The sequence below is a fragment of the Aquirufa beregesia genome, assembly GCF_011090385.1.
In the GTDB taxonomy this organism is placed as follows: Bacteria; Bacteroidota; Bacteroidia; order Cytophagales; family Spirosomataceae; genus Aquirufa; species Aquirufa beregesia.
Genome location: NZ_SEWW01000003.1, coordinates 1 through 337238 on the forward strand (window position 1 = coordinate 1; position 337238 = coordinate 337238).

The following is a 337238-nucleotide window of genomic DNA, read 5'->3' on the forward strand; positions in this document are numbered from 1 at the left end:
TATAGCTTAGCATTGAGTTTTGGTACTGGATGTGTAGGATAGGTGGGAGGCTATGAGCCGGTGTCGCTAGGCATCGGGGAGCCAACGTTGAAATACCACCCTTCTTGTACTGGAATTCTAATCCCTATATGGGAGACATTGCTTGGTGGGTAGTTTGACTGGGGTGGTCGCCTCCAAAAGAGTAACGGAGGCTTTCAAAGGTTCCCTCAGCACGCTTGGTAACCGTGCGTAGAGTGCAATAGCAAAAGGGAGCTTGACTGTGAGACCGACAAGTCGATCAGGTACGAAAGTAGGATATAGTGATCCGGTGGTTTAGTATGGAACAGCCATCGCTCAAAGGATAAAAGGTACTCTGGGGATAACAGGCTGATCTCCCCCAAGAGCTCACATCGACGGGGAGGTTTGGCACCTCGATGTCGGCTCGTCACATCCTGGGGCTGGAGAAGGTCCCAAGGGTTCGGCTGTTCGCCGATTAAAGTGGCACGCGAGCTGGGTTCAGAACGTCGTGAGACAGTTCGGTCCCTATCTGTTGTGGGCGTAGGAATATTGACAGGTTCTGACTTTAGTACGAGAGGACCGAGTTGGACTGACCGCTGGTATATCAGTTGTTCTGCCAAGGGCATAGCTGAGTAGCCACGTCGGGATCAGATAAGCGCTGAAAGCATCTAAGTGCGAAACTGACCTGAAGATGAGTATTCCATGAAGGGTCCGTGTAGACGACACGGTCGATAGGCTACAGATGTAAAGGCAGTAATGTCAAAGTCGAGTAGTACTAATTACCCGAAAGCTTACTTTTATTAAAAACATGCAACGACTGTTTATTTTATCTCACAATATGGAAAAAGGCTAAGACCTTGCAAGATTTATGGAGCCGATAGGACGGGTGTTCACCTCTTCCCATCTCGAACAGAGAAGTTAAGCCCCGCACCGCTGATGATACTGGGATCAAACCCGGGAAAGTAAGTAAGCTCCAAGTTATTATTACCCTAAGCCCGCTAGATTCTAGTGGGCTTTTTTTTATTAGGGATTAGGGGTTTTAGTTATTAGAATGTAGAATGGCGACACATCCATTTATAATTTATAATTCATTTTTTACAATTTCCTTTCCATATTTTTCAAAAAGTTAAGTTATCGTACCAAATTACCCTTACTACAACAGCACTTTCTTTGGTCTTTCTTTTTTTTCATAAAAAAAGAAACAAAAAAAACAGAAGAAATACGGTTAATCCAAGACGAATTCTGCTTTGCAGAACCGATTGTCTCTCCGCCAACGCACACGGCCTATGCGCAAGGTCAAAGATGCGCCTGACGCTTCGCTCATGCTTCGTTCCAATCTTTCTGTTGGGATTAACCTTCTAAATAGGGCTTAGTTTTTAGAGGCTGAAAATTAATAAGATCGGGATGATGTATACATAATCTTTCTGAATGAAAATCCCGTCGGTCAGCACGAGCGAAAGGTGATGAACGCAGCGGTAGACGGGGTTTTGACCTCAGCATAGGCGATAGCGGAGTGAATCACGGTTCCGCAAAGCGGAATTCGCCTTTGCTGAACGACAAAAAAAGAAAAGCCCTAGTAATTAATTTTACTTATAAAGAATGATCTCTTCAATTTTATAACTAATCACATTTTCTTACTTTAACTTTTTTTGGTCTTTCTTTTTTTCTATAAAAAAAGAAACAAAAAAACAGAAGAAATACGGTTAATCCAAGACGAATTCTGCTTTGCAGAACCGATTGTCTCTCCGCTTACGCACATGGCCTATGCGCAGGGTCAAATATCCGCCTGCCGCTTCGCTCAAGCCCCGTTCCAATCTTTCGTTGGATTAACCTTGCAATGAAGAATTGAATCCCCAAATCCATTTATAATTTATCATTCATTATTTATAATTTTCTTACGGCTTTACAATGTAGAATGGAAAATGTAGAAATGAGCAAAACCGTCAACTCTATTCAGATGCAGGCATCTATAATTCATCATGATAATTTATTATTGCAACAACGTTGCAATAATAAATTATCTTTGTATATTTGCAACAGTATTGCAAAAAATCCTCCTATGAAAAGCAAATTCTTATATGTATTGTTTCTTTGCCTGGCCCTATTTTCTTGTAAAAAAGATCCTGCTGTTGAACCTACAGATGATAACGAATTAATCACTACCGTTGAGTTAGAATTTACTAATAGTAAAAATGTTACCAAAACCTTTGCCTTTCAAGACTTGGATGCTAATTCCATCACACCGCCTGATAAATTTGAATCTATTGTGCTTGATGCCAATGAGAATTACGAGATGGAAGTGAAAGTATACGATGAATCTAGAAAACCGCGCGTCGATGTTACCGAGAAAATAGAAGAAGATGCTGAAGCCCATTTGTTTGTATACAAAGTTACTCCTGCCTCTTTGTTCTCTCTAAAAGCCAAGGACAAGGATAAGAATAATTTACCCATTGGACTAAAAAATACAGGGAAAACTCAAGGAAAAGGTATTGGTAAATTACACGTTATTCTAAAACATCAACCTCCTGCTAATGGGAAAAGAACCAAAACAGGCGATGAAGAAATTGGATCAACGGACATTGATTTAGAGTTTAAATTAGAAATTAAGTAATTATTTAAATATCTAAATAATGAAAAGATATAAACATTTGTTGGCAATCGAAAAGATGGGCTTATTTTTTTCGATAGCCTGCGCCATTCATTGCATGACATTACCTATTTTTTTGTTTTTTGCCCCTTACATTGCCAGTAGTTTTGCATTTACCCCCACTTTTGAATGGGTTTTAGTCTCTACCAGTTTTTTGTTGGCCTTAATTCTCCTTTTCCAAGACTACAAAAGACACCGTAAACCACTACCGATGATCTACCTCGGACTAGCTGTTATGGTCAAGGTTGTAGAAGTAAGTTTGGGTAAAAATTCCTTTGAGTGGGCATTTGGTTTACTCCTAGGAATATTTATTTCAGTTGCTTATTGGGTCAATTATAAACATAAAGTGGCTTGTACTTGTAAAATCAAGCGCCAAGCCTAGCTTTCCTATCCTTTTTTGTATCTTTACAGACTATTGATGATCTAATTATTTCAAATCTGTGAGTACATTTCAATCTACTATTTATCAACCGGTTATTGGACTTGAAATCCATGCACAACTGCAAACGGATTCCAAAATATTTGCGAGCGATGCTGTCCGATTTGGTAGAGAGGCTAACACATTAATTTCACCCATTAGTTTAGGTCATCCAGGTACTTTACCTTTTTTGAATAAAAGAGTGGTAGAATACGCCATTAAAATGGGAATCGCCATTGGGTCTGAAATAAGTGAATGGCAATATTTTGACCGTAAAAATTATTTTTATCCAGACCTTCCAAAGGGATATCAAATTACACAAGATAAAACCCCCATTTGCATCGGGGGGAAAATTAAGGTTAAGCTTAAAACAGAAGAGAAATACATTGCTTTTCACCACATCCACCTGGAAGAAGATGCAGGGAAATCCTTGCATGAAGGTGATAACCCTTTTAGTTTTATTGATTACAATAGAGCCGGTACACCGCTGATTGAAATGGTGACAGACCCTACATTGTATTCTTCAGAAGAAGCATTTGCTCTAGTTTCTGAGGTTAGAAAACTGGTTCGCTATTTGGGAATTTGTGATGGTAATATGGAAGAGGGCTCTTTACGTGCCGACGTAAACATTTCATTAAGACCCATTGGCTCAGATAAACTGGGAACCAAAGTGGAAATCAAAAACATGAATTCCATCCGTAATATTCAGCGTGCCATCGAATTTGAATGCACGAGACAAGCTGCAATGTTGGATGCTAGAGAAAGCATCATTCAAGAAACACGTACTTTTGACGCTCATACTGGGAAAACGTCAAGTATGCGTGTTAAAGAAACGATGAATGATTATCGTTACTTCCCAGAACCTGATTTAGCGCCATTACGCATTACCCAAGATTGGATTAATGAAGTTAAAGCAACCATGCCTTTACTACCTTGGGAGCAAGAACAAGAATTAATAGATCAGTTTGGATTACCCGTATATGATGCTCACTTTTTAGCTGATACGAAGGAAATGGCCTTGTATTTTAAAGAGGCAGCAACGTATACCAAAGCCTATAAAGCCTTATCCAATTGGTTAATGGGACCCGTAAAATCCCATATGAATGAACGCTTGTTGCACATTCAAGATTTGGAGATTAGCCCTAAAAATTTGGCTGAAATTGTCGACTTAGTGGAGCAAGGTGCTATCACACATAATTTAGCCGCGCATCAATTGTTCCCGCTTTGTTTATTGGACAGGTCCAAGAGTCCTAAACAATTGGTGGATGAAAATGGTTGGGTTCTGGCCAATAACAATGAAGAGCTCCTTTATTTCGTTCAAGAAGTAATTAATGCATTTCCTGATAAAGTAAAAGAATACCATAAAGGGAAAAAGGGCCTAATTGCCCTATTTATAGGGGAAGTAATGAAAAAATCCAAAGGAAAAGCGGACCCAAAACTAGTTAATCAATTAGTCCAAGAGGCTTTGGCCCAATAATAAAAAGCTATGAACCGCATTTGCTTACTTGCTTTTATCTTCATGTCATTTGCCTTGCAGGCTCAGGAATTTACTATTCAAGTCAAGGTCAAGCAATTAGTGCCCCAACGGAAAATATATTTGGAATTTCTCAACGGTCGTGGTCAAGCCATCAAAATAGATTCTTTAAGCCCTGATCAAAATAATAGTGGGGTCTTCCGCGGAAAGGTGTTGGAAGGTGGTGGATTCTATCTGATAAATTTTTATGATATAGCCAATCCTCAAAAGGTCATGGTCATCTTGGAAGGAAATGAGAAAGTACAAGTAGAGGCGGATGGGGTGAATTTACCGGATAAACCAGGCGCTTATGGCGTGACAGGGGAATCAATTAATATCAAGATGATGAACCAAGTCATGGCTATTTCAAAAGGTCTTGAAAAAAAGGTCATTGCCTGGAATGCAGAGATTCAAAAAACTCCTGCTTCTCAGACTCGCATTCAAAAGGAGTTTGAAACAGCACAAAATGTAGCATTAAGTCAAATTAAAACCTTAATTCCTCAAATGGGGACTAATTTAGTCGCTCTTTGGACGACCAATTTCTTGCCAGTAGAATCTGAGATGGCGACCTTGGAAATCATTGCTGAAAAATTTAGAGTCGCTAGACCCAATCACGCACAGATAAAGCCATTTTTGGAAAATTTAAAACGTTTGAAAGGTGTCAGTATAGGCTCTGAAGCTCCAGAAATTAGCTTACCTTCCCCCAATGGAGAAAAAGTAGCTCTTTCTTCTTTACGAGGAAAATATGTCTTGATTGATTTTTGGGCAAGTTGGTGTGGACCTTGCCGTCGTGAAAATCCCAATGTTATTAAAACATATGCCCGATTTAAGGATAAAGGTTTTGAAATTTTTGGGGTAAGTTTAGATCAAGACAAAAGTGCTTGGTTGAAAGCAATTGAAACAGATCAGTTAACTTGGAAGCATGTTTCCGACTTACAGTATTGGAATTCGGTGGCTGCACAAGCTTATCAAGTTTCTGCCATTCCTATGACATTTATGATAGATAAAGAGGGCAAAATAATGGCCAAAGGACTTAGAGGGGCAAGTTTAGACCAATTTTTAGAAGATTTATTTAAAGGGATTAACAGATGAAAATTGCAATCATAGGTTGTGGAAATATGGGAATGGCTTTCGCTAATTCCTTTATTCAATATAATTTGGTCAAGAAAGAAGACTTATTACTTATTGAAAAGAATAAGGAGCGAGGAGATATTTTACAAGAACAAAAAGCAGGCGTGGTTGTAGATACCATTTCGGAGAAAATCTCATCCGTTAATTTGGTCATCTTATCAGTAAAACCACAAGATTATCCCTCGGTATCGGAAGAGTTGAAGCAATATTTACGTCCTGGACAGTTGGTGCTTTCTATCATGGCGGGTATTCCCATTAAAAAATTACAAGAGAGCTTGTCTTATCCTTTAATCATTCGAGCTATGCCGAATACGCCTGCCTTATTAGGTATGGGTATGACAGCATTCGCCTCTGCCCCTGAAGTAGGATTGTCGGATATTCGTTTGGCGGAGAATTTAATTAACTCAACTGGCCGTGCTGTATTTTTAGAAGAAGAAAGTTTATTGGATGCAGTGACAGGATTAAGTGGTAGTGGGCCAGCGTATTTCTTTTATTTGATTAAAAACATGATAGATGCTGGTATTGCTATGGGATTTGATCCGTCTATGTCTGCTTTATTAGTGAAGCAAACCATGTTAGGCTCTTATCATCTGATGCAAACCAGTGATAAATCTTTGGATGAATTAATTCAGGCCGTTGCTTCTAAAGGAGGAACCACTGAAGCCGCTTTAAAGACCTTTGGTGAAAAAGAAGTTGGAGAAGGTTTACAAAAAGGTATTTTTGCAGCCAGAGATCGAGCTGTGGAATTAGCCAAATAGTTTTTTTGGTTGACCCAACAGAGAATTTATTAGAGAGATATCATTCGTAAGGATGATTATTTTAAAAAATTAAGCTTTCTTTAGGGCTCAATTTTATATATAAGGGTACTTTTTATTTTAATAAGTTCTATGAGGGTTGTAAAGTACCACATAAAAAAACAAGATATTGACATTCATTCAGACTTGTTTTCTGGCATTTATACTATTTTAACACATACCATTGGTCCCAATCTAACTTTAGATGAAGCATTGGGAGGGTCATTTTGTTATCCAGTTCCAGATGAAGTTTTTATCTGGAGTTTTATGGTTAAAGATAAGATGGTGGGATTCTGCTATTTTACTATTTTAAAGCATGAGGATTTGGTCATAATACGTCTGACTTTATCCGTAGAAAGAAATTATAGGCATATCGTAAAAATGCCATATCATGATTTTCTTTGGGAAATGATCTTCATCAAATTGGAAAATTTGTCGAAAAAGGTGGTCTTTTACTCCAATCCCATCAATCCCATTATTTATTCTGTTATTCGGGAGTATACCAAAAATTTCTTGCGTTACGAAAACAATGTACCTTCCCAGACAGCTACTATTAACAAGATTTATGATCTTTTTGAAATTGAAAGATATAGCCGTATCAGGAAGACACCATTTAAAATGGAAGAAACAAGCTTGAACTTTGAAAATTTACGACATAAGAATAAATATGTCAATGATTTTTTAAACCAAAACCCAGATTTTAAACTAGGAACAGGTTTAATCACGATGGTGCCTGCAACGGTCGCTAATATGATTTATGCGGTAGTGAAAATGGCGAAGAAGCAATTCAATCCCTCGAAATCGAAATACAAAAAATAGATTTTTTAGTTCAGTAAATCGATAATTTCCTGAAGATGTAAGGCGCGACTAATCTGCTCACCATTGGGAGAAGAGTTAGGATTGCTGCTAGCAAATAATTGTTCGACTAAGGCATTCATTTCTTCCGTACTTAATTTTTTCTGTTGGTAGCGGATTGCAGATCTATTGGACATAGCCTGTGCAATTTTTTCATTCCGATGTTTACTTAGGTCACTGGCTTCATGTTTTACTTGTTCCAGTATTCCTTCTAGTAAAGATTGTCCATCTTCTTCCCCCAAACCCGCAGGTATTCCTTTGACCCAATACTTGGCCCCATCTTCTAGGGCAAGTTGAAATCCTAGATATAGCAGATCCTCCTTGATTTCTTCTAATATTAATTGGTCGGCCGGATTAATATGTAATAATTTGGGAAATAATAATTGCTGGGATGCACCATTTTTTCTCTGCAAATGATCCATAAATTGATCATAGAGAATGCGTTGATAAGCTCTTTTTTGGTCGATCAGTATGAGACCATTTGACCAACTTAAAGCTAGGTATTTCTGAAGTATTTGAATGACCTGAAAATTGGAAGAATTGAATTCCGTATTTTCTCTTTGGTTAGCTCGACTCTGTAAAATGGTTTCGGAGCCATGGGTATGTTGTTCAAACAATTGAGGCTTTATAGTAGGCGCTTGTTGCTCAAATGCCTGTATATTATCTTGTAAGCCTTCGTATAGTTTTTTCCAGGCGTCTTGCACATGTTTATTGGAATGAGTATTCCCTGTTCCTGATGAAAAATTCCCCGTTCTACTAGAGGAAGGCAGTCCAGCTGGACTGTGTGGAATGTTAAAATTGACATTGGTATCAAAATCCAGGGAAGGGATTAAGTTATGGATACTCAAAGTCTTTCGAACAGCGGCTTGAACAATGGCGTAAATAGACCTTTCGTCGTCAAATTTGATCTCCGTTTTGGTGGGATGGACATTGATGTCAATATGGCTAGGATCGATGCTTAGAAACAAAACATAGAAGGGAAATGAGCCTTCGGGCAATAAGCGTTCATAGGCGCTCATTACGGCATGATTTAGATAAGCGTTTTTGATGTATCGATCATTGACAAAGAAAAACTGTTCTCCTCGTGTTTTTTTGGCGTGCTCAGGTTTACCTACATAGCCTTTAATGCTTACATAGGAGGTATCTTCTTCGCAAGAAGCTAATTGTTCCCGGTAGCCTTTCCCAAATAAATCAACAATTCTTTTACCTAGTTTTTCAGCGGGTAATTGATCTGTTTCTTGTTCATTTTGAACAAAGGAAAATCGGATATTGGGGTGCGCTAGTGCTACATGCTGAAACTCGTCGAGGATATGTCGGATTTCAACAGGATTAGATTTGAGGAAATTCCTGCGTGCGGGGATGTTATAGAATAAGTTTTTAACGGTAATCGAAGTGCCAATTGGATGTTGAATATTTTCTTGAGCTTTTAAAACAGAGGCTTCAATTCGGACTAAGCTCCCTAATTCATCTTGTTCTCTTCGCGTTTTTAATTCCACTTGGGCGACAGAGGCAATGGAGGCCATGGCCTCACCTCGAAAGCCCATTGTTTTGATACTGAATAGATCTTCTGCTTTTCTAATTTTGGAAGTGGCATGTCTTTCAAAACACATTCTTGCGTCTGTTTCTGACATTCCTGTGCCATTATCAATGACTTGAATAATTCCTTTCCCAGCATCTTTAATGATGAGTTGGATGTAGGTAGCCTGGGCATCGATGGCATTTTCCATGAGCTCTTTAACCACCGACGCGGGCCTTTGTACCACTTCTCCGGCAGCAATTTGGTTTGCTATGGCATCGGGAAGTAATTGGATCAAATCACGCATAGGGAAAATGTTAGGTAAAGGCAATTAGAATTCAAATAAAGCAAAAAAAAGGGAATGTTGCCATCCCCTTTTTCTTTAAATCAGTGTGTGAATTATTTCAATTCAACTTCAGCACCAGCTTCTTCTAAAGATTTTTTCAAACCTTCAGCTTCGTCTTTAGATACACCTTCTTTAACAGCTTTCGGCGCAGCATCAACTACATCTTTCGCTTCTTTCAAACCTAAACCAGTTAAGTCTTTTACTAATTTAACGATAGCTAATTTGTTAGGACCAGCAGCTTTCAAGATAACATCGAAAGATGTTTTCTCTGCAGGAGCATCAGCACCATCACCAGCACCAGCAGCAGGACCTGCTACTACAACAGCTCCAGCAGCAGCTGGTTCGATACCGTACTCATCCTTAAGGATAGCAGCTAATTCATTTACTTCTTTTACAGTTAAGTTCACTAATTGTTCAGCGAACGCTTTTAAATCTGCCATTTTTTGAAAATTTAATTGTTAAGAATTAATTATTTTGTGGGGTTAAACCCCGGTAAAACGTGGTAATTATTCAGGACGCTCACCTAAAGTCTTCACGATACCAGCTAATTTCTTTTCGCCGCTTGTAAGAGCAGAGATAACGTTTTTAGCAGGCGATTGCAATAGGCCAATAACCTCTCCAATCATCTCGTTTTTCGACTTGATATTTTCAAGTGCTGTTAATTGGTCTTCACCAATGTATAAACCACCTTCAATAGAAGCGCCTTTGAATGCAATTTTATCCTTTCCCGCTTCTTTACGGAAGTCTTTGATCAATTTAGCTGGAACTTTAGCATTTTCTGGGGAGAAAATGATTCCAGACATACCTTTCAATACACCTTCGTTGAATGCAGAATAGTCATTTCCCGTTTTCTCTAATGCTTTTGCAATTAACGTGTTTTTGAATACTTTGTATTCTAAACCTCTTGAAAAACACATTCTACGGAATTCTGTAGCTTGCGCTACTGTTAAACCGGCTGTACTTGCAATGTAGAAGTACGGAGTTACCGCGAACTTTTCGCTCAACTCATCAATAATCTGATTTTTTTCTTCTCTTGTCATGATTACAATCCAGTTACTGTCGCCTTATCAATAACAATGCCCGGAGACATAGTAGAAGATATATTGATCGATTTAACATATGTACCTTTTGCAGAAGATGGCTTCAATTTCATCAAGGTATTGATTACTTCTTGCGCATTTTCAGCAATTTTGCTAGCGTCAAATGAAACCTTACCAATAGAGGTATGGATGATACCCGTTTTATCAACTTTAAAGTCAATTTTACCGGCTTTCACTTCATTTACTGCTTTTCCTACTTCCAAAGTAACTGTACCAGACTTTGGATTAGGCATAAGTCCACGTGGACCTAACACACGACCCAAGCGACCTAATTTGGCCATAACCGTAGGCATGGTGATGATTACATCGATATCGGTCCAGCCTCCTTCGATTTTTGAAATATAATCATCTAATCCTACATGGTCAGCACCGGCTGCTTTTGCTTCCTCTACTTTATCAGGAGTACACAATACGAGAACTCGTACGTCTTTTCCTGTTCCATGAGGTAGGGCAACCACACCACGAACCATTTGGTCGGCTTTGCGGGGATCTACTCCTAAGCGAACATCAATGTCCACCGAGGCGTCGAATTTTGTATAGGAAATTTCCTTCAAAATTTCAGCCGCTTTGTTTAGAGAATACTCTAACGTCGCGTCATATTTAGAAAGGGCTTCCTTTTTTTTCTTCGTAAGTTTTGCCATTACCTTTTTATTAAAATGTTAAATTCTGATTATTAAAATCAGAACGGTTTCTCTCCAGAAACAGTAATACCCATTGATCGGGCCGTTCCAGCAATCATACTCATTGCTGCTTCAATTGTAAAACAGTTTAAATCTGGCATCTTAGTCTCCGCGATAACTCGCACTTGATCCCAAGAAACAGATCCCACTTTTTTCAAGTTTGGCTGAGCCGAACCCGATTTCACCTTAGCTGCTTCCAATAACAAAATTGGTGCAGGAGGCGTTTTTACAACGAATTCAAACGATTTATCTGCGTAATAAGTAATTAGGACCGGCAATACTACGCCGTTTTTATCTTGAGTTCTAGCATTGAACTGCTTACAGAACTCCATGATATTTAATCCTTTCGAACCTAATGCAGGACCGATGGGCGGTGAAGGATTGGCTTGGCCACCTTTGCATTGAAGCTTAACGTAACCAGCTATTTCTTTTGCCATATTAAAACATCGTTTTTAAGTGAATTATTGAGGTTTATCTGCCAATAAGGGTGGAAGCTTCCTTATCTGATGCACCTCGTTTTGATCTTCCAGCGTAACAAACCTTCCAATCCATTCATCCGTTTGATAATCAATCGAATAGAATGCCGCTTTTTAAACGGACTGCAAAATTAGGAGATTTATTTGATAAACCAAAGTTAATTGCCAATAATTCAAATTAATATTCCCACGAATGTCTTAGTTCTAGGTATCCATTGCTTAAACGATGGAGGTGATGGCCTAAAACCAATAAGCGGATTGGGTTGTATATCAATATGGGTGTAGTGACGACAAGAATTCCCCAAAATATACTGGGTACATCCCTTTGGAATGCAAACGCTAATGAGCTCCAAATAATGAGCTGGAGAAAGATCGATAACTGGGGAATAAGGCAATGGGCTATTTCATTTTCTTTAAGTTCAAAATATAGATGTTTGTCCCTCAGGTACATCAATGGAAAATCGAGAGGGAGGAAATAGGAACATATTGAACCGAAACGCTATTTCAATGACATGGTTTCCTGGGGGTAAATGAAAGGTGTCATGTTCCTCAAGGTTTCTACTGAGGTATTCTCGGCTTCGAGCGTTTTTGATTGAAATACGTTGAGGACGTAGCATTGAACCCACCTTAGTAATCGTGATTTTTGCCATGTGTTTAGTGGTTAGCAGATGATTTCATCTGAATGTAAGCACAAGTATATCAAAATGAGATAAAATAAAAAACCCTAACCACGAGGTTAGGGTTTCTGAATGTCAAAAGAATGGTATTTTATTTCTCTACTTGAGAATAATTCAATTCCAAAGGAGTGTTTCTTCCAAAGATTTTTACCATCACAGATAATTTCTTACTGTTTTCGTGAATCTCTTCTACCGTCCCTTCAAAGGTCGCAAATGGTCCGTCAATAACACGTACTGTTTCTCCTTTGATGAAGGATACCGAAGCAAAGTCTTCTACTGCGGCCGATTCATCTACTTTACCTAAAATTCGATTAACCTCAGACTGACTTAATGGCATCGGCTTTTTTACTACCACTTTTACCTTTTTCGTCTTTCCTCCTTCGATTTTAGTTTCTTCTATTTCCTCATTCATGGTTTGAAGAAAACCAATGACACCCGGTGTAGAAGTTAAAATGTGACTTACCTCACCTGCCAAATCCGCCTCAATCATGATATATCCAGGAAATAGATTTTTCTCGCGAATTACCTTTTTCCCTTTTCTGATTTCATAAATCTTTTCGGTAGGAATCAATATTTGGGGAACAGCTTCAGCTACGCCTTGACGTGCGATTTCGTTCTCCATATACGTTTTCACTTTTTTCTCTTGTCCTGAAATTGCTCTCAAAACATACCATTTAGTCTCTGCCATGGCTATTTTCGTGTTAAGGATCGGGTTAAGCCCTGTTAAAATGAACTATAAAATAAATCCAATCCAGATTTGAATGCCAAATCAACTAATCCTACCAAGATGGCAAAAATTAGGGAGGCCACTAAAACCAATATAGAACTTGCTTGAAGCTCGGAAAATTTAGGCCAAGTAACATGTTCAGTTACTTCTACCCAAGATTCCTTAATTAATGATGTAAAGTTGCTCATATTTTCACCGATTATTCGGCTTTAAAAATTATTACATGGCACGGGCACAAGGATTCGAACCCTGACCAAAGGTTTTGGAGACCTGCATACTACCATTATACTATGCCCGTAGAAGGACTGCAAATTTAGGCAATTTTTCCTAATTCGCAAACCTCCGATTAATTAAAAGCAATTACCATTGGGAATAAGCCGTTGGTTCCAAGAAGCGACGGACCGTTCTAGAGTGACTATTGGCGTATTTGAGGTCATTAGATATGCGTTTCCATTCTGGATCTGCTGAAAATTTAGCCCAATTTTTATCACGCTCGGCCATATTTTCAAAGCTGATCATGTAACTTAAGCAAGGAGTGTTCTCGCCAGCCAAGACTTCTCCAAAGAAAACGCGATGTAATCCTACATTTTCAAAAACTTGAAGTTCTGAATCATCAAACATGGCTATTTTTCTACGTAAAGCATCTTCGTTATATGACTCGTAAGTTCTCCATTCGTAAATACGACCTTCATTTTTAGTAGGCAAGGTTAAGGATGGATGTCCTTTAAAGCCTTTCGCTAAGTAAGTCGATATTTTTTCAAATAATGGTTTATCCAAACCGACCATATCAAAGTAAGCTTTACTGGCTAGCAAATAAGCTTCGTCTTTTTCTAATGCCGACTTGTATCCCGCATAGGATTCCAAGGAGGGAAAAGGTATAGTGACAACCAAAATAGCGGGTTCAGGTTTCCCTAAATCTTTGAATACCCCGACTTTTGAAACGCCATATTTGTTTAATGCAGGAATGAGTGCGTTGGAAATGTATCTTTCAACTACTCCCAAATTACCCCTAAATTTCATTTGGTAGGTTCTTATTTCATAGTATTCCTGGCTGACGGCCAAGTGACTTAATAAGACAAGTGATAATAATGCAAGGATCTTTTTCATAGTATAATTTATTTCATGTGTCATTCGTTAGTATTTAGATTTGACTACAGATTTGACAACTTTTTAAAAGTTGTCAAATCTAAAAAGCTAAAAGCTAAAAATATTAGGCAAAAAAAAAGAGCGGGATAAACCGCTCTTTTTTGATATCAACTAATTAATTAGTCTAAGATTTCAGTTACCTGACCAGCACCTACGGTACGACCTCCTTCACGAATCGCGAAACGAAGACCTTTATCCATTGCTACAGGGTTCAATAAAGTAACTTCAATTGTCAAGTTATCACCTGGCATACACATTTCCACACCAGCTGGCAACATGATTTCTCCTGTTACGTCTGTTGTACGGAAATAGAATTGTGGACGATATTTGTTAAAGAATGGCGTGTGACGACCACCTTCCTCTTTAGACAAGATATAAACCTCAGCCTTGAATTTAGTGTGAGGCTTAACAGAACCTGGCTTACAGATAACCATACCACGACGGATATCAGTTTTCTCAATACCACGTAACAATAAACCTACGTTATCACCAGCTTCACCACGATCCAAAATCTTACGGAACATCTCAACACCAGTTACTACTGATTTCAAGTTTTCAGCTCCCATACCTAAGATATCTACTGTCTCACCTGAGTTAATAATACCTGTCTCGATACGACCTGTTGCTACTGTACCACGACCTGTGATCGAGAATACGTCTTCAACTGGCATCAAGAATGGCTTATCTACGTCACGCTTAGGAAGTGGAATCCAGCTATCGACTGCTTCCATCAAAGCATCGATTGTAGCTACCCACTTAGGATCTCCATTCAAACCACCCAAAGCAGAACCTTGGATTACTGGAATGTTATCGCCATCAAATTCGTAGAATGAAAGAAGCTCGCGAATCTCCATTTCTACTAATTCTAATAATTCTGGATCATCCACCATGTCCACTTTGTTCATGAAAACAACCAATTGAGGTACACCAACTTGGCGTGCCAAAAGGATGTGCTCACGAGTTTGTGGCATTGGTCCATCAGTAGCCGCAACTACTAAGATAGCGCCGTCCATTTGGGCAGCACCTGTAACCATGTTTTTCACGTAGTCAGCGTGACCTGGACAGTCAACGTGAGCATAGTGACGGTTAACTGTTGAATACTCAACGTGAGCAGTGTTGATTGTGATACCACGCTCTTTCTCTTCTGGAGCAGAGTCAATGGAAGAGAAATCTTTCTTCTCAGCTAGACCTTTTTCAGAAAGAACTTTTGTGATAGCAGCAGTCAAGGTAGTTTTACCGTGGTCAACGTGGCCAATAGTACCAATGTTTACGTGGGGTTTACTTCGGTCAAAATTCTCTTTTGCCATGATTATTTAGTTCTTAATTTAGTTATAAAAAGTTTCAAAATGTGCTAATCAAAGCTACTCTTACGAGTATTTTGGTATTTTTGAGCCTTTGAGCAGGATTGAACTGCCGACCTCTTCCTTACCAAGGAAGTGCTCTACCACTGAGCTACAAAGGCCTTTACCCTAGGGCCAATAGTAGGTCTTCTGGGCCCTACCAATATAAAAATCGTCTATGAGTTTCCTCACAGAACGACATTTATTGAGCGGGAGACGGGGCTCGAACCCGCCACCTATAGCTTGGAAGGCTATCGCTCTACCAAATGAGCTACTCCCGCTGGTACTTAACAACACAAAAACTTGGTACTTTCCTGTGTGCGAATGGTGGGGACAGATGGATTCGAACCACCGTAGGCATTCGCCAGCAGATTTACAGTCTGCCCCATTTGGCCGCTCTGGTATATCCCCCTCTTTCTTATTTCAGTCAAACGTTTTACTGAAATAGTTCGCAAAAGTAGCTCAAATTTTGGTATCCACAAACACCTTGGTGAAAAATTTCTAAATTAATTTTATAATAATCGGAAACCAAAGCTAAATGCCTGGACATCGGGTCCTTTTCCTTTCTCAAATAGTGGACTTAAATCATATGAGAAAAATAAATCAGGAAAATGTTTCAAGGCAAACTCTGCACGAACACCATAGCGTATTTGATTGACAAAAAGATTGGACGTGATCTTATGTAAATTATCTGTTTTGTCTTCAATGGCTTTTGTGTAACTGTCTAATCGATAGGATATATAGCCACCTAAACCAATCATTTGTACGGCTGATTCTTTGGAATAGGTCCAATGTGGCATAATGGGCAATGTTAAATAGCTAACCGTCATTTTGTTTTTTGATAACACGGTTTCGCCTCCATTACTATCAATAATCGGTTGAAAAATAACCGCATCATTTCCTTTTTGAATGATACGATTGTGATCAAACATAAAATTATACCAATCAAATTGTAAACCATAACCTAAATTAAACCTGGATTTTTTACCAGAACTTAGTCGAATGGATCTAGAAATTTCAAGGCCAACATATCGGGATCCCAAAGGTTTTAAAGCAAAATCAGTGGACAATAAAGGGGCTGGAAACTGGGCTATGCTCATGGCAGGTAAATTTCCAGAAGTCCCATTTAAACCTAAATAAAGATTTAAGCCTTTACGTTGATAGAAATTTCGATCCTTGGCCTGAATTTTGGTAGAATCTTTGCCCCAGATAACCCGAGTGACCTCATCTCCTTCTTTTACCTGTACTCCATTCCAACCTACATGGACTTCCTCATTCCCTTCTTTGACATGTATTCCCTTGAATCCCACTTCCACTTGTTTGTTGTTAGGGCCAGGCGATCCTGCTGAGATTGTTTTGGTCGATGAAAGGCTTTTAGATCCATTAAATCCTGCTTGATGTAATTTGATATTGATATTTTTGCCGCCTATGCTAACTGCAATTGAGGTATCTTTCTCATTATCAGTTTGAACAGCCTTGCGGATACTTTGCCATAAGCTATCTTCTAAGACTATTCCATTTTTTGAAAAAATGGCTTGCAATTCTTCTTTCAACGATTTTTTCGAATTACTGGGATTACCAATAATTTCTTGATTACGCTTATCTATTTTTAATAATAAGGAATCTTGATTTGGTCGAGCAATTAGACCGGTGCTAATTAGGATTAATCCTAAGATGAATAAATTTTTCATATACTTAAAATTGAAATGTTCTTTGTACTACTTGTTCGGTTTTGATATACGTATTCGCCACTTGGTGAATACTGTTTTCTAGTTTGGGGTCTCCCTGCTTTAAAGTTTGCCAATCTACAGGTTCTCCATCGATGGCCTGTCTTAATTGTTTCACTACACGAGCAAACAAGGAATGTCTTTTTTTGCTAGGCTCCGGAACATAGCTATTTTCTTTTTCTTGATTGTTCGCTTGACTCGGTTGAATGTCGATTAACATTTCGACACTTTCTTCCTTCGCCAATGAAGCGGGTTTTTCTTTTTCAAATGTCCTATTATCGGCTAAAATAACAGGGTTGGTATTGGGTTTACTTTCTTCTATTACGGGAATAGACTCGGTAGTATTTCTAGGTTCTTGATTTAAATTGGAATGAATATCATGACTGGGCATTGGCTCAGAATGACTTACAACATTTGGATTTGTTGAACTACTTATTTCTTCCAATTCTGGCGTGCTCGTATTTGGCAAATGTTGAACAGGAGCATTGATTTCAGTTTGTATGTGGTTGGCCATTTTTGAATCATCCACTAGAGCGTTTGGATTGGATAATTGCCACCAACCTACACCAAAGGAAATCAATAAAACTGCCGCCCAAGACCATTGTCTACGATGAATAATGAAAGGAACAGCCTTTCCTTTTTTCTCGTCAAGCTTTTTCTCAATTTGATTCCAAATAGCGGCTGGAACTTCCTCTTTATGTGAGTCTAATTTTTCCCGCCAGTTTTTTTCAAGGGAATCCCAATTGTCACCGGATGATTTCTTCATGCTTGTAATTCCTTTAGTTTACTCTGTAATAGTTGTCGTGCTCGTGAAAGCTGCGACTTGGATGTGCCTTCTGATATTTGTAACATATCTCCAATTTCAATATGTGAATAGCCTTCTATGGCATATAAATTAAATATTGTCCGATAGCCAGGAGGTAATTCCAAAATTAAATTTTGAATTTCCTCAACTCCCAGATGCATGATGGCATCTTCTGGATGAGCTATATCATATGTTTCATTAATGTCTTGGTCATAGCGATTGGCTGTTTTTCGAATTTTCATCAATGATTCATTCACCATGATTTTTCGAATCCACCCTTCAAAACTTCCTTGGCCTTGGAAGTTGTCTATTTTACTAAAGACTTTCATGAAACCCTCCATTAATGCATCTTCCGCATCTGGACCTACACCTAAATAGCGCTTGCATACCGCCATCATCTTGCCAGCGTTTACCTGGTAGACAATTTGTTGAGCTCTTCGGTCTTGTTTTTGGCAAGCCTGAATTAACTCTTGTTCGCTCTTGAAGGGTAGTAAAGTTTTACTCAATGATTATAGAACTTATTTGAATGTAAAGATGTGCATTAAACATAAATGGTTGCATGGGTTTGAAAAGATTTTCAAAATTCCTTTCTTTACGCAGATTTAACATATATGCCAAACTCTGCACCCATTGGGATTTTTGATAGTGGAATAGGGGGGTTAACCCTCGCTCATGCCATAACGGAATTGATTCCACAAGAGCCCATCATTTATTTTGGAGATACTGCTCACTTACCTTATGGGGACAAATCAGCAACGGCCATTCAAGCATACTCTGTAAAAATTTGCAATTTATTATTAGAGAAAAATTGCAAGTTGATTCTAATTGCTTGTAATTCAGCTTCGGCGGCAGCCTATGATTTGGTGAAAACCTATGTTGGGACCAAGGCTGTTGTGGTGAATGTAATAGACCCTGTCATTCAATATTTGGATCAACATTGGGCAGGCAAAACTTTGGGTTTGATTGGTACTAAGCAAACGGTGAATTCTGGGATCTATGCTCGTAAGGCAGAAGCATTGGGGAAAGATATCCATATTCAATCCTTAGCTACTCCATTATTGGCTCCCATGATTGAAGAGGGATTTTTTAATAATACCATATCAGAACAGATCATTCGTGAATATTTAGAACAAGATGTACTCAAAAACATCGAGGGGTTAATTTTGGCCTGTACGCATTATCCCTTAATCAAATCACAGATAGATGAATTTTATCAAAGCCGAATTCCAGTCATTGATACTTCACAGATTGTGGCTCAAGAAATTAAACGTATTTTAAATCAACATGATTTGTCGATACAAGCTGGCGAAATAGGTTCCCGACAATTTTTTGTATCAGACTATACAGATTCGTTTGAAAAGTCCACTCAACTATTTTTTGGAGAGGCCATTAAATTGACCCAATATCCTATTTGGGATTAATTATTGCCTTAGGATTTGACTCACCTTTTGTCGAATCTTAAATTTAGCTAAACGCTCTTGTTGTTCCTTTTTGCTTTGGCGGAACCATAAAAAGGCAATAGCTCCAACTAATAAATAAGGGGCCGATAATAAATATAAAATTCCGGTATTTAAGCCAGTGGCAATATTGGAGCGCCCATTAGAAATGGTGCTTTCAACCGTAGTACGGCACATAGCACATTGGGCGGCACTATCAAATTGCACGAATACAAAAAATAAAATGAAGAAGAGAGTAATGAATTTCTTACACATAATAAGGGGCAATTAACAAGTAAACCAATACACCTGTAACACTAACATACAACCAAATTGGAAAGGCCCATTTGACTAATTTTTTATGGGACTCAACTTGATCCGTTAAGGCAAAAAATATAGCCTTTAATACTAAACGAACGACACCAATAGAAAGTAAAATATGCGAAAACAATAAAATATAATAGGTAGGTCTTAGCCAACCAGTACCACCAAACTTGGTTGGTTCATTGGAAATATGATAGCTAACATAGGACACCAAAAATAGGCTTCCTAATACAAAAGCCACTCCCATAAATTTACGATGTAATTCGATGTTTTTGTTTTTGATGGCAATAAATCCCAAAATCAAAATGATGGAACAGGTGGCATTCAACACGCCATTCACATGCGGAAGTACTTTCGTCCATGTACCCAAGGGCAGCTTGGTTTGAATGGCATTTAACATGGCCACAGCAATGGGTATGACCAAGGACAAAATGTTAACAATTTGATTATTTCTAGGGGTATTTTCAATCTTGTAAGCTGCCATATTATTTTTCACTATCATAAATACGTTTTAATACTTTGATTTCCATCATGAGGCGATCTACTTCTTTTTTATCCGTTCCATTATAGAATCCTCTAATGTGTTTTTCTTTATCTATCAGTATTAACCTTTCTGAGTGTATAAATGTTTCATCTGGATTTTTTATGGCTTGATCATATTCAGAGGCATCCGCCAAAGGAACATGAAAGCCTTTTAACGCTAAGGGATAAATAGTTTTCTTATCACCTGTTAAAAAATACCATTTACCTGGTTTTGCTTCAAAACGATTTGCATATTCAGCTAGTTTTTCAGGTGTATCAAAATGTGGGTCAACCGAGATGGATAGTAGTTTGATGTCATTATCTTGACTAAAAGCATCTTGCAGTCGACTTACCTGAGTCGTGATTTTGGGACAAATAGTGGTACAGCGAGTGAAGAAAAAGCTCGCCACGTAAATATGATTATCGAGCACTTTGGAAGAAAATGGCGCTCCTTTTTGATCGGTAAGCTGAAAGGGAGGTATTCGGAAAAATACGGTATCTATGTCGGATTCATTCCAACGGGGATTGATTCGTTTTTCCATTTTGATTTCACCGGTAGTGGAATCAATTTCAGGAATGTAGCGAGGTAATTGAAAATGATTATTGCCAAATTCGTGCAGGCCTAAATATAATAAGACAGGCACTATTAAAATGGTTAATAAAATGCCTGTCTTTTTAGTCATGCGCCAATAAGAGTTTAGGGTCTACTAATACAAATGTCCACCTTCGTAGATCAATGCTACTAGTAACCAAACAACGAATACTGTAGGGATTAAAACCGCCCAGATAAGCGTTTTTACTTCATGCTTTAAGTGCATGAATTCTCCTACGATATAAAAAGCTTTAACGATCGTCATACCAGAAAAGATGGCTACACGTAAGGTGTTAGCTGGCAATGTAAAGGCAATAACGAATTCGATTGCTGTTAGAATTAAAAGAATCCAAAAAGTTTTCCAAATAGCGCCAGTTTGAGGAGCTGGAATTTCTTTTTCTGAGGTTTCGTGTGCAGTAACGTGCGAAGCCATATGTTAAGGGAATTAAATATTAAACAAGATAAAAGAAGGTAAATACGAATACCCAAACAAGGTCTACAAAGTGCCAGTATAAACCAACTTTCTCAACCATTTCATAGTGACCTCTGCGCTCATAAACACCTGTAGCTGCATTGAAGAAAATCAAAATGTTTAGGATAACTCCAGAAAATACGTGAGTTCCGTGGAAACCTGTAATGAAAAAGAATAAGTCTGCAAAAGCTGGAGGGCCATATGGGTTGCGTACTAAATTGGCTCCTTCAATTGGGGTCATTACACCATCTACCAATTGCTTAGCTGCTAATGACAAATCTTCAGGTCCGTGGATGAAGTGACCCCACTCCCAAGCTTGTGAGCCTAAGAAAGTAAAACCTCCAACGATAGTCCATAACATCCATTTTTCTACATCTTTGCGGTCACCGCGGTGACCAGCTTCTACAGCTAATACCATGGTTACTGAAGATGCAATCAAAATGAAAGTCATGATACCTACGAATACCAAGGGTAATGATATGCCGTGTAAGAATGGAACTGCTTCAAACACTTTTTCTGGGATTGGCCAGTGTTGTGTTGAAAAATAGAAATCACTTGGACTTCCTTTCCAAGCTGGTTGACTGAAACGAATCATTCCATAAGTCACTAAAAGTGCCGAGAATGTAAAGGTGTCAGAAAGTAGGAAAAACCACATCATTAGTTTTCCATAACTAGCTTTAAGAGGTTCAGAACCACCTGTCCAAGTTAAATTTTCAGGAACAGTAGGGGCAGCGTGTGCAACTGACATGAGGTAATAGCTTAATTGTTAAACACTAAAAATAAAAATAAATATATCCACAAGGCATCTAAAAAATGCCAGTAGGTGGAACAAATTTTAATTTGAGTAAGGGCTTTGGCATTGATTTTCATACGGAATGCAGCAACTAGTGCTACAATTAATACAATCAATCCGGAGATTAAATGCAGACCGTGAAGACCAGATAAAACATAGACAAATGACCCTGATGGATTACCAACGAAATAAACGTTCATTTCGACTAATTGTACCCATCCGAAATATTGTAATACTAAAAACAATAATCCGAGCACAAAAGTAATAGAAATACTTATTCTTAACGCATTAAATTGGTCTTTTTTTGCGGCTAATAATGCAAAATGCATGGAGGCACTACTTAGTAGTAAGACGACTGTACTAATCCAAAATAAATTGGGTAACTGAAACTCTACCCAGTTTCCTTCTGCTTTACGTACAAGATAGGCACTCGTAAAAGCAGCAAAGAGCATAATAATAGATACAATGAACAACCACATGGTGAATATTTTAGGATTCACAGAACGTGTCGCTTTGGCTTCTATGGAATTGGTTTCTGCGTTCATGTTATGAAATTTTATCAAATAAAAAGGCAATTTGTACTACAAGTAAATAGAAAAATGATCCAAACATCATCCAACGAGCAGCTTTATCTGTTGGGCGCATCATCAGGTAAAAGGTTTGGCAAAGGAATAAAGTACCGGCTATTACCGCAATAATGGCCGATTGTATTCCTGTCATGTGCAATAAATAAGGAACGAGTCCTAAGGGTACTAGAAATATGGTATAAATCATGATGGTAAAAGCCGTTTTCATGTCTTTTTTTCCATCATTAGGTAGCATTTTAAATCCAGCTTTTTTGTAATCCGCATCTGCGACCCAGGCAATAGCCCAAAAATGAGGGAATTGCCAAAAGAATTGTATGGCAAATAAAATGCCAGGCTCCCATCCAAATTCATGTGTAGCAGCCAGCCATCCAATCATGGGAGGAAAGGCACCAGGTATGGCACCCACAAATACAGAAATGGGTCCTACTCGTTTTAATGGAGTGTAAACAAATCCATATAAAATATACGAAATGAATCCAATAATGGCTGCTTTCCATGACAAGTAGCTGAGTAAACTTAAAGAAATCAACAGTAGGATAATGCCATAAATCTTGGCTTGTTGAGGTCGTAAAACCTCGGTCGGCAAAGGTCTTTTGGCTGTTCTTTTCATCAGTTTATCGAAATCAATTTCTTTCAATTGATTGACGATGTTGGCAGCTCCTGTGAGTAAATAACCAGCTAAGGAGATTAAGATAATATGGAAAGTGGTGTGTTCAACGGGAGCCAATAAATAGCCAAAGGTACCAGAGAATGCTACCGTAATCGATAGTCTGGATTTTAACAGGGCTATATAGGGTTTAATGAGTGACATCTTATGCGGCTGTGCTTGTTTTAATCCAAGTATTCATATGTAAACCCAGAATCACGAGGGATATAGTTAAATGAACAGCTTGACTTCCTAAAGGTAAGTTGACATAAGCCATTAATATACCTGTGATTAAGGATATACTTAAAAAAACGAACAAGTAGGTACTATAGTTTTTTAAAGAATTGATTTTTGATTTTTTGATTTTGTTCCAAAGGACCAAATGACTCAGGACCAATACCCAAGAAAAGGTTCGGTGAATGATGTAAATACTACCTAAATGACCAACCCATTCGGATCTTGCGTGTTCTCCATACTGAACAATTACATGATCCATTTCTTCTCTCACCTGAGTTCCCAATACAATTTGTACCAGAATGACTAGTAAGTTAAGTAGAATCAAAGTTCGAACCGTAGATGGGATCTCGATGGAGCTTTGTTTGACGTGTAAGGCCTTAAACAATAGAAACAAGACACCAATGCTTAATAGCATATGAATGGTGACGACGCCTGGTAGAAGAAAGGAATCTACGACATATTTACCCAATACCGCATTGCCTAAAACAAGTATTAAGGCAAGGAAAGAAAGGATAAATTCTTTTTTCCCTGTTTTGAAAGCTAAGAGGGTTGTAATTAAAACAAAGAGTCCTGTTAATGCTCCAATAAGACGGTTGATGTATTCAATCCAGGTTTTAGTGGGGTTAAATAGAACTTCACCATGTAATTTTTCCTTATAGGTAATTTCATAATGTAGTGGTAACTCGGATTCTTTCGTGGGGGGAATGAATCTCCCAAAACATTTTGGCCAATCTGGACAACCCATTCCTGATCCCGTACTTCGAACAATTCCTCCAGCTAAAATAAGCAGGTAAATACATAGTAAAGTAACAAAGCCAAATTTTTGGAATGTCATGGTTGTGGGGAGAAAAAAAAAGATGCATCCAAATGAGAATCATTTCGATGCATCTTTTAGGTTATTGGTTTTTATCGGTTGTAACTCTCGTTCTGAGCCGCTAATAAACTTTCAATTTCCTTTTCTTTTGCAATCTCATCATTCTCTTCAGGAAGATTTGATTCTGGGGTTGCAGAGTGAGGGATATTTTGAGGGATAAAATCTGCCTCAGAACCAGGTTTGCTATAATCATATGGCCAACGGTACACAGCAGGAATTTCTCCTTCCCAGTTACCATGTCCAGGTACAATCGGTGTTGTCCACTCCAACGTATTTGATTTCCAAGGATTTTGTGTAGCACGCTTTCCTTTGAAAATGGAATAAAAGAAGTTAAAGAAGAAAATAGCTTGAGCTGAGAAAGTAATAATCGCAGCAATGGAGATGAATGCATTTAAATCAGTGAATGCGGCTTCTCCATCATTTCCTAAAGCAGTAAATGAATAGTAACGTCTTGGGAAACCTGCAATACCCGTGTAGTGCATGGGGAAGAATACGGCGTAAACTCCTACAAATGTTAACCAAAAGTGGATATATCCAGCTGTTTTGTTCATCATGCGACCAAACATCTTAGGGAACCAGTGGTAGACACCAGCCATCAAGCCAAAGAATGATGCAGCACCCATTACTAAGTGGAAGTGAGCAACGACAAAATAGGTATCATGTAAGTTAATGTCCAATGCCGAGTTTCCTAAAATGATACCCGTAACACCCCCTGAAATAAATAGAGATACAAGACCAATGGAGAATAACATCGCTGGAGTAAATATGATATTTCCTTTCCAAAGTGTCGTGATGTAGTTAAACCCTTTTACTGCTGAAGGAACAGCAATGATCAAGGTTAAGAACATAAATACCGAACCAAGGAATGGATTCATACCTGTTACGAACATGTGGTGGGCCCATACGATAAAGGCTAACACGGTAATACCCATCATGGAACCAATCATGGCACGGTAACCAAAGATAGGTTTACGTGAATTGGTTGCAATAACTTCTGAAGTCATTCCTAATGCAGGTAATAATACGATATATACCTCTGGGTGACCTAAGAACCAGAATAAGTGTTGGTACAAGATTGGGCTACCTCCCATGTTAGGAAGAGCTTGACCTTGAATATAAATTTCAGATAAGTAGAAAGATGTACCGAAGCTACGGTCAAAAATCAATAATAATGCGGCTGACAATAATACAGGGAAAGATAATAAACCTAATACCGCTGTAAAGAAGAATGACCAAATGGTCAATGGCATTTTAGTAAATGTCATACCACGCGTTCTCAAGTTAATGATGGTACAGATGTAGTTGATCCCACCCATTAATTGTGAAACAATAAACAGGGCCATACTGGTTAACCATAATGTCATACCTAATCCAGAACCTGGCATAGCTTGTGGCAATGCACTTAATGGAGGATAAATCACCCAACCACCGGAAGCTGGACCTGTTTCAATGAACAAAGATGAGAACATGATCACAGATGACAAGGCAAAGAACCAATATGATAACATATTGATAAAACCAGAAGCCATGTCACGTGCTCCGATTTGTAAGGGAATCAAGAAGTTGGAGAAAGTTCCTGAAAGACCTGCTGTCAATACAAAGAATACCATGATGGTGCCGTGCATGGTCACCAAAGCTAAGTAAAATTCTTTGTCCAATTTACCTGATTCATCAATCCACTCTCCTAAAATAGGTCTTAACCATTCTAAGCTCATATCTGGAAAACCTAATTGCAAACGGAAGATGATCGATAAAGATCCACCGATGAATGCCCATAGGATACCTGATATTAAATATTGTTTTGCAATCGTCTTATGATCTTCTGAAAAGATGTACTTACGGATAAAACCAAGTTCATGATGTTCATGCTCGTGATCATGACCATGATCGTGTCCATGAGCGTGTACTTCTTCAGTAGTTGATATGGCTGTTGACATAGGTATTATTTTTGCTAAATTCTTTCTAATTATTTGACACTAACAGCTTCTGTAGCAGTACTATCTGCTGCGATTGGCTCAGCTGGAATATATTTACTTGCTTTCGCTTTTAAATTCTCAGGGACTTTAGATAAGTACGCTGGATTCATGGTTAAGAATGGTTTTTGTTCTGATACCCATTTTTTGTAATCTGCTGGTTCATCCACAAAAACAGTGATAGCCATACCGAAGTGACCACGGCCACAAATCTCTGTACAGTTTAATTTAAAGTTGAAATCCTTCTTACCTAATTTGGCGCGCATTTCGTCTGTTGAAATAGTTGGGGTAAACCAGAATTTAGTAGGCATACCTGGTACAGCATCCATCTTAACACGTTGGAAAGGTAAATACACCGAGTGCAATACATCTTGAGCCCTGATTTTCAATAAGACGGGTACGCCTTTTGGAAGGTGTAATTCACTGGCTGTAAAATCGTCAAATGTATTTTTATCTGTAAAGTCTAAACCCAAGCTATTGGTTTCGTCAATTAACTTATAGTTGATGTTGCCCAATTGGCTATCATCGTTACCTGCATAACGTACATACCAACCAAATTGGTGACCTGTTATTTCAATGACTACAGCATTACTTGGTGCTTGAGAAGTGATGTCTCTCCAAGTTCTCCAACCCGTGAATACCAAGATAGCCATGACAATCGCTGGAATAATAGTCCAGATAATTTCAAGCTTATGGTTTACTGGGTAAAATGTAGCTTTTCTATTTTTATCATTACGATATTGGAATGCAAAAAAGAACAATAATGTGTTCGTAATGAAAAATGCAAATGTTACCACTGCCATGGAAATCCAAAACATGGAGTCAGTTTTCACTCCATGAGCTGAAGCAGCTTCCGGTAAGAAATCAGGCTTTGAATGGAGGAAAGACCACACACCAGCAATAGTTCCAAATAGCCAGAAGAGTAAAAATCCAACGGCATTGGTATTATTATGTGAATCTAGAGCAGAATCTGACTCATTTTCACCACTAAGGTTTTTGTTAAGCTTCAAACTCTTGCTGATTACAGTAATCGCTAAGATGAAGAATACAACGGATAAAAGACCAACTAGGTAATTCATATGTTTTATTTGTTAGAATCTTGCTTTTAAATATTAAATATCGTGGTGAACTGCTTCTGGTAAGAATGGGTGGTTCTTAGCTATTAATGAAGCTTTTGTTAATTCATCACTAACGATGTAAATAAACGCAGAAGCAAAAACAGTAACCATTCCAAACTCTACTAAACCGTATCCTGCATGGCCTCCTAAAACGCCCGGCATAATCATTTGGTAGAAATCAATATAGTGTCCAACGATGATAAAGAAAGCTGCGATCTTTAAGAAAATACGAGTTCTTTTGGCATCACGTGTCATTAGAACTAGGAAAGGGAAGAAGAAGTTTAAGAAAACCATCAAAATCTCTGATGTTTTATAAATCTTGTTGTGACCTTCCCAACGCTCTAAGAAATAAATAATCTCCTCAGGCATGTTAGCATAATAGATCAATAAGAATTGCTCAAACCAAACGTAGGTCCAGAAAATAGAAAAGGCAAACATCAACTTACCTAAATCATGTAAGTGATTCTCATTTACATAGGCCATATAACCTTTATCCTTTAACAATAAGATGGTTAAAGTAATAACGGCTAATCCAGTTACATGCCAAGAAGAGAACATGTACCAACCAAACATGGTTGAGAACCAGTGAGTATCAATGGACATAACCCAATCCCAAGCAAACATGGAACTAGAGGCACCAAATACAACGATAAATGCCGTTGAAATACGAACCATTTGATTAAATAAATCAGTACTACCAATTAAATCTTCTTCTAATGACTTCTTACGAAGTACAGTCCAAAGACCAATCCAAAGGGCAAAGAATCCAACTAAACGAGCAATGAAGAATGTCTTGTTCAAATAGCCTGATTTTCCTGCAATGATTTTATCATAGTTTTCATTGCCTACTTCAGTAACACCATGGTGCATCCAGTGGAAGATCGCATCTCCTTTGAAGAAGAAAACTAACAATAGGATTGGCAAGGTGATGTATAAGAATTTAGGAAATGCTTCAGGGACACGCTTCATTACTGATGACCAACCTGATTTAGTTAGGTATTGTAATGAAACAAAGAACATACCAATGATGGCTATACCAGTAAAGAATACGGCATTTAACCATACGTTAGCCCAAATACGATTCGTCCAATCATAGTGTTCTTCTGCAGCTGGTTGGTGGGATATCGCTCCGCCTGACAGGTGTTCTGAGGCAGCTTCATGACCTGCTTTTACAGCTTCATGTCCTGCATTGGCAACTTCATGGCCACCAGCCTCCCCTTTGGATAATAGATATATTCCAAGCACTAAAGCTACTACTCCGGCAATGAAAGCATAAATAACTCTTTTTTTGCCTTCAGAAGTGAATTCAAAATGCTCTTCAACGTTTGCTGGGGAAAAATGTGAGTGTCCCGCCATTTTATCTGGTATTTTAATTTTTAATAATTGAACTATTGTTTTTGCAATTCATGTACATAAAGTACAATTTTCCAACGATTGGCCGAAGTGATTTGTGAGCCATGAGGCCACATTCTACCTTTACCATGTGTAATCACGTGGTAGATATGACCATCGTTCAAGGTTTTTAATGCGTCGCTAGAATATACAGGAACCCCTTTATACATTTTAGCTACCAAACCATCTCCTTTACCTGTTTCACCGTGGCAGTGCTGGCAATATCTTTCATATTGTAATTTCCCTGCTTCGATATTTTCAGGAGTAGCAGCTAATGGGTTCTTCAAAGCTGCAGCTGAATAGGTAATGCTATCGTTTGGAATAGTTCTTGAAATCAAATCTTGATGTAAGAATTCTTTTTGTAAGGAATCACTTCCTGTGTATTTGCTTCTAGCTACCGTCCCTGCAACTGGTTGACGCATGTTCATTCCATGAGGGTTGATAGTATTGGTATCGCCATCTGTTTGAGTCATTGGCTCATAAGCAACGGAATGGTACATGTTTGGAGCAAATTCTGTTCCTGTATCATTGTGGTCGTCACTACAAGAGGACAATAAGCCTAGGGCTAAACCAGCAAATAAAACGAATTGGTATCTTGGATTCAACATTTTGTTATGCTTCTTCGTGAACAATTGTTCTTGGTTAATTATTTAACATTTACTTCAATCGCACCTGAATCTTTCAAGGCTTTCTTGATATCATCGGCACTTACTTTTTTGTTTTTGTCAACATTGATTGCCATAACAAATTTGTCGTCCGTGATTCTAATATCTAATAAATCCGGTTGATTACCAGGATATAGGTTATTGGAAATACAAAAAGTAATGACCAATCCAAATGCGGTAAACAATACGGTTCCTTCAAAAGAGACAGGAATCCAGTTGGGGAGAGCAAAGAAGTCTTTACCTCCTATGATCATAGGCCAATCAAAAACCATGGTGTAGCTAATTAATGATAAAGTACAAGCTAATCCTAATACACCAAACATGAAGGCTGCAATAGGTAAGCGTGTACGCTCATGCCCTACAGCACGATCCAATCCGTGAATCGGAAAAGGAGTGAATACGTCTTCAATTTTGATGCCTTTAGATTTTACCTCGCTAACTGCGTGTAACACCTCATCCTCATCATCGTATACACCTAAAATGTAGTTAGTTGTCGAACTCATATTGTTTTAATTTCGAATTGCTAATAAATTATTCTTCGGTTTTTTTCGTTGCTTTTTTCTTTTCAGGGAAATTGCTTGATACACCTTTCATGACCGCTTTTACCTCAGCCATATTAACTACAGGTAAATATTTAGCGAACAAGAAGAATAGTGTAAAGAATAAACCAAAAGAGAAAATGTAATCACCTATATCATACATGGTTGGAGAGAACATGGCCCAAGAAGATGGCAAGTAATCTCTATGTAAAGATGTTACGATAATCACAAAACGCTCAAACCACATACCTACGTTTACTACGATAGATAAGATGAAACTCACCATTAAATTGGTACGGATAGCTTTTGACCAGAATAATTGTGGAGAGATTACATTACATGTCATCATCATCCAATAGGCCCACCAATATGGACCAGTAGCCCGGTTAATGAAGGCGTAGCTTTCATATTCCACTCCTGAGTACCAAGCGATGAAGAATTCAGTTAAATAAGCAATACCTACTATTGAACCTGTTACCGTGATAACGATATTCATCATTTCAATATGCTCAATCGTAATATAATCTTCTAATTTGAATACCACACGTGTGATTAACAATAACGTTTGTACCATGGCAAATCCCGAGAAAATCGCACCTGCCACGAAATATGGAGGGAAGATCGTGGTATGCCACCCAGGAATAACTGATGTAGCAAAGTCCATGGATACAATGGTGTGAACCGAAAGTACTAGGGGAGTAGAGATACCTGCCAAAATCAAGGACATGTATTCATAACGCGCCCAAGTCTTGGATGAACCAGTCCAACCTAAGCTGAACAAACCATACCAAAACTTACGTCCTTTGGTCGTAGCACGGTCACGGATAGATGCCAAGTCAGGCACTAAACCCATATACCAGAATAATAAGGAAACGGATAGATAGGTCGAGATCGCAAATACGTCCCAAACCAAGGGTGAGTTGAAGTTAACCCAAAGAGAACCGAAGGCATTTGGTAAAGGTAAAGCCCAATGAGCTAACCACGGACGACCCATGTGAGCCAGGATGAAGGATGCAGCGCAAAGTACCGCAAAAATGGTCATTGCTTCAGCTGAACGGTTAATAGAGGTTCTCCATTTTTGACGGAATAATAACAATACGGCAGAAATCAATGTACCGGCGTGACCAATACCTACCCACCATACGAAGTTGGTAATATCCCATGCCCAACCTACTGTTTTATTTAAACCCCAAACACCAATACCTTGCCACCAGGTATAGAATAGGCAGTAAGCTCCATAGATAAATACAATAGAGGATATACCGAAGGCCCATTTCCACTCTTTGGTGGGTTCCCCTTCTACCTGCTTGCAAATATCGTGGGTAACATCGGAATAAGATTTGCCACCAGTAACTAGTTTCTCTCTTATGGGTGATACAACGTGCGACATATTTTTATTTACTTTTTAATACGATTGATTAATTATGCTTCTTTTTTAACGTCCTTGTTACGAACCTTCATTAAGTAAGAGATGTTTGGCTTCACGTTAATCTCTTCGATTACTCCGTAAGCTCTTCCTTCTTTCTCAATAGCTAATAATTTAGAAATTTCAGAAGCAGGATCGTTCATGTCACCAAAGGTAATGGCATTGGTTGGACAAGATTGAGCACAAGCAACCTGGATCTCTCCATCGACTGGTCTTCTTTTTTCTTTCTTTGCTGTCAACTTGCCTTCTTGAATACGTTGAACGCACATGGAACATTTTTCCATAACCCCACGTGAACGAACCGTTACGTCTGGGTTAATCACCATACGACCTAAGTCATTGTTGAAGTGGAAATCATATTCATCAGTTTGGTAGTAACGGAACCAGTTGAAACGACGAACTTTATATGGACAGTTGTTAGCACAGTAACGAGTACCAATACAACGGTTATAAGTCATTTGGTTTAGACCCTCTGTTGAGTGAGTCGTAGCTAATACCGGACAAACAGTCTCGCAAGGAGCATTGTTACAGTGTTGGCAAAGCATTGGTTGAAATACCACTTCAGGATTGTCTGATGCTACTTCTAATCCTTTCAAATCTTCTACTTCAGCATCAGAAGAATAATAACGGTCAATACGCATCCAGTGCATTTCACGACGGTTAATTACTTCTTGGCGACCAACTACGGGTACGTTGTTTTCGGCTGAACAAGAAACCACACATGCCGAACATCCTGTACACGTATTTAAGTCAATCACCATACCCCAAGCGTGGTTGTTGTATTGGTGACCATTCCAAAGCGTTAAATCAGTTGCATTTTTCTTGCCTTCTGATGTTGCTACAGTTGGGTTGAAACGACCTGATTGAGGATTCTTAACAAATTCTCCTAAAACAGTTTCTTGAACAACTGCCTGACGCGCCATCACTGTGTGGTGAGTTTGCGTTTGTGCAATGTCTTTGGTCTCTCCTGTTGGACTTACTGATACTCCTTGTGTACAAGTACCTACGCAAGCGCCATTGATTTCTGAAATAAATGGATAGGCATTAACACCTACACCATCAGCTGATTTTCCTGCTTTCGTTCTACCGTATCCAATCGCGATAGCCACCGTATCTTGTGCCTGACCTGGTTGAACTAAAACCGGTAATGTAGCTTCATATCCTTTCGCCGTAACCTTAACTAAATCTCCTTGTTTCAAGTTTAATTTAGTAGCCGTTGGCTGCGAAATAGATGCGTAATTATCCCAGCATGCCTTAGACACTGGCTCAGGGAATTCTTGCAACCAAGGGTTGTTTGCTTGTGAACCTGTACCTAAACCTACTTTTTCGTAAACTGAAATTTCTAATCCTGTAGCATTAGCTGAATAAACTTTCGAAATGGCCGCTGCTGCTGCATTAGCATCTACGGATGGCACAGCACTAGAAACACTTACTGCATTTGGTTGGAATACACCATCGTGCAATGCATTTTTCCATTGTACAGCACCTGATTTCAAGATATTGGATTCCCAATTACGCTCTAAATATCCTGCATAATCCCCATTCAAACCTGCCCAAGTTAATAAACTTGATTGTGCTTGACGAGTCTTGAAAATTGTCGAGATAGTAGGCTGGGTTAATGAGTAGAAACCTGTTTTAGGCTCTGCATCATTCCAAGATTCTAAATAATGTGAATCAGGAGCAATGAACTGACACAATGAAGCTGTTTCATCAGCACGTTCGTTGGTCGCTAAGCTAACTTCAACCTTTGGTAAAGCAGCTGCTAAAGCTGTACCCATTGGGTGATTATATACAGGGTTGGCATTGTAGAAAATAACAGCAGCAATTTTACCAGCTCCTGCTTCTTTAATGAAATTAGCCATAGCCATATCATTACCTTGACGGTAATTCACGGCTACTCCTGTGTTGATGGTAGTACCATAAGCGCCAACTAAGGCATTGATAGCAACCACTACTTTCTGAACTTCTGGGTCATTAGAACCAGCTACTACAATAGATGCTCCTTTAGAAGCAACTAAATCTTTCGCTGCTTTATCTAAGTGATCTAATTTAACCGATGCTCCAGCTAATGCAGCTGATCCAGTCAATTTAGCAACCGCATTGTATAAACTGATAATGACTAAACCTTCTTGAGATGGCTTGTAAGCAGAACGGTAGTCGGCATTAGCGCCTGTATTCGATAAGATGGTCTCGAACTGATAATGACGAGACATTTCTTTTTTACCGTCTTTGGCAGAACCTACACGACGAGTTTCAGCCCATTGTGCTGCAAACTCGGTAGGAGCTACCCATGTTCCTAAGAAATCGGCACCTACAGAAACAATCGTTTTTGCTTTGCTGAAATCAATACTAGGTAAGATGCCACCATGTGCTTGTGTTAAACCATAAGCTGGGTTTGCATCATACACCACATGTTGTGTTGTTGGATATTTTGCTGTGAATTCAGCAATTACCTTTTTCGTGCTTGGAGAAAGAATGGTATTGGATACAATTCTGATTTGTCCTCCTTTAGCTGCTACTGCCGCTAATTTAGCCGTGAATTCTTTATCTAATTGAGCCCAATCAGCAGCTTTAGCGCCAATTTGTGGACCTTTTAATTTCTCGTTATCATAAAGACTCAATACGGAAGCATGTGCTCTACCAGAAAGAACCCCTTTAGAAACAGCCGAAAGTTTATTTCCTTCAATTTTGATAGGACGACCTTCTCTTGTTTTAACTAAGATAGAAGCGTATTCTCCTCCATCTGTATACGTTGAAGCATACCAGTTAGCAATGGTAGGTTCTACATCTACTGGTTTGTTCAAGTAAGGAATGGTTTTCTTTACTGGAGCCTCGCATGCAGCTAATGAAACGGCTGCAACACCGAATCCCAACATTTTGAGAAAATCACGACGATGTGTTCCAGAACCATCCACTAGGGCTTCCCCTTTAGAATCGTTCTCCGATGGCATATTGCCAAATTCGTTGTGGATATTTTTTACAAACGATGGTTCATTGGTTAACTCCTCAATCCCTTTCCAATACCTCTTGTTCGAATTTTCCATATAATCTTTCTTATTCAGACTAAAATTGAATCTTTTATGACGCGTATACTATTAATAGTGGCACTTAGAACATTCTAAACCGCCAATGTTTTGTACTTTAAGGGGTGTCTTGCTATCCTTATTGTGAACTTCAACCAAACGATCGTAATAGGCATTTCCTTTTGCGCTAACGTCGGTATTACGGTGACAATCAATGCACCATCCCATAGTTAAAGAGGAACGTTGTTCAACTACTTCCATTTTCTCAATATCTCCGTGGCAGTTCTTACATTCCAAATTACCCACATTGGTATGTTGTGAGTGATTGAAATAAGCTAAGTCAGGAAGGTTATGTACACGAACCCATTGAATAGGCTCGTCATTCTCTAGTGCTTGGTAAATTTTTTGAATTTCTGGAGACTCTCTTTTGATGGCATTGTGGCAATTCATACAAATATTGGCTGAAGGGACGTTAGCGCCTTTTCCTTCATAAACCCCTGTATGGCAGTAGTTACAGTTAATTTGATACTGACCTGCGTGTAATTTGTGAGAGAATTTAATCGGTTGCTCTGGAGCATATCCTTGATGGATACCTACACCGTAGGCCGCATCAATGGTTGCTTTACCACCTAATAATAAAGCGAAAATGATGATACCTGTTTTAACAGCTGAATTAGCCGCTAATTTCTTCGCGTTTTCAGCAATTCTTTTCATCAAAGGAGCTTCTGAATCAGCCTCTCCACCGCTTAATTTGCTTAAAGTGCTAACTATAGATAGTAAAGCGATCAATACAAAAACCATGATTACCAATAATCCAACCAATAATATTTCCATCATTCCGCCTGAACTAGCAGCAGCTGGCGCAGCAGCACCGGCTGGAACAGCACCGGCGGCCGGAGCGGCTGGAGCAGCGTTAGACGCATCTATATAAGCGACAATGCTCTTGATTTGACCTTCAGAGATGTTAGGATATGGTGTCATAGCCACCTTATTGAACTTGTTGTAAAGTTCGTTGGCATATTTGTCACCAGAGGCAATAACCGCTTGAGGGTTATGTACCCATTTAACGATCCATTCTATGGGTCTGCGTTCCCCAATACCTTTCAATCCTGGTCCTACAAGCACTTCATCCGTGCTACTGTGACAAGCAGCACAGTTGTTTTTAAACAATGTTTCCCCCTCTGCAGCGTCTTGCGCTAAAGTCGCATATACTGATGCAAACAAAAACAGAAATGAGAAAAGGAACTTAACGAGCGTAAAATTTTTGCGATTCATGTTTGAAAATCTCCTATTTATTCAGTCCGCAAAACTACAATTCGAATTTTTAGGAAACAATTTATTTGCCATTCAATTTCAGTAATTTTTAAGCTTTACCCTTCTATTTAGACTTTTTCAAAATAAGCCAATCTTGAAATTTAAATATTTTAATAATAAATTGTATATAATCGATTTCGCATAAAAAAACCTCCCAATCTGGGAGGTTTTTGGGAGGTTTCGAGCGGATTCGAACCGCTGTAGAAGGTTTTGCAGACCTCTGCCTAGCCACTCGGCCACGAAACCATCGTTTTGGGGACACAAAATTAGGTCATTTTTGTTAAAAAGCCAAGTGTTTTTTATTTGTTAAGGCTATAGAATCGGATAAAAAATTGTTTTTAAGCCAAAACCAGTCCTTTAACCTTAGGTTTTAAGGTAATGAACGCCTATCTCGCCAAGCATTTATCTTACATAGATTCCTCCCTTTGTTGGGATGAATTAGTCGATTACCCTCTTGTTAAAGTAAACACCGATATTTCAGGTGGCATGCCTACGCGTCCCGGATATCCTATATATCCAAAACCACGGTTAACATATAATTGTTGTTTTCCTTCTTGATACAAACCTGCCCATTGTTTATACACATATTGGGCTGGAGACCATTTGAAATCACCCACTTTGACACCAAACTGCGTACCATGTGTATGTCCAGCAAAAGCTACGTCAATGTCATGGTATTTTGTTGTCACCTCAGCATTCCAATGCGTAGGATCATGAGAAAGTAATAGTTTGGTGCTAGCCTCCTCTGTACCTTGATATGCTTTGGCTAAATTTCCATACCATGGAAAACGCCCCACACCTATGTTCTGTACACCAATTAAAGCCAATTTCTCACCTGACTCTTCGATGATTTTATTTTCATCCATCATGAGATTCCAGCCCATTAATTCATGTGCTTTCATCAAATCTTGAAGATTTTGTTTCTTAGCCTGCGGCGTTTTCCACCTCACATAATCTCCATAATCATGGTTCCCTAATGTGCTGTAAACGCCCATTGGGGCATGTAACTTGGAAAACATTTGGAAATAATCCTCCACTTCTGTAGCCTCATTGTTCACTAAATCACCTGTAAAAAAGAGCAAGTCAGCTTTTTCTTTCATCACCATATCAACTCCACCTTGTACCGCTCTTTTATTGTAAAAACTACCAGAATGTATATCAGAAAGCTGCGCAATGCGCAGACCATCAAATGCTTTGGGTAGGTTGGGGATTTTTAAGCTAATCTTTTCAACTCGGTAATCATGTGCTCCAGAAAGTATTCCAAAAGTAAAGGTGGCAGCTGGCACAGCACCTACCACTAAGGCTGTTTTGGATAAAAACTCACTTCGGCTAATTTGACCTGGCGCAGGTTCTCCCGGAATGATATCCAAGTTTTTGTTGACAAAGGCCCAACGAATAATACGGGTAATATCTTCAATGAATAAAAAGATAACAACAAACAATTTGGAAACGACCGTAATCATGACACTTGCCATGAAGAAGGTCCGGATTGTTTTGTTCCAATATGTCAATGGAAGAAAATTATATCCTACAATCCCTAAAATGATACTGGCGGAAATGCTCCAATACACCCATCGAATGATTTGCTGAGTGGATTGGCTCTGTTGTTGGAAGCCTGTTTTGAATGCTTGCCATACGTAATAGTCGATGGCAAGAATGACCAAACTCATGATGGGGATAAATAGTAATTTATTCATGGCTTACTTTAGAATGGCAAATAGCGGTAATCCCGGGAAATATCAAAAATAAAATGGATAAACGGTGTTTATCCCATGATAATCCTCGCTAATTTGCTGTCTTTAACGGCTAACAGGGGTGTTTTGTTCCCTCATAATCATATATGTTTGATATTTCTATTCTTGGAGGAGGTTGGATTGGTGTCCCTTTGGCAGAAAAATTAGCTTCATTGGGCTATTCTGTACAAATTAGTCAGTCTTCTCAAACTAAAACAATACAGAACCCTGCCATTAAATTAATCCAGTGGAGGGCGGAAGCCAATTTGCCCGAGCAAGCTTGGGAAACGATATTGAATGCAAAGACGATTATCTGGACCATTCCTCCTCGTCGAAAAGAAAATGGCGACCATTTTTACTTAGAAGTGCTAAGGGATTTCGTTCGCTTGATTAACGAAAGAACTTATCAACAAGTGATTTTTCTTTCTTCCACCTCAATATACCAAGCTGAAAATAAGCTAGTGAATGAAGAATCTGCTTTAGAAAATAATTTAATGAGTCAGGCGGAGGGTATCCTACAGGAGATTCAAAGTCCGCTGCTCATCTTAAGGTTGGGTGGATTAATGGGAGGAGAGCGCTATGTAGCTAAGTATTATGCAGGAAAACGAGTTCCCGCAGCCAACCATCCTGTTAATTATGTGCATCGGGCTGACGTGCTTGAAATAATCAGTCAAAGCACAAAAAATCTACTTAAAGGTATATATAATGTAGTAGCTCCTAAGCATCCCATTAAATCAGAATTAGTCAAATCGGAATGTCATCGACGAAGTTTGGATTCACCTGTGGAATACCTCGAAGATCAGGAAGCTATTAAATGGGTCAGTTCGGATAAACTAATCCAGGCATTGAATTATACTTTCCAATATCCGGACCCATTAGAATTTCCTATCGAAAATTAAGCGAGGCTTAACTCTTGAATGGCCAACCAAGCCATTAAGCCAGGCCCCACATGAAGCGCTTTTTCATCAATATTGAAGTTAGGCGTATGAACACCATTGACAATTCCTTTGTCATCGTTTCTTGTCCCTAGTCGATAAAAACAGGCATCTACATGGTGCGTATAAAAGGCAAAATCTTCTGCCGCCATCCAAATATCTAAGTCAATCACATTGTCGGCTCCCATGTATTCAATGGCAGCTTCTTTCATCCGGCGGGTCAATTCGGGATTGTTTTTTAGAAATGGGTAACCTTTTAAAACGAAAAAATCACAGGAACCTCCCATGGATTCAGCGATTCCTTCAGCAAGCTTTTTCATCTTAGCCAATCCATCTGCTCTCCATTCTTCGTCCATAGCACGGAAAGTACCTTCAATCTTCACTTCATTGGGAATGACATTGGTTGCTCCTTCCGCAATGAATTTACCAAAGCTCAGTACCGAAGGAAGTCTTGGATTCTTATTCCTTGAAATAATTTGTTGCATCGCAATGATGATATGGGAAGCAATCACAATGGGATCTATGCACTGGTCAGGCATGGCACCATGCCCTCCTTTACCTTTTACTGTTAAATACAATTCATCTGCACTGGCCATGTACATCCCTTCTCTAAACCCTACTTTTCCTACGGGGATGTTGGTGGCTACGTGTTGACCTAAAATGCCTGCTGGACTTGGATTATGTAAAGCACCTTCTTGAATCATGATGCTGGCACCGCCAGGAGCTTTTTCTTCTGCTGGTTGGAAGAGTAATTTGATGGTTCCCTCAAACTCCTCTTTGACAGATTGCAGGATACGAGCTGTTCCTAGTAAAGAAGAAGTATGGACATCATGTCCACAAGCATGCATCACACCCGGGTTTTGGGATTTATAAGGGATGTCATTGGTTTCTTGGATGGGCAATGCATCCATGTCAGCCCGTAACGCAATTACTTTTTTAGCTGGGTTTTTACCTTCAATGATGGCGATTACTCCGGTATTGGCTATACGCTGAGTCGGGATTCCTAGTTCGTGTAATTGTTTCTCCACATAGACCTGAGTCTCGAATTCGTGAAAGGAGAGTTCGGGGTGGGAATGCAAATGGCGGCGGGTAGCAATATTTGCATTGGCCTGTTGCTCAGCTAGTTCCTGTATCTTTTTAAGAAGGCTCGACATAATAAAAATTAATTTTTTACAAATCTACAAAATATTGCTTCAAAGAGTTTTTTTCTTAACTTTAAAGACAAGGGATGTGTAGGAGAGTATTCACCTTTAATCTTTTGTCCTATGAGTCGGAAAGTGTTAGTTTTAAACCAAGATTATAGTGCATTAACCATTTGTTCCATGCCAAAGGCCTTTCTGTTGGTCTACCTCAATAAGGCGGAATTGGTGGCAGAGTCGACCACCGAAAAACTTCATTCTATTTCTCAAACTTTCCCATTCCCTTCGGTGATTCGATTGAACCGATACGTTTATTTCCCCTATAAGGGAGTGATGTTAAGTAGGCAAAATATTTTTAAGCGGGATGATAATATGTGCCAATATTGTGGATCAAAGGATCATTTAACGCTAGATCATGTGATGCCTAAATCTCGACAAGGCCGGACTTCCTGGGATAATTTAATTACGGCTTGTAAATATTGTAATTCAAAAAAAGGAGATCATACGCCAGAAGAAGTAGGGATGACATTGAAGCGGCGACCATTTAAACCATCCTTTGTTATGTTTTTGCGTAATTTTTCGGGAATTTTGGATCAACAATGGATTCCATTTGTCGGATCTAAAATGGAACAAATCGTTTAAACATGAATATTTCTTTTATTGGTTCTGGTCATGTGGCCTGGCATTTATCTCAGGCGCTTGAAAACGCAGGTCATAGTGTTCAAGAAGTTTTTAGTAGAGACCCAGCTAAAGCCAAAGATTTAGTGAGTTATTTATACAATGCCAAAGTGCAGGAGCATTTGGATTTTTCTGAATCTAAATCCACTGTATTCTTTTTCTGTGTGCCAGATATTGCCTATCCTTCTGTTTTGAAGGAATTAATTCTTCCTAAATATGCAACACTTTTATTGGTATCAGGAACGGTCTTGCTGGCTGAAGCCTCCATTTGGTATGACCCAGCTAGAGAAAGTACCAATCAAATAGCCATATTTTTTCCCGTGCAACATTTACAAAGTGGAAGAAAAATCAATTTAGGCCATATGCCCATTTGTCTAGAAGTGATGGTGGAGGAGACAGAGCAAGTACTAGTTCAATTGGCACGAGATATTACCGATGCCATGTATTTAGTGAATGGGGAAGAACGGAAAAAGATTTACTTATCCATGCTTTTGGCAGGGATTTTTACCCAGCAGCTTTGGGCAGAAGCGAGTCGTTTATTGCATTCCATAGAGCTGGATACTTCCTTGCTTCAGGGTTTGATTCAAAACTATGTTCAGTCTTATTTCAAGAATTTACCAGTTTCCAATCAAATTGAAGCCAATGCTTTACAGGATGGGCGTTTGATGTTTGAGCAACAAGGCTTCTTGTCCAGTGTGGAACTGCAAGAGGTTTATCGAAATATGGTCCAACAGATATTAAAGACTACTTAATTAAAGGTTTATCAATGTTAAGGACTATTTGAGATTTGCTGAATCCCAATAGTATAACATCTTGTTTTTTGTCGATAAAAATATAGAATAAGCTATCTCCGACTGTGTTTTTCTGGATACTCGGCGGTATTTCTTGATGCAAGGATAGACTATAATCTAAGGCATCCAAGACCTCTTGAATCTTTTTATCCTTATTTTGTTGTTTCAGGGCTAAAGCTTTTCCCGACTGAATTTGAATCTGAAATTGCTTGGAGATGCTGTCTAGGCTCAATTTGTTCGAAGGGTTTTCAATCATTTCTTGGATTTCTTGCCCCCAGGTATCGGCCTTATTGGTAATGTCCTGTGGAAGAATTCTCTTCACTTGTCGGTTTTTCATTTCCTTCACCGCTGCGCTTGTATCAATACGTTTGGAGAAATCACAAGAGTGAAGAGAAAGGATGCTTGAAACTAGGCAAGTTAAAATGAGCGATTTTTTCATGGGATTGATTTGATGTGCAAAGGTATTCCATCCAAGCAGAAAGGGCAATGAATTTAATTGTTATCTTTGCGGGGAATTTTAAAAATATTATACGAGTATGTTGGAGCAGCTGGAGGCTATTAGGGAAAGATTTTTAGAGGTAGAGCAACAAATTGCCATGCCTGAAATCGTTTCTGATTTAAAGAAATTCAAAACTTTAAGTAAAGAATACAAGGATTTACAGAAGATTGTAGATCAATATATGGCTTATCAAAATTTATTAAAATCCATTGAAGAAGCAAAAGACGTTATTGCTACGGAAAAGGATGAGGATTTTAGAGATATGGCCAAGGCGGAATTGGAGACTTTAGTTCCACAAGAAAAGGAAATGCAAGAGGAGTTGAAGGAAATGTTAATTCCTAAAGATCCGAATGATTCTAAAGACTGTATTTTAGAAATTCGTGGTGGAACTGGCGGGGATGAGGCTTCTATTTTTGCAGGGGATTTGTTCCGCATGTATCAGCGTTATGCTGAGAAGATGGGTTGGGCTTTTCAAATTATGGATTTTACGGAAGGAACAGCTGGAGGGTTTAAAGAGATTATCGTTTCCGTTCAAGGAGAGGATGTATATGCCAAATTAAAGTTTGAATCAGGGGTTCATCGCGTTCAGCGTGTTCCAGCTACAGAATCTGCTGGAAGAATTCACACCTCGGCTGCCACAGTGGCGGTGATGCCAGAAGCAGATGAAGTGGATGTTCAGATTAATATGAATGATATTCGTAAAGATACATTCTGTTCTTCGGGTGCTGGTGGGCAATCCGTAAATACGACCTATTCTGCGGTGCGCGTTACGCACATACCTTCGGGTTTGGTGGTACAATGTCAAGATGAAAGATCGCAAATTAAGAACTTCGACAAGGCCATGACGGTTTTACGTTCTAGGTTATATGAGATTGAGCTAGAGAAAAGAAATGCCGAGATAGCTGGAAACAGAAAATCGATGGTCGGGTCGGGAGACCGATCAGATAAAATCAGAACCTACAATTATCCACAGGGTCGAGTAACGGATCACCGTATTGGTTTAACAGTGTATAATTTACCTGTAGTCATGGATGGTGAAATAGCTGAATTTATTGAGCAATTGCGTATTGCTGAAAATGCCGAACGCTTGAAAGAAGGCTCAATGTAAAAGCAATGAATAGTTAAAGAGAAACAGCCCTAGGTGAGAACTTAGGGCTGTTTTTTTTATCAAGTAACTGATTGAAAAATAGAAACAAAAGGGGAGAAAAAATTGTTAAACCGCCAACGCTGTCAAGGTTTTAAACCTTGACAGCGTTAAGATTTTTAGGCCTTTTCTAATTTAAATTGAAAGGATGTCCCTTTATCTATTTTGGAGAATACCGCAATCTTACTATTATGCGCTTGAATGATGTGTTTGACAATAGATAGCCCCAAGCCTGATCCCCCACTCATTTTAGCCCTGCTTTTATCTACCCGATAGAATCGTTCAAATAAACGGGGTAGATGTTCTGCCGGCACCCCAGGTCCATTATCTTTGACCATTATTAAAAATGCTTTTTTCTTCTCTTCTAAATGGACCGTTACCTTGCCATCTTGGTGGCCATATTTAATACCATTGTCAATTAAATTCACCAACACTTGACTAATTCGCTGATAGTCAGCCTTAACTAACACTGGTCCGTTGTGGCCAATCAATTTTAATTCGATGTTTTTAGCTTTGGCTTTGGCCTCTAATTGTTCAAAGATCTCAATAACCAAAGGCTTTAAATCGAGGGCTTTTTTGTCAATTTTGATGGCCCCCGTTTCAATTTGTGAAACAGTCAATAAATCTTTTACCAGGATATCGAGGCCATCTAAGCTTTTAGCGGCTTTTTCTAAAAATCGTTTTCTAATTTCTGGGTCTTCTTCTGGATTATCAAGTAGTGTATGAACAAAACCTTGTGCCGCAAAAATCGGTGTTTTTAATTCATGAGAAACATCCGCTAAAAATTCTTGACGGTATTTGGCTGCCTTCTTCAATTCCTTAACTTCATCTTCTTTGGTTGTCACATAGGAGTTCAATTCTTCCTTTAACAACTCGATGGGGTTTTCTTTTTCGATTAATTGTTTGCGCGGAATGACAGAAAAATTCTTCTTTTTAATTTGTTTGATGCGGTCATATAATTTATTGACTTCCTTAAAGACCAGGTTGTCTAAGGCAAAATAAATGACAGCACTGCCAAAGATAAAGGAGCTAATGAAACTGATAAAAAGAATGGTGAAATCCGTGTTGGGTAAAAAGGAAAGGAAAGAGGTACAAACCCCAGCAATAACAAAGGCCAATAACAGAGAAAGGTATCTAGGGCTCAACATGCTGTTTTTTTTGTTTTCAAGTTACAATTTATATTTCTTTTGGGGAATCATGCGCCCAATTGTTTTAGTATAATCAGGTTTTACTCACATTTTTGTACCTTTGCGCTTTACAAAAAATACCATGGAATTAAATCGCTTAAGTGCCATCTCTCCCGTTGATGGTCGTTACCGAAAACAAACGGAAGTCTTATCTCCTTATTTTTCTGAATTTGGATTAATTCAATACCGTGTTCGTGTTGAAATCGAATATTTCATTGCTTTGTGCGAAATTCCATTGGCTCCACTTTTAAGTTTTCCTGCGGCTGCTATCCCTGCTTTGCGTGGTTTATACCAAAACTTTTCAGAGCAAGATGCACTTTGGATTAAAGAAAAAGAAAAAGAAACCAATCACGATGTTAAGGCAGTTGAATACTTCATTAAAGATCAGATTGCTAGTTTTACTCAATTTGGCGACTTAACTGAATACTTGGAGTTTATTCATTTTGGTTTAACTTCTCAAGATATTAATAATACCGCAATTCCCGTTTCTATATTGGAAGCTCATCGAGCAGTTATTTTACCTGCTTACATACAAGTTAAAGAGCAATTGGCACATGTAGCGAATGACTGGAAGGACATTCCAATGTTGGCTCATACACATGGCCAGCCAGCTTCTCCTACTCGTTTAGGAAAGGAAATCCAGGTTTTTGTAGAACGTCTAGATAGACAATTGGAGCTTTTGGCTCAAGTGCCCTTTACAGGGAAATTTGGTGGAGCAACAGGTAATTTTAATGCACATCATGTGGCATTTCCCAACATCCATTGGCCAGAATTTGGGGCTAATTTATTAGAAAACAAATTAGGGATACAACGTAGTAAATATACTACCCAAATTGAGCATTACGACAATTTAGCAGCCTATTTTGATGGTCTAAAGCGATTAAATACCATCTTGGTGGATTTGGCTCGTGATGTTTGGTCCTATGTTTCCATGGGCTATTTCAAACAAAAGATTAAAGCGGGAGAAATTGGTTCTTCAGCGATGCCACACAAGGTTAACCCCATCGATTTTGAAAATGCCGAAGGGAACCTTGCTATTGCCAATGCTTTATTGGAATTTTTATCAGCGAAACTTCCTATTTCTCGTTTGCAAAGAGATTTGACAGATTCAACGGTTCTTAGAAATGTAGGAACTCCTTTAGCTCATATTATGATTTCCTTGAATTCACTTCAAAGAGGATTAGGTAAATTGGAATTGAATGAAGCCAAAATTCACCAAGATTTAGAGGAAAATTGGGTGGTTATTGCAGAAGCTATACAGACCGTTTTACGTCGGGAATCCTATCCTAAACCCTATGAAGCATTGAAGGAATTAACCCGTCATCATGGAAAGATTGATCAAGCGGTATTTCAACAATTTATTCAGGGATTAGCTGTTTCCGATGCGATTAAAGCGGAATTGTTATTAATATCTCCATTTAATTTCGTGGGAAGAGACGAAAACTAAGCTGATGAATCAAAGGATTGCACAAATTTCTCTTGTGGTGGATGATTATGATGAAGCCATTGCTTTTTATACGAAAAAGCTGGGTTTTGACTTAGTGGAAGACACGGTCATGAGTCCTACGAAACGGTGGGTTATTGTCAAACCAGTGGGAGATGGTTCTTGTCAATTATTATTGGCTAAGGCAGCTAATGAAGAACAGGCATCACGAATCGGGAATCAAACAGGAGGACGAGTTTTCTTGTTTTTACATACGGATGATTTTGATCGCGATTATCAAAATTTACTGTTTCAGGATGTTCAGATTGTTCGGGAAGCTAGCGTGGAAGAATATGGTAAAGTGGCGGTATTTGCTGATTTATATGGCAATTTATGGGATTTAGTAGAAAGGAATGCCTAGTTTTTTTTATCCTTAAATTTTGATTTACCATATTTCAGATTACATTTGCATCAAATTATTATAGAAATGACTAAAACAACATACAACAAAAACTGGTGGCAAGGCTAAAATTTCCTTGAACAGTTTTGCTGTGTGTATATGATATGTTTTACTCAAGGCTTGCTGTTCCCAGTAAGCCTTTTTATTTTAATTTTGCCGATAGCCTCATGTCCAGTTCAAATAAATTTACCATCCATACCACTAGGAAGACTTTGTTAGCTGATACGCTGACACCCATTGGTATTTTCTTGAAAATCAGAAAAAACTATAAAAATTCTGTTATTTTAGAAAGTGCTGATTACCACGGTAGAGAGCATGGTTTTTCTCATATTGCCTTTGATCCCGTAGCTAGTTTTGTTTTGGATCAGCAGCTTGTCACTCAGACTTTCCCTGACGGAACAGTTGAAACTTTCCGATTAGATCATCCGAAAGATGCCGTGAAGGTATTACAAGATTTTTCTTCTCGTTTTACTTATCAAAGAGAAGCTGGTGATTCTCCGATGTCCAATGGACTTTTTGGTCACATCAGTTATGATGCAGTCACATATTTTGAAGATATCCAGATTCAAGATAAAAATCCGGAAACAGCCATCCCATCCATTCGATATTATGTATATCGCTATGTAGTGGCATTGAACCATTTCAATAACCAAATGACTTGGTATGCTCACAGTTATTTAGATGGTCAAACACCGAATTTGGATGCAGTCACTTATCATTTGGAAATGCCACATTATACCTTAGAGGCATTTAAAAGGGTAGGTGAAGAACAAAGTAATTTAACAGAGGCTCAGACTGAAGAAATTGTAAAGACTTGTATTAAACATTGTTTGCGAGGAGATGTATTTCAAATAGTGCCTTCCAGAAGGTTCAGTCAAACTTTTACAGGAGATGATTTCCAGGTGTATCGAGCGTTGCGTTCGGTAAATCCATCCCCATATTTGTTCTTTTTTGATTATGAACAATATCGCATTTTTGGGGCTTCGCCAGAGAAACAAATCAAAATTGATCATGATTTGGCAGAAATTCACCCAATTGCGGGAACATTCCGTCGGACTGGAGATGATGCTCGAGATGCGGAGCTTGCTCAAGCATTGATTGCTGATCCGAAAGAATCTGCAGAACATGTGATGTTAGTGGATTTGGCAAGAAACGATTTAAGTAGAAGTGCTGATAATGTGAAGGTGGAGACCTTTAAAGAAGTGCAGTTCTTTTCTCATGTGATACATTTAGTGTCAAAAGTGACGGGTACCTTACAAAAAGGAGTTAATCCTTTGCAAATGGTGGCAGATACGTTTCCTGCAGGAACCTTAAGTGGGGCTCCTAAGTACAATGCCATGACGATTATCAATCGTTTGGAACCGACTAACCGCCATATTTATGGAGGAGCCATCGGTTTTATGGATTTTGAAGGCAATTTTAATCATGCCATCGCTATTCGAACCTTTTTGAGTAAAGGAAATACCTTGTTTTATCAAGCAGGGATGGGTGTTGTGGCTAAATCCGTAGTAGCCAGTGAAATGCAAGAGATACATAACAAATTAGCTGCGCTGAAAAAGGCCTTGGATGTAGCTGAAAATTTAGCATAAGAAGCCATGAAAGTATTAGTAATAGATAACTATGATTCATTCGTATACAATTTGGTATACTTATTGAAAGAGATTGGGGCAGAGGTGGATGTGTTTAGAAATGATAAAATAGCCTTAGAAGAAGTAAAGGCATATGATCATATTTTACTTTCACCTGGTCCGGGAATTCCCTCAGAAGCGGGTATTATGTTGGATTTATTGAAGGAGTATGCTTCTAGCAAGCGTATTTTAGGGGTATGTTTGGGACATCAAGCCATAGCGGAATCTTTTGGTTCGAAATTGCAAAATATGGGGGAGGTCTTGCACGGAGTAACTACCGAATGTGTCGTTATTGATCCTACAGAAAGATTATTTCAAGGAATACCGGCTCGATTCGAGGTTTGCCGCTACCATTCATGGACGGTTATCCCAGAAAGCATGCCTTCTGATTTAAAAATTACGGCAGTGGATGATAAAGGATATGTGATGGCGGAGGCTCATCAGAGGTACGATGTGCGTGGAGTGCAATTTCATCCAGAGGCCTATTTAACGCAACATGGATTGCAAATGATTAAAAATTGGATTCAATAAAACATGAAAGATATATTAAGTAAGCGAGTTCAAGGGTATTCTTTAACCGAAGTAGAGGCAAAAGATGTATTGTTGCGCATGGGTCAAGGAGGAATCAATCCTAGTCAAATTGCTGCATTTTTAGTCAGTTATTGGTATACACCTATTCAAGTTCAAGAATTAAAGGGATTTGTTTCCGCCATGATGGAATTGGCAGTAACCATTGACCTGACGGAGTTTGATGCCATGGATGTATGTGGCACGGGTGGCGACGGGAAAGATACCTTTAATGTCAGTACCACTTCATCTTTTGTGGTGGTAGGTGCTGGACAAAAGATCGCGAAACATGGCAATCATGGTGTTTCTTCGGCCGTTGGTTCTTCTACCGTATTGGAGTTTTTAGGGGTGAAGTTCAGTAATGACCCCAGCTATTTAAAGCGTAAAATGGAATCTTCGGGCATTTGTTTTTTACATGCTCCATTATTTCATCCAGCCATGCGCCATGTAGGTCCTATTCGTAAGGAATTAGGGATGAAAACCTTTTTCAACCTATTAGGCCCTTTGATGAATCCTGCTTTGGTTAGTAAGCAATTAACTGGGGTCTATGCCAAAGAAGTATATGACTTGTTTGTGCAATTTTATGCATCTGGAAGTAAGAAATTTGGAATCGTTTTTGGAGAAGATGGATATGATGAAATTTCTTTAACGAGTTCATTTTTATTGACTACCAAAGTAGGGGAAACTCGATATTTCCCAGGTGATTTTGGTTGCGAAACGTTTCAATCTCAAGATTTAAGCGGAGGCGCCAATGTAGAGCAGTCTGCCGATATGTTATATAAGATATTACAAAGACAAGGTACACCTGCTCAAACCCAAGTGGTTTTGGCCAATGCGGGAGCGGCTTTGCTCGTTGCAGAAAAGGTAAGTAATTTGTCAGATGGTTATTTAATGGCCAAAGAGTCTTTGGAAAGTGGTAGAGCTTTTCAGGTTTTCAAGAAATTTATCATGGATTAAGATGAGTATTTTAGCTACAATTTTAGATTCCAAAAGGAAAGAAGTTGCGGAAAGGAAATCACACATTTCCATGAATGCATTGGAGAAAACGGGATTTTTTGCGCGGAATTGCCATTCCTTATCAATGTCTTTAACGCAGCCTGCGTCAACGGGAATTATTGCTGAATTTAAGAGAAAATCGCCTTCAAAGGGAGTGATCAATGATCGTTTAACGGTAGAAGAAGTGACCCAAGCCTATGCTGCTGCTGGTGCTGCATGTTTGTCGGTATTAACGGATACCCCCTTTTTTGGAGGAACGGATCAGGACTTTGAAAAGGCTCGTCGGGCTAATCCCCATACTCCTATTCTGCGCAAAGACTTTATGGTAGATGAATACCAAATTGTGGAGGCAAAGGCTATGGGTGCTGATGTGATTTTGTTGATAGCGGCGGCATTAAGTCCTCAGGAAATAAAACAGTTAGGAACGCTGGCACGATCATTGGGCATGGAAACATTGCTGGAAGTGCATGATGAAGCAGAGTTGAATCGGAGTTTAGGTGAGCATATTTCTGTAGTGGGAGTGAATAACCGTAATCTGAAGAATTTCGCGGAGCAGAATGTGGAAGCATCGAAGCGTTTGGCAGAAAAAATACCAGCTACTTGTATTAAAGTATCTGAAAGTTGTATTTCAGGTCCCAACATAATTCAAGAATTACGAGGATATGGATATAAAGGCTTTTTGATTGGAGAAAGTTTTATGAAAACGGAAGCTCCAGGCAAGGCTTTGTTGGATTTTTTAAATCAAGGTTAAGATGAAATGGAAGGTTTGCGGCATGCGAGAAATGGATAATATCCAGGAAGTGGCCAAGGCCAAGCCGGACTATATGGGGTTTATTTGGGCAGAAGCTTCACCCAGGTATGTGGGAGAGGATTTTGTGATACCTCAAGCAGTATTGGGTAAAACCATCGCTGTGGGGGTATTTGTGAATCGAGCCGTTACCAGCATTATTGATTTATCACAGAGAGCGGGATTTACTTGGGTTCAGTTGCATGGCGAAGAAAAAGATGAAGAGATTTTGGCACTGAAAAAAGCAGGATTAACTGTGATAAAAGCCATTTCGGTGGCAGATAAACAGGATGTGGAAGGGTTGGGTTTAGCGCCTGATTTTTATTTATTTGATACCAAAAAAGGAAAGCAAACAGGTGGAACGGGGCAGCGATTTGATTGGGATATATTAGCCGCATATACAGTTGGAAAGCCTTTTATTTTGGCAGGCGGTTTAAGCAAAGAGAATGTAGTGGAGGCAATTGAATTAAGTAAAAAATATCCAATTTATGCGCTTGATTTTAATAGCAAAGTGGAAATCAAGGCTGGGTTGAAAGATGTACAAGAAGTACGGGAAATTTCGGAAATATTAGCAGAAAATTAGCGTTATGGCACTTACTTATCAAGTAGACGACAAAGGTTATTATGGGGAATTTGGTGGGGCATTTATTCCCGAGATGCTTTATCCTAATGTGGAGGAGCTTAGAACTCATTATCTTGATATCATCAAGGATCCTTCTTTTCAAAAAGAGTTTCATGATTTATTAAGGGATTTTGTGGGAAGACCCACACCTTTGTTTGAGGCAAAGCGATTATCAGAGAAATATCAAACTCAGGTGTATTTGAAAAGAGAGGATCTTTGTCATACAGGTGCACACAAAGTAAATAATACCATCGGGCAGATTTTAGTAGCCAAGAAATTGGGTAAAAATAAGATTGTGGCAGAGACAGGTGCGGGTCAGCATGGTGTAGCTACTGCCACCGTTTGTGCCTTGATGGGCTTGGAATGTATTGTTTATATGGGTGCTATCGATATTGAACGTCAGGCGCCTAATGTGGCGAGAATGAGAATGTTAGGGGCACAAGTAGTGGCAGCAGAATCAGGTTCTAAGACCTTGAAAGATGCTACCAATGAGGCCATGCGCCATTGGATTAATCATCCCGTTGATACGCACTATATCATTGGTTCTGTGGTGGGGCCTCATCCTTATCCGGATATGGTAGCAAGATTTCAATCGGTGATTTCAGAAGAAATAAAGGCTCAATTGACGGAAAAAGTAGGTAGAAATTACCCCGATTATGTGTTGGCATGTGTTGGAGGAGGTTCAAATGCAGCCGGAGCTTTTTATCATTATTTAGATGAAGCAAGAACCCAGCTGGTGGCCGCGGAGGCAGCAGGACAGGGGATAACTTCTGGACATTCTGCTGCGACTACTTTTCTAGGTAAGTCGGGTGTATTGCATGGCAGTAAGAGTTTGTTAATGCAAACAGAGGATGGACAAGTGATAGAACCTTATTCTATTTCGGCAGGATTGGACTATCCGGGAATAGGCCCAATGCACGCTCATTTATTTAAAACGGGGAGGGCTCATTTTTACGATATCACTGATGAGGAGGCCTTGGCTTCGGCTTTGGAACTAAGTCAATTAGAAGGGATTATCCCAGCATTGGAGTCAGCTCATGCCTTAGCGGTATTACCTAAATTGCAGGCAAAGTCTACTGAAATCGTGGTTATTAATTTGTCAGGAAGAGGTGATAAGGATTTGGCTACATACCAACAAAGATTAAATTTAGTTTAGATGAATCGAATTTCAGCAGTTTTTGAATCGGCGAAAGGCCCTATATTAAATGTATATGCTACGGCAGGTTTTCCGCATTTGGGAGATACGATGACCGTATTGGAGGCTCTTCAAGAAGGAGGAGCAGATATCATTGAGATTGGAATGCCCTATTCTGATCCAGTGGCGGATGGAGAAACCATACAGCAGTCGAATCAGGTTTCCCTGGATCAGGGAATGACAGTGGCTCATTTATTTGAGCAATTGAAAGATTTGAGAGTCAAAGTTCAAGTTCCGGTATTGTTGATGGGATATATCAACCCTGTTTTACAATTTGGGGTGGAGAGATTTTGTCAAAAATGCCAGGAAGTAGGAGTTGATGGCTTGATTTTACCAGATTTGCCTATGGCTGAATATGAGTCGGAATATCAAGAAATTTTTGAGCGATATGGTTTGTATAATATCTTTTTGATTACACCCCAAACGGCAGATGAGCGTATTCGTCGGATTGATTCGGTCAGTCAAGGCTTTATTTATATGGTTTCATCGGCTAGTACGACAGGTGCTAAAACAGGTATTAGTTCAGAGCAAGAATTATATTTTGAAAGAATCAATCAAATGAACTTGAAAAATCCCCGATTGATTGGATTTGGAATTTCGGATAGGGAGAGCTTTTTGAAAGCTTCGGCTTCGGCCTCGGGGGCTATAATTGGTAGTGCTTTTGTGAAGTTGTTGGCTCATTCGAGTCATTTAAGAGAGGATATAGTGACCTTTGTTCGGGGGATTAAAGGGCTTAAATAATTTACAATTTTTTGACTAACAGTTTTTTAGAAAAAATAATTTTTCTATCTTTGCAACCCAAATCAGTGAGGCTTATGTACGATTGGACCGCTAAGCACTGATAATCACCAAAGTTTGAACAAATAAATTAAGATGAGTGATTTAATTAAATTAGTTGAAGCAGAAAATGCAGCTCGTAGAGCAGATCATCCTGAATTTGCAGCAGGAGATACCATTAATGTTCACGTTAAGATTCGTGAAGGTAACAAGGAGCGTATCCAGGTTTTCCAAGGATTGGTAATTCAACGCAAGAATTCTGGTGCTGGTGAGTCATTTACGGTTCGTAAGATTTCTAATGGAATTGGTGTTGAGCGTATTTTCCCAATCTTGTCTCCCAACATTGACAAAATTGAAGTATTACGTCGTGGTAAAGTACGTAGAGCTCGTTTATACTACATGAGAGGTAAGCAAGGTAAAGCTGCTCGTGTTAAAGAGAAGAAAAAATAAGAGGTTTGAATTCTTTGAAATAGAAAGAGCTGCTCCGAAAGGGCAGCTCTTTTGTTTTAGGGTACTAGTGGTTAGATGTAAAATCGTTGGTATAAGATGATAAAGGGTCGGTCATGTGTTTTACAAGAGAGGAGTTTTTAGGCTCCTCCGTTGTATATTAGAAATTATTAGTGATTAGGTGGTTAACGAGAGCGATAAGGTGACAAATCATTTTCGAAACAGAAGTAAATAAATTTGATTCGAAAAAGGTTAAAAAATTGGCCGATTGCACTTCCATTTTTAACGAATAGTTTTAGAACACAGATTGCAATATTTTTCTCTTGTTAACCGATAACGATCAAATTTTCCAAAAAAAATGGGAGATTTTTTCGATTATCACACTACAAATGTCAAAAATATTATTTGAAATATTCTTGCGAAAAATCAATAAATAAAGTTGAGATAACGCAAGTATTAGTCGATAAGCGACCCATTTTCCATGATTTTTCGTCGTACTCGACTTAATTCAGATGGGCTCATATTGAGGAAGGAGGCTTTGTACTTATCGGGCACCTGCTCATCCATATCCTTAAATGCTTTGCGAAATGCTTCATACCTTATTTGGGTATTTCTAATATGTAAAAAGGAGGTGATTCGTTCATGTTGAACGAGTGTTTCTTGAAGAATAATTCTACAAATAGTGTTGGAATGAGGGATTTCAATATACGCTCTTTCTAAATCTTCCTTTTCCATGTAGAATACCTCTGATTTTTTAAGCGCATCTAAGGTTATTTCACTAGGTCTTTCATGGAAAAAGCTTTCAGCTGAGATGCCAAATTTACCGGGTAAGGTGAACCATCTTGAAATAGGTTCGGGCATGTCTAATTGGTCAACCCACGAATATTCCCGCAATAGACCAGAGGCTAGAAAATAAAATTTGCTGTTGATTTCTCCTTCAGCAATGATGATTTGATTCTTTTGAAAAACTGCAGGTTTAAAATATCCGGCTAATTGCTTCGTTTCGGAAGGGTTCAGAAGATTAAATGTTTTAAGGTAAGCTTCTAAGCTTGCTAAAGTGGTCATAAAAAGAGGGTATTGAATAAAATGATTAGAGTGATATAAATGCAGACGGACTCTTTTACTTTGGAAATCTGGATGGATTTGCAAAGAGTTAGAGAGGGATTCAGCAATGAAGAATTCAATATCTTCAAGGGGGTGTATACATTTAGAACGCTCCAAAGATATAAATCCATTGGTAGATAGCCAATTATGAAGGATGTAAAGCTGTTCTGGAATTTAATTTCTTGCGCTTTCTCAAGAAAAACACTTGATATATAACAAAAAAAGCCCTAAAATTAGAATGATCTCTAATTTTAGGGCTTAAAGTTTAAGGTAGAATCAATTACTTGATTACTTTTCTTACGTTTTGATTGATGGTATCAGACTCGATAAGTCCATCTCTTAAACGGATAATTCGGTGAGCATATTGAGCAATGTCATCCTCGTGGGTAACCATCACAATGGTATTTCCTTTTTTGTGAAGCTGATCAAAAAGATCCATAATCTCATAGGAGGTTTTTGTATCCAAATTACCTGTTGGCTCATCCGCAAGTAAAATAGAGGGATCATTGACCAAGGCTCTGGCTATGGCTACACGTTGTCTTTGCCCTCCAGATAACTCATTAGGTTTGTGGCTAGCCCGATTGTCAAGCCCCACTCCTCTAAGTGTTTCCATGGCAATTTCATTTCTTTCTTTTTTGGAATAGCCTGCATAAATCAAGGGAAGAGCCACATTATCTAAGGCGGATTGTCGAGGTAATAAGTTGAATGTTTGAAATACGAAACCGATTTCTTTATTACGAACAGCAGCTAATTCATTCTCCGACATTTCACTGACATCATGACCATTTAAAATATACTTGCCCGTACTAGGTGTATCCAAACAACCAACAATATTCATCAAAGTGGATTTGCCAGAACCAGATGGACCCATAAATGCGACATATTCACCTTTATTCACTGAAATACTAATGTTTTTTAAGGCATCAATTACCTCTTCTCCCATCACATAGCGTTTGGAAATATTTCTTGTTTCAATAATTTTGGTCATAATCTCAGGAATAAAATATCTTAAAAATACATCCAATACCTGAAAGAAGTTTCACTTTTCTACAAAAGATACGCATCGTGGATAAAGCAGCTCTAGGAAGGATAAGAGGTTTATTGCTCAATATGTTTTAGCTTTGTTAGCTGTAGATTTACTTGATGAAATACATACCTGCTTTGGATGGCATTAGGGCCATAGCAATATTATTAGTATTGATTTTTCATTGGTTTCCCACGAACCATTGGATAAATACCATTCCCAATGGTCCAGTGGGTGTTACATTGTTTTTTGTATTAAGTGGATATTTGATTACTTCCATATTACTGAGTCAAAGAGAAAGCCATTCCTTCGCTAAATCATTTGGCAATTTTGTAGCTCGTAGAGCTTTACGAATCTTTCCTATTTACTATGCCGTTTTGACCTCATTACTTGTCTTAAAACCATTAGGTCTCCAAATCGTCAGTGATTTTTATAATCATCCAGGCTATTATTGGTCGTATTTGTATAATCATTGGTTAGAACAAAGTCAAAATTGGTCAGATATGCTCTCGCCTTATTGGTCACTTTCCGTTGAAGAGCAATTTTACATCATTTGGCCCATACTGATTTTGGGGATAAGTTCTAAGAAGAGCTTATTGTCGCTTCTTTGGGCCACTACTATACTAGGATTAGTTGCTAGGTTTGTTTTGATTCATCAATATGCAGGTATTGGAGTATACATGATTACTTGTGTGGATACATTTGCCTGGGGCGGATTATTAGCCTATTATATAAGAGAGGGAAGAGAAGAACAAGTAAGATCTTTGGCCAAATGGATTATACCCGTGGCGGCCATCGGATTTTTAATAACTACCCTGTTAATGTCTGATATTAATCTTGGAAAGCAGTTGTTCTTTCGAACTTTTACATCCATACTTTCAGCAGGTTTGATTTTGGGAGCATTGCAATTGGGTTTCTTGGCTCGGGTTTTATCGATACGACCGTTGAGAGAAATAGGAAAGGTTAGTTATGGCCTGTACTTGTACCATATGCTAATTCCTGATTTGTTTTATCAGCTGATGAATCGACTTCACATTTCGATCAATGATCCATTCCATATTTACGGGATAGTGGTATTGTTTACCTTCAGTTTTATCTCTTATCAATTATTTGAAAAACCCGTTCAATCACTTAAACGATATTTTGTTTAACGGGGATGAATTATCAGTTTTTTCGAGGGGGAAAAGGGAAAAATGAGGTAGTTTTGCCTAACGCTGTCAAGGTTTCAAACCTTGACAGCGTTGGGTGGATTAATGGAATTTTTCTCCATTAGCCAGTTTTTCAAGGATTTGTTCCATTCTCTTTTTTCTGGTTTCTGGTTTTTTTGCCGACTGAAGTCTGAAGTAGATGGCGAATAAATTCGTTCGATTGAGGGATTGAAAAAAGAATTCTGCAGGTTTGTTCTTTCTCAGTTCAACTAGGAAATCTTCAGGAATAATCATTTCACTTTGAGCAGCATAAGCTTGCTCCCACCGACCATCTTTTTTGGCTTCATGTACTGCTTGTAAGCCGGCTGGCATCATTTTGCCTGCTTGAGTCAATCGCTCAATATGCTGAATATTGATTTTGGACCAGATGCTTTTAGGTTTACGTTGACTGAATTTTTGCAACCAATAATGGTCATCCATTGGGAGTTTTTGGCTGTCAATCCATCCAAAACAAAGAGCTTCATCTAAAGCTTCCTTGTAAGAAATGGTTTGCTCGGGGGCTTTTAATTTGGATAATTGAAGACATATAGTTGGGGAATTGGCATGGTGTTTTTCCAGCCATTCCCGCCAATCTTGTGTGGAATGGAAAGTTAATATCTCCGCTTTGTTACTTGTCATGCCTAGATTTTTGACTTAAATATAATTAATTGAGGCAGGAAGGCGTATGTTTGGGCAATAAAAAAAAGCCCCCGATTTTCGAGGGCTTTCCATTCATATATTGCTTGGATATTACAATCCTTTCGCTTTCTTAACGACTTCGTCAGCAATGTTTTGCGGAACAAATTCATAATGAGAGAAAGTTAATGATGCAGTAGCACGTCCAGAAGACATAGTACGTAAATCCGTAACATATCCGAATAATTCAGATAAAGGTACATCCGCTTTTAAGATAACTGCACCTTGACGAGAATCCATACCTTTCATGATACCACGACGACGGTTTAAGTCACCTGTGATAGGTCCTGTATACTCATCTGGAGTAACTACGTCAACAGCCATGATAGGTTCCATTAATTTAGCCCCCGCACTTTTTGCTGCTTCTTTGTAACCCATACGAGCGGCTAATTCAAATGATAATGAATCTGAATCGACATCATGGTAAGAACCGTGGAACAAACGTACTCTCATGGAATCCATTGGATAACCCGCTAAAGCACCTGTTTTCATAGCCTCGTCGAAACCTTTTTGAACTGCAGGGATAAATTCACGAGGAATAACACCACCCACGATATTGTTCACAAATTCTAAACCTGGTTTGTCGTCTTCTCTTGGTCCGATTTCAAATACGATATCAGCAAATTTACCTCGACCACCTGATTGTTTTTTGTATACTTCACGGTGCTCAGTTGTCTTAGTTAATGACTCCTTATATGCCACTTGTGGAGCTCCTTGGTTAACTTCTACTTTGAATTCACGTCGCATGCGATCGATGATAATCTCTAAGTGAAGTTCACCCATTCCTTTGATGATGGTTTGACCAGTCTCTTCGTTTGATTCTACTTGTAATGTTGGATCTTCTTCGATCAATTTAGTGATGGCTTTTGAGAAGTTATCAGCATCAGCTGTTTTCTTAGGCTCAATAGCGTAACCAATTACTGGCTCAGGGAAATCCATTGCCTCTAAAACGATTGGGTGTTTTTCGTCAGATAACGTATCTCCCGTTTTGATGTCTTTAAATCCAACTACTGCACCAATATCTCCCGCACCTAAGCGCTCAATCGAATTTTGCTTGTTAGCGTGCATTTGGAAGATACGAGAGATACGCTCCTTATTTCCTGAACGGTTGTTCAATACGTAAGAACCTGAATCTAATCCACCAGAGTAAGCACGAATAAAGCATAAACGACCTACGTAAGGGTCAGTAGCAATTTTAAATGCTAAAGCCGCAAATGGCTCTGATTCAGATGGTTTTCTAAGGGTTTCTAAACCGGTATTTGGGTCAGTTCCTTTTACACCTTCTTTGTCCATTGGTGAAGGCAAAATAGCCATTACGTAATCTAACATGGTTTGAACTCCTTTGTTTTTGAAAGAAGAACCACAAACCATGGGAACAATTTTCATGGAAATAGTGGCAGCACGTAAAGCAGCCAAAATTTCATCTTCTGTGATTGAGTTAGGATCTTCGAAATATTTCTCCATCAAAGTCTCATCAAACTCAGCTACTGCTTCTAATAATTTCTCACGGTATTCAGTCGCCTCTTCTAGCATATCATCTGGAATAGGTACCTCAGTGAATGTCATACCTTTATCAGCCTCGTTCCACTTGATACCACGGAAGTTAACCAAGTCAACTACTCCTTCGAAATGCTCTTCAGCACCGATAGGCAATTGCAATGGTACTGCGTAGCTGCCTAACATTTCTTTCACTTGTTTACACACGTTTAAGAAATCAGCACCAGAACGGTCCATTTTATTAACGAAACCAATACGAGCAACGTTGTAATTATCAGCTAAACGCCAGTTAGTTTCTGACTGTGGCTCTACACCATCTACCGCAGAAAACAAGAATACTAGGCCATCTAACACACGTAGGGAACGGTTTACCTCTACAGTAAAGTCAACGTGACCTGGTGTATCAATGATGTTAACATGGTAATCTTCGTTACGGTATTTCCAGCTTACAGTAGTTGCAGCAGAAGTGATCGTGATTCCACGCTCCTGCTCTTGCTCCATCCAGTCCATGGTTGCCGCACCATCGTGTACCTCACCAATTTTGTGACTCACACCTGCGTAATACAGGATACGTTCCGTCGTGGTGGTTTTACCAGCGTCAATGTGCGCAGCAATACCGATGTTTCTAGTGAATTTTAAATCGCGTGCCATTTTTAAAGGTTAATTATGATATAAGTGTTTTTACTCTTCTCTAAGATTATCAAGAACTTGAACTACATGGTTTTAGGATGTAAACTTTAGGTTCTTATTTAGGGGTGCAAAATTACTGAATCTTAATTAAATACAAAACTTTTTTCAAATGTTTAAGCGCATTTTACAATTGCTTTATCCGGAAGTTTGTTTTGCGTGTTCCAAGACCTTATTAGAATCCGAGGATTTACTTTGTACCCGGTGTCGATTGGAGCTCCCAAGACCTGGTTTATTCCTTCCAAAGCCCAATTGGCTCAGTCTAAAATTCGATGGATGGATGGAATATCAGGATGCACATTGTTTCTTTTTATTTTCTGAAGGAGGGCGCGTTCAGCACCTAATGCATCAAATTAAATACAAAGGAGCCCAAGATTTAGGCCGATTTCTAGGAATTTGGTGTGGCGCTGAATTAAATAAGTACAATTGGCCCCAACCTTACGAGTTGATTCTTCCTATTCCCATGCACCAACAAAGAACGCTTGAAAGAGGATATAATCAAGCGCATTGCATAGCCGAAGGAATATCGTTAAGTACCCATATTCCAATCTTAATGGGTGGGGTAGAGAGAATCAAGAATAGTCAAACCTTGATTCATCAAAATCGACAAGAACGATTTCATGTTTTGGAAGATGTATTTCAGGTAGCTGATCCATCGATCATTCAAGGTAAACATGTATTAATTGTTGATGATACCTTGACAACGGGGGCCACGATGCTGGCATTAGGTCAAAAAATAAAAACCGCCGGAGCTAGACAAGTGTCTTTTTTAGCTCTGGCGGCTTTACAATAAAAGGGAAAATGTTATTTGTTTGTTCCTGCGGAAATCATAGCGCAACGGAATCCGATGGTAGCCGTTGCTGAATCTTCATCCAAATAACGACGAGTACCTGGCGCTAACCAATAAGCCACATCTGACCAAGATCCACCTTTGTAAACGCGTACCTTATTATCAATTAATGAGTTATTGTTTTTGCTGTCGTAGCGACTAGCCTTATCTAATTTTTCATTTCTACGAACAGGGTTCAAATCGTTGAAATCTTGAAATGAAAGTGGACGATATAAATCTTGTACCCACTCATTTACGTTACCTGCCATTTGGTATAAACCAAAATCATTCGGTGGGTACTTGTAAACTTCTGTCGTGATAATAGCACCGTCATTCGATTTACCTGCGATACCCGCATAGTCACCACGTCCACGCTTGAAGTTAGCCAACATGGTTCCTCTCGCTTTTCCTTGCGATTGGCGTAAAGAAGGACCATCCCAAGGATAAATACGTTGGTTGATTTGGTTTTCATCTTCTTGCTGCGTACCAATCATAGCCTTTGCTGCATATTCCCATTCTGCTTCTGTGGGAAGACGATAGGAAGGCAGCACTCTACCTGATTCAATCGTTAAACGTGCTGTGGTGTTCGTTCTCGTAGTGGCTGCAGTAGCAGCAGTTCCTGAGGTTGCAGCACCTTTTTTAGGTTTCTTTTCTTTGACTTTATCACTACCAGCTAATTGTTGATTAACAACTGCAGTTCTCCATACACAATAGTCATTTACTTGTTTCCAAGAGATTCCAACTACTGGATACATACGGAAGCCTGGGAAACGCAAATATTGCTCCACATAGGGGTCATTAAATGCTAAATCGTTTTTCCAAACAGTAGTATCAGGTAAAGCTGATTCGTAAAAATCTTGAGTGGAGTCTTTTTGGACCGAATATAAATATTCTAAATAATGCACATTGGCAATTTCTGTTTCATCCATGTAAAAAGATTGTACAGAAACGGTTCTTTCCACGTTGTCATGCATGCCCAATACATCCTCTTCCAAAGAGCCCATGGTGAAACGGCCACCTTCAATAAATACCAAATTTGGGCCAGTTAATTGGCCACTGAATTTTTTATCTACTTGAAACCCACCCTTTTGGTTGTAGGAAATGCCTGTAGCAGAGGATTTTGAACCGATATTTACACTGCTAGGTTTTACGCCAGATTTGATTCCACTTGGACATGATGTCAAGAGAAATACACTAGCACAAATCCCCATTACAATTTTCAATTTAGCAATCATTGATATCTTTTATCGTAAGAATTTGAAAAGCAAAGGTATAAAATTCAATTAATAAGCTCAAAACTAGCCTAAAATATCCACTAAAATAGTATTTAATTCTTCAATACTACTGATTCGGTCTACTTGAAGAATCAATTTGTTTGCTTTTTCTCTCAATTGACACTGTCCTTTTCGAGCATTGACAAAGTTGATTACCTTCAAAACAATGGAACTAGCATGTTTTTGATGCGTCTCAGATGAAACGAAATGAAGCTTAAGGATATTGTTTTTTAACAGTATTTTTTCAATTCCTAAAACTTGTGCTTTCCAACGACATTTCACTAGTTCAATCATGTCGCTCACTTCTTGAGGCAATTTGCCGAAGCGATCCTCAATTTCTTGAATGAATTTATTTAGATCTTCTTCATGATCAATTTCATCCAATCGGGTATATAAAGCTAAACGCTCTGATATACTTTGCACATAGGTATCAGGGATTAAAACACGTAAGTCTGTCTCAATTTGGCAATCCACTTTCAATGTTTCAGCTACTTCATGTAAATCAGCTTCAAACAAGGCTTTAAATTCATTTTCTTTCAATTCCTGCACAGCTTCATCTAGGATTTTGTGGTACATATCATAGCCTAAATCATTGATAAATCCGCTTTGTTCAGCTCCTAATAAATTTCCTGCTCCACGAATATCTAAATCGCGCATGGCTACTTTTATCCCATCTCCAAGGTCGGAAAATTCCTCCAATGCACTTAATCTTTTACGCGCATCACTCGTCAAATTAGCCAAGGATGGAGTGACTAAATAACAATATGCCTTCTTGTTGGATCTTCCCACACGTCCCCGCATTTGATGTAAATCAGATAAGCCAAAATTATTGGCATTGATGATAAAAATGGTATTCGCATTTGGGATATCCAAGCCAGATTCAATGATATTCGTGGCCACTAAAACGTCATAATGCCCCTCAATGAACCCCAGCATGATTTTTTCTAATTTATCACCATCCATTTGTCCATGTGCCACGGCAATTTTGGCATCAGGGACCAAACGTAAAATTCGATTAGCGATACTTTCAAGTTCTCCAATTCGGTTATAGACTACAAAGACCTGACCGTTTCTGGAAAGCTCTTCTCTAATGCCATCCCTTAACAATTCATCGTTCAATACGACCAATTTGGTTTCTACCGGCTGGCGGTTGGGTGGAGGGGTCGCTATGATGGATAAATCCCGGGCCCCCATGAGCGAAAAGTGCAAGGTTCTAGGAATAGGTGTAGCAGTTAAGGTCAATACATCTACGTTTACGCGCATTTCTTTCAAGCGGTCTTTGACCTTCACCCCAAATTTTTGTTCCTCATCAATAATCATCAGTCCCAAATTTTTGAAAACAACATCTTTGTTGACCAATCGATGGGTTCCTATCAAAATGTCGGTCACACCTTTAGCTACGCGATCTAACGTTTCTTTAATTTGTTTGGGCGACTTAAATCGATTGATATATTCTACTTTACATGGAAATGCGGCTAAGCGGTCATGAAAGGTTCTAAAATGCTGCATTGCCAAAACCGTAGTAGGGACTAGAACAGCTACTTGCTTGGAATCTGCTACGGCTTTGAAAGCAGCCCTAATAGCTATTTCCGTCTTACCAAAGCCTACATCTCCACAAACCAAACGATCCATGGGGTGGGGTTTTTCCATGTCGGCTTTGACATCTTGCGTAGCTTTGGCTTGGTCTGGAGTATCTTCATACAAAAAGGAAGATTCTAATTCGGCTTGCAAATAGGTGTCTGGTGAAAATGAAAAACCAGGGGCAGATTTACGTTTGGCATATAAGGAAATCAATTCCTTGGCAATGTCTTTTACCTGTTTTTTGACTCTCGACTTTTTATTGTCCCAATCCGGAGAACCTAGTTTCGACATACTAGGAGGTGCTCCTTCCTTACCTGAATATTTAGAAATTTTGTGTAAAGCATGAATGGAAACTGAAAGCACATCATCATCTCGATAAATCAGACGAATGACTTCCTGTTCTCCATTGGAAGTGTCAATCAGGTTTAATCCAGCAAAACGACCAATTCCGTAATCAATATGGGTAACAAAATCGCCCACTTGCAGGCTTCGCAATTCCTTTAAGGTCAGCGCTTTATTCTTAGAAAATTTATTTTTTTCTTTAAACCGATGGAATCGGTCAAATAGTTGATGGTCTGGGTAAAATGCTATTTTCGTTTGCTCATCAATGAAACCTTCGCGCAAAGTAATCTGCAGGTTTTTGAATTGAATCGACGTATTTAATTCATTGAAAATTACTTCCAATCGTTCCAATTGACGGGAAGATTCCGAGCAAATGATATTTTGATAGCCTTGAGTTTGATTATCGAGCAAAGCTCCGGCTAATCGTTCGAAATCCTTATGAAATGCCCCTGGGTTTTTGGAAGCATAGGTGATGGTATCCGCATTTTTTAAGTGGTTCCTTTTTCCGTATTCGACTTGGGTAAATTGGTTCAGGGATTTCAAAAAGTCTTTTTTATTTTCCCAGCGTTCGGAAGGATCAGACATGATTTGAATGTCACTCCCTCGACTTTTCAGTTCTTCAAAAGCATCATGTGTTTTTTGGAAGTAGTTTTGAATAATTTCCAAGAGCATATCTTGGTCTTTTATCCAAAGGATGCTGTTTTCTGGGAAGAAACTCAAAAAACTTTCTCTACTTTCTTGAATGAGCTTGGTTTGCACATCTGGGATGAGGTGCATGGCTGAAACGGACTGAATGGAAAGTTGTGTTTCCGGATGGAAGGTTCGAATACTATCTACTTCATTACCAAAAAAATCTAGTCGATAGGGGAATTCTGTCGCATAAGAAAATACATCTAAAATTCCTCCCCGAACGGAATATTGACCTGCTTCATAGACAAAATCGGTCCGCTCAAAATCATACTCATTCAGCGTTTCTGCTACAAAATTTGGGTCAATTTTATCACCCACGTGGATGGAAAGTGTATTTTTAACCAGTGATTTTCGATTGATTACTTTTTCACTTAATGCTTCTGGATAGGTGACAATATAGATGTCTTTACTGGGTAAATTACTGAGCACATTGAGCACTTCAGCGCGCATCAATACATTGGCATTATCTATTTCTTCCCATTCATAGGGTTTTTTATGGGACATAGGAAATAGTAAAACTTCAGCATCTCCTACCAATGCTTGTAGGTCATTGAGCAAGTAATGGGCCTCCTCTTTTTCTTCGCAAATCAGTAGATAAGGCCTTTTTTCTTGTTTGGTGGCCGCCATGATGATGGCGTCCAGAGAGCCATATAAGCCTTTTATATGAAATTTACTTCCTTTCGGGGCATGATGAATCTGCGAGGAAAGAGTTTGAATAATTCCATCGTGTTGGTAGTGAGCAATAAAATCTTTTACAATCATAATCTACCAAATCAGGGCAGCCAATTTTTTCTTAGGGCTTGCAAAGGTAGGAATTTTTGTATCTTTGTGCATCCACAAAAAGGGGTGCCCAAATTTTTGGGCTGAGATTATACCCATTGAACCTGATACGGTTAGTACCGGCGAAGGGATTTTGTCGAGTTTTTAGCGCTGAAAACTCAAAAAAATCATCGATGTAAGGGTTAGCATGTTAAATCAGACAGGATTTGACTCCTTTACCTGTTGTTAAACTTTTCAAAAATGAAAAAGATAACGACACAATTTTTTCTTATTGCAGTAATTGCCATGATGGCTGTGCCAGTTTGGGCGCAGAAAACCTTCCGTTGGGAAGGGACGGTCGTAGACCAGGAAAACTCCCAAGCTCTATGGGGGGCTAGTATTCAGCTAAAAGATAGTCAACGAGGTACCGTTACCGACAGTAAGGGACATTTTGTGTTAACCAGCACGCAATCTTCGGTGAGCATTTCGATTCATTTTGTTGGATTTGAAACCCAAACCAGGGTATTACATGCTACCGAGAAATCCGTATCCATTCAGCTGAAGAAATCCTCATTTTTAAATGATGAAGTGGTTGTTAGGGCTACTCGTGCCGATGAAAATTCAGCGATGGCTTATACCAATGTGGGCACAAAAGAATTGACTAAGTCCAATTTGGGCCAAGATATGCCGGTATTGCTCAATTTCACTCCCTCCATTGTGACTACATCCGATGCAGGAGCTGGCGTTGGATACACAGGGATTCGTATCCGAGGTTCTGATGCTACTCGTGTGAATGTGACCATCAATGGAATACCTGTGAATGATTCAGAATCTCAAGGGACTTATTGGGTAAATATGCCCGATTTTGCCAGTTCGGTTGCCTCCGTGCAAATTCAACGCGGGGTAGGAACGTCCACCAATGGAGCTGGAGCATTTGGAGGATCTGTCAATATGCAAACCAATAGTTTTGAAAAAGAACCTTATGCCGAATTGAATGCTTCTGGAGGCTCATTTGGGACATTAAAAACTACTTTGAAACTAGGAACGGGCTTGTTGGCTGGAAAATGGACCCTTGATGGTCGATTATCCCGCGTGGTTTCCAATGGTTACCTAGACAGAGCATCATCTAATTTGCAATCCGCGTATTTATCTGCTGCTTATTTTGGCAAAAAATCCTTTTTTCGATTGAATTATTTTATTGGAAAGGAAAAAACGTTTCAATCCTGGTATGGAACTCCAGAAAGCCGGGTAAATAATGATGTGGCAGGAATGAATGCTTACATAGAACGAAATTGGTTGAGTGAAGCGGAAGCAAAGAATCTGTTAGAAAGCGGTAGGACATACAATTATTATACTTATCCCAATCAAACGGATAATTATGCACAAGATCATTATCAATTGTTAACACATCACAGTTTGGGAACACATTGGAATTTGGACTTAAATGGACATTATACTTATGGAAGAGGTTATTACGAAGAGTATAAAGCTGACGCCAGTTTGTCGAAATACGGTTTGGCTCCCATCAATCTAGGATCAGTTTTGTTAACAAGTACCAACTTAGTAAGAAGGAAATGGCTGGATAATGATTTTTATGGAAGCACTTTTGCTTTGAATTATGATGCCAATCAAGGGTTCAAATTTATTTTTGGAGGAGCATGGAACCGTTATGTAGGTCGTCATTTTGGGGAAGTTATTTCTGGAGATAATATGCCAAATTCTTATTTGGGACATCGTTGGTATCAAAGCCGATCACAAAAAACAGATTTGAATATGTATGTCAAAATGAATTATGCTTTGGCGGCTAAGTGGCAAAGTTATTTGGACTTACAGTACCGTTCTGTGGGTTATTCGATGCGAGGTACAGCAGACAAAATGCAGGATATTAGTCAAATCTGGACCTATGATTTCTTTAATCCCAAATTTGGTTTGACGCATCAAGTATCTGAATCAAGTAAAATGTATGGTTCATTGGCTGTAGGAAGTAAGGAGCCTAGTCGACAAGATTTTATTGACAATCCAGGCACAACTCCAAGATCAGAGTTTTTGACGGATTATGAATTGGGTTTTGAGAGAGCAGCATCCAATTATTCATTTCAATTGAATTTGTACCGAATGCAATACCGAGATCAATTGGTCTTGACTGGTGCGGTCAATAGTGTGGGAGAAGCCATTCGAACGAATGTTCCTGAAAGTTATCGCATGGGAGTAGAAGCCAGTTTAAATTATCGTTTGTCCAATCATTTTACTTGGCAGGCTAATCTTACGTTGAGTCAGAATAAAGTCTTGAATTTTGTAGAAAGTATTTCTGATTATGATACCTATGGGGTGAAAATAGTCAATCATGGAACCACAGATATCGCATATTCTCCATCGACCATTGCGGGAAGTCAATTGACCTATATTTGGAAAAGTTTGGAAACGAGCTTGTTAACTAAATATGTGGGTCAACAGTATTTGGACAATACTTCGGATGAAAATAGGAAATTGAAAGCTTATTGGACTCAGGATATTCGTTTGACTTATCCTATAAAGACGAGTTGGGCAAAAAATTTACAAGCTAGTTTGCTGTTAAATAATGTAGCCAATACCTTGTATTCATCCAATGGATACACGTATAGTTATGTGTATGAACAAAAAGTGATTACTGAAAATTTTCAGTATCCTCAGGCAGGATTTAACTTTTTAGTAGGTCTTTCCATTCGCTTGTAGGAAATTAAACAAAAATCCCCTGCCGGTTTGACAGGGGATTTTTTATTTAAAATGATAGCCTTACTTACCCATTAAGTCCCAAGTCCAGCCCATCTTGGCTAGGCGGTAACGAAGGGAATACCACAATACGCCAAAACCATAAATGGAACTGCGTTTGAAATTGATGGAAGAAGCTTCTTCAAAATATTTGGTTGGGCAGGTGACTTCACCCACTTCAAATTTTTTCCAAAATAATTGGAGCACCATTTGGTTGTCGAAAATGAAATCATCGTCACATTCTTGAAAAGGAACTGCTTCTAAAACTTCTCTTGAAAAAGCCCGGTAGCCAGTATGGTATTCGGAAAGTTTTTGACCTATGAGGATATTTTGGTACAAGGTCAAAATGCGGTTGGCAATGTATTTATACATGGGCATACCACCTTTCAAAGCACCTTTTCCTAGGATTCTAGAGGCAAAAACCACGGGGTATAAACCGTTACCGATGATACTTATCATAGCCTTTAAAAGCAATGGAGTATACTGGTAATCTGGGTGAAGCATGATGACGATGTCACCCTGCAATTCCAAAGCTTTGGTGTAACAGGTTTTTTGGTTACCCCCATAACCCTTGTTTTTGTCGTGGCGAATCACATGTTGAATGCCAATTTGCTTAGCGACTTCTACCGTATTGTCTGGACTATGGTCATCTACAAGAATGACATCATCCACCCAATCGTGAGGAATCTCGTTATACGTTTTTTCTAGTGTGAGTGCGGCTTTATAGGCAGGCATCACAACAATTACCTTTTTCCCTTCGTACATAAAATGTGTGCCAAAGATTTACGAACTTTGGGCTTTGATGCAAAATTAGATATTTATGAGCGAAACTTTGTTTTTTATTCTGTTTTCAGTGGGAGTCTTGGCGGTGATGTTGGTGGATTTAGGTGTTTTTAAGACTGGACCACAGTCAGAAGTAACTTTTCGAGAGGCGGGTTTTTGGAGTGGGGCTTGGGTAATTTTAGCACTATTATTTTATCTATTTTTGAGGTTCAATGGAGGGATGGTTCATGGCATTCATGATGTGCCAAGTTTGCAAGTTGTTCAAGAATTATATGCTAAACAGATCCAATTAGGAACGGGTACTTATTTAGATCAACTAGCTGTATTTCAGGAAAATATGTCCTTGGAGTTTATTACAGGTTATTTGGTGGAATACTCTTTGTCGGCTGATAATGTCTTTGTCTTTATTTTGATTTTCAATTCATTCGGGGTTCAAAAGCGTTACTACAAAAAGATTTTAGTTTGGGGTGTGTTGGGGGCTATTGTGTTGCGACTTATCTTCATCTTTTTGGGAGCAGCACTATTACAGAAGTTCGATTGGATTATTTATCTGTTTGGAGCATTTTTGGTATATACGGGAATAAGCATCATTGTTAAAAAAGATAGTGAGGAGGAAATGGTTCCTGGACATCATCCTGTTGTGAAGATTTTATCTAAATATTTTAATGTGTACAAAAGGAATGTCATTGGACGCTTTTTTGTGCGTATGAAAACGGGCAAATTGTACATTACGCCCATTTTTGTCGTAGTAGTAGTTATTGCTTTTACGGATATTTTATTTGCGGTGGATTCAATTCCAGCCATATTTTCCATCTCTAAGGATCCATACATTGTATTCTTTTCCAACGTATTTGCGGTCATGGGATTACGGTCCTTATTTTTCTTCTTGTCGAACTTAATGGGTCTCTTTCGTTTTTTACCGATGGGATTAGGAGTGCTTTTGAGTTTTGTTGGAGTCAAGATGTTAGCTCATCATTATTTGGAGCAAATAGGCTTTGGGACTTTAGCTTCACTGGGTGTCATTATTGGGATTTTGACCGTGAGCATTGTTTTAAGTATGCTTTTCCCAGAGAAAAAATAATCAGTTTTTTATCAGGTAGTTGAAGGTGGAATTGGGGGGAAATAGTGAAATTTGCCCAACGCTGGCAAGGTTTTAAACCTTGACAGCGTTAGGTTTTTCCCTTTTACCGATGCCATTCTAAAGTCAATTTTCGATATTGTAATGGTGGCATTTTCATCCATTGTTTGAACTGCTTGTTGAAGTGAGACAGATTTCCGAATCCACTCTCAAAACAAATCTCAATCATGGGTTTGGAGCTACTTCTAAGCAATTGACAGGCATGTTTAATCCTGAATTCGGTAACTAATTCCACAAAGGTCTTATGGGTAACTTTTTTGAAATAGCGGCAAAAAGCCGTTTCAGTCATGTTGGCTAAATGGGCCACTTCATCTAAATGTACTTCATGCGTATAATTGGCAATGACATAGGCATATACTCGATTGATTCTTTCTAAATCCACCGTAGATAATGTATAACTGCTTTCACTAGATTCAATGGGGTGAAGGTCAGCTGCTTGAGTACTTAAGGTATGTAGGATTTGTAAAAAATTCAATAAACGAGGAAAGGGGGCTAAACCTGTTAATAATAACATCTCCCTAGCAATTTTGTCTTGAGTGCTTCCTTGAATTGAAAATCCCAAATTGGCTCTCTCTAGCAAAGATTTAATGGCGGAACTTTCTTTTTTATTCATAAAAGCCTCTCCCAAGAAATCTGTAGAAAAATGAATTACTAAAGCCTGAGCGGTATTTTCCTCCAAGTCTTCTGTTAGCCAATCTTTCCGGTGATTTTGCCAGCAATGCGGCAAATTTGATCCTAAAAGAACTAAATCTCCTGAGCTAAAGTCGCTTATTTGGTTGCCAATAAACCGTTTCCCTTCTCCTGAAATAATCAAGGTAAGTTCCAATTCAGGATGGAAATGATATGGGGCATCAAAACGAGCTTGTTTTACTTCCTTGATTTCGAAGGACAAAGCTTCGCTTCCTTTTGCCAAATGCTCCAAACTAGCTTTCATCTTATTTGAAAATTATCAGAATAGTGGATGTAAATATTAATCAATGGTAAAATTGCATTAATTTCTACAAATTTCACGGTAGATAGTCAGATTCTTTTTCCTGAACTTTGACCTAAAATTTAGCTAGATGCTTGATCAAGCTTACTTACTGAAGAACACAGACAAAACCTATTTTAATATGAATGGACACGTCTTTTTACCAGACGTGTTAAGTGCCGATGATTTGCAACCCTATCGGGAAGCAATCAATCGCTGGGCTAAGGATTTTCGTGCAAAGCAAAAGTCCTTAGCTGAACGCGATACCTATGGTAAAGCATTTTTGCAAATGATGAATTTGTGGGAAGAAGATACCAAAATCAGGGAATTTACTTTAGCGAAACGATTTGCGCAAATAGCAGCTGATTTATTGGGTGTCCAGCATGTTCGTCTTTACCATGATCAAGCTTTATTTAAAGAGCCAGGTGGAGGCTTAACACCATGGCATCAAGATCAGTATTATTGGCCATTGGATACCAAGAATACAGTTACCATGTGGATGCCTTTGGTGGATATCGATGAAGAGATGGGCATGTTAACTTTTGCTTCAGGTACTCAAGATGTCAGTTTACCTTTGGTGCATATTTCAGATGAGTCTGAACAAATGATTGGGCAGTTTGTCAAGGAAAATAATTTCCCCATCGTGGCTCAAAAAACCATGAAAGCTGGGGACGCTACTTTTCATAAAGGTTGGACTTTACATGCCGCACCGGGTAACCATTCGAATAAAATGAGGGAAGTGATGACCATCATTTTTATAGATGCGGATGCAAAAATTATAGAACCACAAAATGACAATCAAGAAGCGGATCGCCAGCGTTGGTTTCAAGGCCTAGCTCCCGGAAATGATGCAGCCTCAGCTTTAAATCCCATTCTGGTTTAAGCTAAAGACTTCAAGAAAAAATAATTTTTTTATAATTTAGGGCAATCGCAGCCTTTTTTCTTCTTTTTGAAAAGTCCCCAAAGAAAACCTTTCTTTTTTCGATATTTAGCCACTTTCTTGTTACTAGAGCTCGAATAGCTCAATTCCATTTTTGAGTCCGCTACCGTGCTATGAGCTGGTATACTGAAAGAAATCAAGCAAAATAGAACCAGGTATTTCATTGCTTTAAGCGCATTTGATAGATTACAAACTTAAGGTTTTTGAATGAATTATCATGTAGTGTTGTAATTTGGATTTTTAGCATTGGGTTTTATTTTGAGAAGCGTGAAATAAATTCCATACTTGTACTATTATTCTTGGCTTTCTAAACCTTCCAAGCATGTGTGATACTTTTTTTAGTCCTTCTCATCGGAATTTACATGGGAATGCCATCTTGGCTAAAAATTCCGATCGAGAGCCTAATGAAGCTCAACAAATCTCCCGATTTCCAGCACATAACCGACCTCAAAAACGAGTACAGGCAACTTTTATTGTTGTGGATTGTCCCGAACAAGTTCATGAAGTCATACTTTCAAAGCCATTTCACATGTGGGGCGCAGAAATGGGAGTGAATGAATATGGTGTGGCTATAGGAAATGAAGCCGTGTTTACCAAAATGAAGTTGGGGAAGAAAAACAATGGTTTGACTGGGATGGACTTATTGCGCTTATCCTTGGAACAGTCTACAACAGCAGAAGAGGCTTTAGGTATAATCATTGAACTTTTAGGGAAATACGGTCAAGATGCTTGTGGAGGTTATCAAGATAAAGGGATGTATTACAGTAATAGTTTTCTGATAGCTGATCCTCATTCAGCCTATGTAGTAGAAACGGCTGGGCCATTTTGGGCCTATAAACGAATTAAATCTTTTTATGCTATTTCCAATGTGTTGACACTTGGGACAGATTTTGATCAGATTCATCCGGAGGCCAAAGACTTCGCCTATCAAAAATCTTGGATGAAACAGGATGTTCCTTTTGATTTTCAAGGGGCCTTTTCAGAGCCCATCATGACATTTTTAGGTCGAGGAGCCTCCCGAAAACAGCAATGTGAACTTCAAGTTCCCGTATCAAAAAGTGGTAAATTTACCATTCAAGATGCCTTTGGGATTTTGAGAAGCCACCGAATCAAGGATAATTTCGAGCCCTGCCAAGGAGATATGGGAAATATTTGTTTGCATGCACAAGGACTATTGACTCCTTCTCAAACCACAGGTAGTATGGTGGCTGAATTGAGGGAAAATGCCCAATCAAGTGTTTGGTTGACAGGATCATCTGCGCCTTGTTTGTCGGTTTTTAAACCCTTTTATTTTGGAACATCTACCTTGAATACCGACGTATTCCCGCAGGCTAGTGCCCGTATGGATGCATCTTATTGGTGGCAATGGGAAAAAATTCATCGGAAAGCATTGGTCGATTACTTTTCTATTTTGGCATTCATTCAGCCGTTTCAACAAGAAAAAGAAAACAGCTGGATGGAACTAGATAGGGTATTGGCAGTCAGTAAGGATATCAAAAAGAGGGAAGAGCTCAGTCAGGGGGCCATTGAGAATTGTCTTCAATTGGTGAAAAATTGGGAGCAGAAAGGTGATTCTAGCAAGTTCACCCAGTGGCCTTTAGCTTATAGATTGTATTGGAAATGGCAAAATAGAAGGATGAAACATGAAAGAGATTAGTACGGACATATTGATTGTAGGAGCAGGCTATGCGGGTATCGCGGCAGCTAAAAAATTGCAGGCAGCCCATCAAGATTTTATCGTGATGGAAGCTAGAGATCGAATAGGAGGAAGAACCTTAACAGAGGATTTGGAATCAGGCGTGACGGTTGATATGGGTGCGAAGTGGGTTGGACCAACGCAACATTTGGTTTGGGAATGGATTAAGGAAACTCAAACAGAAACCTATGAAACCTATGACCAAGGAAAGAATCTATTGAAATTTAAAGATAAAATCAGTTCCTATACAGGTACGATTCCTAAAATAGATCCCATTTCTTTGATTGACCTAGGATGGGCGATCCATAAAATGAATAAATTATCGGATCAAATATCAACCTCTGAACCTTGGAATCACCCGAAAGCCAGGGAATATGATGCCATGACTTTGGCTACTTGGATGGAAAAACATATATGGACAGCCAAAGCCAAACACTTATTTGAGATAGGGATACAAACTGTTTTTGCTGCAGAAGCATCAGAAATCTCCCTACTTTTCGCCTTGTTTTATTTTAAGTCGGGGGATAATATGGATACCCTCATTTCCATAAAAAATGGAGCTCAACAAAGTATATTGAAAGGAGGAACTCAGGGACTGGTTAAAAAAATAGCTAATCCTTTTATGGACAAAATCCATCTTCAGGAACCTTTAGCGTATTTGAGTCAACATGAAGGAGGCATCATTGCGGAGTCAGCCAATTTGAGGATTAAAGCTAAGAAATGTATTGTAACCATCCCTCCAGTGTTAATAAATACCCTGGTATTTGATCCTCCTTTGCCCCAGCAAAAAGCGCAATTATATCAGAGAATGCCCATGGGAGCTGCCATGAAAGTGTATTTAATTTACCCTACACCTTTTTGGAGAGAAATGGGCTTTAGTGGGCAAATCGTGAGCGATGAATATCCGCTTAAAGTGACCTTTGATGTGGGACATGCTGATTCCGATCAAGGAGTATTATTGGTATTTGTGGAAGGAAATGATGCCCGAAATTTCATTGATTTGGAGGAAGGGACTCGGAAAAAAATGGTGTTAGAGCGAGTGGAGAAATTTTTTGGTCATCAGGCTTCATTGCCAATACAATATATCGACAAATGCTGGACAGAGGAAGTGTATTCTCGTGGATGTTATACGGGGTTGATGGGGCCAAATACCTTAACTCAATTTGGTCATCAAATTAGAGCGCCATTTCAGCATGTCCATTTTGCAGGAACAGAGACGGCAGAAAAATGGAGTGGATATTTAGATGGGGCTATTTCATCTGGTTATCGGGCAGCTTCTGAAGTGTTGAAAGAAATGCTTTAGAAGCTGCCCAATGATATTATTTTATTCTTTCTTTGATGAAAGCAATGGCCATATTCCATGCTTCCTCGGTGGATTTTTTGTCAAATGCAGGGTTAGAAGGATTGGCAAAGGCATGTTCGGCATCAAAGCTTTTCACTTGTAATTTTTTACCAGCGGCCTTCATGTTTTCTTCAAATTCTGCTACTACTTTAGGGGAAATCCATTGTTCTTTACCCGCAAAAAGCCCTAAAACATCCGTATTTAAGGCTTTTAATTCAGAGATATCTTTAACAGGCATTCCGTAATACATCACACAGGCAACTCCTTGTTTACCAGCAAGAATAGATGCTTTTAAGGATAATCCCCCACCAAAACACCAGCCTACGGTGGCAATTTTAGCTTGTGGTCCAACATGATTAATCGCACCACGAATGATGGCTTCTAGTCGGGCAGGATTAGCTTCCCCCATGTATTTTCCAGCGTCTTCGCGCGTGGAGGCCACTTTCCCATCATACATATCAATGGCTAATACATTGACATTGCCTAAGGTACTGTAGAAATGTTCGGCTTCTCTTTTTATATGATCATTTAGTCCCCACCATTCTTGAAATACGAATAAGGTATTATTGGTTGGTTGGGCTGCTTTGATAAAAAAAGCTTTGGCTTTTTGGCCATCAGGAGTACTGAATTCTATCATTTCTCCACCTGTTTTTGAAATGTGCACATAAGGCTTAGGTAATTTATGAGAGCGTTGAAAGGCCTTATTGGATGCCATTAATTGCATGTCATCTTTTTTGAGAAAGCAGCAGGATTGGGCGCTTAGTTCTTGAAAACCAAGGAGTACGGCGAGTAAAAGGACGATTTTTTTCATGGTATTATTTGAATAAAAATTTTGAATAATTTAATCGAAAATGAAGCTTTTAATTTAACTTTACCAATTCTTTAAGACTGTAATATCATATGAAACACAATTTCTTCGGCTCTGTCCGAATCATGGCGAGCATCTGTCTTGCATGTTTATTTTCGTTCTCACTTGTTGCGCAAGATAAAAACGTACTCAAAGGTAAAAAGGTTTTGGTCTTTTCATCGACCAAAGGGTTTCGTCATAGTTCTATCGAACCTGGCAAAATAGCATTTTTGAAAATGGCCGCTGAAAAGGGTTTTTCCGTGGATACCACAGAAAACGCTGCCGCATTTGCTGAAAATAATTTAAAGAAATACCGAGTAGTGGTGTTTTTAAATACGACAGGAAATGTGTTGAATGCTCCTCAGCAAAACGCATTTGAGCGATTTATTCAGGCAGGAGGAGGATATCTTGGTATCCATGCGGCTACGGACACCGAATATGATTGGCCTTGGTATGGTAAATTATCTGGAGGCTATTTCGCCTCACATCCTGGTCGTCCGAATGTTCAAGAAGGGAAAATGACGGTGGTCGATGGAAGTCATATTTCCACCTCCCACATGCCGGCTAGTTTTATTCGTAAGGATGAATTTTATGACATCAAAGAGTTTAACAAAGACGTTAAAGTGTTGGTGACTGTAGACGAAAAAACGTATAAAGATGGTAAAATGGGGGATTTTCACCCAATGGCCTGGTACCATGAATTTGATGGCGGTCGTGCATTTTATACCAACTGGGGACATACCCATGAGACTTTTTCAGAGGACTTAGTGTTAAAACATATCTGGGGAGGGTTACAATGGGTGGCTTCAGGCGCTGACATCGATTATACTAAAAAATTACGCACAGGAGTTCTTCCCGAAGAAAATAGATTCACTAAAATTACTTTAGATCGTAATTTGGATGAACCCACTGAATTGGCGGTAACGAATCAGGGAAAAATCTTTTTTGCTGAGCGTAAAGGTAAATTGAAGATGTTTGATCCTAAAAAAGGCAAAACGAAAGTAATCGCTAACTTGGATGTATTCAATAAGTTTGAGTATGGTTTAATGGGGATGAATATTGATCCTAACTATGATCAAAACAAGTGGATTTATTTGTTTTATTCTCCACAAACAGGTCAGGCTGATACAGCACAACATTTATCTCGTTTTACTTATGATGATGTGAAAGATACCTTGTTAATGAATACAGAGAAGGTATTATTACGTGTTCCAGTTAAACGTACAGGATGTTGTCATACAGGAGGTTCTATTGCTTGGGATAAAGAGGGAAACTTGTTTTTATCTACGGGTGATGATACCAATCCATTTGATTCCAACGGATTTGGTCCGATCGACAATCGTCCTGGAAGAGCGGGCTGGGATGCACGTGCTACGAGTTCTAACACGAATGATTTAAGAGGTAAGATTATGCGTATTAAGCCAACACCAGAAGGTTCTTATACGATTCCCAAGGGTAATTTGTTCCCAGAGAAAACTCCACATGCTAAAGCGGAGATTTATGTGATGGGTAATCGTAATCCTTACCGTATAGCAGTGGATCAGCGTACAGGCTTCTTATATTGGGGCGAAGTAGGTCCAGATGCGGGTGAAAATTCACCTAAATATGGATCAAGAGGTTATGATGAAGTGAATCAGGCACGTGAAGCAGGTTATTTTGGTTGGCCATTATTTGTGGGAAATAATCAAACGTACAATCAACGTGATTTTGTGAAGGATAGTACTTGGGCGAAATTTAGTGTGGAGGCACCTATCAATCATTCTCCTCACAATACTGGATTTGCACATTTGCCTAAACCTCAAAAAGCATTTATTTTCTATCCTTATGTAGATTCTCCAGAATTTGGTCCAGTCATTGGAAAAGGATCTAGAAATGCCATGGCAGGACCTGTGTATTATTCAGAAGATTTCCCCAGCACTTCTAAAACAAAATTCCCATCCTATTACGATGGAAAATTGTTTGCTTACGATTGGGCTAGAGATATTATCTATACTGTTACGATGAAACAAAATGGAGATTTTGATTCCATGGAGCGCTTCTTGCCTTCGGTGAAGTTTTCTCATCCTATTGACATGCAATTTGCTAAAGATGGTACTTTCTATGGTTTAGAATATGGTCCAAATTGGTTTGCTCAAAACGAGGAGGCGACTTTGTATAAAATTGAATATAATGGTGGTAACCGTCCTCCTAAGGTGGAAATTGCGGTAGATAAGAAAGTAGGAGCATCGCCTTTGAAAGTAAAATTCTCTTCGGAAGGAACGTTGGACTATGATGGAGATGCCATTAAATATGCTTGGTCATTTGGTGATGGACAAACTAGTACATTGGCTAATCCGAGTATTACGTTTATTAAATCAGGAGTATTTAAAGCCGTATTGAAAGTGAAAGATGCGAAGGGCAATGTTAGTTCAGCGGAGACCATCGTGAAGGTAGGTAATGAAATTCCCAAAGTAGATGTGAGTATTGAAGGGAATAAATCGTTCTATTGGAATGACAAGGCCGTGAAATACCAAGTGAAAGTGGAGGATAAAGAAGATGGAACTTTAAGTAATAAGAAAATTGCCGAGGAAGATGTGGTGTTGAATATCAATTACTTACAAGGGTTTGACAAAACCTTAATTGAGCAAGGACATCAGAGTAATACTTCATTCTCCAATGGAAAGCGTTTGATTGAACTTTCTGATTGTAAAACTTGCCATGCCGTAGAGAAGAAATCCATTGGACCTTCGTATACTGAAGTCAGTAAGAAATACCGTGCTTCTGCAGCCAATGTAGACATGTTGGCAAAGAAAGTTATTTCGGGTGGTGGTGGAGTTTGGGGAGAACAAGTGATGGCTGCTCACCCTCAAATTAAATCCGATGAAGCGAAAGAAATGGTTCGTTATATCTTAAGTTTATCGGATACCAAGAAAGTCTCGAAACCATTAAAAGGGGAGTTTGTGACCAATGATGGTGGTAAACCAGGTACATTCTTGTTTGTAGCTAGCTATACCGATAAAGGTGGTTCTAAAGTAGGTTCTGCTACAGGTCAGCAGGTGATTACATTACGTAATTCACGTGTGGCTGCAGCATCTGCAGATCAGACATCTAAAACCATGAAATACAAGATCGATGGTGTTGGCGAATTATTGATAGCAACAGCCGATAAAGGTTATGCCAATTTTGGAATGATCGATTTGACGGGTATTAAGTCGATCCAAGTATCTTCTTTTGTGATGCCAGGACAAACAGTTGGAGGTAAACTGGAATTGAGATCAGGTAGTCCAAGCGGTACGCTTTTAGGGTCGATTGATATCAGTACTACGGGAGATACTAGAATGCCAGTTAGTGTATCTGGTTCTCAGAACTTATATTTTGTCTTTTCTAACCCGAATGCTGGAGATAAGCCCTTGTATGGTTTGAAGGAAATCTATTTTGAGAATTAGGAAAGTATATTCCACAAAAAAGGCTCCGAAAGGAGCCTTTTTTGTTACCATTTAGTACGGATGTACAGATTTTCTACTTTTTGTCGGGCCCAAGGAGTTCTTCGCAAAAAAGTCAAGGAAGATTTGATACTTGGATTGATGGCAAAGCAGTTAATACGAATTCTTCGGGCTAGTTCTTCCCATCCATAACGCTCCACCAATTGCTCCATGATGAACGCTAAGGTTTTGCCATGTAAAGGGTCATTGGATACTTGTCCTTCGTTCATAAGGTGATGATTTAAGCGCGCTCGGATAGCTCCAACCAGCGCAATTCTTTTTCCTCTAAACTATTTTTTAATCGTTCAATTTCTGCTGCCCAAGCCGTTAAGTCTTGAAAATCGTCTGAACCTTTGCTTAGGCGTTCAATGAGCGCATCTTTTTGCCCTTCCATCACGGCCATTTCTTTTTCTAGTTCTTCCAATTCTTTCGCTTCTTTAAAACTTAATTTAGCCCCTTTGGGCTTAGGCTTATTTTCGACTACTGTTGCTGGATTTTTTTTCTCGGCAACAGGTTCTTTTTCTTTATTTTCCAGGGCTATTCGATAGTCAGTATAATTACCATTGAAGAAATTCACTTCTCCTTCTCCTTCCACTAATATCAATTGATCTACCAAATTATCCATGAAGTACCGATCGTGGGAGACTAATAACAAACAACCTTGGAATTCACTGAGGAAGTCTTCCAATAACTGCAAGGTATCTAAATCCAAATCATTGGTGGGCTCATCCAGAATCAAGAAGTTTGGATTCTTAACCAATACTTGCATTAATTGTAGCCTTTTTTTCTCTCCTCCGGATAGTTTTTCTACTGGGGTATATTGCTGGGCGGTAGGGAACAAAAACTTGCTTAAGAACTGACTAGGGGTTAATGACTCATTTTTTCCATAAGGAATCACTTCGGCAATTTCAGTGATCGTATCAATGACGCGTTGTTCAGGCTTAAATTCAAATGGTATTTGGGTATAATAACCAATTACTAGCGTTTCTCCTGGATCGATTGTACCTCCATCAGGTTGTTCTAAGCCAGTTAAAAGTTGAAGGAAGGTGGTTTTACCTGCACCGTTTTTCCCCACGATACCTATGCGATCTTTTTTCTTGAAGGTATAGGTGAAATCATTGACAATTTTTTTATCTCCCCAGGCTTTCTTGAGGTGATTAATTTCAATGATTTTATTGCCTAAGCGTGACATCTGGATGTTTAATTCCAGTTTACTGTCATCTGTTTTGCGATGAGCCACTTCTTCTGTTTCAGCAAAGGCATCGATGCGTGACTGTGCCTTGGTACCACGTGCTTTGGGTTGTCTTCTCATCCATTCCAATTCCTTGCGGTACAGATTTTTTGCTTTGGAAATGGTACTAGCTTCGGAAGCTTCACGTTCGGCTTTTTTCTCTAAGAAATAGGCATAATTGCCTTCATAGGTATAGATGGAACCATTGCTTAGCTCCAACATTTTATTACATACTTTATCTAGGAAATATCGATCGTGAGACACCACTAATACCGTGACGTTTGGACCAGAAAGAATACCTTCTAACCATTCAATGGTTTCTATATCCAAGTGGTTGGTTGGCTCATCCAGAATCATAATATCCGGACTTTCTATCAATAATTTAGCCAAAGAAAGTCGTTTCTTTTGACCTCCAGATAGGGTGCTTACTTTTTGATCTCCATCTGGAATCCCAAGACGTGTGATGATTTGTTTGGCTCTAGCCTCATAATCCCAGGCATTATTGGCTTCCATGAGTGCAAAAGAATCTTCTAGTTCTTTGGCATCACCTGAAATCATGGCCTTTTCATAGGCTTTGATAGCCTGAGCACTTGGTAAATCATCAGAAAAAAGGTAGTTGAGGACTTCTTCATTTTCCTGAAAAATAGGATTTTGAGGAAGATATCCCACGCGTATGCCTTTGCGGATGGTTACTTTACCTTCATCTGGGCTTTGGAGACCCATCAAGGTTTCCATCAGGGTAGTTTTACCCGTACCATTTTTTCCAATGAGGGATACTTTCTCTCCTTTTTGTAGGCCAAAGAATAGGTTTTTAAAGACCCATCTCTCACCCAAATTGCGAGAAATATTTTCCGCGGATAGGTAATTCATGTTTGCTAATTAGGAACTCGATTAGGAATTCGATTCGAGCGCTTCTTCTCTCATTTTTCTGCGCAATACTCTTCCAGAAACGATGATACTAATTTCGTAGAGGCCAAAGAGAGGGAAGGCCACCAATAATTGAGAAATCACATCGGGGGAAGGGGTGATGATAGCCGCTACTAACAAAATCACGATTAAAGCATGTTTTCTGTATTCTCTCATGAAAGAAGGGGTTAAAATACCTACTTGAGAAAGCACAAATGCAATCATCGGTAATTGGAAAGTTAGGCCGCAAGCCAAGGTCAACATCGACAATAACGAAATGTAATCGTTGATATCAAATTGATTTTGGATGCTAGGATCTAATTTGAAGTTCGCCAAGAAATTGATGGCCATGGGGGCTACCACAAAATAACCAAATGATACCCCAATAAAGAACAAAAGAGAAACCCAGAATACGGCTCCGCGGGCGGCTTTTTGTTCTTTTTCTTTTAAACCTGGACGGATAAATCGCCAGATTTCATAAAAGGCGTAAGGAAATGCAAATAACAGACCTACAATGATCGACTGGGTTAAAGCCATCATGAACTGTCCAGACACTTCTCTACTTTGAAGAATGAAATCAGCTGCTTGCATACACAAGCTGGTCATTCCTGTTAATTCGGCTAAATGGCAAAGAACTTGATTGGTATAGAAATCAACTTTGGTAGGCCCCATAATGATGATACCAAAGATTTCATTTCTGAAAATCCATGCTATGATAGTAAAAATCACAATAGAAGCTAAGGAGCGTATGATATGCCACCTTAATTCTTCTAAATGATCCATAAACGACATCTCAGTGCCGTCCTTATCTTCATCCTGGTCCTCGTCGTCCCAATCCTGATCTAATGCCATGTTTGTTTTTTATACATAAAGTGGGAATTGCTTCATCCACTGATTTACTTCTGTTTTAACTTGTGCTAATACCGTCTCGTTTTCATGGTTCATCAAAGCGCGATCCACTAAATCCACGATTTGTTCCATTTCTGTTTCTTTCAAACCACGGGTCGTCATCGCTGCTGTGCCTACACGCATACCTGAAGTAACAAATGGGGATTTATCATCAAACGGCACCATGTTTTTATTGATGGTAATGTCTGATTTAATCAAGGTGTTTTCGGCTAATTTACCCGTTAATCCTTTAGGGCGTAAGTCGATCAACATCAAGTGGTTATCGGTCCCACCTGAAATAATGTCATATCCTTTGGCTAAAAAGGCTTTCGCCATAGCTTGAGCATTACTTTGAACTTGTTTGGCATAAGCCTCAAATGTAGGAGTTAATGCTTCACCAAAAGCAATGGCTTTAGCCGCAATAACATGCTCTAAAGGACCACCTTGGGTTCCAGGGAAAACCGCACCATCCAAACATGCTGACATTGTTTTTAAATCACCTTTCAATGTTTTGAATCCAAATGGGTTTTCAAAATCATTTCCCATCATGATCAAACCTCCACGAGGCCCACGTAGTGTTTTGTGGGTGGTAGTTGTAACAATATGGCAATGTTGCATAGGGTCATTCAATAAACCTTTAGCAATCAAAGCGGATGGATGTGAAATATCAGCTAATAATATGGCGCCAACTTGGTCAGCGATGGCTCTTAAGCGAGCATAATCCCAATCACGAGAATAAGCGGAAGCACCACAAATGATTAATCTTGGCTTTTCTTTGGCCGCAGTAGCTTCTACTTTGTCCCAATCGATTAAACCTGTTTCTTTTTCTACTCCATAAAAAAATGCTTGAAAGTATTTTCCAGAGAAGTTAACCGGAGAACCATGGGATAAGTGGCCACCATGAGAAAGGTCAAATCCTAAAATCTTGTCGCCAGGGTTTAAAAACGACAAAAACACTGCCGCATTCGCTTGAGCACCCGAGTGAGGTTGTACGTTAGCCCAAGTAGCTCCAAATAATTTCTTGGCACGCTCTATAGCTAAAGTTTCTACTTCATCCACCACTTCACAACCACCATAATAACGTTTTCCTGGAAGTCCTTCTGCGTATTTATTCGTCAAAACGCTTCCTTGAGCCTCCATAACTTGAGGAGAAGTGAAGTTTTCAGATGCGATTAACTCGATACCGAATTCCTGACGGTGTGCTTCTTGACTAATCAATGAAAAAATTTCGTTATCGCGCTGTTGTGGGAATGTGCTTGCAGCCATGGATATGTATTGTTCGTATTTACGTGAGAATGGGCACAAAATTACGTTTTTTTATCCGAATAGAAAAACCAATTGATAGCCTTTTCCGTTCAGTAGATTTGTCATAGATATCCACTAAATTGTTTAATTTTGAAAATTATTTCACTCTCACGAACTAGATGTATACCAAACGACGTTTGGTAATGAAAATATTGAACTTATGAAATACAAATTACTCATCCTAAGCTTGTTTCTTTTTGTGCTTAGCCCGGTGCTAGCACAAAAATTGGCTCCAGCTAAATGGTCTTGGACTTTAGAACCTGCTAAGCCTTCAGTAGGTCAAGAAGCTGAAATTGTATTTCAAGTTAAAATAGAAAAAGGCTGGTATTTATATTCTTCTGATTTTGATAAAGAATTAGGTCCTGTCGTTACTACAGTTACTATCAAAAATCCAGTTGGGTTTGAGTTAGTGGGCGGTTTAAAAGCAATTAATCCTCATTCTAAATTTGATAAAGAGATTTGGAATGGAACCTATACCTATTTTACGGAAAAGGGGGAATTCAGACAGAAAATTAAAATAAATGCTGAAAATTGGAAGATTGAAGGGATTTATGATTCTCAAGCATGTTCCAATGAAAGTGGTCTTTGTGTACCCGTCAAGGGGCCCTTCGTGATAGCAAGTTCTGCTGCGGCCTCGGATGTAATGACAGACGAAGCAAAAAAAAAAATCCTTGAACCAAGTTTTGAAGCCAATGCTAGTCCAGTAGCTCCTTCAGAATCCTTGTGGCAATTTTTTTGGATTGCCATGGGTGCAGGTCTTTTGGCTTTATTAACGCCCTGTGTCTATCCCTTGATTCCCATGACGGTGAGTTTTTTCACCAAGCAGAAAGGGGGTAAAGGTTTAGCCTTTTTATATGGGTCCTTCATCGTTTTGATTTATGTGTTTTTTGGGACTTTATTAGCCTTTTTTGCAGGAGCTAGTTTTGCCAATTTTCTAAGTACCCACTGGATTCCGAACCTCTTGTTTTTTGTCATTTTTATCTTTTTTGGAATCTCCTTTTTAGGGGCCTTCGAAATCGTATTGCCATCCGGAATGGTTAATTCCGTGGATGCTAAGTCAGACAAAGGCGGGATTATCGGTGTCTTTTTTATGGCGTTCACCTTGGTATTGGTATCATTTTCATGTACAGGCCCATTAGCAGGGAGTATTTTGATTGCCGCATCTCAAGGGGCCTTTGTGAAGCCCATCATTGGGATGTTGGGATTTTCTCTGGCCTTTGCTATTCCATTTACTTTATTTGCTATTTTCCCTGGATTCATGCAAAAATTACCTAAATCAGGAAATTGGATGAATGAGGTGAAGGTGGTGTTGGGTTTTTTAGAAATAGCTTTAGCCTTTAAATTTTTAAGTGTGGCGGATCAAGTGTATCACTGGCATTTATTAGATAGAGAGATTTTCTTGGCTATTTGGATTGCTATTTTTGGTGCTTTAACCTTATATCTTTTTGGCAAAATTTCCCTGCCTCATGATGGGCCCGCAGGGAAGCTATCGATCCCTAGAACTTTATTTGCTACGACGATCCTGGCCTTTGTGGTGTATTTAATTCCAGGTATGTTTGGTGCTCCTTTGAAAGGTTTATCTGGCTGGTTACCGCCATTGAGTAGCCAAGATTTTAAAGGAAATTCAGGAGAAGTAAGCATCAAACCGGGCTCCACAGGAGCGGTTAAATACGGTGATTTTTTAGAGTTGCCTCTGGGTTTGACGGGCTTTTTTGATTATCAGGAAGCTAAAGCTTATGCTATACAAGTAGGAAAACCTTTGTTCATTGATTTTACGGGTCACGGATGTGTGAACTGTCGTAAAATGGAAGAATATGTCTGGTCTGATCCCAAAGTATTGAAGCGATTGCAAGAAGAATATGTGATTGTGGCCTTGTATTGTGATGATAAAACAGAATTACCAGCTGACCAATGGTATGTTTCTAAAATAGATGGACAAGAAAAAAATACACTAGGAGACCAGAATTTGGATTTTCAGATTAGTCGATTTAATTCCAATGCACAGCCTCATTATGTCTTACTGGATCCTCGTAAAGAGGGGGCACCTATGGTGGCTCCAGTAGCTTTTGACGCTAACGTAGATCATTTTGTGGAGTTTTTGGATAAGGGTGTGCGTCAATATAAAATGAACTAAGGATGGATTGGTCTTCTTATTCAGCTGTCATGGCAGCTACAGCTATTAAGTTCATTGCTGGCCCCATTACGGGTTTTAGTTTAGGTCTAAGTTGGGTGGAAACGATTCTTTTCACTTGGTTAGGCATGATGATTACAGTCAGTTTCATGATTAGCCTTGGTCAATGGTTGGTCAAGTATATTGCTAAATGGCGAAATCAAAAACCCTTGGTTTTCAGTAAACGCGCTCGATTGGCAGTTAAGATTTGGACAAAATTTGGAATCAAAGGGATTGCAGCCTGTACTCCCTTGTTTTTAACTCCTATTGGCGGAAGTTTATTGGCTCTGTCTTTTAAAGTGCCATTACCTAGGATTTTGTTTTTTATGGCCATTTCTGCCTTTTTGTGGGCGGGTATCTATACGGCCTTGATTTACCAACTGGATTTTATTCGCGATTATTTCATGGACAAATAAAAAGCCCCCGAAATTCGGAGGCTATCATAAAGAAGAACAGGGAGCTAAACTTGCTTACTTTTTTGCACTGTATAATTTAGCACGAAGCTCGTTGGCTTTAACTTCCAATTCAGGTTTTGCTGTATAAGTTTGTTTTGTTTGTGCAGCGGCACTATCCGGATGAACACCGTATACATAGGTATCGCCTTGACGAACATCTTTTTGTTTGATTCGATTGTTTTTTTGGTAATCGCATGAGCTCGCTAAAGCAACAACAAGAAGGGCAGGCAATAAACTTTTCAATTTCATATAGTTGTGTAAAAAATCCGATGCAAAAATAAGTCCAAAATTGGTACAAAAAAAATTTCTTTAAATAAGCGGCTTAGCTTTCTTCTAAATTTTTGATTTTTTCAGCTAAAAAGCTCATTAATTCAGCAATGTAGGCTTTACTAAAATTGAATTCAATACCTGCGGCGGCATAAATTGTTTTCATCGGTTCGGTATAACCTAATTCTAAAGCTTGTAGATATTGTTCTAATGCCTGTTTCGGTTGACGGCAATAATTTCTCCAAACTGCTAAAGCGCCCAACTGGGCAATGGCATATTCGATGTAATAAAAAGGTACTTCAAATAAGTGCAATTGTTTTTGCCAGATGTTGGTTTTAATCTCTTGCAAATCAGACCAATCCGTGATATTATCAGAGAACCGGGCTATAATCTCTAGCCATTTAGCATCTCGCTCAGCTTGACTGTGTGTTGGGTTTTCATAAATCCAGTGTTGAAAGGCATCGATGGTGGCCACCCAAGGTAACGTTTCTAAAATATCTTCTAGGTGCTTGATTTTAGCTCTTTTAGCTTCTTCAGGATTTGGGAAATAGATATCCCAATGATCAATGGTTAATAATTCCATACTCATTGAGGCCAATTCGGCTACTTCTGATGGAACATTTCTAAAGGCATTTAAAGCTAAATCTTTGGTTACAATGGAATGTACCGCATGTCCACCTTCATGTAATAAAGTGACCATATCTCTCACTTGTCCAGCGGCATTCATGAAGATGAATGGGAAACCACTTTCTTCTAGGGGATAATTATAACCACCAGGGTTTTTACCTTTTCGAGAGTCTAAATCAAAACGGTTTAATTTGACCATTTCTTTTAGGCAATTACCTAAGAATGGGTCTAATTCATCAAATACTTGGATGGTTTTTGTTAGTAATTCATCCGCTGTACTGAAGGGAACCAATGGCTTTCTCCCCCATGGGTCTACTGCTTTATCCCAAGGTTTTAAGGCTTCGACTTGAAGGACATCTTTTCTTTTGGCAGCTTGTTGGTTGACCATAGGTACAACTGTTTGAGCTACTGCTTCATGAAACTCAAAACAATCGGCAGCCGTGTAGTCAAATCGGCCTAAACTGGCAAAAGAATAATCTCTAAAATTGTCAAATCCAGCATTTTGAGACACTTGATGTCTTCTCTCAATTAATTTGTTGAAAAGCTCATTTAATTCCTGCTTAATACTCAATCGTTTATTTGCTACAAGTAAATAAACCTCTTGTCTTTTATTTCGCTCGGTTGACTCCAAATAGGCATTGGCCTGCTGAAGCGTTTTTTCTTGGCCATCTATTTCCACCATCAATCCGCCAGTTAATGCGCCATATTCGGTGGATAAATTGGATAGCTCCGTATAAAGTGGAATATTTTCTTCGCGAAATATTTCAATCGCCTTTTTCATCCCACGAAGCATGATACCATAACCATGTGACGGTAATTGATCGGCATAGCCAGACTCAACGACTTTTTTGTTCCAAGCATCTTCGTAAATTGAAGCATTGGGCATAATGTCATTGACAAACTGCTGGTAACTTTTCTGAAGTTCCTCATTTTGGTTATCGCAAGACATTTTGATGTATCTCCAAGCAAAGTTTTCGGATAGATAGCTTTCTAATTCGGATCGACTGATACAAAATTGTTGTAATTCTTCTAGGTTTTGAATGCTCAAAGAGCTTAGTTTTTCAAAATAAGGTAATACACTATCCCAAGTACTTAGTTGGAAATTAGAAGGAAGAAAGTTTCTTTGGGGCGCTTCTACGCTGATCGTTCTACTCATGCGAATATTTTTTTACAAAAATACGGAAGGTATTTGGCTTTTGCAGATGAAAAAATAGGTTTATTGATAAGAAGAAATCAAATGCTTGATAAATAGGATAATATGTTGATTTGATTTTTTCTTTAGATTTGTCAACTTTTTAAAAGTTGACAAATCTAGGAGATAAGCAAAAATAATCTAGGAGATAACCAAGAAAATTCGAAAATGAGCATACCATTTGTAACATTGAACAATGGCATTTTGATGCCACAATTAGGTGTAGGTTTATATGCACCCAAGCAGCAAGATGAGGTGAAGCAATCGGTACTGGATGCTTTAGATTTGGGTATTCGTTTGATTGATTCCGCGGCCATTTATGGCAATGAGCAGGAAGTAGGTCAGGGAATCGTTGAATCGGCTATAAAAAGGTCGGAGTTGTTCGTCACCAGTAAAGTGTGGATGGATGACATGGGTTACGATTCCACGTTGAGAGCATTTGATAAAACGCTGAGCGATTTGGGTTTAGAATACCTAGACCTCTATTTAATTCATTGGCCTAAAGAAACCGCTAGGAAAGAAACATGGAAAGCCTTGGAAACGCTATATGAACAGAAATTATGTCGATCCATTGGCGTTTCTAATTATTATAGAAAGCACTTAGAAGAGCTATTTCTTCATGCGAATATTTGTCCGGCGGTAAACCAGTTTGAATTGAGTCCTTTTTGCTATATGCCCGAGGAACTGGCATTTAATCAGGAAAATGATATTCAAGTGGAAGGATATGCGCCTTTAGTTCGTGGGTGGAAAAAAGAGGATGTGGTTTTGAATGAAATTGCTGCTAAATATGGTAAAAGTACTTATCAATTATTAGTTCGTTGGAATCTGGAATTAGGTGCTGTGACCATACCGAAATCGGTCAAAAGAGAGAGAATTCAAGAGAATATGGAAGTGTTTGATTTTAGTATTTCAGCAGAAGATATGCAGCAGTTGGGCCAACTGTTTGACAATACCCGAGTGGCTTGGGATCCAAGAGATTTTTGAGGCGAAAATCAAACCTTGACAGCGCTGGGGGCGCTGTCAAGGTTAACGAGTAAATGATTTTTTTATTGAATCAAGAAATGGATAAACTAATCTAAGTCTATAATTACACCACTAGATAAGGGGTGTGCCACGCAGGTAAGAACATAGCCTTTTTTGATTTCATTATCCGTCAATCCATCTTCTTCATCCATCATCACCTTTCCACTTTTGCATAAGCCCATACAAGCGGTACACATACCGGCTTGACAAGAATAGGGCATATCCACATCGGCAGATAGGGCAGCCTCCAAAATTGTTTCGTTTGGTTTTACGGTGATTCGGTGTTCCTTCCCTTCGTAAATAATCGTGATGTCCTGTTCTTTTAAGCTACCATCATCTTCTGATATTTCTTCCGTTTGCGAATTACTATGAAATAATTCTCGGTGAATATGTGCAACAGGTACATCGAACATGCCTAAAGCTTCTTGAATCTCATCCATCATGCCCGCTGGACCACATAAATAATAATGCGCCAAGGAAATATGTAAACCAAACTCTTGTTTCAAATAATAAACCGTAGATGCTTTATTGATTCGTCCTTTTAATCCTGGCCAATTAGCCGCTGGTTGACTAATAATATGTAAAACATGAAAACGGCCAGTATAATCCTGCTCCAATTGGTCCAATTCTTTTTTGAAAATAATTTGACTTTCATGTCTGGAGCCATAAATCAAATATACCTTAGACTGAGGTTCTGCTTTAAGCAAAGTTTTGATCATGGAAATTAAAGGCGTGATACCTGATCCCGCTCCCATAAAAACATAGGTCTTTGTCGCATTTGCTTGAGGCTCAATGTAAAAGTTGCCCATAGGCTCGATTACTTCTACATTATCTCCTACCTTGATTTGATCACACAAATAATTAGATACAGCACCCCCAGGAATCCGCTTGACGGTAATCGCTGGAGAATGATCAACCAACGGAGATGAAGATAAAGAATAGCTGCGGCGTATCTTTTTTCCATCAATTTCTGGAATAACAGTTAAAAACTGTCCTGAATGATAGCTTAGCGCCTCATGAATCGGATGCCAAAAATGTATTGTTTTGGTATCATTCGTTTCTTCAGTAATTTCTTTAACGGATAAATGCAAGAATTTCATGTTCATCAATTTATTCAACTACGTTAGGAACTATCCATTGAATAGTCCCTGGAATAGATTCATTATGTAATCGGTCCAAAGCTGTTACAACAAAACCTGTACCCGATTTGATCCATTTCGGATCAATTATTATTTGTTTCTCTGATCCCTTATAAATAATGTTTTCTGCTTTATCCAAAGGTTCAATGTCATCTTTTTGAATCCGATATACTAAGTAATAGCGAGGAGGGTCATTGTCCAAACTTGGTTCTCCTTCTTTCCATCGTAAAATCCACTGATCTTTTTGCTTGGCTAAGTTCACTTGATGGGGTGCCGTGGGTGCTATACTATCTAACCACAACATAGGTGGAACCAAGGCAATATGCTCAAAATGCGTCGTTCGTAAACTATCCCTCCAGCCTTTGGTATTTTGACTAATCTGGCGGGAACTGAAATAGATGGCTCCTTGAACTTTAGGTAAACTTCTGGAAATGCTTAATTGTTTGGACAACTCACTAGGCGCCCATAAATCACTCAAATGGTAGGCTGCATGACCTATGTAGATTGGTCTATCAAAACTATGTTCATTCCACCAGGTAGCCAATGCCTTGTAAGGTGCTACCCGATGGGTCGTTCCCCAATACAATTGTGGCGCTAAATAATCCACCCATCCTTTTCTAATCCATAATTCTGTGTCGGCAAATAAATCATCGTAAGATTGTAAGCCTGCTCGGGTAGGAGATCCGTCTTCTTGGTCAATACTTTGATGCCGCCAAATGCCAAATGGACTAATGCCAAACTTTACCCTAGGCTTGGTCGACTTCACTGTTTCGGCAATTTCCTGAATGAGCATATTGACATTTCTCCTTCTCCAATCTGACAGACTCTCTTCTGGGAATTTATATTGCTGGTAAGTTTTTTCATCAGGAATGGTGGCTCCCTTGACAGGATAAGGATAAAAATAATCATCAAAATGGACTCCATCCACATCGTAATTCTTGACCAAATTCTTGACCAATTCGGCTATGTAATGGCGAACTTGAGGGATACCAAAATTGAGAATCAATTGACCATTGTAGGAAAATAACCATTCTGGATGTCGACGAGCCAAATGATCCGAACTCAAAATGGTTTTAGAGGACATGGTTGCCCGATTCAAATTTAACCAAGCATGAAATTCCATTCCTCGTTCATGACTTTGCTCAATCATGAATTCCATAGGGTCATAATATGGACTAGGTGCCTGCCCTTGAAAGCCAGATAAATAGGTTGACCACGGTTCTGTGCTTTTGGCATATAGCGCATCTGCTGCGCAGCGAACTTGCACAAAAATGGCATTCATGCCTGTTTGATGGTGTGAATCAATCAGGTCAATAAACTCCTCTCTTTGTTTAATGCTATTGTAGTTTCTGGCAGAAGGCCAATCGATGTTTTGTACGGTAGCTACCCAAACGCCACGCAATTCCCGCTTAGGGCTTTGGGCCACCAAGGAATGAATCAAAAAAAATAGAGCTAGAATTAAATAAGAACCCCTCATTGAGGGCGCAATTTACCTATAAATGATGGAAATGTGCTAAGATTAATTCTTTTCAATCGAAAATAAATAACCAACACCTTTTAATGTTTTGATGTAATATTCAGGAATTTTCTCCCGCAATTTACGGATATGTACGTCGATCGTTCTTTCTACTACATAGACATCAGAGCCCCATACTTTCTCCAATAATTCATCTCGGTTAAAGACTTTGTTGGGGTTTTTGGCTAAGAATGAAAGTAATTCAAATTCTTTCTTGGGCAAAACCAATGCCTTTCCATCAAATGTAGCCGCATATTGCGTACGATTGATATGCAAGCCTCCAATATCGGTAACTTCTTGATTGTCTTCTATGGTTTCCCGTTTTAACATGGCTTTGATTCGACTCACCAAAGCTCTTGGCTTAATGGGTTTGATGATGTAATCATGTGCTCCAGCATCAAAGGCCGCCACTTCGGTATATTCTTCTCCGCGGGCTGTTAAAAATAGAATAAGTGCATCTTTTAATTCTGGCATGGATTTCATTCGACGAGCCGTTTCAATACCATCCATGGCTGGCATCATCACATCCAAAATCACTAATTGTGGATTAAATTCTTGCGCAATCGAAATGGCTTCTTTTCCATCTGACGCTTTGGCTAACAAAAATCCCTCTTTCGCTAAATTATATTCCAATAATTCTAAAATATCAGGATCATCATCTACCAAAAGAATTTTTGTCGAATTGGCTGCGGGATGGCTCATGTGAAGAAATTAGTGAAGTGCTTTTAAAACTTGCTGCAAATATAGATAGGCCTATGTTACCAAATTATTAATTTTTTTCGACTAAATTTAATCATTAGCTTTGGTTTATGGCGAAAGAATCTTCCTATATAGTCCGTTTAGCCTCTGTTTTGATTTCCATTTCCTTATTGGTTTTGGGATTGTACCTTTTGCAGGATTTACTGATTCTTTTAGCTGCGGCTTTAATTTTAGCCATGCTTTTACTGCCTTTGGCCTCTTGGTTAGAAAGTAAAGGGCTTCCACGCTCCGTTTCCATCGCTATTTGCCTCATCATTACCGTAGCTGCTATAGCTGGTGTTTTGGCGATTTTGACGGTTCAAATGATTGAATTTGCCTCAGATTGGCCTATTTTTATTAAAAAAGCGGAATCGTACATTTCTAGTTTACAGAGTTTTTTATCCAGAAATCTCAATATCTCGCGTAAAAAGCAAATGGTGGAAATCAGTAACCAAACCATCAATCTTTTAAAGAATTCAGGGGCCATTTTGACGACTACTTTTGGCACCATTATTCATTCCATCACGACCATCATCCTAATTCCCATATTTGTTTTCTTTTTCTTGTATTATCGAAGTTTTTTTGCCCAATTTTTAGAAATGGTTTTCCCCAATACTGAATCTCATATCTTGAAAGGGATTATGAGTAAAACAGGACAGGTTGTGCAAGGATATTTGGTAGGATTAATGGTGGTTATGCTTATCGTTTCTATTTTAAATACCTTGGGTTTCTGGTGGATAGGGGTGGACTATCCTTACTTTTTTGGTATTCTAACGGGGCTATTATTGCTTATTCCTTATATAGGGATTTGGATGGGGGCTAGTGGCCCTATTGTATTGAGTTTGATCGTGCTGAGCCCATCTCATGCGGTAGCAGTCATCGCTTGGGTCGCAGCAGTACAGTTTATAGAAGCGAATTTTATCACCCCCGTGGTGATTGGTTCCAAGGTAAGTGTTAATCCTATGGTGGCCATGCTAGCCTTACTGTTGGGGGAAATGCTCTGGGGGATCCCAGGTTTGATTTTGGCCTTGCCTTTGACAGCCATAGTCAAAGTAATCTTTGACTATGTACCATCATTGCAGGCATATGGTTATGTGTTGGGCGAAGCCCCTTCTCGCAAAAAGAAAGAAAAATTAGAGGGAGAGTAATTCTTTGAATCGAATGGATTGTCTTCTAGAAATCTCGATTTTCTCTCCTTTACCTTGTAATGTTACTTGTAAACCTCCAGAAAACCATGGCTCGATTTTTTCAATAAAATTGAGATTGATGATGTGTTTTCTGTTCGCTCGGAAAAATACTTTAGGATCTAAGCGGTCTTCCAAAGCATTCAAGGATTTCAATACCAAAGGTTTTTGATCATCAAAAAACAAGCGCACATAATTGCCCATGGATTCGCATAAACGAACTTTATCCAAGCGAACAAACCAGCACTTTTCCCCATCTTTCACAAATATTTGATCCTGTGCACTCAAATAATGCTGAGGAGAAACAGAAATCTGTTCAGGATGAGATTTGGTTTTATTGGCTAATTGTTTTTCCAATTTTTGAATGCTTTCACTCAAACGAGAAAGTTCAATTGGCTTTAATACATAATCAAGGGCATTAACTTCAAAAGCCTTTAAGGCATATTCATCAAATGCCGTAGTGAAAATTACTTCAGGTAAATAGCCGTCCCATTCTTCTAGCCATTCAAAACCTGTTTTGCCAGGCATTTGGATATCCAAGAAAATGACATCTGGGTGTAACTCTTCAATTAAGGCCCCAGCCTCATCCGTATTCGCCGCTTCTCCAATGACCTGGATATGAGGGAAATTTTCTAATAATCGTTTTAGTTCGTTTCTAGCTAAACGTTCATCGTCGATAATAATAGCGTTCATAATAGGGTTTATTTTGTAAAAACACAGGAATTAAGGCACAAGATAAGGGATTATTAATTCGGCAATCACTTGATTTTTGTCGAAAGGTTTAAGCCTTAGTTGAGCGGTCTCTCCAAACAATATCTTCAAACGTGCGATGGAATTTTTTATCCCAACTCCTGTTTCACTTTCTTTGGTTTTGATGTTTCCTGGATTAATGACATAGGCATGTAACAAATTCCCTACTTTATGCGCCTGAATCAGTATGGTGCCTCCCTTGACCGAATGGGAAATTCCATGTTTGATGGCATTTTCAACCAATGTCTGCAAAATCATGGGTGGAACTTCTGCTTTTAAATGCTCTTTCGGAATTTGCACTTCCCAGAATAAACGATCTTCGTATCGGATTTTCTCCAAGGACAGATAATCCACAATGGTTTCTATTTCCTCAGACAAAGGAATCGTCTTTTTCCTTTCTGTCAATAAAGAACTTCGTAATAATTTCGATAATTGATTAATCCCTTTTTTAGCTTTATTCGGATCTTCTGTGATTAATGCCCGAATACTATTCAGCGCATTGAATACGAAGTGAGGGTTCATTTGAGCGCGTAAGACCTTCCCCTCCGTTTCCTGAATGGTTCGCTCCAATTGGTCGTTTTGCCTTTCAATTTCTAATTTTCTTTGGGAGTATTGAAAGAAGAAATAAATCAACTGCCAAATTGCCAGAGGTTTCATGAAATTGAACAGGTATTGCAGGATGATGAAGGTATTTAATTTTACCTCATAATTTTCTTGCAATAAGGCGAAATCCAAGGGTAAGTTAAAGGCCAACAAAATGGCGGACATAGCCAAGAGCGCCTGAAGATTTCTCCTCAATAATTTAAAAAGAGGATAATTTTGCCATTGGTATTTTTGAGTAATCTGCTTGTATTGATGTGTCAATAAAATGGCCAATGAAATATTTCCCACGAATGCATAGAGCCATGCCCATCTCCATCCGTATTGCATGGTGTACAATAAAGCCTCATTGAGTGTCCAGGCAAACCAGCCGGAAAATTGTAATACCCAATAAAGCTTTTGTCTCTTCATGTTACATGGAATCTGGCAAGTGCTTCAGGTGTTCGGTCAAAGGTCCTTTTACCAATTTAAAAGCACGATCTGGGTAAGAGTATTGTAAATGGTATAAGCAGAGATTGCTGTGAGCAAAATCATCCATTTTGTGAAGGGGTTGTTCAAACAAATGTGTCAATAAAACTCGCATGGCACGTCCGTGCATAGCAATCAAAATAGCCTGCTCTTCTGGACGCGAAAGGATTAAATCAACCACGGGTTTTTGTCTTTCCAAAACCTGCACGGGGCTCTCACCCTCCTCCGAAGGTACATGAATGTTCCCTTCTCGCCAAGTTCTGGTTAAATTTTTATAGTAAAGGTCGTCATCCGTGTTGGGCGACTTCCCCTCCTTATTTCCCCAGGATATTTCGTTCAATCCTGTATGTTGTTCCCAAGCAATTCCTTTTTTAATAAAGCCATCCACCGACTGGTGTGTGCGGATTAAAGCTGAGGTATAAATTTTATCAATGTATAAATCTTCATAATGATCAAAAAACGCTTGAGCTTGCTGACGTCCCAATTCATTCAAGTGGGCGTCAATGCCGCTTCCTTGCACCACCCCCATTCTGTTATAATCAGTTTCTCCGTGGCGAATTAGGTAAATGTCTTTAATTGGGTGCATAAAAAAGGCGAATTGAGATTGGAATTAGTAAATTATTGCGAATTTTAGGCACAAAAATACGAAATATATGTTTAATACATCCATCACTTCAGAACAACTAAATAGCTTCAGTAAAGGCAATATGATTGAGCATCTGGGAATTGAATTTTTAGAAGTTCATCCAGAATATTTTACGGCTCGTATGCCCGTAGATCATCGTACCAAACAACCCTTTGGGCTATTGCACGGTGGAGCATCGGTGGTTTTAGCGGAAACCATGGGGAGTATCGCCACCATGCTTGTGGCGAAAGATCCTGCTACCATGAAAGCCGTGGGTGTGGAGATTAATGCCAATCACCTCAAAGCCGTACGTGAGGGTTGGGTGATAGGGACATGTTCCCCCATTCGGATTGGTAGGACCATGCATGTGTATGATATTAAGATTCACAATGAGCAAGGTGACTTAGTCTGTGTAAGTAGATTGACGGTGGCGATTTTATCGGCTTAAAAATTTCAAAATTTGTTCTAAATGTAATGAGATGAAAACAAGTAGGTTTTTGTGCTTATGTATACCCATACTTACTAGTTGGATACTGACTTCCTGCAGTCAACAGGCTTCTCGAGCTATCGTGGGTACCTGGGAAATAGCCCATTTGAAAATTACTATGCTGAGCTTTAAGAATACAGATAGTACGCAAAACATGGAAGTGTTAGGTAAGGATTGGGAGGTGAAAATGAAAGCCAAAAATATCCAGACTACTTATGCTGCCGATGGTTCCTATCATTCTTTGCATCGAAATCTTCAAGGAAAGACCACCTATGACCCAGCTGGTACCTGGAGGATTATTCAAGATACCTTGATCATTCAGGATACCATTCCTAAGCGCATCACCTATAAGTTTAAATTCAAAATCAAGAAAAATCAAATCGAGTATTGGGGAGTTGAGGATTTTGACCTAGATGGAAAAGTAGATGATCAGTATTACAGTAGGCAAGTGAAATTATAAGCCATACGGGGGAACATATTTGTAAGAAATAGAGTTTTAATTTCTTAATCCCAATTGAATAGACATGCCTAAAATCCCTATTTCCGTATTGGAACTTGCCCCTATTCCTCAAGGGGGAAATGCAGCTACTGCCATTGAAAGGACGGTGGAAATAGCACAACATGCAGAGACCTTGGGTTTTCAGCGGATCTGGTTGGCCGAACATCATAACATGGAGTTTATCGCTAGTTCAGCTACCTCCGTTTTGATAGGTCATGTCGCAGGAAAAACATCCCATATTCGGGTGGGTTCTGGTGGAATCATGTTGCCGAATCATAGTCCATTGGTTATAGCCGAGCAGTTTGGAACTTTGGCATCCATGTACCCACATCGGATAGATTTAGGTCTAGGGCGTGCCCCAGGAACAGATCAAATGACAGCCCGGGTGTTGAGAAGGGATAACATGGATACGGCCTATCATTTTCCTAAAGATGTGGAGCAATTGCAATTGTATTTTAGTGAAGAAAATAGCTTGGCTCAAGTAAGAGCTTTCCCCGCAGAAGGTATCGAAGTACCTATTTGGATTTTAGGATCGAGTACGGACTCCGCCTATTTAGCTGCTAAAATGGGCTTGCCTTATGCATTTGCTGCCCATTTTGCTCCCGCACAATTTCGCGCCGCCATCGATATTTACCGAAAGAATTTTATCCCTTCCGCACAATTGAGTCTCCCCTATGTGATGGCTTGTGTCAATGTAGTTGGAGCGGATACGGATGAGGAGGCCGCTTTTCTCCGCAGTAGTTTAATCCGTATGTTTGTGGGTATCATTACTAACCGCCGAGTACCCTTAGCGCCTCCGGGACCCTTCCCTGAAGAGTATCAGATTCCTGAAATTAGGGCCATGGCAGATAAAATGCTGGCCTGCAGTTTTTATGGCAGTCCTGAGACCTTGCGTACGCAAGTGGGGAATTTTATCGAAGAATCGGGGATTGATGAATTAATGGTGGCTACCTATATTTTCGATGGGGAAAAGAAAAAGCAATCGTATACCATATTGCATGATGCTTTGGCATAAATGGGGTTAAAAGGAAAATCATTTTTTCTAAGCTCTTTTTCTACTTTCAAATTTTACCTGCATTTCTGTTCATAAACGAGTATATGAAAAAAAAGATTTTTGCCATTGTGGGGAGTGCCAGTTCAAACTCTTCCAATTTGAAATTGCTTCAATATGTGAAGACTCAATTTTCTAGTGATTTCGAAGTAGAAATCTTTGATCAATTGGCACAAATACCTCATTTTAATCCTGAGCAATCTCAAGTGGATCCACCCATTTCAGTGATAGAAATTCGTAATCGGATTTTGATAGCCGATGGAATTATGATTTGTAGTCCCGAATATATTTTTAGTATTCCCAGTGTGTTGAAAAATGTATTAGAATGGTGTGTCGCCACCACTGTTTTTTCAGAAAAACCGACTTGCCTAATTACTGCTTCTGCTGATGGAAAGATGGGAGATGAAGAGTTAAGGTTAATCATGAAAACGCTCAATGCAAACTTCACCGTGGAAACAAGTCTCCTGATTTCAGGAATTCGGGGGAAGTTGGATGAGGAAGGAAATCCATTGGACTCTGATTTGAGGGCCAATTTGAAGAGTTTAATCCATAAATTTGAAACACTTCTAACAGAATCGATGAATTGAAACCCTATTTTGAAAATGGAGCAAAAATCTCATCCATAATCAGCCTACCCTAATCTTAATTTTTTAACTTTGATATGCCAATTATACAACATGCCTAATACGCTTTCAGAAACGATGACGACCTTGCTCGATTGGGAACAATTGTGGCAAAATACGCTGCAAAAGCGTGGAGGCATGGCCGTTTGGAGACTACCCAAAAGTGATAAACGTTATTTTTTAGTGGACTCTAGCGGCGGAGAAAAGCTAGGCTCTTTGGATTTAGAAACATTCCCATCCGGATTTTTAGTTGCACCTTTCATCGGGTCACCTTATTTCTTAAAGGCAGAAACCTTATTGGAAGAATTGATTGTTCAAGAGGAAGTGCTAGGTTCAAGCATGCAGGCCCCCACCCATAATGAGGAGGAAAATGAACGGAAGCATCAGCATTTCACACATTGGGTGAGCGAATCTATCAAAGAAATTCAATCAGGACATTTTCAAAAAGTAGTACTTTCTAGAACGGATGAAGTTAACTTCCCTGGAGACTTTTCTACGCTAAAGGCTTTTGGTCAATTATGCCAAGCCTACCCCAATGCCTTTGTTTGTGCCTTGTATATTCCAGAATTGAATAGCACTTGGTTGTGTGCCACGCCTGAAACTTTGGTAGAGCAAGATGCTCAAGGAATTTTTCGTACCATAGCTTTGGCCGGAACCCAATCCGCTATAGACCCGCAGGGAGAAATTATCCCTCCACAAAATGCACGTTGGTCTCAGAAAGAAATTGAAGAACAAGCCTATGTTTGTCGATATGTTATTGAATGCTTTAAGAAAATTCGTTTAAGGGAATACCAGGAGATTGGCCCTAAAACGATTTTGGCAGGAAACCTTTTGCATTTAAAAACAGAATTTACGGTGGATACTAAGGCTTTGAATTTCTCTCAATTGCCAGGTATTTTGTTATCTCTCTTGCATCCTACCTCTGCTGTCTGCGGAACACCCAAAGAGGAGGCCATTGCTTGGATTTCTAAGGCAGAAAAACATGCGCGTGAATTGTACTCAGGGTATTTAGGGCCCATAAATGTGGGAGAGGAGATTCACCTTTTTGTTAATCTAAGAACGGTCAAAGTGGAGCAAAAAGAGGGTGAATGTCGGGCCACATATTTTGCGGGTTGTGGAATAACCGAAGATTCTGATCCAGAAAAAGAGTGGCAAGAAACGGTCATGAAATGCCAAACACTTCAGCGGGTTCTCGAAAACTAGTGTTTGATTTTAGCGTCTTCCTTGGGTGATATTTTACCAACAATCGTCATTTTGACCGTATCTATTCGAGCATCAGTCGAGGTCAAAATCTGAAATTGAAAAGGAGACATGGTGATGATTTCATTGGCCTTAGGAATGTCCTCATATAAGCTAATCAACATACCACCTAGCGTTTCATAGTCTCCTTCGGGAAAATTCCAATCGTATTTTTCATTTAAGTAATCAATTTCATGTCGGCCCGACAATAAATAGGAATTCTCATCCAATTTCTTTTCAATCCAATCTTCGGAATCATCGTATTCATCTTGGATTTCACCAAAAATCTTTTCCATGACATCTTCCATACTGACAAGTCCTGAAGTACTCCCAAATTCATCCACCACCAAAGCCAAGGATTTTCTGTCTTTAGAGAATTTAAGCATCAAGTCATTGGCTGGCATGGCTTCGGGTACAATTAAGATACTAGTCAGTATCGACTGAATATCCTTTGGTTTTTTGAATAGGGCTAATGAATGACAATAGCCTAATACATCTTCCAAACTTTCTTTATATACCAGTACTTTCGAGTGACCGGATTCTATAAATACTTCTTTTAAACCTTCTATGCCTTCTTCCAGATCAATGGCTGTGATTTCAGTACGAGGAATCATGCAGTCACGTACTTTCACTTGCTTAAATTCTAGGGCATTATGAAAGATTTTGGTATCCACTTCTGTTTCTTCTTCCGTTGAAATTTTTCGATTTAAATTTTGCAAATAGTTATTGAGGTCAGTTAAGCCAAAAGCCGGCTTTTCTTCGGAATAGTTTAGTCGGAGTACTTTGGTAATGAACCATTTAGATAAACCTACTGTGACCCAAACCAATGGAAACATGAGGGCATAGACTATCCAAATGAGGATGGCCAAGAATTCTAAAATGACATCTGGGTTAATTAAGAAGATGCTTTTGGGGGTAAATTCAGAGGTAATCAAAATCAAAATGGTGGCAATGATGGAGGCTAATAAACGTGCCAGAATTTCATTGTGAAGAAAGGGGATATACTCCAGAATTTGATGGTGCAAAAATTCTTCCATGAAAATACCATAGGCCACTAAGGATAAGGTATTACCAATCAACATGGTTCCAATGAAGCGGGAGGGGGATTGGTTAAAGTTGGAAATGATTTCGGCACTCAGAATATTTTGTTTCGCTTTAAGCTCAAAATATAATTTATTGCAGGAAACAAAGGCCATTTCTACGCCAGAAAAGAAGGCCGAGAATATCATGGAAATGACGATTCCTGCAACTTGAGTGGTATATAATCCGGGATCTGGGTCCATTTAAATTAGTTTTTGCGCTTGTTACTTTTCATAGCTCGGCTACGGATATCTTGTTTGGTCTCTCCCGCTTTTTTTTCTTCTTCCTTGATGCGCAGGTTCTTGGAATATTGAAAATATAGGAGTGAACCTAGTCCAAACATAAGCCAAACATAATGAAAGTAAATCTCTAACCAAAAATTTCCTTGGATTTCAACTGGAGTAGGAGCATTTAAATCAATGATCCAAATGATCAAAAATCCAATTCCTGCGGATAATATGATGATTTCTTTCCTAGTCATGTGATTAAGCAGCTTTGGGTTGTTGCAATCTTCGGTACATAGCCACAAATAATCCCATAAATATCAAAATAGAACCTACCCAGACCAAATTGATGTAGGGTTTTTCTAATGCTTTGATAATGATTAAGTCTTGCTGAGTCGTATTGACCGCAAAACTAAATTGTTGAGTTTTGGGGTTAATGGCCGTGAATTTAATTTTAATACCTGTTTCCTCACTTTCAAAAGCGGGCATGGCTACCATGCCTCCTTTGATGATGAAAAGTGGCGCTAGAGAGAATTGTTGGAAGTTTTTACCCAGTACCTGAAATTGTGCTTTTACCGCGGCATCGTTTGGTCCTAAGGTCATATCTTCTACTGTATTCACGCGGGATACATCTTGTAAAATAGCCACAAAATCATTCAAGAATAAGGTGTCGCCTATGCTCACGGTTGAATTTACTGTTTTGCTCCATTGTTTTTCTTCCCCTGCTTCTGCTGCCAGACGAGGGTCTAGTGAAACGTAGGTATAAATATCATGGCCCCAAGCATGTTTTACGTCGGGAGAAATGGCCGTTCCCATTTTAGGATTTACCTGCCAGCGAGGATATAATGAAACTGATTTCCCTTCAGCGTTTTTAAATTCTAATTCATAATAGGTGTTCTCAGGTTCCACAGTTAACGTATCTCCTTTTTTGGCAATCATTTGTCCGTCTTTTTCCACATTGCGCAAAGCCACGGCATGGAAATCACCCTCAATCACTTCAAAATCCTTTCTTGGATAATAATCTGGTTTTCCGCGCAATTCAATCATGCGGCCTTTGTAGGTCACCAGATAATCTTGCATTTGAGCTCCTTGGCCTAACCAAAGTGGAAGATTCTCTTTATTCTCCTTGTTGTCATCTTTGGTAAACTGTTCTACTTTGTTAGAAATAGCAAAACCAGAACGGTTTAAAGAAACGACTTTGGAATAACCAGATGAGAATAAAATACCAATGAGCATAACCGCTAGTCCTACGTGAGCCATGGCTCCCCCCACCAAATTAAATCGCTGACGAATTAAGAATATCAGGATATTGGAATTAGCAATGACGGAGAATAAGCTTGTCCATAATAATATGATATAGGAAATCGTATAGACCTTCCCTAAATTGACAAACAGGACAGTCAATAGTGTCGCCACCAAAGCGGAGTTGGTCAGGGGCTTAAAGGAAGTCGATTCTTTTAATTTACCCCACCAAATGTATTGTCCTACGGCACTCAATGCCGCAATGGCCAAGAAAATCCAAATTTGAATTTTACTGTAGTGATCTACTTGGTCGGCAGGTAAGGCAATGTTGGATACGATTCCAAAGGCCTCCGCGATTTTGTTATAAACCGGAATGGAAGTGGTGAAAATCAATTGGAAGGCAGACAGACCTAAAATAGATGCTCCTACAAAAATCCAGAATTCACGGGAGTAAATGCCTAATTCTTTTTCATCCACGGGTAGTTGTTTCCATCTTTTTGCTGCAAAAAATATAGCCACAAATAAGAAAGTTAACATGTAGATGAGCAACTGTCCCGATAAACCAAGGTCGGTAAATGAGTGGACAGAGGCATTTCCTAAAATACCTGAACGGTTTAGGAAAGTAGAATATAAAACCAAAATAAAGGTGGCTACCACCAAGATGATGGAAGTCTTTAAGGCGGCACTCGAATGCTTGTAGGCAATCATGGTATGGATAGCACCGATGAGAACTAACCAAGGGACAAATGAGGCATTTTCTACTGGATCCCAGTTCCAATATCCTCCAAAGTTCAATGTTTCATAAGCCCAATAGGCACCCATCATGATACCGATACCTAAAATTCCAGCTCCAAAAAGAGCCCAAGGTAAAGCGGGCTTGATCCATTCGGTTAATTGGTTTTTCCAAAGGCCGGCAATTAAATAAGCAAAAGGCACTAAGGTTAAAGCAAAACCCAAGAATAAGGTAGGAGGGTGAATGACCATCCAATAATTCTGCAATAAAGGGTTTAAGCCACGACCATCTTTAGGAATGAAATTCGGTTGTAGACTCCATACGGGAAGATCTGGCTGAGCTTCTCGTAATAAAAGGAAAGGAGAAGAGCCAATCTTTAAATCGATATAGGGAAGGATAACTCCCAAAATCATGGAAGTTAAAAAGGTTTGAACCAAGGCAAAAACGGTCATAACGGGGGCTTCCCATTTAGGGTTTTTGACCATCAAAATGACACCTAAAATAGCTTGCCAGAAAATCCACAAAAGGAAACTACCTTCTTGTCCTTCCCAATAGCAAGAAATCATGAAGGCCATGGGTAATGCTTTAGATGAATGGGAGAAGGCGTAGTGGTATTCGAAATAATGGTTGTAAATGATGACAAATAGACTAGAAGCTACACCAATCACCGCAATCAGGTGAATAATGAAAATAGCTCTGGCTAATTTCACCCAATCTTTGGCTGCTAATTCATCGGCCGTTTGGGTGGCTTTAAAATAGGAGAACGTTGCCAAAAGGGCAGTTACAAAGGACATGATGACTAATAGGTGACCAACTGATCCGATTGTCTCGTGTATCATAATTGTTTTTTTGCTTCATAAGTGGCCGTTGAGTCAGCCGAAATTTTACCTTCCTGATATTTGGAAGGACATTTCAATAATATTTTATCGCAATAAAAAACCTTGTCAGATTTCATACTACCCACCAACACGATTTTTTCGGAGCGTTCAAAATCTTGGGGTTTCGGCGCGGCATAGACCACTTGATTTTCTCTTCCTAAACTATCTTGAACGATGAATTCTAAGCGATTGGCATCCACGGCAGGATCAAAATGCATGCCAACAATCTTGCCTTGTGCATCTTTTTTTAATGTCCCTACCACATGAACTTTTTGATTGGGATCATTTTGAGCAATGCGTTCTGCCTCATCAAATCCCACATAGGTACTGGCATCTCCTGTGGTGATTAAAATGATTCCAATGGCTACAGCGATTAGAATCAGACCAATGATATGCGTCTTTTTCATGCTTTTTATTTTTTGAGTTCTTTTTCAAGGGCACTGACCTTTTTGTCGAGACTAATCAGGTAAATGAATAATCCAGATAAAATAACGAGCACCACAGCTATAACGACATAGATTTTGCCATCAGCGCGGAACTTGTCCGCCATTTCAATCTCACTTTGAGCTAAACCTAGAAAGCAGGTAAAACTGAATAATAGGGTTAAGATATATTTTTTCATGCTTGTTCTTTTTCTTCTAATAAAACTTCAATTTTTCTGATACGGATGCGTAATTGGGCATACCAAAATCCTAAGGACATCCAACCTAAAATAGCTGGGTAAAATACCATGCGCATGCGGTTGTCTAGATCCATGGAATTGAAACCGGGATTTCCTCCATTGCCAGGATGCAATGAATCTGTCATGCGAGGTAAAATCCAAATAAGTACCATGAATATGATAAATGCAAAAATATTATAAACCGATGATATTCTGGCTTTTTGCTGTTCATCAGGCAGGGAAGAGCGTACCAACCCATAAGCTAAGTAAATGAGCATACCGATGGCTACAGAATTCAATTTGGGGTCGTTGGTCCACCAATCTCCCCAGGTAAATTTAGCCCAAATACTCCCTGTTAATAAGCCTAAAGTCGCAAATACCAGACCTGTAACGACATAGGCATTGGACTTTAAATCATTCACGGGATCAGACTTACGCAAGTATTGAATGGAATGATAAACCGAAACGCCTAATAGGGCAATCATACTGAACCACATAGTCACATGGAAATACAAGTTGCGTACGGTTTCATTCAAAATGGCTTGTCGGGGAACTTGCCCTGCAAAACCCATGTACATGGTGTATACTAGCAAAAGCATACCCGCCCATTTCCAGTAATATTTTTTTAATGTTTCCATATATAAGGGAAAAGTATTCCTGATAAAACAATCACAATAACGTCAAGTGAAGCAAGGACAGCAATTTCATCCCAGTTTTCAGAAAGTGAAATCCCATCTAAAGCACTTTTGGAAAGTTTTAATAAGAATAGTAATAAAGGAATGATGATGGGGAAACTTAATACGGCCATCAAAGTGGACGTATTTTCTGCTTGAGCGGCAATGCCTCCCACTAAAGATAAAGTTGAAGCAAAGCCAATGGACCCTAAAATCAGGGCAATGACATACAGCGACATGTTGCCAACCGGGTTTCCCATCACCCATGAATACATGAAAATTCCAGCCAAGGAAATCCCGATCATGAGTACCGAATTATACAAGATTTTGGAATAAATGACTGACTCGGGTTTGACTAATGTATAGTAAAATATCCCGCGCTGGGATGACTCCTGGGTAAAGCTTTTCCCTATGGCGTTGATGGCTATAAAGAGCAAAATAATCCAGAATAGCACATTCCAGGTGATTGGGCTGATGGATTCTTGCTTGGCTTTAAAAGATAAATAACAGACAAAAATGGTAGAAGCCAAGTAAAGCAACAAACCATGAACGGCATATTTTTGACGCCATTCTAGCTGTAGCTCTTTTTGAAACAAAACCTTAATCTCCTGAAGCATTATCAATGTTAAATTAGTAAAGGACCTGCAATTTACGACAGAAAGTTGGCTTTGATGAATATTCCTAAGAGTATTTTGGGGATTTAAAATCAAATTATTCAAAACTAAGAATTATCATTTTTTAGCTCGGAAATACTTAGTACATTTGTGCCTAATTTTGAATTATTCTAAATAAGAATGGAGGGTTGAATATGCTAACACTGGCGGATTTACGGATAGGGGAACATGGTGAAATAACAGGGTTTACGGATGAAATACTCTCATTAAAACTTTTAGAAATGGGCTGTTTGCCCGGTACCGAAGTGATATTAACCCATCATGCTCCTTTTGGCGATCCCATTGCTTTAAAAGTTTCTGGTTATACCTTAACCATGCGAAGAGAGGAAGCGGCTACCATTCAAATCAAACGAAAATAAATTAAACATTGGCTAACGTAACCAGAATAGCGCTTATTGGTAATCCAAATGCTGGGAAATCCTCTTTGTTCAATACATTGACAGGAATGAACCAAAAAACAGGAAACTTTCCGGGGGTAACCATGGATAAGTTGACAGGTATTTGGGAATTAGAACCAGGCAGAAATATTGAAATTCTGGATTTACCGGGCATCTATAGTATATATCCCAAATCCATAGATGAAGAGTTAGTCATTAATATTTTGGGCAATCCGAAACATCCGGATTATCCTGATATGGCCATTGTGGTGGCGGATGCATCCAATTTAAAGCGTAATTTATTGTTGTTTTCTCAAGTCCGAGACTTAGGTATTCCTACAGTTTTGGCTTTGAATATGATTGATGTAGCTGAAAACCAAGGATTTGTGATTAATTCTTTGAAATTAGCGCGTGAGCTCAATGTGGAGGTTGCTGAAATCAATGCCAAAAAGGGAATTGGGGTAGGAGGATTGAAGTTAGCTGTTATCAAGACCTTGAAACACCGTTATGCTTCCAATGATGCCTTGCCTTTGGCCGTTGCAGATGAGTTGATTGAAGATGTGCAAAAGCAATTTGGTGAAGCAGATCCGTATCGTTCTTTATTGTGGTTGATGGAACATGATCGCATGAAAATGTTTAATCAGGAGCAGCGAGAATCATTCGACCATTTGATGGAGAAACACCATTTTGAGTCGAAGAAATATAAATCTTCTGAAACGGTAAAACGCTATGAGCAGATATCAGAAGTGGTTGAACGTTGTGTGATCAATTTGAATCGTCAATGGGATGCCGAGCCAGTTAAAACGTGGACAGATCGACTAGATAAAGTGTTTATTCATTCCTTTTGGGGCTATGTGATTTTCTTGGCTATTTTATTTGTCATGTTCCAAGCCGTATTTACTTGGGCAACCTATCCCATGGATCTAATTGATGGAGGAGTGGCTCAATTAAATGATTGGTTGAAAGGTATTTTGCCTGATTCACCTTTGACAGGTATGTTGACCGACGGTCTGATAGCGGGTGTCGGAGGGGTATTGATATTTGTGCCTCAAATTGCCTTTTTGTTCTTCTTTATTTCCATGTTGGAAGAAACAGGATATATGTCGCGTGTGATGTTCATCATGGACAAAATGATGCGTCGATTTGGATTAAATGGGAAATCAGTGGTGCCTTTGATTTCGGGAATAGCCTGTGCTGTGCCTGCCATCATGAGTACGCGCTCCATTGGTTCCTGGAAAGATCGTTTGATCACCATCTTGGTGACACCTTTAATGTCCTGCTCCGCTCGTTTACCTATTTATACGGTTTTAATAGCCTTAGTCGTTCCTGAAAAAAACACCCTATTTGGAGTATTTAACTTACAAGGAGTGGCCCTTTTTGGATTGTACCTGTTAGGATTTTTTATGGCATTGTTCTCTGCCTGGGTATTGAAAAAAATATTGAGAGCTAAAGAAAGAAGCTATTTCATCATGGAATTGCCGACCTACAAAGGTCCTCGTTTTAAACATGTAGCCATATCCATATACAATTCTGTTCGTGCTTTTATTTTTGAAGCAGGTAAAATCATTGTTGCCATTTCCATCGTTCTTTGGGTTTTTGCTAGTTATGGGCCAGGAGATAGTATGGCCAAGATTGAGGAGCAGGTTCGATTGAAAAATCCGAGTTTAACCGGCGTAGATTTAAGCAATAAGATTGCTTCTGAAAAATTAGAAAATTCCTATGCCGGGCATTTTGGCAAATTGATTGAACCTGCTATCAAGCCTTTGGGATATGATTGGAAAATTGGCATTGCGTTAATTACCTCCTTTGCCGCTCGTGAGGTTTTTGTGGGGACTATGTCAACCATTTATAGCCTGGGGGGCGAAGTGGATAATGAAAATGCCACCATCAAAAATCGTATGCGTGCAGAAATTAATCCCGATACGGGAAAACCCATGTACGATGCAGCCTTAGGATTTTCTTTATTGATCTTTTATGCCTTTGCCATGCAATGCATGAGTACTCTGGCGACTACTTATCGGGAGACAAAATCTTGGAAATATCCTTTGATTCAATTTGGTTATATGACCACCTTGGCCTATTTGGCCGCATTCTTGGTCTACCAAATATTGTCGTAATTACATTTTAAATGGGATGGATGTGGCGGCTAGGTTACTAGAACCTTTAGCTAATAATTTGCCCTCAGCATTGTACATTTTAGCTTCCACGTTGGCTACTTTTTTTCCTACACGAAAGACCTCAGAAACAACCGTGATTTTTTCCCCTGCTTTGGCACCGTATAGAAAATCGATGCTTAAGTTGATGGTGACATACAAATGCTCAATGTCACAAGTGATTAAAGTGGTCCCCATCATTTCATCCAAGAGCATGGATATCACACCTCCGTGCAAAACTCCCGCATGATTACATTGATCTTCTCTTACTTCAAATTCTGCTGTCATGGACCCCGCAGAAACAGATTTCAATATGCCATCTAAATAACGCGTAATAGGATTTGGGTTTTCATGGGCCATTTTCTTGCCAATGTATTGAGACAAAAATGCGATGGCTTTATCGTTTGCTTTCATGTTGATGTATGTGTAGGCGGTGGTAAATTATTATTGTGGACGAGTCCAAGTGCTGGTTCTTCCAAACATGGCAACTCCGACAAATCCCCTAATATCGAGTGTTTTATTATTATCTTTTACTTTTAAAATGCAGTCGTAGGTCTTTCCCGAATGCGGGTCATAAATGCTTCCTTTTTCCCAAGCTGAACCAGTAAAGGTGAAATCCTTTAAAATGACAGCTCCGAGTAAATCCCGACTTCTCAGGACCTCATTTGGATTTTTCACATCTTTTTTGCCTGGGGTTTTACTCCAGGAAATTTTCCCATAATATTTGTCCCCTTGTTTATATACGGTGATTTTACCGTCTTTTTGTTGGGATATCCAATCTCCTAAAATAACATCGCTTGGGGGTTCAGCCATGCTCATGGAGGCAAAAAGGCAACTAAACAGTAAAACTAAAAAAGAGTTTTTCATGACCATTTTTTTGCAAATATACAAAAGGATATCTTCTTTTGAGCTTTCATAAGAATTGGATTATAGGAGGTTTGGCTCAATCAGATGTAATGCTTATTTTTGTAGGATAACTTGAAAACTACATTCAACAAATAACCTAATGCTTGTTTCTATATGAACTATAATTTATCCCAAATACCTGAAAGATTTGAAAAGCCACGTCAGAAGGGCTTGACCATGGTCATGGACAAAGGACTTAGCCTTCGACAAGTTGATGATTTTTTAGAGGTCGCGGGAGAGTATACTGATTTAGTGAAATTGGGTTGGGCTACTTCCTATGTAACCCCCAATCTAAAGGAAAAATTAGCTATTTATAAGTCGGCAGGTATTCCTGTCTATTTTGGTGGAACCTTGTTTGAGGCCTTTTATATCCGTGGTCAAGTAGATGAGTACCGTCGTGTTTTAGATCAATATGGCATGGAATATGCTGAGATTTCCGATGGATCCGTAGAAATGAACTCCGATGTAAAATGTGAATATATCCGTCAGCTATCCCAGCAAGTAACCGTTCTTTCCGAAGTAGGGTCTAAAGATGAAGCAAAAATTATTCCTCCTTATAAGTGGATTAAGTTGATGCGCATGGAGTTGGAAGCAGGGGCATGGAAAGTGATTGGGGAAGCTAGAGAAGGAGGTAATGTGGGCCTTTTCCGGTCATCTGGAGAAGTTCGCCAAGGTTTAGTGGAGGAGATTTTAACCGAAATTTCAGAAGAAAATATCATTTGGGAAGCACCACAAAAATCACAACAAGTATGGTTTGTGAAATTGGTTGGTGCCAATGTCAACGTAGGAAATATTGCTCCTAATGAAGTGATTTCATTAGAAACAATCCGACTAGGCCTACGAGGAGATACCTTTGATCATTTCTTAACCCAATAAGTTAAGCCCCGAATTTTCGGGGTTTTTTATGTTATCTAATTGAAGCAAACATGATACAACAAGCCTTAGATCTATTAAAAGATCCATTGCATTTTTTAACGGAGTTTATTGCAGCGCATGGTTCGTTGACCTATGCCTTATTATTTGCCATTGTATTTATGGAAACAGGCTTGGTTGTGACTCCTTTGTTACCAGGTGATTCCCTGTTGTTTTCTGTCGGTTTAATTGCCTCAGCCAGTGGTCAATTATCCATTGCCATCGTTATTCCTATGCTGATTTTTGCTGCTTTAAGTGGAGATCAAGTGAATTATTTTATGGGAAAATATTTCAGTGCCTATGTTCGCTCCAAAGATAAAATCTTGTTTTTAAAACGCTCGCATTTCGAGGAAACAGAGAAGTTTTATGAAAAATATGGGGTGAAGACGGTGATAATAGCACGTTTCGTACCCATTGTACGTACGGTAGCCCCATTTGTCGCTGGCGCTGGTCGGATGTCTTATTCGGTTTACCTGTTGTTTGGCTTCTTGGGAGCTTGCCTTTGGGTGACGAGCATTACTTTGGCTGGGTACTTTCTGGGAGATAATGAATGGGTTAAATCGAACTTTGAAAAAGTCGTTTTAGGCATTGTTGGTATTTCGGTATTGCCCATCATCATTGGAATCATGAAACAAAAATTCACTGCTAAGTAAGATGGCCATCTCGCATGTATACGGTTTGTTAGGTTATCCCTTGGGTCATTCTTTTTCTAAAAAATATTTTACTGAGAAGTTTGAAACATGGGGTTTATCAGAGACTCATCGCTATGAGCAATTTGAAATTCCACAAATCCACGATTTTTTGACCTTAAAATCAGAGCACAGGGCTCTATTGAAAGGATTAAATGTGACTATTCCCTATAAACAGCAAATTATGCCTTTGTTGGATGAAATAGATCCAGCCGCAGCCAAGATAGGAGCTGTCAATACCATTAAAATCTACCCTGATGGTAAAACCAAAGGATTTAATACAGATTATTGGGGCTTTCGCCAGACCGTAGAATCCTGGGATGCCTTTCCTCTTTTTAAATCGAAGAAGGCAGTCGTTTTAGGTCAAGGAGGAGCTGCCAAAGCCATCATTGCGGCTTTAGAAGATCTGGGAATGGACGTGTGGAAGGTGTCGAGAACACCCGCTGAAGGACAGATCTCATATGAAGATTTAGCCGCCGCAATGGATGAAGTGGGATTGATTGTCAATGCGACTCCGCTAGGGATGTATCCTAAAATAGATAGCTTTCCACCGATTGATTACAGCTTATTGAATAATCAACATTATTTATACGATATCGTGTATAACCCTTTGAGAACGGCTTTTTTAGAGAAGGGAATTGCTCAAGGAGTTGGTGGAGTTTATGAAGGACTAGACATGTTGCATGGTCAGGCCGACAAAGCTTGGGAAATCTGGAATGCTTAACGAAGGTAAACCCCTAGTCGATCTTTATCAGATAAAATGACCTCTACATGCTCAGATAGGGTGGTTGACATTTGGTAGCCAATATAATCTGCCGAAATAGGAAATTTTCGGTAATTACGGTCTACGACTACCGCCACTTGAATCTTTTTAACATGCATGCTAAGGAATGGTGCTAGGCTATAGGAGAAAGTCCTGCCCGTATTTAAAACATCATCCACCACAATGATTACCTTATCTTCAAAAATACTTTTGTCGCATTCAAATTGAACAGGACTTTCATAGGGAACGTCTTTATTCAGTTGAATGGCTACGGCTTGGGCTTTGATGGAGGAAATTTCTAAGATGTTTTGACACAGCAGTTGAGCAAGAGAAAAGCCTTCACCCACTATTCCAGCGATGATGATTTCTTTTTCTTCAAAATTGTTTTCAAAAATTTGAAAGGCAATCCGACGAATTTTTTGAAGTAAAGCTGGACCGTCAAGTATTTGTTTGGAATTCATGCTAATGGGATTCATTCAAAATAGCCTCTGAAATTACCAAAAAGTATTCAAATTTTGTACCTTTGCGACTTATTTAGCGATTAAAATAATAGATATATGGCCAAAATGTATGGGGCTCAGCAGCGAGTTCAGCAAGCACCCAGTAACCCTTTAGCAATTAAGACGAAGAAATTTTCTCTTGAAAAGAATAAATACATCGGCTTGTGTATGCGTCAACTCTTCTCTAATCAGTGGAAATGGTCTTTTTTGCCATTAGCCTTGATTGTTGGAAACGTGGCATTAAACCTTACATCGGTATATAAAAACTACTGGATTTATATTTTCATTGTGGTGGGTGTTATTGGCTATGTCTTGTTTTGGTTAATTCAATTTACAGGAATTACTCAATTGGCTCAGTATAAACAATTGTTTGATAAGTATCGTTATGAGATTGATAGCCGTCAGATATTTATGAAAATCTCGGATAAAGAAGGAGGAATGATTAAATGGGATATGATTACTAGCGCTTATAAAGATAAAGATGCGTATGTGTTTACAATGGGTAAATATCAATTCATTCATCTTCCATTCAACGTGTTGACGAGCGATAACGATCGTAAATTATTGGATAAGATTTTACGCGACAAAGGTTTATTGTCATAACAAGATTCTTTGGAATCATCCATCATGGGAAGAATACTGGCGATTGACTATGGCTTAAAGCGTACGGGAATTGCCGTGACCGATCCATTGCAAATCATTGCGAATGGGTTAGAGACTGTTCCGTCTCACCAGTTGTTGAATTTTTTGGCAGATTATATGGCTAAGGAAGGAGTGGATGAAATGGTTATAGGTATGCCCAAGAATTTGGACAATACCGATACTGATTCTACCCAAGCCGTTAGGAACATAGTTAAGCAAATTCAAAAGAAATTTCCTGCGATCCCCTTGAGATTGCACGATGAACGATTTACCTCTCAAATGGCCATGAAGGCCATGATTGCCGGAGGGATGTCCAAGAAAGACCGAAGGGTGAAAGCCACTGTGGATCGGGTTTCGGCAACGATCATTTTACAATCTTATATGGAATCTAAATAGCATAAAAAAGCCCTCGAAGATTCGAGGGCTTTTTGTTTATTTCTGAACTACTTTCGCAAAGCGATGGTAGAAAGGTGTTTTACTATTTTCCGATTTTGGTTTGAATTTACCTGTGATAATTGGTACATACATGACACGTCTGCGGGATTTTTCTCCAAAATTAGGAGAGACCTCCACTCGGTGCCATAAACGGCCATCATGAATGGTTAGGTCACCACGCTCAATTTCAAAAGCCACTTCACGTGGATCTGGACGGTGGTCAATGAATTGTTTCTTACCAAACAATAATTTAAGGACACTTTGGTTTTGAGTTCCCGGAATCACACGTAAACCTCCATTAGCAGATGGACAATTATCTAAATGGATACCTACGTTTAACATCGGTAAAATCTTTTGACCTAAAAATAAATCTCTAGGGCTATCCGTATGCCAGCCCATTTGAGTGAATTTAGAATTGGGTTGATTCACATAGTGATTAAATACTAAACCATCTTTTTCATCTTCACTGATACGCCCATCATAAGGAGCCAAAAAGTCCGTCAATAATTGGAAACGAGGGTCTTTTAAGAATTCACCTAAAACAGGGCTGTATTTATTGGTAAAACACATGCGTTGAATCATGTCATTACCTTGTGGGTCTTTACCAAACTTTAATGGAATTCCATTGATTTTTTCAACCTTATCGTTTAACCATTTATTCTCTATTTGAGCTAATTCCTGGATAAATAATTGGGTTGTTTCATCGGTAATGAAACCCTTAAACTGAATAACTCCATATTTGGTAAAGTAGTCTTTCTGCTCTTGGGTTATGTCACTACCTAAAGTAAATGTTTTGTATTCAAACTTTGGTGATGATTTTTTCATATTCTATGGCCAATTTTTGCGCGTTTTGTTTCTCGCTTAGTATTGGTACTCTAATTATAAATTTGAACTCGCAAGTTACGTCAATGTTACTAAAATTTGATTATTAAAACCTAATTTTATGATGAAAATCATGATATTTTAAGCGTACTTTGTAGAAAAAATAGCAGCTTTGTATTCTTTTTTACGCTTAAGAAAAATGCACTTCATTTTATTGTTATTTAATATTTTTGTTCATGCCTAAGTACATCCTACTCTTTCTCTTTTTTATCCCATTTATTGCTGCATCCCAACCCGATCATTTACGCCGTAAAGGAACTTTCTTTGTTTTTTGGGGCTATAATAGATCAGCATACCCCACTTCTGACATTCGTTTTCAAGGTCCGGGATATGACTTCACATTAGCTGCAGTGCAAGCAAGTGATGCGCCAACTCCTTTTGATGGTTTTCAAACGTACTTTAACCCCTCCTTATTTTCCATCCCCCAGTTCAATTTACATGGAGGCTACTTTATCAATGATAGCTGGTCAATAAGCTTAGGATGGGATCACATGAAATACGTGATGAACCCTGATCAGGCTTCTCACATTACAGGTCATATTGACGCCCAAGTGTCTAGCCCGCAAATCCCTGTAAATCCTGCCTATGTGGGAAATTATACCAATAGCCCTTTCGTGATCCAATCAAAGGACTTTTTGCAATATGAACATACCGACGGCTATAATTACGCGGCTGTGGAAGTAGAAAATTATCATCCCATTTGGAAAAAAGAGAAATCGAATTTCCAGTTAGACTGGGTCAATGGATTGGGTATAGGAGTGGTAGTGCCTCGCTCAGATGTTCGTTTATTTACCGTGGGAACCAATAATTTTTGGAACTTGGCGGGAGCAGGAGCATCAGCCAAATCTGGATTGCGCTTGAATTTAACGAAGCTCTTATTTTTTGAAGCCATGTTCAAAGGGGGCTATACTAATTTGTGGGAAGTTCATACTACAGGAAGGTCTGTGGATCATGCTTCTCAGAGCATTTGGTTTGGAGAAGTTTATGGAGCCTTAGGGTTTTCTATAGGTAAAGCAAAATAAGGCTGTATTTTGTCTTAATGACTAGATTTTTGCTGTTTAAAACTTGTCTGATTCAGGGGATGCTTATCCGTTGCGTTTCAATTTTTTTAGGAACTAGTCTGCAGAGCTTGGGACAATTGCTTAAATTGCCAGAATGAATTTACGAAATGCCTTTTGGGGCTTATTTCTTTATTTTTTTGTCGGTTTTCATGCTTTGACAGCTCAGAGCAAAATGGATTTTTCCATTCAGATTGGTGCTAAAAGTATCAATCAGGATGAAACTTTTGTCATTTCCATTACGGTACCTGCCAACGGGACCAGCTCGGAATCCATTTCGTATAAATTTCCTGAATTAGCCAATTTCCAAAAATTGGGGATCAGTCGAGGAAAGTCTTCCAATTATCAGAATGGGCAAATAGAACAAAGGGTTATTTATTCTCAACATTATCAAGCTTTAGGGGTAGGCCAATTTTACATTCCATCGGAGGAGGTAATGGTCAATCAACAATATCAAAAGTTTGAACCGTTTTATATTTCAGTTAGTCCGAGTAATGGCTCATCTACAGAAAATAACTCCGATGAAGTCTCCATAGCCGACGAAGTTTTGGCTAAAGCGAACCAGCCCTTTTTATTGGTAGCAAGTAATCATGTTCGTCCATTTGTGGGACAAGGATTTACCTTAAAGTTCTCCTTGTTTGTACCTGAAAATAATACTCAAGAACTGGAATTTGATCGAAATGATATTCAATTGCCTAAGCTAATCCAACAATTGAGGCCGAGGAATTGCTGGGAAGAGAGTTTTGGTTTGCAGGTTGAAAAAGTTTCTAAAGTAGAAATCAATCAAAAAAAATATACCGAGTATCGTTTTTTTCAAGCCACTTATTTTGCTTTGAATAATCGATCTATTCAAATCCCATCACTCAGTTTGCAGATTTTGAAGAAGGAAAAGGTTGCTGGTGATGTAAAATCAATCCCCATCGTATTTAAATCGCCAGCTTTGTTGATCCAGCCTAGGCCCTTACCCAATCATCCATTAGCTACTAAAGTACCCGTAGGGATATATGAATTGAAAGAATCCATTTCTAAAAATCTGGCAAAAACGGGAGAGCAATTATTGTATACTTCCAGTATCATAGGTGACGGGAATGGTATTTTATGGGATTCCAAAGGATTGGAATCGGATTATTTTATCGATTTTAATCGACTATCTACTCAAAGTTCCGTGTATCCATCCATGGATAAAATGTTGGGGAATAAAACAGAAATTATACAGATTATTCCTAAACAACCGGGTAAATTTGCATTAAAGCAGTATTTTTACTGGATTTATTTTAACACACGTACGGAAAAGTTTGATACGTTGCGATCAAAGATCGATGTTGAGATTCAAGGTCAGCCATCTGATTCACGCGTGAATACGGGTCGAGAAATGGATGGTTTATACCGAGGTATAGAGAACTTAAACTCAGATGCGGTAGTGTGGAATAGGTGGGTAAATTGGAGACAATTAGCCAATTTGACCATTTTTTCAATTTTTGTAGTCTTGGTTTTCCTGGTTTGGAAAACAAAAAAATAAAGCGATATGGGGAGTATTTACGGGAAAATATTTCAGATTAGTACTTTTGGGGAATCACACGGAGCGGCAGTCGGTGTCGTGGTTCAAGGTTGTCCTGCTGGAATTTCATTTGATTTAGCTTTCATACAGGCTGAATTGGATAGAAGAAAGCCTGGGCAATCCAGAATTACCACTCAAAGAAAAGAGGCGGATAGCATTGAAGTGGTTTCTGGGGTATTTGAAGGTAAGACTACGGGTACGCCCATCGCCATGTTAGTTTGGAATGGCGACCAGCGTTCCAAAGATTATTCACACATTGCGGATCAGTTTAGACCTTCCCATGCTGACTATACCTATTTTGCCAAATATGGTTTAAGGGATTATCGCGGAGGTGGACGTAGTTCTGCCAGAGAAACAGTGGCACGTGTGGCTGCTGGGGCCTTGGCAAAATTGGTTCTATCACAATTAGGGGTAAAAATTACGGCTTATGTTTCTCAAGTAGGAACCTTAAAACTAAGTACACCGGTGGAACAATTGGATTTGAGTGTTACAGAAACTAATGCTGTTCGTTGCCCAGATCCTGTTATGGCTGACCAAATGTTTCATTACATTGATGAGATACGTAAACAGGGAGACTCGGTTGGCGGTGTCGTTTCAGCGTACATCACGGGCTGTCCGGTGGGTTTAGGCGAACCCGTATTTGATAAATTACATGCTGAATTAGGTAAAGCGATGTTGAGTATCAATGCCGTAAAAGGTTTTGAATATGGAAGTGGTTTTGATGGCGTAGAAAAGAAAGGTTCGGAACACAATGATGTTATCGTGAAAGAAGCAGATGGAAGGGTGCGCACCTTAACGAATCATTCTGGAGGAATTCAGGGAGGTATTTCCAATGGAGAACCTATTTATTTCCGAGTTGGATTTAAGCCTGTAGCCACCATTATGCAAGACCAAGATAGTATCAATGAGAAGGGCGACAAGATTACCGTTTCCGGGAAAGGTCGCCATGATCCTTGTGTGGTTCCTAGAGCAGTACCCATAGTTGAAGCCATGGCTGCTATCGTGATTTTGGATTTTTACTTGAGAAATCGAGTGATTCAAATGCCCTCCTAATGATGAGTCAGGAAGATGAATATTATATGGGCTTGGCGCTCATGCAAGCTCAAAAAGCGCTGGATGAGGAAGAGATTCCAGTAGGTGCTGTAGTGGTATGCCAAGGAAGAATTGTGGCCAAGGCGTATAATCAAACGGAAGTATTAACGGATGTGACGGCCCATGCCGAAATGATTGCGATAACCTCAGCCGCACAAACGATTGGTGCAAAATATTTGAAAGATTGCACCATGTATGTGACTTTAGAGCCTTGTTTGATGTGTGCTGGTGCGCTGTATTGGTCGCAACTTGGAAGACTGGTCTATGGAGCAAAAGAAGAAAAGCGAGGTTTTGAACGAGTAGGGCAGTCTGTTTTGCACCCTAAAACAGAAATACGAGGAGGAGTTAGAGCCGAGGAATCGGAATCCTTGTTGAAAGAGTTTTTTTCTATGCGCAGGTGAACCGAAACCGAGGTTTACTTGTTAAGGACCTACGCATCTTTAGTGAAGAATATATTTAAGATAAAATTTACATACTATTAAAACCTATATTATGGCTTTTGAACTAGCACCCCTACCTTATGCAAACAATGCTTTAGAACCGCATTTTGATGCATTAACCATGGAAATTCACCATGACCGTCACCACAATGCTTATGTGACCAATTTGAATGCAGCCCTTGCTGGCAGTCCGTCTGAAGGGAAATCTTTGGAAGAATTATTCAGTCATATTTCTAGCTTAAGCCCAGCTATTCGTAATAATGGCGGTGGACATTATAACCACGATTTGTTCTGGAATATTTTATCACCTAACGGTGGTGGAGCTCCAGTAGGTACTTTAGCAAAAGCGATTGAGACTAAATTCGGCTCATTTGATGCTTTTAAAGAAGAATTTAAAAAAGCTGGTATTACGCGTTTTGGCTCAGGTTGGGCTTGGTTAGTAGCTCAAAAAGATGGATCTATTGCAGTTTCTTCTACTCCTAATCAAGATAATCCATTAATGGACGTTGCTGATGTCAAAGGTTTTCCTGTGATTGGTTTAGACGTGTGGGAACATGCTTACTATTTGAAATTTCAAAATAAGCGCCCAGATTACGTGGATGCATTTTGGAATGTAATCGATTGGAATGCAGCTGAAAAAAGATATTTAGCGGCACAGAAATAAAAAAAAGGGGATAAAATTTCGGTTTTATCCCCTTTTTTTTTCGATTCAGATTTGCGATGTACCTTGATTTGTGTATTTTTGCAATCCTAAATGGCGGTTGTAGCTCACTCGGTTAGAGCACTGGTTTGTGGTACCAGGGGTAGTGGGTTCGAATCCCATCATCCGCCCAAAAAGTCTCAGTATTCTTACTGGGACTTTTTTTGTTTATAGCCCTTTCCTATCCATAATTTATAATTCATCATTTATAATTTACAATTTTCTTATGGCTTCAATCTTTGACGCCATTACACATGGCCTATGCTCAGGGTCAAATATCCGCCTGCCGTTTCGCTCAAGCTCCGTTCCAATCTTTCGTTGGGATTAACCTAGAAATGTAGAATGTCGAATTTTCTTAAGAAAGAGAACCCCGTCGTCCAGCTCCAGCGAAAGGTGATGAGCGCAGCGGTAGACGGGGTTTTGACCTCAGCATAGGCGATGTGCGTCGGCGTCAAAAATATAGGCGATAGCGGAGAGAATTACGGTTCCGCAAAGCGGAATTCGCCTTTGCTGGACGACAAAAAAAGAAGTTTTTTTGTTTCTTTTTTTTCAAAAAAGAAAATCCTAGTGAAATGATGAAACAATAAAGGTTTGGCTTATTTTGTTTCCTTTTATCAATAACATTGTTGGAATAATACTTTTCATGGTATTTCTTTTTTTATAAAAAAGAAACAAAAAAAACAGAAGAAATACGGTTAATCCAAGACGAATTCCGCTTTGCGGAACCGATTGTCACTTTGCTTACGGCTTTAATCTTTGACGCCATCACACATGGCCTATGCTCAGGGTCAAATATCCGCCTGCCGCTTCGCTCAAGCTCCGTTCCAATCTTTCGTGGGATTAACCTAGAAATGAAGAATGTCGAATCTTCTTAAGAAAGAGAACCCCGTCGTCCAGCTCCAGCGAAATGTGATGAACGCAGCGGTAGACGAGGTTTTGACCTCAGCATGGGTCGATGTGCGTTGGCGTCAAAAATATAGGCGATAGCGGAGAGAATCACGGTTCCGCGAAGCGGAATTCGCCTTTGCTGGACGACAAAAAAAGAAGTTTTTTTGTTTCTTTTTTTTCAAAAAAAGAAAATCCTAGTGAAATGATGAAACAATAAAGGTTTGGCTTATTTTGTTTCCTTTTATCAGTAACATTGTTGGAATAGTACTTTTCATGGTATTTCTTTTTTTATAAAAAAAGAAACAAAAAAAACGGAAGGAATACGGTTAATCCAAGACGAATTCCGCTTTGCGGAACCGATTGTCACTTCGCTTACGGCTTTAATCTTTGACGCCATCACACATGGCCTATGCTCAGGGTCAAATATCCGCCTGCCGCTTCGCTCAAGCTTCGTTCCAATCTTTCGTGGGATTAACCTAGAAATGAAGAATGTCGAATTTTCTTAAGAAAGAAAATCCTAGTGAAATGATGAAACAATAAAGGTTTGGCTTATTTTGTTTCCTTTTATCAGTAACATTGTTGGAATAATACTTTTCATGGTATTTCTTTTTTTATAAAAAAGAAACAAAAAAAACGGAAGGAGTACGGTTAATCCAAGACGAATTCCGCTCTGCGGAACCGATTGTCACTCCGCTTACGGCTTTAATCTTTGACGCTTATGCTCATGGCCTATGCTCAGGGTCAAAATATCCGCCTGCCGCTTCGCTCAAGCTCCGTTCCAATCTTTCGTTGGGATTAACCTAGAAATGAAGAATGTAGAAATGGACAAATTAGTTAACCCCATTCAGGCATTCACAATTTGCAATTCATCATTTACCATTATTTAAGGTATCTCGAAGCAAACTCTAAGAAGTTCGGCCAATTTGGGCCCGTCACATGGCCCTTGTCATGCATTCGGAATGCGATATTGCCTTGAGTTTTAGCTTCATTGATGAGTGGCGCACTGTCTGAAACCAAGCCTTTTTTGCCGAGTAATTCATACACAGAACTGGCTTCTTTGCCTGCTACATACATACCATAAGGATCAGCCCAACTGTCGCCATTTCCTCCCACACCAATATACATGGGTCTTGGTGCGCAGAGGGCAATTAATTCATGAGCATCAATGGGTAAGTCGTTCCATTGCAATGGCCCCGCATATTTTAGAAAATTTCCAGCCATCCAATGGTATTCATTTTTAGCAGCCACGTTCTCAATTAATTCCCCATAATTTCTTCGGTATAATTTCAGTCCGCCCGCTCCAGAGGAACAGATATAGCCAATCGCAAAGCGTGTATCAAATGCCATGGCCACGGCAGCCGCTTTTCCGTAGCGTGAATGTCCTGTAATTCCTACTTGTGTATATTTGATTTGTGGCAATGTTTCCAAATAGTCCAATACCTTACTAGCTCCCCAAGCCCAAGCTCTTAAAGAACCCCAGTCGTCCGCTTTTCTGTATTCTCCCCGATTCATCAATCCAATGATTCCTGATTTCAAACCAGCCCCATGATCAGCTTGGACGCTCGTTGGGTTTAATTGAATAAAGGCCCAGCCTTTGGCTATCACTTGTTCTGTCCAGAGTATTTCATTAGCTGGTGCAGGAGGTCGATTCATTCCTGGAGGAAAAAACCATGCCAATTCCATCATAGCGGGCATGGCCTTTTTGATGTCTTTTCTAAATCCAATGGTCACTTCCATTTGGACGGATACGGAAGGGAATCGTTTATTGTCGACAGTCCCAATCAATTTTTGGACTTCAACCGGAAAACCGGCCATGGTTTTATTTTCTGTTGAGATAATTTTCCAGGAAATAGGCGGAATATTATCGGGGATACGGCCATAAATTTCCCTTTCAAAATCCTCTACAACCTCCGGTTTACGGTGGTAGTTCCAGCTTCTTTTGGAATCCACCATACGGCCATTTTTTAACTGTAGTACCGCCGGTATAGTAGGGAAAATGGTGGCTTTTGATTCATCATAATTAGCGGCATTAGGTGCTTTGGGGTTACTTCCATTGACACCCGGTCGGATGCTTTGGATGTTTAGTTGCTGCAACATTTGCTCGTAATCAGCCTGAGTTTTTCTATTTCGATCGGCTAACATACTATCTTGTTCAGCCGTTCTAGCCACTTGAGCCCAACTGCTCCAGGAAAGTAGCAGAGAAAAAAGGAGGGAAAAGGATAAATTGCGTTTCATCGTTATATGATTCATTCAACGATATTAATCAATTATTTCCTTTATTTATCCATGAAGCAGGATAGGCTAGAAAAAGTAAATGCCCCACCTGAGTGGGGCATCATTCCAAAGATGCTATCTTTGGAGAAGTTCTTGTACAAAGATACAATTCATTGGAGAAATAAGTTCATGAAGGATAAAAAATATCGGGTTAAGGCTTACATCGATGGTTCCAATTTATATTTTGGGATGATAGATGCAGGTTTTAGAAATTGTAAATGGTTGAATGTGGATAAGCTTATTCGCAGTTTTTTACGCTCTAATCAAGAACTAGTTGAGATTAAATACTTTACAAGTCGGATTACCCATAATCCTCCGAAGCAAAAACGTCAAACTACGTATTTGGAAGCATTAGAATCCACAGGAGTCAATTTGATTTATGGGTCATATCAAGCCAAATTCACGGATTGTAGAAAGTGCGGAAATAGCTGGATTATCCCTAATGAAAAAATGACGGATGTCAATTTGGCTACTCATTTGCTGATGGATGCTTTTCAGGATCAATACGATATAGCCATTGTGGTTTCAGGAGATAGCGATTTTGTCCCTTGTATACAACGTGTGAATGAACATTTTTTGGATAAGTCGGTCGTGGTATTTTTCCCTCCATTAAGGAGGAATGAATCTATTGTGGCTGTGGCGAGAGCATTTCAAATGATAGGAAGAAAGAAATTAGTAGAAAATCAATTTCCTTTGCATGTGCACAAGGAAGATGGTTATGTATTAGAAAGGCCAGATGAATGGGTTTAGTTTTTAACTTGGAATAGTAAATATGTCAGGAGTATATTTAAAAAGATTTCTCATTGTTTTATACGCAGTTGGTTTAGTTGGCATGAACTTGCCTGCCACTCAGGAATTATTTGTTTCTCTGGTTCCTTTGACGTTGTGGTTTACCGGTTTTATCTGTTTGTTTTATTTCCCTAAGCCAAGTATGTCCGCCTACTTAACCTTAGGCGGAATCGTCGTAGCAGCATGGTTTTTAGAAGTGGTGGGTGTCAGAACAGGAAAGATTTTTGGGGTATATCATTATGGAGAAACCTTGGGCTTTAAGGTTTTAGACGTCCCTATCACCATTGGGATTAATTGGCTTATCTTATTATTGGGTTCCAGTGCCGTGGTAGAAGAATGGAATGTGGGAGGGAAGATAGGAAGAGCGGCTTTAGGAGCGGGATTGATGACTTCTTTGGATTTATTGATTGAACCTGTGGCTATTCATTTTGATTTTTGGCAATGGTCAGGTGGACAAGTGCCTATCCAAAACTTTGGGGCCTGGTGGCTCGTGAGTTTCTTTTTTCATTGGGTATTCCAATCGGGAGAGTTTACTAGCAAATCCTCTTTATTTCGGTGGGTACTTCTTTTACAATTCATGTTTTTCTTGGGTCATTGGATTTTTTTACAAGCTTAATTCCAAGCATGAAAACAATTGGGAGTCTTATCAGGTTAGCCCTAAAATAGATATTACTTTATGAGTGTTTATTCAATTAAAGATTTAGAACATCTTAGTGGCATAAAAGCTCATACCTTACGTATTTGGGAGCAAAGATATGGTATACTAAACCCTGAAAGGACAGATACCAATATCCGGACGTATGGTGATAAGGAATTGAAGTTGGTCTTAAATATTGCCATTTTACAAAGTAGAGGAGATTTTAAGATTTCTGAAATTGCAAAAATGAGCGATAGTGAGCGGTCAGCTAATTTACTTCGTTTATCCGAGGGAACCCTGCATTTTCCTGACCAGATTCAAGCCTTAACGATTTCTATGTTGGAATTAAATGAGGCGATGTTTCAGCAATTGACAAAAAATATTGTACAAAAACATGGATTTGAAGATTATTTGATTCAAATCATTCATCCATTCATGTTGCGCTTGGGAACCTTGTGGTTATCAGGCTCGGTAGGTCCTGCTCAAGAACATTTTATCAGCCATTTGATCCGTCAAAAGGTAATAGCAGCTATAGATCAGCAAGATTTAAGTCATAAGCCCAATGCCAAGAAGTTCCTGTTGTATTTACCAGAAGGAGAGTTACATGAAATAGGATTGCTTTTTGCGAATTATTTATTGCGTTCGAGGAAACATCAAGTCATCTATTTAGGACAATCATTGCCTTTTGAAGAATTAGTTCGTGCATATGAGATTCATCAACCAGATTATGTTTTAAGTGTCTTTACCTCTCAACCTAATCCCGATGAAATATCGGATTATTTAGAACAGTTAATAGAAAGAATTCCGAATGCGAAATTTTTATTAACGGGATACCAATTATTGGCTTTAGGCCATGAGATACCTAAAAAGATTCAAGTCTTACGAAATTTTCAGGATTTGATTGAGTTAGCGAATACTAACTAAATTTGGGATCTAAGGAGGTCGCTTCTTCCACAAATTTCTTTACCTCTTGTTCTTGGTCTTTTGGACAAATCATCAGGGCATTGCCATGTTCAGCTACAATAAAGCCTTTCAAACCTTGGATGACTACTAATTTTTCTGATGGTGTTTTGATGATGCAATTTTGCGTTTCATAGGTGATGACATTGCCTTCAATGACGTTATTATTCACATCTTTTTCATTGATTTCATACAAAGACTGCCAAGTGCCTAAATCTGACCAACCGATATCAGAAAGAATGACTTTGACTTCTTGAGCTTTTTCCATGATACCTACATCCATGGAGATGTTTTTGCAAACTCCGTAGACTTTTTTGATGAAGGAATCTTCTTCTTTCGTATAATAATGGGGTAATCCTTCTTCAAATTGCTCTGCCATTCGGGATTGATGCTTTTCTAATTCTTTTTTGAAAGTAGGAAGTTTGAAGACAAAAATGCCAGCATTCCAAACATAATCACCGCTTTCTAAAAATGCTTGAGCTAATTCTAGATTCGGTTTTTCGGTAAAGGTTTTTACTTTTTGGGCTTTGTTTTCACTAGGAACATATTGAATGTAACCATAGCCGGTATCAGGTCGAGTAGGTATAATCCCCAAAGTCACAAAAACATCATCTTCGGCAACGGCTAAAGCTGTACGAATATTCTCCTGAAAAACGTGTTCTTTTAAAATGACATGATCCGCCGGAGCCACGATGAACTTCGCTTTTTTATTCTTTTTAGAGATTTTATAGGTGGCATAAGCAATACAAGGGGCCGTGTTTTTACGTTGTGGCTCCTTCAAAATTTGCTCCTTACTTAAAAAAGGCAATTGCTCCTCGACTAATCCAGCAAACTCATCGCTGGTCACCACGTAAATATTTTCTGGGGGAATGATACCTTGAAAACGTTCGGCTGTTTGTTGAAGCATGGTCTTGCCAACACCTAAAACATCGTGAAATTGCTTTGGATTTGCACTTCTGCTAATTGGCCAAAAGCGAGTGCCTATTCCGCCAGCCATGATGATGAGGTAATTGTCTTTCATACGTTATAATACGTTCAATTCATTTGAACGGATGCTTCTCCGAATTCACATCTTTCATTGACCTGAAAATTCGATGCAGCATCATGCTCATTCCTTTAAGAAATCAAGAACTTTACCCTGTTATCTTGGAATTTCAATTCAAAGCTAACAAGAATTTCATTGGATTTAAAGTTCTTTTGAATTGGCCTAAATCAAGGAATATTACTTAAACGTTAATATTTAAGTATTTATTGAAAAACTAGTAATTTTTTAATAAAATGAGTGCGCAATTCTATTTTCTTCCTTAGATTTGTTTGTGGTCTAGTGCCATATTTAAATTGTTATCTAAATTTATCAACATGAAAAGACTATCACCCAAATTCCTACCCGCTATTTTAGTTATGTTTCTGATGAGTTTTTCTGTGCTTGCTCAAACGAAAGTGGGAGGTCAAGTTTCAGATGCCGCTTCCAAAGAGGCTTTAATTGGTGTGAGTATCGCTGTTAAAGGAAAAGTCATTGGAACGATTACAGATGCTAAAGGAAATTTCTCATTGAGCACTTCGACCCCCGTGCCATTTACAATTATGGTTTCTATGGTAGGTTATGAAAGACAAGAAATTGGTATTACAGGAAATAAAACAGATTTAAAAATAAATTTAAAAGAGCAATCTGTATTAGGTCAGGACGTGGTTGTTTCTGCTAGTAGAGTGGAAGAAAGTGTCATGAAATCTCCAGTGTCGGTAGAGAAAATGGACATAAGAAGTATCAGAGAAACGCCTTCTGCTTCTTTTTACGATGCCCTTCGTAATTTGAAAGGAGTGGAAATGGTGACTCAATCGGTTTCATTCTCTTCCATTAATATGAGAGGATTTGGTAGTAATGGTAACGTACGTGTGGTTCAAATGATCGACGGTATGGATAACCAGGCTCCAGGATTGAACTTCTCTGTGGGTAATATTGTCGGAATTTCAGAATTGGATTTAGAAAATGTGGAAGTTTTACCAGGGGCATCTTCTGCTTTATACGGTCCTAACGCCATGAATGGTATCGTGTTAATGAACTCGAAGAGTCCATTTTTGTATCAAGGATTAAGTGCGCAAATCAAAGGAGGATTTATGGATGCACCGAATCGTACGGTTCAAAATACTCCATACAGTGATATTTCTATCCGTTATGCGAAAGCATTCAATAATAAGGTAGCTTTCAAATTGAATTTTAATACTTTAAGTGCAGAAGATTGGCAAGCATCAGATTACCGTGATCAAAGTTTATTGAATGGTGCTACTTTAGGTTTAGGTGGACGTTCTACCAACTTAGCTTATAATGGAGTAAATATTTATGGTGATGAGACTAATGTAAACATGTTGAGTTCTTTGACACCTTTATTGAAAGATCCTACCAACCCATTGACAGCAGGTATCAATCAGATTTCCAAAGCAACTGGAGGTTTATTAACTCCAGCGGCCATTTTGGGATACATTGTTCCTAATGTGAACATTTCACGTGAAGGTTATGCTGAGCGTGATTTGGCTTCCTATGCGAATCGTAACATGAAATTTAATGCTGCTTTACATTATCGTTTTAATGATAAAGTGGAGTTGATTTTACAAGGTTCATATGGTCAAGGTACCACGGTATACACAGGAGCAGATCGTTACTCGATCAAAAACTTTAGCATGGGTCAATACAAAGCAGAATTAAAAGGATCTAATTTCTTCTTACGTGCTTATACCACCCAAGAAAATTCAGGAGATGCTTATGCTACAGGTACTTTAGGCCAAATAGTGAATGAGGCTGCTAAACCAAGTACGGCTTGGTATCCACAGTATTTCGGTGTATTTGCAACACAAGCATTGACGAATTTTGGTACCGTATTGGGAACAACTTTAGCTCAAACAGGAAACCCTACTTTAGCGGTGGGAAATGCTATAGCTACCACACAAGCGGCATTCAATACCTATCATAGCAATGCACGCGCTACGGCTGATGTGGGTCGTTTGATCCCTGGAACAGCGGCGTTTACTGCAGCAACAGAAGCTATTAAAGGTAAACCACTTCCCCAAGGTGCTCGTTTCTTAGATAAATCAGCTTTGTATCATTATGAAGGAATGTACAACTTCAGTGAGATGTTGAATGATAAATTTGAAATGTTGGTAGGAGCAAACTATCGAGTATATGCCTTAAATTCAGAGGGCACCTTATTTGCTCGTCAGGATAATGGACAAGAGTTTTCCATCAATGAATACGGTGGATATTTACAGTTAGCGAAGAAATTGTTCCAAGACAAGTTTAAGTTGACCGGTTCCATGCGTTATGATAAAAATGAAAACTTTGAAGGTCAGTATAGCCCAAGATTATCAGGGGTATATACCGTTGGCCAATCGAATTTCAGAGCCTCATATCAAACAGGTTTCCGTATTCCAACCACGCAGGATCAATACATTGATTTAAATACTCCTTCTGCTAGATTATTGGGAGGATTACCTGTGGTACAAGATCGTTATAAATTATCAGGCAACTCGTATACCTTACAATCGGTATTAGCAGGAAAGCCAGAAGTGTATACAGCTAAAGCATGGAAGCCAGAGCAGGTTCGTACTTTCGAAGTAGGATACAAAGGGAATTTAGGAAGCAATTTATTAGCTGATTTCTATTACTACCAAAGTACCTTTACCAATTTTTCAGCAGGTCAAGTGGTGTTGCAACCTTCCACAACCATCGTGGGTTCGTATAATTACTTTTCTTTCCCTTCCAACGTAGACAATCAAGTAAAAACAAGCGGCTGGGGTTTGAGTTTAGATTATAGATTGGCTTCTAACTGGACTTTAGGAGGAAATGTTTCCTATAATACAGTAAATGATAATGGTGGATTGAGTAATTATCAATTGGCCTATAACACACCAGCTTATCGTACCAACATCTCCTTAGCTAATCGTAATATTGGTGGTTCAGGATGGGGCTTCAGCACTGTTTGGAGATATCAAGATGAGTATGTTTGGCAGTCTAGTTTTGTTAATCAGTTAGTTAACCAAACTCAACAGAGTGTTATTCCTTCATTCAGCACCTTAGATGCACAGATTAGCAAGAAGTTAGCAAGTATTAAATCCATCGTAAAAGTAGGGGCTTCTAATTTATTAGGAACAGCTTATACCACAGGATGGGGTAATCCTACAGTAGGTAGTATCTATTATGTTAGCATTACATTTGATGAGTTATTGAATAAATAATCCTTCAAATTTTTATTGAGGCTGTCCTATCAGGGCAGCCTCTTTTTTTGTACCTTTGTGGATTGATTTGTAGCAAAATATGCAGCCACCTAAAGATTTGACAGGGTTTTCTCACATTGAAGTTTTAGGTGCTCGTGAGCATAATTTAAAGAACATCGACGTTCAAATTCCTAGAAATCAATTAGTCGTTATAACTGGGATCTCTGGTTCAGGAAAGTCCAGCTTAGCTTTTGATACGATTTATGCCGAAGGCCAAAGGCGTTATATGGAAAGTTTTTCGGCTTATGCCAGAAGCTTTTTAGGTAATATGGAGCGACCAGACGTGGACAAGATTGAGGGTCTTTCTCCGGTTATTTCAATCGAACAAAAAACAACTTCTAAAAATCCAAGGTCCACCGTTGGTACCACCACCGAGATTTACGATTTCTTGCGATTGCTTTTTGCTCGTGCTTCCGAAGCCTTTAGTTACCTTTCTGGCGAAAAAATGGTCAAGCAGTCGGTTGATCAGATAATCAGTACACTTTTACATCAATTTCAAGGAGGCAAAGTACAGTTATTAGCGCCTGTTGTTAAAGGACGAAAGGGGCATTACCGTGAGTTATTTGTACAAATAGCTAAATGGGGTTATACCAAAGTGCGGGTGGATGGTGAGATTGTAGAATTGGAGCCAAAAATGCAAGTTGATCGATTCAAAGTCCATGATATTGAGATTGTTGTGGATCGATTGGTAGTGAAAGAGGACGACCGTTTTAGGATATCGCAGAGTTTACAAACGGCCATGAACTTAGGTAAGGGGCAGGTATTTATTCTGGATGAAAAAGTCAAGCTTCATTATTTTTCTCAAACCTTAATGGATCCCAAGACGGGTTTATCTTATGATGAACCTGCCCCTAATACTTTTTCATTTAATAGTCCTTATGGGGCATGTCCAACCTGCAATGGTTTGGGCCAAATCGAGGAAATTACCGAAGAATCTGTTATTCCAGATCCGGAATTAAGTATTATCCGAGGAGCCATTGCACCTATTGGAGAATACCGAGATTTGTGGATTTTCAAACAATTGGAAGTGTTATTGAAACCCTATCAAGTGGGTTTGTCTACTCCTATTGCAAAATTTCCGAGAAAGGCCGTCGAAATGATGCTGTATGGTACAGATGACCCCGTACCTGTTCCATCCAAGAAATACGTGGGAACAGAATGGACGACCAAATACGATGGGATTATCCATTTTTTGAAAAGACAGCAGGAAAGTGGATCGGAGAAAACACAGGATTGGTTAAAGGATTTTTTGGAAGTAAAAACGTGTCCAGATTGTCAAGGTTACCGTTTGAAAAAAGAGGCTCTTTGTTTCAAAATAGATAATAAACACATTGGGGAGTTAGCTCAAATGGACATATTGGCTTTGGAAAGTTGGTTTGAAGGTTTGTTTTTACGTCTTTCTGATAGGCAGCAACAGATTGGGGTAGAGGTGTTAAAAGAGATTCAAAAACGAATTGGGTTCTTAACCCAAATTGGATTGAATTATCTCACTTTGGATAGGCCCATGAAAAGCTTGTCAGGAGGAGAGGCTCAGCGTATCCGTTTGGCCACACAAATTGGAACACAACTTGTAGGTGTATTATACATCATGGATGAGCCAAGCATTGGTTTGCATCAGCGAGATAATGAAAAATTAATTCATGCCTTAAAGGATTTGAGGGATTTGGGAAATAGTGTGCTGGTGGTGGAACACGACAAAGACATGATGTTGGAGTCAGACTATTTATTGGATATTGGGCCAGGAGCTGGAAGACATGGAGGACATGTGGTTGGGCAAGGTACGCCCGCGGAATTTTTGAAATTACAAACACCTACAGCACAATATTTAAATGGACAGCTAGCTATTGAAATACCTAAGAAGCGCAGAAAAGGAACAGATAAGGAGATTAAATTAATAGGAGCTTCTGGAAATAATTTAAAGAATGTCACGGTCAATATTCCTTTGGGTAAAATGATTTCCGTGACAGGCGTTTCCGGTTCGGGTAAATCCACCTTGATTCACGATACTTTAGTGCTGAAGTTGAAACAGCATTTTGACAGAACAAAGAGGGATCCTAAGGATTTTAAAGGAATTGAGGGTTTAGAATTGATTGATAAGGTCATTGAAGTAGATCAATCACCCATTGGTAGAACACCCCGTTCAAACCCTGCGACCTATACGAATATGTATAGTGACATTCGAACCTTGTATTGTGAATTACCTGAATCTAAAATTCGTGGTTATAAAGCAGGAAGGTTTAGTTTTAATGTCAAAGGGGGGAGATGTGAAAGTTGTGAAGGAGCAGGTAGGAAGAAAATAGAAATGGAGTTTTTGCCAGATGTTCTAGTGGAATGCGAGTCATGCAAAGGCAAACGATTTAATCGAGAAACCCTGGAAGTTCGCTTCAAGGGGAAGTCGATTTCGGATGTTTTAGATATGACCGTGGAGCAGGCTTTGGAGTTTTTTGAACATCAACCTAAGATTTATCGTAAAGTGCGGACCTTATTGGAAGTAGGTTTAGGGTATATTACTTTAGGACAGCATGCGACTACTTTATCTGGTGGAGAGGCCCAGCGAGTGAAATTGGCAGAGGAGTTGTCTAAAAAAGACACAGGGAAAACCTTGTATGTGTTGGATGAGCCAACAACGGGTTTGCATTTTCAAGATGTGAAATTATTGTTGGAAGTTCTTCAAAAATTGGTGGATCGGGGCAATACGGTTTTGATCATTGAACATAATTTGGATGTCATCAAAGTATCTGACCATGTGATTGATTTGGGGCCAGAAGGGGGGCTTGCTGGAGGTCAAATAGTAGCCGAAGGTACCCCTGAAGAAGTGGCTAAAGTGAAACAAAGTCATACTGGCCGGTTTTTATTGAAAGAGTTGAATTTGGGTTGATTTTTCCCTAACGCTGGCAAGGTTCGAAACCTTGACAGCGTTGCGAAAACGAATGGATTTTGAATTTATTCTAACAGTAAACTGATAATGTTTTTTTCATCTAATTCGGTTGTATGAAATTGTCGAAATTCATCTAATCCGCCGAAATAATCCAAAACTGATTTTTTATCAACAAAGCTTTTTTTCATTGTTGAAATGTCATAATAGGATGAGTTTTTATACAATCGAAAATCGTGTATAATCCCGTGATTTTCTGGGTTTAAGTGAAGGTATTTGACGAGTTGAGTGAAATATGTTTCATCTTCAACAAGTATCCTCCTAAATGGGTTTTCAAATAGACCACCAGTTCGGTCATTGGTTTTATTAAACGCCTGTGCATAACAATTAAAAAGCGTACCGAATTGTGCTGCGATTAACCTTGAAAGGTCAAAATGTTCTCTCTGTTCGGTTTTTATTTTTTTGAATTCAAAAATTTCGTTGGCAGATTTAATTCTAAGCAGAAAATGAAAATGATTGCCTAATAAACAATAGGCATAAGTATCAGCAATCGGACAAATGTATTTTTGGTATTTTCTAAGGAAAAACCGGTAGTTCCTGTATTCTTTGAAAATTTTAGTGCGGTTTATACCACGGTTAAAAACATGATACAACTGATCCGGAGCCATAGGTTCTGTATTTTTTTTCATGATTGGTGATGTTTGAAATGAATGAATGAAACAAATGTCATGAATTTGGCAAACAGGCAATCTTTAAAAACTGGTAAAAAATATCAGAAATGTGATGAAAACTTTGAGTAAAAAAAGGTAGCTTTATTGGCATTTCAACAACGCTGTCAAGGTTTTAAACCTTGACAGCGTTAAGGGAAAAAGATTCAGCAAAACACTCATCAATCATGCATATTTTTCTCCAAGTACTTTTTATTTTAGTACTAGCCGGACTAGGTTATTTGGTAACGCAACGATTTAAGTTTATCATAGCCAGTATTCAATTAGCCAAAGCCATTGAATTGAACGACCATCCCAGTGAACGCTGGAAACGGGTAATCCTATTAGCTTTTGGCCAGAAAAAAATGTTCCAAAAACCGCTAGTCGGGATATTTCATTTTTTGATTTACATAGGCTTCATTTTGATTAATATCGAGATTTTGGAAATTGTCATCGATGGAATCTTGGGGACCCACCGGATTTTTGCTCCTTTTTTGGGAAGTTTTTACCCATTTTTGCTCAACTTTTTCGAACTTCTTTCATTAGGAGTCTTTGTGGCTTGTGTGGCGTTTTTTCTACGTAGAGGAGTTGGCCAGGTTCAGCGACTTCAATCCGAATCGCATCGGGAGTTGAAAGGTTTTCCTATACAAGATGCTTATACCATTTTGGCTATTGAATGTATCTTAATGCTGGCTCTTTGGACCATGAATGCCAGTGACGCCATTCTGCAAGTAAGGCAAGTGGAACATTTTGAACCCATAGGAGCATTTTTAGTTTCTCAGCATTTGATGCCTATTTTATCTAATTTGACTACTCCTGTATTATTGATTTTAGAACGAGTAGCTTGGTGGTTTCACATCCTAGGAATTTTGGGATTTGCCCTTTATGTCACTTACTCCAAACATTTACATATTTTCTTCGCCTTTCCTGCAGCTTATTTTTCTAGCCTAGAACCCTCAAGTAAAATGGGTAATATGCCCTCCGTCACTCATGAAGTAAAATTGATGTTAGGTCAACCCGTGGAAGCCAATGCCACAACACCTGATCAATTGCGTTTTGGGGCGAAAGATGTGATGGACTTAACGTGGAAAAATGCGCTAGACGCTTATTCTTGTACCGAATGTGGCCGTTGTACTGAGCAGTGTCCTGCTAATCAGACAGGCAGGGCATTGTCTCCTAGAAAGATTATGATGGATACCCGAGATCGTTTAGAAGAAGTAGGAGGAATTTTGGCAAAAAATAAAGGCCAATGGGCAGAGGACGGAAAATCGCTATTAGGCGACTATATTTCAGCTGAAGAATTGAGAGCATGTACTACCTGTCAAGCTTGCGTAGAAGCTTGTCCCATGGAACTATCTCCATTGAATATTATCTTGGCATTACGCCGCTACCAAATCATGGAGCAATCTGATGCCCCAGTCGCTTGGAATAGTATGTTTTCGAATATAGAAACGAATCAAGCCCCTTGGAAATTTAATCCATCCGATCGTTTGAACTGGGCCAAATCATAAGCACATGAAAAAAGTTTTTATACCCATCATCTTGGGACTAATCTTGTTTTTTACTTTAGGACCAAGTCCTCAGGCACCTCAACTAAACCGCGGAGTTACGTGGAAAAATATTCCCGATTCACTCCCAGCCTTATCTCAATATTTAGAAGATAAAGAGGTGGTGTTTACTCAAATTAAAGCCAATAATGAAGCAAAAATTGTTTGGGCTGACTCTTTAAATCCTCAAAAGACTCGATGGGTTTTCATGTATGTGCATGGTTTCTCGGCATCTCACATGGAGGGAAATCCTGTGCATCGACAAATCGCTAAAATGTTTGGGGCTAATTTGCTCTTGACCCGTGTGGCAGGACATGGTTTTGTCACTTCAGATAGCGTATTGCAACGTGTTACTGCAGATGATTATTATGAAAGTGTAGAGAATCAATTGGCCATGGCAAAAAAAATGGGAGATAATGTCATTGTGTTAGCCACCTCATTTGGGGGAGCATTGTCCTTATCTTTAGCATCCCGTCATCCAGAAATCAAAGCCTTACTTTTGTATAGTCCATGTATCGCTATTGCTGATCCAGCAGCTGTTTTAATGGATAATCCTTGGGGCCTTCAATTAGCCAAGAAGGTAGTTGGCAGCGATTTTAGAGATATTCCTGCTCAAAATTCTGCACATGACCAATATTGGAACTTGCACTATCGCTTAGAAGGAGCGGTGGAATTGCAGAATTTTTTAACAAATCAAATGACCGACGAAGTTTTTGAACAAGTGAAATGTCCCGTTTTTATGGGCTATTATTACAAAGACGAGGCGCATCAAGACCCTGTGGTATCCGTAAAAGCCATGCAACATATGTTTCCTTACCTAGGGGCTAACCCAGCTCAGAAAAAAGAAATGGTCTTTCCTTTAGCAGAAAATCATGTCATTACCTCGGATATTTTAGCTAAAAGAACAGATTTACCTTTGAGGGCTAGTATTCAATTTTTGAAAGAAATAGTTCATCTTCAATAAATTATGACACCGAATTTAATTCTTTATGCGGTTCCTTTCTTTTTGATTACAGTCATCTTGGAATCGTATGTAGTTTTCAAACAACATCGTGATTTTGTGGAGACAAAAGATTCCTTGACTTCCATCGGTTTGGGTCTGGGAAATCTATTCATCGGTTTATTGACCAAGTCGGTAATCTATGTCTGCTATTTTTATGTCTATGATCACTGGAGACTATTTGATCTTTCTATACACTGGTGGTGGATATGGTTTTTTGCCTTTTTTGCGGATGATTTTACCTATTATTGGTTTCATCGGATATCCCATGAAGTGCGTTATTTTTGGGCTTCCCACATGGTGCATCATTCCTCCCCTAAATACAATTTAGCCGCAGCTTTACGACAAACTTGGACAGGGAATTTATCCGGTGCATTTTTATTTTACGTATGGATATTATTACTAGGTGTACATCCATTTATCGTATTCTTTTTTCAACAAATTAGCCTTTTGTATCAATATTGGATTCATACGGAATTGATTAAAAAAATGCCAAATTGGTTTGAATTTATTTTCAATACACCCTCGCACCACCGTGTACATCATGGGACAGATTTGGACTATTTAGATACGAATTATGCGGGGATATTGATCATCTGGGATCGGATGTTTGGGTCATTTCAACCAGAAAATCAAAGGCCTCATTATGGTTTGACTAAGCAAATAGAAAGTTATAATCCAGCCAAAATTGCCTTTTTTGAATGGGTACAAATTGCCAAAGATATCATTCATTCCCAAAGCCTAAAAACAGCTTGGAATTATGTCATAGGCCCTCCTGGCTGGAGCCCGGATGGTTCTAGATTAACGGTAGAACAAATGCGTCAACAAAATAAGTCGAAAAAAGAATAGCATGGAACTGAAGATTAGTACGATGGCCGAATGGGCCGCCAAAGGAGAAAGCCCCGAGTTTTTGTTTTGGGTAGGATGTGCTGGTTCATTTGATGATCGTCATAAGAAAGTAACTAGGGCATTTTGTGAAATTTTACAAAGCTTAGAAATTTCATTTGCTGTACTCGGAACAGAGGAATCCTGTACGGGAGATCCTGCCCGCAGAAGTGGGAATGAGTTTTTATTCCAAATGCAGGCCATGTCCAATATTGAGGTGTTGAATATGTATGGTGTGAAGAAAATAGTGACAGCTTGTCCCCATTGCTTCAATACATTGAAAAATGAATATCCAGAATTAGGAGGAAATTATGAGGTTATTCATCATAGTCAATTACTAGCTGATTTATTAGCAGCCGGTAAAATTCAATTAAAAGAGGAGGAAAAAGAAGCCGTTGCTTTCCATGATTCATGCTATCTGGGAAGAGGGAATGGGATATATGAAGCACCTCGGGATATTATTCAAGGACTGAAAAAGGAACTAAAAGAACTGAAAAGTTGTAGAACTAAAGGTTTGTGTTGTGGAGCTGGAGGTGCTCAGGTGTTTAAAGAGCCCGAAGAAGGGAGTATTGACATTCAAACGAAACGTTCCCAAGAAATCATCGACTCGGGTGTTCAAAAGGTCGCGTTAGCTTGCCCTTTTTGTATGGTCATGATTCAAGATGGATTAAATAAACACGGAAAAGACAAAGAAATACAAGTAGTAGATTTGGCTGAATTGGTTCAGCAAACCATGATGTAAACATATGTACGTAGAATTTCAACAATTACCTGCCCATGCTCGAGTTTGGATTTACCAAGCCAATAGAGCATTTACTGAACAAGAAAATAGGTTTGTTCAGTCCTATTTGAAACAAGCCGTTCAAGATTGGAATGCCCATGGAGCGCCCTTGGCAGGTTCATTCCAAATTCGATATAATCAGATTATTGTTATTGCCGTTGATGAACATCACCATGCGGCATCGGGCTGTTCTATTGATGCCTCAACCGGCTGGTTTAAAGACTTGGCATTTCAGTTAGGAATTGATTTTTTTGATCGTTCTGTTGCTTTAGTTCAAGAAGAGGCCTTACAATTATTCCCTCTTTTAGAAGTAAAACAAGCTGTAGCTCAGGGATTAATTACTACTGAATCTTTCATAGCCATTCCTCAAGTGAAGGATTTAGCTGATTATAGAGCCCATTGGCCAGCTCAGGCAAATGATTCTTGGCTTAAAAAGTATTTTGTAGCTGCATCCGTTTAGTCATATGGCAGAAGATTTACAGATTGTGGAAGGCAGTAGAGCAGATAAATATCAGGCTCTAATTCCTCAAGTGGAGGCGCTCATTCATGGAGAGACTGATTTATATGCCAATTTAGCCAATATAGCTGCAGCGATCCATGAGTATTTTGGTTTTTTTTGGGTGGGTTTTTATCTAAACAAACAAGATCAATTGGTTCTAGGGCCTTTTCAAGGGCAAGTAGCTTGTACTCGAATCCCCTATCACAAAGGTGTTTGCGGTCATGCTTATCGAACCCAACAAAGCATCATTGTCCCCAATGTAGATGAATTCCCAGGTCATATTGCTTGCGCTTCTGCTTCCAAATCGGAAATTGTATTGCCAATCATGGATTCCGCAGGAGAAGTCGTGATGGTCTTGGATGTAGATTCAGATCAATTGGATGATTTTAGCGAAACTGACCGCGAAGGCTTGCAGGCCATCATTGATTTGATTGAAAAAAATTATACTGCTTGGATGTAAGCCTTATTCCAAAGGTTTCATACCCATAGCTACCCATTCTTCTTTGGAAGGACCATACATGCCAGGAACAGCAAGTCCTTCTTGACGAATCAATACGCTCAATTGACCTCTGTGATGGGTTTGGTGACGGATGAGTATACTTAAAACGGCACCTCTTTCCCAATGGTCGCCATACATGGGCACTTTTTCTCCTAACATCTCATCTGTCCAATGATTTTTTAATGCCAAAATCAACGATTCAGATGATTTTTGATATTCTGCAATGAGCTTATCAAGGTCATTTTTTTCTTGGCTGGCATCCACAATTCCATTTACTTCCTTTAATCCAGCATGATGCAATAATTCGGCAATGGATTCAGTGATGTGCCACGACAATCGAGCCATGCTTCTGAAATTTTCGCTGGGTTTGTCTTGGAAATGGCCAGCTTGTATGGCCTGGAACATCTTGATGGTACTTTGGGATTCGTAACTCCAAGTACGATAAAAATCAGTTAATTTTCTAAACATGGCTGTCGATTTTTGATAAAATTAAGCCAAAGGAGGTTCTCTTCCTAGATAGAAATAACTGAAAATGATGAATGGTTATTGGGCGAGCCTGGCAATAACGGTTTCTCCCCCCACAGGCTTGTCGTCTAATTTAACGCAGATTTCAGCATCTAAAGGAAGATAAATATCAATACGACTGCCAAATTTGATAAAACCAAATTCTGTTCCTTGTACAACAGCATCTCCTTCTTTGGCATACCAACAAATACGTTTGGCTAATGCCCCAGCTATTTGGCGGAATAAAACTTCAGTACCATTTTCATGCTTAACTACATAGGTTGTACGCTCATTTTCGGTACTAGATTTTGGATGCCAAGCTACCAAGTATTTTCCAGGGTGGTATTTGAAATAAGAAACAATACCTGAAATAGGGTTAAAATTAATATGCACATTGATAGGTGACATGAAAATAGAAACCTGTCTACGTTTATCTTTGAAATATTCGGTCTCTACTGCTTCTTCAATCACCACTACTTTCCCATCTGCTGGGGCAATGATATCTTGTGGGTTGATAGGAGTTACACGTTTAGGAACACGGAAAAACTGAAGTAAAAGCAAATAAAATATGGCTGTAATTACCACCACAGCTTCTCTGACGTAAACTTGTTCAGGTAAAAAATAGGCCACTAGTGCATTTATAGTTAATACAATGACGATGGCTGTCAATAAGATTGTTTTTCCTTCTCTGTGTAGGGTCATAAGCAATTTTTATGGTTTAATCCATCCCGTGGATTAAACTTTAATCCGTAAAATTAGCCAATTTTGTTGAAAAATTGGGCATAGCTTTTCAATCTATTCCCGATAATTTGACAATTTTGCTTGAAAAAATTGCATTTTTATTATCCATTTGAATTTAACCATGCGCCTAAGCAGCTACTTATTATCTCTTTTCTTGTTGATTCAGGTAAATGTCCTAGCTCATACGATCGAATGGTTTAGTCCAAGCACGGGGTATTTTTATAAAATCGATTTTGAGAATGGTCAGCTTTCCAGAACAAAGAATGGACTTCCTTGGGTTAACTTAGGGGAATTGTCACTCGAAAATGTAGAAAAGGTAGATTTGATTACGGCGAATTATGCTGTGAAAGAATTTAAAATTGAAAATTCCGACTGGGCTTATCTTTTAATATCCTGCACCAACCAAGTTTATCAAATTAATAAAAAGCAATTGACATTAAGGCGAATTGATCAAACCTATTTTAGGGGGGCCAATTGCTTAAGTAGTACTTTTTATCGAAATGGTATTCTTTACTCTTTTGGAGGTTATGGATTTGGGACATCCACTAATATCCTAACCAAATACAACGCAGATGGCAAAGAATGGTTAAGTATTCAAGCCAAAGGAGATGTGCCCGCATCTATCACTATGGGCTTGACAGCCTATGTGCCTAGTCAGGATAAGTTTATCACGATGGGGAATCACCTCATCAATGATACGGATTCCAAGCGATTAGATATAGTAGACTGGAATATGTATGAATATAATTTCGAGAAAAGTGAATTTATCGTTCGAGGAAAAATTGAACTAAAAGAAATTAAATCCTTCTTAGAAAAGGATTTAACCCGGTATTATTTATTCAATGGTCGCTATTTTTTTCTATTGGACAAATCAGGTCAGGAGAAGAATTTTGATACACTGTATATTATTGATGTATTAGATGATTTCAAAGCTTATCGCTGGAAAAATAAGAATCGATTGGTCATTGAAGGACCTTATAGTGGCAATTTTGATAAAGCCTTTCACGTCAACGGGGATACGTTAATTTGGACCAATTTATCCAATCAATCTACTCCCAATACTGTCAAAAATCATCGAATGATGGTGAATGACTTACTTCGTGAATCAGATTATTTAGGTAAGCTAAATCAGGTACCTTGGTACAAGCCCATACTAGAAGGTTCTGTCGTCATGATTTCCTTGGGTTTTCTAGTTCTTGCCTTCTTTTTGTTCCAAAAATGGAAAAAGAAAAGGATGCTAAAACAATTGAAAATCATGTTGGGGGAAAACGAGAAAATGCTGCTCGATTTCCTAATTTTGAATTATACTACTGGATATATTTCAGGACATCAAATCATTGCCTTCTTTGGTAAGCATAAAAGTTCACCGGAATCTCAGCGACAATTTAGGGCTAAAATGTTTGAGAATTTGACAAAATCACTTCGCTTATTACTGGGTAAAGAGCAAATTCTAGATGTCCATACCGACGAAAAAGATCAGCGGATGTTTACCTATCGCCTGAATCCTGAAGTCTATCAAATTCTCAAATCATTATAAATTCTTCAAAAGGAAGTTGGTCATCATTTGGTATAAATGATATCGGGTATTTCCTCCTGTAATACTGTGATTTTTATTAGGATAATAAAAACTTTGGAATTGCTTATTGGCCTTAATTAAAGCCTCTTGTAATGCCACCGCATTTTGAAAATGCACATTATCATCGCCTGTACCATGTACCAATAAAAGATTTCCTTTCAATTTATTGACATGGTTCACTGGAGAATTATCATCATATCCTTTGGCGTTTTCTTGAGGTGTTCTTTGGTAGCGTTCCGTGTAAATACTATCATAAAAACGCCAATTCGTTACGGGTGCCACGGAAATGGCAGCTTTAAATACATCTGCACCTTGCATGAGGCAATTAGACGACATAAATCCGCCATAACTCCATCCCCAAATACCTATTCGAGAAGCATCTACATAAGGTAATTTAGCCAAATACTGTGTCGAGTAAATTTGATCTTGCACCTCAATTTTACCTAGATTTTGATAAGTGATTTTTTTGAAATCTACCCCACGTGCGCCAGTACCCCGATTATCCACGCAATAGATTAAGTAACCTTTATCCAATAAGGTTTGATACCAATAAAAATCGTTGCTTACCGGATAAGCGTCCAAAACCTGTTGGCTTCCAGGACCTCCATAGACATGCATTAAAACCGGATATTTTTTATTTGGATCAAAGTTTTTAGGCTTAATGGTATATGCATTCAACTTTTCTCCATTGGCTAGGGGAATCTGGAAAAATTCCCGTGTAGAAATGGCATAATCTTGAAGCTGCTGTTTTAATTTATTGTTCTCTTCCAACACACGAATTAAGGTGCCTTGACTGCTCTTTAAGCTGATTTGTAAAGGTTCTTTAGCAGAACTAAAGTACAGCATGTAAAATGAATAGTCCGGACTGAAGTTAGCCGTATTTGTACCAGCATGTGGAGAGATCATTTGGAAGTTTGACCCATCCAATTGAATCTTATATAGCTCTCTCTGAATGGCAGATTTAGCAGCGGCATTGAAATAAAGTGTTTGACTTTTTTCATCATAACCATAAAAATCATCCACATCCCAATTGCCTTTTGAGATAGGATCGACTTTGCCTGTGGCAATTTCAGCGACATATAAATGCTTAAATCCAGATTTTTCTGAGGAGAAAATAAATCGCTTTTGATCAGCTAAATAGGTGATGTCATTTCCTATGAATTCAATTTCCAAAGAGGTAGAACTTCTTTCTTCATAAATCATTTTAGATGATCCATCCTTTGCCGAAGCATGAAGGATTTCCATGTGATTTTGCAAACGATTTAAGCGAATGAAAGAAACCCAATCTGAACTGGCTGTCCATTTCATTCGTGGAATGTATTGACCTTTATCTTTACCTACCTGAATGGGAATGTTTTTTTGGCTAGCTAATGAATACACGCTAAGACTTACAATGGAATTGGCTTCACCTGCTTTAGGGTATTTAAAACGGTAATCTTTTGGATATAATTCCCCCCACACCTGCATGTTGTATTCAGGAACCTTGGTTTCATCAAAGGTATAATAGGCTATTTTTTTACTATCTGGCGACCATTGAAAGGCCTTAGCAAAGGAAAATTCCTCTTCATATACCCAGTCGCAAGCGCCATGAATAAGGTGATTGAATTTCCCAGAAGTGGTGATTGCTTTTTCTTTTCCAGAAATCAAATCCACTAAAAAAAGATTGTTATCTCTCACAAAAGCCACTTTTTTGCCATCTGGAGAAAAGCTGGCATACATTTGTTTTCCAGCCTTAGATAATGGAGTAATGGATTTGTTTTGACGGTCAAAAATGAAATTGTTTTCCTTAGAACTTCGGCGATAAATTTGTTCTGACTCGGTGGAAATCAAGATTTTTAGTTCGTCTGATGAAAGACTAAATGATTCAACTATTATCTTTTTACCCACCACTTGGTGAATATCTTCATCAAAAAGCACTTCTGAGTTTTTAGGATCTATGACCGAATATTTGATGATTTTGCCCTCTTTTAACTCGGTATAATGTTGGCCGTCCTTAGTCCAATTGAGGTTTTGAATGCTTTTTTGCCGAAAAGTATAATTTTGCCAAACATCTTCTAAACTAACATTTTTTTGGGCCATGCTCACATGAGCCAATAGGAAAATAACAGCGAAGCTGATAATGCGGTAAAAACGTAGAATCATATGGGTATTTAGTCTTGAAAAATCACGATGGGACTAGTCTCAATCGTGTTGCTTTGATGAAATGCTTTGTCTTTAATAGATATTCGGAAGGCCAGTGTGTCGTTTTTTTCGGTGAATTGAGGTGAATAACCTTTGTAAAAAGCGTACACAAACTGGGTGGAATAGGAAATGGATCCTTCGATAGGACCTGGTTTTTGATCTGGTTTAAAGGGGAAATTCATTAAGCCACCCAATTTTGGACTAAAAGTTACGGGAATGAATTTGCCATTTTTCTTCAATAACACATCTACCTCAAAATTTCGGTAATCTTTGTATTTGGGATCTGAGTTTTTTTCTGCGGTGGTAATTCCTAAATCACCGTCTCCATCTTGGAATTTGATGGTCATCACCACGGAATCAATTTTGGCTTTTCCTCCAAAACCATCATTACTTATCTTGGTAATTTTTTTAATCGACTCAAATTCAATATTGGGTGTAGTACCATAATCAGGTTCTTGAACACAGGCAATGAATGCCCAAGTGCACAATGCTGTGATGATGAAGAGACTACCTAGTTTAATCATGAAGATTCAATGGTCATTAGAAGCGTAAAGTTAATGATTTGCATTAATTTTGTGCATAATTTCAAAAAAAGCTATGCAGAGTGGAAACGAAGATTGGGAAAGCCTTTCTTTGAGTTTGAAGAATCGAGTCAATCAGATGCAACATGCTGATTTTGACAACCTCGCTTTGGATATTTTTCACTATCAATCTGTCCACAATCCATTATATCATTTGTATGTAGGTTTATTGGGGGTAGATGCTGCTAGCATTACGAAAATTTCAGAGATCCCTTTTTTACCCATTGAGTTATTTAAAAATCACTTAGTTCAATCGGGCTTTGCACCTATTTTATTTCAGTTTGAGAGTTCCGGAACTACTGGTCAAATTCCTTCTAAACATATCGTATGTGATCCAGGATTTTATCAAGTCCAAGCCCAAAGGATTTTTGAGGCAAATTATGGATCATTGACAGACTACCACATTTTTGCGCTTTTACCCTCCTATCTCGAAAGAAGCAGCTCTTCTTTGGTCTTTATGATGGATTATTTTATCAAGCAGTCGGGATCGGAGCTAGCGGGGTTTTATTTGAATCAATACGATGCCTTGGTAGATAATTTGAAAGCTGCGCTGCTGACTGACCGAAAGATTTGGTTGATGGGTGTCACTTTTGGTTTATTGGATTGGGTAGATACAGGTCAGGATTTTACGTTTTGGAAAGATGCCGTTGCATTTGGTCGAGTGATGGTCATGGAAACAGGAGGTATGAAAGGGCGGCGGGAAGAGTGGTTACGAGAAGAGGTCCATGCCTTTCTTCAGGAGAAAATGTATTTGCCTCAGATTGCTTCGGAATATGGAATGACGGAATTATTTTCTCAAGCTTATGCTGATAAAGAGGGTATTTTTACACCGGGAATCAGCATGCGGGTGCTTTTGAGGGAAGTCAATGATCCCTTTGGACAAGTGACTCAAGCTGGTCGTGTGGGAGGTATCAAGGTTATTGATCTAGCCAATATCGATTCATGTGCCTTCATTGAAACCAAGGATTTAGGTTCTTTGGAAGCCGATGGAATTCGATTTAAGGTATTAGGCCGTTTTGATAATTCGGAACAAAGGGGTTGTAACCTGATGTTAGCTCAAGGATGGGGAACCAGCCAAGAGGAGCCATCTTCATAGAACTCATTTTTCCAAATAGGAACTTCTTCTTTTAGTCGGTCTATCAACCACTGGCAGGCCTGAAACGCTTCTGCCCGGTGTACGCAAGTCACGCCTATTAATACAGCTATATCTCCAATTTGTAAAGGGCCAGTTCGGTGTGCCATGACCACTTTTTGGATGGGCCATGTTGAACCAGCTTGATCAATTAATAAGTTAATTTGTTTCACGGCCATGGGAGGGTAGGCTTCCATATCCAGCGATTTCACGTCTTTATTTTGATTTTTATTTCGAATGGTACCGATAAACAAACAAATCCCTCCGGCAATATCATCTTGCAAAAAGGGGTAAAATGCATCCAGTTGGATGGCTTGCTCTAGTAAAGCCACTTTTCTTTCCATGTTATTGGATTCTTTGGTAAGTTAAAAAACTGTATTGGTAGGGGTTTTTTTCATCGGTAATACCTCTTTCTGTCTGTATGATTTCCCAATCTTTGCTGGAAAGTTCAGGGAAAAAGGTATCTCCATCAAAATAATCATGCAAGCGAGTGAGAATGACTTGGTCAGCAATCTCCATGGCTTGTTTATAAATTTCGGCCCCGCCTACGACGAAAATATCATCTCTGGATAAGCTTTTAGCTTTTAAAATGGCTTCCTCTAAGGAATGGCAAAGAATAATTCCTTCACTAATGATTTGGTTTTGCCTACTGATCACGAAGTTGTTTCGGTTGGGTAAGGCTTTACCAATGGAATCAAAGGTTTTTCTACCCATGATGATGGAATGCCCGGCGGTCAAATTTTTGAAGTGCTTTAGGTCAGCCGGTAGGTGCCAAATGAGTTGATTGTTTTTGCCAATGACGTTTTTTTCATCACAAGCCACGATTATTTTGATCACGGGATTTCTATTTTTATCAAAATTACGGGAAATAATGGGACGAAAAGAAATCAAATTAGGGAAAAGGCCTATGTGCTTAAAATTCCTGATTTTTATTTTCAATAACGTTTCCCAATTTGGGCTTCAACTACTAACTTTGTACAATTTTTGAGCCTAAGTGTAAAGGTCTAAAAATTTGTTTTCTATTGATACAAAATAAATTAATCCCGTGCCAAAAGATTTATCTATCCGTTCCGTTCTGATTATCGGTTCTGGTCCTATTGTAATTGGTCAAGCCTGTGAGTTTGATTATTCTGGTTCTCAAGCAGCTCGTTCATTGCGAGAAGAAGGAATCGAAGTGATTCTGATCAATTCCAACCCTGCCACCATCATGACGGACCCTATGAACGCCGATCATGTGTATTTGAAGCCATTAGATAGAGCTTCCATCATTCATATTTTGGAGAGGCATAAAGTAGATGCTGTGTTGCCGACTATGGGGGGACAAACAGCTTTGAACTTGGCTATCGATTGCGATGAAGCAGGAGTTTGGGAAAAATACGGAGTAAAAATTATCGGGGTTGATATCAAGGCCATTGAGACGACAGAAGATCGGGAGAAGTTCCGTTTGAAAATGTTGGAATTGGGGGTGGGTGTGTGCAAAGGAAGAACCGCTCGTTCTTTCCTAGAAGGAAAAGAAATTGCTCAAGAAACAGGTTTCCCTTTAGTTATTCGTCCTTCATTCACCTTGGGTGGAACGGGTGGAGGTTTCGTGAATGAGCCTAAAGACTTTGATGCGGCTTTGAACAAAGGTTTGCATGCTTCGCCAACCCATGAAGTATTGATTGAACAGTCCATTATGGGCTGGAAAGAATTTGAATTAGAGTTGTTGCGTGATAATTTAGGTAATGTTATTATTATTTGCTCCATTGAGAATTTTGACCCAATGGGTATACATACAGGAGATTCTATCACGGTAGCTCCCGCCATGACTTTGCCAGATACCGTATACCAACGTATGCGTGATATGGCCATCATGATGATGAATGCCATTGGTAAATTTGCGGGTGGTTGTAATGTACAGTTTGCCTTACATCCTGAAACAGATGAAATCATTGCAATTGAAATCAACCCACGTGTTTCTCGTTCTTCTGCCTTAGCTTCTAAAGCTACGGGTTACCCGATTGCTAAAATTGCAGCCAAAATGGCGATTGGATATAACTTAGATGAGTTAACCAATGCCATTACAGGAACTACTTCGGCCTATTTTGAGCCGGCTTTAGACTACGTGATTGTGAAGGTTCCTCGTTGGAATTTCGATAAATTTAAAGGCGCTGATCGTTCATTAGGTCTTCAAATGAAGTCGGTAGGAGAAACCATGGGTATTGGTCGTAATTTCCAAGAAGCTTTACAAAAGGCTTGTCAATCATTGGAAATCAAACGAAATGGTTTAGGTGCTGACGGAAAAGAATTGAGAGATCAAGATGCCATCATGCATTCTTTGGCTAATCCTTCTTGGAACCGCTTGTTCCACGTTTATGACGCCTTTAAAATGGGTATTTCTTTCAAGACTATTCAACAATTGACGAAAATCGATAAATGGTTTTTAAATCAAATTGAAGATTTGGTACGTGTAGAAAAAGAAATTGAACGATATACTTTAGCTACTATTCCGACAGATTTATTGGAAGAGGCGAAGCACAAAGGATTTGCCGATCGTCAAATAGCTCATGCGATGCGTTGTTTAGAATCCGAGGTGTATGATAAGCGTAATAGCTTAGGAATTAAGCGTTTATACAAATGTGTAGATACTTGTGCGGCAGAATTTGAAGCAAAAACACCTTATTATTATTCTACATTTGGTCAAAGTACCGACTCCATGGATAATGAGTCCAAATCTTCTGACCGTAAAAAAGTAGTGGTTTTGGGTTCTGGTCCTAACCGTATTGGTCAAGGTATTGAATTTGATTATTCTTGTGTGCACGGAGTCTTAGCAGCTAAGGAAGCGGGTTATGAGACCATCATGATTAATTCGAATCCAGAAACAGTTTCTACGGATTTTGATATTGCAGACAAATTATATTTTGAACCGGTATTCTGGGAGCACGTGTATGACATCATTCAACACGAAAAACCAGAAGGGGTGATTGTGCAGTTGGGTGGTCAAACGGCTTTAAAATTAGCGGAAAAATTATCTAAATATGGTATTAAAATCTTGGGAACCTCATTTGAAGCCTTAGATTTGGCGGAGGATCGGGGAGCTTTCTCCAGTCTTTTGAAAGATTTAGGTATTCCTTATCCTAAATTTGGGGTTTGTGAAGATGCTGATAATGCCGTGCTTTTAGGTCGCGAGTTAGGTTATCCATTATTAGTGCGTCCAAGCTATGTGTTGGGAGGTCAATCCATGAAGATTGTGATTAACGAGCAAGAATTGGAGCAACATGTAGTGGATATTTTACGCGATATTCCAGGAAATAAAATCTTGTTGGATCATTTCTTAGAAAATGCGATTGAAGCGGAGGCAGATGCCATTTGTGATGGAGAAGATGTGTACATCATTGGTGTGATGGAGCATATTGAGCCAGCTGGAATTCACTCGGGAGACTCACATTCTGTCTTACCTCCATTTGATTTATCAGAAAACGTGCTCAAGCAAATTGAAGACCATACCAAGAAAATTGCGGTGGCTTTAAAGACCAAAGGATTGTTGAATATCCAATTTGCTGTTAAAAATGAAGTGGTATACATCATTGAAGCTAACCCTAGAGCTTCAAGAACGGTCCCATTCATTTGTAAGGCTTACCAAGAACCTTATGTAAATTATGCGACGAAGGTGATGCTTGGAGATAAAAAAGTAAAAGATTTTAACTTCCAGCCCGTTAAGAAAGGATACGCAATTAAGATTCCTGTATTTTCTTTCAATAAATTTCCGAATGTCAACATGGAATTAGGTCCCGAGATGAAATCTACGGGGGAAGCCATTTATTTCATTGATGATTTGAAAGATGAATTTTTCAGAAAGGTGTATGGGGAACGAAATTTATATTTAAGTCGTTAATAGACAAAAAATAGAAACATGTTAAAGATTCTCGGACTTATTTTCTTGTTTATCTACGTCATTAGGCCCTTGTTCAAATTGCTGTTTAAGAGTTATATCATTACTCAAGTACATAGACAGCAATCTGAACAGGCATATCGACAAAAAGAGGCTAAAAGGGAAGGAAGCATTGATGTAGATTTCGTTCCACCTCAAGCTAAATCTAAGCCTCGGTCGACTAAAGTAGACGACAGTGATTACGTACCTTTTGAAGAGATTAAGGAATAAATAGTATTTTTTGTATTTGTAAACCGATTTTGAGGTTTTTCGGTTTTATCTTGTTTACATTGTTTAAACCTAATGATATTTTATTTGCCTAAATGAGGAATTTATTAACGTGGTGTTTTTTCTTGCTTGCCGTTTTGATGATAAACGACAGCCTGATTTTGAGCACGGTAAAAAATACTCATGAGCCCTCAAAAGTTTGGATAGATCAGTTCTCTGACATCAATACAGCGGGTCAATCATCCGACGAAGTTCAAGATATGGAAGAAGAAGGTTTTGCTTTTCTTCTCCAGCCTGCCTCCCATATTAAGTTATTTCAAGTGAATCAATCGGAATTAGTCGTTCAATTAAAGGCTAATCCATATCAGGACATCTCCTTGGACATGATTTACCCTCCTCCTCAATTGTCGGCCTAAATCCGCACAATTAGAAATAAAACGAAACAAAATCATTTCTTGTAACAGGTGAGTGGGGCTTTTAGCTTCCACGCATCTATTAATTTGAATCGTATGAAATTTTTCGTGTTAATTCTATGTGTTGGCTGTGCACACATAGGGATTAGCCAAGTCCCGGCTAATTATAAAGCTCAGCTAAATAAAAATATAAAGTCCGAAGCTAAAGTTATTCAAGTCATCGATAAAGGTTATTCTCAGCAAACTAGTCATGAGACTCCTAAGTACAGAAAAAGAGAGACATTGATCGAACAAAAAGTAGCTGTTAGTAAAGGATTAGTACGAAGTTCTTATAAACACCAGGCTGTAGCCTTAAAAAAAACAGTAAAATGAATCAAGCATCTAAGCTAATAGCGTGTGTCGGTTTCATCCTTTTGCAAGCCTGCGGCTCAAAAAATGAAAGTGCCAATGAAGAAATCTCCAGTTTGGAAGTGAGTGTCCCTATTCAAATAGATACAACCCTTTCTCAGGAATTTGTGGCAGATATTCATGCCATCAACAACGTAGAAATACGGGCTCGAGTAAAAGGGTATTTGGATAAAATACATGTGGACGAAGGAAAGGCTGTTCGAAAAGGACAGGTATTGTTTACTATCAATAACTCAGCCTATTTGGCGGAGGTGATGCGTGTCAAATCTGTTTTAAATCAGACCATTGCTGATTTAAAAGGCGAACAGTTGAATTTGGAGAATACTCGTTTATTAGTGGAGAAAAATGTTATTTCTAAGACTCAGTTGGCAATTGCTCTTGCTAAAATTGAAGGCTTAAAGGCGAAAAAAGAGGAGGCGCAAGCACATGTTAAAGCCGCTGAATTGAGAGTGGAATATTATTCTATTCGTGCTCCTTTTGATGGGGTAGTCGACAGACTACCTCTCAAAATGGGGAGTTTAGTAGATGAGGGGACTTTATTGACCACCTTATCTGATACTAAAAATGTTTTTGCCTATTTCAATGTATCTGAGAAAGAATACTTAGCCTTTGCGGAATTGGGCGAGGCATTTAAGCAAAATGCAGCAGTAAGCTTATTATTGGCAAATGGAGAGTTATATCCCCATGCAGGAAAGGTTGAGACTATAGAAGGAGAGTTTGACAAAAACACAGGAAGTATTGCTTTTCGAGCCAGATTTGATAATCCTGAGAAATTGTTAAAACATGGTTCTTCAGGAAAAATTCAAATGCCTAAAAAGGTAACTAATTATTGGGTGATTCCACAAAAAGCAGTGTTTGAAATTCAAGAAAAAAACTATGTATTTGTAAAGGATAAGGATGGAATTGTCAAAATGAAAAGCTTACTACCAGAGTTCAGAATGCCGCATTTCTTTTTAGTTAAAAGTGGCTTTTCAAAATCAGATACGGTCTTAATTGAAGGAATCCAATTAGTAAAACAGGGTCAAAAAATACGTACGGTTTTTAAACCTATGCGACAAATAATTCAACAAGCTAAAACGCTTTAAGCAACGTAAAAATGGTTCAAAAATTTATAAGTAGACCTGTTCTTTCAATAGTTGTTTCCCTTTTTATAACCATAATTGGGGTGATTGCAATGCAACAGTTACCTATTACGCAATTCCCAGATATTGTACCTCCAGCAGTAACTGTAACAACGAAATATACGGGAGCTAATGCGGAGGTATGTGCCAAAGCAGTAGTTACTCCTTTGGAACGTGCCATCAATGGTGTTCCAGGTATGACTTACATGACTTCCGTTTCAGGAAATGATGGTACTAGTATCATTCAGGTGTCTTTTGAAGTAGGAACAGACCCTGATGTAGCAGCGGTAAATGTTCAAACCAGAGTTCAAACGGTATTGGATGAAATGCCAGAAGAAGTAATTAAGGCGGGTGTCATGACGGAAAAAGAGGTTAATAGTATGTTGTTGTACGTTAACTTATTGAGTTCTGATAGTGAAATTGACGAGAAGTTTATATACAATTTCGCTGATATTAATGTTTTACCTGAACTGAAGCGAATCAATGGTGTTGGTTTTGCAGATATTATGGGTCAACGAGAGTATGCCATGCGTGTGTGGCTACATCCTGACCGTTTATTTGCCTATAAACTTTCAGCCGACGATGTGGTGGCAGCTTTGCGGAGCCAAAACGTGGAGGCTGCGCCAGGTAAAATAGGAGAGAGTTCGGGTAAAAGAGCTCAAGCCTTACAATACGTGCTTCGATACACGGGTAAGTTTACCCAAGTGGCGGAGTATGAAAATCTTATCATTAAGTCGACTGAATCCGGTCAATTATTACGTTTGAAGGATGTGGCTGATATTGAGTTTGGTTCCTTGGATTATGATGTATTATCGAAGGAGAATGGGAAGCCATCAGCCGCCATTTTATTAAAGCAAAGACCTGGATCTAATGCGGCAGAGGTTATTGCCAATGTTAAGAAGCGATTAGATGAATTGAAGGTAAGTACCTTTCCTCCAGGAATGGGTTATACCATCAGTTACGATGTTTCTCGTTTCTTAGACGCGTCCATCCACGAAGTAATCAAAACTTTGATTGAAGCCTTTTTATTGGTAGCACTTGTCGTATTTATTTTCCTTCAAGATTGGCGAGCCACTTTGGTCCCTATTATTGCCGTTCCTGTTTCCTTAGTAGGAACGTTTTCGTTTATGTTGTTTTTTGGTTTTTCAATTAACTTATTGACCTTGTTCTCTTTGGTGTTAGCCATTGGTATTGTGGTGGATAATGCCATCGTAGTCGTTGAGGCTGTTCATGCTAAAATGGAGGAAAAAAATATGCCTGTAATGGCGGCAACCCAAGAAGCAATGCATGAAATTTCGGGTGCAATCATGGCCATCACCTTGGTTATGGGTGCGGTATTTATTCCAGTAGCATTTTTATCAGGACCTATTGGTGTATTCTTTAGGCAATTTTCGGTGACCATGGCTATTTCCATTGCTTTATCAGGTTTAACGGCATTAACATTAACTCCTGCCCTATGTGTTCTATTATTGAAGAAACCTCATTTGGATGGGAAAAGCTTGATGGGGCGCTTTTTCTTAGGCTTTAACAAGCGCTATGATCAAGTTGCTACTAGCTATATGAAATGGGTTTCTATTTTCATCAATAAACGAGTTTTACTCTGGGGAACATTAATTGTATTTACAGTCATGACTGTAATATTGGTACGTATTTTACCAACTGGCTTTATTCCAACAGAGGATCAGGGAACGTTGTACGTCAACGTGACGACACCTTCAGGAGCCACCTTAGAACGGACGGAAAAGGTGATGGATCAGGTATTTCAGAAAGTGAAAAATGTTCAAGCAGTAGAGTCTTTCTCCAGTTTGGCAGGGTTTAGTTTGTTGACAGATGGTGGCGGAGCATCTTATGGTATGGGTATTATCACCATGAAACCGTGGGAAGAGCGCAGTCAGACCGTTGATGAAGTCATGGAGGAAATTCGAAAAAAGACGGAGGGGATTAAAGATGCTAGTATTCAGTTTTTCCCACCTCCTGCTGTGCCAGGGTTTGGAAATGCTTCTGGTTTCGAGTTTCGCGTGCAGGATAGGACGGGAAGAGGAGATTTACAGAAATTATCTGTTGTAACGCAGGAATTTGCTAAGAAATTAAATCAAACGGCTTCTATTCAAAATACATTCTCCAGTTTTGACCCTTCTTTTCCTCAGTATATGTTGGAAGTAGATCAATCGGCAGCTGCTCAGAAAGGGGTCAATGTATTAACGGCCATGGATAATTTGCAGACTTTATTGGGTAGTTTTTATGCGACTAATTTTATCCGATTTGGACAGATGTATAAAGTGATGGTACAGGTAGACCCGAGTTACCGTATTCATCCAGATGATGTCATGAAATTTTATGCCAAAAACAAGGATGGAGAGATGGTATCCTATTCTTCTTTCATGAAGATGCGGAGGGTGTATGGACCAGAGCAATTGACCCGATTTAATATGTTTACTTCGGCCATGGTCAATGGAGAACCAGCCCCAGGTTTTAGTACAGGAGAAGCTTTGAAAGAGATTCAAGCACAAGCGGCGAAAAACCTACCTAGAGGTTATACCATCGAATGGTCAGGTATGACCCGAGAGGAGTTTTTGGCAGGCAATCAAGCTATTTTCATTTTTATCATTTGTTTGGTATTTGTGTATTTATTGCTTTCTGCCCAGTATGAATCCTTTCTAATGCCTTTTCCCGTTTTAATCTTTTTGCCAATGGGAGCCTTTGGTGTGTATTTATTCTTACAAGTTTTTGGACTTCAAAATAATATTTATGCGCAGGTTGCCATGGTTATGCTGATTGGTTTATTAGGTAAAAATGCCATTTTGATTGTGGAATTTGCCCTCGCTCAAATGAAACAAGGGGCTAGTATCATCGATGCTGCCAAACAGGGAGCTTTTGCTCGACTGCGACCTATTTTGATGACATCCTTTGCTTTTGTAGCTGGATTAATTCCCCTAATGATCTCAAGTGGTGCGGGAGCCATTGGTAATCGAACCATTGGTACAGCTTCAGCCGGAGGTATGATTTTGGGAACTGTGGGAGGATTGATTCTTATTCCTGGATTGTTTGTCGTGTTTGCCACTATATCAGCTAAATTTTCTAAACCCAAGGTTTAATATGCGTCTAATCATCATAATAAGTATATTTTCCATGAGCTTGCTCTCTTGTCAGCAAGCCATTTTCCGAGATGCTCGAAAGATCGATGCGGAACTTGAAGCCTATCGAATGAAAGACCTAGGCCAGTCGGTTTCTGGCATAGAAGCCTGCTGGAAAAAAGATAGTTTATTGGTGCAATTGATTGATTCCGTACTCATTCGTAGTAATGACATTAAGATTGGATTCTTAAATCTGGCCATCAGTCGGGCTCAGTATACTTTTGACCGTGGAGCTATGAAGCCGACCGTTTCGGGTGTCATTCAACCTAGTTTGAGGAAATTCAGTAAATATACCATGGATGGAGTGGGGAATTATGATACTCAATTTTCTCCTAATATTACCAAAGAGCAGATCATCCCAGAACATTTGCCTGATGTGATGATTGGTTTGCAGTCTTCTTGGGAAGTGGATATTTGGGGTAAGCTTTCTAAGCGTAAAAAAGCGAGTGCTTTGCGGTATTTAGCTACAGAGTCAGGTCAACAATGGTATATTACTTCCTTGGTTTCTGAAGTAGCTGGAATGTATGGTCAATTGGTGGCATTGGACCAAGAATTGGATATTTTGAAAACTAATATTGGGATCCAATTTAGTGCTTTGAGTTTGGTTAAAATACAAAAGGAAGCCGGCGTGGTGAATGAATCTGCAGTGCAGCAATTGGAAGCTCAGTGGTTAAATTCACGGGCTCAGGAAGGTTTGGTGTTACAGCAAATTATCGAATTAGAAAACCAGCTTCGTTATTGGTTAAATCAACCCAATAAGAAAATTGCACGTTCTCAATACCCCTTCAATTGTTCATTGGATAGTTCCATGTATGCCCAAATCCAGATTGATCAATTGGAAAGACGGCCGGATGTTCGTCAGGCTAGGCTAGAATTGGAAGCCCAGCTACTGAATAAGCAAAGCGCTGATTTAGCTCTGAAACCTGCTGTGGTATTATCAGGAATGTTAGGTGTACAAGGATTTCAACCAGCTTACTTATTTCAATTACCGGCCTCCATGGCTTATCAATTAATTGGGGGAATTACGGCACCTTGGTTAAATCGCTCGGCCTTATATTCCACTATTGGTCGAGAAAATGCCCGTTGGAAAGCCCTGGATTTGACCTATCAAAATGCCCTTTTAAAAGGCTTTTTGGAATGGGATACTCAGGTGAAATCGTTGGCTTATTTACAGCGTATGGGTCAGTTGAAAGAGCGAGAAGTGGTGTTGACAAAAGGGGCCATTGCCACTGTAGGCACCTTGTTTACCACGGCCAAAGCGAATTATTTGGAAGTGCTTACGGCACAGCAAAACGCACTCCGGTCGGAACTTGAATTGTTAGAGATTTCACGAAAACGCTGGATCCATGCCATTCAGCTGTATCGAGTTTTAGGTGGAGGTTGGTAATTAGTTTGATTGTTTGATCAGATTTTCAATGACTTGCGGGAAATCGCGGTGTTCAAGAACCTGGCCTTTTCTGGCGACATCCTCTGGGCTGTCGCCAGGATCAATGCTAAATGAACTTTGATGGATAATAGCACCTTCATCATACTGTTCATTTACATAATGAATCGTGATGCCTGATTCTTTTTCTCCTGCTTCTATGACAGCTTCGTGTACAAAATGACCGTACATACCCTTCCCTCCAAACTTGGGTAAAAGGGCTGGATGAAGGTTGATGATTCGTTGCGGATAAGCTTGCACAAAGCTGCTTGGAATTAGCCATAAAAATCCGGCTAATACGATCCAGTCGGCATGTAAAGCTTGAATTTCACTTAGCACTATCCCGTTTTTATATTCTTCTCGGGAGAAAACTCGACAAGGGACGTTTAGTCGTTTGGCACGTTCAATGACGCCCGCTTCGGGATTGTTGCAATAAATACAGCTTACTTGGGCTAGTGTGGAGCCATGTAAATGTTGAATGATTTTTTCCGCATTAGAACCTGATCCGGAAGCAAAAATGACGATGTTTTTCAAGCCTGAACGATTATTTTCTTACAAATTTAGGCCATATTGCGGAACCTTTAGATAAAAAATGAAGTTTTGTTTCTTCAGGTCAAAATCGGAACATGAAAATAGGAATCATTTGCTATCCAACGTATGGAGGGAGTGGGGTTGTGGCAACCGAGTTAGGAAAAGCCCTAGCTTCGGCAGGTCATGAAGTGCATTTTATCACATATACGCAGCCCCCTAGATTGGATTTCTTTTCCGAGAATATTTTTTACCATGAGGTGAGTGTGGCCTCCTATCCCTTGTTTCAGTACTTGCCTTATGAGTCGGCATTGGCCAGTAAAATGGTGGATGTTACCATCAATGAAAAATTGGATTTATTGCATGTACATTATGCAATTCCCCATGCTTCTGCCGCCTATTTAGCTAAACAAATATTGAAATACAAAGGGATTCATGTGCCTGTGATTACCACATTGCATGGGACTGATATCACTTTGGTCGGTAGGGACCCATCTTTTGAACCAGTAGTAACATTTTCCATCAATGAGTCAGATGGGGTTACGGCAGTATCTGAAAGTCTTCGAAATGACACTTATGCCGAGTTTGAAATATTAAGTGCGATCGAAGTAATCCCTAATTTCATTGATCTAAAGCGATTTAAAAAACAAGCCAAAGAACATTTCAAGATAGCCATTTGTCCACATGGAGAAAAGTTATTGATGCATACATCCAACTTTCGAAAAGTTAAAAGAATTGAAGACATCATTCATGTATTCGAAAAAGTCCGGAAAGAAATCCCTTCCAAATTATTGCTGGTAGGAGATGGACCAGAACGTTCCGCCATCGAAGCCTTGTGTCGTGACTTGGGCGTTCAAGGAGATGTCCGTTTTTTAGGCAAATTGGATGCCATAGAAGAAGCACTTTCCTTAGCAGACGTTTTCTTTTTAACCTCAGAAAAAGAGAGTTTTGGATTGGCTGCCTTAGAAGCCATGGCTTGTGAAGTACCTGTGATTTCATCCAATGCGGGTGGTATTACCGAAGTCAATATACACGGAGAAACTGGCTATGTGAGTGAGATAGGAGATATTGAAGATATGGCCAAAAACACCATTAAACTACTTTCAGACGAAGTTTTATTGACCCAAATGAAGAAGAATTCTTTGGAGAGAGCCAAGTTATTTGATATTGAGAAAATACTGCCACTCTACGTAAACTATTATCAAAGGGTGATTAGCCAAAGTTGGAAATTCCCAACCCAGAATCTTTTGGATAGCGAATAGTTTCTATTATTTTTGTGAATAAGCCTAAGTCTACTATCAATTCAGTTCCGATTTTTTTCTGAAAATTCGAGATATGGAAAAACAACACATACGTCCGAAGCATTCGGGTTCAAAGCAGTTATTTGAAAATCCATTATTGGAGAAATTGTCAAGAACGCATATCGCTATTCCTGTTAGTTTATTTTTTCTTACAGGGATGGTGCTTTTATACTTTGCATTCACGTATGCTGTATTGGATAACGTGGTTATTTTAAGCCTGTTTTTAGTGGGTTTTTTTGGATTTACCTTCATTGAATACTGGGTTCATCGTAGTATTTACCACATTGAACCAACGACTGAAGCTAGGTCTAAATTTCAGTACATCGCCCATGGGGTTCATCATGAATATCCCAAAGATAAGACTCGCTTGGCTATGCCCCCGGTGATTGCAGTTTTGGTGGTTGGTTTGCTTTTTTCCATTTCATATTTTGCCCTAAACAATTATGCTTTTGCGTTCTTTCCAGGGTTCATCTGGGGATACGCCTCCTATTTATTGGTGCATTATTGTGTTCACGCCTATCCTCCACCCAAAAATTTTATGAAAATGCTTTGGGTAAACCATGCCGTTCATCACTATAAAGACGGAAACTCGGTATTTGGTGTTTCTTCTCCTATTTGGGACTATGTTTTTGGTACCATGGATACCATGGATAAGAATAAGGTTCAGGAAAATTTATAATTCCAATTTCTTTACTTCGGAACTATCAGGACAAGCCAACAAAAGCGTGTGGATATCTTTTTGTAGGATGGGGTGTGTCAAATTGGGGGCAATTTCAGTTAATGGGATTAACACAAATTTTCGCTGAGGTAAAAAGGGGTGAGGAATTTGCAAATTGCTTTCTTGGATGACCTGATGGCCATAAAATAGGATGTCCAAATCAATGATTCTAGCTTCCCATTGTTGTTTTCTTACACGGCCTAATTCGGATTCAATAAGTAATAGTTGAGCGATTAATTCTTGCGGATTAAGTTCAGTGCTTAATTTAAGCACTTGGTTTAGGAAGTCAGCTTGATGCGTATTGCCCCAAGCTTTTGTTTGATAAATAGAAGAAAAATGAAGTATAGGCCCTATTTTTTTTTCAAGAATTGGATAGACATTTTTAAAAATTTCGAGGGTATTTCCTAGATTGCCTCCTAAAGAGAGGTAAATGTTGGTGGCCATGGTCAATTTCATTTCTAACAAACTTACAAATTTCTTTTTTATGCCTAAGAAAAATGCTCCTTTGGAATTAAAACCAGGTATGTTATTGGTTTCAGAACCATTTTTGGAGGACCCCTCTTTTCATCGTTCCGTGGTATTATTGTGTGAACATTCTTCCTCGCATTCCTTTGGATTGGTGTTAAATCAAAGGCAAGAAATAGTGTTGGATTCGTATATGGATGAAAAGGTCATGGAAGATGTGCCGCTTTATTCAGGCGGGCCAGTAGATCCTACCATCATGCAGTTTGTTCATCGAAGGCCAGATTTAATTCCTGATGGGATTGAGATTGGACATGGGATTTTTTGGTCTGGAGATTTTGAACGGGCTATAGAATTGGTGGTAGGAGGAGAAATAGGTTTTGAAGAAATCAAATTTTTCATTGGTTATTCAGGTTGGGGTGCAGGACAGTTAGAAAGAGAAGTGAAATCCAATGCATGGATGTTGCATCCTGCCAAAGCGGAATATGTTTTTGATGAGCCCACCTTGAATTTATGGAGGAAAGTCTTGTTTGATAAAGGAGGGGATTATCGCGTATTGTCGACCTATCCTGATGATCCTAATCTCAACTAATGTAGGTATGCCAGGGCTAACTGATTTTAGCCCAGTTCGTCGTGTCTTTACGCTGATGCGCTACTTGTTCGCGAATCATTTGGTGATTTGGCTGTGTCAATTGAGGATCTTCATCCAATATTTTTTGTGCCGTTTCTCTCGCCACTTTTAAAATTTCTCCATCTTTGGCTAGATCAGCAATCATGAGGTCTATCGCTCCACTTTGACGCGTACCTCCTAAATCTCCAGGGCCTCTTAGTTGTAAGTCCACTTCCGCAATCTCAAAACCATTGTTGGTTCTTACCATGGTTTCTATCCTTTTTTTGGTATCTACACTCAATTTATAACCAGTCATCAAAATGCAATAACTCTGTTCCGCTCCTCGCCCAACTCGACCTCTGAGCTGATGAAGCTGCGCTAAACCAAATCTTTCGGCACTTTCGATGATCATGATGCTGGCGTTGGGGACATTGACGCCTACCTCGATAACGGTGGTTGCCACCATGATTTTGGTTTCATTTTTGACAAATCGGGCCATCTCAAAATCTTTATCGGCCGACTTCATTTTACCATGTAAAATTCCCAATGGCACTTCGGGAAAGGCTCTGGATATACTTTCAAAGCCATCCATCAAATCTTTGAAATCCATTTTTTCGGATTCTTCAATCAGCGGGTAGACAATATAAACCTGACGTCCTTTGTTCAACTCATGTTGAATAAATCCAAACACTTGTAAGCGATGGCTATCATAGCGATGAATAGTTTGAATCGCTTTTCTACCTGCTGGCATTTCATCGATGATGGAAATGTCTAAATCGCCATATAGTGTCATGGCCAAGGTACGCGGAATAGGTGTGGCTGTCATTACCATGACATGCGGGTGAGTTTGTTTGTTTTTATCCCACAATTTGGCTCTTTGTGCTACCCCAAAACGGTGTTGCTCATCGATGATGCACAATCCTAAATTGTGAAATTGAACTACATCCTCAAAAATAGCATGGGTTCCCACCAAAATTTGCAACTTCCCTGAAGCTAAATCTTCATGCAATATTTGTCGGTCTTTCTTTTTCGTAGAGCCGGTTAATTTGGCAATGTGAATATCCAATAAATCAGCAAATTTCTTTAATCCTTGATAATGCTGGTCAGCCAAAATTTCAGTTGGAGCCATGAGGCAGGCTTGGGCCCCATTATCGATAGCCAAGAGCATGGCAATAAAGGCCACAATGGTTTTGCCTGATCCTACATCACCTTGAAGTAGTCGGTTCATTTGCTGGCCCGATTTCATATCCTGAAAAATTTCCCGAATCACTTTTTTCTGCGCATTGGTTAATTCAAAAGGCATGTGATTTTGGTAGAAATTGGTTAACAAGGCAGCCGAAGAAAAGACTTGACCAGGGAAGGCTGTTTTTCTGACTAAATTTTGCTTGATTAATCGGAGTTGATTATAGAAAAGCTCTTCAAATTTCAAACGTCTTTTAGCTTGATGTAACCAAGTCTCGGATTGGGGTAAATGAATATGGTATAGGGCTTCTTGTTTGGAAATGAGTTTAAATTGCTGGATAATTTCTGTCGAAAGAGTTTCTCGAATGTAAGGGAAAGCAACTTGCAAGACATTTTTTTGCAGTTGAGCAATCACTTTACTGTCGATGTATTTTTTTCTTAATTTTTCTGTTAGCGAATATACAGGATGGAAATAGGTGTCATTCTGGGCTTTGCCCTTATATACTTCCATTTCTGGATGAGTAATTTGCATTTGCCCATTAAAGCTAGTGGGCTTGCCATAAAATAAATAATCCACCCCGGGCGTTAAGGTTTTTTCAAGCCATTTAATGCCTTGAAACCAGACGAGTTCCATGCAGCCAGATTCATCGCAACATTGAGCTACAAGTCTTTGTTTGGGTCCTTGACCGATTTTTTCTTTGTAACGAATGCGCCCCACAAATTGGGCATGCTCCAATTGTTCCGTAATTTGATCAATCGGATAAATGGCCGTTCTGTCTTCGTAACGAAAGGGAAAGTACTGAATTAAGTCGCCATAAGTAAAAAGACCTAATTCTGTTTGAAGCAGGCTAAGCCTCGCGGGAGTAATACCACGTAACAAGGCTAAATTTGTTTCAAAAAAATGGGTCATGGGCATTCCATAAAAATTTTGTGAATTTAGGTATATTTACAAAACCTTAGGGAGAATTTTTTAAGCTTTATGTTTTTAACAAACACTTTATTAATTTCTAGATTAAATTACCCTTCTTTAACTCGCGTAAAGCACGTATTGTTGCTTATCTTTTTACTAGGGACTTATATCCCTTCATGGGCTCAATGTCCAGTGTGGGTAGCTACGGAAAAGAAAGTAGTGGTTTTTTCTCCCAATCGTTTGAAAGGCGAACCTTATCCTGATCCAATTCCTATTCCGGTCAATGGGGCTCAGAATGCGGATATAAAGTGGACCTGGACTTTGGCTGGAACAAATCGTGGACAAGAAATAGGTATTACAGATACTACTAGACTGAATACGACATTTGACATTCAGAAAATTATTCAGAGTCATCAAGATTTAGAAGGGACTAGTTTTACCTTAACGTATTTTATTACGGGGGTAGGGAAAGATGTGACGACAGGTTTATCTTGTCAGAGTTTTGCCACCATTGATGTCGTTGTTTTAGTTAAAATACATCCCTACAATGCCATTACACCTAATTCGGATGATACGAACGATGAATGGTTTATTGATTATCTATACAATTATCCAGATGCCAACATTGTGATTTTTGACCGATGGGGTCAGCCTGTGTTTGAAAGTACGGGTTATCAATATGAAGAAAAGCCCTTTAAAGGGAAATTTAATGGGAAGGATTTACCCTCTGGAACTTATATGTACCGTATAACACCTAGTGAGGATTATGGTACAGTTTATGGGAATTTGACCATTGTAAGATAATTTATGAAAAGCTTATTAGACCAACAGTTTCAATCAGAAGGATTTGTCATTAGCCAAGTCGAGGATTTGCTCAACTGGGCCAGAGCCAGTTCCTTGTGGCCCATGAGCTTTGGTTTAGCCTGTTGTGCCATTGAAATGATGCAAGCATTTGCTTCGGGATACGATTTAGATCGATTTGGTGTTTTCCCCCGCCCTTCCCCTCGCCAATCTGATGTGATGATTGTGGCAGGTACAGTGACTTTCAAAATGGCCGATCGTATTCGTCGTTTGTATGAGCAAATGCCTGAGCCAAGGTATGTGATTTCTATGGGTTCTTGTTCTAACTGTGGTGGACCATATTGGGACCATGGATATCATGTGGTGAAAGGAGTGGATCGAATCATCCCAGTGGATGTCTACGTGCCAGGCTGTCCGCCTAGGCCAGAAGCCTTATTAGGAGGCATCATTAAATTGCAAGAGAAAATTCAACAAGAAAGTTTGGTTGTTCCTGCCCGTATTTTGGAAGCCATATCATAAAAAGACTCGCATGAATGCTGTGCTACAGATCAAAGAATTGATAGAACAAAGTTTGGGGAAAAGCCTGAACTTCGATGAAGCGAATAGTCGGGTTACTTTGGAGGTAGATGATTTGGTTTCCGTGTGTGATTTACTTTGGCGGAGTCCTGAAGCGTACTTTGATTCACTTTCTTGTTTAACAGCCATCGATAATGGTCCCTCAACAGGTGATTTGGAATTGATATATACGCTGTATTCTATACCCAATCATGTGACATTTCATATACGAGTGGTGGTACCAAGGACTCTTCCAGATGGGGCTTTACCAGAAGTTCCTACGGTTTCTCATATTTGGAAAACTGCCGATTGGCATGAAAGAGAGGCCTTTGATTTGGTAGGTGTAAAATTTACAGGCCATCCAGATTTAAGGAGAATATTGCTTCCTGAGGATTGGAAAGGGCACCCTTTGAGAAAGGATTATGAAGAACCTGATACCTACCACGGTATTCAAGTAAAATATTAGTCGAATGAAAATAGCAGGCTTTACCTTCATTCGAAATGCCATCAAAAATGATTATGCTATCGTGGAGGCCATTACCTCTATTCTGCCCATTTGTGATGAATTTGTGGTAGCTGTTGGCAAATCCGAAGATGATACCTTGGCTTTAATTCAGGCTATTCCTTCTAGCAAAATTAAAATTGTGGAAACGGTTTGGGATGATACGCAGCGTGAAGGTGGGCGTACCTTTGCTTTAGAAACAGATAAGGCCTATGCGGCTATTTCCCCCGATACGGATTGGGCATTTTATATTCAAGGGGATGAGTGTGTGCATGAAATGGATTTGCCCATCATTCAACAGTCCATGGAACAGTATCTACAAGATCCAGCCGTAGAAGGATTATTATTCAATTACCGCCATTTTTATGGGTCTTATCACCACGTAGCGGTGTCGCGGCGATGGTATCGTAGGGAAATTAGGGTAGTGAAATATCACCCTGATGTACATTCGTACAAAGATGCACAAGGATTTAGAAAAGCGGGTAAAAAGATACAAGTGAAGCATATACCAGCTCATATTTTCCACTATGGATGGGTAAAACCTCCCCAAGGTTTAAATAATAAGGTGAGGAATTTTACGCAGTTTTACCATGATGACGCTTGGTTGGAGGTAAATGTTCCTTTAGACTATCAATTTGATTATGGGAATGCAGAGCGTTTGACGCGTTTTGAAGGCACACATCCTCAGGTGATGCAAGCCCGAGTAGCTCAGCAAAATTGGCCTTTTCATGTGGATCCTAAAGAATTGAGAAAACGCATGAGCCTAAGAAGAAAGGTATTGCAGCAAATTGAAGATTGGACAGGCAGGCGGATTGGTGAGTACAAAAACTACCGAATAATCTAATGATGGAAGAGAAAATTTCCTATTTTCCGCAGCAGGCTTCGGAGACCAAACCATTTTTTTCTATCCTGATACCGACTTGGAATAATTTGGCATTTCTTCAGAACTGTATTCGAAGTATTCGCCAGCATTCTACTACTTCTTATCAATTGGTGGTACATCTCAATGAAGGTGCAGATGGGTCCCTAGAATGGATAAAAGAGCAAGGGGATATTGCTTATTCACATAGTGAAGAAAATGTGGGGGTATGTTATGCCATGAACGCCATGCGGAAATTGGCTACTGCAGATTATTTGTTGTATCTCAATGACGATATGTATGTCTTACCCAATTGGGATGGGATATTACAGGAGGAAGTGATGGCGTGTCCTGATCATAATTTCTTTATTTCTGCCACCATGATAGAGCCTAGGGCTCAGAGTAATTGCTCGATTGAACAGGCCTATGGCAATAATCTGGAAAATTTTGAGGAGGAGAGGCTTTTGAAAGAATGGCACACTTGGGAGAAAAAAGATTGGCAGGGTAGTACTTGGCCGCCCAATGTGGTGCACAAAAATGTATGGGATCAGGTAGGAGGTTATAGTGTTGAATTTTCACCTGGGATGTATTCAGACCCCGATTTTTCCATGAAATTATGGCAAGCAGGTGTGCGATTATTCAAGGGAGTAGCACGAAGCCGTGTGTATCATTTTGGTTCTATTTCTGTTAAGCGGGTCAAGCAAAATAAAGGCTATTATCAATTTATTCGAACCTGGGGAATGAGCTCCGGGACTTTCTCCAAATACTACTTACAAAGAGGAAAGCCATTTAATGGGCCGCTTCAAAAACGATACATTCCGTTTTGGGTACATCTCAAAAATTGGTATTATCAATTCAGCCTACGTTTCAAGGCTCAATAAATACTAAAAAGTAGTTTAAATGGATACAACCATTTTGCTAAAGCCCCTTTTTTCTTATAAGCAAGCATCAAATCACGGTATTTCAGGACTAGGCAAGTTCTTCTGATGCGAGGAATGAGATCAGAGGAGCAAAAATCCTGGGCCACTTGCCTTAGTATTTGTTTTTCCAAGGCTTTTTCTGCTGGGCAAAATTCAGCCAAGAGTCGAACGCGCTGCTGTATACGTTGGTCGCGCTGTTTTCTTGTTGCATATTGCTTAGGGGCTTTTTTTAAGTTGGCACCTATGGCGTTTTGATCATGTTGACGGTAATGCACCAGGGTTTCAGGTAAGTAATTAATACCTTGAAAGCAAGTAGCTAAAAAGCCAATATAATAGTCGTGTGAAACAAAATGAGGAAAAGGAAAAGCACGGGTCAATATAGATTTTTGGAACAACATGCTATGACCAGGAGCCCAGGCACCAAAAGTATACATCAGTGGTGAAGTGTATGGGATCTGATTTTTTAGGTCAGACATTTTTTGAGGAAGGGCATTTCCTGCCTCGTCAATGAGTTGAGAATCAGCATAAATCATCGAATAAGGTCCAATAGCTTGATAAAGCCGACTTAATTTTTGTTTTTCCCAAAGATCATCTTGGTCGGATAGAGCAATCCATTCCCCTTGGGCCAATTGCATAGCTTTTTCAAAACTTCTTACATAACCTAGGTTTTCCTCATTTTGGAAGATTTTAATTCGCTCATCTTGATGGGCCATGTCTTGAAGAATAGCCCAAGTAGTATCGGTGGAGGCATCGTCCAAATAGATGAATTCTAGATGAGGATAATCTTGGTTTAAGTGATTTTGAATCTGTTCTACCACAAATTTCTCACCCCGGTAACAAGCCATGACGATGGAAATCAAGGGGAACTTCTTGTTGTTATTCTGTTTGGAGGGCATTGAAAGGGTATGAATTCTGATAAGTTTAAGAAATTGTAGTAATTTGGCCTAAATTTAAGAAAGATTCTCATTGAAAACCTATCTCCGACTACTTAGCTATGCCGTTTCCATTCGGAAGTATATATTTCCTTATTTTGGATTTTCATTTTTGGCGAGCTTATTCGGAATCTTAAATTTCACTTTGTTGATTCCGCTTTTGAATGTCCTATTTAATCAGGCAGCGAATACCAACATAGCTTTATATCGAAATTTACCTGAATTTACCTTTTCTCCCAATTATTTCTCCTTTGCTTTTAATCATTACTTCTACGGTGCTTTAGAGCAATATGGAAGAATTGGAGCCTTGCAGTATGCTTGTGGGGCAATTATGGTTTCCGTGATTTTGTCCAATATCTTTCGTTATTTTTCTCAGCGGGTGTTAAAAACGGTGGAGGCGGATACGATTGCCTCTTTGCGACAAGCGGTATTTGCACAAGCCATTCGTTTGGATTTGAGTTATTTCAGTGAAAGGAAGAAGGGCAACTTGATGTCGCGCTTAACTACAGATGTACAGGAAGTGGAAAATAGTATTGGTCGGGCTTTTACCGCCACTTTCAAAGAGATCTTTTCTTTGGTCTTATTTTTTGTCTTTTTGGCTAGTATGTCCGGCAAATTGACCTTGTTTTCCCTTATGATACTACCACTTTCTGGAGGAGTTATCGCCACCATTACCCGGAGATTACGAAGAGCAGCAGGAGAAGTGCAACAGCATTTAAGTGGTTTAATTAGCTTATTGGATGAGACTTTTGGGGCCATGCGCGTGGTGAAGGCCTTTCGGGCAGAGCCTATGATGGATCAACGTTTTCAGCAAGAAAATGGAAAATACCGCCATTCATTGTTGAAGATGGTATTCCGACAAGAATTGACTTCCCCTGTATCGGAAAGTTTGGGAGTTTTAGTGGTTACGGGAATTTTGTTGTACGGAGGTACATTGGTGATTTCGGGTGAAGGAGAATTAAGTGCGTCTACCTTCATTGCCTTTATTGCTACTTTTTCCCAGGTAATGCGGCCAGCCAAGGCGATTGCCGATGCATTCAGCGGTATTCAACGAGGAGTGGCTAGTGCGGACCGTATTATTGAAATTTTAGATACTCAACCCAGTATTGTGGCCGAAGAGCCAATTATTGCTAAGAAAAAATTGGTTCATCGCATCGTTTTTGACCAGGTGAATTTTGCCTACCAGAAGGATAAGCTCGTCTTGGATCAGGTCAGTTTTGAGATTCCTAAAGGGAAGACCATCGCTTTAGTTGGGCCATCAGGAGGCGGTAAATCTACTTTAGCAGATTTGTTGCCCCGTTTTTATGATCCAAGTGCCGGGCAAATTTTGATTGATGATGTGCCGATTAAGCAGGTACCCTTAGAAGATTTGCGCTCCTTGATGGGCATTGTTACTCAAGAGTCTGTTTTGTTCAATGATACCATATTTAATAACATTGCCTTTGGGGCAGAAGCTAGTCAGGAGGAAGTAGAAGAAGCTGCTAAAATTGCCAATGCACACGATTTTATCATAGCCAATCCCGAAGGCTATCAGGCTTATATTGGGGATCGAGGTTCGAAATTGTCGGGAGGTCAGCGCCAGCGAATTTCCATTGCTAGAGCGGTATTGAAAAACCCGCCTATTTTGATTTTGGATGAGGCGACCAGTGCTTTAGATAATGAATCAGAGAAATTGGTTCAGGCAGCTTTAACGAACCTGATGAAGAATAGAACCGTACTAGTAATTGCCCATCGATTGAGTACCATTCAGCATGCGGATCAAATATTGGTGGTACAAAAAGGAAGGATTATGGAAAGAGGAACACATGATGAATTAATGCGTGATCCCAAGGGACTTTATGCTAAATTAAGTCATTCTAAATAATCAGACCATTTGAAAGAATCACAAATCGATTTATCAAGAAATGATTAGTTATTCCATTTAGAAAAGGGTAATTTTGCGTTCGAATTGTAAAATTAGCTTTGATTATTTATGTCATCATCATTATTAGCACAACGAATTCAAGCTTTAGAAGAGTCTTCCACGTTGGGAATGACTAAAAAAGCACGTGAATTAGCCGCCCAAGGTCATAAAGTTATAAGTTTATCCGTTGGAGAGCCAGATTTTAAAACTCCAGCTCACATCTGTGAAGCAGCCAAGAAGGCCATTGATGATGGTTTTCACGGATATTCTCCGGTAGCAGGTTATCCAGATTTACGTATGGCTATTGCCAACAAATTGAAACGTGATAATGGATTAGAGTGGGCTTCTGAAAACATTGTTGTTTCCACGGGAGCCAAGCATTCTTTGGCCAATGCCATTGCCGCATTAATTGATCCAGGTGATGAGGTAATTATTTTCTCACCTTATTGGGTTTCTTATTCTGAGATGGTGAAACTAGCCGAAGGTACGTCTGTGATTGTTCAAGGTTCTTTTGAAAATAATTTCAAAGTAACGGCAGAGCAATTTGAAGCGGCCATCACACCTAAGACTAAAATGGTGATGTTTGCTTCACCAAATAATCCTACGGGATCTGTTTATACAGAATCTGAATTACGTGATATCGCCAATGTGGTAGCTCGTCATGAGCGCATCTTTGTATTGGCAGATGAAATATATGAGTACATCAACTTTACTCAAGGAGGCCATTTTTCTATCGGTTCTATTCCTGAAATTAAAGACCGTGTTATCACAGTGAATGGGGTTGCCAAAGGTCATGCCATGACTGGATGGAGAATTGGATTCATTGCTGCGGCAAAATGGATTGCCGATGGTGTGGAGAAATTACAAGGTCAAGTCACTTCTGGTACTAACTCCATTGCTCAAAAAGCCGCTGTAGCTGCTTTTAATGGAACACTAGATCATGCATATGAAATGAAGGCCGCTTACGACCGTCGCCGTAAATTGGTCGTGGGTAAATTACGTGAGATTGAAGGATTTAAAGTGAACATGCCAGATGGTGCATTTTATGCCTTTCCTGATATCTCTTATTTCTTTGGTAAGTCAGATGGAAAAACCACGATTAATGATTCCGATGATTTCTGTAACTGGTTATTGCAAGAGGCTTTTGTAGCCACAGTAGCTGGTTCGGGTTTTGGAGCACCAAATTGTATGCGTATTTCTACGGCTGCCGCTGATGAGCAATTAGAAGAAGCTTGTGAGCGTATTAAAAATGCCGTAGCTAAATTGAAATAAGACTATTTCATTATAAAGAAAAAGGTTAGCTATGCAGCTAACCTTTTTTTATGCCCTTTGGAAATTACCATAAATGCTTGATTATTTCTGTTTCAACGTTTGGCTCAACATACTAAATCCGATAATGGCAGAAACCAAGGACGCTAATAAAATACTGAACTTGGAAACATCTATGATGGACTCTTGATTAAACGATAAGTTGGTGATGAATATGGACATGGTAAATCCAATTCCACCCAAAAAACCTACACCCACAATGGATGCCCAGGATAAATCTTTAGGTAATTTGCTGATTCCTAAGCTGGAAGCAATAAAGCAAAAAAGGAATATACCAATGGGTTTACCAAGGCCCAAGCCTGTGAAAATGCCCAAACTGTAGGTTTCTAGTAATTTACTGGTGGTGTCGGTATTTAAAAATATAGCGGTATTGGCTAAAGCAAAGATGGGTAAAATCCCCAAACTCACAGGCTTATGCAAAAAGTGCTGAATTTTAGTGGAGATAGATTGATGGTCACCCTTGTCAAATGGAATAGCAAAGGCCAATAGAACTCCGGTGATGGTTGGATGAACGCCCGATTGACCCATGAAGTACCACATGGCGACTCCACCTATTACATACAAAGGAATGGAACGAACTTTGGCGAAATTTAATCCACCCAATAGAGCGAATGTGCCCAATGATAGCAATAAATTGATCCAATCTAATCCGCTGGAATAAAAGGTCCCAATGATAACAATGGCCCCAAGGTCGTCGATAACCGCCAAAGCCGTTAAAAATACCTTGAGCGATAAGGGGACTTTATTTCCCAAAAGGGATAGGATTCCTAAGGCAAAGGCGATATCGGTGGACATCGGAATGGCACTTCCAGAAATGGTGTCCGTACCATAATTGAAAAAGGTATAGATCATGACGGGGACAATCATCCCTCCCAAAGCCCCAATGATAGGAAAGGAGGCCTCTTTGATTTTGGATAATTCCCCGATGTAGATTTCTCTTTCCAATTCTAAGCCCACCAATAGGAAAAAGATGGTCATCAGTCCATCATTAATCCAATGCTCTATGGCATGACCCAATATTTCTGTTTTCCAAAGATGGTGGTAAGCATTTCCCCATTCGGAGTTGGTGATGTAGAGAGAAAATAGTGTACAAAAAATCAAGATAATGCCACTTGATTTTTCGCTTTCAAAAAACTCTTTAAATAGTTTACTAACCTTCATAAGATGGGCTAATGAGTGAATGGAATTTAGAAATGGTAGCTGAAGCTGGCTGCATAATAATTGGGGGCTACTCTCGGCTCCCACTGAAAGGCTTGGGATGAAGAAAAATGCTCTTTCAATTTGGGATAAATACAATAGGCTAATTCTGCCGAAGCAATGCCAATACCTGCACCTACCAAGACATCACTTAACCAATGTTCATGATTTGCTAATCGAAGATAGCCCGTGCCGGCTGCCAAAGTATAACCTGTGATGGCCAACCATGGATACTCTTTGCCGAGCTCTTTTGCTAAAACAGTAGCACCGAAAAAAGCGGTAGCTGTATGGCCAGAAGGGAAAGAATGTTCCGCCCCATTGGGACGAACCTCATGGATGATTCGTTTTAATCCTTGGGTACTGATGACATAAATACCTGTTCCTAAGAGGAATAAACCCAGCTGCTCCTTGCCTTTGTGTAGGGCATTAGCCCCTAAGAGCCTGGCCCCGATCTGTATTAGGGTTGGGCTGTATTGCAAGAAATCATCCGCTGAACTTTGAAAGGTAGCATAGTTTTCTTGATGCCAAGTCACCTGTTTATCGTGAGCACTTTGGTTATAAAGCGCTAAACCACCCAAGGTTAAACTCAGAGGAGCTATCCAGGGCTTCAGTTTACTGCTTTTCTTTTCTTGTCCGAAACTTACTTGTTCCACCCCAAGGAAAAAGAAGCAAATTAGAAGCAAATATTTGAGAGATGACATTATTTCTCTGCTATTAAGTTTAGGATGGTTTTTTCAAATTCTTGAACCCAATCCGAATAATATAATCCCGTTCCTGGTCCTGAGAAGCCCGTATGTATTTCTCGAACTTTCCCTTTTTTATCAATAATAAAAGTAGTAGGATAACCATTAAATTTATTTAACATAGGAAAAACCCGAGCAATGGTTTCATCCTCCGGGACTCCTCCAAAAACAATTGGATACTCAATGCCAATTTTCTTTTTAAAATTTTCAATTTTAGGTCCTGAAACCGCCATATCTGGGGAATATTCAAAAGAAACGCCAATTACTTCGACTCCTTTGGCTTTGTTTTTGGCATAAAATGGAGCTAAAAACCGAGCTTCATCAATACAATTAGGGCACCATGAGCCCATGATTTCCACAATGACCACCTTATTCTTGAAACGTTCATCTTGCAAGCTGATGCTTTCCCCCTTGGGCGTCGGTAAATTGAAATTTAAACGCTCGAAACCAGGTTTTAAAAAGGTTAATTTTTTTAAGTCAGGTAAGCTAGCTTTTGGGTCTAAATTTCCTTTGAACTCTTTTTTGGTGGCAAAACCTGAGAATAAGGTTCCTTTGATTTCTTTTCCACTGACTTTTGTTTTGAAAAGTAAGACAAAGCTGCCATCAAAATAGCTCACCAGCAGGCTGTCTCCAGAAACATTTCCTTGTAAAAAACGATAATCGCCTGAAGTCTGTAAGATGGAACCAGTAACCTTGTTTCCTACTTGTTTGAATACCCCCACGCTTGGTGTATGTTTATCATCGACAGAAATATCCACATTCCAGGTGCCACTGACATTGACTGTAGGGGCTTTTAATGGAGTAAATCTTTCCTTAGAGCCGTATTTAGCTGAAAAGGGAAGCTGATTAACGAATTTCCCATTTCTTTTCTTAATCCAGTAACCCGACATCTTTTGTGAACTTTCCAAATGTGCCACAATTTCAGAATCATATAGATCAAAGGGTATCACTAAGGAATCTCCTCGAAAATAGGATTCACCTAAGTGAAAATTTTCCGAGCCATTGATGACCTTAATTAAAAAGGTATTTTTCTTTTTACCAGGAGCTACACTTAGGTTAAAAGGGAGGCCGCCTCCTTGAGAGCTAAGTTCGGCTCTCCAAGGACCTAATTGTGGTTTTTTATTGGATTGGGCGACTAAATTTTCTATCAAAAAGAAAGTAAGGAAAACTAAAAATAAATATCGTATCGTCATGATGTTGAAATGCTTGTGCGCAAAGATAGGACAAAGCGAGGCGGCTTTAAAAAATTTGCTGACAATTTCGAAAATTGCTGAAATGACCACCGGATAATTTGTAAATTTGTTTTGAATAGACCCTATGATCGAGAACCCTTACCATACCTCCGTTTTATTGCATGAGTGCGTAGATGGATTAGCCATTAAGCCTGATGGCATTTATGTGGATGTAACTTTTGGAGGAGGAGGTCACTCCAGAGCGATATTGGAAAAATTAGGTCCAGATGGTCGCTTATTTGCCTTTGATCAAGACCCTGATGCTTGGCGACAAGCAGAGGAAATCGACGATAATCGACTGGAATTGATTACCGCCAATTTCAGACATATTCAGAAATATTTACGGATTCATGGTATCAAGCAAGTGGATGGAATTATGGCCGACTTTGGGGTGTCATCTTTTCAATTAGATGCCGCAGAACGTGGTTTTTCTACTCGATTTGATGGACCTTTGGATATGCGCATGGGGCCTTCGGCCTCCACCGATGCAGCAGAGATTTTAAATTCCTATTCGGCAGAAAACTTGCAAAAGATTTTTGGCATGTATGGAGAGATTAAAAATGCTCGGACATTAGCCCAAGCAGTTGTTCAAGCAAGGACTCAAAAAGCCCTCAAAACGACATCGGAATTCAAAGAAATATTGGCTAAATTAGCTCCAAGATTTCGCGAGTTTAAGTACTTTGCTCAAGCGTTTCAAGCGGTGCGTATTGAAGTAAATCAAGAATTGGCGGTCATTGAAGAATTTTTAGAACAAGCGGCTAATTTATTGGCTCCTGAAGGAAGATTGGTCGTATTATCTTTTCATTCTTTGGAAGATCGATTGGTTAAAAATTTCATACGAACGGGGGATTGTCAAGGTAAGGAAGATAAGGATATGTTTGGGGTAGTACATAAACCTTTGGAATCGGTCATTCGTAAACCCATCACCGCATCCGAAGAAGAATTAAAAAGAAACCCGCGTTCTAGAAGCGCTAAATTGAGAATCGCAGCTAAACTGTAATATGGCCAAACAAGTTTCTGATACTGAGCAAGCTCCTAAAACTTCCGTTCCAAAAGAAGGGATATTGGATCTTTTGTTCAATATGGACCCCCTGACTGGGGGGGAACTGCCTGTTAAATTGGTGTATCGGATAGCCTTTGTGGCATTTTTGATCTTAGTATATATTTATTATTCCATGTTGGCCGATGGAAAAATTCACCAGATAGCCAAAACCAAAGCAGAATTGGAAGAGATTCGAGCCGATTATACCACACAGAAAGCGGAATTTATGAAGATTGGTAAACAAAGCTATTTGGCCATAGCCATGAAAAAATATGCTTTGGAACTAAGCTTAACGCCGCCTACGAAAGTTGTTTTTGATCAATCTAAAGAAGGGAAAAACAACGACTAGTGTATGGCAAAGGCAAAAAGACAAAACATTAGGGAGATTATTACCAAGCGTTTCATCGCCTTTTTTATCGTGGTGATTTTGCTTTTTGTGGTATTGGTTTTCAACTTGTACAAGATTGTTTTTATTAATGGAGATACCTTACGCAACGATGTGTTCAATACCTATATCAAGGAAAGAAGTGTTGATGCTACACGTGGAAATATTTATTCAGATGATGGTAGTTTATTGGCGACATCTTTACCTAAATACCGACTAGGCCTAGATCCTTCGGTGTATAACCGCAACGCCACTTCAGAGCAAAAATTCAAGGAGCATATTGATGAGCTGGCCAATGCTTTAGCTGATTTTTTTCAGGATCATACCGCTGAAGAGTACAAGAATAAAATAGTTTCTGCGAAAAAGAATGGTAAAAATTACTTGTTGCTGAACAATCGATTGCTTGATTTCCAAGAACGCAAAAAGGTGGCTAAATTCCCTTTATTTAATTTAGGTGAAGCGACTAAAACGGGGATTGTTTTCGATAAAGTGAATGTTCGTTATGCGCCTTTTGGACAAATGGCATATCGGACGGTGGGTTATTTAAAAGATAAGGTGGCAGTGGGTGTTGAAGGGAGTTTCAATGCGGAGTTGAAAGGTACACCAGGGAAAGGTCTATTTGAGAAAATGGATAAAAACACCTGGCGGCCAGTGGAAGGAGGGGAAGAATCCGTACCTAAGCCAGGTTTAGACATATATACCACGTTGGATATTAATATTCAGGACATTGTGGAGTCGGCTTTGATGAAGGCCATGACTACCTATGAAGGAGATTATGGCGTGGTGATTGTGATGGAAAGCGCAACGGGAGAAATTAAAGCCATATCCAATTTATCCAAGAATGCAAATTCTCCCACAGGCTATTCAGAGAGCTTCAATTATGCCATTCGAGAGGCAAGAGATCCTGGGTCTGTTTTTAAATTACCTTCCATGATGGCCATGTTGGAAGAAGCCGATTTGCCTTTGGATATGCCAGTTTCTACAGGGAATGGAAAATACCACCATTATAACGGAACCATGTCGGATTCTCATCCCATGGGTACCATCTCGGTAGCTCAAGTTATTGAAAGTTCTTCCAACGTGGGAACGATGGTTCTCATGAAAAAAGTCTTTGCCTCTAAGCCGGCTAAATTTTATGATTATTTAAAAAAGTACCATTTAATTGAGTCTTTGCATTTTCAAATTCAACCGAATCCTAGGCCGAATTTCCCTGTTCCAGCCAAATGGGATGCTTTTCAATTACTTTGGTCTTCGGTAGGATATTCAACCCAATATTCTCCATTGCAGATGATCTCCTTTTATAATGCCATTGCCAATAATGGTTATTGGGTGCAGCCCATCATCGTGAGTAAAGCTACTAGAGCAGACGAAGTGGTTATCGATTATCGAGCCAGCCAAATTAGAGATCAAGCACCTTTATGTTCGCCCAAGACTCTTGAGAAAATTCAAAGTATGCTGGAGGGAGTAGTAACCAAAGGTACCGCAAATAACATTAAAGGCACTTCGTATGGGATTGCCGGTAAAACGGGTACTGCTCAGAGAATCATCAATGGTCGCTATATTCCAGGTAAATATTATACCTCGTTTATTGGGTATTTTCCTGTGAAAAAACCTAAATACACCATTTTAGTATCCATAGATAATCCACAAGGACATGCTGAAGCCACTTACGCCAGGCAAGTAACAGCACCCGTTTTCAGGGAAATCTCAGATAATATTTATTTACGAGACATGAAGTTGCACCGTAAATTGGCTGGCACCTTACCTGATTCGTTAAACAAAGCCTCATTAAGTCATACGGTGCATCCTATGGATCAATCAATTTTGTATTCCAATTTTGGTTTACCGAAGGTGGAGGAAGATGGAAGCTGGTTGCAGTTTAAAATGGATAAGCAAATGGTTCAAAATACTCCTTTGAGTTTTCCTGCCAAGACTGTTCCCAATGTGGTGGGCATGAATTTAAGAGACGCAATATTTACCCTAGAAAATAGAGGACTAAAAGTAAAAGCGAACGGTTTAGGTACCGTGGTTAGCCAATCAGTACCTGCCGGAAGTCCTACCAGAAAAAACCTTTTATTACAAATTCAACTTCAGTAGCATGGTATTAGTTCAGACCCTATTTCAGTCGATTCCTGTTTTACAAATAACAGGTGGAAATCAATCGGTTGAGATGTTGTGTTTTGATTCAAGAAAAGCACAAGCTGGTTTTTTGTTTTTTGCCATGCGAGGCACCCAAGTGGACGGTCACCAATTTTTGCCACAAGTGTATGAACAAGGCTGTAAGGCTTGGGTGGTAGAACAATTACCAGCGGAGGTTCCCTCTGATGTGATTTGTGTTCAAGTGAAGGATACTAATGAAGCCTTGGCTTTAGCTGCGGCAGAGTTTTACGGACATCCTTCCAAAGAATTAAAATTAGTAGGTATTACAGGGACCAATGGTAAAACAACGAGTGTTACTTTATTATTTGAGCTATTTAGGAAATTAGGTCATCGCTGTGGACTAATTTCTACTGTCCAAAATAAGATAGAAAATCGGGTAATTCCAGCTACGCACACTACGCCAGATGCCCTGAGCCTTCAAGCTTTATTGAGAGAAATGAAAGAGGAAGGATGTAGCCATGTATTCATGGAGGTAAGCTCTCATGCGGTGGTACAAAAGCGAATTTTTGGAGTGCAATTTTGCGGAGCGATATTCTCCAATATCACTCGAGATCACCTGGATTTCCATGAGACTTTTGATGCGTATATTGCTGCAAAAAAAGGATTTTTTGATGCCCTCCAGGCTTCGGATTTCGCATTGACTAATGTCGACGATAAGCGGGGTATGGTGATGTTGCAAAATACCAAAGCCAAGAAATATACCTATGGATTATTGAATGCGGCCGATTTTAAAGCTAAGATTATCAGTAATGGGTTATCGGGTTTACAATTGGAAATCAATGGGCAACATTTACATGCTCAGTTGATTGGGACTTTCAATGCTTATAATTTATTGGCTATTTATTCGACTGCCATTATTCTGGGAGAAGACCCATTGGAAGTTTTGATTCAATTATCTAGCTTAAAAACAGCTCCGGGTAGATTTGAGCAAATGGTAGGTAGTCAGCATAAAATGGCCATTGTAGACTATGCTCATACGCCTGATGCCTTAGAAAATGTCTTAAAAACCATTCAGGCAATTCGGTCAAAAAATCAAAAAATCATTACCGTAGTGGGCTGTGGGGGTAACCGAGATACAGGAAAAAGGCCTATTATGGCAGCTTTGGCGGCCAAATATTCCGATGCATTTGTGTTAACCTCAGATAACCCAAGAAAGGAAGATCCTGAATTTATACTAGATCAAATGGAAGCAGGATTAAGCGGAGAAGATAAAGTCAAGATGACAAGAATGGTGGATCGGAAAGAGGGGATATGTTATGCCATTCGTCATTTAGCAGGAGCAGGAGATATCATTTTAGTGGCAGGGAAAGGGCATGAAACCTACCAAGATATCCAAGGAGTAAAATATGATTTCGACGATAAACAAGTCATTCAGGAGGCTTTTGAAGCCTTGATTTAATTTGTACATCGCTTTAAAATTTTGCATTTTTGTTTTTAATATCTAATCCAAATTTCAGGAATATGTTGTATTACCTCTTTGATTACCTAGACAAGCAATGGAACATTCCAGGAGCAGGGGTATTTCAATATATTTCATTTCGAGTATTTATGGCTATCATTACCTCTTTGGGAATAGCTGCTATTTGGGGTAAAGCTGTGATTTATCGTTTGCAAAGACTTCAAATTGGCGAGGAAATACGTGATTTAGGTTTGGAAGGTCAAATGCAAAAGAAAGGCACGCCAACTATGGGAGGCTTTATCATCCTGTTGTCTTTAATCATTCCCACATTGCTTTTTGCTAAAATCACCAACGTATATATTGTACTGTTACTGACTTCTGCCATTTGGTTGGGGGCTGTGGGTTTTGCAGATGATTACATTAAAGTATTTAAAAAGAATAAAGATGGACTGTCAGGCCGCTTTAAAATCATAGGTCAGATTGGCCTTGGTATTATTGTAGGTTTGACTATGTATTTCAATGAGCACATCAAAGTAAGATTGTTTTCCAAAGTGAGTGTATTAGCGGATGGGACTACCTTGCAATCTTACACGGATCATAAATCACTAATGACGACGGTTCCTTTTTTGAAGAATAACCAGTTCGATTACAACATGTTATTACCAGATTTTATCCCCGATCATTATGTGTGGGTGGTCTATGTTTTGGTCGTTATTTTTATCATTACAGCTGTTTCCAATGGGGCCAATATTACGGATGGTTTGGATGGATTGGCAGCAGGAACTTCCGTGATTATCGGTCTAACCTTGGCTATTTTGGCTTATGTGTCAGGTAATAAAATTTTCTCTCAATATTTGAATGTGATGTTTATTCCAAATTCGGGGGAGTTAGCCATTTTTTGTGCGGCCTTTGTAGGGGCCTGCATTGGATTTTTGTGGTACAATGCCTATCCTGCCCAAGTTTTTATGGGTGATACAGGGAGTTTAATGTTGGGCGGGGTGATTGCTACGCTGGCCATCGTTATTCGTAAAGAGATGTTGATTCCCGTTTTATGTGGAATCTTTTTGGTAGAAAATCTGTCGGTCATTATTCAAGTGGCTTATTTTAAGTATACCAAACGAAAGTATGGAGAAGGAAGGCGCGTCTTTTTGATGTCCCCTTTGCACCATCATTTTCAAAAGAAAAATTACCATGAAGCTAAAATTGTTATCCGCTTCCTAATTGTGGGTATTATTTTAGCCGTTATTTCACTTGTCACATTAAAATTGCGCTAAGCGCTACCTAGTTTTGAGTCAAATTCGCCTATTCCCAAGAAACAAATCCTTTCAAGAAATTATACCATTGCCGGCTTCTAAATCGGAAAGTAACCGTGCATTGATCATCAATGCCTTAGCTGGAGGAGCATTATCCAATGTGTCCAATTTGGCAGAAGCAAGAGATACCCAAACCATGATTCGCTTATTGTCGGAAAATAGAGAGGTAGCCGATGTATTAGATGCAGGTACTACCATGCGTTTTTTGACGGCCTATTATGCCATCAAAGGCCAAAAGAAAAAAATGACAGGTACGCCACGGATGTGTGAGCGACCTATTGGTATTTTGGTTGATGCTTTAAGAGCATTAGGAGCAGACATCACCTATCTTAATAAAGAGGGCTATCCTCCCATGCAATTGAATGGTTTTAGCTATGCTGGGAATAGAAATTTGTCCATTCGTGGAGATGTCAGTTCTCAGTTTATCTCCGCTATTTTGATGTTGGCCCCCCTGTTGCCAGCAGGTTTGGAATTAACGATTACAGGTTCTTTAGGCTCAAAACCCTATGTAGAAATGACCTTGGCACAAATGAAACACTTTGGCATTCAAGCGGAGGCAGATTGGAATAGGGCAGTGATTAATATCCCCGTACAAAGTTATAGCGTGAATCCATTTGCCGTGGAATCTGATTGGTCTGGAGCCAGTTATTGGTATTCCATGGTAGCATTATCTCCTTATGAAGATGCTTCCTTAGAATTATTAGGTTTAAAAGAGAACTCCTTACAAGGAGATTCTGCCATTCAGTATATCATGGCTGAAATGGGTGTGAAAAGTACTTACACAGGAAGAGGATTCTTATTAACCAAATGCGAGGCTAAGCCTAGTTTGGCTTGGGATTTTACGGATTGTCCAGATTTAGCACAAACCATTTGTGTGGTGGCCACAGCCAAAAACATCCATTTGACACTAACAGGGATTGAGTCATTAAAGGTAAAAGAGACGGATCGTGTCTTGGCACTTCAACAAGAATTGAAGAAGATTGGCGGAAATTTAGTTGAGGTGGAGCCTTGTTTGAAATATGAATTATCTGGTCTTTTGACCATCTCTGAGCAAGCTGTTCCTGAGTTTGAAACCTATGATGATCATCGTATGGCCATGGCTTTTGCTCCACTAGGCTTATTAACTGAAATAGTGATACATGAGCCAGGCGTTGTCGCAAAATCTTATCCCAGCTTTTGGTCTCATGTAGATAAAATATTGGATTCCAAGGAATAAGTAAATTGGATTTTCGGGTTTAAATAGCAAGATTTTATCGTTTTTCACTTAGATTTGACAACCTTTGGAAGGTTGTCAAATCTACACGCAATTCAGTTCAACTCAACAAGGGGTTATTTGATAAATCGCTAAATCAACATCCAATGAAGAAAATCCTACTCATTCTATTGTGGGCAGTTCAGCCTATTCTAGCTCAAAAAACCATTATTCACTGCGGTAATTTAATTGATGTGAAAACATTGAAGGTATTACCTAACATGTCCATTACGGTTCAAGGGAAAAAGATTGTCAGTGTTTCTCCAGGTTATATCAATCCAGAAAAGGGAGATAAACTCATTGATTTAAAAGGTAAAACCGTAATGCCAGGTTTAATTGACATGCACGTCCATTTACGCAGTGAAACCAACCCCAATGCCTATTTAGATCGATTTGTGAAAAATCCTGGGGATCAGGCTTACCAGGCTTTGGTCTTTGGAAAGAAAAACCTGATGGCGGGATTTACCACCGTACGGGATTTGGGAGGATTGATCAGTATCAGTTTGAGAAATGCCATTAATAATGGATTGGTGGAAGGTCCTAGGATATTTGCTGCCGGTGTAGCTATTTCCACTACGGGTGGACATATGGATGGGACCAATGGGGTAAACCAATATTATACCAAAGATTTAGGTCCAGAAGAAGGTGTTATCAATGGGGTAGATGATGCCCGTAAAGCGGTTAGACAACGCTATAAAGAGGGTTCAGATGTCATTAAAATTGCTTCCACGGGAGGTGTTTTGAGCTATGCCAAAGATGGCATGGGGGCTCAGTTTACCGTAGAAGAAGTTCAGGCCATCGTACAAACAGCCAAAGATTATGGATTTAAAGTAGCAGCCCATGCGCATGGTGCCGAGGGAATCAAACGAGCTGTTTTAGGAGGCGTTAGTTCCATCGAGCATGGTACTTATATGACAGAAGAAATTATGGAATTGATGAAAAAGCAGGGGACTTATTATGTTCCTACGGTTATTGCAGGAAGATCCACAGCTGATTCAGCTAAAATCCCCAATTATTATCCGGAAATGGTTCGCTTAAAAGCATTGGCTATCGGTCCAATGATTCAGTCTACTTTTGGAAAAGCTTACAAAGCTGGGGTAAAAATTGCCTTTGGGACAGATGCTGGGGTATTTGGACATGGTAAAAATGCGCGAGAATTTGAACTGATGCATGAAGCAGGAATGCCAGCCCTAGAAACTATACAATCTGCTACGGTCAATGCAGCAGATTTACTGGGTCAAAGTGATATGTTAGGCTCCATTGAGCCTGGTAAATGGGCCGATATCATCGCCGTAGAAGGGAATCCTGCGGAAAGCATCCAGTCGATGAGCCGAGTGAAATTTGTGATGAAAGAAGGTAAGGTATACAAGAATGAATAGACCCAAGCATGGGCAGGCTATTTAATCCTGTCCATGTTATCGTAAAGCAGGAACTTGTTTTTTTAGCAATTCAAATCCACCAAAGAAAATGCCAGAAAATAAGAATTGACTCACCAGGCTGTTTTTCAAGAAAGGTAATCCCATGGCATAGCATTGCATTAAGCCATTCCAATCTTTCGTGTACACTAACTCGTCACCCACTACCGCAGTACCTAGGCTAGGAAGATTCAACCAAACGGCAAAGTTGGAAAGTAAAAAGAAGCCAATAACTACGGCTAAATTGGAAGCTAGGAAGTTTAATGCTGTGATTTTGTTTTTCAACATATAGGTACCCAGCAAGGATATGCCTACAAAAAGCGACATGTGGATAGGTGCAAAGCCAAATGAAAACCCTTCGTAATATTGTGGGTAAACTAGGTTATTCAGGACTAAATTGGCTAACCAAATACTTAAAATAGTCCAAGAGATGGATTGAGATTTTGTGCTAAAGTAGGCTCCAGCAAATAAGGCCATGGAAGTAATCGGAGAAAAATTAGCCCAAGCTGGTCCAGCCAATATTAAAAGTCGGCTAGCCACAGCTAGCAATAAAATGCAAATTAGGGTAAGCGTTCTTTTCGACATTATCTTAAAATTTGAAAGAATCTATTTTGGACTAGGAAAATAATTTCCAAAGGTAAAACAAAAGCCGTAATTTTATCCATTCGAATGGAATTTATGTATCAGGACTTGCCAAAAATTGGATTATTAGGAGGAGGACAGTTAGGACGCATGCTTTTGCAAGCAGGCATAGATTTGGATTTTCAAATTTCCTGCCTTGATCCAGATCCTGAAGCACCCTGTCATCGATTGGCACATGAATTTACACAAGGGTCTTTCCAGGACTTTGATACAGTTTATCAATTTGGACAAGCACATGATTTGATCAGTATCGAAATTGAACATGTGAATATAGATGCTTTAGAGAAATTAGCTGCTGAAGGAAAGCAGGTATATCCTCAGCCTCATTTGCTCCGCATGATTCAGGATAAAAGAAGTCAAAAGCAGTTTTTCCAACAATATGGATTTCCTACGGCCGACTTCAGATTAATTGAGTCACGGGAAGAAATACACCAGTATCTTGATTTTTTACCAGCTTATCAAAAGTTGGGCAAAGGAGGATATGATGGGAAGGGTGTTCAATTGATTGCTAATGCTGAGCAAATTGATGAGGGATTTGATGCCCCAGGTTTATTAGAAAAAGCAGTTGATTTTGAAAAAGAACTGGCAGTCATAGTTGCTAGAAATATACATGGAGAAGTAAAGGCCTTTCCTGCTGTGGAAATGGTTTTTCATCCAGTCCAGAATTTGGTTGAATTTTTGATTTCACCTGCAGCTATTTCGGAGGCAATTGAAGCACAAGCGGTGGACATCGCTACTCGTTTGATTCAAGAAATGAAAATGGTGGGTTTATTGGCTGTTGAGATGTTTTTGACTAAAGACGGACAGGTGTTGATTAACGAAATAGCCCCACGTCCACATAATTCGGGGCATCAGACTATTCGGGCAAATGTCACGTCTCAATATGAACAACATTTAAGAGCCATAGCGGGCTTGCCACTAGGAGATACTTCTACCACGGTGTTTGCTGGAATGTTGAATCTATTAGGGGAAGCTGGGTATACGGGAAAGGTAAAGTACGAAGGTTTGGCAGAAGCATTGGCCATACCAGGTGTTTATCCCTTTTTGTACGGTAAAAAAGTGACGAAGCCATTTAGAAAAATGGGACATGTCAGTATCATTGGAAAGAGCCGAGAAGAGGTGGAAGAGAAAGCCAATCAAGTGAAAAAAATCATTCGTGTTATTAGTTAAGCAGCAATAGTTATGGTAGGAATCATCATGGGTAGTAGTTCAGATCTTTCGGTTATGCAAGATGCAATCGAAATCTGCAAGGAATTTGGAGTGGCTTATGAAGTAGATATTGTGTCTGCCCACCGTACTCCTGTTAAAATGCTTCAGTATGCACAAACTGCCAAAGAAAAGGGGTTTAAAGTGATTATCGCTGGTGCTGGCGGAGCGGCCCATTTGCCAGGTATGGTAGCCTCTGCCACCATATTGCCAGTGATTGGTGTTCCTGTGAAATCATCCAATTCCATTGATGGATGGGATTCTGTTTTGTCCATTTTACAAATGCCCAATGGTGTTCCTGTAGCGACGGTTGCGCTGAATGCCTCCAAAAATGCAGGGATTTTAGCCGTTCAAATGTTAGCTATTTCGGATGAAGGATTATCTCAAAAACTACTAGCATACAAGCAAGATTTAATTGAAAAAGTGGCTGAAATGAGCCAAAAAACAAAATCCAATTTGTCATAATTCATGAAAAATCCTTTTTCATTCATCAAAGATAGTTCTGCCAGACTTCCCTTTATCACTTTGTTGATCTTGTTGGCCACTTTGTTGGGCTTACTCTTGGTGGGCTATGAACATTTTTTGAGCCCTAAATCAGAAGAGTTGGTGAAAGCAGAAAAGCTTAAAATGGAAGAGGATGAAACTTTATTAGGTGATCCTACTTCCATTATCATTGATTCAACAGAAGATTCGGAACCTAGTTCAAGTGCCACTAATCAAGAAGATTCAGCGGTGTTGGCACAACAAGAATTGGAGGCTCAGAAAAAGGAAGCCGAAGCAGAAAAAGTTCCTGAGTCAGAATCCTTGAAAAATGTTGGAGGTAAAAATCATGCTTATACAGTGGAAAAAGGAGAAACATTTTTTGGTATTGCCAACCGTTTTGGGTTGAAACCAGATCAATTGAAGGCTCTCAACCCTGGGGTAGACCCGAATGGAATCAAAGTGGGAGTAACGAAGTTGAATGTTAAAATTCAAACCATTCATACCGTCGGACCAGGTGATGTACTCCGTGTGGTTGCAGCTAAATACGGGGTTTCCAAAAAATCATTGATGGAGGTAAATCATAAAGATCAAGATATTACCTTACGCGGCGAGCAGCTGATTATTCCTTTACATTAATTTTTTCTTCATGCGTAAAGCGCTAATTCTCGTATTTTTGAGCATTATTTCCTGTGCTGCTTATGCGCAATCCGTTATTAGAACTTGTCAAACTAGCCACTTAGATAGCCTTCAGTGGAAAGATTTGGTGTGGATGTTTGCCCAGCAAGATAGTCTTTCAGACCTAGAACCTTATCAAAATTTAGCCCTCATACTCGAAGATGCCCAAGGCATTCGAACAGAAAAGACCTTTCAATCGGATAGTACTTTTCGGATGAATGACTCGGTGGACGAGTATTTGGCTCAACGTATCCTGATCGATAAACCTGATCTTACGGCATTTTGGGCTTTGGAATTGGAAGACGATATTCGCTTATTTAAATCCTTGAAGGATAGCTTACAAGCTAAATTCAAATTTAGGCATTATGCCATGCGCTATTCTTCGGAGACTCGCTCGTTGAAACAGCAATTATCCTTGCAAAAAAGAGGTCGATCTAAAATAGCCTTGTCTATGCATAATTTTAGTTTGGCAGCCGATGTGGCTATCTACCGCAAAAAGCGTTATTTAAAAAGAGGCTTGATGTATGATAAAATGGGGGCTATTGCCAAGGATCTAGGACTTTTTTGGGGAGGAGATTTCGTGGGATTCCCCGACTTAGGGCATATTCAGGCCTTTAAGAACTCAGCCGAACTACTCCGTCAGCATCCCAATTTAGCTTTTGAATTTGAGCATTTTAAAAGCAACTATGAGCAAATTTATGCTGAAAAAGCTACTCTTGGCCAAGAAGATTTAGTTCAAGATACGCGAGATTTATTGGAAGCCATGAATGAATTTCGCTTGATGCAGCCATGTCTTTGTGAAAAGGCTCAACCTATTCCTGAAAGTGCACAAGCCTGGATAAAAAGCTATCAGCAAAACCCCAAACCTAGGGTACACGTTAATTTAATGGAGCAGTGGGCTTATGTGCAGCGTGGAACCAATGGCTATTTTTTCCCCTTAGGGCTTTGGAAGCCTCAAGCTAAAATGTAAAAGAATAGCCCCGTAAAAAATCAGCTATTTTCATCCGCTTTTTCCCTTCCATTTGCCATTCCAAAATCTGTATATAGCCGTCGGAGCAGCCTACTCGGAGGTAGGTCTTTTGGTCCGAATCCCAAACACCTATGCCTAAATCGGGGATAATTTCGGGATGAAATTCTATCTGAATCAGTTTACAGTTTTTACCTTGAAATAGCGTGTGAGATCCTGGGAATGGATGCATTCCGCGCACCAAATTGACAATCTCTTGTCCTTTTTTTGACCAATGAACTTCACCTGTTGCCCGATGTAGCTTTGGGGCAGGTTTCATGTCTCCCGTCAGTCTTTGAGGTGTTGGATGGATATTATTTTCTTGAATGGCTTGTGCCGTTTTTACTACGAGCTGAGCTCCTTTTTTCATCAAGCGCTCATACACATCACCCGTGGTGTCCGTGGAAGAAATCACTTCTTTTTCTTGAAACAGTAAATCTCCTGTGTCGATTTCATGCTGTAAGAAAAATGTAGTCACTCCAGTTTCTGTTTCACCGTTAATAACTGCCCAATGAATAGGAGCAGCACCTCGGTAATTGGGTAATAGAGAAGCATGTAAATTGAAAGTGCCTAAAGTGGGCATATTCCAAATAGCTTCTGGTAACATACGAAAGGCGACAATTACTTGTAAATCAGCTTTATACGACTTTAGTTCTTCTAGAAATTCAGGATCCTTTAATTTGAGCGGTTGTAAGACAGGTAAATTTTTACTTTCAGCAAAGATTTTCACGGGAGAAGCTTGAATTTGTTGGCCTCTACCTGCGGGTTTATCTGGTGCTGTTACCACGGCAACTACTGAAAAATGGGCTTCAAGTAAAGCTTCCAGGCTAGCTACAGCAAAATCAGGAGTACCAAAAAATACAATGCGCATAAGTAAATGATCAATAATTCGGATATTCGAAATGATTTGGGAATCTCTCAGCTTTTTAATTACCTTTGCAGGGCAAAATAAACCGAATTACGTGTTGTTTATAAAATATTTATTTTAGGAACGAATCCGAAGCAAAACTACGAATAAATTAAGTAGAACGGTCGGAGGCCGTTCTATTTTGTTTTTATCACCCTTTAGAATTAATAAAGCATATGGCAAAGTTACAATATTACACTGCAGAAGCCCTAGATAAGTTAAAGGCTGAATTGCATCACCTGAAGATTCAAGGTAGATCCGATATGGCCAAGCAAATTGCTGAAGCGCGTGATAAAGGGGATTTAAGTGAAAATGCTGAATATGATGCCGCTAAGGATGCTCAAGGACTGTTGGAATTGAAAATCTCTAAAATGGAAGAAATTGTAGCGAATGCGCGTGTGCTTGATGAATCAACCATTGATTTATCTAAAGTATCGATCTATTCGATTGTTCAAATTAAGAATACGAAATCAGGTGCTGTAGTAACCTATACCATTGTTTCTGAAGAAGAGGCTGATTTGAGAGCTGGAAAAATTTCTGCTTCCTCGCCATTTGGTAGAGGATTATTGGGGAAGAAAGTGGGGGATTTAGCTGAAATCCAAGCACCAGCAGGTACATTGGAATTTGAAATTATTTCCCTTACTCGTTAATATAATCACATTCAAATCTTGAAATCCCAATCAATCGATTGGGATTTTTTGTATTTTAGATGATATGAATATTCATTTTGCCCATCCCATGTATTTGTGGGCCTTATTGGGATTGATCATACCACTTTGGATGCATTTTTATCACAGAAAGGCAGCCAAAGTTTTGTATTATTCTGATTTAAGTTGGTTAGAAAAGATTCACCAAGAAGGAAAGGGTTTAAAACAAATTCAGAAAATCTGGCTCTTACTAGCTCGATTGATTAGTTTGTTTTTTTTGATTTTAGGCTTTGCCAATCCACTGGGTCCAATATCTTTCAATAAGACCTCTCAGTCTAATTTGATTCTCTATGTCGATAATAATCCTGCCCAAGTTTTAGCTGCTAGAAAGACTTTTTTAACGAAATCGACAAGTCTACCTGCTAGCCCAAACGGCCAAGCTCACTTGTTTTTTAATGATTTTGAAAGTCAAGATTTTGAGTTAAAAGCTTGGCCTCAAATCAGGGAACAATGGAATCAACGTGGACCAGGCTTGGAGCCCATAAAGGCTTCGCAAATTTTGACACATGCCCAGCAAATAGCAGAAGAAAACCAACAAGAACCATTACTCTATTGGTTTTCTGACTTTCCCAAGAATAAATCATTACCTAGTTTTCCTACCAAAGGAAGTTACGTTTTACAAACGTTCCAAGGGATAAATTCGGATAATGTTTTTGTCGATAGTGTACATTTATCCCATAAATTCATCCGGCCAAATACCAGTTATGAAGTAATTGTTCGTATGAAAAATGGTGGGACAAAATTGGCCAACAAAAGACAAATTTCCCTGTATTTGAATGATTTCATGATGGCGACTCAGTCAGTCATTTTAGAGCCAAATGAATCGACGGAGCTACGATTTCCTTTTTCTTTGGCTAAATCAGGAGTATATCGAGCTAAATTAATGTCGGATGATCCTGTGGCATTTGACAATAGTTTTTATTTTATGTTACAGAGTTCCGAACCACGTAACATCTATGTGGTCGGCAATGCTCAAAACCTGGAGAAGGTATTTGAGAAAGAAGAATTTTTTGAATTCAAATCCATACAAGCATCGGAGATACTACCTGCTCATTTGCCTGAAGATGCTTTTGTTTGTTTAGTGGGTGTTGAAGGTAGAACTGCTACGGATTGGAAGGCGTTGAATACCTGGGTTAGTCAAGGGCATTCCTTGGCTATTATTCCTAGTCAGGGCCCCACTGAAGCGATCCTACAAGATATGAATCGATTTTTTGCAGGTACTGGCAAGCAGCTAGCCCAGACATCTCAATCGGAATTGCCTGTTCAGCAAGTATCTACTCGCCAATCTTTTTTTCAAGAAATAGTAACCAAAAAGTCTTTGAATCGTGCTTCCAAATTATGGACTTCCAAGCCTTTATGGGAATGGAATCCGGGAAATGAGACGCTTATATCTTGGATGAATGGAAAACCGTTTTTAGAGAAAATTAGCTTGGGTCTAGGATCCGTTTTTTTGTTTTCTTCCCATGTGTTAAACCAGCAAGATGGATTTAATAAACACGGCTTATTTTTACCTGTTTGGCATGAAATGGTCTTATCCAGTGGTTTGAGTCCAGTTTTGCATCAACGAATTACTTCTCAAGGAATTGAAATTAAGGCAAGCGCTGATTTTGTGTACCAATCTGCTGATAAAAGTTTGTTGAGCTGGCAAAAACAAGGTCAAAACTTTATTCCGGAACAAAACTGGTTGGGCAAATCCTGGTTATGTCGCATTCCCCAGACCATGATGCAAGACCTTAGATCTGGAGCTAATGGGTTTATCGATGCTCAAGTTGGAGGGAAAGCCATGGCTACTTTCGCATTAAACTATCCTAAAGAATTTAGTCAATTGGCTACCTATTCTGAGAAAGAATTGGAGGAGCATTATGAAGGTCAAAAGCAAGTGAGTATACGTCACGATGTCCCAACGGGCTTAGGTGAGAGCAACCCACGTACAAGCTGGGCTTTACTATGTTTTGGTTTGGCTTTATTTTTCTTTTTGGTAGAAATGGCCTTGGTGCTGTGGAATAGTCGATCCTCAAGAACGAGCCCCGTAAATCGCTGAACCGACCCGAACCATGGTAGAACCTAGTTGGGCGGCCAAGAGGTAATCGCCCGACATGCCCATGGACAACTCTTTCCATTCCACTAGGCCCGTGGTATACCCCGTTTGCTTGGTTTGAAGTTCGATGAATACATCATGTAATGTCTGGAATTCAGTGGCTACTTGTGCTTCATTTTCGGTAAAACTGGCCATTCCCATTAAGCCCATAATTTTAATATGTTGCAATTCGGCAAATTCAGGACTAGCTAGTATGCTCAATAACTCACCTTTATCTAGTCCAAATTTACTTTCTTCTTGAGCTATGTACATTTGAAAAAGGCAGGGAATGATGCGCCCTAGTTTTTTTCCTTGAGCATCAATCTCTTTTAATAGGCGAAAAGAATCCACGGAATGAATCAAATGAACAAATGGAGCAATGTATTTTACTTTATTGGTTTGTAGATGGCCAATTTGATGCCAACGGATATCGGCCGGTAACTGACTTTGCTTTTCCACCATTTCCTGAACCCGGTTTTCTCCAAAATCGAGTATACCTGCATCATAAGTTGCTTTCAGTTCATCGATGCTGCGGGTTTTGGTTACTGCTATGAGTTTCGCAGAACTAGATTTCAATTGGGCTTGAATGTCTGAAATATGTTGTGCGATGGACATAATGGAAATTTGTGAAAGATTGAATGAAGAAAAAAATAAAAGTAAAATTAATTTATTATTTTTGATTCTAGGAGTTTGATATGCATCAGCTCTTACCAGAAAAATTTGAACATGGAGTCAGACACTATGAGTTCCAAGGAAAAGAGTCAGCAGCGGGTTATTGGAGTGCTTTCTTTGCTTCTTCTTTTAATGAGCGGGCTTTGGGTGTGTGAGCATTATCAAATTCAGCTATTTTCCTTAGGCAAAACAGAAGAGCAATTTGCGGAGAGTGCTAGTGAGCAGCTGGATTCAATTTCCAAGCAATTGCAATTGCGCATGGTTCAAATCAAGAAATTAGGCGGTCGAGTGAGTGAGTTAGAAATAGCTCGGGAGCAAATATTGGGAGATAAAAAGGAATTAGCCGAAAATCCCCAAATGGATGAGGCAGATTTCAAACAGAAATTGGCTTATTATTTGCGTTTATTGGGATTGAAGGATCAAGAAATAAAGAAATTAAGAAGAGAAAATACGTTTTTATTAGCGCGAAACGATTCCTTGAGTCGAGAGGCAAAATTATTGCAAGATGGTTTATCCAATGTACAGAAAGCCTTAAAGGATTCTTCTGAGACATTCGGTTTGAAGCAAAGAGAGCTGAACGAGCGTTCGCGGATTTTGGAAGTAAGGAATCAAGAGCTAGTTGAAAAAGTTTCGGTGGCGGCAGCCTTACGGGCTGAAGGGGTGAATGTATACGCTATTTCTTCTCGAGGGAAGGAAGTGGGGATTCATAAATCAAAGAAAATTGATAAAATTCGGGTTATTTTCCATCTACAAGAAAATCCTTTAGCCTCTAAGGAAGTAAAAACCATTTACTTGCGCATTATTGAGCCGACCGGTCAAACCTTATCGGATTATTCGCTGGGTTCGGGTACCTTAAGTTTTAAAGGGAAAGAACTTTCTTACACGGCGAAACAGCGCATTTTTTATGAAAATAATCACCAGTCGGTTGAATTTATTTACGCACGATCTGTCCCTTATCGAGAAGGTAAGCATGAAATAGAGCTTTATGCGGAAGGTTTCCTTATTGGACTCGGAACTTTCGAAGTTCGTTAACCAATTTTTTCTTACAAGTTTTTGATTGTGAAGTATTTTTGATACTTTTGCAGTCCAATTTTAATTTTTTACTAACAACAATTTTTTATGGAATTAAAAAACTATGAGACGGTGTTCATTTTAACTCCCGTTTTGTCTGAGCAACAGACAAAGGACGCCGTTGAAAAATTCAAGAAAGTGTTGGTAGATAACGGTGCACAAATTGTTCACGAAGATGCATGGGGCTTACGTAAGTTAGCTTATCCAATCCAGAACAAGCACACAGGTTATTACCAGATTTTTGAATTTTTAGCGGCACCAGCATTAATTGCTAAGCTTGAACTTGAATACAAGCGTGATGAGAAGGTTATTCGCTTCTTGACATTAGCCCTTGACAAGCACGCGGTTGCGTATAATGAGAAAAAGAGAAAAGGTTTAGTAGGTAGAAAACCAGAAAAAACAGAAGCATAAGATGACACTTGTAAACGAACCTGTAGATAAAAATAGTAATCGTAAAAAATATTGCCGATTTAAGAAGTCGGGTATTAAATACATTGATTTTAAAAATCCAGATTACTTATTAAAGTTAGTGAACGAGCAAGGAAAAATCTTGCCTCGTCGTATTACTGGTACTTCGTTGAAATTTCAACGTAAAGTTGCGCAAGCAGTAAAAAGATCTCGTCACTTGGCATTAATGCCATATGTAGCTGACGGTTTAAAATAGACCAGATACATCCTAATAACATTTGATTTTATACAAAAATGGAAATAATATTAAAAACGGATATTGCTGGATTAGGCTACAAGAACGATGTCGTGGTTGTGAAACCAGGTTATGGTCGTAACTACCTAATTCCACAAGGTTTTGCTATGATGGCAACACCGTCCAACCGCAAAGTCTTGGCTGAAAATATCAAGCAAGCGGCACATAAAGTGGAAAAAATTCGTCAAGATGCTACTGATTTAGCTGCTGCTATTGGTGACATGAATTTAACGATTGTTGCTAAAACGGGTGATAGCGGTAAAATCTTTGGTCGCGTAACTAGCCTTCAAATCTCAGAAATGTTGAAAGAAAAAGGATTCGATGTAGATCGTAAGAAAATCTCATTCGATAGCGAAGTAAAAACCATTGGTGATTACGCAGCTACTTTGGATTTACACAAAGAAGTGAAGCACAAAGTAACTTTCTCTGTTGTTTCTGAATAAGAAATAAATAGAAAATAGTGGGAAGGTCGTATCAGAGTTAATCTGGTACGACTTTCTTATTTCATGGCGGTGTAAATTTGGAATATATCCCTAAATTAGCAATCTAATTTTCACCTATGAAGAAAAGTTTACTGATCTTACTTATTAGCCTATACGTTCAAGCTGCTCAGGCGCAAGTCAGTATTTCTTATCCTCATTTCAGACAAGTCTTTCAGCGTAATAATAGTAATGAAGCCACATTTTCTGTGTTGGGAAGCTATTCCGGGAGCATTGATTATGTACAGGCTAAATTAATTCCTGTACAATCCGGTCAAGGGCAAACGCTGGATTGGTTTACTTTGGATGCTAAGCCCAAAGGAGGCATATTTCAAGGAAATATTTTAGCTAAGGGAGGCTGGTATCAATTACAAGTAAGAACGATTCAGCATCAACAGATAAAAGATAGTACTAGTTTAGGCCGGGTAGGTATTGGTGAAAATTTTATCATCTCAGGTCAATCTAATGCGGAAGGTACATTTAGAAAACCTAATGATACTCAGGCAATCGATGATCGGGTGATAGCCGCCAATTTCTATAATTTTTTCAAAGAATATAATCCAAGTCCTAATAATAAATACATAGGAGAGCATAATTTGGATTTTCCCATGACGGAATTTCGGAAGATTGATTCTACTGTGACGATTGGACCTATGGGGCTTTCCAATTTCTATTGGCCTATTTTGGGCGACTCTCTGGTAAAAAAATACAATGTGCCTGTCTGTTTTTACAATACAGCTTGGGTAGGTACGGGTATTAAAAACTGGGCGGAATCTTCTAGGGGAGTTCTTACTGCCAATCAATGGGCACCCAGTGTATATTATCCCAAGGGTTTCCCCTATGCTAACTTGAGGAGAGCCGTGGAAATATATGGTCAAAAGAATGGCGTAAGAGCTATACTTTGGCATCAGGGGGAGAATGATGCCTATCATAAAACTCCTGCGGCCGACTATAAAAATTATTTCATGGAGTTGATTAGTACCTTACGAAAGCACACGGGTTTAGATGTTCCTTGGTTGATTTCAGAAGCTACCTCCGTGTCTGTTCAATTATCGGATGGAACTTGTACCCCCACCATTTGGGATGCAGGAATTTTGCAGGCACAGAAAGATATAGTAAGTACCAGTGGAATTCCATTTTTGTATTCTGGACCTAATACTGAAAATGTAGAGATTCCTAGGAAATCGGATTGTATTCACTTTTCACGGGGTGCTTACGTCACTTTAGCCGATTTATGGTTTCAGAAAATATCCAGTCAATTGGATGCTATTAAATTCCCAATTTCGTCTAAATCCATGCCCAGTATCCAAGTGGCATGTGGCCCAAACAATGAGTTATCGCTGGATTTAACGACTACATTTAAAAAAGTTACTTGGTTTAATGCTTCCTCAGGAAGCGTTGGCAATCTCTTTAAAAAGCAATTATTGACGGCAGGTAATTATTATGCGACCTTAGAAGATGATTTAGGAAACCAATTTAGCATTCCTATTTTGTCGTTTAGGAGCTTACCTCAACCACTTAAACCCAGTATTCAAGTAATCGGAGATACGCTGTTTTGTGAAGGCAAATCGGTTGAATTGAAGGCGCAAGGAACGGGTGTAGATTTTACTTGGTCGAATGGTTTTCCAGGAAACAGCATAGTCGTTAAAAATTCTGGGCTTTATCAAGTTAAGGCCTATGATATGGATGGTTGTAGCTCGGAGTATTCCAATAAAGTGCAAGTTCAATCCATGACTTTACCAACCGCTACTATTGGTTCATTTGGTTCATATATATTGAAGGCAAATAGTATAAACTTAGATTCCAATATTGGATATTCATGGGAGATGAATGGAACCTCTTTGTTAGAAAAGTCAGGTTTATTACGGGTTAAATCCTCAGGAAAATATAGCCTAACAATTGCTAAAAAATATAGTAATACGTTGAGCTGCCTTAGTCCCAAGGTAGAATATGATTATACTTTGCCATCGGATGGCGGTCTTTCTGTATTCCCTAATCCAGCTATAGATAACATCAATATAGAATGTATTGCCACCTTAGCAGGCGCGGAATATTTTTTATACAGTATTGATGGACGTTTGGCTTTACAAGGGAAAATCAGTCAAGACGGAGTTTATACCTTGAATCTTAGCGGTATACATTCGGGCAAATATCAATTGGTCTTGAAATCTGAAGGGCAGGTATTGACCAAAGGACTGATTGTAGTCAAGTAAGAAAATTTGTAGACACTTTACCCTTTTTTTCTATTAAATCAAAAAGGGCGGAAGTATCTCACAAAAGTTGATTTGATGTAAGTTGTTCAATTAACTACTCCTCCTAGTGATTGCAGAAAATTTCTGTAAAGGAGTAGTATTTATAATTCTAAGTCAATTTTATCATCATTTATCTCTTGCTCTTCTTCCACTTTTTTGTCTAGACCATGTTTTGAAATAAACTCATTTGTTTTAATATCAATAATATCAAACACATTAGGATCGTCTAGATTTATTGATTCTATTGTTTCTTTTTTAAATTTCTCAATCTCCGCTTTCAACTCATAATTTTGAATTTCTTTTGATGATAGATTTATTAGTTTATCCATAATTCTTGCACCTAATGATAAAGTTCTTTCACTAAAAGTTGCTACGGAATGTACAAGTGAAATTAATTTAGACTCTGACATAGGTTTAGAAAGTTCTGTTACTTGTAGAAACTTAAATGCATTTGTAATCCAACCCTTAAAGTAATCAGTTTTCGAAAAATTCACTAGTGATCTATCATTTGTGAGAATCGCCCATACCTCCCCATTTTTTACTATTCTTTCATTTGTAGCTTTTAATGTATAAATGTCATTATTAAAAAGGTGGTTTTTTTTCTTTATACCTAAATCATCTAAAATGTCCATGTATTCAACCTTAATGTCTTGTACATCGTTATCCTCGTAATGGGGGGTATCAATAAACTCAATTCCGTTGGATGTGAAGATTGATTGTAAGTCAGTCATTATACTTCTTACCCAATTTTTAATGTCTGTCCTTTCTGTTTTAATTGAGTTACTGAAAGTTGCTAAGTATTCCGAAATGGTTTCTGGAACTTTTATCCCTTTGTTTTTTAAGTGAAAGTAATTGGAAATAAAAGCATTATTTGAATATTCTAATTCATTTCCTTGACTTTCAAAGCCAATATATTTTCTAGCTGTTAGTAGGTGTCCCGCACATTCGTTGAAGTAATAATAAGGCATATATATAGGACTATCTAGCTCCATTGCCTGTCTAACACTCTTTACAGAATTCTTAAAAAATCGATTTGTATTTCCTGAATATAATAAAGAGCATAAAAAAGGTAGAGCAACGCTCGGTTCTAGAATAATATTGACATCTGACCATCGACTTGCTCCAATTGCTTTTGCTGATGTAATTGGATTATTTCCATCTAATGCAACATATACAGACGCCCTTGATATTTTTGTAATAAGTGGATGAGCTGATGCCATATCCAATAAGGCATTTGTCAAATCTTCTGCAACAGAAATATCAACAGATTTTTCATTAATAAAGTAATTTTTAATTTTGGCTATACTGTTTTCCGAAATACTATAAAAATTATTATTAATTATTGAAGCATTTATGTCCTTTAGATTTTCGAGTTGATTTGAAATATAGGCGTTCGCTATCCATAGAGATATTTTTTTAGATTCTTCTGAAGTCCATGAAAGTTCGTAATCCTTTAATAGGTCAGTTTGCGCTGAAGACAAATTGTATAACTCTATTTCATAGATACTTTGTCTGTTTTTAAAATCGTCAAATGCAATAGGTAACAATGAAATACTTCCATTTTCATCTTTTTTTATCAGAAGTTTTCCAAAAAGGCCTCCAATTCTTTTTCTAATAATACTTTCGCTTTCTTCATTTAGGCTTAAAAAGTTCATAACGAATTCAACTAATTCGTCTTCTTTTTTACTATCATTAAAGAGGGAAAATAGAATGGTGTCTTCATAAACACTATATTTTAATTTTCCTGCGTCATCAGAAAAAACACTATAGCTGTGTAACGCTTTTTCTTTAATATCTACAATATTTCCATGTTGTCTTGGTAAAGGTAAATCAACAACATCTAAAAATTTATTCAATTTACCTTTTGACAAAATTAAGCCTGCTATAATTTTTGGTGAAAAGCATTGAGCTGTAATGCCTAAATCTTGTGAAATCTCAGTTGCTATAAGTATTTGGTCAATTTCTGACAAATTATAAGTTGTCAAAAAATAAAACTTTTGCACAGATAGCTTATTTATAGCTTTTTTAGCATCCTTATATGCTTTATTTTTAATATCAGTTTTTTGGGTTGTAATTTGATATGCAACTTTTTCTCTTTGTCCATCTTTAATGGATACGATATCAGTACCACCGTCATAAGAACCATCTATATTAATAGGGGTCAAATTTAAAATCTCTGAAAGAACAACATTACAAGCTTTATCAAAATAATGTTTGCCAAGTTTTGTAATATGATTTGCTAATGTTTCAATGTCCATATTAGTTTTTAAATTAAATATAAAGTTGATAATTTCAATTGTATGATAGGTTTAGCAACATTTCTACAATCAAAAATATACCTGCCATAAATCTCCCCCAATCTACCCAAAAATTTATGTTTTGTTGAATTTTACAATGCAAATAAATTCCGCTAATCTAACAAAAAGTGATAATAAGCGAGTCAGTAAATAAGCTTTTCCCAACTTTATATTTTCCATTGACAATTAAAATAATCGAATGAAGTTTAAAGATCGCTTTCCAATGGGGAATTTAAAACGTTTAATTAGATATATTTTTTACAAAAAAAACCCAAAAAGCTAAATAACTTTTTGGGTGCAGTTTATGATTTAATTAGCTTATTATGAGCTAAAAAGCAAACAGAATTATTTTCCTAAAGCCGCTTTTAAATTTTCATCTAAAGCACTTAAGAATTCTTCTGTGTATAAGTAATGCTCACCATGTTGAACTTTGTTTCCATGGATACATACCGCTAAATCTTTCGTCATTTTACCAGACTCCACTGTTGCTACGCAAACTTTTTCTAAAGTTTGGCAGAAATTAATCAAAGCTTGGTTGTTATCCAATTTACCACGGAACTCTAAACCACGTGTCCAAGCAAAGATGGAAGCGATTGGGTTGGTAGAAGTTGGTTTTCCAGCTTGGTGATCACGGTAGTGACGAGTCACTGTTCCGTGAGCCGCTTCTGCTTCCATTACTTTACCATCTGGAGTAATCAAGACAGAAGTCATTAAACCTAATGAACCAAAACCTTGAGCTACCGTGTCCGACTGAACGTCGCCATCGTAGTTCTTACAAGCCCAAACAAAATTACCATTCCATTTTAAGGCAGAAGCCACCATGTCATCAATCAGACGGTGCTCATACACAATACCTTTGGCATCGAATTGGGCCTTATAATCTGCTTGGAAGATTTCTTCAAAGATATCTTTGAAACGGCCATCGTATTTTTTCAAGATGGTGTTCTTCGTAGATAAGTAAAGCGGCCATCCCTTGCTCAAAGCCATGTTAAAGCAAGAGTGAGCAAAACCACGGATAGACTCATCTGTGTTGTACATGGTTAAAGCTACACCATCGCCTTTAAAGTTATACACTTCAAAAGTCTGAGCATCACCACCATCTTCTGGAGTGAAAGTAACCGTTAATTTACCTTTTCCTTTAGTAACAAAGTCTGTTGCACGGTATTGATCACCAAAAGCGTGACGACCAATCATGATAGGAGCAGTCCAGTTAGGAACTAAACGAGGCACATTGGCACATACGATTGGCTCTCTAAATACCGTTCCATCCAAGATATTGCGGATAGTACCGTTTGGCGACTTCCACATTTGTTTTAAATCAAATTCAGTTACACGAGCTTCATCAGGAGTGATGGTAGCACATTTAATACCTACACCATATTTCTTGATGGCTTCAGCAGCCTCAATCGTTACTTGGTCATTGGTTTCATCACGGTATTCTACACCTAAGTCATAGTATTTAATATCTACATCTAAATAAGGTAAGATCAATTTATCCTTGATGAATTTCCAAATGATTCGGGTCATTTCATCGCCGTCAAGTTCTACGACCGGGTTAGCTACTTTAATTTTTTCCATTGTTTAATACAAGTATATGATGTTACGTTCTTAAAATTACCAGACTACGTCTTGATAATCCTGCAAAGGTAAAGACTAAATCTTTTTTACTCCATTATTTCAGCCTAAATTTGAAGAATTTACGAATAAATTTTTCATGGAGACGATTATCAAAATTGCTTGTAAGGATGAGAAGGGCTTGGTTCATAAAATTACGGGCATCTTATTTGAACAATTGGTTAACGTTACTCAAACCAATGAGTTTGTAGATGAGGAGTCGGATCGTTTTTTTATGCGTATATCCTTTACGGGTCCTTGTGATATGGCCTTGGTTCAAGATCAATTGTTCTCTATTTTACCAAAGCAAGCAGAAGTGGAAATTATTCCTCCTAAGCAAAAACGGGTTCTTATTTTAGTGACTAAAGAGCACCATTGTTTGGGAGAATTATTGATTAAGTATCAATATCAAGATCTGAATTTCAAAGTTGAGGCAGTCATTGGGAATCATGAAGATTTAGGCTTTTTATGCCAGCAATTCCATGTGCCTTTTCATTTTATATCGGCGGAAGGTTTGGAAAGAGAAGCACATGAGGCATTGGTAAATCAGCAGATTGATTATTATCAGCCAGATTTGATTGTATTGGCCAAATACATGCGCATTCTTACTCCTCAATTCTCTTTGAAATATAAGGGGCGACTGATTAATATCCATCATTCCTTTTTGCCAGCTTTTATTGGGGCTAGGCCATACCAACAAGCCTTTAATCGGGGAGTAAAGATTATCGGAGCTACTGCCCATTTTGTGACAGATGATTTGGATGAAGGTCCGATTATTTGTCAGGAAATTGTACCTGTGAATCATACCTATTCGGCCAAGGATATGTCCAAGGCGGGGAAAGATGTGGAAAAAATAGTCTTAGCTAAGGCTTTGCGTTTGGTTTTAGAGGATAGAGTGTTTATTCATCAAAACAAGACCATATTATTTGAATAATTTTTGCTCGAAAAAGCGTAAATTGCATTCCCTTTTTTTAATCGATTCAAAATTATGTTTGAGAATTTAAGTTCGAAGTTAAACTCCGCCATGCGTACCCTGAAGGGGAATGGCCGAATTACGGATGTCAATGTAGCGGCAACTATTAAGGAAATCAGAAGAGCCTTGATGGATGCCGACGTGAACTATAAAGTTGCCAAGGAAATCACTGATCGAATTAAGGAGCAGGCTTTGGGACAAAAGATTTTGATTTCGGTAGAACCTGGTCAATTGTTGGTGAAGATTGTGCATGAGGAGTTGACTCAATTGATGGGAGGTCAAAAACAAGAAATCAATCTTAAGGGCGATCCTTCTGTGGTGTTAATTGCTGGTCTTCAAGGTTCGGGTAAGACCACATTCTCTGGAAAATTAGCTCAATACATTAAAAAGGGAGGTCGTCAGGTTTTATTAGTAGCTTGTGATATTTACCGTCCTGCGGCGATTGATCAGTTGAAAGTGTTGGGTGAGCAAGTAGGCGTAGAGGTTTATGCGGAGCCTGAGAATAAAAATGCGGTTAGCATAGCAGAGAATGCATTGTCTTATGCCCGTAAAATGGGTAAGAAAGTCGTGATTGTGGATACCGCTGGTCGTTTGGCTGTGGATGAAGCGATGATGAATGAAATAGCCGCGGTAAAAGCAGCGATTAAGCCAACGGAGATTTTGTTTGTGGTGGATTCCATGACAGGTCAAGATGCGGTAAATACAGCCAAAACCTTCAATGACCGTTTGGATTTTGATGGGGTGGTATTGACCAAATTGGATGGTGATTCACGAGGTGGTGCGGCATTGTCTATCCGTCAGGTGGTAGAAAAGCCTATCAAGTTTATTTCTACTGGTGAAAAGATGGAAGCTTTGGATCAGTTTTATCCTGATCGTATGGCTAACCGTATTTTGGGTATGGGTGACGTACTTTCTTTGGTAGAAAGAGCTCAGCAGGCATTTGATGAGGATGAGGCTGCTCGATTGAACAAGAAGATTCGTCAGAATAATTTCTCTTTTGAAGATTTTTATGCGCAGTTGCAGCAAATCAAGAAGATGGGAAATATCAAGGATTTGATGGGCATGGTTCCTGGCATGGGTCAAGCTGTGAAGGATGTAGATATTTCCAATGATTCATTTAAACCTATTGAAGCGATCATTCAATCCATGACGTTGAAGGAGCGTCAAAATCCAGATATATTGAACCCTTCTCGTAAGAACCGTATTGCAGTGGGTTCTGGAACTTCGATCCAGCAGGTCAATAATCTGTTGAAGCAATTTGAAGATATGCGCAAAATGATGCGCATGATGAATAAGGTGCAGGATGGCAAGATGAAAATGCCGAATATGGCTAATATGATGAAGCGTTAAGCTTCACAAGATTTATAGGTAGAAAGGGAGCTTTGGCTCCCTTTTTTTGTGGGTTTAGGCAGGGGGATTTGTTTCTTGGATTTCGACAAGGTGGGTTAATGCATCCATCATATAGGTAATTGGAGAAAAGATGAGAAAGGCATAGGCCATGACTTTGGAATTGATTTTATAAACCATGGGGAAACCAATGGCCATGATAGCCAAGGTGAAACGGGGAATTTTATGCCGCATTAATGCTACTTTCAGGTGAATGGATTTGTTATTTGCGGGTATAATCAGTGCTTTTGATTTGATTAGGCCAAAAAATACTAATCGTAATTTGAAATGGCCGTAGCTTTTGGATAAGGTCCACAAAGAAATTTCATCTTGTAATTGGAATTTAATACCATCAACTTCCAATTTGGTTGGTATGATATGGGTAAAGTAGGCTGGTATTTTATGGAAATAGAGAACGGTATTCAATGTATTAGAGGTTTTAGTTTTAAGTAATGATTACCCAAGCTTACCGAGTGTCATTCTTTTACAATGCCAAAGTATATATTTTATTGATATAACAATAGGGGTTAAATAAATTATAAGTTTACTGATAAAATTTTATCAGTAAACTTATAATTTACATAAAAGCTGTTTGGGAAATTACTTGCGTATGATAGCCCCTAATTCCTTCTCAAATCGTTGAATGAATCGCTCCATGGTGGAGTCAATCACCTTGTCGGTCAAGGTTTGGTTTTCATCTTGCAAGATGAAACTAATGGAATAGGATTTCTTGCCTTCGCCTAGATTTTTGCCTTCATAGACATCAAATAGGGCTACTTGTTTCAAGATGGTTTTTTCTGTTTGTTCCGCTACCCGTTGAATCGCTTGGAAACTCACTTCTTTATTAATAACCAAAGATAAATCACGACGAACCTCTGGGAACTTAGCGATTTCTTGGTAGACAAAATCTGTTTTCTCCTGTTTTACCCAGTAATCCCAGTCGAAATCCGCCATGAAAACATCTTGTTTGACATCAAATTTCTCGGCTAAATTCGGATGAATCATACCTAATTCTAGGCAACTTTTCTTTTGTACCGAGATGCGTAAACCATAAGCAAAAACGGAAGACCCTTCAATGACTTCTGTGTCAAAAGGTTTGTTGCCTAAGTGTTGCATGACTGCTTTGCACACTTGAAACAAATGATATAATTGCGTTTTTTGAGGAGCATGATCCCATGTTTCTCCCTGCCATAAACCAGTGGCATATAAAGCAGCATGGCGCTTCTCGATGTATTTGGCTCCTTTTTTATGGTAGGTTTTACCAAACTCCACTAATTTTAAATCCTTCTGACGACGGTTGATATTATGTGCTAAGGCTTCTAATCCATGAAACACCATGTGCTGACGCATTACGCCTAGATCCTCTGAAAGTTTATTTAAAATCTCAACGGATTCAAAGCTTAAATCCTTTTCAATCCAAGTATGAAACTCAGATTTTGTTAAGGAGTTGCTAATGATTTCTTGAAATCCTTTGGCTGCTAATTGGTAAGCAATAGTTTGTTGGACTTTCTCTTTGTCCAGCGCTGGAAATTCTGAGATAAAATGAGCACTTAAATGCTCCGACAATGGGATATTATCCAAACCATGGATTCTCAAAATTTCTTCGATGACATCTGCTTCTCTGGTGACATCTACCCGATAAGCAGGAGCGATGGCCGTGAAACCTGAGGAATTTAAATGGCTTAATTCAAAATCCAAGGCTACTAAAATTTCTTGAATACGCTCAGGCGCTAATTCAATTCCCATGATGGAATGAATACGCTCATAGGTCATGTCGATTTGTGCCAACTCAGGTTGGTTGGGGAAGTAATCTACTAATTGAGACGCTACTTGACCACCCGCTAATTCTTGAATCAAGATTGTAGCATATTGTAAGGCTAATAATTTAGCTTCTATGTCAGTACCACGTTCAAAGCGGAAAGAGGCATCTGTTTTTAAGCCATGCACTTGTGACGATTTACGGATGCGCTCGGGTCTAAAATGCGCCACTTCCAAAAATACTCGGCTTGTGTTTTCTTGTATGCTGGAATTAGAACCACCCATGATCCCTGCTAAGCCTATTGGGCCAGAAGCATCGCAAATCATGATTTCTTCTCCATCTAATTTATGTTCAATACCATCTAGGGTAGTGAAGGAAGTTCCTGCGGCTAAAGACTTGACGATTAATTGTTGACCTTTAATTTGTTCCCAGTCATAGGCATGCATGGGTTGGCCTAAGCCATGGCAAATGAAATTGGTGATGTCGACAATGTTATTGATAGGACGCAAACCAATCGCTTGCAAGCGATCTTTAAGCCATTCTGGAGATGGACCAACTTTGACTTGATCTAGGCTAATGCCACAAAAACGAGTACAGCCTTCATCTTCAATTTGAACTTGAATGGGGAAAGTATTAGCACCTTCTTGGAATGAACTAACATCAGGGAATTGGATGCTTAATCCACTAACTGCACGTATATCTCGTGCTACCCCCCAGTGAGAAGCAGCGTCTGCTCGGTTAGGAGTAAGGCCGATTTCCAATACCAAATCGGATTGAATTTGGAAATAAGTACTGGCTGGAGTTCCGTTGGCTAGTTCTGTTTCTAAAACCAAAATACCATCATGCGAATTTCCGATACCGATTTCATCTTCGGCACAAATCATCCCTTCAGAGACTTGCCCGTATACTTTTCTTTTTTCAATGGTAAATACGGGCTTTCCTTCTTTGTCATACAAAGTTGTCCCAGGAGTGGCTACGATTACTTTTTGACCTTGGGCTACATTAGCCGCTCCACATACAATTTGAAGTAATTCTTCCTGTCCCACATCTACTGTCGTGGCACTCAATGTTTTTTCTTTGACTTGGAATTTTTCACAGCTGATGACTTCACCAACCACAAAGCCTTTTAATCCACCAGGAATTTGATCATGAGCTTCTATACCTTCTACTTCTAACCCTGTATTAGTTAATAAGACATCCAGTTCTTCTGGACTACCTTGCTGAGGAAGTTGTGATAAGTCTATAAAATCGTTAAGCCAAGTTGTTGAAATCTTCATATTCGATTACCTAGGGAATTTCATTTTATAATCCACAGAAACTTTTCCGCGGGTGATATCCGTTAATTTATTTTTGATCAGGCGCTTTTTAACCACATTTAAATGGTCCGTGAAAAGAATGCCTTCGATATGGTCATATTCGTGTTGAATGATTCGAGCGGCTAAGCCTTCAAATACTTCTTCTTTTTCTTCCCAATGCTCGGTATAATAATGTATTTTAACGTATTCTGGTCGCCATACTTCCCCTCTAATACCTGGGATGGAAAGACAACCTTCTTCGAATCCCCATTCTTCTCCAGTTTCATCCACGATGGTTGGGTTGACGAATACTTTTTTGAAATCGATTAAAGAGGTGTCTATATCTTCCTCTTCTTCACCTTCATTCATGGGGCGTCCATCCACCACAAAAAGGCGAATGTCTTTGCCAATTTGAGGAGCGGCTAAACCTACTCCACTTGCCGCATACATGGTTTCAAACATGTCGTCGGCTAAGGTGATTAAATCAATACTGCCTGGTTCGATGTCTTTAGCGATCTTCCTTAAGACAGGGTCACCGTAAGGTATGATGGGATATATCATGGTCAATGGAATTCAAACTGCGAATTTAACTAAATTAAATGGAATGCCCGCTAAACCTTTGTGCTTTGGAATGTCTAAGCAGGACTGATTTCAGCATATTTTTTGTAATTTTGTAGGATTAAAACCTGAGTAGCAATTTAACCCAGAAAAAATACCATGAATAGAAACTTCTTTAAGGCACACCCTTGGCACGGAATTCAAATTGGAGATCAAATGCCTGAATTGGTGACGGCTTTTATTGAAATCGTACCGACGGACACCGTTAAATATGAAATAGACAAACAAACAGGCTATTTGAAGATCGATCGTCCTCAAAAGTTTTCTAATATAGTTCCAGCCTTATATGGCTTTTTACCTCAAACGTATTGTGCCGAAGGAATTGCGGAGTTGGCCAGAAAATACTCTGGAAAAGATATTTTACAAGGTGATGGTGATCCATTAGATATTTGTGTGCTATCGGAACGTGCCATCACACATGGCGATATTTTATGTCAAGCGATTCCTATTGGAGGAATTCGAATGATTGATAAAGGAGAGGCAGATGATAAAATTATTGCTGTTTTAAAAGATGATCCTATTTATGGTAAATGGAGAGATATTTCTGATGCACCAAAGGATATTGTTCAGCGATTGAGGCATTATTTTTGGACTTACAAAATGTTGCCAGGAGAGACGAGTTCTTTAGCCGTTGATATTGACGATGTTTATGGTAGAGAGGTGGCACATGAAGTGATTCGTCAATCTAGAGAAGATTACCGTAAAAACTTCGGATAGTCATTTCTCCGTTGTTTGTATGATTTTTCCTTTGAACATATTTTGTGATGGATTGTTATGTATTGACTTCAAATTCGCAAAAAAATAAATAGATATGTGGCAATTTGTTAAATATACCCTGGCGACAATAGTTGGAATGTTTTTATTTCTACTAGTAAGTATTATCCTACTGGTAGGGATAGGATCTGCCATGAGTTCCTCGGACTCAGAATATGAGCTAAAGGAAAATTCCATTTTGAAATTGGACTTGAATCGGCCTATGGCAGAAAATGCTTCGAATGAGGATAACCCTTTTTCGGCCTTTCCTAATCCATTTTTTTCTAGTACTGAAAAAATCGGGCTCATTCAGATTATTTCGGCTTTGGAAAGAGCTCGTGTAGATGATAAAATCAAAGGAGTATATTTGGATGTAAGTTTTCCGATTGCGGGGTATGCCCAATTATCAGAAATTCGTGATGCCTTGGAGAAATTCAAGAAGTCAGGAAAATTTGTGTATGCGTATTCAAATTCCTATTCCGAAAAGGCCTATTATCTTGCATCCGTATCGAACCAATTGTATTTAAATCCAGGAGGTTTATTGGATTTTAATGGAATTTCCGTTCAATATATGTTCTATAAAAAGGCATTTGATAAGTTGGAAATAGAACCTATGGTGTTTCGAGTTGGAACGTATAAATCAGCGGTTGAGCCATTTATTCGAGAAGATATGAGTCCTGAAAATAAGGAGCAAAGCTTGTCGTTTATTCGTTCTATCAACCAAGTGGTATTCAATAAAATATCCCAAAGTAAAGGAATTTCCATTCCTCGCTTAGACCGTATCGCGGATAGTCTGCAAGCGATGAATCCTAACAAGGCTGAAAAATTGGGTATGTTGAAGTTGAGCTATTGGGATCAATTTGAATCACTGTTAAAGAAAGCGGTAAAAATTGGCGAAAAGGATAAGTTGACTATGGTGAAATTGTCGGACTATTTGCATGCTAAAAACCCAATTCCAGAAGTAGAAGGGAGTAAGAAGATTGCTATTTTAGTGGCAGAAGGAGAGATTGTGGGAATGCGTGGTGGAGAGGGATCTATCGGTTCGGATGATTTTGTGAAGGAACTTCGCAAATTGAGGGATAATTCATCGGTGAAAGCTATCGTATTGCGAATTGATTCTCCAGGAGGCTCATCTTTAGCTTCCGATATCATGTGGAGAGAAATTTTATTGGCAAAGAAAGTAAAACCCGTGATAGCGTCAATGTCGAATTATGCCGCTTCAGGAGGTTATTACATGGCAATGGGGGCTGATGTTATCGTGGCGCAACCTACCACCATAACTGGATCCATTGGCATATTTGCTCAATGGTTAAATTTGGACAATTTCTTTAAAAATAAGTTGGGAATAACGCAAGATCATGTTAGTACCCATGAACATTCTCATTTCTTAAATTCCGCTGGTCAATTAACGGATTTTGAGAAATCCATCATACAAAATATGGTAAATGAAGGCTATGAGAGTTTTACTAGCAAAGCCGCAGCTGGCCGAAAAATGTCTTTGGGGAAATTGAAATCCATTGCTGGCGGTCGTGTTTGGACAGGAGAGCAAGCGAAGAAGATAGGATTAGTGGATGAATTGGGGGGATTAGATAAGGCGATTGCCCTAGCTGCTCAAAAATCTAAATTGAAAGATGGGGAATACAAAGTAGCTGTTTATCCTAAAGCGAAATCTTTTTTTGATACCCTATTAGAATCGGCCACTTCTTCGGAAGCGATGGAGATGCGTTGGGCAAAATCGAATTTGCCATGGGCAAAATCTGTTTTTGAATTAGATCGATTAAAGAAGCGTGAAGGCTTTTTAGCGATGATGCCTTATATGATGGAATTGGAATAGTGTTTCGTGTTAAAAGATTTTCAAAGTATCTTTGACTAAAATTTGAATTATGATTCGTAATAATTGGACCCGTGCCGAAGTGGAGGCTATTTTTAATCAACCATTTTTAGGCTTGGTATATCAAGCGGCAACTGTTCATCGCCAATATCATGACCCAAATGAGGTGCAGATTAGTACTTTGTTATCCATTAAAACAGGAGGCTGCCCAGAAGATTGTTCCTATTGTTCACAGGCAGCTCGATACCATACCAATGTAAAAGTTCACAAGTTATTGCCTTATAATGAGGTCATTGAAGCTGCATTGCGTGCTAAAGAAAATGGTAGTTCACGTTTTTGTATGGGTGCCGCTTGGAGAGAGGTGAGGGATAATTCTGATTTTGATAAAGTTATCGACATGGTGAAGGGGGTAAATTCCCTAGGCATGGAGGTTTGTTGTACGTTGGGCATGTTAAGTGAACAACAAGCCGAGCGATTGAAAGAAGCAGGTTTATATGCCTATAACCATAATATTGATACCAGTGAGGAGTATTATGAAGATGTTATCTCTACTCGGACCTATGATGACCGTTTAGAGACATTAGGAAATGTTCGTAAGGCGAAAATTTCGGTTTGCTCGGGAGGTATCATTGGTATGGGAGAAAGCATCGATGATCGTATCGGGATGTTATTGACATTAGCTAATTTACCAGAACATCCAGAATCTGTTCCTGTAAATAATTTAGTGCCTGTAGAAGGTACCCCATTTGAAAACCAAAAAACAGCGACTGTTTGGGAGTTGGTTAGAGTTATTGCTACCGCAAGAATTATGATGCCTCATTCGGCCGTTCGTTTATCTGCTGGTAGATTGGAATTGAATTATGAAGGTCAAGCATTCTGTTTTATGGCAGGAGCGAATTCTATATTTTCAGGAGATGTATTATTGACGACTCCTAATCCAAATGCTACATCAGATGCTGAATTATTTCAGATATTAAATATTAAACCCAAAGAGGCATTTAAGGATGCAAAGAAACAAGGTGTAGAATTCAATCAGATACCGAGTGCTCAAGGGTTGGAACATTCGCATTAGAAAGAAATGATGGATAAAGGAAGGCCGGGATTTAAACCCCGGCCTTTTTTATTTGTTAGCCATGGATTTAAATCCATGGCTAACGCGTTGGAATTTTATATGGGAGAATGCTTAATTCCTCGATTCAAACCCTGGCTTTTTTTTATTTAACAACCATGAATTGAAATTTATGGCGAATAAGATTCAAACCCTGGCCTTTTTTATTTGTTAGCCATGGATTTAAATCCATGCCGAATATCCTGAAATTTTATGTAGTTATATACTTTTTTCAAAGCCATTTTAGAGACTGAAAATGCGGCATACCCAATCTGCCATTCAAGTTTATTGGAGTGGGGATATTGCAAATTGATATATCTTGAACTACTCCCTTTAATCTGTTTAATGACGTATGAAATTGATTTTGTAGAGCATATTGAAAATAAGCAATGAATATGATCGGGCATGGAATTGATGATGATAAGTCGGCAATTCATTTTTTCCAACTCCAGTTCAATATGCTTAAAAAGTATAGCTTTCAATTCTGGAAAAATGATTGGCTCTTTTTTTTTGTTGCCCATACGGCATGAACATAAATTTGAACTAAGGAATCAGACATATTCTTGAAATTTTATTGAGTTTAATTTCAAGAATGCAGAATGATTTTACAATCTACTTTTTGATAACTAGAAATAGATATTCAAATTATTGATACAATATCAAATAGTTGAATTTTCAATCGAAGATTTTAATTAGGCAAATGGAAAAATGGATATTGTGGCTTGATTCAGTTACAAAAATTAACATGGAAGCAAATTCTTGCTTTAGAAAATCTTCTTCATTGTATAATGTTGAATTTCATCAAATAATAGATACGACTCTTTTTCAATGACATAACCTAACTTTGTATAGAAAGGAACGGCATTTTCTCTGGCCTCCAATATGATTTCTTTCCAGTTGCTTTCTTTGGCTTTATGTTCTAAATAATCCATAAGTAGTTTACCAATTCCTTGACCTTGATGTGAACTTGCTACTGCTACACATCGAACTTGTCCTTGTTGGGAATTTGATTCATGCATTCTGGCAACACCAAGTACTTGTTTGTTTTCTATGGCAAAGACATGAATGGCAGCCTGATCATCTGGTAGATGTTCTGATCCTGAGGCTTGATTCCAAGGTTCACGTAATATCTCGAAACGAAGCTGAAAATAAGCTTCCCATTCTTCTGGATTTTGTGGGCTACGAATTTCCATGCTAAACATTGAAAATGGGGGTAAAAATTTAACGCTGTCAAGGTTTTAAACCTTGACAGCGTTGGGTAAAACTACTCGAATCCAGTCTATAAACCAATCAGAAAACTGATATTTCAATTAAATAATCAATCGTTTGGTTTTACTTGGCAAAATTAACGGCACGCATCTCTCGAATAACCGTGACCTTAATTTGTCCTGGATACTGCATTTCTTTTTCAATTTTTTGAGAAATGTCAAATGATAAATTGGAGGCTTTCTCATCACTAACGTTTTCTGAGTCTACCATGATTCGTAATTCACGACCTGCCTGAATAGCATAGCATTTTTGTACCCCATCAAAGGATGTGGCTAAGGCCTCCAAGTCTCGTAAACGCTTCATGTAAGATTCCATCATTTCACGGCGAGCTCCCGGTCTAGAACCCGAAATAGCATCACAAACCTGAATGATAGGTGATATCATGGATGTCATTTCGATTTCGTCGTGGTGAGCACCAATAGCATTACAAACTTCAGGATGCTCCTTGTATTTTTGAGCCAGCTCCATCCCTAACAAGGCATGGGGTAATTCAGGCTCCTCGTGCCAAACTTTTCCAATATCATGCAATAAACCAGCACGCTTGGCCAACTTGGCATTTAAGCCTAATTCTGCCGCCATGGTGGCACATAATTTAGCTACTTCACGGGAGTGTTGCAATAGGTTTTGACCATAAGACGAACGGAAACGCATGCGGCCAATCATTTTGATTAACTCAGGATGTAAACCATGAATACCCAAATCAATCACCGTTTTTTCTCCAATCTCAATGATTTCATCTTCTATATTCTTTTTTGTCTTATTGACTACTTCCTCAATGCGAGCCGGGTGAATACGTCCATCTTGTACCAAACGGTGCAAAGATAAACGAGCAATCTCCCTACGGACAGGATCAAAGCCAGAAATAATAATAGCCTCAGGAGTATCATCCACAATGAACTCCACACCTGTAGCTGCTTCCAATGCACGGATGTTTCGACCTTCACGACCAATGATTTTTCCTTTAACATCATCCGATTCAATGTTGAAAACAGAAACGCAGTTTTCAATGGCATTTTCAGCAGCAGTACGTTGGATGGTTTCAATAACCACCTTTTTTGCTTCTTTCGTGGCTGTTAATTTAGCTTCTTCAATAGCTTGTTTCACCAATGAACTAGCCTTACTTTCAGCTTCTGCTTTTAACGCATCCATGATTTGTTGGCGCGCTTCATCCGCTGATAATCCAGCAATTTTTTCTAATTGACTAATCTGATTAGCCAGCATGGCTTCAGCTTCTATTCGCTTTTTCTCTACGTCCTCTAATTTCTTGCGGTAATTTTCTTCTTTGGATTGCAAGCTTTGCTTTTGAGATTGTAATTCCTGATCAGCCTGTCTTTGCTGCTCTTGTTGCTGAGCCAATTGACGTTCTTTTTCACGTAATTTTTGCTCATTTTCAACCAAAATCCCTTTTTTGTTTTGGGTATCTTCTTCAAATTCAGCACGCAAGCGGAGGAAATTTTCCTTTGCCTCTAACATACGGTCTTTCTTGAGATTTTCGGCAGAGATTTCTGCATTTTTGAGGATATCTTCCGCCTTTCTTTTGGCATCATCCTCTATGTTTTTATTCACTTTAGAAAAGAAAACTTTTCCAGTAAATACACCACCCGCTAAAAAAACGATGGCTATAACTATTTCTATTATCATGGAACCTGTGGGTTTATTTACATTGGTTCCGTCCTAACTGAATCAAGAAAAAGGGGATTATATGGCGTAAATTTCAGTCAATTCTAACAATTGCTTGTTTTCATTCAGTATGTTGGATTCTAATGAACGATGCTGCTCATCGAACTTGATGCCACACATGGCTAAATCCAAAGCGACCAAAGCCATCACTGCACTTGGGTCTGAACTATTTGTCTGTTGTTCATAGTATTTGACCAATCTGTTAACCAAATTAGCTGCATTCCTTACACATGCTTCCTCTTGTGGATCAACCTTCATCGCGATGGTTTGAATGCCCAATATTAGGTTACATGGTAAGTTTTGGCTCATGGTTGACGCAATTGCTCAATACACTGATCTATTTTTACGATATATTCGTCTAACTTTTCCTTCAGTTCAGCAGTCGGTACCGCTGTGTTATCTGTATTAACTACAATTTTAACAATTTTATCTGATTTTTTAAAGTTTTTCTCCAATTCTTTTAAACGCCGCTGCGACTTGTTCAGCTCCTCTATTTTGAGTTCTAACTTGTCTTGAGCAAATTGTAATTGTTCCCTTAATTCACGAATCGTGCCTTCATTTTCCTGCAAACGAGTGACCATCTGACTAAGTTTTAGTCGAAGGCTCAAGTATTGCATTTTAATATCTTGCTTCATGAATCGAAGAAAATTAACTGTTTTTTATCTTGGGTTTCCCGCCATTCCACTGAAATTCCTTTACTAGGAGAAATACTAAAAGTACAAATAATCCCGCATTTTGGGTAAAGAACATAGGCAGAGGAATTTGACTAAGATTCTTACCTGAATAAATGGACAATGAGCCCAAACTTACATAGACCAATGCCTCCTTCCAGCGGTAGGGTGTTGGGTCGTAAAATTGCCCACCTAAATAACACATTAATGTCATGATTATGCTTGAAAGTAGAAATGACCAAGCACAAGCCATATAACCATAAGTAGGAATCCAATAGATATTTCCTAAAATCGTAACTGCCAATCCTACCAAGGTGATGATAGTCCCCATATAGGTTTTATTGGTTTGCTTGAACCAAACCGATTGGGTATAATAAATGCCCAAAAATAGATTGGCCAATAATAAAATAGGGACCACGCCAATGCCCTCCCAATAAATGGCCTTTTTCAAAAATAATTGCTGTATCCAAAATAAATTAGAAGATACCCCCACCCACAAAAAGGTGCAGACGATCACAAACCAATGCGTTACCAAAGCTAAATTTTCTTTATTATTAGCATTGTTTTTCTTTCCTAAGAAAAAGGGCTCAGCGGAATATTTGAAGGCCTGAATCGCCAAACTCATGAAGACAGAAAGTTTATAGCAATTGCCATAGATTCCCAAGGCTTCTTGTGATGTCTGTCCTGGGTAAAATCCTTCAGGCAAATATTCTTCAAGTAATAATCGATCAAACATCACATTGAACATGGCCGCTAAGCTCATGAACATAATGGGATAGGAATATATCCACAGTGATTTAAATTCTTTCCAATCCCATTCCCACCGATAAGCTTTAAATTCTGCTCCCAACCAATAAAATAAACTGGCATTGGCAATTAAATTGGCCATGAATATATATCCAGCTCCAATGGACGGATCGTATAGATCTCGTAAAAAATGAGGCCCAATATCACCCCATTGTCCTTCATGCAGCGGTTTTAAACCTACTAAAAAGACCAGATTTAGCCCCACATTAATTAAAATCGAAATGATTTTAGCCAATACAAATTTCTTGATCTTTTGCTCCAAACGTAATCTTGCAAAAGGAATAGCGGTAATAGCATCAATGGCCAAAATCAATGCCAACCACTTTAAAAAGACACCTTTTCCTGCATAGCCTAATTGCGCCATCAGAGGGTCAGAAAATAGAAATAAGATCAACGTAAATAAACCTGAAGTTACGATGATCGCGGATAAAATAAGGTTGTAATATTTTTGAGGAGCCTCTTTGGCAAAGCGAAAATAAGCAGTTTCCATGCCATACATATAGACAATATTGGCGATCGCCATATATCCATAGAGTTTGACATTGATCCCTAATTCAGCCGGTAAAAATGCCCATGTATGTACAAATACCAGTAAAAAATTGAGCGACCGACCTAGAATGGTACTGAATCCGTAAGAAAGGGTTTCGCCAGCTAATTTTTTGAGTATAGACATAGGTTGATGTTACCAAAAACCAAAGTTACATTTTTTAATGAGGAATGAAGGATGCCTCAAAGAGAATTAAGCACTACAGGTAGACCTTCTTACTGCTTTTGATAACCAATGGTTTGGTAGAAATGCTCGGCATAGTTTTCACTCAGAGGAATATGATTTTCCCCAATCTTAATTTTTTGGTTGCGGATGGATTCCACTTTTTTTAAGGATACAATGAACGACTTATGAATCCGAAGAAAATCAGTGGAAGGAAGTTTCTCTTCGATCGACTTCATCGTCATCCGACAAACCACGGGAAATTTCTGAGTTTTTAAGTGGATTTTGATATAGTCTTTCAAGCCTTCAATGTATAAAATATCATCTAGCATGATTTTCATTAAAGAATAATCAGCATGGATAAAGATGTATTCTAATTTAGTGATATCTGTGCTATGTTGGCTTGTTGATTTCTTGCTTTTATAGAAATCCAAGGCCTTGTTGGTAGCCTTAAGGAAACGTTCAAATGAAATAGGTTTCAATACATAATCAACCACATCCAAATTAAATCCCTCAATTGCATATTGTTGGTAAGCCGTCACAAAGACAACCATGGGCTTTTGGGTTAACCCCTCTAAAAATTGAACTCCCGTTAGGCCAGGCATTTGAATATCCAAAAAGATTAAATCAACGGGGGATTTTTGTAAGTATTCCATTGCCTCAAAGGCATTGCGACAACGAGCCTCCAGTTTCAGAAATGGAATTTTGGCGATGTTATCTTCCAATAAATCCAATGCCAAACTCTCATCGTCCACCGCAATACAGCGTAAAATGGTCGAAGAAACTTCCGTAAATTTTTCATTTGACTCCTCTTCTGACATAATTAAACGTGTTGGATTTCTAATTCAATCTGGTAGTATTCTCCCTCTTCGGTGATCTTTAATTGATGCTTATTCGGGTAGAGCAATTCTAATCTACGTTTAACATTGGTCAATCCAATGCCCGAGCTATCATCTTTTTTCTCACTTATTTGAGAACTTACTTTATTTCGAACGCCAAAATACAATTTTTCGCGGTCATCCAATAAGGTAATTTCAATGATGGGGTTAAGCACCATGCCTACTCCATGTTTGAAAGCATTTTCCACAAAGGGAATCAATAACATGGGTTCTATGGAATTAGGCGTGTCGGCCAATTTATGATTAAAGGTAATTTCAATATCATTGCCAAAACGGATTTTCTGCAACTCAATATAATTTTCTAAATATACCATCTCCTTGCTAATTGCTACTTTTGCATCCGTTGTCTCATAAATCATATAGCGCATCAATTCCGATAATTTGATAACCACTGATTCCACCATTTCGGGCCTTCTTCTGGATAGAGAAACGATGCTGTTCAAAACATTGAACATGAAATGCGGACTTATCTGTGACCTCAAAAAAGATAATTCAGACTTTAATCGCTCATTTTCTTCTTCTTTTTGAATTTCTTTTTCTTTCAAATTATCCGACAAGAATCGATAGGAAACGCCAATGGCAATGATGAATAATAACTGGAAAATAGTACCCATAAATGGCCCTCTTCTAAATCCGCCTCCACGACCTTTGACATGATCTGAAATAATTATGAATTCTTGCAATTCATAATAGACCCAGATCATACCTGGAATAGCAACTGAAAGTAAAATCAAGTAAAGAATAATCCCTTTTTTCTTTAAAATGTTAGGAATAAGAATTTCCGTATTTAAATAGAAAAACGGAATGTTACTGAAAGCAAAGGCAACAAAAAAGTAAGTCCAAGAATTATACCGTTGTAATGCCTGAGGATCAGTGCTATTAGGACTTGGTCGCATCCAATAGGGCAAGGCCAAGAAACATGCCCAGAATATGACATGCAGTAAAATAGGTTTAAATCTAAAAATTTTATTTGACATCGTTTTTAGGGTACATGGAACTCAAATTAACTTAATAATTCTTATATTTCTCCTAAATTTTCTACCATATTCCCAATTGTGCCGATGAAGTGGGCAATTGATTTTGCGGTAGAATAGAAATTTAAACCATAGATTACCCAAACCTACATTTAAAAAAATGAAAAAACTTTTCCTCTTACTGTTAATGCCATGTGTATCATGGGCTCAACAGGAGATTCCACTCAATGACCTGCGGGCATTTGACCAACCAAGTACCAATTGGACCATCGAGCAAGCCGTTAAGGCAAATTATACCGATACTTCCTTTCAAGTTAGCCTAGGCAAAGGGGTCTTGCTCAACACGTTAAGAAACGGTAAATACAAACGTTCCGATGATTTAAAATTCAAATTAAATCATGGGGATATACGCTTAATTCTAGATTTTATGCTTCCTAAAGGAGCCAATTCAGGAATCTATTTACAAGGTCGTTATGAAGTGCAATTGCTGGATTCTTATGGTAAAAAACAACGCATGAAATTTGGCGATTGCGGAGGTATTTATGAAAGATGGAATGATGCCCGAGGTAAAGGAAATGAAGGCTATGAAGGTTACGCCCCAAGACAAAATGCTTGTAAAGCTCCAGGACTTTGGCAAACCATTGAGATCGATTTTCAAGCACCTCGCTTTGATGCCAATGGTAAAAAAATCAAAAATGCCATATTCAAAAAAGTGATTTTGAATGGAATTCTAGTTCAAGAAAACATGGAAGTTTCGGGAATGACACGTGGTTCTTTGTTTGATAAAGAAGCTGCTTTGGGTCCCATCACCATTCAAGGAGATCATGGTCCTATCGCTTTTAAAAACTTACGGTATGAAACATACGAAAGGCCCACAGTTAGCTTAGGCGACTTGAATTATACCTACTACGAAGGAGTATTTACGAATTTACAAGCGAATAATGCTCCACCTTTGTTAAAAGGTAAAACCACAGAAATAACAGGAAAGACGATCAAAGTTCAGAAGGACTTTTTGTTGGTGTATGAAGGAGAATTGAATGTTCCAGAGTCTGATACCTATGAATTTATTAGCCATTGGACAGGGAAGGGTCGTTTAGAAGTGGACGGGCAAGTGCTGAACCAGGGAGATTATTGGTATTCAGACCGAGTAAGTCATTCCAAAGTATTGAGTGCTGGAAAGCATCAGCTTAAGTTAAGTTTTAGTAAAGATTTCTCTTGGGGAAATAGAGCTTTGGGATTATTTGTCAAACGTATTGGTTCGCACCTAGTGGCATTGCATGCCCGTACATCCTTGCCTGATCCAGAAGCGGTCGGATTAATTGAAGTAAAGGCAGAGGCAGAACCCGTTTATCAGCGTTCTTTTGCTTTTCACCAAGGAGTGAAAAAGACCCACGTCATCCATGTGGGAGATCCTTCCGGAGTACATTATTCCTATGATTTAAATCAAGGTGCCATATTGCAAGTGTGGAGAGGGAAATTTCTTAATGCCACTCAAATGTGGGAAAATAGAGGAGAGCCTCAAACATCGGAGCCATTGGGCTTAAATCAGGTGTTAGATGGTAAGTTTCCTTTGGTGACGAGTGGTCAAGCACAGCCAGATTCTGTCAATAATGGTCAATGGATGTATAAAGGATACCGGATTCAACATGGTCGCCCAGTTTTTCTATACCAATGGAACAATGTCATGTTAGAAGATAACTTAGTGCCTAATTCAACAGGAACAGGTTGGACAAGAACCATCAGTTGGAAGCCCGCGCAGGGAACAAAGCCGACCTTTGATTTAGTCTTAGGAACTAGTGCATCTGTGGTAAAAGTTCAGCCTGGTTTGATTAGTCTCAATGAGAATCAGTATTTCATTCAGTGGAATGGTGGCCCAGAAACGGTTCAAAATCTCGCTAATGGGAAACAACAAGTTCGTATTCCTGTAGAAGGAAATAGTATTTCATATCAAGTGATTTGGTAAACCTTATTTTAACATGAAACATACAGTTAGCATCTTATTCATATTCATTTCGAGTTTAGCTTGGGCACAAAATCCCGGAGCAAAAACAGAAAAGGATTTTTATGAAATTAAAACCCTACCGATTCCTCAAGATATATACTTAGAAATTGGAGGAATTGCGACCATGCCTGATGGTCGTTTGGGTGTAAGTACCCGTCGTGGGGAAATTTGGATTATTGATAATCCTTATCAAAAAGAAAGCCATCAAACCTATTATCGTCGATTTGCCAGTGGGATGCATGAAATTTTAGGATTGGCCTATAAAGATGGTGCATTTTATTGTTCTCAGCGAGGTGAATTAACTAAAGTAACAGATACCGATCGAGATGGAGTAGCAGATCGGTATGAGCCTATTTATCAATTTCAACTTTCTGGAAATTATCATGAATATACCTATGGTCCTGTATTTGATAAAAACGGTGATATGTGGGTAACACTCAATTTGGCCTGGGTGGGGTTTGGAGAAGGTAAATTTTCTAAATGGAGAGGTTGGTTAGTGAAAATTAGTCCAGATGGGAAATTAGAGCCTTTTGCAGCAGGTTTACGCTCTCCGGCAGGCTATAGTATCAACCAAGAGGGGGATATTTTTTATGGGGAAAATCAGGGAGACTGGGTTGGATCGGGTCGAGTGACTCATTTAGCGAAAGGAGATTTTGCAGGTAATCCTGGGGGGTTAAAGTGGGCAAAAGAACCGAATAGCCCCTTTAAGTTGACCTTAGATGAAATTCCAGACAATGGTTCACCTATGTTTGAAGCCGCTAAAAAAGTGAAAAACTTGAAGCTCCCTGCCGTATGGTTCCCTCATGCCATCATGGGAATTTCTACATCCGATATTTTACAAGATACCACAGGCGGCAAATTTAGCCCCTTCCCTGGTCAGTATTTTGTAGCTGACCAAGGACAATCCAAAGTGATGCGTATGGGCTTAGAAAAAGTGAATGGTGTTTATCAAGGGTTCTGTATTAATTACCGAGAAGGATTTCAGTCGGGTATTTTGAGAGAGCGATTTGGTTTAGATGGAAGCATGTTTGTGGGTATGACTTCCAGAGGATGGGGCTCAACGGGCAAAGATGATTTTGGCTTACAGCGTTTGGTTTGGAATGGTTTAACTCCTTTCGAAATCAATATGATTGAGGCCCGTCCAGATGGATTTGAAATTAGCTTTACACAAGCCGTAGATGTAAATTCTGTAAAAAAGGCGGCATCTTATGCTTTGAGATCCTATATCTACAAATACCATCACCAATACGGTAGTCCGATCGTGGATGTGAAAGATTTGGCTATTAAAGGCATTGTTGTTTCTGCGGATAAAAAGAAAGTTCGTGTCGTTTTGGATCAAATTCGTCAATATTTCATCCATGAATTTAAATTGACTGGTGTGAAAAATGAGGCAGGAGAGCTCTTGTTGCACGAAACGGCCTATTATACCTTAAATCAAATTCCTGCGGGAGATAAAGTGCTATTGAATGCATCGAATAGCCCAATCGTAGAGAAAGTAGCCCTTGAGAAAAAAATGTCTAAAGTAGATCCGGCTAAGACAACTACGCTTATATCTGATAATGAGGCCATGGCTTTATTGAAGAAACATACTTGTGTGGCCTGCCATGCTAGGGAAGAAAAATTAATAGGTCCTTCGTTTACGGATATTTCAAAACGTAAGTATAGCGATAAGCAAATTTTGGCATTGGTCTATAAACCTAATCCTAAAAATTGGCCAGACTTTGCTACGGAAATGGCTCCCATGTCGCATGTGCCAGCCAAAGACGTGTTGAAAATTGCTTCTTGGATTAATGGCCTAACTCAGAAGAAAGCCAATGATGCCCTGATCAATCGGGATTAGGACATAAAAAAAAGTCTCCTTGAGAAAGGAGACTTTTTTATTTGAGATAAAACAAGCCTTAAGCTTTCGGTTTAACAGAACCTGAAATCATCAAAATGATCTGAGAAGTAGAACCATTGTTTATCACCGTAATCGTTTTGCTAAAGTTTCCAGGTCTACCTGTTGAGTTGTATGACGCAGTTACTTTTCCCATTTTACCTGGCATGATGGGTTCTCTAGTCCAATCTGGAGTAGTACATCCACATGAAGGCTGAACATTGGAAATAACCACAGGTGCATTGCCTGTGTTGGTGAATTCAAAGCTGTATGTCGCTTGAACTCCTTCGGCAATAGTACCGAAATCGTGCTTTTCTTTTTTGAATTTAAGAGCTCCTTGGGCGTTGGATTGAAATGCAAAACCTACTAACAAAGCCAAAATACCAATTAATTTTTTCATGCTTTTTCGTTTGAAATTTTTCAATGTATGTATAGCAAAGCTATAACAAAGCAAAGATTCAGCAAAAGAATTCACTTATTTTTTATCGAAGAATTGAAGGACTCAGTATTTGGCTCACGATTATTTTATCGTATTTTTACCTCGTAAATTTTAACAAATCTCCTTTGATTCTACCAAAGCCAACCCAATTTTCACGTGTTGAGATTGAATTCAATCCAGACAAAGTGTTGGAAGATTACCGTTTGGCAGTCATCAGCAGGCAATGTAGCCTACTAGTACGGAAAGAAGTTTTTTCTGGTCGAGCCAAATTTGGTATCTATGGCGACGGTAAAGAATTGTGCCAAATAGCCCTTGCGCGTTCTATGCGATTGGGTGATTATATATCAGGTTATTATCGGGATCAAACCATTGGAGTAGCGATTGGGGACTTAACTTGGCCGCAATATTTTGCTCAACTTTATGGGCATCCAGATCGACAATTCGATCCTCATTCGGCGGGCCGACAAATGAATAATCATCATGCGACACGCTGGTTGGATGATAAGGGAGAGTGGTTAGATCAAACGAATCAATACAATTCTGTAGCGGGAGTTTCATCTACTGCCATGCAAATCCCTAGATCATTGGGGATTGCCTATGCTTCTAAAATGTATCAGTTTAGAGAGGATTTGTCCGAATTAAAAGAGCATTTTTCCAAAGATGGCAAAGAAGTATGTTTTACGACCATCGGGGATGCTTCTACATCGGAAGGGATGTTTTTTGAATGCATCAATGCGGCAGGGGTTTTGCAAATCCCCATCGTATTTTCCGTTTGGGATGATGGATATGGTATATCTGTACCCATTGAATATCAAACTACTAAGTCTTCTATTTCTAAAGTTTTAGCCGGTTTCCAGCGGAATGATCAAGAAAAAGGATTGGAGATCATCCAAGTGAAAGCCTGGGATTACCCTGGTTTGATTCAGGCTTATCAAAAAGCAGCCCAATTAGCTCGAGAAGAATTTGTGCCATGTTTAGTTCATGTGATTGAATGTACGCAGCCTCAAGGGCACTCGGCTTCTGGTTCACATGAACGTTATAAATCAGCGGACCGATTAGCTTGGGAGCATGAGGTGGATTGTAATGTTTTATTTCGCCAATGGGTCTTGGATCAAGGTTTTGCGAGTGAGGAAGCTTTAAAGGAGATCGAAGAAGCAGCCGTATTGGAAGCAAGAAAGTACCAAAAGGAAGCTTTTTCGGCTTATATGGCTTCAATAGAACCCGATAAAAAAGCATTTTTACGGGTAGCCCAAAATTTAATGGAATCTACCAATGAAGGGAATCTATTATCCCCGATTTTAGATGAATTAAAACAGCTGCCTTATCCTATATTCAGTGATTTAGTGCGTGCTGGAAGAAAAACGTTAAGGGCGTTTCGGGTCTACCAGGGTCCAGCAGTAAAATTGTTGAGGAAATGGTTAAGTGAATTAGAAGAAAGAAATCGGAGAAGATTTAGTTCACACCAAATCAGCGAATCCGTACATTCTCCATTGCTAGTAAGTCCAGTAAAACCTATCTACAAAAAAGAGGCGATTTTCGTAGATGGTCGTGAGATTTTAAATAAAAGTTTTGCACATTTCTTAGAGGATCCACGTGTATTCATTTTAGGGGAAGACGTAGGTAAAATAGGGGATGTCAACCAAACTTTGGCAGGATTACAGGAGGTATTTGGGGATCTAAAAATTACCGATACGGGAATTCGAGAAATAAGTATTGTGGGTCAAGGTATTGGAGCATCCATGCGAGGGTTGAGACCTATCGTTGAAATACAATATTTGGACTATATCTTTTATCCATTCCCTATCTTGTCGGACGACTTAGCCTGTTTGCATTATCGAACAGCTGGAGGACAAAAGGCTCCTATGATTTTACGGACTCGTGGCCATCGTTTAGAAGGTATTTGGCATTCAGGGAGTCCGATGGCCGTGTTGATTAATGGACTACGTGGGATACATTTTTGTGTACCTAGAAACATGACTCAGGCAGCAGGTATGTACCGGACACTGTTGAAAGGAGATGACCCCGGTATTGTGGTGGAGTGCTTAAATGGTTATCGGCTGAAGGAAGCTTTGCCTGAAAATTTAGATGAGATTACCGTACCTCTTGGTATACCAGAGGTATTAAGAGAAGGTACTGATATTACGATTGTTACCTATGGTTCCATGTGTAGGATTGTGATGGATGCTTCAGAAACCTTGTCTACGATGGGTATTTCGGTCGAAGTGATTGATGTTCAAACTTTGTTGCCATTTGATCGAACACAAAGCATTGCCGCTTCGATTCAAAAGACACATCGGGTGCTTTTTGCGGATGAAGATATGCCAGGTGGAACTACCGCTTATATGATGCAAGAAGTGTTAGATAAACAAGGAGCCTTTGCTTGGTTAGATACCCCTGCTCGTTGTTTAGCCGCGCCTCCACATCGTCCAGCTTATAGCTCGGATGGCGATTATTTCTCTAAGCCTAATGTAGAGAATGTGGTAGATACGATATATGAAATGATGAGAGAGTCTGATCCAGGGCTTTTCCCAGCTATCTATTTCTAATGATGTCCTCCATAGCCCTTTATTTCCAAAACATTAAATCCGCTATCTCTAGTACGCGGAAAGGCTTGGCTTTAACTTGGAAACACGCTTGGAATGCAAGGAAACTAAGAACGATTCAAAATGTACAAAATGCGGATTACTTCAAGTTAAATGAAGGTGTTTTTACGTTACAATATCCCCATCAAGAAATTCCCACTCCTGTCAATGGTCGGTATCAATTGCATAATGAAATGGACGATTGCATTGTCTGTGATAAATGTGTCAAGGTCTGTCCAGTAGATTGTATTGAAATAGAACCCATCAAAGCTACGGGTTTGGTTGGTTATACCTCCGACGGTTCTCCTATTCGTCTATATGCCGCTAAATTTGACATCGATATGTCGAAATGCTGTTTTTGTGGGCTTTGTACGACGGTTTGTCCTACCGAATGCTTAACGATGACATCGGAATATGATTTCTCCGTATTTGATGTCAAGGAGCACAATTTTTCTTTTGCCAATTTAAGTCCAGAACAGGCGGCTGAAAAGAAGCAATTGTATGAGCAGTTTGTCGCAGAAAAAGAAGCATTGAAACAAGCCGCTAGCAGTCCAGTAGATGCAAAAATATCTGACCTACCTGCTGCCGCCAAGCCAGCCTTTAAGCCAAGCTTTAAGCCTAAGGCGGAGGAAGTGAAAGCGGATGCCCCTACCGAAGAAGTGAAACCTGCCGCCAAGCCAGCCTTTAAGCCAAGCTTTAAGCCTAAGGCGGAGGAAGTGAAAACGGATGCCCCTATTGAAGAAGAGAAACCTGCTGCCAAGCCAGTGTTTAAGCCAAGCTTTAAGCCTAAGGCGGAGGAAGTGAAAACGGATGCCCCTACTGAAGAAGAGAAGCCTGCTGCCAAGCCAGTGTTTAAGCCAAGCTTTAAGCCTAAGGCGGAGGAAGTGAAAACGGATGCCCCTACTGAAGAAGAGAAGCCTGCTGCCAAGCCAGCCTTTAAGCCAAGCTTTAAGCCTAAGGCGGAGGAAGTGAAAACGGATGCCCCTACTGAAGAAGAGAAGCCTGCTGCCAAGCCAGTGTTTAAGCCAAGCTTTAAGCCTAAGGCAGAGGTGCCGAAAGAGGCCCCTCCCGCTGAAGAGGAAAAGCTAGCAGCTAAGCCTGTATTTAAACCAAGTTTTAAACCTAAGCCACCCACCACAGAATCATGAATCCAATGATTGCTTCATTTTTGGTATTGGCTGGATTGACATGTGCTAGCGGCTTGGCTATGGCATGGACAAAAAATCTATTGCATGCTGCCTTAGCTATGTTTTTATGCATGTTAGGTTTGGCTGGTTTATACGTCATGGCCTATGCCGACGTAATGGCGGTGGCCCATTTACTCATTTATGTGGGTGGTGTGCTGATATTAATTCTATTTGGTATCATGTTGACACATAATACTAGAGCCGACCAATATGAGACACATAATGATTTGTGGACCAAGCAATCTGGACGTTTTTGGGCTTTTTCCATCAGTCTTTCTATATTCTTGGGTTTGCTTTGGATCCTTAATCGATCCATGGCCTCGTTTGGTATTGTTTCAGGAGAGATGCAGAGATCTTCTAAATTGACACATCTAGGACTCGCCTTATTGACCGAATATTCCTTTGCTTTTGAATTGGCAGGGGTTTTTCTTTTAATTGCATTAGTGGGGGCCACTTATATTGCGAAACACCATGAATGATATTCCATTAAGCTATTTTTTGATAGTAAGTGCCTTATTGTTTTCTATAGGTTTGGGCATTATGTTGCTCAAGCGCAATATGATATTTGTGTTGATGGGGATCGAGTTAATGCTTAATGCCGCGAACTTAAATTTAATTGCTTTTTCTCGTCAGGATGATCAAATGCAGGGAATGGTCTTTTCCGTATTTGTATTAGTGATTGGTGTATGTGAAATGACCGTTGCCTTGGCCATTATTTTACAAGTTTATCGTCATTTCAAAAACATTGATTTGGGTGCAGAGAAATCTAGATTTTAATCCACCCAATTTTTGATTTGATTCTTCAAGCTTAAAGCCTTCATTTTTCCCAAGACCTTTTCTAGTTCTTCCATAGGCGCTTCATCGATATGTTTGATCGTGCCAAATTTTTTCAATAGTTTCTGGGCGGTCAATTTGCCAATTCCATCCAGTTCTTCCAAATGGCTTACGATAAAATTCTTACTGCGTTTATTTCGATGGGCGGTGATACCAAATCGGTGAGCCTCATCGCGCAGCTGTTGAATCAGTTTAAGCGATTCTGATTTTTTATCAATGTATAGGGGAAGGCTGTCTTCTGGGAAATAGATTTCTTCCAACCTTTTCGCAATTCCAATGATGGGAATCTGACTGTAAATCCCAATGGCTTTTAAGGCATCACAAGCGGCACTTAACTGGCCTTTCCCTCCATCGATGATAATTAGGTCGGGAAGCTCAGCTTCTTCCTCTAATAAGCGAGAGTATCTTCTGCCCACTACTTCAGTCATGGTGGCAAAGTCATTAGGTCCTTCCACGGTTTTGGGTGTGAATAGTCGATACTCTTTTTTGGCAGGTACACCTTGCAAAAAGCAAACCATGGCAGAGACGGGGTTAGTACCTTGTAAATTGGAGTTATCAAAACATTCAATTCTTTGGGGTAATTTACTTAGATGTAAATCATTTTTAAGGGTTAAGAGGATGCGCATTTTACGATCGCCACCACTTTCTTCAGCAGCTTTCCGATCAGCTTTTTCTTTTCTGAAATACAAGACATTTTTTAAAGACATGTCTAGCAACTTTCTTTTATCCCCCATTTGAGGAATATTGTTTTTGACACCTTGAAATTCAATGGCCATGGGAATGTTGGAAATGATTTCTTTGGCACTGCTGTGAAATTCATCTCTTTTTTCCCAGATGAGCATCGTTAATACATCGGCTTCCTCCTCATTTAATTTTTTCTTTACTTCCCAAGTTTGGGATTGAGTAATCGTACCATTGATCACTTTCATGAAGTTGATATAGGAAAGTTGTTCATCTGAAACGATGGAAAACACATCTACATCGTGAATCGCCGGATTCACAACAGTGGACTTAGCTTGAAAGTTTTCTAGGAGTTGCCACTTTTCTTTCCACTCTTGGGCTTGTTCGAAAGCTAGCTTTTCTGCAGCGGTTTGCATTTTCTCCACAAAAAACTGTTTGGGTTTTTGGTAGTGCCCTTTGAGGATTTGGGTGATTTGTTCGATGTATTGTAAATACTCGTCTTCGCTTTGTAAATTTTCGCAAGGGCCTTTACAGTTGCCAATGTGATATTCCAAACATACTTTAAACTTTCCGTCATCTATGGAGCTTTGTTTTAAAGCCAAGGAACAGGTTCTGATAGGAAATAGCTGGTGCAACATTTCCAATAAGGCGTTCATGGATTTAGGATTGGCAAAGGGGCCATAGTAGGTTCCCATCTTGTGATCGATTCTTCTAGCTGTTAGTAAGCGAGGGAAGCGTTCATGACTCAAACAGATGAAAGGGTAGGTTTTGTCATCCCTTAAAAGAATATTGTATTTGGGCTGAAATTGCTTGATTAACGTATTTTCCAATAAAAGAGCATCAAATTCAGAATGCACAATGGTAAATTCTAATTTGCTGATTTGTTGGACTAGTCTTCTTGTTTTGGTGTCGTGATTTTTCGGATTAACGAAATAGCTGCTAATTCTATTTTTTAGGTTTTTGGCTTTTCCTATATAAATGATGGTATTATGCACATCAAAATACCGATAAACACCGGGTTCTTCTGGTAGAGAAGCTAGTATGCTTTTAGGGTCGAAGCTATTCATAGCTCAAATTTAATAAATTCATTTTGAATATTGTTTTTAGGATTTTTCTAAGAAAGTTTATTTTGATGGGTATTTTTATTTGCTTTTTTAGTTTATTTTTTTGCTACAAAAGTTAAGGTGGGGGAGACGTTAACTCATAATCACAAATTAATGGAATCTTAACACAGTTCTATTGTACCAACATAATTTAATATACAGTCATTTTGAGCCGTATATTGGTAAATGATATTATGCCATTAAAAAATTGCATTTATTATTTGCAGATACGTATTGAATTATACATATTTGGGAGTAACCTGCACCGTAGGACAGTGTAGGATAGTTAAGTTCTTAGAAGAATTATATCATAAGTATAGGCAAATGTCAACATGTGGCGAGCTTGTTTGTGGTATTTTTTAAAGAATGTGTCCTAGTTCTAAAATTATTTAAACAAATAAAAAAATGAAAGGAGGTCTGATGGTTTAAAAAATGGCGATTATCCAAACGCATAATTTTAAATAAATAATTAATCAACTATTACTTATGAAACACAATTATTATCAAATTTTCAAAAGCTTCTTATTGCTAGCCATTATGGTGCTTGGGAGCTTTGCGTCATTTGCTCAGGACCGTAAGGTTTCGGGTAAAGTGGTTGGTACTGATTCACAAGGTATCCCAGGCGTGAGTATATTGGTAAAAGGAACCAATACAGGAACCACTACTGACATTAATGGTGCATTTTCGGTTTCAGTTAAATCTGGAAACGCAGTATTATCCATTTCCGCAGTAGGTTACAAAGCAAAAGACGTTACTGTAGGTTCACAAGCCTCTATATCGGTTACATTAGAAGAAGATGTTAGCCAATTGAGTGAGGTTATCGTAACAGGTTATTCAGTAACTAACAAAAAAGAATCTACTGCTGCAGCATCGATTGTTAAAGCAAAAGATTTACAAATTGCCCCTTCAGGAAACGTTGAGCAACAATTACAAGGTCGTGTAGCTGGTGTTACATTGATTACTAACGGTCAACCAGGAACTAACAGTATCATTCGTGTACGTGGTTTTGGTGCTTTCGGTGGTAACGAGCCATTGTACATTGTTGATGGAGTACCCGTAGGTTCTACAGATTTCTTATCACCTGATGATATTGAAAGTACTACGGTATTAAAAGATGCGGCTGCAGCTTCTATCTATGGAGCTCGTGCTGCTAATGGTGTAATCGTTTATACTACTAAGCGTGGTACTAAAGGAAAAAAACCTTTACAAATTACTTATGATGGATTGTACGGTGGTACAGATCCTAACGTTGGAGGAGCTCCAAAAATGTTAACTCCACAAGAGCAAGCAGATTGGACTCACGTAGCATACCGTAACAATGCGGCAGCTAACGGAACAGCAGCGTCTTATTCTCATCCACAATATGGAACATCTGCTCAAGCTACTTTACCAACATATTTGCACTTTAATGGACAAAATGGTGTTAGAGGCGCAGTAGACATGGCCGCTGCACAAGCTGCTTATGCTGCTAACCCATTGACTACTTTTGCGATTCGTCCAAACGTAGCTGGTACTAACTGGTATGATGAGATTACTCGTTTTGGTAATACACAACGTCACTCTTTAGGATTCAGTGGTGGAACAGACAATGGTCGTTTCTACATTGGTTTATCAGCTCAAGAGCAACAAGGTATCTTGTTAGAGAATGATTTCCGTCGTTATTCAGCTCGTTTCAACTCTGAGTTTGATTTAGGAAAGCATGTAAGAATTGGAGAGAACTTACAGTTCACTTACCGTTCAGTTAGAGGTCAAGCAGGAGGAAACGGTGGTTTAGGTATTGCGGGTGATGAGTCAATAATCTTATCAGCTTACCGTATGCCAACCGTAATCCCTGTTAGAGATGATTTTGGTAGTTTTGCTTCTACTAGAGCGGCAGGTTTCAACAACCCTCGTAACCCAGTTCGTTCATTAATGACTAACCAAATCAATGACCAAAACTACAATGCTAACGCAGTAGGTAATGTGTACGTTGAAGTTGAGCCAATCAAAGATTTGATCATCAAATCAAGTATTGGAGGTCAATACAATAATTCATACTTTGTAAACTATAACTACAAGTACTTAGGAGATTCTGAGCCAGAAGCATCTGACAGTTTCTCTGAAGGTTCAGGTTATTCATTTGCATGGGTATTCTCTAATACGGCTTCTTACAAATATCAGTGGAGAAAACACGGTATCAAAGCTTTAGCTGGTATTGAGTCATTGAATACTGGCCGTGGCCGTGGTATTTCAGGGTCGGGTATCAACCCATTCTCAATGGACTTAGACTTTGTAACCTTGAACGCTGTTCAGTCGCCAGTAGTTAACTCTAACTTATTCAGTGGAGTTAATTTCTACTCATTATTCGGTAAAGCTGATTATAACTTCAATGAGAAGTATTATGTAACTGCTGTGGTTCGTCGTGACGGTTCATCTCGTTTCGGTTCTCAAAACCGTTACGGTATTTTCCCTGCATTCTCTGCAGCTTGGCGTGTAACATCGGAGGAATTCATGAAAGATCTTCCAGGTATCACGGATTTGAAAATTCGTGGAGGTTGGGGAGAAATGGGTAACTCAAACAACGTAGACCCTGCTAACCAGTATTCATTGTACGCTGCAAGACGTGATATTTCTTTCTATCCAATTGATGGTCAGAGCTCAGGAGCTAACGAAGGTTATATCCGTTCACGTATTGGTAACCCAGCTGCTAAATGGGAGACTTCAGAGACAACGAACATCGGTATTGATGCTACTTTCTTAAATGGTAAGTGGGAAGTTGTATTTGATTTATGGAGAAAAGATACACGTGATTTGTTATTCAACGTACCTCTTCCTGCGGTTGTTGGTCCTAACGCATCAGCACCATCTGTTAACGTAGCTAAAATGCGTAACCAAGGTATCGACTTCCAAGTGATTAACCGTGGAAACATTACTAACGAGTTGAAATACGAATTGACTTTCAATAATTCATTCTTGAAAAACGAAATCATCGCATTTGCTCCAGGTATTGGTAACTTAACAGGTGGTGGTTTCCGTGGTATTACACCAGTTCGTATGGAAGTAGGACGTTCATTGTCTTCTTTCTATGGTTACAAGGTACTTGGATACTTCAACACAGCTGCTGAGGTGACAAGTGCTCCTTCTCAATCAGGTGCAGGTGTTGGCCGTTTCCGTTATGCTGACATGAACGGAGATGGTAAAATTACTCCAGATGACCGTACTTATTTAGGTTCTCCAGTACCTACTTACACAGGAGGTATCAACGTAGGTTTAACTTACAGAGCATTTGAATTGAACATGTATGTATATGCTTCTGCAGGTAATAAAATTTGGAATCAGTCTAAGTGGTTTACTGATTTCCACGGATCATTTGAAGGATCTGGTAAAGGAGAGCGCGCTAAGCAATCTTGGACTCCAGCTTTAGGAAACAATGCTTTAGCTCCAATTTGGGAATCAGCATCAAACATTTCTACCAATGGTGCAGAGAACTCATGGTATGTTGAGGACGGAGATTACATCCGTTTCCAGAATATCTCTTTTGGATATAACATTCCTTCGAAATTCTCTTCTAAGCTAGGTATTAAGCGTGCGAAGTTGACTCTTTCTGCTAATAACTTGTTGACATTCACTAAATACAAAGGTTTAGACCCAGGTGTAGGTGGTGCAGCCGATACTAGTTTTGGTATTGACGTAGGTAACTATCCAGTTACTCGTTCATTCAACGCTGCTATCAACTTGTCATTTTAATCCGCGAAAGCCAATTTAAATTAAAATAAAATGAAAAAATATCATATTTTAAAACGATTAGCCTTAGTAAGTGCATCTGCATTTACCTTGACATTCGCTTGTAAAGATCAGTTTTTAGAAGTTTTGCCTACAGGTTCGTTAGCTCAGGCGCAATTGACTTCTAAGGCTGGTGTTGAGGGTACTTTGATTGGAGCTTATTCTGCTTTAGCAGCAAAAAACTTTACTCAGGTAGCTGCTTCTAACAACTGGCTTTGGGGTTCCATCCTAGGTGGAGAGAACAACAAAGGAACGGATGCGGGTGACTTTTCATCTATTAACCCGATGCAACGTTATGAGTCTTCTCCTGTATCAGGAGATATTAATGGTACTTGGCAAGCAAAATACGAAGGTATTGCACGTGCTAATGCAACCATTAATCTAGCTAATGAGTCAAAAGCTCTTTCTGCTGCTGAGAAAACTCGTATCATTGCTGAAGCTCGTTTCTTACGTGCTCACTTTTACTTTGAGTTGAAGCGTTTATTCAACTCTGTTCCATACGTTGATGAGACGATGGATTATGGTAAAGGAATTGAGAAAGTAGGTAATTCACCTGATATCTGGGGTAAAATTGATGCAGATTTCAAATTTGCTTATGACAATTTGCCTGAGACTCACTCTTCAGCGGGTCGTGCAAATAAATGGGCAGCTGGTGCTTACTTAGGTAAGTCTTTGTTGTACCAAGGAAAATTTGCAGAGGCTAAAGCTCTGTTCACAACGGTAATTGCTAGTGGTAAAACTACCAATGGTAAGAAATACGGCTTGGTTCCAAGATTCCAAGATGTATTCAATGCAGCGAATGATAATAACGAAGAGGCAATATTTGCCATTCAGTCATCTATGAATTCAGGTAGTGTAACGAACGCGAATGCATTCGACGTATTGAACTATCCATACAATACAGGTACTGATGGTCCAGGTAACTGCTGCGGATTCTTCCAACCTTCATTTTCTTTAGCGAATGCTTACCGTACCAAAGATGGTTTGCCATTATTGACTGAGACGAATGGAGCTCCAGCTTACAATGCAGCTGAAAATGCGGTGAAGCATGACTACAAGTTAGCTTCTAGTGAGTCATTTACTGAAGATAACGGTCCTTTGGATCCACGTATTGACCACACAATTGGTCGTCGTGGTATTCAATACTTAGACTGGATCGAGCACCCTGGTAAAAACTGGATTCGTGACCAAACTTATGCAGGTCCATATTCTCCTAAGAAATATGTTTACTACAAAACTCAGGAAAATACATTGACTGATGGTTCTGGTTGGACACGTGGTTATGCAACCCTTAACTACAATATCATCCGTTTTTCTGATGTATTGTTAATGGCTGCTGAGGCTGAAATCAAAGGTGGTGGAAGTTTAGCTACTGCGTTAGGTTATATCAACCAAGTACGTAACCGCGCAGCTAATCCATCTAGCTTTGTTAAAAATGCTAAGACAGGTGAGTTAGAAGCGAACTATGTGATCGCTCCTTATACTGCATTTGCTAACGCAGATGAAGCTATGAAAGCGCTTAAAATGGAGCGTATGTTGGAGTTAGCTACAGAAGGTCACCGTTTCTTCGACTTAGTTCGTTGGGGTGATGCAAGCAAAGTATTAAATACATACCTTTCTTATGAAGGTGGTATTTTGGTTACGATGTTTGGTGGGGCTAAATTCACTACAGGTAAGGAATATCTTCCTATTCCACAAGCTCAAATTGATATCCAAGGAACTTCTATCTTGAAGCAAAACCCTGGTTATTAATCATTCGATTTAAATTCTTGAAAAGGTGGGAACTTGTTCCCACCTTTTTTAATTTTAGCCTAGCAATTATACAATGATGAATACACGCCAACTACTTTATTTTAGTCTACTTTTCTTCGGGATTATTTCTTGTAAAAGTAAAACGACCTTTGAACTACTGCCTAGTGATCAAACAGGCATTCATTTTTCCAATCAAATTGTCGAAAACGACACCTTGAGCATATTGAAGTATGAATACCTTTATAATGGTAGTGGGGTTGGAATGGGGGATTTTAATAATGATGGTTTATTGGATTTGTTCTTTTCGGGCAATCAAGCCAATGGAACTTTGTATCTCAATAAAGGAGAAATGAAGTTTGAAGATGTATCTAAAAAAGCTGGAATAGATACCAAGAACCGCTGGTGTGCCGGTGTTAGTGTGGTCGATATCAATGGAGATGGATTGCTGGATGTGTATGTTTCAGTGACCTTAAAAAATGCTGATAAAGACCGAGAGAATCTGTTGTTCGTCAACCAAGGTATCAAAGATGGGATTCCTACGTTTAAGGAAATGGCCGTAGCATATGGTATCAATGATTCTGGACATAGTCAGCATGCTGCATTTTTTGATTATGATAAAGATGGGGACCTAGATTTGTATGTTTTAACAGATAAAATCACGGAGTTTCCTTCACTTTTCCGTCCTAAAGTCAATGATGGTTCTTACCCCAATACCGATCGCTTGTACCGAAATGATTGGTCACAAACCTTAAACCATCCTGTATTTACCAATGTATCCAAAGAAGCGGGAATCACCTTAGAGGGTTTTGGTTTAGGAATCAATATCTGTGATATCAATCAAGATAATTGGCCAGATATTTATGTGACCAATGATTATGTGTCGGATGATATCTTATACATCAATAATCAAAATGGAACCTTTACAGATCAATCCAAGGCTTATTTTAAACATACCAGTTTAAGTGCCATGGGAAATGATGTGGCCGATATCAATAATGATGGTTTGGCAGATATAGTCGCCTTAGATATGCTTCCTAAAAGTAACGATCGTAAAAAGCAATTAGCCCCAGGAAATCACTACCAAACTTATTTGAACAGTGATACCTATGGATATACGTACCAATATATGCGTAATACCTTGCAGCTGAATGCAGGCAAGCAAGCAAATGGCCAACCCTATCCTTTCCAAGAAATTGGTTTGATGGCTGGAGTTGCCGAGACAGAATGGAGCTGGTGTCCTTCCTTAGCTGATTTTGATAATGATGGTTATCGTGATTTATTGATTACCAATGGATTTCCTAAAGATGTTACGGACCGTGATTTTATGTCGTATCAGGCGGAGTCAAAACGTTTGACATCTGAAGCGATCATGTTAGAAAAATTACCTGTCATCAAAATCAATAACTATGCCTTTAAAAACATGGGGGGCTTGAAGTTTGATGATGTGAGTGCCAACTGGGGAATTAATGTAGCCTCTTTTTCCAATGGAGCGGTATATGGTGACTTGGATAATGATGGGGATTTGGATTATGTAGTCAATAATATCAATGATGAGGCTTTTGTCTATAAAAACAATACCGTTGACCAAGAAAAAGAGAAATCACAGTTTTTACGTGTAAAGTTTGAAGGGAAAGGTAAAAATGTGTTGGGAATAGGGGCAAAAATTGAAGGTGTTTTTGCGGATGGTTCTCGCTTCTATTACGAAAATACTCCTTATCGTGGATATTTATCCAGTGTGGAAACTGTTGCCCATATTGGTTTAGGGTCTAAATTAGCCATTAAAGAAATGCGCATTTTTTGGCCAAATGATTCTATGCAAGTGATTAAAAATCCAGGGAAGAATAAAGTAATGACGGTGAAAATAGGGGATGCTAAATTACCTATTCAACCTATGTTTGAGCAAGAAAAACCTCTTTTAGAAGATATTAGTGGAAGTCTACAAGTCACAGACGTTCATAAAGAATATGATTTTGTGGATTTCAATTTCCAAATATTGACTCCTTTTAAATTATCTCAATTAGGACCAGGTTGTTCGGTAGGAGACATCAATGGAGATGGATTAGAAGACTTTTTTGTCGGTGGGGCGAAGTTCTATTCTGGCCTTTTCTATGTACAGCAAGCCAGTGGCAAATTTGTTTCGAAGCCATTGGACGGGGCGTTAGAACAACCTAAAAAGATGGGAGAGGATTTAGGTTCGTTATTAGCTGATTTTGATAAAGATGGGGACCTAGACTTATACATTACTCGGGGAGGAACGGAAGATAAAGCCAATTCACCAAGTTTTCAGGATGTTCTTTATAAAAATGATGGCAAGGGGAATTTTATCTTGGATGCAGCAGCATTGCCCGTTTTCTTAGAGAGTAATTCCGCAGTTAGATCCATCGATTTTGATCGTGATGGGGACTTGGATCTATTTGTAAGTGGTAGAAATGTGCCATTTGAGTACCCTAAAGGAACTGTTTCACGATTATTACGTAATGATTCTAAGCTAGGGCAAATTAAATTTAGTGATCAAACGGCTCAGTGGGCTCCCGAACTATTGCAAGAATCCTTGATTTGCGATGCCATTTGGACTGATGTGAATCAAGATGGTTGGGTGGATTTGGTCTTAGCAGGGGAATATGTACCTATTCAGGTATTTGAAAACCAGAAGGCTAAATTGAAAAAACTGGATGAGACTGGACTGGAAAAATATACGGGCTTGTGGGCTTCAATTACTAGTGCCGATTTTGACCAAGATGGTGATATGGATTTTATTGCAGGTAATATGGGTAAAAACACCATTTTACGAGCTTCTAGTAAACAGCCGGTGGAAATAGTACATGGTGATTTAGATGGAAATGGATTATATGATATATTCCCTTTTGTGTATTTCCAAAGCCCCAAAGGCTTATATGAGTCTTATCCTTTGTTTGGTAAAGATGATACGCATAAGCAATTGAATGCCACTCGTGCCCGCTACGTGTATTATAATGACTTTGGTAAAGCCAAGCAAGAAGACCTATTTACCGATGCAGAAAAGAAGAAATCATCTAAAGTATCCTTTACAGAAAACGCCTCTGTTTATATAGAAAATGTAGGAAAAGGAAAGTTTGTGGTGCATGAATTACCTGCTATGGCACAGGTTTCTGCATTGAATGGAATGCAAGTGATTGACATTAACCAAGATGGCTATCTAGACGTATTGTTTGTGGGAAATAATTTTGGGAATGAGGTTTCTACCGGGAGATACGATGCGTTTAATGGCGGTGTGTTATTGGGGGATGGTAAAGGGAAATTCAGATACCAGCCAAATTCAGGTCTATTTGTACCTAGTGATGCTAAATCATTGGTTAGTATTCAGTTAGGAAAGGATCAATTAGGGTTTATAGCCATGCAAAATAGAGGGGCTATGCACCTGTTTAAACCTGTTAAAAGCTTTGTTCCATTAGCTAAAGCAGGGAAAGATTATACTTACCAATTCATGGGTAAGAAACAAAAAGTAAACTGGAATTATGGCTCTTCCTACTTAAGTCAAAGTGCTCTGGCTCAAGGTTTTGTGCCGAAAGGCGCTAGTTTAACGAATTAAATTCTTGAAATAGGTCAGTTGAAGTCCAGGAGTCAATTTGGTTCCTGGTTTCACTGCTCCAAATTGGTAGTTGCCTAAAATGATATCGATGTCTCCATCTTTATCGATATCGCCAGCATCCATGCAAATGTAATGCCCACCATCTCCGATATTTAAATTACTAACCTGGAAAGTCATATTTCCTTGGTTTTGAAAATATAGAAAGTTCTCATTACGTCCTTGATCGTTTTCAGCAAAAAAGGCAATCATCGCTAAATCTACATCGCCATCTTGGTCAAAATCCCTAGCTACTGTTTTGGATGCACCATATGAGGGATAAAAATAGCCCTCTTTAAAGTTATTTCTTCCGTCATTTAGGTACACATGGACTCCATGAAATGCTTTTTTGGAGCGGGAGTAATCGGCATTATCTCCGTTGGAAACGATGATGTCATCATGCCCATCTTTATTTATGTCGGCCACTTCCATATAACTGCTACCAAAAACCGAGTCAAATTGTAATAAGGGTTTTTCGACAAAAATACCTTGACCTTTATTGATGAATAGCGAAACTCCCTCACGAGATTGGGCCATTAATACCAATAAATCAGGTTTTCCGTCACCGGTATAATCTTTAATCACGACATTACGTGCTCCTGCTTGGGCTTTTAATACATGTCGACTTTTATTTTTCCCATCAATCCAGGTTAATTGACCTCGTTCAAAGCCATATTCGCAGATCACAAAATCTTGTATGCCATCGCTGTTAAAATCACTGATTTGTATATCTACGGGTCTTTTGAGAGAATCAACCATAGCCTCCATTTTACCTTGAGGATTGATTCCGTACATTTTTCCAATTTTCTCATCGTTGGGGTACATTTTGCCAATAGCCAGTAGGTAAGGCTTGCCCGATAATATTTGAGTTAATGCCACTGGGCTTTGGGTTTCAATGGTCTTTTTTACCTGCTTGTTGGCATCCAAAACCCATAAAGTACGGTTACGGGTTCCTGCCCAAACTTCTGGTTTGTCGGGATGAATTCGAAGGGAAATAACAACACCTAGCTGATCAGTTTTAGAAATATAGGATTCCTCTTTAAAATGCAACGTGGAAGTGCTGATGGGACTTCTTTGCTTTTGAGGAAGAGGTTTTTCAGGGGCATTCTTGACATAATAATCCACAATGGATTGCCAATCTTTTTCGCTGATTTTAGGGTCTAGCGGGTAGATGTCCATTTGCAAAGCACTTTGATATTGCTCTTCGGATATTCGAGTCATTAATTGAAAACGGTCACCAATACCTAGACGGTATCCCATTTCTGGTAAAACACCCTCTTTCCAGGTCTTTTTATCGAGTAAGGAAGGGTCAGGAAATTTATGGCAAGAGGAACAGGTCTCTTTGGCAAGAGCTTCACTTTTTTCTTCAGCACTTTGTCGACAAGCAGTAAATACAGTTGATAAAATGAATAGGGAGGCAATTAATCGCATGTTATTGAACATTGGTATTTTGAACGGCCGTAGAATCGATGCCCACTTTTCCACTACAAGAGAAATCGAACACAAATTTTTCGGGCTTTAGGAAAGGCATTTTTCGATACCCTTCAATGGCTAGTGATTGATCAGAATAAACTTTTTCCATGAACTTGGCATAGGCTGGCATGGCCATTTTGGCACCTTGACCTAGGGCTAATGATCTAAAGTGGATACTTCGGTCATCTCCACCCACCCAAACTCCAGCCACTAGTTTCTGGGTTACGCCCATAAACCAGCCATCGGAGTAGTTGGACGTAGTACCTGTTTTTGCTCCAATTTCATTGCCTGCAACAATAGAAGTTCTTTTTAATCCTTCCGCGGTGCCACCAGGTTCCTGAACCGCACCTTGTAACATGTAGGTCATCAGGTAGGCAGTTTCTGGTTTAATGGCCGCTTTGGCAGTTGGAGAGAATTCGCGTAGCACATTGCCGACCTTATCCGTAATTTTCAAGATTAAAATGGGCTCAATTCGCTCGCCTGCGTTAGCGAAAGTACCATAGGCAGACACTTGCTCAAAGACAGATACTTCAGAGGCTCCTAGGCAAAGGGATGGGCCTTCATACAAGGGACTCGTTATCCCAGCTTTATGGGCAAATTCAGCAATTTTCTGAGGCCCCATTTCTTTCATTAATTTGGCTGAAATCGTATTGATGGATAAGGCCATCGCTCTTCTTAATTTGAGCTTTTCATAGCTATATTTTCCATCGGAGTTTTGAGGTGTCCACGTTCCATTGGTGAGTCCATCTTCTTCTCCAAAAGTCACCGGTTCATCGATCAATTCATCGCAAGGAGTAGCTATCTCATTTTCTATGGCTGCCCCATAGACAAAGGGTTTGAAGGTAGATCCAGGCTGTCTTTTACTTTGGGTAATGTGGTCAAATTTAAAGTACTTATAATTAATGCCCCCAATCCAAGCCTTCACGTGTCCGTTGGTTGGGTCCATGGCCATAAAACCACAATTCAAAATTCGCTTGTAGTAATTTAAGGAATCCATGGAACTCATGGTGGTGTCAATATCTCCCTGGTAAGAGAAGACAGTCATTTTCACCTTTCTATTCAATTCTTCCCAAACTTTGAATTCATCATTATTGTAAGCAGCCATCAATTCACGGTATCGGTCGGTGCGTTTCATGGCATCTCTCAGGAAGCCTTTAATTTCCTTCATTTCTTCATTCACCCAAGGGTTTCTTCCTTTCCAATGTGAATAGAACAAGCTTTGCTCCGCCTTCATATGCTCTCGAATGGATTCATCTGCATATTTTTGCATGCGGGAATCGATGCTCGTATAAATGCGTAATCCCGAAGTATACAGGTTGATTTGTTGGTCTTCCGGACGATCGGCATTGATTTCTTTGATGACAGATAAAATCTGTTTTCGGATACTTTCTCTGAAATAAGGAGCGGCTCCTGTATTTTGATTTTCTACTTTAAACTTTAGGTTCAAAGGACCTTCCATCATGCTACGAGCGTCATCTTCCTGTACATAATCGTATTTAGCCAATTGACCTAAAACTACATTTCGTCTTTCTAAGGTCTTTTCAGGTCTGATCCTCGGATCATACAGTGAAGGATTTTGTAATAAACCAATTAAAGTAGCGGCTTCGGGTAAGGATACCGTTTTTACATCTTTTTGGAAATATGTCCGACAAGCCACTTGAATGCCATAGGCATTATTACCAAAACTCACTTCGTTGAGGTACATGGCCATGATTTCCTGTTTGGTATAGCGTCTTTCTAATTTGATGGCCAATATCCATTCCTTGATTTTGGCAATGGCCGTTTTTAAACCACCAATTTTCATGAGTAAACCCATGTAAAGTGGATCGTCTTCCCCAAACTCCACTGACCGAGTATGAAATAAATTTTTAGCTAATTGCTGAGAAATGGTACTTCCTCCACCAGATGTTCCAAAACTTAAAACCACCCGCATCATAGAACGCATATCAATACCCGAGTGTGTGGTAAATCGTGCGTCTTCTGTGGCCATTAAGGTATTGATAATGGTGGGAGAGAGGTCTTCAAACTCCACGGGATTCCGGTTTTCTCTAAAGTATTTGCCTATTTCCTGACCATCTTCTGAAATCAATAGGGATGCTTCCTGACTTTTGGGGTTTTCTAGTTCATACAGACTAGGCATTCCGCCAAATAGCCAAAGGAAATTAAAGTTGACAGCCGTGATAAACAGGACAGCAAACAGCGTTGTGCCCAATAGAAATTTATACGTAAATCGAATCAGTTTTAGATATTTTCCCTCTTCAAATTCGAACATGTTAGTTTTTATTTTTGGTATAGGCTTTCAATAAAGCTTCAGCCTCCGTTGTTAATGGGCTTTTTGGGAAAGCCTGAATGAAGTTTTTCAAATTATTTTGGTAGCTGGTAAATTCCTTTAATCCACCATAGCAAAGCGCTTTTAAAAATACGACTTTATCTTCTAAGTTACTACCTGGAAATTGTTGTAAGATTTGTTGACATTGACGTGAGGCCTCGGAATAATTGTAGGCTTTAAATTGCCCATAGGCCATTTCATAAGCCTTTTGTGCCGCCAATTCATTGCTTTCTGTCAAACTTCCATTTTCAATTTTTAAGATTAATTGTTTGAAATAGGCTGTTGGGAAACGGTCAAATAAATTATTTCGGAAGTTTTTTTGTTCTGGAGAATCTTTGTCGCTGCTTAAATACAATAGGTAGAGCGCTTCGGCTTCGTGGCTTGTACCTGGGTAATTAGTCAATAATTTTTTTAATAAGATGCTGGCTTGTTCCTTTTCTCCCAACTCTAGTCGTACAAATTTCCCTAACTCAAATAAGGCATCTTCTTCCCGTTTTTTTACTTGAGCTATTTGATTTGGGCTTTTGGGAATGGAGTTTAGCCAAATTTGCAAGGAATCGCTCACTACAGGATTATTACTAAGGGTCTTCGAGTTTTCCGAAGGAGTAGTAGCATTATTTTGTGTCAAATCCACAATCCGGTTAGTCAAGTTGTTGTTTTTATTTTTACGATTCCAAAAATCTTCTAAGGTTCGAACGCCCCATTTATTACTAAATTCTTGTTGGCCTTGTATTCTTGCTTGATCATTATTGAAGTAAAAGCTTTGTTGTTCTGGACTGGCAGGTCTACGGGTAAAAACGACATTACTTTGAACTTGCACCGTTTTGCTCATTAATGAATCCGCTTTTCTCTGTTGTTTTTTTTGCGTCTTTTGGTACATGTCTGTTAACTCTACCAGAGACATATTGCTTAATTTCAGTAAAGAGTCTTCTTGACTTAGCGCCTTGCTTACTTGCAGGTAGTTGGTCCAAGTTGTTTTTAGTTTCTGAGTAGCAGTATAGGCCGGATGATTTGGGCTTAGGTATGTCGCGGCACTATCATAGTATTTGGCAGCATCATCAAAGCGTTTCAACTGTTTAGCAAATAGATTACCTAATTGTAAATAAAGCTCTCCTCGGTCGCTACCGCTTTTACCTCCTTTAGTCCAATAGTCTTTGGCCTTATCAAACTCCTTATTTTTGAAATAGATTTCACCCAAGGCTGCGTATAAGGCAGGAACATGGTCCTCATTCTTAGGCTCACGAATCATTTTTTCTAATTCTTCTGGCGCATTGTTTAATTGATGTACAGCCAAGGTTGCATGGAATTGTAATTCATAACTGGCCTTTGATTTTTTTATGGCCGCATAATTTTCCAATGCCAATTTGTTTTTTCCTTGTGACTCAAATAATTGGCCTAAAATATAGTAAAGTCGGGCTTTTTCTTCTCCCGATGAAAGTGAAGGAATGATTTCTTCCAAGAGTGCGATGGTAGGAATCACTTCGTTTTTACTTTGGTGAAAATAGGCTCTAGACAATAAGTAATTATTTTTCTGTGCCTGGCTAAGGTCTAGACTTTGAATGAATTCACCCACTTTTTCTGCCGAAGTGAAATCATGTTGATGGATATAAATTTGGTATAAATGAATCAGCGAAGTACTTTGAGAACGAGGGTCATTATCAATGGAGTTGACAAATTTGAAAGTCTCTAATGCATTTTTATAATCTTTTTTGATGTAGCGCCCCCAGCCAATCAAGGTATAGGCATCATCCACAAAATGGGAATTTTGGTGACGATCAATCACCAAAGAGGCCTTTTTGATGACTAGATCAATGTCGGCGGCATGCTGTTGGCCAAAGGTCGAATCAATGGCAGGAATGATGGGAAGTATGGATTTGTAATCCTCCTTATGTTCTTCCCAAAACTTCTTTTGGATGGTCTTTTTTAAGCGATCAGCCTGCCAAATGGCATTGTATTTGGCATTCAGGTTATGAAATGCGACGGCAGCAGGCTTCGTGCTCTGTTGGGAACATGCACTCACTAGAGCTAATAATCCGAGAAGCCAATATTGTCTAATCATGTAGAAAACCAAAATTGTTCAAATTTACAATTTATCTCAACGAAAAAGGGATAAATTTAGCGTGGCTTTACGATTAATTTAATTCAAACCAATGAACTCTTACCAAAAATACATAGGAGCGGCTTTTCAAATGTTGGTAACCATCCTGTTGGGAGTTTGGTTGGGTAGGTATTTGGATGGATATTTTCATATGGAAAAGCCTTGGTTGACCATTGTTTTTTCTTTAGGCTCCATTGCCATTTCCATGGTAGGATTGATTCGAAGTTTGCCAAAATAATTGCGAATTAGCTCGATTTATAAGCCGATATATTTCTGTAAATTGCTGAGATTTTCCATATTAACTCAAATTTTCCGTGTTCGAGGGTCGTAGACAAATTCTTTTGTTGTTCTTTATCATCATTGGATTGGTGTTTATAGGGAAGTTGTTTTTCCTTCAAGTAATCGATGATAGTTACGAAAAGGCGGCCGACAATAATGCCATTCGAAAAATCATACAAATACCTTTTCGAGGGGAGGTATATGACCGCCACAATAAACTAATCGTTTATAACACGCCAGTGTATGATTTATATATCACGCCGCGCAAGGCACATGTACGAGATACCCTACAATTTTGTCAACTTTTTGGAATAACCAGGGCTTATTTTGATTCTACTTGTAAGCAAGCCAAAGCCTATTCTCGGGTGAAACCTTTTCTATTTTTGAAACATTTATCTAAAGAGGATTTTGCCCGTGTACAAGATGCCATGGTCGATTTCCCTGGATTTACCTTTACTACTACGGCTTTTAGAACCTATCAATCCAAGGCCTTTTCCAATGCATTGGGCTATGTGGCGGAGATTAATTCGAATTCGCTTCAAACTCAAAAAGATGATTATTACCGTCAAGGGGATTATGTGGGAGTATCTGGAATAGAGAGTTTTTACGAAGAAGATTTACGGGGACAAAGAGGGGTGAAATACCGGATGGTGAATAGTAATGGAGTGGAAAAGGGAGATTTTAAGGAAGGACGTTTGGACATTCAACCCATTGCTGGGAAGAATTTATATACTGGAGTTGATATTGGGTTGCAGGAATATGCCGACAGTTTAATGCAGCATAAGGTAGGTTCGGTGGTGGCTATTGAGCCAGCTTCGGGAGAGATTCTGACCATGGTGTCAGCACCTTCTTATGATCCCAGTTTATTGGCGGGGCGTAATTTTTCTAAGTATTACCAGGATTTGGCTTTGGATCCCATGAAGCCTTTATTGAATCGTCCACCCTCAGCGTATTATCGACCAGGCTCCACATTTAAATTGATTCAAGCCTTGGTAGGTTTACAGTTAGGGATCATCACCCCGAGCAGTGTATTTACCCACGCTGGCGCTCCTGTCAAGTGTCACTCGCACAATACTTCTCACAATGATTTGCACAATGCGATACAATGGTCTTGTAACCCCTATTTTTATCATGCATTTCGAAAGATCCTGTATGAAGATACCCAAGGAAATACCTATGAACGTTCCGCACAGGGTTTACAGCGCTGGTCAGAGTTAGTGGCCAATTTTGGTTTTGGAAGAAAGTTAGGGGTGGATTTAGGCAATGAGAAAAAGGGGATTTTGCCCAATGTCGAATATTACAATAAGGTATACAAAGGAGAAAACACCTGGAAGTTTTCCAATATTTATTCCTTGAGTATTGGAGAAGGGGAGTTGGTCGTGAATCCTTTAAAAATGGCCAATGTGGCTGCCATCATAGCCAATCGTGGCTGGTACGTTCCTCCTCATTTGGTCAAGGCTATTGGAGATAATAAAGTGGTGGATCCATTTTATAAAACCCCCGTTTCTGTGGGGATAGATGCCAAACATTTTGGTGTGGTGATTGAAGGAATGAAGGATGCTGTTTTGCATGGAACTGTAGGAGGCGATGGTAAAATTCCAGATATTGTGATGTGTGGTAAAACGGGAACTTCCCAAAATGCCAAAGGAGAAGATCACTCGGTGTTTATTGCATTTGCGCCGAAAGACAACCCTAAAATTGCCATTGCCGTTTTTGTGGAAAATGCGGGTTTTGGTGGTTTTGCAGCGGCGCCTATTGCATCCTTAATTATTGAAAAATATTTGAAAGGAAAGGTTGATAGAAAGGCGGTGGAAGAGAAGTTTATGAATAAAAGCTATCTTCCTAATGTGTTGTCCGTGACAGGTCTCAGACCTTCGAAAACTAAAAAAGACACCTTAAAATGAGTAATCAAAACCAATTAGTGAGTAAGGTTGATTGGATTACCGTATCCCTTTATGCCTTATTTGTGTTAGCGGGTTGGATGAATATTTATTCGGCGGTTTACAATCCTGAGACTCATTTATGGATTTTTGATGCCAAGTTTTATGATTCCAATGCTGGGAAGCAGTTGATTTGGATTGGGACAAGCTTGTTGCTCATTATTTGCATTTTTGCCATTGATTTTCGTTTTTTTGAAGCTTTTGCACCCATCATTTATGCCAGTTTTATTGGGCTATTGATATTGGTGCCTTTTTTAGGGGTTACCATCAACGGTTCTCATTCCTGGTTTAAGTTTGGTTCGATTACCATTCAACCGGCTGAATTTGCTAAGACCGCCACGGCCTTATTATTGGCCAAATACATCAATGAACCTCAGGTGAATTTATCCAAATGGAAAAATCAATGGATCGCGGCTACCATCATTGGGCTGCCGATGATACTGATTATAGCGTCCAATGAAACGGGTTCAGCTTTGGTTTTTGCGTCCTTTTTGATCATGCTTTACCGAGAAGGTTTACCAGGAGAATACCCCGGTTTATTCGTTGGAACCGTGACCATCTTTGTATCAGCTTTGCTGTTGAGCCCTTGGACTATTTTGGCCACATTAATTGTTATCACAGGAATTATTATTGCACTTTCTCCTATTTATATCCAACGGTTGAAGCAAACCTATATCAAGGCTGCTTTATTTATTGTGGGTATCATGTTCATGGTTTTTTTGGTTGACTTAGCCGTCAATAAAGTATTAAAAGAGCATCAGCGTAATCGTATCAAAGTACTCATTGATCCATCTTTTGACCCTCGGGGATTAGGATATCAGGTAACGCAATCCAAAATTGCTATTGGTTCGGGAGGTTTTTGGGGCAAAGGTTACCTTCAAGGTACGCAAACCAAATTTGATTTTGTCCCTGAGCAAAGTACCGACTTCATTTTTTGTACCATTGGGGAGGAGCATGGCTTTTTTGGAGTCATGGTGGTGATATTATTATTTGTGGCCTTTTTATGGCGGCTCATGTATTTGGCAGATCAGCAGCGGTCCCGATTTGCTCGGGCTTATGGATATGGAGTGGTAGGAATTCTCTTTTTCCACTTTTTAGTGAACATTGGTATGACCATTGGTTTAATGCCCATCATGGGTATTCCTTTGCCTTTTTTTAGTTATGGAGGTTCCTCCCTTTGGTCATTTACCATACTATTGTTTATATTTCTGAAATTAGATTCGCATCGTTCGGATATGCTTTCGCGTTAATTACCTTAAACCTATGATAGAAGAAAAATTAAGTTCTAAAGCTAAGCTGTTAATTGCCGTTGCCGCCCTTGGATATTTTGTAGATGTTTATGATTTAATTCTATTTTCTGTGGTTCGAAATCCGAGCCTTAAGAGCTTGGGACTTGTGGGACCTGAATTATTGAATCAAGGACTTAATCTGATGAATATTCAGATGGGAGGGATGTTACTAGGGGGGATTTTATGGGGTATTTATGGAGATAAAAAAGGAAGGAAATCGGTTTTATTTGGTTCCATTTTATTGTACTCCATAGCCAATGCCCTAAACGGTATGGTGCATGATTTAGATACGTATGCTTGGTTGAGGTTTCTAGCTGGTATAGGTCTGGCTGGTGAATTAGGAGCGGGGATTACTTTGGTTAATGAAACATTACCTCCATCCAAGCGCGGAATAGGCACGTTAATCATTGCAGGGGTTGGGGCCTCTGGGGCTATTTTTGCTCCAATCGTTTCCAATTTTAGTTCAGATCCAGAATGGTGGAGAACCTGTTATTATATTGGAGGAGGCATGGGATTGGCTTTATTGCTGTTGCGTTTAGGCACCTTTGAATCGGGCATGTTTTTGGAATTGGAGAAGGATGTCAAAAGAGGTAATTTTTTCCAATTGTTTTCCCATGGAAATATTTTCAAGAAATACCTGTATTGTATTCTAATGGGCTTACCTATTTGGTACATCATTGGAATCTTGGTCTTTTCATCCCCTGAGTTATTACAGAGCATGGGTTTGAAGGGTGTGATTACGGGAGGTGATGCCATCATGTATTGCTATTTGGGCTTATCGGTAGGGGATTTTGCTAGTGGATATTTAAGTCAAGTATTAAAAAGTAGAAATAAAGCAGTCATGAGCTATTTAATCATTGCCTGGGTTTTGACTATTTACTTCTTATATGCGATGTCAGATATTTCCGTAGTCTATGGCAACATCATGATCACCCTATTAGGTTTTTTCGGTGGCTATTGGGCCGTATTTTTAACGAGTTCATCCGAGCAGTTTGGAACAAATTTGCGTATGACTGTGACCACCACTGTACCTAATTTTGTACGGGGAGCTTTGATTCCAATTAGTTTATTGTTTAAGTTTTTAATTCCAAGTGTAGGCATGGTGAATTCGGCGGCTATTGTTGGGGCACTTTGTTTTGGATTATCGATTTGGTCAGTTAGTCAATTGAAAGAGACCTTTGGTAAATCATTGGATTTTATTGAAGAATAATGGCATTAATATCAAGGAAGAAAAACCTGTATCGAATTAATAATCAGCTGAGGCGCTACTTACACAAGTATGGTCGCGAGCATGCCATGAATATTAGTTACCAGGATTTACTTCGTTATGATAATGCGATTACCTTGTATGATAAAAATGGGCATGATACTTTATGGGAAACCGTATTTTATTCCCCAGCTGATCAGGAAGAAGTCCATGAATCCCTGAAAAACATTTATGCAGATTTAAAGACCGACGGTAATGAAGGGGTTATCAAGCACTTGGTGATTGATCGGGTTGACTATTGTACCTATGGGAATACGCATCCTTTTCGGATTCGGATCGTGAATAAGGTGAATGATATTTTTGATTATTTCTACATCAAGGTAGCGGATGCATCCCGGGTATATGGTTTGGAATTGGAACATATTCTTTCTCCCAACCGCATCAATTACGTTACTTACGATAATACCTTGGTAGAGGAACATATTGCTGGTGTACCTGGTGACGTATTTTTGAAGCAAGATTTGGAGAATGACTTGGAGTCGCCCATTCGTTTAGCTAAGGAGTTTGTGAAGTTCAATGAGCGTTGTTTGGTGCAGCTTTTGGGGGATATGCACAGTACGAATTATGTGGTTATTACAACCCCTGATTTTGATGATATCTATTATCGGATTCGCCCAATTGACTTTGATCAACAATGTTATGAAGGCAAGCGTTCGGTGTATTTACCTCAGTATTTTAAGCAAAATAATCGCCTGGTGGAGTTGGGCATGAAGTTCATGACTCCAGAATCTGTTTGGCAGTATCAAATTGAGGAAAGATCGATGATTGCGAGTCGACTGAAATCCGAGAGCCAGCGGGTGTATGATTTGATGACGGTGATGGCCAAAGACGATATCGCGCCCGTGGAGAATATGGAACAATTACGCTTGGATTTAGCTCGTCATTATAATGATGAGCGTTTTTTAAGTTGCAAAACGATGGGCGAAATTGTGTGGAGCAGTTTAGAGCTGGTGATGCGCCATTAAGCCTTTTGGTAGGCTGCCATGGCCATGCAAGAAAATCCTAAAATCAAGGATAGCCCACCGATAGGTGCTACCGCACCCCATATATTTTGTTGAGTAATGCAAATTAAATATAAGGCTCCTGGGAAAATGATACTTCCTGCCAACAGAAGATAAGAGGCTAATTTCAAAAAGCGATTTCCGGAATTGATTTGCCAAATACCTAGTAATAGCAAGGCTAAAGCTCCATACATTTGGTATTTAGAAGCTGTTTCAAAGGTGTCTAGTCGTTGTGTAGATACTAAATAGGCTTTCCAAGCATGTGCACCAAAGGCACCAATGGCAACGGATACGGTGGCTAAGATGGATCCGGACATTAAGCAAAATCGTTTCATGAGAAAGGGATAAAAAAAGCCTTGATGAACAAGGCTTTTAATTTATGAGGCGAAAGAAACTTTTAAATCGTTAAGTTTCCGTCGAATAGAATCATCTACTTGTTTGTCTCCTACGCGTAGGATAAATCCTCCAATCAGAGATTCGTCAATGAACTCATGTAATTGAACATCTTTACCAGAATATTCTTTGACAATCGCAATCACTTTGTTGCGTTGCTCTTCTGTTAAAGTAGAAGATGTCACCACATCCGCTTTTTGGATTCCTTTATACGAGGTATATAATTCAATGAATTGTTTGGCAATAGCAGGCAAGAATTTTTCTCTATTTTTTCGCGTAATAATTTCAAAGATAGAATAAGACACAGCATGGAATTTATCTTTGAATAATTTACTCAAGATTGTCATTTTAGTGCCGTGCTTGATAATAGGGCTTTTAAACGCTAGTACCAATTCTTTGCTGTTTTGGCAGGTTTCTTGGAAGCTCACCATATCTTGGTAAACATCTTCCACCACCTTTTTTTCAATGGCTAAATCGAGCAAAGATTTAGCGTAACGGTGGGCAACAATTAACTCAGACATTTGATCAAATTTAAGGTGTTGCTTCTTATTTTAATGTGACATCAGCTATCCACTCAGAAACTAATTTTTCTTGAGCAGCTTTGTCTTTCAATTGGCTTTTTAATACTTTCTCAGCTAAATCAAGGGATAGGCTAGCTGCTTCCTTACGAATCGAGGCTACAGCGGCTACTTTTTCTTGTTCAAATGCTACGCGAGCTTTTTCAATTTCTTGATTAGCGGCAGTTTGAGCATCTAATTTGGCTTGAGAAATCATGGCATCAGCAGCTTCTTTTGCTTGTTTGATTAAAGCATCACGATCAGCACGTGCAGAAACAAGCAATTGCTCATTTCCAGCTTTAAGCTCAGCCATTTCTTTCTTTGTCTCCTCTGAAAGTTTGATCGCTTGGTCGATAGACTCTTCACGCTCATGTAATGATTGAATGATAGGCTTCCAAGCAAATTTTGCTAGAAGAAAAAACAAAATTCCGAATACGAGAATTTGCCAAAAGATAAGTCCAAAATCTGGGGTAATTAACTCCATACTTGTGTATAATTAAGATGTTAGAATCTTCTTAAAAACGCAATTTGGTGCCTAGTGCGACCAAATTGCGCTTGAAAATAAAGGAGTCTTTTGCCAAGGCTAACCCGAGGCATGACCTGGTGTTGAATTACTTTAAAGTAACCAACAAACAAATTACTGCTGCGAAAAGAGCAACCGCCTCAACGAAAGCAGCTACGATCAACATCGCACCTTGGATTTTTCCTGAAGCTTCTGGTTGACGAGCGATAGATTCCATAGCAGAACCACCGATGTTACCGATACCTAAACCAGCTCCAACTGCAGCTAAACCAGCTCCAACACCTGCAAGACCAGTTCCTACAGAAACTTCCAATAAAATTGATAAAAGAGACATACTAATTGGGTTTATGAATAAAAATTAAAATACAAATTCTAGTGATGGTGTTCTTCAATAGCAGAACCAATGTAAGTAGAAACCAACATGGTGAAAATAAAGGCTTGAATGAAGGCCACAATCAATTCAATCACGTTCATGAATAAAGAGAACGGTACTACTGCAATACCTAAAGCAGCATTTTCAAAAATAAAAATCAGGGAAACTAGACTCAATAAAATGATGTGACCTGCGGTCATGTTAGCAAACAAACGCACCATTAATGAGAAAGGCTTCATGAATACACCTACAATCTCGACAGGAGTCATGATGAATAACATCCATTTTGGCACACCTGGCATCGCAAATACGTGTGTCCAATAGGTGGCTTTACCATTTAAGTTCGTTACAAAAAAGGCAATAATCGCTAATACGGCTGTTACTGCGATATTTCCTGTTACGTTAGCTCCACCTGGAATTAAGCCCAACATGTTGTTGAACCAAATGAAGAAAAATACCGTCAATAAATACGGCATAAAACGACGGTAGTGTTTTTCGCCAATGTTGTTTTTTGCTATCTCGTCACGTACAAAAATGATGATAGGCTCAAATAAGGATTGAATTCCTTTAGGTGCGCGGTGAGGATTTTCTTTGTACGTTTTACCAATACCGATGAAAATACTTAGTAATAAAACGGCTGAAAGTAATAATGAAGCTACGTTTTTGGTAATAGAAATATCGTAAACAGTCTCACCATTTTCAGCATGGATTTTGCCATGTTCTAATTTTAATCCTTGATAAGGCACTTCTTCATGATGTTCGTTTTTGAAGTTAGCAGAAGAAAATACCTGCAAACCAGCCGATTCTGTGTATACGATACAAGGTAGAGGCAGGGTTGCATGGAAATGCCCAATTGTAAAGAAATGCCACTCATGCTCATCGGCAATGTGGTGTAATATCATTTTTCCAGCATCGAATTTCTCTTCTTGCTGAGGAGCATGTTCGGCGGCTTCTGCAGCAGCAGGCTCATTGGCCCATGCGGAGAAACTGAAAAGGGAAATGAATAATCCGAGGATTATATTTGAAAAATACACTTTTTTGAAAATGGACTTACCCGACATCTTAATGCTCGCTTTTACTTTAATTTCTTTGATTAATAGAGCTAATTCATTGATTAGCTGGATGTAGAAAAGGATTTTTGCGACTTTTGGTCTTGGCCTTTTCTAAAAACGTCGCAAGTTACGAAGCAAACCAATTATTTCAAAATTTGTACTACATAAATAGAGTACAAAAAAATTCCCCACAAATAAGATCATTTCTGGAGTCCCTATATAGCCAAAAACGCCGATAAAAATGAGGCTGGCAATGAAGCGGATGGCCAAGGAAGCCATATGGAAAGGAATGAATTTTTCACGATCATTTTTCCAACCTATTTGATGTAAGGCATGACTTAAATAGGCTAGAAAGAAAAAGAAGGCCCAGATGAACTTGGCATCTGGATGTAACCAAGAAGATAAACTACTTTGATGAAGCCCCCAAAGTACCAATCCCAAACCTCCATAAAAGCTGATTAATTTAATCATGGTGCAAATATCTGAATTATGTGTAATAATGTCATCCCTAGCCAAACTAAATTATTCTTTTGCCAATATCTAGATAATAATTATCAAGTATAAAATTAAATGTGCGGAATACTGGATTTAGCTTTGTGAACTTATGAATTGCCAACTTAGATTTGTCAACTTTTCAAAAGTTGACAAATCTATTCGGTTCGACTCAATTCAGCGATAATTTTGGAATTCTTCCATTTCATCCTTTACTTTGCAATCCGAAGTCAATCGCACAAGCAGCATTGATTTATAAAGAAGAAGGGAGAGACTAGGCTCAATGAACTTCTGGCAACCAGTTGAAAAACTAAGGTGCTAATTCCTACCCCAGGCAAATGCCTGTTTAGGGAAATATAAACTATTTGTACATGCAAGCTGAGTTTAACCAATTTCATTCTTCATCCTCTTTTGCCCTAGAAATGGGCAGTGTTCTTCCTTCCATTCAATTGGCCTATGAAACCATGGGTAAATTAAATGCCCAAAAAGATAATGTCGTTTGGATTTGTCACGCTTTTACAGGAAGTCATGAAGTGTCGGATTGGTGGCAAGGGCTTGTAGGATCAGGTAAACTGTTTAATCCCGAAAACCATTTTATTGTTTGTTGCAATATCTTGGGATCCCACTATGGATCTACTGGTCCGCTTTCTACCAACCCATTGACGGGAGAGCCGTATTACCATAGCTTTCCAACCGTTACCATTCGGGATGTAGTCAATAGCTTTGAATTACTCAGAAAGAATTTAGGGATAGACCGCATCAAAACCTGTATTGGAGGGTCATTGGGTGGTCAGCAAGCCTTAGAGTGGTCCATCATCCAACCTGATTTAATCGAGAACCTCATATTAATTGCTACTAATGCTGTTCACTCCCCATGGGGTATCGCATTTAATGAATCTCAAAGGATGTCCATCGAGGTAGATCCTACCTGGAAAGAATCTCAACCTAGAGCGGGTATTGAAGGAATGAAAGCAGCTCGTGCTACCGCATTAATTTCCTACCGTAATTACGAAACCTATCAAATTACACAAGCTCGACAAGAGAACACCACGGGGGAATCGTTGCGAGCGATATCGTATCAACGGTATCAAGGTGAAAAATTGGCTAGCAGATTTAATGCCTATTCCTATTATATTTTGTCAAAAATGATGGATTCGCAAGATGTGGGTAGAAATAGAGGGGGTGTGGTTAAAGCTTTGAAATCCGTGAAGTCCAAAACCTTAGTCATTGGTATCAAGTCGGATGCTTTGTTCCCTATTGTGGAACAAGAATATTTGGCCAAGCACATTCCTGGGGCATCATTTCAAGTGATAGATTCCCTTTATGGTCACGATGGTTTTTTAATCGAAAGTGGTTTGATGACCAAGGCAATTCGTCTATGGCAAAAACTACTTCGTTTGGAAGTGAATCCTATGGCCGATTTTTTCAAAGAATTAGAAATTAGACATATTTCTTACGCTTCTTAATCATGAAATTTACCAATCAAGTTGTTTGGATCACAGGTGCTTCCTCTGGCATTGGTGAAGCTTTAGCGCAGGCCTTTGCTCAAGAAGGGGCTCATCTGATTTTATCGGCTCGTCGAGAAGCGGAATTACAGCGAGTAGCGAGTCTTTGCCAAGCTTATGGTCATTCCGTGCTGGTTTTGCCTTTTGATATGACGCAGTTGGATCAACATGATTTGATGCTAGAAAAGGTCTTGTCTACCTATGGACGTATCGATATCATGGTGTTGAATGCGGGAGTTAGTCAACGGTCCTTTGTGGAGGATACGCATTTGGAAGTATATCGGAAACTGTTTGAGATTAACTTCTTTTCTATTGTAGCATTGACTCAGAAGTTATTGCCTGTATTTAAACAACAAAAGTCGGGGACATTTGTTCCTATAGCTTCGGTGGCTGGCAGAATTAGCACTCCCAGAAGAGGAGCCTATGGAGCATCAAAGCATGCATTAATTGGATTTTTTGATTCAGTACGTGCAGAAACGTATGACCAAGGAATCCACGTTTGTACCATATTGCCAGGTTATATCAAAACGAATATCTCCTTACATGCTATGAATGAACATGGAGAAGCTTACGGAAAAATGGATCCCAATCAAGCAAAAGGGCTAGATCCAAACTTGACAGCCCAGAGAATTGTTCAGGCAGTTTTTGCTAAAAAGAAAGAATACTTTATCGGAGGAAAACTGGAGGCGCTCGGTTTATTAATCAAGCGCCTCAGTCCATCCTTATTATTTTGGATGATGAGAAAAATCAAAAATACTTAATTCGCAATTTCTTTTTTCTCACTGAAAAATAGAATAAACAAGACTAATACCAAGCCGGCAATTGCTGCTGGAACCATCCATACGGCTTGCCAATCATGTACTCCATTAACGGTATAATGGTCTAAAACGATTCCTGATAATTTGGAACCAATCCCCATTCCTACTCCATAAGTTGCTAAGGTAATTAATCCTTGCGCAGCATTCTTAACCTTCTCACCTGCTTTTTGATCGGTGTAAATTTGACCCGTTACAAAGAAAAAATCATAGCATACTCCGTGTAGGATAATACCGATGAATAAAATCCATTCCGAACTGATTCCATCTCCGTAACCAAAGCACAAGAAGCGGATTACCCAGGCCACCAAGCCCACAATTAACATTTTTTTAACTCCCAAACGCGTAAAGGCCAATGGAATCAATAACATGAAAATAACTTCGGAAGCCTGACCAAAGGACATTTTGTTTTCTACATTTTGCATGTGCGAATCCGTCAGAGAGGGATTGGCCATGGCATAGTAAAATGATAAGGGGATGCAGATTAAAATGGAGGAAACAAAGAAGATTAAGAAGGAGCGATCTTTAAATAATTTCAAGGCATCCAGACCTATGATTTGTGCTATCGATGAGTTTTTGTCCGCTTTAGGAGGCGTGTCTGGAAGGAAGAAGGCGTAAATGCCTAAGATAAATGAACTAATCATGGAGATTTGGAATATAGCCACTTGATCTCCTAAAGCTAAAAATCCGATGATATTAGTGACCACAATCCAAGCAATTGTTCCTGTCACCCGAATACTAGGGAATTCTTTTTCCGGATTATTCATTTGGTTCATGGCTATAGAATTAGACAAGGCTAAGTTGGGAGCGAAGCAAAGCGTATAGGCCAGGATATACCAAAAGAAAGTTTCAGGGTCTTTATTTTGACTTAAGAAAAACAAAATAATACCACCCAAAATATTTAAAACGCCCATTACTTTTTGGGCAGAAAAAAAACGATCAGCGATTAATCCAACAAAAAAGGGTGCCGCAATGCAGGCTATCGAAAAAGTGGTATATGCATTACCAACCTGATCACCAGTGGCGTGTAAAGTGGTTAAAAGGTATTTACTCATTTGACCATACCATGATCCCCAAGAAAAGAACATTAGGAACATCATGGTCATCAACTGAATTCGAGTGCTGTTTTTCATTTTAGCGTATTTTGAGTGAACCAAAAATACAAATTTGAATGAATTTTACTTCTTTTAGAAAATATTTTTTAGACTCATTCGGTGATTAATTTGAACTCTATAATTACCGTTTTTACTTTTTTTTGATTTCATCACCGAAATTTTAAACCTGAAAAATAGAAATGCATCAAAATATATCAAAAATCAGCCCAAATGGGATTATGCTCCTTTCGGTGCCTATGGCTTAAGTATTTGATTTTCAGTGATATTTGTTGTTAGTTTGGCCAAAATTCAGGGTTTAAATTACCTTTTTGATTAATATTCACATGGAATTGAATTTCATTTTTTTGATTTCAGCTAGGCCGACAGGCAATTTTCAGGGCTCAACGGCTTTGTTTATGACCCTATTTGCTATCATTGCCTTAGTGCTTTTAGGAGTAGGAGGAAGGTTATATCAAAAACGTAAAGCTTGGATAGAACATAGTAAATTAACTTACGGTAAGGTGGTAGAGATTTCTCGTCGCTATGCCCGCGGAGATCACGCTGGCCGTTTTCCTATCTATTTTCCTATCGTATCTTATCATGTTAATGGTCTGGAATTTCGTCGAGAAGCAGAAAGAGGATTGATGAAAAATTATGAGATTGGTCAGGAAATTCCGGTACGTTATTTATCTGAAAAACCCTATGAGGCCTCTTTGAATGAGCAATCTGTGCCTGTTTTGAGTCCTAATGTATTTTTTATCCTCGGAATACTGATGTTAATCAGTGCGATTATTTTATCAGTTATACACCCCTAATTTTTATTTTTAAAATCTTAGTTAGTAATTTGTATAGCAAATTATTTAGATCACCATGGAAACTACTATTGCCAAGGATAAAAGTGAATTTAGAAATTACGAGCAGGGAGATATTACTGCTGCCGTAAAAGAGCATTATAGAAAGATGCGTTCGCGCCAAACCTATGATTATGTTCAGAAGATGAAGAAAAAGTATTTGACTTTTGAACGTCCAATGGATTTATGGGAAATGATGGAGCGTTTAAATGCCTTAGTGGACGTTAGTGATCCAGATTTAAATCTTCCCAATGTGATACATTTATTGCAAACAGCCGAAGGTCTTCGTGCTGAGGGTCGTCCGGATTGGATGCAATTAGTAGGATTGATTCATGACTTGGGTAAAGCCATGTATTTATTCGGTAGTGATGAAGATGGTACTTCTCAATCAGAGCAATGGGGACTAGTAGGAGATGTTTTTGCAGTAGGCTGTAAATTCCCAGATTCTTGTGTATATCCCGAGTTCAATGCCTTGAATCCTGATTCATTGGTAGATTTATACAATACAGATTTAGGTGTTTATGCTCCAGGCTGCGGATTAGATAATTTGGAATTAGCTTGGGGGCATGATGAATACCTTTACCAAGTGTTAAAAAACCATAAAGACAATAAAATCCCTCATGCAGGTATGGTGATGATTCGTTATCACTCATTCTATCCTTGGCATACGGGTGGTGCTTATAAGCAGTTTATGAATGCTGAGGATGAGAAATACTTAGACTGGATTAAGGATTTCAATAAATATGATTTGTATACCAAATCACCTAAAGTGCCTGATTACAATGAGTTGAAGCCATATTATGAGCCGATTGTTGAGAAGTACTTAGGTAAGGGACCTATCTATTGGTAGATTCTACGTTGATACAAATAAAAAAAGGTCTGAATTTTTTCAGACCTTTTTTATGGAGTAAAATTAGTTTACCAGCCATCATCCTTTTTCGGCTTAACCACTTTCTTGTTGGTAGTAGCGGGAGTTTTGGCGGCAGCTATTCCCGCTGATCCTTTTAGTTGTACGCCATTATCTACCCGACTGAATACACGGCATACAATTTTCCATTCATCATTAACTTTCAATAAACTCAATAAATCGATGTATTTGAAATCTTGGAATTCTAATTCAACCGTGGCTGTAGCTGAAATGCCTGCATAGGAATAGGCCACTAATTTTGTCGTAGCTTTAGCTCCACCAGCGGGAGTATTCCGGATGAAGTTTCTTACGGGAAAATCTTGGATTTTACCTGTGCTAGCATTGAAAGTTCGTAAAATGGCTGTTGGGTGAAATGCTTTACCTAATAAAGCCGTATCTCCTTTGGTTATGCCATCTAAATAGGCATTGACTGTGCTTTTAATGGCATCATCGTCTTGTGCCCAGGCCAACGTACTGAAACATAGGAAGGCTAGACAAGTGATTAAAGTAGTTTTGATTTTCATGATTTTGTCGAATTTAATTATATGCCCCCTGTAAATTCCATGGGAAGAGCCTCGCCTTTCATAAACAAAGCTGTTTTTTCAGGATATAGAATCGATTGAACGATGTTTACTTTCCCCAAAGAATGGTTGGCCATATTACCTAAAATGATGATGGCAGAATTGTCTTTGGCATTGTGTAAATAATAATTTTTAAAACCATGCCACCAGCCTGTATGGTAGGTAAGCCATTCTCCATTATCTAATTGAGTTAATCTCCAACCGAATCCATAGTTTTTAGGTAGTATATTGGGCGTACGGTGTTGCGGAGAAAAAGCTTCTTCCAAGGTACTTAATTTAACGAGGGACTCCTCATTTAAAGCCATATCCCAGTGATGCATATCATCCACTGTCGAATAAATTCCTTTATCTCCCACTACGCCATCTAGGTGGTCAAATCCGACCACAGCAGGTTGGCCTCTTCTGGGGGAATATCCAGTAGCAGCCGTTTTTAACATTTCTGGATGCATGGGGTCATACACAAAGCTATTATGCATCCCTGCAGGTTCAAAAATATGTTTCTTCAAATATCCCCGGAAATCCTCCCCGCTTAAACGCTCCACGATATACGCTAGTAATAAGTAATTGGTATTGTTGTAGCTAAATTTCGCATTCGGGCGATAGTCGATTCTGGGTTTTAAGCGAATCATCATGTCGACAACCATTTTATTGGTCAGTGGACTTTTTTTATCGTAAAATTTATCTAGGCAATAGGCATAATTGGGTAAACCAGAGCGGTGAGTTAATAAACTACGGATGGTTAAGCTGGAATCATAGGGAAAACCAGGGACATGCTTGTAGATAGGATCGTCGTAATTAAGTTGGTTTTTTTCCTTCAATTGCATGATGGCCACTGCAGTAAACTGCTTGGAAACGGAGGCCAACTGAAAATGAGTTTGGGTGGTTAGCGGGTTTTTGGTGAAGTAATTGGCGAAGCCAAATGCTTTTTTGTATATGATTTTACCGTATTGCGATACGAGTACCACCCCATTGAAACCTGTTTTGGAATGAAGTTTTTGAAAAAAGGTATCTAGTTTAACGGCCTTCTGCTTAGCTACCGATGGATTATATAAGGACGCAATGCTATCATTTCTTTTTTCCGAGGCAGAACTGAACTCAAAAAGGTGTTCTGGCTGATGAGAACAAGACAGAATCCCAATAAATGCACTTAGTGAGAATAAAAAGATGGATTTGGGGAGATTCAATTTCATGAACGTATGGGTCTTTTTATGCTTCACAATATAGTAGAAATGTATAGTTAATTCAACTCAAATGCGGTAAAAACCAATAAAATTGATTAAAAAGACTTATTTTGGGAAATCATTGATCAAAATGGGAATTATTTCGAACCTCATACGCCATTTCATGTTATTGCTCCTTCGACTTTACCAAGGAATGATTTCTCCCTTTTTGCCCAATGCTTGTCGTTATACTCCCACTTGTTCTGAATATGCTAAACAAGCATTAATTAAACACGGAATTTGGAAAGGAAGTAAATTGGCGGCCAAGCGCATAGCCCGTTGTCATCCCTGGGGCGGAAGTGGTTATGATCCAGTGCCAGAGGATTAAAATTCTCCATCATATAGTATATACCGAAAGTAATTTAGGGCTTGCTGATCTATTAAAAGGACGAAATCTAAGAGTCTTTTTAGTCATTTTTTTTAAATGAGTATAAATAAATAGCATAGGTCTTTTAGGGCATTTGGCGTTTTATTTTCACTATGGCCAGCCATGAAATGTTCAAAATAGGCTTAGTATACCCATTTTTTAGAGGGTGTTAATTTCTTCTTAAAGGCCGAAGGCTATTTTTATTATCCTATTTTTTTGTCGAATTATTCTACCTTTTACCGTTTAATCATTTTTTTTCTCATTTATTCTTAGTTTTTTTGTAATAATTTAGAAACAACACGAACCATTATTGCCAGCTTACCCCGGGTGTTCAAACATTCCAAAACAAATCCAATAATCTGAAGGTTGTTCTAGGTTACAGAATCATTTATCATTTTAAACCCTTAATTATTCACCTATGATGCATTCTTACAAAAGAGTGGGTCGCCTAGTGCGATCAGGTGCATGCAAGCTTAGCCTTTTACAGGTTTTTGGTGTTGCATTTGCACTATTAATGTCCTTGAGTTCTTACGCTCAAGATGCAGTTTCAGGGAAAGTAACTGATGCCAGTGATGGCTCAGGAATTCCCGGCGTGTCTGTTTTGATTAAAGGTACCACCAAAGGTGCTCAAACAGATGTTAATGGTAACTTCAAAATTAATGCTGCGTCCAATGCGACTTTGGTATTTTCTTTTGTAGGTTATTCTGCAAAAGAGGTTCCTGTTGCAGGAAAGTCAGTATTGGAGGTAAAGCTTTCTCAAGAAGCTAGATCCTTGGAGGAGGTAGTTGTAGTAGGTTACGGTACTCAAAAAAGAAAAGAAATTTCTGGAACAGTTACTAGTTTAGGAGCTAGAGATTTTAATGCGGGGGTTGTAACGAACCCTTTAGCAGCTGCTCAAGGTAAGGTGGCAGGTTTGGTGATTACTCAATCTAGTGGTGATCCTAATGCTCGGCCAACAGTACGTTTGAGAGGTACAGGTTCATTGAACGCAGGTTCTGAGCCTTTATATGTGATTGACGGTGTGATTGGTGCACCTATTGAAAACATTGCTCCAGAAGATATCGCTTCGATGGACGTGTTACGTGATGCATCTGCGGCGGCTATTTATGGTTCTCGTGGAGCTAACGGTGTTATCTTGATCAATACAAAACGTGGTAAATCAGGTATTCCTACAGTTGATTATTCTACCTACGTAGGTAGCGAATCGATTTCTCAGCGTCCACAGTTGTTGAACGGGGCTGAATTCCGTGCTGCTGCTAAGAAATACAATCAAAATTTTGATGATCGTGGAGCTAATACAGATTGGTTAGAAGTAATCACTCGTAATTCAGTTTCTCAAAACCATAACTTAGGTGTTTCTGGTGGATCAGAAAATTTAGCGTATCGTGCTTCTTTAGGTTATTTAGACCAAATCGGTACCTTGATTGGATCAGGTAAAAAACGTTTAACGGGTCGTTTGAACTTAGATGCAAAAGCCATTGACGGAAAATTGAACATGAAGTTCAATATGTCTGCTTCTCAAACGGATGGTCAATTTACAGACAACCGTGCTGTTGGTTTTGCGATGAACATGCGTCCAACAGATCCAGTGTACAATCCAGATGGCACTTATTTTCAGATTCCTGGAACATTTGCCAACTTCAACCCATTGGCTACCTTGGAAAACAGATCGAACAAGCAACGTTTGCATGACTTTTTATTCAATGCACAAGCAGCTTATACCATTACTCCAGGTTTAGTATTCAACGTGTCGGGTACATTACGTACTCAAACAGCTGATAACTCTGCATTTGCTCGTTCTACTCCAGGTAACTTATTGTTAACTGTGGGAGGAAACTCAGCTCAAAGATTCTTGAACTCTGTTACTGATCAGCAATTCGAAGCTACTTTGAACTACACCAAGAAATTGAATGATGTATCTAACTTGGTTGTTTTAGCTGGTTATACGTATCAAGATGTAGTTAATGATGGTTTTGGTGCATCTAACAATAATTTCTTAACAGATGCATTTGAAGCGAACAATTTGGGAGCAGGTTTAGGTATTCGTTCCAACCCGAACTTATTAGGTTCTTACAAGAATGAGTACAAATTGGTTTCTTTTTTAGCTCGTGCTCAATATAGCTTAATGAATAAGTATTTCGCGACGGTGAATATGCGTCGTGATGGTTCTACTAAATTCGGAGATAACAATAAATGGGGACTTTTCCCATCTGTATCTGTGGGTTGGGCTGTCAGTGAGGAAGATTTCTTGAAAGGTTCATCTACGTTGGATAACATGAAGATTCGTGCTAGCTGGGGTAGAACGGGTAACTCAGAGGGTATTCGCCCATTGTTATCTAAATCATTCTACGGAGCTTCTGGTTCTTACTATGACGGAGCAGCGGATGACTTCTTGCCAGCTTATGCGATTCAATCTAACCCAAATCCAAACTTGAAATGGGAGGTGAACGAAAACTATGGAGCAGGTATTGACTTCTCTATTTACAAAGGAAAGTTAACGGGTTCATTGGACTGGTATACGCGTCAAACAAAAGACATGTTATACACCGTAAACGTACCACAAGAGCAAGGATATGTATATCCATCTATGTTAGCAAACATCGGAACGATGCAAAACCGTGGTGTTGAGTTAACCTTAACTTATCAGTGGATTGACAAAGGAGAATGGTCTATTTACTCGACTTTGGCAGGTTCATTCAATCAGAATGAAATTGTTAGCTTAAGAAATGATCAGTTTGCGGCACCAGACCAAGTATTCTTATCTACTTCTTTGGGTAGCTTTATCCGTGGTACATCAGCGGTTAACTTCTCTGTTTTACAAGCTGGTCACCCAGTGGGAGAGTTTTATGGAGCTAAGGTAGCTAAGATTGAAAATGGTAAATACGTATTCCAAGACTTAAATGGCGACGGTGTGGTAGATCCAAACGCAAAAGATAGAACGTATTTAGGAAATCCTAACCCTACTTTTGTGGGAGGTATCACAACGAACGTTCGTTACAAAGCATTTGACTTCCAGTTCCAAGTAACCAGTCAACTAGGTGCGAAAATCGTTAATACCAATGCCTTGTTATTAGGTCGTCAAGATGGACGTATCGCTGAATCAGGTGCTTTGAAAACCGCTTTAACTTCGGTAATCAATGATGAGCGTACTATCCCAATGGACTATTATGTAGAGTCAGGTGATTTCTTCCGTATTAACAATGCTTCTTTAGGTTATACTTTACCCGTGAAAGGAGTATTTAAAAGAGCCCGTATTTATATAGCAGGTAATAATTTAGCTGTATTCACTAGTTATACTGGTGTAGATCCTGAGGTTAGTCAAGCATTATCTATTGGTTCTGCTGCTCCAGGAATTGATGTTCGTGAGACGTATTACAAAACTCGTGCCTTAACTGCGGGTATTAATCTTACGTTCTAGACATACATATAGATTAGTTATAGACATTAATTAATATCATTGAAATATGAAAAAATACATATATAAAGTACTTTCAGTAGGTGTGATTTCATCGTTAGCCCTATCGTCTTGTACAGATTTAACTGAGCCAGTGTATGATGCTATTCCGGCAGATCAATTCTTGAAAACGGATGCACAGATTGCGGCGGCACTTGGACCTGCTTATGGGGGTTTGAGAGGTATTACTTGGGATTGGTTCAACCCAAGTGAAGCGTCTTCAGATGAGTTAATTGTACCAACCCGTGGTGGTGACTGGTACGATGGTGGAGACTGGTTAGCTTATTCTCGTCATACTTGGACTCCTCAACATGGTCCTATCAACGGTATGTGGGGATTCATTTTTGGTAACATTTCTCAAGTAAATCAATTGATTCCAGTAGTAAAAACAAACCAGAAAGCGGTGGATGAGCTTCGTGCTATCCGTGCTTTCTATTACTTCATGGCTATTGATGCATTTGGTAATGTGCCTATCATCACGGATCCTACTTCGAAAAGTGATACCAAGCCACGTGCTCAAGTTTATGCTTTCATCAAATCAGAGTTAGAATCATCGATTCCTAACTTAGTAGCTGGTAAGGCATATTCACGTATGACGAAAGATGCAGCTACCATGTTATTAGCTAAGTTGAAGTTGAACGCTGCTGTTTATTCAGGAACGGCAGACTGGCAAGGTGCTTACAATGCAGCTGATGCAGTAATCAAATCTTCCAATAACTTCAGCTTGTCTTCTTCTACGGTGTCTAACTTCATCGTTCAGAACCAAGGTTCAGGAGAGAATATTTGGACTATTCCTTTCGATAGTTTCAAAGCAGGTGGTATGAACTTCCAAATGAGAACCTTACACTATGCTAATCAGCAGACATATGGCTTAGGTAACTCACCTTGGAATGGTTTCTGTACCTTAGCTGATTTTTATAACTCTTTTGAATCCAAGGATTTACGTCAATCGATGTGGATCAAAGGTCAGCAATTTGCTGCATCTGGAGCTCCTTTAACAGACGCTAAAGGTAATCCATTGGCTTTCGTTGCTGATTTCCAAAAAGATCAAATGACAGATGCTGATCCTGAATTCCAAATTGCGGGTATTCGTTCTCAGAAATATGAGATTCAACGTAACAACCCGAATGGAGACCAGTCGAATGACTACGTAGTTTTCCGTTTGGCAGATGCTATCATGATGCGCGCTGAAGCAGCTTTCCGTTTAGGAAATACCGCTCAAGCATTAGCGGATGTGAATACCATCAGAACTCGTTCTGGGGTGGATCCATTAAAAGCGATTACAGCAGAAGATATTTTAGCTGAGCGTGGACGAGAGTTTGCTTGGGAAGGATGGAGACGTAACGATATGATTCGTTTCGGGACTTTCTCCCAAGTACGTAAATTCATGAAAGTAACGGATAAATCGCGTGAATTATTCCCAATACCTCAACCACGTATTGACGCGAACCCATTGTTGAAACAAAACCCTGGGTATTAATTGATTATTTGATGATAAAAAGGCAGAGCCCCTGGTTCTGCCTTTTTATTTTATTCTGTCTATTCCCTTTGTAATTTGCAGCCCTAATTAGAAATCCTTAAGCATGAAGCAGTTTTTCCTGGTTTTTTCTTTATTAATCGTCCTGTTTTCTTGTTCTACAAAAGAAGACACGCTTTTCGAAGAACTACCTGCTTCCGAAACCGGGATAGATTTTGTCAATCGAAGTTTGGATAGAAAAGACTTCAATATCTTTAACTATCGAAATTTTTATAATGGTGGAGGCGTTGCCATTGGGGATGTCAACAACGATGGATTGTCTGATGTATTTGTGACATCCAATTTTGAGGAGAATAAATTGTACCTCAACAAAGGCCATATGCATTTTGAGGATATTTCTCAGAAAGCAGGAATTACCGGAAAGAAATTTTGGTCCACAGGTGTCACATTTGCTGATATCAATGGCGATGGCCTGATGGATATTTATGTGTGTAATTCAGGCTCACGCGATCAACGTGGGAATCAGCTTTATCTCAACCAAGGCATTAAAGCGGGGATTCCTCAGTACAAGGAAATAGCCAAAGAGGCAGGATTGGAAGATGGTGGGTTTTCTACCCATGCGGCATTTTTTGATTATGACCGCGATGGAGATTTAGACATGTATTTGCTCAACAATAGCTTTACCCCTATTGGTAAATTAGGGTATATGAATTTGCGTGAACAACGCGATAAATTAGGAGGAGATAAACTATTCAGAAATGATAGTGAGGGTCAGATCAAATTCACCGATGTTTCAGAAGAAGCTGGAATTTACGGAAGTTTGATTGGTTTTGGATTAGGAATCACGATCGGCGATGTCAACAATGACAATTGGCCAGATATTTATATTTCTAATGACTTCTATGAAAGGGATTATTTATATATCAATCAACATGATGGTACTTTCAAAGAAGAATTGGAGAAGTCGATGCCCCACATTAGCTTAAGCTCCATGGGGGCTGATATTGCTGATATCAATGACGATGGTAACCTGGATATTTTCGTTACTGATATGTTGCCTGGGGATGATCGACGCTTAAAAACTACCAGTATTTTTGAAGGCTATAACCTCATGGAATTGAAGCTGAAGCAAGGTTTTTGGCATCAATACATGCGGAATAACCTGCATTTAAATAATGGGGATGGCACTTTCAGTGAAATAGGACAACTGGCTGGAATCCATGCCACGGATTGGAGCTGGGGAGCTTTGATTTTTGATATGGACAATGATGGTAAAAAAGATATTTTTGTGGCTAATGGAATTGCCAAAGATTTAACTGATCAAGATTTTGTCGACTTTTTGGGAGACCGAAATACCATGCAACAAATGCTGAATGGGAAGAAATTTGATTATAAAGAATTTACCGATAAGATTTCTTCGGTTCCCATTCCCAATTATGCCTACCAAAATCAAGGTGATCTGAAATTCACCAACCAAGTGAAATCCTGGGGCCTTGAAGGACCTGGCTTTTCCAATGGCTCTGCCTACGGGGATTTGGATAATGATGGGGATTTGGATTTGGTGGTGAATAATGTCAATGCCCCTTTATCTGTTTACAAAAATAAGTCGACCGAAAAGCTGAAGCATCATTTTTTACGTGTTGCCCTAAAAGGGAAAGCAAAAAATTTAAATGGAATTGGTTCTACTGTGACAGTTTACCAGCAAGGCCAAACCAAAATTTTGCAGCAAATGCCAAACCGAGGCTTTCAGTCGTCCTGTGATCATCAAATGGTGTTTGGTTTAGGCGATCAAGCAAAAATTGATTCCCTGAAAATAGTTTGGCCCGATGATTCATATCAAGTGATCAAACAAGTGAAAGTAGATCAATTAATCGTTTTGAATCAATCCGCAGCGAAGAATAAGTGGTCTATGAAGGCGAGTCATAGACACATGCTTTTTGCTGATGTGACTTCCGGAAAACTAAATTACGTACATCAAGAAAGTATTTTCAACGATTACGATCGAGATGTTTTATTGAAGCAAAAATTTTCTACCATGGGGCCAGCCATGGCAGTGGGTGATGTGAACGGTGATGGATTGGATGATCTATATTTAGGTGGAGCGGCCGGACAAGATAAAAAACTATTTATCCAACAAGCTTCTGGTACTTTTAAAGAGTCTTCACAAGCAGATTTTGCTTTTGACCGAACCACGGAAAATACGGATGCTCTATTTTTTGATGCCGATAAGGATGGCGACTTAGACTTGTTTGTGGTAACAGGTAGTAATGAATTTGAGATCAATGCTCCTGAATTGCATGATTTATTGTATTTAAACGACGGTAAAGGACAGTTTAAACGAGATACTCGCTTTCCAGCGATTTATGAAAATGGGTCATCTGTGGCTGCTGGAGATTTTGACCAAGATGGAGACCTCGATTTATTTGTAGGTTCTCGCATGCTTTCCACTAAATATGGCTTGAATCCTGTGAGTAATTTGTATGTCAATGATGGCACAGGGGGATTTAAAAATCAAAGTAAGCGTTATATGCCAAATGTATCTGCGCTGGGTATGGTTACCGATGCCGAATGGGTGGACGTTAATGGAGATCATTATTTGGACTTAGTGGTTGCTCAAGATTGGGGTGCCATTAAAGTATTTAAAAATGAACGAGGAAGACAGCTTACCTTGATGGAAGATGTGAAAGGCTCTGAAGGTTTATGGAGTTCCATGAAGTCCGCGGATATTGATGGCGATGGAGATATGGATTTAATCGTAGGGAATTTGGGATTGAACTCTAAGATTAAAGCCACAGTAGAGAAACCAGCCTTTTTGCATGTAAATGATTTTGACAAAAACGGGAGCTATGAACAAATCATTTCTTGTATCACAGAAGATGGGAATACTTATCCCATGGTGCTTAAAGGGGAGATTCAGCGCGCCTTACCGATGATTAAAAAGAAGTTTATCAAGTATAAAGATTTTGCCAATAAGACCATAGAAGAATTGTTTGATGAAGATCAGCGACAAGGTATGGTGACCAAACAAATTACCACCACCTCATCTTCTTTTATGATCAACGATGGGAAAGGCCATTTTACGCTTGTTGCTATGCCTGTGGAAGCCCAGTTTTCACCCATCAAGGCCATTGAAACAGGCGACTTTAATCAAGATGGGAAATTGGACATCCTCTTAGCCGGAAACTTTTTTGATACACTTCCCGAGTGGGGGAGGTTTGATGCTAACTATGGCCTTTTACTAGCAGGAAAAGGTCAAGGTAAATTCGATGTGCTTACATCCAAAGATTCTGGATTTAGGACCATAGGTCAGGTTCGGAATATGGCCAAAATTAAATCGGCAAAACAAGGAACCTTACTGGTTTTAGCCAAAAACAATGAAGCAGCTCAGTTGTTTCAATGGAATAAATGATCTGTTTTTTTTACATGAAAGTAGTGAATAAAGCCCTAGTAGCCCTTTTTTTATCATGTATCTTGTTTGCTTGTCGGACGAATGACTCCGATGTTGTGCTGTTTGAGAAATTAGATGCTCAACAAACGAAAATCGATTTCATCAATCAAATTACTGAAACCAAAGATTTTAATATTTTAGACTACCTCTATTTTTATAATGGGGGTGGGGTGTCATCTGGCGACATCAATAATGATGGTTTGGTTGACCTGTTTTTTGTTTCAAATCAAGGGAAAAACAAATTGTATTTGAACAAAGGCAACATGCAGTTTGAGGATATCTCTCAAAAGGCAGGCATTGAAGGATTCTCCGATTGGAAAACGGGTGTAACCATGGCCGATGTCAATGGAGATGGTTTGTTGGATATATATGTCTGTGCCGTAGGTAATTTCAAAGGAATGGAAGGTTCCAATGAATTATACATCAATAACGGGGATTTAACATTTACGGAAAAGGCTAGTCAGGTTGGTTTGGATTTTACTGGATTTTCTACCCAAGCGGCCTTTTTTGACTACGATAAAGACGGCGATTTAGATTGTTATTTGTTGAACCATGCCGTGCATAATACCCGCTCCTATGACCGTGTCAATACCCGTATGTTGAAAGACAATGAAGCGGGGGATTACCTATACAGAAACGATGGTGGGCGTTTTGTGGATGTGTCCAAAGAAGCGGGAATTTACCAAGCAGCCATGGGCTATGGTTTGGGAATATCGGTAGCTGATTTGAACAATGATGGTTGGATGGATATATATGTGAGTAATGATTTTCATGAAGATGATTATTACTACATCAACCAGAAAAATGGCACATTTCATGAGGGCATTAAAGAGCATTTTAAGCACTTGAGTCGCTTTTCTATGGGTTCAGATATTGCAGATATCAATAACGACGGATACCAAGATATTATGACCTTGGATATGTACCCAGAAGATGAAAAGGTAGAAAAATCTTCCGTAGGAGAAGATCCTCTGGATATCTATTTATACAAATTGCAGTTTGGCTATTTTAATCAGTACAGTCGCAACTGCTTGCAACTGAACATGGGTGGAGAGAAATTTAGTGATGTAGCTGTATCTTCAGGGGTGGCAGCTACCGACTGGTCTTGGAGTACTTTGATGGCCGATTACGATGGGGATGGGATCAAAGACATCTTTGTTTCCAATGGTATTTTACGTCGACCAAATGACTTAGATTACTTGAAGTTTGTCATAGGGGATTCCTTGCATTACGGTTTACCCACTTCTCATCAGTTGGATCAAAAGGCCATTGATTTAATGCCCAGCGGAAAGTGGCATAATTATCTTTTCCAAGGTTCCAAAGATTTACGTTTTAAGGATAAATCCCAAGCTTGGGGATTTGAGGCCGCAGGTATTTCCAATGGTAGTTCCTATGCGGATTTGGATAATGATGGAGACTTAGATTTAATCACCAATAATCTCAATGAAGCAGCGGGGATCTACCAAAATAATGCCCGTCAGTTATTGAAGCATAATTACATCAAAATTAAATTCAAAGGTTCAGATAAAAATACCTTTGGGATAGGAGCTAAAGTTATTCTAAAAACGAAGGATGGGCAGCAATTACAACAATTAGTGGCCACTCGAGGATTCATGAGTTCGGTGGAGCCTAGTTTGTTATTTGGAATAGGAAAACAAACCCAGATTGACTCCGTTTTGGTGATTTGGGAGAACGAAAAGATGCAAATCTTGACGAAACCAAGCATTAATGCGACCTTGACAGTCGAACAAAAAAATGCGACTACCTGGGTAAAAGATTTTTCATTTGTGACCAAGGCCAAGCCCCTTTTTGAAGAGCTGAGTAAGGTTATGAATATTCCTTACAAGCATCAAGAAAATACCTATTTCGACTTTAACCGTGAATTATTAATTCCTTTCAAAGTGTCCATCGAGGGACCTAAATTAGCACTTGGTGATGTCAATGGAGATGGATTAGAAGACTTTTATGTGGGAGGAGCAAAATACCAAGCTGGGCAATTATACCTTCAAAAAAGTACCGGATTTGTGTTATCAAAACAAACAGCATTTTTAGCAGATTCTTTGCAAGAGGATGTGGATGCTTTGTTTTTTGATGCTGATGGCGACAAAGATCAAGATTTGTACGTGGTCAGTGGAGGAAATGAGTTTTATGACAACATGCCAGAGCAATTTGATCGCTTGTACATCAATGACGGGAAAGGAAACTTCACGCATAATTTGGCGGCTTTACCACCCATGTTTGATAATAAATCAGTAGTTCGACCTATCGACTATGACCGTGATGGGGATACGGATTTGTTTGTAGGAGGCAGAGTATTGGCTTATCAGTATGGACTTTCTCCCAAATCTTATTTATTGATTAATGATGGTAAAGGTAAATTTACAGACAAAACACAGTTCCTAGCGCCTGAGCTTAGGGAGGCGGGTATGATTAGCGATGCTGTTTGGGTAGACTTAGACAATGATCGGGATCAGGATTTGGTAGTCATTGGAGATTGGATGCCCATCAAAATGTTCTATAAAGACAAAGGAAAATTGAATTTGGCAGAAAATGAATTATCAGAATTGACGGGTTTTTGGGGAGGTTTAAGCATAGGGGATTTTGACAAAGATGGAGATATGGATTTAGTGGTGGGTAATTTGGGAACAAATACCAAGCTAAGGAGAGATCCGGGCGGTGAGCTGAAAATGTTAATCAAGGATATTGACCATAATGATACCAAAGAACATATTGTAGCTTATAACCGAGCAGGGAAAGATACTTGGTATCCCATCAATAGTAAAGATGAATTGGGAAAACAGATTCCAAGTATTATCAATAAACGCTTTACTGATTACAAGAAATTTGCTGGTTTACCTATTGATAAACTATTTGAAAAGGAGGAATTGGAAGGCGCCCTAGAAAAACGAATCAATACTTTTGAATCCATTTACGTGGAAAATCTAGGTGGAGGTAAATTTAAAAGAAAGGATTTACCTAGCTTGGCACAAGTATCCAAAATCATGGTACTAAAGACGGAGGACGTCAATCAGGATGGAAATTTAGACGTAATTATTGGAGGAAATTTTAATGGAGCCTCGATGTATCAAGCTCGATATGATGCTTTCTTTGGACTTATTTTAGCAGGAAATGGTCATGGAGACTTTAGCCCGTTAATTCCCACCAATACAGGATTACTCTTAGAAGGAGACATACGAGATATCAAGCAAATCAAAATGGCCAAGGGGATTTTATATTTGGTTAGTCGGAATAACGATCAATTACAAGTATTTAAAAAGCTAAAATAAACCATGGAGCTAAACCAAGAGAAGCTTCATATTTCCAGTTATTTGCCCCTAGGCTTAGCTGTCTTGCTATGGCTGTCTATAGCCAGTATTTCACTTTTTACTTGGAGTTGCCAAGATACTCAAGTGGCCGAAGGAAAGGCCTTGGCACAGCAGCATTGTGCTACTTGCCACGCTTTACCAAGCCCGGGTATATTGCCTAACAATGTTTGGAAATACAGCACATTGCCCTACATGGGGACGCTTATGGGGGTTCAGAAAGAAATTGATCAATTGCAGAAACCTTTATCGGATTATGCCATATTGAAATCTCCTCAAGCACTCATTTCCGACGATGATTGGGACAAGATTAAAGCCTATTATTTAGCAGAATCACCTGCTAAATTTCCTGAAACGAAGACTAGCCCCATAGCGCCGTTAGAAAACTTGTTTAGCGTGGAGGATTTGCCTGTGAAATTGGATGGAGGCACTTTTCCTAATTTCACGGCCATTAAAATAGATGAGGCAAGTCGACAGATCATTGCCGGAGATCAGTCGAATCGGATCATTTGGTTATTGGACAAACAAGGGAAAGCCATTCAGCAATGGAAAGACCAAAATGCCTTAACCCATGTAGAGGGCAGTCGAGGAAAATACCGTTTTACTTACATCGGAACTACCACTCAGGCTAATCCAGAAGTGAATGGTGTTAGCCATTCGGTGACATTGACGTCGACCAACACGCAAATGAATCAGCAGGATTTGAAAAATTTGAATCGTCCATTGCAAGTGATTTCCGCCAATATGGATGAAGATTCTGGTCAGGAGTTGGTTTCTTGTGAATTTGGCTTTCAAGTGGGAGGCTTATCCATTTGGAAAAAAGGTAAAGCAGGAACTTGGGTACAACAAGTGGTGGAGGCGCAGACAGGGGCTACCCGTGTTATCGTGAAGGATTTTAACCAAGATGGAAAACAGGATATGTTGGCCTTGTTTGCTCAAGGAGATGAGCGGATTATCCTGTATTTGAACCAAGGCAAACTACAGTTTAGTCGTAAAATTCTTTTGCGTTTTCCTCCCATTTACGGTACTAGTTCATTTGATATAGCGGATTTAGATCAAGATGGGGATTGGGATATTGTATGTACAGCAGGAGATAATGCCGATTTTTCTACGATTTTGAAACCTTATCATGGCATTTATGTATTCACCAATCAAGGAAACTTTCAGTTTAAACAGCGCGCTTTTTATCCTCAAAATGGCGCCACGAAAGTATTGGCAGCTGATTTTGATATGGATGGAGATCAAGACTTCGTTTCTATTGCCCTTTTTCCGGATGTTCAGAAACGTGGTGAAGAAGGATTTCTATATTGGGAAAATTCAGGTACCACTTGGCAGGCTAAGAGTTTACCCATTCAGCATCTTGGCCGCTGGTCGGTGATGGATATGGGCGATCTAGATGGCGATGGCGATGTGGATATTGCCTTGGGCAGTCATGCCGTAGCTAAATTCCCTGAAGGTAGTTTTGATCCTGCCTGGAAGCAGGCAAAAGGAGTTTTAATTTTACGCAATCAGAAACGATGAAACAGGTCTTGCTTGTGTATTGTTTCCTATTGTCCTTCGCCACCTTGGGTCAAAAAAAAGGTTATTTTATTTTTTCCGGAACTATCCAAGATATCGAAACGAAGACTCCTTTAGAAGGAGCTTCTGTCCTGTTTTCGGGTCTTACAATTGGTACAAAAACGGATTCTTCCGGGTATTTTTCACTCACACTGCCCGCCCGTTCCTACCAAGCGGTTTTTCGCAGCCTTGGGTATAAATTTAAATCGGGTAAAATTGACTTAAAAGAAAATGTCCGTATATCGGTTTATTTAGAGAAGTCGGAACAAATGTTAGATGAAGTGGTCATATCGGAGGAGAAGTCAGATGCCAATGTGAGCAGAACCTTGATGGGGGTGGAAAAGATGACGAGTAAGACGCTGAAAAAATTGCCCAATTTGATGGGAGAGGCAGATGTGATTCGAAGCATCATGTTGCTTCCCGGTGTCTCAACCGTGGGAGAGGGGGCTTCCGGCTTTAATGTGCGAGGTGGTAACGTGGACCAAAATTTGGTCTTGCTAGATGGAGTGCCGCTGTTTAATACTTCCCATTTATTTGGTTTTTTTACGAGTTTTAATGCCGACATGGTGCAAGATTTGAGTTTGTACAAAGGAGGAATTCCAAGTAAGTATGGAGGTCGTGCTTCATCCGTGTTAGATGTGCGCATGAAGGAAGGTGATTTTGAAAAATGGCAAATTCAAGGGGGAATTAGTCCCATTTCCAGTCGACTGTTAGTAGATGGGCCATTGAGTAAGGGGAAAACGTCCTTGATTTTGGGTGCCCGAGGGTCGCTGTCAGATTTTTATTTGGGTTATTTTCCCAATCCAGCACTTCAAAAAAGTAAAGCCAATTTTTACGATGTTAATGTCAAATTGACGCACCGCATTGGTAGAAACCAGCGTTTGTCCTTATCTGCTTATGTTAGTAATGACGGTTTCAAATTTGCGGCAGATACTTTGTATGCTTGGCAAACCAAGACCTTAAGCTTTCAACATGTTGCCTTATGGCGAAATTGGTCACATCATTTCACTGCCTTTGCGAGTGAATATGCTTATGGTATTGAGGGATTGAAATCAGGCTATGAGTTTATTTGGCGACCGTCGATTGCTCAAAAGACCCTGCGGGAAGATCTAAGCCTTGATTTGAAAAAGTGGGGACGGGGTGATCTTGGAGTAGAATTTACAGCTTACCGGAATGATGCCGGAACTTTTCAGCCTAGTACAAACAATTCTGTTGTGAATACTTTTCCCATGCAAGCGGAATATTCGCGTGAAATGTCTGTATACCTTGGGCATAACCTGCAGATTAATAAGCGGTTCAGTCTGGATGTTGGCTTAAGGTATGCTTATTATCAATTACGCGGTCCGCAGCAGTTTTATCGCTATAAACCAGGTTTACCCCGTGCCATAAACGCAATTACAGACACTTTAGGCTTTCTGTCAAACGATGTAATACAATCTTACGGAGGCTTTGAACCGCGATTGTCATTCGCCATAAAATTGGACACCAATACGTCCATTAAAATGGGTTTTAACCGCATGCAGCAGTTTATGCATTTGTTGTCCAATACCATGGCAGTATCACCCGTGGATATTTGGAAGAATTCAAATCCTTATTTGCCCCAACAAGTAGCCGATCAATATTCGATCGGGATTTTTAGGAATTTTAGCAATGCACAAAACGCAGTTTTCGAGGCATCGGCAGAAGTATATTACAAGCGTTTATCTCATGTTATTGATTACATCGATGGGGCCGCTATTTATTTGAATCCAACGGTGGAGACAGAGTTATTAGTAGGGGAAGGCCGTGCCTATGGGGCTGAGTTTTTCTTGAAAAAGGCGCGGGGAAAACGTTTGACAGGTTGGATTTCCTATACCTATGCGCGCTCGTTTCGGTTGATTGAAGCCAACGAAAATCAATTGGCGGCCAATTTCGGGAAGGAGTTTCCGGCCAACTTTGACATGCCGCACAATTTTAAATTTGTGTTGAATAATCGTTTATCCAAACGAATCTCTTTTAATGCGAATTTTACCTATACTTTCGGCCGGCCGATAACCTATCCAAATGCCCGCTATAAGGTATATGCGTTCAATGATTTATTTGATTATGGATATGCAAGTGGAATTTTTCCTCGGCCAGGCTTGGTTCCATCCTCCAATGGTAATTCCTATTTGACGAATACAACCATTCAGCCCTTGTTGGACGGATATTCGAGTCCCAGTTTCACATTGCGTAACCAAGAGCGGATACCTTATTACATGCGCTTGGATATTGGGTTCACAATTGAACCGAAGGAAGCTAAACGATGGCAGGGTAGTTGGAATTTTTCCATCTACAACCTTTTAGCCCGAGAAAACGCCTATTCGATTTTTTTTAGGTCATCAACTGGTTTGATTAACCAAGCGCGCACCTATCAATTATCCGTGTTGGGAGCAGCAATTCCGTCCGTGACGTATAATTTTAAATTCTAATGAAGAAATTATTGGTATTGGTCGGTTTATTAGGTTTGTTCTCTTGTGAGACGGAAATAACGGATTTTAAGACGGAAAACTTGAGTGACGCGCTTGTTGTATATGGTGAGATGTCAAATTTGGCTGGTCCTTACACAGTTCGTTTAAACTATACGTCAGGTTACTCACCATTTGATCCCACACAATTCCAAGGGCAGCCGATTCCTGGGGCGGCTATACGGATCGTGGATGAAACCGGGTCGATCACTGCATTAAAGGAGATGCAAAAAGGAATGTATCAAGCGCCTGCGACATTTCTGGGTCAGGTAGGAAAAAAATACCGGTTGGAAATTAGGACAGCCGACGGACTCGAAATTGCATCGGATTGGCAGCAACTATCACTACCTGTTGGGCTGAAGTCATTTACTTCCACTTATAAGAATGCAGATAAGGTAGAGGATATGTATTTTAAATTGCAGGCCAGTGTACAAGATACCCGCGGAACCGAGGATTATTATTTTGTTAAACGCCAAGATTTCATTCAGTTTTTGACAACTTGTCCTAACCCTCCACCGCCACCGGCTCCGGTACCCGTTTGTTACAATAAGTGTTGGCAGGCAACCCCAAATACGCAGCCAATATTAACGGAAGATACCTTTTTGGATGGACGGGAAATTGCTTTACCCCTGGTACCGATCCCCTATGATGATTTTACGGAATGGTTTGTACAGCTGGAGGTCTACCATGTAGATAAAGCGACTTATCTGTACTGGAAACGCCAGGAAGACCAGCGGATCTTGGACGGGGGGATTTTTGATAAGGTACCCGCACAAATCATCGGGAATTTGACCTGTTTGAACAGACCAGACCGGCAGGTATTAGGATATTTTATGGTCGCTGGAAAATCGAAAGAACGCAGGTTAGTGGATAGGTATCAGGGGATTCCCGCTACATCTTATCAAAAGCTTGTTAGTTATATCGATTTTAACAAATTGAGACATCAAAATTCCCCCTTGTGGGATTGCCGTTTAGCTGCTTGGATTCCGTACAATGTGGGATTGGCCTTACCCGTGTACTGATAATTAACCGTTTTTTTTTATTCATTTTTCCCTTTATTTCGGCAATCCTTACAGGTCTGTAGAATCAGCCCGGTGAAACACAAACTAGTATGCTTGCATAATATATTTTTTTTCTGCATTTTTGGATTTCTAATGTGTAGCTATATGGCAAAAGAATATGACCGTCGGAATCTCGACTTTATTTTAAAAGAAGTTTTGGACTTCGGTTCCTTGTGTTCCCACCCTTATTTTGCGGATTATACACCTGATATGTTTGATATGGTGTTAGATTCTGCGGAATCTATCGCTGAACGTTATTTACGCCCTCATTTTGTAGATACAGATAGACATCCCGCGGAATTGATTGATGGAACGGTACATGTGCATCCATCCACGGAGGCATATGTCAAAGAAATGGGTGAATCGGGTATGATAGGGTCCACTTTTTCGTATGAAAAAGGAGGTCAGCAATTACCCAGCACAGTAGGAGGAGCTCATGAGTTTATCCGTGGAGCAGCTAGTAATTCCATAGTTATGTTTACGGGATTGACCAATGGAGCAGCCCACTTAATTGCCTCATTTGGTTCTGAAGCTTTAAAGGCAGAATATGTGCCCAATATGTTGAATGGACGCTGGACAGGAACCATGTGTTTGACGGAACCGCAGGCAGGTAGCTCGCTCAATGATGTGTCTACCCAAGCTAAGGATTTAGGTAATGGGACTTATGCCATTAAAGGACAAAAGATTTTTATATCAGGAGGAGATAATCAATTCTCAGAAAATATTATTCACCTCGTTTTAGCTCGTTTGGAAGGGGCACCGAAAGGCACCAAAGGGATTTCTTTATTTGTGGTTTCTAAGCGTAGAAAAGAAAATGGAACGTGGGTTTCCAATGAAGTGACTTCATTAGGTTTATACCATAAAATGGGTCAAAAAGGCACACCGGCTTTGCATTTATCCTTTGGGGATAAAGGTGATTCCATAGGTTATTTAGTAGGTGAGCCGAACAAGGGACTAAGCTACATGTTTCAGATGATGAATGAAGCTCGTTTGGGAGTAGGTATGGGAGGCGCTTACATCGCTTCTGCGGCCTATCATTTCTCCAAACAATACGCCAATGAACGCTCTCAAGGACGTAAATTGAGTAATAAAGACCCAGAAACACCTCCAACTTTGATTAAAAACCATCCGGATGTTCAGCGTATGTTGTATTTCCAAAAGGCCATTGTAGAAGGAGCCATGGGATTGTTGTTCCAAAGTTTTATGTGGGAAGACTATTCCAAATGTTTGACGGGAGAGGAAGCTGAAAACTACCATACTTTATTGAATTTAATGACTCCAGTGGCTAAGACTTATCCTGCCGAAATGGGCTTACAGGCAGTTAATCAGGGAGTTCAAGTATTGGGCGGTTATGGATATACCGAAGATTTTCCTTTGGAGCAAATGGCCCGCGATGTGCGGATTATGTCCATTTACGAAGGAACTACCGGCATACATGGTTTAACCTTATTGGGCAGAGAAATTCCAGCGAATCAAGGTAAGGCGTTAAAATTATTGGTGAACCTAATTCAAAAGGACATAGAGGAGGCTAAAAAGCAAACAACTATCCAAGCTTATGCGGAAGAATTGGAGAAAGAAGTGGCCAAATTAGGTCAAGTGACCATGCATAAACTGAAAATTGCAGCTGAAGGAAAACCAGAACTGTTTTTAGCGGATTCTACTTTATACATGGAATTGTTTGGACTCATTGTGGTGGCATGGCAGTGGTTAAAGCAAGGAACTGTGGCCAGTAAAGCTTTAGCAGAAAGCCCGTCTGTCCTAGATAAAGAGTTTTATCAGGATAAATTACATACCATGAAATTCTTCTATCACTATGAAGTGCCTAAGGCTTTGGGATTAAATAAACGATTAATGGATACGGAAAATTTAACCGTATTTGAATCTTAAACTAGTATGATTTTTATGAAAAGAATATTGGCTTACGCTTGCCTATTGTTGACCTGTACTTTGACAGTAAATGCTCAAACGAAGTCGGCATATAGTGCATACGACTTATTTCATCCTTTATGGAATTATCAATCCAATTCACCCTATCGTTCAGGTGCAGGTATCCCAGGTCCATCTTATTGGCAAAACTCCGCCGATTATAAAATTCAGGTGAGTTTGGATGAGGAGGCTAGGAAAATATCTGGGGATGTGGAGATTACGTATAAAAATAATTCTCCAGACAAATTGACTTTTCTTTGGTTGCAATTGGATCAAAATTCCTTTAATACACAATCTCGGGGTGGTAAAACTACACCTATTTCAGGAGGACGTTTTGGAAATGTGGGTTTTGATGGAGGCTATAAAATCGAAAGCGTATTGGTGGATGGAAAAGTGACTCCATTTATCGTGGAAGATACCCGCATGCAAATTCGTTTGGTACAACCTTTGGCAGAAAAACTAGGACAGGCTAAAATCAAGATTGTTTATTCATTTACTTCTCCTCAAAATGCATCTGATCGCATGGGCTTGCAAGAGACCAAAAATGGCATGATTTTTCAAGTAGCTCAGTGGTTTCCGCGCATGTGTGTATACGATGATATTGAGGGTTGGAATGTGCTTCCTTATTTAGGTGCAGGAGAATTTTATTTAGAATATGGCAATTTCGAATATGCCATCAATGTGCCAGCCTCCCATTTAGTGGTGGGTTCGGGGGAATTACTCAATCCTTCCGAAGTATTGACTGCGGAGCAGTTAAAGCGTTGGAATGCCGCGGCAAATTCTGAAACTACAGTTATCATTCGTGGTGAGGATGAAGTGAAAAATCCTGCTTCTCGACCAGCGAAAGACCGTTTGACATGGAAATTTAAATGTCAAAATGCCCGAGATGTGGCTTTTGCTACTTCGAAATCATTCATCATGGATGCTGCTCGAATCAATTTACCCAGTGGAAAAAAATCTTTGGCGATATCGGTTTATCCAGAAGAGTCCAATGGTAAAAATGCCTGGGGAAGATCTACGGAATATGTGAAGGCATCCATTGAGTATTACTCGAAGTGGTTGTATGAGTATAGTTATCCAACAGCTACTAACGTGGCGGGTATCGTGTCAGGCATGGAATATCCAGGAATTATTTTCTGTGGATTCCGTGATCAAACAGCGGCCTTATGGGGAGTAACAGATCATGAATTTGGACACAACTGGTTCCCGATGATCGTAGGCACCAATGAGCGCAAGTTTCCTTGGATGGATGAAGGATTCAATACCTTCATCAATTTTTATTCCACGGATGCTTTCAACGATGGGGAATACAAGAACCGCAAATTTGATATGCATCAAATTGCTAAACCCATGTTTAGAGAAAATGCCGATCCTATCATGTCGATTCCCGATGTGGTTCAGCCAAGAAATTTAGGATGGGAAGCTTACAACAAACCGGGTTTTGGATTGAAGATTTTGCGTGAACAAATCTTAGGTGCTGACCGATTTGACTATGCATTCAAGAATTATATTAAAAACTGGGCATTTAAGCACCCTACTCCTTATGATTTTTTTCATGCCATGGAAGATGGAGCAGGAGAGGATTTAACTTGGTTTTGGAGACAATGGTTTTTTGAATTATGGAAGCTAGATCAAAGTGTGAGTGATGTGGTGTATGTGGAGCAAAATCCTACCAATGGTGCCATTATTACCATCAAGAATTTGGATAAAATGATCATGCCGGGAATCGTTGAGGTAGAATTATCGGACGGGAAAAAAGAGCGATATACTTTCCCCGTGGAGATCTGGCAGCGTGGTGGCAGTTGGGAGTTTAAGGCCAATACTACTTTGCCCATTAAATCAGTAACCATAGATCCAGATCATGTTTTTCCTGATTTGAATCCTCAAAATAATACCTGGAAACCTTATTCTTATCGAGTACCTAAGGCCAATTAACAGGAATTTGTGAAATTCAAATCCTGTGTTCTATTTATTAATACTTTTGTTTTATGCTTTCATCAGCACAACTAAAATGCTCCAGACATCGCAAGAAGTCTGGAGCTTATATTTTATTTACGGTTTAGAATCCGACCAATGTCATTTGCCTTGGCTAATTCTTCCTTGAGTTTTTCATAGCTGCCAGAAAGCATCAATCCTTTATATTTCAAAAGTGTGTTGATGTATTCATCCAACACGTCCATCAAGTTTTCTTGATTTTGGTGAAAAATCTGAATCCATGTTTCTGGGGACGACTTGGCCAAACGAACGGTTGATTCAAAACCAGTAGATGCGAGTTCGAAAATACGTTTCTCGTCTTTTTCCTTTTCCAAAACGGTATTAGCCAAGGCGAAAGAACAAATGTGGGAAATGTGGGAAATATATGCCGTATGGACATCATGACTGATGGAATCCATATAGATCAGGTTCATGTGTAAACCGTCTTGGTATAAACTCTCTATTGTTTTTTCGGCATCCGGGTCACTTAGTTCCTGATCACAAATCACGCAGCGTTTACCTTCAAAAAGTCCATCGATAGCCGCTTCTGGACCAGAGAATTCCGTACCCGCCATGGGGTGAGTTGAGACGAATTGCTTTCTTCTAGGATGATTTTTTAGGGCTTCATAAATGGGACTTTTGGTAGAACCCACTTCTATGACGATTTGTTTTTCATGGAACTGATCCAAAATTTTGGGTAATTGTTCCACCAAATTATCCACAGGAGTAGCTATGATGAGGACATCAATTACTTGTAGCGCTTCATCCAAAGGTAATAGACGATCAATCAACCCTAATTCCAAAGCTCTTTTTTGGTTTGGGCGATTGGTATCGATACCGATACACTCTTTGGCCCATCCACTTTTACGTAAACCCAGCGCCATGGAACCACCAATTAATCCAATACCTAAAATTCCAACGACTTTATTTGATTCCATTCGACTGTGTTTTTATGCGCTTACTAGCTGTTTCAAAAAGGGAAATGGGGGCACATAAAGATGTGCGGATGTAGTCATTTCCTTGACTACCAAAAATGCCTCCGGGTGTGATGAAGACGGCATTTTCTGTTAAAATTTTGTCGGAAAGCTCATAACCATTGGCATATTCAGCTGGGACTTTGGCCCAAACAAACATACCACTTTGTTTTGGGTCATAGCTGCAGTTCAGTAAGTCCATTAACTGAAACACTACTTTTTGACGAGCGGAATAAATCTCATTTTGTTGTTTAAACCAGGCAGAATCTGCTTGCAAGGCTTCCACAGCAGCTTCTTGTAGCGGTAAAAACATACCTGAGTCCATATTGGATTTAAAGGTCAAAATGGGGGCTAAGAACTCCTGTTTTCCCATGACTGCACCAATTCTCCATCCGGCCATGTTATGGGACTTGGATAGAGAGTTTAATTCTAAGGCCACTTCCTTCATTCCAGGAATACTTAACATACTAATGGGCTCATCATTTAAGATGAAGCTATAAGGGTTATCGTTGACCAATAATATAGAATGTGCAAGAGCAAAATCACGCAGTTTTTCAAAAAATGCCTTGTCGGCCTTCGCACCTGTGGGCATATGAGGATAATTCACCCACATGATTTTCACTTTGGATAAATCACGTTTTGCCAATGCATCTAAATCTGGCAACCAGCCATTGGCTTCAGACAACTCATAACTCTGTACTTCAGCACCTGTTAAGGCACAAGCGGCTTGGTAGGTAGGGTACCCAGGATTGGGAATAAGAGTGATATCTCCTTTTTCCAAATAGGCCATAGCAATGTGCATGATGCCTTCTTTGGAACCCATCAGAGGCAATATTTCGGAATTAGGGTCAAGAGCTACTTGATATTGTTTATCGTAAAATTGAGCAAAAGCTTCACGCAATTGGGGAATGCCTTGGTAACCTTGGTAGGCATGGTTTTCTTTTTTCTGGGCACTAATAATCAACGCCTGAATGGTGGCATCTGAGGGTGCTAGGTCAGGACTACCTATACCGAGATTCAGCACAGGTATACCTGATGCTTTCAAGGCTGCAATCTGCTTTAGCTTGGTAGAAAAGTAGTATTCTTGTACGACTTGTAACCGAGAAGCTGGAGAAATGGTGAAGCTCATAAAACAAAAAAACCGACTTGGGGCCGGCTCATAATAAGTTTAAATTAAATCTATACCTACAATAGCCTATTGGCAGGATGGGAATCCTGCGTAATAATAAGCGTAATAATAAGTAGTTGAATGCATAATCATGTGCCAAAGGTATAAAAAAAATGTTTTTATGCAAACCGCAGTTTAGGGTTGCCACAAAGAGACATTCCAAATTGAGAACAAATCTTCTTGGAATAAAATTGGAAACCTTGGGCTGATTGTATAGATTAGCATCGCCTAATGGCAATCTAACCACTAAAATATATATCATGTGTTCTATTATTAGCCAAGAATTGGCGCATCTCCCCGTATTTTTTTTGAAGATTTCTTCTAAAGCTTTTCCAAGCTTTTTGCATCATTCTTTTCGTTTGGATGAATTTCAAGCGAATGGCTTGATACGACATTCGGACTATTCTATTTCCGAATTTACCATGCTGTCTTTGGGTATTGTCTGAATTAGACAAGCTCCCTTTTGATTCCTTGATCTACCTGAAAAATCTTGATTTTTTTAGGCTCTATCGATTCGATATATAGGTCAAAATCTAAGGAATTTCAAATGGAATGGTTGTCGTCTTGACATCCATTCGAAATTATCCAAGCACATGATGTTTCAAAGAAATAGCAATAAATCCATTGATTTATTCATTAAAACGATGGTTGCATTTATCCTTAAAGGGCTTGCTTTTCCCTTATTGATATGGGGGAGTCCATTAGTTGTTGCCAAAGCGGATTTACATTCTACGAATCCATTTATTGGACAAGCGATTAAATACAAAATTACTATCTCATCTTCTACCGACTTTTTGGCTGGCGATGTTAAAACAATTGTGGTACGAGCTGTGGACTCGCAAGGGAATGTGATTACTTCGTATGAAGGACCGAAATCATTGGTTTTTTCTGGTGCCAACCCTTCCAGAATGGGGCAAAGTCCTATGGTAAATGGGGTAAAATTAGGGGAGAAATTACAGGTGAATTTTACGAAGGGTTTATTCGCATTTGGTCTTCAGCTATTTAAACAAGAAATGGCGGCTATATCAGTTAAAGGGGATGATTTGGCAAGCTTTGAAAATGAAAAGTTACTAATCCAAGTAAAGCCAAGTAAAAACACCCGTTTGTTGGCAGATTTAGTGGCTCAACAAGCAAGAGAGCAATCCATTCGCGGGACACTGGCCCTTGTCGATATGTATGGAAATTTATTGGCTGATTTTGATCCATCCAAAGATCCGATAACGGTGACGGCTAGTACAGGAGGAGTAATTCATGGATTGGGATCTTCTCAAAATAACGTCTTAAATCAAGCGAGTGACGCACAGGCTGGCCTCATTGATTTTGCCACATTGGGGATGAAATATACAGGAAAAGCGGGTAAAGTTATTTTTCAATTTACGTCTAGTAAGTATAATGCAAGTGATACAGTTGGTTTTGATTTAGGTAAAGAACGATCTTATTTATTGAAATCTGCCAATCAAAATCAATTGGTAGGAACTGAAAAAACGTTAAATATCTATATCCAAGACCGTTATGGCAATTTGGATACATCATTTACTGGAATTAAAAAATTATTGTTTTCTGGAGCTAGTCCTTCTTTAAAGCAGGGTATTCTACCTTCCATAAATAAAGTGCCTTTTGGAAGTAAAGTAAGTATCAGCTTTATTCAAGGTGTTGCCAATGTAGGAATTTCTTTATTTAAAGCCGAAAAGGCGATGATTTCAGTAAAAGATGATGAGTTTTCATCCTTGGAGGAAGAGAAATTAGAAATAGAAGTTTTGCCTTTACTTGGGAATGCATTAAAACTTAAGATTTCGGAAACCCAGAAAGTGGGAGAACCTATTTCAGGTTTTATTCAAATAACAGATAGTTATGGAAATGAAGTCAGTGATTTTAATGCATCCAAAAATCCCATTACCGTGACCAATAGTATGGGCGGAATAATCAGTGGATTAGGCTCAGCTAAAAATAATGTCATCAATCAATCCACAGATATAATCTTGGGGAAGGCGGACTTGAGTGCCTTAAAGATGATTTATACTGGGAAAATTGGTGAAGTCGATTTGACCTTTTCCTTAAAATCGGGGTATTCGGAAATCGTTAAAAACAGGGTGTTTTATCCCGGTTTATCTTATTATAATCGAATAAAAGTAGAGGGCCTAACTACTCAATTGGCGGGAGTGCCACAAACCATTACGCTCAGGTTATTGGATTCTTCGAATAACACCCTCCATAATTTCAACGGAGTTAAGGATTTGCTGTTTCAAGGAGCATCTGTGGCAAAATCTGTTGGGAAGGCCCCTACTGCATTAAATAGTTTATCCGTACCCATCAATTTTGGCTCTGTTACCACCATTCAATTTGTTAATGGAATAGCTAGCACTCAAGTTGTGTTATATCAGTCAGAAAAAGTGTCTTTAGGAGTTTCCGAGTTTTTAGGAGCTGAAAGTTTGGTAGAGAACCATTTATCCATCAATGTTAAGGCTTCTAGTTTTCACCATTTGGATATAAGTTTAACAAGTCCACAAGTAAATGGGCAAGTCTTCCAAGGTATCAATACCCTCAAGGCATTGGATGAGTATGGTAATGTATGTAGCGATTTTAATGCCCAACAAAACCCTATCCGTGTCGAAACCCCAAATACGGGAATTTGGGGATTTAAAAGTCTTGGGAATACTTTCATGCTAAATCGATCTTCGGATTTTGTTCAAGGTGAACTTAATTTAGCAGAAAAAGGCTTTTTTTACCAAGGTGCAGCTAGTACTTCATTTAGATTTGTAGCACAAAATGGAATCGAAACCACTAGTAGTACCATTCAATTCGTCAATTCCAATCAGTCGGCTAAGCTGTATATCTCTGGAAATTTGACGCAATTGGCAGGTGATTCCCAACTATTGATCATTAGTGCTTTAAATTCCGTTGGTGATACGATTCTTAGTTATCAAGGAAATAAAATGCTGGTTTTTACTGGTGCAGGTAATATCCCCAATTCAATCTTTCAGGCAAAGGTTCAAAATAATAGCGCGGCTACTGAATCTCCATTAGGGAAAGCTATTTCTATACAATTCATCAACGGAAGAGCTCAGGTTCCTATTTATTTATATTTGGCAGAAAATGCTTTGCTTTCTGTTCGTGAGACCAATGTTTTTGGAGCCATGGCTGGAAACGATTTTTTGATCCAAGTTAAAGCCAATAGCCCTAAGCAATTAGCGGCTAGCATTAGTAGTCCTCAAACACGTGGGAAGCCATTTGTTGGAAATAATAGCTTAACCGTTAAAGATACTTTTGGTAATATTTGTCTTGACTTTAATGCAAGTATACAACCTGTCAGCATTCAGGTTAGTTCGGGGCTTGGTCATGTTAGCGGCCTTGGCAGTGCTCAAAATAATGTGTTAAATCAAGCTTCGGATTTTAAAAATGGTGTAGCCAATCTAACAGCATTGGGTTTCATTTATCAACCTGCTGCATCTACATTAAACCGTAAAACCTTATTATCAAAAAAGTTGATTCTCTCCACTGAGAGTAATACGTTAGATGTATTTTCCTCAAATTTCATATTTTCCTTATCGGATGAATCAAGTTTAATCAGTACTCAGTCTGATGGAATCGTTATTTCAGATACGGAGGAGCGCTTATCTATTACGGGTTCTGCTATTCAGTTTACTGGGAAAAGTCAATTTATCAAATTGGAGGCTAAAGATGCCCAAGGTGTTTTAGTGCGGACCTATTCCGGAGTTAAAAATTTGATATTTTCGGAATCTGTTATACCTAATTCATCTCAGATGATTGCTACCGCCTTAGGTATTCCTTTCGGTCAATCTACCGCTGTGGAGTTTTTTGAAGGAACAGCTACTCTTGAATTAATTTTGAAAACAGTCGTTAATCAAGATACCATTCGAGTAAAGGATGGGGCTTTAGCGAGCCAATTACCTGGAGACTATCTTGTCGCCAAGGTGGTATTAGGCAATGTAACTAGTTCATCAGGTAATCAATATGGCCTGACGGATGATGTGTATTTTTCTTTTGACCGTCGACAAATTCCTGTTTGGTCCATTCAAGGAAGAAATGCCGTAATTAGGATAGATAAATCGATCATTAACAATGATCAATTAACCGATGCGGGTACTCTGGCGAAATTAGTTGAAAGAACGGATGCCTTATATGATTTTTATAAAAACTCCTTAGGCTATGAACCTCCAGGAGGGAACCCTGATTTTGGGTATAAAACTAGCGTATTTTTTGGCATTCCATCATGTGGATCTGGATGTGGTTTAGTGGGAGCAAAAGGTATTGAAGTGAGTGGATTTGACAATATCTATTTTAACCTGAAAAATAATACCAATGTAAATAGGGATGTCATTTTAGCCTATGAATTTGGTCGAAATTTCTTTGACTTTAGTTCAAAAGTCCTTTTCCCATATAACCCCAACAGCCAAGAAAAAAATGGAGGAATGGCAGAAGCATTTGCTAGTTTATTTACAGCTTATGCATTCAATGATTTATTGACAGATCCCCAACAAAGAAAGTTTAATGAGACCTTATTGAATATCTCCTGGTTTAGAGAAAATTTTATAGGGTATATCAATGATTTGGATGCCAATCCTTATAATGTTTGGGCTAAATGGGACCGAATAGGTTATAATGATTATAACCGAGGTACAGGAACGAATACGGATGATGAGCCAGCTTGGAAGCCAGTAGGGCTCTTGGAAGGCATCATTAGCACCTTTGGGAAATCCACCATTTTTCCTAAGTTTTTCCAGGAATTACGGAAAATGCCGAAAGTCAATACCATTGAAGATGCATTAAGTAATATCGCTCAAGTTGCAGCTAATTGTACGCAGACTAATCTAGTCCCATTTTTTAAACATGTCGTTAAGTTTAATTTAAATTTAGCTACTGAAGCGGCCATTAGTGCATTGTCCCCTCATCCTGATAAATTAATTCAGTATGAAAATTTACTCTGGTATATCTCCCCATTTCATACAGTCCGGATCAATATTCGAAGTATTAATTATTTGAATAATCAAAATTGGTATGTAATTAAAAAAGGCAATAAGATTATATCCTCAAGTCAGCATGGTAATAATGAAATCCCCTACAGTATTTTGGGAAATCAACATGAGGTTGACCTGACAATTGAAATGCAGGATGCTAATCATCAAGTACTCGATGCTTATACAATCAAATTAAAAAAACGACATAACATTAATTTTTTTGATTATTCCGATGATTTGTATGCCTTTTATTTGGCCAATAGATCGACCAAAATATATCAAGAATCGGGGAATGTGGTCATAGAAAATGTTAGTCCAACGTTGTTTGACCATGGGCTCTTGCGTAAATCTTTCAGAATTGCTAAAGATCGTACGATGCGCCTGTCGAGTGTCGTGAGAAGAATTGGCCCCAATTTTCAAACCAATGTAGTGAATAATTATGCTGCTGTAGTCACAGGAGGGACATTTTATGGATCAGGGTCTTTACGATTAGGCTTTGATATTGGTCAAAATAATATCACCAGTAATTTTACATTAAACCAATTCATCTATTCAAAAAAATTATTAAAACCTGAGGCAAATTTGAGTGTGGTTACCATTGGTTTGGAATCGGTGGGGAATCAACAAAAGTCCTATTTCTCGAATTTGCTTTATCGTGATGAAACGGATACAGATGGTGATGGGCTTGTTGACTTTGAAGATAATTGTCCTTCAACCTATAACCCCAATCAACTAGATACAGATAGGGATGGTTTGGGAGATGCTTGTGATGATGATTTTGACGATGATGGAAATATCAATTCCACAGATCCTAATCCCATGGTTCCCATAGCTCAAAATGATGTAATCCAGCAGGCATTTAGTCAAGGGACAATACATTGGCAAATTTTAAAAAATGATGATTTTTTGCCTGGAGCTTCTATCAGTTTACGCCGGGTTTCAGGGACCGATACGGGGATACTTAATTTAAATTCCTTGACAGGTTTTATGACCTATTCACCTACTGAATCAGAGGAAGATTCGGTATCGTTTATTTATGAAGTATGTAATACCTTGACAGGTGTATGTGCCACGGCCCAAGTAAAAATTTTAGATATTAATCAAGCTTCAAAATTCATTTTAACCGGGAGTTCAACTCAAATTGCAGGATCAAGTCAAACTGTCCGAATACAAGCCACAAATAGAAGGGGAATTCCCATTCCCACTTATTCTGGAACTAAAGTACTTCAATTTTCAGGAACGAATTCCTCCTTGGCTACTACCTTCAAATCCCGAGCAAATGGCCTTGATTTTGGATTAAATACACCCGTGAATTTTAGTAATGGTGAGGCACAAATAGATGTGATTTTATATAAATCTGGTTTGGATTCCCTGAGTGCCACGGAAAGTATTATCAAAACTTCAGGTTTGGACAAATTAGCAATACATGTTTCAGAGAAAGCATTTCAAAAATTAAGTGTCCAATTACAAAACCCACAAGTCAATCAAAAGCCTTTTTATGGGCTTAATTCATTAATTGCCCAGGATGAATATGGGAATCCTGTTTTGGCCTTTAATGCAGCTATAAATCCAATTACCGTAAGTGCTAGTCAAGGAGGAGTAATCTCTGGATTATCAGGAGGATATCGTCTGACAAGTTCAAGCGACTTTAACCAAGGTATGGCAAATTTGACACAGCTAGGGATGACTTATTCAGGTGTAAACGGCCTTGATGTCTTGACATTTAGCCCTACAATTGGATTGAGTACACAAAGTGAAATTCTCATTCAATCGGATTTAATAAAACCTACTCAACTTCTAATTTCTGGAGATTCGGTTCAAGTGGCAGGAAATGCAAACATGATCACTATTCGAGTTTTGAACGATTTGGGGGAATTGATGGATACCTATTCCGGAACCAAGACTCTATTGTTTAGTGGGGCCAAGAACTCTATAAATCCAGTTGTTTTTCCTCAAGTAATAGATAACCTGTCGCAAATTAGAAATTTTGGTTCAGCCACCAGTATTGATTTTGTGGGTGGGATAGCTCAGATTTCCATGAAGTTATTCCATGCTTTTTTGGCGCAAATTCAAGTTCAAATTTTGGAAGATACACTCACATCTAGTATTCTCCCTGTTTTGGTGAAAGCGGGACCTTTGGCCAAGTTTAATTTACAAATGACAAGCCCTCAGACCACAGAAACACCATTTGTGGGAGTTAATACATTGAGTGCCTTGGATGCCTTTGGAAATCTCATTCTTGATTTTAATGCAGGTTTAAGCCCCATTAAGGTAACAAGCACGTTGCCTGGCTTTATCTCGGGACTATCTGGTGGAGATCAATTAATTAATTCCGGAGATTTTGTACAGGGAATAGCGAATTTGAGTGCGTTGGGGATGCTATACTTTGGTACTGAAGGAAAAGGATTTTTTACATTCAAAAGCAGTTCCGGTATTCAAATTACCAGTAATCTGATTGAAATCCTGATGGCAGATTTTGATGGTGATGGAATCCCCAATTCCATGGAATGTTATCAAACTTATACACTTCGGGGGAATTGTCAAGATTTTGATGGAGACGGATTAGTGAATTCTATGGATACGGATTCAGATGGAGATGGGATACCCGATGAGCGAGAAAAGAATCGAGATTCAGATGGCGACCGGCATGCAGATTACCTAGACCTCGATTCGGATAATGATGGGATATTGGATTCCATCGAAGGGGAATTTGACCCAGATGGGGATGGAATACCGAATTACCTGGATTTGGATTCAGACAATGATGGAATTTTGGACGTCTGGGAAGCCAGCAATACGGTACGAGGTAATTTAGATGACAACTACGACGGTCGGGTGGACATGAAAGGTCTATTACCAGATGCCAATGGTAATGGTTTGGCCGATTTTCTAGAAATAGGCTTTGGAGGAAGTCCAGCCCCTATTCCAGATACGGATCATGATGGCAAGCCAGATTATGTAGATCTAGATTCGGACAACGACGGAATTGTAGATGCTATCGAAGGGACCAAGGATATAGATGGAGATAGTTTTCCCAATTACCGTGATTTAGATTCAGATGGGGATTGGCTAGGTGATCAGGATGAAAGGAATGTAGATAATGATATGGATGGGATCCCCAATTACTTGGATTCGGATTCAGATGATGATGGTATACCTGATGCTTGGGAGGGGAAAAATAAGTGTGCCACGTGTCAACAAATGAAAGACGATTTAGATGATGGATGGGATGACCGTGGACAGTATATCAAGGTCATTGATACCGATTCAGATGGTACTTCTGATTTTTTAGACCTAGATTCAGATAATGATTGCATCCCTGATCGAATTGAATTGGGAGCCGATGGAGATGGGGATGAAATCCCAAATTTTCGAGATTTGGATTCTGATAATGACGGGATGTTGGATAGCCAAGAGGCAGGAGATTGCCTGTATCCTAGAGATAGCGATTCGGACGGATTGTATGACTTTGAAGACTCTGATGCGGATAATGATACCATTCCGGATAGCGTAGAAGTTGGCCCAAATCCGACTAATCCAGTGGATACCGATAAGGACGGAACCCTCGATTATTTGGATGTGGATTCGGATGGTGATGGAATACCAGACTCAGTGGAGGCTGGTTCAAATCCTAGCAAACCTGTGGATACGGATGGAGATGGGAAAGCTGATTATCAAGATGTAGATTCAGATAATGACACGATACCAGATTTCAAAGAGGCAGGTTCGAATCCCCTTACACCTGTGGATACAGACTCAGATGGAATGGCTGATTACCTAGATTTGGATTCAGACCAAGATGGCATGCCAGATGAAGTGGAGGCAGGATTAGATCCCAATAAACCCATTGATGGTGACCTAGATGGGCAGGAAGACTTTCGAGATCTTGATTCAGATAACGATAGCATTTTAGATGCCGTCGAAGCCGGGGATTTCTTACATCCTGTGGACACCGATGCCGACGGAAAAGCGGATTATTGTGATGCGGACTCAGATAATGATGGCATCTTAGATAAGATAGAAGTGGGTCTTGATCCAAGTAATCCTCTGGATACCGATGAGGATGGTCGAGCAGATTTTCGAGATATCGATTCTGACAACGATGGTATGCTGGATGGATTAGAAGCCGGGTTAGATGCAACAAAGCCTGTGGATAGTGATTCAGATGGAATGCCCGATTACCGTGATTCGGATTCAGATAATGATGGCATCCTTGATGTAATAGAGGCTGGATCAGATCCCTCTAAACCTTTGGATACTGACAGAGATGGTCTTGAAGATTTTAGGGATTTGGATTCAGACAATGACACTATTCTAGATGCTGTGGAAGTAGGAAATGACCCACAAATCCCGATAGATACGGATCAAGATGGCTTAGCCAATTACCGAGATATGGATTCTGACGAAGATAGTATTCCTGATCAGGTAGAGGCAGGTTCTAATCCATTAAATCCTGTAGATACCGATGGTGATAGCTACCCAGACTATTTGGATCTTGACTCAGATAATGATACGATTCCCGATAAGTTGGAAGTGGGTCCAGATGTGAATCACCCTTGGGATACGGACTTAGATGGGAAAGAAGATTTTCGTGATAAGGATTCCGATAATGATGGCATCCCCGATCAATTGGAAGTAGGGCCTAATGTGTTAATTCCGATAGATTCAGATCAGGATACGCTTCCTGATTACCGAGATGTGGACTCTGACAATAATGGATTAACGGATACTGTGGAGGTAGGACCAGATCCTTTACAACCTTTGGATACTGATGCTGATGGAATAGCCAATTATCGAGATATAGATGATGATCAGGATGGAATAATCGATGCTTATGAAAATGACGTCAATTATGGAGGATTGCCGGATTGTGATCAAGATGGGATAGACAACCGAGTAGATGCTGATATGTGTGAGATTTTTTCACCTCAAGCTATTTCACCCAATCAAGATGGAATGAATGATGTTTTGGTCATCCCCGGAATATTTAGAATGCAACCCAATCGAATGGTTATTGTCAATAGATGGGGGGATGTGGTCTATGAAACCAACAATTATCAAAATAATTGGGGAGGTTTGACAAATAAGACCATTGGTCTATTGACTAGCAATGGGAATTTGCCTGATGGGACTTATTATTACTATGTTGATTTTTTCGGGAAGTATCCGAATATCCGAACATTCGTGTACATCAATCGACTAGCGAAATAGTGAAAAAGAATTTGAGCGTTTTATCTAAACTGTTGGATATACAAGGAAATTAAGTCTGACTCAAATCCTTTTCTCATGGCATATTGGTAGCACTTTTGTTTTTTGGTCCAATCATTGACATCTTTTACTTGATTAAATTTGTCTATCAGTATCGATTCCAAAGTGGCTTCGTAGGGAAGTTCCTTTAGCTCTTCTAAGGCACTTTGGATCAACGTGTCTTTAATCTGTAATCGTGTAAGCTCAAATTTGATTTTATTTCTACCCCAAGATTTTTGGTTGAATTTGGATCGAACAAAAAGTTTTGCAAATCGCTCTTGATTGAGGTAATTGTTGTCTTCTAGCCAATCCAGATAAGCGGCTTGTTCTTCTGGTAATACGGAAAAGGACTCCAGTTTGACTTGTATTTCCCAAACACAGCGCTCCTGATAGGCACAGTAGCGAGCCAGTTTCTGTAAAATTTCCGATTTCATGGGAATTTAAGGGTTAGGAGAGCTAGAATCGACCTCCTCATAAGCTTCCAAATTGAATAAATCATTCAAAGCATCGACCATACTATCTGACTCACCTCGTTTGCAGGCCGCCTTCAAATGGATAATAGGTTGTTTGATGATTTTTTGAACCAAGCTAGCCGTAATTTTTTCCAATTTTTCAGCCTCTTGAGGATTGAGTCCTTTCAAATGGCGATTGATTTCTTCTTTACGGATTTGCTCTAGCGCATTTTTCAATTTATGGATGGTCGGAGAAACTTCCATTTCTTTAGACCAATCATTGAAACTAATGACAGATTCATCGATGATTCTACGAACATCTGGCACGGACGCCATCCGAATACGCAAGGCTTCATCGGCCCGTTCTTTCAATGAATCAATGTTATACAGTAATACTCCTGATATCTTTTCAATACCCTCTTCAATACTTCTTGGAACCGATAGGTCTATAAAATATTTAAAAGTCAATATGGATAATTTCTTTAATTCTGCTTGGGTGATGATCGGGTCTTGATTGCGTACAGAGGAGATAATGATATCTGCCTGAGCAATTTCCTTCCACAAATCTTCAATAGGTGCCACACGGAATGATTTATCATGGGCTATTTTTTCCGCCTTTTCTATGGTACGGTTCATGATGGTGATTTCAGCGAAATCTTTATCCTCCATGTTTTTACACACGTCCAAACCAATTTCCCCTAAACCAAGAATCAACACCTTCGGTTGGGCAATGGCCTGAGATAATTCTTCTGCCAAAGCGACCGTCGCATAAGAAACAGAAGCGGCTCCATCACGGAAAGAGGTCTCCTGCGCTACTCGTTTATTGGCATAAAAGATGGTATGCATTAAACGGTGCAAATACGGACCCGCTAAATTTAAATCGGCCGATTGCTGATAGGCCTTTTTGATTTGATTCGGAATCTGTAAATCCCCTACCACTTTAGATTGTAAACCCGTAGCCACTTCAAATAAGTGCCTTAAAGAGGCCTCCGCGTCAGATTCATGATGAAAGTAAGGCGTGTACTCTTGCGTTTGATGCAAGCCTTTTTCAATCAATAAACTCTTCACTAAATTGTGGGAAATATCTTCTGGAGTAGTATAATACACCTCTGTACGATTGCAGGTAGATACAATCAACATTTCTTGTAATCCAAAAAGGTCTTTACATTTAATAGCAAAGGCTCTACTTTCTTCCTCATTTAATGCTACTTGCTCACGAATCGTGAGAGGAGCGGAGCGATGAGATATACTTATAGACTTAAACGGAATTGACATTCGGTGGTTTTGAAAAATAATTAACAAAAGTACGAACCAAAATTTATTTTATGTACTGTCTTGACAAGAAAATAGTAAATTAGACAAAGTTTAAATAACACAAGATGGACTTCAGCAACAAGACAGTTTTTATTACCGGTGCGTCTAGAGGTATCGGATTTGAAATTGCTAAAAAAATGGCCTCAGTAGGTGCAAACGTGGTTATTGCTGCCAAAACTGCCACACCTCATCCTAAATTGCCGGGAACTGTTTTTTCTGCGGCCGAGGAAATTGAGCGTTTGGGTGGCCGTGCCTTACCTTTAGTCTTGGATATTCGTGATGAAAATCATGTTTTTGAAGCCGTAGAAAAAGTGGTGGAGACCTTCGGAGGGATTGATATCTTAGTGAATAATGCCTCCGCCATTTCTTTGACTGGGACCCTATGGACCGATATGAAAAAGTATGACTTGATGCATCAAGTGAATGCCCGTGGTACTTTTTTAACTTCCAAAGCTTGCTTGCCTCATTTATTGAAGTCGAAAAACCCGCATGTATTAACACTTTCTCCACCTTTAAATCTAGAAGCCCGCTGGTTTGAAAACCATGTGGCTTATTCCATGGCTAAATTTGGGATGTCACTTTGTACTTTAGGTATGGCGGCTGAGTTCAAAAATAAAGTGGCATTCAATTCCCTTTGGCCTAAAACCATCATAGCCACAGCGGCTATTGAATTTGCTGTGGGGAATTCAGATATGCTGGATCGGGCAAGAAAACCGAGTATCATGGCTGATGCCGCTTACGAGATATTTAAACAAGACCATGTAAGTACCACAGGTCAGTTTTTTATTGATGAAGAAGTCTTGCGCGCGGCCAATTACACGGATTTTGATGTCTATAAAGTCAATCCAAGTTTGGGTGATCACGAATTAATTCCTGACTTTTTTATTTAACGCCTTGCCTTTAATTCAATCAGCACCAAGCTATCAGCCACCCTTTTGGTTACCAGAGGGTCATACACAAAGTATGTACACGGCTTTATTTCGAAAAATCCCCCATTTGACTCCACGGAGGGAAAGATTGATTTTAAGCGATCAGGACTTTGTGGATTTGGATTGGTATGTTGACGCCCCTTTGTCTGATAAACCTTTGCTCATCATTTCTCACGGTTTAGAAGGAAGTAGTCAAGCGCAATACGTGAGAGGACTAGTAAAAACCATGATAGCTCAGGGATTCAATGCCTTGGCTTGGAACTTTCGGTCTTGTTCTGGAGTGATGAATAATAAGTTGCGTTTTTATCATAGTGGTGCCACGGAGGATCTGGAGGAAGTGATTCAAACATGTGTTGACCGTGGGGCTAATTGCATTTATTTGGCCGGTTTTAGTTTGGGTGGGAATCTTACCTTAAAATGGTTAGGTGAACAAGGGCAAAATCATCCAAATTTGATTCGAAAAGCTGTGGCATTTTCCGTACCTTTGCACCTTTCAAGTAGTAGCCGAAAGTTGGCACGACGAGAAAATGGACTCTACACTCATCGATTTTTACAAACTCTTCTATCTAAAGCAAAAGAAAAAGCTGTGTTATTTCCCACGGCTGTCGATGTGGCTATTCTGCAAAGAATCAAAACATTGAGGGAGTTTGATGATGTGATTACGGGTCCATTACACGGTTTTAAAGATGCGGAAGACTATTACGAACAAAATAGTGCGCTGTATTTTTTAGATAAAATTCAGGTTCCTACTCTGGTAGTGAATGCCCAAAATGATCCATTTTTATCGCCCGAATGCCTACCGGCATCTCTGGCTTCCACTTGGAAAAATGTCTTTTTGGAATTGCCTACTCAAGGTGGGCATTGTGGATTCTATCCTTCAGATTATCGAGGAACCTTGTGGTCGGAACAACGGGCAATGAATTGGTTTTTGAATAAAGAAACGATTAATTATGTCGAATAAACAGTTGGAGCCATTGCACATTGTGATTGATTTTGATAGCACTTTTACCAAAGTAGAAGGGCTAGATGAGTTGGCGAATATCGCCTTACAAGGAAACTCGAAACAGAAGGAGATTGTCTCCAAGATTCGAGAAATTACGGAAAAAGGGATGACAGGTTCCTATTCTTTTGCTGATTCATTACGGGATCGTGTGGCGCTTTTGTCGGCCAACCGTAGCCATGTCGATCAATTGATAGCGTTCTTGAAAGGTAAAATTTCCGATTCTTTCAATCGAAATAAAGAGTTTATCCAAGAGCATGCAGAGCAAATTCTGATTGTTTCTAGCGGTTTTAAGGACTTTATTGTTCCTGTGGTGCAAGAATTAGGCATCCCAGCAGAAAATGTATTTGCGAATACCTTTAACTACGATGCCGAAGGTAATATCACAGGCTATGATCACGATAATTTATTGTCGAAAGACCGCGGTAAAGTAAGCCTTTTACAATCCTTGCAATTAGAAGGGGAAGTATATGTTATTGGCGATGGATATACTGATTATGAATTGCGTGAGGCGGGTTTAGCCAATAAGTTTTTTGCCTTTACTGAAAACGTATCTCGCAAGGTGGTGGTGGAGAAAGCAGACCACGTAGTACCCTCTTTAGACGAGTTTTTATATATCAATGGACTGAGTCGTGCTCAGTCTTATCCTAAATCTAGGATCAAAGTTCTATTGTTGGAAAACGTTCATCCTCATGCTGTTCAAGCATTTAAGAAAGAAGGATTCCAAGTTGAATTGTTAAAAGGAGCTTTAGATGAGGCCGAATTGATTGAAAAAATCAAAGACGTTTCTATTCTTGGTTTACGTTCTAAAACCAATTTGACAAAAAAAGTATTAGAACATCCCAATGCCGCTCGTTTAATGTGCGTGGGGGCCTTCTGTATTGGAACCAATCAAATCGATTTAGCTGAATGTGAAAATCGGGGTATTGCTGTTTTCAATGCACCTTATTCCAACACGCGTTCTGTAGTGGAATTATCCATAGGATTGATGGTTATGCTCACTCGTAATATCTTCGAGAAGTCGACCCGTATGCATGCCGGTGTTTGGGATAAATCTGCTACGAATTCTTACGAGATCCGTGGAAAAAAACTAGGCTTAGTGGGATATGGAAATATTGGAACCCAAATTTCCGTGATTGCCGAAGCTTTGGGTATGGAAGTGTATTTCTATGATACTGTCGATAAGTTGGCCTTAGGTAATGCCAAAAAATGTGCTAGCCTGAAAGAGCTGTTAAACTTGGCTGATTTTGTGAGTTTGCACGTGGATGGAAGAAAGGTGAACAGCAACATCATCGGTAAGCAAGAGTTTTCTTGGATGAAAGACAATGTGATTTTCTTGAATCTTTCCAGAGGTCATGTCGTAGAAATTCCCGCTTTAGTAGAAGCCATTAAATCGGGTAAAGTTTGGGGAGCTGCGGTCGACGTATTTCCGTTTGAGCCAAAGACCAACGATGAAGAATTCATCAATGAGTTGCGAGGATTACCCAATGTCATTTTAACTCCGCATATTGGAGGATCCACCGAAGAGGCCCAAGCCAATATTGGGGAGTTTGTTCCAGCTAAATTATTGCAGTTTATGAACAATGGTAGTACTTATGGGTCGGTTAACTTCCCTGAACTACAATTACCTCCATTGGAAAATGCACATCGACTCTTGCATATCCACCATAATATGCCGGGAATTTTGGCTCAAATAAACAATGTGTTTGCCAAGTATCAGGTAAACATCATTGGTCAATACCTGAAAACAACCGAGAAAACAGGGTATGTCATCACGGATGTTGCCAAAGAATATTCCGAAGAAATAGTCAATGAATTGAAATTGATTGAGAATACCATTAAGTTTAGAATGCTTTATTAATATTTATGATGCAGCCCGTATTTTTTACCCCTGGCCCAGCGGCACTTTATCCTACTGTTCAAGGACATTATGAGGAGGCTTTTCGCTTGTCCATCGGTTCCATTTCGCATCGTTCGGCTCAGTTTAGGAAAATTTACCAACATGCCGATGAGCAATTGAGGCAGTTGTTTAATTTACCTAAGCAAAACAATGCCATCCTTTTTACGGGTTCTGCCACTGAAATTTGGGAACGTATCATCATGAATATGGTGGAGCATGAGTGTTTTCACTTAGTGAATGGCTCATTTTCTAAAAAGTTTTTTGATTTTGCCCTAGACCTTCATAAATATGCGCATGCGGCTCATAAGCCGTTCGGTGAGGGTTTCGATGCTTCTGATGTGCAAGTGCCCGAGTACGCTGAACTGATTTGTGCTACGGCTAATGAAACCAGCTCAGGGGTGCAAATGCGCGCTCAAGAAATTCATAAACTGAAAAAAGCCAATAAGGATAAGTTCTTAGCGGTGGATATGGTTTCTTCGGCGCCTTATACCAACTTAGATTTTAATATAGTAGATACGGCCTTTTTCTCTGTTCAAAAAGCCTTTGGCATGCCAGCAGGTTTGGGTGTTTGGATTGCCAATGAAGCCATGCTTGAGAAAGCAGAAAGAATGAAAAAGCACGAAGGGGTGATTGGTACCTACCATTCATTACCTAGTCTTTGGGAAAATTATAAAAAGTTTGAAACACCAGAGACTCCCAATGTGATGGGAATCTATGTATTAGGTAAAGTGGCGGAAGATTTTAACCGAATAGGTGTGGACCAAATCCGCAAAGAAACCGACCGCAAAGCGAAGGCACTATATGATTTTGCTAAGAAGTCAGATCGTTTTGAGGCCTTTGTTGAGAATGAATCCCATCGTTCGCAAACAGTAGTCGTATTGAATTGCCAAGAAGCAGCGGGTAGCGTCATTAAAAAAGTGAAAGATGCCTCGGGCATGATTGTGGGATCTGGATATGGCAAAATGAAAGAAACTCAAATAAGAATTGCTAATTTCCCTGCCGTTTCAAGTGAACAGGTGGAGGCATTGATACAAACCTTGAACGCTATTTAATAGAAGAAAATGATTAATCCTGGAAATTCCATCCGTTGGGGGATACTCGCCTGCGGAAAAATCGCGCGCAAATTTGCTGATGATTTAGCTTTTGTGACGGATGCCCAACTGACAGCTGTGGCCTCTAGAGATATTCATCGCGCTGAAGAATTCGCTTCTCATTATCCTGGTTCTACCGCATTTGGCTCTTATGAAGAAATGCTTTCTAGCGGTTTGATCGATGTGGTTTATGTGGCTTCTCCTCATGGTTTACATCATGCTCATACTTTATTGTGTCTGGAGGCTGGAATACCCGTTTTATGCGAAAAAGCATTTGCAGTGAATGGCCGACAAGTTGCTGAAATGATTCAAAAAGCACAGGAAAAGAACTTGTTTTTAATGGAGGCATTATGGACAAGGTTTCACCCATCTGTGGCAAAAGTTTTGGACATCATTGAGTCAGGAAAGATTGGTCAAATCCGACATGTAGCAGCTGATTTTGGATTCAAAGCTGAATACGATGTGGAAAGTCGTTTATTCAACCCCGTATTAACCGGAGGGTCCTTGATGGACATAGGGATCTACCCTTTATTTATTGCTAAGTTGTTGTTAGGTCAACCCAAAACCTTGTTGGCCACAGGAACAATGGCCCCCACTGGAGTAGATATGAATTGTTCTATCGCAACGAGCTATGAAAGCGGCGCAACAGCTACCTTATTTTCAACTTTGGCGGCTCAAACTGACACTACGTGTGCCATTTATGGTAGTCAAGGTAAAATTTTGATGCATTCCCGTTTTCATGAGACTTTTGGTATTACTTTGACTTTAGAAAATGGAGATGTAGAAGAATTTGAATGTGAACGCAAAGGCTGGGGTTATTCCTATGAGGCAGAAGCGGTACAAGCAGATTTACGGGCGGGTCAACTAGAAAATAAATGGATGACACATCAGTTTAGTCAAGAGTTAATGGGATTATTAGATGAAATAAGAAAACAGATAGGTTTAGTCTATCCAAACGAATAAGCATGAAAAAACACCTATTGCTCGGCTGCTTGTTACTCATAAGCACCAGCATTTTTGCACAAATCAACAAATTTGAAAAAGAAATTAAGGCTTATGAATCGCAAGATTCATTGGCTATGCCAGCCAAGAAACTTCGCTTGTTTTTGGGGAGTTCTAGCTTTAGACTTTGGAAAAATTTTGACCGAGATATGGCAGCTTATCCTTCCATCAACCGAGGGTTCGGGGGATCTACTTTAGAAGAAGCTTTGTATTATTTTGACCGTATGGTGCTAAAGTACCAACCTGCCTGGGTGTTTATGTATGAAGGAGATAATGATTTAGCCAAAGGCCAAAGTCCCGAGTTTATCGCTCAGGAGTTTGTGGAGTTTTCTAAGCGCTTGAAAGAAAAATTGCCTAAAACGAAATTGGTATTTATTGCGGCTAGACCTAGCTTAGCTCGTTTAAGCATGTTGGATAAACAAAAAGAGTTAAATACCCGAATTCAACAGATTGTTTCGAAAGAAAAAGGTCGTTTTTATATCGATATGCAAAGCCCCTTTTTTCGTGTTGATGGCAGTTTGATGGATGATATATTTGTTGCGGATCGCTTGCATTTGAATGAAAAGGGATACCAACTATTCGTGAAGCAAATTCATGAATTTATTCAAAAGCATCCCTAAATTTTACGTTTATGGTGAAAGAATATTCAGGAGTGGATTGGTTACCTCATATTTCGGTGGATTGTGTGATTTTCGGATTTCATGAAAACCAGCTGAAAGTGCTTCTTTTGAAATTTAAGAATACCGATGTTTGGTCTGTTTCTGGCGGATTTGTGAAAACCAATGAAGACATAGATCAAGCCGCTAGTCGGGTATTGTTTGAAAGAACAGGCTTAAAAGATATTTATCTGGAACAGTTTTATACTTTCGGAGATGTAAAAAGAAATCAAGATGCCATCCAACAACACGCAAAAATTCAAGAGAAAATCGGCGAAGCGGGTGTAGATACTTCCTTTCTGTCTGATCGCTACGTTTCCATTGGCTATTATGCCTTGGTCGACTTTTCTAAAGTAAATGTCAATTTGGGTCAAATGTCCGATGTGTTTTCCTGGAATGATATTTATGATATTCCTACCATGTTTTTGGATCACCGAGCCATCATAGATAAAGCATTGGAGAGGTTACGCTGGTCTTTAGATCAAAAACTTTTGGCCTTTAATCTATTGGCGGAGACCTTTACCATGTCCGAATTGCAGCAGGTCTACGAAACCATTTTGGGTAAGAAATTAGTACGTACCAATTTCCAAAGAAAGATTTTAAGCATGGATATTTTGGTTAGGCTGGAAAAGCGTTACCTGGGTGGAGCCCATAAAGCACCATATTTATACCGATTTGATGCTAAGAAAGCAAAAGCCTATCTTTCCGAGGCAGAATATTAATATAGAAGGTTATCTAATTATTTAAATTTGCCATTCCATTGTTCTTGCTCCATCAGGTTGATGCCATGTTGCGTAGCTTCATCATAGTTTTTTTGTGTGCTATTCATCCAGCGATAGGCGTCTAAAAACCACCATTGCAGCTCGCTTTCATACCAAAGAGGTCTTAATTTTTGTTGTTTGATTTGGTCTTTGAATTGATTAGCAGCTTGCTGAGTAATCTTAAAATGGGTTGACTCATGATCTAATGCTCTATCAGGAAGATTCTCTTTTTTCCATGAAAAAGAACGAAGCATATATACTTTTACTTGAATGGGGAGATAGAGAATCCCTCGTTCAATTCGAGGTATAGCATGGTACTCAAAATTGCTAAAAATTTGCGCAGCAAAACGTGAACCTGGATAAGGCTTAGCCTTAAAGTCGGTCCAATCCAATTTTTTTTGTCCAAAGAATACCGTGTCCTCATCCACCGACTTAGGAGCATAATCTGGTAAAAATTCCACCCGAACTTCTTGGATTAATTTGGGGTCTTTGTCCCAATTGTTCTTCCACCAAATGGCAAATTGTGACTTTAAACTTTGAGAACTTAATTTTGCCATTTCTTCCCAATGACCCGATTTCGTTTTAAATCCTTGGGTTTTAAAATGGCTTTTATACGTATATAGTAATTGTGGACCTAAAATAGAATCTCGATCCACATAAATCTCTGCTTGGAATTTGAATGAATCCTTCGACGGGAAGTCGAATGTTTTCAGCTGAACTTGTAGGTTAAAATCAGCGGCTATTTGATGGCCAAAAAGATGTTTTTGAATATAGGGATGAGCGGTGGGGTTAACTCCGCTTAAGGTCTGAAATTGATAAGTAGGGATCTGTCCCAGCAAGCTGAAAGTGGATAAAAAATAAAAAGCACCTAGCCATAGGTGCTTTTTATGGCTTGATTTAGCCCATATTGTGGTAAACATTTTGAACATCATCATCTTCTTCCAGTCGTTCAATTAATTTTTCAACGTCCGCCACTTGTTCATCTGTTAGTTCTTTTGTCTCATTAGGGATACGTTCAAAATCCGCCCCTACTAATTCATATCCTTTTTCTTCTAGGTATTTTTGAATCGCCCCAAAAGCCGTAAACTCCCCGTAGATATTGATTTGGTTGGTTTCCGTATCTAAAAATACTTCATCCCCTCCTAAATCAATCAATTCAAATTCCAGCTCTTCCAAATCAATCTCCGGCTTCGAAGCAATCTTGAAGGCAGATTTGCGGGTAAAGATAAAATCCAACATACCTTGAGTCCCTAAGCTTCCTCCACATTTAGTGAAGGATGAGCGAATATTCGCTACAGTACGGTTGATATTATCGGTGGTGGTTTCTACTAAAATAGCGATACCATGTAGTGCGTATCCTTCATAAACAATTTCCTTGTAATCCTCCTGATCTTTTGAAATAGCTCTTTTGATGGCACGCTCCACATTGTCTTTCGGCATATTAACCGCCTTGGCATTCTGAATGATGGCTCTTAGACGGGAGTTTCCTGTAGGATCAGCTCCTCCAGCTTTCACAGCAATAACAATGTCTTTACCGATTTTTGTAAACGTTTTGGCCATTTGACCCCAGCGTTTAAACTTTCTTGCCTTTCTAAATTCAAAAGCTCTTCCCATAATTCGTTGCGATAATTAATACTGACTACAAAAATAAAACAAGCAAAAGGATTTTTGTTGATTGGATTAAAAAAACTCGAGAATTATTTCCATGTTCCTGCGGACATTGCCCTACAAGACCTACCTAGGCTTCCGTTTAATTTGGCTAAATTGCAGCTGATTGATTTACGACAACCATATTATGAAGCGACTTTTCCTCTTATTATTTACGCTTGCTACTTTTTCATCTCTAGCTCAAACAGCCAAACGAAACGAAATTTTTCAAATGCTCATCAAGCCAGCCAAAGGTTCCTTGAAAATGGATGGCAAGTTGGATGAGGCAGCTTGGTTAGAAGCCGCCAAAGTGAGTGATTTTGTTATGTGTAACCCTACAGACACTTTATGTTCCAATGTCCGTACCGATGTTCGCATGACTTATGATGATAAATACCTATACATCTCTGCTGAATGTTTTTTGAAAGAACAATCGCGATACGTAGTTGAATCACTGAAACGTGATTTTAGTTTTGGGATCAATGATAATTTTTTAGTCTTTATCGATACATTTGATGATAAGACCACCGGCTTTTCTTTTGGAGCCAATGCCGCCGGAGCGCAGTGGGATGGTCAGATGTCGGAAGGAGCCAAAGTAAACCTTAACTGGGATAATAAATGGGAATCATCGACCTCCTACAATAAAGAATCTTGGATTTGGGAAGCTGCTATTCCTTTTAAGTCCATTCGTTACAAAAACAATAGCACACGCTGGGGAATCAATTTTAGTCGATTGGATTTACAAGCCAAAGAAAAATCAGCCTGGGCTCCTGTACCTAGACAATTCCCTACTGCTTCTTTAGCTTATTCTGGGGTTTTATTATGGGAAACCCCTCCTCCAGCACCGAAGCAAAACATTTCAGTAATTCCTTATGTCTTATCGGGCGTGACGAGTAATTATGAAACCCAAGATCCCACCAGCTTTAGAAAACAGATTGGGGGAGACGTCAAGGTGGCATTAAGTTCTAGTATGAACATGGACCTAACCATTAATCCAGATTTTTCACAAGTGGATGTGGACCGTCAGCAAACTAATCTAGATCGATTTGAATTATTTTATCCTGAAAAGCGCCAGTTTTTTATTGAAAATTCTGATTTGTTTGATGGCTTTGGAACAGAAACCATTCGACCATTTTTCTCTCGCCGGATTGGTTTAGCTTTAAATACCAGAACGGGAATTTATGAACAAACTCCCATTACCTACGGAGCTAGGGTGAGTGGTAAACTGACGAATGATTGGAGAATAGGCTTATTGAATGTTCAATCTCAGCGGATAGATGATAAAGGTGTGCCAACGCAAAATTATTCGATGGTGGCTTTGCAAAGAAAATTATTTGCCCGCTCGAACATCGGTATTTTCATGATCAATAAGCAATCGTTCATTGATACCGAATTGCAGCGTCAAAATGGTTTTGCCGAATTCAACCGAAACATAGGAGTGGAGTATAATTTGGCCTCATCCAATAATTTCTGGACGGGAAAAATCTTCTATTACCAGTCCATCAGCCCAGATGCTAAAGCCAATAATTTTGCTCATGCAGCCTCTTTGGCATATAAAGACAATAACTGGATCATGAGTTGGAAGCACCAGTGGGTAGGGGACAGCTATAATCCAGAAGTAGGCTATGTACCCCGTGTAAATTATACCAACATCAATCCTGAAGTAGGAAAAATCTTTTATCCAAAGAGTAAAACTAGTTCTTTGTTTTATGCGCAAATTCGCTTGAACAGCTTAAGTTTTTGGAATAATTCAGGAGGCTTAACAGATAATACGACCTACGTAGCTTTAGAAGGAAAAATGAAAGATCAGTCGAGCTTCTCAGCGTTTCATGGCTATGATTATGTGCGTTTATTGTATGATTTTGACCCTACTCGTATGGGGAATATTCCAGAGAAAAAAGGTTCGGAGCACACTTGGAGATCTGTAGGTTTTGGCTACATATCTTCGCCAATCAAATTGTTTACCTATTCGGTGACTTCTCGTTTTGGAGGCTATTATGGTAATGGAAACAGAACAGGTATTACGGGAGAATTGGGATACCGTTTTCAGCCTCACGTAGGAATTTCGGTAGCCTTGGATTACAATGATATTTGGGGAGTAGAAGTGCCTGTAGCACAAGCTGATGGCAGCACTAAGAAAATTATTTCTGCATCAGAGTTTTGGATTGTAAGACCTAAAGTGGACATCACCTTTACCAATAAATTATTTTTTACCACCTTCTTTCAGTTGAACCAACAAACCAAGAATATGAACTTAAACGCTCGTTTACAATGGCGTTATAAACCAGCTTCTGACTTGTTTTTAGTGTATACGGATAACTATTTGCCAGAGAATTTTCATATAAGAAATCGTTCTATAGTGTTAAAATTGAATTATTGGCTTAATTTGTAAGTCTAAAAATTAACAAACACAACCATGAAAAAGCTTCTTGTTATTCTTTCTTGTATTTTAAGTTTTGGAGCCTTGGCACAAAGCCCTGCTTCTCCACCAGCTGTTGCTTCTCAGAAAGTGGGAAATGCCCAGGTTTTGATTAAGTACGCTAAACCATCGGTCAAAGGACGTTTGGTATTTGGTACCAAAGAACAAAAAGCCTTGGTTCCTTATGGAGAGGTTTGGAGAACTGGAGCTAATGAAGCTACTACCATAGAATTTTCTACGGATGTGCTGGTACAAGGCAAACCATTGGGCAAGGGAGTTTATTCTTTATTATCCATTCCTGGTCCTAGCGAGTGGACAATCATTTTCAATAAAGAGTCTAAAATGTGGGGTGCTTATACGTATAAAGCGGAACAAGATGCTTTACGTGTTACGGCTAAACCAAGTGAGCATGCCATAACGGAGCAATTCAGCATTGCCGTTTCAGAAACTGGTCAGGTAACCTTGGATTGGGATAAAACATCCGTTTCTTTCTATGTGAAATAGAGAAAATGAATTAAAAATAGAGCGAACCAAACAGGTTCGCTTTTTTTATGTCAAAAATTCATTTGAATTCCTCAATGCTTTGGTTATTTTTACCCCATTATGGGCATGTGTCCCTAAGCCATTTTAACAAGATTGTGTTATGAAAAAAGTATTGATTGCAGAGGATAGTTCGGTCATTCAAAATTTAGCTAGAAAAATATTAGAGTTTCAAAACTTTGAAATTCATGCAGTTAAGAATGGACAACAAGTATTGGACGAATTAGCCAAAGCTGATTTTGATATCATTCTTTTGGATATTAACATGCCAGTAATGGATGGAATGGAATGTGCAAGAGCTGTTCGCGCTTTGGTAGATACGGCTAAATCCAACATCCCTATGATTGCCATCACAGGTAATGCTAGAAATTACAGCATGGAAGATTTCAAGGAAGCTGGATTTAATGACTTTTTAGCTAAACCTTTGAATTTTGATGCGCTTGTATCTCAAGTTAAAGCATTAACAGAATAACGGCATGTCGCCGATCTCGGTAGAATTTCTCGGTACGGGTACCTCCCAAGGGATACCCATGATTGCATGTTCTTGTGAAGTCTGTACTTCCTCTGATCAACATGATCAGCGTTTGCGGGTTTCCATGCACATTCAAACCCAAGGAAAAAGTTTTATCATTGATACTGGCCCCGACTTTCGCCAGCAAATGCTCCGTGCCCAGATTAAGCACGTGGATGCTGTAATTTATACCCATGAACATAAAGATCATACCGCAGGTATGGATGATTTACGCGGATTTAATTATGTTCAAAAATCCAGTATTCCCTTGTATGCTCAGGTGAATGTGATAGACCAGTTGAAAAGGGAATTTGCCTATGCCTTTGGAGAAAATAAATATCCAGGAGTTCCTGAAATTGAAACCATCCCCATCAGCCATGAGGCATTTGAAATTCAAGGCGTAAAGATTCAACCCATTTTGGTGCGTCATTACATGTTGGATGTGCTAGGTTTTCGTTTTGGAGATTTTACCTACATCACAGACGCCAATTATATTTCAGAAGAGGAATTGGAGAAAGTGAAAGGTTCGAAGATCCTGGTTATCAATGCCCTGAAAAAAACCTCCCACATCTCTCACTTTACCTTGGATGAGGCCTTGGAAGTGATTGATAAAGTACAGCCTGAGCGAGCATATATTACACATATAAGCCATCAAATGGGCTTACATGCCGAAGTTCAAAAAGAATTACCTCCCCATGTTTTTTTGGCCTATGATGGCCTTCAACTAACTATATAAAAATGTCTATTGAAGCTGTTTTATTGGATATGGACGGAGTCGTGGTGGATAATTTGCCTTACCACGTAGATGCCTGGTTGTTGTTTTGTCAGCAACACGGAATTCCTTTAACTCGGGAAGTATTTTATCAAGAGCTGAATGGGATGAATTCCAAAGATACCTTCGAATGGTTTTATGGTCGATCCATGTCTCAGGAGGAAATAGCGCATTTGGAGGAAAAGAAGGAAGCCATTTATAGGGACTTTTATGCGGCTCATCGGGTAGCAGCACCTGGTTTAATCACCTTTTTAGAAGGTTTACAAGAGGAGGGTATTGCCTGTGCTTTAGCCACTTCGGCAGGCCAGGGAAATATAGATTTTATCGTTGATGGACTAGGTATTCGTCATTTTTTCCAGGCCATCGTCGGTGGAGCGGAAGTGAAAAAAGGAAAACCAGATCCTGAAATTTATTTGAAAGCCGCTGATTTATTAGGAGTCCAATATGCCAACTGCTGGGTGGTGGAAGATTCCTTGCAAGGAATCCAAGCAGGCTTATCTGCTGGTATGCAAGTTGTTGGTATGACTACTTCTCATACCGCCACTGAATTAGTCCATACTCAAATTCAAGTTCCTAATTTCGAGGGACTGCTTAGCTTACTACAAGCCAAATAAAAAATCTCTTATTTTAGATTAATCTAAATTTTCTTTGGTAAAATTGGGATATTCCCTAATTTTCAAAATCTTTACGTGAGTAAGTGGTTAAATATTACTGTTCCTTATTTTTACTTTATTATTTCATCAAAAACGTACCTTATGAAAAGAAAATTATTGTTCAGCCTTGGACTGATGCTATTCTGGATAGTTCCAGTACTAGCCCAAGACCAAGTAATTTCTGGAAAAGTTAGCTCCTCAGAAGATGGAGCAGGTTTGCCAGGGGTGAGTGTTTCTATCAAAGGAAGCTCACGTGGTATCACTACCAGCAACGATGGTAGTTACCGTCTTTCCGTTCCCGGAAAGAATGCCGTTTTATCCTTCAGTTTTGTTGGTTTTGCCAAACAAGAAGTGTCTGTAGGGAATAAATCCGTCATTAATGTGTCTTTAGTCCCAGAATCGGCTAGTTTAGAGGAAGTAGTAGTTATCGGTTATGGAACTGCAAAAAAGCAAAATTTAACAGGTGCTCAGGTCAATGTGACTTCCAAAGCTTTGGAAAATAAGCCTGTGGCAAGTTTTGAAAATTTGTTGCAAGGAAAAGCTGCGGGTGTCCAAGTAACGGCACAAAATGGTCGTCCGGGTGCTCCTGCGTTTATACGTATCCGTGGAGAAGGGACTTTGACCGCTGGTGCTCAGCCCTTGGTGGTGATTGATGGTGTTCCTATCGCCAATAGCGAAGGAGTTATCGGAAGTGTGAACGTACTTAGCTCTTTGAACCCGAATGACATTGAAGATATTTCCATATTGAAGGACGCCTCTTCAGCTGCTATTTACGGTTCTCGTGGAGCCAATGGGGTTATTTTAGTAACTACCAAAAAAGGAAAGAAAGGAAATGCCAAAGTAACCGTTTCGACTTCTTATGGTATCAACGAGAAGACTCCAGATAATTTCCAAATGATGAACCTTCGTCAAAAATTGGAATATGAAAGAGACTTGGATTATGCCAACGAATACGTTGATGCTGCTGGAATTACTAGTCCAGCAAGTGTTTCACAATCCGAATTGGATAAAGTGTGGGCTACTTTGGAGTCTAAAAAAACAGATTGGTTCAATACCTTATTACGTCGTGGTATGAATCAAGTCACTCGCGTAGGTGTGAGTGGAGCTAGTGATACTTTTACCTATAATTTATCTTTAGAAAATCAGATTAACGAAGGTATCTTCAAATTGGCTTCTGATTTATGGAGAAAGCAAGGTCGTGTCAATGTGGAATTCAAACCAAACAATTGGGCCAAAATTGGTACTAATGTGAATTTTTCTAATAATAGAACCAACGAAATTCGTGACCGTTACAATGCACAGAATCCAGCATTTGCGATTTATGCTTACAACCCTTACGAGCCTGAGCGTTTAGCTGATGGAACTTTTAACTTGACTCATCAAGGTTTCCCCATTTCAGAAGCCTTGGAAAACAATCCAGAGATCTTAACTACCAATACCGGTATTTCTAGTGCCTATGTTTCTTTAACTCCCGTGAAAAACGTTGAGTTTAGATCACAAGCGGGGGTAACCTGGGTAGATTACTACCGTGAGTCTTACATCAAGCCGAACTCCATCTTGGATCAATACGTGGGTGACCCGGCAGCTCGTGGTTCTAAAACAGATAATGGATATCAGTCATTCAATTATGTGTTTTCTAACACCATCAATTATACCAATACCATTGCGGATAGTCACAACATCCGTGCCTTGGTGGGGGTTGAGTATACCAATGATAATTACCGCTCTTTCTCCTTTGGAACCAAAGGTTTTCCTAATGGAAAAGTTAGCACCCAAGATAATGCATCCACTCCGGTTTCAGCTACTTCCGCTAAGACAGATTGGTCTTTATTTTCATTGTTCGGTCGTGTTGGGTATGATTTCAACCAACGTTATTTCTTAGATGCGTCTATTCGTCGTGATGGTTCTTCTCGTTTCGGAGTAGATAATCGTTATGGTTTGTTTGGTTCCGTGAGTGCTGGTTGGGAAATTAGCAAAGAAGCTTTCATGGAAGATTTAACATTCATCAATCAATTGAAATTGCGCGCTAGTTATGGTACTACAGGTAATGACCGTATTGGTAACTATACTTCCTTAGGCTTGTATCGTTATTCCAGTTATGGAACTACCTCGGCCACTTTCCCATCTCAGTTGCCAAATTCAAGTTTAACTTGGGAAAAATCAGCTTCAGTTAACATCGGTATCGACTTTGCTTTGTTGAAGAACAAGTTGACTGGTTCGGTGGATTACTACCAAAAGAAGACGTCTAACTTATTATTTGATCGTCCTGTTTCTTCTACTACGGGTTTTTCTAGTCGTACTGAAAACGTTGGAGCCGTTGAAAATAACGGTTTGGAGTTGACATTAAATTACAAGATTATTCAAACCAAAGATTTGTATTGGGATATCTCAGCCAACTTTACCAACAACAATAACAAGGTGGTGGAGTTGACAGAAGACAACTTAAACCGTTCTGGTGGAGTTTCTAAGTTGAAGATTGGAGAGCCTATCGATGTATATTATCTAAACCGGTATGTAGGAGTTAACAAAGAAACGGGAGCGCCTATTTATTTAGATAAAAATGGAGCTACTACTGAAACTTGGAGCGCAGGTGATGCGGTTATTTTAAGTGGTAAATCTCGTCAAATAAAGTATTTTGGTGGTTTAGGAACTACGGTAACGTACAAAGGAGTTACTTTATCTGCCGATGCCGTTTATCAAGGAGGTCATTATGTAATGAACTATAGATGGCAAGACTTGACATCAGATGGAGAGAATGTATATCAAAATCAGGCAGTGGATGCGTTGAATTATTGGAAAAAAGCAGGAGACGTGAATGTCTTGCCAGATCCACGTAATTTATATCAAACCTTTTCTTCTGATCGCTTCTTGCAAAAAGGAGATTATATCCGTTTACGTAACGTAACCTTAGCTTACAATTTACCTAGCAACTGGGTGAAGAAAGCCAAGATGCAGTCGGTACGTGTATATGCTCAAGCACAAAACTGGTTCTATTGGACTCCAGAGTTTAAAGGAGATCCAGAAGTTGGATTTGGTCAAGCGGAAAGTACAGGTGGAACTGTTCAAGGATTGTATGCGGCTTATTCATATCCGCAAACTAGAACAGTCAATGTAGGTTTAGATATCACATTTTAATTAGTAGAGACATGAAAATGAAAAAATTCATTCTAGCGATATGCAGTGTTTGCCTAGTGGGACTAGGCTCTTGTGAAAAAGGATTGGAACTGGGACCATATAACTCAGCGACCATCGCACAAGCCTTTGAATCAGATTCTGATTTTGCTAATGCAGTCAGAGGTATGTATGGATCAGCTTTAGGAGGCTCCTATTTTGGAGGTTCCATGATAAGCTTACCCGATATTTTGTCGGACAATATCTTAGTAGCGCGTACGGGTCGTTTATCTAACCTTTCTTTTCATGAGTGGCGGTATACGGCTGATGGAACATGGGGATTGTTTGCTACGGCCTATACCGGTATTCGTCGTGCCAATGCCGTTTTGGAAAACATCGATCGTTTACCTGCAGGAGCATCTAAAGAAAATTACAAAGCAGAGGCCCTTGCTTTCCGCGCTATGGCTCATTTTGATTTGGTCCGTTTGTATGGAAAAGCCTATACTCAAGCATCAGATACTGATTTAGGGGTTCCTTATGTAACGTCTACAGATGCTACTTTGAAGCCAAGTCGTGAATCTGTAAAAACCAATTTTAGCAAAATTGAGACTGATTTGAAAGCTGCGGAGGCTGCCATCGGATCATCGAATGGTATTTATCGTTTCAATAAAGCAGCCGTTGCAGCCTTATTATCTCGTGTATATTTATACGAAGGTAAGTGGCAAGAATCAGCGGATGCTGCCACTCGTTCCTTGGCATTAAGTTCAAACCCTGGTGGTTTAGCAGATTATGCTAGAATTTGGACAGATGCCGTGAATACTGGTGTATTGTTGAAATTACAAATCGTAGATAAAGACCGTATTACTCCTGGTGTGGAATACAGCCAAAGTTCCGCTTCAGGTGTTCGTAATGAATATGTGGTTGATCATTTATTCTTACAATCTTTCAAAGCCAATGATGTGAGAACTGCGGCATCGGTTCGTTTAACGACATTCAACGGTCAGCCCTATAATTCCATTGCTAAATGGTTTGGAAGAGCTACGGGTAATGCCAACGTAACGGATTCTAAAGTGATTCGTGTAGCAGAAGTTTGGTTGAACTTGGCAGAATCTTTGGCCAATTTAGGTAAAAATGCAGAAGCCTTGACCGCATTGAATAATCTTCGTAAAAACCGTTATACGGATTTTGACGCAGGTAATTTTGCAGAAACAGGGAATGCATTAAAAACAGCTATCGACTTAGAGCGTCGCTTAGAATTTGCGTTTGAAGGGCATCGTTTGTTTGATTTGAAGCGCAAAGGAACAGGGATTTCTCGTTCTTCTCGTGGAGATAAAGCAGATGGAACAGGTACTCCGGCTCGTTTCTTGACTTTAGCTGCTACTGATTATCGTTTGCAATTACCATTACCAAGTAATGAATTGCGTGTTAACTCCAATATTCAACAAAATCCGAATTATTAATCGACGTATTTTGTGTGTTAATCGAAAAAGTCCCCATTAGTGGGACTTTTTCGATTAATATATTAGCAGAACATCTTTATATTTAGGGATAAATACCACTTATGAAGAAATTTGTATACATCATACTAGGCGTGCTGGGTATCTGGCATTTGAGCTATTCCCAAGATCATAAAATGGAAATGATTCCAGGTAAGATGATTGAGGAATATACTCCTGAATTCACTAAAATAAAGCGTGAGCTTCCTGAAGGTTATACCCAAGAGATGCAAGACTGGGTAAGAAAAAAAAATATTGAAAGTAAAAGTACCCAAAATAGAACCTCCGCTAGTGCTGCCAAGTTTACCTTAAGTTTTGAATCTCCACCTCCCACAGAAGTGAGAGCTGTTTTTGAAAAAGCAGCAGAATCGTGGGCCGCAGTATTAAATTCAGATGTGGAAGTTAAGATACTTTGTCGCTGGCGGACTTTAGCTACGAACGTTTTGGGAAGTGCTGGCGCTACGGCCAACGTACGTAATTTCCCCGGTGCCGCCAAAGTGAACACCTATTATCCCATTGCTTTAGCAGAAAAAATGGCACATAAAAACCTGAATGGGACGGATTTTGATATAGTAGCTAATTTTAATGCGGATTATGCCAACTGGTACAAAGGACTGGATGGAGTGCCTACTATCAACCAAATCGATTTATACTCAGTTGTATTGCACGAATTTGGACACGGCCTTGGATTTATTGGACAAGTGACGGTGGATAATTCTACAGCCTATTACATTTATCCAGGAATTTTTGATCAGTTCATGGTGAATGGTGCAGGTACTAGCCTGACTGACACCCTATCCTTCAAAAATGATTCACCCGAGTTAAAAACGCAATTGACCTCGGCCAATTTATTCCTTAGTACCACCAAGCTATTGGCTGTTAATAAAGAGAAAGCGAAATTGTACGCCCCAACTACCTATACCCAAGGTTCATCCATCTACCACGTAGATGCCTCTAAATACCGCCCTAAGGACCCCAATGCTTTGATGACACCCAGTATTGCCAAAGGAGAAATTACGCGGGAATTGGGGACTATCGTGCCAGCGGCATTCAATGATTTTGGATGGTATTCTTCCAGTGTGGTTCCTACCGGAGATTTATTTACAGATTCAGAAGATGTGACTAAGGATTATGTGTTCACAGTCAAAGTATATTCAGACACCATTGTGAAGGATAATTCATTGAAATTGATGCTTTCTTCCGATGGAAATATCCAGAACGCGACCTCTCGGCCACTGACATTATCCGGAACGAGTTATTCCTATACCTTACCCAAAGACACGAAATTAAGAACCATTGCCTATTATTGGGTAGCGGAAGAAGCCAGTGGAAAGAAATTTACCACACCTGCTCAAGCACCATTAATTGCAGGAACCACCACCTCAAGTTATTATAAGTTTACGATCGGACAGGATACGGTGAAACCTGTCGCGATTTATTCCAATCCACTGAAATATGTTTTTTCTAATCAGACCAAAATAACCTTACCGACCTTATTGGCCAACGATAACATTGGTATAGATACCATATATATGGAATACAGTATTGGTTCTGGTGCTGTGGTCAAAACAGGATTTACCCATTCTACTACGGATGCTTTTAGCTATTCGGGGGTATTTAACTTTACGGCTGGCCAGATTAAGGCAGGTGATATCATTAAATATCGGGTGGTGGTCAAAGACAAAGCGAAGATTGCTAATTATGTCTATTTCCCTGCTACAGGTAACTACGAGTTTGTAGTCTTAACCTCCATGGATGCGGTCAATAATTATAAAACGGATTTTGAAAGTAAGCCCACCGCTGATTTTTATTTGAAAGGCTTTGCCATCAATCAACCCGCTAATTTTACATCATTTGGTTTGAATAGTGAGCATCCTTATGCGAATGGTTCAGAAGAATCTTACGATAATTCGGGTGGTTCAGATAAGTTTACCAACAGTGATGCAATTTTATTAAAGCCTATTATTGTGAGGGCTGATACCGCTAGAATCTTTTTTGATGAAGTGGTATTGGTAGAAACGGCGGAGACTACAGGGACTTCCTTTTTAAATGCAGATGGAACGCAGAACCGCTCTTTTTATGATTATGTCATTGTACAAGGTTCAAAAGACGAGGGGTTAACTTGGTATAATTTACGAGATGGATGGGATTCCAATGAGTATACCGAATGGCAAAAAGGGTGGGCTGGTACTAACGTGGATAAAAATGGGAATTCCATTTTGAAAGGCTCGGCTACCTTATACCAAAAAAGAGAAATTGATATATTGGGTTCGGGTAAATTTAACCCAGGAGATAAAGTATTATTACGTTTCCGCCTTCATTCCGACGTGGGGGCCTATGGTTGGGGCTGGGCGATTGATAATTTGAATATCCAAGGCGCGCAGGCTGTTACGCCACCTAAATTGGTCTTGGCCGTAGAAAATGGTACAGAAGCTAGCGGTTTATTGATACGACCAAATCCTAGTCAAGGTTTATTTCGGGTGCAATTGCCTTTGGAACAAATGGGTCAAAGCGTGGAGCTTAACGTGATTGATTTGCAAGGAAGAGTGCTTTATCAAGAAAATGTGACGGTGAGTGGGGCTATGTTGGATACCGAAATTCAGGCGGTAAATTGGCCAACAGGGACTTATTTTTGTATAGTCAAAACGGCCAAACAGCAATGGGTAAAACGCGTATTTTTACTGAAATAAATATCAAATAGGGAATTAGTTTTCCATGCCACCTCTTTTTAATTATCTTTGCAGTCCTTTAGAAAAAAGAAAATATGTCGTGGTTTACCAGAAAAGATAAGGGAATTCAAACTCCTACCGAATTCAAAAGAGAAGCTCCAGATGGTTTGTGGTATCAATGTCCTTCTTGCAAGAAGGCCATTCATACCAGAGAACATCGTTTATTTGCGTATACTTGTTCTAATTGCAATTATCACGAGAAAATAGGTTCTCAAGATTATTTTGAGTTGCTATTTGATCAAACTCGATATACCGAATTAGATGCCTTAATGAGTTCAGGAGATCCATTGAATTTCGTGGATACCAAAAATTATCCTGATCGAGTAAAAGCGACTGAGTTAAAAACGGGTTTAAAAGATGCTGTTCGTTCCGCTTATGGAGAGATGAATGGTATGCGCATCACGGTAGCTGCTATGGATTTCAGTTTTATTGGAGGATCCATGGGTTCCGTGGTTGGGGAGAAAATTGCTAGAGCCATTGATTATTCTTTGGAGCACAAGCAACCTTTCTTGATGATTTCACGTTCCGGTGGAGCTCGAATGATGGAAGCAGGTTTTTCTTTGATGCAAATGGCCAAAACTTCGGCTCGCTTGGCTTTATTGGATGAAGCCAAGATTCCTTATATATCCTTATTGACAGATCCAACCACGGGTGGGGTAACAGCCTCTTTTGCCATGTTGGGAGATTTTAATATTGCAGAACCAGGAGCTTTGATTGGTTTTGCAGGACCACGCGTTATTCGTGAAACAATTGGTAAAGATTTACCTAAAGGATTCCAAAGTGCCGATTTCGTATTGGAACATGGATTTTTGGATTTCATCGTAGATCGTAAAGACCTAAAAGATAAATTGACTTCTTTGTTGGGCATGGTGCAGAAATAATTCCCAAACAATCAACATAAAAAAAGTCTCCCGAAATTTTCGGGAGACTTTTTTATTATTCAGCAGCTGGAGCAGCAGGAGCGGCAACCGCTGCCTTGCTACGGCTTTTCTTTTCTTTCTCTGGAGGAGGAATAACGTCTTCCACTCCGGCAAAAACACGACCACAGTGTTCGCACACGATGATTTTCTTTTTGTCTTTGATGTCCGTTTGTCTTTGTGGAGGTACAGAACTGAAACATCCACCACAAGCACCACGCTTCACCATTACTACGGCTAAACCGTTGCGTGCATTATCACGTAATTTCTCGTACGACTTAAATAAACGAGGATCAACTAGTTTCAAAGCTTTATCACGATCTTTCATCGCTTTTTGCTCATCTTCCTCACTCTCGTTGATGATGACCTCTAATTCTTTTTGCTTTTGTTCTAAATCCTTTTTGCGTTCAAACAAAGTAGATTCCACCGAAGCGATTTCATCATTTTTATTCAATACTTTGAAATCGATTTCTTTGATACGTTTATCAGCAATCTCCATTTCTAATCCTTGAAGTTCAATTTCTTTCGAAATAGCTTCAAATTCACGGTTATTACGCACGTTCATTTGTTGCTCTTTGTACTTCACAATTAACTTGTCAGAATCCTTTTTAGAATTTTTGTAGTTAGAAATTTGCTCTTCAAAAGACGCGATTTCTTGTTGGAATTTAGACAAACGAGTCTCTAAACCCATAATCTCATCCTCTAAATCACGTACTTCTTCGGGTAAATCACCTCTAACTTTCTTGATATTATCTAAGGCTGAATCAATGGTCTGAAGCTTTAATAATGCTTCTAACTTTTGGGCAATCGTAGTTTCGGTAGCTGTAGCCATTATTATTGTTACGTTTGAAAGTGTCTAACTCTCTTTATTCTTATGCATACCTGACCGGATTGGTCAAGGTCTCGCTTTTCAGAACGGCAAAATTACTAAAAATATTTGACAAATAAGCATGGATAGCATCCTTTATCATAACTTCCGATTCATAATGCCCTATATCACAAAGCATGCAGGTATTTTCGCCATCAAAGAATTCATGATATTTTAAATCACCTGTCAAGAATACATCCGCTCCTTGTCGTTTGGCCTCTGGGATTAAAAAACTTCCCGCTCCACCGCATAGCGCTACTTTCTTGATTTCTTTTTTCAATAGTGGTGTATGCCGTATAGCCGATAGACCCAGTGATTTCTTGACAAATTGGATAAAATCCTTCCCCGACATAGCCTCGCTTAACTCGCCGATAAAACCGGCACCCACTTCACTCCAGCGGTTAGCTAAGGAATGAATAAAATAGGCTACTTCTTCATATGGGTGCACTTTTTTCAATGTACTTATGATGCTGGATTCCAAATGACTAGGGAAAATCATATCCACTTTCACTTCTTGCACTTCAGTGGCCATGCCTTGTAGGCCTATCACCGGATTTGCCTCAGCTGATGGCGTAAATCTACCTAGGCCTTCTGCGGCAAAACTACATTCAGCATATTCGCCTATATTTCCTGCACCAGCCGCATGGAGGGCATTCCTGACTTCTTCTTGCTGAGCTATGGGAACATAATAACTGATTTGTTTTAAGGCATTTTCAGCGGGCAACAGGACCTTCCCTTTCACCCCTAATTGTTGGGCTAAATGATAGGACACTCCTTTCGGAGCATGGTCTAAGTTGGTATGAGAAGCATAGAGGGCTACGGAATGTTGAATGGCTTTGATGACCGTTCTTTCCACATAATTTTTCCCTGTCAGTGATTTGAGACCCTTAAACACGATGGGGTGGTGCGAAATGATCACATTGCAGCCTTTTTGAATAGCTTCGTCGACCACCTCCTCCGTACAATCCAAACTGATTAAAACACCTGTTACTTCCGTAGCAGGGTCTCCAACCAACAATCCGGCATTATCATAGGATTCTTGCCAGGCCAAAGGTGCCCATTGTTCCATACTGCGGCAAACGTCTGCAAGCTTCATATTCTTTTTTTAGTGTACCAAAGGTAAAATTCTTTCGGGAGCTTTGAAAAAAATGGCTATATTTAAGCAGATAAACCCTATCTAATTAAGTTAAAATATGCGATGTAGACCGGCCATAGTGATTATGGAAAATGATCATGTATTATTAATGCGCTACCAATTTGGCTCAGGAATGGTGTATAATTTCCCAGGTGGAAATCCAGATCCTGGAGAAATTTTCCCAGAAACAATAATTAGAGAATGTAGTGAAGAGTTAGCTGTCGAAGTAGAAGTAGGTAGCATGCTGTTGATGGCGGAAATTCCTAGTCAAGAGGAGAAAAAAAGCTCCTTGCATATTCTTTTTGAGGGTAAAATTGTTTCAGGAATACCCCTCTTACAAGCTCAAGAAACCACGGCCCAAGAAATTTGTTGGATTCCAATTGCTCAGTTATCCAGCCTTCATTTATACCCGAACGTAGGGGTGGCTTTGCAAGATTTAATTTTCTTACAAAAGAAAGGAGCATACCTCGGGGCTATTCAACAGCCTTGGGTGGATTAGGCCACACATAGGTCCCTAGCAGTAATCCAAGCAAACTGGCAGCTAGTCCTGGCCAAATCGATGGGATGTCTGATGGGGCAACAAACTGAAAATAGGCCCAAACGCCTAAGCCCAGTATCATACTCAGATGGCTCCCCATTGAACTGGCTTTTTTCCACCATAAGCCAGCATTCAGCGGTATAAATAAAGAGACTAAGCCAAATGCCGAGGATTCGCCTACGAGCTCAAAAATATTTTGCCTTTTAACGGCCATGTAGATACATGATAGGGTGACTAATACCACCGACAGTCGAATGATGCGCAATACTTTTTGATCCGAAGGGTTTTTCAACATCGGTTTAATCAAGTTTTCTCCTAGCACCGAAGCTGGAGCCAAAATGGCACCACTGGTGGTGCTCAATAAGGCCGAAAGCAATGCCCCCAAAAATAAAATTTGCACTCCCGTAGGGGTGAATTTCATGACCAGATGAGGGATTAAGAGCATGTCGTCCGATAATAAACTAGGGTACAAACTCACCCCTAAAAAGGCGATCATCAAAGGTAAAATGGCCACAGTTAAATACATGATGCCTGCTGAAAAACTGGCAATTCCTGCCACATGGGCTGATTTGGCCGACATCACTCGTTGGAATATGTCTTGTTGCGGAATAGACCCTAAACCTATAGTAACCCACGCAGCTACATAGCTGAGCCAGGAAGTGGCATCGTGTTTTTGGGGAGTGAATTTGAAAAAGTCGACGTCCTGACGCTGTATGATTGCCCCTAGATCGGGAGTTTTTTGATACAGTAAAAAAGTTAAAAATGCCAATCCAATGATGAGGATGATATTATGTAAAAAGTCGGTGATGGAAATGGACCACATTCCTCCTAGCAAGGTATAGGTCATGACTAAGAGAGCACCCAGTACAATGCCCCATTCGGTACTGATGGGCAAAAGTAAGTGTAAGGTCAGTCCTAAGGCCACCAGCTGTGCCGATATCCAACCAAAATAGGAGGGAACCATCACCAAAGCAGAAAGCTTTTCGGAGAAATTGCCAAATCTTTGTCGGAAATAATCACTAAACGTCAATACTTTTAAGGGGTATAATTTACGGGCATAGACTGTCCCCACAATGACTAAACCCAAAGCAGCTCCGAAAGGCTCTTCAATGATCGATAATACACCTCCGTGTACAAATTCCCTAGGAGCTCCTAGAATGGTCTCAGATCCAAACCAGGTAGCAAAGGTGACCATGGTAGCTAAGGCGAATGGAAGGTTTCTTCCTGCCAAAACAAAATCTTGGGTGGTATGCACTTTTTTACTCGCCCACCAGCCCACCGCCAGGTTCAATGCCAAATAAAAAAGTACAAATGCGATTAACATGTTGAAAAGAATGAGCTTAAAAATACGTAATTTTCGCTTAAGCTTCCCAATCACCTCAGCCTTTCACCTATGTTTATGAAAAGTCCGGCTTACTTATTGTTTTTCTTGACTGGCCTGTTTTTTACTTCTTGCCAAACAGCTAAAATCAAAAAAGCATATGTACAATCCGGACTTAATCAATTACATACAGGCATTCTCATTCAGGATCAAAATGGAAAGATGGTGTTTTCCCAACAAGCAGAACAGTATTTTATGCCGGCATCCAATGCTAAATTACTGACCTTTCTTTTAGCCAAAACTATACTGCCAGATTCAATTCCTGCTTTTGCTTATCAAGAGCAAGGAGATAGCTTGTATTTTTGGGGAACGGGTGATCCATCAACTTTACATGCCAAATTAAAGAATAAGGCAATGTTGGATTTTTTACAAGCTTCACAAAAAAACTTGGTCTATGCAGATGATGCTAAACTAACCCTTCCTCAAGGAGCGGGCTGGGCTTGGGATGATTATCAAGATTATTATGCGGCTGAAATTTCTACTTTACCTCTGTATGAGAACTTAGCCCATTTTACTAATCTGGGCCATGCTTGGAAGGTTCATCCTTCCTTTTTTCAATCCAGCATGAGCATCACATCCGAAAAAGATGCTTCACGAGATAGAACAAGTAATCAATTTCGCCTCCCTGCACCTGATGCCAAATCTTCCCCCAAAAGCATCACGATTCCTTATATCACTTCCCCGACTTTGACGGCCCAATTATTGTCAGATACCTTACATAAAACGGTTCATTACCGAGCAGTCAAACGTGATTCACTTCAATCGAAATTGGTTTATGCTGGAAAGCTGGATAGTTTGTTGGTGCCACTGCTTCATTACAGCGATAATATGGTGGGGGAGCAATTGATTTATTTGATGGGAGCCCAAAAAGGCTGGAATGGGCCCACGGCTAACATCATCCAAAAATTAATGCAAGAGCCTAGCTTTGAGTTTTTGAAGGAGGTCAAATGGGTGGATGGTTCAGGCTTATCCCGCTATAATTTATTTCGCCCGAAGGACATGATAATGATTTTACAAAAACTCCAGGATCGGCTTATGGAATCCCAGTGGAAATTCCTTTTGCCTGAATTAGGTAAATCGGGGACTTTGAAATCCATGAAATTGGCCAATCCTCAATCACATGCCTGGGCTAAATCAGGGTCCTTTGGAAATACCTATAATTTGTCGGGGTATTACCAAAATGCCCATGGTAAACGGTATCTATTTACCATCATGACCAATTTGGCCAATCAATCCGTGAGTGTCAACAAAAAACAAATCTTGGCGTTTTTGAATGTCTTAAACTAGGAGAGATTATCCAAACCTTGGAGGGCTCATCCATCGTTTTCCGATAGAATATTATGGATGGCATAGGCTTGTAATCCTAAGATTTTGGCCGATTCACCCAGTTCAGAAATTTCCACATGTAAATTCTCTTTATAATCGGCTAGGCAATATTTGTAGATGGCTTGTTCGATTGGATTACTTATAAATTTACCAGCATTGGCCAAAACACCATTGATAATAATGGACTTGGGGTTTAGTAGATGAACGGCTATGGCCAGCACTTTTCCCATTTCATTCCCCATTTCTTGTAGTAAGTCAATAGCTAATTCATCTCCTCGATTGGCTGCATCTATGACCATTTCGATATCAATTTTTTCCAGATTCTCCTTAGTCAGCAATGAAACGTGTCCTTCTTTGATGAGTTCTTTGATTCTCTTAACTAAATAAGAAGCTTTTGTTACCGTGTCCAAGCAACCAACTTTTCCACAATAACATAATTCACCTTGGGGTTTCACTTGAATATGGGCCAATTCACCCGCAAATCCAGATTCTCCCAGTACCACTTGGCCATTGACTAATAAACCAAAACCCACACCATTCCAATCCATATTGACGGTGATGGCATGTTGGATATTTTGGGCAAGGCCAAAATGATGTTCACCTAATGTGATGGCCTTGGTGTCATTGATAACATAGGTATTGACGTGGAGCAAATTTTTAAGCTCATAAGGTAGGCTTTTACCCTTAGTGCAAATATGGGGATAGGTGTAATTGATACCTGTTTTAGGATTGATTAATCCAGGCATGGATATGCTAATCGCTTCCAGGTTAGAAATCTTACAGGGCGAGGCTTGAAGAATAGTATGTATTTCCTGAGTAAGGGATTCGATAATGGGTTTGTTTTCTATTACGAAGGGGATAGATTGACTAAAAATCACCTCATTATGTAAATTTAAGATATAGGCTTTACTGGCATAGGTGTTCATGTCCAATGCCATGACATACCTTTCATGGGGACTGAGTCCATATAAAGCGGGTTTTCGGCCTAGCTGAACTTCAGCAGGCCCAATCTCTACAATCCATTTTTCACTGATTAACTCTTCAATCAAACTGGTTACTGATGGAACACTGGTATGGACGTGTTTGGTCAGTTGAGCAATCGTGAAATGACCATAATCATAAAGTTGTTGAAGAAGCTTTCTTTTAAGCTTGTTTTTTTTAAGGTCAACAATGGATTCTTTTTCGACATGTTCACTTTCAGAAGTTGATTTAAACAAATCTGACATAATTAGTAGCTTATAAATGGGTTCAAATAGATAGAACTAAGTCTTAATCTGGGCATTTTAGGCTTAAAATTTAACTAAATATAAGCAATTCATGGAAATCTGTTATAGAACTATTGAAAATCAACAAGTTAAGCTATGATTTAGGTAGAATATCCAGCTAATCCTGCCTGTGTATTTAAAATTACTCATTCATTTTGATCTTAAAAACGGGTCATTCAGCAAGAAGAATTCGGTTTGTGGAACCCAATAGCATCGTTTTCCTAAAAATCAGGCTTTTTCGATGTAAATAGACTTCGATACAACACATACGTGCCCACAATGAAGAAGAGCACATAGATTCCGCTAAGGGGATTTTGAATCAAAGTTCCTGCTAAAAATAAAACCGAAATGAATAATAAAAGGCTCGGAACATAGGGATAAGCCCAGGCTTTATAGGGTCGATGTAAGTGGGGTTCGGTTTGTCGTAACCTCAACAAGGAAGAAAAGCCAGAAATATAACTGGCCACAAAGAAAAATGTAGCTATATCAGACAAGCGTTCATTCAAGTTTTTTCCAGTTAATAGGAGCAAACAGGAGATTCCCACCGTTAAATGTGTGGCAAAACTTGGGCTGCCCACCGCATTGACCTCACTTGCTTTTTTCCAAAAAAGGCCATCTCGACTCATCGAATACAGCACCCGAGGAGCAAACATCACTTGAGTATTTAAAATCCCAAAAATACTGAGGGCTAAAAATGCCGTAATCCATTTACCGGTACTGGCGCCAAAAAGCAAGGTGATGGCATCTGCCGCAGCTAATTTGGAATGACGCACTTCCTCCAAGGGAAGTACATACAAGATGGCTATATTGATGAATAGGTAAATGGTAGCTACCGAAATGACACCTATGTACATTGACTTTGGCATGCTTTTAACTGGATCGGCATTTTCTTCCGTGAAATAAGCTGCGGTATGCCAGCCGTCAAAGGCATAAAAAATTGATAATAAGGCCGTCATGATGCCCGACCACAGAGGAAGTCCTTTAGGGCTAGCACTGGTTTCATACCACATGCCTCCTGAACCATACGCGAAGCAGAGTATAATAAAAGCCAGGAGTGCCAATGCTTTAATACCCGACAGCCATTCTTGGGATTTGCCAGCCATCACCACACCCAATTGATGGAAAAACCATAAGAGCGCTAAGGTACCTACCGCCACATAATTTTCTTGATGTTCAAAAAATGGGAAAAGTATCCCCACATATTCACTGAAAGTATAGGAACCAAAGGCTAAGGCCGTAACCGTGCCTAACCAAGAGCTAATACCCACTAAAAATCCAATATATCGACCAAATGCCCTTTCTGCATATCCATACCAAGCGCCTGCTTTGGGAATGGATAAACTAAGTTCCAACACCGTACTGATTCCTAAGAGGGCATAAGCAGCTACCAATAGCCATAAACCAATAATTAAATAAGGATTGGCCAATTGATCTGCTATAGGACCTGGCTTTCGGAGTATTCCTGTACCTACAGTCCCTCCCAAGGTGACTGCCACCCCGAAGCCCGTACCCAATACTTTCCAAAGTTGATTTGTTGTCTTATTTTTCGACATAATTGAACAAAAATAAATAAATTTAGTTTCTTGCAAGGCTTACCCTAAAATGAATGAAAAATCGATTTTTCATTAAGCTGTGTGTTCTATTACTAATTTCTACTGCTCTTTATGCTCAAAAGCCCAAAGCAGTGAAGGAAGAGTATATTAGTTTCCATTGGAAAAAAATCAAAAAGACCATTTATATTCCTTTTGATTTGTATTCCAATCTGGTGATTATCCCTGTAGTCATCAATGGCTCAGATACCCTCAAATTTATTTTAGATACCGGCGTAGGAACCACCATCTTATCTGATCCTGCCATAGCCAAACAGTTGGGTTTAAAATCCGTTCGAAAAATTCGGGTTAATGGAGTGGGAATGGGAGAACCTATTACTGCCAATATTGTCATTGATGTTCGCCTGAACATTGGAGAGGCACAAGCAAATCGACAAAGCATCATTTTTTTGGATACCGATGTGCTGGATTTATCCAGTTTTGTGGGTACTAAAATTCATGGGATTATTGGGGCCGATTTATTCAATAATTTGGTGGTGACCATGGATTATTTGAATCGGAAGATTGAACTACGTTATCCAGCTAATTATAAATATAGGACCAGTAAAGGCCTCAAATTTCCCATCACCATCTTGGATAATAAACCTTATATAAGAGGCGTAAATTTGACGAATAAGCAAGGTACAACCTCCGATTTATTGTTGCTAGACTCAGGAGCCGGTCATGCTTTTTCCATTGAAGGTCAAACCGGCGATACCACCAAATTTCATTTATCTGAATATCAGTTTCAGTTAGGGAAAGGCTTAAATGGGATAATTTTAGGGCACTTGGGGAGAATTAAGCAAGTGGGTCTAGGCCCATGGAAATGGAAAGAGGTAGTAAGTTCTTTCCCTGATTCTTTATCCTATCAAGTCAAACAAATGCAAGGTAAATCACCTGTATCTGGAAGTATAGGGGGAGAATTTTTACGAAGATTTAAATTGACCTTTCATTATTTAGAAAACTATGTGGTTTTCAAGCCGATTGCTTCTCGATTAAATCGACCTTTTGAAGAAGGGCTGTCGGGTCTTACGCTAGTGTCCATCGCCCCCGAATTCAAACGCTTTAAAGTGGAATCCGTGCAAGACGGTTCACCCGCTGACGATGTCGATTTTAGGGCAGGGGATGAAATCTGGATGGTGAATAATCGTAGGGCGACGGAATACCGATTGGATGAGTTGAACCGATTACTCCAAACCAAAGTAGGAGATAAGGTGATGTTTTTAATCAAAAGGGGTTCTGAAGTCCACCTAAAAGAAATCACCCTAAAAAGGCTATTTTAATGTTTCTTGATTATGTAGCTTGCCACGATCGGAAAATGATCCGAATAGGTGATTTTTCTTAGGGTAGTGAATTGTAAAATGTCAAATTCCTTAGAGAAAAACTGGTTGTCGATTCGCACCATATACGGACTCCGATTCAAGGTAAATCCAAATCCACGCCCTGCACTTTCAAAGGCATTGTCCATCCTTTCCCGCAGGGTACCATAGGCCCATCCGTAAGGAGTTTCATTCAAATCACCCATAACTAAGACAGGATAGGGGCTTTGCTGAATGATGCGATTGATTTGGCTAATTTCTTCTTTGTGACGAATGAAGCCTTTTTTAAGGGAAGAAATGATGCCTCGCCCTTCTTTCTTGGCATCTTCGTAATCTTGATCACGTATTTTTCCAGTGACTTTACCCACCCGGATTCCCATGGACCAAAGTTGTAAATTAATCACCCGAATGGTATCCTTGCCTTTGACCAAATCGGCAAAAAGGAAACCATTGGCGGAGTTTTTAAACTGCTCTCCTTCCTGATGAATGATGGGGTATTTGGAAAATATGGCCAAACCCATTTTTTCATGGGCATCAAAAATTTCCTTTTTTAAGGCTTGAAAGGCATAATGAGGATATTGTTCCTTCATCATGTTGATGCTTTTATACGCTGGCCGATCAGCATTGGAATAAAATTCTTGGAAACACTTAATGTCGGCCTCATAGTCCAGCATGAATTTCTTCAATTTCTCTACATTGGCTTCGTTGGCTTCATAGGCATTGGAATACATTCCATACACATTGTAATTCAATACTTTTATGGGCTTCTCTAGGCTTTCTTTGGGATTATGAATGGCAATGCTTCGCTGGATGAAACTAAGGCCTAGGATTAGGACGGTTAGTGGTAATAAGGCTCTTTTGGCCCTTTGGAAGATCCAATAAATGAGGGAAACAAAACAAAGCAATTGAGCCACCGGCATACTCATCATGATGAATCCCGCCAACCAATGATCAATGATTAAGGAATAGCTAAGTAAATAGGTCAATAAGGTGTACAAACACAAGGGTAAAGTACCCAACCAGATGATGGAGGAGAGTAATTTTTTTTTAAATGATTCGGAGGATTTGCGCTTACCCATGCTCAAAGATAACAATTGAAAGAATATAGCGGGGATATTTTATAAATTTTAGAATGGGGATTGCAATTTTATAAAATAATGAGTACTTTTGCCATCCGATTTGATAACAAATAAAATTCAAGAGCAAGTCTCAAATTAAAAGCAAATATTATGGCAAAGGTTTGTCAATTAACAGGAAAGAGAACAAGAGTAGGAAACCATGTTTCTCACGCAAACAATAAAACAAAACGTAAGTTTTTCCCAAATTTACAAACGAAGAAATTCTTTTTAGAATCTGAAGGTGTTTGGGTACGTATGAAAGTAAGCGCTAAGGCGATTCGTACCATCAATAAGAATGGTTTCGAAAAGACGTTAATTGCTGCTGCACGTAAAGGAACTTTATCTGTATAGATTGTAAAATTTTTACGAAATTAGAGCCTCTTTGAAAATCAAAGAGGCTTTTTTTGTTTCTCATGCTTTCATCTGAAGATTATATACGCTACCAAAAGCAGCTCAAAATGGCTGATTGGGGAGAAGATCAACAGCTAACACTATCGCGAGCTAAACTCTTAGTGGTGGGTGCTGGTGGACTCGCCAGTGGGGCATTGCCTTACTTGGCGGCTGTGGGTATTGGAAACATCACCATCATCGACGGAGATACAGTAGATCTATCCAATTTAGGCAGGCAGGTTATTTATCAACAGGCGGACCTAGGGGAATTCAAGGCACATAAGGCAGAAGCCTATTTAAAAGCGCTTAATCCCAGTATTCAAGTTCTGGGCATAGCGCAGAAATTGACGGAAGAAAATGCGGAAAATCTCATCCAGTCAGTGGATTTGGTGATTGATTGTACGGATAATTTTAAGACACGTTATTTAATTAATGATCACTGCGTAGCCATGGGGAAACCTTTTATCTATGCCGCCATTCATACTTGGGAAGGGCATCTAAGTGTATGCAATATGCGGATGGCATCGGGTAAAATGAGTCCTACCTACCGCTGTTTCTTTCCGAATGAACCTGGACCTAATGAAATCCCGACCTGTGATGAGGCAGGTGTCTTAGGCTTTTTGCCAGGTATTTTAGGCATCATGCAAGCCAAGGAAGCTATTTTTTGTTTAGTGGGCATGCCTTCTCCTGCCCAAGGGGCCTTGATGACCTGGGATGCTCAGGAAATGCGAAGTCATTTTTTTGCTTTAGAAAGAGATCCATTAGCAGAAGAAAAGATTTTTCCGGCCATCGAAGACAGCGGAGTGGTCAAAGAATTAAGTCCGGAGGAAGCATTTGCTCAATGGCAAGATGGTCAAATCGACTATGTTTTGGATGTTCGCGAGGAAGATGAATGGGATTTTGCCAAAATTGAAGGCGCCATCCATATACCGATGAATGACATTCCAAGCCAAATGGCAAGTTTACCCAAAGGCTCCAAAGGTCTAGTGCTGTGTCACCACGGTATGCGTTCTGCCAATGTCATTGTCTACCTGCAACAGCAAGCAGGCTTTAAAAATTTATACAATTTAGCGGGTGGTATCGACGCCTGGTCTAGGCGCATAGATCCCGATATTCCTCGTTATTAAGAAACGATGGTACCGTATAAATCAAACTCCTCAGCCCGGTCTATTTTAACCAGAACAAAATCCCCTAAACGGGCATATTGTTCTGCTGGAATCAATACCTCATTATCTACTTCGGGAGAATCAAATTCCGTACGACCAACGAAATAACCACTCTCTTTGCGGTCGACCATCACTTTATAAGTATTTCCTACGCGAGCTTGGTTCAGCTCCTCCGAAATGCCTTGCTGCAAAGCCATGATTTCATCCGAACGCTCTTGTTTCACTTCTTCTGGAACATCATCTTGAACGGAGTAAGCATGGGTGTTTTCTTCATGACTGTAATTGAAAATCCCTAAACGATCAAAGCGCATACGCTCCACGAAGGAATAACTCTCTTCATAGTCTTCTTCCGTTTCACCCGGATAACCCGAAATCAGGGTAGTTCTTAATGCAATGTTGGGCACAGTTTCACGGATGGTTTCAATCAAAGCCTCTGTTTTTTCTCGGGTGATACCACGGCGCATACGCTTTAAAACCGCGTCTGAGCCACTTTGTAGGGGCATATCTAAGTACTTACAAATGTTCTCTCTTTCTGCCATAGTTTGCAAAATCTCCACGGGAAATCCTGCAGGGTAAGCATATTGCAAACGGATCCATTCAATGCCATTGACATCAGAAAGGCGTTCTAATAATTCTTTTAATTTACGTCCACTAGAACTTCCCGCTTCTTTGAAATCCAAGCCATAAAACGTTAAATCCTGAGCAATTAAAATCAGCTCTTTAGTGCCTTTTTTAGCTAATGAACTAGCCTCTTTGACTAATTCATCCATCGGTCTAGACACGTGGTTACCGCGCATCAAAGGAATGGCACAGAAGGAGCATGGACGGTCGCAACCTTCCGCGATTTTCAAATAGGCATAATGCGCAGGCGTGGTCAAAAGACGTTCACCCACTAATTCATGTTTATAATCAGCCTTCAGGGCTTTCAGTAAGCGAGGTAATTCATTCGTACCAAAGAAGGAATCCACCATGGGGATTTCTCTTTCCAAATCATCTTTGTAGCGATGAGAAAGACAGCCAGTGACATAGAGTTTATCTATTTTGCCAGCTTCTTTGGCATCGGCATAGCGAAGAATGGTATCAATGGATTCTTGTTTGGCATTATCAATAAAGCCGCAGGTGTTAATCACGACGATGTTGGCTTTATCTTTTTTGGCTTCATGAGTTACTTCCAAACCATTCCCTTTTAATTGGGTAAATAGTACTTCCGAGTCGACCAGGTTTTTGGAACAACCTAGGGTAATGATATTGATGGAAGGTTTGGCGACAACTTTAGTTTTCATGAAGCATGATTAAATGAACATGCAATTTACGAAGAAAGAACGAAACCTCGATTTTTACCTTTTTTGTGTAATTTTTTCTTATCGGGATACAAATTTTAGATTCTTTTTATAGTATTGCAGTTCACAAAATCTAAATGATACGTATGAAGAAATTTATTTTAACCTGCTCTTTGATGGCCATAGGAATAGTTGCGTTGGCTCAGAAAGTTAATACATTGACTAGCAAGGAGAAGAAAGACGGTTATCAGTTATTGTTTGACGGAACTACTTTACAAGGATGGCATGCTTACAATAAACCAGGTACCTTGGGAGCCTCATGGTCTGTGACGAATGGAGAGATTGGATTTGATGTGACCAAAAAGGATGGTGGGGATTTAACGACAGATCAGGAATTTGAAAACTATGATTTTTCGGTGGATTGGAAGATTTCACCCAAAGGAAATTCTGGGATTATTTTCAATGTAACAGAAGACCCTAAATACCGCAGTTCGTATAATACAGGTCCAGAAATGCAGGTATTGGATAGTGATGGACATCCAGATGGCAAGATTTTCAATCACCGTGCAGGAGATTTATATGATTTAATTCATTCTTCGCAGGAAACGGTTAAGCCAGTGGGCGAGTGGAATACAGCGCGTATCGTGAATAACCGTGGTTTATTGCAATTATACCTAAATGGGGTGAAAGTAGTGGAGACACGTTATGACGATGAGAACTGGAAAAAGATGATTGCCGGTTCTAAGTTCAAAAGCATGCCAGGTTTTGGTGTGAACATGAAAGGACGTATTTCTTTACAAGACCATGGCAATCCAGTGTGGTATAGAAATATCAAGATCAAGAAATTGTAGTTGAAATAGATTGATGATAAAGGCCTGAGAGAGATCTCAGGCCTTTTTTGTTTTAGGAAGTTATCAATATGCTGATAATAACATGTTTGGTTTTATTGCTCCAGCGCAAGTATTTTTTATCTTACTTTCATCAATTTTAGGATTACATAAATGATCTAATGAGGAAGGAAATATACTACCTAAGAACATGCTTGATGTATGTTGTGTTACTATTGACCAGTTTTATTGTTCATGCTCAGCAACATCCTATTCAATTGCTTAGTCGGGCCGATAGCGCTGTCATTCCTTTTGCTTCAGTATTATTTGAAAGCAGAAAGCTAGGTTTCCATACCGATGAGCAGGGAAGGTTTAGCATAACATCAAAACAAGCTGTTGATACCATCAAGATTCGGGCCATAGGATTTGGGGATACCATATTAATTATTAATAAAGCTCATATAAAACCTAATTTTATTATTTTTTTAGAACCCAATTCAACCATTTTACAAGAAGTGAAAGTTTTTTCAGGGAATAAATCTTTCACAAGTATGAAGCCTAGAAAAACAGGAGAACTTCAACAATGGGGAGGAGTTGGGTCTCAATATGGTTTATTGTTAGATGAAGAGAAATTGATGGGTCGCAAAATGACAAAAGTTCATTTTTATTTGGCACATGGAGGTAATTTTAATTATCCATTTCGGATTCGTATTTATTCCATTAAACATGGAAAGCCAGATATAGAATTAACGAAAGAAAGTATTGTTGTTCGAGCTAATCATAAAGGTTGGAATGAATTTGAAATTAGTCAGTACGATCTTTTTGTTCCAGATAGCGGTTGTTTAGTGGCGATGGAGTGGTTAAATTTTGAAAACTTAGTTTCAGTTGATTTAATTTTGACTCAAGGAAAATATGCCGGGCAAGTTCTTGGAATGGGTGATTTTGGAAATCGATATATGGGTTTTGTAAAGGATGATTTTAGTCCTTGGCATTTTAATGGAGATTATCTACCCAGATACCAACTACCTGATAAAAGTAAGTTTATGAATCCGATGATTCGCTTGACTGTGAAATAAGAAAAAGCTTGAGAATTCTCCCAAGTCTTTTCTTATTCATAATATTGAATGATGTAGCTATTCGACATGTTCTAAAAGGCATGTGGAATTGTTGATAAAAAGAATCTTCGATTCTCTTCATCCGTGTAGAGGCTGTTTTATGTTACAATTGGGTGGGATTGTAAATCCCTTGAATCTGTAGTTCGACATAGCATATATCGAACAGCGGGTATTTTATTAAGGTAGTATTTTTGTTTTTCTGAAATCTTGAAAATTCCTATGGTTTATTTCTTGGTGATTAAATGATGGCTTATTCCTAATTTTTTTTTGTTTCAAGTAACCAATTAAAAACATTTAGATGTTTTACACCGCTTCTGTTTTGAGTAAAAGAATCTGTAGTGAGTAAGTATTTTGGGTAGTTGTCTTTAATTTTTTCTAAGGCTCCAAATTCACGTTCAATAGTACTTTCGTTTGCGATTTCCCAAGCGACTTGATAGTATTCGATGTCGCCAGTTGATGATTTGCAAACAAAATCTACTTCCGTATTACGTGTTGTCCCTGTCCAAATTTTATTGCCTCTACGTAGTAGTTCGAGGTAAACAACATTTTCCAAGATGTGCCCTCTGTCGGTGTTTCGTTCTTTGCCTACCAAAATATTCAATAATCCTGGGTCTACTAAATAGTATTTTTCTTGTGTGGCAAGTTGCTTTCTACCCTTTAAATCAAATCTATTTACTTTATAAAAAATAAAACTTCCTACTAAATATTCTAGGTATTTCTCTACTGTTGAGTGGTGTATGTTTTGTTTATCTTGTTTTAAAGTAGTTGAAATATTGCTTGGCGAAAGCGAATTTCCAATGTTAGAGGCTATAAATTTCACGATATTTCCAAATGCCCGTTTGTCATTTATTTGGTGGCGCTGTGTGATGTCTTTTTCAATGATCGTCGTATATATTGCATCCAGATACTCATATATTTTATCGAATCCTTCTTCTCGTAATTCGACACCTTTGGGTAAGGAGGTTTCATTTGTGAAATCGAAAAATAGGGCTTCGTAATTTAGGTACCTGTTGTTTATATCGATATTTCTTGAAGTTAAATATTCTTTAAATGAGAAAGGTAATATGGAGATTTCAATATAGCGACCACTCAATAAAGTAGCTAATTCACTACTTAATAAAAAAGCATTAGAGCCTGTTATGTAAACGTCTGTGTTTTCTGAAGCAAAAAGTCCATCCACTAATTTTTCAAAATGTGGAATATTTTGAACCTCATCTAAAAATATATAATTAGACTTTTCGGCTTGCAGTTTCTTTTTAATTTCAAAGTAAATGTTGTCCCACGTCTTATTTAAATAATTTTCTGGTAACTCAAAGTTGTAGAACTGAATTTGCCTTTTACCAACACCCAGCATTAATAATTGCTCTCGAAAAAGCTCCAGTAATGTACTTTTTCCTGACCTTCGTAAACCGTTTACTACCTTTATAAGGTCTTTGTCTTTGTAAGACATGAGCTTTTCTATGTATTCCTTACGCTGGGTGTACTTATTCATAAAGCAAATATGAAAAATAAATTATCAAAACTTGCATTTTTTACAACTTTTGATAATTTAAATAAAATGTTAATGTTTTTTGTAAGGAGGAATTTGAATTTAGATTTCCAATTCAACATACCTAAAATGGTTTCTGTAAACTGTTTTTTTTATGCTTCAACGCCAAAGGTTAAGTGTAGGGCTTTCATAAGTCTGAATTCAGCTCATCATGGTATTTCAATGGGGATTATTTTCCTCATTATCCAAAGACTAAATTGAATATATTTCTGAATCCGATGATTCGGTTGGGGGTGAGGTGAGGGGGCTTGAGAAATTTCCCAAGCCAATTCAGTATTAATAATTTTGAATCATTTACAGCTTGCTACCTCACTCCCGCTTTTTATTTCTGGGATGTCGAACGACAGATAGTAGGATTTGAAATCTTTGATTAACGGAATTATCCATTTGAGTTTTAATTTAGAGAAAATGGAATAAGATTGCCGTTGGTAGGTGTTTTTATTAATCGTAGCTGTTGAGCATGTTAATAAATTCGTCGTCTGTTATGTTGAGGTCTTTAATTATTTGAGTTTGACTTAAAATAACTGTAAAGTATTTCAATGCAATTTCATAGTCTGATCTTAGAAAATCTTTTGGTGATATCCAGATATCATTTCTTAAATCAACATAGAAACCATTGTTTTTATTGTTATTGGCGTCTTTGAGCCAAGCAATAAATGTTGTTCGTTCCTCTTCGGTAAAATTTGTTTCAGAAAATGCGCCATTTATTAAATATCCAATTTCCTTAAAGCGATTTTCTAAGATTTTTATATGCTCAGGGTTAGATTTCATTCCCGTTGCAGAATATAGAATATATTCTTGAAACGTCTCTGCAACTTGATTTGAACTAGCTTCGATGAACTCTGTCAATAGGTTGTGTTTAGTTTGATGTTGTTTAAAAATATTGGTACTTTCTTCTTTTTTGAATACGCTTTTGTCTGCTTTACACGTCTTGTATACTTGATATTTAATTAATTCTTCAAGGCCAAGGATTAAATGAGAAATTGCATGTCCATACTCATTATTTTCTGCAAGAAGTTTAGCAGAGTTCAAATGACTAAGTCCGTTTTCAAATATTTTATTATAGTTATCTCTGTCTGTCATAAAAAGGAAACTAATTATTAATATTTGCTATTCGATATCTTAAATTGGAGGATATCAAATAATTTATTTTTTGTTTGAAATGACCCAATGGAACATTTTGAACAGCGGGTTTTGACAAAAGTTTTATTTTTTGACTACGTAGACTTTCCAAGTTTCTATTTTACTTTTTTCCAGTTCATTAGAAACCTTATATCCTTCTAATTCTGTATTAAATTCTTTTGAATTTAAAATCGCTTTGGAAAGTTCTTTTGGCATTGAAATATTTAGTGTTCTAAATGTTTTTTTAGATATATCATTTAAGAATTTTAAAGCGTTTTTCTTATCTACTGGATTATTGATGTTCAAATTGATGTAGATTTTGGTCGCCTTATTTTCTGTTCCTTCAATATAATAAGCAATGTTGTTTTGCATTCCATAACCGTCCTTTTGGGGTCCAAATTGATAATAATCTGTCAATGATCCCCAACCCATATCCATGGGGTTCCGCCATTCTTTAAGTTCTCCAATTCCATTTTGAGATAAAGCATTTATCAATTCATTTGGATTTTCAAAAATGTTTGAACCCTTGTTTGTTTGTATTTCTGAATTTGTTTCAATTGAAACTATATTATTTTTATTTGAGTCATTTCCACAGCTTGTTATAATGGTCGCCAATATAGTTACAGCAATACTATGTTTTAAAATATATTTCATACGTCAAACGTATTTTGGTTGTCAAATAAAACTAATTAAGTTAGTTCAATTTACAGATTTTCCCCATTCCACCCTCAATCATCTCAAAGCCAAGCCGTGCCGCTGCCAATTCACTTGTTAAGAAAAATTTAAATTCTTGATAATCAGGATAAAATCGCCCTAATAGCTAGGATATAGGGGCTTTGTTCTGAAATTTAAATGGCCGAAATGCTTGTCAAGTATTGTTTAAATTGGGTACTAAACCTCGGATTCGTGTATAAAAATAGGCTTGAGAAATCTCCCAAGCCTATGATATATGAATTTATAGGGAATCAATTACGATTGAGCACGGCATGGATGTTGTCTCGTTGGATGGGATTGACTTGGGCCATTTCAGCAAACTCGTTCCACTTTTTCACGGATTGGTGGATTTGATCAATAATGACTTTGGCATGTTTAATGTTCATGGATTTGGCCACGATTTCCAAATCATGTTTCTTTATTTCATCTCTTTTTCCATTGACGCTTAGGGCATGTTGGCTCACCCATTGGCTGTCAGGTCGGTAGGCAAAACAAATATCATAGGCGGGACTTAATTCCCAGCTGCTACCCTTTTGCAGTCGGAAGGCAAAATTTTTGGTATGATCATCGCAATTTTTGGCCAATACATTCAACACCATACGTCTAAAGAGTTGCTCCGCTGCTGGATAAGGTAACCGTAGTTGCCTCATGGTTTGGAATAGTTGCTCGTAGCTAAAGCTGGTGATTTGGTTGAAATCGGCATGTTGCAGCGCACAAAATGTTTGGATATGGTGCTTTTGATTCCCTTCCCCTCGATCAAACCTCTTGGTCATAAAATGGGCTCGTCCATGTTCTTCCATTAACCTTGATTCCATCATGTCAACTCCACAGGCTTTCGCCAGATAGTAATAGGCCATTTCAATTCGACCATATCCTGTACTTTCACCAAATTGTACATCACTCACCGTGTCGAGTTTAATTAACCAATGCTCAAAACCTGCAGGAGCCTTGCTTTGTCCTGATTTCACTTGCCCTGTTTTCGGATGATAGGCGATGATGGCCTTAGGTCTCGCCCCTCCAGCTGATGTTCCAATTTTCAGAATATCCATCATGGCTTTTTCCTCATCTTGATTTAAGTTGGTTTCAAAGCCTTCTTTTTTATGGACTATTTTCTGTATAGTCTTCAGTAAACTGTCTATTTCAATATCATTAGCCCCTTTCATGTTAGCGTATTGACTAGGTTCAAATTCCAAAGCTCCCATACCTCTAGCTCCAATAAAGCATAGCAGCTCCACGGGATTCATGCTATTTTCTGCCCGACCATGCTGAGCAAGCCAACTATTGATTAATTGATTTCCATAGTCATCCGGTAAGACATCCGCCAATAGTCCAGGTAAGCCTTTAAATGTTTTGGAAGCTCTTAACTCAGGAAAGGAGAATATGCGCCCCTTGCTTGGTGCTATGGGCATTTTGATAGGAGATAAATCCCAGTTTTTTTCTATGAATTTGGGGGTATATTCAAAATCAGCGATTCCTTCCTCTGCATTCCATGCCACAGCACCCACAGTCTCATTCCATATTTTGATGATAGCTGTAGTTACCATGATGAATCGCTTTGAAGGGGTTTATTTATGGGACTGCGTGCCCTTTGCTTCTTCTTTTTAGCTAGTTTAGCCAATAGCAATGGACTGATTTTTTCTTTCGTTGAAAATATGTCCAACAAATGCAATATGTCCAGCGCCCGCATGATTTGAATCAATGAAACTAAGGAAATAGCTTCACCTTTTTCAATTTGCGTCACGGTCCAGCGATTCAATCCCGCCTCCAGAGCTAATTGAGCCTGCGTTTTATTGATTTCCAGTCGTTTTTGTTTTAAGTAAGCACCTATCGTTTCCACAATGGCTTGATCGCTTAGAGTTGACCGATTTATGTTGGTATTTTCCATCTTAATAAGTAATATATGTATATAAAGGTGGTATATGCCAACAAATGTAATCATAAATATATATAAATACTTATGAGTTATTAATTTTGTTAGCATAAGCCAACTTTATGACCAATTTATTATTATAATGTTGGTTTTTACTATCAATAAATTGATAATTTTTAAAAAACAATAGATAAATAAAGGCTTGAGAAACCTCCCAAGCCCTATTAATTAGTTTAGATGAATCTGGGACTACCAATCCTGATTATCTGTGGTTCGAAATGACCCTACGGAACATTTCAAACAGCGGGAGTCTTTTATATCTTCTTTAAACATCTTATTCAATTTGTTGTCATTGTTTCAGTTTTTCTGGTAGCCAATAATTTATATCTTGGTGTCCTTTTGGAATGATTACCTCAATTTCTGATTTACCATTTTTTATTTTTTCAATGATGGGGTGTTCAGGATTATTTCTCTCTCTAGTTTTTCCTCCGTAAAAATATCCATAACCGCGTTCGTCAACAGCGTTAAATCTTTTTGTTATAATGTCAATAGTTGATGCGGAATTTTCAGATATAAACATACCAAAATGAATTTCTGTGCTCCATAACACCCCTAAGCCTTTTATTGATTTGTCATATATGGCTTTCACGTTACTATCACACCTTTGTATCCAGTATGGCCAATTAATCACTTCAATTCCCGTTTCATCTTCAACGATTTTCTTTTTTCTAAAAGGGTCGTCTTTTGGCATACCCCAACGAGAAGGTGCAAAATGTGAAGGTCCTTCAAATTCAATAAATACTGGTGATTTGTCTTGGAGGGTTAATTTCAAGTCCATTGCAAACTTTTTGACTTTTATTTGTCTTTCAATTTGAATGTCGGGGTAAGTTCGTCTGATTATTGCAATTAAGAGGATTTCATCCAAGCTTGATTTGTCAACTGGTATCGCATTTGAAATTTTGTTTTCATACCATAGTTTTTGAATTAGTCTTTCGTCAACTATTTCATAACCGTCAATGAACTTAAAATTAATAGTTGTTAAGTCATCGTCATTAACTTGAAGTATTTCTTTTATATCGGATTTTGTCAAATATGAACCAACACAATTGTCGATGTCGTTAAGGTCAAAAAGCCCTACTGGTCGTCCTAATATTGCCATTGTCTTTGTCGTCTTTTAAAATGACCCACAATGGTTAGGAGCTTGGCGTAGTGGCGGTATTATAGCACTACCGTTGATACGAAGCACTTAACCTGCCATTACGTTAAACCCCTGTTATGGGCAGGTTTCCGTCTGTCCGTTACTTAGCTCTTTTTTACTTCACGGTTTTCGCCCAATCGTCCATATAATTTTCAAAAACCGTTAAAGGCATTGCACCGCCTTTCAGAATGGCATCGTGAAAATCACGGAAGCTGAATTTATCCCCCAATTGTTTTTTATACTTATCTCGAAGCTCTTTTATTTTCAGTTCACCGATTTTGTAGGAAAGTGCTTGAGCGGGCACAGCCATATAACGCTCAATTTCTGACGTTGCACCTTGTTCGGAAATAGGTTCGTTATCCATCGTATATTTTATGGCTTCTTCTCTGTTCATTTTTCCGGTGTGCAATCCGGCATCTGTTACCAAACGAATGGCTCTATGTATTTCCATTCCTAATGCTCCCAATTGATGATATGGATTGGTATAAAGTCCTAAGTCTTTTCCCAATGATTCGGTATATAAAGCCCATCCTTCTGCAAAAGCACTGTTCATGTATTTTTGCCGAAATTCAGGAGAGCCTGTGTTTTCAGATTGTAAACTGACTTGGAAATGATGTCCCGGAATTGCTTCGTGCAAAAACAGACTTTCCATATCCATATTGGTAATATTGATTTTAGCAGGGTCGAGAATAGAAACATAGAAAATTCCTGGACGGTTGCTTGGTAAATCGCCTGGTAAAAATTGTGCAGGCACTGAGGATGCCCGAAAATCTTCCGTTTTGCGGGCTTCAAAAAGCGTTTTCGGTGTAATTCCGAAATATTTCGGAAGATTGGGTTCTATGGTTATATAAATCGTTTGGTAAGCATCCAACACTTCTTTATCAGTTTTGAAAGGCATAAACTGCTTGTCGGTTTTCATAAACTCGAACAATTCGGGAAGCGTCCCTTTAAAATCGATCGAAGTTTTTATTTTCTCCATTTCAGAAGTAATGCGGGTAACTTCCGACAATCCCAATTGGTAAACGTCTTCGGGGTCTTTATTGGTTGTGGTATTAGAAAAGATATAGTCTTTATACATTTCCTTTCCGTTTGGTAATGCGTTGATTCCCGAAGTTAACCGAGCTTTTGGCAAATATTCATTTTGGAAAAATGTTGCCAATTTTTGTATTGAAGCAAAAATATCTTTAGAGATAATTTCTTTGAATGCTTTGCTCAAACGTTTTTTATCACTTTCAGGAAAATCTTTTGGGAAGTTTTTTATCGGTTCATAGAAAGAAGAGTTTTCATCATTTTTTGCCAATGCCTGCATTTGTGGAATCACCTTTACCACCAAAGATTTTGGCAAAACCATTCCCGTTTTAATTCCTTTTCGCATATTGTCGATGGCAACATCTGTCCAATGTGGAAATGCTTTACTGCGTTTCAGCCAGTTGTGGTAATCTTTTACAGTTTTAAAAGGCTGTGCCGAAGTTCCTGAACCCAATATTGCCAGATACATCGGAGTATTAATCATTTGATTAATCGGCATATATTCAGCGTGATATTTTTCTAATTTCAATGCGGTTTGGAGGCCATTTTCCAGAATAGTATAACTGATTTTATCTTCTCTATTGAGCTGTTCTTTGGCAAAATTTTGTAATTGTTTCAGGTATTTTGCATAGAAATCGTGTTTCTTTTTCAGGAACGTTTCATCATCGGCAGGGAGCAAGTCATTATAATCCTCAACACCGTTAAAGGTTGCATTAAGCGGGTCAATTGTATTTGCTTCTTTGTAATACTCATCAAACAACTGATGAAGATTCTGATTATTTTGCTGTGCGTTCCCGTTTAATGAAAATGCAAGCAGAACTATTGCAATCGTTGATGTTTTATTAAGCATAAGTTGACATTTAAATGTGCATACATGTTAGTGGCTCTTTTGTCCGCTAGTGGTTAGATTTGAAGGCAAGTTTGGAGATAATTTGAGAAAATAAACTTATGTTTGCCATAGGAAGAGGGTTAGTTTTTTTGTGCACCTCAAAGTTAATTGAGTTAAAAAACTTCTCTTCCTTTTTTAATCGTTTAGGACGCTATTGGTTTTATATGTTTGTTTTTGCTCGTCAGTTTAGTGTTAGTACTGTCCTAATAGCATGACCGCTAACTAGCATATCCCCTCTACTCCATAGCGCAAACCTTTGTCAGTGAAGAGTGTATTGGCACAACCAAGATACATAATTCAAATATAGCATTTAGCTCTTCCAAAAAAGGCTTGAGAAATCTCCCAGGCCTTTTTTTGAAGAATAAATGAATCATTTACCATTCACCACATACAATTCCCCTCCATTGTCAATGCCTGAAATAGGTTGACCGTTTAAAAGTAAAATTTTAAACATAAAATCTATTATCCATGGCAAACAAAAAATCGTATCTTCAAAGTGTGTCGCAAAGACGCCTTCGTCATTTTAGTGACA

Annotated in this window: 286 protein-coding genes, 6 tRNA genes, 2 rRNA genes and 2 riboswitches; of the genes, 159 read left to right on the plus strand and 135 right to left on the minus strand. The window is 39.2% G+C overall.

Going from position 1 to position 337238, the window contains the following annotated elements; all coding sequences use genetic code 11:
* The 8 genes from EWU23_RS05950 to EWU23_RS05985 all read left to right on the plus strand — a co-directional run.
* A 23S ribosomal RNA gene (locus EWU23_RS05950) occupies window positions 1-796 on the plus strand; the annotation flags it as partial.
* Between the two features lie 68 nt (window positions 797-864).
* Window positions 865-976 (plus strand): 5S ribosomal RNA (gene rrf, locus EWU23_RS05955).
* A 936-nt stretch (window positions 977-1912) separates the two neighbouring features.
* Complete coding sequence (locus EWU23_RS05960) at window positions 1913-2608, plus strand: hypothetical protein (RefSeq protein WP_166229825.1); 696 nt, start codon at window positions 1913-1915, stop codon at window positions 2606-2608.
* 19 nt (window positions 2609-2627) lie between these two features.
* Entirely contained in the window at window positions 2628-3026 is a 399-nt protein-coding gene (locus EWU23_RS05965) for a MerC domain-containing protein (protein WP_166229827.1), read from the plus strand.
* A 58-nt stretch (window positions 3027-3084) separates the two neighbouring features.
* The gene (gatB, locus tag EWU23_RS05970) at window positions 3085-4539 is read left to right on the plus strand and encodes an Asp-tRNA(Asn)/Glu-tRNA(Gln) amidotransferase subunit GatB (RefSeq protein WP_166229829.1); all 1455 of its coding nucleotides are present in this window, start codon (window positions 3085-3087) and stop codon (window positions 4537-4539) included.
* A gap of 9 nt (window positions 4540-4548) precedes the next feature.
* The gene (locus EWU23_RS05975) at window positions 4549-5667 is read left to right on the plus strand and encodes a peroxiredoxin family protein (RefSeq protein ID WP_166229831.1); all 1119 of its coding nucleotides are present in this window, start codon (window positions 4549-4551) and stop codon (window positions 5665-5667) included.
* Window positions 5664-6464, plus strand: coding sequence for a pyrroline-5-carboxylate reductase (gene proC, locus EWU23_RS05980; protein ID WP_166229833.1), 801 nt, complete (start codon window positions 5664-5666; stop codon window positions 6462-6464). Before EWU23_RS05975 ends, proC begins: the two co-directional genes overlap by 4 nt.
* Window positions 6465-6593: 129 nt before the next feature.
* Window positions 6594-7319 carry a hypothetical protein gene (locus EWU23_RS05985; RefSeq protein ID WP_166229835.1) on the plus strand — a complete coding sequence of 242 codons (726 nt, stop codon included), beginning with the start codon at window positions 6594-6596 and terminating at the stop codon, window positions 7317-7319.
* 5 nt (window positions 7320-7324) lie between these two features.
* Here the strand turns inward: EWU23_RS05985 and mutL are convergent, their stop codons facing one another.
* From mutL to EWU23_RS06065, 16 genes are all read right to left on the minus strand, one after another.
* Complete coding sequence (gene mutL / locus EWU23_RS05990) at window positions 7325-9178, minus strand: DNA mismatch repair endonuclease MutL (protein WP_166229837.1); 1854 nt, start codon at window positions 9176-9178, stop codon at window positions 7325-7327.
* 92 nt (window positions 9179-9270) lie between these two features.
* Window positions 9271-9657, minus strand: a complete 387-nt coding sequence (gene rplL, locus EWU23_RS05995) for a 50S ribosomal protein L7/L12 (RefSeq protein WP_166229839.1) — start codon at window positions 9655-9657, stop codon at window positions 9271-9273.
* A 66-nt stretch (window positions 9658-9723) separates the two neighbouring features.
* Window positions 9724-10257 (minus strand): 50S ribosomal protein L10, encoded by a 534-nt coding sequence (rplJ, locus tag EWU23_RS06000; RefSeq protein ID WP_130924445.1) that lies wholly within the window; start codon window positions 10255-10257, stop codon window positions 9724-9726.
* A gap of 2 nt (window positions 10258-10259) precedes the next feature.
* Window positions 10260-10958 carry a 50S ribosomal protein L1 gene (gene rplA / locus EWU23_RS06005; protein WP_109321959.1) on the minus strand — a complete coding sequence of 233 codons (699 nt, stop codon included), beginning with the start codon at window positions 10956-10958 and terminating at the stop codon, window positions 10260-10262.
* Window positions 10959-10996: 38 nt separating this feature from the next.
* Window positions 10997-11434, minus strand: coding sequence for a 50S ribosomal protein L11 (rplK, locus tag EWU23_RS06010; protein ID WP_166229841.1), 438 nt, complete (start codon window positions 11432-11434; stop codon window positions 10997-10999).
* A gap of 807 nt (window positions 11435-12241) precedes the next feature.
* A complete protein-coding gene (gene nusG, locus EWU23_RS06015; protein ID WP_166229843.1) occupies window positions 12242-12838 on the minus strand; it encodes a transcription termination/antitermination protein NusG in 597 nt (198 codons plus the stop codon).
* A gap of 35 nt (window positions 12839-12873) precedes the next feature.
* Complete coding sequence (gene secE / locus EWU23_RS06020; RefSeq protein WP_109321963.1) at window positions 12874-13065, minus strand: preprotein translocase subunit SecE; 192 nt, start codon at window positions 13063-13065, stop codon at window positions 12874-12876.
* 36 nt (window positions 13066-13101) lie between these two features.
* Window positions 13102-13175, minus strand: a tRNA-Trp gene (locus tag EWU23_RS06025).
* Between the two features lie 62 nt (window positions 13176-13237).
* A complete protein-coding gene (locus EWU23_RS06030; RefSeq protein ID WP_166229845.1) occupies window positions 13238-13984 on the minus strand; it encodes an NIPSNAP family protein in 747 nt (248 codons plus the stop codon).
* A 158-nt stretch (window positions 13985-14142) separates the two neighbouring features.
* The gene (tuf, locus tag EWU23_RS06035) at window positions 14143-15330 is read right to left on the minus strand and encodes an elongation factor Tu (protein ID WP_166229847.1); all 1188 of its coding nucleotides are present in this window, start codon (window positions 15328-15330) and stop codon (window positions 14143-14145) included.
* Window positions 15331-15413: 83 nt separating this feature from the next.
* Window positions 15414-15485 (minus strand) — tRNA-Thr (locus EWU23_RS06040).
* Window positions 15486-15571: 86 nt separating this feature from the next.
* Window positions 15572-15644: transfer RNA gene (locus tag EWU23_RS06045), tRNA-Gly, on the minus strand.
* Window positions 15645-15688: 44 nt separating this feature from the next.
* Window positions 15689-15774 (minus strand) — tRNA-Tyr (locus tag EWU23_RS06050).
* A gap of 101 nt (window positions 15775-15875) precedes the next feature.
* Window positions 15876-17054, minus strand: a complete 1179-nt coding sequence (locus tag EWU23_RS06055; RefSeq protein ID WP_166229849.1) for an outer membrane beta-barrel protein — start codon at window positions 17052-17054, stop codon at window positions 15876-15878.
* Between the two features lie 4 nt (window positions 17055-17058).
* Complete coding sequence (locus EWU23_RS06060) at window positions 17059-17856, minus strand: hypothetical protein (protein WP_166229851.1); 798 nt, start codon at window positions 17854-17856, stop codon at window positions 17059-17061.
* Window positions 17853-18401, minus strand: a complete 549-nt coding sequence (locus tag EWU23_RS06065) for an RNA polymerase sigma factor (protein ID WP_166229853.1) — start codon at window positions 18399-18401, stop codon at window positions 17853-17855. Before EWU23_RS06065 ends, EWU23_RS06060 begins: the two co-directional genes overlap by 4 nt.
* 105 nt (window positions 18402-18506) lie before the next feature.
* Here EWU23_RS06065 and murI point away from each other — a divergent pair, with 105 nt between their 5' ends.
* Window positions 18507-19316, plus strand: a complete 810-nt coding sequence (murI, locus tag EWU23_RS06070; protein ID WP_166229855.1) for a glutamate racemase — start codon at window positions 18507-18509, stop codon at window positions 19314-19316.
* On the opposite strand, the gene EWU23_RS06075 is transcribed toward murI, so the two are convergent.
* The 18 genes from EWU23_RS06075 to EWU23_RS06160 form a co-directional block, all read right to left on the minus strand.
* Window positions 19317-19607, minus strand: a complete 291-nt coding sequence (locus EWU23_RS06075; RefSeq protein WP_166229857.1) for a hypothetical protein — start codon at window positions 19605-19607, stop codon at window positions 19317-19319.
* Window positions 19600-20157, minus strand: a complete 558-nt coding sequence (locus EWU23_RS06080) for a DUF420 domain-containing protein (protein WP_235942164.1) — start codon at window positions 20155-20157, stop codon at window positions 19600-19602. Before EWU23_RS06080 ends, EWU23_RS06075 begins: the two co-directional genes overlap by 8 nt.
* Window positions 20141-20860 (minus strand): SCO family protein, encoded by a 720-nt coding sequence (locus tag EWU23_RS06085; protein ID WP_166229859.1) that lies wholly within the window; start codon window positions 20858-20860, stop codon window positions 20141-20143. The genes EWU23_RS06080 and EWU23_RS06085 overlap by 17 nt, the downstream gene beginning before the upstream one ends.
* 24 nt (window positions 20861-20884) lie before the next feature.
* The gene (locus tag EWU23_RS06090) at window positions 20885-21202 is read right to left on the minus strand and encodes a cytochrome C oxidase subunit IV family protein (protein ID WP_109321973.1); all 318 of its coding nucleotides are present in this window, start codon (window positions 21200-21202) and stop codon (window positions 20885-20887) included.
* Window positions 21203-21221: 19 nt separating this feature from the next.
* Window positions 21222-21989 carry a cytochrome c oxidase subunit 3 gene (locus EWU23_RS06095; protein ID WP_166229861.1) on the minus strand — a complete coding sequence of 256 codons (768 nt, stop codon included), beginning with the start codon at window positions 21987-21989 and terminating at the stop codon, window positions 21222-21224.
* A gap of 11 nt (window positions 21990-22000) precedes the next feature.
* On the minus strand, window positions 22001-22579 hold the full coding sequence (locus EWU23_RS06100) for a cytochrome c oxidase subunit 3 (RefSeq protein ID WP_166229863.1): 579 nt from the start codon (window positions 22577-22579) through the stop codon (window positions 22001-22003).
* Between the two features lies 1 nt (window position 22580).
* A complete protein-coding gene (cyoE, locus tag EWU23_RS06105) occupies window positions 22581-23432 on the minus strand; it encodes a heme o synthase (RefSeq protein WP_166229865.1) in 852 nt (283 codons plus the stop codon).
* 1 nt (window position 23433) lies between these two features.
* Window positions 23434-24339 carry a COX15/CtaA family protein gene (locus EWU23_RS06110; RefSeq protein ID WP_166229867.1) on the minus strand — a complete coding sequence of 302 codons (906 nt, stop codon included), beginning with the start codon at window positions 24337-24339 and terminating at the stop codon, window positions 23434-23436.
* 71 nt (window positions 24340-24410) lie between these two features.
* The gene (locus EWU23_RS06115) at window positions 24411-26315 is read right to left on the minus strand and encodes a cytochrome c oxidase subunit I (protein WP_166229869.1); all 1905 of its coding nucleotides are present in this window, start codon (window positions 26313-26315) and stop codon (window positions 24411-24413) included.
* A gap of 29 nt (window positions 26316-26344) precedes the next feature.
* Window positions 26345-27430 (minus strand): cytochrome c oxidase subunit II, encoded by a 1086-nt coding sequence (locus tag EWU23_RS06120; RefSeq protein ID WP_166229871.1) that lies wholly within the window; start codon window positions 27428-27430, stop codon window positions 26345-26347.
* 33 nt (window positions 27431-27463) lie between these two features.
* Window positions 27464-28825 (minus strand): quinol:cytochrome C oxidoreductase, encoded by a 1362-nt coding sequence (locus tag EWU23_RS06125; RefSeq protein ID WP_166229873.1) that lies wholly within the window; start codon window positions 28823-28825, stop codon window positions 27464-27466.
* A gap of 32 nt (window positions 28826-28857) precedes the next feature.
* A complete protein-coding gene (locus EWU23_RS06130; protein WP_166229875.1) occupies window positions 28858-29469 on the minus strand; it encodes a c-type cytochrome in 612 nt (203 codons plus the stop codon).
* Between the two features lie 38 nt (window positions 29470-29507).
* Window positions 29508-30029, minus strand: coding sequence for a DUF3341 domain-containing protein (locus EWU23_RS06135; protein WP_166229877.1), 522 nt, complete (start codon window positions 30027-30029; stop codon window positions 29508-29510).
* Window positions 30030-30057: 28 nt separating this feature from the next.
* The gene (gene nrfD, locus EWU23_RS06140) at window positions 30058-31455 is read right to left on the minus strand and encodes an NrfD/PsrC family molybdoenzyme membrane anchor subunit (RefSeq protein WP_166229879.1); all 1398 of its coding nucleotides are present in this window, start codon (window positions 31453-31455) and stop codon (window positions 30058-30060) included.
* 32 nt (window positions 31456-31487) lie between these two features.
* Window positions 31488-34535, minus strand: coding sequence for a TAT-variant-translocated molybdopterin oxidoreductase (locus EWU23_RS06145; protein WP_166229881.1), 3048 nt, complete (start codon window positions 34533-34535; stop codon window positions 31488-31490).
* Between the two features lie 51 nt (window positions 34536-34586).
* On the minus strand, window positions 34587-35789 hold the full coding sequence (locus EWU23_RS06150; RefSeq protein WP_166229883.1) for a c-type cytochrome: 1203 nt from the start codon (window positions 35787-35789) through the stop codon (window positions 34587-34589).
* Between the two features lie 214 nt (window positions 35790-36003).
* Window positions 36004-36074, minus strand: a tRNA-Cys gene (locus EWU23_RS06155).
* Between the two features lie 200 nt (window positions 36075-36274).
* Window positions 36275-37525 carry a metallophosphoesterase gene (locus EWU23_RS06160; protein ID WP_166229886.1) on the minus strand — a complete coding sequence of 417 codons (1251 nt, stop codon included), beginning with the start codon at window positions 37523-37525 and terminating at the stop codon, window positions 36275-36277.
* A gap of 143 nt (window positions 37526-37668) precedes the next feature.
* Here EWU23_RS06160 and EWU23_RS06165 point away from each other — a divergent pair, with 143 nt between their 5' ends.
* Entirely contained in the window at window positions 37669-38460 is a 792-nt protein-coding gene (locus EWU23_RS06165; protein ID WP_166229888.1) for a Rossmann-fold NAD(P)-binding domain-containing protein, read from the plus strand.
* Here the strand turns inward: EWU23_RS06165 and EWU23_RS06170 are convergent.
* Window positions 38457-39650, minus strand: coding sequence for a M20 metallopeptidase family protein (locus EWU23_RS06170; RefSeq protein WP_166229890.1), 1194 nt, complete (start codon window positions 39648-39650; stop codon window positions 38457-38459). The genes EWU23_RS06165 and EWU23_RS06170 overlap by 4 nt on opposite strands.
* A 111-nt stretch (window positions 39651-39761) precedes the next feature.
* Between EWU23_RS06170 and EWU23_RS06175 the strand changes: the two genes are divergently transcribed.
* Entirely contained in the window at window positions 39762-40277 is a 516-nt protein-coding gene (locus EWU23_RS06175; protein WP_166229892.1) for an HNH endonuclease, read from the plus strand.
* Window positions 40278-40279: 2 nt separating this feature from the next.
* On the plus strand, window positions 40280-41065 hold the full coding sequence (locus EWU23_RS06180; protein ID WP_166229894.1) for a DUF2520 domain-containing protein: 786 nt from the start codon (window positions 40280-40282) through the stop codon (window positions 41063-41065).
* Here EWU23_RS06180 and EWU23_RS06185 read toward each other — a convergent pair.
* Window positions 41058-41543: a hypothetical protein gene (locus tag EWU23_RS06185; RefSeq protein ID WP_166229896.1), complete on the minus strand. Its 486-nt coding sequence runs from the start codon at window positions 41541-41543 to the stop codon at window positions 41058-41060. The two genes, EWU23_RS06180 and EWU23_RS06185, sit on opposite strands and share 8 nt — an antisense overlap.
* Before the next feature lie 97 nt (window positions 41544-41640).
* On the opposite strand from EWU23_RS06185, the gene prfA reads away from it, so the two are divergent.
* The gene (gene prfA, locus EWU23_RS06190; protein ID WP_166229898.1) at window positions 41641-42711 is read left to right on the plus strand and encodes a peptide chain release factor 1; all 1071 of its coding nucleotides are present in this window, start codon (window positions 41641-41643) and stop codon (window positions 42709-42711) included.
* Window positions 42712-42866: 155 nt separating this feature from the next.
* Here prfA and EWU23_RS06195 read toward each other — a convergent pair whose 3' ends face one another.
* Complete coding sequence (locus EWU23_RS06195; protein ID WP_166229900.1) at window positions 42867-43895, minus strand: sensor histidine kinase; 1029 nt, start codon at window positions 43893-43895, stop codon at window positions 42867-42869.
* Between the two features lie 121 nt (window positions 43896-44016).
* Here EWU23_RS06195 and purB point away from each other — a divergent pair, with 121 nt between their 5' ends.
* The 10 genes from purB to rplS all read left to right on the plus strand — a co-directional run bounded on the left by purB (window position 44017) and on the right by rplS (window position 52839).
* Window positions 44017-45381, plus strand: a complete 1365-nt coding sequence (purB, locus tag EWU23_RS06200; RefSeq protein ID WP_166229902.1) for an adenylosuccinate lyase — start codon at window positions 44017-44019, stop codon at window positions 45379-45381.
* Window positions 45382-45385: 4 nt separating this feature from the next.
* Window positions 45386-45778 carry a VOC family protein gene (locus EWU23_RS06205; RefSeq protein ID WP_166229904.1) on the plus strand — a complete coding sequence of 131 codons (393 nt, stop codon included), beginning with the start codon at window positions 45386-45388 and terminating at the stop codon, window positions 45776-45778.
* A 206-nt stretch (window positions 45779-45984) separates the two neighbouring features.
* Complete coding sequence (locus EWU23_RS06210) at window positions 45985-47406, plus strand: anthranilate synthase component I family protein (RefSeq protein ID WP_166229906.1); 1422 nt, start codon at window positions 45985-45987, stop codon at window positions 47404-47406.
* Window positions 47407-47412: 6 nt separating this feature from the next.
* Window positions 47413-47976 (plus strand): anthranilate synthase component II, encoded by a 564-nt coding sequence (locus tag EWU23_RS06215; protein WP_166229908.1) that lies wholly within the window; start codon window positions 47413-47415, stop codon window positions 47974-47976.
* A gap of 3 nt (window positions 47977-47979) precedes the next feature.
* Complete coding sequence (gene trpD, locus EWU23_RS06220; protein WP_166229910.1) at window positions 47980-48969, plus strand: anthranilate phosphoribosyltransferase; 990 nt, start codon at window positions 47980-47982, stop codon at window positions 48967-48969.
* A gap of 1 nt (window position 48970) precedes the next feature.
* Window positions 48971-49759, plus strand: a complete 789-nt coding sequence (trpC, locus tag EWU23_RS06225; RefSeq protein ID WP_166229912.1) for an indole-3-glycerol phosphate synthase TrpC — start codon at window positions 48971-48973, stop codon at window positions 49757-49759.
* A gap of 1 nt (window position 49760) precedes the next feature.
* Complete coding sequence (locus EWU23_RS06230; RefSeq protein WP_166229914.1) at window positions 49761-50378, plus strand: phosphoribosylanthranilate isomerase; 618 nt, start codon at window positions 49761-49763, stop codon at window positions 50376-50378.
* Window positions 50379-50382: 4 nt separating this feature from the next.
* Window positions 50383-51573 carry a tryptophan synthase subunit beta gene (gene trpB, locus EWU23_RS06235; protein ID WP_166229916.1) on the plus strand — a complete coding sequence of 397 codons (1191 nt, stop codon included), beginning with the start codon at window positions 50383-50385 and terminating at the stop codon, window positions 51571-51573.
* Window positions 51574-52353: a tryptophan synthase subunit alpha gene (gene trpA / locus EWU23_RS06240; RefSeq protein WP_166229918.1), complete on the plus strand. Its 780-nt coding sequence runs from the start codon at window positions 51574-51576 to the stop codon at window positions 52351-52353.
* A gap of 132 nt (window positions 52354-52485) precedes the next feature.
* Complete coding sequence (gene rplS / locus EWU23_RS06245) at window positions 52486-52839, plus strand: 50S ribosomal protein L19 (protein ID WP_109322003.1); 354 nt, start codon at window positions 52486-52488, stop codon at window positions 52837-52839.
* Between the two features lie 453 nt (window positions 52840-53292).
* Here rplS and EWU23_RS06250 read toward each other — a convergent pair whose 3' ends face one another.
* Both EWU23_RS06250 and EWU23_RS06255 read right to left on the minus strand, forming a co-directional pair.
* Window positions 53293-53901, minus strand: a complete 609-nt coding sequence (locus EWU23_RS06250; protein ID WP_166229920.1) for a Crp/Fnr family transcriptional regulator — start codon at window positions 53899-53901, stop codon at window positions 53293-53295.
* A gap of 319 nt (window positions 53902-54220) precedes the next feature.
* Window positions 54221-54928 carry an ABC transporter ATP-binding protein gene (locus EWU23_RS06255; protein WP_166229922.1) on the minus strand — a complete coding sequence of 236 codons (708 nt, stop codon included), beginning with the start codon at window positions 54926-54928 and terminating at the stop codon, window positions 54221-54223.
* 155 nt (window positions 54929-55083) lie between these two features.
* Between EWU23_RS06255 and EWU23_RS06260 the strand changes: the two genes are divergently transcribed.
* Entirely contained in the window at window positions 55084-56115 is a 1032-nt protein-coding gene (locus tag EWU23_RS06260; protein ID WP_166229924.1) for an acyltransferase family protein, read from the plus strand.
* Between the two features lie 99 nt (window positions 56116-56214).
* Here the strand turns inward: EWU23_RS06260 and EWU23_RS06265 are convergent, their stop codons facing one another.
* Together EWU23_RS06265 and fusA are read right to left on the minus strand one after the other, a co-directional pair.
* Window positions 56215-56790, minus strand: coding sequence for a YdeI/OmpD-associated family protein (locus EWU23_RS06265; protein WP_166229926.1), 576 nt, complete (start codon window positions 56788-56790; stop codon window positions 56215-56217).
* Between the two features lie 111 nt (window positions 56791-56901).
* Window positions 56902-58995, minus strand: coding sequence for an elongation factor G (gene fusA, locus EWU23_RS06270; RefSeq protein ID WP_166229929.1), 2094 nt, complete (start codon window positions 58993-58995; stop codon window positions 56902-56904).
* A gap of 148 nt (window positions 58996-59143) precedes the next feature.
* Between fusA and EWU23_RS06275 the strand changes: the two genes are divergently transcribed.
* Complete coding sequence (locus tag EWU23_RS06275; protein WP_166229931.1) at window positions 59144-59824, plus strand: ComF family protein; 681 nt, start codon at window positions 59144-59146, stop codon at window positions 59822-59824.
* Between the two features lie 11 nt (window positions 59825-59835).
* Here EWU23_RS06275 and gldJ read toward each other — a convergent pair whose 3' ends face one another.
* Window positions 59836-61095 carry a gliding motility lipoprotein GldJ gene (gldJ, locus tag EWU23_RS06280; RefSeq protein ID WP_235942165.1) on the minus strand — a complete coding sequence of 420 codons (1260 nt, stop codon included), beginning with the start codon at window positions 61093-61095 and terminating at the stop codon, window positions 59836-59838.
* 63 nt (window positions 61096-61158) lie between these two features.
* On the minus strand, window positions 61159-64509 hold the full coding sequence (mfd, locus tag EWU23_RS06285) for a transcription-repair coupling factor (protein WP_166229933.1): 3351 nt from the start codon (window positions 64507-64509) through the stop codon (window positions 61159-61161).
* A 70-nt stretch (window positions 64510-64579) separates the two neighbouring features.
* Window positions 64580-64675, plus strand: a riboswitch (TPP riboswitch).
* A gap of 92 nt (window positions 64676-64767) precedes the next feature.
* On the opposite strand from mfd, the gene EWU23_RS06290 reads away from it, so the two are divergent.
* On the plus strand, window positions 64768-67218 hold the full coding sequence (locus EWU23_RS06290) for a TonB-dependent receptor (protein ID WP_166229935.1): 2451 nt from the start codon (window positions 64768-64770) through the stop codon (window positions 67216-67218).
* Window positions 67219-67278: 60 nt separating this feature from the next.
* Here EWU23_RS06290 and EWU23_RS06295 read toward each other — a convergent pair whose 3' ends face one another.
* Window positions 67279-68019, minus strand: a complete 741-nt coding sequence (locus EWU23_RS06295) for a glycosyltransferase family 2 protein (RefSeq protein WP_166229937.1) — start codon at window positions 68017-68019, stop codon at window positions 67279-67281.
* Window positions 68020-68068: 49 nt separating this feature from the next.
* On the opposite strand from EWU23_RS06295, the gene EWU23_RS06300 reads away from it, so the two are divergent.
* Window positions 68069-69118 carry a TerC/Alx family metal homeostasis membrane protein gene (locus tag EWU23_RS06300; protein ID WP_166230367.1) on the plus strand — a complete coding sequence of 350 codons (1050 nt, stop codon included), beginning with the start codon at window positions 68069-68071 and terminating at the stop codon, window positions 69116-69118.
* A gap of 103 nt (window positions 69119-69221) precedes the next feature.
* Here the strand turns inward: EWU23_RS06300 and EWU23_RS06305 are convergent, their stop codons facing one another.
* Window positions 69222-70109, minus strand: a complete 888-nt coding sequence (locus tag EWU23_RS06305; protein ID WP_166229939.1) for an AraC family transcriptional regulator — start codon at window positions 70107-70109, stop codon at window positions 69222-69224.
* Between the two features lie 127 nt (window positions 70110-70236).
* On the opposite strand from EWU23_RS06305, the gene EWU23_RS06310 reads away from it, so the two are divergent.
* The 3 genes from EWU23_RS06310 (at window position 70237) to EWU23_RS06320 (ending at window position 74084) form a co-directional block, all read left to right on the plus strand.
* Window positions 70237-71028, plus strand: a complete 792-nt coding sequence (locus tag EWU23_RS06310; protein ID WP_166229941.1) for a phytanoyl-CoA dioxygenase family protein — start codon at window positions 70237-70239, stop codon at window positions 71026-71028.
* A gap of 379 nt (window positions 71029-71407) precedes the next feature.
* Window positions 71408-72742 (plus strand): carcinine hydrolase/isopenicillin-N N-acyltransferase family protein, encoded by a 1335-nt coding sequence (locus tag EWU23_RS06315; protein ID WP_166229944.1) that lies wholly within the window; start codon window positions 71408-71410, stop codon window positions 72740-72742.
* A complete protein-coding gene (locus tag EWU23_RS06320; protein WP_166229946.1) occupies window positions 72729-74084 on the plus strand; it encodes a flavin monoamine oxidase family protein in 1356 nt (451 codons plus the stop codon). Before EWU23_RS06315 ends, EWU23_RS06320 begins: the two co-directional genes overlap by 14 nt.
* A 16-nt stretch (window positions 74085-74100) precedes the next feature.
* On the opposite strand, the gene EWU23_RS06325 is transcribed toward EWU23_RS06320, so the two are convergent.
* Window positions 74101-74934 carry a dienelactone hydrolase family protein gene (locus EWU23_RS06325; protein ID WP_166229948.1) on the minus strand — a complete coding sequence of 278 codons (834 nt, stop codon included), beginning with the start codon at window positions 74932-74934 and terminating at the stop codon, window positions 74101-74103.
* An 89-nt stretch (window positions 74935-75023) separates the two neighbouring features.
* Here EWU23_RS06325 and EWU23_RS06330 point away from each other — a divergent pair, with 89 nt between their 5' ends.
* Window positions 75024-78395, plus strand: coding sequence for a ThuA domain-containing protein (locus EWU23_RS06330; protein WP_166229950.1), 3372 nt, complete (start codon window positions 75024-75026; stop codon window positions 78393-78395).
* Window positions 78396-78439: 44 nt separating this feature from the next.
* Here the strand turns inward: EWU23_RS06330 and EWU23_RS06335 are convergent, their stop codons facing one another.
* From EWU23_RS06335 to EWU23_RS06350, 4 genes are read right to left on the minus strand one after another with little or no spacing between them, the layout of a single operon-like run.
* Window positions 78440-78661 carry a VF530 family protein gene (locus EWU23_RS06335; RefSeq protein ID WP_166229952.1) on the minus strand — a complete coding sequence of 74 codons (222 nt, stop codon included), beginning with the start codon at window positions 78659-78661 and terminating at the stop codon, window positions 78440-78442.
* 11 nt (window positions 78662-78672) lie between these two features.
* A complete protein-coding gene (locus EWU23_RS06340) occupies window positions 78673-80532 on the minus strand; it encodes an ABC-F family ATP-binding cassette domain-containing protein (protein ID WP_166229954.1) in 1860 nt (619 codons plus the stop codon).
* A 21-nt stretch (window positions 80533-80553) separates the two neighbouring features.
* A complete protein-coding gene (gene tatC / locus EWU23_RS06345) occupies window positions 80554-81420 on the minus strand; it encodes a twin-arginine translocase subunit TatC (protein ID WP_166229956.1) in 867 nt (288 codons plus the stop codon).
* A gap of 9 nt (window positions 81421-81429) precedes the next feature.
* Window positions 81430-82722 carry a serine hydroxymethyltransferase gene (locus EWU23_RS06350; protein ID WP_166229958.1) on the minus strand — a complete coding sequence of 431 codons (1293 nt, stop codon included), beginning with the start codon at window positions 82720-82722 and terminating at the stop codon, window positions 81430-81432.
* A gap of 199 nt (window positions 82723-82921) precedes the next feature.
* On the opposite strand from EWU23_RS06350, the gene EWU23_RS06355 reads away from it, so the two are divergent.
* Both EWU23_RS06355 and EWU23_RS06360 read left to right on the plus strand, forming a co-directional pair.
* A complete protein-coding gene (locus EWU23_RS06355; RefSeq protein ID WP_166229960.1) occupies window positions 82922-84895 on the plus strand; it encodes a protein-disulfide reductase DsbD family protein in 1974 nt (657 codons plus the stop codon).
* A 2-nt stretch (window positions 84896-84897) separates the two neighbouring features.
* On the plus strand, window positions 84898-85347 hold the full coding sequence (locus EWU23_RS06360; protein WP_166229962.1) for a hypothetical protein: 450 nt from the start codon (window positions 84898-84900) through the stop codon (window positions 85345-85347).
* A gap of 54 nt (window positions 85348-85401) precedes the next feature.
* Here the strand turns inward: EWU23_RS06360 and EWU23_RS06365 are convergent, their stop codons facing one another.
* Both EWU23_RS06365 and EWU23_RS06370 read right to left on the minus strand, forming a co-directional pair.
* Window positions 85402-85635 (minus strand): hypothetical protein, encoded by a 234-nt coding sequence (locus EWU23_RS06365; RefSeq protein ID WP_109322027.1) that lies wholly within the window; start codon window positions 85633-85635, stop codon window positions 85402-85404.
* 73 nt (window positions 85636-85708) lie between these two features.
* Window positions 85709-87436 (minus strand): M3 family oligoendopeptidase, encoded by a 1728-nt coding sequence (locus tag EWU23_RS06370; RefSeq protein WP_166229964.1) that lies wholly within the window; start codon window positions 87434-87436, stop codon window positions 85709-85711.
* Window positions 87437-87640: 204 nt separating this feature from the next.
* Between EWU23_RS06370 and EWU23_RS06375 the strand changes: the two genes are divergently transcribed.
* Window positions 87641-88456 (plus strand): aldo/keto reductase, encoded by an 816-nt coding sequence (locus EWU23_RS06375; protein WP_166229966.1) that lies wholly within the window; start codon window positions 87641-87643, stop codon window positions 88454-88456.
* An 86-nt stretch (window positions 88457-88542) separates the two neighbouring features.
* On the opposite strand, the gene EWU23_RS06380 is transcribed toward EWU23_RS06375, so the two are convergent.
* The 3 genes from EWU23_RS06380 to EWU23_RS06390 are packed head-to-tail and all read right to left on the minus strand — an operon-like array spanning window position 88543 to window position 91852.
* Complete coding sequence (locus EWU23_RS06380; RefSeq protein WP_317164298.1) at window positions 88543-89595, minus strand: ferredoxin--NADP reductase; 1053 nt, start codon at window positions 89593-89595, stop codon at window positions 88543-88545.
* A 10-nt stretch (window positions 89596-89605) separates the two neighbouring features.
* Complete coding sequence (locus tag EWU23_RS06385) at window positions 89606-91111, minus strand: glycoside hydrolase family 10 protein (RefSeq protein ID WP_166229970.1); 1506 nt, start codon at window positions 91109-91111, stop codon at window positions 89606-89608.
* Window positions 91112-91153: 42 nt separating this feature from the next.
* Window positions 91154-91852, minus strand: coding sequence for a response regulator transcription factor (locus EWU23_RS06390; protein ID WP_166229972.1), 699 nt, complete (start codon window positions 91850-91852; stop codon window positions 91154-91156).
* A 107-nt stretch (window positions 91853-91959) separates the two neighbouring features.
* Between EWU23_RS06390 and EWU23_RS06395 the strand changes: the two genes are divergently transcribed.
* Window positions 91960-93036: an AI-2E family transporter gene (locus EWU23_RS06395; protein WP_166229974.1), complete on the plus strand. Its 1077-nt coding sequence runs from the start codon at window positions 91960-91962 to the stop codon at window positions 93034-93036.
* Here the strand turns inward: EWU23_RS06395 and EWU23_RS06400 are convergent.
* Genes EWU23_RS06400 through EWU23_RS06410 form a run of 3 tightly spaced genes read right to left on the minus strand, consistent with a single transcriptional unit; the run spans window position 93022 to window position 95476 of the window.
* Window positions 93022-93765: a LytR/AlgR family response regulator transcription factor gene (locus tag EWU23_RS06400; RefSeq protein WP_166229976.1), complete on the minus strand. Its 744-nt coding sequence runs from the start codon at window positions 93763-93765 to the stop codon at window positions 93022-93024. The two genes, EWU23_RS06395 and EWU23_RS06400, sit on opposite strands and share 15 nt — an antisense overlap.
* A 30-nt stretch (window positions 93766-93795) precedes the next feature.
* A complete protein-coding gene (locus EWU23_RS06405; RefSeq protein WP_166229978.1) occupies window positions 93796-94833 on the minus strand; it encodes a sensor histidine kinase in 1038 nt (345 codons plus the stop codon).
* Window position 94834: 1 nt separating this feature from the next.
* Window positions 94835-95476 carry a histidine phosphatase family protein gene (locus tag EWU23_RS06410; RefSeq protein WP_166229980.1) on the minus strand — a complete coding sequence of 214 codons (642 nt, stop codon included), beginning with the start codon at window positions 95474-95476 and terminating at the stop codon, window positions 94835-94837.
* Window positions 95477-95543: 67 nt separating this feature from the next.
* Between EWU23_RS06410 and EWU23_RS06415 the strand changes: the two genes are divergently transcribed.
* The 5 genes from EWU23_RS06415 to EWU23_RS06435 all read left to right on the plus strand — a co-directional run bounded on the left by EWU23_RS06415 (window position 95544) and on the right by EWU23_RS06435 (window position 99378).
* Window positions 95544-95963, plus strand: coding sequence for a hotdog fold thioesterase (locus tag EWU23_RS06415; RefSeq protein ID WP_166229982.1), 420 nt, complete (start codon window positions 95544-95546; stop codon window positions 95961-95963).
* Window positions 95964-95994: 31 nt separating this feature from the next.
* The gene (locus EWU23_RS06420; RefSeq protein ID WP_166229984.1) at window positions 95995-96462 is read left to right on the plus strand and encodes a DUF5004 domain-containing protein; all 468 of its coding nucleotides are present in this window, start codon (window positions 95995-95997) and stop codon (window positions 96460-96462) included.
* A 64-nt stretch (window positions 96463-96526) separates the two neighbouring features.
* A complete protein-coding gene (locus EWU23_RS06425; protein ID WP_166229987.1) occupies window positions 96527-97516 on the plus strand; it encodes an LLM class flavin-dependent oxidoreductase in 990 nt (329 codons plus the stop codon).
* Window positions 97517-97599: 83 nt separating this feature from the next.
* Window positions 97600-98139 (plus strand): NADPH-dependent FMN reductase, encoded by a 540-nt coding sequence (locus tag EWU23_RS06430; protein ID WP_166229989.1) that lies wholly within the window; start codon window positions 97600-97602, stop codon window positions 98137-98139.
* A 90-nt stretch (window positions 98140-98229) separates the two neighbouring features.
* Window positions 98230-99378, plus strand: coding sequence for a chorismate-binding protein (locus EWU23_RS06435; protein WP_166229991.1), 1149 nt, complete (start codon window positions 98230-98232; stop codon window positions 99376-99378).
* On the opposite strand, the gene EWU23_RS06440 is transcribed toward EWU23_RS06435, so the two are convergent.
* The 7 genes from EWU23_RS06440 to EWU23_RS06470 are packed head-to-tail and all read right to left on the minus strand — an operon-like array spanning window position 99375 to window position 105523.
* Window positions 99375-100697 carry a hemolysin family protein gene (locus EWU23_RS06440; protein WP_166229993.1) on the minus strand — a complete coding sequence of 441 codons (1323 nt, stop codon included), beginning with the start codon at window positions 100695-100697 and terminating at the stop codon, window positions 99375-99377. The genes EWU23_RS06435 and EWU23_RS06440 overlap by 4 nt on opposite strands.
* A gap of 5 nt (window positions 100698-100702) precedes the next feature.
* On the minus strand, window positions 100703-100975 hold the full coding sequence (locus tag EWU23_RS06445; RefSeq protein ID WP_166229995.1) for a hypothetical protein: 273 nt from the start codon (window positions 100973-100975) through the stop codon (window positions 100703-100705).
* A 4-nt stretch (window positions 100976-100979) separates the two neighbouring features.
* Window positions 100980-103532 carry a cytochrome c biogenesis protein CcsA gene (gene ccsA / locus EWU23_RS06450; protein ID WP_166229997.1) on the minus strand — a complete coding sequence of 851 codons (2553 nt, stop codon included), beginning with the start codon at window positions 103530-103532 and terminating at the stop codon, window positions 100980-100982.
* Window positions 103529-103978, minus strand: coding sequence for a cytochrome c maturation protein CcmE domain-containing protein (locus EWU23_RS06455; protein ID WP_166229999.1), 450 nt, complete (start codon window positions 103976-103978; stop codon window positions 103529-103531). Before EWU23_RS06455 ends, ccsA (EWU23_RS06450) begins: the two co-directional genes overlap by 4 nt.
* A 5-nt stretch (window positions 103979-103983) precedes the next feature.
* On the minus strand, window positions 103984-104193 hold the full coding sequence (locus EWU23_RS06460; RefSeq protein ID WP_166230001.1) for a CcmD family protein: 210 nt from the start codon (window positions 104191-104193) through the stop codon (window positions 103984-103986).
* Window positions 104190-104870, minus strand: coding sequence for a cytochrome c biogenesis protein CcsA (gene ccsA / locus EWU23_RS06465; protein ID WP_166230003.1), 681 nt, complete (start codon window positions 104868-104870; stop codon window positions 104190-104192). Before ccsA (EWU23_RS06465) ends, EWU23_RS06460 begins: the two co-directional genes overlap by 4 nt.
* Complete coding sequence (locus tag EWU23_RS06470; protein ID WP_166230005.1) at window positions 104858-105523, minus strand: heme exporter protein CcmB; 666 nt, start codon at window positions 105521-105523, stop codon at window positions 104858-104860. The genes ccsA (EWU23_RS06465) and EWU23_RS06470 overlap by 13 nt, the downstream gene beginning before the upstream one ends.
* Window positions 105524-105708: 185 nt before the next feature.
* On the opposite strand from EWU23_RS06470, the gene EWU23_RS06475 reads away from it, so the two are divergent.
* Both EWU23_RS06475 and feoB read left to right on the plus strand, forming a co-directional pair.
* Window positions 105709-105939: a FeoA family protein gene (locus EWU23_RS06475; RefSeq protein ID WP_109322050.1), complete on the plus strand. Its 231-nt coding sequence runs from the start codon at window positions 105709-105711 to the stop codon at window positions 105937-105939.
* A gap of 8 nt (window positions 105940-105947) precedes the next feature.
* Window positions 105948-108074, plus strand: coding sequence for a ferrous iron transport protein B (gene feoB, locus EWU23_RS06480; protein ID WP_205753102.1), 2127 nt, complete (start codon window positions 105948-105950; stop codon window positions 108072-108074).
* Here feoB and EWU23_RS06485 read toward each other — a convergent pair whose 3' ends face one another.
* Both EWU23_RS06485 and EWU23_RS06490 read right to left on the minus strand, forming a co-directional pair.
* Complete coding sequence (locus tag EWU23_RS06485) at window positions 108075-108524, minus strand: PaaI family thioesterase (RefSeq protein WP_166230007.1); 450 nt, start codon at window positions 108522-108524, stop codon at window positions 108075-108077.
* A 30-nt stretch (window positions 108525-108554) separates the two neighbouring features.
* Window positions 108555-108977 carry a DUF2147 domain-containing protein gene (locus tag EWU23_RS06490; protein ID WP_166230009.1) on the minus strand — a complete coding sequence of 141 codons (423 nt, stop codon included), beginning with the start codon at window positions 108975-108977 and terminating at the stop codon, window positions 108555-108557.
* A 153-nt stretch (window positions 108978-109130) separates the two neighbouring features.
* On the opposite strand from EWU23_RS06490, the gene EWU23_RS06495 reads away from it, so the two are divergent.
* From EWU23_RS06495 to EWU23_RS06505, 3 genes are read left to right on the plus strand one after another with little or no spacing between them, the layout of a single operon-like run.
* The gene (locus EWU23_RS06495; RefSeq protein ID WP_166230012.1) at window positions 109131-109892 is read left to right on the plus strand and encodes a phosphosulfolactate synthase; all 762 of its coding nucleotides are present in this window, start codon (window positions 109131-109133) and stop codon (window positions 109890-109892) included.
* Between the two features lie 50 nt (window positions 109893-109942).
* Complete coding sequence (locus tag EWU23_RS06500; protein WP_166230014.1) at window positions 109943-110581, plus strand: VTT domain-containing protein; 639 nt, start codon at window positions 109943-109945, stop codon at window positions 110579-110581.
* Between the two features lies 1 nt (window position 110582).
* Window positions 110583-111341, plus strand: coding sequence for a shikimate dehydrogenase family protein (locus EWU23_RS06505; RefSeq protein WP_166230016.1), 759 nt, complete (start codon window positions 110583-110585; stop codon window positions 111339-111341).
* Here the strand turns inward: EWU23_RS06505 and EWU23_RS06510 are convergent.
* Window positions 111338-111841, minus strand: a complete 504-nt coding sequence (locus EWU23_RS06510) for a phosphoribosyltransferase family protein (RefSeq protein ID WP_166230018.1) — start codon at window positions 111839-111841, stop codon at window positions 111338-111340. The genes EWU23_RS06505 and EWU23_RS06510 overlap by 4 nt on opposite strands.
* A 96-nt stretch (window positions 111842-111937) precedes the next feature.
* On the opposite strand from EWU23_RS06510, the gene EWU23_RS06515 reads away from it, so the two are divergent.
* Both EWU23_RS06515 and ruvX read left to right on the plus strand, forming a co-directional pair.
* Entirely contained in the window at window positions 111938-112483 is a 546-nt protein-coding gene (locus tag EWU23_RS06515) for a YcxB family protein (RefSeq protein ID WP_166230020.1), read from the plus strand.
* A gap of 24 nt (window positions 112484-112507) precedes the next feature.
* Window positions 112508-112918 carry a Holliday junction resolvase RuvX gene (gene ruvX / locus EWU23_RS06520; protein ID WP_166230022.1) on the plus strand — a complete coding sequence of 137 codons (411 nt, stop codon included), beginning with the start codon at window positions 112508-112510 and terminating at the stop codon, window positions 112916-112918.
* Window positions 112919-112954: 36 nt separating this feature from the next.
* Here the strand turns inward: ruvX and EWU23_RS06525 are convergent, their stop codons facing one another.
* Complete coding sequence (locus EWU23_RS06525) at window positions 112955-113782, minus strand: phytanoyl-CoA dioxygenase family protein (RefSeq protein ID WP_166230024.1); 828 nt, start codon at window positions 113780-113782, stop codon at window positions 112955-112957.
* A gap of 233 nt (window positions 113783-114015) precedes the next feature.
* Here EWU23_RS06525 and EWU23_RS06530 point away from each other — a divergent pair, with 233 nt between their 5' ends.
* The 6 genes from EWU23_RS06530 to EWU23_RS06555 all read left to right on the plus strand — a co-directional run bounded on the left by EWU23_RS06530 (window position 114016) and on the right by EWU23_RS06555 (window position 118818).
* On the plus strand, window positions 114016-114861 hold the full coding sequence (locus EWU23_RS06530) for a hypothetical protein (protein WP_166230026.1): 846 nt from the start codon (window positions 114016-114018) through the stop codon (window positions 114859-114861).
* Between the two features lie 133 nt (window positions 114862-114994).
* Entirely contained in the window at window positions 114995-116416 is a 1422-nt protein-coding gene (locus EWU23_RS06535; RefSeq protein WP_166230028.1) for a BatD family protein, read from the plus strand.
* Window positions 116417-116422: 6 nt separating this feature from the next.
* Window positions 116423-117508, plus strand: a complete 1086-nt coding sequence (aroC, locus tag EWU23_RS06540; protein ID WP_166230030.1) for a chorismate synthase — start codon at window positions 116423-116425, stop codon at window positions 117506-117508.
* On the plus strand, window positions 117508-117948 hold the full coding sequence (locus EWU23_RS06545; RefSeq protein ID WP_235942166.1) for a nucleoside deaminase: 441 nt from the start codon (window positions 117508-117510) through the stop codon (window positions 117946-117948). Before aroC ends, EWU23_RS06545 begins: the two co-directional genes overlap by 1 nt.
* 91 nt (window positions 117949-118039) lie before the next feature.
* Window positions 118040-118651 (plus strand): superoxide dismutase, encoded by a 612-nt coding sequence (locus tag EWU23_RS06550; RefSeq protein WP_166230032.1) that lies wholly within the window; start codon window positions 118040-118042, stop codon window positions 118649-118651.
* Between the two features lie 93 nt (window positions 118652-118744).
* Window positions 118745-118818 (plus strand) — tRNA-His (locus EWU23_RS06555).
* A gap of 1636 nt (window positions 118819-120454) precedes the next feature.
* Here EWU23_RS06555 and EWU23_RS06560 read toward each other — a convergent pair.
* On the minus strand, window positions 120455-121810 hold the full coding sequence (locus tag EWU23_RS06560; RefSeq protein ID WP_166230034.1) for an alpha/beta hydrolase family protein: 1356 nt from the start codon (window positions 121808-121810) through the stop codon (window positions 120455-120457).
* A 51-nt stretch (window positions 121811-121861) separates the two neighbouring features.
* Between EWU23_RS06560 and EWU23_RS06565 the strand changes: the two genes are divergently transcribed.
* Genes EWU23_RS06565 through EWU23_RS06575 form a run of 3 tightly spaced genes read left to right on the plus strand, consistent with a single transcriptional unit; the run spans window position 121862 to window position 124199 of the window.
* Window positions 121862-122599, plus strand: coding sequence for an NYN domain-containing protein (locus EWU23_RS06565; protein ID WP_166230036.1), 738 nt, complete (start codon window positions 121862-121864; stop codon window positions 122597-122599).
* A gap of 22 nt (window positions 122600-122621) precedes the next feature.
* Window positions 122622-123254, plus strand: coding sequence for a carotenoid biosynthesis protein (locus EWU23_RS06570; RefSeq protein WP_166230038.1), 633 nt, complete (start codon window positions 122622-122624; stop codon window positions 123252-123254).
* Between the two features lie 60 nt (window positions 123255-123314).
* A complete protein-coding gene (locus EWU23_RS06575; protein WP_166230040.1) occupies window positions 123315-124199 on the plus strand; it encodes a MerR family transcriptional regulator in 885 nt (294 codons plus the stop codon).
* Here EWU23_RS06575 and EWU23_RS06580 read toward each other — a convergent pair.
* Window positions 124192-125256: a mannose-1-phosphate guanylyltransferase gene (locus EWU23_RS06580; protein ID WP_166230042.1), complete on the minus strand. Its 1065-nt coding sequence runs from the start codon at window positions 125254-125256 to the stop codon at window positions 124192-124194. The two genes, EWU23_RS06575 and EWU23_RS06580, sit on opposite strands and share 8 nt — an antisense overlap.
* Before the next feature lie 338 nt (window positions 125257-125594).
* Here EWU23_RS06580 and EWU23_RS06585 point away from each other — a divergent pair, with 338 nt between their 5' ends.
* Both EWU23_RS06585 and uvrA read left to right on the plus strand, forming a co-directional pair.
* Window positions 125595-128462: a TonB-dependent receptor gene (locus tag EWU23_RS06585; protein WP_166230044.1), complete on the plus strand. Its 2868-nt coding sequence runs from the start codon at window positions 125595-125597 to the stop codon at window positions 128460-128462.
* Between the two features lie 79 nt (window positions 128463-128541).
* A complete protein-coding gene (gene uvrA / locus EWU23_RS06590; protein WP_166230046.1) occupies window positions 128542-131379 on the plus strand; it encodes an excinuclease ABC subunit UvrA in 2838 nt (945 codons plus the stop codon).
* A gap of 65 nt (window positions 131380-131444) precedes the next feature.
* Here the strand turns inward: uvrA and EWU23_RS06595 are convergent, their stop codons facing one another.
* Entirely contained in the window at window positions 131445-132065 is a 621-nt protein-coding gene (locus tag EWU23_RS06595; protein ID WP_166230049.1) for a hypothetical protein, read from the minus strand.
* A gap of 206 nt (window positions 132066-132271) precedes the next feature.
* On the opposite strand from EWU23_RS06595, the gene EWU23_RS06600 reads away from it, so the two are divergent.
* Genes EWU23_RS06600 through EWU23_RS06625 form a run of 6 tightly spaced genes read left to right on the plus strand, consistent with a single transcriptional unit; the run spans window position 132272 to window position 137255 of the window.
* Window positions 132272-133594, plus strand: coding sequence for a (Fe-S)-binding protein (locus EWU23_RS06600; RefSeq protein WP_166230051.1), 1323 nt, complete (start codon window positions 132272-132274; stop codon window positions 133592-133594).
* 4 nt (window positions 133595-133598) lie between these two features.
* Window positions 133599-134594 (plus strand): alpha/beta hydrolase, encoded by a 996-nt coding sequence (locus tag EWU23_RS06605; protein WP_166230053.1) that lies wholly within the window; start codon window positions 133599-133601, stop codon window positions 134592-134594.
* Window positions 134595-134597: 3 nt separating this feature from the next.
* On the plus strand, window positions 134598-135479 hold the full coding sequence (locus EWU23_RS06610; RefSeq protein WP_166230054.1) for a sterol desaturase family protein: 882 nt from the start codon (window positions 134598-134600) through the stop codon (window positions 135477-135479).
* 1 nt (window position 135480) lies between these two features.
* Window positions 135481-136257, plus strand: coding sequence for a (Fe-S)-binding protein (locus tag EWU23_RS06615; protein ID WP_166230056.1), 777 nt, complete (start codon window positions 135481-135483; stop codon window positions 136255-136257).
* A gap of 4 nt (window positions 136258-136261) precedes the next feature.
* Window positions 136262-136756 (plus strand): hypothetical protein, encoded by a 495-nt coding sequence (locus EWU23_RS06620; RefSeq protein ID WP_166230058.1) that lies wholly within the window; start codon window positions 136262-136264, stop codon window positions 136754-136756.
* 4 nt (window positions 136757-136760) lie between these two features.
* Window positions 136761-137255: a GAF domain-containing protein gene (locus tag EWU23_RS06625; protein ID WP_166230060.1), complete on the plus strand. Its 495-nt coding sequence runs from the start codon at window positions 136761-136763 to the stop codon at window positions 137253-137255.
* Window positions 137256-137258: 3 nt separating this feature from the next.
* Here EWU23_RS06625 and EWU23_RS06630 read toward each other — a convergent pair whose 3' ends face one another.
* Both EWU23_RS06630 and EWU23_RS06635 read right to left on the minus strand, forming a co-directional pair.
* Window positions 137259-137762, minus strand: coding sequence for a DinB family protein (locus EWU23_RS06630; RefSeq protein ID WP_166230062.1), 504 nt, complete (start codon window positions 137760-137762; stop codon window positions 137259-137261).
* A 75-nt stretch (window positions 137763-137837) separates the two neighbouring features.
* Complete coding sequence (locus EWU23_RS06635; RefSeq protein WP_166230064.1) at window positions 137838-138500, minus strand: phosphatidylserine decarboxylase family protein; 663 nt, start codon at window positions 138498-138500, stop codon at window positions 137838-137840.
* Window positions 138501-138660: 160 nt separating this feature from the next.
* Here EWU23_RS06635 and EWU23_RS06640 point away from each other — a divergent pair, with 160 nt between their 5' ends.
* Window positions 138661-140076, plus strand: a complete 1416-nt coding sequence (locus tag EWU23_RS06640; RefSeq protein ID WP_166230066.1) for a hypothetical protein — start codon at window positions 138661-138663, stop codon at window positions 140074-140076.
* Here the strand turns inward: EWU23_RS06640 and EWU23_RS06645 are convergent.
* Together EWU23_RS06645 and EWU23_RS06650 are read right to left on the minus strand one after the other, a co-directional pair.
* Entirely contained in the window at window positions 140071-142257 is a 2187-nt protein-coding gene (locus EWU23_RS06645; protein WP_166230068.1) for a S9 family peptidase, read from the minus strand. The two genes, EWU23_RS06640 and EWU23_RS06645, sit on opposite strands and share 6 nt — an antisense overlap.
* Window positions 142258-142265: 8 nt before the next feature.
* Window positions 142266-142820 carry a hypothetical protein gene (locus EWU23_RS06650; RefSeq protein ID WP_166230070.1) on the minus strand — a complete coding sequence of 185 codons (555 nt, stop codon included), beginning with the start codon at window positions 142818-142820 and terminating at the stop codon, window positions 142266-142268.
* A 73-nt stretch (window positions 142821-142893) separates the two neighbouring features.
* On the opposite strand from EWU23_RS06650, the gene EWU23_RS06655 reads away from it, so the two are divergent.
* A complete protein-coding gene (locus EWU23_RS06655) occupies window positions 142894-143973 on the plus strand; it encodes a long-chain-fatty-acid--protein ligase (protein ID WP_166230072.1) in 1080 nt (359 codons plus the stop codon).
* Here the strand turns inward: EWU23_RS06655 and EWU23_RS06660 are convergent.
* Both EWU23_RS06660 and EWU23_RS06665 read right to left on the minus strand, forming a co-directional pair.
* Entirely contained in the window at window positions 143934-144353 is a 420-nt protein-coding gene (locus EWU23_RS06660; RefSeq protein ID WP_166230074.1) for a molybdenum cofactor biosynthesis protein MoaE, read from the minus strand. The two genes, EWU23_RS06655 and EWU23_RS06660, sit on opposite strands and share 40 nt — an antisense overlap.
* Before the next feature lies 1 nt (window position 144354).
* The gene (locus EWU23_RS06665) at window positions 144355-144846 is read right to left on the minus strand and encodes a dihydrofolate reductase (RefSeq protein ID WP_166230076.1); all 492 of its coding nucleotides are present in this window, start codon (window positions 144844-144846) and stop codon (window positions 144355-144357) included.
* A gap of 208 nt (window positions 144847-145054) precedes the next feature.
* Here EWU23_RS06665 and carB point away from each other — a divergent pair, with 208 nt between their 5' ends.
* The 7 genes from carB to EWU23_RS06700 all read left to right on the plus strand — a co-directional run bounded on the left by carB (window position 145055) and on the right by EWU23_RS06700 (window position 154610).
* Window positions 145055-147883, plus strand: coding sequence for a carbamoyl-phosphate synthase large subunit (gene carB / locus EWU23_RS06670; RefSeq protein ID WP_166230078.1), 2829 nt, complete (start codon window positions 145055-145057; stop codon window positions 147881-147883).
* A gap of 18 nt (window positions 147884-147901) precedes the next feature.
* Window positions 147902-148150, plus strand: coding sequence for a DUF4834 family protein (locus tag EWU23_RS06675; protein WP_166230080.1), 249 nt, complete (start codon window positions 147902-147904; stop codon window positions 148148-148150).
* A 137-nt stretch (window positions 148151-148287) separates the two neighbouring features.
* Window positions 148288-148563 (plus strand): hypothetical protein, encoded by a 276-nt coding sequence (locus tag EWU23_RS06680; RefSeq protein WP_205753104.1) that lies wholly within the window; start codon window positions 148288-148290, stop codon window positions 148561-148563.
* 93 nt (window positions 148564-148656) lie between these two features.
* Window positions 148657-148932, plus strand: coding sequence for a hypothetical protein (locus tag EWU23_RS06685; RefSeq protein ID WP_166230084.1), 276 nt, complete (start codon window positions 148657-148659; stop codon window positions 148930-148932).
* Window positions 148929-150053, plus strand: a complete 1125-nt coding sequence (locus tag EWU23_RS06690; protein WP_166230087.1) for an efflux RND transporter periplasmic adaptor subunit — start codon at window positions 148929-148931, stop codon at window positions 150051-150053. The genes EWU23_RS06685 and EWU23_RS06690 overlap by 4 nt, the downstream gene beginning before the upstream one ends.
* Window positions 150054-150064: 11 nt before the next feature.
* Entirely contained in the window at window positions 150065-153184 is a 3120-nt protein-coding gene (locus EWU23_RS06695) for an efflux RND transporter permease subunit (protein ID WP_166230090.1), read from the plus strand.
* A 1-nt stretch (window position 153185) separates the two neighbouring features.
* Window positions 153186-154610, plus strand: a complete 1425-nt coding sequence (locus EWU23_RS06700) for a TolC family protein (RefSeq protein WP_166230092.1) — start codon at window positions 153186-153188, stop codon at window positions 154608-154610.
* Here the strand turns inward: EWU23_RS06700 and purN are convergent, their stop codons facing one another.
* Window positions 154611-155180 (minus strand): phosphoribosylglycinamide formyltransferase, encoded by a 570-nt coding sequence (gene purN, locus EWU23_RS06705; protein ID WP_166230094.1) that lies wholly within the window; start codon window positions 155178-155180, stop codon window positions 154611-154613.
* Between the two features lie 92 nt (window positions 155181-155272).
* On the opposite strand from purN, the gene bshA reads away from it, so the two are divergent.
* Window positions 155273-156436: an N-acetyl-alpha-D-glucosaminyl L-malate synthase BshA gene (gene bshA, locus EWU23_RS06710; RefSeq protein ID WP_166230096.1), complete on the plus strand. Its 1164-nt coding sequence runs from the start codon at window positions 155273-155275 to the stop codon at window positions 156434-156436.
* Between the two features lie 73 nt (window positions 156437-156509).
* Entirely contained in the window at window positions 156510-157154 is a 645-nt protein-coding gene (locus tag EWU23_RS06715; RefSeq protein ID WP_166230098.1) for a sterol desaturase family protein, read from the plus strand.
* On the opposite strand, the gene folK is transcribed toward EWU23_RS06715, so the two are convergent.
* Window positions 157149-157637, minus strand: a complete 489-nt coding sequence (gene folK, locus EWU23_RS06720; protein WP_166230100.1) for a 2-amino-4-hydroxy-6-hydroxymethyldihydropteridine diphosphokinase — start codon at window positions 157635-157637, stop codon at window positions 157149-157151. The two genes, EWU23_RS06715 and folK, sit on opposite strands and share 6 nt — an antisense overlap.
* 40 nt (window positions 157638-157677) lie before the next feature.
* On the opposite strand from folK, the gene EWU23_RS06725 reads away from it, so the two are divergent.
* Window positions 157678-158247 (plus strand): YqgE/AlgH family protein, encoded by a 570-nt coding sequence (locus EWU23_RS06725; protein ID WP_166230102.1) that lies wholly within the window; start codon window positions 157678-157680, stop codon window positions 158245-158247.
* Window positions 158248-158263: 16 nt separating this feature from the next.
* Here EWU23_RS06725 and recG read toward each other — a convergent pair whose 3' ends face one another.
* Window positions 158264-160357 (minus strand): ATP-dependent DNA helicase RecG, encoded by a 2094-nt coding sequence (gene recG, locus EWU23_RS06730; RefSeq protein ID WP_166230372.1) that lies wholly within the window; start codon window positions 160355-160357, stop codon window positions 158264-158266.
* Between the two features lie 69 nt (window positions 160358-160426).
* On the opposite strand from recG, the gene EWU23_RS06735 reads away from it, so the two are divergent.
* The 5 genes from EWU23_RS06735 to EWU23_RS06755 are packed head-to-tail and all read left to right on the plus strand — an operon-like array spanning window position 160427 to window position 163955.
* Complete coding sequence (locus tag EWU23_RS06735; RefSeq protein WP_166230104.1) at window positions 160427-161161, plus strand: gliding motility-associated C-terminal domain-containing protein; 735 nt, start codon at window positions 160427-160429, stop codon at window positions 161159-161161.
* A gap of 3 nt (window positions 161162-161164) precedes the next feature.
* Window positions 161165-161677, plus strand: a complete 513-nt coding sequence (locus tag EWU23_RS06740) for an NADH-quinone oxidoreductase subunit B (RefSeq protein WP_166230106.1) — start codon at window positions 161165-161167, stop codon at window positions 161675-161677.
* 10 nt (window positions 161678-161687) lie between these two features.
* A complete protein-coding gene (locus EWU23_RS06745; protein WP_166230108.1) occupies window positions 161688-162179 on the plus strand; it encodes an NADH-quinone oxidoreductase subunit C in 492 nt (163 codons plus the stop codon).
* 4 nt (window positions 162180-162183) lie between these two features.
* Window positions 162184-163059: a glycosyltransferase family protein gene (locus EWU23_RS06750; RefSeq protein ID WP_166230110.1), complete on the plus strand. Its 876-nt coding sequence runs from the start codon at window positions 162184-162186 to the stop codon at window positions 163057-163059.
* Complete coding sequence (locus tag EWU23_RS06755) at window positions 163059-163955, plus strand: glycosyltransferase family 2 protein (protein WP_166230112.1); 897 nt, start codon at window positions 163059-163061, stop codon at window positions 163953-163955. The genes EWU23_RS06750 and EWU23_RS06755 overlap by 1 nt, the downstream gene beginning before the upstream one ends.
* On the opposite strand, the gene EWU23_RS06760 is transcribed toward EWU23_RS06755, so the two are convergent.
* Window positions 163949-164890, minus strand: coding sequence for a glycosyltransferase (locus tag EWU23_RS06760; protein ID WP_166230114.1), 942 nt, complete (start codon window positions 164888-164890; stop codon window positions 163949-163951). The two genes, EWU23_RS06755 and EWU23_RS06760, sit on opposite strands and share 7 nt — an antisense overlap.
* Before the next feature lie 70 nt (window positions 164891-164960).
* Here EWU23_RS06760 and EWU23_RS06765 point away from each other — a divergent pair, with 70 nt between their 5' ends.
* Both EWU23_RS06765 and EWU23_RS06770 read left to right on the plus strand, forming a co-directional pair.
* Complete coding sequence (locus EWU23_RS06765; protein WP_166230116.1) at window positions 164961-166790, plus strand: ABC transporter ATP-binding protein; 1830 nt, start codon at window positions 164961-164963, stop codon at window positions 166788-166790.
* Between the two features lie 108 nt (window positions 166791-166898).
* Complete coding sequence (locus EWU23_RS06770; protein WP_166230118.1) at window positions 166899-168101, plus strand: pyridoxal phosphate-dependent aminotransferase; 1203 nt, start codon at window positions 166899-166901, stop codon at window positions 168099-168101.
* Window positions 168102-168182: 81 nt separating this feature from the next.
* Here the strand turns inward: EWU23_RS06770 and nhaA are convergent, their stop codons facing one another.
* From nhaA to EWU23_RS06785, 3 genes are read right to left on the minus strand one after another with little or no spacing between them, the layout of a single operon-like run.
* Window positions 168183-169319, minus strand: coding sequence for a Na+/H+ antiporter NhaA (nhaA, locus tag EWU23_RS06775; protein ID WP_166230120.1), 1137 nt, complete (start codon window positions 169317-169319; stop codon window positions 168183-168185).
* 26 nt (window positions 169320-169345) lie between these two features.
* Window positions 169346-170056: a phosphatase PAP2 family protein gene (locus tag EWU23_RS06780; protein ID WP_166230122.1), complete on the minus strand. Its 711-nt coding sequence runs from the start codon at window positions 170054-170056 to the stop codon at window positions 169346-169348.
* Complete coding sequence (locus EWU23_RS06785; RefSeq protein ID WP_166230124.1) at window positions 170056-171291, minus strand: peroxiredoxin family protein; 1236 nt, start codon at window positions 171289-171291, stop codon at window positions 170056-170058. Before EWU23_RS06785 ends, EWU23_RS06780 begins: the two co-directional genes overlap by 1 nt.
* Window positions 171292-171415: 124 nt before the next feature.
* On the opposite strand from EWU23_RS06785, the gene rsmH reads away from it, so the two are divergent.
* The 7 genes from rsmH (at window position 171416) to EWU23_RS06820 (ending at window position 180260) form a co-directional block, all read left to right on the plus strand.
* The gene (gene rsmH / locus EWU23_RS06790) at window positions 171416-172330 is read left to right on the plus strand and encodes a 16S rRNA (cytosine(1402)-N(4))-methyltransferase RsmH (protein WP_166230126.1); all 915 of its coding nucleotides are present in this window, start codon (window positions 171416-171418) and stop codon (window positions 172328-172330) included.
* Window position 172331: 1 nt separating this feature from the next.
* Window positions 172332-172721, plus strand: a complete 390-nt coding sequence (locus EWU23_RS06795) for an FtsL-like putative cell division protein (protein ID WP_166230128.1) — start codon at window positions 172332-172334, stop codon at window positions 172719-172721.
* A 3-nt stretch (window positions 172722-172724) separates the two neighbouring features.
* Complete coding sequence (locus tag EWU23_RS06800; RefSeq protein ID WP_166230130.1) at window positions 172725-174854, plus strand: penicillin-binding protein; 2130 nt, start codon at window positions 172725-172727, stop codon at window positions 174852-174854.
* Window position 174855: 1 nt separating this feature from the next.
* Window positions 174856-176316, plus strand: coding sequence for a UDP-N-acetylmuramoyl-L-alanyl-D-glutamate--2,6-diaminopimelate ligase (locus EWU23_RS06805; RefSeq protein WP_166230132.1), 1461 nt, complete (start codon window positions 174856-174858; stop codon window positions 176314-176316).
* A gap of 62 nt (window positions 176317-176378) precedes the next feature.
* Complete coding sequence (mraY, locus tag EWU23_RS06810) at window positions 176379-177590, plus strand: phospho-N-acetylmuramoyl-pentapeptide-transferase (protein WP_166230134.1); 1212 nt, start codon at window positions 176379-176381, stop codon at window positions 177588-177590.
* A gap of 13 nt (window positions 177591-177603) precedes the next feature.
* Entirely contained in the window at window positions 177604-178845 is a 1242-nt protein-coding gene (locus tag EWU23_RS06815; RefSeq protein ID WP_166230136.1) for a 3-phosphoshikimate 1-carboxyvinyltransferase, read from the plus strand.
* Window positions 178846-178988: 143 nt separating this feature from the next.
* Window positions 178989-180260: a metal-dependent hydrolase family protein gene (locus EWU23_RS06820; RefSeq protein ID WP_166230138.1), complete on the plus strand. Its 1272-nt coding sequence runs from the start codon at window positions 178989-178991 to the stop codon at window positions 180258-180260.
* 36 nt (window positions 180261-180296) lie between these two features.
* Here EWU23_RS06820 and EWU23_RS06825 read toward each other — a convergent pair whose 3' ends face one another.
* Window positions 180297-180881 carry a DUF6580 family putative transport protein gene (locus tag EWU23_RS06825; protein ID WP_166230140.1) on the minus strand — a complete coding sequence of 195 codons (585 nt, stop codon included), beginning with the start codon at window positions 180879-180881 and terminating at the stop codon, window positions 180297-180299.
* Window positions 180882-180965: 84 nt separating this feature from the next.
* Here EWU23_RS06825 and EWU23_RS06830 point away from each other — a divergent pair, with 84 nt between their 5' ends.
* The 4 genes from EWU23_RS06830 to EWU23_RS06845 are packed head-to-tail and all read left to right on the plus strand — an operon-like array spanning window position 180966 to window position 184272.
* Window positions 180966-182108: a 5-(carboxyamino)imidazole ribonucleotide synthase gene (locus EWU23_RS06830; RefSeq protein ID WP_166230142.1), complete on the plus strand. Its 1143-nt coding sequence runs from the start codon at window positions 180966-180968 to the stop codon at window positions 182106-182108.
* Between the two features lie 12 nt (window positions 182109-182120).
* Window positions 182121-182609 (plus strand): 5-(carboxyamino)imidazole ribonucleotide mutase, encoded by a 489-nt coding sequence (gene purE / locus EWU23_RS06835; protein ID WP_166230144.1) that lies wholly within the window; start codon window positions 182121-182123, stop codon window positions 182607-182609.
* Between the two features lie 3 nt (window positions 182610-182612).
* The gene (locus tag EWU23_RS06840; RefSeq protein WP_166230146.1) at window positions 182613-183263 is read left to right on the plus strand and encodes a LysM peptidoglycan-binding domain-containing protein; all 651 of its coding nucleotides are present in this window, start codon (window positions 182613-182615) and stop codon (window positions 183261-183263) included.
* 10 nt (window positions 183264-183273) lie between these two features.
* Window positions 183274-184272, plus strand: coding sequence for a M15 family metallopeptidase (locus tag EWU23_RS06845; RefSeq protein WP_166230148.1), 999 nt, complete (start codon window positions 183274-183276; stop codon window positions 184270-184272).
* Here the strand turns inward: EWU23_RS06845 and fmt are convergent.
* Window positions 184262-185179, minus strand: coding sequence for a methionyl-tRNA formyltransferase (gene fmt, locus EWU23_RS06850; protein ID WP_166230150.1), 918 nt, complete (start codon window positions 185177-185179; stop codon window positions 184262-184264). The two genes, EWU23_RS06845 and fmt, sit on opposite strands and share 11 nt — an antisense overlap.
* A 212-nt stretch (window positions 185180-185391) precedes the next feature.
* On the opposite strand from fmt, the gene greA reads away from it, so the two are divergent.
* Together greA and EWU23_RS06860 are read left to right on the plus strand one after the other, a co-directional pair.
* Complete coding sequence (greA, locus tag EWU23_RS06855; RefSeq protein WP_166230152.1) at window positions 185392-185865, plus strand: transcription elongation factor GreA; 474 nt, start codon at window positions 185392-185394, stop codon at window positions 185863-185865.
* A 64-nt stretch (window positions 185866-185929) separates the two neighbouring features.
* Entirely contained in the window at window positions 185930-187963 is a 2034-nt protein-coding gene (locus EWU23_RS06860; RefSeq protein WP_166230154.1) for a BatA domain-containing protein, read from the plus strand.
* On the opposite strand, the gene EWU23_RS06865 is transcribed toward EWU23_RS06860, so the two are convergent.
* Window positions 187937-188614 (minus strand): YggS family pyridoxal phosphate-dependent enzyme, encoded by a 678-nt coding sequence (locus EWU23_RS06865; RefSeq protein ID WP_166230156.1) that lies wholly within the window; start codon window positions 188612-188614, stop codon window positions 187937-187939. The genes EWU23_RS06860 and EWU23_RS06865 overlap by 27 nt on opposite strands.
* Before the next feature lie 111 nt (window positions 188615-188725).
* Here EWU23_RS06865 and EWU23_RS06870 point away from each other — a divergent pair, with 111 nt between their 5' ends.
* From EWU23_RS06870 to EWU23_RS06890, 5 genes are all read left to right on the plus strand, one after another.
* Window positions 188726-189703 carry a hypothetical protein gene (locus EWU23_RS06870; protein WP_166230158.1) on the plus strand — a complete coding sequence of 326 codons (978 nt, stop codon included), beginning with the start codon at window positions 188726-188728 and terminating at the stop codon, window positions 189701-189703.
* 87 nt (window positions 189704-189790) lie between these two features.
* The gene (gene rpsF, locus EWU23_RS06875) at window positions 189791-190153 is read left to right on the plus strand and encodes a 30S ribosomal protein S6 (RefSeq protein WP_109322122.1); all 363 of its coding nucleotides are present in this window, start codon (window positions 189791-189793) and stop codon (window positions 190151-190153) included.
* A 1-nt stretch (window position 190154) separates the two neighbouring features.
* The gene (gene rpsR, locus EWU23_RS06880) at window positions 190155-190406 is read left to right on the plus strand and encodes a 30S ribosomal protein S18 (RefSeq protein ID WP_109322123.1); all 252 of its coding nucleotides are present in this window, start codon (window positions 190155-190157) and stop codon (window positions 190404-190406) included.
* Between the two features lie 38 nt (window positions 190407-190444).
* Window positions 190445-190888: a 50S ribosomal protein L9 gene (rplI, locus tag EWU23_RS06885; protein WP_166230160.1), complete on the plus strand. Its 444-nt coding sequence runs from the start codon at window positions 190445-190447 to the stop codon at window positions 190886-190888.
* A gap of 116 nt (window positions 190889-191004) precedes the next feature.
* Window positions 191005-193137: a sialate O-acetylesterase gene (locus EWU23_RS06890; protein ID WP_166230162.1), complete on the plus strand. Its 2133-nt coding sequence runs from the start codon at window positions 191005-191007 to the stop codon at window positions 193135-193137.
* A 140-nt stretch (window positions 193138-193277) separates the two neighbouring features.
* On the opposite strand, the gene EWU23_RS06895 is transcribed toward EWU23_RS06890, so the two are convergent.
* A complete protein-coding gene (locus tag EWU23_RS06895) occupies window positions 193278-195434 on the minus strand; it encodes a hypothetical protein (protein WP_166230164.1) in 2157 nt (718 codons plus the stop codon).
* A gap of 384 nt (window positions 195435-195818) precedes the next feature.
* Window positions 195819-197051 (minus strand): isocitrate dehydrogenase (NADP(+)), encoded by a 1233-nt coding sequence (locus EWU23_RS06900; RefSeq protein WP_166230166.1) that lies wholly within the window; start codon window positions 197049-197051, stop codon window positions 195819-195821.
* Between the two features lie 136 nt (window positions 197052-197187).
* On the opposite strand from EWU23_RS06900, the gene purU reads away from it, so the two are divergent.
* Together purU and ffh are read left to right on the plus strand one after the other, a co-directional pair.
* The gene (purU, locus tag EWU23_RS06905; protein WP_166230168.1) at window positions 197188-198021 is read left to right on the plus strand and encodes a formyltetrahydrofolate deformylase; all 834 of its coding nucleotides are present in this window, start codon (window positions 197188-197190) and stop codon (window positions 198019-198021) included.
* A gap of 54 nt (window positions 198022-198075) precedes the next feature.
* Window positions 198076-199410: a signal recognition particle protein gene (gene ffh / locus EWU23_RS06910; protein WP_166230170.1), complete on the plus strand. Its 1335-nt coding sequence runs from the start codon at window positions 198076-198078 to the stop codon at window positions 199408-199410.
* Window positions 199411-199464: 54 nt separating this feature from the next.
* Here ffh and EWU23_RS06915 read toward each other — a convergent pair whose 3' ends face one another.
* The 3 genes from EWU23_RS06915 to def form a co-directional block, all read right to left on the minus strand.
* On the minus strand, window positions 199465-199872 hold the full coding sequence (locus EWU23_RS06915; protein WP_166230172.1) for a hypothetical protein: 408 nt from the start codon (window positions 199870-199872) through the stop codon (window positions 199465-199467).
* A 174-nt stretch (window positions 199873-200046) separates the two neighbouring features.
* Window positions 200047-202482 (minus strand): phenylalanine--tRNA ligase subunit beta, encoded by a 2436-nt coding sequence (pheT, locus tag EWU23_RS06920; protein ID WP_166230174.1) that lies wholly within the window; start codon window positions 202480-202482, stop codon window positions 200047-200049.
* A 6-nt stretch (window positions 202483-202488) separates the two neighbouring features.
* A complete protein-coding gene (gene def / locus EWU23_RS06925; protein WP_166230176.1) occupies window positions 202489-203061 on the minus strand; it encodes a peptide deformylase in 573 nt (190 codons plus the stop codon).
* 156 nt (window positions 203062-203217) lie between these two features.
* Between def and EWU23_RS06930 the strand changes: the two genes are divergently transcribed.
* The 3 genes from EWU23_RS06930 to bioB all read left to right on the plus strand — a co-directional run bounded on the left by EWU23_RS06930 (window position 203218) and on the right by bioB (window position 206774).
* A complete protein-coding gene (locus tag EWU23_RS06930) occupies window positions 203218-203835 on the plus strand; it encodes an inorganic pyrophosphatase (RefSeq protein WP_109322131.1) in 618 nt (205 codons plus the stop codon).
* Between the two features lie 136 nt (window positions 203836-203971).
* Window positions 203972-205705: a signal peptide peptidase SppA gene (gene sppA / locus EWU23_RS06935; RefSeq protein WP_262886080.1), complete on the plus strand. Its 1734-nt coding sequence runs from the start codon at window positions 203972-203974 to the stop codon at window positions 205703-205705.
* Window positions 205706-205754: 49 nt separating this feature from the next.
* Window positions 205755-206774 carry a biotin synthase BioB gene (gene bioB / locus EWU23_RS06940; protein WP_166230181.1) on the plus strand — a complete coding sequence of 340 codons (1020 nt, stop codon included), beginning with the start codon at window positions 205755-205757 and terminating at the stop codon, window positions 206772-206774.
* A gap of 200 nt (window positions 206775-206974) precedes the next feature.
* On the opposite strand, the gene EWU23_RS14345 is transcribed toward bioB, so the two are convergent.
* The 8 genes from EWU23_RS14345 to EWU23_RS06980 form a co-directional block, all read right to left on the minus strand.
* Complete coding sequence (locus tag EWU23_RS14345; protein WP_166230183.1) at window positions 206975-207331, minus strand: transposase; 357 nt, start codon at window positions 207329-207331, stop codon at window positions 206975-206977.
* A 243-nt stretch (window positions 207332-207574) separates the two neighbouring features.
* Complete coding sequence (locus EWU23_RS06950) at window positions 207575-208003, minus strand: GNAT family N-acetyltransferase (RefSeq protein WP_166230185.1); 429 nt, start codon at window positions 208001-208003, stop codon at window positions 207575-207577.
* A 139-nt stretch (window positions 208004-208142) separates the two neighbouring features.
* The gene (gene rny, locus EWU23_RS06955) at window positions 208143-209720 is read right to left on the minus strand and encodes a ribonuclease Y (protein WP_166230187.1); all 1578 of its coding nucleotides are present in this window, start codon (window positions 209718-209720) and stop codon (window positions 208143-208145) included.
* Window positions 209721-209777: 57 nt separating this feature from the next.
* The gene (locus tag EWU23_RS06960; RefSeq protein WP_166230189.1) at window positions 209778-210068 is read right to left on the minus strand and encodes a cell division protein ZapA; all 291 of its coding nucleotides are present in this window, start codon (window positions 210066-210068) and stop codon (window positions 209778-209780) included.
* Complete coding sequence (locus tag EWU23_RS06965) at window positions 210065-210394, minus strand: hypothetical protein (RefSeq protein ID WP_166230191.1); 330 nt, start codon at window positions 210392-210394, stop codon at window positions 210065-210067. The genes EWU23_RS06960 and EWU23_RS06965 overlap by 4 nt, the downstream gene beginning before the upstream one ends.
* 13 nt (window positions 210395-210407) lie before the next feature.
* Window positions 210408-211910 (minus strand): lipopolysaccharide biosynthesis protein, encoded by a 1503-nt coding sequence (locus tag EWU23_RS06970; RefSeq protein ID WP_166230193.1) that lies wholly within the window; start codon window positions 211908-211910, stop codon window positions 210408-210410.
* 89 nt (window positions 211911-211999) lie between these two features.
* The gene (locus EWU23_RS06975) at window positions 212000-212767 is read right to left on the minus strand and encodes a LytR/AlgR family response regulator transcription factor (RefSeq protein ID WP_166230195.1); all 768 of its coding nucleotides are present in this window, start codon (window positions 212765-212767) and stop codon (window positions 212000-212002) included.
* A gap of 2 nt (window positions 212768-212769) precedes the next feature.
* Entirely contained in the window at window positions 212770-213822 is a 1053-nt protein-coding gene (locus EWU23_RS06980) for a sensor histidine kinase (RefSeq protein ID WP_166230197.1), read from the minus strand.
* Between the two features lie 157 nt (window positions 213823-213979).
* On the opposite strand from EWU23_RS06980, the gene EWU23_RS06985 reads away from it, so the two are divergent.
* Entirely contained in the window at window positions 213980-215782 is a 1803-nt protein-coding gene (locus EWU23_RS06985; RefSeq protein ID WP_166230199.1) for a family 16 glycoside hydrolase, read from the plus strand.
* Between the two features lie 13 nt (window positions 215783-215795).
* Window positions 215796-217661, plus strand: coding sequence for a hypothetical protein (locus EWU23_RS06990; protein WP_166230201.1), 1866 nt, complete (start codon window positions 215796-215798; stop codon window positions 217659-217661).
* A 58-nt stretch (window positions 217662-217719) separates the two neighbouring features.
* Here the strand turns inward: EWU23_RS06990 and EWU23_RS06995 are convergent, their stop codons facing one another.
* Window positions 217720-218097, minus strand: coding sequence for a DUF1573 domain-containing protein (locus EWU23_RS06995; RefSeq protein ID WP_166230203.1), 378 nt, complete (start codon window positions 218095-218097; stop codon window positions 217720-217722).
* 164 nt (window positions 218098-218261) lie between these two features.
* Here EWU23_RS06995 and EWU23_RS07000 point away from each other — a divergent pair, with 164 nt between their 5' ends.
* Genes EWU23_RS07000 through nuoK form a run of 4 tightly spaced genes read left to right on the plus strand, consistent with a single transcriptional unit; the run spans window position 218262 to window position 222682 of the window.
* Entirely contained in the window at window positions 218262-220682 is a 2421-nt protein-coding gene (locus EWU23_RS07000; protein WP_205753105.1) for an alpha-ketoacid dehydrogenase subunit alpha/beta, read from the plus strand.
* Window positions 220682-221866, plus strand: coding sequence for a 4Fe-4S binding protein (locus tag EWU23_RS07005; protein ID WP_235942168.1), 1185 nt, complete (start codon window positions 220682-220684; stop codon window positions 221864-221866). Before EWU23_RS07000 ends, EWU23_RS07005 begins: the two co-directional genes overlap by 1 nt.
* Entirely contained in the window at window positions 221863-222384 is a 522-nt protein-coding gene (locus tag EWU23_RS07010) for an NADH-quinone oxidoreductase subunit J family protein (RefSeq protein ID WP_166230205.1), read from the plus strand. Before EWU23_RS07005 ends, EWU23_RS07010 begins: the two co-directional genes overlap by 4 nt.
* Window positions 222377-222682 carry an NADH-quinone oxidoreductase subunit NuoK gene (gene nuoK / locus EWU23_RS07015; RefSeq protein ID WP_166230207.1) on the plus strand — a complete coding sequence of 102 codons (306 nt, stop codon included), beginning with the start codon at window positions 222377-222379 and terminating at the stop codon, window positions 222680-222682. The genes EWU23_RS07010 and nuoK overlap by 8 nt, the downstream gene beginning before the upstream one ends.
* On the opposite strand, the gene uvrC is transcribed toward nuoK, so the two are convergent.
* On the minus strand, window positions 222679-224487 hold the full coding sequence (gene uvrC, locus EWU23_RS07020; RefSeq protein ID WP_166230209.1) for an excinuclease ABC subunit UvrC: 1809 nt from the start codon (window positions 224485-224487) through the stop codon (window positions 222679-222681). The genes nuoK and uvrC overlap by 4 nt on opposite strands.
* Before the next feature lie 522 nt (window positions 224488-225009).
* On the opposite strand from uvrC, the gene EWU23_RS07025 reads away from it, so the two are divergent.
* From EWU23_RS07025 to EWU23_RS07035, 3 genes are all read left to right on the plus strand, one after another.
* On the plus strand, window positions 225010-228249 hold the full coding sequence (locus EWU23_RS07025; RefSeq protein WP_166230211.1) for a SusC/RagA family TonB-linked outer membrane protein: 3240 nt from the start codon (window positions 225010-225012) through the stop codon (window positions 228247-228249).
* 30 nt (window positions 228250-228279) lie between these two features.
* A complete protein-coding gene (locus EWU23_RS07030) occupies window positions 228280-230037 on the plus strand; it encodes a RagB/SusD family nutrient uptake outer membrane protein (protein ID WP_166230213.1) in 1758 nt (585 codons plus the stop codon).
* Window positions 230038-230110: 73 nt separating this feature from the next.
* Complete coding sequence (locus tag EWU23_RS07035) at window positions 230111-233605, plus strand: VCBS repeat-containing protein (protein ID WP_166230215.1); 3495 nt, start codon at window positions 230111-230113, stop codon at window positions 233603-233605.
* On the opposite strand, the gene EWU23_RS07040 is transcribed toward EWU23_RS07035, so the two are convergent.
* The 3 genes from EWU23_RS07040 to porW are packed head-to-tail and all read right to left on the minus strand — an operon-like array spanning window position 233594 to window position 239502.
* Window positions 233594-235072, minus strand: a complete 1479-nt coding sequence (locus EWU23_RS07040) for an FG-GAP repeat domain-containing protein (RefSeq protein WP_166230218.1) — start codon at window positions 235070-235072, stop codon at window positions 233594-233596. The two genes, EWU23_RS07035 and EWU23_RS07040, sit on opposite strands and share 12 nt — an antisense overlap.
* A 1-nt stretch (window position 235073) precedes the next feature.
* A complete protein-coding gene (locus EWU23_RS07045; RefSeq protein ID WP_166230220.1) occupies window positions 235074-237386 on the minus strand; it encodes a penicillin-binding protein 1A in 2313 nt (770 codons plus the stop codon).
* Between the two features lies 1 nt (window position 237387).
* A complete protein-coding gene (gene porW, locus EWU23_RS07050; protein WP_166230222.1) occupies window positions 237388-239502 on the minus strand; it encodes a type IX secretion system periplasmic lipoprotein PorW/SprE in 2115 nt (704 codons plus the stop codon).
* Window positions 239503-239593: 91 nt separating this feature from the next.
* Here porW and EWU23_RS07055 point away from each other — a divergent pair, with 91 nt between their 5' ends.
* From EWU23_RS07055 to EWU23_RS07075, 5 genes are all read left to right on the plus strand, one after another.
* Window positions 239594-239779 (plus strand): AtpZ/AtpI family protein, encoded by a 186-nt coding sequence (locus EWU23_RS07055; protein ID WP_166230224.1) that lies wholly within the window; start codon window positions 239594-239596, stop codon window positions 239777-239779.
* A 76-nt stretch (window positions 239780-239855) separates the two neighbouring features.
* A complete protein-coding gene (locus EWU23_RS07060; RefSeq protein WP_166230226.1) occupies window positions 239856-241724 on the plus strand; it encodes a penicillin-binding transpeptidase domain-containing protein in 1869 nt (622 codons plus the stop codon).
* On the plus strand, window positions 241721-243010 hold the full coding sequence (gene rodA, locus EWU23_RS07065; protein ID WP_166230228.1) for a rod shape-determining protein RodA: 1290 nt from the start codon (window positions 241721-241723) through the stop codon (window positions 243008-243010). Before EWU23_RS07060 ends, rodA begins: the two co-directional genes overlap by 4 nt.
* A 13-nt stretch (window positions 243011-243023) precedes the next feature.
* Window positions 243024-244259: an MFS transporter gene (locus EWU23_RS07070; protein WP_166230230.1), complete on the plus strand. Its 1236-nt coding sequence runs from the start codon at window positions 243024-243026 to the stop codon at window positions 244257-244259.
* Entirely contained in the window at window positions 244259-245281 is a 1023-nt protein-coding gene (locus tag EWU23_RS07075; RefSeq protein ID WP_166230232.1) for a hypothetical protein, read from the plus strand. The genes EWU23_RS07070 and EWU23_RS07075 overlap by 1 nt, the downstream gene beginning before the upstream one ends.
* Here EWU23_RS07075 and EWU23_RS07080 read toward each other — a convergent pair.
* The 6 genes from EWU23_RS07080 to EWU23_RS07105 form a co-directional block, all read right to left on the minus strand.
* On the minus strand, window positions 245278-245634 hold the full coding sequence (locus EWU23_RS07080) for a DUF423 domain-containing protein (protein ID WP_235942169.1): 357 nt from the start codon (window positions 245632-245634) through the stop codon (window positions 245278-245280). The genes EWU23_RS07075 and EWU23_RS07080 overlap by 4 nt on opposite strands.
* Window positions 245635-245694: 60 nt before the next feature.
* Window positions 245695-246231, minus strand: coding sequence for an ATP synthase F1 subunit delta (atpH, locus tag EWU23_RS07085; protein ID WP_166230236.1), 537 nt, complete (start codon window positions 246229-246231; stop codon window positions 245695-245697).
* 25 nt (window positions 246232-246256) lie between these two features.
* Window positions 246257-246751, minus strand: a complete 495-nt coding sequence (gene atpF, locus EWU23_RS07090; RefSeq protein ID WP_166230238.1) for a F0F1 ATP synthase subunit B — start codon at window positions 246749-246751, stop codon at window positions 246257-246259.
* Between the two features lie 127 nt (window positions 246752-246878).
* Window positions 246879-247124 carry an ATP synthase F0 subunit C gene (gene atpE / locus EWU23_RS07095; protein ID WP_109322163.1) on the minus strand — a complete coding sequence of 82 codons (246 nt, stop codon included), beginning with the start codon at window positions 247122-247124 and terminating at the stop codon, window positions 246879-246881.
* A gap of 38 nt (window positions 247125-247162) precedes the next feature.
* Window positions 247163-248224, minus strand: a complete 1062-nt coding sequence (gene atpB / locus EWU23_RS07100) for a F0F1 ATP synthase subunit A (RefSeq protein WP_166230240.1) — start codon at window positions 248222-248224, stop codon at window positions 247163-247165.
* 102 nt (window positions 248225-248326) lie between these two features.
* Window positions 248327-248686, minus strand: coding sequence for a hypothetical protein (locus EWU23_RS07105; protein ID WP_166230242.1), 360 nt, complete (start codon window positions 248684-248686; stop codon window positions 248327-248329).
* Window positions 248687-248957: 271 nt separating this feature from the next.
* Window positions 248958-249070, plus strand: a riboswitch (SAM riboswitch).
* A gap of 8 nt (window positions 249071-249078) precedes the next feature.
* On the opposite strand from EWU23_RS07105, the gene EWU23_RS07110 reads away from it, so the two are divergent.
* Together EWU23_RS07110 and EWU23_RS07115 are read left to right on the plus strand one after the other, a co-directional pair.
* Window positions 249079-250173, plus strand: coding sequence for a homoserine O-acetyltransferase family protein (locus EWU23_RS07110; RefSeq protein WP_166230244.1), 1095 nt, complete (start codon window positions 249079-249081; stop codon window positions 250171-250173).
* A gap of 2 nt (window positions 250174-250175) precedes the next feature.
* Window positions 250176-250973: an SDR family oxidoreductase gene (locus tag EWU23_RS07115; RefSeq protein WP_205753106.1), complete on the plus strand. Its 798-nt coding sequence runs from the start codon at window positions 250176-250178 to the stop codon at window positions 250971-250973.
* On the opposite strand, the gene EWU23_RS07120 is transcribed toward EWU23_RS07115, so the two are convergent.
* Window positions 250970-252160, minus strand: coding sequence for a nucleoside permease (locus EWU23_RS07120; RefSeq protein WP_166230246.1), 1191 nt, complete (start codon window positions 252158-252160; stop codon window positions 250970-250972). The genes EWU23_RS07115 and EWU23_RS07120 overlap by 4 nt on opposite strands.
* 305 nt (window positions 252161-252465) lie before the next feature.
* Between EWU23_RS07120 and EWU23_RS07125 the strand changes: the two genes are divergently transcribed.
* Both EWU23_RS07125 and EWU23_RS07130 read left to right on the plus strand, forming a co-directional pair.
* Complete coding sequence (locus EWU23_RS07125; RefSeq protein WP_166230248.1) at window positions 252466-252936, plus strand: DUF3592 domain-containing protein; 471 nt, start codon at window positions 252466-252468, stop codon at window positions 252934-252936.
* Between the two features lie 55 nt (window positions 252937-252991).
* Complete coding sequence (locus tag EWU23_RS07130; RefSeq protein ID WP_166230250.1) at window positions 252992-253822, plus strand: inositol oxygenase family protein; 831 nt, start codon at window positions 252992-252994, stop codon at window positions 253820-253822.
* Between the two features lie 68 nt (window positions 253823-253890).
* Here EWU23_RS07130 and EWU23_RS07135 read toward each other — a convergent pair whose 3' ends face one another.
* Together EWU23_RS07135 and EWU23_RS07140 are read right to left on the minus strand one after the other, a co-directional pair.
* Window positions 253891-254403 carry a nuclear transport factor 2 family protein gene (locus tag EWU23_RS07135; protein ID WP_166230252.1) on the minus strand — a complete coding sequence of 171 codons (513 nt, stop codon included), beginning with the start codon at window positions 254401-254403 and terminating at the stop codon, window positions 253891-253893.
* Window positions 254404-254420: 17 nt separating this feature from the next.
* A complete protein-coding gene (locus EWU23_RS07140) occupies window positions 254421-255650 on the minus strand; it encodes a serine hydrolase domain-containing protein (RefSeq protein ID WP_166230254.1) in 1230 nt (409 codons plus the stop codon).
* Between the two features lie 121 nt (window positions 255651-255771).
* On the opposite strand from EWU23_RS07140, the gene yidD reads away from it, so the two are divergent.
* From yidD to EWU23_RS07190, 10 genes are all read left to right on the plus strand, one after another.
* Complete coding sequence (yidD, locus tag EWU23_RS07145) at window positions 255772-256008, plus strand: membrane protein insertion efficiency factor YidD (RefSeq protein WP_166230376.1); 237 nt, start codon at window positions 255772-255774, stop codon at window positions 256006-256008.
* A gap of 457 nt (window positions 256009-256465) precedes the next feature.
* Entirely contained in the window at window positions 256466-259465 is a 3000-nt protein-coding gene (locus EWU23_RS07150; protein ID WP_166230257.1) for a SusC/RagA family TonB-linked outer membrane protein, read from the plus strand.
* A 46-nt stretch (window positions 259466-259511) separates the two neighbouring features.
* Window positions 259512-260981, plus strand: coding sequence for a RagB/SusD family nutrient uptake outer membrane protein (locus EWU23_RS07155; protein WP_166230259.1), 1470 nt, complete (start codon window positions 259512-259514; stop codon window positions 260979-260981).
* A 103-nt stretch (window positions 260982-261084) separates the two neighbouring features.
* On the plus strand, window positions 261085-264387 hold the full coding sequence (locus EWU23_RS07160) for a VCBS repeat-containing protein (RefSeq protein WP_166230261.1): 3303 nt from the start codon (window positions 261085-261087) through the stop codon (window positions 264385-264387).
* Window positions 264388-264401: 14 nt separating this feature from the next.
* A complete protein-coding gene (locus EWU23_RS07165; protein ID WP_166230263.1) occupies window positions 264402-267713 on the plus strand; it encodes a VCBS repeat-containing protein in 3312 nt (1103 codons plus the stop codon).
* A gap of 3 nt (window positions 267714-267716) precedes the next feature.
* Window positions 267717-269270 carry an FG-GAP-like repeat-containing protein gene (locus EWU23_RS07170; RefSeq protein WP_166230265.1) on the plus strand — a complete coding sequence of 518 codons (1554 nt, stop codon included), beginning with the start codon at window positions 267717-267719 and terminating at the stop codon, window positions 269268-269270.
* Window positions 269267-271756, plus strand: coding sequence for a TonB-dependent receptor (locus tag EWU23_RS07175; RefSeq protein WP_166230267.1), 2490 nt, complete (start codon window positions 269267-269269; stop codon window positions 271754-271756). The genes EWU23_RS07170 and EWU23_RS07175 overlap by 4 nt, the downstream gene beginning before the upstream one ends.
* Window positions 271756-272814 carry a DUF4249 domain-containing protein gene (locus tag EWU23_RS07180; RefSeq protein WP_166230269.1) on the plus strand — a complete coding sequence of 353 codons (1059 nt, stop codon included), beginning with the start codon at window positions 271756-271758 and terminating at the stop codon, window positions 272812-272814. The genes EWU23_RS07175 and EWU23_RS07180 overlap by 1 nt, the downstream gene beginning before the upstream one ends.
* Before the next feature lie 144 nt (window positions 272815-272958).
* Entirely contained in the window at window positions 272959-274740 is a 1782-nt protein-coding gene (locus EWU23_RS07185) for an acyl-CoA dehydrogenase (protein WP_166230271.1), read from the plus strand.
* A 15-nt stretch (window positions 274741-274755) separates the two neighbouring features.
* The gene (locus tag EWU23_RS07190) at window positions 274756-276714 is read left to right on the plus strand and encodes a M1 family metallopeptidase (protein ID WP_166230273.1); all 1959 of its coding nucleotides are present in this window, start codon (window positions 274756-274758) and stop codon (window positions 276712-276714) included.
* Window positions 276715-276827: 113 nt separating this feature from the next.
* Here the strand turns inward: EWU23_RS07190 and EWU23_RS07195 are convergent, their stop codons facing one another.
* Both EWU23_RS07195 and EWU23_RS07200 read right to left on the minus strand, forming a co-directional pair.
* A complete protein-coding gene (locus tag EWU23_RS07195; RefSeq protein WP_166230275.1) occupies window positions 276828-277691 on the minus strand; it encodes a prephenate dehydrogenase in 864 nt (287 codons plus the stop codon).
* Window positions 277678-278856, minus strand: coding sequence for a pyridoxal phosphate-dependent aminotransferase (locus tag EWU23_RS07200; protein WP_166230277.1), 1179 nt, complete (start codon window positions 278854-278856; stop codon window positions 277678-277680). Before EWU23_RS07200 ends, EWU23_RS07195 begins: the two co-directional genes overlap by 14 nt.
* 299 nt (window positions 278857-279155) lie before the next feature.
* Here EWU23_RS07200 and EWU23_RS13975 point away from each other — a divergent pair, with 299 nt between their 5' ends.
* Window positions 279156-279341 (plus strand): hypothetical protein, encoded by a 186-nt coding sequence (locus tag EWU23_RS13975; RefSeq protein WP_205753107.1) that lies wholly within the window; start codon window positions 279156-279158, stop codon window positions 279339-279341.
* A gap of 147 nt (window positions 279342-279488) precedes the next feature.
* Window positions 279489-289082: a T9SS type B sorting domain-containing protein gene (locus tag EWU23_RS07210; RefSeq protein ID WP_166230281.1), complete on the plus strand. Its 9594-nt coding sequence runs from the start codon at window positions 279489-279491 to the stop codon at window positions 289080-289082.
* A 20-nt stretch (window positions 289083-289102) separates the two neighbouring features.
* Here the strand turns inward: EWU23_RS07210 and EWU23_RS07215 are convergent, their stop codons facing one another.
* Both EWU23_RS07215 and hemA read right to left on the minus strand, forming a co-directional pair.
* Entirely contained in the window at window positions 289103-289552 is a 450-nt protein-coding gene (locus tag EWU23_RS07215; protein WP_166230283.1) for a regulatory protein RecX, read from the minus strand.
* A gap of 6 nt (window positions 289553-289558) precedes the next feature.
* Entirely contained in the window at window positions 289559-290845 is a 1287-nt protein-coding gene (gene hemA / locus EWU23_RS07220; RefSeq protein ID WP_166230285.1) for a glutamyl-tRNA reductase, read from the minus strand.
* Window positions 290846-290949: 104 nt separating this feature from the next.
* Between hemA and EWU23_RS07225 the strand changes: the two genes are divergently transcribed.
* From EWU23_RS07225 to EWU23_RS07255, 7 genes are read left to right on the plus strand one after another with little or no spacing between them, the layout of a single operon-like run.
* Window positions 290950-291774 (plus strand): SDR family oxidoreductase, encoded by an 825-nt coding sequence (locus tag EWU23_RS07225; RefSeq protein ID WP_166230287.1) that lies wholly within the window; start codon window positions 290950-290952, stop codon window positions 291772-291774.
* Between the two features lie 4 nt (window positions 291775-291778).
* Window positions 291779-292774, plus strand: coding sequence for a YheT family hydrolase (locus EWU23_RS07230; RefSeq protein ID WP_166230289.1), 996 nt, complete (start codon window positions 291779-291781; stop codon window positions 292772-292774).
* Window positions 292764-294674, plus strand: coding sequence for a phosphoglycerate dehydrogenase (serA, locus tag EWU23_RS07235; protein ID WP_166230291.1), 1911 nt, complete (start codon window positions 292764-292766; stop codon window positions 294672-294674). Before EWU23_RS07230 ends, serA begins: the two co-directional genes overlap by 11 nt.
* A gap of 8 nt (window positions 294675-294682) precedes the next feature.
* A complete protein-coding gene (locus EWU23_RS07240; RefSeq protein WP_166230377.1) occupies window positions 294683-295765 on the plus strand; it encodes an aminotransferase class V-fold PLP-dependent enzyme in 1083 nt (360 codons plus the stop codon).
* A 9-nt stretch (window positions 295766-295774) separates the two neighbouring features.
* A complete protein-coding gene (locus tag EWU23_RS07245; protein ID WP_166230293.1) occupies window positions 295775-296767 on the plus strand; it encodes a Gfo/Idh/MocA family protein in 993 nt (330 codons plus the stop codon).
* Window positions 296768-296769: 2 nt separating this feature from the next.
* Complete coding sequence (locus EWU23_RS07250; RefSeq protein WP_166230295.1) at window positions 296770-297426, plus strand: GDSL-type esterase/lipase family protein; 657 nt, start codon at window positions 296770-296772, stop codon at window positions 297424-297426.
* An 11-nt stretch (window positions 297427-297437) separates the two neighbouring features.
* Complete coding sequence (locus tag EWU23_RS07255) at window positions 297438-298184, plus strand: NUDIX hydrolase (protein WP_166230297.1); 747 nt, start codon at window positions 297438-297440, stop codon at window positions 298182-298184.
* Between the two features lie 17 nt (window positions 298185-298201).
* Here the strand turns inward: EWU23_RS07255 and EWU23_RS07260 are convergent, their stop codons facing one another.
* Both EWU23_RS07260 and EWU23_RS07265 read right to left on the minus strand, forming a co-directional pair.
* Complete coding sequence (locus tag EWU23_RS07260; RefSeq protein ID WP_205753108.1) at window positions 298202-299062, minus strand: hypothetical protein; 861 nt, start codon at window positions 299060-299062, stop codon at window positions 298202-298204.
* A 58-nt stretch (window positions 299063-299120) separates the two neighbouring features.
* Window positions 299121-299837, minus strand: coding sequence for a YebC/PmpR family DNA-binding transcriptional regulator (locus EWU23_RS07265; RefSeq protein ID WP_166230302.1), 717 nt, complete (start codon window positions 299835-299837; stop codon window positions 299121-299123).
* Window positions 299838-300018: 181 nt separating this feature from the next.
* Here EWU23_RS07265 and EWU23_RS07270 point away from each other — a divergent pair, with 181 nt between their 5' ends.
* The 9 genes from EWU23_RS07270 (at window position 300019) to accD (ending at window position 312982) form a co-directional block, all read left to right on the plus strand.
* The gene (locus EWU23_RS07270; protein WP_166230303.1) at window positions 300019-302262 is read left to right on the plus strand and encodes a DUF5916 domain-containing protein; all 2244 of its coding nucleotides are present in this window, start codon (window positions 300019-300021) and stop codon (window positions 302260-302262) included.
* 24 nt (window positions 302263-302286) lie between these two features.
* Window positions 302287-302793, plus strand: coding sequence for a DUF2911 domain-containing protein (locus EWU23_RS07275; protein ID WP_166230306.1), 507 nt, complete (start codon window positions 302287-302289; stop codon window positions 302791-302793).
* 139 nt (window positions 302794-302932) lie between these two features.
* Window positions 302933-303301 carry a response regulator gene (locus EWU23_RS07280; RefSeq protein ID WP_166230308.1) on the plus strand — a complete coding sequence of 123 codons (369 nt, stop codon included), beginning with the start codon at window positions 302933-302935 and terminating at the stop codon, window positions 303299-303301.
* A gap of 13 nt (window positions 303302-303314) precedes the next feature.
* Window positions 303315-304076, plus strand: coding sequence for an MBL fold metallo-hydrolase (locus EWU23_RS07285; protein ID WP_166230378.1), 762 nt, complete (start codon window positions 303315-303317; stop codon window positions 304074-304076).
* Between the two features lie 2 nt (window positions 304077-304078).
* Entirely contained in the window at window positions 304079-304726 is a 648-nt protein-coding gene (locus tag EWU23_RS07290) for an HAD family hydrolase (protein WP_166230310.1), read from the plus strand.
* 141 nt (window positions 304727-304867) lie between these two features.
* Window positions 304868-307900: a SusC/RagA family TonB-linked outer membrane protein gene (locus EWU23_RS07295; protein WP_166230312.1), complete on the plus strand. Its 3033-nt coding sequence runs from the start codon at window positions 304868-304870 to the stop codon at window positions 307898-307900.
* Window positions 307901-307917: 17 nt separating this feature from the next.
* Entirely contained in the window at window positions 307918-309336 is a 1419-nt protein-coding gene (locus EWU23_RS07300; RefSeq protein ID WP_205753110.1) for a RagB/SusD family nutrient uptake outer membrane protein, read from the plus strand.
* Between the two features lie 101 nt (window positions 309337-309437).
* Window positions 309438-312062 (plus strand): T9SS type A sorting domain-containing protein, encoded by a 2625-nt coding sequence (locus tag EWU23_RS07305; protein ID WP_166230316.1) that lies wholly within the window; start codon window positions 309438-309440, stop codon window positions 312060-312062.
* Between the two features lie 74 nt (window positions 312063-312136).
* Window positions 312137-312982: an acetyl-CoA carboxylase, carboxyltransferase subunit beta gene (gene accD / locus EWU23_RS07310; RefSeq protein WP_166230318.1), complete on the plus strand. Its 846-nt coding sequence runs from the start codon at window positions 312137-312139 to the stop codon at window positions 312980-312982.
* 55 nt (window positions 312983-313037) lie between these two features.
* On the opposite strand, the gene EWU23_RS07315 is transcribed toward accD, so the two are convergent.
* Together EWU23_RS07315 and EWU23_RS07320 are read right to left on the minus strand one after the other, a co-directional pair.
* Complete coding sequence (locus EWU23_RS07315) at window positions 313038-313850, minus strand: zinc ribbon domain-containing protein (protein ID WP_166230320.1); 813 nt, start codon at window positions 313848-313850, stop codon at window positions 313038-313040.
* A gap of 40 nt (window positions 313851-313890) precedes the next feature.
* Window positions 313891-314982 (minus strand): Nif3-like dinuclear metal center hexameric protein, encoded by a 1092-nt coding sequence (locus EWU23_RS07320; protein ID WP_166230322.1) that lies wholly within the window; start codon window positions 314980-314982, stop codon window positions 313891-313893.
* Between the two features lie 97 nt (window positions 314983-315079).
* On the opposite strand from EWU23_RS07320, the gene EWU23_RS07325 reads away from it, so the two are divergent.
* Window positions 315080-315520: an NUDIX domain-containing protein gene (locus EWU23_RS07325; protein ID WP_394367304.1), complete on the plus strand. Its 441-nt coding sequence runs from the start codon at window positions 315080-315082 to the stop codon at window positions 315518-315520.
* Here EWU23_RS07325 and EWU23_RS07330 read toward each other — a convergent pair.
* Complete coding sequence (locus EWU23_RS07330) at window positions 315495-316883, minus strand: sodium:solute symporter family protein (RefSeq protein ID WP_166230326.1); 1389 nt, start codon at window positions 316881-316883, stop codon at window positions 315495-315497. The two genes, EWU23_RS07325 and EWU23_RS07330, sit on opposite strands and share 26 nt — an antisense overlap.
* Window positions 316884-316958: 75 nt before the next feature.
* On the opposite strand from EWU23_RS07330, the gene EWU23_RS07335 reads away from it, so the two are divergent.
* Window positions 316959-318227: a D-alanyl-D-alanine carboxypeptidase gene (locus EWU23_RS07335; protein WP_166230328.1), complete on the plus strand. Its 1269-nt coding sequence runs from the start codon at window positions 316959-316961 to the stop codon at window positions 318225-318227.
* 26 nt (window positions 318228-318253) lie between these two features.
* Here EWU23_RS07335 and EWU23_RS07340 read toward each other — a convergent pair whose 3' ends face one another.
* Both EWU23_RS07340 and EWU23_RS07345 read right to left on the minus strand, forming a co-directional pair.
* Complete coding sequence (locus tag EWU23_RS07340; RefSeq protein WP_166230330.1) at window positions 318254-319492, minus strand: ROK family protein; 1239 nt, start codon at window positions 319490-319492, stop codon at window positions 318254-318256.
* A 260-nt stretch (window positions 319493-319752) separates the two neighbouring features.
* The gene (locus EWU23_RS07345) at window positions 319753-321084 is read right to left on the minus strand and encodes an APC family permease (protein WP_166230332.1); all 1332 of its coding nucleotides are present in this window, start codon (window positions 321082-321084) and stop codon (window positions 319753-319755) included.
* A 53-nt stretch (window positions 321085-321137) separates the two neighbouring features.
* Here EWU23_RS07345 and EWU23_RS07350 point away from each other — a divergent pair, with 53 nt between their 5' ends.
* Window positions 321138-322403 carry an aspartyl protease family protein gene (locus EWU23_RS07350; RefSeq protein ID WP_166230335.1) on the plus strand — a complete coding sequence of 422 codons (1266 nt, stop codon included), beginning with the start codon at window positions 321138-321140 and terminating at the stop codon, window positions 322401-322403.
* Here the strand turns inward: EWU23_RS07350 and EWU23_RS07355 are convergent.
* Window positions 322400-323518, minus strand: a complete 1119-nt coding sequence (locus EWU23_RS07355; RefSeq protein WP_166230337.1) for an endonuclease/exonuclease/phosphatase family protein — start codon at window positions 323516-323518, stop codon at window positions 322400-322402. The genes EWU23_RS07350 and EWU23_RS07355 overlap by 4 nt on opposite strands.
* 150 nt (window positions 323519-323668) lie before the next feature.
* Here EWU23_RS07355 and rpmB point away from each other — a divergent pair, with 150 nt between their 5' ends.
* Window positions 323669-323908, plus strand: coding sequence for a 50S ribosomal protein L28 (gene rpmB / locus EWU23_RS07360; protein ID WP_166230339.1), 240 nt, complete (start codon window positions 323669-323671; stop codon window positions 323906-323908).
* Between the two features lie 62 nt (window positions 323909-323970).
* Entirely contained in the window at window positions 323971-325074 is a 1104-nt protein-coding gene (locus EWU23_RS07365) for a HesA/MoeB/ThiF family protein (RefSeq protein ID WP_166230341.1), read from the plus strand.
* Here EWU23_RS07365 and rimO read toward each other — a convergent pair.
* Window positions 325071-326396: a 30S ribosomal protein S12 methylthiotransferase RimO gene (rimO, locus tag EWU23_RS07370; protein WP_166230343.1), complete on the minus strand. Its 1326-nt coding sequence runs from the start codon at window positions 326394-326396 to the stop codon at window positions 325071-325073. The two genes, EWU23_RS07365 and rimO, sit on opposite strands and share 4 nt — an antisense overlap.
* A gap of 143 nt (window positions 326397-326539) precedes the next feature.
* On the opposite strand from rimO, the gene EWU23_RS07375 reads away from it, so the two are divergent.
* Together EWU23_RS07375 and EWU23_RS07380 are read left to right on the plus strand one after the other, a co-directional pair.
* Entirely contained in the window at window positions 326540-327244 is a 705-nt protein-coding gene (locus EWU23_RS07375; RefSeq protein ID WP_166230345.1) for a 3-keto-disaccharide hydrolase, read from the plus strand.
* Between the two features lie 194 nt (window positions 327245-327438).
* Complete coding sequence (locus EWU23_RS07380; RefSeq protein WP_205753111.1) at window positions 327439-328296, plus strand: carboxypeptidase-like regulatory domain-containing protein; 858 nt, start codon at window positions 327439-327441, stop codon at window positions 328294-328296.
* Window positions 328297-328591: 295 nt separating this feature from the next.
* On the opposite strand, the gene EWU23_RS07385 is transcribed toward EWU23_RS07380, so the two are convergent.
* From EWU23_RS07385 to EWU23_RS07415, 7 genes are all read right to left on the minus strand, one after another.
* Window positions 328592-329827 (minus strand): ATP-binding protein, encoded by a 1236-nt coding sequence (locus EWU23_RS07385; protein ID WP_166230349.1) that lies wholly within the window; start codon window positions 329825-329827, stop codon window positions 328592-328594.
* Between the two features lie 498 nt (window positions 329828-330325).
* A complete protein-coding gene (locus tag EWU23_RS07390; protein WP_166230351.1) occupies window positions 330326-330967 on the minus strand; it encodes an AbiV family abortive infection protein in 642 nt (213 codons plus the stop codon).
* A 123-nt stretch (window positions 330968-331090) separates the two neighbouring features.
* A complete protein-coding gene (locus tag EWU23_RS07395) occupies window positions 331091-331660 on the minus strand; it encodes a hypothetical protein (protein ID WP_166230353.1) in 570 nt (189 codons plus the stop codon).
* Window positions 331661-331971: 311 nt separating this feature from the next.
* Window positions 331972-333264 (minus strand): type II toxin-antitoxin system HipA family toxin, encoded by a 1293-nt coding sequence (locus tag EWU23_RS07400; protein ID WP_166230355.1) that lies wholly within the window; start codon window positions 333262-333264, stop codon window positions 331972-331974.
* Window positions 333258-333605 (minus strand): helix-turn-helix transcriptional regulator, encoded by a 348-nt coding sequence (locus EWU23_RS07405; protein WP_166230357.1) that lies wholly within the window; start codon window positions 333603-333605, stop codon window positions 333258-333260. The genes EWU23_RS07400 and EWU23_RS07405 overlap by 7 nt, the downstream gene beginning before the upstream one ends.
* A 334-nt stretch (window positions 333606-333939) precedes the next feature.
* The gene (locus EWU23_RS07410) at window positions 333940-334749 is read right to left on the minus strand and encodes a hypothetical protein (protein WP_166230359.1); all 810 of its coding nucleotides are present in this window, start codon (window positions 334747-334749) and stop codon (window positions 333940-333942) included.
* Between the two features lie 154 nt (window positions 334750-334903).
* Window positions 334904-336667, minus strand: a complete 1764-nt coding sequence (locus EWU23_RS07415; RefSeq protein ID WP_166230361.1) for a DUF885 domain-containing protein — start codon at window positions 336665-336667, stop codon at window positions 334904-334906.
* Window positions 336668-337238 lie beyond the last annotated feature (571 nt).

Coding starts and splice junctions, on each gene's coding strand:
- EWU23_RS05960 (WP_166229825.1), top strand. CDS start 1,913: ATGGAAAATGTAGAAATGAGCAAAACCGTCAACTCTATTCAGATGCAG.
- EWU23_RS05965 (WP_166229827.1), top strand. CDS start 2,628: ATGAAAAGATATAAACATTTGTTGGCAATCGAAAAGATGGGCTTATTT.
- EWU23_RS05975 (WP_166229831.1), top strand. CDS start 4,549: ATGAACCGCATTTGCTTACTTGCTTTTATCTTCATGTCATTTGCCTTG.
- proC (WP_166229833.1), top strand. CDS start 5,664: ATGAAAATTGCAATCATAGGTTGTGGAAATATGGGAATGGCTTTCGCT.
- EWU23_RS05985 (WP_166229835.1), top strand. CDS start 6,594: ATGAGGGTTGTAAAGTACCACATAAAAAAACAAGATATTGACATTCAT.
- mutL (WP_166229837.1), bottom strand. CDS start 9,178: ATGCGTGATTTGATCCAATTACTTCCCGATGCCATAGCAAACCAAATT.
- rplL (WP_166229839.1), bottom strand. CDS start 9,657: ATGGCAGATTTAAAAGCGTTCGCTGAACAATTAGTGAACTTAACTGTA.
- rplJ (WP_130924445.1), bottom strand. CDS start 10,257: ATGACAAGAGAAGAAAAAAATCAGATTATTGATGAGTTGAGCGAAAAG.
- rplA (WP_109321959.1), bottom strand. CDS start 10,958: ATGGCAAAACTTACGAAGAAAAAAAAGGAAGCCCTTTCTAAATATGAC.
- rplK (WP_166229841.1), bottom strand. CDS start 11,434: ATGGCAAAAGAAATAGCTGGTTACGTTAAGCTTCAATGCAAAGGTGGC.
- nusG (WP_166229843.1), bottom strand. CDS start 12,838: ATGGCAGAGACTAAATGGTATGTTTTGAGAGCAATTTCAGGACAAGAG.
- secE (WP_109321963.1), bottom strand. CDS start 13,065: ATGAGCAACTTTACATCATTAATTAAGGAATCTTGGGTAGAAGTAACT.
- EWU23_RS06030 (WP_166229845.1), bottom strand. CDS start 13,984: ATGAAAAAGATCCTTGCATTATTATCACTTGTCTTATTAAGTCACTTG.
- tuf (WP_166229847.1), bottom strand. CDS start 15,330: ATGGCAAAAGAGAATTTTGACCGAAGTAAACCCCACGTAAACATTGGT.
- EWU23_RS06055 (WP_166229849.1), bottom strand. CDS start 17,054: ATGAAAAATTTATTCATCTTAGGATTAATCCTAATTAGCACCGGTCTA.
- EWU23_RS06060 (WP_166229851.1), bottom strand. CDS start 17,856: ATGAAGAAATCATCCGGTGACAATTGGGATTCCCTTGAAAAAAACTGG.
- murI (WP_166229855.1), top strand. CDS start 18,507: ATGCCAAACTCTGCACCCATTGGGATTTTTGATAGTGGAATAGGGGGG.
- EWU23_RS06075 (WP_166229857.1), bottom strand. CDS start 19,607: ATGTGTAAGAAATTCATTACTCTCTTCTTCATTTTATTTTTTGTATTC.
- EWU23_RS06080 (WP_235942164.1), bottom strand. CDS start 20,157: ATGATAGTGAAAAATAATATGGCAGCTTACAAGATTGAAAATACCCCT.
- EWU23_RS06085 (WP_166229859.1), bottom strand. CDS start 20,860: ATGACTAAAAAGACAGGCATTTTATTAACCATTTTAATAGTGCCTGTC.
- EWU23_RS06090 (WP_109321973.1), bottom strand. CDS start 21,202: ATGGCTTCGCACGTTACTGCACACGAAACCTCAGAAAAAGAAATTCCA.
- EWU23_RS06095 (WP_166229861.1), bottom strand. CDS start 21,989: ATGTCAGTTGCACACGCTGCCCCTACTGTTCCTGAAAATTTAACTTGG.
- EWU23_RS06100 (WP_166229863.1), bottom strand. CDS start 22,579: ATGAACGCAGAAACCAATTCCATAGAAGCCAAAGCGACACGTTCTGTG.
- cyoE (WP_166229865.1), bottom strand. CDS start 23,432: ATGTCACTCATTAAACCCTATATAGCCCTGTTAAAATCCAGACTATCG.
- EWU23_RS06110 (WP_166229867.1), bottom strand. CDS start 24,339: ATGACATTCCAAAAATTTGGCTTTGTTACTTTACTATGTATTTACCTG.
- EWU23_RS06115 (WP_166229869.1), bottom strand. CDS start 26,315: ATGTCAACAGCCATATCAACTACTGAAGAAGTACACGCTCATGGACAC.
- EWU23_RS06120 (WP_166229871.1), bottom strand. CDS start 27,430: ATGAATTACCTAGTTGGTCTTTTATCCGTTGTATTCTTCATCTTAGCG.
- EWU23_RS06125 (WP_166229873.1), bottom strand. CDS start 28,825: ATGGCGGGACACTCACATTTTTCCCCAGCAAACGTTGAAGAGCATTTT.
- EWU23_RS06130 (WP_166229875.1), bottom strand. CDS start 29,469: ATGTTGAATCCAAGATACCAATTCGTTTTATTTGCTGGTTTAGCCCTA.
- EWU23_RS06135 (WP_166229877.1), bottom strand. CDS start 30,029: ATGAGTTCGACAACTAACTACATTTTAGGTGTATACGATGATGAGGAT.
- nrfD (WP_166229879.1), bottom strand. CDS start 31,455: ATGTCGCACGTTGTATCACCCATAAGAGAGAAACTAGTTACTGGTGGC.
- EWU23_RS06145 (WP_166229881.1), bottom strand. CDS start 34,535: ATGGAAAATTCGAACAAGAGGTATTGGAAAGGGATTGAGGAGTTAACC.
- EWU23_RS06150 (WP_166229883.1), bottom strand. CDS start 35,789: ATGAATCGCAAAAATTTTACGCTCGTTAAGTTCCTTTTCTCATTTCTG.
- EWU23_RS06160 (WP_166229886.1), bottom strand. CDS start 37,525: ATGAATAAATTACTATTTATCCCCATCATGAGTTTGGTCATTCTTGCC.
- EWU23_RS06165 (WP_166229888.1), top strand. CDS start 37,669: ATGTTTGATATTTCTATTCTTGGAGGAGGTTGGATTGGTGTCCCTTTG.
- EWU23_RS06170 (WP_166229890.1), bottom strand. CDS start 39,650: ATGTCGAGCCTTCTTAAAAAGATACAGGAACTAGCTGAGCAACAGGCC.
- EWU23_RS06175 (WP_166229892.1), top strand. CDS start 39,762: ATGAGTCGGAAAGTGTTAGTTTTAAACCAAGATTATAGTGCATTAACC.
- EWU23_RS06180 (WP_166229894.1), top strand. CDS start 40,280: ATGAATATTTCTTTTATTGGTTCTGGTCATGTGGCCTGGCATTTATCT.
- EWU23_RS06185 (WP_166229896.1), bottom strand. CDS start 41,543: ATGAAAAAATCGCTCATTTTAACTTGCCTAGTTTCAAGCATCCTTTCT.
- prfA (WP_166229898.1), top strand. CDS start 41,641: ATGTTGGAGCAGCTGGAGGCTATTAGGGAAAGATTTTTAGAGGTAGAG.
- EWU23_RS06195 (WP_166229900.1), bottom strand. CDS start 43,895: ATGTTGAGCCCTAGATACCTTTCTCTGTTATTGGCCTTTGTTATTGCT.
- purB (WP_166229902.1), top strand. CDS start 44,017: ATGGAATTAAATCGCTTAAGTGCCATCTCTCCCGTTGATGGTCGTTAC.
- EWU23_RS06205 (WP_166229904.1), top strand. CDS start 45,386: ATGAATCAAAGGATTGCACAAATTTCTCTTGTGGTGGATGATTATGAT.
- EWU23_RS06210 (WP_166229906.1), top strand. CDS start 45,985: ATGTCCAGTTCAAATAAATTTACCATCCATACCACTAGGAAGACTTTG.
- EWU23_RS06215 (WP_166229908.1), top strand. CDS start 47,413: ATGAAAGTATTAGTAATAGATAACTATGATTCATTCGTATACAATTTG.
- trpD (WP_166229910.1), top strand. CDS start 47,980: ATGAAAGATATATTAAGTAAGCGAGTTCAAGGGTATTCTTTAACCGAA.
- trpC (WP_166229912.1), top strand. CDS start 48,971: ATGAGTATTTTAGCTACAATTTTAGATTCCAAAAGGAAAGAAGTTGCG.
- EWU23_RS06230 (WP_166229914.1), top strand. CDS start 49,761: ATGAAATGGAAGGTTTGCGGCATGCGAGAAATGGATAATATCCAGGAA.
- trpB (WP_166229916.1), top strand. CDS start 50,383: ATGGCACTTACTTATCAAGTAGACGACAAAGGTTATTATGGGGAATTT.
- trpA (WP_166229918.1), top strand. CDS start 51,574: ATGAATCGAATTTCAGCAGTTTTTGAATCGGCGAAAGGCCCTATATTA.
- rplS (WP_109322003.1), top strand. CDS start 52,486: ATGAGTGATTTAATTAAATTAGTTGAAGCAGAAAATGCAGCTCGTAGA.
- EWU23_RS06250 (WP_166229920.1), bottom strand. CDS start 53,901: ATGACCACTTTAGCAAGCTTAGAAGCTTACCTTAAAACATTTAATCTT.
- EWU23_RS06255 (WP_166229922.1), bottom strand. CDS start 54,928: ATGACCAAAATTATTGAAACAAGAAATATTTCCAAACGCTATGTGATG.
- EWU23_RS06260 (WP_166229924.1), top strand. CDS start 55,084: ATGAAATACATACCTGCTTTGGATGGCATTAGGGCCATAGCAATATTA.
- EWU23_RS06265 (WP_166229926.1), bottom strand. CDS start 56,790: ATGACAAGTAACAAAGCGGAGATATTAACTTTCCATTCCACACAAGAT.
- fusA (WP_166229929.1), bottom strand. CDS start 58,995: ATGGCACGCGATTTAAAATTCACTAGAAACATCGGTATTGCTGCGCAC.
- EWU23_RS06275 (WP_166229931.1), top strand. CDS start 59,144: ATGTTTAAGCGCATTTTACAATTGCTTTATCCGGAAGTTTGTTTTGCG.
- gldJ (WP_235942165.1), bottom strand. CDS start 61,095: ATGATTGCTAAATTGAAAATTGTAATGGGGATTTGTGCTAGTGTATTT.
- mfd (WP_166229933.1), bottom strand. CDS start 64,509: ATGATTGTAAAAGATTTTATTGCTCACTACCAACACGATGGAATTATT.
- EWU23_RS06290 (WP_166229935.1), top strand. CDS start 64,768: ATGAAAAAGATAACGACACAATTTTTTCTTATTGCAGTAATTGCCATG.
- EWU23_RS06295 (WP_166229937.1), bottom strand. CDS start 68,019: ATGTACGAAGGGAAAAAGGTAATTGTTGTGATGCCTGCCTATAAAGCC.
- EWU23_RS06305 (WP_166229939.1), bottom strand. CDS start 70,109: ATGAAAGCTAGTTTGGAGCATTTGGCAAAAGGAAGCGAAGCTTTGTCC.
- EWU23_RS06310 (WP_166229941.1), top strand. CDS start 70,237: ATGCTTGATCAAGCTTACTTACTGAAGAACACAGACAAAACCTATTTT.
- EWU23_RS06315 (WP_166229944.1), top strand. CDS start 71,408: ATGTGTGATACTTTTTTTAGTCCTTCTCATCGGAATTTACATGGGAAT.
- EWU23_RS06320 (WP_166229946.1), top strand. CDS start 72,729: ATGAAAGAGATTAGTACGGACATATTGATTGTAGGAGCAGGCTATGCG.
- EWU23_RS06325 (WP_166229948.1), bottom strand. CDS start 74,934: ATGAAAAAAATCGTCCTTTTACTCGCCGTACTCCTTGGTTTTCAAGAA.
- EWU23_RS06330 (WP_166229950.1), top strand. CDS start 75,024: ATGAAACACAATTTCTTCGGCTCTGTCCGAATCATGGCGAGCATCTGT.
- EWU23_RS06335 (WP_166229952.1), bottom strand. CDS start 78,661: ATGAACGAAGGACAAGTATCCAATGACCCTTTACATGGCAAAACCTTA.
- EWU23_RS06340 (WP_166229954.1), bottom strand. CDS start 80,532: ATGAATTACCTATCCGCGGAAAATATTTCTCGCAATTTGGGTGAGAGA.
- tatC (WP_166229956.1), bottom strand. CDS start 81,420: ATGGCATTAGATCAGGATTGGGACGACGAGGACCAGGATGAAGATAAG.
- EWU23_RS06350 (WP_166229958.1), bottom strand. CDS start 82,722: ATGGCTGCAAGCACATTCCCACAACAGCGCGATAACGAAATTTTTTCA.
- EWU23_RS06355 (WP_166229960.1), top strand. CDS start 82,922: ATGAAATACAAATTACTCATCCTAAGCTTGTTTCTTTTTGTGCTTAGC.
- EWU23_RS06360 (WP_166229962.1), top strand. CDS start 84,898: ATGGATTGGTCTTCTTATTCAGCTGTCATGGCAGCTACAGCTATTAAG.
- EWU23_RS06365 (WP_109322027.1), bottom strand. CDS start 85,635: ATGAAATTGAAAAGTTTATTGCCTGCCCTTCTTGTTGTTGCTTTAGCG.
- EWU23_RS06370 (WP_166229964.1), bottom strand. CDS start 87,436: ATGAGTAGAACGATCAGCGTAGAAGCGCCCCAAAGAAACTTTCTTCCT.
- EWU23_RS06375 (WP_166229966.1), top strand. CDS start 87,641: ATGAGCATACCATTTGTAACATTGAACAATGGCATTTTGATGCCACAA.
- EWU23_RS06380 (WP_317164298.1), bottom strand. CDS start 89,595: ATGAAATTCTTGCATTTATCCGTTAAAGAAATTACTGAAGAAACGAAT.
- EWU23_RS06385 (WP_166229970.1), bottom strand. CDS start 91,111: ATGAGGGGTTCTTATTTAATTCTAGCTCTATTTTTTTTGATTCATTCC.
- EWU23_RS06390 (WP_166229972.1), bottom strand. CDS start 91,852: ATGAGCCATCCCGCAGCCAATTCGACAAAAATTCTTTTGGTAGATGAT.
- EWU23_RS06395 (WP_166229974.1), top strand. CDS start 91,960: ATGGCGAAAGAATCTTCCTATATAGTCCGTTTAGCCTCTGTTTTGATT.
- EWU23_RS06400 (WP_166229976.1), bottom strand. CDS start 93,765: ATGAACGCTATTATTATCGACGATGAACGTTTAGCTAGAAACGAACTA.
- EWU23_RS06405 (WP_166229978.1), bottom strand. CDS start 94,833: ATGAAGAGACAAAAGCTTTATTGGGTATTACAATTTTCCGGCTGGTTT.
- EWU23_RS06410 (WP_166229980.1), bottom strand. CDS start 95,476: ATGCACCCAATTAAAGACATTTACCTAATTCGCCACGGAGAAACTGAT.
- EWU23_RS06415 (WP_166229982.1), top strand. CDS start 95,544: ATGTTTAATACATCCATCACTTCAGAACAACTAAATAGCTTCAGTAAA.
- EWU23_RS06420 (WP_166229984.1), top strand. CDS start 95,995: ATGAAAACAAGTAGGTTTTTGTGCTTATGTATACCCATACTTACTAGT.
- EWU23_RS06425 (WP_166229987.1), top strand. CDS start 96,527: ATGCCTAAAATCCCTATTTCCGTATTGGAACTTGCCCCTATTCCTCAA.
- EWU23_RS06430 (WP_166229989.1), top strand. CDS start 97,600: ATGAAAAAAAAGATTTTTGCCATTGTGGGGAGTGCCAGTTCAAACTCT.
- EWU23_RS06435 (WP_166229991.1), top strand. CDS start 98,230: ATGCCTAATACGCTTTCAGAAACGATGACGACCTTGCTCGATTGGGAA.
- EWU23_RS06440 (WP_166229993.1), bottom strand. CDS start 100,697: ATGGACCCAGATCCCGGATTATATACCACTCAAGTTGCAGGAATCGTC.
- EWU23_RS06445 (WP_166229995.1), bottom strand. CDS start 100,975: ATGACTAGGAAAGAAATCATCATATTATCCGCAGGAATTGGATTTTTG.
- ccsA (WP_166229997.1), bottom strand. CDS start 103,532: ATGATACACGAGACAATCGGATCAGTTGGTCACCTATTAGTCATCATG.
- EWU23_RS06455 (WP_166229999.1), bottom strand. CDS start 103,978: ATGAAAAAGACGCATATCATTGGTCTGATTCTAATCGCTGTAGCCATT.
- EWU23_RS06460 (WP_166230001.1), bottom strand. CDS start 104,193: ATGAAAAAATATATCTTAACCCTATTATTCAGTTTTACCTGCTTTCTA.
- ccsA (WP_166230003.1), bottom strand. CDS start 104,870: ATGGAAACATTAAAAAAATATTACTGGAAATGGGCGGGTATGCTTTTG.
- EWU23_RS06470 (WP_166230005.1), bottom strand. CDS start 105,523: ATGCTTCAGGAGATTAAGGTTTTGTTTCAAAAAGAGCTACAGCTAGAA.
- EWU23_RS06485 (WP_166230007.1), bottom strand. CDS start 108,524: ATGAAAGCAAACGATAAAGCCATCGCATTTTTGTCTCAATACATTGGC.
- EWU23_RS06490 (WP_166230009.1), bottom strand. CDS start 108,977: ATGAAAAACTCTTTTTTAGTTTTACTGTTTAGTTGCCTTTTTGCCTCC.
- EWU23_RS06495 (WP_166230012.1), top strand. CDS start 109,131: ATGAACTATAATTTATCCCAAATACCTGAAAGATTTGAAAAGCCACGT.
- EWU23_RS06500 (WP_166230014.1), top strand. CDS start 109,943: ATGATACAACAAGCCTTAGATCTATTAAAAGATCCATTGCATTTTTTA.
- EWU23_RS06505 (WP_166230016.1), top strand. CDS start 110,583: ATGGCCATCTCGCATGTATACGGTTTGTTAGGTTATCCCTTGGGTCAT.
- EWU23_RS06510 (WP_166230018.1), bottom strand. CDS start 111,841: ATGAATTCCAAACAAATACTTGACGGTCCAGCTTTACTTCAAAAAATT.
- EWU23_RS06515 (WP_166230020.1), top strand. CDS start 111,938: ATGGCCAAAATGTATGGGGCTCAGCAGCGAGTTCAGCAAGCACCCAGT.
- ruvX (WP_166230022.1), top strand. CDS start 112,508: ATGGGAAGAATACTGGCGATTGACTATGGCTTAAAGCGTACGGGAATT.
- EWU23_RS06525 (WP_166230024.1), bottom strand. CDS start 113,782: ATGAAAAAATCATCACCAAAGTTTGAATACAAAACATTTACTTTAGGT.
- EWU23_RS06530 (WP_166230026.1), top strand. CDS start 114,016: ATGCCTAAGTACATCCTACTCTTTCTCTTTTTTATCCCATTTATTGCT.
- EWU23_RS06535 (WP_166230028.1), top strand. CDS start 114,995: ATGAATTTACGAAATGCCTTTTGGGGCTTATTTCTTTATTTTTTTGTC.
- aroC (WP_166230030.1), top strand. CDS start 116,423: ATGGGGAGTATTTACGGGAAAATATTTCAGATTAGTACTTTTGGGGAA.
- EWU23_RS06545 (WP_235942166.1), top strand. CDS start 117,508: ATGATGAGTCAGGAAGATGAATATTATATGGGCTTGGCGCTCATGCAA.
- EWU23_RS06550 (WP_166230032.1), top strand. CDS start 118,040: ATGGCTTTTGAACTAGCACCCCTACCTTATGCAAACAATGCTTTAGAA.
- EWU23_RS06560 (WP_166230034.1), bottom strand. CDS start 121,810: ATGAAACGCAATTTATCCTTTTCCCTCCTTTTTTCTCTGCTACTTTCC.
- EWU23_RS06565 (WP_166230036.1), top strand. CDS start 121,862: ATGAAGCAGGATAGGCTAGAAAAAGTAAATGCCCCACCTGAGTGGGGC.
- EWU23_RS06570 (WP_166230038.1), top strand. CDS start 122,622: ATGTCAGGAGTATATTTAAAAAGATTTCTCATTGTTTTATACGCAGTT.
- EWU23_RS06575 (WP_166230040.1), top strand. CDS start 123,315: ATGAGTGTTTATTCAATTAAAGATTTAGAACATCTTAGTGGCATAAAA.
- EWU23_RS06580 (WP_166230042.1), bottom strand. CDS start 125,256: ATGAAAGACAATTACCTCATCATCATGGCTGGCGGAATAGGCACTCGC.
- EWU23_RS06585 (WP_166230044.1), top strand. CDS start 125,595: ATGAAAAGACTATCACCCAAATTCCTACCCGCTATTTTAGTTATGTTT.
- uvrA (WP_166230046.1), top strand. CDS start 128,542: ATGCAGCCACCTAAAGATTTGACAGGGTTTTCTCACATTGAAGTTTTA.
- EWU23_RS06595 (WP_166230049.1), bottom strand. CDS start 132,065: ATGAAAAAAAATACAGAACCTATGGCTCCGGATCAGTTGTATCATGTT.
- EWU23_RS06600 (WP_166230051.1), top strand. CDS start 132,272: ATGCATATTTTTCTCCAAGTACTTTTTATTTTAGTACTAGCCGGACTA.
- EWU23_RS06605 (WP_166230053.1), top strand. CDS start 133,599: ATGAAAAAAGTTTTTATACCCATCATCTTGGGACTAATCTTGTTTTTT.
- EWU23_RS06610 (WP_166230054.1), top strand. CDS start 134,598: ATGACACCGAATTTAATTCTTTATGCGGTTCCTTTCTTTTTGATTACA.
- EWU23_RS06615 (WP_166230056.1), top strand. CDS start 135,481: ATGGAACTGAAGATTAGTACGATGGCCGAATGGGCCGCCAAAGGAGAA.
- EWU23_RS06620 (WP_166230058.1), top strand. CDS start 136,262: ATGTACGTAGAATTTCAACAATTACCTGCCCATGCTCGAGTTTGGATT.
- EWU23_RS06625 (WP_166230060.1), top strand. CDS start 136,761: ATGGCAGAAGATTTACAGATTGTGGAAGGCAGTAGAGCAGATAAATAT.
- EWU23_RS06630 (WP_166230062.1), bottom strand. CDS start 137,762: ATGTTTAGAAAATTAACTGATTTTTATCGTACTTGGAGTTACGAATCC.
- EWU23_RS06635 (WP_166230064.1), bottom strand. CDS start 138,500: ATGACCCTACACAGAGAAGGAAAAACAATCTTATTGACAGCCATCGTC.
- EWU23_RS06640 (WP_166230066.1), top strand. CDS start 138,661: ATGCGCCTAAGCAGCTACTTATTATCTCTTTTCTTGTTGATTCAGGTA.
- EWU23_RS06645 (WP_166230068.1), bottom strand. CDS start 142,257: ATGATTCTACGTTTTTACCGCATTATCAGCTTCGCTGTTATTTTCCTA.
- EWU23_RS06650 (WP_166230070.1), bottom strand. CDS start 142,820: ATGATTAAACTAGGTAGTCTCTTCATCATCACAGCATTGTGCACTTGG.
- EWU23_RS06655 (WP_166230072.1), top strand. CDS start 142,894: ATGCAGAGTGGAAACGAAGATTGGGAAAGCCTTTCTTTGAGTTTGAAG.
- EWU23_RS06660 (WP_166230074.1), bottom strand. CDS start 144,353: ATGGAAAGAAAAGTGGCTTTACTAGAGCAAGCCATCCAACTGGATGCA.
- EWU23_RS06675 (WP_166230080.1), top strand. CDS start 147,902: ATGTTAAAGATTCTCGGACTTATTTTCTTGTTTATCTACGTCATTAGG.
- EWU23_RS06680 (WP_205753104.1), top strand. CDS start 148,288: ATGATAAACGACAGCCTGATTTTGAGCACGGTAAAAAATACTCATGAG.
- EWU23_RS06685 (WP_166230084.1), top strand. CDS start 148,657: ATGAAATTTTTCGTGTTAATTCTATGTGTTGGCTGTGCACACATAGGG.
- EWU23_RS06690 (WP_166230087.1), top strand. CDS start 148,929: ATGAATCAAGCATCTAAGCTAATAGCGTGTGTCGGTTTCATCCTTTTG.
- EWU23_RS06695 (WP_166230090.1), top strand. CDS start 150,065: ATGGTTCAAAAATTTATAAGTAGACCTGTTCTTTCAATAGTTGTTTCC.
- EWU23_RS06700 (WP_166230092.1), top strand. CDS start 153,186: ATGCGTCTAATCATCATAATAAGTATATTTTCCATGAGCTTGCTCTCT.
- bshA (WP_166230096.1), top strand. CDS start 155,273: ATGAAAATAGGAATCATTTGCTATCCAACGTATGGAGGGAGTGGGGTT.
- EWU23_RS06715 (WP_166230098.1), top strand. CDS start 156,510: ATGGAAAAACAACACATACGTCCGAAGCATTCGGGTTCAAAGCAGTTA.
- folK (WP_166230100.1), bottom strand. CDS start 157,637: ATGGCCACCAACATTTACCTCTCTTTAGGAGGCAATCTAGGAAATACC.
- EWU23_RS06725 (WP_166230102.1), top strand. CDS start 157,678: ATGCCTAAGAAAAATGCTCCTTTGGAATTAAAACCAGGTATGTTATTG.
- recG (WP_166230372.1), bottom strand. CDS start 160,357: ATGACCCATTTTTTTGAAACAAATTTAGCCTTGTTACGTGGTATTACT.
- EWU23_RS06735 (WP_166230104.1), top strand. CDS start 160,427: ATGTTTTTAACAAACACTTTATTAATTTCTAGATTAAATTACCCTTCT.
- EWU23_RS06740 (WP_166230106.1), top strand. CDS start 161,165: ATGAAAAGCTTATTAGACCAACAGTTTCAATCAGAAGGATTTGTCATT.
- EWU23_RS06745 (WP_166230108.1), top strand. CDS start 161,688: ATGAATGCTGTGCTACAGATCAAAGAATTGATAGAACAAAGTTTGGGG.
- EWU23_RS06750 (WP_166230110.1), top strand. CDS start 162,184: ATGAAAATAGCAGGCTTTACCTTCATTCGAAATGCCATCAAAAATGAT.
- EWU23_RS06755 (WP_166230112.1), top strand. CDS start 163,059: ATGATGGAAGAGAAAATTTCCTATTTTCCGCAGCAGGCTTCGGAGACC.
- EWU23_RS06760 (WP_166230114.1), bottom strand. CDS start 164,890: ATGCCCTCCAAACAGAATAACAACAAGAAGTTCCCCTTGATTTCCATC.
- EWU23_RS06770 (WP_166230118.1), top strand. CDS start 166,899: ATGTCATCATCATTATTAGCACAACGAATTCAAGCTTTAGAAGAGTCT.
- nhaA (WP_166230120.1), bottom strand. CDS start 169,319: ATGAAGGTTAGTAAACTATTTAAAGAGTTTTTTGAAAGCGAAAAATCA.
- EWU23_RS06780 (WP_166230122.1), bottom strand. CDS start 170,056: ATGTCATCTCTCAAATATTTGCTTCTAATTTGCTTCTTTTTCCTTGGG.
- EWU23_RS06785 (WP_166230124.1), bottom strand. CDS start 171,291: ATGACGATACGATATTTATTTTTAGTTTTCCTTACTTTCTTTTTGATA.
- rsmH (WP_166230126.1), top strand. CDS start 171,416: ATGATCGAGAACCCTTACCATACCTCCGTTTTATTGCATGAGTGCGTA.
- EWU23_RS06795 (WP_166230128.1), top strand. CDS start 172,332: ATGGCCAAACAAGTTTCTGATACTGAGCAAGCTCCTAAAACTTCCGTT.
- EWU23_RS06800 (WP_166230130.1), top strand. CDS start 172,725: ATGGCAAAGGCAAAAAGACAAAACATTAGGGAGATTATTACCAAGCGT.
- EWU23_RS06805 (WP_166230132.1), top strand. CDS start 174,856: ATGGTATTAGTTCAGACCCTATTTCAGTCGATTCCTGTTTTACAAATA.
- mraY (WP_166230134.1), top strand. CDS start 176,379: ATGTTGTATTACCTCTTTGATTACCTAGACAAGCAATGGAACATTCCA.
- EWU23_RS06820 (WP_166230138.1), top strand. CDS start 178,989: ATGAAGAAAATCCTACTCATTCTATTGTGGGCAGTTCAGCCTATTCTA.
- EWU23_RS06825 (WP_166230140.1), bottom strand. CDS start 180,881: ATGTCGAAAAGAACGCTTACCCTAATTTGCATTTTATTGCTAGCTGTG.
- EWU23_RS06830 (WP_166230142.1), top strand. CDS start 180,966: ATGGAATTTATGTATCAGGACTTGCCAAAAATTGGATTATTAGGAGGA.
- purE (WP_166230144.1), top strand. CDS start 182,121: ATGGTAGGAATCATCATGGGTAGTAGTTCAGATCTTTCGGTTATGCAA.
- EWU23_RS06840 (WP_166230146.1), top strand. CDS start 182,613: ATGAAAAATCCTTTTTCATTCATCAAAGATAGTTCTGCCAGACTTCCC.
- EWU23_RS06845 (WP_166230148.1), top strand. CDS start 183,274: ATGCGTAAAGCGCTAATTCTCGTATTTTTGAGCATTATTTCCTGTGCT.
- fmt (WP_166230150.1), bottom strand. CDS start 185,179: ATGCGCATTGTATTTTTTGGTACTCCTGATTTTGCTGTAGCTAGCCTG.
- greA (WP_166230152.1), top strand. CDS start 185,392: ATGGCAAAGTTACAATATTACACTGCAGAAGCCCTAGATAAGTTAAAG.
- EWU23_RS06860 (WP_166230154.1), top strand. CDS start 185,930: ATGAATATTCATTTTGCCCATCCCATGTATTTGTGGGCCTTATTGGGA.
- EWU23_RS06865 (WP_166230156.1), bottom strand. CDS start 188,614: ATGTCCATCGCACAACATATTTCAGACATTCAAGCCCAATTGAAATCT.
- EWU23_RS06870 (WP_166230158.1), top strand. CDS start 188,726: ATGGAGTCAGACACTATGAGTTCCAAGGAAAAGAGTCAGCAGCGGGTT.
- rpsF (WP_109322122.1), top strand. CDS start 189,791: ATGGAATTAAAAAACTATGAGACGGTGTTCATTTTAACTCCCGTTTTG.
- rpsR (WP_109322123.1), top strand. CDS start 190,155: ATGACACTTGTAAACGAACCTGTAGATAAAAATAGTAATCGTAAAAAA.
- rplI (WP_166230160.1), top strand. CDS start 190,445: ATGGAAATAATATTAAAAACGGATATTGCTGGATTAGGCTACAAGAAC.
- EWU23_RS06890 (WP_166230162.1), top strand. CDS start 191,005: ATGAAGAAAAGTTTACTGATCTTACTTATTAGCCTATACGTTCAAGCT.
- EWU23_RS06895 (WP_166230164.1), bottom strand. CDS start 195,434: ATGGACATTGAAACATTAGCAAATCATATTACAAAACTTGGCAAACAT.
- EWU23_RS06900 (WP_166230166.1), bottom strand. CDS start 197,051: ATGGAAAAAATTAAAGTAGCTAACCCGGTCGTAGAACTTGACGGCGAT.
- purU (WP_166230168.1), top strand. CDS start 197,188: ATGGAGACGATTATCAAAATTGCTTGTAAGGATGAGAAGGGCTTGGTT.
- ffh (WP_166230170.1), top strand. CDS start 198,076: ATGTTTGAGAATTTAAGTTCGAAGTTAAACTCCGCCATGCGTACCCTG.
- pheT (WP_166230174.1), bottom strand. CDS start 202,482: ATGAAGATTTCAACAACTTGGCTTAACGATTTTATAGACTTATCACAA.
- def (WP_166230176.1), bottom strand. CDS start 203,061: ATGATATATCCCATCATACCTTACGGTGACCCTGTCTTAAGGAAGATC.
- EWU23_RS06930 (WP_109322131.1), top strand. CDS start 203,218: ATGAATAGAAACTTCTTTAAGGCACACCCTTGGCACGGAATTCAAATT.
- sppA (WP_262886080.1), top strand. CDS start 203,972: ATGTTTTTATTTCTACTAGTAAGTATTATCCTACTGGTAGGGATAGGA.
- bioB (WP_166230181.1), top strand. CDS start 205,755: ATGATTCGTAATAATTGGACCCGTGCCGAAGTGGAGGCTATTTTTAAT.
- EWU23_RS14345 (WP_166230183.1), bottom strand. CDS start 207,331: ATGGGCAACAAAAAAAAAGAGCCAATCATTTTTCCAGAATTGAAAGCT.
- EWU23_RS06950 (WP_166230185.1), bottom strand. CDS start 208,003: ATGGAAATTCGTAGCCCACAAAATCCAGAAGAATGGGAAGCTTATTTT.
- rny (WP_166230187.1), bottom strand. CDS start 209,720: ATGATAATAGAAATAGTTATAGCCATCGTTTTTTTAGCGGGTGGTGTA.
- EWU23_RS06960 (WP_166230189.1), bottom strand. CDS start 210,068: ATGAGCCAAAACTTACCATGTAACCTAATATTGGGCATTCAAACCATC.
- EWU23_RS06965 (WP_166230191.1), bottom strand. CDS start 210,394: ATGAAGCAAGATATTAAAATGCAATACTTGAGCCTTCGACTAAAACTT.
- EWU23_RS06970 (WP_166230193.1), bottom strand. CDS start 211,910: ATGTCTATACTCAAAAAATTAGCTGGCGAAACCCTTTCTTACGGATTC.
- EWU23_RS06975 (WP_166230195.1), bottom strand. CDS start 212,767: ATGTCAGAAGAGGAGTCAAATGAAAAATTTACGGAAGTTTCTTCGACC.
- EWU23_RS06980 (WP_166230197.1), bottom strand. CDS start 213,822: ATGTCAAATAAAATTTTTAGATTTAAACCTATTTTACTGCATGTCATA.
- EWU23_RS06985 (WP_166230199.1), top strand. CDS start 213,980: ATGAAAAAACTTTTCCTCTTACTGTTAATGCCATGTGTATCATGGGCT.
- EWU23_RS06990 (WP_166230201.1), top strand. CDS start 215,796: ATGAAACATACAGTTAGCATCTTATTCATATTCATTTCGAGTTTAGCT.
- EWU23_RS06995 (WP_166230203.1), bottom strand. CDS start 218,097: ATGAAAAAATTAATTGGTATTTTGGCTTTGTTAGTAGGTTTTGCATTT.
- EWU23_RS07005 (WP_235942168.1), top strand. CDS start 220,682: ATGATGTCCTCCATAGCCCTTTATTTCCAAAACATTAAATCCGCTATC.
- EWU23_RS07010 (WP_166230205.1), top strand. CDS start 221,863: ATGAATCCAATGATTGCTTCATTTTTGGTATTGGCTGGATTGACATGT.
- nuoK (WP_166230207.1), top strand. CDS start 222,377: ATGAATGATATTCCATTAAGCTATTTTTTGATAGTAAGTGCCTTATTG.
- uvrC (WP_166230209.1), bottom strand. CDS start 224,487: ATGAATAGCTTCGACCCTAAAAGCATACTAGCTTCTCTACCAGAAGAA.
- EWU23_RS07025 (WP_166230211.1), top strand. CDS start 225,010: ATGAAACACAATTATTATCAAATTTTCAAAAGCTTCTTATTGCTAGCC.
- EWU23_RS07030 (WP_166230213.1), top strand. CDS start 228,280: ATGAAAAAATATCATATTTTAAAACGATTAGCCTTAGTAAGTGCATCT.
- EWU23_RS07035 (WP_166230215.1), top strand. CDS start 230,111: ATGATGAATACACGCCAACTACTTTATTTTAGTCTACTTTTCTTCGGG.
- EWU23_RS07040 (WP_166230218.1), bottom strand. CDS start 235,072: ATGCGATTAATTGCCTCCCTATTCATTTTATCAACTGTATTTACTGCT.
- EWU23_RS07045 (WP_166230220.1), bottom strand. CDS start 237,386: ATGTTCGAATTTGAAGAGGGAAAATATCTAAAACTGATTCGATTTACG.
- porW (WP_166230222.1), bottom strand. CDS start 239,502: ATGATTAGACAATATTGGCTTCTCGGATTATTAGCTCTAGTGAGTGCA.
- EWU23_RS07055 (WP_166230224.1), top strand. CDS start 239,594: ATGAACTCTTACCAAAAATACATAGGAGCGGCTTTTCAAATGTTGGTA.
- rodA (WP_166230228.1), top strand. CDS start 241,721: ATGAGTAATCAAAACCAATTAGTGAGTAAGGTTGATTGGATTACCGTA.
- EWU23_RS07070 (WP_166230230.1), top strand. CDS start 243,024: ATGATAGAAGAAAAATTAAGTTCTAAAGCTAAGCTGTTAATTGCCGTT.
- EWU23_RS07075 (WP_166230232.1), top strand. CDS start 244,259: ATGGCATTAATATCAAGGAAGAAAAACCTGTATCGAATTAATAATCAG.
- EWU23_RS07080 (WP_235942169.1), bottom strand. CDS start 245,634: ATGTCCGGATCCATCTTAGCCACCGTATCCGTTGCCATTGGTGCCTTT.
- atpH (WP_166230236.1), bottom strand. CDS start 246,231: ATGTCTGAGTTAATTGTTGCCCACCGTTACGCTAAATCTTTGCTCGAT.
- atpF (WP_166230238.1), bottom strand. CDS start 246,751: ATGGAGTTAATTACCCCAGATTTTGGACTTATCTTTTGGCAAATTCTC.
- atpE (WP_109322163.1), bottom strand. CDS start 247,124: ATGTCTCTTTTATCAATTTTATTGGAAGTTTCTGTAGGAACTGGTCTT.
- atpB (WP_166230240.1), bottom strand. CDS start 248,224: ATGTCGGGTAAGTCCATTTTCAAAAAAGTGTATTTTTCAAATATAATC.
- EWU23_RS07105 (WP_166230242.1), bottom strand. CDS start 248,686: ATGATTAAATTAATCAGCTTTTATGGAGGTTTGGGATTGGTACTTTGG.
- EWU23_RS07110 (WP_166230244.1), top strand. CDS start 249,079: ATGCAAGCTGAGTTTAACCAATTTCATTCTTCATCCTCTTTTGCCCTA.
- EWU23_RS07115 (WP_205753106.1), top strand. CDS start 250,176: ATGAAATTTACCAATCAAGTTGTTTGGATCACAGGTGCTTCCTCTGGC.
- EWU23_RS07120 (WP_166230246.1), bottom strand. CDS start 252,160: ATGAAAAACAGCACTCGAATTCAGTTGATGACCATGATGTTCCTAATG.
- EWU23_RS07125 (WP_166230248.1), top strand. CDS start 252,466: ATGGAATTGAATTTCATTTTTTTGATTTCAGCTAGGCCGACAGGCAAT.
- EWU23_RS07130 (WP_166230250.1), top strand. CDS start 252,992: ATGGAAACTACTATTGCCAAGGATAAAAGTGAATTTAGAAATTACGAG.
- EWU23_RS07135 (WP_166230252.1), bottom strand. CDS start 254,403: ATGAAAATCAAAACTACTTTAATCACTTGTCTAGCCTTCCTATGTTTC.
- EWU23_RS07140 (WP_166230254.1), bottom strand. CDS start 255,650: ATGAAATTGAATCTCCCCAAATCCATCTTTTTATTCTCACTAAGTGCA.
- yidD (WP_166230376.1), top strand. CDS start 255,772: ATGGGAATTATTTCGAACCTCATACGCCATTTCATGTTATTGCTCCTT.
- EWU23_RS07150 (WP_166230257.1), top strand. CDS start 256,466: ATGATGCATTCTTACAAAAGAGTGGGTCGCCTAGTGCGATCAGGTGCA.
- EWU23_RS07155 (WP_166230259.1), top strand. CDS start 259,512: ATGAAAAAATACATATATAAAGTACTTTCAGTAGGTGTGATTTCATCG.
- EWU23_RS07160 (WP_166230261.1), top strand. CDS start 261,085: ATGAAGCAGTTTTTCCTGGTTTTTTCTTTATTAATCGTCCTGTTTTCT.
- EWU23_RS07165 (WP_166230263.1), top strand. CDS start 264,402: ATGAAAGTAGTGAATAAAGCCCTAGTAGCCCTTTTTTTATCATGTATC.
- EWU23_RS07170 (WP_166230265.1), top strand. CDS start 267,717: ATGGAGCTAAACCAAGAGAAGCTTCATATTTCCAGTTATTTGCCCCTA.
- EWU23_RS07175 (WP_166230267.1), top strand. CDS start 269,267: ATGAAACAGGTCTTGCTTGTGTATTGTTTCCTATTGTCCTTCGCCACC.
- EWU23_RS07180 (WP_166230269.1), top strand. CDS start 271,756: ATGAAGAAATTATTGGTATTGGTCGGTTTATTAGGTTTGTTCTCTTGT.
- EWU23_RS07185 (WP_166230271.1), top strand. CDS start 272,959: ATGGCAAAAGAATATGACCGTCGGAATCTCGACTTTATTTTAAAAGAA.
- EWU23_RS07190 (WP_166230273.1), top strand. CDS start 274,756: ATGAAAAGAATATTGGCTTACGCTTGCCTATTGTTGACCTGTACTTTG.
- EWU23_RS07195 (WP_166230275.1), bottom strand. CDS start 277,691: ATGGAATCAAATAAAGTCGTTGGAATTTTAGGTATTGGATTAATTGGT.
- EWU23_RS07200 (WP_166230277.1), bottom strand. CDS start 278,856: ATGAGCTTCACCATTTCTCCAGCTTCTCGGTTACAAGTCGTACAAGAA.
- EWU23_RS13975 (WP_205753107.1), top strand. CDS start 279,156: ATGTGTTCTATTATTAGCCAAGAATTGGCGCATCTCCCCGTATTTTTT.
- EWU23_RS07210 (WP_166230281.1), top strand. CDS start 279,489: ATGATGTTTCAAAGAAATAGCAATAAATCCATTGATTTATTCATTAAA.
- EWU23_RS07215 (WP_166230283.1), bottom strand. CDS start 289,552: ATGAAATCGGAAATTTTACAGAAACTGGCTCGCTACTGTGCCTATCAG.
- hemA (WP_166230285.1), bottom strand. CDS start 290,845: ATGTCAATTCCGTTTAAGTCTATAAGTATATCTCATCGCTCCGCTCCT.
- EWU23_RS07225 (WP_166230287.1), top strand. CDS start 290,950: ATGGACTTCAGCAACAAGACAGTTTTTATTACCGGTGCGTCTAGAGGT.
- serA (WP_166230291.1), top strand. CDS start 292,764: ATGTCGAATAAACAGTTGGAGCCATTGCACATTGTGATTGATTTTGAT.
- EWU23_RS07240 (WP_166230377.1), top strand. CDS start 294,683: ATGCAGCCCGTATTTTTTACCCCTGGCCCAGCGGCACTTTATCCTACT.
- EWU23_RS07245 (WP_166230293.1), top strand. CDS start 295,775: ATGATTAATCCTGGAAATTCCATCCGTTGGGGGATACTCGCCTGCGGA.
- EWU23_RS07250 (WP_166230295.1), top strand. CDS start 296,770: ATGAAAAAACACCTATTGCTCGGCTGCTTGTTACTCATAAGCACCAGC.
- EWU23_RS07255 (WP_166230297.1), top strand. CDS start 297,438: ATGGTGAAAGAATATTCAGGAGTGGATTGGTTACCTCATATTTCGGTG.
- EWU23_RS07265 (WP_166230302.1), bottom strand. CDS start 299,837: ATGGGAAGAGCTTTTGAATTTAGAAAGGCAAGAAAGTTTAAACGCTGG.
- EWU23_RS07270 (WP_166230303.1), top strand. CDS start 300,019: ATGAAGCGACTTTTCCTCTTATTATTTACGCTTGCTACTTTTTCATCT.
- EWU23_RS07275 (WP_166230306.1), top strand. CDS start 302,287: ATGAAAAAGCTTCTTGTTATTCTTTCTTGTATTTTAAGTTTTGGAGCC.
- EWU23_RS07280 (WP_166230308.1), top strand. CDS start 302,933: ATGAAAAAAGTATTGATTGCAGAGGATAGTTCGGTCATTCAAAATTTA.
- EWU23_RS07290 (WP_166230310.1), top strand. CDS start 304,079: ATGTCTATTGAAGCTGTTTTATTGGATATGGACGGAGTCGTGGTGGAT.
- EWU23_RS07295 (WP_166230312.1), top strand. CDS start 304,868: ATGAAAAGAAAATTATTGTTCAGCCTTGGACTGATGCTATTCTGGATA.
- EWU23_RS07300 (WP_205753110.1), top strand. CDS start 307,918: ATGAAAAAATTCATTCTAGCGATATGCAGTGTTTGCCTAGTGGGACTA.
- EWU23_RS07305 (WP_166230316.1), top strand. CDS start 309,438: ATGAAGAAATTTGTATACATCATACTAGGCGTGCTGGGTATCTGGCAT.
- accD (WP_166230318.1), top strand. CDS start 312,137: ATGTCGTGGTTTACCAGAAAAGATAAGGGAATTCAAACTCCTACCGAA.
- EWU23_RS07315 (WP_166230320.1), bottom strand. CDS start 313,850: ATGGCTACAGCTACCGAAACTACGATTGCCCAAAAGTTAGAAGCATTA.
- EWU23_RS07320 (WP_166230322.1), bottom strand. CDS start 314,982: ATGAAGCTTGCAGACGTTTGCCGCAGTATGGAACAATGGGCACCTTTG.
- EWU23_RS07325 (WP_394367304.1), top strand. CDS start 315,080: ATGCGATGTAGACCGGCCATAGTGATTATGGAAAATGATCATGTATTA.
- EWU23_RS07330 (WP_166230326.1), bottom strand. CDS start 316,883: ATGTTAATCGCATTTGTACTTTTTTATTTGGCATTGAACCTGGCGGTG.
- EWU23_RS07335 (WP_166230328.1), top strand. CDS start 316,959: ATGAAAAGTCCGGCTTACTTATTGTTTTTCTTGACTGGCCTGTTTTTT.
- EWU23_RS07340 (WP_166230330.1), bottom strand. CDS start 319,492: ATGTCAGATTTGTTTAAATCAACTTCTGAAAGTGAACATGTCGAAAAA.
- EWU23_RS07345 (WP_166230332.1), bottom strand. CDS start 321,084: ATGTCGAAAAATAAGACAACAAATCAACTTTGGAAAGTATTGGGTACG.
- EWU23_RS07350 (WP_166230335.1), top strand. CDS start 321,138: ATGAAAAATCGATTTTTCATTAAGCTGTGTGTTCTATTACTAATTTCT.
- EWU23_RS07355 (WP_166230337.1), bottom strand. CDS start 323,518: ATGGGTAAGCGCAAATCCTCCGAATCATTTAAAAAAAAATTACTCTCC.
- rpmB (WP_166230339.1), top strand. CDS start 323,669: ATGGCAAAGGTTTGTCAATTAACAGGAAAGAGAACAAGAGTAGGAAAC.
- EWU23_RS07365 (WP_166230341.1), top strand. CDS start 323,971: ATGCTTTCATCTGAAGATTATATACGCTACCAAAAGCAGCTCAAAATG.
- rimO (WP_166230343.1), bottom strand. CDS start 326,396: ATGAAAACTAAAGTTGTCGCCAAACCTTCCATCAATATCATTACCCTA.
- EWU23_RS07375 (WP_166230345.1), top strand. CDS start 326,540: ATGAAGAAATTTATTTTAACCTGCTCTTTGATGGCCATAGGAATAGTT.
- EWU23_RS07380 (WP_205753111.1), top strand. CDS start 327,439: ATGTATGTTGTGTTACTATTGACCAGTTTTATTGTTCATGCTCAGCAA.
- EWU23_RS07385 (WP_166230349.1), bottom strand. CDS start 329,827: ATGAATAAGTACACCCAGCGTAAGGAATACATAGAAAAGCTCATGTCT.
- EWU23_RS07390 (WP_166230351.1), bottom strand. CDS start 330,967: ATGACAGACAGAGATAACTATAATAAAATATTTGAAAACGGACTTAGT.
- EWU23_RS07395 (WP_166230353.1), bottom strand. CDS start 331,660: ATGAAATATATTTTAAAACATAGTATTGCTGTAACTATATTGGCGACC.
- EWU23_RS07400 (WP_166230355.1), bottom strand. CDS start 333,264: ATGGTAACTACAGCTATCATCAAAATATGGAATGAGACTGTGGGTGCT.
- EWU23_RS07405 (WP_166230357.1), bottom strand. CDS start 333,605: ATGGAAAATACCAACATAAATCGGTCAACTCTAAGCGATCAAGCCATT.
- EWU23_RS07410 (WP_166230359.1), bottom strand. CDS start 334,749: ATGGCAATATTAGGACGACCAGTAGGGCTTTTTGACCTTAACGACATC.
- EWU23_RS07415 (WP_166230361.1), bottom strand. CDS start 336,667: ATGCTTAATAAAACATCAACGATTGCAATAGTTCTGCTTGCATTTTCA.